The 453,276-nt window shown below is 73.5% G+C and carries 394 protein-coding genes, 4 tRNA genes, 1 other RNA gene, 5 pseudogenes and 3 riboswitches (1 of these 407 running past the window's edge); of the genes and pseudogenes, 217 read left to right on the top strand and 187 right to left on the bottom strand.

The annotated features are described in order from the left end of the window. Window positions 1-347: the 3' portion of a TetR/AcrR family transcriptional regulator gene (locus ACSLIC_RS06875; RefSeq protein ID WP_436736791.1), read on the top strand. Its footprint begins 319 nt before the window's first position; 347 of the gene's 666 nt are visible here — the last part of the coding sequence; its start codon lies beyond the left edge, outside the window; it ends in the stop codon at window positions 345-347. A 3-nt stretch (window positions 348-350) separates the two neighbouring features. On the opposite strand, the gene ACSLIC_RS06870 is transcribed toward ACSLIC_RS06875, so the two are convergent. Together ACSLIC_RS06870 and ACSLIC_RS06865 are read right to left on the bottom strand one after the other, a co-directional pair. Then, a complete protein-coding gene (locus ACSLIC_RS06870; RefSeq protein ID WP_436736790.1) occupies window positions 351-1,670 on the bottom strand; it encodes an MFS transporter in 1,320 nt (439 codons plus the stop codon). 515 nt (window positions 1,671-2,185) lie between these two features. Next, on the bottom strand, window positions 2,186-3,520 hold the full coding sequence (locus tag ACSLIC_RS06865; protein WP_436736789.1) for a 6-phospho-beta-glucosidase: 1,335 nt from the start codon (window positions 3,518-3,520) through the stop codon (window positions 2,186-2,188). Window positions 3,521-3,596: 76 nt separating this feature from the next. On the opposite strand from ACSLIC_RS06865, the gene ACSLIC_RS06860 reads away from it, so the two are divergent. Continuing rightward, window positions 3,597-4,739 (top strand): PfkB family carbohydrate kinase, encoded by a 1,143-nt coding sequence (locus ACSLIC_RS06860; protein WP_436736788.1) that lies wholly within the window; start codon window positions 3,597-3,599, stop codon window positions 4,737-4,739. 122 nt (window positions 4,740-4,861) lie between these two features. Here ACSLIC_RS06860 and ACSLIC_RS06855 read toward each other — a convergent pair whose 3' ends face one another. Next, window positions 4,862-6,655, bottom strand: a complete 1,794-nt coding sequence (locus ACSLIC_RS06855) for a serine/threonine-protein kinase (RefSeq protein WP_436736787.1) — start codon at window positions 6,653-6,655, stop codon at window positions 4,862-4,864. Window positions 6,656-6,985: 330 nt separating this feature from the next. Here ACSLIC_RS06855 and ACSLIC_RS06850 point away from each other — a divergent pair, with 330 nt between their 5' ends. The 6 genes from ACSLIC_RS06850 to era all read left to right on the top strand — a co-directional run bounded on the left by ACSLIC_RS06850 (window position 6,986) and on the right by era (window position 11,902). Continuing rightward, complete coding sequence (locus tag ACSLIC_RS06850; protein ID WP_436736786.1) at window positions 6,986-8,002, top strand: PhoH family protein; 1,017 nt, start codon at window positions 6,986-6,988, stop codon at window positions 8,000-8,002. 55 nt (window positions 8,003-8,057) lie between these two features. Continuing rightward, window positions 8,058-8,555 (top strand): rRNA maturation RNase YbeY, encoded by a 498-nt coding sequence (gene ybeY / locus ACSLIC_RS06845; RefSeq protein ID WP_436736785.1) that lies wholly within the window; start codon window positions 8,058-8,060, stop codon window positions 8,553-8,555. Further along, the gene (locus ACSLIC_RS06840; RefSeq protein ID WP_436736784.1) at window positions 8,552-9,877 is read left to right on the top strand and encodes a hemolysin family protein; all 1,326 of its coding nucleotides are present in this window, start codon (window positions 8,552-8,554) and stop codon (window positions 9,875-9,877) included. The genes ybeY and ACSLIC_RS06840 overlap by 4 nt, the downstream gene beginning before the upstream one ends. A gap of 26 nt (window positions 9,878-9,903) precedes the next feature. Then, window positions 9,904-10,272, top strand: coding sequence for an MmcQ/YjbR family DNA-binding protein (locus ACSLIC_RS06835; protein WP_436736783.1), 369 nt, complete (start codon window positions 9,904-9,906; stop codon window positions 10,270-10,272). Between the two features lie 37 nt (window positions 10,273-10,309). Next, complete coding sequence (locus ACSLIC_RS06830) at window positions 10,310-10,663, top strand: cytidine deaminase (protein WP_436736782.1); 354 nt, start codon at window positions 10,310-10,312, stop codon at window positions 10,661-10,663. A 297-nt stretch (window positions 10,664-10,960) separates the two neighbouring features. Next, complete coding sequence (gene era, locus ACSLIC_RS06825; protein WP_436736781.1) at window positions 10,961-11,902, top strand: GTPase Era; 942 nt, start codon at window positions 10,961-10,963, stop codon at window positions 11,900-11,902. 716 nt (window positions 11,903-12,618) lie between these two features. On the opposite strand, the gene ACSLIC_RS06820 is transcribed toward era, so the two are convergent. Together ACSLIC_RS06820 and ACSLIC_RS06815 are read right to left on the bottom strand one after the other, a co-directional pair. Continuing rightward, on the bottom strand, window positions 12,619-12,885 hold the full coding sequence (locus tag ACSLIC_RS06820) for a protealysin inhibitor emfourin (RefSeq protein WP_436736780.1): 267 nt from the start codon (window positions 12,883-12,885) through the stop codon (window positions 12,619-12,621). Window positions 12,886-12,941: 56 nt separating this feature from the next. Next, a complete protein-coding gene (locus ACSLIC_RS06815) occupies window positions 12,942-14,081 on the bottom strand; it encodes a M4 family metallopeptidase (RefSeq protein WP_436736779.1) in 1,140 nt (379 codons plus the stop codon). Between the two features lie 299 nt (window positions 14,082-14,380). On the opposite strand from ACSLIC_RS06815, the gene leuA reads away from it, so the two are divergent. The 4 genes from leuA (at window position 14,381) to ACSLIC_RS06795 (ending at window position 18,705) form a co-directional block, all read left to right on the top strand. Continuing rightward, the gene (leuA, locus tag ACSLIC_RS06810) at window positions 14,381-16,174 is read left to right on the top strand and encodes a 2-isopropylmalate synthase (protein WP_436736778.1); all 1,794 of its coding nucleotides are present in this window, start codon (window positions 14,381-14,383) and stop codon (window positions 16,172-16,174) included. A gap of 124 nt (window positions 16,175-16,298) precedes the next feature. Next, window positions 16,299-17,000 carry a TerB family tellurite resistance protein gene (locus tag ACSLIC_RS06805; RefSeq protein ID WP_436736777.1) on the top strand — a complete coding sequence of 234 codons (702 nt, stop codon included), beginning with the start codon at window positions 16,299-16,301 and terminating at the stop codon, window positions 16,998-17,000. 47 nt (window positions 17,001-17,047) lie between these two features. After that, window positions 17,048-17,794 carry a DNA repair protein RecO gene (gene recO, locus ACSLIC_RS06800; RefSeq protein WP_436736776.1) on the top strand — a complete coding sequence of 249 codons (747 nt, stop codon included), beginning with the start codon at window positions 17,048-17,050 and terminating at the stop codon, window positions 17,792-17,794. 80 nt (window positions 17,795-17,874) lie between these two features. Further along, the gene (locus ACSLIC_RS06795) at window positions 17,875-18,705 is read left to right on the top strand and encodes an isoprenyl transferase (protein ID WP_436736775.1); all 831 of its coding nucleotides are present in this window, start codon (window positions 17,875-17,877) and stop codon (window positions 18,703-18,705) included. 89 nt (window positions 18,706-18,794) lie between these two features. Here the strand turns inward: ACSLIC_RS06795 and ACSLIC_RS06790 are convergent, their stop codons facing one another. The 4 genes from ACSLIC_RS06790 to ACSLIC_RS06775 all read right to left on the bottom strand — a co-directional run bounded on the left by ACSLIC_RS06790 (window position 18,795) and on the right by ACSLIC_RS06775 (window position 22,044). Beyond that, entirely contained in the window at window positions 18,795-19,223 is a 429-nt protein-coding gene (locus ACSLIC_RS06790) for a Fur family transcriptional regulator (RefSeq protein WP_436736774.1), read from the bottom strand. Between the two features lie 72 nt (window positions 19,224-19,295). Then, on the bottom strand, window positions 19,296-20,201 hold the full coding sequence (locus ACSLIC_RS06785; protein WP_436736773.1) for a metal ABC transporter permease: 906 nt from the start codon (window positions 20,199-20,201) through the stop codon (window positions 19,296-19,298). Next, window positions 20,201-21,022 carry a metal ABC transporter ATP-binding protein gene (locus tag ACSLIC_RS06780; RefSeq protein ID WP_436736772.1) on the bottom strand — a complete coding sequence of 274 codons (822 nt, stop codon included), beginning with the start codon at window positions 21,020-21,022 and terminating at the stop codon, window positions 20,201-20,203. The genes ACSLIC_RS06785 and ACSLIC_RS06780 overlap by 1 nt, the downstream gene beginning before the upstream one ends. Window positions 21,023-21,066: 44 nt before the next feature. Beyond that, on the bottom strand, window positions 21,067-22,044 hold the full coding sequence (locus tag ACSLIC_RS06775) for a metal ABC transporter substrate-binding protein (RefSeq protein WP_436736771.1): 978 nt from the start codon (window positions 22,042-22,044) through the stop codon (window positions 21,067-21,069). A gap of 326 nt (window positions 22,045-22,370) precedes the next feature. On the opposite strand from ACSLIC_RS06775, the gene ACSLIC_RS06770 reads away from it, so the two are divergent. From ACSLIC_RS06770 to ACSLIC_RS06745, 6 genes are all read left to right on the top strand, one after another. Then, window positions 22,371-23,753: a glycine--tRNA ligase gene (locus ACSLIC_RS06770; RefSeq protein WP_436736770.1), complete on the top strand. Its 1,383-nt coding sequence runs from the start codon at window positions 22,371-22,373 to the stop codon at window positions 23,751-23,753. Window positions 23,754-24,085: 332 nt separating this feature from the next. After that, window positions 24,086-24,319 (top strand): DUF6243 family protein, encoded by a 234-nt coding sequence (locus tag ACSLIC_RS06765; protein ID WP_436736769.1) that lies wholly within the window; start codon window positions 24,086-24,088, stop codon window positions 24,317-24,319. Window positions 24,320-24,453: 134 nt separating this feature from the next. Then, a complete protein-coding gene (dusB, locus tag ACSLIC_RS06760) occupies window positions 24,454-25,650 on the top strand; it encodes a tRNA dihydrouridine synthase DusB (protein WP_436736768.1) in 1,197 nt (398 codons plus the stop codon). A 166-nt stretch (window positions 25,651-25,816) separates the two neighbouring features. Then, window positions 25,817-26,152 (top strand): gas vesicle protein GvpO, encoded by a 336-nt coding sequence (gene gvpO / locus ACSLIC_RS06755; RefSeq protein WP_436736767.1) that lies wholly within the window; start codon window positions 25,817-25,819, stop codon window positions 26,150-26,152. Between the two features lie 850 nt (window positions 26,153-27,002). Then, the gene (locus ACSLIC_RS06750; RefSeq protein ID WP_436736766.1) at window positions 27,003-27,818 is read left to right on the top strand and encodes a GvpL/GvpF family gas vesicle protein; all 816 of its coding nucleotides are present in this window, start codon (window positions 27,003-27,005) and stop codon (window positions 27,816-27,818) included. Between the two features lie 168 nt (window positions 27,819-27,986). Beyond that, window positions 27,987-28,427: a PPOX class F420-dependent oxidoreductase gene (locus ACSLIC_RS06745; RefSeq protein ID WP_436736765.1), complete on the top strand. Its 441-nt coding sequence runs from the start codon at window positions 27,987-27,989 to the stop codon at window positions 28,425-28,427. Window positions 28,428-28,437: 10 nt separating this feature from the next. On the opposite strand, the gene ACSLIC_RS06740 is transcribed toward ACSLIC_RS06745, so the two are convergent. After that, window positions 28,438-30,384 (bottom strand): amylo-alpha-1,6-glucosidase, encoded by a 1,947-nt coding sequence (locus ACSLIC_RS06740; RefSeq protein WP_436736764.1) that lies wholly within the window; start codon window positions 30,382-30,384, stop codon window positions 28,438-28,440. 35 nt (window positions 30,385-30,419) lie between these two features. Continuing rightward, on the bottom strand, window positions 30,420-30,701 hold the full coding sequence (locus ACSLIC_RS06735; protein WP_436736763.1) for a hypothetical protein: 282 nt from the start codon (window positions 30,699-30,701) through the stop codon (window positions 30,420-30,422). A gap of 872 nt (window positions 30,702-31,573) precedes the next feature. Here ACSLIC_RS06735 and ppdK point away from each other — a divergent pair. Both ppdK and ACSLIC_RS06725 read left to right on the top strand, forming a co-directional pair. Beyond that, a complete protein-coding gene (gene ppdK, locus ACSLIC_RS06730; RefSeq protein ID WP_436736762.1) occupies window positions 31,574-34,324 on the top strand; it encodes a pyruvate, phosphate dikinase in 2,751 nt (916 codons plus the stop codon). 271 nt (window positions 34,325-34,595) lie between these two features. After that, complete coding sequence (locus tag ACSLIC_RS06725) at window positions 34,596-35,381, top strand: sulfite exporter TauE/SafE family protein (RefSeq protein ID WP_436736761.1); 786 nt, start codon at window positions 34,596-34,598, stop codon at window positions 35,379-35,381. A 164-nt stretch (window positions 35,382-35,545) separates the two neighbouring features. Here ACSLIC_RS06725 and ACSLIC_RS06720 read toward each other — a convergent pair whose 3' ends face one another. Beyond that, the gene (locus ACSLIC_RS06720) at window positions 35,546-36,199 is read right to left on the bottom strand and encodes a hypothetical protein (RefSeq protein WP_436736760.1); all 654 of its coding nucleotides are present in this window, start codon (window positions 36,197-36,199) and stop codon (window positions 35,546-35,548) included. A gap of 310 nt (window positions 36,200-36,509) precedes the next feature. Here ACSLIC_RS06720 and cutA point away from each other — a divergent pair, with 310 nt between their 5' ends. Further along, the gene (gene cutA, locus ACSLIC_RS06715) at window positions 36,510-36,863 is read left to right on the top strand and encodes a divalent-cation tolerance protein CutA (protein ID WP_436736759.1); all 354 of its coding nucleotides are present in this window, start codon (window positions 36,510-36,512) and stop codon (window positions 36,861-36,863) included. A gap of 66 nt (window positions 36,864-36,929) precedes the next feature. On the opposite strand, the gene ACSLIC_RS06710 is transcribed toward cutA, so the two are convergent. The 4 genes from ACSLIC_RS06710 to ACSLIC_RS06695 all read right to left on the bottom strand — a co-directional run bounded on the left by ACSLIC_RS06710 (window position 36,930) and on the right by ACSLIC_RS06695 (window position 38,458). After that, complete coding sequence (locus ACSLIC_RS06710) at window positions 36,930-37,472, bottom strand: class I SAM-dependent DNA methyltransferase (RefSeq protein ID WP_436736758.1); 543 nt, start codon at window positions 37,470-37,472, stop codon at window positions 36,930-36,932. A gap of 548 nt (window positions 37,473-38,020) precedes the next feature. After that, window positions 38,021-38,097: transfer RNA gene (locus tag ACSLIC_RS06705), tRNA-Ile, on the bottom strand. A gap of 210 nt (window positions 38,098-38,307) precedes the next feature. Then, window positions 38,308-38,380: transfer RNA gene (locus ACSLIC_RS06700), tRNA-Asn, on the bottom strand. Window positions 38,381-38,385: 5 nt separating this feature from the next. Next, window positions 38,386-38,458: transfer RNA gene (locus ACSLIC_RS06695), tRNA-Asn, on the bottom strand. A gap of 173 nt (window positions 38,459-38,631) precedes the next feature. Between ACSLIC_RS06695 and ACSLIC_RS06690 the strand changes: the two genes are divergently transcribed. The 5 genes from ACSLIC_RS06690 to ACSLIC_RS06670 all read left to right on the top strand — a co-directional run bounded on the left by ACSLIC_RS06690 (window position 38,632) and on the right by ACSLIC_RS06670 (window position 44,557). Further along, the gene (locus ACSLIC_RS06690; protein WP_436736757.1) at window positions 38,632-38,931 is read left to right on the top strand and encodes a YtxH domain-containing protein; all 300 of its coding nucleotides are present in this window, start codon (window positions 38,632-38,634) and stop codon (window positions 38,929-38,931) included. Between the two features lie 89 nt (window positions 38,932-39,020). Next, complete coding sequence (locus ACSLIC_RS06685; RefSeq protein ID WP_436736756.1) at window positions 39,021-40,475, top strand: FGGY family carbohydrate kinase; 1,455 nt, start codon at window positions 39,021-39,023, stop codon at window positions 40,473-40,475. A 132-nt stretch (window positions 40,476-40,607) separates the two neighbouring features. After that, window positions 40,608-42,341 carry an ABC transporter ATP-binding protein gene (locus ACSLIC_RS06680; RefSeq protein ID WP_436736755.1) on the top strand — a complete coding sequence of 578 codons (1,734 nt, stop codon included), beginning with the start codon at window positions 40,608-40,610 and terminating at the stop codon, window positions 42,339-42,341. Beyond that, the gene (locus tag ACSLIC_RS06675) at window positions 42,341-44,251 is read left to right on the top strand and encodes an ABC transporter ATP-binding protein (protein ID WP_436736754.1); all 1,911 of its coding nucleotides are present in this window, start codon (window positions 42,341-42,343) and stop codon (window positions 44,249-44,251) included. Before ACSLIC_RS06680 ends, ACSLIC_RS06675 begins: the two co-directional genes overlap by 1 nt. Window positions 44,252-44,344: 93 nt before the next feature. Beyond that, window positions 44,345-44,557: a hypothetical protein gene (locus ACSLIC_RS06670; protein ID WP_436736753.1), complete on the top strand. Its 213-nt coding sequence runs from the start codon at window positions 44,345-44,347 to the stop codon at window positions 44,555-44,557. An 18-nt stretch (window positions 44,558-44,575) separates the two neighbouring features. On the opposite strand, the gene ACSLIC_RS06665 is transcribed toward ACSLIC_RS06670, so the two are convergent. The 3 genes from ACSLIC_RS06665 to ACSLIC_RS06655 all read right to left on the bottom strand — a co-directional run bounded on the left by ACSLIC_RS06665 (window position 44,576) and on the right by ACSLIC_RS06655 (window position 49,124). Continuing rightward, window positions 44,576-45,643, bottom strand: a complete 1,068-nt coding sequence (locus ACSLIC_RS06665) for an RNA polymerase sigma factor (RefSeq protein WP_436736752.1) — start codon at window positions 45,641-45,643, stop codon at window positions 44,576-44,578. A 193-nt stretch (window positions 45,644-45,836) separates the two neighbouring features. After that, window positions 45,837-47,741, bottom strand: a complete 1,905-nt coding sequence (gene dnaG / locus ACSLIC_RS06660; RefSeq protein WP_436736751.1) for a DNA primase — start codon at window positions 47,739-47,741, stop codon at window positions 45,837-45,839. 120 nt (window positions 47,742-47,861) lie between these two features. Next, the gene (locus tag ACSLIC_RS06655; protein ID WP_436736750.1) at window positions 47,862-49,124 is read right to left on the bottom strand and encodes an NAD(P)/FAD-dependent oxidoreductase; all 1,263 of its coding nucleotides are present in this window, start codon (window positions 49,122-49,124) and stop codon (window positions 47,862-47,864) included. Between the two features lie 380 nt (window positions 49,125-49,504). On the opposite strand from ACSLIC_RS06655, the gene ACSLIC_RS06650 reads away from it, so the two are divergent. Continuing rightward, the gene (locus tag ACSLIC_RS06650) at window positions 49,505-51,280 is read left to right on the top strand and encodes an ATP-binding protein (protein ID WP_436736749.1); all 1,776 of its coding nucleotides are present in this window, start codon (window positions 49,505-49,507) and stop codon (window positions 51,278-51,280) included. A 267-nt stretch (window positions 51,281-51,547) separates the two neighbouring features. Here the strand turns inward: ACSLIC_RS06650 and ACSLIC_RS06645 are convergent, their stop codons facing one another. Next, entirely contained in the window at window positions 51,548-52,882 is a 1,335-nt protein-coding gene (locus tag ACSLIC_RS06645) for a deoxyguanosinetriphosphate triphosphohydrolase (protein ID WP_436736748.1), read from the bottom strand. Window positions 52,883-53,231: 349 nt separating this feature from the next. Here ACSLIC_RS06645 and ACSLIC_RS06640 point away from each other — a divergent pair, with 349 nt between their 5' ends. Beyond that, a complete protein-coding gene (locus ACSLIC_RS06640) occupies window positions 53,232-54,017 on the top strand; it encodes a hypothetical protein (RefSeq protein WP_436736747.1) in 786 nt (261 codons plus the stop codon). A 293-nt stretch (window positions 54,018-54,310) separates the two neighbouring features. On the opposite strand, the gene ACSLIC_RS06635 is transcribed toward ACSLIC_RS06640, so the two are convergent. Beyond that, window positions 54,311-54,991: an HAD family hydrolase gene (locus ACSLIC_RS06635; protein ID WP_436736746.1), complete on the bottom strand. Its 681-nt coding sequence runs from the start codon at window positions 54,989-54,991 to the stop codon at window positions 54,311-54,313. Between the two features lie 253 nt (window positions 54,992-55,244). Between ACSLIC_RS06635 and ACSLIC_RS06630 the strand changes: the two genes are divergently transcribed. From ACSLIC_RS06630 to ACSLIC_RS06615, 4 genes and pseudogenes are all read left to right on the top strand, one after another. Then, window positions 55,245-56,213, top strand: coding sequence for an LLM class F420-dependent oxidoreductase (locus tag ACSLIC_RS06630; protein ID WP_436736745.1), 969 nt, complete (start codon window positions 55,245-55,247; stop codon window positions 56,211-56,213). After that, window positions 56,168-56,840 (top strand): annotated as a pseudogene (locus ACSLIC_RS06625) (hypothetical protein). Before ACSLIC_RS06630 ends, ACSLIC_RS06625 begins: the two are co-directional and overlap by 46 nt. 129 nt (window positions 56,841-56,969) lie before the next feature. After that, on the top strand, window positions 56,970-59,066 hold the full coding sequence (locus ACSLIC_RS06620) for a catalase (protein WP_436736744.1): 2,097 nt from the start codon (window positions 56,970-56,972) through the stop codon (window positions 59,064-59,066). 36 nt (window positions 59,067-59,102) lie between these two features. Beyond that, window positions 59,103-59,483, top strand: coding sequence for a hypothetical protein (locus ACSLIC_RS06615; protein ID WP_436736743.1), 381 nt, complete (start codon window positions 59,103-59,105; stop codon window positions 59,481-59,483). Window positions 59,484-59,560: 77 nt separating this feature from the next. Here ACSLIC_RS06615 and ACSLIC_RS06610 read toward each other — a convergent pair whose 3' ends face one another. The 4 genes from ACSLIC_RS06610 to ACSLIC_RS06595 form a co-directional block, all read right to left on the bottom strand. Beyond that, window positions 59,561-60,610, bottom strand: a complete 1,050-nt coding sequence (locus tag ACSLIC_RS06610; protein ID WP_436736742.1) for an NAD-dependent epimerase/dehydratase family protein — start codon at window positions 60,608-60,610, stop codon at window positions 59,561-59,563. Between the two features lie 94 nt (window positions 60,611-60,704). Continuing rightward, complete coding sequence (locus ACSLIC_RS06605; RefSeq protein ID WP_436736741.1) at window positions 60,705-61,745, bottom strand: iron-containing redox enzyme family protein; 1,041 nt, start codon at window positions 61,743-61,745, stop codon at window positions 60,705-60,707. Continuing rightward, complete coding sequence (locus ACSLIC_RS06600; RefSeq protein ID WP_436736740.1) at window positions 61,742-61,984, bottom strand: CDGSH iron-sulfur domain-containing protein; 243 nt, start codon at window positions 61,982-61,984, stop codon at window positions 61,742-61,744. Before ACSLIC_RS06600 ends, ACSLIC_RS06605 begins: the two co-directional genes overlap by 4 nt. After that, entirely contained in the window at window positions 61,968-62,642 is a 675-nt protein-coding gene (locus ACSLIC_RS06595; RefSeq protein ID WP_436736739.1) for a HemK2/MTQ2 family protein methyltransferase, read from the bottom strand. The genes ACSLIC_RS06600 and ACSLIC_RS06595 overlap by 17 nt, the downstream gene beginning before the upstream one ends. 332 nt (window positions 62,643-62,974) lie before the next feature. On the opposite strand from ACSLIC_RS06595, the gene ACSLIC_RS06590 reads away from it, so the two are divergent. Beyond that, window positions 62,975-63,352: a DUF6479 family protein gene (locus ACSLIC_RS06590; RefSeq protein WP_436736738.1), complete on the top strand. Its 378-nt coding sequence runs from the start codon at window positions 62,975-62,977 to the stop codon at window positions 63,350-63,352. A gap of 86 nt (window positions 63,353-63,438) precedes the next feature. On the opposite strand, the gene ACSLIC_RS06585 is transcribed toward ACSLIC_RS06590, so the two are convergent. Further along, on the bottom strand, window positions 63,439-64,227 hold the full coding sequence (locus ACSLIC_RS06585) for a VOC family protein (protein ID WP_436736737.1): 789 nt from the start codon (window positions 64,225-64,227) through the stop codon (window positions 63,439-63,441). A 146-nt stretch (window positions 64,228-64,373) separates the two neighbouring features. Then, complete coding sequence (locus ACSLIC_RS06580) at window positions 64,374-65,411, bottom strand: rod shape-determining protein (protein WP_436736736.1); 1,038 nt, start codon at window positions 65,409-65,411, stop codon at window positions 64,374-64,376. A 232-nt stretch (window positions 65,412-65,643) separates the two neighbouring features. Here ACSLIC_RS06580 and ACSLIC_RS06575 point away from each other — a divergent pair, with 232 nt between their 5' ends. Continuing rightward, on the top strand, window positions 65,644-66,912 hold the full coding sequence (locus tag ACSLIC_RS06575) for an MFS transporter (RefSeq protein ID WP_436740298.1): 1,269 nt from the start codon (window positions 65,644-65,646) through the stop codon (window positions 66,910-66,912). A 48-nt stretch (window positions 66,913-66,960) separates the two neighbouring features. On the opposite strand, the gene ACSLIC_RS06570 is transcribed toward ACSLIC_RS06575, so the two are convergent. Next, window positions 66,961-67,383 carry a MarR family winged helix-turn-helix transcriptional regulator gene (locus ACSLIC_RS06570; protein ID WP_436736735.1) on the bottom strand — a complete coding sequence of 141 codons (423 nt, stop codon included), beginning with the start codon at window positions 67,381-67,383 and terminating at the stop codon, window positions 66,961-66,963. A gap of 88 nt (window positions 67,384-67,471) precedes the next feature. Here ACSLIC_RS06570 and ACSLIC_RS06565 point away from each other — a divergent pair, with 88 nt between their 5' ends. Together ACSLIC_RS06565 and ACSLIC_RS06560 are read left to right on the top strand one after the other, a co-directional pair. Continuing rightward, window positions 67,472-68,491, top strand: coding sequence for an NADP-dependent oxidoreductase (locus ACSLIC_RS06565; protein ID WP_436736734.1), 1,020 nt, complete (start codon window positions 67,472-67,474; stop codon window positions 68,489-68,491). Window positions 68,492-68,700: 209 nt separating this feature from the next. After that, complete coding sequence (locus tag ACSLIC_RS06560) at window positions 68,701-69,525, top strand: EI24 domain-containing protein (RefSeq protein WP_436736733.1); 825 nt, start codon at window positions 68,701-68,703, stop codon at window positions 69,523-69,525. A 6-nt stretch (window positions 69,526-69,531) separates the two neighbouring features. Here the strand turns inward: ACSLIC_RS06560 and ACSLIC_RS06555 are convergent. After that, window positions 69,532-69,744 (bottom strand): annotated as a pseudogene (locus ACSLIC_RS06555) (TetR family transcriptional regulator); the annotation flags it as partial. A gap of 146 nt (window positions 69,745-69,890) precedes the next feature. Between ACSLIC_RS06555 and ACSLIC_RS06550 the strand changes: the two are divergent. Next, the gene (locus ACSLIC_RS06550; RefSeq protein ID WP_436740297.1) at window positions 69,891-70,226 is read left to right on the top strand and encodes a fibronectin type III-like domain-contianing protein; all 336 of its coding nucleotides are present in this window, start codon (window positions 69,891-69,893) and stop codon (window positions 70,224-70,226) included. A gap of 38 nt (window positions 70,227-70,264) precedes the next feature. Here ACSLIC_RS06550 and ACSLIC_RS06545 read toward each other — a convergent pair whose 3' ends face one another. Next, entirely contained in the window at window positions 70,265-71,161 is an 897-nt protein-coding gene (locus ACSLIC_RS06545) for an SGNH/GDSL hydrolase family protein (protein WP_436736732.1), read from the bottom strand. A 546-nt stretch (window positions 71,162-71,707) separates the two neighbouring features. Here ACSLIC_RS06545 and ACSLIC_RS06540 point away from each other — a divergent pair. Then, complete coding sequence (locus ACSLIC_RS06540) at window positions 71,708-72,202, top strand: DUF3145 domain-containing protein (RefSeq protein ID WP_383176568.1); 495 nt, start codon at window positions 71,708-71,710, stop codon at window positions 72,200-72,202. Between the two features lie 100 nt (window positions 72,203-72,302). Here the strand turns inward: ACSLIC_RS06540 and ACSLIC_RS06535 are convergent, their stop codons facing one another. From ACSLIC_RS06535 to ACSLIC_RS06515, 5 genes are all read right to left on the bottom strand, one after another. Then, the gene (locus ACSLIC_RS06535; protein WP_436736731.1) at window positions 72,303-73,574 is read right to left on the bottom strand and encodes a beta-ketoacyl-[acyl-carrier-protein] synthase family protein; all 1,272 of its coding nucleotides are present in this window, start codon (window positions 73,572-73,574) and stop codon (window positions 72,303-72,305) included. A 148-nt stretch (window positions 73,575-73,722) separates the two neighbouring features. Next, window positions 73,723-73,971 carry an acyl carrier protein gene (locus ACSLIC_RS06530; RefSeq protein WP_436736730.1) on the bottom strand — a complete coding sequence of 83 codons (249 nt, stop codon included), beginning with the start codon at window positions 73,969-73,971 and terminating at the stop codon, window positions 73,723-73,725. A gap of 73 nt (window positions 73,972-74,044) precedes the next feature. After that, window positions 74,045-75,046 (bottom strand): ketoacyl-ACP synthase III, encoded by a 1,002-nt coding sequence (locus ACSLIC_RS06525; protein ID WP_436736729.1) that lies wholly within the window; start codon window positions 75,044-75,046, stop codon window positions 74,045-74,047. Between the two features lie 17 nt (window positions 75,047-75,063). Beyond that, window positions 75,064-76,005 carry an ACP S-malonyltransferase gene (locus ACSLIC_RS06520; protein ID WP_436736728.1) on the bottom strand — a complete coding sequence of 314 codons (942 nt, stop codon included), beginning with the start codon at window positions 76,003-76,005 and terminating at the stop codon, window positions 75,064-75,066. 89 nt (window positions 76,006-76,094) lie between these two features. Next, window positions 76,095-77,234 (bottom strand): PucR family transcriptional regulator, encoded by a 1,140-nt coding sequence (locus ACSLIC_RS06515; RefSeq protein WP_436740296.1) that lies wholly within the window; start codon window positions 77,232-77,234, stop codon window positions 76,095-76,097. 183 nt (window positions 77,235-77,417) lie between these two features. Between ACSLIC_RS06515 and ACSLIC_RS06510 the strand changes: the two genes are divergently transcribed. Continuing rightward, window positions 77,418-78,146, top strand: coding sequence for a pirin family protein (locus ACSLIC_RS06510; protein WP_436736727.1), 729 nt, complete (start codon window positions 77,418-77,420; stop codon window positions 78,144-78,146). Between the two features lie 80 nt (window positions 78,147-78,226). On the opposite strand, the gene ACSLIC_RS06505 is transcribed toward ACSLIC_RS06510, so the two are convergent. Further along, window positions 78,227-78,817, bottom strand: coding sequence for a GNAT family N-acetyltransferase (locus ACSLIC_RS06505; RefSeq protein ID WP_436736726.1), 591 nt, complete (start codon window positions 78,815-78,817; stop codon window positions 78,227-78,229). Between the two features lie 276 nt (window positions 78,818-79,093). Beyond that, entirely contained in the window at window positions 79,094-79,936 is an 843-nt protein-coding gene (locus ACSLIC_RS06500) for a serine hydrolase domain-containing protein (protein WP_436736725.1), read from the bottom strand. A gap of 247 nt (window positions 79,937-80,183) precedes the next feature. Here ACSLIC_RS06500 and ACSLIC_RS06495 point away from each other — a divergent pair. Continuing rightward, window positions 80,184-80,528 (top strand): annotated as a pseudogene (locus ACSLIC_RS06495) (aldo/keto reductase); the annotation flags it as partial. A 116-nt stretch (window positions 80,529-80,644) separates the two neighbouring features. Here the strand turns inward: ACSLIC_RS06495 and ACSLIC_RS06490 are convergent. The 6 genes from ACSLIC_RS06490 to ACSLIC_RS06465 form a co-directional block, all read right to left on the bottom strand. Continuing rightward, complete coding sequence (locus ACSLIC_RS06490) at window positions 80,645-81,862, bottom strand: acyltransferase family protein (RefSeq protein WP_436736724.1); 1,218 nt, start codon at window positions 81,860-81,862, stop codon at window positions 80,645-80,647. Further along, complete coding sequence (locus ACSLIC_RS06485) at window positions 81,859-82,950, bottom strand: alpha/beta hydrolase (RefSeq protein ID WP_436740295.1); 1,092 nt, start codon at window positions 82,948-82,950, stop codon at window positions 81,859-81,861. The genes ACSLIC_RS06490 and ACSLIC_RS06485 overlap by 4 nt, the downstream gene beginning before the upstream one ends. A 262-nt stretch (window positions 82,951-83,212) precedes the next feature. Beyond that, window positions 83,213-83,896 (bottom strand): response regulator, encoded by a 684-nt coding sequence (locus tag ACSLIC_RS06480; RefSeq protein WP_436736723.1) that lies wholly within the window; start codon window positions 83,894-83,896, stop codon window positions 83,213-83,215. Next, window positions 83,893-85,290 (bottom strand): sensor histidine kinase, encoded by a 1,398-nt coding sequence (locus tag ACSLIC_RS06475; protein WP_436736722.1) that lies wholly within the window; start codon window positions 85,288-85,290, stop codon window positions 83,893-83,895. Before ACSLIC_RS06475 ends, ACSLIC_RS06480 begins: the two co-directional genes overlap by 4 nt. Window positions 85,291-85,492: 202 nt before the next feature. Then, entirely contained in the window at window positions 85,493-86,365 is an 873-nt protein-coding gene (locus ACSLIC_RS06470; RefSeq protein ID WP_436736721.1) for a DUF4429 domain-containing protein, read from the bottom strand. A 76-nt stretch (window positions 86,366-86,441) separates the two neighbouring features. Continuing rightward, window positions 86,442-87,677 (bottom strand): alpha/beta hydrolase, encoded by a 1,236-nt coding sequence (locus tag ACSLIC_RS06465; RefSeq protein WP_436736720.1) that lies wholly within the window; start codon window positions 87,675-87,677, stop codon window positions 86,442-86,444. A 1,113-nt stretch (window positions 87,678-88,790) separates the two neighbouring features. Here ACSLIC_RS06465 and ACSLIC_RS06460 point away from each other — a divergent pair. Then, entirely contained in the window at window positions 88,791-89,186 is a 396-nt protein-coding gene (locus ACSLIC_RS06460; protein WP_436740294.1) for a peptidase inhibitor family I36 protein, read from the top strand. A 380-nt stretch (window positions 89,187-89,566) separates the two neighbouring features. Here ACSLIC_RS06460 and aceE (ACSLIC_RS06455) read toward each other — a convergent pair whose 3' ends face one another. After that, window positions 89,567-92,299 carry a pyruvate dehydrogenase (acetyl-transferring), homodimeric type gene (gene aceE / locus ACSLIC_RS06455; protein ID WP_436736719.1) on the bottom strand — a complete coding sequence of 911 codons (2,733 nt, stop codon included), beginning with the start codon at window positions 92,297-92,299 and terminating at the stop codon, window positions 89,567-89,569. Between the two features lie 447 nt (window positions 92,300-92,746). Here aceE (ACSLIC_RS06455) and ACSLIC_RS06450 point away from each other — a divergent pair, with 447 nt between their 5' ends. The 6 genes from ACSLIC_RS06450 (at window position 92,747) to ACSLIC_RS06425 (ending at window position 97,314) form a co-directional block, all read left to right on the top strand. Continuing rightward, a complete protein-coding gene (locus ACSLIC_RS06450) occupies window positions 92,747-93,184 on the top strand; it encodes a DUF3052 domain-containing protein (protein ID WP_436736718.1) in 438 nt (145 codons plus the stop codon). A gap of 206 nt (window positions 93,185-93,390) precedes the next feature. Further along, the gene (locus ACSLIC_RS06445; protein WP_436736717.1) at window positions 93,391-93,849 is read left to right on the top strand and encodes a peroxiredoxin; all 459 of its coding nucleotides are present in this window, start codon (window positions 93,391-93,393) and stop codon (window positions 93,847-93,849) included. A gap of 150 nt (window positions 93,850-93,999) precedes the next feature. Continuing rightward, entirely contained in the window at window positions 94,000-94,575 is a 576-nt protein-coding gene (locus tag ACSLIC_RS06440; protein ID WP_436736716.1) for a TerD family protein, read from the top strand. Between the two features lie 104 nt (window positions 94,576-94,679). After that, window positions 94,680-95,255, top strand: coding sequence for a TerD family protein (locus tag ACSLIC_RS06435; RefSeq protein ID WP_436736715.1), 576 nt, complete (start codon window positions 94,680-94,682; stop codon window positions 95,253-95,255). 52 nt (window positions 95,256-95,307) lie between these two features. Further along, the gene (locus ACSLIC_RS06430; protein WP_436736714.1) at window positions 95,308-96,432 is read left to right on the top strand and encodes a DUF475 domain-containing protein; all 1,125 of its coding nucleotides are present in this window, start codon (window positions 95,308-95,310) and stop codon (window positions 96,430-96,432) included. A 129-nt stretch (window positions 96,433-96,561) separates the two neighbouring features. Further along, window positions 96,562-97,314 carry a TerD family protein gene (locus ACSLIC_RS06425; protein WP_436736713.1) on the top strand — a complete coding sequence of 251 codons (753 nt, stop codon included), beginning with the start codon at window positions 96,562-96,564 and terminating at the stop codon, window positions 97,312-97,314. A gap of 54 nt (window positions 97,315-97,368) precedes the next feature. Here the strand turns inward: ACSLIC_RS06425 and ACSLIC_RS06420 are convergent, their stop codons facing one another. After that, window positions 97,369-98,349, bottom strand: coding sequence for a TerD family protein (locus tag ACSLIC_RS06420; protein WP_436736712.1), 981 nt, complete (start codon window positions 98,347-98,349; stop codon window positions 97,369-97,371). A gap of 185 nt (window positions 98,350-98,534) precedes the next feature. Between ACSLIC_RS06420 and ACSLIC_RS06415 the strand changes: the two genes are divergently transcribed. From ACSLIC_RS06415 to ACSLIC_RS06405, 3 genes are all read left to right on the top strand, one after another. Continuing rightward, window positions 98,535-99,707, top strand: coding sequence for an HpcH/HpaI aldolase/citrate lyase family protein (locus ACSLIC_RS06415; RefSeq protein ID WP_436740293.1), 1,173 nt, complete (start codon window positions 98,535-98,537; stop codon window positions 99,705-99,707). A gap of 116 nt (window positions 99,708-99,823) precedes the next feature. Next, window positions 99,824-102,265, top strand: coding sequence for a phosphoribosyltransferase (locus ACSLIC_RS06410; RefSeq protein WP_436736711.1), 2,442 nt, complete (start codon window positions 99,824-99,826; stop codon window positions 102,263-102,265). After that, entirely contained in the window at window positions 102,262-103,080 is an 819-nt protein-coding gene (locus ACSLIC_RS06405; RefSeq protein WP_436736710.1) for an HAD family hydrolase, read from the top strand. Before ACSLIC_RS06410 ends, ACSLIC_RS06405 begins: the two co-directional genes overlap by 4 nt. A gap of 77 nt (window positions 103,081-103,157) precedes the next feature. Here ACSLIC_RS06405 and ACSLIC_RS06400 read toward each other — a convergent pair whose 3' ends face one another. The 4 genes from ACSLIC_RS06400 to ACSLIC_RS06385 all read right to left on the bottom strand — a co-directional run bounded on the left by ACSLIC_RS06400 (window position 103,158) and on the right by ACSLIC_RS06385 (window position 106,605). After that, window positions 103,158-103,784 (bottom strand): DedA family protein, encoded by a 627-nt coding sequence (locus tag ACSLIC_RS06400; protein ID WP_436736709.1) that lies wholly within the window; start codon window positions 103,782-103,784, stop codon window positions 103,158-103,160. A gap of 190 nt (window positions 103,785-103,974) precedes the next feature. Further along, window positions 103,975-104,196, bottom strand: a complete 222-nt coding sequence (locus ACSLIC_RS06395) for an FmdB family zinc ribbon protein (RefSeq protein WP_436736708.1) — start codon at window positions 104,194-104,196, stop codon at window positions 103,975-103,977. Between the two features lie 78 nt (window positions 104,197-104,274). After that, complete coding sequence (locus ACSLIC_RS06390) at window positions 104,275-105,669, bottom strand: hypothetical protein (RefSeq protein ID WP_436736707.1); 1,395 nt, start codon at window positions 105,667-105,669, stop codon at window positions 104,275-104,277. Between the two features lie 156 nt (window positions 105,670-105,825). Beyond that, window positions 105,826-106,605, bottom strand: a complete 780-nt coding sequence (locus ACSLIC_RS06385; RefSeq protein WP_436736706.1) for a DUF4097 family beta strand repeat-containing protein — start codon at window positions 106,603-106,605, stop codon at window positions 105,826-105,828. Between the two features lie 280 nt (window positions 106,606-106,885). On the opposite strand from ACSLIC_RS06385, the gene ACSLIC_RS06380 reads away from it, so the two are divergent. After that, window positions 106,886-106,960 (top strand) — tRNA-Val (locus ACSLIC_RS06380). Window positions 106,961-107,054: 94 nt separating this feature from the next. On the opposite strand, the gene ACSLIC_RS06375 is transcribed toward ACSLIC_RS06380, so the two are convergent. Both ACSLIC_RS06375 and ACSLIC_RS06370 read right to left on the bottom strand, forming a co-directional pair. Beyond that, on the bottom strand, window positions 107,055-107,291 hold the full coding sequence (locus ACSLIC_RS06375; RefSeq protein ID WP_436736705.1) for a DUF2277 domain-containing protein: 237 nt from the start codon (window positions 107,289-107,291) through the stop codon (window positions 107,055-107,057). A 53-nt stretch (window positions 107,292-107,344) separates the two neighbouring features. Next, window positions 107,345-107,959 (bottom strand): DedA family protein, encoded by a 615-nt coding sequence (locus ACSLIC_RS06370; RefSeq protein ID WP_436736704.1) that lies wholly within the window; start codon window positions 107,957-107,959, stop codon window positions 107,345-107,347. A 256-nt stretch (window positions 107,960-108,215) separates the two neighbouring features. Here ACSLIC_RS06370 and ACSLIC_RS06365 point away from each other — a divergent pair, with 256 nt between their 5' ends. Then, entirely contained in the window at window positions 108,216-108,860 is a 645-nt protein-coding gene (locus tag ACSLIC_RS06365; protein ID WP_436736703.1) for a superoxide dismutase family protein, read from the top strand. Window positions 108,861-108,928: 68 nt separating this feature from the next. On the opposite strand, the gene ACSLIC_RS06360 is transcribed toward ACSLIC_RS06365, so the two are convergent. From ACSLIC_RS06360 to ACSLIC_RS06350, 3 genes are all read right to left on the bottom strand, one after another. Then, window positions 108,929-109,378, bottom strand: coding sequence for a DoxX family protein (locus ACSLIC_RS06360; protein WP_436736702.1), 450 nt, complete (start codon window positions 109,376-109,378; stop codon window positions 108,929-108,931). Window positions 109,379-110,019: 641 nt separating this feature from the next. Then, window positions 110,020-111,687: an alkaline phosphatase D family protein gene (locus ACSLIC_RS06355; RefSeq protein WP_436736701.1), complete on the bottom strand. Its 1,668-nt coding sequence runs from the start codon at window positions 111,685-111,687 to the stop codon at window positions 110,020-110,022. Window positions 111,688-111,819: 132 nt separating this feature from the next. Further along, window positions 111,820-112,473, bottom strand: a complete 654-nt coding sequence (locus tag ACSLIC_RS06350; RefSeq protein WP_436736700.1) for an HNH endonuclease family protein — start codon at window positions 112,471-112,473, stop codon at window positions 111,820-111,822. 637 nt (window positions 112,474-113,110) lie between these two features. On the opposite strand from ACSLIC_RS06350, the gene ACSLIC_RS06345 reads away from it, so the two are divergent. Further along, entirely contained in the window at window positions 113,111-113,776 is a 666-nt protein-coding gene (locus tag ACSLIC_RS06345) for an HAD-IA family hydrolase (protein WP_436736699.1), read from the top strand. A 48-nt stretch (window positions 113,777-113,824) separates the two neighbouring features. Here ACSLIC_RS06345 and ACSLIC_RS06340 read toward each other — a convergent pair whose 3' ends face one another. Then, window positions 113,825-114,910 (bottom strand): peptidoglycan-binding protein, encoded by a 1,086-nt coding sequence (locus ACSLIC_RS06340; protein ID WP_436736698.1) that lies wholly within the window; start codon window positions 114,908-114,910, stop codon window positions 113,825-113,827. Between the two features lie 203 nt (window positions 114,911-115,113). On the opposite strand from ACSLIC_RS06340, the gene ACSLIC_RS06335 reads away from it, so the two are divergent. Further along, window positions 115,114-117,180, top strand: coding sequence for a DHA2 family efflux MFS transporter permease subunit (locus tag ACSLIC_RS06335; protein WP_436736697.1), 2,067 nt, complete (start codon window positions 115,114-115,116; stop codon window positions 117,178-117,180). 17 nt (window positions 117,181-117,197) lie between these two features. Here the strand turns inward: ACSLIC_RS06335 and ACSLIC_RS06330 are convergent, their stop codons facing one another. The 8 genes and pseudogenes from ACSLIC_RS06330 to ACSLIC_RS06295 form a co-directional block, all read right to left on the bottom strand. After that, on the bottom strand, window positions 117,198-117,746 hold the full coding sequence (locus tag ACSLIC_RS06330; RefSeq protein ID WP_436736696.1) for a GNAT family N-acetyltransferase: 549 nt from the start codon (window positions 117,744-117,746) through the stop codon (window positions 117,198-117,200). Window positions 117,747-117,825: 79 nt separating this feature from the next. Next, the gene (locus ACSLIC_RS06325; RefSeq protein ID WP_436736695.1) at window positions 117,826-118,179 is read right to left on the bottom strand and encodes an antibiotic biosynthesis monooxygenase family protein; all 354 of its coding nucleotides are present in this window, start codon (window positions 118,177-118,179) and stop codon (window positions 117,826-117,828) included. A gap of 947 nt (window positions 118,180-119,126) precedes the next feature. Next, entirely contained in the window at window positions 119,127-119,516 is a 390-nt protein-coding gene (locus ACSLIC_RS06320) for a transglycosylase SLT domain-containing protein (RefSeq protein ID WP_436740292.1), read from the bottom strand. A gap of 340 nt (window positions 119,517-119,856) precedes the next feature. Next, on the bottom strand, window positions 119,857-120,798 hold the full coding sequence (locus ACSLIC_RS06315) for an ECF transporter S component (protein ID WP_436736694.1): 942 nt from the start codon (window positions 120,796-120,798) through the stop codon (window positions 119,857-119,859). Window positions 120,799-121,697: 899 nt separating this feature from the next. Further along, window positions 121,698-123,407: pseudogene (locus ACSLIC_RS06310) on the bottom strand (ABC transporter ATP-binding protein); the annotation flags it as partial. Between the two features lie 64 nt (window positions 123,408-123,471). Continuing rightward, window positions 123,472-124,605, bottom strand: a complete 1,134-nt coding sequence (locus tag ACSLIC_RS06305; RefSeq protein ID WP_436736693.1) for a CbiQ family ECF transporter T component — start codon at window positions 124,603-124,605, stop codon at window positions 123,472-123,474. Window positions 124,606-124,617: 12 nt separating this feature from the next. Then, on the bottom strand, window positions 124,618-125,328 hold the full coding sequence (locus ACSLIC_RS06300; protein ID WP_436736692.1) for an SCO2322 family protein: 711 nt from the start codon (window positions 125,326-125,328) through the stop codon (window positions 124,618-124,620). Continuing rightward, entirely contained in the window at window positions 125,325-126,560 is a 1,236-nt protein-coding gene (locus ACSLIC_RS06295; RefSeq protein ID WP_436736691.1) for a prenyltransferase/squalene oxidase repeat-containing protein, read from the bottom strand. Before ACSLIC_RS06295 ends, ACSLIC_RS06300 begins: the two co-directional genes overlap by 4 nt. A 482-nt stretch (window positions 126,561-127,042) precedes the next feature. Between ACSLIC_RS06295 and ACSLIC_RS06290 the strand changes: the two genes are divergently transcribed. Genes ACSLIC_RS06290 through ACSLIC_RS06280 form a run of 3 tightly spaced genes read left to right on the top strand, consistent with a single transcriptional unit; the run spans window position 127,043 to window position 130,229 of the window. Further along, window positions 127,043-128,437, top strand: a complete 1,395-nt coding sequence (locus ACSLIC_RS06290; RefSeq protein WP_436736690.1) for a glycosyltransferase family 4 protein — start codon at window positions 127,043-127,045, stop codon at window positions 128,435-128,437. Next, window positions 128,431-129,165 carry a class I SAM-dependent methyltransferase gene (locus ACSLIC_RS06285; protein WP_436736689.1) on the top strand — a complete coding sequence of 245 codons (735 nt, stop codon included), beginning with the start codon at window positions 128,431-128,433 and terminating at the stop codon, window positions 129,163-129,165. The genes ACSLIC_RS06290 and ACSLIC_RS06285 overlap by 7 nt, the downstream gene beginning before the upstream one ends. Next, window positions 129,162-130,229: a prenyltransferase/squalene oxidase repeat-containing protein gene (locus tag ACSLIC_RS06280; protein WP_436736688.1), complete on the top strand. Its 1,068-nt coding sequence runs from the start codon at window positions 129,162-129,164 to the stop codon at window positions 130,227-130,229. The genes ACSLIC_RS06285 and ACSLIC_RS06280 overlap by 4 nt, the downstream gene beginning before the upstream one ends. Window positions 130,230-130,307: 78 nt before the next feature. Here the strand turns inward: ACSLIC_RS06280 and ACSLIC_RS06275 are convergent, their stop codons facing one another. The 4 genes from ACSLIC_RS06275 to ACSLIC_RS06260 all read right to left on the bottom strand — a co-directional run bounded on the left by ACSLIC_RS06275 (window position 130,308) and on the right by ACSLIC_RS06260 (window position 134,860). Further along, a complete protein-coding gene (locus ACSLIC_RS06275) occupies window positions 130,308-131,198 on the bottom strand; it encodes a hypothetical protein (RefSeq protein WP_436736687.1) in 891 nt (296 codons plus the stop codon). 203 nt (window positions 131,199-131,401) lie between these two features. Then, a complete protein-coding gene (locus tag ACSLIC_RS06270) occupies window positions 131,402-132,280 on the bottom strand; it encodes an N-acetylmuramoyl-L-alanine amidase (protein ID WP_436740291.1) in 879 nt (292 codons plus the stop codon). Between the two features lie 67 nt (window positions 132,281-132,347). Next, a complete protein-coding gene (locus ACSLIC_RS06265; protein WP_436736686.1) occupies window positions 132,348-133,013 on the bottom strand; it encodes a class I SAM-dependent methyltransferase in 666 nt (221 codons plus the stop codon). 92 nt (window positions 133,014-133,105) lie between these two features. Beyond that, window positions 133,106-134,860 carry an MFS transporter gene (locus ACSLIC_RS06260; protein ID WP_436736685.1) on the bottom strand — a complete coding sequence of 585 codons (1,755 nt, stop codon included), beginning with the start codon at window positions 134,858-134,860 and terminating at the stop codon, window positions 133,106-133,108. A 311-nt stretch (window positions 134,861-135,171) separates the two neighbouring features. Here ACSLIC_RS06260 and ACSLIC_RS06255 point away from each other — a divergent pair, with 311 nt between their 5' ends. From ACSLIC_RS06255 to ACSLIC_RS06240, 4 genes are all read left to right on the top strand, one after another. Continuing rightward, entirely contained in the window at window positions 135,172-135,309 is a 138-nt protein-coding gene (locus ACSLIC_RS06255) for a hypothetical protein (RefSeq protein ID WP_436736684.1), read from the top strand. A 77-nt stretch (window positions 135,310-135,386) separates the two neighbouring features. Then, complete coding sequence (locus ACSLIC_RS06250; RefSeq protein ID WP_436736683.1) at window positions 135,387-136,580, top strand: acyl-CoA dehydrogenase family protein; 1,194 nt, start codon at window positions 135,387-135,389, stop codon at window positions 136,578-136,580. Window positions 136,581-136,777: 197 nt separating this feature from the next. Next, window positions 136,778-137,959 carry a hypothetical protein gene (locus tag ACSLIC_RS06245; RefSeq protein ID WP_436736682.1) on the top strand — a complete coding sequence of 394 codons (1,182 nt, stop codon included), beginning with the start codon at window positions 136,778-136,780 and terminating at the stop codon, window positions 137,957-137,959. A 298-nt stretch (window positions 137,960-138,257) separates the two neighbouring features. Then, window positions 138,258-139,811 carry an MFS transporter gene (locus ACSLIC_RS06240; RefSeq protein WP_436736681.1) on the top strand — a complete coding sequence of 518 codons (1,554 nt, stop codon included), beginning with the start codon at window positions 138,258-138,260 and terminating at the stop codon, window positions 139,809-139,811. A gap of 341 nt (window positions 139,812-140,152) precedes the next feature. Here the strand turns inward: ACSLIC_RS06240 and ACSLIC_RS06235 are convergent, their stop codons facing one another. Together ACSLIC_RS06235 and ACSLIC_RS06230 are read right to left on the bottom strand one after the other, a co-directional pair. Next, window positions 140,153-140,317, bottom strand: a complete 165-nt coding sequence (locus tag ACSLIC_RS06235; RefSeq protein ID WP_436736680.1) for a hypothetical protein — start codon at window positions 140,315-140,317, stop codon at window positions 140,153-140,155. 46 nt (window positions 140,318-140,363) lie between these two features. Then, window positions 140,364-141,473, bottom strand: coding sequence for a hypothetical protein (locus ACSLIC_RS06230; RefSeq protein WP_436740290.1), 1,110 nt, complete (start codon window positions 141,471-141,473; stop codon window positions 140,364-140,366). A 263-nt stretch (window positions 141,474-141,736) separates the two neighbouring features. On the opposite strand from ACSLIC_RS06230, the gene ACSLIC_RS06225 reads away from it, so the two are divergent. From ACSLIC_RS06225 to ACSLIC_RS06215, 3 genes are read left to right on the top strand one after another with little or no spacing between them, the layout of a single operon-like run. Then, complete coding sequence (locus ACSLIC_RS06225) at window positions 141,737-142,603, top strand: Nif3-like dinuclear metal center hexameric protein (protein ID WP_436736679.1); 867 nt, start codon at window positions 141,737-141,739, stop codon at window positions 142,601-142,603. After that, window positions 142,600-143,343, top strand: a complete 744-nt coding sequence (locus tag ACSLIC_RS06220) for a zinc ribbon domain-containing protein (protein ID WP_436740289.1) — start codon at window positions 142,600-142,602, stop codon at window positions 143,341-143,343. Before ACSLIC_RS06225 ends, ACSLIC_RS06220 begins: the two co-directional genes overlap by 4 nt. Beyond that, window positions 143,343-144,455 carry a bifunctional RNase H/acid phosphatase gene (locus tag ACSLIC_RS06215; RefSeq protein ID WP_436736678.1) on the top strand — a complete coding sequence of 371 codons (1,113 nt, stop codon included), beginning with the start codon at window positions 143,343-143,345 and terminating at the stop codon, window positions 144,453-144,455. The genes ACSLIC_RS06220 and ACSLIC_RS06215 overlap by 1 nt, the downstream gene beginning before the upstream one ends. Window positions 144,456-144,622: 167 nt before the next feature. Here the strand turns inward: ACSLIC_RS06215 and eda are convergent, their stop codons facing one another. Together eda and yaaA are read right to left on the bottom strand one after the other, a co-directional pair. Then, a complete protein-coding gene (gene eda, locus ACSLIC_RS06210; protein ID WP_436736677.1) occupies window positions 144,623-145,273 on the bottom strand; it encodes a bifunctional 4-hydroxy-2-oxoglutarate aldolase/2-dehydro-3-deoxy-phosphogluconate aldolase in 651 nt (216 codons plus the stop codon). A gap of 78 nt (window positions 145,274-145,351) precedes the next feature. Beyond that, window positions 145,352-146,158 (bottom strand): peroxide stress protein YaaA, encoded by an 807-nt coding sequence (gene yaaA, locus ACSLIC_RS06205; protein ID WP_436736676.1) that lies wholly within the window; start codon window positions 146,156-146,158, stop codon window positions 145,352-145,354. A 134-nt stretch (window positions 146,159-146,292) separates the two neighbouring features. Here yaaA and rnpB point away from each other — a divergent pair. Beyond that, window positions 146,293-146,694, top strand: an RNA gene (gene rnpB, locus ACSLIC_RS06200) — RNase P RNA component class A. Between the two features lie 377 nt (window positions 146,695-147,071). On the opposite strand, the gene ACSLIC_RS06195 is transcribed toward rnpB, so the two are convergent. The 6 genes from ACSLIC_RS06195 to ACSLIC_RS06170 form a co-directional block, all read right to left on the bottom strand. Then, window positions 147,072-148,502 (bottom strand): FAD-binding oxidoreductase, encoded by a 1,431-nt coding sequence (locus ACSLIC_RS06195; RefSeq protein WP_436736675.1) that lies wholly within the window; start codon window positions 148,500-148,502, stop codon window positions 147,072-147,074. Window positions 148,503-148,678: 176 nt separating this feature from the next. Beyond that, a complete protein-coding gene (locus ACSLIC_RS06190) occupies window positions 148,679-149,935 on the bottom strand; it encodes a phthiocerol/phthiodiolone dimycocerosyl transferase family protein (protein ID WP_436736674.1) in 1,257 nt (418 codons plus the stop codon). A 36-nt stretch (window positions 149,936-149,971) separates the two neighbouring features. Further along, window positions 149,972-150,706 (bottom strand): DUF3159 domain-containing protein, encoded by a 735-nt coding sequence (locus tag ACSLIC_RS06185; protein ID WP_436736673.1) that lies wholly within the window; start codon window positions 150,704-150,706, stop codon window positions 149,972-149,974. A gap of 70 nt (window positions 150,707-150,776) precedes the next feature. After that, window positions 150,777-151,427: a GOLPH3/VPS74 family protein gene (locus tag ACSLIC_RS06180; RefSeq protein WP_436736672.1), complete on the bottom strand. Its 651-nt coding sequence runs from the start codon at window positions 151,425-151,427 to the stop codon at window positions 150,777-150,779. A 677-nt stretch (window positions 151,428-152,104) separates the two neighbouring features. Beyond that, window positions 152,105-152,635, bottom strand: coding sequence for a hypothetical protein (locus tag ACSLIC_RS06175; RefSeq protein ID WP_436736671.1), 531 nt, complete (start codon window positions 152,633-152,635; stop codon window positions 152,105-152,107). Window positions 152,636-152,766: 131 nt separating this feature from the next. Then, entirely contained in the window at window positions 152,767-153,375 is a 609-nt protein-coding gene (locus ACSLIC_RS06170) for a TetR/AcrR family transcriptional regulator (protein ID WP_436736670.1), read from the bottom strand. 188 nt (window positions 153,376-153,563) lie between these two features. On the opposite strand from ACSLIC_RS06170, the gene ACSLIC_RS06165 reads away from it, so the two are divergent. Then, complete coding sequence (locus ACSLIC_RS06165; RefSeq protein ID WP_436736669.1) at window positions 153,564-154,217, top strand: NADPH-dependent F420 reductase; 654 nt, start codon at window positions 153,564-153,566, stop codon at window positions 154,215-154,217. A gap of 131 nt (window positions 154,218-154,348) precedes the next feature. Continuing rightward, window positions 154,349-155,101 carry an SDR family NAD(P)-dependent oxidoreductase gene (locus tag ACSLIC_RS06160; RefSeq protein WP_436736668.1) on the top strand — a complete coding sequence of 251 codons (753 nt, stop codon included), beginning with the start codon at window positions 154,349-154,351 and terminating at the stop codon, window positions 155,099-155,101. Between the two features lie 143 nt (window positions 155,102-155,244). Here the strand turns inward: ACSLIC_RS06160 and ACSLIC_RS06155 are convergent, their stop codons facing one another. Beyond that, window positions 155,245-155,586: a DUF6545 domain-containing protein gene (locus ACSLIC_RS06155; protein ID WP_436736667.1), complete on the bottom strand. Its 342-nt coding sequence runs from the start codon at window positions 155,584-155,586 to the stop codon at window positions 155,245-155,247. Window positions 155,587-156,023: 437 nt separating this feature from the next. Here ACSLIC_RS06155 and ACSLIC_RS06150 point away from each other — a divergent pair, with 437 nt between their 5' ends. Then, a complete protein-coding gene (locus ACSLIC_RS06150) occupies window positions 156,024-156,764 on the top strand; it encodes a MerR family transcriptional regulator (protein WP_436740288.1) in 741 nt (246 codons plus the stop codon). 218 nt (window positions 156,765-156,982) lie between these two features. Here the strand turns inward: ACSLIC_RS06150 and ACSLIC_RS06145 are convergent, their stop codons facing one another. Continuing rightward, complete coding sequence (locus tag ACSLIC_RS06145; RefSeq protein WP_436736666.1) at window positions 156,983-157,795, bottom strand: MerR family transcriptional regulator; 813 nt, start codon at window positions 157,793-157,795, stop codon at window positions 156,983-156,985. A gap of 106 nt (window positions 157,796-157,901) precedes the next feature. Between ACSLIC_RS06145 and ACSLIC_RS06140 the strand changes: the two genes are divergently transcribed. The 4 genes from ACSLIC_RS06140 (at window position 157,902) to ACSLIC_RS06125 (ending at window position 163,306) form a co-directional block, all read left to right on the top strand. Continuing rightward, entirely contained in the window at window positions 157,902-159,413 is a 1,512-nt protein-coding gene (locus ACSLIC_RS06140; RefSeq protein WP_436736665.1) for an alpha/beta hydrolase, read from the top strand. A 730-nt stretch (window positions 159,414-160,143) separates the two neighbouring features. Further along, a complete protein-coding gene (locus tag ACSLIC_RS06135; protein WP_436740287.1) occupies window positions 160,144-160,965 on the top strand; it encodes a polyphosphate polymerase domain-containing protein in 822 nt (273 codons plus the stop codon). Continuing rightward, window positions 160,962-161,645, top strand: coding sequence for a DUF4956 domain-containing protein (locus tag ACSLIC_RS06130; protein WP_436736664.1), 684 nt, complete (start codon window positions 160,962-160,964; stop codon window positions 161,643-161,645). The genes ACSLIC_RS06135 and ACSLIC_RS06130 overlap by 4 nt, the downstream gene beginning before the upstream one ends. Beyond that, window positions 161,645-163,306: a CotH kinase family protein gene (locus ACSLIC_RS06125; protein ID WP_436736663.1), complete on the top strand. Its 1,662-nt coding sequence runs from the start codon at window positions 161,645-161,647 to the stop codon at window positions 163,304-163,306. The genes ACSLIC_RS06130 and ACSLIC_RS06125 overlap by 1 nt, the downstream gene beginning before the upstream one ends. Here ACSLIC_RS06125 and ACSLIC_RS06120 read toward each other — a convergent pair. After that, window positions 163,296-163,562, bottom strand: a complete 267-nt coding sequence (locus ACSLIC_RS06120) for a hypothetical protein (RefSeq protein ID WP_436736662.1) — start codon at window positions 163,560-163,562, stop codon at window positions 163,296-163,298. The genes ACSLIC_RS06125 and ACSLIC_RS06120 overlap by 11 nt on opposite strands. Window positions 163,563-163,830: 268 nt before the next feature. On the opposite strand from ACSLIC_RS06120, the gene ACSLIC_RS06115 reads away from it, so the two are divergent. Next, window positions 163,831-164,820, top strand: coding sequence for an Acg family FMN-binding oxidoreductase (locus ACSLIC_RS06115; protein WP_436740286.1), 990 nt, complete (start codon window positions 163,831-163,833; stop codon window positions 164,818-164,820). A 122-nt stretch (window positions 164,821-164,942) separates the two neighbouring features. Here ACSLIC_RS06115 and ACSLIC_RS06110 read toward each other — a convergent pair whose 3' ends face one another. From ACSLIC_RS06110 to ACSLIC_RS06085, 6 genes are all read right to left on the bottom strand, one after another. Then, on the bottom strand, window positions 164,943-166,823 hold the full coding sequence (locus ACSLIC_RS06110; RefSeq protein ID WP_436736661.1) for a propionyl-CoA synthetase: 1,881 nt from the start codon (window positions 166,821-166,823) through the stop codon (window positions 164,943-164,945). Window positions 166,824-166,992: 169 nt separating this feature from the next. Beyond that, window positions 166,993-167,763, bottom strand: coding sequence for an SAM-dependent methyltransferase (locus ACSLIC_RS06105; protein ID WP_436736660.1), 771 nt, complete (start codon window positions 167,761-167,763; stop codon window positions 166,993-166,995). A gap of 36 nt (window positions 167,764-167,799) precedes the next feature. Next, entirely contained in the window at window positions 167,800-168,174 is a 375-nt protein-coding gene (locus ACSLIC_RS06100; protein WP_436736659.1) for a MazG-like family protein, read from the bottom strand. A gap of 27 nt (window positions 168,175-168,201) precedes the next feature. After that, entirely contained in the window at window positions 168,202-169,116 is a 915-nt protein-coding gene (locus tag ACSLIC_RS06095; RefSeq protein ID WP_436736658.1) for a PhzF family phenazine biosynthesis protein, read from the bottom strand. Window positions 169,117-169,339: 223 nt separating this feature from the next. Continuing rightward, a complete protein-coding gene (locus ACSLIC_RS06090) occupies window positions 169,340-170,749 on the bottom strand; it encodes a glutamate decarboxylase (protein ID WP_436736657.1) in 1,410 nt (469 codons plus the stop codon). A gap of 133 nt (window positions 170,750-170,882) precedes the next feature. Continuing rightward, entirely contained in the window at window positions 170,883-171,905 is a 1,023-nt protein-coding gene (locus tag ACSLIC_RS06085) for a Gfo/Idh/MocA family protein (RefSeq protein WP_436736656.1), read from the bottom strand. Between the two features lie 200 nt (window positions 171,906-172,105). Here ACSLIC_RS06085 and ACSLIC_RS06080 point away from each other — a divergent pair, with 200 nt between their 5' ends. From ACSLIC_RS06080 to ACSLIC_RS06070, 3 genes are all read left to right on the top strand, one after another. After that, entirely contained in the window at window positions 172,106-173,458 is a 1,353-nt protein-coding gene (locus ACSLIC_RS06080; protein WP_436736655.1) for a multidrug effflux MFS transporter, read from the top strand. Window positions 173,459-173,583: 125 nt separating this feature from the next. Beyond that, window positions 173,584-174,597: a serine hydrolase domain-containing protein gene (locus tag ACSLIC_RS06075; RefSeq protein WP_436736654.1), complete on the top strand. Its 1,014-nt coding sequence runs from the start codon at window positions 173,584-173,586 to the stop codon at window positions 174,595-174,597. Between the two features lie 48 nt (window positions 174,598-174,645). Continuing rightward, window positions 174,646-175,674 carry a small ribosomal subunit Rsm22 family protein gene (locus ACSLIC_RS06070; protein WP_436736653.1) on the top strand — a complete coding sequence of 343 codons (1,029 nt, stop codon included), beginning with the start codon at window positions 174,646-174,648 and terminating at the stop codon, window positions 175,672-175,674. 22 nt (window positions 175,675-175,696) lie between these two features. Here the strand turns inward: ACSLIC_RS06070 and ddaH are convergent, their stop codons facing one another. Beyond that, complete coding sequence (ddaH, locus tag ACSLIC_RS06065; RefSeq protein WP_436736652.1) at window positions 175,697-176,512, bottom strand: dimethylargininase; 816 nt, start codon at window positions 176,510-176,512, stop codon at window positions 175,697-175,699. Between the two features lie 174 nt (window positions 176,513-176,686). Here ddaH and ACSLIC_RS06060 point away from each other — a divergent pair, with 174 nt between their 5' ends. Both ACSLIC_RS06060 and ACSLIC_RS06055 read left to right on the top strand, forming a co-directional pair. Further along, on the top strand, window positions 176,687-177,319 hold the full coding sequence (locus tag ACSLIC_RS06060) for a TetR/AcrR family transcriptional regulator (protein WP_436736651.1): 633 nt from the start codon (window positions 176,687-176,689) through the stop codon (window positions 177,317-177,319). Window positions 177,320-177,485: 166 nt separating this feature from the next. Next, window positions 177,486-178,214 (top strand): bifunctional DNA primase/polymerase, encoded by a 729-nt coding sequence (locus ACSLIC_RS06055; RefSeq protein ID WP_436740285.1) that lies wholly within the window; start codon window positions 177,486-177,488, stop codon window positions 178,212-178,214. A gap of 208 nt (window positions 178,215-178,422) precedes the next feature. On the opposite strand, the gene ACSLIC_RS06050 is transcribed toward ACSLIC_RS06055, so the two are convergent. After that, complete coding sequence (locus tag ACSLIC_RS06050; protein WP_436740284.1) at window positions 178,423-179,397, bottom strand: hypothetical protein; 975 nt, start codon at window positions 179,395-179,397, stop codon at window positions 178,423-178,425. Between the two features lie 221 nt (window positions 179,398-179,618). On the opposite strand from ACSLIC_RS06050, the gene ACSLIC_RS06045 reads away from it, so the two are divergent. Further along, the gene (locus ACSLIC_RS06045) at window positions 179,619-180,275 is read left to right on the top strand and encodes a PhzF family phenazine biosynthesis protein (RefSeq protein ID WP_436736650.1); all 657 of its coding nucleotides are present in this window, start codon (window positions 179,619-179,621) and stop codon (window positions 180,273-180,275) included. A gap of 46 nt (window positions 180,276-180,321) precedes the next feature. Here the strand turns inward: ACSLIC_RS06045 and ACSLIC_RS06040 are convergent, their stop codons facing one another. Both ACSLIC_RS06040 and map read right to left on the bottom strand, forming a co-directional pair. Beyond that, complete coding sequence (locus tag ACSLIC_RS06040) at window positions 180,322-180,984, bottom strand: heme oxygenase (biliverdin-producing) (protein ID WP_436736649.1); 663 nt, start codon at window positions 180,982-180,984, stop codon at window positions 180,322-180,324. Window positions 180,985-181,190: 206 nt separating this feature from the next. Further along, the gene (map, locus tag ACSLIC_RS06035) at window positions 181,191-182,048 is read right to left on the bottom strand and encodes a type I methionyl aminopeptidase (protein WP_436736648.1); all 858 of its coding nucleotides are present in this window, start codon (window positions 182,046-182,048) and stop codon (window positions 181,191-181,193) included. A gap of 86 nt (window positions 182,049-182,134) precedes the next feature. Between map and ACSLIC_RS06030 the strand changes: the two genes are divergently transcribed. The 3 genes from ACSLIC_RS06030 to ACSLIC_RS06020 all read left to right on the top strand — a co-directional run bounded on the left by ACSLIC_RS06030 (window position 182,135) and on the right by ACSLIC_RS06020 (window position 183,490). Then, complete coding sequence (locus ACSLIC_RS06030) at window positions 182,135-182,383, top strand: hypothetical protein (RefSeq protein WP_436736647.1); 249 nt, start codon at window positions 182,135-182,137, stop codon at window positions 182,381-182,383. Between the two features lie 91 nt (window positions 182,384-182,474). After that, window positions 182,475-183,191 (top strand): NADPH-dependent F420 reductase, encoded by a 717-nt coding sequence (gene npdG / locus ACSLIC_RS06025; protein ID WP_436736646.1) that lies wholly within the window; start codon window positions 182,475-182,477, stop codon window positions 183,189-183,191. A gap of 110 nt (window positions 183,192-183,301) precedes the next feature. After that, window positions 183,302-183,490: a hypothetical protein gene (locus ACSLIC_RS06020; RefSeq protein ID WP_436736645.1), complete on the top strand. Its 189-nt coding sequence runs from the start codon at window positions 183,302-183,304 to the stop codon at window positions 183,488-183,490. A 6-nt stretch (window positions 183,491-183,496) separates the two neighbouring features. Here the strand turns inward: ACSLIC_RS06020 and ACSLIC_RS06015 are convergent, their stop codons facing one another. Both ACSLIC_RS06015 and panB read right to left on the bottom strand, forming a co-directional pair. Then, window positions 183,497-184,285 carry a site-2 protease family protein gene (locus ACSLIC_RS06015; protein ID WP_436736644.1) on the bottom strand — a complete coding sequence of 263 codons (789 nt, stop codon included), beginning with the start codon at window positions 184,283-184,285 and terminating at the stop codon, window positions 183,497-183,499. A 223-nt stretch (window positions 184,286-184,508) separates the two neighbouring features. Then, on the bottom strand, window positions 184,509-185,375 hold the full coding sequence (gene panB, locus ACSLIC_RS06010) for a 3-methyl-2-oxobutanoate hydroxymethyltransferase (protein WP_436736643.1): 867 nt from the start codon (window positions 185,373-185,375) through the stop codon (window positions 184,509-184,511). Between the two features lie 334 nt (window positions 185,376-185,709). Here panB and ACSLIC_RS06005 point away from each other — a divergent pair, with 334 nt between their 5' ends. Further along, window positions 185,710-186,735, top strand: coding sequence for an endonuclease/exonuclease/phosphatase family protein (locus ACSLIC_RS06005; RefSeq protein ID WP_436736642.1), 1,026 nt, complete (start codon window positions 185,710-185,712; stop codon window positions 186,733-186,735). A 98-nt stretch (window positions 186,736-186,833) separates the two neighbouring features. On the opposite strand, the gene ACSLIC_RS06000 is transcribed toward ACSLIC_RS06005, so the two are convergent. The 5 genes from ACSLIC_RS06000 to ACSLIC_RS05980 form a co-directional block, all read right to left on the bottom strand. Beyond that, complete coding sequence (locus tag ACSLIC_RS06000; protein ID WP_436736641.1) at window positions 186,834-188,588, bottom strand: NAD+ synthase; 1,755 nt, start codon at window positions 188,586-188,588, stop codon at window positions 186,834-186,836. A 106-nt stretch (window positions 188,589-188,694) separates the two neighbouring features. Beyond that, complete coding sequence (locus ACSLIC_RS05995) at window positions 188,695-190,284, bottom strand: multicopper oxidase family protein (protein WP_436736640.1); 1,590 nt, start codon at window positions 190,282-190,284, stop codon at window positions 188,695-188,697. A 93-nt stretch (window positions 190,285-190,377) separates the two neighbouring features. Continuing rightward, window positions 190,378-190,845 (bottom strand): hypothetical protein, encoded by a 468-nt coding sequence (locus tag ACSLIC_RS05990; protein ID WP_436736639.1) that lies wholly within the window; start codon window positions 190,843-190,845, stop codon window positions 190,378-190,380. Between the two features lie 42 nt (window positions 190,846-190,887). Continuing rightward, window positions 190,888-191,511: a DUF305 domain-containing protein gene (locus tag ACSLIC_RS05985; RefSeq protein ID WP_436736638.1), complete on the bottom strand. Its 624-nt coding sequence runs from the start codon at window positions 191,509-191,511 to the stop codon at window positions 190,888-190,890. After that, window positions 191,508-192,176 carry a DUF3105 domain-containing protein gene (locus ACSLIC_RS05980; RefSeq protein ID WP_436736637.1) on the bottom strand — a complete coding sequence of 223 codons (669 nt, stop codon included), beginning with the start codon at window positions 192,174-192,176 and terminating at the stop codon, window positions 191,508-191,510. The genes ACSLIC_RS05985 and ACSLIC_RS05980 overlap by 4 nt, the downstream gene beginning before the upstream one ends. A gap of 176 nt (window positions 192,177-192,352) precedes the next feature. Between ACSLIC_RS05980 and glnA (ACSLIC_RS05975) the strand changes: the two genes are divergently transcribed. The 4 genes from glnA (ACSLIC_RS05975) (at window position 192,353) to ACSLIC_RS05960 (ending at window position 195,537) form a co-directional block, all read left to right on the top strand. After that, complete coding sequence (gene glnA / locus ACSLIC_RS05975) at window positions 192,353-193,714, top strand: type I glutamate--ammonia ligase (protein ID WP_436736636.1); 1,362 nt, start codon at window positions 192,353-192,355, stop codon at window positions 193,712-193,714. A gap of 742 nt (window positions 193,715-194,456) precedes the next feature. Continuing rightward, window positions 194,457-194,879, top strand: coding sequence for a helix-turn-helix transcriptional regulator (locus ACSLIC_RS05970; RefSeq protein WP_436736635.1), 423 nt, complete (start codon window positions 194,457-194,459; stop codon window positions 194,877-194,879). After that, window positions 194,762-195,151, top strand: a complete 390-nt coding sequence (locus tag ACSLIC_RS05965; protein WP_436740283.1) for a tetratricopeptide repeat protein — start codon at window positions 194,762-194,764, stop codon at window positions 195,149-195,151. The genes ACSLIC_RS05970 and ACSLIC_RS05965 overlap by 118 nt, the downstream gene beginning before the upstream one ends. A 14-nt stretch (window positions 195,152-195,165) precedes the next feature. After that, the gene (locus ACSLIC_RS05960; RefSeq protein ID WP_436736634.1) at window positions 195,166-195,537 is read left to right on the top strand and encodes a hypothetical protein; all 372 of its coding nucleotides are present in this window, start codon (window positions 195,166-195,168) and stop codon (window positions 195,535-195,537) included. A 79-nt stretch (window positions 195,538-195,616) separates the two neighbouring features. On the opposite strand, the gene ACSLIC_RS05955 is transcribed toward ACSLIC_RS05960, so the two are convergent. Continuing rightward, complete coding sequence (locus ACSLIC_RS05955) at window positions 195,617-196,240, bottom strand: TetR/AcrR family transcriptional regulator (RefSeq protein ID WP_436736633.1); 624 nt, start codon at window positions 196,238-196,240, stop codon at window positions 195,617-195,619. 119 nt (window positions 196,241-196,359) lie between these two features. Between ACSLIC_RS05955 and ACSLIC_RS05950 the strand changes: the two genes are divergently transcribed. Beyond that, a complete protein-coding gene (locus ACSLIC_RS05950) occupies window positions 196,360-197,946 on the top strand; it encodes an MDR family MFS transporter (protein ID WP_436736632.1) in 1,587 nt (528 codons plus the stop codon). A 226-nt stretch (window positions 197,947-198,172) separates the two neighbouring features. Here ACSLIC_RS05950 and ACSLIC_RS05945 read toward each other — a convergent pair whose 3' ends face one another. Then, entirely contained in the window at window positions 198,173-198,757 is a 585-nt protein-coding gene (locus ACSLIC_RS05945; RefSeq protein WP_436736631.1) for a pyridoxamine 5'-phosphate oxidase family protein, read from the bottom strand. Between the two features lie 276 nt (window positions 198,758-199,033). Here ACSLIC_RS05945 and ACSLIC_RS05940 point away from each other — a divergent pair, with 276 nt between their 5' ends. Further along, entirely contained in the window at window positions 199,034-202,039 is a 3,006-nt protein-coding gene (locus tag ACSLIC_RS05940) for a bifunctional [glutamine synthetase] adenylyltransferase/[glutamine synthetase]-adenylyl-L-tyrosine phosphorylase (RefSeq protein WP_436736630.1), read from the top strand. 75 nt (window positions 202,040-202,114) lie between these two features. On the opposite strand, the gene ACSLIC_RS05935 is transcribed toward ACSLIC_RS05940, so the two are convergent. The 3 genes from ACSLIC_RS05935 to ACSLIC_RS05925 all read right to left on the bottom strand — a co-directional run bounded on the left by ACSLIC_RS05935 (window position 202,115) and on the right by ACSLIC_RS05925 (window position 204,791). Beyond that, entirely contained in the window at window positions 202,115-202,528 is a 414-nt protein-coding gene (locus ACSLIC_RS05935) for a hypothetical protein (RefSeq protein ID WP_436736629.1), read from the bottom strand. A 98-nt stretch (window positions 202,529-202,626) separates the two neighbouring features. Next, window positions 202,627-203,589 carry a phosphatase PAP2 family protein gene (locus tag ACSLIC_RS05930; protein ID WP_436740282.1) on the bottom strand — a complete coding sequence of 321 codons (963 nt, stop codon included), beginning with the start codon at window positions 203,587-203,589 and terminating at the stop codon, window positions 202,627-202,629. A 128-nt stretch (window positions 203,590-203,717) separates the two neighbouring features. Beyond that, complete coding sequence (locus tag ACSLIC_RS05925) at window positions 203,718-204,791, bottom strand: LacI family DNA-binding transcriptional regulator (protein WP_436736628.1); 1,074 nt, start codon at window positions 204,789-204,791, stop codon at window positions 203,718-203,720. 296 nt (window positions 204,792-205,087) lie between these two features. On the opposite strand from ACSLIC_RS05925, the gene ACSLIC_RS05920 reads away from it, so the two are divergent. The 9 genes and pseudogenes from ACSLIC_RS05920 to ACSLIC_RS05880 all read left to right on the top strand — a co-directional run bounded on the left by ACSLIC_RS05920 (window position 205,088) and on the right by ACSLIC_RS05880 (window position 216,862). Further along, window positions 205,088-205,423 carry a hypothetical protein gene (locus tag ACSLIC_RS05920; RefSeq protein WP_436736627.1) on the top strand — a complete coding sequence of 112 codons (336 nt, stop codon included), beginning with the start codon at window positions 205,088-205,090 and terminating at the stop codon, window positions 205,421-205,423. Window positions 205,424-205,761: 338 nt separating this feature from the next. Next, window positions 205,762-207,030, top strand: coding sequence for an extracellular solute-binding protein (locus ACSLIC_RS05915; RefSeq protein ID WP_436736626.1), 1,269 nt, complete (start codon window positions 205,762-205,764; stop codon window positions 207,028-207,030). An 83-nt stretch (window positions 207,031-207,113) separates the two neighbouring features. Continuing rightward, window positions 207,114-208,124: a carbohydrate ABC transporter permease gene (locus ACSLIC_RS05910; RefSeq protein ID WP_436736625.1), complete on the top strand. Its 1,011-nt coding sequence runs from the start codon at window positions 207,114-207,116 to the stop codon at window positions 208,122-208,124. A 2-nt stretch (window positions 208,125-208,126) separates the two neighbouring features. Beyond that, window positions 208,127-208,963, top strand: coding sequence for a sugar ABC transporter permease (locus tag ACSLIC_RS05905; RefSeq protein WP_436740281.1), 837 nt, complete (start codon window positions 208,127-208,129; stop codon window positions 208,961-208,963). 227 nt (window positions 208,964-209,190) lie between these two features. Continuing rightward, complete coding sequence (locus tag ACSLIC_RS05900) at window positions 209,191-210,852, top strand: glycoside hydrolase family 13 protein (RefSeq protein ID WP_436736624.1); 1,662 nt, start codon at window positions 209,191-209,193, stop codon at window positions 210,850-210,852. Then, on the top strand, window positions 210,849-211,931 hold the full coding sequence (locus ACSLIC_RS05895) for a LacI family DNA-binding transcriptional regulator (RefSeq protein WP_436736623.1): 1,083 nt from the start codon (window positions 210,849-210,851) through the stop codon (window positions 211,929-211,931). Before ACSLIC_RS05900 ends, ACSLIC_RS05895 begins: the two co-directional genes overlap by 4 nt. A 250-nt stretch (window positions 211,932-212,181) precedes the next feature. Next, window positions 212,182-213,564, top strand: a pseudogene (locus ACSLIC_RS05890) (alpha-amylase); the annotation flags it as partial. Window positions 213,565-213,664: 100 nt separating this feature from the next. After that, window positions 213,665-216,340, top strand: a complete 2,676-nt coding sequence (gene pulA, locus ACSLIC_RS05885) for a pullulanase-type alpha-1,6-glucosidase (RefSeq protein ID WP_436736622.1) — start codon at window positions 213,665-213,667, stop codon at window positions 216,338-216,340. Between the two features lie 42 nt (window positions 216,341-216,382). Next, complete coding sequence (locus ACSLIC_RS05880) at window positions 216,383-216,862, top strand: N-acetyltransferase family protein (RefSeq protein ID WP_436736621.1); 480 nt, start codon at window positions 216,383-216,385, stop codon at window positions 216,860-216,862. A 4-nt stretch (window positions 216,863-216,866) separates the two neighbouring features. Here ACSLIC_RS05880 and ACSLIC_RS05875 read toward each other — a convergent pair whose 3' ends face one another. The 4 genes from ACSLIC_RS05875 to glnII form a co-directional block, all read right to left on the bottom strand. Next, complete coding sequence (locus ACSLIC_RS05875; RefSeq protein WP_436736620.1) at window positions 216,867-217,619, bottom strand: TetR/AcrR family transcriptional regulator; 753 nt, start codon at window positions 217,617-217,619, stop codon at window positions 216,867-216,869. A gap of 374 nt (window positions 217,620-217,993) precedes the next feature. Further along, window positions 217,994-219,004 (bottom strand): NAD-dependent epimerase/dehydratase family protein, encoded by a 1,011-nt coding sequence (locus ACSLIC_RS05870; protein ID WP_436736619.1) that lies wholly within the window; start codon window positions 219,002-219,004, stop codon window positions 217,994-217,996. A gap of 45 nt (window positions 219,005-219,049) precedes the next feature. Then, complete coding sequence (locus tag ACSLIC_RS05865; RefSeq protein ID WP_436736618.1) at window positions 219,050-219,700, bottom strand: winged helix-turn-helix domain-containing protein; 651 nt, start codon at window positions 219,698-219,700, stop codon at window positions 219,050-219,052. A gap of 391 nt (window positions 219,701-220,091) precedes the next feature. Continuing rightward, window positions 220,092-221,111 (bottom strand): glutamine synthetase, encoded by a 1,020-nt coding sequence (glnII, locus tag ACSLIC_RS05860; RefSeq protein WP_436736617.1) that lies wholly within the window; start codon window positions 221,109-221,111, stop codon window positions 220,092-220,094. A gap of 156 nt (window positions 221,112-221,267) precedes the next feature. On the opposite strand from glnII, the gene ACSLIC_RS05855 reads away from it, so the two are divergent. Next, window positions 221,268-222,185: a Gfo/Idh/MocA family protein gene (locus tag ACSLIC_RS05855; protein WP_436736616.1), complete on the top strand. Its 918-nt coding sequence runs from the start codon at window positions 221,268-221,270 to the stop codon at window positions 222,183-222,185. A 13-nt stretch (window positions 222,186-222,198) separates the two neighbouring features. Here ACSLIC_RS05855 and ACSLIC_RS05850 read toward each other — a convergent pair whose 3' ends face one another. Beyond that, window positions 222,199-222,573, bottom strand: coding sequence for an arsenate reductase family protein (locus ACSLIC_RS05850; protein ID WP_436736615.1), 375 nt, complete (start codon window positions 222,571-222,573; stop codon window positions 222,199-222,201). A gap of 187 nt (window positions 222,574-222,760) precedes the next feature. On the opposite strand from ACSLIC_RS05850, the gene ACSLIC_RS05845 reads away from it, so the two are divergent. Further along, a complete protein-coding gene (locus ACSLIC_RS05845) occupies window positions 222,761-223,066 on the top strand; it encodes a hypothetical protein (protein WP_436736614.1) in 306 nt (101 codons plus the stop codon). Between the two features lie 75 nt (window positions 223,067-223,141). Here the strand turns inward: ACSLIC_RS05845 and ACSLIC_RS05840 are convergent, their stop codons facing one another. The 5 genes from ACSLIC_RS05840 to cobN form a co-directional block, all read right to left on the bottom strand. After that, window positions 223,142-224,518 carry an NAD-dependent succinate-semialdehyde dehydrogenase gene (locus ACSLIC_RS05840; RefSeq protein WP_436736613.1) on the bottom strand — a complete coding sequence of 459 codons (1,377 nt, stop codon included), beginning with the start codon at window positions 224,516-224,518 and terminating at the stop codon, window positions 223,142-223,144. Between the two features lie 162 nt (window positions 224,519-224,680). Continuing rightward, entirely contained in the window at window positions 224,681-225,679 is a 999-nt protein-coding gene (gene meaB / locus ACSLIC_RS05835; protein ID WP_436736612.1) for a methylmalonyl Co-A mutase-associated GTPase MeaB, read from the bottom strand. Between the two features lie 11 nt (window positions 225,680-225,690). Then, window positions 225,691-227,901, bottom strand: a complete 2,211-nt coding sequence (scpA, locus tag ACSLIC_RS05830) for a methylmalonyl-CoA mutase (RefSeq protein ID WP_436736611.1) — start codon at window positions 227,899-227,901, stop codon at window positions 225,691-225,693. Further along, window positions 227,901-229,748 carry a methylmalonyl-CoA mutase family protein gene (locus ACSLIC_RS05825; protein ID WP_436736610.1) on the bottom strand — a complete coding sequence of 616 codons (1,848 nt, stop codon included), beginning with the start codon at window positions 229,746-229,748 and terminating at the stop codon, window positions 227,901-227,903. The genes scpA and ACSLIC_RS05825 overlap by 1 nt, the downstream gene beginning before the upstream one ends. A gap of 160 nt (window positions 229,749-229,908) precedes the next feature. Then, window positions 229,909-233,517 (bottom strand): cobaltochelatase subunit CobN, encoded by a 3,609-nt coding sequence (cobN, locus tag ACSLIC_RS05820; protein WP_436736609.1) that lies wholly within the window; start codon window positions 233,515-233,517, stop codon window positions 229,909-229,911. A gap of 54 nt (window positions 233,518-233,571) precedes the next feature. Next, window positions 233,572-233,647, bottom strand: a riboswitch (cobalamin riboswitch). A gap of 758 nt (window positions 233,648-234,405) precedes the next feature. On the opposite strand from cobN, the gene cobG reads away from it, so the two are divergent. Genes cobG through ACSLIC_RS05805 form a run of 3 tightly spaced genes read left to right on the top strand, consistent with a single transcriptional unit; the run spans window position 234,406 to window position 237,924 of the window. After that, window positions 234,406-235,743 carry a precorrin-3B synthase gene (gene cobG / locus ACSLIC_RS05815; protein ID WP_436736608.1) on the top strand — a complete coding sequence of 446 codons (1,338 nt, stop codon included), beginning with the start codon at window positions 234,406-234,408 and terminating at the stop codon, window positions 235,741-235,743. Further along, on the top strand, window positions 235,736-236,362 hold the full coding sequence (locus tag ACSLIC_RS05810) for a precorrin-8X methylmutase (protein ID WP_436736607.1): 627 nt from the start codon (window positions 235,736-235,738) through the stop codon (window positions 236,360-236,362). Before cobG ends, ACSLIC_RS05810 begins: the two co-directional genes overlap by 8 nt. Beyond that, window positions 236,359-237,924, top strand: a complete 1,566-nt coding sequence (locus ACSLIC_RS05805; protein ID WP_436736606.1) for a precorrin-2 C(20)-methyltransferase — start codon at window positions 236,359-236,361, stop codon at window positions 237,922-237,924. The genes ACSLIC_RS05810 and ACSLIC_RS05805 overlap by 4 nt, the downstream gene beginning before the upstream one ends. A 249-nt stretch (window positions 237,925-238,173) precedes the next feature. Here ACSLIC_RS05805 and ACSLIC_RS05800 read toward each other — a convergent pair whose 3' ends face one another. The 4 genes from ACSLIC_RS05800 to ACSLIC_RS05785 form a co-directional block, all read right to left on the bottom strand. Further along, window positions 238,174-238,941, bottom strand: coding sequence for a cobalt-precorrin-6A reductase (locus ACSLIC_RS05800; RefSeq protein WP_436736605.1), 768 nt, complete (start codon window positions 238,939-238,941; stop codon window positions 238,174-238,176). Beyond that, entirely contained in the window at window positions 238,925-239,677 is a 753-nt protein-coding gene (cobM, locus tag ACSLIC_RS05795; protein ID WP_436736604.1) for a precorrin-4 C(11)-methyltransferase, read from the bottom strand. The genes ACSLIC_RS05800 and cobM overlap by 17 nt, the downstream gene beginning before the upstream one ends. Before the next feature lie 64 nt (window positions 239,678-239,741). After that, the gene (gene cbiE, locus ACSLIC_RS05790) at window positions 239,742-240,980 is read right to left on the bottom strand and encodes a precorrin-6y C5,15-methyltransferase (decarboxylating) subunit CbiE (RefSeq protein WP_436736603.1); all 1,239 of its coding nucleotides are present in this window, start codon (window positions 240,978-240,980) and stop codon (window positions 239,742-239,744) included. Window positions 240,981-241,120: 140 nt separating this feature from the next. Beyond that, window positions 241,121-241,759: a hypothetical protein gene (locus ACSLIC_RS05785; RefSeq protein ID WP_436736602.1), complete on the bottom strand. Its 639-nt coding sequence runs from the start codon at window positions 241,757-241,759 to the stop codon at window positions 241,121-241,123. A 695-nt stretch (window positions 241,760-242,454) separates the two neighbouring features. On the opposite strand from ACSLIC_RS05785, the gene ACSLIC_RS05780 reads away from it, so the two are divergent. Together ACSLIC_RS05780 and dhaL are read left to right on the top strand one after the other, a co-directional pair. Continuing rightward, window positions 242,455-243,447 carry a dihydroxyacetone kinase subunit DhaK gene (locus tag ACSLIC_RS05780; protein ID WP_436736601.1) on the top strand — a complete coding sequence of 331 codons (993 nt, stop codon included), beginning with the start codon at window positions 242,455-242,457 and terminating at the stop codon, window positions 243,445-243,447. Window positions 243,448-243,508: 61 nt separating this feature from the next. Continuing rightward, window positions 243,509-244,171 (top strand): dihydroxyacetone kinase subunit DhaL, encoded by a 663-nt coding sequence (dhaL, locus tag ACSLIC_RS05775; protein ID WP_436736600.1) that lies wholly within the window; start codon window positions 243,509-243,511, stop codon window positions 244,169-244,171. 20 nt (window positions 244,172-244,191) lie between these two features. Here dhaL and ACSLIC_RS05770 read toward each other — a convergent pair whose 3' ends face one another. Beyond that, window positions 244,192-244,929 (bottom strand): HAD family hydrolase, encoded by a 738-nt coding sequence (locus ACSLIC_RS05770; RefSeq protein ID WP_436736599.1) that lies wholly within the window; start codon window positions 244,927-244,929, stop codon window positions 244,192-244,194. Between the two features lie 524 nt (window positions 244,930-245,453). Between ACSLIC_RS05770 and ACSLIC_RS05765 the strand changes: the two genes are divergently transcribed. Together ACSLIC_RS05765 and ACSLIC_RS05760 are read left to right on the top strand one after the other, a co-directional pair. Further along, window positions 245,454-246,104 (top strand): ScbR family autoregulator-binding transcription factor, encoded by a 651-nt coding sequence (locus ACSLIC_RS05765; RefSeq protein ID WP_436736598.1) that lies wholly within the window; start codon window positions 245,454-245,456, stop codon window positions 246,102-246,104. A gap of 34 nt (window positions 246,105-246,138) precedes the next feature. Further along, on the top strand, window positions 246,139-247,218 hold the full coding sequence (locus ACSLIC_RS05760) for an IS630 family transposase (protein ID WP_436736597.1): 1,080 nt from the start codon (window positions 246,139-246,141) through the stop codon (window positions 247,216-247,218). 277 nt (window positions 247,219-247,495) lie between these two features. Here ACSLIC_RS05760 and ACSLIC_RS05755 read toward each other — a convergent pair whose 3' ends face one another. Together ACSLIC_RS05755 and glnA (ACSLIC_RS05750) are read right to left on the bottom strand one after the other, a co-directional pair. After that, a complete protein-coding gene (locus ACSLIC_RS05755) occupies window positions 247,496-248,395 on the bottom strand; it encodes a hypothetical protein (RefSeq protein WP_436736596.1) in 900 nt (299 codons plus the stop codon). Window positions 248,396-249,213: 818 nt separating this feature from the next. Beyond that, window positions 249,214-250,623: a type I glutamate--ammonia ligase gene (gene glnA, locus ACSLIC_RS05750; protein ID WP_436736595.1), complete on the bottom strand. Its 1,410-nt coding sequence runs from the start codon at window positions 250,621-250,623 to the stop codon at window positions 249,214-249,216. 292 nt (window positions 250,624-250,915) lie between these two features. Between glnA (ACSLIC_RS05750) and ACSLIC_RS05745 the strand changes: the two genes are divergently transcribed. Continuing rightward, window positions 250,916-251,323 carry an RDD family protein gene (locus ACSLIC_RS05745; protein WP_436740280.1) on the top strand — a complete coding sequence of 136 codons (408 nt, stop codon included), beginning with the start codon at window positions 250,916-250,918 and terminating at the stop codon, window positions 251,321-251,323. Between the two features lie 90 nt (window positions 251,324-251,413). On the opposite strand, the gene ACSLIC_RS05740 is transcribed toward ACSLIC_RS05745, so the two are convergent. The 4 genes from ACSLIC_RS05740 to lipB form a co-directional block, all read right to left on the bottom strand. Beyond that, window positions 251,414-252,112, bottom strand: coding sequence for a DUF4191 domain-containing protein (locus ACSLIC_RS05740; protein ID WP_436736594.1), 699 nt, complete (start codon window positions 252,110-252,112; stop codon window positions 251,414-251,416). A 102-nt stretch (window positions 252,113-252,214) separates the two neighbouring features. Beyond that, entirely contained in the window at window positions 252,215-252,448 is a 234-nt protein-coding gene (locus ACSLIC_RS05735; protein ID WP_436736593.1) for an SCO2195 family GlnR-regulated protein, read from the bottom strand. A gap of 332 nt (window positions 252,449-252,780) precedes the next feature. Next, complete coding sequence (locus tag ACSLIC_RS05730) at window positions 252,781-253,764, bottom strand: lipoyl synthase (RefSeq protein WP_436736592.1); 984 nt, start codon at window positions 253,762-253,764, stop codon at window positions 252,781-252,783. Between the two features lie 173 nt (window positions 253,765-253,937). Continuing rightward, window positions 253,938-254,768 carry a lipoyl(octanoyl) transferase LipB gene (gene lipB / locus ACSLIC_RS05725; RefSeq protein ID WP_436736591.1) on the bottom strand — a complete coding sequence of 277 codons (831 nt, stop codon included), beginning with the start codon at window positions 254,766-254,768 and terminating at the stop codon, window positions 253,938-253,940. Between the two features lie 204 nt (window positions 254,769-254,972). On the opposite strand from lipB, the gene ACSLIC_RS05720 reads away from it, so the two are divergent. From ACSLIC_RS05720 to ACSLIC_RS05710, 3 genes are all read left to right on the top strand, one after another. Then, window positions 254,973-256,451, top strand: coding sequence for a regulator (locus ACSLIC_RS05720; protein WP_436736590.1), 1,479 nt, complete (start codon window positions 254,973-254,975; stop codon window positions 256,449-256,451). A 68-nt stretch (window positions 256,452-256,519) separates the two neighbouring features. Next, on the top strand, window positions 256,520-256,774 hold the full coding sequence (locus tag ACSLIC_RS05715) for a hypothetical protein (RefSeq protein ID WP_436736589.1): 255 nt from the start codon (window positions 256,520-256,522) through the stop codon (window positions 256,772-256,774). After that, window positions 256,756-256,929: a hypothetical protein gene (locus ACSLIC_RS05710; RefSeq protein WP_436736588.1), complete on the top strand. Its 174-nt coding sequence runs from the start codon at window positions 256,756-256,758 to the stop codon at window positions 256,927-256,929. Before ACSLIC_RS05715 ends, ACSLIC_RS05710 begins: the two co-directional genes overlap by 19 nt. Window positions 256,930-256,939: 10 nt before the next feature. Here ACSLIC_RS05710 and ACSLIC_RS05705 read toward each other — a convergent pair whose 3' ends face one another. Continuing rightward, window positions 256,940-257,425, bottom strand: a complete 486-nt coding sequence (locus tag ACSLIC_RS05705) for an N-acetyltransferase family protein (RefSeq protein ID WP_436736587.1) — start codon at window positions 257,423-257,425, stop codon at window positions 256,940-256,942. A 59-nt stretch (window positions 257,426-257,484) separates the two neighbouring features. Between ACSLIC_RS05705 and ACSLIC_RS05700 the strand changes: the two genes are divergently transcribed. From ACSLIC_RS05700 to ACSLIC_RS05690, 3 genes are all read left to right on the top strand, one after another. After that, complete coding sequence (locus tag ACSLIC_RS05700; RefSeq protein ID WP_436736586.1) at window positions 257,485-258,375, top strand: TIGR01777 family oxidoreductase; 891 nt, start codon at window positions 257,485-257,487, stop codon at window positions 258,373-258,375. A gap of 185 nt (window positions 258,376-258,560) precedes the next feature. After that, the gene (locus ACSLIC_RS05695; protein WP_436736585.1) at window positions 258,561-259,895 is read left to right on the top strand and encodes an FAD-dependent oxidoreductase; all 1,335 of its coding nucleotides are present in this window, start codon (window positions 258,561-258,563) and stop codon (window positions 259,893-259,895) included. A 153-nt stretch (window positions 259,896-260,048) separates the two neighbouring features. After that, window positions 260,049-261,272, top strand: coding sequence for a PP2C family protein-serine/threonine phosphatase (locus tag ACSLIC_RS05690; RefSeq protein ID WP_436736584.1), 1,224 nt, complete (start codon window positions 260,049-260,051; stop codon window positions 261,270-261,272). A gap of 40 nt (window positions 261,273-261,312) precedes the next feature. On the opposite strand, the gene ACSLIC_RS05685 is transcribed toward ACSLIC_RS05690, so the two are convergent. Further along, window positions 261,313-261,831, bottom strand: coding sequence for a DUF4240 domain-containing protein (locus tag ACSLIC_RS05685; protein WP_436736583.1), 519 nt, complete (start codon window positions 261,829-261,831; stop codon window positions 261,313-261,315). Window positions 261,832-261,977: 146 nt separating this feature from the next. Between ACSLIC_RS05685 and ACSLIC_RS05680 the strand changes: the two genes are divergently transcribed. Further along, on the top strand, window positions 261,978-262,922 hold the full coding sequence (locus ACSLIC_RS05680) for an SDR family oxidoreductase (protein WP_436736582.1): 945 nt from the start codon (window positions 261,978-261,980) through the stop codon (window positions 262,920-262,922). A gap of 15 nt (window positions 262,923-262,937) precedes the next feature. On the opposite strand, the gene ACSLIC_RS05675 is transcribed toward ACSLIC_RS05680, so the two are convergent. The 9 genes from ACSLIC_RS05675 to cobT all read right to left on the bottom strand — a co-directional run bounded on the left by ACSLIC_RS05675 (window position 262,938) and on the right by cobT (window position 276,601). Then, window positions 262,938-263,915 (bottom strand): helix-turn-helix transcriptional regulator, encoded by a 978-nt coding sequence (locus ACSLIC_RS05675; protein ID WP_436736581.1) that lies wholly within the window; start codon window positions 263,913-263,915, stop codon window positions 262,938-262,940. Continuing rightward, window positions 263,915-264,742 carry a VOC family protein gene (locus ACSLIC_RS05670; protein WP_436736580.1) on the bottom strand — a complete coding sequence of 276 codons (828 nt, stop codon included), beginning with the start codon at window positions 264,740-264,742 and terminating at the stop codon, window positions 263,915-263,917. The genes ACSLIC_RS05675 and ACSLIC_RS05670 overlap by 1 nt, the downstream gene beginning before the upstream one ends. Before the next feature lie 223 nt (window positions 264,743-264,965). After that, a complete protein-coding gene (aceE, locus tag ACSLIC_RS05665; RefSeq protein WP_436736579.1) occupies window positions 264,966-267,674 on the bottom strand; it encodes a pyruvate dehydrogenase (acetyl-transferring), homodimeric type in 2,709 nt (902 codons plus the stop codon). Window positions 267,675-268,072: 398 nt separating this feature from the next. Beyond that, a complete protein-coding gene (locus tag ACSLIC_RS05660; protein ID WP_436736578.1) occupies window positions 268,073-268,696 on the bottom strand; it encodes a GntR family transcriptional regulator in 624 nt (207 codons plus the stop codon). Between the two features lie 205 nt (window positions 268,697-268,901). Further along, window positions 268,902-270,623 (bottom strand): 2-oxoglutarate dehydrogenase, E2 component, dihydrolipoamide succinyltransferase, encoded by a 1,722-nt coding sequence (gene sucB / locus ACSLIC_RS05655; protein WP_436736577.1) that lies wholly within the window; start codon window positions 270,621-270,623, stop codon window positions 268,902-268,904. A 60-nt stretch (window positions 270,624-270,683) separates the two neighbouring features. Then, complete coding sequence (gene lpdA, locus ACSLIC_RS05650) at window positions 270,684-272,072, bottom strand: dihydrolipoyl dehydrogenase (RefSeq protein ID WP_436736576.1); 1,389 nt, start codon at window positions 272,070-272,072, stop codon at window positions 270,684-270,686. 296 nt (window positions 272,073-272,368) lie between these two features. Next, entirely contained in the window at window positions 272,369-273,910 is a 1,542-nt protein-coding gene (locus ACSLIC_RS05645) for a leucyl aminopeptidase (RefSeq protein ID WP_436736575.1), read from the bottom strand. Between the two features lie 194 nt (window positions 273,911-274,104). Beyond that, window positions 274,105-274,932 carry an adenosylcobinamide-GDP ribazoletransferase gene (locus tag ACSLIC_RS05640; RefSeq protein WP_436736574.1) on the bottom strand — a complete coding sequence of 276 codons (828 nt, stop codon included), beginning with the start codon at window positions 274,930-274,932 and terminating at the stop codon, window positions 274,105-274,107. A gap of 535 nt (window positions 274,933-275,467) precedes the next feature. Then, window positions 275,468-276,601, bottom strand: coding sequence for a nicotinate-nucleotide--dimethylbenzimidazole phosphoribosyltransferase (cobT, locus tag ACSLIC_RS05635; protein WP_436736573.1), 1,134 nt, complete (start codon window positions 276,599-276,601; stop codon window positions 275,468-275,470). Between the two features lie 232 nt (window positions 276,602-276,833). On the opposite strand from cobT, the gene ACSLIC_RS05630 reads away from it, so the two are divergent. Continuing rightward, on the top strand, window positions 276,834-277,964 hold the full coding sequence (locus tag ACSLIC_RS05630) for a methyltransferase domain-containing protein (RefSeq protein ID WP_436736572.1): 1,131 nt from the start codon (window positions 276,834-276,836) through the stop codon (window positions 277,962-277,964). Here the strand turns inward: ACSLIC_RS05630 and ACSLIC_RS05625 are convergent. Continuing rightward, window positions 277,954-279,207: a bifunctional adenosylcobinamide kinase/adenosylcobinamide-phosphate guanylyltransferase gene (locus tag ACSLIC_RS05625; protein WP_436736571.1), complete on the bottom strand. Its 1,254-nt coding sequence runs from the start codon at window positions 279,205-279,207 to the stop codon at window positions 277,954-277,956. The genes ACSLIC_RS05630 and ACSLIC_RS05625 overlap by 11 nt on opposite strands. A 154-nt stretch (window positions 279,208-279,361) precedes the next feature. Here ACSLIC_RS05625 and ACSLIC_RS05620 point away from each other — a divergent pair, with 154 nt between their 5' ends. Beyond that, window positions 279,362-279,577 (top strand): hypothetical protein, encoded by a 216-nt coding sequence (locus tag ACSLIC_RS05620; protein WP_436736570.1) that lies wholly within the window; start codon window positions 279,362-279,364, stop codon window positions 279,575-279,577. Between the two features lie 76 nt (window positions 279,578-279,653). Here ACSLIC_RS05620 and ACSLIC_RS05615 read toward each other — a convergent pair whose 3' ends face one another. Further along, window positions 279,654-280,355: a class I SAM-dependent methyltransferase gene (locus tag ACSLIC_RS05615; protein ID WP_436740279.1), complete on the bottom strand. Its 702-nt coding sequence runs from the start codon at window positions 280,353-280,355 to the stop codon at window positions 279,654-279,656. Between the two features lie 188 nt (window positions 280,356-280,543). After that, window positions 280,544-281,164 carry a DUF3043 domain-containing protein gene (locus ACSLIC_RS05610; protein ID WP_436736569.1) on the bottom strand — a complete coding sequence of 207 codons (621 nt, stop codon included), beginning with the start codon at window positions 281,162-281,164 and terminating at the stop codon, window positions 280,544-280,546. 286 nt (window positions 281,165-281,450) lie between these two features. Between ACSLIC_RS05610 and ACSLIC_RS05605 the strand changes: the two genes are divergently transcribed. The 5 genes from ACSLIC_RS05605 (at window position 281,451) to ACSLIC_RS05585 (ending at window position 288,126) form a co-directional block, all read left to right on the top strand. Continuing rightward, window positions 281,451-282,227 carry a PspA/IM30 family protein gene (locus ACSLIC_RS05605; protein WP_436740278.1) on the top strand — a complete coding sequence of 259 codons (777 nt, stop codon included), beginning with the start codon at window positions 281,451-281,453 and terminating at the stop codon, window positions 282,225-282,227. 17 nt (window positions 282,228-282,244) lie between these two features. Further along, entirely contained in the window at window positions 282,245-282,523 is a 279-nt protein-coding gene (pspAA, locus tag ACSLIC_RS05600; RefSeq protein WP_101277480.1) for a PspA-associated protein PspAA, read from the top strand. A 172-nt stretch (window positions 282,524-282,695) separates the two neighbouring features. Further along, entirely contained in the window at window positions 282,696-284,015 is a 1,320-nt protein-coding gene (locus ACSLIC_RS05595) for a sensor histidine kinase (RefSeq protein ID WP_436736568.1), read from the top strand. Then, window positions 284,012-284,692 carry a response regulator gene (locus ACSLIC_RS05590; RefSeq protein ID WP_436736567.1) on the top strand — a complete coding sequence of 227 codons (681 nt, stop codon included), beginning with the start codon at window positions 284,012-284,014 and terminating at the stop codon, window positions 284,690-284,692. The genes ACSLIC_RS05595 and ACSLIC_RS05590 overlap by 4 nt, the downstream gene beginning before the upstream one ends. A 254-nt stretch (window positions 284,693-284,946) precedes the next feature. Continuing rightward, on the top strand, window positions 284,947-288,126 hold the full coding sequence (locus tag ACSLIC_RS05585) for an efflux RND transporter permease subunit (protein WP_436736566.1): 3,180 nt from the start codon (window positions 284,947-284,949) through the stop codon (window positions 288,124-288,126). A gap of 269 nt (window positions 288,127-288,395) precedes the next feature. On the opposite strand, the gene nadA is transcribed toward ACSLIC_RS05585, so the two are convergent. After that, window positions 288,396-289,598: a quinolinate synthase NadA gene (gene nadA / locus ACSLIC_RS05580; protein WP_436736565.1), complete on the bottom strand. Its 1,203-nt coding sequence runs from the start codon at window positions 289,596-289,598 to the stop codon at window positions 288,396-288,398. Window positions 289,599-289,912: 314 nt separating this feature from the next. Between nadA and ACSLIC_RS05575 the strand changes: the two genes are divergently transcribed. Next, window positions 289,913-290,269 carry an iron-sulfur cluster assembly accessory protein gene (locus ACSLIC_RS05575; RefSeq protein WP_003947659.1) on the top strand — a complete coding sequence of 119 codons (357 nt, stop codon included), beginning with the start codon at window positions 289,913-289,915 and terminating at the stop codon, window positions 290,267-290,269. A 127-nt stretch (window positions 290,270-290,396) separates the two neighbouring features. Here ACSLIC_RS05575 and ACSLIC_RS05570 read toward each other — a convergent pair whose 3' ends face one another. The 3 genes from ACSLIC_RS05570 to ACSLIC_RS05560 form a co-directional block, all read right to left on the bottom strand. Then, window positions 290,397-290,558, bottom strand: coding sequence for a hypothetical protein (locus ACSLIC_RS05570; protein ID WP_436736564.1), 162 nt, complete (start codon window positions 290,556-290,558; stop codon window positions 290,397-290,399). Between the two features lie 387 nt (window positions 290,559-290,945). Continuing rightward, the gene (locus ACSLIC_RS05565) at window positions 290,946-292,409 is read right to left on the bottom strand and encodes a hypothetical protein (protein WP_436736563.1); all 1,464 of its coding nucleotides are present in this window, start codon (window positions 292,407-292,409) and stop codon (window positions 290,946-290,948) included. A 161-nt stretch (window positions 292,410-292,570) separates the two neighbouring features. After that, on the bottom strand, window positions 292,571-292,780 hold the full coding sequence (locus ACSLIC_RS05560) for a hypothetical protein (RefSeq protein WP_436736562.1): 210 nt from the start codon (window positions 292,778-292,780) through the stop codon (window positions 292,571-292,573). A gap of 174 nt (window positions 292,781-292,954) precedes the next feature. On the opposite strand from ACSLIC_RS05560, the gene ACSLIC_RS05555 reads away from it, so the two are divergent. Beyond that, entirely contained in the window at window positions 292,955-293,929 is a 975-nt protein-coding gene (locus tag ACSLIC_RS05555) for a carbohydrate kinase family protein (RefSeq protein WP_436736561.1), read from the top strand. A gap of 43 nt (window positions 293,930-293,972) precedes the next feature. On the opposite strand, the gene ACSLIC_RS05550 is transcribed toward ACSLIC_RS05555, so the two are convergent. After that, window positions 293,973-295,349 (bottom strand): cysteine desulfurase/sulfurtransferase TusA family protein, encoded by a 1,377-nt coding sequence (locus ACSLIC_RS05550; RefSeq protein ID WP_436736560.1) that lies wholly within the window; start codon window positions 295,347-295,349, stop codon window positions 293,973-293,975. A gap of 481 nt (window positions 295,350-295,830) precedes the next feature. Here ACSLIC_RS05550 and ctaC point away from each other — a divergent pair, with 481 nt between their 5' ends. From ctaC to ACSLIC_RS05530, 4 genes are all read left to right on the top strand, one after another. Next, window positions 295,831-296,796, top strand: a complete 966-nt coding sequence (gene ctaC, locus ACSLIC_RS05545) for an aa3-type cytochrome oxidase subunit II (protein ID WP_436736559.1) — start codon at window positions 295,831-295,833, stop codon at window positions 296,794-296,796. Next, window positions 296,793-298,529 (top strand): aa3-type cytochrome oxidase subunit I, encoded by a 1,737-nt coding sequence (gene ctaD, locus ACSLIC_RS05540; protein WP_436736558.1) that lies wholly within the window; start codon window positions 296,793-296,795, stop codon window positions 298,527-298,529. The genes ctaC and ctaD overlap by 4 nt, the downstream gene beginning before the upstream one ends. Next, complete coding sequence (locus ACSLIC_RS05535) at window positions 298,526-298,924, top strand: cytochrome c oxidase subunit 4 (protein WP_436736557.1); 399 nt, start codon at window positions 298,526-298,528, stop codon at window positions 298,922-298,924. The genes ctaD and ACSLIC_RS05535 overlap by 4 nt, the downstream gene beginning before the upstream one ends. 140 nt (window positions 298,925-299,064) lie before the next feature. Next, entirely contained in the window at window positions 299,065-300,327 is a 1,263-nt protein-coding gene (locus ACSLIC_RS05530) for an Ig-like domain-containing protein (protein WP_436736556.1), read from the top strand. 122 nt (window positions 300,328-300,449) lie between these two features. Here the strand turns inward: ACSLIC_RS05530 and ACSLIC_RS05525 are convergent, their stop codons facing one another. Further along, window positions 300,450-300,851: a hypothetical protein gene (locus ACSLIC_RS05525; RefSeq protein ID WP_436736555.1), complete on the bottom strand. Its 402-nt coding sequence runs from the start codon at window positions 300,849-300,851 to the stop codon at window positions 300,450-300,452. Window positions 300,852-301,148: 297 nt separating this feature from the next. Between ACSLIC_RS05525 and ctaE the strand changes: the two genes are divergently transcribed. The 6 genes from ctaE (at window position 301,149) to ACSLIC_RS05495 (ending at window position 308,445) form a co-directional block, all read left to right on the top strand. Beyond that, window positions 301,149-301,769: an aa3-type cytochrome oxidase subunit III gene (ctaE, locus tag ACSLIC_RS05520; protein ID WP_436736554.1), complete on the top strand. Its 621-nt coding sequence runs from the start codon at window positions 301,149-301,151 to the stop codon at window positions 301,767-301,769. Between the two features lie 75 nt (window positions 301,770-301,844). Then, window positions 301,845-302,654 (top strand): cytochrome bc1 complex diheme cytochrome c subunit, encoded by an 810-nt coding sequence (gene qcrC, locus ACSLIC_RS05515; RefSeq protein ID WP_436736553.1) that lies wholly within the window; start codon window positions 301,845-301,847, stop codon window positions 302,652-302,654. Continuing rightward, window positions 302,651-303,703 carry a cytochrome bc1 complex Rieske iron-sulfur subunit gene (qcrA, locus tag ACSLIC_RS05510; RefSeq protein WP_436736552.1) on the top strand — a complete coding sequence of 351 codons (1,053 nt, stop codon included), beginning with the start codon at window positions 302,651-302,653 and terminating at the stop codon, window positions 303,701-303,703. The genes qcrC and qcrA overlap by 4 nt, the downstream gene beginning before the upstream one ends. Then, entirely contained in the window at window positions 303,700-305,340 is a 1,641-nt protein-coding gene (qcrB, locus tag ACSLIC_RS05505; RefSeq protein WP_436736551.1) for a cytochrome bc1 complex cytochrome b subunit, read from the top strand. Before qcrA ends, qcrB begins: the two co-directional genes overlap by 4 nt. A gap of 131 nt (window positions 305,341-305,471) precedes the next feature. After that, a complete protein-coding gene (gene trpD / locus ACSLIC_RS05500) occupies window positions 305,472-306,536 on the top strand; it encodes an anthranilate phosphoribosyltransferase (RefSeq protein ID WP_436736550.1) in 1,065 nt (354 codons plus the stop codon). A 116-nt stretch (window positions 306,537-306,652) separates the two neighbouring features. After that, window positions 306,653-306,769: riboswitch (SAM riboswitch) on the top strand. 320 nt (window positions 306,770-307,089) lie between these two features. Further along, window positions 307,090-308,445 carry an aminotransferase class V-fold PLP-dependent enzyme gene (locus tag ACSLIC_RS05495; RefSeq protein WP_436736549.1) on the top strand — a complete coding sequence of 452 codons (1,356 nt, stop codon included), beginning with the start codon at window positions 307,090-307,092 and terminating at the stop codon, window positions 308,443-308,445. A gap of 614 nt (window positions 308,446-309,059) precedes the next feature. On the opposite strand, the gene ACSLIC_RS05490 is transcribed toward ACSLIC_RS05495, so the two are convergent. Together ACSLIC_RS05490 and ACSLIC_RS05485 are read right to left on the bottom strand one after the other, a co-directional pair. Beyond that, complete coding sequence (locus ACSLIC_RS05490) at window positions 309,060-309,341, bottom strand: Lrp/AsnC family transcriptional regulator (RefSeq protein WP_436736548.1); 282 nt, start codon at window positions 309,339-309,341, stop codon at window positions 309,060-309,062. After that, complete coding sequence (locus ACSLIC_RS05485) at window positions 309,338-310,063, bottom strand: rhomboid family intramembrane serine protease (RefSeq protein WP_436736547.1); 726 nt, start codon at window positions 310,061-310,063, stop codon at window positions 309,338-309,340. The genes ACSLIC_RS05490 and ACSLIC_RS05485 overlap by 4 nt, the downstream gene beginning before the upstream one ends. Window positions 310,064-310,287: 224 nt before the next feature. On the opposite strand from ACSLIC_RS05485, the gene ACSLIC_RS05480 reads away from it, so the two are divergent. The 5 genes from ACSLIC_RS05480 (at window position 310,288) to ACSLIC_RS05460 (ending at window position 315,853) form a co-directional block, all read left to right on the top strand. Further along, window positions 310,288-310,527: a hypothetical protein gene (locus ACSLIC_RS05480; RefSeq protein ID WP_436736546.1), complete on the top strand. Its 240-nt coding sequence runs from the start codon at window positions 310,288-310,290 to the stop codon at window positions 310,525-310,527. Window positions 310,528-310,561: 34 nt separating this feature from the next. Further along, window positions 310,562-311,941, top strand: a complete 1,380-nt coding sequence (locus tag ACSLIC_RS05475; RefSeq protein ID WP_436736545.1) for an NYN domain-containing protein — start codon at window positions 310,562-310,564, stop codon at window positions 311,939-311,941. A 324-nt stretch (window positions 311,942-312,265) separates the two neighbouring features. Next, complete coding sequence (locus ACSLIC_RS05470; RefSeq protein WP_436736544.1) at window positions 312,266-313,294, top strand: NlpC/P60 family protein; 1,029 nt, start codon at window positions 312,266-312,268, stop codon at window positions 313,292-313,294. Window positions 313,295-313,588: 294 nt separating this feature from the next. Next, window positions 313,589-314,614, top strand: a complete 1,026-nt coding sequence (locus tag ACSLIC_RS05465) for an NlpC/P60 family protein (RefSeq protein WP_436736543.1) — start codon at window positions 313,589-313,591, stop codon at window positions 314,612-314,614. 39 nt (window positions 314,615-314,653) lie between these two features. After that, entirely contained in the window at window positions 314,654-315,853 is a 1,200-nt protein-coding gene (locus ACSLIC_RS05460; RefSeq protein WP_436736542.1) for a hypothetical protein, read from the top strand. On the opposite strand, the gene ACSLIC_RS05455 is transcribed toward ACSLIC_RS05460, so the two are convergent. After that, window positions 315,795-317,096, bottom strand: a complete 1,302-nt coding sequence (locus ACSLIC_RS05455) for a glycosyltransferase 87 family protein (RefSeq protein ID WP_436736541.1) — start codon at window positions 317,094-317,096, stop codon at window positions 315,795-315,797. The two genes, ACSLIC_RS05460 and ACSLIC_RS05455, sit on opposite strands and share 59 nt — an antisense overlap. Window positions 317,097-317,214: 118 nt before the next feature. Here ACSLIC_RS05455 and ACSLIC_RS05450 point away from each other — a divergent pair, with 118 nt between their 5' ends. Continuing rightward, window positions 317,215-318,357 carry a glycosyltransferase family 4 protein gene (locus tag ACSLIC_RS05450; protein WP_436736540.1) on the top strand — a complete coding sequence of 381 codons (1,143 nt, stop codon included), beginning with the start codon at window positions 317,215-317,217 and terminating at the stop codon, window positions 318,355-318,357. Between the two features lie 85 nt (window positions 318,358-318,442). On the opposite strand, the gene ACSLIC_RS05445 is transcribed toward ACSLIC_RS05450, so the two are convergent. Continuing rightward, window positions 318,443-320,239 carry an AMP-dependent synthetase/ligase gene (locus tag ACSLIC_RS05445; RefSeq protein ID WP_436736539.1) on the bottom strand — a complete coding sequence of 599 codons (1,797 nt, stop codon included), beginning with the start codon at window positions 320,237-320,239 and terminating at the stop codon, window positions 318,443-318,445. A 279-nt stretch (window positions 320,240-320,518) separates the two neighbouring features. Between ACSLIC_RS05445 and ACSLIC_RS05440 the strand changes: the two genes are divergently transcribed. The 6 genes from ACSLIC_RS05440 to ACSLIC_RS05415 all read left to right on the top strand — a co-directional run bounded on the left by ACSLIC_RS05440 (window position 320,519) and on the right by ACSLIC_RS05415 (window position 325,991). Beyond that, window positions 320,519-321,289 (top strand): metallophosphoesterase family protein, encoded by a 771-nt coding sequence (locus ACSLIC_RS05440; protein ID WP_436736538.1) that lies wholly within the window; start codon window positions 320,519-320,521, stop codon window positions 321,287-321,289. A 146-nt stretch (window positions 321,290-321,435) separates the two neighbouring features. Beyond that, entirely contained in the window at window positions 321,436-321,882 is a 447-nt protein-coding gene (locus ACSLIC_RS05435) for an SRPBCC family protein (protein WP_436736537.1), read from the top strand. A gap of 44 nt (window positions 321,883-321,926) precedes the next feature. Continuing rightward, window positions 321,927-323,117, top strand: coding sequence for an ArsA family ATPase (locus tag ACSLIC_RS05430; protein WP_436736536.1), 1,191 nt, complete (start codon window positions 321,927-321,929; stop codon window positions 323,115-323,117). A 73-nt stretch (window positions 323,118-323,190) separates the two neighbouring features. Further along, window positions 323,191-323,679: a DUF5304 domain-containing protein gene (locus ACSLIC_RS05425; RefSeq protein ID WP_436736535.1), complete on the top strand. Its 489-nt coding sequence runs from the start codon at window positions 323,191-323,193 to the stop codon at window positions 323,677-323,679. Window positions 323,680-323,758: 79 nt separating this feature from the next. Continuing rightward, entirely contained in the window at window positions 323,759-324,700 is a 942-nt protein-coding gene (locus ACSLIC_RS05420) for an ROK family glucokinase (RefSeq protein ID WP_436736534.1), read from the top strand. Window positions 324,701-325,199: 499 nt separating this feature from the next. Beyond that, the gene (locus ACSLIC_RS05415) at window positions 325,200-325,991 is read left to right on the top strand and encodes an endonuclease/exonuclease/phosphatase family protein (RefSeq protein ID WP_436736533.1); all 792 of its coding nucleotides are present in this window, start codon (window positions 325,200-325,202) and stop codon (window positions 325,989-325,991) included. Window positions 325,992-326,001: 10 nt separating this feature from the next. Here the strand turns inward: ACSLIC_RS05415 and ACSLIC_RS05410 are convergent, their stop codons facing one another. Both ACSLIC_RS05410 and ACSLIC_RS05405 read right to left on the bottom strand, forming a co-directional pair. Next, window positions 326,002-326,613 (bottom strand): hypothetical protein, encoded by a 612-nt coding sequence (locus ACSLIC_RS05410; protein WP_436736532.1) that lies wholly within the window; start codon window positions 326,611-326,613, stop codon window positions 326,002-326,004. Then, complete coding sequence (locus ACSLIC_RS05405; RefSeq protein WP_436736531.1) at window positions 326,606-327,394, bottom strand: alpha/beta hydrolase; 789 nt, start codon at window positions 327,392-327,394, stop codon at window positions 326,606-326,608. The genes ACSLIC_RS05410 and ACSLIC_RS05405 overlap by 8 nt, the downstream gene beginning before the upstream one ends. Window positions 327,395-327,633: 239 nt before the next feature. On the opposite strand from ACSLIC_RS05405, the gene ACSLIC_RS05400 reads away from it, so the two are divergent. The 4 genes from ACSLIC_RS05400 (at window position 327,634) to ACSLIC_RS05385 (ending at window position 331,529) form a co-directional block, all read left to right on the top strand. After that, entirely contained in the window at window positions 327,634-328,407 is a 774-nt protein-coding gene (locus tag ACSLIC_RS05400; protein ID WP_436740277.1) for a lysophospholipid acyltransferase family protein, read from the top strand. A 91-nt stretch (window positions 328,408-328,498) separates the two neighbouring features. Further along, the gene (gene macS, locus ACSLIC_RS05395) at window positions 328,499-329,752 is read left to right on the top strand and encodes a MacS family sensor histidine kinase (protein WP_436736530.1); all 1,254 of its coding nucleotides are present in this window, start codon (window positions 328,499-328,501) and stop codon (window positions 329,750-329,752) included. 50 nt (window positions 329,753-329,802) lie between these two features. Further along, window positions 329,803-330,468 carry a response regulator gene (locus tag ACSLIC_RS05390; protein ID WP_436740276.1) on the top strand — a complete coding sequence of 222 codons (666 nt, stop codon included), beginning with the start codon at window positions 329,803-329,805 and terminating at the stop codon, window positions 330,466-330,468. Window positions 330,469-330,524: 56 nt separating this feature from the next. Beyond that, window positions 330,525-331,529: a 2-hydroxyacid dehydrogenase gene (locus ACSLIC_RS05385; RefSeq protein WP_436736529.1), complete on the top strand. Its 1,005-nt coding sequence runs from the start codon at window positions 330,525-330,527 to the stop codon at window positions 331,527-331,529. A 51-nt stretch (window positions 331,530-331,580) separates the two neighbouring features. Here the strand turns inward: ACSLIC_RS05385 and ACSLIC_RS05380 are convergent, their stop codons facing one another. Then, a complete protein-coding gene (locus ACSLIC_RS05380; protein ID WP_436736528.1) occupies window positions 331,581-333,512 on the bottom strand; it encodes an anthranilate synthase family protein in 1,932 nt (643 codons plus the stop codon). Window positions 333,513-333,638: 126 nt separating this feature from the next. Beyond that, window positions 333,639-333,695, bottom strand: coding sequence for a trp operon leader peptide (locus ACSLIC_RS05375; protein ID WP_107104582.1), 57 nt, complete (start codon window positions 333,693-333,695; stop codon window positions 333,639-333,641). 120 nt (window positions 333,696-333,815) lie between these two features. On the opposite strand from ACSLIC_RS05375, the gene ACSLIC_RS05370 reads away from it, so the two are divergent. Together ACSLIC_RS05370 and ACSLIC_RS05365 are read left to right on the top strand one after the other, a co-directional pair. After that, complete coding sequence (locus ACSLIC_RS05370; protein ID WP_436736527.1) at window positions 333,816-335,168, top strand: class II 3-deoxy-7-phosphoheptulonate synthase; 1,353 nt, start codon at window positions 333,816-333,818, stop codon at window positions 335,166-335,168. A gap of 447 nt (window positions 335,169-335,615) precedes the next feature. Next, the gene (locus ACSLIC_RS05365; RefSeq protein WP_436740275.1) at window positions 335,616-335,858 is read left to right on the top strand and encodes a (2Fe-2S)-binding protein; all 243 of its coding nucleotides are present in this window, start codon (window positions 335,616-335,618) and stop codon (window positions 335,856-335,858) included. An 18-nt stretch (window positions 335,859-335,876) separates the two neighbouring features. Here the strand turns inward: ACSLIC_RS05365 and bfr are convergent, their stop codons facing one another. Next, window positions 335,877-336,356 (bottom strand): bacterioferritin, encoded by a 480-nt coding sequence (gene bfr / locus ACSLIC_RS05360; protein WP_436736526.1) that lies wholly within the window; start codon window positions 336,354-336,356, stop codon window positions 335,877-335,879. Between the two features lie 155 nt (window positions 336,357-336,511). Between bfr and ACSLIC_RS05355 the strand changes: the two genes are divergently transcribed. Beyond that, window positions 336,512-337,135: a sulfite oxidase-like oxidoreductase gene (locus tag ACSLIC_RS05355; protein ID WP_436736525.1), complete on the top strand. Its 624-nt coding sequence runs from the start codon at window positions 336,512-336,514 to the stop codon at window positions 337,133-337,135. A gap of 9 nt (window positions 337,136-337,144) precedes the next feature. Here ACSLIC_RS05355 and ACSLIC_RS05350 read toward each other — a convergent pair whose 3' ends face one another. The 5 genes from ACSLIC_RS05350 to thiO form a co-directional block, all read right to left on the bottom strand. Next, complete coding sequence (locus ACSLIC_RS05350) at window positions 337,145-338,011, bottom strand: deoxyribonuclease IV (RefSeq protein ID WP_436736524.1); 867 nt, start codon at window positions 338,009-338,011, stop codon at window positions 337,145-337,147. 45 nt (window positions 338,012-338,056) lie between these two features. Next, a complete protein-coding gene (gene pknB / locus ACSLIC_RS05345) occupies window positions 338,057-340,003 on the bottom strand; it encodes a Stk1 family PASTA domain-containing Ser/Thr kinase (RefSeq protein WP_436736523.1) in 1,947 nt (648 codons plus the stop codon). A gap of 112 nt (window positions 340,004-340,115) precedes the next feature. Continuing rightward, the gene (locus ACSLIC_RS05340) at window positions 340,116-340,910 is read right to left on the bottom strand and encodes a thiazole synthase (RefSeq protein ID WP_436736522.1); all 795 of its coding nucleotides are present in this window, start codon (window positions 340,908-340,910) and stop codon (window positions 340,116-340,118) included. A 2-nt stretch (window positions 340,911-340,912) separates the two neighbouring features. Further along, window positions 340,913-341,149 (bottom strand): sulfur carrier protein ThiS, encoded by a 237-nt coding sequence (gene thiS / locus ACSLIC_RS05335; protein ID WP_436736521.1) that lies wholly within the window; start codon window positions 341,147-341,149, stop codon window positions 340,913-340,915. Next, window positions 341,146-342,432: a glycine oxidase ThiO gene (thiO, locus tag ACSLIC_RS05330; RefSeq protein ID WP_436736520.1), complete on the bottom strand. Its 1,287-nt coding sequence runs from the start codon at window positions 342,430-342,432 to the stop codon at window positions 341,146-341,148. Before thiO ends, thiS begins: the two co-directional genes overlap by 4 nt. After that, a riboswitch (TPP riboswitch) is annotated at window positions 342,428-342,539 on the bottom strand. It overlaps the preceding gene by 5 nt. A 161-nt stretch (window positions 342,540-342,700) precedes the next feature. Here thiO and ACSLIC_RS05325 point away from each other — a divergent pair. The 5 genes from ACSLIC_RS05325 (at window position 342,701) to ACSLIC_RS05305 (ending at window position 347,984) form a co-directional block, all read left to right on the top strand. Next, window positions 342,701-343,888: an NAD(P)/FAD-dependent oxidoreductase gene (locus ACSLIC_RS05325; protein ID WP_436740274.1), complete on the top strand. Its 1,188-nt coding sequence runs from the start codon at window positions 342,701-342,703 to the stop codon at window positions 343,886-343,888. A 927-nt stretch (window positions 343,889-344,815) separates the two neighbouring features. Continuing rightward, window positions 344,816-345,181, top strand: coding sequence for an Rv2175c family DNA-binding protein (locus ACSLIC_RS05320; RefSeq protein WP_436736519.1), 366 nt, complete (start codon window positions 344,816-344,818; stop codon window positions 345,179-345,181). 124 nt (window positions 345,182-345,305) lie between these two features. Beyond that, the gene (gene thiE / locus ACSLIC_RS05315) at window positions 345,306-345,953 is read left to right on the top strand and encodes a thiamine phosphate synthase (protein WP_436736518.1); all 648 of its coding nucleotides are present in this window, start codon (window positions 345,306-345,308) and stop codon (window positions 345,951-345,953) included. 117 nt (window positions 345,954-346,070) lie between these two features. Then, entirely contained in the window at window positions 346,071-346,991 is a 921-nt protein-coding gene (gene metF / locus ACSLIC_RS05310) for a methylenetetrahydrofolate reductase [NAD(P)H] (protein WP_436736517.1), read from the top strand. A gap of 42 nt (window positions 346,992-347,033) precedes the next feature. Further along, window positions 347,034-347,984, top strand: coding sequence for a hypothetical protein (locus ACSLIC_RS05305; RefSeq protein WP_436736516.1), 951 nt, complete (start codon window positions 347,034-347,036; stop codon window positions 347,982-347,984). Window positions 347,985-347,999: 15 nt separating this feature from the next. Here the strand turns inward: ACSLIC_RS05305 and ACSLIC_RS05300 are convergent, their stop codons facing one another. The 4 genes from ACSLIC_RS05300 to ACSLIC_RS05285 all read right to left on the bottom strand — a co-directional run bounded on the left by ACSLIC_RS05300 (window position 348,000) and on the right by ACSLIC_RS05285 (window position 353,383). Continuing rightward, window positions 348,000-349,499: a phytoene desaturase family protein gene (locus ACSLIC_RS05300; RefSeq protein ID WP_436736515.1), complete on the bottom strand. Its 1,500-nt coding sequence runs from the start codon at window positions 349,497-349,499 to the stop codon at window positions 348,000-348,002. A 242-nt stretch (window positions 349,500-349,741) separates the two neighbouring features. Beyond that, entirely contained in the window at window positions 349,742-350,362 is a 621-nt protein-coding gene (locus ACSLIC_RS05295) for a TetR/AcrR family transcriptional regulator (protein WP_436736514.1), read from the bottom strand. A gap of 44 nt (window positions 350,363-350,406) precedes the next feature. Further along, on the bottom strand, window positions 350,407-352,491 hold the full coding sequence (locus ACSLIC_RS05290; protein WP_436736513.1) for a YhgE/Pip family protein: 2,085 nt from the start codon (window positions 352,489-352,491) through the stop codon (window positions 350,407-350,409). Continuing rightward, window positions 352,463-353,383 (bottom strand): ATP-binding cassette domain-containing protein, encoded by a 921-nt coding sequence (locus ACSLIC_RS05285; protein ID WP_436736512.1) that lies wholly within the window; start codon window positions 353,381-353,383, stop codon window positions 352,463-352,465. The genes ACSLIC_RS05290 and ACSLIC_RS05285 overlap by 29 nt, the downstream gene beginning before the upstream one ends. A gap of 384 nt (window positions 353,384-353,767) precedes the next feature. Here ACSLIC_RS05285 and ACSLIC_RS05280 point away from each other — a divergent pair, with 384 nt between their 5' ends. Both ACSLIC_RS05280 and ACSLIC_RS05275 read left to right on the top strand, forming a co-directional pair. Continuing rightward, window positions 353,768-354,538, top strand: coding sequence for a methyltransferase domain-containing protein (locus ACSLIC_RS05280; RefSeq protein WP_436736511.1), 771 nt, complete (start codon window positions 353,768-353,770; stop codon window positions 354,536-354,538). Between the two features lie 277 nt (window positions 354,539-354,815). Then, a complete protein-coding gene (locus ACSLIC_RS05275) occupies window positions 354,816-355,235 on the top strand; it encodes a DUF3040 domain-containing protein (RefSeq protein WP_436736510.1) in 420 nt (139 codons plus the stop codon). Window positions 355,236-355,406: 171 nt separating this feature from the next. Here ACSLIC_RS05275 and ACSLIC_RS05270 read toward each other — a convergent pair whose 3' ends face one another. The 4 genes from ACSLIC_RS05270 to ACSLIC_RS05255 all read right to left on the bottom strand — a co-directional run bounded on the left by ACSLIC_RS05270 (window position 355,407) and on the right by ACSLIC_RS05255 (window position 360,935). Then, entirely contained in the window at window positions 355,407-357,824 is a 2,418-nt protein-coding gene (locus ACSLIC_RS05270) for a transglutaminase TgpA family protein (RefSeq protein WP_436736509.1), read from the bottom strand. Then, window positions 357,821-359,164, bottom strand: coding sequence for a DUF58 domain-containing protein (locus ACSLIC_RS05265; RefSeq protein WP_436736508.1), 1,344 nt, complete (start codon window positions 359,162-359,164; stop codon window positions 357,821-357,823). Before ACSLIC_RS05265 ends, ACSLIC_RS05270 begins: the two co-directional genes overlap by 4 nt. Beyond that, the gene (locus ACSLIC_RS05260) at window positions 359,164-360,183 is read right to left on the bottom strand and encodes an AAA family ATPase (RefSeq protein WP_436736507.1); all 1,020 of its coding nucleotides are present in this window, start codon (window positions 360,181-360,183) and stop codon (window positions 359,164-359,166) included. Before ACSLIC_RS05260 ends, ACSLIC_RS05265 begins: the two co-directional genes overlap by 1 nt. A 212-nt stretch (window positions 360,184-360,395) precedes the next feature. Further along, window positions 360,396-360,935 carry a beta-class carbonic anhydrase gene (locus ACSLIC_RS05255; protein WP_436736506.1) on the bottom strand — a complete coding sequence of 180 codons (540 nt, stop codon included), beginning with the start codon at window positions 360,933-360,935 and terminating at the stop codon, window positions 360,396-360,398. Window positions 360,936-361,319: 384 nt separating this feature from the next. Here ACSLIC_RS05255 and rsmH point away from each other — a divergent pair, with 384 nt between their 5' ends. The 16 genes from rsmH to ACSLIC_RS05175 all read left to right on the top strand — a co-directional run bounded on the left by rsmH (window position 361,320) and on the right by ACSLIC_RS05175 (window position 379,395). Continuing rightward, complete coding sequence (gene rsmH, locus ACSLIC_RS05250; RefSeq protein ID WP_436736505.1) at window positions 361,320-362,351, top strand: 16S rRNA (cytosine(1402)-N(4))-methyltransferase RsmH; 1,032 nt, start codon at window positions 361,320-361,322, stop codon at window positions 362,349-362,351. Continuing rightward, the gene (locus ACSLIC_RS05245) at window positions 362,348-362,884 is read left to right on the top strand and encodes a septum formation initiator family protein (RefSeq protein ID WP_436736504.1); all 537 of its coding nucleotides are present in this window, start codon (window positions 362,348-362,350) and stop codon (window positions 362,882-362,884) included. Before rsmH ends, ACSLIC_RS05245 begins: the two co-directional genes overlap by 4 nt. A gap of 4 nt (window positions 362,885-362,888) precedes the next feature. Then, the gene (locus tag ACSLIC_RS05240) at window positions 362,889-364,931 is read left to right on the top strand and encodes a peptidoglycan D,D-transpeptidase FtsI family protein (RefSeq protein ID WP_436736503.1); all 2,043 of its coding nucleotides are present in this window, start codon (window positions 362,889-362,891) and stop codon (window positions 364,929-364,931) included. Window positions 364,932-364,942: 11 nt separating this feature from the next. After that, complete coding sequence (locus ACSLIC_RS05235; RefSeq protein WP_436736502.1) at window positions 364,943-366,769, top strand: UDP-N-acetylmuramoyl-L-alanyl-D-glutamate--2,6-diaminopimelate ligase; 1,827 nt, start codon at window positions 364,943-364,945, stop codon at window positions 366,767-366,769. 4 nt (window positions 366,770-366,773) lie between these two features. Continuing rightward, the gene (locus ACSLIC_RS05230; protein ID WP_436736501.1) at window positions 366,774-368,198 is read left to right on the top strand and encodes a UDP-N-acetylmuramoyl-tripeptide--D-alanyl-D-alanine ligase; all 1,425 of its coding nucleotides are present in this window, start codon (window positions 366,774-366,776) and stop codon (window positions 368,196-368,198) included. Continuing rightward, a complete protein-coding gene (gene mraY / locus ACSLIC_RS05225) occupies window positions 368,195-369,268 on the top strand; it encodes a phospho-N-acetylmuramoyl-pentapeptide-transferase (RefSeq protein ID WP_436736500.1) in 1,074 nt (357 codons plus the stop codon). Before ACSLIC_RS05230 ends, mraY begins: the two co-directional genes overlap by 4 nt. Next, a complete protein-coding gene (gene murD, locus ACSLIC_RS05220; protein WP_436736499.1) occupies window positions 369,250-370,695 on the top strand; it encodes a UDP-N-acetylmuramoyl-L-alanine--D-glutamate ligase in 1,446 nt (481 codons plus the stop codon). The genes mraY and murD overlap by 19 nt, the downstream gene beginning before the upstream one ends. A 99-nt stretch (window positions 370,696-370,794) precedes the next feature. After that, window positions 370,795-372,138 carry a putative lipid II flippase FtsW gene (gene ftsW, locus ACSLIC_RS05215; RefSeq protein WP_436736498.1) on the top strand — a complete coding sequence of 448 codons (1,344 nt, stop codon included), beginning with the start codon at window positions 370,795-370,797 and terminating at the stop codon, window positions 372,136-372,138. 6 nt (window positions 372,139-372,144) lie between these two features. Then, window positions 372,145-373,242 carry an undecaprenyldiphospho-muramoylpentapeptide beta-N-acetylglucosaminyltransferase gene (gene murG, locus ACSLIC_RS05210; protein ID WP_436736497.1) on the top strand — a complete coding sequence of 366 codons (1,098 nt, stop codon included), beginning with the start codon at window positions 372,145-372,147 and terminating at the stop codon, window positions 373,240-373,242. 42 nt (window positions 373,243-373,284) lie between these two features. After that, on the top strand, window positions 373,285-374,076 hold the full coding sequence (locus tag ACSLIC_RS05205; RefSeq protein ID WP_436736496.1) for a cell division protein FtsQ/DivIB: 792 nt from the start codon (window positions 373,285-373,287) through the stop codon (window positions 374,074-374,076). A 275-nt stretch (window positions 374,077-374,351) separates the two neighbouring features. Then, complete coding sequence (gene ftsZ, locus ACSLIC_RS05200) at window positions 374,352-375,578, top strand: cell division protein FtsZ (RefSeq protein WP_436736495.1); 1,227 nt, start codon at window positions 374,352-374,354, stop codon at window positions 375,576-375,578. A gap of 8 nt (window positions 375,579-375,586) precedes the next feature. Beyond that, window positions 375,587-376,330, top strand: coding sequence for a peptidoglycan editing factor PgeF (gene pgeF / locus ACSLIC_RS05195; RefSeq protein WP_436736494.1), 744 nt, complete (start codon window positions 375,587-375,589; stop codon window positions 376,328-376,330). 20 nt (window positions 376,331-376,350) lie between these two features. Next, window positions 376,351-377,070, top strand: coding sequence for a YggS family pyridoxal phosphate-dependent enzyme (locus ACSLIC_RS05190; RefSeq protein WP_436736493.1), 720 nt, complete (start codon window positions 376,351-376,353; stop codon window positions 377,068-377,070). Window positions 377,071-377,194: 124 nt separating this feature from the next. Further along, the gene (locus tag ACSLIC_RS05185; RefSeq protein ID WP_436736492.1) at window positions 377,195-377,806 is read left to right on the top strand and encodes a cell division protein SepF; all 612 of its coding nucleotides are present in this window, start codon (window positions 377,195-377,197) and stop codon (window positions 377,804-377,806) included. Between the two features lie 52 nt (window positions 377,807-377,858). Beyond that, window positions 377,859-378,143 (top strand): YggT family protein, encoded by a 285-nt coding sequence (locus ACSLIC_RS05180; protein WP_436736491.1) that lies wholly within the window; start codon window positions 377,859-377,861, stop codon window positions 378,141-378,143. 55 nt (window positions 378,144-378,198) lie between these two features. Further along, the gene (locus ACSLIC_RS05175) at window positions 378,199-379,395 is read left to right on the top strand and encodes a DivIVA domain-containing protein (RefSeq protein ID WP_436736490.1); all 1,197 of its coding nucleotides are present in this window, start codon (window positions 378,199-378,201) and stop codon (window positions 379,393-379,395) included. A gap of 167 nt (window positions 379,396-379,562) precedes the next feature. On the opposite strand, the gene ileS is transcribed toward ACSLIC_RS05175, so the two are convergent. Beyond that, window positions 379,563-382,706, bottom strand: coding sequence for an isoleucine--tRNA ligase (gene ileS, locus ACSLIC_RS05170; RefSeq protein WP_436740273.1), 3,144 nt, complete (start codon window positions 382,704-382,706; stop codon window positions 379,563-379,565). Between the two features lie 611 nt (window positions 382,707-383,317). Between ileS and ACSLIC_RS05165 the strand changes: the two genes are divergently transcribed. From ACSLIC_RS05165 to ACSLIC_RS05140, 6 genes are all read left to right on the top strand, one after another. Next, the gene (locus ACSLIC_RS05165) at window positions 383,318-383,776 is read left to right on the top strand and encodes a TraR/DksA family transcriptional regulator (RefSeq protein ID WP_436736489.1); all 459 of its coding nucleotides are present in this window, start codon (window positions 383,318-383,320) and stop codon (window positions 383,774-383,776) included. Window positions 383,777-383,873: 97 nt separating this feature from the next. Beyond that, complete coding sequence (lspA, locus tag ACSLIC_RS05160; RefSeq protein WP_436736488.1) at window positions 383,874-384,485, top strand: signal peptidase II; 612 nt, start codon at window positions 383,874-383,876, stop codon at window positions 384,483-384,485. Between the two features lie 80 nt (window positions 384,486-384,565). Then, complete coding sequence (locus ACSLIC_RS05155) at window positions 384,566-385,510, top strand: RluA family pseudouridine synthase (protein WP_436736487.1); 945 nt, start codon at window positions 384,566-384,568, stop codon at window positions 385,508-385,510. Between the two features lie 36 nt (window positions 385,511-385,546). Continuing rightward, a complete protein-coding gene (locus ACSLIC_RS05150; RefSeq protein WP_436736486.1) occupies window positions 385,547-386,032 on the top strand; it encodes a GNAT family N-acetyltransferase in 486 nt (161 codons plus the stop codon). A gap of 127 nt (window positions 386,033-386,159) precedes the next feature. Continuing rightward, window positions 386,160-387,746, top strand: a complete 1,587-nt coding sequence (locus ACSLIC_RS05145; RefSeq protein ID WP_436736485.1) for a Na+/H+ antiporter — start codon at window positions 386,160-386,162, stop codon at window positions 387,744-387,746. A gap of 80 nt (window positions 387,747-387,826) precedes the next feature. Then, window positions 387,827-388,396, top strand: a complete 570-nt coding sequence (locus ACSLIC_RS05140; protein WP_436736484.1) for a dienelactone hydrolase family protein — start codon at window positions 387,827-387,829, stop codon at window positions 388,394-388,396. 222 nt (window positions 388,397-388,618) lie between these two features. On the opposite strand, the gene ACSLIC_RS05135 is transcribed toward ACSLIC_RS05140, so the two are convergent. The 3 genes from ACSLIC_RS05135 to ACSLIC_RS05125 all read right to left on the bottom strand — a co-directional run bounded on the left by ACSLIC_RS05135 (window position 388,619) and on the right by ACSLIC_RS05125 (window position 391,991). After that, the gene (locus ACSLIC_RS05135; protein ID WP_436736483.1) at window positions 388,619-390,274 is read right to left on the bottom strand and encodes an alkaline phosphatase D family protein; all 1,656 of its coding nucleotides are present in this window, start codon (window positions 390,272-390,274) and stop codon (window positions 388,619-388,621) included. Window positions 390,275-390,399: 125 nt separating this feature from the next. After that, a complete protein-coding gene (locus ACSLIC_RS05130) occupies window positions 390,400-391,218 on the bottom strand; it encodes a thioredoxin domain-containing protein (RefSeq protein WP_436736482.1) in 819 nt (272 codons plus the stop codon). A gap of 89 nt (window positions 391,219-391,307) precedes the next feature. Continuing rightward, window positions 391,308-391,991: a hypothetical protein gene (locus tag ACSLIC_RS05125; protein ID WP_436736481.1), complete on the bottom strand. Its 684-nt coding sequence runs from the start codon at window positions 391,989-391,991 to the stop codon at window positions 391,308-391,310. A 1,130-nt stretch (window positions 391,992-393,121) separates the two neighbouring features. On the opposite strand from ACSLIC_RS05125, the gene dnaE reads away from it, so the two are divergent. Further along, complete coding sequence (gene dnaE, locus ACSLIC_RS05120) at window positions 393,122-396,670, top strand: DNA polymerase III subunit alpha (RefSeq protein ID WP_436736480.1); 3,549 nt, start codon at window positions 393,122-393,124, stop codon at window positions 396,668-396,670. Between the two features lie 103 nt (window positions 396,671-396,773). On the opposite strand, the gene ACSLIC_RS05115 is transcribed toward dnaE, so the two are convergent. Further along, window positions 396,774-396,941 carry a hypothetical protein gene (locus ACSLIC_RS05115; RefSeq protein ID WP_436736479.1) on the bottom strand — a complete coding sequence of 56 codons (168 nt, stop codon included), beginning with the start codon at window positions 396,939-396,941 and terminating at the stop codon, window positions 396,774-396,776. Window positions 396,942-397,171: 230 nt separating this feature from the next. Here ACSLIC_RS05115 and ACSLIC_RS05110 point away from each other — a divergent pair, with 230 nt between their 5' ends. The 4 genes from ACSLIC_RS05110 (at window position 397,172) to ACSLIC_RS05095 (ending at window position 401,108) form a co-directional block, all read left to right on the top strand. Then, window positions 397,172-398,407 (top strand): NYN domain-containing protein, encoded by a 1,236-nt coding sequence (locus ACSLIC_RS05110; protein WP_436736478.1) that lies wholly within the window; start codon window positions 397,172-397,174, stop codon window positions 398,405-398,407. A gap of 105 nt (window positions 398,408-398,512) precedes the next feature. After that, a complete protein-coding gene (locus ACSLIC_RS05105; RefSeq protein ID WP_436740272.1) occupies window positions 398,513-399,526 on the top strand; it encodes an ABC transporter ATP-binding protein in 1,014 nt (337 codons plus the stop codon). A 77-nt stretch (window positions 399,527-399,603) separates the two neighbouring features. Further along, complete coding sequence (locus ACSLIC_RS05100) at window positions 399,604-400,404, top strand: ABC transporter permease (RefSeq protein WP_436736477.1); 801 nt, start codon at window positions 399,604-399,606, stop codon at window positions 400,402-400,404. Between the two features lie 68 nt (window positions 400,405-400,472). Further along, window positions 400,473-401,108, top strand: a complete 636-nt coding sequence (locus ACSLIC_RS05095; RefSeq protein WP_436736476.1) for an AAA family ATPase — start codon at window positions 400,473-400,475, stop codon at window positions 401,106-401,108. 18 nt (window positions 401,109-401,126) lie between these two features. On the opposite strand, the gene ybaK is transcribed toward ACSLIC_RS05095, so the two are convergent. From ybaK to ACSLIC_RS05075, 4 genes are all read right to left on the bottom strand, one after another. Further along, window positions 401,127-401,648 carry a Cys-tRNA(Pro) deacylase gene (gene ybaK / locus ACSLIC_RS05090; protein ID WP_436736475.1) on the bottom strand — a complete coding sequence of 174 codons (522 nt, stop codon included), beginning with the start codon at window positions 401,646-401,648 and terminating at the stop codon, window positions 401,127-401,129. Window positions 401,649-401,667: 19 nt separating this feature from the next. Next, a complete protein-coding gene (locus ACSLIC_RS05085; RefSeq protein ID WP_436736474.1) occupies window positions 401,668-402,423 on the bottom strand; it encodes an LON peptidase substrate-binding domain-containing protein in 756 nt (251 codons plus the stop codon). An 11-nt stretch (window positions 402,424-402,434) separates the two neighbouring features. Then, window positions 402,435-403,472 (bottom strand): hypothetical protein, encoded by a 1,038-nt coding sequence (locus ACSLIC_RS05080; RefSeq protein ID WP_436736473.1) that lies wholly within the window; start codon window positions 403,470-403,472, stop codon window positions 402,435-402,437. 153 nt (window positions 403,473-403,625) lie between these two features. Next, a complete protein-coding gene (locus ACSLIC_RS05075; protein WP_436736472.1) occupies window positions 403,626-405,197 on the bottom strand; it encodes an oxidoreductase in 1,572 nt (523 codons plus the stop codon). A 227-nt stretch (window positions 405,198-405,424) separates the two neighbouring features. Between ACSLIC_RS05075 and hisD the strand changes: the two genes are divergently transcribed. From hisD to hisF, 8 genes are read left to right on the top strand one after another with little or no spacing between them, the layout of a single operon-like run. Further along, a complete protein-coding gene (gene hisD, locus ACSLIC_RS05070) occupies window positions 405,425-406,747 on the top strand; it encodes a histidinol dehydrogenase (RefSeq protein ID WP_436736471.1) in 1,323 nt (440 codons plus the stop codon). Continuing rightward, complete coding sequence (locus ACSLIC_RS05065; protein WP_436736470.1) at window positions 406,744-407,925, top strand: histidinol-phosphate transaminase; 1,182 nt, start codon at window positions 406,744-406,746, stop codon at window positions 407,923-407,925. Before hisD ends, ACSLIC_RS05065 begins: the two co-directional genes overlap by 4 nt. Continuing rightward, window positions 407,922-408,515 carry an imidazoleglycerol-phosphate dehydratase HisB gene (gene hisB / locus ACSLIC_RS05060; protein WP_436736469.1) on the top strand — a complete coding sequence of 198 codons (594 nt, stop codon included), beginning with the start codon at window positions 407,922-407,924 and terminating at the stop codon, window positions 408,513-408,515. The genes ACSLIC_RS05065 and hisB overlap by 4 nt, the downstream gene beginning before the upstream one ends. Window positions 408,516-408,517: 2 nt before the next feature. Then, window positions 408,518-408,682, top strand: a complete 165-nt coding sequence (locus tag ACSLIC_RS05055) for a hypothetical protein (protein WP_436736468.1) — start codon at window positions 408,518-408,520, stop codon at window positions 408,680-408,682. A gap of 4 nt (window positions 408,683-408,686) precedes the next feature. Then, the gene (gene hisH / locus ACSLIC_RS05050) at window positions 408,687-409,325 is read left to right on the top strand and encodes an imidazole glycerol phosphate synthase subunit HisH (RefSeq protein ID WP_436736467.1); all 639 of its coding nucleotides are present in this window, start codon (window positions 408,687-408,689) and stop codon (window positions 409,323-409,325) included. A gap of 2 nt (window positions 409,326-409,327) precedes the next feature. Then, complete coding sequence (gene priA / locus ACSLIC_RS05045; RefSeq protein WP_436736466.1) at window positions 409,328-410,053, top strand: bifunctional 1-(5-phosphoribosyl)-5-((5-phosphoribosylamino)methylideneamino)imidazole-4-carboxamide isomerase/phosphoribosylanthranilate isomerase PriA; 726 nt, start codon at window positions 409,328-409,330, stop codon at window positions 410,051-410,053. After that, window positions 410,050-410,463, top strand: coding sequence for a Rid family hydrolase (locus ACSLIC_RS05040; RefSeq protein WP_436736465.1), 414 nt, complete (start codon window positions 410,050-410,052; stop codon window positions 410,461-410,463). Before priA ends, ACSLIC_RS05040 begins: the two co-directional genes overlap by 4 nt. Then, on the top strand, window positions 410,460-411,215 hold the full coding sequence (hisF, locus tag ACSLIC_RS05035) for an imidazole glycerol phosphate synthase subunit HisF (RefSeq protein WP_436736464.1): 756 nt from the start codon (window positions 410,460-410,462) through the stop codon (window positions 411,213-411,215). The genes ACSLIC_RS05040 and hisF overlap by 4 nt, the downstream gene beginning before the upstream one ends. A gap of 450 nt (window positions 411,216-411,665) precedes the next feature. Here the strand turns inward: hisF and ACSLIC_RS05030 are convergent, their stop codons facing one another. Both ACSLIC_RS05030 and ACSLIC_RS05025 read right to left on the bottom strand, forming a co-directional pair. After that, a complete protein-coding gene (locus tag ACSLIC_RS05030) occupies window positions 411,666-412,598 on the bottom strand; it encodes a ketopantoate reductase family protein (RefSeq protein ID WP_436736463.1) in 933 nt (310 codons plus the stop codon). 42 nt (window positions 412,599-412,640) lie between these two features. After that, entirely contained in the window at window positions 412,641-413,276 is a 636-nt protein-coding gene (locus ACSLIC_RS05025) for a TIGR03085 family metal-binding protein (RefSeq protein WP_436736462.1), read from the bottom strand. Window positions 413,277-413,358: 82 nt separating this feature from the next. Here ACSLIC_RS05025 and hisI point away from each other — a divergent pair, with 82 nt between their 5' ends. Then, the gene (gene hisI / locus ACSLIC_RS05020) at window positions 413,359-413,721 is read left to right on the top strand and encodes a phosphoribosyl-AMP cyclohydrolase (RefSeq protein WP_436736461.1); all 363 of its coding nucleotides are present in this window, start codon (window positions 413,359-413,361) and stop codon (window positions 413,719-413,721) included. A 30-nt stretch (window positions 413,722-413,751) separates the two neighbouring features. Here hisI and ACSLIC_RS05015 read toward each other — a convergent pair whose 3' ends face one another. Then, window positions 413,752-414,303 (bottom strand): hypothetical protein, encoded by a 552-nt coding sequence (locus tag ACSLIC_RS05015; protein WP_436736460.1) that lies wholly within the window; start codon window positions 414,301-414,303, stop codon window positions 413,752-413,754. Between the two features lie 91 nt (window positions 414,304-414,394). On the opposite strand from ACSLIC_RS05015, the gene ACSLIC_RS05010 reads away from it, so the two are divergent. From ACSLIC_RS05010 to lgt, 10 genes are all read left to right on the top strand, one after another. Beyond that, a complete protein-coding gene (locus ACSLIC_RS05010) occupies window positions 414,395-415,882 on the top strand; it encodes an anthranilate synthase component I (protein ID WP_436736459.1) in 1,488 nt (495 codons plus the stop codon). Window positions 415,883-415,952: 70 nt separating this feature from the next. Further along, on the top strand, window positions 415,953-416,609 hold the full coding sequence (locus tag ACSLIC_RS05005) for a TIGR02234 family membrane protein (RefSeq protein WP_436736458.1): 657 nt from the start codon (window positions 415,953-415,955) through the stop codon (window positions 416,607-416,609). A gap of 127 nt (window positions 416,610-416,736) precedes the next feature. Then, on the top strand, window positions 416,737-416,973 hold the full coding sequence (locus tag ACSLIC_RS05000) for an HGxxPAAW family protein (protein WP_436736457.1): 237 nt from the start codon (window positions 416,737-416,739) through the stop codon (window positions 416,971-416,973). Window positions 416,974-417,102: 129 nt separating this feature from the next. Continuing rightward, window positions 417,103-417,558, top strand: a complete 456-nt coding sequence (locus ACSLIC_RS04995; RefSeq protein ID WP_436736456.1) for a DUF2752 domain-containing protein — start codon at window positions 417,103-417,105, stop codon at window positions 417,556-417,558. A 226-nt stretch (window positions 417,559-417,784) separates the two neighbouring features. Continuing rightward, window positions 417,785-418,594, top strand: coding sequence for an indole-3-glycerol phosphate synthase TrpC (trpC, locus tag ACSLIC_RS04990; RefSeq protein WP_436736455.1), 810 nt, complete (start codon window positions 417,785-417,787; stop codon window positions 418,592-418,594). 13 nt (window positions 418,595-418,607) lie between these two features. After that, window positions 418,608-418,784 (top strand): tryptophan biosynthesis modulator TrpM, encoded by a 177-nt coding sequence (gene trpM / locus ACSLIC_RS04985; protein ID WP_087776441.1) that lies wholly within the window; start codon window positions 418,608-418,610, stop codon window positions 418,782-418,784. Window positions 418,785-418,918: 134 nt separating this feature from the next. Beyond that, window positions 418,919-420,181 carry a tryptophan synthase subunit beta gene (gene trpB, locus ACSLIC_RS04980; RefSeq protein WP_436736454.1) on the top strand — a complete coding sequence of 421 codons (1,263 nt, stop codon included), beginning with the start codon at window positions 418,919-418,921 and terminating at the stop codon, window positions 420,179-420,181. Further along, window positions 420,178-420,993, top strand: coding sequence for a tryptophan synthase subunit alpha (gene trpA, locus ACSLIC_RS04975; RefSeq protein ID WP_436736453.1), 816 nt, complete (start codon window positions 420,178-420,180; stop codon window positions 420,991-420,993). Before trpB ends, trpA begins: the two co-directional genes overlap by 4 nt. Window positions 420,994-421,117: 124 nt before the next feature. Continuing rightward, window positions 421,118-421,894, top strand: a complete 777-nt coding sequence (locus tag ACSLIC_RS04970) for a thioredoxin domain-containing protein (protein WP_436736452.1) — start codon at window positions 421,118-421,120, stop codon at window positions 421,892-421,894. 115 nt (window positions 421,895-422,009) lie between these two features. Further along, entirely contained in the window at window positions 422,010-422,954 is a 945-nt protein-coding gene (lgt, locus tag ACSLIC_RS04965) for a prolipoprotein diacylglyceryl transferase (RefSeq protein WP_436736451.1), read from the top strand. A gap of 202 nt (window positions 422,955-423,156) precedes the next feature. Here lgt and ACSLIC_RS04960 read toward each other — a convergent pair whose 3' ends face one another. Genes ACSLIC_RS04960 through ACSLIC_RS04940 form a run of 5 tightly spaced genes read right to left on the bottom strand, consistent with a single transcriptional unit; the run spans window position 423,157 to window position 428,965 of the window. Further along, window positions 423,157-424,056, bottom strand: a complete 900-nt coding sequence (locus ACSLIC_RS04960; protein ID WP_436736450.1) for a PfkB family carbohydrate kinase — start codon at window positions 424,054-424,056, stop codon at window positions 423,157-423,159. After that, window positions 424,053-425,429 carry an ADP-ribosylglycohydrolase family protein gene (locus ACSLIC_RS04955; RefSeq protein ID WP_436736449.1) on the bottom strand — a complete coding sequence of 459 codons (1,377 nt, stop codon included), beginning with the start codon at window positions 425,427-425,429 and terminating at the stop codon, window positions 424,053-424,055. The genes ACSLIC_RS04960 and ACSLIC_RS04955 overlap by 4 nt, the downstream gene beginning before the upstream one ends. Beyond that, on the bottom strand, window positions 425,426-426,601 hold the full coding sequence (locus ACSLIC_RS04950; RefSeq protein ID WP_436736448.1) for an ADP-ribosylglycohydrolase family protein: 1,176 nt from the start codon (window positions 426,599-426,601) through the stop codon (window positions 425,426-425,428). The genes ACSLIC_RS04955 and ACSLIC_RS04950 overlap by 4 nt, the downstream gene beginning before the upstream one ends. 7 nt (window positions 426,602-426,608) lie before the next feature. Further along, window positions 426,609-427,802 carry an ADP-ribosylglycohydrolase family protein gene (locus ACSLIC_RS04945; RefSeq protein WP_436736447.1) on the bottom strand — a complete coding sequence of 398 codons (1,194 nt, stop codon included), beginning with the start codon at window positions 427,800-427,802 and terminating at the stop codon, window positions 426,609-426,611. Then, window positions 427,799-428,965, bottom strand: a complete 1,167-nt coding sequence (locus ACSLIC_RS04940; protein WP_436736446.1) for an ADP-ribosylglycohydrolase family protein — start codon at window positions 428,963-428,965, stop codon at window positions 427,799-427,801. Before ACSLIC_RS04940 ends, ACSLIC_RS04945 begins: the two co-directional genes overlap by 4 nt. Before the next feature lie 310 nt (window positions 428,966-429,275). On the opposite strand from ACSLIC_RS04940, the gene ACSLIC_RS04935 reads away from it, so the two are divergent. The 3 genes from ACSLIC_RS04935 (at window position 429,276) to ACSLIC_RS04925 (ending at window position 436,358) form a co-directional block, all read left to right on the top strand. Continuing rightward, the gene (locus tag ACSLIC_RS04935; RefSeq protein WP_436736445.1) at window positions 429,276-430,007 is read left to right on the top strand and encodes a VIT1/CCC1 transporter family protein; all 732 of its coding nucleotides are present in this window, start codon (window positions 429,276-429,278) and stop codon (window positions 430,005-430,007) included. A gap of 287 nt (window positions 430,008-430,294) precedes the next feature. Then, on the top strand, window positions 430,295-434,905 hold the full coding sequence (gene gltB, locus ACSLIC_RS04930) for a glutamate synthase large subunit (protein WP_436736444.1): 4,611 nt from the start codon (window positions 430,295-430,297) through the stop codon (window positions 434,903-434,905). Further along, a complete protein-coding gene (locus ACSLIC_RS04925; RefSeq protein WP_436736443.1) occupies window positions 434,898-436,358 on the top strand; it encodes a glutamate synthase subunit beta in 1,461 nt (486 codons plus the stop codon). The genes gltB and ACSLIC_RS04925 overlap by 8 nt, the downstream gene beginning before the upstream one ends. Window positions 436,359-436,527: 169 nt before the next feature. Here ACSLIC_RS04925 and ACSLIC_RS04920 read toward each other — a convergent pair whose 3' ends face one another. Beyond that, window positions 436,528-437,418 carry a chitosanase gene (locus ACSLIC_RS04920; protein ID WP_436736442.1) on the bottom strand — a complete coding sequence of 297 codons (891 nt, stop codon included), beginning with the start codon at window positions 437,416-437,418 and terminating at the stop codon, window positions 436,528-436,530. A 329-nt stretch (window positions 437,419-437,747) separates the two neighbouring features. Here ACSLIC_RS04920 and ACSLIC_RS04915 point away from each other — a divergent pair, with 329 nt between their 5' ends. Together ACSLIC_RS04915 and ACSLIC_RS04910 are read left to right on the top strand one after the other, a co-directional pair. Further along, complete coding sequence (locus tag ACSLIC_RS04915; protein ID WP_003947520.1) at window positions 437,748-437,951, top strand: cold-shock protein; 204 nt, start codon at window positions 437,748-437,750, stop codon at window positions 437,949-437,951. A 94-nt stretch (window positions 437,952-438,045) separates the two neighbouring features. After that, the gene (locus ACSLIC_RS04910) at window positions 438,046-439,761 is read left to right on the top strand and encodes a DEAD/DEAH box helicase (RefSeq protein ID WP_436736441.1); all 1,716 of its coding nucleotides are present in this window, start codon (window positions 438,046-438,048) and stop codon (window positions 439,759-439,761) included. A gap of 208 nt (window positions 439,762-439,969) precedes the next feature. On the opposite strand, the gene ACSLIC_RS04905 is transcribed toward ACSLIC_RS04910, so the two are convergent. Then, window positions 439,970-441,484, bottom strand: a complete 1,515-nt coding sequence (locus ACSLIC_RS04905; RefSeq protein ID WP_436736440.1) for an ankyrin repeat domain-containing protein — start codon at window positions 441,482-441,484, stop codon at window positions 439,970-439,972. 133 nt (window positions 441,485-441,617) lie between these two features. On the opposite strand from ACSLIC_RS04905, the gene ACSLIC_RS04900 reads away from it, so the two are divergent. Further along, on the top strand, window positions 441,618-441,998 hold the full coding sequence (locus tag ACSLIC_RS04900; RefSeq protein WP_436736439.1) for a chorismate mutase: 381 nt from the start codon (window positions 441,618-441,620) through the stop codon (window positions 441,996-441,998). Between the two features lie 80 nt (window positions 441,999-442,078). Here ACSLIC_RS04900 and ACSLIC_RS04895 read toward each other — a convergent pair whose 3' ends face one another. Beyond that, window positions 442,079-442,267 carry a CsbD family protein gene (locus ACSLIC_RS04895; protein WP_436736438.1) on the bottom strand — a complete coding sequence of 63 codons (189 nt, stop codon included), beginning with the start codon at window positions 442,265-442,267 and terminating at the stop codon, window positions 442,079-442,081. A 163-nt stretch (window positions 442,268-442,430) separates the two neighbouring features. Here ACSLIC_RS04895 and ACSLIC_RS04890 point away from each other — a divergent pair, with 163 nt between their 5' ends. From ACSLIC_RS04890 to ACSLIC_RS04875, 4 genes are all read left to right on the top strand, one after another. Further along, a complete protein-coding gene (locus ACSLIC_RS04890) occupies window positions 442,431-443,111 on the top strand; it encodes an HAD family hydrolase (RefSeq protein WP_436736437.1) in 681 nt (226 codons plus the stop codon). A gap of 123 nt (window positions 443,112-443,234) precedes the next feature. Next, a complete protein-coding gene (gene pepN / locus ACSLIC_RS04885; protein WP_436736436.1) occupies window positions 443,235-445,808 on the top strand; it encodes an aminopeptidase N in 2,574 nt (857 codons plus the stop codon). A gap of 236 nt (window positions 445,809-446,044) precedes the next feature. Next, on the top strand, window positions 446,045-447,427 hold the full coding sequence (locus tag ACSLIC_RS04880) for a pyridoxal phosphate-dependent decarboxylase family protein (RefSeq protein ID WP_436736435.1): 1,383 nt from the start codon (window positions 446,045-446,047) through the stop codon (window positions 447,425-447,427). Then, window positions 447,424-448,836 carry a lysine N(6)-hydroxylase/L-ornithine N(5)-oxygenase family protein gene (locus tag ACSLIC_RS04875; RefSeq protein WP_436736434.1) on the top strand — a complete coding sequence of 471 codons (1,413 nt, stop codon included), beginning with the start codon at window positions 447,424-447,426 and terminating at the stop codon, window positions 448,834-448,836. Before ACSLIC_RS04880 ends, ACSLIC_RS04875 begins: the two co-directional genes overlap by 4 nt. A 73-nt stretch (window positions 448,837-448,909) precedes the next feature. Here the strand turns inward: ACSLIC_RS04875 and ACSLIC_RS04870 are convergent, their stop codons facing one another. After that, entirely contained in the window at window positions 448,910-450,724 is a 1,815-nt protein-coding gene (locus tag ACSLIC_RS04870; protein WP_436736433.1) for a bifunctional metallophosphatase/5'-nucleotidase, read from the bottom strand. Window positions 450,725-450,998: 274 nt separating this feature from the next. Between ACSLIC_RS04870 and pyk the strand changes: the two genes are divergently transcribed. Next, a complete protein-coding gene (gene pyk, locus ACSLIC_RS04865; RefSeq protein WP_436736432.1) occupies window positions 450,999-452,447 on the top strand; it encodes a pyruvate kinase in 1,449 nt (482 codons plus the stop codon). Window positions 452,448-452,487: 40 nt separating this feature from the next. Here pyk and ACSLIC_RS04860 read toward each other — a convergent pair whose 3' ends face one another. Continuing rightward, window positions 452,488-453,264 (bottom strand): transcriptional regulator, encoded by a 777-nt coding sequence (locus tag ACSLIC_RS04860; protein WP_436736431.1) that lies wholly within the window; start codon window positions 453,262-453,264, stop codon window positions 452,488-452,490. Window positions 453,265-453,276 lie beyond the last annotated feature (12 nt).

Genomic DNA, 453,276 nt, shown 5'->3' with positions numbered 1-453,276 from the left:
CCCGCGACCGGGGTTTCACCGCCGCCCTCCTCTCCCGTTTCCCCGACCTGCTCGACCCCGAGGGCGAGCGGGAGAGGGCCGAGGGGAAGCTCGTCCTGCTGGTGCGGCGCGCTCAGGAGGCCGGGGCGCTGCGCCCCGACTTCGACGCCAGTGACGTGGTCCTGGTGCTCCTCGCCAACAACGGCCTGGCCGGCGCCGACGAGGCCGCCTCGCTGGCCGCCTCCCGCCGCCTGACCGCGTACCTCCTGGAGTCCTTCCGCGCCGCGCCGCCGACGGACGGCGGACGCCGGGCCGCGCTGCCGCCCCCGGCCCCGCTGGAGTTGCGGCAGCTCCACGAGGGGCCGTGAGCGTCAGCCGCCGTCGCCGGAAGCTCCGGCCGAGCCCGGCCCGGTGCCGGGTCCCGCGGTGCTCAGGGCACGCCGGGTCAGGTGGCGGCCGGTGACGGGGAGCGGGGCGAGCGGCTGTTCGGGGGCGCCGAGCGGGGGGACCGCAGGTGCCGGCGCGCCGGTGGCGGCGAGGCCGCCGCGGCGCACCGCGCCGAAGGGCAGCCGGCGTGCCGTGGTGTGGACGGCGACCAGGGTGAGCGGCGCCGCGAGCAGTACCAGCGTCGCGCCGAGCACCAGTCCCATCACGGGGTACCCGGCGTGCTCCGACAGGAGCGAACCGGCGAGCGGGCCGAAGGCCACGCCCAGCGCGGAGGCCGAGCCGACCATCACCGCCCACCGGCCGCGCGGGTCGAGGTGGGCGCCCAGGCCGATCAGGTAGGAGAGGACGGCGGGGTAGAGGGTGTTCCAGGCGATCTCCCCGGCGGCGAAGGCGGCGGGCCCGGCGGCGCGGGCGCTGGCCGCGATGCACCCGGCGATCAGCACGGTGCCGACGCCGATCGGCGCGGCCCGGCCGAACCGGGAGCCCAGCGCGCTCGCGCCGAGGATGCCGAGCAGCCCGGCGCCGAGGGCCGCCGCGAAGACCGCGCCGACCGCGGCCTCGCTCAGCCCCGCCTGATCGGTGCCGATCCTGCCGCTCACACCCCACAGGGCGTTCTGGCAGAGCGCCCACAGGACGATCGCCCCGGCCAGCACACCGCCCGAACGCCGGTACGGCAGCGGGGAGCCGGCGGTGACGGCCGAGGGGTCACGGCCCTCGGGCAGGCGGCCGGTGGCGGGCCAGACGAGTAGGGCGGCGGCGGCCACCGCCGCCAGCGGCAGGCCGTGGCCGCCGCCGAGCGCCGGCAGCGTCAGGTAGAGCGCGCCCGCGGTGGCGGAGACGGCGAGCAGCCCGAGGGTGGAGGCGCGGTGCGGGTCGCGCCAGGTGGCGATCCGGCCGGCTGCCACGGTCATGGTGGTGCCCGAGCCGAGTCCGCCGACGGCGGCCCCGGCCACCACCAGCGGTAGCGCGGTGGTCGCGGCGGCGGTGCCGTACCCGGCGGCCATCAGCAGGAGTCCCACGCGCGAGACGCGCCGCGCGCCGAGCCGCTCCACCCGCGAGGCGAGAAGGAAACCGGCCGACGCGGAGCAGAGCAGCAGGACGCTGCCGAGGACTCCGGCCTGGGGGGTGGTGAGTGGGAGGTGGTCGTCGAGCCGTCCGACCAGGGTCGGCAGCAGGTACGAGGCGAGGTAGCCGGCGGTGAACAGGGCGACGAGGGGCCAGGCGGCACGGTGGCGCGAGGACACAGGCGTTCCTTGAAGAAGGCATGCCGAAGAGGCATGCAGGAAGCGAGAGAGAGGGGAGGGCCGCTTCCGTTCCGACCACGAGCGGGGGGAAGCGCGGGGCCATGTGTATCAAGTGCTCGGAGACGTCGGACAGTCGACCCGCAGTGAGGGCAGGCACATCATGTTTGCATTCCGCTTACCCGGGTATCCCCTGCCGAACTCCCAGTTCAGGGGGGCGTGTTGAGGTTCCGCTTAGCGTTGGGGGAGGGGGGTGTGCACGAAACGGGCCGAGGCGCGTCCACGCGCCCCGGCCCGTCGTCTGACGCTCCGCCAGACCGAAGCACCCCGGCGCGCGCCTCTTCGCGCCGATTACGCCCTCCATCCGTGCGGGCACACCTCAGGGAGCGGCTGCCCGCCGCTCGGAACTCCGCCTGTGGTGTGCCACCTGGCCGAGCGTGCCACCGCTCGCCGCGCAGCGCCCCGGGCGTGCGCCCGTCAGTGAGCCGCGCCCTGCCCGCACCGCCCCTACGCCCCGGTCACGCCCCCGCGCGCGCCAGGACGCGTTCCGCCGCCGCCACGGAGTCGACCAGCGGATGCAGCGCCACCGCGCGCAGCGCCGCCTCACGGTCCCTGAAGAGCGCCGCCTCGATCGTGGCCCGCTCCACCGCCTTGAGCTGGAGCACCAGCCCCAGTTCGGCCGCGCCCAGCGGTACCGGCGACACCGCCGGCCGCACCCCGGAGCCGTCCACCTCGCACACGGTCTCGACCACCGCGTCCGCCGGCAGCGCGGGGAGCACCAGCGGGGCGCCGGGCCCGCCCGAGGAGTTCCGCACGTTGAGGATCAGCCGGGCCGGCCGGTCCCGGGCCAGCGCCCGCATCAGGGCCAGCGCCACCTGGTCGTAGCCGCCGCCGTCCAGGTCGCAGGTGTCCCGCTCCCAGCCCCCGGAGGCGGCCCGGCTCTCCGCCATGTAGGTCTCCTCGCGCTCCAGGCGGGTCCGCTCCCACAGGGCGAAGGCCCGCTCCGGCCGCCGGTGCGCCTCGGCGAAGAAGGCGGACTGCTGCGCGTCGAGGAAGGCGCCCCGGGTCCGGTCGGCCGCCCGGACCGCCGCCAGGGCCTCGCGGCGGAAGTAGTAGTAGTGCAGGTACTCGTTGGGCAGCGCGCCCAGTGCCCGCAGCCAGGTCGCCCCGAAGAGGCGGCCCTCCTCGAACGAGCCGAGCGCCGCCTCGTCGGCGAGCAGCCCCGGCAGCAGGTCGCGGCCGTCCGGGCCGGTGAGGGAGCGCAGCCACCCCAGGTGGTTGAGGCCCACGTAGTCGTAGCCGACCGTGTCCGGGTCGGCGCCCGCCGCCCGGGCGGCCCGGCGGACCAGGCCCACCGGCGAGTCGCAGATGCCGATCACCCGGGAGCCGAGCACGGAGGCCATCGCCTCGGTGACCGTCCCGGCCGGGTTGGTGAAGTTGATGACCCAGGCGTCCGGGGCGAGTTCGGCGATCCGCTCGGCGATCCGGAGCGCCACCGGGACGGTGCGCAGCCCGTACAGCACGCCGCCCGCGCCCACCGTCTCCTGGCCGAGCAGTCCCTCGGCGAGCGGGATGTGCTCGTCGGCGACGCGGCCCGCGGTGCCGCCGACCCGGATCGCGGAGAAGACGAAGTCGGCGCCGCGCACCGCCTCGTCGAGACTCCCGGCGACCACCACCCGCGGCAGTCCGCCGCCGTCCGCCGGGCGCGGCAGCCCGTCGAGGACCGAGCGCATCACGCCGACCCGCAGCGGATCGGTGTCGTACAGCGTGAGAGTGGAGACCTCGCTCCCCGCCAGCGCCCGGTACACCAGCGGGACGCGGAAGCCGCCGCCCCCGAGAATCGTCAGCCTCATGGGGCGGAACGTACCGCATGGAACCGGTACGCGGTCGGGCAGACTGTCCAGATCCGCACCACTCAGGGAGTCCGCCGTGAGCCTGGCCGAAGGAGACCGCACGCCGCACCACACCGCCGGCGTGGACCCACTGGCGGGGCTGCGCCGCCCCGGTGACCCACCGGTGGACGTCTATCTGACGGGCACGGTCTTCCTCGACATCATCTTCACCGGGCTCGACTCGGCCCCGGTGCGCGGCACCGAGTCCTGGGCGCGCGGCATGGGCTCCAGCCCCGGCGGCGTCGCCAACATGGCCACCGCCCTCGCCCGCCTGGGCCTGCGCACCTCACTGGCGGCGGCCTTCGGCGACGACCACTACGGCGAGTACTGCCGGGACGCGCTGGAGAGCGGCGAGTCCATCGACCTCACCGGCTCCCGCCGCGTCGGCGGCTGGCACTCCCCGGTGACGGTCTCGATGGCCTACGAGGACGAGCGCACCATGGTCTCGCACGGCCACGAGGCCCCCGTCGACCTGGCCCCCGCCCCCGCCCACCCGCCGCGCGCCCGCGCCGCCGTCGCCGCCCTCGCGCCCGGCGTGCGCGCCCCCTGGATCGCCGAGGCGGCCCGCGCCGGCACGCGCGTCTTCGGCGACGTCGGCTGGGACGAGACCGGCGCCTGGGACCTGGACGCCCTGCCCGACCTGGAGCACTGCGAGGCGTTCCTGCCCAACGCCGCCGAAGCGATGCGCTACACCCGCACCGACTGCCCCCGGGCGGCGGCGCGCGCACTGGCCGACCGGGTGCCGCTGGCCGTGGTCACCCTCGGCTCGAAGGGGGCGTACGCCGTCGACGGGCGGACCGGGGAGACCGCCGACGTGCCCGCCATCGCGGTCGACGCGCTCGACCCGACCGGCGCGGGGGACGTCTTCGTCGCCGGGTTCGTCACCGGGACCCTGGCCGGGTGGCCACTGGCCGACCGGCTCGCCTTCGCGGGGCTGACGGCGGCGCTCTCGGTGCAGGAGTTCGGCGGCTCCCTCTCCGCGCCGGGGTGGACGGAGGTGGCCGCCTGGTGGCGGCGGGTGCGCGCCTACACCCACACCTCGGCGCGCTCCGCCCACGGCCACGACCCGCAGGCGCTCAGACGGTACGCCTTCCTGGAGGACCTGGTCCCCGAGGTCCCGACCACGGCCTGGCCGCTGCGGCGGGCGGTGCCGACCATCGGCTTCGGGAACTCCGCCTGACGGCGCGCCGCCCGGCCGGGTGAAGCCGTGCGCGGGGTCGGGCTGTTCGCTGGGCGGGCGCCCTTTGGCCGTGCGGGGCGGAGAGGTCCTCGAACGCCGGCCGGGCTGGTCGCGGCCGTGGGTCAGAGGGCTGTCCAGCGCTGGGACGCCGCTCCTGAACACTGGCCCGTCGCGACGCGGTTGCCGTATCCCGTACCGAGGCAGCCGCCGGTTCCGACGCTGACGAGGGTGCCGCCCGAGCCGGTGCGCCAGCGGCGGCTCTCGTCCTGGTTGCAGGAGAGGAGCAGGATGCCCCCGGCGCCGGAGGAGAGGCAGGATCTTCCCGAGTCGTGGACGATCTCGAAGGACCCGTCGGAGAGCGGCCGGAAGGACCAGACCGCGCCGGAACCGTCGCAGTCACCGGTGCTGGGAGGGCCGTTGAACGGGGCGGCGAGGCACTTGCCGTTCTCGCCGTTGCGGTAGCGGTGAGCGCCGGAGGGCGTCGTGGCCCCTTCGTCGGAGTCCTCGGTGGGGCCGGCCCCACCACCGCCGCCGGAAGAGCCGGACCCGCCGGACCCGCCGGACCCGTCCCCCTTGCTCCCGTCGCCCGGGGCGGGGGCCGTGTCCGTGTCCCCCGATGTGCCGCCCTTCCCGGCGCCCTCGTCCCCGTCCTCGCCCTTGTCCCCGTCCTCGCCCTTGTCCCTGTCCTCGTCCTTCGTCCTGCCCTTCGGTGACTTCGACGGCGAGGCCGAGCCGGTCGGGGTCGCGCCCGGCGAGCCCGTGGGTACGGCCGGGGCCGAGGCGGTGACGGAGGGGGCGGCGGTCGCGGGGGAGTCCGCGCCGAAGGTGTGGGGCAGCAACTGGACGGCGAGCGTCGCTCCGCCCGCGACGACGACGGGGACGACGGCGAGGAACACGCGGTTCCGGCGCCGGCGCTCGCCGGCGGGCTTCGGGCGCGGCTTTCCGCGCAGATCGAGGGTCTCCACGGAGACGGGCGGCGGAGGATCGATCTCCTGGACGTCCGCCGCGAAGGCGGCCTTCTGCGCGAGGTCGGCCCGGAAGGACGCAGGCCACAGGGGAGCCGTGAACGGCCCGTGCTCCGTGGCGCGCCGGACCAGCTCGGCGGCGGTGGGACGGGCCTCGGGGTCCTTGGCGAGACAGGCGGCGACGAGGTCGGCGAGGGCGGGGTCCAGCTCCCGTACCGCCTCCAGGTCGGGCTCCTCGTGCACGATGCGGTACAGCACGGCCGGGCCGGACTCCTCGCCGAAGGGCGGGGTGCCGCAGGCCGCGTACGCGAGGACCGACCCCAGCGCGAACACGTCGACGGCGCCGGTCAGGTCGCGCCTCGTCGTGGCCTGTTCGGGGGCCATGTACGCCGGGGTGCCGACCACCATGCCGCTTCTGGTCAGCTGGCTCTGCTCGGTGGCCCGGGCCACGCCGAAGTCGATGACCGTCGCACCCTCCACCGTCAGCATGACGTTGGACGGCTTGAGGTCCCGGTGCACCATGCCGAGGTCGTGCACCGGGACCAGCCCCCTGGCCGCCTCACGCAGCAGCAGCCACACCGCCTGGGCGGGCAGCGGGCCCCGGTGCAGCCGGACGGCGTCGCTCAGGGTGAGTCCGGGTACGTAGGCGGTGGCGAGCCACGGGGGCCGCGCGTCACGGTCGCTGGCGATCAGCGGGGCGGTGGCCTCGGCGGGCAGCCGGGAGAGGTTGTCCAGCTCGTGCCCGAACCGGCGGACGAAGTCCTGGTCCTCGCCCGCGATCGACGGCAGCACCTGCTTGACGGCGACGTACCGTCCCTCGTGGACACCGAGGAACACCCGCCCCATCCCGCCGGTGCCGAGCCGCCCCGCGAGCGGAATCCCGCCGATCCACGCCGGGTCGTCCGGTCCCAGCGGCTTGGCCCCGCTGCCGGTCAGGTCCAACTCGCCCACTTCGTCTCCCCCGTGGCGCTCCCTTGCGGTCCGGGGGCAGTCTGGCCAGCGGGTACCGCCAGGGGAAGCACCTTCTGGAAAATCACTCCAGAAATTCACGCGAAAGTGCCCGTCCCACGACCACGGAACCGGCGGCTCCACGAGCCCCGAGCGGCCGACCTGCTCCCGGAGTCCGGCGCCGCGAGGGGCGCCGTGGCCCGGCGGGCGCCGGCGGCATGTCGAAAAGGTCTTCGGGTGGGATGGGGCGGGGACGTACGCTGGAGGCGTAGGCGGGCCGTCGGAGGGCGGCTTCCCCGAGCGAGGAGGATGAGCAGGCTGACAGGCCGGCCCATGACGCAGACACCGACAGGACCGAGCCCCGCGCGGGGGCAGGCACGCGCCCAGTTCACCGTTCCGGCGAAGCACCCGATGGTGACCGTGCTGGGTTCCGAGGACGCGCTGCTGCGCGTGATCGAGAAGGCATTCCCGGCGGCCGACATCCACGTCCGGGGCAATGAGATCAGCGCGACCGGCGACCCGGCGGAGGTCGCCCTGGTCCAGCGGCTGTTCGACGAGATGATGCTGGTGCTCCGCACCGGTCAGCCGATGACGGAGGACGCAGTGGAACGCTCGATCGCCATGCTGAGGGCGAGCGAGGAGGGTACGGGCTCCGAGGAGACCCCGGCCGAGGTACTGACCCAGAACATCCTCTCCTCACGTGGCCGCACCATCCGCCCGAAGACGCTCAACCAGAAGCGGTACGTCGACGCGATCGACAAGCACACGGTGGTCTTCGGCATCGGCCCGGCCGGTACCGGCAAGACCTACCTGGCGATGGCCAAGGCCGTACAGGCGCTCCAGTCGAAGCAGGTCAACCGGATCATCCTGACCCGGCCGGCCGTCGAGGCGGGGGAGCGGCTGGGCTTCCTGCCCGGCACGCTGTACGAGAAGATCGACCCCTACCTGCGCCCCCTCTACGACGCCCTGCACGACATGCTCGACCCCGACTCCATCCCCCGCCTCATGGCGGCCGGAACCATCGAGGTCGCCCCGCTGGCGTACATGCGCGGACGGACGCTGAACGACGCGTTCATCATTCTCGACGAGGCGCAGAACACCAACCCGGAACAGATGAAGATGTTCCTCACCCGGCTGGGGTTCGACTCGAAGATCGTCATCACCGGTGACGTCACCCAGGTGGACCTGCCGACCGGTACCAAGAGCGGTCTGCGCCAGGTCCAGGACATCCTGGAAGGCGTGGACGACGTCCATTTCTCCCGCCTCACCTCCCAGGACGTCGTCCGGCACAAGCTGGTCGGCCGTATCGTCGAGGCGTACGAGAAGTACGACACCCGAGACGGCCGCTGAGGCGGCCTCCGCCGTCCGCGCCGTCGGGCACGCCCAGCAGGAGTACAGCACCACCATGTCGATCGACGTCAACAACGAGTCAGGAACCGAGGTCGACGAGCGCGCGATCCTCGACATCGCCCGGTACGCGCTGGCGAGGATGCGCATCCACCCGCTCTCGGAACTGTCGGTGATCGTCGTCGACCCCGAGGCGATGGAGCAGCTGCACATCCAGTGGATGGACCTGCCGGGGCCCACCGACGTCATGTCCTTCCCGATGGACGAGCTGCGTCCGCCGGGCAAGGACGACGAGGAGCCCCCGCAGGGCCTGCTCGGCGACATCGTGCTCTGCCCCGACGTCGCCCGGCAGCAGGGGCAGGACGCGCCGACCCAGCACTCCATGGACGAGGAACTCCAGCTCCTCACCGTCCACGGCGTCCTCCACCTGCTCGGCTACGACCACGAGGAGCCGGGCGAGAAAGCCGAGATGTTCGGCCTCCAGCAGGCCATCGTGGACGGCTGGCGTGAGGAGAACGGGCTCACCGGCCCCTCTCCGGCCCCGACCGTCTCATGATCGGCGGCCTGCTCACCGGCGCCGTCCTGCTGGTCGTCATCGCCTGGCTGGCCGCCTGCGCCGAGGCCGGGCTCGCCCGCGTCTCCAGCTTCCGGGCCGAGGGCGCCGTCCGCGCCGGACGGCGCGGCAGCGCCAAGCTGGCCCAGGTCGCCGCGGACCCCACGCGCTACCTCAACGTCGCGCTGCTGGTCCGGGTCGCCTGCGAGATGGCCGCCGCCGCCCTGGTGACGTACGTCTGCGTCGAGCGGATCAGCGTCACCTGGGAGGCGCTGGCCGTCGCCATCGCGGTGATGGTCCTGGTCAGCTACGTCGCGGTCGGCGTCTCGCCGCGCACCATCGGCCGCCAGCACCCGCTGAACACGGCCACGGCCGCCGCGTACGTCCTGATGCCGCTCGCCCGGGTCATGGGCCCGATCCCCAAGCTCCTGATCCTGCTCGGCAACGCCCTCACCCCCGGCAAGGGGTTCCGACAGGGCCCGTTCGCCAGCGAGGCGGAGCTGCGGGCGCTGGTCGACCTCGCCGAGAAGGAGCAGCTCATCGAGGACGAGGAGCGCCGCATGGTGCACTCCGTCTTCGAACTGGGCGACACCCTGGTGCGCGAGGTGATGGTGCCCCGCACCGACCTGGTCTCGATCGAGCGGTACAAGACGATCCGTCAGGCTCTCACCCTCGCCCTGCGCTCCGGCTTCTCGCGGATACCGGTGACCGGGGAGAACGAGGACGACGTCGTCGGCATCGTCTACCTCAAGGACCTCGCCCGCAAGACCCACATCAGCCGCGACGCCGAATCCGACCTGGTCTCCTCCGCGATGCGCCCGGCCGTCTTCGTCCCCGACACCAAGAACGCCGGGGACCTCCTGCGCGAGATGCAGCAACAGCGCAACCACGTCGCCGTCGTCATCGACGAGTACGGCGGCACCGCCGGGATCGTCACCATCGAGGACATCCTGGAGGAGATCGTCGGCGAGATCACCGACGAGTACGACCGGGAGCTGCCGCCCGTCGAGGAGCTGGGGGAGGGCCGCTGCCGCGTCACCGCCCGGCTCGACATCGGCGACCTCGGCCAGCTCTACGGCCTGGAGTCCTACGACGACGAGGACGTGGAGACCGTCGGCGGTCTGCTCGCCAAGGCGCTGGGCCGGGTCCCGATCGCCGGGGCCGGCGCCGTCGTGCCGCTGCCCGACGGGCGCGGCCTGCGGCTCACCGCGGAGGACTCGGCGGGCCGCCGGAACAAGGTCGCGACGGTCCTCGTCGAGCCGCTCGACCAGTACGAGACGGCGGAGGCCGTCGCCGCCGAGGAAGACCGGGAGACCGACTGGTGAACGCGAGCGGGAACGGGGCCGGGAGTATGAGCGGGACGCAGGACGCACGCGAACGCCTGCGGGCCTTCTGCCTCTCCTTCAACGGGGCCGTCGAGGAGTTCCCCTTCAACCCGGAGACTTCCGTCTTCAAGGTCGAGGGGAAGGTCTTCGCCCTCACCGACCTCGGCGCCGACCCGCTCAAGATCTCCCTCAAGTGCGACCCGGACGAGGCGGTGCGCCTGCGCACCGCCCACCCCGAGATCGTCCCCGGCTGGCACCTCAACAAGCGCCACTGGAACACGGTCACCGTCGCCCCGCTCCCGCCCCGCCAGGTCCACGAGCTGATCGAGGACTCGTACGACCTGGTGGTGGCGGGGCTGCCCCGCGCGGTCCGTCTCCGCCTCGACCGCCCCTGACGCCTCTGACGCGGGTCCGCCTCTTATGCTCGGGGCCATGACCGAGAGCACCGAGCTGCCCCCCGAGGACCGCAAGATCGTGACCCTGGCCCGCTCCGCCCGGGCCCGCAACGGGGTACCGGAGGGCGCCGCCGTCCGTGACGAGACCGGCCGCACCTACGTCGCCGGCACCGTCTCCCTCGACTCCCTCCAGCTCAGCGCCGTGCGCACCGCCGTAGCCATGGCCGTGGCCTCCGGAGCCCAGTCCCTGGAAGCCGCCGCGGTGGTCACCACGGCCGACCGCCTCCCCCCGGAGGACAGGTCCGCCGTCACCGACCTGGGCGGCCCCCGCACCCCCATCCTCCTCGCCGCCCCCGACGGCACCCTCCGCGAAACCCTCACCACAGACTGACACCACCGCCCACCCCACCCCACACACCGGTCCGCCCCCACAACCCAGCCGGCCCCACAGAACGCCCCCAACTCAGCCCGGCCGGCGCTTGAGGCCACCTTGAACCGGCACGGTCACCCACTCAGCCCGGCCGGCGCTTGAGGCCATCCTGAACCGGCACGGTCGAACCGGACAGCACGACCATGACAGCCCGGCCGGTGCTTGAGGCCACCCGGGCGCAGGCAGGCACACCCAGCCAAACCCCCCCTCCCCAGAGCCGGGGTCCACGGACCCCCACGCATCGGGGACAATGGGCGCATGAGCGCCCCCTCCTCCTCCGTCACCCCCGCGCACCGCGCGGGCTTCGCGTGCTTCGTCGGCCGTCCGAACGCGGGCAAGTCCACCCTGACGAACGCACTCGTCGGGCAGAAGGTCGCGATCACCTCCAACCGGCCGCAGACGACCCGCCACACCGTGCGCGGCATCGTCCACCGGCCCGATGCGCAGCTGATCCTGGTCGACACCCCCGGCCTCCACAAGCCGCGCACCCTTCTCGGCGAGCGGCTCAACGACGTGGTCCGCACCACCTGGGCCGAGGTCGACGTCATCGGCTTCTGCCTGCCCGCCGACCAGAAGCTCGGCCCCGGCGACCGCTTCATCGCCAAGGAGATCGCGGGGATCAAGAAGACCCCGAAGGTCGCCGTCGTCACCAAGACCGACCTGGTCGACGGCAAGCAGCTCGCCGAGCAGCTGATCGCCGTCGACCAGCTCGCGACCGAGCTGGGCTTCGAGTGGGCCGAGATCATCCCGGTCTCCGCCGTCAAGGGCGACCAGGTCGCGCTGCTGACCGACCTGCTGGCCCCGCTGATGCCGGAAGGCCCCGCGCTCTACCCCGAGGGCGACCTCACCGACGAGCCCGAGCAGGTCATGGTGGCCGAGCTGATCCGCGAGGCCGCCCTGGAGGGCGTCCGCGACGAGCTGCCGCACTCCATCGCGGTGGTGGTCGAGGAGATGCTGCCGCGCGAGGACCGCCCGGCCGACAAGCCGCTGCTCGACATCCACGCCAACGTCTTCATCGAGCGGCCCAGCCAGAAGGGGATCATCATCGGCCCCAAGGGCAAGCGGCTGAAGGAGGTCGGCGTCAAGTCCCGCAAGCACATCGAGGCGCTGCTCGGCACCCCGGTCTTCCTCGACCTGCACGTCAAGGTCGCCAAGGACTGGCAGCGCGACCCCAAGCAGCTCCGCCGCCTGGGCTTCTGACGCCGTAGGCGGGCCCGGGGCTGCGGGCCCCACCGGGCAGCTGAGGCGCGAGGTACGAAGGGCCGCGCCAAGCTCTCCCCGTCCCGGAGCGCCGTCTCCGGCTCCACCCTGACCCGCGCCCTCGCCGGGGCCCGCGGCCCCGGCGAGGGCGCGGCGGGGCCGGTGCCCGGCCGCGACCCCGGGCCGGGTGCGCCGAGCGGACGGGTCGGCCCCCGACGGCCGGAAGAGCGACCCGCAATGCTCCCTCCCGCCTGGAGGGCGTCGACCACTACCCGCACCCGTGCGACGCCGACCACGCACCGGGCGGCGAGGGCGGCGGAGGTACGGCCTGGCGGGTCGCGACCATCCGCGACCAGGTGGTCTTTGAAGGCCAGGGACTCGGCAGGGACCGGCCGTCCGCCCAAGTGCGCCCAGCCGCGCGGCGAAGTCCGCTCCGGTCGGCGGTGGTCGACACCGGGGACGGCGCCGGGCCGTGCTGCGGATCTCGTGGACCCGGGGACCGGACCTCCGTGAAGGTCTTCATGGGCGGCAGCCGCCACGTCCGGTTTCGCCGGACCCCCGCCCCCGGGGACAAGGGCACCCCTTTTCCCCGAGGACGTCGGGGCCCGCTTCCCGGACCTGGTCCTGCGCCGGTTCGCCCAGCCCGGCGGCGGCTGGGCGCCGGGGCGGGTGGGCCGGTGCGAGGACCCGCCCCACCCCACCCCGGGCGGTGGCGCCTAGGCTCCCTCCTTCAGCACCCGGGAGACCAGCTCCCGCTGGGCGGGGGTCAGGTGCGGGTCGGTGAAGTGGGCCGAGCGGCCGTCGACGGTCAGCTGGTAGGCGAAGCCGTCGGGGACGCCGGTGGCCGGGGCGGGGGCGGCGGTTGCCAGGGCGCGGGCGGCCAGCTCCTCCCAGACCTCGGCGTCGGGGAGCGAGGTGGTGTCCACCCCGGCCCGCCGCTCGATGCCGGAGAAGCCGCCGGTCCGTCGTACTTCGATGCGCATGCCCAAGTCCCTACCCCCGAGCCCCGCCCGGCACCGGTGCCCCGGCGGCCCGGCGGTCAGGAGCCCGCTCCCACCCCGACCTCGGACCACGCCTTCAGGACCGCCTCGCGCTCCGCGCCCCGGCCGAACCGCTCCTCGGCCGCCTTGGCGGTGAGGGCCGCGAAGGCGGCGAAGTCGGCCTGCGCGCTCAGCTCGCCACCGGTCAGCACGTCGTACCAGATCTGGCCGGCGCGCTCCCACGCCTTGCCGCGCAGGGCGGTGGCGACCAGGTAGAAGGCGCGGTTGGGGATGCCGGAGTTGATGTGGACGCCGCCGTTGTCCTGGTCGGTCTCGACGTAGTCGGCCATGGAGCCGGGCTGGGGGTCCTTGCCGAGGACGTCGTCGTCGTAGGCCGTGCCGGGCTCCTTCATGGAGCGCAGGGCCTTGCCCTCGACGCGCGGGCCCAGCACGTCGGCGCCGATCAGCCAGTCGGCGTCCTCGGCGTTCTGCCCCAGCGTGTACTGCTTGAGGAGGGAGCCGAAGACGTCGGAGACCGATTCGTTGAGCGCGCCGGGCTGGCCGCGGTAGACGAGGTTGGCCGTGTACTGGGTGACGCCGTGGGCCAGTTCGTGGCCGATGACGTCGACGGGGAGGGTGAAGTCGAGGAAGACCTCGCCGTCGCCGTCGCCGAAGACCATCTGCTCGCCGTCCCAGAAGGCGTTGGCGTACTCCTTGCCGTAGTGGACCGTGGCGTTGAGCGGCAGGCCGCGGCCGTCGATGGAGTCGCGGCCGAAGCTCTTGAGGAAGAGCTCGAAGGTGGCGCCGAGCCCGGCGTAGGCCCGGTTGACGGTGGCGTCGCCGCCGGGGTCGGAGCCCTCGGCGCGGACCTTGACGCCGGGCAGTTGCTCGCGGTTCTCCGCGTCGTAGATGGTGCGCTGGGCCGTGGCCGCCGCGCCCTCCGCGCGGCGCGGCACGGCCGGGACGGCGGCGCGGGTCGCCGCGACGGCGGTGAGGCGGCGGGTGCGCTCGCGGGCGTCCCGCTCCAGGGTGCGGCGGGCGGGGACGGAGAGGACCGGGTCGTCCAGGTGGCTGAGGTGGTCCAGCACGTGCGGCGGGATGATCGTGCAGAACACGGGGTGCGGGGCAGGGCGGGGCAGGGCGGAGTCGGCGGCGGTGCGGGCGGTGGGGGTGCGCGTGGGGCGCTGCTTGTCGGTCATGAGACTGGCTTGCTCTGTGTGACCGGAACGAAACGCTCCGTGCGGGAGATTAGCGAAATAGAGGGACTCGTCACCTCTGGGGCGTTACGGCACTCCGGTCCCGCATACTGATACGCGTCAGCGCAACAGGGAACGCCTCGGTTAGGCTGCGGAGCATCATGCGTTACGGGCTGCTTCTCCTTAGCTGCCGCGGCGAGGGCCTGTAGTCGAGGTCGACCCCCTCCCCGCGGAGTTCGGTGTTGCGGTGAATCCGCCGCCCGTCGGCCGTTTTCAGTGGACACTGAGGAGCCCCGCGCACCATGTCGAATCCCGCCGACGCATCCCGTACCGCCACCGCCGACCAGCCGGTGAGCCGTCGGACCCCCCTCACCCGGGACAGCGTCACCCAGCGTCCCTCCGGCATGCCGACCGGCCGGTACCGCGGCTACGACGCCGTCGACCTGGCCGACCGCACCTGGCCCGAGCGGCGCGTCACCAAGGCCCCCCGCTGGCTCTCCACCGACCTGCGGGACGGCAACCAGGCCCTGATCGACCCCATGTCGCCCGCCCGCAAGCGCGAGATGTTCGACCTGCTGGTGCGGATGGGCTACAAGGAGATCGAGGTCGGCTTCCCCTCCTCCGGCGAGACGGACCACGCCTTCGTCCGCTCCATCATCGAAGAGGACGCCATCCCCGAGGACGTGACCATCTCCGTCCTGACCCAGGCCCGCGAGGACCTGATCGAGCGCACCGTCCAGTCCCTGAAGGGCGCCCACCGGGCCACCGTCCACCTGTACAACGCCACCGCGCCCACCTTCCGCCGGGTCGTCTTCCGCGGCTCCCGCGACGACGTCAAGCAGATCGCCGTCGACGGCACCCGGCTGGTCATGGAGTACGCCGAGAAGCTGCTGGACGCGCGGACCGCCTTCGGCTACCAGTACAGCCCGGAGATCTTCACCGACACCGAGCTGGACTTCGCGCTGGAGGTCTGCGAGGCGGTGATGGACGTCTGGCAGCCCGAGGAGGGCCGCGAGATCATCCTCAACCTGCCCGCCACCGTGGAGCGCTCCACCCCCTCCACCCACGCCGACCGCTTCGAGTGGATGTCGCGGAACCTCTCCCGCCGCGAGTTCGTCTGCCTCTCCACCCACCCGCACAACGACCGCGGCACCGCCGTCGCCGCCGCCGAGATGGCCGTGATGGCCGGCGCCGACCGCGTGGAGGGCTGCCTGTTCGGCCAGGGCGAGCGGACCGGCAACGTCGACCTGGTCACGCTGGGCATGAACCTCTTCTCCCAGGGCGTCGACCCGATGATCGACTTCTCGCAGATCGACGAGGTCCGCCGGACCGCCGAGTACTGCAACCAGATGGAGGTCCACCCGCGCCACCCCTACGTGGGCGACCTCGTCTACACCGCCTTCTCCGGCTCCCACCAGGACGCCATCAAGAAGGGCTTCGACGCCATGGAGGCCGACGCGGCCGCCCAGGGCAAGACCCTCGACGACATCGAGTGGGCCGTCCCCTACCTGCCCATCGACCCCAAGGACGTCGGCCGCTCCTACGAGGCCGTCATCCGGGTCAACTCGCAGTCCGGCAAGGGCGGCATCGCCTACGTCCTGAAGAACGACCACCACCTCGACCTGCCGCGCCGCATGCAGATCGAGTTCTCCCGGCTGATCCAGGCCAAGACCGACGCCGACGGCGGCGAGGTCACCCCGGCCGCGATCTGGTCCGCCTTCCAGGACGAGTACCTGCCCAACCCCGAGAACCCCTGGGGCCGCATCCAGATCCGGGCCGGCCAGACCACCACCGACGTCGAAGGCGTCGACCGGCTGACCGCCGAGGCCGTCGTGGACGGCGAGGAGACCGTCCTCAACGGCGCCGGCAACGGCCCGATCTCGGCCTTCTTCGACGCCCTGCACACCATCGGCATCGACGTACGCCTGCTCGACTACCAGGAGCACACCATGAGCGAGGGCGCCAACGCCGTCGCCGCCTCCTACATCGAGTGCGCCATCGACGACAAGGTGCTCTGGGGCATCGGCATCGACGCCAACACCACCCGCGCCTCCATGAAGGCCGTGGTCTCCGCGGTCAACCGCGCCGCCCGCTGACCCTCCGCGCCCCACCGCGCCCCTGACGGCCCGCCCGTCCCGTACGCGGTGGGGCGTCGGGTTACGGCCAGGTCACCGCGCGGGGCACGGCGCGACGGTGCGCCAGACGCGACGGAGGTGCGACGTGCTGCCCAGGAGCCGACCAGGACGGGCCGCGAAGAACCGGCGCCCGCGCGTCTGCGGAGTCCGCACCCACTGGACCACCGTCGCCGACGGGGAGTTCCACTGCCCCGCCTGCGGCGGCGACCGCAACTACCAGCGCCGCACCGGCCGCCGCAGGCTCACCCTGCTCGGCCTGCCCGTGCTGCCCCGCGGTGAGGCCGGGCCCGTCGTCGAGTGCGCCTCCTGCGAGGGCCACTTCCCGACCGACGCGCTCGCCCGCCCCACCACGACCCGCTTCTCGGCCCTGCTGCGTGACGCCGTGCACACCGTCGCGCTCGCGGTCCTCGCCGCCGGCGGCACCGGCTCGCGCACCGCGCTGGCCGCCGCCGTGGAGGCCGTGCGCGACGCCGGGTACGAGGACTGCACCGCCGAGCGGCTCACCGCCGTCGCCGACACGCTCGCCGCCGACACCGGGCGGCAGGCCGGCGACGGCGGCGCCGAGGCGCCCCTCGCCGCCGAGCTGCACGAGGCGCTCGACCCGCTCGCCCCGCACCTCGCCGAACTCGGCCGCGCCTCGCTGCTGCTGCGCGCCGCCGGCATCGCCCTGGCCGACGGCCCCTACACCCCGGCCGAACGCGACGTCCTCACCACCGTCGGCGCCGCCCTCACCCTGCCCCGCGACGAGGTCGCCGACCTCCTCACCGCCGCCCGCACCCCCTCCTGAGACCCCGCGCGCCCGCCCGGTCCCGGCCGTACGGGACAATGGAGCCCATGAGCCTGTTCCGCGACGACGGCATCGTGCTGCGCACCCAGAAGCTGGGCGAGGCGGACCGGATCATCACCTTCCTCACCCGCCGCTACGGCCGGGTCCGCGCCGTCGCCCGCGGGGTGCGGCGCACCAAGTCGAAGTTCGGCGCCCGCCTGGAGCCCTTCTCCCACGTCGACGTGCAGTACTTCGCCCGCGGCAGCGAGCTGATCGGCCGCGGCCTGCCGCTCTGCACCCAGACCGAGACCATCGCCGCGTACGGCTCCGGCATCGTCACCGACTACGACCGCTACACCGCCGGCACCGCCATGCTGGAGACCGCCGAGCGGTTCACCGACCACGAGGGCCAGCCCGCCGTCCAGCAGTACCTTCTACTCGTCGGCGGACTGCGCACCCTCGCCCGCGGCGAGCACGCCCCCCGGCTGGTCCTCGACGCCTTCCTGCTGCGCTCGCTGGCCGTCAACGGATACGCGCCGAGCCTCGGCGACTGCGCGCGCTGCGGCATGCCCGGCCCGAACCGTTTCTTCTCCGTCGCCGCCGGCGGCAGCGTCTGCGGGGAGTGCCGGGTGCCCGGCAGCGTCGTACCCTCTGCGGAGGCCGTCGGCCTGCTCAGCGCGCTGCTCAGCGGCGACTGGGCGTCGGCGGACGCGTGCGAGGGGCGGCACGTGCGGGAGGGCAGCTCCCTCGTCTCCGCCTACCTCCACTGGCACCTGGAACGCGGACTGCGCTCGCTGCGGTACGTGGGCAGGTAGCGGCACGGCGCGGGCGGGGGCGAGCGCCGGGCCCGCCACCGAGCACCTGAGATCTTTGAGAACTGGGAGACGAACACCTCATGGCACGACGCGGAATCCTCGGCCGCAACCGGCGCGACTACCAGACCCCCGAGCCGCACCCCTCGGGCGCCCGCCCGCCGACGATCCCCGGCGAGCTGGTCCCCGGCCACGTCGCCGTCGTCATGGACGGCAACGGCCGCTGGGCCAAGGAACGCGGCCTGCCCCGCACCGAGGGACACAAGGTGGGCGAGGGCGTCGTCATGGACGTCCTCAAGGGATGCCTGGAGATGGGCGTCAAGAACCTCTCCCTGTACGCCTTCTCCACCGAGAACTGGAAGCGCTCCCCGGACGAGGTCCGCTTCCTGATGAACTTCAACCGCGACGTCATCCGCCGCCGCCGCGACGAGATGGACGCCCTCGGCATCCGTATCCGCTGGGTCGGCCGGATGCCCAAGCTGTGGAAGTCGGTCGTCCAGGAGCTCCAGGTCGCCCAGGAGCAGACCAAGGACAACGACGCCATGACGCTGTACTTCTGCGTCAACTACGGTGGCCGCGCCGAGATCGCCGACGCCGCCCAGCGCATGGCCGAGGACGTCGCCGCCGGCCGCCTCGCCCCGTCCAAGGTCGGCGAGAAGACCCTCCAGAAGTACCTGTACTACCCCGACATGCCCGACGTCGACCTCTTCGTCCGCCCCAGTGGCGAGCAGCGCACCTCCAACTACCTGCTCTGGCAGAGCGCCTACGCCGAGATGGTCTTCCAGGACGTGCTGTGGCCCGACTTCGACCGCCGTGACCTGTGGCGCGCCTGCCTGGAGTACGCCCAGCGCGACCGCCGCTTCGGCGGCGCCGTGGAGACCCCGCAGCCCGCGGTACCGCCCCAGCAGGGCTGAGGGCACCCCGCCCGCACGGGAAGAGGCCCCTGGGGCGCGTACGGACCTGCTACGCGCCCCAGGGGCCTCCTGGGCTTCCTTCGGCGGTGCTACTTCTCGGACGTCCCCGCGCTCGCGCTGCACTCGGCGCAGGTGCCGAAGATCTCGACCGTGTGGTCGACGTCCACGAAGCCGTGCGAGGCCGCGACGGAGTCCGCCCACTTCTCCACCGCCGGGCCCTCGACCTCGACCGCCTTGCCGCACACCCGGCAGACCAGGTGGTGATGGTGGTCACCGGTCGAGCAGCGCCGGTACACCGCCTCGCCCTCATGGGTGCGCAGGACGTCCACCTCGCCGGCGTCCGCCAGCGACTGGAGCGTCCGGTAGACCGTCGTCAGCCCGACCGAGGCGCCCTGGTGCTTGAGGATGTCATGCAGGTCCTGGGCGCTGCGGAACTCGTCCACCCGGGCGAGGGCGGCGGCCACGGCCGCACGCTGCCGGGTGGACCGGCCCTTCACGGGGGGTCCTGCGGTCGTCACTGCACGGGTCCTTCCCACTATTCGGGGCTTCGCTCGCCAACGGGGTGCGAAGCCCCGGCCTGGACGTCTGGCCTACTCGCGGTTGGTCGGGGAAGCCGTGGTGCCGGCAACCCCCTCGTCCAGGGTGCAGGATGCCACGTCCTCGGGGGAACCCGCCGTTCCGCGTGCGCGGCGGCGGGCGAGGGGCGTGGCGGCCAGGCTCAGGAGCAGGAAGACCACGATGGCCAGCAGGACGATGGCCGCGCCCGAGGGGGCGTCCACGTAGTACGTCGTGACGGTGCCGGCCAGCGAGACGACGACGCCGATGACCATGGCGCCGGCCAGCGTCGCGCCGAAGCCCTTGGCCAGGCGCTGGGCGGCGGCGACCGGGATCACCATCATGGCGCTGACCAGCAGCAGGCCGACGATGCGCATCGCGACGGTGACGGTGACGGCGGCGGTCACCGCGATCACCAGGTTGAGCAGGCGCACCGGCAGGCCGGTGACCCGGGCGAACTCCTCGTCCTGGCAGACCGCGAAGAGCTGGCGGCGCAGGCCCAGGGTGACGGCGAGGACCAGCACGGCCAGGACGACCACCGCCGTCAGGTCCTCGGGCGAGACGGTGGTGATGGAGCCGAAGAGGTAGGTGTTGAGGTTGGCGGTGGAGCCGCCCGGCGCCAGGTTGATGATCATGACACCGCCGGCCATGCCGCCGTAGAAGAGGAGGGCCAGCGCCACGTCGCCGCTGGTCCGGCCCCGGGAGCGGATCAGCTCCATGCCGATGGAGCCGAGCACGGCGACCGCGGTGGCCATCCAGACCGGGCTGGCGTTGAGCAGGAAGCCGAGCGCCACACCGGTCATCGCCACGTGTCCGATGCCGTCGCCCATGATCGCCTGGCGGCGCTGGACCAGGTAGGTGCCGATGGCCGGCGCGGTGAGGCCGACCAGGACCGCGGCGAGCAGCGCGCGCTGCATGAAGGCGTAGTCGAAGAGGTCCATCAGTCGAACAGTCCCGTCCGGATCGGATCGGCGTTCTCGGGCGCCGCGTGCGGGTGTACGTGGTCGTGGCCGGGCAGCGCGTGCTGGCCGACGGCCTTCGGCGGCGGCCCGTCGTGGGCCACGCAGCCGTCGCGCAGGACGACGGCGCGGTCGATGAGCGGCTCCAGCGGGCCCAGCTCGTGCAGGACGAGCAGGACCGTGGCGCCCTGGGCGACCTGTGCGCGCAGCGTCTCGGCGAGCACCTCCTGGCTGGCCAGGTCCACCCCGGCCATCGGCTCGTCCATGATCAGCAGCTCCGGTTCGCCGGCCAGCGCGCGGGCGATCAGCACCCGCTGGTGCTGGCCGCCGGAGAGGGCGTTGACGGAGTCCTGGGCGCGGTCGGCCAGGCCCACCGCCTCCAGGGCGCGGTGGACGGCGTCGCGGTCGGCCTTGCGCAGCGGGCCCAGCCGGGTCCGCGAGAGGCGGCCGGAGGAGACGACCTCGCGGACGGTGGCGGGCACGCCGCCGGCGGCGGTGGTGCGCTGTGGGACGTAGCCGACGCGCGACCAGGCGCGGAAGCGGCGCAGGGGGGTGCCGAAGAGGCGGACCTCGCCACGGGTGAGCGGGACCTGGCCGATGGTGGCGCGGACGGCGGTCGACTTGCCGGAGCCGTTGGCGCCGAGCAGGGCGACGACCTCGCCGCGCCGCACCGTGAGGTCGATGCCGCGCAGGACGGGGCGGGCGTCGAGCGTGGCGACCGCGTCGGCCAGGGAGACGACCGCGTCCGCGGTGTCCGCGTCGCCGGCCTGGGGGCGGGGGGTCGGGGAGGCTCCTGCGTTCACCGGGTCCACCGTGCTTTCTCGGGGCCCTCGGGGGGCGGGGACGGTCACTTGGCGCCGAGCGCCTTCTGGAGGGCGGCCAGGTTGGACCGCATGACCTCCAGGTAGTCGTCGCCCTTCGACTGCTTCGTGATGCCCTCCAGCGGGTCCAGCACGCCGGTGCGCAGCCCGGTGTCCTCGGCGAGGATCGTGGCGGTGCGGTCGCTGGCCAGGGCCTCGAAGAAGACGGTCGTCACGTTCTCCTCGGCGGCGATCTTCTGGAGTTCCCTCATCCGCGCCGGGCTGGGCTCGGACTCCGGGTCGACACCGGCAATGCTCTCCTGGTCCAGCCCGTACCGCTCGGCGAGGTAGCCGAAGGCGGAGTGGGTGGTGATGAAGGTCTTGGAGCCGGTGTTCCGCAGGCCCTCGCGGAAGTCCTGGTCGAGCTTCTTCAGCTTGCCGGTGAGCGCCTCGGTGTTCTTCCGGTAGTCGGCGGCGTGGTCCGGGTCGGCCTTCTGGAGGGCCGCGCCGACGCCCTCGGCGATCTGCGCGTACCTGACCGGGTCGAGCCAGACGTGCGGGTCGCGGCCGGAGTCGCCGTGATCGTGGCCGTCGCCCTCCTCCTCGGCGTGGTCGTGGCCGTCGCCGCTGGAGGAGCTGTGCACCTCCAGCGTGGTGAGTTCACCGGCGTCGACGGTGTTCCTCACGCCGGCCTGGTCGACCGCCTTGTCGACGGCGGGCTGGAGGCCGCGCAGGTAGAGCAGGACGTCGGTCTCGCTCATCTGGCCGGTCTGGCGGGGGGTGATGTCCAGGTCGTGGGGTTCCACGCCGGGGCCGGTCAGGGTGGTGACGTCGACGTGGTCCCCGCCGATCTGCTCGGCGAGGAACTCCAGCGGGTAGAACGAGGCGGTCACGGCGAGCTTGCCGTCCGCGCTCCCGCCGGAGTCGGCACCGCCGCACGCCGACAGGACGCCCAGCGAGAGGGCGGCGGCGGAGGCGGTGAGAACTATGCGGATCGAACGATTCCGGCCACGACGTATGTTCATGACACTCATTTTCAACAAAGGTGGAAACGATTGTCAAAAAAACCTTTCATCGCCACTCGGGATGCGCCACTCGGGGGAGGCCGCCGGTGTGGCCCGCCCCCGCTCCCGGGTGGCGCGCCCGTATGTCCGCCCCGGCCGCCTCTGTCCCACTCGTCCCGTTGGCCGCTCCGGGGGGCCGCCCGCATTGCCCCGATCCGGCCGTCCCCGCTCCGGCGGATTTGATCCCGGGGGTGCGGGCGCCGGTAACCTGGGTCATTCGCCGGGCCGCGGCCGCACGTGAGCCCCGGCGGACCCACCAACCGCTTCGTCGTAATGAAGAGAGCACCGTGGCCGCCGACAAGATCGACAGCATCGTCAGCCTGAGCAAGCGCCGTGGCTTCGTCTACCCGAGCAGTGAGATCTACGGTGGCCAGCGCGCCGCCTGGGACTACGGACCGCTGGGCGTGGAGCTCAAGGAGAACATCAAGCGTCAGTGGTGGCGCTACATGGTCACCTCCCGTGACGAGGTCGTCGGTCTCGACTCCTCGGTGATCCTCGCCTCCGAGGTGTGGGTCGCCTCGGGGCACGTCGCCACCTTCAGCGACCCGCTGACCGAGTGCACCTCCTGCCACAAGCGCTTCCGCGCGGACCACCTGGAGGAGGCGTACGAGGCGAAGCACGGCCGCCTCCCCGAGAACGGCCTGGCCGACATCAACTGCCCGCACTGCGGCAACAAGGGCCAGTTCACCGAGCCCAAGGAGTTCTCGGGCCTGCTCTCCACCCACCTCGGCCCCACTCAGGACTCCGGCTCCGTCGCCTACCTGCGTCCCGAGACCGCCCAGGGCATCTTCACCAACTTCGCCCAGGTGCAGCAGACCTCGCGCCGCAAGCCCCCGTTCGGCATCGCCCAGATGGGCAAGTCCTTCCGCAACGAGATCACGCCCGGCAACTTCATCTTCCGCACCCGCGAGTTCGAGCAGATGGAGATGGAGTTCTTCGTCAAGCCGGGCGAGGACGAGCAGTGGCAGGAGTACTGGATGGAGCAGCGCTGGAACTGGTACACCGGCCTGGGCCTGCGCGAGGAGAACATGCGGTGGTTCGACCACCCGAAGGAGAAGCTCTCCCACTACTCCAAGCGCACCGCCGACATCGAGTACCGCTTCCAGTTCGGCGGCTCCGAGTGGGGTGAGCTGGAGGGCGTCGCCAACCGCACGGACTACGACCTCTCCGCCCACGCCAAGGCGTCCGGCCAGGACCTGTCCTTCTTCGACCAGGAGGCCGGCGAGCGCTGGACCCCCTACGTCATCGAGCCCGCCGCCGGTGTCGGCCGCGCCATGCTGGCCTTCATGCTCGACGCGTACGTCGAGGACGAGGCGCCCAACGCCAAGGGCAAGCTGGAGAAGCGCACGGTCATGCGGTTCGACCCGCGCCTGGCCCCGGTCAAGGCCGCCGTGCTGCCGCTCTCGCGCAACCCCGAGCTGTCCCCGAAGGCCAAGGGCCTGGCGGCGGCGCTGCGCCAGCACTGGAACATCGAGTTCGACGACGCCGGCGCCATCGGCCGCCGCTACCGTCGCCAGGACGAGATCGGCACGCCGTTCTGCGTCACCGTCGACTTCGACACCCTGGACGACAACGCGGTGACCGTCCGCGAGCGCGACACCATGAAGCAGGAGCGGGTCTCCCTCGACCAGATCGAGGGCTACCTCGCCGCCCGCCTCGTCGGCTGCTGACCCACCAGGCCGCCCGGACGCCCCCGGATTCCCGCGTGGAACCCGGGGGCGTCCGGCTGCCCGGGGCCGTTGCGTGAAAAGGGTTCGCACCCCTCGCCGGTCACGGGTAGCCTCCTGGCATGTTCTCGATGATGCCCGTATACGAGTGACGCGGGCGGGCCGTGTCGCCCGTCCCCGCCCCACCTCGTCCTTCCCCTTCACCGCGCCGCGTCCGTCACGCGCCTGGGCTGTTCTGTGCCCCGTCGTGCCACGGCGTGGAGGGTCGCGTACGCGTGTCGCCTGGCGTCCTGACGCATCGCGGTGTCATCCAGAGCCCAGAAACGGAGATCCCCGTGGCCAAGAGCCGCAACAACCTGCTCGGTGTCGGCGGTCAGCGCAACAAGCTGCCCCGCAACGGACGCCCCGCCAGTGCCCCCGGCGGCCCGGCGGACAACCGCCCCGCCGCCCTCGACCAGAAGCAGGAACTCCTCCGCAAGATGCGCGAGCGCACCGCCGGGGCGTCCGCCGAAGCCCCCGGGGCCGAGGAGGAGGAGGCGACGACCCAGGAGGCGGGCGGCAACGCCTGACCTGCCGGACACCCCCGGGCCCGTGTCCCGCCCCTTCACCGGGCGGGGCGCGGGCCCGCGGTGTGCCCCGCCTGCCCGGACGTGCCCCCCGGCGGCGAGCGAAGCTCCCGGAAAGGGGGTGCGACAATGGGCAGATGTCCGCGTCTTCCCCCGCCCCCACCAGCACTGCCCCGCAGACCGTCGCGCCCGCGCCCGCGTCCGTGGCCTCCTCCCTGGCCATCGGCCCGCACCTCGTGTCGCCGCCCGTGGTGCTGGCGCCGATGGCGGGGATCACCAACGCGCCGTTCCGCACCCTGTGCCGGGAGTTCTCCGGCGGCAAGGGGCTCTTCGTCAGCGAGATGATCACCACGCGGGCGCTGGTGGAGCGCAACGAGAAGACGATGCAGCTGATCCAGTTCGGGGAGACGGAGCGGCCCCGTTCGATCCAGCTGTACGGCGTCGACCCGGCCACCGTCGGCAAGGCCGTCCGCATGATCGTGGACGAGGACCTCGCCGACCACATCGACCTCAACTTCGGCTGCCCGGTGCCGAAGGTCACCCGCAAGGGCGGCGGCTCGGCCCTGCCGTACAAGCGGAACCTCCTGCGGGCCATCCTGCGCGAGGCGGTGTCGGGGGCCGGGGAACTGCCGGTGACGATCAAGATGCGCAAGGGCATCGACGACGACCACACGACCTACCTCGACGCCGGCCGGATCGCCGTCGAGGAGGGCGTCACGGCGGTCGCCCTGCACGGCCGCACCGCCGCCCAGCACTACAGCGGCACCGCCGACTGGGACGCCATCGCCCGGCTCAAGGAGCACGTCACCGAGATCCCGGTGCTGGGCAACGGCGACATCTGGTCGGCCGCGGACGCCGTGCGCATGATGGCCGAGACCGGGTGCGACGGGGTCGTCGTCGGCCGGGGCTGCCTCGGCCGGCCCTGGCTCTTCGGGGACCTGGTCGCCGCCTTCGAGGGGACGGGCGCGCCGGCCGCGCCGACCCTGCGGGAGGTCGCTGACGTCATGGTGCGCCACGCGCGGCTGCTGGGGGAGTGGATCGGTGACGAGGCGCGCGGAGTGATCGACTTCCGCAAGCACGTCGCCTGGTACCTCAAGGGTTTCTCGGTCGGCTCCGACCTGCGCCGCAGCCTCGCGATCACCTCCTCCCTCGCCGAACTGCGCGAGCAGCTCGACACCCTCCACCTCGACCAGCCCTGGCCCGTGGGGGCGGACGGCCCGCGCGGCCGCACCTCCGGCCGCGACCGCGTCGTCCTGCCCGACGGCTGGCTCAACGACCCCTGGGACTGCGCCGGTGTGGCGCCCGAGGCCGAACTGGACACCTCCGGCGGCTGATTCCCCGCCCGCCGCAGTCCCGGCACCCTACGACGGACCCCGCGTGACCCCTCCGGTCGCGCGGGGTTCTCGCACGGCACGGCCGACGCCCGTGCGGTGACCGCGACCGGCCCCGATCGGCGCATCAGCGAAGGCGGCGGGCCGACACGCCGCGGAGACTGGGGCCATGGCAGAGCAACACACCAGGCCCGCCAGGAGATCCACCGCCGCCAAGGGTTCCCGCAAGGAGCCGGGACGCGGAGCGCGGGACGCCGCCGGGCAGGCGTGCGAGGGCCGCGCCGGCCTGATCGGCCACGGCACCGAAGGGGTCTCGGCCGTCCGCAGGGCCGAGGAGCACATCGGCCGACGCGTCGACGTGGACGTACTGGTGGTGCCCAGGACTGCCAGGACTGCCGACACCGCCGGCCCGCTCGCCACCTACGAGGCCGAACTGGACGGTGGCGGCGAGCTCTTGGAGTACCGCCGCGTACGCCGCCACCGGCGGGGCGCCGCCGACACCTGAGAAAGCTGGTCAGCCATGACGACCCCTGCGACCTGCCGCGACGAACTCGTCCGCGCCCCGCGCGCGGGAACCCTCCACGACACCCTGGAACTCGTCCTCGACCGCGGCGTGGTCGGGCCGGCCGGTGAGGCAGGGGAAGAGGGGGCCGAGCGGGTCAGGCCGCGCGAGACGCACCCCTCGTCCTCCAGTCTCCCCGGGTGCCGTACAGGCGGCGGTCCGAGACGGGGCTCCTGACCGGGCCGCTCGCCCCGCCGCCCGCCCCCGCCCGTACTGCGAGCCCGGCCGGCCGCGCCCGACCGCGCGCTGGACGACGGCGAGAGCGACCAGGAGCGCTTCGAGCGGGAAGGGGCGCCTGCTGGAGGGCCGCCCACGGGGCCCGGTTCCCGTTCACCCGCACCCCCACCCCGGGAAGCCACTGATGAACGACACGGACGAAGTGGCCTCGCCACCGCGATCGCCGCCGGGCACGCCTCTGCCGGACCCGCGAGGCGAAGCTGGCCCTGACCGGCGGCACCTGCCCGGCCGGGCGCCGGTTCAAGCTCAGCCCACAGGAGCTGGTGGCCGAGGGGAGATCGAGTACTACCCGGCGGAGATCTCGAAGAGGCGATGGCGGCCGAGGAGTCCGAGGACCAGGACACCGAGGACGAGGAGGAGAAGCGGTGAGCGGCGCCGCGGCAAGGTGGTTCGTCTCCTCGGTCGACACCGCCGGTAAGGCGGGTGCCGACCGGTGGGAAACCGGCCCGGCCCTGTCCTCCCGCGCCCAGCGCGACGCGGCGGAACGGACCACCGAGTCCCACAGCGGGCGGCGCACCCCCCGCTGTGGCCCCCCGAGAGAGAGGACGGTCCTCGCATGAGTTTCGCGACGTACGTCTACGCCGTCCGCCGGACCGGCGGCCCCGAGATCCACAGCCCCGGCCACGACGGCGGCGGGCCGGTGCGGCTGCTGCCGCTCGGCTCGTTGACCGCCGTCGTGCAGGACGTGCCGGCCGCCGATTTCACCGAGGAGGCCCTGCGACAGCGGTTCACCGACCGCGCCGACCTGGAGCGGTGCGCCCGCACCCATCACCGGGTGGTCAGCGCCGCCGCGGCGGGCGCCGCCACCGTGCCGCTGCCGCTGGCCACCCTCTACGCCAACGACGTCCGCACCAGGGTCGTCCTGGAGGAGCACGCCGAGCGGCTCAGCGAGGCCCTGCACCGGGTCGCCGGGCACGTCGAGTGGGCGGTGAAGGTGCACCGCGACATCGCCCTGCCGCTCCCGGAGCACGGGACGGCCGGGATCAGTCCGGCGGCGCCCGACGAGCCCGCCACCGGCCGGGAGCACCCGGCACGGGTCCGCGACTCCCGTGCCACCTGTGAACGGCAGGAGGAGAACGCCCTGGACGCCGTCGACCTGGTCGACCGGGTGGTCCGCACCGTCGCCGTCGCCGCCGTACGACGGCCGCTGCACGGGGTGGAGCTGACCGGGCGGGAGCGGCCGCAGCTGATGAACGGGGCCTACCTGGTGCCGCGCGACGACGAGCGGCTGCTCACCGCCGCCCTCGACACCCTGCGGCAGGACCCCAGGCTCACCGGTTTCGCGGTCGAGGCGTCCGGGCCGTGGGTGCCGTACTCCTTCGCCTCGGCCGTCCTCACGCAAGGGGCGGGCCAGGACGGCGCCCCCGCGTGAGGTGGTTGCCCCGGAGCACGTCCAGGTGCCGGTCAAGGTGCCGCTGGCCGCCCCGCTGCCGGACGGGCCTGCCGGCGGTGAACCGGTCTTTCCCAGAAGGGAGTTGACCCGCACAATCGACGGGTCAGCCGCCCCCAGGGGCGCCGCCGGACGACCGAAGGACCGCACGTGGCCCAAGACGACGCACGCAAGGCCCACCTCTCCCTCCTCGCCGACCACCGCCGCGGGGTGCTGGTCACCCTGAAGAAGGACGGCCGCCCTCAGCTGTCCAACATCGACTTCACCCACGACCCGGCGACGGGCCTCATCCGCTTCTCCACCACCGACGGCCGCGCCAAGGTCCGCAACCTGCGCCGAGACCCGCGCGTCAGCCTCCACGTCACCACCCCTGACGGCGGCGCGTACGCGGTCTACGAGGGCACCGCCACCCTCTCGGCCACGGCCGCCGCCAGGGACGACGCGGCCGTGGAGGAACTGGTGGACGTCTACCGCGCCGTCCAGGGGGAGCACCCCGACTGGGACGAGTACCGCGAGGTCATGGTGGAGGACGGCCGCCTCGTGGTCCGCTTCGCCGTCGACCACACCTACGGCTGGGTGCCGGGGGCCTGACGCGCCCGGCTCAGACTCCGCCGACCGCCGTCAGCAGCGCCAGCGGCGTGGCCGCGACCCGGGACTCCCGGACACTGGCGTACGGGTGCGGGACCGGGGCGGGGGAGTCCGCCCGGTCGTACCCGGCCGTCACCGGCGGCAGCCCGCCGGCGGTCAGTGCGGCGGCCTCGGCGAAGGCCGCCGCCACCCGGCGGGCCTCGTCGTGCAGCCCGTACCGGGCCAGGCCGAGGGCGGCCAGCGCGTTGTCGTGCGGCCAGACCGCGCCCCGGTGGTAGCCGAGCGGGTGGTACGCCGGCTGGCCCGCGGCCAGGGTGCGCACGCCCCAGCCGGAGAAGAAGTCCGGCTCCAGCAGGCGGCGCCCGACCACCTCCCCGTACTCCTTGTCGAGCAGCCCCGACCAGAGCAGGTGCCCGGCGTCCGAGGCGAGCGCGTCGAGCGGGCGGCCGTCCGCGTCGAGGGCGAGCGCGGGGAAGCCCTGCGGCTCTAGCCAGAAGTCGCGCTGGAAGCGGTCCCGCAGCTCGGCCGCGGCCTGGTCGCAGAGTTCGGCGTAGGGCACGTCCGCCCAGACGGTACGGGCCAGTTGGGCGGTGCGGCGCAGCGCGTCGTACGCGTACCCCTGGGCGCCCGCCGAGACGACCGCGCCCACCGGGCGGGAGCCGTCGGCGCGGCAGAGGGCACCGGGCGAGTCCTTCCAGTGGTGGTGGGCCAGGCCGCCCTCGTCGGCCCGGTGCAGCAGATAGCCGCTGGTGGCGAGCCCGCCGTGGTCCAGCATCCAGCCGACCGCCGCCCGGGCGTGCGGCTCCAGCCGCCGCGCGAGCGCCGGGTCCCCGGTCCGCTCGGTGTACGCGCCGAGCAGCACCAGGAAGAGCGGGGTGGCGTCGACCGAGCCGTAGTACCGCCCGTAGGGGACCTGGCCGAAGTGGGCCAGTTCGCCGTGGCGCACCTCGTGCACGATCCGGCCGGGCCGGGCCGCCGGGTCCGTGGCGCCAGGGTCGTCCGGGGCCTGGGAGGCGGCCAGTGCCAGCAGAGTGGCCGCCGCCGGGGCCGCACGGTAGGGCAGCACGAAGAGCGAGGTCAGCAGGGCGTCGCGGCCGAAGAGCGCCGCGTACCAGGGGACGCCGGCGCCCGGCACGAGCAGCGCCTCGCCGTCCGGTCCCGCCGCCTCCACCTGGAGCAGCGCCAGCTCGGTCAGACCCCGGTCGGCGGCGGCCGCGAGCGCGGGCTCGGAGGCCGGCAGCCGCACCCCGGCGCGGTACTCCTCCACGGTCAGCGCCCGCCGGACCACCGCGTCGGCCACCGTGGCCGGGGGCGTCCGGGGCGCGGGGGCGTCGCCCGGCAGAGCCTGGACGCGGACGGTCAGCACCGCCTCCCCGGCCGCGTCGGGGCCGAGCGTCCAGACCAGGCGCCGGGCACCGGTTCCGGTCTCCTCCACCGCCTCGGGCGCGGGGTCGGCGGTGATCCGGGTGCCCGCCTGCCAGCCGCCCCGCCGGTAGCCGAACTCCACGCCGTCGGACAGGACTTCGCGGCTCCGCTGGAACGCGGCCTTGACGTAGGTGCGGTGGTCGGAGCGCAGCTCGAAGAGGTCGGCGAAGTCCGCGTCGACGGTCAGCGCGATCCGCAGCGGCGCCGCCGCCGGGGTGTTCCGCATCACCCGCAGCCGGTCGACGAGGCACCCGTCGCTCAACGCCTGCTCCCGGAAGACGGTGTACGCGGGCGGCTCGCCCGGACCGGACCGGGGCGCCAGCACGCTGCGCAGGGTCTGCTCGCCGGACGCCGGGACCAGCACCTCCGGCCCGGCCCCGTCCAGCGCCAGTTGCCACCGGCTGAGGTGCCGAGCGTCCCGGACGAACAGCCCCTTCGGGACGGCCCCCCGGCCGGCCGCCCCGGCCTCCCCCTCGTCCCCGAGCGCGGCGAACGCGCCCCCGTGCACCAGTAGATGATGGTCTCGCCGGTTCATGGCCTGGCCCTTCCTCGGTCCCGTGCCGACACGTCTCAGACGCGGACCCCGGTCGCCCGCCGGCCCGCCTGGCCCGCGTCCGTCCGCACGGCGGCCGACTCGCGGACCGGGACCGCGGAGATGCCGGTGCGGTCGGCGTGCGGCACCCGGGCGGCGGAGCGCGCCCGGAGGGCCGCCTCGGGCACGCTGGACGACGGGGCCAGGGCGAACGAGCCGGGGGCGATGCCGGGCACGCCGGGACCGGAGGCCGTCGTCGGGACGCGCTCTGCTGCGGGCGCGGCGGTCTCGGCGGCCGGGGCGGCGGTGGAGCGGTCCACGCGGTCTCTTCCCTGGAGGGTCGTACGGACACACCACTGCCCGCGTCGTGCGGCAGCCGGTGCCGTGGGGTTATGTCTGTTTGACGCGCAAAACTCACTGTGTAATGCGCTGTTGATGAGCGCAAGGGGGTAGGGCGTGTCGAGTTCGGACGGAAGGGCCGGCCCCGGGCCGGTCCGGGCGACCTGCCCGCCCTCGTCCGGAGTGGCCGCGCCACCGCACGCGGCGCGCCCTCCGACAGGTGCCCGGCCGCTCCCGGGCGGCCGTCGGCCCCGCCTCGACCGGCTCTTCCGCGCCGAGGGGTCGTGGCGGATGGCCCCGGCGTCCGAGGGGGCTCATGGCGGCCCACCCGACGCCTGAGGCGACCTTCCGGGTGCGCTCATCCGAGCGCCGCTCCAGGATTGGCGGAAACCCGCGCCCCCTGTCGTCCCAGCAGGCGGCACCCCGTGCCGAGAGTGCCGGTGTGCGGTGCGAGCTGTTCGCCTGGTGTGCGGAAGTCGTCCACATGGTGGCCCAAACCCCCTTCGCGGGGCGTGATTCTCGCCACCCCTGATCGGGCCCCCGCTCAGATGAGCGTGAATGGCGGGCCTGTACTTGTCAAAGGGTGGCACTGGGTGCCAATGCTCGATCATTCTTAAGTCGAACTCCATGATGGCCGAGCGTGACCGAACTGGGCGCCGGCGCACACGTTCCGCCTTGATGCCTTCGACTCTTGAAGGCGGATTGCGAGTCCATGCTTCCCTGTGACCACTTTCGATCTGCTGGCAGACGGGTGGCCGCGGCCCCATGACGCACAAGTGGACGTACCCAGGTGCCTTCGATCTGGGTATGTTCCTCGCCGTCAGGGCAGCCAGTCCGCGAGGAGTCGAATCCCGTGTCGGAATCGAAGAACACAGAACCCGCCGTAACGAACGCCGGTGCCGAGCAGGCGCAGAAGTTCGTCTACGACTTCACCGAGGGCAACCGCGACCTCAAGGACCTCCTCGGCGGCAAGGGGGCCAACCTCGCCGAGATGACCAACCTGGGTCTGCCCGTCCCTCCGGGCTTCACCATCACCACCGAGGCGTGCAAGACGTACCTCGACAGCGGTGACGAGCCCACGGAGCTCCGCGACGAGGTGAGTGCGCACCTCGACGCCCTGGAGCGGACCATGGGCAAGAAGCTCGGCCAGGCCGACGACCCGCTGCTGGTCTCGGTGCGTTCCGGTGCCAAGTTCTCGATGCCGGGCATGATGGACACCGTCCTCAACATCGGCCTCTCCGACAAGTCCGTGAAGGGCCTCGCCGCGCAGTCCGGCGACGAGCGCTTCGCCTGGGACTCGTACCGCCGCCTCATCCAGATGTTCGGCAAGACCGTCCTGGACGTCGACGGCGACCTCTTCGAAGAGGCCCTGGAGGCCGCGAAGAAGGCCAAGAAGGTCACGGTCGACACCGACCTGGACGCGGCCGAGCTGAAGAAGCTCGTCACCAAGTTCAAGAAGATCGTCAAGACCGAGGCCGGGCGTGACTTCCCGCAGGACCCGCGCGAACAGATGGACCTCGCCATAAAGGCCGTCTTCGACTCCTGGAACGGCGACCGCGCCAAGCTCTACCGCCGCCAGGAGCGCATCCCGCACGACCTGGGCACCGCGGTCAACATCTGCTCCATGGTCTTCGGCAACCTCGGCCCCGACTCCGGCACCGGCGTCGCCTTCACCCGCGACCCCGCCAGCGGTCACCAGGGCGTCTACGGCGACTACCTGCAGAACGCGCAGGGCGAGGACGTCGTCGCCGGTATCCGCAACACCGTGCCGCTCGCCGAGCTGGAGTCGATCGACAAGAAGTCGTACGACCAGCTCATGGAGATCATGGAGACGCTGGAGACCCACTACAAGGACCTCTGCGACATCGAGTTCACCATCGAGCGCGGCCAGCTCTGGATGCTCCAGACCCGCGTGGGCAAGCGGACCGCCGGCGCCGCCTTCCGCATCGCCACCCAGCTCGTGGACCAGGGCCTCATCGACGAGGCCGAGGCGCTCCAGCGGGTCAACGGCGCGCAGCTGGCCCAGCTGATGTTCCCCCGCTTCGACGACTCCACCTCCGTCGACACCATCGGCCGGGGCATCGCCGCCTCGCCCGGTGCCGCCGTCGGCAAGGCCGTCTTCGACTCGTACACCGCCATCAAGTGGTCGCGCTCCGGCGAGAAGGTCATCCTGATCCGCCGGGAGACCAACCCGGACGACCTGGACGGCATGATCGCCGCCGAGGGCATCCTCACCTCGCGCGGCGGCAAGACCTCGCACGCCGCCGTCGTCGCCCGCGGCATGGGCAAGACCTGCGTCTGCGGCGCCGAGGACCTGGAGGTCGACACCAAGCAGCGCCGGATGACCGCGCCGGGCGGCCTCGTCGTCGAGGAGGGCGACGTCGTCTCCATCGACGGCTCCACCGGCAAGGTCTACCTCGGCGAGGTGCCCGTCGTGCCGTCGCCGGTCGTGGAGTACTTCGAGGGCCGCATGCACGCCGGCGCCGACGACGCCGACGAACTGGTCGCCGCCGTCCACCGGATCATGGCCTACGCCGACCGCGTCCGCCGCCTGCGGGTGCGCGCCAACGCCGACAGCGCCGAGGACGCGCTGCGCGCCCGCCGCTTCGGCGCGCAGGGCATCGGCCTGTGCCGCACCGAGCACATGTTCCTCGGTGAGCGGCGCGGGATGGTCGAGAAACTGATCCTCGCCGACACCGACGCCGAGCGGGAGACCGCGCTGGAGCAGCTGCTGCCGCTCCAGAAGAAGGACTTCGTGGAGCTGTTCGAGGCGATGGACGGCCTGCCCGTCACCGTCCGCCTCCTCGACCCGCCGCTCCACGAGTTCCTGCCCGACATCACCGAGCTGTCGGTCCGCGTCGCCCTCGCCGAGTCCCGCCAGGACGCCAACGAGAACGACCTGCGCCTGCTCCAGGCCGTCCACCGCCTGCACGAGCAGAACCCGATGCTCGGCCTGCGCGGCGTCCGCCTCGGCCTGGTCATCCCCGGCCTGTTCACCATGCAGGTCCGCGCCATCGCCGAGGCCGCCGCCGAGCGGAAGAAGGCCAACGGAGACCCGCGCGCCGAGATCATGATCCCGCTGGTCGGCACCGTCCAGGAGCTGGAGCTGGTCCGCGACGACGCCGAGCAGGTCCTCGCCGAGGTGCAGAAGGAGACCGGCGTCGACCTGAAGCTGGCGCTCGGCACCATGATCGAGCTGCCCCGCGCCGCGCTGACCGCCGGCCAGATCGCCGAGGCCGCCGAGTTCTTCTCCTTCGGCACCAACGACCTCACCCAGACCGTGTGGGGCTTCTCCCGGGACGACGTGGAGGCCAGCTTCTTCACCGCCTACCTGGAGAAGGGCATCTTCGGGGTCTCGCCCTTCGAGACCATCGACAAGGACGGCGTCGGCAAGCTCGTCCGCGACGCCGTCGAGGCCGGCCGGGCGACCCGTCCCGACCTCAAGCTCGGCGTCTGCGGTGAGCACGGCGGCGACCCCGAGTCGGTCCACTTCTTCCACGAGGTCGGACTCGACTACGTCTCCTGCTCGCCGTTCCGCATCCCGGTCGCCCGCCTGGAGGCCGGCCGCGCCGCCGCCGCCTCGAAGGGCAGCGACAGCCGCTGACCCGGACGGGCGCAGACTCCCGGAGCCGGACGCACGCCACCCTGACCCTCACCGGCGTGCGGCGTGACGGCTCCGGTTCCCCGGGGACCGGGCCCGGCGCCACCCCTGTGCGGGGGGAGCGCCGGGCCCGGCCCGGCGGCAGAGCCCCTGGGACCCGCTTCACGAGGGCGGGACCCAGGGGCTCTGCGGTGTCCCGGCCGCGGAGGCGTACGCCGTCTCGGACCGTGGGCCCCCCGCCGGAGTCGCAGGGCTCCCGGATAAGGTCATGCTCATGCCTGACATCGCCCTGACCAGCGTCATCCTGCTCTGCGTGGCCGCGCTGGCCGCCGGCTGGATCGACGCCGTGGTCGGCGGCGGCGGGCTGCTCCTGCTGCCCGCGCTGCTCCTGGGGCTCCCCGCCGGCACCTCCGCCGCCGTCGCCCTCGGCACCAACAAGGCCGTCGCCATCGTCGGCACCACCGGCGCGGCCGTCACCTACGTCCGCCGAGCCCCCGTCGACGTCCGCACCGCCGTCCGGATCGGGCTGGCCGCGCTCGCCGGCTCGACGGGCGGCGCCTTCTTCGCGGCGGGGATGAGCACCGAGGTGCTCAAGCCGGTGATCATGGTGGTGCTGCTCGCCGTCGCCGCCTTCGTCATCCTCAAGCCCGCCTTCGGCACCGCCGCGCCCCCGCCCGGAGCGGCCTCCCGCCGCCGCACCCTCGCCGCGATCGGCCTCGCCGGACTCGGCATCGGCTTCTACGACGGGCTGATCGGCCCCGGCACCGGCACCTTCCTCGTCCTGGCGCTGACCGCCATCCTCCACCTGGACCTCGTCACCGCCTCCGCCACCGCGAAGATCGTCAACTGCTGCACCAACGCCGGGGCGCTCGCCATGTTCGCCTGGCAGGGCGCCGTGCTGTGGCAGCTGGCCGCGCTGATGGCCGTCTTCAACCTCGTCGGCGGCACCCTCGGCGCCCGCACCGCCCTCAAGCGCGGCAGCGGCTTCGTCCGGATCGTCCTGCTGGTCGTCGTCCTCGCCCTGGTCGCCGACATGGCGTACGAGCAGTGGCTGGCCTGACCGGGCCGCGCACCGGCCGGCCCGTCACCTGAGCCCGCGTGCCAGCAGCCACAGCCCCAGGCAGAAGAAGAACCAGGTCCCGGCCCCGACCCCCAGGCTCACCGCCCTGCGCCGCGACGGCCCCGCCGCCCCGGCGGCGCGGACCGGGCGCCGGGCGGGCCCGGTCAGAGCCCGCCTCCGCGCGTGTGGCGGTGCAGCAGCCAGGTGCCGCCGGCCGCCGCCAGCCCCAGCGCCGCCACCCCGGCCGTGACCTGCACCGGGTCGGAGCCGAGCGCCGATTCGACGCCCGCCACGGAACCCTGGGTCACCTTCTCCCCGGCGCTGTCCGCCCGCTCACCTCCCGGCCCCGAACGCCCCTCGGCGCCGGGGCCGTCGGGCCGCTCGCCCGGCAGCGACTCCTGCCGCTCCCCGACGCCCTCGGAACCCAGCGAGGTGAGCGTCACCACCAGGTCCGCGGCCACCACCTCCCCCCCGGGGCAGCGCGCCACGATCTCGTACGTGCCCGGGACCGCCGAGCGCGGCACCCGGAAGGTGCCCCGCGCGTCCTCGCCCTCCGCCTCCGGCGCGAGGCTGAACCGCCCGGCGCCGACCGCGCCCGCGTCCCCCGTGACGGCCCCGCCGCCCTGCCCCTCCTCCGGCCGGCAAGCACCGGTCACCAGGGTGACCGCCGCGCCGGGCGCCACCTGCCGGGGTTCGACGGCCGCCCGCCCGCCGCTCCCCGCGTCGGCGTACGCGGCCGGGGCGGCGGACAGGGCGAGACCGGCACCGAGGGCGGTGGCCGCTCGGACCGTACCGGTCAGCAGACGGGCAGTACGCATGGTGCTCCTTAGCCACAGACGACAGCGGCACACGGGTGCCGCCGGGGCGCGTCCCCGCTACCGAGGTAAAGCCGCCCCGCCGCCCGCCGCCTGTCGGACGCCTCGTCACAGCCCCTCGCCCACCCGCCCGCCTGACTCCGCGCCAGCCCTGTCGACGCAGGTCACAACGGGTGCACCCGCCACGGCCCGCCCCGCGCCGCACCTCGCCGGTGAACGGGTGACCCGCACCCCCGACCGGCCCAACCCGCCGTCCGGGCCCCGCGCCCGACGTACGGTGTGCGCGTCACACCGCCGAGCAGAGGGACCCGACATGACCGCCCCGCAGGAGTCCGCGGCCCCGCCCGCGATCGTCGTCGTCACGACCGTCGACACCCCCGACCGAGCCGAGACCCTGGCAGCCGGAGCCGTCGAGGCCCGCCTCGCCGCCTGCGTGCAGATCGTCGGCCCGGTGACCTCGGTCTACCGCTGGCGGGGCGCCGTCGAGGACGCCCGCGAATGGCAGCTCCACCTCAAGACCGCCGCGTGGCGCTACCCCGCCCTGGAGGAGTGGCTGCTGCACCACCACGACTACGACACCCCGGAGATCCTCGCCACGCCCGTCACCGACGGCAGCCCCGCCTACCTCCGCTGGATCGCCGAGGAGACGGCACCTGACGCCGGGTGAAACTGGGCGAGGCCGATGAGGGGGACGCGCTGTCCGGCCCGGCCGGGGAGGCGGTCACCAGGCCGTTCAGGGCCGCCGGTGCACCGAGACCGCGTACGCGCCGCCGTCGTACGGCTCCCGGGACCACGTGGCGTACCGCGCCTCCAGGGCGAGGCCCGAAGCCGAGCAGTGCGCGTCGTACGCCTCCAGGGTGTACCCCCGGTCCAGGGAGAACCCCGCCACCAGCCGGCCCCCCGGCCGCACGTGCCCGGCCACTCCGGCGACCAGGGCGGCCTCCGTCCCCGGCGCGGTGAACAAGGGGACGTTGCCCGCCATCACCACCACGTCGAAGGACCGCCCGAGGTCGAGCCCGGCCAAGTCGCTCCGGTGCCAGTCGAGTCGGGGCGCGAGACGCCGGGCGGTCGCCAGCATCGACGCGTCGAGATCCACCCCCACCACGTCGATCCCGTGCCGGGCCAGCTCGATCGCCACCCGCCCCGTCCCGCACCCGGCGTCGAGCACACTGCCCGGCCCCAGGGACCGCACCAGCTCCGCCTCCCCGTGCACGTCCCCGCCCTCGGCGGCGATGCCGTCGAACCGGGCCTGATACGCGTCGCCGTTCCACACCATGCGGGAACTCTGGCACACGGGCCTCTGCCCGCCCGGAGCCGGGGGAGGGGCGGGGCACGCCCTGTCCGGGGGGTACCGTCCGGGCCGCCGAGCCCTCCTGCTTCGTGCGCGTTCACCAACGAGGAAGCACCCCCGAGCAGTTCGGTGCCAGGAGGCGTCGCGGCGCTGTCACCGTCGCCCCTCGCGACATCCCTTGCCAGGTGTGCACCGCGCTGGCTCTCCCCGAGCCGGCATGGCAGAACGACCTTGCCGTCTTCCTCGCCCATGGCATCAAGGAGTCAGGTGGCACCTGGGACGTAGGGGCGCAGAGCCGATCCGACTCCGATCTGCTCGGCATGATCGATCTGAACGCCCAGGGCCAGGACGACGCCGCCGACGCCGCTGTGAGGTGGATACGGGACCACCGTGCCGCGACTGAATCGGTCCCGCGTCCCCTGTATGTCCCCTGGATCTTGATTCGCACGGAAAAGCGGGGGCCGCCACTGTGGAGTGGCGGCCCCCGCTGCAACGTTTTTGCAGGCCAGCTCCGGTGCCGGAGTGCTGGCGTCTGGTGGGGCGGGTGGGACTCGAACCCACGGCCGACGGATTATGAGTCCGCTGCTCTAACCGGCTGAGCTACCGCCCCGTAGCGGCGTGTCGCGTACATGTGTACGTGCCGTCTGCCGCAGCATAGCCGCTCATACGATCTGCTGCCCCGGCTGGTCGGCCTTGCCTGATCTTGAGGACTCCGCGACGGCGCGTGTGGTTCCACCAACGGGGAAGAAGCTCCGCACAGGAACCCCGACGAGACGTCGAGAGCACGAAAAAGGGCCCCCGAGGGGGCCCTCATCGTTTGCTCTCCCGACTGGACTCGAACCAGTAACCTGCCGGTTAACAGCCGGCTGCTCTGCCAATTGAGCTACAGGAGATCGAGCTCCCCCGACTGGACTCGAACCAGTAACCTGCCGGTTAACAGCCGGCTGCTCTGCCAATTGAGCTACAGGGGAATGCTGCGTCGCATCGAACGGGACTCCCGTGCGGAGTGCTCCACCGGGCGCTCGTTCGCTGCGACACATACATTAGCGCAAGCAGGGGGGTGCTTCGCCAATCGGTACCCGGCGGGGCCTCGTCCCTGCCGCCGCGCTCGGCAGGACCGACCACTACGGAAGGGTGGCAGTTGATGCGCTACCGGCTCACCTTCGTCGCCGGAGTGGCCCTGGGCTACGTGCTCGGGAGCCGCGCGGGCCGCGAGCGGTACGAACAGTTGAGGAAGTGCGCGGAGCGGGTGGCCCGGAATCCGGCGGTCCGCAACGCCGCCGAGAGCGCCGCCCAGCAGGGGCGGGGCTTCGCCGACAAGGCGTACCACGCGGTGAGCGAGCGGGTCGGCGACCGTGTTCCGGCGCCGGTCGCCGAGCGGGTGCGGTCGCTGCGCGAACGTGGCCAGGGCCCGGGTGACGACTGGGGAACCGGGAACGTCTGAGACCGACCTCACACCCGCCGTCCGCCCGGCACGGACCCCGGGGCGCCCCGTCTTTACGGGGCGCCCTTCGCGTGCGGCAGAATCGTCGTATGGGGATAGTCGCCGGGCTGGACAGTTCGTCCGCATTCACGCGCATGGTCGTCTGTGACACCGAGACGGGTGCCGTACTGCGGCAGGGATACGCGCCGCATCCGAAGGAAGGGGAGGGGCCGGTCCCGGACGTCGATCCGCAGAGCTGGCTGCTCTCGCTCGGCGAGGCCGCGGCCGGCGGGCTGCTGGAGGGCGTCGAGGCGATCGGAGTCTCCGCCCAGCAGAACGGCCTGGTGCCGCTGGACGCGCAGGGCGCCACCGCCCGCCCCGCCATGGTCGGCGGGGACCGGCGGGCGCAGGTCGCCGCGGCCGACCTGACGGCGGAACTCGGCGGGCGCGAGGCGTGGGCGCGGGCGGTCGGCTCTGTGCCGCAGCCCGCCCAGCCGGTGGCCAAGCTGCGCTGGCTGGCGAGGAACGAGCCGGAGAACGCCGCCCGTACCGTGGGCCTGCTCCAGGCCCACGACTGGCTGGTCTGGCAGTTGCTGGGCCGGCCCGCCCGCCGCACCACGGACCGGGGCGGTGCCTCGGGCACCGGCTACTGGTCGGCGGCGTCGGGGGAGTACCGCCCCGAACTGGTGGAGCTGGCGCTCGGCCACCGGGCGGTACTGCCCGAGGTGATCGGCCCGGCCGAGGCGGCGGGCACCACTCCGGAGGGGCTGCTGATCTCGGCGGGGACCGGCGAGACGATGGCGGCCGCCTTCGGTCTCGGCGTCGGCCACGGCGACGCCGTGGTCTCCCTGGGCGCCTCCGGCTCGGTGATGGCCGTGCACCACGAGGCCGCCTGGGACCCGGACGGCCTGATCACCTCCTTCGCGGACGCCACCGGCATGCACCTGCCGGTGGTCCACACCCTCAACGCGGTCCGCGCCCTGCGCGGCACCGCCGACCTGCTCGGCGTCGACCTGCCCGAACTGTCGCGGCTGGCCCTGGAGTCGACGCCCGGCTCGCACGGCCTGGTGCTACTGCCGTACCTGGAGGGAGAACGCACCCCCCGGCTGCCGCACACCGCGGGGACGCTCAGCGGGCTGCGCCGCGAGTCGATGAAGCGCGAGCACCTGGCACGGGCCGCCTTCGAGGGGATGCTCTGCTCGCTCGCCGACGCCCTCGACGTGCTGCGCGGTCGGGGCGTGGCGATCCGCCGCGTCTTCCTGCTGGGTGCCGCCGCCGACCTGCCGGCGGTCCGGGCCGCCGCCCCGATGATCTTCGGCGCCCCGGTGATCGTCCCCGAACCGGCGGACTACGCGGCGCTGGGCGCGGCCCGCCAGGCTGCCTGGGCCCTCGGCGTCGAGCGCGGCACCCTGGACCGCTCGGCCCCGCCGATGTGGGGCGGGGCGGCGGGCCAGCACGCCGAACCGGGCGAGGAACTCGCCGTCGGCCAGGCCGTACGCCAGCAGTACACGGCCGTGCGGGACCAGACCCACCCGGACGCCTTCGGCGGTGTCCCGCTGTCCTGACCTGCGACGGGCCGACGGGAGGGCCGCGGGCGCCCGGGAGGCTCGGCCCGGGTTGGGTAAAACCGGTGGGTTCCGGTGGCCGGGTGGCGCAGGATGGGTGCGCATCCCGTACGGCCGATCCGGAAGAGACCCGTGCTCATACGACTTCTGCGGACGTATCTGCGTCCGTACCAGAAACCCATCGCGCTGGTGATGGTGCTCCAACTGCTCCAGACCTGCGCGGCCCTGTACCTTCCGTCGCTCAACGCGGACATCATCGACCGGGGCGTCGTGCGGGGCGACACGGGAGTGATCCTCGGGCTGGGCGCCGTCATGCTGGCGGTGACGCTGGTGCAGATGGCGGGCAACATCGGCGCCGTCTACTTCGGTGCCCGTACCGCCGCCGCCCTCGGCCGGGACGTGCGGGCGGCCGTCTTCGACCGGGTGCAGTCCTTCTCAGCACGGGAGTTGAACGGGTTCGGGGCGCCCTCCCTGATCACCCGGACCACCAACGACGTCCAGCAGGTCCAGATGCTGGCCCTGATGACCTTCACACTGATGGTGACCGCGCCCATCATGTGCGTCGGCGGCGTGATCATGGCGCTCGGACAGGACGTGCCGCTCTCCGGGGTGCTGCTGGCCGTACTGCCCCTGATGGCGGCCTCGGTCGGCGTGGTCGTGTGGCGGCTGCGGCCGCTCTTCCGCGCCATGCAGAAGCGGCTGGACACCGTCAACCGGGTGCTGCGGGAGCAGATCACCGGCAACCGCGTCATCCGCGCCTTCGTCCGCGACCGGTACGAGGCGGAGCGGTTCGGCCGGGCCAACACCGACCTGACCGAGGTGTCGCTCGGCACCGGCCGGCTGCTGGCGCTGATGTTCCCGCTGGTGATGCTGGTGGTGAACCTGTCCTCGCTGGCCGTGGTCTGGTTCGGCGCCCACCGGATCGACAGCGGTGCCATGGAGATCGGCTCGCTCACCGCCTTCCTCGCCTACCTGATGCAGATCGTCATGTCCGTCATGATGGCCACCTTCATGTTCATGATGGTGCCGCGCGCCGAGGTGTGCGCCGAGCGTATCCAGGAGGTTCTCCGGACCAGTAGCAGTGTCGTTCCGCCCGACGAGCCGGTCCGCGAACTGGCCGGCCGGGGCACGCTGGAGCTACGCGCCGCCGGGTTCCGCTACCCGGGCGCCGAGGAGTGGGTCCTGCGCGACGTGGAGCTGTTCACCGGGCCCGGCGAGACCACCGCCGTGATCGGCTCGACCGGCTCCGGCAAGACCACGCTGCTCGGCCTCGCCGCCCGGCTGATCGACCCCGTCGAGGGCGAGGTCCTGGTCGGCGGCGTCGACATCCGCCGCATCGCGCCGGAGCTGCTGGCCCGCACCGTCGGCCTGGTCCCGCAGAAGCCGTACCTCTTCTCCGGCACCGTGGCGAGCAACCTGCGCTACGGCAACCCGGAGGCGAGCGACGAGGAGCTGTGGCACGCGCTGGAGGTGGCGCAGGCCAAGGAGTTCGTCGAGCGGCTGGACGGCGGCCTGGACGCACCCGTCTCGCAGGGCGGCACCAACGTCTCCGGCGGCCAGCGGCAGCGACTGGCCATCGCCCGCACCCTGGTGCAGCGCCCCGAGATCTACCTCTTCGACGACTCGTTCTCGGCACTGGACTACGCGACCGACGCGGCGCTGCGGGCGGCCCTGCGCGCGGAGACCGCCGAGGCGGGCGTGGTGATCGTCGCCCAGCGGGTGTCGACCATCCGTGACGCCGACCGGATCGTCGTCCTCGACGAGGGCCGGGTGGTGGCGGTCGGCCGCCACCACGACCTCATGGAACGGGACGAGACCTACCGGGAGATCGTGCTCTCCCAGCTGACGGAAGCGGAGGCCGCGTGATGGCAGATCCGACGGGCGCGCCCGGACAGCGGTCGATGGACTTCAAGGGCTCGGGCAAGCGCCTGCTGGCCCAGTTCCGCCCCGAGAGGACCACCCTGTGGGCGATGCTCGCCACCGGCCTGGTCAGCGTGGCGCTCTCGGTGACAGGGCCGAAGATCCTCGGCTGGGCCACCGACCTGGTCTTCGCCGGCATCGTCGGCCGCGACATGCCGGCCGGGGCCACCCGCGAACAGGTGCTGGAAGGGATGCGCGAGGGCGGCGACGACGGCGTGGCCGACATGCTCTCGGGCATGGACTTCACCCCCGGCCAGGGAATCGACTTCGGCGCCGTCGGCGAGGTGCTGCTCCTCGCGCTCGCCGTGTTCCTCGTGGCCGGCGGCCTGGTGGCGGTCTCGGCGCGGCTGTCGAACCGGGCGATCAACCGCACCGTCTTCCGGATGCGCCGCGACGTGCAGGCCAAGCTGTCGCGGCTCCCGCTCTCCTACTTCGACCAGCGCCAGCGCGGTGAAGTGCTCAGCCGCGCCACCAACGACATCGACAACATCGGCCAGACCCTCCAGCAGACGATGGGCCAGGTGGTCAACTCGCTGCTGACCGTCATCGGTGTGCTGGTGATGATGTTCTGGATATCGCCGCTGCTCGCCCTGGTGGCGCTGGTGACGGTGCCGCTGTCCTTCGTGGTCGCGACCCGGGTCGGCAAGCGCTCCCAGCCGCACTTCGTCAGCCAGTGGTCCTCGACGGGGTCGCTCAACGCCCACATCGAGGAGATGTACACCGGCCACAGCCTGGTCAAGGTCTTCGGCCGCCAGGGGGAGTCGGCCGAGCGGTTCGCCGAGGAGAACGACGCGCTCTACCAGGCTTCCTTCAAGGCCCAGTTCACCAGCGGCATCATGCAGCCGCTGATGATGTTCGTCTCCAACTTCAACTACGTGCTGGTCGCCGTCGTCGGCGGCCTCAGGGTGGCCTCGGGTGCCCTGTCCATCGGCGACGTGCAGGCGTTCATCCAGTACTCCCGGCAGTTCTCGATGCCGCTGACCCAGGTCGCCTCGATGGCCAACCTGGTGCAGTCCGGCGTCGCCTCCGCCGAGCGGGTCTTCGAACTCCTCGACGCCGACGAGCAGGGACCCGATCCGGTCCCCGCCGCCCGCCTGGAGAAGCCGCTCGGCCGCGTCACCCTGGAGAAGGTCTCGTTCCGCTACGAACCGGACCGGCCCCTGATCGAGGAGCTGTCCCTGACCGTCGAGCCGGGCCGCACGGTCGCCATCGTCGGCCCGACCGGCGCCGGGAAGACCACCCTGGTCAACCTGCTGATGCGGTTCTACGAGGTCACCGGCGGCCGGATCACGCTGGACGGCGTCGACGTGGCAGCCCTGGCCCGGGAGGACCTGCGCTCCCGGATCGGCATGGTCCTCCAGGACACCTGGCTCTTCGGCGGCACCATCGCGGAGAACATCGCCTACGGCGCCTCCCGCGAGGTGACCCGCGAGGAGGTCGAGGAGGCGGCCCGCGCCGCCCACGCCGACCGCTTCGTCCGGACGCTCCCCGACGGCTACGACACCGTCCTCGACGACGAGGGCAGCGGGGTCAGCGCCGGCGAGAAGCAACTCATCACCATCGCGCGGGCCTTCCTCTCCGACCCGGTGATCCTCGTCCTGGACGAGGCCACCAGCTCGGTGGACACCCGCACCGAGGTGCTGATCCAGCAGGCCATGGCCCGGCTCGCGCACGGCCGGACCTCGTTCGTCATCGCCCACCGCCTCTCCACGATCCGGGACGCCGACACGATCCTGGTGATGGAGAACGGGGCCATCGTCGAGCAGGGCACGCACACCGAACTGCTCGCCGCCGAGGGGGTGTACGGCCGCCTGTACGCGGCCCAGTTCGCCGAGGCGGCCGTCGAGGTCGACTGAGTGGGCGGCCACGGGGGCCGTCCGGCCCCCGTGGCATGCTGTAGCTACTGTCCATGTACAGGACAAGGGCGTACTGGACCGAGGACGAAGTGGGTGGGGGAGTTGGCGGAAGAACCACGCGAGCCGAGGGCCGACGGGGACGGCTCGGAACAGTCGGGCATCGCCCTGTACCTGCCGGTGGGGATGGTGCTCGGGGTGGCGGTCGGCCTGCTCGCCGGGCACCTGGCCCTCGGTATCGGGATCGGCCTCGTGCTCGGCGTCGCGCTCGGCGCGTCCGTCGACGCGAAGCGGCGCGGCCGGCAGTGAGCCGGGCGCCGGCGGCCGTCAGTCCAGATAGCCGCGCAACTGCCCGGCCGCGGTGTGCTCGCGCAGCCTGCGCAGCGTCTTCGACTCGATCTGGCGGACCCGTTCGCGGGTGACGCCGAAGAGGCGGCCGATCTCCTCCAGGGTGCGCGGCCGCCCGTCGTCGAACCCGTACCGCAACTGCACCACCTGGCGCTCGCGGTCGCCGAGGGTGGCGAGGACCGCGTCGAGGTGCTGGCGGAGCAGGAGCAGGGCGGCGCTCTCCGCCGGGGAGGCCGCCTCGGTGTCCTCGATGAGGTCGCCGAGGAAGACGTCGTCCTCGCTGCCGACCGGGGCGTGCAGGGAGACCGGTTCGCGGGCCAGCCGTAGCGCCTCCTCGACCTTCTCGGCACTCAGCCCGAGCCGCTCGCCGACCTCCTCGGCGGCCGGTTCGCGGCCCGCCTCCTGGAGCAGGGCGCGCTGGGTGCGGACGACGCGGTTGATCAGCTCCACGACGTGCACCGGCACCCGGATGGTGCGGGCCTGGTCGGCGAGGGCGCGCGACATGGCCTGGCGTATCCACCAGGTCGCGTACGTGGAGAACTTGAAGCCGCGGGTGTAGTCGAACTTCTCCACCGCGCGGATCAGCCCGAGGTTGCCCTCCTGCACCAGGTCGAGCATGGTCAGGCCCCGGCCCGTGTACCGCTTGGCCACCGAGACGACGAGCCGCAGGTTGGCTTCGATGAGCTGCCCCTTGGCGCGCTCCCCGAGTGCGACGAGCCGCCGCAGGTCCCGGGCGAGCCCCGCGTCCGCGCGGCCTGCGGCCAGCTTCTCGGCGGCGAGGACGCCCGCCTCGATCCGCCGGGCCAGCTCCACCTCGTCGGCCGCCGAGAGCAGCGGGATGCGCCCGATCTCCCGCAGGTACTGCCGGAACAGGTCGGGGGCCGCCGCCCCCGCGGACTCGGTTCCGGCCGGTGCCCGCCGGCCCGCGCCCCGCGGCCCGGTACCGGTTCCGCCCGCCGAGGCCCGCTGGGGCGACCTGCGCGGAGTGGGGACGGCCGGGGCGAGTGCCGCGGGGGCGGGGGCGGAGCGAGGGGGCCTGGTCTGCACGGGGGTGACCTCCCAGGTGATCGCGCGGCGGATCGGGGGGTGGCGCGTACGGCGTGCGAGGTGCGGCGGTGCGGGGAACACGCCCGGGGCGGAGGGCGCGTCGCACCAGTGTGCGGCACACCACACCTCCACCACGAGAGTGCGTCCGGAACTTTCGACGGTGCCCCTCGTGCGGCGAGCGGGGCTCCGGTGGCTACAGGGCTTGTGCGCCGTTGTTCCTGAGGCTGCGGTCGTACTGCTGGAGTACCCACAACTCGTTCTGCACGGTGGCGAGTTGCTGCTGGTCGCCCTGGGCGGCGACGCGGGTGAAGGTGCCCTGGAGATCGTGGATGCGGCGTTCGACGGCGCGCAGGCGGACCTTGACCAACTGCTCACCGGCGTAGACCTCGTCGACGGTGCGGCGGCGGATCGCCTCGACGGCCAGCTCGGTGACCATGGCGCGGACCGTGTCGTCGGGGGCGGCCTCGCGGACCCGGGTGAGGTAGTCGGTGCCGAGGTCGGCGCCGAGTTCCGCGCCGCCGGCCTCCTCGATGGCCTCGCGGACGGCGGCGTAGGGGGCGGCGGTGAACTCGTCGGAGCCGTAGGCGTCGAAGGCGGGGGAGACCAGTTCGGGACGCTGGAGGGCGAGCTTCAGCAGTTCGCGCTCGGTGGTGAAGGCGGGGCTGCGGAGGTTGAGGGCGGGGCCGCTGAAGCGGGGGGTGCCGGTCTCGACGGCGTGGCCGGGGCCGTCGGCGCGGCGCGGGGCGGGCCCGGCGTCGGAGCCGCGGTCGCGGGCCCAGCGGGCGAGCTGGGCGATCCGGCGGACGACGAACTGGGTGTCGAGGATGCCGAGCATCCCGGCGAGCTGGACGGCCACCTCGTGCTGGGAGGAGCTGGACTTGATGCGGGCGACGACCGGTCCGGCCTCGTCCAGCGCGGCCGCGCGGCCCGCCGGGGTCTCCAGGTCGTACCGGGAGACGATCTGGCGGAGCGCGAACTCGAAGAGCGGGGTGCGGGGTTCGACCAGGTCGGCGACGGCCTCGTCGCCCTTGGCGAGCCGCAGGTCGCAGGGGTCCATGCCGTCGGGGGCGATGGCGATGTAGGTCTCGGCGGCGAACTTCTGGTCGTCCTCGAAGGCGCGCAGGGCGGCCTTCTGCCCCGCCGCGTCGCCGTCGAAGGTGAAGATCACCCGGGCGCTGCCGTTGTCCATCAGCAGCCTGCGGAGGATCTTGATGTGGTCCTGGCCGAAGGCGGTGCCGCAGGTGGCGACGGCCGTGGTGATCCCCGCGAGGTGGCAGGCCATGACGTCGGTGTACCCCTCGACGACCACGGCCCGGCTCGCCTTGGCGATGTCCTTCTTGGCGAGGTCGATGCCGTAGAGGACCTGGGACTTGCGGTAGACCGGGGTCTCGGGGGTGTTGAGGTACTTGGGGCCGTTGTCGTCCTCGCGCAGACGCCGGGCGCCGAAGCCGACCACCTCGCCGCCGATGTCGCGGATGGGCCACATCAGCCGGCCCCGGAAGCGGTCGACCGGGCCGCGGCGGCCGTCCTGGGCGAGGCCGGAGGTGATCAGTTCCTTGTCGGTGAAGCCCTGACCGCGCAGGTGGCGGGTGAGGTGGTCCCAGCCGGCCGGGCTGTAGCCGACGCCGAAGTGGGCGGCGGCGGCCTGGTCGAAGCCGCGCTCGGCGAGGAAGCGGCGGCCGATCTCCGCCTCGGCGCCTTCCAGCTGCCCGGCGTAGTACTCGGCGGCGGCCTTGTGTGCCTCGATCAGCCGGATGCGCTCGCCGCGCTGGTGGGAGGGGTTGTAGCCGCCCTCCTCGTACCGCAGGGTGATGCCGGCCTTGGCGGCGAGGCGCTCGACGGCCTCGGAGAACGTGAGGTGATCGACCTTCCGTACGAAGGTGATCGTGTCGCCGCCCTCCTGGCAGCCGAAGCAGTGGAAGAGGCCCTTGGCCGGGCTGACCTGGAACGACGGGGACTTCTCGTCGTGGAAGGGGCAGAGGCCCTTGAGGTTTCCGCCGCCCGCGTTGCGCAGCGACAGGTACTCGGAGACCACGGCGTCGATCGGGACCGCGTCCCGGACCGCCTTCACGTCCTCGTCATTGATCCTGCCTGCCACGTGGAAAGTCTACGGCCGCCGCGAGGCGGCTTGGCCGTCGGTCTCCCTCCGCCTCCTGGGCGCCGGAGGTCACCGGGGCCCGGGAGGCGGAGGGCGGCGGACCGTACGGCCCGTGCGGCGTCAGGCCCCGAGGCCCTCCAGCGGCACCGAGGGGTCGGCGAGGGCGTCGGTGTCGACCGGTTCGCCGGCGCGGATCAGCCGCTGGATCTGGTCGGTGACGTCCCACACATTGACGTTCATCCCGGCCAGCACCCGCCCCTGGGAGAGCCAGAAGGCGATGAACCGGCGGCGGCCGACGTCACCCCGGATGACCACCTGGTCGTAGGTGCCGGGCGGCGCGTACCCGGAGTACTCGAGCCCGACGTCGTACTGGTCGGAGAAGAAGTACGGGATGCGGTCGTAGCGGACCATGCGGCCGAGCATGGCGCGGGCGGCCGCCGGGCCGCCGTTGAGGGCGTTGGCCCAGTGCTCGACGCGCAGCCGGGTGTCGAACAGCGGGTGGTGGGCGGCGGCCACGTCGCCGGCCGCGTAGACGTCCGGGTCCGAGGTGCGCAGCGAGGCGTCCACGGCGATACCGCCGCCGTGCTCCCGGTCGACCAGGGCGAGCCCGGCCGCCTCCGCCAGCGCGGTGCGCGGCGCGGCGCCGACCGCTGCCAGCACGTCGTGGGCCGGGTGCTCCTCGCCGTCGTCGGTGTGGACGGCCAGGACCACCCCGTCCTGGCCGCTGATGGAGGCGAGGCGGGCGCCGAAGTGGAAGCGGACCCCGTGGTCGCCGTGGAGTTCGGTGAAGACCTGGCCCAGCTCGGGGCCGAGCACACTGTGCAGCGGCGTCGGCTCCGCCTCGACCACGGTGACCTCGGCGCCGTAGCCGCGCGCGGCGGCGGCCACCTCCAGTCCGATCCAGCCGCCGCCGGCGATCACCAGGTGGCCGTTGTCCCGGCCGAGCGCGGTGAGGACCTGGCGGAGCCGGTCGGCGTGGGCGAGGCGGCGCAGGTGGTGGACGCCGACCAGGTCGGTGCCCGGGACGTCGAGGCGGCGCGGTTCGGCACCGGTGGCCAGCAGCAGCTTGTCGTACTTCAGCACGGTGCCGTCGCCGAGCCGGACGGTGTGCGCCTCGCGGTCGAGAGCGACGGCGGGCTGGCCGAGGTGCAGCTCGATGTGGTGGCGCGCGTACCAGGAGGGTTCGTGGACGAAGACGCTGTCCCGCTCGTCCTTGCCGGTCAGGTAGCCCTTGGAGAGCGCGGGCCGCTCGTAGGGCCGGTCGCGTTCGTCGCAGACGAGGATCACCCGGCCTCTGAAGCCCTCCTCGCGAAGGGTTTCGGCCGCCTTGGCCCCGGCCAGTCCTCCTCCGACGATGACGAATGTCTGATCCGCGTCGACCACGTCGAACCTCCCTGTTCTTCCTGCCCTGCGGCGCAGGTGCGGTGCTGCCCGCCTCAGCGAGCGTCCCGTACGGAGCGTAATGCGGGAAGAGGGGGGTGGCCCGATCGGGTCAACGAGTCGTCACATCGCGTGGTGGGCAAGGGGCTTGACGGCCCGGGCCGGGTGGGCGTCGCGGGAGGGCCGCCCAGCCCTTGTGCGGGCGTCCGAACGGGGTGCGGCAAAGTGGCGCCGCCGGGTCACAATGGTGCGGAGCATGCGCGTCCGCATGGGCGGGAGGCGGCCGACGCAGAGTCTCCAGCCATGACCGAAGGTGACGAAGCCCCTCGATCCGGCCGCCGGACGCGCCGGGGCCATGAGGACCGAGAGGACGAGGAGGCGCCATGGCGGGGCAGCGAGGGTACGGCGCCCTCCCGGGCCTGACGGCGTCCGGCCCGGCCACGGGCGCGGCGGCGACCTCCGCGCCCGAGCCGCCTCCCGCCCGCCCGCGCCGGCCCCGCCCGTGGGCCCCGCGCCGGATGGCTTCCCAGGTGCTGCTGGTCCAGCTGGTCACCGCCGTCGGCGTGACCGCCCTGGCCGCCACGCTCTTCCTCGCCCCGCTCAGCGACCAGCTCGACGACCAGGCCACCCGCCGCGCGCTGGCCGTCGCCCAGGCCATGGCGAGCGGCGAGGACCTCGCGGGCGACCTGCTGCGTGCCGAGCCGGTACGGGACAACCCGGTGCAGCGATCTGCGGAGCGGGTGCGGCGGGCCACCGGCGCCGAGTACGTCGTCGTGCTGGACCGGCGAGGCATCCGCTACTCGCACACCGACCCCGCGCTGATCGGCCGCCGGGTCTCCACCGACCCCTCCCGGGCCCTGTCCGGGCACGACGTGCGGGAGATCGACGTCGGCACCCTCGGTCGCTCGGCGCGCGGCAAGACCCCGCTGCGCGACGCCGACGGCCGCGTGATCGGCGCCGTCTCGGCCGGCATCCGCTACGAGTCGGTCCGCGACCGGCTGACCGGGGCCCTCCCGCAGGTCGCCGGGTGCGCCACGGGCGCGCTCGGCGTCGGCGTCCTGGGCGCGCTCGCCTTCTCCCGCGTGGTCCACCGGCGCACCCGCGGCCTCGCCTTCTCCGACATCGCCGCCCTCCTGGACGAGCGCGAGGCGATGCTCCACTCGATCCGCGAGGGCGTCCTCGCCCTGGACGAGCGGGGCAGGGTCCGCCTCGTCAACGACGAGGCGCGGCGGCTGCTGGGCCTCGGCGACGGGATCGGCCGCCCGGTGGCCGCCCTGCTCGGGCCGGGGCGGCTCACCTCCGTGCTGACCGGCGAGGTCGCGGGCACCGACCTGCTGGCGGTGCGCGGCGGCCGGGTCCTGGTGGTCAACCGGATGCCCACCGAGGACGGCGGTGCGGTCGCCACCCTGCGCGACCGCACCGAGCTGGAGACGCTCGGCCGCGAACTGGACGCCACCCGCGCCCTCCTGGACGCCCTGCGCGCCCAGGACCACGAGCACGCCAACCGCCTGCACACCCTGCTGGGCCTGCTGGAACTCGGGCTGTACGAGGAGGCCGTCGACTTCGTCACCGAGACGGCCGGCTCGCACCGGGCCACCGCCGAGCAGATCGCCGAGGCGGTGGGCGATCCGCTGCTGGCCGCGCTGCTGGTCGGCAAGGCCACGGTGGCGGCCGAACGCGGAGTCGCCCTGCGCCTGGCCCCCGGCTCACGGCTCCTCGGGCCGCTGGTCGCCCCGCACGATCTGGTCACCGTCCTCGGCAATCTGGTCGACAACGCCCTGGAGGCCGTCGGCGCGCCGGGGCGGGGTGCGACGGCCGGCGGCGCCGACCGGCTGGTGGAGGTCGGGCTGCGGGCCGGGGGCCGTACGGCGGAGCTGACGGTCCGCGACACCGGCGCGGGCGTGCCGCCCTCCCAGCGCGAGCTGGTCTTCGCCGCCGGCTTCTCCACCAAGGAGGCCGCACCCGGCCGGGGCGGCCGGGGGCTGGGCCTCGCGCTGGTCAGACGGCACGCCCAGCGGTACGGCGGTACCGTCTCGGTGGCCGGGGCCAAGGGCGGCGGAGCCGTGTTCACCGTCGTCCTGCCCGAGGCGCTCGCCGCACCGGAGGGGTCCGCACCGGCCGACCGCCGGGCGGACCCGCACGAGGAGCAGGGGCGTTGACCGGTGTCCTGGCCGTCGGCGACGACCTCCGGGGGCGCGGACCGACGCCCTTCACACCGACCGAGTGCCCGGGGCACGTCCACACCAGGACGGGGACCGGCGAGGACGCGCCCCGGCCCACCGCGCGGGCCGGGGCGCTCCCGCCCTGAGCGGTACGGGCGGCGGGTCCCCGGGTGAGGTGACGAGCGGGGAGCGGGCCCGCACGGCGGACGCTCCGTCAGGTGGCCCGTCCCCGAGCTGGGCTGCGGTCCCGTGTCCGGGGCGGTCTCAGGGGCGGCCCCCTGACGCCGTCAGGTCCGCGTGCAGGGAACGGGCGGAGGCGTCGGTGAGGGAGGCGATCTGGTCGATGACGACGCGCTTGCCCGCCCGGTCGTCCGGGGCGGCCTCGAAGAGTGCCCGGAACTGAGGGTCCAGCCCGAACGGGGCGCGGGCGAGGAGCGCCTGCGCCAACTCGGCGATGACGACCCGCTGCTCGGCCCGCAGCACCTCCTGCTCGGCGCGCTGCATGACGTACCGGTCGGCCAGTGCCTTGAGCACCGCGCACTCCAGCCGCGCCTCGCGCGGTACGACCAGTTCCGCCGCGTACCGCACGGGGGAGGCACCGCGACCCGCCCCCGTGGGTGGGCCCAGGACGTACGAGGCGCGGGTGGCGGCCTCGGCGGCGAGGCAGAAGCGGCCGATGAGCTGGCTGGTGGCGTCCTTCAGCCGGGCCTGGGCGGCGGCGGTGCCGTCGTACCCGTGCGGCCACCACTCCTGGTCCATGAGGCGGTCCAGCGCGGCCGTCAGCTCGGCCGGGTCCGTCCCCGCCGGGGCGTACCGCTCCAGGGCGAGGTGGGCGATGTCGCGGCGCTCGGGGTCCGCGTGCAGGAGGTTGGGGTCGATGTGACCGGCGTGCAGGCCGTCCTCCAGGTCGTGGACCGAGTACGCGACGTCGTCCGACCAGTCCATGATCTGGGCCTCGAAGCAGGTCCGCCCGGCCGGGGCCTGGTCGCGGAGCCAGGTGAAGACCGGCAGGTCGTCCTCGTAGACGCCGAACTTGGGGGAGGCCGGGTCGGTCGGATGGCCGCCGCGCGGCCACGGGTACTTGGTGGCGGCGTCCAGGGAGGCGCGGGTGAGGTTGAGCCCGACACTGGTCTGCTCGCCGGTGCGCGGGTCGGTGCGGAACCGCTTGGGCTCGATACGGGTGAGCAGGCGCAGCGACTGGGCGTTGCCCTCGAAGCCGCCGCAGTCCCCGGCGATCTCGCCGAGCGCCTGCTCGCCGTTGTGCCCGAAGGGAGGGTGGCCCAGGTCGTGCGAGAGGCAGGCGGTCTCGACCAGGTCCGGATCACAGCCCAGGGCGGCCGAGAGGTCGCGCCCGACCTGGGCGCACTCCAGGGAGTGGGTCAGGCGCGTACGGGGCGCGGCGTCCCACACGCGGCTGCGCGTGCCCGGCGTCACCACCTGCGTCTTGCCCGCGAGGCGGCGCAGCGCGGAGGAGTGCAGCACCCGGGCCCGGTCCCGCTGGTACGCGGTCCGGCCCGGCCGCTTGTCGGGCTCCGGGTCCCAGCGCTCCACAGCGGTGACCGCCGATCCGACCGGGTGGGGTTGTTCTGCTGCCGTCATGCTCCCGACGGTAGCCGCCGCGAGTGACAAGCCTCGCGCCGACGCCTCGGGGCGGTGGCCGACGGGCGGTCGCGGGCCGTTGTCAGTGGCGGCGTGCAGGGTGGAGGACGGTGGGCGGCGGCCTTGAGGAGGAGCTTGAGAGGGCGTCAGGACGAGTCGGAGAAGGCTTCGTCGTGTCGTGGGCGCGGTGGGAACCGGGGCAGACCGGGCGGCGTTGGAGAGGGCGGGGGAGGGGGTGTCCCGGGCGCTGGAGTCGGCACGGTGACCACACGCCGGCAGGGCCGTTGTGCATCGTCGTGGGACGGCGGTGCGCACCGGGCGCCCGCGTGTCGTGGAGGAGGTGGGCGGCTTGTCCGTCGTCAGGGTCGAGGTCGACAAGGAGGCGCTGGCCGCCGCCATGCGGGTGCGCGGGTCCGGTTCACAGGAGGAGACGGTGGCCGACGTGCTGCGGGAGTACCTGGAGCGGGCCGGCGTCCGCCTCGACGAACCCGCGCCGCTCGACGCGGAGGACACGGCGGACCAGGCCGCCGTGGCGAGCGCGCTGCTCGACTGGGTGGCCGCACCCGTCACCGAGGACACCTTCGTCCGGGGCGTGCTGCCGGTGCTCTCGGCGCCGGTCGCCGTACGGGTCGTGGTCGGGGCCGAGGGCGCGGTGGCACCGGACGAACTGGCCGCCTACGAAGTGCGGCTGGACTCCGACGGCCATCCCGTCTCGTGGGCGGACATCGTGGGCGCCCTGCGCGCGGTACGCGGCCGTACGGCCTTCTACGGACGGCACGAGCTGACGACCGTGATGGGCATGGCGACGCTGACGCTCGATCCCCTGGCCGAGCGCTCGGCACCGCTGACGGCCGAGGAGCAGGCCCTGCTGATGCTGCGGACCTTCCGCGGCCCCTGGTCGGCCGAGGAGTCCGACCCCCGGCTGCGCGGCTTCCTCTTCCTCGGTGGCGGGCGCCTGCGCCTCTACTTCGACGGGTCCCGGATTCCCGGCGTGGTCGCGGCCGACATCCGCACGGCGGAGGCGGGCGTGGGCCTGGCGGCCGAGCTCCCGGGCCGCCTCGAAGAGGAGGATCGGCGGCTGTCCGACCCCGCCGACCCTCACTGCGACTGGCGCGTCGATCTGACGGAGTGGTGACGGGAGGAGGGGGGCCCGGTGCCGCCGCCGAAGCCGGAAGGCGCCCTTCGCCGGCCGCCCCGAGGCCGTATCGGCGACGGCCGGCTGACGCAGGGAGGCGCCGGGCCTTTCCCGGTGGAACCCCCTGGGTGCGTCCGCTGCTGGAACGTGGCTGCGCTTCGGGGCGGCGCCAGGCGACTTCCGGGCCACGCCGGGCCGCGCTGGGCACGCCTGGCCGCGCTGGCCTGGCCGTGCGTCGCGCTGTGCTCGTCCGGCTCCGGCTCCGGCCCCGGACCGCGGCGCCCCGGTCCCGGCTACGCCGCCAGTCGGCTCGTGTCGAGGTGGGCGAGGAGGTCGGCCGGGGTGTCGTAGACCGCGACGGCGCCGGCCTCCTTGAGTTCGGCGGCGCTCACTCCGCCGGAGAGCAGGGCCGTGCAGCTGACGCCGGCCCGGGCGGCCGAGACCACGTCCCAGACCGAGTCGCCGACGAAGTGGGCGCGGTGCGGCGGTACGCGGGCCTCCCTCAGAGCGGCCTCCACCAGGTCGGGGGCGGGCTTGCCGGCTTCCACCCGGTCGCTGTCGGTGGTGGCGAGGATGGCGTCGTCGGCGTCGATGGTCCTCAGCATCGCCTTCAGGTCGCGGCCGTGGGCCGAGGTGGCGAGGACCACCCGCCAGCCGCGCCGGGCCAGCGCGTGCAGCAGGTCGGCGGCTCCGGGAACGGGCTGGAGCCGGTCGTGCCAGGTGCCGAAGAGGGTGGCGTGGGCGTCGCTGATCGAGGAGACGTGCTCCTCGGCGTGGCCGGGGCCGATCAGCCGCTCGACGAGGTGGCCGCCGGACATGCCGATGAGCCGGTGGATGTCGCGGGTCGCCACCTTGTGCCCCGCCTGCCGGAACGCCTCCCACCAGGCGACGGTGTGGAAGTAGGTGGAATCGACCAGCGTGCCGTCGACGTCGATGATGGCGGCGCGGGCCTGCTCGGGGGGCGGTGTGGTCACGGCGGGCACCTCGCGGAGGTAGGGCGGTCACGGTCACGGACTGCGGTCCCGCCTGCCCTGCGACCGTGCCGGAAACCGGACACAGGTGGAACGGAACGACTGGCTCCACCCTTGCGAGCGTAGGCCCGGCCGGGGGAGCGCGGCATCCGGAGGGCAGGGCTCCGGCGGAGGCGGATGAGTGCCCGGCCCTCGGGCGGCCGAAGCGGGGGGCCTTCCCGGGTTTCATTCTCGGCCAATCGGCAAAGCACCTCATATGGTGCGAATCGGATACACGATGATGACCGAGCAGGCAGGCCCCCGGCAGCTCGTCCGGGATGTGGTGAAGGCCGAGGAAGTCGGCTTCGACTTCTCCGTCACCTCCGACCACTACGCCCCCTGGCTGGCGGAGCAGGGCCACGCCCCGTACGCCTGGAGCGTGCTGGGCGCCGCCGCGCAGGCCACCTCCCGCATCCCGCTCATGTCGTACGTGACCTGTCCGACGACCCGGTACCACCCGGCGGTCGTCGCCCAGAAGGCCGCCACCCTCCAGCTCCTCTCCGAGGGCCGCTTCCGGCTCGGGCTCGGCTCCGGTGAGAAGCTCAACGAGCACGTCGTGGGCGGCGGCTGGCCCGGGATCGCCGAGCGGCAGGACAAGTTCGACGAGGCGGTCCGGATCATCCGCGCCCTCCTCGACGGCGACACCCTGACCCATCACGGCGAGTACTTCGACGTGGACGCGGCCAAGCTCTGGGACCTGCCCGACGAGCCGCCGCCGATCGGTGTCGCGGTCTCCGGCGAGAGTTCCTGCGAGCTGGCGGGCGAGCTGGCCGACCTGGTCATCGCCACCGAACCCAAGTCCTCGCTGATCGACGCCTTCGAGCGGCACGGCGGCGAGGGCAAGCCCCGCGTCGGGCAGCTCCCGATCTGCTGGGACCCCGACCGCGAGACGGCGGTGCGCCGGGCCCACGCCCAGTTCCGCTGGTTCGGCGGCGGCTGGAAGGTCAACAGCGAGCTGCCCACCCCGGCCGCCTTCGCCGGAGCGACCCAGTTCGTCCGAGAGGAGGACGTCGCCGCCTCCATCCCCTGCGGCGACGACGTCGGGGAGTTCGTGGAGGCCGTCGCCGCCTACCAGCGGGCCGGGTTCACCGAGATCGCCCTGGTGCAGGTCGGCGGCGACGCGCAGAGCGGCTTCCTCGACTGGGCCGGCTCCACCCTGCTCCCCGCGCTCCGCGGTCGGCTGTGAGCGAGGAACGGCTCCGGGCCGGGCGGCGCGTCCTCACCGTCCACCGGCCCGACAAGGTGCTCTATCCGAACGACGGCCTCACCAAGGGGGACGTCGTCGGCTACTACCGGGCCATCGCCCCGCACCTGGTGCCCCACCTGCGCGACCGCCCGCTCATGCTGGAGCGCCACCCCGAAGGCATCGGCGAGCAGCCGCACTTCATGCAGAAGAACGCCGGCGCCCACTACCCGGAGTGGGCGCGCCGCGCGCCGATGGGCAAGGAGGGCGGCGGCACCGTCGACCACCCGGTCTGCGACGACGCCGCCACCCTCGTCCACCTCGCCGACCAGGCCGCGCTCACCCTCCACCGCTGGCTCTCCACCGTCGAGGACCCGCACCACCCCGACCTCCTCGTCCTCGACCGCCGTGGCCCCCTGGTCGCTCCGCTCCCGCCGAGGCGCGCCCGTCGCGGCGCCGCTCACCTGGGAGCAGCTCGACGACCCGGACCTGGACGCCCGCACCTTCTCGCTGCGTGACCCGGACGGCGTACGCGGGCAGGCCGCTTCCCGGCCGTGGGCGAGCCCGCCGAGGCCACGCGGGATCGCCGCCGCCGCGCGCCGGCTGGAGAAGCTGCGGCGGAGCGCCTGAGGGTCGGGCTCGGACCTCCACCGCAGAGGGGTTCGGCCCGTGTTGCGGGGTTCTACCGCCCGAGGGACGGTACGCGAGTGGGAGCCCACCGGCCTCACGCCCCCCACGTGACCGCAGGAGACAGACGGCATGGCGGAGAACCAGTCCCCCGACCCCAAGCAGCGGCAGCGCGCCGAGGCGTACGCGCCCGATCCCGACGGCGGACCCCTGACGACCGACCAGGGAGTGGTCGTCGAGCACACCGACGACTCGCTGCGCGCCGGCGAACGCGGGCCCACCCTGCTGGAGGACTTCCACTTCCGCGAGAAGATCACCCGCTTCGACCACGAGCGCATCCCCGAGCGGGTCGTGCACGCCCGGGGCGCCGGGGCGTACGGCTACTTCGAGCCCTACGCCTCCTGCGCGGAGTTCACCCGGGCCGCCTTCCTCCAGGACCCGGCGGTGCGCACCCCCGTCTTCGTCCGCTTCTCCACCGTGCAGGGCCCGCGCGGCTCCGCCGACACCGTGCGCGACGTGCGCGGCTTCGCGACGAAGTTCTACACCAGCGAGGGCAACTACGACCTGGTCGGCAACAACTTCCCGGTCTTCTTCGTCCAGGACGGCATCAAGTTCCCCGACTTCGTGCACGCGGTGAAGATGGAGCCGCACAACGAGATCCCCACCGGCGCCTCCGCCCACGACACCCTCTGGGACTTCGTCTCGCTCCAGCCGGAGACGCTGCACACCGTCATGTGGCTGATGTCCGACCGGGCCATCCCGCGCAGCTACCGCATGATGCAGGGCTTCGGCGTGCACACCTTCCGGTTCGTCGACGCCGAGGGCAAGGGCACCTTCGTCAAGTTCCACTGGAGGCCGAAGCTCGGCGTCCACTCGCTGGTCTGGGACGAGGCCCAGGAAGTGATGGGCCGCGACCCCGACTTCAACCGGCGCGACCTGTGGGACACCATCGAGGCGGGCCAGTACCCCGAGTGGGAGCTGGGCGTGCAGCTCGTCCCCGAGAAGGACGAGCACAACTTCGACTTCGACCTCCTCGACGCGACGAAGATCATCCCGGAGGAGCAGGTCCCCGTACGGCCCATCGGCCGCATGGTGCTCGACCGCAACCCGGACAACTTCTTCGCCGAGACCGAGCAGATCGCCTTCTGCACCGCCAACGTCGTGCCCGGCATCGACTTCACCAACGACCCGCTGCTCCAGGCTCGGAACTTCTCCTACCTGGACACCCAGCTCATCCGGCTCGGCGGCCCCAACTTCGCCCACATCCCGGTCAACCGCCCCGTGGTCGACGTCCGCAACAACCAGCGCGACGGCTACCACCAGGAGGAGATCCACCGGGGCACCAACTACTCGCCCAACTCGCTGGGCGGCGGCTGCCCCGCGCTCGGCTCCGTGGACGAGGGCGCCTACCGCCACCTCGCCGAACGCGTCGACGGGGCCAAGATCCGCAAGCGCAGCCCCAGCTTCGACGACCACTACACGCAGACCGCGATGTTCTGGCACTCCATGGCCGACTGGGAGAAGCGGCACATCGTCGACGCCTTCCGCTTCGAACTCGGCAAGGTGGGCGCCATGCCCGTCCGCGAGCGCGCCGTCGAGCAGCTGGCCCGCGTCGACCACGAGCTGGCCACCGCCGTCGCCGAGGGCATCGGCGTCGCCGCCCCCACCCGCCAGAACACCCCGAGCCCGCAGCCGTCCCCGGCGCTCAGCATGGAGAACAACCAGGGCGAGTCCACCATCGCCACCCGGCAGATCGCCCTCCTGGCCACCGACGGCGTCGACGCCCACCAGGCCACCGTGCTCCGCGACACCCTGCGCGAACGCGGCGCCGTCGCCGAGGTGCTGGCCCCGCACGACGGCACCGTACGCGCCTCAGACGGCGCCACCCTCACCGTCGACCGGGCCCTGCCCACCGTCGCCGCCGTCCTGTACGACGCGGTGGTCCTCACCGGCGGCAGCGAGCCGGACGACGGCCCCGCCGGCGACGCGGCCCGCCGCTTCGTCCGCAACGCCTACCGCCACGGCAAGCCCGTCGCCGCCTACGGCCCCGCCACCGCCCTGCTCACCCGGCTGCTCCCCGACGAGCTGCGGGTGAGCACCCCCGACGGCGAGGTCACCGCCGACCGGGGCGTGGTCAGCGCCGGCACCGCCGACTCGCCCTTCACCGAGGAACTGGTGAAGGCCGTCGCCGCCCACCGCTTCCGCGACCGGCCGGCACCCCGGGGCTGACCCGCAGCCGCCACCGACACCGAAAGGGAGGCCCACGTGAGCCCCTCCGACAACGGGACCCAGGTCCTCGTCGTCCTGACGGGCGCCGACGCCCACGACGCCCGGATCGTCTTCGACGCCCTGGGCACGGCCTTCGCGCCCGCCGGGCCCGAGGAGGGCCGGGCCGCCGCCGAGGACGACAAGGCCGGGGCCTCACTCCTGCGCTCCGCCCTCTACGACGCCGGCGAGCAGACCGGCCACCCCCAGGTGGCCGCCCCGCTGCGCGCCGTCGTCAACGTCACCCTCCAGGGCGACTACGGCGCGGTCGACCGGGTCAGCGGGACGCTCGCCGACGCCTTCCGGCTGGAGGAGGTCGGCCAGGCCCCGGGCGACCAGGAGAAGGAAGTCGAACTGCGCCTCCACCCGCACGACGGCTGACCGCGCGGTCCGCCCGAGGAGGCCGCCCCGCCGCCCCCCCGCACGCACGGAGGCGGCCCGGCGGCCTCGTTCCCGGCTCAGGCGGCGATGGGCTCGTGCCCGGCGAGCGGCGCGGTGGGCAGGCCGCCGTGCGAGCGGACCCCGCGCAGAAAGGCCTCCAGCGCCTCGGTCGCGCTGTGCTCCGGCGCCCAGCCCAGCTCCGCGCGGGCCCGCGCGGTGTCCAGCAGCGGCAGCCGCAGTACCGCGTCGAAGAGTCCCGGCGAGGCCCCCAGCGCCCGCAGCCGCCACCCCGCCGACAGCGCCGCCCTCGGCAGCGACGGGGGCAGTTCCACCGACCGGCTCGCCAGCAGTCGCGCGAGGACCTGCCCGTCGATCACCGGGTCGGCGGCGAGGTTGAAGGGGCCGCGCACCTCCTGGACGACGGCCCGCGCGTACGCGTCCGCCGCGTCGTCGGTGTGCAGCGCCTGGAACCGCAGCCCCCGCACCCCCGGCAGCACCGGCAGCAGATCGGGCCGCAGCAGCCGTCCCGGCAGCAGCCGGTGGCCGAAGATCCGCAGCTGCTCCCCGGCCGCGCTCTCCTTGAACAGGAAGGCAGGGCGCATCCGCACCACCCGCAGGTCCGGGTGGTCCCGCTCGAAGGTGTCGAGCACCCGCTCCAGGTACGCCTTCTCCCGGGTGTAGGCGGCACCCGGCCAGCCGTGCGTCGGCCAGGACTCCTCGACCCGGGAGCCGTCGGCGGGCCCCGGCGCGTAGGCGCCGACCGACGAGGCGTGCACCAGGGCGGGCACCCCGACCGCGGCGGCGGCCTCGAACACCCGCAGCGAACCGAGGACGTTGGCCTCCCAGGTGAGGGCCGCGTCCCGGGTGGGCCGGAACCGCCAGGCCAGGTGGACGACGGCGTCCGCGCCCTCGAAGAGCCGCAGCAGCCGGTCCGGCGCCTCGGGCGCCGTCAGATCGCAGGCGGCCCAGTCGACCCCCGGATAGGCGAGCCGGGGCGTGCGCCGGGCGAGGCCGAGCGCCGAGACGACCCGGGGCTCCTCCGCCAGGCGGCGCATCACGCTGGTGCCGACGTTGCCGGTGGCGCCGGTGACGACCACCCGCAGGGGTTTCGGGGTGCTGCTGGTCATGGGCAGTCCTCCTGCCGTACGACGGGACCGGCCGGGCCGGAGGTGGTCCGGCCGGGAGTGCGCTGGCGGGGAAGGCGAGGGGCGCCGCCCTCGTTCAGGCGGGCTCGGCCAAGGCGTCGGCGTGGCGGCCGGGGAGCAGGGCGCTGCGGCCCTGCGTCCAGGCGTCGAGCAGCAGGGCGCCGAGCCTGTCCTCCACCAGCGAGGTGGCGGCGACGCCGAAGGCCACGTCCGCGTCGAGTTCCGGCTCGTCGGCGAGGAGCCCGGCCACCACGTCACGGCGCACCACCTGCTCGTGGACCGCGTCCGCCTCGACGTGCTCCGTGTAGAAGCGGACCGCCGCCGGACCGGCCCCGGCCCTGCGCAAGGCGTCCGCCAGCCGCCGCGAGCCGGGCGAGGAGGTCACCTCGACGGCGGCGAAATGGCCGACCAGCGCGCCGCGCAGCGCCCGGTGCAGCCCGAAGAGCGACATGAGGTTGACGGTGGCGAGGGCGGCGGCCGGGGCCGCGTCCAGGTAGTGGCCGTACGCCGTCGCGAGGCCCAGCTCCGCCATCAGCTCGGCGTAGAGCCGGGCGTGCACGTCCTCGGCGCGCCCCGCGCCGAACTCGTCGTACTCCACCGCGACCAGCCCCGCCTTGGCCCGGCCGTGCAGCCGGGGGATCATCCAGGCGTGCGGGTCGGCCTCCTTGAGGTGGTACAGGGAACGCAGCGCCGCGTACTCGCGCAGTTCGGGCAGGCGGTGGGTGCGCCGCAGGTGGTGGCTGACGCTGCCCGGCCGGTGGCCCGCGGGCTCCACGAGCAGGGCGTCCAGGGCCGCCGCGGCGCTCGCGGGGCGTTCGGCGTCGGCCCGCAGCGCCGCCAGGAAGGGCTGCTCCAAGGCGGCACGCAGGGCCAGCAGTTCGGGGTCCCACTCGCGGCTGTCGTCGGCCGGGGCGCCCGCGAAGCCCTGGTAGTGGAGTTCGTAGAGGACGTACAGGGCGAGCTGGAGGTCGTCTCCGTACGGGTCGGCGGTGGCCTCGGCGCCGCCGGTGACGGGGGAGCCGCCGGAGCGCAGCGCCTCCACCACCCCCGCGGACACGGGGCCGCGCGGCTCGGGGAGCCGGGGCCGGGTGAGCCGGGAGCCGGCGGGCGTGGTCATCGGGATTCCTCCTCCGGTGCGTCCGGTGCGCCGCCCTTCCGCGGGGCGCGTGCCCGGTGGCTGGTGTCGCACCACGGGTAGCGGGCGCTGCGCCGGCAGGTGCAGAGGGCGACGGTCGGCCGGTGCGAGAGGTGGGTGGCACCGTCCTCGGTGACCACCTCGACGGGCCCGTCCATCAGGACCGGCCCGCCGTCGCGGTCCAGGCGTACCCGGGTGGGGCGGTCAGGCGTGGACGGCACGGACGATCACCAGTTCCTCCCACGGGCTGCCGTCGGCCAGCCCCCGCGCCACCAGCCACTCCCGGCGCCCGGCCAGCACCGGCCCGTACGGGACGCGGACCCGGTCGCTGACCTCGGCGCGCATCCCGGCGGCGGCCAGCCGGGACAGGGTCGTCCCGGTGCCGCAGAGCGCGGAGTGGACGAGCAGCAGCGCGCCGCCGGGGCGCAGCGCGGCCGGGGCGTCGGCGCAGATCCGGTCGAGCAGGGCGCGCCCGTCGGGACCGGCGTCCCAGGCCCTGGCCGGCCCGGACGCGGGCGGGTCCTCCTCGGGTGCGGGCACGTACGGCGGGTTGCTGACCACCAGGTCGAAGGTGCGGCCGGTGACGGGAGCGGTCAGGTCGCCGCGGTGGACCCGCAGCCGGCAGCCGGCCCGGACCGCGTTGATCCGGGCGGTGAGCACCGCGGTCCAGGAGATGTCGACGGCGGTGACGTGGGCACCGGTGCGGGCCGCGTGCAGGGCGACCGCGCCGGTACCGGTCCCGAGGTCGAGCACCTCGGTGCCGGGGCCGGGCCGCTCGGCGGTGACGGCCCGGGTCAGCAGGGCCGTGTCGTGCTGCGGAGCGTAGACCCCGGCCGGGGCGAACACGGGGGAGAGCGGGGGAGCGGGGGCACTGGTCATGGGTGGCTCCGTCCTGGTCGGGGCAGCGGCGGGCGCGGCCGGACCTCCTGTCCACTGTCGGACCCGGGGGCCGGGTCCACCACTCGGCGGAGAGGCGACGGATACCCCTGACGAGGGCGTCCACCGGTTTGGTACGCGCCCTTCCGCCGGGGCGGCCGACGGCGGGAATGAGCGGCTCCGCAGCGGACAGGCGGGGGCGAGGACCCTTCGCGGGGCGCCCGCGGAGTTCCCGGCGTAACGTGGAAACCGGACATGTCGGACGGTGATGGAGGCTGGGCCGGAGTGCCCGGCCGACAGCAACGGCCGATCGCCTAGCGGCAGGAGGCGCGCAGATGTACGCAATGATCGATGCCCAGGTCGTGCAAGCGGTCGATGACGGCGTCGGGTGGAACTTCGGCATCTTGCTCGGCGTGCTGGCCGTGATCGTGGTGGGCATGCTGATCTGGGTGGTCCGCAAGGGCATCAAGACGCGCGCGCAGGAGCCCGAACCCCCCAGCCCGGAGTCGCAGCCGCACACGCCGACGCGGCGGACCCATGAAGAGGACTTCCGCGAGGACGACGAGGGGGAGTTCCCCACCGACGGCCGTCGGCTCCTGCCCAACGAGCTGAAGGGCGTCAGCAGCCACCAGGCCGAGCCGCCCGAGGGAGGCCGGCGCAAGCACACGCCGGGCCACAGCGGCGGCTTCGGCAGCGGCGGCGCCGGCGGCTGAGCCGCGCCACCTGCCGCACCGCGGCGCGACCGCCCGCTGGCCGGGCCCTCCCAGGGGCCCGGCCAGCGGGCGGTCGCGCCATGCGTTCAGGTCATGGAGGGCATGTCGCCCTCGGTGGTGCTGGTGTCGATGACGGAGAAGGCCGCGCCCTGCTGGTCGCGTACGGCGGCGAACCGGCCGAACGGAGTGGTGACCGGGCTGTGGTGCACCTGCCCGCCCAGGCGCACCGCCGTCTCGACGGCGGCGTCGCAGTCGGGGACGGCGAAGTAGACGCTGACGTGGCTGGGGACCTCCGGCGGGACGTCCTCGGCCAACGCCATCCGGCCGAGCACCGGGCGCCCCTCGACACTCCAGACCCGGAAGTCCGTCCCCGGGTCCTCCACCACTCCCACCTCGTAGCCGAACAACTCGGGGAAGAACCGGTCGGCCGCCGCCGCGTCCCGGGTGCAGACCTCCGCCCAGACGTACGCGCCCGGCGCCTCGGTCAGCCCGAAGCCCGGGTGGGCGCTCGGCTGCCAGAGCGAGAAGGCGGTGCCGGCCGGGTCCCGCAGCGAGGAGGTGACGCCGAAGCCGCCGACGTCCTCGGGCCCCATCGCCACCGTGCCGCCCAGCCCCGCCACCCGCCCGGTCACGGCGGCCGCGTCCGAGGTGGCCAGGTAGAGGTTCCACAGGGCGGGGGCGTCCGGGCCGGGCATGACCGGCATGACGGCGGCGACGGGCTTCCCGTCCACCAGCGCCATCGTGTAGTGGCCGTACTCCTCGCCGAGATCGTCGAAGGTCCAGCCGAGGACCTGGCCGTAGAACTCGCGGGCGGCCGACACGTCGGGGAACATCGCGTCGGCCCAGCAGGGGGCGCCGTCGGGGAACGGACTCATGGGGGTGCCTCCACAGGGGGCGGGGAAAGGGGTGGTCCGGCGGCCGTGCGGTCGCCGGACGGGCCACAGCGGGCGGGGTGCCCGCCGGTGGCCCGTGGGTCAGGGGTCGCGGAGGGGCGCGGCTCGGACACGTCCGCGGCGTCGCCTCAGGCGGAGAGCGGGTTGAGCACCATCGGCTCGATCCGCCCGTCGAGCATCGCGCCGAGCCCGGTGACCGAGGCGATGCCGGGCCGCTCGGCCACCTGCACCGGCATCCCGGTCGCCTCCCGGATCATCTGGTCGAGTCCGGGCATCAGGGCGCTGCCGCCGACCATCATGATCCCGCGGTCGGCCAGATCGGCGACGAGGTCGGGCGGGCAGTCCCGCAGTACCTTGCCGATGCCGTCGAGTACCCCGGTGAGCGGGATGTTGATGGCACTGCGCAGCCCCGCCGTGTCCACCTCCACCGACCGGGCGAGACCGGTGGCGACGTCGCGGCCGTGGATCTCGGTGGTACCGGCCCCCGCCATGGAGAGGTCGCCGCCGCGCAGCGCCACGTGGAGCGGGCGCACCGACTGGCTGGGCAGCATCAACTCGTGGTGGTGGCGCAGGTAGGAGATGACGGAGTGGTCGATGGCGTTGCCGCCGACCGGGACGCGCTCGGCGGTCACGATCGAGCCGAGCGAGAGAACCGCGATCTGCGTGGTGGCCGCGCCGCAGACCAGGATCATGCTGGCCTCCGGCCGCTCCACGGGCAGCCCGCACCCCACGGCGGCGGCGATCAGCGTGTCGACCAGCTCCACCCGGCGCGCCCCGATCCCCACCAGCGTCTCCACGGTCGCCCGCTGGGCCAGCGGGTCCGCGTCGTGCGGGGTGCAGGCGGCGGCCCGCAGCCGGGGCTTGCGGCGCAGCGCGCGGCGCGCCTTGTCGCCGAGGAGGTGGCGGAGCATCCGCTGCGCCATGTCGATGTCGATGACGGAGCCGCCGCTCACCGGCCGGACCACGCGGATGTAGCCCGGCGTGCGGCCGGTCATCTGCTCGGCCAGCGTGCCGACCGCGAGGAGCGCACCGGTGCGGGTGTTGATCGCCGCCGCACTCGGTTCGTCGACGACGACCCCCTCGCCCTTGATGAAGACCCGGGTCCGCGCGGCCCCCAGGTCGACGGCGAAGTGGCAGCGACGCAACTGCTCCAGACTGGCGGTCACGGCAGGTCCTCCCGAGTGCGGTGACGGGTACGAGCCCGGTGCGGGCGGCTCCCCTCGATCCTGGGCCCGCCGCCCGCCCGCCGCCCGCCGGGAGGGGCCGCGCGGGTGGCCCTGGGGCCCGTGTACGGCGCGAAACCCGCTCGGCCCGGGCACGGCCGGGCGGTTAGCATCCGCTCCTGTGCACAGTGAGACCTCCAAGGACGAGCCCCCGGCCCCGGACGACGCGAAGGCGATACTCCCCCCGCCCCGCGCGCCGGCGGCCCCACCCCGACGTCGGCTCCTCGCCGACCTGACGCCGCTGCGCACCTCCGCCGACTTCCGGCGGCTGTGGATCGGCAACACCATCTCCTGGGTCGGCCAGGGCATGACCGCCCTCGCCGTCTCCCTCCAGGTCTACGACCTGACCCACTCCAGCTTCTCCGTCGGACTGGTCGGCCTCTTCTCCCTGGTGCCCCTGGTCGTCTTCGGCCTCTACGGCGGGGCCGTCGCCGACACCGTCGACCGCCGCCTGCTGGGCCTCGCCAGCTCCACCGGCTCCTGGCTGCTGGCCCTCGCCCTCGCCGTGGCCGCCTTCGCCGGCTTCCACCAGGTCTGGTTCCTCTACGCGGTCGTCGCGCTCCAGGCGGTCTGCGCGGCGCTGAACTCCCCGGCCCGCACCTCGATGATCCCGAGGCTGCTCCCGGCCGAACAGCTCCCCGCCGCCAACGCCCTCAACTCCATGACCACCACCTTCGGCACCATGACCGGGCCGATGCTCGGCGGTGTGCTGGTGGGGCTCTGGGGCTACCAGGCGGCGTACCTCATCGACGCCGTCGCCTTCACCGCCGCGCTCTACGCGATGTGGCGGCTTCCGGCGATGCGCCCGGAGCGCGAGGAGGGCAGCCGCGGGCGCGCCTCGGTCCTGGACGGGCTGCGGTTCCTCGCGACCCGGCCCAACATCCGGATGACCTTCTTCAGCGACCTGTGCGCCATGGTCCTCTCCCATCCCCGCGCCCTCTTCCCCGCCGTGGCGGTGATCTGGTACGGCGGTGACGCGAAGACGGCCGGGCTGCTGGTGGCGGCCCCCGCCGTCGGCGCCCTGCTGGGCAGCGTCTTCTCCGGCTGGCTGGGGCGCGTCCACCGGCACGGCGTCGCGATCCTGCTGGCGGTCGGCGGCTGGGGGCTGGCCGTGGCGGTCTTCGGCCTCACCCGCAACCTCTGGCTCGGCCTGTTCTTCCTCGCACTGGCGGGCGCGGCCGACGCCATCTCCATGATCTTCCGCTCGACCATGCTCCAGGCGGCCACCCCGGACGCGATGCGCGGGCGGCTCCAGGGCGTCTTCATCGTGGTCGTCGCGGGCGGCCCGCGCCTAGGCGACTTCCTCGCCGGCAGTGTCGGCGACCTCGCCTCCCCGGCGGCAGCGGTCACCGGCGGCGGACTCCTCTGCGTCCTCGCCGTCACCGCGCTCGGCCTGCGCTGGCGCAACTTCGCCCGCTACGACGCCCGCGACCCCCAGCCCTGACCCGCCCCCACCCACGGTGTCCTCAGCCGAAGCCGGGCCCCGCCGGGCTCACTGCCCGGCCATCCTCCGCAACATCCCGCGAAGAGCCTCCCGCTCCTCGCGGGAGAACCCGGCCAACGGCTCCCGGGCGAAATCCAGAGACTCCCGCAGAACCCGGGCGACCTCCCGCCCCTCCGCGGTCAGAGCGGCCACTTTGATCCTCCGGTCCCCAGGATCGGCCTGCCGCTCGACGAGCCCCCGCAGGGCGAGCCGGTCGACGATCCCGGTGACGTTCGACGGCTCGCACTTGAGCCGCCGGGCGATCTGCCGCATGGGCATCGCCTCGATGGACAGCAGACCCAGCACGCGGGCCTGTGCCCCGGTGAGCGCCTGCTCGGCGGCGGCCCGGTCGTACTCCTCGTGGTACCGCGCCACGACGGCGCCGATCAGCTCGACGACTTCGAGGGTCAGGGGGTCCGTGCGGGTGGCCATGCGCCCCAGGATAGCCGGTTGCTTGACAACGTGAAATATTCAGACGCATTGTTGTTTCATCTTGTGAAACATTAGGAGGAGACACCGCATGACCGCACTTCCCTCGGCCGGCCGCGCATGGCACCTCGTCGCCCGCCCCGACGGCTGGCCCACCCCCGAGGACTTCGCCCTCCGCGAAGTCCCGGTCGAGGCCCCCACGGGTGGCCGGATCCTCGTCCGCAACCTGTACTTCTCGGTCGACCCGTACATGCGCGGCCGGATGAACGACGTCAAGTCGTACGTCCCGCCGTTCCAGCTGGACGCCCCCATGGACGGCGGCGCGGTCGGCGAGGTCATCGCCTCCGAGGCCGAAGGCTTCGCCGTCGGCGACCACGTCCTGCACGGCCTGGGCTGGCGCGAGTACGCCAACCTGCCCGCCGAGCACGCCAAGAAGGTCGACGGCTCGCTGGCCCCGCTCAGCGCCTACCTCGGTGTCCTCGGCATGCCGGGCCTCACCGCGTACGCGGGGCTGCTCGACGTCGCCTCGTTCAAGCCCGGCGACGCCGTCTTCGTCTCCGGCGCGGCCGGTGCCGTCGGCAGCGAGGTCGGCCAGATCGCCCGGCTCAAGGGCGCCTCCCGGGTCATCGGCTCGGCCGGCTCCGACGAGAAGGTCAAGCTCCTCGTCGACGAGTACGGCTTCGACGCCGCCTTCAACTACAAGGACGGCCCGGTCGCCGAGCAGCTCAAGGAGGCCGCCCCCGACGGCATCGACGTCTACTTCGACAACGTCGGCGGCGACCACCTGGAGGCCGCCATCGGCCGCCTCAACCTGTTCGGCCGGGTGGCGCTCTGCGGCGCCATCGCCCAGTACAACGACACCGGCACCCCCACCGGCCCGCGCAACCTCGCCCTCGCCATCGGCAAGCGGCTGCGGCTCCAGGGCTTCATCGTCGGCGACCACGGCGGCCTCCAGCCGCAGTTCGTCGACGAGGTCTCCGCCTGGGTCCGCTCCGGCGAGCTGAAGTACAACGAGACCTTCGTCCAGGGCGTCGACAACGGCGTGGAGGGCTTCCTCGGCATGCTCCGGGGTGAGAACACCGGCAAGATGGTCATCGATCTGTCCCGCTGACCGGGGCTCTCACCCAGGCCCGACCTCCGGCCCGCACGTCGACCGCGCCACCGCCGGGGAACTGGTCGCCGAGGCCCACGAGGTCGGCCCGTACTCCAACGCCACCCCGCGGCAACCTCAAGGTGATCCTCACGCTCGCCTGACCCCCGCGCGCCCGCCGACCCACCCGCTCCGCGCACGCGGCCGGGGTGGGCCGGTAGGGTTCGCGCATGCGTGATCTCGGCGTCGGTTTCCAGTACTTGATGAACGGCCAGCGCTGGGCGCTGAGCCACGGCAAGACCTTCGGCCTGGGCATGCTGCCCGGCCTGATCACCCTGGTGATCTACGCCGCCGCGCTGGTCGGGCTCGCCTTCGGCGCCGACGACCTGGTCTCCTGGGCCACCCCCTTCGCGGACGGCTGGGGTTCCCCGTGGCTGGGTCTCTTCCGCGGCTTCCTGACCGCGGTCCTCTTCGCGCTGGTCCTGTTGATCGCGGCGATCGCCTTCACCTCGGTCACCCTGTTCATCGGCTCCTCGTTCTTCTACGACGCCGTCTCCGAGCGCGTCGACGCCTCGATCGACGGCAACGTCCCCTCCTCCGGCCGCTCCTTCGGGAACGACCTGTGGGTCTCGGCCCGCGACAGCCTGCGCATCCTGGTCCGCGCCGCGATCTGGGGCGTGCTGCTCTTCGCGCTCGGCTTCGTCCCGGTCGTCGGCCAGACCGCCGTCCCCGTCATCGGTTTCTTCGTCACGGGCTTCTTCCTCACCGAGGAACTCGCCTCCGTCGCCCTCGCGCGGCGCGACGTGGACCTGCGCGAGCGGCTCGCCCTGCTCCGCTCCCGCCGCGCGCTGACCTGGGGCTTCGGCGTCCCGCTGGCCCTTGCCTTCGTGATCCCGCTGGCCGCCGTCTTCCTGATGCCCGGTGCCGTGGCCGGGGCCACCCTGCTCTCCCGCGACCTGCTCGGCGAGCCGACCGCCCCGACCGAGGGCGCCCAGGACGAGGCCGGGCCCGTCGGGCTGGCGAAGCCCCCGGCCGACGTCCCGGCGGAGCGCTGAGGGGCGTCACCCGCCCCCTCCCGTCGGCGCTTCCTCGCCCAGCAGCACGAGGAAGTCGCGGAAGGCCGCCGTCGTGTCGACCGGCCGCCGGGCCCGGCAGCCACGGATACGGGAGGCCGTCCGACACACCTGCTCCGGCGTCAGCCCGCTCGGCAGCCGCTCGCCGTAAGCGGTGCGCGGGATGGCCGCCATGTCGGCGCGCACCACGGCGGTCCGCCCGGCCCGGGACCCGGCACACACGACAGGTGACGAAAGGTCACGGAGCCGACCGCGTCACAAGGTGCCGGGGCGAGATGCGACACGGTGTGGGGCGGGGCCCCGCGCCGCCGGACGCGCGCGCACCGCGTCGGCCTTGCATGCACTGACTGGAGCTACGCGACCCTGCGCGCCGAGGGACGCGCCGTCACCGTCGGCCTGCGCAACACCGGCACCCGCGCCGGCCACGAGACCGTCCAGCTCCACCTCGCCCCGCCGCCGCCCCGGGCGAGCCGGAGCGCCCCGCCCAGCGCCTCGCCGGGATCGCCCTCGCCGAGGCGGGGCCCGGCGAGTCCACCGAGGTCACCATCGACCTGCCCGACCGCGCCTTCGAGATCTGGGACGAGGCGGCGGGCGGCTGGTCCCACCGGCCGGGCCGCTACGAACTGCGCGCCGCCCGCTCGGCGGCCGACCCCCGCCTGACCCTGCCCCTCCAGGAGGACTGACCGGCGAGGCGGCCGGGGCGTACGGCGCTCCGGGCCGCTCAGCCCTTCGCGGTCACCGCCCGGTAGGCGATGCGCGCGATGTGCGCCTGACCGTTCTTGCTCGGGTGGAACCAGTCCCAGGAAGAGAGCTGCGTGCCGGTGAAGCGGAAGTCGAAGACCGCCCCGCCGTCCGTCCGGCAGAGCCGGTCCCGCCCGCACACCTCCGCCAGGACCCGGTTGTACGCCTTGACCCGCTTGTAGACCTTGGCCCGGCGCTTCACCGACTTCCGGTCGACCGCGTCCGGCTCCGACAGCATCGACCGGCAGATCCCCAGCGCCCACACCTGCTTGCCCAGCGCGCTGGTGCGCCCTTCGGACCAGAGCCGCTTGAGGTCCGGCACGCTCGCCATGTACACCTGCGTACGCGGGAGTTCGGTACGCAGGACCTCCATGGCCTCCTCCACCGACGCGCGGAAGTCGGCCACCTTGGTCATCTGCCGTGTGGAGCCGCGGCACGCGTCGTTGGCGCCGACCATCACCGTGAGCAGCTCCGGCCGGTCCTGCACCGCCCGTTCCACCTGTGCCGGGAGGTCCGCCGCCCGCGCCCCGGAGACCGCGTGGTTCCAGCTCCGCTCCGCCGCACCCCGCTCCCCGAGCAGTCGCAGCGCCAGCGAGCGCACCCCCGGGTCGCTGCCCGTGGCCCACGACGCCTCGGGGCAGTCGGCCAGTACCGAGCAGGCGTCGAAGCCGCGCGTGATGGAGTCCCCGACCGCCGCCAGCGAGGCCGGGCGGGTGTCCCAGCCCGTCTGCTGCCGGGCCCGGGGCGCGGCCTGCTCGTCGCTGCCCCGGGGCGGCGGCGCGCTCCCGCAGGCGGGCAGCGCCGCACCGAGGAGCACCGCGAGGGCCGCCGCGGTCCCCGCCCGCGCCCTGTGGCTCCGCACGCCCCGCTCACCCATCGCGCCTCCTTCCGCCTGCTGCTCCGCGCCCGGCCGGCCGAGCGTCCTCCCGCTCAACGGGTTCGCCCCCTCGCGCGGTTCCGGACCCCGCCACGAGAGCCGTCACACGAGGCGGGAGGCCCGTGGTGGCGGACTCCCGGCCGCCATCGTTTCGCAGGGCGGGCCCGCCCGCGCGCTGTGCTCCGCCGGTCCGGTGCCGACTGCCCCCGGCCGGCCCACCTGCGCGGCCCGTCCGTCACCCGGCTGCCGGAACGCCGCTCGGCCGGGCGGGTGGCGCCGGGCGTACGCCGGGCGCGTCCCGCAGGGTGAAAGCGGCCGGGTTCGGCGAAACCGGCCCGACGGTACGTCACCCTCCCACGGGTGCGGCACGGTAGCTTTGGCCCCGGGCGGTCCGGCCGGTGACGAACGGATGCCCCCGGGGGGCCCGCCACCCGCCGGTTCCGCTAAGTTACATCACGTCACATCTGTCCCATTTGGGAAAATTCGCTCGGCATGGGCGCGAGGCCGCTCGGGACAGCGCCCCTCGGTCCCACACTGGAGGTTCCGGTGACGACACGTGGAGTCCTGTACGTGCACTCCGCACCGCGCGCGCTGTGCCCGCATGTCGAGTGGGCCGTGGCCGGTGTACTCGGCGTGCGCGTCAGCCTCGACTGGATTCGGCAGCCCGCCGCCCCGGGCACCTGGCGAGCCGAGTTCTCCTGGCAGGGCCAGGCCGGCATCGCCTCCCGGCTCGCCTCCGCGCTGCGCGGCTGGCAGCAGCTGCGCTTCGAGGTGACCGCCGAACCCAGCCCCGGCGCCGAGGGCGAGCGGTACAGCTCCACCCCCGGCCTCGGCATCTTCCACGCCGTCACCGGCATCCACGGCGACATCCTCATCCCCGAGGACCGGCTGCGCGCCGCCCTGGTCCGCTCCCAGGCCGACGAGACCGACCTGGAGGCCGAGATCGCCCGCCTCCTCGGCAAGCCCTGGGACGACGAACTGGAACCCTTCCGCCACGCCGGCGAGGGCGCCCCCGTCCGCTGGCTCCACCAGGTCGTCTGAGCCCGCGCACCGCGCCCGCCGCCGCGCGGCCGGAACGCTGATGGGCCCGTCTCCCCCCGAGGGGAGACGGGCCCATCAGCACGTACGCGTACGCGGACCGTCAGACCGAGCGGAAGGCCAGGACCACGTTGTGGCCGCCGAAGCCGAACGAGTTGTTGATCGCGGCGACGGTGCCCTCGGGCAGCTCGCGCGCCTCGCCGCGCACCACGTCCGCGCCGGACTCGGTGATCGCCGGGTCCAGGTCGTCGATGTTGAGCGTCGGCGGTGCCATGCGGTGCTTCAGCGCCAGCACCGTCGCGACCGTCTCGATGCCGCCGGCGCCGCCGAGCAGGTGGCCCGTCATCGACTTGGTCGCCGAGATCGCCACGTGCTCCAGGTCCTCGCCCAGGATCTGGCGCAGGGCCTTGACCTCGGCGATGTCGCCCTGCGGCGTCGAGGTGGCGTGCGCGTTCAGGTGCACGACCTCGGAGGGCTTCAGGTCGGTGTCCTCCATCAGGTTCCGCAGCGCCGCCGCGATGCCCCGGCCGGTCGGCTCGGGCTGCGCGATGTGGTGGCTGTCGGCCGACAGACCCTGGCCCAGCACCTCGCAGTAGACGCTCGCCCCACGGGCCGCCGCGTGCTCGGCCGACTCCAGGACCACGACGCCCGCGCCCTCGCCGAGGACGAAGCCGTCACGAGCGGTGTCGTAGGGGCGCGACGCCTTCTCGGGCTCGTCGTTGTTCTTGGACATCGCCATCATGTTGGCGAACGCGACCACCGGCAGCGGGTGGATGGCCGCCTCGGTGCCGCCCGCCACGACCACGTCGGCGCGGCCGGTGCGGATCATCTCGACCGCGTAGCCGATCGCCTCCGCGCCCGAGGCGCAGGCCGACACCGGGGTGTGCACGCCCGCCCGGGCGTTGACCTCCAGGCCGACGTTGGCGGAGGGGCTGTTCGGCATCAGCATGGGCACGGTGTGCGGGGAGACGCGCCGGGCGCCCTTCTCCTTCAGCACGTCGTACTGGTCCAGCAGCGTGGTGACGCCGCCGATGCCGGAGGCGATGACCGTACCGAGCCGCTCCGGGCTGATCTGCTCGTCCTCGCCCGCCATCGCCGTGTAACCGGCGTCGGCCCAGGCTTCCCGGGCGGCGATCAGCGCGAACTGCGCCGAACGGTCGAGCTTGCGTGCCAGGGGGCGGGGCAGGACCTCGGCCGGCTCCACCGCGATCCGCGCGGCGATCCGGACCGGCAGGTCCGCGTAGCGTTCGTCGTCCAGCGGACGGACGCCGGAGCGGCCCGCGATCAGACCTTCCCAGGTCGATGCGGCGTCGCCACCCAGCGGGGTGGTCGCGCCGATACCGGTGACGACCACGGTGCGATTGGTCGGGCTCACAGGGCTTGTCTCCACAGGTCAGAGGGTCGAGCTTCGAGGCGCGCCGCCACCGGTACGGAGGTCGGGCGCCCGGACCGGCCCAGGGCCGGGGGCCGGGCAGCAGGGAGCGGACCCGGAAGGTCCGGGGCCGCTCCCGGGACGCCGGGGCTCAGCCCTGGTGCTTCAGGATGTAGGACGTGGCGTCGCCGACGGTCTTGAGGTCCTTGACGTCCTCGTCGGGGATCTTGACGTCGAAGCGCTCCTCGGCGGCGACGACGACCTCGACCATGGACAGCGAGTCGACGTCCAGGTCGTCGGTGAAGGACTTGTCCAGCTGGACGTCCTCGGTCGGGATGCCGGCGATCTCGTTCACGATCTCCGCGAGACCCTCGACGATCTCTTCCTGCGTGGCGGCCATGATGGCGCTCCTTCGTTGGTGTTCAGAGTGGTACGGTTCCGCGCGCTCCGGAAGACCCGGAGGTGAGCGGCGCCTAGGGGAGAGTAACGACCGTGGCGGCGTAGACGAGACCCGCCCCGAAGCCGATGATGAGCGCCGTGTCGCCGCTCTTCGCCCCGCCCGTCGCCAGAAGCCGCTCCATCGCGAGCGGGATCGACGCGGCCGAGGTGTTGCCGGTGGTCTCGATGTCACGGGCGACCGTGACGTGCTCCGGCAGTTTGAGGGTCTTCACCATCGAGTCGATGATCCGCATGTTGGCCTGGTGCGGAATGAAGACGTCCAGGTCGTCCGCGGTGATACCGGCGGCCTCCAGCGCCTGCTGGGCGACCTTGGCCATCTCGAAGACGGCCCAGCGGAAGACCGCCTGGCCCTCCTGTGTGATCGCCGGGAACTTCTCCGGGTGGCCGTTGCGGTACTCCGCCCACGACACCGTCTGCTTGATGGTCTCCGACCTGTCGCCCTCGGAGCCCCACACCGTCCGCCCGATGGCCGGGACGTCCGAGGGGCCGACGACGACAGCACCCGCGCCGTCACCGAAGAGGAAGGCCGTCGCGCGGTCCTCGTGATCGGTGAGATCGCTGAGCCGCTCCACACCGATGACCAGCACGTGCTCGGCCGACCCGTCGACGATCATGCCCTTGGCCAGGGTCAGGCCGTAGCCGAACCCCGCGCAGCCGGCGGAGATGTCGAAGGCGGCGGGGTTGCCCGCGCCCACCAGGTGGGCGATCTCGGTGGCCACCGCCGGGGTCTGCTTGAAGTGCGAGACCGTCGAGACGACGACGGCGCCGATCTCGGACGGGGCTATGCCGGCCTCGGCGATGGCCTTGCCCGCCGCCGCCACCGACATCGCGGTGACGGTCTCCTGGTCGTCGGCCCAGTGCCGGCTCGTGATGCCCGAACGCGAGCGAATCCACTCGTCGGACGAGTCGATCTTCTCCAGGATCACCTCGTTGGGCACCACCCGCGTCGGACGGTAGCCGCCGACCCCGAGAATGCGCGCGTACGGGGCACCCTTGCTGGGCTTGATCTTCGCCATGGTCTCGGTGCTCCTTCTCAGGCCGTCTGCGAGCCCGCCGGGGTGGCGGGGGAGTGTTCGGCGATCAGGGCGCGTGCGGCGTCGAGGTCGTCGGGGGTCTTCAGGGCGAGCGTCTTGACGCCCGGCATCGCGCGCTTGGCCAGTCCGGTCAGCGTGCCGCCCGGGCAGACCTCGATCAGCGCGGTCGCGCCGAGCTGCTGGAAGGTCTCCATGCACAGGTCCCAGCGGACCGGGTTGGCCACCTGGCCCACCAGTCGCTCCAGTACCTCCGCGCCCCTCGCCACTCGCGCGCCGTCCCGGTTGGAGAGGTAGGGCACGGCCGGGTCGGCCGGGGCCAGCTCCTTGGCGGCCGTCTCCAGCTCCGACACGGCCGGGGCCATGTGCGCGGTGTGGAAGGCGCCGGCCACCTTGAGCGGCACCACCCGGCGCACGCCCTCCGGCTTCTCCGCGACCAGCGCGTCGATCTGCTCCAGCGTGCCTGCGGCGACGATCTGGCCGGCGCCGTTGACGTTGGCCGGGGTCAGGCCGAGCTTCTCCAGGTGCGCCAGAGTCACCGCCGGTTCGCCGCCGAGCAGGGCGGCCATCCCGGTGGCGGTGACGGCCGACGCCGCGGCCATCGCCTGGCCGCGGCGTCGCACCAGGCGCAGCGCGGCGGTGTCGTCGAGGACCGAGGCGAAGACGGCGGCGGTGATCTCGCCGACGCTGTGGCCCGCGACGGCGCCCGGAGTCATCTCGCCGAGCGCGGCGGCGGAGAGCAGTCCGGCGGCGACCAGCAACGGCTGGGCCACCGCGGTGTCACGGATCGCCTCGGCGTCCGCCTCGGTGCCGTAGTGCACCAGGTCGAGGCCGATGGCCTCGGACCAGGCCGCGACACGATCGGCGGCACCGGGGAGTTCGAGCCAGGGGGTCAGGAAGCCGGGCGCCTGAGCGCCCTGGCCGGGAGCGACGAGTACGAGCACTCTCACACTCTCTCTTGGGGAGGGCCCCGACGGCCGGTGGGGACAGGGACCAAGAACCGTCGGGGGAATTGTTGGTGTCCGACAAAATCCTAGAGTTGCGCCTCGGCGTCCGCCAAGCGCCCCAGGATCAGCGCGATACGCAGCGTGAAGGCCGATCGCACGTCGGACGGCGACCACCCGGTGACGTCAGTCACACGTCGAAGCCGGTAGCGCACGGTGTTGGGGTGGACGAAGAGCATCCGCGCCGCCCCTTCAAGGCTGCTCGCCTGCTCCAGATAGACGCTCAAGGTCTCCAGAAGGGCCGACCCCGCCTCCTCCAGCGGTCTGTAGATCTCCTCCACCAGCTGGTCCCGCGCGGCGGGATCGCCCGCCATGGCGCGCTCGGGCAGCAGATCGTCCGCGAGGACCGGCCGGGGCGCGTCCTGCCAGGCCGCACACGCCTTCAGCCCCGCCGCCGCGGCCTGCGCCGAGCGCGTCGCCGCGAGCAGGTCCGCCACCACGGGCCCCGCCACCACGGGCCCCGTGGCGTACGGCCCGATCAGCGCCTTCGCCACGTGCAGCGGGTTGTCGCTGCCGCCCGCGATCACCACCAGACGGTTGCCGAGGACGCCGGTCAGCACCTGCACCTTGGCCTGGCGCGAGGCGCGCCGGATCGCCTCCACGGTCAGCTCGCTGTCGCCGTCGGGCGCGGTGCCGAGGATCACACAGACGTGCTCGGGGGAGTTCCAGCCGAGCGCGGCCGCCCGGGAGACGGCGCCCTCATCGGCCTCGCCGGAGAGCACCGCGTTGACCACCAGCGACTCCAGCCGGGCGTCCCAGGCGCCGCGCGCCTCGGCGGCCTGCGCGTAGACCTGGGCGGTGGCGAAGGCGATCTCGCGGGCGTAGACCAGCAGCGCCTCCCGCAGCACCGACTCGTCGCCCGGCGCAGCCACCTCGTCGATCGCGGTCTCCATCACCTCGATCGTGGTACGCACCATCTCCACGGTCTGCCGCAGCGTGATCGCCCGCGTCAGCTCGCGCGGCGCCGTGCCGAAGACGTCGGTGGAGATCGCCTGCGGCGCGTCCGGCTGCCGGAACCACTCGGTGAACGCCGCGATACCCGCCTGCGCCACCAGGCCGATCCACGAACGGTTCTCCGGCGGCATCGCCCGGTACCAGGGCAGCGTCTCGTCCATCCGCGCGATGGCGTTGGCGGCCAGACGCCCGGAGGAACGCTCCAGCCGCTTCAGCGTCGCGGTGTGCGGGTGGCCGGCCCCGGCCTCCGCGGACTGTTCCGCGGGCTGCTCGGTGGGCCGGTCGGGAGGTGTGGATTCGGGTTGGGACACGGGACCAAGACTGCCCTATCGGAGCGGGGTGGTGGGCTGGCGGGTCGCGGGGCGGTGGCACCGACGCCCGGGAGGCCAGGCCGTACCGTGGTGCGGGTGATCGACGTACGGCGCTCCGGCGACCGGTACCGGGGCGGCGAGCCCCCGTCCGGCATCAGCACCCTGCACGCCTTCTCCTTCGGCCCGCACTACGACCCGGACAACCTCCGCTTCGGCCCCCTCGTCGCCTGCAACGAGGAGCGCCTCGCCCCCGGCGCGGGCTTCGAGGAGCATCCGCACAGCCACACCGAGATCGTCACGTGGGTGGCAGAGGGCGAGCTGACTCACCAGGACTCCACCGGCCACACCACCGTCGTGCGACCGGGCGACGTCCAGTACCTCCGCGCCGCGACCGGTGTCCGCCACGTCGAGCGCAACGACGGCCCGGCCCCCCTCGTCTTCCTCCAGATGTGGCTCACCCCGCTGACCTGGGACAACGTCCCCGCCTACACGCTCGTCCGCCGCGAGGACCTCCCTCGGGGCCGCCCCGCCACCGCCGTCCTCGACGTCCCCGCCGCCGGAGCCGTCCTCCACCACCTCCCGCTCACCCCAGGCCGTCCGCGTCCCCTCCCACCGGCCGCGCTGCGGTACGTCCACGTGCTCGCCGGCCATGTCCGGATCAGCCCTGCCCCGGCGGGCGCCCAGGACAGCCCCGCACCGGTGGAACTCGGCCCCGGGGACTCCGCCCGGATCGACGGCCCGCCCGAGCTCCCCTTCACCCTGACGGGGTGCGGCGAGAACCCTGCGGAGCTGCTGGTCTGGGCGATGGAAGGGTGAGGGCGGGCAGGCGGAACTCCCTGCCCGTGCGGTTCGAGAGCTTGGGGCCGCCTACCGGTCCGGAAGGTCGGGGCCGCTGGTCAACCCGGCTGCCCGTGGCGCCACATGGCCCACATCTGCGGCCCTGACCGGAACGTGAGCCGCCGCTCGGTCACAAACCCCAGGCGCTGGTAGAACCCCAGGTTCCGCTCGTTGCTGGACTCCAGGAACACCGGACGCCCGTCGGTGTCCGCCCGTTCCAGCAACCCACCGAGCACCACGGCCCCGAGTCCCGTGCCCTGAGCCTCGGCACGCGTGCCCAGGAACTCGACGTACCAGTGCGGCGGCGCCCCCGGATGCCGCCGCTCCAGAGCGAGCAACCGCGCCCCGAGCCTGGGCAGCTCCCACCGGCCCGCCCGGACCAGCGTCCTCGCGTTCCGCAGTAGATAGGCAGCAGGCAGCTTCCAGGCGCCGGGCTCCGCCCACACGCATGCCACCTGTCGGCTGTCGTCGGTCCACACCCGCCCGTACGGGATCTGCTGCGTGAGATGCCCCCGGAACAACACCCTGAGCCGCCACTCCCGGTCGCGAGGCATCAGCCACGACCAGACCGGATCACCCCGGTACGCACTCGCCAGCACCCCGGCGAGCACCTCCGTGTCAGCCGCACGGGCCTGCACGAGTCGCCCCATGCTGAGACGGTACGCGCCCACACCCAGGCTTGCCAGGGTGACGACGAGGCCGGGTGCAGTGCTGGGCAGCGGCTGGCCGTTGTGCAGGGTGACGCGCCGGCGGGATGGGGAGGCGGGTGCTGCCCCAGAGGCGGTGGACGCTGCCCACGAGGAGGGACGGGGAGGGGGCGGGAGGCTGGGGTTGAGGGGGTGGGCTCGGCGGGTGGCGGGTGGCGGGTGGCGGGTGGGGCCGGGGGGCTTGGCCGCCCCTTCCCGCTCCCGCCCTCGGGGGTCTGCTCAGATGTCCGTCGTCCCGGCCAGCTCCTTGAGGACGGCGTCCGTGAACGGGGGCCATGCCTCGATGGCCCAGGGGCCGAAGGCTCTGTCGGTCAGCGCGACAGCGGCGGCCCGCGCGTCCGGGTCGATCCACAGGAACGTGCCCGACTGGCCGAAATGTCCGAAGGTCCTCGGTGAGGAGGTGGCCCCCGTCCAGTGCGGCGACTTCCCGTCCCGGATCTCGAAACCCAGTCCCCAGTCGTTGGGGTTCTGGCTCCCGTATCCGGGCAGCACACCCTTCAGCCCCGGCTGCACGACCGACATCGCCTCGGCGACCGTACGGACGTCCAGCAACTGGGGTGCCTGCACCTCCGCCGCGAACCGGATCAGGTCGTCCACCGTCGACCACCCGTCCTTCGCGGGAGACATCCCCCCTTCCAACGTGGTCGAGTCCATCCCCAACGGCTCCAGTACGGCCTGACGCAGGTACTCCGGGAAGGGAATCCCCGTCACCTCGGACAGGTGCTCGCCCAATGCCTCGAAACCGGCGTTCGAGTAGATCCGCCGCGTTCCGGGGTCCGCCTGGACCCGGTTCTCGTCGAAGGCCAGCCCGCTGGTGTGCGCCAGCAGGTGTCGCACCGTCGCCCCCTCGGGCCCGGCCGGCTCGTCGAGCTCCACAGCCCCTTCCTCGTACGCCACCAGCACGGCGTACGCCGCGATCGGCTTGGTCACCGACGCCAGCGCGAACCGCCTGCCGGTGGGCCCGTGGGTTCCGGCCACCGTCCCGTCGGACCGCACCACGGCCACCGCCGCGTGCGGCACCGGCCACTCGTCCACCCGTGCCAGACTCTCAAGGCTTCGCATGTCAGCGAGTCTAGGACGGGCGTCCGGCCCGGTCGGGCGGTGCCCGTCTCCTGCGCCGCGAAGACGGGCACCGGGCCGTGGGCGACGGCGAACGGACGCCGAGGCGAAGGCAAGGCGGATCGTGTCTGCCTTGATGACATCCGCACTTACCTGGAGTGGGCCCAACGTTCCGGCGTGGAGGGCATGACGGTGACGGATAGCACCTCCCTGCCCGCTGCGGTCCGAGACTGCTCGGCCGAACCGACCTGAGAGAGAACTCACCGACGACTTCCGGCGCGGGCAGCCCCGCTGCACCGGCGCCAACGCCGCAGCCAACGCCAACCTCCCGAAACCCCTGCGCACCATCGCCGCCGATCACGGAGTCAACCCCGCCCAGATCGCCCTGGCCTGGGCCCGGCACCGCGCGGAGGGACGCCGCCTGCCGGTCGTCTCCATCCCCGGCGCCCTCAAGCCGACCGGCCTTCAGGAGAACACCGCCTCCACCCCTGTTCACCTCACCGAAGCGGAATCGGCTCTTCTGGAGCCCATTGCGGGCAAGGTCGCAGGTGACCGCTACGCCGGCATGTCCTTCACATCGGCGGGCCGCAACTGATCCGTACAGCCCCATCCCGGTTCCCTCCTTCCTTACCTCTCGTGTCTCTCACGTCCGGCCCTGCGGTCCCCCTGTGTCCGGAGGGCCGGACGTCCGGCCCTCCGCACGCCAGGAGGTCAGACCAACCGCAGGGCGAATATCGCGAACCCTGTCGCCAGCACGCCTGCCGTCACGCGTATCCCTCTGCCCGCTCCGGGCCACGGCGCGTCAAGGCGCCGGGCGGATCTCGCGGTCACCACCAGCAAGGCGGCGAACAGCGGCATCCACATCACCCGTGCGGCGATCCACCCGACTGTGTCCGGTGCCGAGGTGAGTCCGGGCACCACACCGAGAGCGGCTCCCGGTATCGCCGCGATCAGCATCGCCGTCTGGTGCCAGCAGAGGATCGTCATCGCTGACAGGTTGACGGCCACGACCGGTGCCCACCAGGACGGGCGCCGGAGCAGGGAAGCGATCCGGTCGCGTGACAGCACGGCTGCCCCGCTCTGAAAGGCACCCAGTGCCAGAACCAGCAGTGACGGCGGGTGCGAGTTGGTCCGGGCCTCGCCCGGGACCCCCACCATGGACGTCGGATACCCGAACTCCCACAGCAGCAGGACGAACAGAGCAGCCCCTCCGACCAGCAGCACCCTGGCCGCGCGCCGACTCATGCGCCCTTCGCCCCAGCCCACCCCCAGCTGGTAGGCGAACAGCCATCCGGGCAACAGGTTGAACAGGCTCAGCCACGACGGCATCCCGGCCGACCAGGGACCGTACCGGAGTAGATCCACCACGGCGACCGCGCCTAGAAGCGGGGCGGCAGCCCACGGACCGGCCTTCCGGGCGGCCCGCGCACACCACGGTGTCAACGCGGTGACCACCCCGTAGACGCCGACGAACCACAGTGGCTGGATGACGAGGGTGGCCGCCGTGTGCAAGGTGGCTTCCGGGACCCCGGACCACCACAGCACCACCAGAAGAGCGGCCCAGATCGCCGTCACCCCCACCACGGGCCGCCCCAGCCGGACCAGCCGCCCGGCTGTCCAGGAACGCGCGGACTCTCCCCGCTCCGACGCTCGCCGGTAGGAGAGCGCCGAGGCGTATCCCCCGACGAGGAAGAAGATGCCGAGCATCTGCAGTACCCAGCTCAGCGGTGCAAGCGAGGAGAAGGAGGAGAGCGGACTGGCGTTGTGGAGGCCGCCGTCGGCGTCACGTGTGAACCCGCCGAGGAGCCAGTGACCGGTCGGCACTGCCAGGAGGGCCACGGCCCGCAGCCCGTCGAGTGCGCGGTCACGGTGAACCGGAGTGGCGGCGTCCACCTTGGTCGCGGCCCGGCGCAGCCAGGCCCCGTTCATGAGGTTCTCCCTTCCGCGATGGCGGCGAAGGCCGCGAGGGCGTCTGTACCGGGAGCGAAGTAGTCGGAATGGCCGCTCACCCGCTGCGCGGGTATGGGGCGGGCGCCGAAGCCGGAAGCGGTGGGGTCTGTGCCGTGGCCCAGCTCGAAGAGCCGCAGGTGGGGCACCTTGCCGATCCAGTCCCCGGCACTGCGCGTCGCCCAGACGCGGGCGGAGGTACCCAGAGAGGCGACGTCCGCCGCTCGCATCCCTGGCGAGCCGAGGACAACCAGATCGCTCATGCGGAGATCTGCCGCGGCCAGCCCGCAGACCACCGATCCGTAGCTGTGGCAGAAGACTGACGGGCGGGGGAGCCCGGTGGCGGCCAGCCCTTCGACGAAGCGCCTCAGCCGGGGTGCGCCCGCCTCGGCCAGGCGGCCGGTGGCGGCGTCGGGACCGAGACCGACCGGGGTGGTGTAGCCGACCCAGGCGACGACCGCGGTCTGCCCGTCCGTCGCCCTGGCGAGCGAGCGGGCCATACCGGCCGGTGTGCCGTAAGGGTTGTGCGAGCGGTCGAAGGTGTCGAGGTCGATGTCCGAACCGGGGACGACGACCGCCACGTGCCGCGCCGCGCCGAGGTCGCCGAAGACCTCCGCCACCTGCCCTCGGCCCCGGGGGTCGAAGGCGAGTATCTGCCGTCCCGACGTCAGAAGGCCCCGGTACCTTTCGGCCCGTTCGGCAGCCCGGTCGCGTTCCTGGCCGGACAGCCGATGGTCGGCTGCCCTCTCCTGCTCCCCGGCGTGCGCTTCGGCCAACGCCCGGGCGTTCGCGGCGTAACGAACGGGGATCGGCGCTCCGTCCAGGTTGCCCAGGACGAGCGGATGGCGCTCGATGAGGCCGTCCAGCTGTCGCCCCGTCAGAGCCGTGAGGAAATCGTGGACTTCAGCGGGCGTGCTGCGTGCCGGGTCGGGAAGTTTCCGCCCTGTCTCGGTGTCTCCCCGCCAGGCCGAGGTACCGGGCGGAGGTCCCGTCACGGGTGTCTGCTGGCCAGCCGACGCCCACCCGGTCGTGGCTGTCATCAGCGTGGACGTCAACATCAGCCCGGCCAGCGCGCGCCAGCTTCGCGAACGTGCCCCCGGCCTCGCTGAACGCACCCGAACCCGCATCATCGGCCCCCGTCTCTCCGTCCGGCCCGCTCTCGTGCCGGCCTGTTGGAGAGAAGGTAGGGAGACGACACCCGCTGGGGCTTCACACCGGAGAGCCAAGTGCGACCCCATACCCCAGTAGGGGGTGGATGAGGCTGGGGAGACGAGACAACGGAGATGACCGTCCGGCACACGCTGCCGGACGGTCGGGTGCGAGAAGGAGCGGTCAGCGCACGGTGTCACCGGGCTTGACCAGCCCGGACTCGTAGGCCGCGATGACCGCTTGGGCGCGGTCGCGGATGCCGAGCTTCGCGAGAATGCGGCTGATGTGGGTCTTCACCGTCTGCTCGGCGAGGACGAGCTGCTCGGCGATCTCCAGATTGGACAGCCCGCGGGCCACCAACTCCAGTACCTCTGTCTCACGCGGGGTGAGGCCGTTCAACTGCAGACGGGGGTCGCGGCGGGGGCGAGGTCGCCGACGGACGATGTCTTCGATGAACCGGCGGGTGACGGCGGGGTCGAGCAGTGCGTTCCCGCCGTGGATGACACGGACCGCCGACACCAGGCTGGCCGGCGGCGAGTCCTTCAACAGGAAGCCGGAGGCTCCGGCGTGCAGTGCCTCGTACACGTAGTCGTCCACGTCGAAGGTGGTCAGCATGATGACCTTCGGACGATGGGCAGTCCCCGGCTCAGGACTCAGCAGTTCCCGAGTCGCCGTCAGGCCGTCCATCTCCGGCATCCGCACATCCATGAGCACGATGTCGGGGTGGGTCTTGCGACTCACCTCGATGCCGGTCCGCCCGTCCGCCGCCTCGCCGACGACGTCGATGTCCGCCTGGGCGGACAGCAGCGCGGCGAAACCGGCCCGCACCATGCCCTGGTCGTCGACGATGATCACACGGATGCTCATGCGGAGTCAGGTTCCTTCTCGTGACGGGGGAGCCGAGCGGCGACACGGAATCCTCCACCGGGCAGGGGGCCGGTGTCGAGGGTCCCACCCGCGAGCCGGACGCGCTCCCGCATTCCCACCAGGCCATGGCCGGTCCCCGTGCTCTCCAGGGGCACTCGCCGCGCCCGACCAGGGCCGTTGACGATGGCCACCGTGACGGAGTCGCCCTCCACGGTGACGGAGATCGTCGTCCGGGCTTCCGGCGCGTGCCGTACGACGTTCGCCAGGGCCTCCTGGACGATGCGGTAGAGCGACAGGTCGACCGAAGCGGGGAGGTCGGCCAGCATCGCCGCGATCTCCACCTCGGTACGCGACATGGCCACCGGTACACCTGCCCGGACGGTGGCGTCCACCAGCTGATTCAGCTGCCTGAGACCTGGCTGCGGTGTCCGTTCCCTTTCGGCGTCCTCGCTGCGCAGGACGGAGAGGATGCGGCGCATCTCCGTCAGCGATTCGCGGGCGCTCTCCGCGATGGAGCTGAACTCCCGGGCCGCCTCCTCGCCGAGATGCGGTATGCGGTAGCGCGCCGAGTCGGCCTGCACCGTGATGAGTGACATGTGGTGGGCCACCACGTCGTGCAACTCCCGGGCGATGCGGTTGCGTTCCTCCAGGAGTGTGCGGTGGGACCGCTCCGTTTCGCTGATGCTCTCCTGCTCGACCAGTCTGCGCTGTGCGTCGCCCCTTTCCCGCAGCGTTGCAGAGAGCAGCAGGAGAGCCCCGGACAGGGTGAAGATGAGCAACTGGGTGCTGTCGCTGTGTTCCTGGGAGAGGACTTCGAAGAACAGGCCAGCGCACCCGGTGGCGAGCCAGACGGAGAGCAGGGTGCGCCTGCCCGCGCGCAGACCCAGGCAGATCATGAGCAGCTGGTAACCGACGATGTTCATCGGCGTCCATGGCCAGGGCCTTCCGTCGAGGCCCGGGGTCCCCAGCATGACGACAGCCGCGACCACATCGGCGGTGAAGATCACCCACCACGCCTGGACGGGGCGCGACACCGCCAGGAGGAGTGGCGCGGTCTGTGCGGTGGCGAAGGCGCCGGCCAGGGCTCCGTTCATGCCGTAGTCCTGGACGAGGACGGTGGTCGTGACCGGCAGCAGAGCGGCCACTGCCGCGAAGGCCAGCCCGTGGGGCAGGCGGCGCACCCACGCCTTGCGCACGCCCGAGAGCAGCGGGCGGGTCGAGTCGGCCGGCGTGCCCAACGCCAGCCCCAGGGAGCGCAGCTCCTTCCGGGAAGAGCGCACGGCAGGGGCGTCGGCCGTGCGTCGGCCCCACTCCCGCACACGGTCGAGCGCATCGTGAAGGGAGCTGGGCCCGGAGGAGTCGTCATCGCGGTCACGCGGTGGTTCGGTCTTCATGACTCGCACAGCCTAAGCAGCTCAGTCCCGGACCGCGTCATACTACGGAGCTGCATCGAGGGTCATACCGGGGTATGCAGACAGGCGTCCGAAAGCGGGGCATTCCAGGTGGCGCGCCGGAGATGATCCTCAAGCCACGCGCCCAGTCCACAGATCGCCCCGAGGCGCGTCACGGGGCTGCGGTCCCGCCCCTGCCCCGTCGTCACAGTTCGGACAGCAGCTGCGTCTTCTTGCTGACGAACTCCTCATCGGTCACCAGACCGGCCTGGTGCAGATCGCCGAGGTGCCGGATGCGCTCGGCGATGTCCGCCGGGTCACGGCGAAGCGGGAGGCGTGCGCTTTCCGGCGTGCGGCTCTCCGGCGCGCGCTCGGCAGCCCGCACAGCGGCCAGGACGGCCGCGGCGAACGGCAGCGACTCGTGAACGGGGCCGTACCCGGGGCCGAACACCACGCACGCCGGGTCCAGTTCGGACCGGGCGGGCTGTGCCGTCGATCCCGCCCGAGGGACGAGCCGCAGGCAGCCGTCGAACACCTCGGGCGAACGCCACTCGACGTCCGCCAGTTCGGTCACCGGAAAGGTCTTGTCGCCTGCCTTCCACTTCTCGGTCGATGCGCCGGTGGGCGACCAGCGGAAGGACACCGCCGCCCCGTCGAAGGACGCCTTGCCGTCGTACGCCTTGAAGTGCAGCGGGGCCTCGGGGGGCGCAACCAGGGCACGGGCCGAAGCCGGGGCCGGGCGGTCCGCGATGAGCTTGTTCAACTCGTCCACCTGCTCGCGGGCCTGCTGTTCCTGGGCCGAGGGCAGCACCAGGCGGTACGGGTCGCTCCCTTCCTTCAGCTGGCCGGAGGCCGCGTCCATCAAGGGGTCGGCACCGGCTCGGGCCACTGCCCGCAGCACGACGGTCCCGCGTCTGCCAGGAGCCAGCGAGACCGTGTCCAACGCCTCCAGCGGGATACGCCGTGCACCGAGCGCCTGGAAAAGCTTCGGTGTCCGGATGCCCCGTTCGAAGCGGATGAGCACGGAGTCGGAATCGATCTCCCAGGCGGCATGAGATCCAGCCAATACGTCACCCATGCGGCTCATCGTATGCGCCACGCTTCTCCTCGTCCCCTTTCCCGGCGGGCCCACCGCCTTGCCATCTCCAAGTGCGTCAGGCAGAGGCGACGTCCTCGGCGTGGTGGTAACAGCTGTCCGTGCCGGCGCACCGCAGCTTCTGATAGGCCCCAACGCCGATCCGGGCGAAGTTGTCGAGGCTCTCCGTCCCCGGCTCGAAGTACCCCGCGTGTCCGGCGGCCCCGCGGGAGGAGAGGACGCGAGCCCCGAACTCCTCCGACACCGGGTCGGTGCCGTGCCCCACACCCGCCAGTTCGAGATGGGGGATCTCGCCGATCCAGTCGTCCTCGCCGCGCATCGCCCAGATCCTGGCCTCCGTGCCCAGATGGGCGGCGGTGGCAGCCCGCATGCCGGGGCTTCCCGCGACCGCGATGTCCGTGACCCGGGACGGCAGGTCGCGGGCGGAGACCCCGCAGACCACCGACCCGTAGCTGTGGCAGTACAGAGCCACCGACTTCTTCCCGGGAAGGCTCCGGACCAGGCCGGAGAGCCGCACCGCACCGTCCTCCGCCCGCTTGGCCGTGACGGCGTCCACACCGATGCCCGCCGGGGAGGTGTAGTCGGCCCAGGCGATCACCGCCACTCGCGGAGCGCCGGACGCGGAACGCGGCAGGCTGCTCACGTGCTGTGCGCGCTCAGCCTTGTACAGCGACTTGGCCATGCCGGCGGGAGCGGAGAAGGCCCCGTAGGTCCGTTCATAGGTCAGCACGTCGGTGTCGACACCCGGAACGACGACCGAGACCCGTGCCGCTCGGTCGAGATCGCCGAAGACCTCGGCGACCCGGCCCCGCCCGGTCGGATCGAAGGCGAGTACGTGGCGCTTGGGATGCAGCAGCGAGAGGAAGCGGTGCATCCGCCGGTCGGCCTCCTGCCGCCCCTCCGCCGAGAGCCGGTGGTCACGGGTCCGCTCCCGTTCCACGCCGACCGCCTTCTCCAGTGCGAGCCGGTTGGCCCGGTAGCGCAGTTTCGGCGGCGCGCCGTTCATGTTCCCCACCGCCAGCGGATACCGCTCGGCCAGGTCGAACCGTTGAGCGCGGGTGAGCGAGGCGAAGAACCCCGCCAGCTCCGTCGAGGGTGCGTCGGCTTCCGGCAGCGCCTTGCCCCGGATGCGGCCGTCACTCCATGAGTTCAGTGCGCGCTGCAGTGGATTGGTGTCGCCCTGCTGGCGACGCGCGGCTGTCCAGCCGGAGGTCGCCAGCATGACGAGGACGATCGCCAGGGCGAGCAGCGTGCGCCAGACGTTGAACTGGGGGGACGAGTCGAAGGAAGTCACTGCGGGACACCCTAGGAGACCGTCGGCGCTGCATTGAGCAGCCGTGGGTCAGATCACTGAACCGGGCGGGCCTTTACGGCAAACCGGGTGCACAGGATTCCGCCGGTGACTTTCCGTTCTCGGAAGGGCCGTCAATTGATCACGTCAACAGGCCGGTTCTGTCCCGGCCGGACACTGTCGAGCCCTTTGCGGCGCGGAGAGCCGTGACGGCCCGGGGCCCGGGGGCGCGTCGACCTCGTCCCCCGCGCACGGTGACGTCACTCGTTCGAGGACAGGTTGTCCTCGGGCGGAGAGGGCGCGGAGCGCCCTCTCGATGGTGCTCCGGCCCCGTCCGCGTGGGGGGTTCGGCCCTCCCGCCAGGGAAAACGCCACTCGGGCCGGTACTCGGTGGAACCAGGCGCTTCCCCCGCCGGAGGCGGAACAAGCGCTACCGGTGGTGGCTGCGCGTGAAGTTCACCTATCAGGCTGGTCGAGGGCCTCGAAGCTTCCCTCCGAGGCCCTGGCCGGTCCACAGTTCATTCACCGGCCGCACCACCGGCGCATCCGGGCCCGGGCCCGATCGCCGACCGGCGCCTTGTCCACCGCCACGGTGTGGAGCCGGGACCCTGCCACAGACGCGCACGCCGCAGCAGCGGCGCATTCGGCATGGACGCGCTCCGGCCATGGCGCCTTCCCGCTCAGCGGGTCGGGCCGGTCTCCGAAGCGCGGCACTCCGTGGCCACTCACCCATCCGCCCACGGGCAACGGCGCCCACACGCGCCGCGACTGCCCCCTGCCCGTACGACTCACGCAGAGCAATCGGTCAACCACCGCGCCGTTGACCACTGCCCGGCCGACCCGGCCGGGCGACGACCACCCATCACACCGAGGAACGGGGAAAGCAATATGACGAAGCCGATGAAGCGCTCCAAGCCGATCCCACCCCACACCGGACGCGGCATGCACCGGGACCGTGTGGTGGCCCCCACCGCGCGTCGGCGCCCGCTACCCCGTACCGTCCGGCACGCCGTGGCACCTGCCGCCTCCCGGCCGGCAAGCCCTGGCAAGGGACCCGCCAAGGGATTCGTCCGGGGACTATTGGCCCACGTTTCGGCCAACCGCCACCTGGCCCCGCTGACGGTTGCCGCCGTCGCCGCACTGTCCACGGCTCTGGCCCTCGCCCCCTCCTCGGCGGTCCCGGCGGCCGGACCCGCGGAGGTCCGCGCCGAGGCGGCCGGGCAGGGCGGACTCGCCGCCTGTGGCGCCGGACAGCTCTGCCTCTGGCAGAAGGCGGATTTCGCGGGGAAGCGCCACGTCTTCGAACTCTCCGGCACCGACATCGAGAGCTGCGTTGCCCTTCCTTCCGGTGTGGTGGCGCACGCCCTCGCCAACCGCACGGGGCGGCCGGTCACCACCTACCAGTCGGCCGAGTGCGCGGAGACAGGCGAGTTCGACACTCACCCCGGCAGTGGGACCTGGCAGCCGTCCTCCCCCTACGGTGTGCGCGCGTTCAAGATCTGGGAGAACTGACCGTGCGGCGCCGCGGCCTGCGACACCGGGTCCCCGCGTCCCTTCCGGTCGTGTCACACGTCTACGCGCCCGATCCGGCGGTGAGGGGTTCAGCCGTGTTCCGACGGGCAAAGCCACAACCGGCCGGCCGTACGGGAGCCAGGCAGCCGGAATGCCGTGGACGCGGCGCCGCCCAGACCGCCTCGTACCGTTCGTGCGGCCGTGGAGGCCCTCGCCGCGTGAGCCCGGGTTTCTTCGGCCAGCCGCGCCGCACGGCTTCCGCGGTGCGGTGTGGGACCCGGTGCCTCCCGGCCGGAGTGGTCCGCCTGCTCCGGATGTGGCGGAGGGCGGCGGAGAGGTTCACTCCGCCGCCCTCCAGGCCGCACCGCGAGGATCGCTGGTCAGGCGTCGCCGCCCGCCGCCCCCGGGTTCGCGGCTGCCACGTCGAGCAGCTGGTACCGGTCCATCGCCTGCTTAGGGGCAGCCCGGTCGACCTTGCCCTCGCGGGCCAGTTCGGTCAGCACCGCCAGCACGATCGACTGCGCGTCGATGTGGAAGAACCGCCGTGCCGCGCCCCGGGTGTCGGCGAAGCCGAACCCGTCGGCGCCGAGCGACTGGTAAGTCCCGGGCACCCAGCGGGAGATCTGGTCGGGGACCGCACGCATCCAGTCGGAGACCGCTACGAAGGGGCCCTCCGAGCCGGACAGCTTCCGCGTCACGTACGGAACGCGCTGTTCCTCGTCCGGGTGCAGCAGATTGTGGCGCTCCACGTCGATCGCCTCGCGGCGCAGTTCGTTCCAGGAGGTCGCCGACCACACGTCGGCCCGTACGCCCCACTCCTCCGCCAGAATCCGTTGAGCCTCCAGGGCCCACGGGACGGCGACGCCGGAGGCGAGGATCTGTGCCGGGACCTCGCCGGAGGCGCCGGCCCGCAGCCGGTGCACGCCCTTGAGGATGCCGTCGACGTCGACGTCGTCGGGCTCGGCGGGGTGCTGGATCGGCTCGTTGTAGACGGTGAGGTAGTAGAAGACGTCCTCACTGTCCGGGCCGTACATCCGCCGCAGGCCGTCCTGGACGATATGCGCGATCTCGTAGCCGAACGCCGGATCGTAGGCCACGACCGCCGGATTGGTGGAGGCGAGCAGCTGGGAGTGACCGTCGGCGTGCTGGAGCCCCTCACCGGTGAGGGTGGTCCGTCCCGCCGTGGCACCGAGCACGAATCCGCGGGCCAGCTGGTCCGCCATCTGCCAGAACTGGTCGCCGGTGCGCTGGAACCCGAACATCGAGTAGAAGACGTAGACGGGGATCAGCGGTTCGCCGTGGGTCGCGTAGGCGGAGCCGGCGGCGATCAGCGACGCCGTGCAGCCGGCCTCCGAGATCCCGTCGTGCAGCATCTGCCCGGTCGGCGACTCCTTGTAGGCCAGGAGCAGGTCGCGGTCGACCGACTCGTACTGCTGCCCCAGCGGGTTGTAGATCTTGGCGCTGGGGAAGAACGAGTCCATCCCGAAGGTCCGGTACTCGTCCGGGGCGATCAGCACGAAGCGCTTGCCGATCTCCTTGTCCCGCATGAGGTCCTTGAGGAGGCGGACGAAAGCCATCGTCGTGGCGATGGCCTGCTGTCCGGACCCCTTCTTCACGCTCGCGTAGGTCTTGTCGGCGGGCTGCGGAAGCGGTTTGGCCCGCACCACCCGGGTCGGCACGTATCCGCCGAGCGCGCGCCGGCGGTCGTGCATGTACTGGATCTCCTCCGACTCGGGCCCGGGGTGGAAGTACGGCGGCAGGCCGCCCTCCAGCTCCTTGTCGGTGATCGGCAGGTGGAGCCGGTCGCGGAAGCCCTTGAGGTCGGCGACGGTGAGTTTCTTCATCTGGTGGGTGGCATTGCGGCCCTCGAAGTTGGGCCCGAGGGTCCACCCCTTGACGGTCTGCGCCAGGATCACCGTCGGCTGGCCCTTGTGGGCCTTGGCCGCGGCGAACGCCGCATAGATCTTCCGGTGGTCGTGGCCACCGCGACCCAGATGCAGGATCTGGTCGTCGGTCATGTTCTCGACCATGCTGCGCAGCCGCTGGTCGCTGCCGAAGAAGTGCTCGCGGATGTAGGAGCCCGTCTCGGTGGCGTAGGTCTGGAACTGCCCGTCCGGCGTGGTGTTCAACTTGTTGACCAGCAGGCCGTCGCGGTCCTGGGCCAGCAGCGGGTCCCAGGAGCGGTCCCAGACGAGCTTGATCACGTTCCAGCCCGCACCGCGGAACTGCGACTCGAGCTCCTGGATGATCTTGCCGTTGCCGCGCACCGGCCCGTCGAGGCGCTGGAGGTTGCAGTTGACGACGAAAGTGAGGTTGTCGAGCCCCTCACGGGCCGCGATCGAGAGCTGGCCGAGCGACTCCGGTTCGTCCATCTCGCCGTCGCCGAGGAACGCCCACACGTGCGAGGCGGAGGTATCGCCGATGTCGCGGGCCTCCATGTAGCGGTTCATCCGCGCCTGGAAGATCGCGCCCAGCGGGCCGAGGCCCATGGAGACGGTGGGGAACTCCCAGAAGTCCGGCATGGAGCGCGGATGCGGATAGCTGGAGAGGCCGTTCGGAGCCTTCGACTTCTCCTGGCGGAAGCCGTCGAGCTGCTCCTCGGTGAATCGGTCCAGGAGGAACGCACGGGCGTAGATGCCGGGGGAGGCGTGGCCCTGGAAGAAGATCTGGTCGCCGCCGTCCCCCTCGTCCTTGCCCCGGAAGAAGTGGTTGAAGCCGACGTCGTACAGCGAGGCGGAGGAGGCGAAGGTCGCGATGTGCCCGCCGACGCCGATCCCGGGGCGCTGCGCGCGGGAGACCATCGCCGCGGCGTTCCACCGGGTCGCGTTCAGGATCTTCCGCTCGACCTCCTCGTTGCCGGGGAAGAAGGGCTCGTCCTTGGTCGCGATCGTGTTGACGTAGTCCGTGCTGCGCATCTCCGGGACGGCGACCCGCTTCTCGCGGGCTCGTTCGATCAGGCGGAGCATGAGATAGCGCGCCCGCTGCCGGCCGCGCTCGTCGACGGCGGCGTCCAGGGAGTCCAGCCATTCCTGGGTCTCTTCGGGATCGAAGTCCGGCACCTGGCTGGGCAGGCCGCCAATGATGATCGGGTTGCGATCGGGTCCGGAAGCCACGCTGTTCCTTCGCTGTTCGGTCGTGCACGTCAGGGAGGTCGGGCCGCTCCCCATGGTCCATCGGTGGGGCGGTTCCGTCATCTCTACCCGGCGGTAACCGCCGACCGGGGGCGCCCGGCCGACGGCGTCCCGGGAGCGGGCTGGTGCGATCCGGTCCAAATCGCAACGACGCGTCCGGGACGTCCGTGGATATCGCATGATCGTTCGGTCCAGGCGCCCCGCTGGGACCGCCGGGAGGGCCGCTCCGCGCGCTCGACGGTGACCGGCGGCACGGACCTGCGTAAACTCGTGGTGTCCGATGCGTCGGGACGGGATGGAACGTCACCGTTTCGGCGGTCTCGACGGCCGGGTACTTGCGCGATCCGTCGCGCCCGTGTGGACTACGGCCAATGCTTCGCGCCCGCGCGTGGCAGCAGCACTTACCGAAACATGATCAGGAGGCACACCGTGAGCGCGACCGCGGACCACGCGGAGGAGCGGACCAACCCTGCCGCGAGGCTGGGTTTCCAGCCCGAGCAGGTGGTCCAGGAGATCGGCTACGACGACGATGTCGATCAGGAGCTCCGTGAGGCCATCGAAGCCCTCATCGGCGGCGAACTCGCCGACGAGGAGTACGACGATGTGGCCGACTCCGTCATGCTCTGGTTCCGCGATGACGACGGCGATCTGACCGACGCACTGGTCGACGCCTCGCAGCTCGTCGAGGACGGCCAGCCCGTGTGGCTGCTGACCCCGAAGACGGGCCGGGACGGCTACATCGAGCCGAGCGACATCAACGAGGCCGCCCAGACGGCGGGCCTCGCCCAGACCAAGAGCATCAACGCCGGCAAGGACTGGACCGGCAGCCGTCTGGTCACGCCCAAGGGCGCCAAGTCCAAGCGCTGATCCGCTCCTGTCGCGACGTGGGAGGCGAACCACCGCCCACGAGTGTCCCGGAGCGGCTGTGCCGTCCGCCAGGCCCCCTCGGCCGTGACCGAGGGGGCCTGGCGCATTCCGGGGGAAGGCGGCGTGCGTAGGGTGGGCTCACCTTCCCCGGCCGCCTCCGGCCTGGAGGGAGACCGCTCACCGGCCCAGTGAAGGGATGCGTACCCATGGCGATCGAGGTTGGCACCAAGGCTCCGGACTTCGAGCTGAAGGACCAGCACGGCCAGACCGTGAAGCTCTCGGACTTCCACGGCGAGAAGAACGTGGTGCTCCTCTTCTACCCGTTCGCCTTCACCGGCGTGTGCACGGGTGAGCTCTGCGCGCTGCGTGAGGAGCTGCCGAAGTTCGTCAACGACGACACCCAACTGCTCGCCGTCTCGAACGACTCGCCGTTCGCGCTGCGGGTCTTCGCGGAGCAGGAGGGGCTTGAGTACCCCCTGCTGTCGGACTTCTGGCCGCACGGCGAGGCATCGCGCGCCTACGAGGTCTTCGACGAGGCGAAGGGCTGCGCGGTCCGCGGCACCTTCATCATCGACAAGGAAGGCGTCGTCCGCTGGACCGTCGTCAACGGTCTGCCCGACGCCCGCGACCTGAACGAGTACCTGAAGGCGCTGGACACGCTCTGACCGATCAGGGGTAACGGCCGGTGCGGGCGGGAACCCGTCACTAGTATCCAGACGTTCATCCGACAGCACTGAACGACGACAGCGGCGAGAGGGCCCGTGGCAACCGCCGCGTCGGGCCACCACCCCCTCGACACGCGAATGGGAGGAATCGTGGGAGTCAGCCTCAGCAAGGGCGGCAATGTCTCGCTGACCAAGGAGGCACCTGGCCTGACCGCGGTCACCATCGGTCTGGGGTGGGACGTCCGTACCACCACGGGTACCGACTTCGACCTCGACGCCAGCGCCATCCTGACGAACGCGGACGGCAAGGTCACCAGCGACCAGGGCTTCGTGTTCTTCAACAACCTCAAGAGCCCGGACGGCTCGGTCGAGCACACCGGCGACAACATCACCGGTGAGGGCGAGGGCGACGACGAGCAGATCAAGGTGAACCTGGCCACTGTCCCGGCCGACGTCACCAGAATCGTGTTCCCCGTCTCCATCTACGACGCGGAGAGCCGCCAGCAGTCCTTCGGCCAGGTGCGCAACGCGTTCATCCGCGTGGTCAACCAGGCCAACGAGCAGGAGATCGCCCGGTACGACCTCTCCGAGGACGCCTCCACGGAGACCGCCATGGTCTTCGGCGAGCTCTACCGCAACGGCGCGGAGTGGAAGTTCCGCGCCATCGGTCAGGGGTACGCCTCGGGTCTGCGCGGCATCGCGCAGGACTTCGGCGTCAACGTCTGACCCGAGCAGTCTCGCAGGCTGTTCCCGTCCGGCGCCGCACGGTTCGTGCGGCGCCGGACCTCGTCAAGAATGCGCACGCCGTAACCTCGGGGAGGAACGCGATCATGGGTGTCACGCTTGCCAAGGGGGGAAATGTCTCCCTCTCCAAGGCCGCACCGAACCTCACGCAGGTCCTTGTCGGCCTGGGCTGGGATGCCCGCTCCACCACCGGTGCCCCCTTCGATCTCGACGCGAGCGCGCTGCTCTGCGCCTCGGGCCGGGTGATGGGCGACGAGTGGTTCGTCTTCTACAACAACCTCAAGAGCCCGGACGGTTCGGTCGAGCACACCGGCGACAACCTCACGGGCGAGGGTGACGGCGACGACGAGTCCCTGCTGGTCGACCTCTCCAAGGTGCCCGCCCACTGCGAGAAGGTCGTCTTCCCGGTCTCGATCCATGAGGCGGACGTCAGGGGCCAGACGTTCGGGCAGGTGAGCAACGCGTTCATCCGCGTGGTCAACCAGGCGGACGGACAGGAGCTCGCCCGCTACGACCTCAGCGAGGACGCCTCCACGGAGACGGCGATGATCTTCGGCGAGCTGTACCGGTACGGGGGCGAGTGGAAGTTCAGGGCGGTCGGGCAGGGGTACGCGTCCGGTCTGCGCGGGATCGCTCTAGACTTCGGGGTCAGCGTCTCCTAGAGCCGGGTGCGGACGGGGGAGCCTCGTAGTACATACAGGGATTGGGTATCCAGTGCTTCTGAAAACCTTCGGCTGGTCCTTCGCGGTCACCGCGATCGGGCTCGCCGCAGCCGTGCTCTACGGGGGGTGGACGGGCTTCGGGGTCGTGGCGATCCTGTCCATCCTCGAGATCTCGCTGTCGTTCGACAACGCGGTGGTCAACGCCGGAATCCTGAAGAAGATGAACGCCTTCTGGCAGAAGATCTTCCTCACCATCGGCATCCTGATCGCCGTCTTCGGTATGCGGCTGGTCTTCCCTGTCGTGATCGTCGCCATCAGCGCGAAGATCGGCCCGATCGAGGCCGTCGACCTGGCGATGACCGACAAGGACCGCTACCAGGAGCTCGTCACCGACGCGCACCCGTCGATCGCCGCCTTCGGCGGCATGTTCCTGTTGATGATCTTCCTGAACTTCCTCTTCGAGGACCGGGAGATCAAGTGGCTCGCCTGGATCGAGCGTCCGATGGCCAAGCTCGGCCGCGTCGACATGCTCTCGGTCTGCATCGCCCTCATCGTCCTGCTCGTCTCGGCGATGACCTTCGCGAGCCAGGCGCACCAGCACGGCGGCACCTACGCCAACAAGGCGGAGACGGTACTGCTGGCAGGCATCGCCGGCCTCATCACGTATCTGATCGTCGGTGGTCTCTCCAGCTTCTTCGAGGACAAACTCGAAGAAGGTGAGGAACGCGAGCACGAGGCCGAGGAGGCGGCGAAGCAGCAGGGGAAGCCCGTCTCGGCCGTGAAGCTGGCCGGCAAGGCGGCGTTCTTCATGTTCCTCTACCTGGAGGTGCTCGACGCCTCCTTCTCGTTCGACGGCGTGATCGGCGCGTTCGCCATCACCAACGACATCGTGCTGATGGCGCTCGGCCTCGGTATCGGCGCCATGTACGTGCGGTCGCTCACGGTGTACCTGGTCCGCCAGGGCACCCTCGACGACTACGTGTACCTGGAGCACGGCGCCCACTACGCCATCGGCGCCCTCGCGGTGATCCTTCTCGTCACCATCCGCTTCCAGATCAGCGAGTTGATCACGGGCCTCATCGGGGTGGTGCTGATCGGCCTCTCGTTCTGGTCGTCGGTGCGCCGCAACAAGCGGCTGGCCGCCGAGGAGAAGGCTGAAATTCCCTCCGGAGCCTGACTCCGGCCGGGCCGAGGGTGTGACCGGGCCCGAACTGAGGAACGCTCCCAGCGGGGCGGTCGTCGAGACGACCTCGACGCCGCCCCGCAGGCATGGGCGGGATGAGGAATCCGAAGGTCTGGGGGTGGCATGTCCTTCTGGGACGGTCTGCTGGGTGGTCGCAACGCGGCGGCGCAGTTCGACTCGGGAAGCGTCGGCAGCAACTCGATACGCCTGACCAAACGCCAGCCACAGGTGTCCCTGGTGAAACAGGGGGCCGCCACCGGCAACCTCCGCGTCAACCTCTCCTGGCAGATGCGGCCGGCCGACTTCGGCAAGCGCTCCACCACTCCTGCGCGCGCTCTGCTCCGCCATCCCCTCAAGGCGTTTCAGCCGGAGGTCGTGCAGGCCCACACCCAGGGCGTGGTCAACGTCGACCTCGACGTCGGCTGCCTCTACGAGATGGCCGACGGCAGCAAGGGCGTGGTCCAGCCGCTCGGCGAACTCTTCGGCGACCTCAACACCGCGCCCTTCGTGAAGCTCAGCGGGGACGACCGGTTCGGCTCGGGCTCGGGCGAGACGCTCTACATCAATCTCGACCAGCGCGAGGAGATCAAGCGGCTCCTCGTCTTCGTCTACATCTACGACAAGACCCCGGCGTTCGACCGTACCCAGGCCATCGTCACCCTCTATCCGGCCACGGGTCCGCGCATCGAGATCGAGCTTGAGGAGCGGGCACCGCAGGCCAGGTCGTGCGCGGTCTTCTCGCTCGACAACCAGAAGGGCGAGCTGGTGGTGCGCCGCGAGGTCAAGTACGTCTACGGGTTCCAGTCCGAGATCGACCGGCTGTACGGCTGGGGGCTCCAGTGGGGCCGGGGATTCAAGAGCACGGGGACCCGCTGACGGACCCCGGCGCCAGGGCGCCCGCGACCGGTGCCCGCGGGCGCCCTTCGGGTGTCAGCGCCCGATGAACTGCGGTCCCTGCGGCGGCAGCCGGAACGCCCCGGCGGGCCCGCCGACCGCCTGCGGATAGCCGTAGGCGGGCTGGTGCGGCGGCGGGGTCTGCGAAGGGTGCGAGGGGGGCGGCCCGGGATGCGGGTAGCCGTATCCGGCAGCCGCGGGCTGCGGATAGCCGTAGGCGGGCTGCGGAGCAGGTGCCTGCGGGGGCAGCGGTGCCCGGGTCGCGTCCGGGTCCGGAGCCGGCGGCGGGAAGTTCGGCGGCGGCGGTACGGCCGGCTGCGCCGGGGGCTGGGGCCCGGCCGTGGTGGGCGGCAGCGGCTGCGAGGCCGGGGGCGCCGAAGCCTCGGGGGCGGCCGGGAACCCCGGAGCGTCCGGAACCGCGGCAGGCTCCGCCGCCGCGCCGGCGGCCTCCTGCGGCTCCTCCGAGTCGTCGACGGAGATCCCGAAGTCGGTGGCGAGCCCGACGAGTCCGTTGGAGTACCCCTCGCCCAGCGCCCGGAACTTCCAGCCCTCGCCCCGGCGGTACAGCTCGCCGCAGATCAGCGCCGTCTCGGCGCCGGTCTCGGGCTGCACCTCGAAGGTGGCGACGGGGGTGCCCTCGCCGGTTGCCTCCGCGCCGGAGGCGTCGTAGAGGTCGATGCGCAGGGACGGGACGCGCTCGAAGGGGAGCTCGTCGGTGGAGGCGACCAGGAGTATGCGCCGCACCTGCGGTTCCAGGCCCGTCAGGTCGGCCTGGATGGTGTCGGTCAGTCCGTCCGGCAGGCGCCGCTTGCCCAGTCGCCACACCGCGCCGGAGGGATGCCGGGGCTGGTTGTAGAAGACGAAGTCCTCGTCGGAGCGCACCCGGCCGTCGTCGGCGAGCAGGAGGGCCGACGCGTCCACGTCCGGCACGTCCGGGGCGGCCGTCCAGCAGAGAACGGCGCGGACGGCCGTCGCGTCGAGCGGGACGTTGGACCCCTTCAGCATGGCGTGCGTCATGCGGTCATCCTGCCTGTTGCGAGGTGCGGCGGACAATGCGGGGGCACGCCGGGCTCGGGGGGAGTACTGCGGCGGCGTACCCCGGTTGCCGGGAATTCACGGGGGTCGGGAACCCTGGATGTGCGCTTCTACGTACTATTACCGGCCACATGTTCGCGGCCACCCAGGCACTACAGGGGATTCATATGCGTCATTTCGGGCATCTCGCCCCTGAAACGCGGCGGCGACTCTTCCATCGGGAGCCCGCCGTCTTCACGGCCGAGTCGCCGGCCCCCATCCTGGCCACCGCGCTGGGGGCGACGCTGTACAGCCCCGCCACGCGCCTCAGCCTCGCCGACGACGTCCACAAGCAGGCCGCCCGCGGCGTCGTCTCGATGGTGCTCTGCCTGGAGGACTCGATCGCCGACGCCGACGTCCCCGGCGCCGAGGCCAACCTCGTGGCCCAGTTCACCGACCTCGCCGCCCGTGCCGAGGCGGGCGAGGCGGAGCCGCCGCTGCTCTTCATCCGGGTCCGCGACCCCGGGCAGATCCCCGACCTGGTGCGTCGCCTCGGCCCCGCCGTCCGCCTGCTCTCCGGCTTCGTCCTCCCGAAGTTCACCGAGGAGCGTGGCGTGCCCTACCTGGAGGCGCTGGCCAGCGCCGAGGCCAGCAGCGGCCACCGCCTCTTCGCCATGCCCGTCCTGGAGTCCCCCGAACTGCTCCACGTCGAGACCCGCACCGCCACGCTCACCGGGATCGCCGGCACCGTCGACAAGTACCGTGACCGGGTCCTCGCCCTGCGCCTGGGCGTCACCGACTTCTGCTCGGCCTACGGACTGCGCCGCCCGCCCGACATGACCGCCTACGACGTCCAGATCGTCGCCTCCGTCATCGCCGACGTGGTCAACGTCCTGGGCAGGGCCGACGGCACCGGCTTCACGGTCACCGGGCCGGTCTGGGAGTACTTCCGCGTCCAGGAGCGCATGTTCAAGCCGCAGCTGCGGCGCAGCCCCTTCCTGGGCCGCGCCGAGGAGCTGCGTGCCTCGCTCATCGAGCACGACATGGACGGCCTGCTCCGGGAGATCGAGCTGGACCGGGCGAACGGCCTGCTCGGCAAGACCTGTATCCACCCGTCCCACGTCCTGCCCGTCCACGCGCTCTCCGTGGTCAGCCACGAGGAGTACAGCGACGCCAAGGACATCCTGCGGCCCGAACGGGGCGGCGGCGGAGTGATGCGGTCCGCGTACACCAACAAGATGAACGAGGTGAAGCCGCACCGGGCCTGGGCGGAGCGCACCCTGCTGCGCGCCGAGGCGTTCGGCGTCGCGGCGGAGGACGTCGGATTCGTGGAGCTGCTGGGCGAGGGGCTCGCCGTCTGACCGGCCCCAGGGCTCCGTGGCAGCCACGACCGCACAAGAGGAACACGGCGCCCGACAGGCGCACTCTGGAACACGCGCCCCCGGGCGCGCCCTGATGAAGAGATGAGACGAACGACGTGGTGTGGACCGGAACCTGGGTCTCCGACCGGCTCGGTACAGAGCTGGCCGGCGACGACGAGCTGCGCGGCCTGCTCGGCCTGGCGCTGCGCCGCAACCCCAAGCGGGCGCACCTGCTCGTCTCCGGCGTCCTCGGCAAGCACGTCCCGCAGCGGCCCTCGGTCGTCCACGGCCACGGCGTCGCCCTCGGCCGCCGCGTCCGCGCGCTCCTTGGCCCCGAGCAGGCAGCCCGCGCCGTCGTCCTCGGCTACGCGGAGACCGCGACCGCACTCGGCCACGCCGTCGCCGACGGCCTGGAGTCCGCCCCCTACCTGCACTCGACACGGCGCCCGGTCGCCTCGGTGCCCAGCGTCGGCGGCTTCGAGGAGTCGCACTCGCACGCCACCTCCCACCTGCTGCTTCCCGAGGACCCCGCTTTCTTCGACCGCGGCGGGGAGACGGACCGGGGACCGCTGGTCCTGGTCGACGACGAGTTCTCCACCGGCAACACCGTCCTCAACACCCTGCGCGACCTCCACGCCCGCCACCCCCGCGACCACTACGTGATCGTGGCCCTGGTCGACATGCGGGCCCCCGGTGACGCCGACCGGCTCGCCGCCTTCGCCGAGGAGACCGGGACACGGATCGAGGTCGTCGCCCACGCACGAGGCACGGTCCGCCTTCCCGAGGACGTCCTCGCCCGCGGCCTGCGGCTGGTGGAGGAGCAGGACGGCCGCACCGCCGACGCCCCCGCGCACCCCGCGCCGGCCATCACCCCGGACCGCCTGGAACTCGGCTGGCCCGCCGGCCTGCCCGACGGAGGCCGCCACGGCTTCACCCCGGACCACCGGGCACGCCTCCGGGAGGCCCTGCCCGCGATGGCCTCCCGGATCATCGACGGGCTCGGCGGCCCCGGGCGGGCCGGGCGCGTCCTCGTGCTGGGCTTCGAAGAGCTGATGTACGCCCCCCTGGTCCTCGCGGGAGCCCTGGAGGAGGCCGGGCTCGACGTGCGGTTCTCCACCACCACGCGTTCGCCGGTGCTCGCCGTGGACGACCCCGGCTACGCCATCCGCAGCCGCCTCGCCTTCCCCGCCCACGACGACCCGGCCGACGGGCCCGGCGAGCGGTACGCGTACAACGTCGCGGGCGGCGGATTCGACACCGTCCTCGCCGTCGTCGACAGCGCCGCCGACACGCCGGCCCTGCACGCCCCCGGCGGGCTGCTCGCCCAGCTGGGCACCGCCGCGCCCCGGGTGGCCCTGGCCGTCGTCCCCGCGCACACCCCCGCACCCCGCACCCCCGACCGGCAGGAGCCCTCCGTGCTGCCCGCGCCCCTGCGTGGCCCCGCCTTCTCCTCGTACGAGCCCGACGACGTCGGCTGGCTGCTCCAGGACCTCTCCGCCGTACGGCTGGAGGCGCCCGTCGAGGAGCGCGAGGAGGCCGTCCAGCGCGGCGGGGCCCACTACGCCGAGTCCCTGCCGGTCGAGTACCAGCCGACCGAGCAGTACCAGGAGCTGTACCGGGAGGCCCTCGCCGGGTCGGCCACGCGGATCGCGCGGGCGGTCGGCACCGTCACCGAGCTGGTCCTCGCCGAGCGCTCGCCGAGGCCCGTCCTGGTGTCGCTGGCACGGGCCGGCACCCCGGTGGGCGTCCTCATGCGGCGCTGGGCCCGCCACCGGCACGGCACGGAGCTGCCGCACTACGCCGTGTCGATCGTGCGGGGCCGGGGCATCGACGCCAACGCGCTGCGCTGGCTCGCCGCACACCACGACCCGGCCGACGTGGTCTTCGTGGACGGCTGGACCGGCAAGGGCGCCATCACCCGGGAGCTGGCCGACGCCCTCGCGGAGTTCCCCGGCTTCGACCCGGAGATCGCGGTCCTCGCCGACCCCGGCTCGTGCGTGCGCACCCACGGCACCCGCGAGGACTTCCTCATCCCCTCGGCCTGCCTCAACTCCACCGTCTCCGGGCTGATATCCCGCACCGTCCTCCGCGACGACCTGGTCGGCCCGCACGACTACCACGGCGCCAAGTTCTACCGGGAGCTGGCGGGGGCCGACGTCTCGCGGGACTTCGTCGCGGCGGTCGAGGCGCGCTTCGACGAGGTGGCCGACGCCGTGGACCAGCAGGTCAAGGAGGCGGCCTCGGCCGACCGCGCCCCCACCTGGGAGGGCTGGGCGGCGGTCGAGCGGATCAGCGAGGAGCAGGGCATCCACGACGTCAACCTCGTGAAGCCGGGCGTCGGCGAGACCACCCGGGTCCTGCTGCGGCGCGTCCCCTGGAAGATCCTGGCCCGCCGGGGCGCCGGCGCCGACCTCGCCCACATACGGCTCCTCGCCCAGCAGCGGGGCGTGCCGGTGGAGGAGTGCGACGACCTCCCGTACACCTGCGTCGGCCTCATCCACCCCCGTTACACCCGGGGCGCGACCGGCGTCGACGGCAAGGCGGTGGGCAGCGCGTGACCACCCTCGTCGCCAGCGACCTCGACCGCACCCTCATCTACTCGGCCGCCGCCCTCGGTCTCACCGTCCCCGACGCCGAAGCGCCCCGCCTGCTCTGCGTCGAGGTGTACGAGGGCCGACCCCTCTCCTACCTGACGGAGACCGCCGCCGGGCTTCTCGCCGAGCTGGCCCGCGAGACGCTCTTCGTCCCCACCACCACCCGGACCAGTCAGCAGTACCGCCGCATCCGGCTGCCCGTGCCCACCCCCGGCTACGCGATCTGCGCCAACGGCGGGCACCTGCTGGTCGACGGGGTCGCCGACGAGGACTGGAACCGCTCGGTCCGCCGTCGGCTGGACACCGAGTGCGCGCCGCTGGCCGAGGTCAGCGCCCGCCTGCGGACCACGGCGGATCCCGCCTGGCTGCTCAAGGAACGCGTCGCCGAGGACCTCTTCGCCTACCTCGTCGTCGACCGGGCCGAACTGCCCGCGAGCTGGCTGAAGTCCACCGCCGCCTGGGCCGGGGAACGCGGCTGGACGGTCTCCCTCCAGGGCCGCAAGGTCTACGCCGTCCCGCGTCCGCTGACCAAGAGCGCGGCCATGCGCGAGGTGGCCCGCCGTGCCGGGGCGACAGCCGCCCTCGCCGCCGGGGACTCCCTGCTCGACGCGGACCTGCTGCTCGCCGCCGACCATGCCTGGCGCCCCGGCCACGGTGAACTGGCCGAGGAGGGCTGGACGGCGCCGGGTCTCACGGTGCTGCCCGAGCGGGGCGTCGCGGCGGGAGAGGAGATCCTGCGCCGGCTCCTCGCGGCGGCCAGGGGCGACAGCGGCAGCTGACGAACGGCTCCGGCGGGAACGGCGCCCGCCCCGGGGAAGGCCCGGGGCGGGCGCCCGTACACCTGCTGCGCAGGGGATCAGCCGCGCCGCTGGCCCCCGCCCCGCCGGAATACCCGTACCCCCAGGAAGACCAGGACACCCAGGACCGCCACCGCGAGCACGACCTTCGAGTACACCGAGACGTACTCGGTGACCGTCTCCCAGTTGTCGCCGAGCAGGTAGCCGGCCATGACGAAGAGGGTGTTCCAGATGGCGCTGCCGAGCGTGGTGAGCCCCAGGAAGATCGGCAGGGGCATGCGTTCGATCCCCGCCGGGACGGAGATGAGGCTGCGGAAGATCGGCAGCATCCGGCCGAAGAACACCGCCTTCGTCCCGTGCTTGGTGAACCACGCCTCGGTCTTCTCGATGTCGGCGACCTTCAGCAGCGGGATCTTGGCGGCGATCGCGACCGTCCGGTCCCGGCCGAGCAGCGCGCCCACCCAGTAGAGCGCCAGCGCTCCGACGACCGAACCGACCGTCGTCCAGATCAGCACCGCCACCAGGCTCATCTCACCGGTCGCCGCCGTGAATCCGGCCAGCGGCAGGATGACCTCGGAGGGGATCGGCGGGAAGAGGTTCTCCAGCGCGATGGCGATGCCCGCTCCCGGCGCGCCGAGGCTCTCCATGAGGCCGGTGATCCACTGAGGTGCGCTGCTGTCGCTCATGGCGGCCACGCTAGAGCGCCGAAGCTGAAGAGTTCCTGAAGCCCACCGAGCACCGGCCGGTCACCTCGGCATCGCCCCCGCGAGGGGACTTCCGCCCGCGCGCCGGAGTGTCGCACCGCCACGCCGCGCCGAGGGGGACGCCCTCGCGTAGGGTGCGCGCCGCGCGACGGACGGGACGGCCGTACGGGGCTCAGCCGCAGCACCCCCCGCCGCAGCAGCCGCCACCGCCGCCCGAGGGTGCCGGGGCCGGGCCCGAGGAGGCCGCCGAACCGCCCACCGCGACGGTGGACAGCAGCTTCACGGTGTCGGCGTGACCCGCCGGGCAGGCGGCCGGGGCGGAGGACTCGGCCATCGGCCGGCTGAGCTCGAAGGTGTCACCGCAACTGCGGCAGCGGTATTCGTAACGAGGCATGCGCACAGGCTAGCCGCGCGGCCGGTGCCGGGGGGGGCGCTGATCCCGTGCCCCCTTCCCGGGGGAACACGGAGCAGGTCAGCCCGCGCCGCGCTCCTCGCGTATCCGGGAGACGACCTCGGCCACGGTGGTCCGCACCGCTTCCGTCTCCGTCAGGAAGTGCCAGTAGTCCGGGTGGCGCCCCTCCAGGCCCGCCAGCGCCTGGTCCAGACGCGCCACCGAGGCGTCGAGCGGACCGGCGTGGCGCGAGTCCGGGGTGTTGCGGCCGGCCATCGCCAGGCGTTGCGCGTCCCGGATGGCGAACCGGGTCCGCTCCACCTCCTGCTGCGGGTCCGCCGCCACCTCGTCGAGCCGGCGGAGGCGGTCGCCGGCCGCCGAGACGGCCTCGTCGGTGGAGTTGAGCAGAGCCCGGACGGTCGACAGGAGCGCCGTCGCGTCCGGCCAGCGCTGCTCCTCGCGTGCCGTCCGGGCCTCCCGGAGCTTCGCCTCGGCCTGCCGGACACTCTCCGCCGCCTGCTGGGGGACCGGCTGGAGATCCTGCCAGCACGCGGCCGAGAAGCGCCGCCGCAGCTCACTGAGGACCGGCTCGACCTGACTGGCTCGGGTCGTCAGCGCCTGCGCCCTGGTCCGCAGGCTCACCAGCCGCCGGTCGATCTCGGCCGCCCGCTCGGGCAGTCGCTCCGCCTCCGCGCGGACGCCCTCCGCACCCCGCAGCACCTGGTCGGCCCGGTGCAGCGTCTCCTGGACGCCGTGCCGGCCCGCGCCCTGGTTCAGCTTGGTCAGCTCGGGGCCCAGGGCGGCCAGCCGCGCCGCCAGGTCGTCCGCGCGCAGCCCCGCCTCACGGGCGGCGTCGAGCGCCTGAGTGGCGGCGAGCAGCGCCTGGCGGGCCCGCTCGACGGCCGGGGCCAGCCGCGCCAGCTGGGTCTCCGCCCGGTCGAGCAGGGGAGCGAGGCCGCGTTGGAACCGGTCGAGCTCCTGGCGCACCCGCACCAGGTCGTCCTTGGCACGGGTCAGCTGGGTCCTGGCCTGGGTGGCGACGGCCGCCTCCAGGTCGTCGCGGTCCAGGTCGTGGGCGTCGACCGCCTCGATGTAGAAGTGGCTGACCTCGTCGATGCGCCGGCTCAGCGCGACGAACTCCTCCTGGGCCTGGCGGGCGGCGGGCGACGGGTCGACGGCCCCGATGGTCTCCAGGGAGATCCGCAGACCGCGCTGGGCGGTGTCCAGCTCGTAGAAGGCGGCCGCCGCGGCGTCCTTGGCGGCCTGGGCGTCGGCCCGCTGGCTCTCGCCGCGCCCGCCGAACCACCGTCGGGTGCCCCCGCCGGAGAACGCGGCCGGCACCGCCGCCAGCAGCAGGGGAAGCGGGAGCAGCGCCAGTGTGAGGGCGTCCAGCAGTGCGGAGCCACAGCGGGCCCCGGCCCCGGAAGGGGCCCGGCCACCTGTCGGTGTCTCCGGCTGCGAAGGTGTCGCCGTCATCCCTCTCCCGTGCTGGTTCCGCTCTGCCCGGCATCATTCTCCCACCGGTTAATGACGAACACGGGAGCCGGAAGGTTCGCACACGGGGCCGCTGGTTCTCCGCGCGGCGCCCCCGGCGCGCGCCCGCGCGCCCGGAACGGCCCGCCCGCGACGGGTTCAGCCCGCGGGCCGCACGGTGATGTTGCCGTCCTGGGCGGTGACGGAGACCACCCGGGAACTTGCCGGGTCCTCCAGCACGGAGATGTTCGTGCGGCCGTCCTGGACCTCGGTGCGCACGTCGTAGGCGGCCTCGGGGAGTTCCACGGTCACCGAGCCGTCCTCGCTGCCGGCGTCGATCCGCTCGGGCGCCCGCACCAGCGCGAGCACCAGCGAGCCGTCCTCGGTCCGCGCCCGCACCCGGGACGAGGCGACGGAGCGGGTGGTGATCGCGCCGTCGGCGCTGCGCAGGTCGAGAGGGCCGGAGACGTCCTCGACGGTCAGCGGGGCGTCGGAACCGTGCAGCGTGAGCGGCGCGCTGAACCCCTTCGCGGTCACCGCGCCGTCCTGGGTCCGCAGGGCCACGGCGGTGTCGGCGGGCACCTCGATCCGGTGCTCGGCGTCGCAGTTCGTCACGATGCCCCCGCAGCGCACGCGCAGCTTCAGGGTGTCCCCCGCCACCGTCCACTGCGCACGCGGCGTCGAGCCCAGCAGGGCCCGCCCGCTGAACCAGCGGGTCACCCGCACCTCGTCTCCGCCCCCCGGCACCAGCTCGATCCGCGAGTCGTCGGAGTCGATGGTGAGGGTGCGCCCCGACAGGGCGAAGCTCCTGTGCTCCGGCTCCGCGCCGCCGTCGGCCGAGGCGCCCTGGGCACAGCCGGTGGTGAGCAGGGCGAGCGCCGCCGCGCCCGCGACCATCGCCGCCGGTCGGCGGGTCCGGGATGTCGTCCGTACGCTCATGAGCCACTCCTCCAGGGCGGACCACTGTCTCCGACAGGCGCCGGCGGTCCGTCCCGGAGCTGCCGGAAGCCCGGCGCGGCCGGGCTTCCTCCTGGTGCGGAACCCTAGGAGGACGCGGCCCGCCCCGACATCCGGCGGACCACCGGATGTCGGCTCCTGCGGGCAACCCGCCCCGAGGTGGGGACAACCCCCGTACGCCGCCCTCCGGAGGCCCGTTTCCCGTGGCCGGAACGGGTTTGCCGGGCAGCGGCGGCGGCAGGGTAGGCTGTCGATTCGTCCCGGGCGCGTAGCTCAGGGGTAGAGCGCTGCCCTTACAAGGCAGATGTCGGCGGTTCGAAACCGTCCGCGCCCACCAGGCCGAGGCGACGAGAAGGCCCGGACCGCCGGTGTGAATCCGGGGGCCCGGGCCTTCTCCCTGTCCCGATCCGGGCCACGGGTCGGCCGGTGCGCTACGCCTTCGTACGGGCCGACGTCCCCGGACCCCGCACCTCCAGCCCGGCGAGCAGCGTGCGGGTGGCGTCGGTGACGGCCTCGACGGCCGCGTCGAACACCTCCTGGTTGTGCGCGGCCGGAGCCCGGAAACCGGAGACCTTGCGGACGTACTGGAGGGCGGCGGCGCGGATCTCGTCCTCGGTCGCCTCCTCGGGGAGCGCGGGCGGGCGGAGAGTCTTGATGCTGCGGCACATGTGTCCAGTGTCGCGCGCGAGGGCCCGCGTCGTGCGCGGAGCGGCGAGGTGTCTCAGCCGGCCGGTTCCGGGCGGCGTATCAGGTACGCGGCGCCCGCTCCGGCGGCGAGCAGGGCGAGTACCGAGACGCCGGTGGCGAGCCAGTTGGCGCCCAGCCAGCGGCCGCCGAAGTAGCCGAGGCCCACGCTGTAGCAGGCCCAGGCGACCCCGGCCGCGGCGGACCACGGGAGGAAGTCGCGGGTACGCCGGTCGGTGGTGGCGCCCGCGCCGAGCGACATCAGGGAGCGGCCGGCCGGGGCGAAGCGGGCGAGGACCACCAGCGGGCCGCCGCCGCGCGCCAGGGCACGGCCGAGGCTCTCTTGGCCGTCGCGCAGGTGGCGTGAGCGGGCGAGGGCGCGGTCGAGACGGACGCCGCCGCGCCGGGCCAGCCGGAAGGCGGCGAGGTCTCCGAGGACGGAGGCGGTCGCGGCGACGGCGATCAGGGCGACGATGTCGGGCACCGTGCTCAGCTGCCCGCCGACGCCGGTCCCGGCCGTGGCGGCGGTGGCCGCGGCGATCACCAGGACCCCGCTCGGCAGCAGCGGCAGGAAGACGTCGAGCAGCACGGAGCCCGCCACGACCGCGTAGATCCACGGGCCTGCGGTCAGCGGCCCCATGCTCTCGAACACCCAGAACTCCCCGGTACGGACAGCTCCGCGATGTCGCGGGGAGCGGCAGGAGCGGCTGTCCCTCGGCCGTCCAGGTTACGCCGAGGGGAACTCCTGAGGGCTGCGGGGCGCACGGTTGTTCGTCACAGGGGTTCCGGCCGCACGCTGTCACCCGTCCGGGTCAGCGGATGCGGTGTACGGACCGGTAGTCCCGTAGCAGTGAACCCGACGCGTACGTGCCCGCCGCGGGCACGGTCAGACACGAGGAGTGAGCGCGATGGGTGCTGGGACCGCGGGACTGCTGGTCGGAGCCGCGCTGGCCGCGCTGGTGACCGCTGCGGGAACGGGCGCCGCCGGCGCGCCCGGGCCGGCGGCGGCCCCGGTCGCGGGAGGGGCGGTGGCCGCGCCCGAGGGCGCTGGTGCGGACGCGCGCCGGATGCGCGACGAGGCGCGGTTCGCGCCGGTCGGCGCCTTCATCCCGTCCGAGGCGGTCACCTACGACCTCGACCTGCTGCCCGCGGCCGCGTGGATCAGGGTCGGGCAGGCCGTCTCGCGGTCGGAGACGACCGTGGTCGCCGAGGTGCGGGGGCTGCGCCCGGGGCACGCCTACGGGGCGCATGTGCACCGGGGCGTCTGCGGCGCCGACCCGCAGGCGGCCAAGGGGCACTACCAGCACCAGGCGGACCCGGTGCAGCCCTCCACCGACCCCGCCTACCTCAACCCGCACAACGAGGTCTGGCTGGACTTCACCACCGACGCCGAGGGCGCGGGGCGGGCCGTGGCGCGGCACGACTGGGGATTCCGGCCCGGTGAGGCCGCCTCCGTGGTCATCCACGACCGGCAGGGCGGGGCGGGGGCGCGGCTGGGCTGCTTCAGCGTGCCGTTCGCCTCGCCCGACGACGCCCCGGGCGAGGCGGGCTGAGGGCCGCCCCGGACCGTCCGGTCGGCGTGGGGTGGACGGACGGTCCGGGGCGGGGCACGGGGGTGGGATCAGGCCGCGCTCGGCGCGCGGTCCCGGGGTCGCGCCCCGGGCGTCGCCGCCCGTCCCGCGAGCGCGCGGTCCAGGCCGAGGGCGCCCGAACCGGTGAAGACCAGGAGCAGCAGCGCCCAGCAGAACACCGCCGACAGCTCGCCGCCGTTCTGCAGCGGCCAGAGCGCTTCGGGCTGGTGCACCACGAAGTACGCGTACGCCATCGAGCCGGAGCTGACGAAGGCGGCGGCGCGGGTGCCCAGGCCCAGGGCGACGAGGCCGCCGCCGGCCAACTGGATGACGGCGGCGTACCAGCCAGGCCAGGCGCCGGCCTCCAGGGTGCCGCCGCCCCCGGAGCCACCCAGGGCCCCGAAGAGGGAGGCGGCGCCGTGGCAGGCGAAGAGCAGGCCGATCACGAGGCGGTAGAGGCCCAGGGCGTAGGGCTGGGCGCTGTCGAGACGGGACGTCATGGGGAACTCCCTCGGCTGGAGTGGGGTGGAGCCGGGCGGAGGAGCGGAGGAGCGGAGGAGCGCGACGGCCGGAAGGCCGGAGGAACGGGCCGGCGAAGCCGGACGGGCCGGAAGCCCCTGAGCACCAGGGGAGCCGGAAGACGGGGGAGGCGGGATTCCGGACGGTACGGGGCGACGTCGGCCGTACGGGCGCCGGTCCAGCACCGGCTCGGGTGCGCCGGTGCTGCGTGAGGTGGAGCGATGGCGCGGTGTGCGAGCCGGAGCGGGCGGTGCGGGGACGGAGCGCTTCTGACCAGCGGGACTGTTATTTGTCTAGACCAAGTTGGCGAGGGTCGTCAATCACCGGGGGCCGACATCGGCCGCTCCGCGTCCGGGGCGGCGTCCCTGCGTGTCCTCTGCGTGGGCCGGGCGGGTGGCGGCCGTCCGGCTCGGCCGTCGGTGGCCGGTCAGGGTCGGTAGCTGCGGTTCCCTGCCGGGTGCGGCCTGCGGGAGGGTGCTCCGCCGGTGGCCGCGCGGGCGGCGCGGGGAGTGCGGGCGCGCGCCCGCCGACGAGCCGCGCATGGCTGAAAAGCGCCGCAGGTGGAGAGGGGGGAGCGACCTGCGTGGGCGGCCGGGTCCGTCCCGTCGAGGGCGCCGTCGCCTCAGCCGTCCAGTCGCCCCTCCCAGACCCGCTCCAGGCGGGCCGGGCCCCGGCCGGGGCGGGCCTGGTCCAGGTGGAGTTCGGCGCGGCGGCCGCGCAGGGTGAGGGTCATGAGCTGGTTGCCGAACCAGGGGCCGCCCGACCGCTGCCAGGTCACCGGTGACCGGCTGGTGCGTCCGTGCCGGGCGAACGCCCTGCCGAGCAGGCGGCCCGCACCGCTCCAGCCGAGCCGGAACCCGGCCCGTATCGGCAGCGGGATGGCGTTGTGGACCGGCGAGCAGGTCAGCTGGTGCACCCGGCCCCGGCCGGCAGGCCGGGCTTTCCCTCCGGTGCCGGCGGGGTGGCTCTCGGCGGCGTAGGCGTGGTGGACGTCGCCGGAGAGCACGCAGACCGTGGCGGGGCCGCCCGGGGTGGTGGCGGCCTCCTCGGTGAGGTGGGCGAGCCGGTCGAAGGAGGCGGGGAACGCGGCCCAGTGCTCCAGGTCGGCGGCGCGGCGCAGCCACTCGCCGAAGCGGGCCCAGCGGGGGCCGCGCTCGCCGCGGCAGAGTGCGGCGTTCCACCGCTCCGCCTCGTGGACCAGGCCGGGGAGCAGCCAGGGCAGGGAGCTGCCGATCAGCAGGTGGTCGTGGCTGCCCGGGGCGGTGAGTACCTGCTCGCGCAGCCACGCCTCCTCGTCGGGGTGCAGCATGGCGCGCTCCTCCTCCGTGAGGACCCGGGCCATGCGGGTGTCGACCATCAGCAGGCGGACCCGCCCCAGGTCGCGGCGGTAGCTCCAGCGGGTGCTCGGCCGGTCGGCGTCGGCCCGCGCGGCGAAGGAGCGCAGCGCCTCGGTGCCGTCGGGAGCCGAGCGGACCGCCTTGTGCAGGGGGTCGGTGGCGAGGTCGGCGGGGGGCAGGTTCCCCAGGTGCTGGTAGACCCAGTACGACATCAGGCCGCTGACGATGCGCTCGTGCCACCAGGGGGTCTCGCGCATCTCGGCGAGCCAGGAGGCGCTGGTGTTCCAGTCGTCGATGACGTCGTGGTCGTCGAAGATCATCAGGCTGGGCACGGTGGAGAGCAGCCAGCGGACCTCGGGGTCGGTCCAGGACTCGTCGTAGAGCCGTGTGTACTCCTCGAAGTCCGCGACCTGTTCGCCCGGGGGCTCGGTGATGTCGCGCCGGGAGGCGATCCACCGGCGGGTCTGCGGGGAGGTCTCGTCGGCGTAGACCTGGTCGCCGAGGAGGAGCAGCAGGTCGGGGCGGTCCGCCCGGGTGTCCCCGGCGAGCCGGGCCGCGAGGGCGTCGAGCGCGTCCGGTCCCATCGGGCCGCCCTCGCCCGACGGGGGTGAGGACCACCGGCAGGAGCCGAAGGTGACGCGGACGGCGCGGTTCCCGTCGGCCTCCGGCGGGGCGGTCCTGATGGTGGAGGGCGGGAAGGGAGAGTCCCGTGGCGGCCAGACCGGCTCGCCGTCGAGGCGCACCTCGTACGGGGTGTCGCTGTCCTCGGGCAGGTCGGTGACCGGGATCAGGGCGTAGTGGTGCCCCTCGACGGAGAAGGTCGGGGCGGAGCCGCCGCCCTCACCGCCGGGGCAGCGGACCTCGGCGGTGCACGGACGGTCCGCCTCCACCCACACGGTGGCGGAGTCGGTGTCGGCGTACCGCAGCACCGGTCCCAGGCGCAACCCGGCCACGATGGCTCCCTTCGTCAGCTCGCAGGGTACGGAACGCCTCGGGGCGGTGCGGGGTTCCCGGTTCCGTTCCCGCTCGGGCCGAGCCGTGGCCGGCGGTGGAGCCCGCCGCCGGCCACGACGGTGACGCCGGGGTCAGCAGCTGTTGAGGGTCGACCGGAGGGCGGTCTTCTCGGCGGAGTCCACGCTCAGCTGGTAGTGGTGCTTCACGTGGACCCACATCCGTGCGTACACGCAGTGGTACGAGGCGAGCGGCGGCATCCACTCGGCCGGGTCCTTGTCGCTCTTGGACTGGTTGACGTTGTCCGTGACGGCGATGAGCTGGGGGCGCGTCAGGTCGTTGGCGAGCTGCTCACGCTCGGCGTTGGTCCAGCCGCTGGCGCCGGAGCGCCACGCCTCGGCGAGCGGGACGACGTGGTCGATGTCGACGTCGGACGCCTGGGTCCAGGAGGCCCCGTCGTAGGCGGACTTCCAGGTGCCGGAGACGGCCTTGCACGCGGAGTCCTGTTCGACGCCGGTGCCGTCGCGCTCAAGGACGACCTCCCGGGTGTCGCACTGCCCGCTCTGGTTCGACCAGTGCGGGAACTTGTCCCGGCTGTAGCCGCTGGAGGAACCTTCCGCCTTCTCGGTCAGGCCGGAGAGGTACGTCTTGGCGGTGGCGACGCTCACCGGGGTGGGGGGAGCGGCCTGGGCCGGGGAACCCGTGAGCAGGACGGTGGAGGAGAGGACGGCGGTGAGCGCGGCGAGCGCGGCGGGACGCATCCGGCGACGCGCGTAGATTCCTGACATGCGAACTCCTGAGGTGTGGGGGGCGACAGCCGGTACCGGTCCGTCGGGCCCGGCCATCCTGGCGCCCGTGGGTTTCGTGAGGGTGGGTGCCAGGTAACAGGGTTGCGTCATGCGCACGACACATCAAGGGGTCTGGCGGAACGTCATCCTCCTTTCGGGGCGGCGTCATTGGCGTACGTGGTGGTGTGTCCCGGCATGGGGGGAGTGGGTTCCGCGCCCCCGTCGCGCGCCGGTCGCCCGGTGCGTGTGACGGGGCGTGCGGGGAGCGCGCGGGAGGGGCGGCCGGCCCGGAGGGCGGATGCCTGGCTCGGGTGCCCGTACGCCCCGTCGCCTTCCTGGAGTGGAGTGGGCGGCCCGGACCGTGTTCTGCCGTCGCACGCCCCGGCGCGACCGGCCGGGGAGGCGGAAGGTCGCTCGGCGTCCCTCCCTCGCGCGGGTCGCGCCAGTCGCGTTCTGGCGTGGTGCCGGTGCTGGGCGGGGCGGGTGGTGGCTTCCGACGGCTTTGTTTTGTATGGTGAGGAAACAAAGTGATCCCGTCCGCACTCCCTGACCGGCGGGCGGGGTCACTTGTTCACCGAGCCACGCCGCCAGGGGGTGTCCGCGACCGTCGGGCGGGCTTGACCTCCGGAGGTGCCCGATGACGGCGACCCGCACCGTGCTGACCGCCCGCGCCCTGCTGCTGGACATGGACGGCACGCTCGTCGACTCCGACGCCGTGGTGGAACGCTGCTGGCGCCGCTGGGCGGCCGGGCAGGGTCTGGACGAGGAGCACGTACTCGCCGTCGCCCATGGCCGCCAGGGGTACGCCACCATGGCCGAACTCCTCCCGGACCGGCCGATGGAGCTCAATCACGCGGACAACCGCGTCCTGCTCGCCGAGGAGACCGCCGACACCGACGGCGTCGTCCCGGTCCCCGGCGCCCCCGCCTTCCTCGCCGCCCTCGCCGGCGTGCCGCACGCCCTCGTCACCTCCGCCGACGACGGCCTGATGCGCAGCCGGATGGGGGCGGCCGGCCTCGACCTGCCCTCCCTCCTGATCACCGCCGAGCAGGTCTCGGCGAGCAAGCCCGACCCCGAGGGGTTCCTGAAGGGCGCCGCCGCGCTGGGCGTGGACCCGGCCGACACCGTCGTCTTCGAGGACTCGGCCGCCGGGATCGCCGCCGGCCTGGCCGCCGGGATGCGGGTGGTCGGGGTGGGGCCCCGGGCCGCCGCCCACGCTCCGACCGCGCACGTCGCCGACCTGCGCGCGGTGCGCGTGGAGGCGGGCGGTGGCGGGACGGTCCGGCTGCACCTGGGTGGCTGACCTGCCGTCACGGATCGGGCGTCCTGGTGCGGGCCGGGGCTCGGCCCGTCACGGCTGCGTGGTCTCGCTCTCCAGTTGCCGGCGGGTCGGCTCGTCGTAGACGCCGAGGCTGTCGTGGAGGCCGCGCGCCCACTGGTACACCCGCAGCGCGTCCTCCAGGCGCCGGCCGAAGTCGCCGTGGGCCGGGCCGCGGTAGAGGTGGAGCTGCTGGAGGCGCTGCTGGAGTTCGCGGACCCGCGGGCCCGAGTCGCCCCGGCGCAGCACCGGCCCGGCCTGCGGCGGCCGGTCGGGAGAAGGCTCGCCGGAGGGCTCGGACGGGCGTCGGGTCGCCGAGGGTTTCGGGGCCGGCGGGCCGTCGGGCCCCGCCGCCGGAACGGGGGAGGTCGCGGGCTCGCCGCCGCCCGGGGAGCCCGACGGCGGCGCCGACGCGGACGTGGCCGAGGGGGCGGCGGACGCGGGTGGCTCCGAGGCGGAGGCCGAGGGGGTCGCCGGGCCGGGAGCGAACGTGTGGGGCGCGGTGGCGGACGGCGTCGGAAGGGCGCGCTCCTCGGGCTCCTCGGCGGGTAGGGAGTCCGTCGCGACCGCGCCCGCCAGAGCCACCACCACGACGGCCCCGGCCGCCACGCCGAGAAGCGCCGCCCGCCGCCTGCGCGCCGAACGGGCCGCCGTCCGTCTGGGCCGGGGAGTGGAAGGCGGCGGTGTGACGTCGGGGGCGGGGGCGCCGTACCGCTCCTCGGCGGGGGCCCCTGGCTGGTCCGGAGGGAAGAGGGCCAGGTCGGAGACCTTGGGCAGGGGCGCGGTCGCGCTGAGGGCCTGCCCGGGGGCGGCGACAGCGCCGACGTGCGGGGGCGGCGGGGCGGCCTCGGGGTCGGGGGTGGCGAAACGTTCGGTCCCGGCCGGTCGGCAGGCGTGGCCGGGTCCGGCCGCCCCCTCGCCGGCCCGGCCGGGCCCGGGCCCGTACGCCTGCCCCGGCGTGACGGGCGGAGCCCCTGCCGCGTGCGGGCCGAGATAGGGGCGGACCCGCTCCCGGTGGCCGCCCTCCGCGCCGGTCCCGGTTCCGGAGGCGCACGCGCACCCGGTCCCCTGGCCAGGCTCCGGTCTCTCGTCGCCGCACTCCGCGCACCGCCGACTCATCGCTGCCCCCTCTTCCGCCCCGTTTGACGCGATTATGCCGACGCGGGCGCCGTCCAGGCACGGCGCCTCGCGGGACGAAACGTCTCGACAGGCCCCAACGGGACGTAACGCCCAGGATGGGGGCAGGCGACGGCCGGTCGCCGGAGCGGCGGACGGGCGAGGCGCCCGGGCGGGTCGCCGCGCGAGGAAACCGGGAGGACACGATGGCGCAGGACGCGACCGGGGACGCGGGGCCCGGGCCCGGGGCGGAGAGCGACCCGCGGCCGGCGCCACGCGTCCTGGTCTCCATCGGCGCGCTGCTGCTGGGCATGCTGCTGGCCGCCCTCGACCAGACCATCGTCGCCACCGCCCTGCCCACCATCGTCAGCGACCTCGGCGGGCTCGACCACCTCTCCTGGGTGGTGACCGCCTACCTCCTCGCCGCCACGGCGGGCACCCCGCTCTGGGGCAAGCTCGGCGACCAGTACGGGCGGAAGAAGCTGTTCCAGAGCGCCATCGCGATCTTCCTGGCCGGCTCGGTGCTCTGCGGCGTCGCCCAGGACATGCCGCAGCTCATCGGCTTCCGCTTCCTCCAGGGGCTGGGCGGCGGCGGGCTGATGGTGCTCTCCATGGCCATCGTCGGCGACCTCGTGCCACCCCGTGAGCGCGGCCGCTACCAAGGGCTGTTCGGCGCGGTGTTCGGCGCCACCAGCGTCCTCGGACCGCTGCTCGGCGGCATCTTCACCGAACACCTCAGCTGGCGCTGGGTCTTCTACGTCAACGTGCCGCTCGGCGCGGTCGCCCTCGTGGTCATCGCCGCCGCCCTGCACATCCCCGCGCGCGCGGCCCGGCACGTCATCGACTACCTGGGGACCTTCCTGATCGCCGCCGTCGCCTTCTGCCTCGTGCTCGCCGCCTCCCTCGGCGGCACCACCTGGTCCTGGGGATCGCCGCAGATCATCGCGCTGGTCGTGCTCGCCGTGGTGCTCGGCGCCTGGTTCGTCCGGGTGGAGCACCGGGCCGCCGAACCCGTGCTGCCGCTGCGGCTCTTCCGCGTCCGCACTTTCACCCTGTCGGCGGCGATCAGCTTCGTCATCGGATTCGCCATGTTCGGCGCGATGACCTACCTGCCGACCTTCCTCCAGGTCGTGCGCGGTATCAGCCCCACCCTCTCCGGCGTCCACATGCTGCCGATGGTCGCCGGGGTCCTGCTCGCCTCGACCGTCTCCGGCCAGCTCATCACCCGTACCGGCCGCTGGAAGGTCTTCCCGGTCGCCGGCACCGGCGTCACCGTGGTCGGGCTGCTCCTGCTGCACCGGCTGCGGCAGGACACCGGCGACCTGGAGATGAGCCTCTACTTCTTCGTCTTCGGCGTCGGGCTGGGGCTCGTCATCCAGGTCCTCGTCCTCATCGTGCAGAACGCCGTCCCCTACGAGGACCTGGGCGTCGCCACCTCGGGCGCCACGTTCTTCCGCTCCATCGGCGCCTCCTTCGGCGTGGCCGTCTTCGGCACGATCTTCACCAGCCGACTCGACGCCGAGATCACCGAGGCGCTCACCGGCCGCCCGCTGCCGCCCGGCGTCGACGCCGCCACCCTGGAGGCCGACCCGCGCACCGTCGCCGCCCTGCCCCCGCAGCTCCGCGAGCAGATCCTGGGCGCCTACTCCACCGCGATCACCGATGTCTTCCTCTACGCGGCACCGGTCGTCCTCCTCGCCTTCGTCCTCGCCTGGTTCTTCCACGAGGACCCGCTGCGCGGTGCCGTCCTCGCCCCCGACCAGTCCCAGACGTACGCGGGCAACCCGGTCGAGCGCACCTCCCGGGACGAGGCCGAACGCGCGCTCTCCCTGCTGGGCACCCGGGAGGGCCGCCGCGAGGTCTACCGCGACATCACCACCCGGGCCGGGGAGGACCTGCTCCCCGCGTCGAGCTGGCTGCTGCTGCGCATCCGACGGCAGGGCTCCGTGGAACCGGCGCGGCTCGCCGAGCACCACGCCGTCCCCTTCCACCTCGTCAGCGCCGCCGCCCGTCAGCTGGAGGTACGTCACCTCGCCGAACGGCTGGGACTCGCACTGCGCCTCACCCCGGCGGGCGAGGAGAGCGCCGAGCGCCTCTCCCGGGCCAGGGAGGAGGCGCTGGCGGAACTCCTCGGGGACTGGTGGGGACCCGAACGGCCCACCGACCTGGTCGAGATCGTGCACCGGCTCGGCGCCGAACTCTCCGGCTCCGACAGCGAACGGCCGCACAACGGCGCACGACCCGAGCAGGACGGGGGAGCGGGCGGGGCCTGAGGGGAAGCCGGTGCCGGTCAGCCCCCGGCGGAGGCCAGCCGTTTGGCGTACCAGCGTTCCCGGTAAGGGCCCTCGTGGTAAGCCTCGGCGCGGGTGAAGCCGTGACGCTCGTACAGGCGGTGCGACTCCACCAGGTCGTGGCGGGTGTTCAGGACCAGCCTGGCCGCGCCCAGCGCCCCGGCGGCCGCGTCGACCGCCGCCATCAGTGCGGAGCCGCCGCCCGTGCCCCGGGCCGACGGGTGGACGAAGACCCGCCGGACCTCGGCGGTCCCGGGCTCCAGCCGCCTCAGCCCGGCCGTGCCGGACGCCTTGCCCGCCAGCCGCGCCACGAGCAGCAGACCACGCGGCGCGACCAGCTCAAGGGGCCCGTCGTCGGCGGCGATGCCGCGCGCCAGCTCGTCGGGCGGTGTGTCACTCCTGTGGTGGAGCCGGAACCACCGGTCGCTGACCTCGGTGTAGTACGCCGCCCAGAGCGCCTGGGCGTCGGGCGAGTCGGCGGGTTCGGATGCGACGGTCCAGCGGCCCGAGACCACGGGGGCCACGGGCCAGGGGGTGAGTGCGGTCATGGGGGCATTGTGGTGCGGGCACCGGGCCGCCGCCCAGCCGTTTCGCCCCGGCGGGCGCCCGCCGGGGCCGGGCCGAGGGTCAGGACTGCTTCGGGGCGGCCTGCTGGACGACGTCGAAGGACCACAGGGTGGAACCGGAGGCCGCCGGGCGGGGGCGCTCGCCCTGCGGAGCCTCGCCCGGCGCGGAGTCGCCAGGGCGGCCCTGCTGGTGGGCCGCCTTCCTCGGACCCTCCATCCACGCCTGGAACGCGGCCTCGTCACGCCAGCGGGTGTAGACGAGGTACTGGTCCGTCCCCTCGACCGGACGGAGCAGCTCGAACCACTCGAAGCCGTCGGAGTTCTCCACCGCGCCCGCGCGGGAGGCGAAGCGCTTCTCCAGCACCTCGCGCTGCTCGGCGGGCACTTCCAGCACATTGATCTTCACGATGCTCATAACGCCCATCCTGCCCCACCGCTCCGACAGCCTCGGCACCGAGCCCGGGACGGTCCCGCGAGCGGTCCGCGACGCCCGGCGGCGGTCCGTGCGGTCCACCGGAGCCGGTCGGGCCGGACAGCTCTCGGGCGGGCTCCGGCCGCCGATCGCCGTCACTGTCAGTGACGAGTTCCATACTGGCTCACAGATCGCGGGCGGCAACCGCCGACGTGACGTCATGCGGCGTGGGCGGCTTGCAGGGTGGCCCGAAAGCCGGCGAAGCGAGGGGGAGCGGTATGAGGTGGGCGGCGAGAGTGGGCGAGGGGCGAGCGGGCCGACCGGGGCGGGGCTGCGGCCCGCCCGGGTTCGCTTCGCCCTCGGCCCACCCGACGCCCGGCCCACCGACGTACTGGCCGCCCCGTGGGCGCCGGCGACCGGGCGGGCCCCGGTCGAAGCCGACCAGGTGTCCGTCGCGCTGCCCCGTCTCACTCTCCGGACACGGCGCGACGCCACCGGGGGCGTGGCCGCGCTCGGCGCCCCCGGGGTGCTCACCGGCATGGCGGAGCTGGACGGGCTCTCTTCCCGTCTGCGCGACCGTCGGCAACGGCGAGCCACTGGGCTCGACGCCGGGGACGGGGCGGCGGTCGTGGCCGCCGGCTACGGCCTGGTCCACGTCCTGGCGAGACCCCGGCCGAGCGCGGAGGCGAGTTCGCCGGCGGACTCCGGGCTGGAGCTGAAGGCCGGGTCTGGGCCGTGTTCTGGGCCGGGCCCAGGGCAGGGGCCGTGTTCCGGGGCGGGGCGCGCCGCGCAGGCTGGGGCCGGGCCGCCCCCGGGCATGCCGAAGGGCGGTATCCCTCAGTGAGGGATACCGCCCTTCGGGACCGGCGTGGGGGGACCCGGTGTGGGGGACCGGGCGCCGACGGGGGTGGCGCGGAGCCGGAGTGGGGACGGCTCGGTCGCGGGTCGGCTCAGTACCAGCCGTTGGCCTGCCAGAAGTCCCAGGCGGCGGCCGGGCTGCCGTAGCGGTCGTTCATGTAGTTCACGCCCCACTCGATCTGGGTGGCGGGGTTGGACTTCCAGTCCGAGCCGGCGGAGGCCATCTTGTCGGCCGGCAGGGCCTGGACCAGGCCGTAGGCGCCGGACGACGCGTTGGTGGCATGCGGGTCCCAGCCGCTCTCACGCTCGACGATGTTGCTGAACGCCTGGTACTGCGCATCGTCCCCGATCATCTGCTGGGCGATGGCCTGCGGCGATCCTTCGGCGGCCTGGGCCGGAGCTGCGGTGAAGGCGAGGCCGGCCGCGGAGGCGGCGAGGGCGGTGCCCACGGCGATCTTCTTCGGGGTGGCCAGGCGACGCATGGTGGCGAAGGACAAAGGAGAACCTTCCAACGGGGATCAGGGCTGTCGACCGCCGACCGGAAACGGCCCGCAGGACTGCGTTCCGGCCGGTGCGTTTCGGCGACATCACCAGTGATAGCCGGGGCGTCATTCGCCTGGCAATGCCCCCATTTACTAAGGATTCTCGGAGGAGGGGGGAAGGCCTCTCAGGGGAAGTCCGGTGATTTTCGCTGGTGGGGAGCGCCTGGCCGGAGGCGGAGTGGGGGGTGACGCGGCTACTAAGGCGCATAGGGGAGGGCGTGGAGCCTGTGGGGCGGCTCACGCGCGCGCCTCTCGGTTCTCACGCAGGGGTGAGCGCCGACTACGGGGTTGTGGGGTTTCCATCCGGACCCGTCAGGGAACCGGCCGCCCCCTTGTCGCCCGGTGCGGGCGGCCCGTCACCCCGGGGCGCCGTCGTGCCCTCGCCGGCCCCCGAGGCGGCGGGGAGAGCCGGCCCGGGGTCGGCGAACCGTACCGGGGTGTCGAAGGCGGCCCTGCGGGTGGCCCGGCGCAGCGCACGCAGGACCGAGGGCCCCAGCGCCAGCGCCAGCACCACCGTGAGTGCGGCGCGTGGCAGGTCCCAGCCCAGCGAGGTGGCGAGGCAGTAGACGAGGAAGCGGCCCAGGTTGTCGGCGACCGGGTCGCCCGGCACGAAGGAGACGCCTGTCGACAGGCCGCCCAGGTAGGTCCAGCCCTGGAGGTTCATGACCGTGCCGTACAGGACGGAGGCGATCGCGCCGTAGGCGGCGACCAGGAGAAGTTCGCCGCGCCCCCGCAGAGTGTCGCGGCCCGGCAGCAGGCCCGCGCCCATGCAGACCCAGCCCATGGAGAGCATCTGGAACGGCATCCACGGACCGACCCCGCCGGTCAGCAGGGCCGAGGCGAACATCGACAGGGCGCCCAGCACGAACCCGAACCCCGGACCGAGCACCCGGCCCGAGAGGACCATCAGGAAGAACATCGGCTCGATGCCCGCCGTCCCCGCACCCAGCGGACGCAGCGCCGCCCCCGCCGCGGCCAGCACGCCGATCATGGCGATGGCCTTGGAGTCGACCCCGTTGTCCGAGAGGGTCGCGACCACCACCGCCAGCAGCAGCGGCAGCAGGGCGGCGAAGAGCCACGGGGCGTCCTGGGCGTGCGCGAGACCCGATTCCGGCGCGGCCAGCAACGGCCATCCGAAGGCCGCCACACCGACCGCGCTGACCAGCACCAGCACCAGCGCCGACCGGAACCCGATCCGCACCGCCCGCGCCTGCCGCTGCACGCCACCATCCCGGCCGACGGCCTCGGACGGCCTCCTGGCCTCTTCCCCCGGAACGCCCTTCGGAGCGGCGGTGCCGCCGCTCCGAACGGTGGACCCCGTACGCCGGATCACTGTTCCTCCCCGGGGACCGGGCCCGTGCGTCCCGTCGGGTCCGGTCCCGCGCCGCCCCGCTCGGGCGGCTGCGCGCCGTCGCCCTTCGGCAGCCGAGCCGCACCGCCGTGGTCTCGGACGCGGCCGACGCCGCCTTCTCCCTCGGCCGGGTACGCGCGGTCTTCCCGACGGGCCGGGCCCGTGCGGGCCTCCTCGCGGGTCGGGCGTGCGCGGTCTTCCTCAGGGGCCGGGCCCGCACGGCGGCGGTCCCCTTGGGGCGAGTGCGCGAGGTCTCCGCCCTCGGCCGACCCCGTACGGCCTTCCCTCGCGGGCGTGTTCGTGTTCTGTGCCGCGCGGACCGGGTCGTCGCCGTCGGCGGCCGGGTGAGCGCCGTCCCTTCCCGGGTGCGGGGCCGTGCGGTCCCTCTGGACGCTCGGGCCCGCACCGGGTTCTTCGAGGTGCGCGGCCGTACTCCCGCGCCCTGAGGCAGGCCGCGTGTACGGCGGCCGGCCGGGGGCCGGGGCCCTCTCGTCCTCCTGCGCGGAGGACGGGCGGCCTTGTCCAGGAGCTCGGCCGTCTGCGCCTTCCTTCGCGAGGTGCGGGCCCGCACCGGCCCGGCCGGGGGGCACGGCCGTACCGTCCTGCCGGGGGTTCGCGCGCTGCCCGGTCCTCACCCCGGCCGAGGTGCGCTCAGCCGCCACCTGCTCCTGGGTGCCGGCACCGGGAAGCGGGGCCTGTGGGGACGCGGGTGGCTCGGAGGCGGCGGGCCGGGGCCTCGCAGCCGGGTCCGTGGGCACCGTCCGCCGGTCCAGGGCGGTCTGTACCTGGGAGACGGTGAGCCATGGCTGAGGAGCCATGATCTTGGTGACCTGGGGGGCGAAGGAGGGGGAGGAGCGGACGACGTCGGCGGTGGGACCGTCGGCGACCGGTTCGCCCTCGGCGAGGATGACGACGCGGTGGGCGAGTTCGGCCGCCAGTTCCACGTCGTGGGTGGCGAGGATCACGGCGTGGCCCTCGGCGACCAGGTTCCGCAGGACGTCGACCAGCCGGGACTTGGCCGCGTAGTCCAGGCCGCGGGTCGGCTCGTCCAGCAGGATCAGCGGGGGGCGGGCGGTGAGCACGACCGACAGGGCGAGGGTGAGCCGCTGGCCCTCGGAGAGGTCGCGCGGGTGGGTGGCGTCGTCGATCCCCGGCAGCAGACGGGCGACCAGCGCCCGGCAGGTGCCCGGCTCGGCCCCGGCGTCGGCGTCGGCGGCAGCGCACTCGGCGGCCACGGTGTCGCCCGAGAGCAGGTCCCGGGGGTCCTGCGGCACCAGGCCGACGTGCCCGATCAGTTCCTGCGGGCGGGTCCGGTGCGGGGTGAGCCCGCCCACCCGGACCGTGCCGGAGAAGGGCTCGACCATGCCGACCAGGGAGCCCAGCAGAGTGGACTTGCCCGCGCCGTTGCGGCCCATCAGCGCCACCGCCTCCCCGGCGGCCACCTCCAGCGACACCTCCCGCAGCGCCTCGACCCGGCCCCGCCGCACCGTCAGCCGGGAGACATGGGCGTACGGCTCGGGCGCGTCGGCGTGGGGCTCCGGCCGACGGCGCTGTCCTGCGCCGAGGAGCCCGCGCAGCAGACCCCGGCGCCGCTCCCGTCGAGGGGTGGTGAGGCCGCCCGGCGTACCGGCGGAAGCGGCCCCGCCCGGCGGGGGCACCGGTACCCCGGCGAGCCGTTCGCGCAGCCCGGCCGCCCTGCGGCGGGCGTCGCGGACGGTCAGCGGCAGCGGGTCCCAGCCGGCCAGGCCGCCCAGCGCCACCACGGGCGGGCGGACCGGCGAGACGGCCATGACCTCGGCCGGGGGCCCGGTGACCAGTTCCGCACCCGGGGCGGCCAGCAGGGCGACCCGGTCGGCGTACTGCACCACGCGCTCCAGCCGGTGTTCGGCCAGCAGCACGGTGGTGCCCAGGTCGTGGACGAGGCGCTGGAGCACGGCCAGCACCTCCTCGGCGGCGGCGGGGTCGAGCGCGGAGGTCGGCTCGTCCAGGACGAGGACCCGGGGGTGCGGGGTGAGCACCGAGCCGATCGCGACGCGCTGCCGCTGGCCGCCGGAGAGGGTGGCGAGCGGGCGGTCGCGGAGTTCGGCGAGGCCCAGCAGGTCGAGGGTCTCCTCGACGCGGCGGCGCATCACCTCGGGGGCGAGGCCCAGCGACTCCATGGCGTAGGCGAGTTCGTCCTCGACGGTGTCGGTGACGAAGTGGGCCAGCGGGTCCTGGCCGACGGAGCCGACCACGTCGGCGAGCTCCCGCGGCTTGTGGGAGCGGGTGTCGCGGCCCGCGACGGTGACCCGGCCGTGCAGGGTGCCGCCGGTGAAGTGCGGGACGAGGCCGTTGACGGCACCGAGCAGGGTCGACTTCCCGACCCCCGACGGGCCGACGAGCAGCATCAGCTCGCCCTCCTCGACGGTCAGGCCCACCCCGCGCACCGTCGGCTCCGGCGCACCGTCGTACCGCACCGAGACATCCTCGAACCTGATCACACCGCACCTCCACGAGAGCCCTGCCACCGCACCACCGCACTGCCCCGGACCGTCCCGCCGCCGTTCACGTCCCCTCCGGGGGCCGGGGTGCCACGCCGGCCGGGACCAGTCCCAGCAGGATCGCCGCCGCCGGCCACAGGGGGAGTTCCGGCGCGGCCAGGGGCACCGCCGGCGGGTCGAGCTGCGCCGGCGCCAGCGAGCCGAGGTGGACCAGGAGCGCGGCGACCGCCACCCCCGACCCGGCGACCACCCAGGCGCGCACCCCCCACCGGTCCGGCCGGTACCGGCTCCGCACGCTGCGCCGCCCGCCGAGCCACAGCCCGGCCAGCGCGGCGGCGAGGCCGAGGGCCAGCACCGGCACTCCGAAGCCGCCACCCCGGTCGGCGAGGAGCCCGTAGGTACCGAGGCAGACGCCGATCAGGCCGCCCACCGTCAGCGCGGCCGTGACGCGGCGGACGGCGGGCGGGACGGCCGCGGTCCTGCCGTACCCCCGGGCGTCCATCGCGGCGGCCAGCGCCACCGACCGCTCCAGCGCGCCCTCCAGGACCGGCAGGCCGACCTGGAACAGGCCGCGCAGCCCCCGGTCGGGACGTCCGCGCAGCCGCCGGGCCGCGCGCAGCCGTCGCACGTCGGCGACCAGGTTCGGGGCGAAGGTCATCGCGACGACCACGGCGACACCCGCCTCGTACAGGGCTCCCGGCAGGGACTTCAGCAGCCGCGCCGGGCTGGCCAGCGCGTTGGCCGCACCGACGCAGATGAGCAGGGTCGCCAGCCGCAGCGCGTCGTAGAGCGCGAACAGCATGCCCTCGGCGGTCACCCGGCCGCCGAGGCGCACCCCGCGCGCCCACTCGGGCAGCGGGACCTCGGGCAGCGTGAACAGGACGTGGGTGCCCGGCACCGGCGAGCCCAGCACCAGGGCGAAGAGCAGCCGGATGGCGATGATCACCAGTCCGAGTCTGACGAAGGCCCCGTAGCTGCGCGCCCACGGCGAACCGGTGCGGCGGGCCGCGACCACGTACCCGGCGACGCCGACCAGCAGGGCGAGCAGCAGCGGATTGCGGGTCCGCGACGCGGCGGCGGCCAGGCCCAGCGCCCACAGCCACCACGCCCCGGCGTGCAGCGCGTTGGAGCGCGTCGCGAGCGGGGCGAGCAGCGCCGGGCGCGTCCTGCGGGCCGACTGGTCGGGACCGTGCATCACCGGGACCGCCGCTCAGCCGCGCCGGCGGCGGGACTGCCAGAGGGCCGCCACGCCCAGCACGGCCACCGCGCCGGCGCCGACGAGCAGCCCGGCCGAGGGCCCGTCCGAACCGGAGGCGGAAGCGGAACCGGACTGCTCGGACCCGGCGGCGGTGTCCGACGACTCCTCGGCGGACGGTTCACCCGACCCCGGGACCTGCTCGCCGCACCCGGTCCCCGGGTAGCCCGCGACGGCGCAGAGCAACGCCGAGGAGTCGTACCGCAGCGGCGGCGCGACGGCGGCCAGCGCGTCGGCGGCGCTCGCGTCCTCGCTCACACCGGCGCAGACGGTACGGGCCTTCGGCGGGCGCTCGCCCCGCGGCGCGTCGGCCGCGGTGCCGAAGTCGATGACGAGCGCGATCCGCTTGCGCCCGTCGCGCTCCTCGGTGCCCGCGCAGACCTCCGCGAAACCCGCCTTCGAGCGGGGCGCGGCGGAGGCGTCGGCCTCGGCGCTCACCGCGAAGCGGAACCCCAGCACGGAGCCGTCGTCCGGGCGGAGCTGGGCCGGTCCTTGGGTGGCGTAGTTCCAGGTGGAGCCCTCGCGCTCCCAGAACGACCAGTACCGGTACCCGGCGGCCTGCGCGGGCGCCGTCACCAGCACGGCGAGCAGCAGCCCGAGGAGCAGCGCGGACCCCGCCCGCAGGGGGCCGCGGGCGGTGCGGGGCGCGCTGGGGCCGGCGGTCACTTGCGGCCGGACTTGTTGCGCAGGCTCAGCACCAGACCGGCGCCCGCGCCGACCAGCAGGCCGACGCCGACGATCCACCAGACGCCGGGCCGCGAGCCGTCCTCGTCCGCCGCCTGCTCCTCGCCGCTCCCGGCGGCGCCCTTCGCGTCGGACCGAGGCTCGGGACCGGTGGCGTTCAGCCCGGCGACCAGGTCGCTGCCGCCGAAGTCGCGCGGGTCGGTGCCGGTGGCATGGGCGGTCAGGACGAGCTGGGCGTACGCCGAGGGGCCCGAGCGCTCCGCCCAGGCCGGCCCGTTCTTCTCCAGCCAGGCCAGCGGCTTCTTCGCGGCGTCGGTCAGCCCGGCCGCGTACAGCGCGGTGACCGCGTCGGCGGTGTTGCCGACGTCGGGCTGGTCCTCGGCGCCGGGCATGGCGGAGGTCAGGTGGCCGTCCTTCTCCAGGACGTCGGCGAGGTGGGCGGCACCGTTGGCGGCGGCCGTGCGGGCGTCGGCCGGCTTCTCGCAGGCGGCCCGCGCGGCGGACTCGCCCCTGGTGACGACGAGCGAGGAGCCGAGGCCGCCGAGGACCCCGGCGGCGGTGGCGTCCTCGTTGGCGAACAGGTCGCCGTTCTTCTCCGGCTGGAAGGCGAAGGCGCCGCCGTCCGCGCACTCCAGGCTGAGGCCGAGCAGCGCGTCCTCGGGCGTCCTGTCCTTCTTCGAGGCGACCGTGGCGGCCTCGGTGCCGGTGGCGGCGAACGCGCCGATCACCAGCGAGGTCGAGTTGGTGTCGGTGGCCCCGCCCGCCACGTACCCCCAGCCGCCGTCGTCGTTCTGGGCCGACTTCAGCCAGTCGACGGCCTTGCCGACCGCCTTGTCGTGGCCTCCGAGCGCGGCGAGCGCCTGCACGGCGGCGGCCGTCTGGTTGGTGTCGACCGCTGTCTTCGCGCCGCAGGCGGCCGACGGGTCGGTGCGGAACGGGGCGAACCCGCCGTCCTCGCACTGCTGGCCGGTCAGCCAGTCGACGGCCTTCGCGGCCGGTTCCACCCCGGCGGTGTCCTGCGCGAGCAGCGCCAGGGACTGCCGGTAGACACCGTCGTAGGCCGGGTCGCCCTCGCCGTACAGGCCCGACGGGAGCTTGGCCGACGGGGAGGGAGTGGGGGAGTCCTCGGCGACGGCGACCGGAGCGAAGGCGGCCGACGCCGCCGTCAGTGCGGTCAGCGCGGTGAGCGCCAGGGCGCTGCGACGGACGGTCATGGGTGGAGTGCCCTCTCCTCAGGGAAGCCGGGCACGGGCGCGCGAGGGCGCCGGGCTCCGGCTCCGTATGCCTCGACGGTGCCAGCCGCCGGAGGTGCCCGGCGGCGTGAGCCGGTCATGAGTCCGGTGAGGCATTCCGACTGCGCCGACCCGGTTCTGGGGCGGCTCACGGTTGCGGGTCAGCGCCGGATTCCCACCGGCTTCCCCTCACACGGTCCTGACGACGACCCGGCCACTCTACCGGTGCGGGCGCGGGGCGGTCCGGGGCCGCCGCCCGCACCCGCGGCGGGGCCGGGGCCCGTACGGCGCCCCCGCCGCGGGCCGTGGTGTGAATCACCTGTTCCGGGGGTTCTGAACGAGCTACCTGCCGGTAGATTCGGAGCTTCGTGAACGATCAAGACCGACCGCGGTGAAACTTGTTGCGGATCGGAGTCCCGGCGTAACCTCCCGGGACCATCGGGCTGGCAGAAGGGGGCCGGGCAGTGACCGCTGAGGCCATGGAGGCGGACCCCGCACGACAGGACGCCGCCCCGGAACCGGCCTCGGGCGGCCCCCTCGCCGACGGCGCCAGGCCCCTGCGCATCGCCCTCCTCACCTACAAGGGCGACCCCTTCTGCGGCGGCCAGGGCGTCTACGTCCGCCACCTCTCCCGCGAACTGGCCCGCCTCGGCCACCACGTCGAGGTCATCGGCGCCCAGCCGTACCCCGTCCTCGACGAGGGCGTCCGGCTGACCGAGCTGCCCAGCCTCGACCTCTACCGCCAGCCCGACCCGTTCCGCACCCCTGGCCGGGGCGAGTACCGCGACTGGGTCGACGCGCTGGAGGTCGCCACCATGTGGACCGGGGGCTTCCCCGAGCCCCTCACCTTCAGCCTGCGCGCCCGCCGCCACCTCGCGGCCCTCGCCGGGCGGTTCGACGTGATCCACGACAACCAGACGCTCGGCTACGGACTGCTCGGCGGCACCCGCGCGCTGGGCGCCCCGCTCGTCACCACCGTGCACCACCCCATCACCGTCGACCGGCGGCTGGAGCTGGACGCCGCCGACTCCTTCACGCGCCGCCTCTCGGTCCGCCGCTGGTACGGGTTCACCCGGATGCAGAAACGCGTCGCCCGGAAGCTGCCCTCGGTGCTCACCGTCTCCGGCACCTCCCGCCAGGAGATCGTCGACCACTTCGGCGTCCGCCCCGACCGCGTCCACGTCGTGCACATCGGCGCCGACACCGACCTCTTCTCGCCCGACCCGTCCGTCGCCGAGGTGCCCGGCCGGATCGTCACCACCTCCAGTGCCGACGTGCCCCTCAAGGGCCTCGTCCACCTGGTGGAGGCGCTCGCCAAGCTCCGCACCGAGAACCCCGAGGCCCACCTGGTCGTCGTCGGCCGCCCCGCCGAGGACGGGCCCGTCGCCCAGGCCATCGAACGGTTCGGTCTCGCCGGCGCCATCGAGTTCGTCAAGGGCATCAGCGACACCGAACTGGTCGACCTGATCCGCTCCGCCGAGATCGCCTGCGTCCCCTCCCTCTACGAGGGCTTCTCGCTGCCCGCCGCCGAGGCCATGGCCACCGGCACTCCGCTGGTCGCCACCACCGGCGGCGCCATCCCCGAGGTCGCGGGCACCGACGGCGACACCTGCCTGGCCGTGCCCCCCGGTGACGCCGGCGCCCTCGCCGCCGCCCTCGGCGAGCTCCTCGCCGACCCCGGGCTGCGCCGCCGCCTCGGCACGGCCGGCCGCGCCCGGGTCCTCGCCAAGTTCACCTGGCGCCAGGCCGCCCTCGGCACGGTCGCCCACTACCGCCAGGCCATCGCCGGGAGCCCGAGCCGCCCCGCCGCCCCGGCCACCACCGCCCGACCCGACCGCGAAAGCAGGTCCACGTGCTGACCGTCGACTTCACCCGCTTCCCGCTCGCCGCAGGCGACCGGGTGCTCGATCTGGGCTGCGGCGCGGGACGCCACGCCTTCGAGTGCTACCGGCGCGGCGCGCAGGTGGTCGCCCTCGACCGGAACGGCGAGGAGATCCGCGAGGTCGCCACCTGGTTCGCGGCGATGAAGGAGGCCGGCGAGGCCCCGGCCGGCGCCACCGCCACCGCGATGGAGGGCGACGCCCTCAACCTGCCCTTCCCCGACGAGTCCTTCGACGTCGTCATCATCTCCGAGGTGATGGAGCACATCCCCGACGACAAGGGCGTCCTCGCCGAGATGGTCCGCGTCCTCAAGCCCGGCGGCCGCATCGCCGTCACCGTGCCCCGCCACGGGCCCGAGAAGGTCTGCTGGGCGCTCTCCGACGCGTACCACGAGGTCGAGGGCGGCCACATCCGCATCTACAAGGCCGACGAACTCCTCGGCAAGATGCGCGGCGCCGGGCTCAAGCCCTACGGCACCCACCACGCGCACGCCCTGCACAGCCCCTACTGGTGGCTCAAGTGCGCCTTCGGCGTCGACAACGACAAGGCGCTGCCGGTGCGCGCGTACCACAAGCTGCTGGTCTGGGACATCATGAAGAAGCCCGCGCTGACCCGGGTCACCGAGCAGTTGCTCAACCCGGTCGTCGGCAAGAGCTTCGTCGCCTACGCCACCAAGCCCCACGCCCCGACGGCGGCAGCCAAGTGACCTCCCCCCGGACGGAACACCTGGTCCTGCCCGGGGTCCTGACCGAGCAGCAGGCCCGCGCCACCGTCGCGGGCCTGCTCGCCGTGCAGCGCGCCGACGGCGCCATCCCGTGGTTCCGCGGCCACCACCTCGACCCGTGGGACCACACCGAGGCCGCCATGGCCCTCGACGCGGCCGGCGAGCACGAGGCCGCCGGTCGCGCCTACGACTGGCTCGCCCGCCACCAACTGCCCGACGGCTCCTGGTACGCCGCCTACGCCGACGGCGACGCCGAGGAGCCCACCGACCGGGGCCGCGAGTCCAACTTCACCGCCTACGTCGCCGTCGGCGTCTGGCACCACTACCTCGCCACCGGCGACGACGCCTTCCTCCACCGGATGTGGCCGGTGGTGGTCGCCGCGGTCGAGTATGTCCTCGCCCTCCAGCAGCCGGGCGGGCAGATCGGCTGGAAGCGCGAGGCCGACGGCACCGCCGTCACCGACGCGCTGCTCACCGGCTCCTCCTCCATCCACCAGGCGCTGCGCTGCGCCCTGGCCATCGCCGAGCAGCGCGAGGAGCCCCAGCCCGACTGGGAACTGGCCACCGGCCTCCTCGCCCACGCGATACGCCGTCACCCCGAGCGGTTCCTCGACAAGAACCGCTACTCGATGGACTGGTACTACCCGGTCCTCGGCGGCGCCGTCACCGGGGCCGAGGCCAAGGCCCGCATCGACGGGGGCTGGGACCGCTTCGTCGTCCCCAAGCTCGGCGTGCGCTGCGTCGTGCCCAACCCGTGGGTCACCGGCGGGGAGAGCTGCGAACTGGCCCTGACGCTCTGGGTGATGGGCGAGTCCGACCGGGCCCTGGAGATCCTCCAGTCCGTCCAGCACCTGCGCGACGCGGAGAGCGGCCTGTACTGGACCGGGTACGTCTTCGAGGACGAGGCGGTCTGGCCGCGCGAACTCACCAGCTGGACCGCCGGATCGCTGCTCCTCGCGGTCGCCGCGCTCGGCGGCGACGAGCCCACCTGCGCCGTCTTCTCCGGGACCCGGCTCCCCGTCGGCCTCGCCCCCGAGTGCTGCTGACCCGCACCCGGCCCGTACACACGAAGCGGCCCCGCTCCCGGATTCCTCCGGAGGCGGGGCCGCTTCGCGTGTACGGGGTCAGCCGCGCTGGATGCCCGTGGTGTCCTGGAGGACGCCGCGACGACCCTCCTGGGTCTGCGCGATCAGGGCCGCACCGCGCTGCTCGACCGCCAGGTACCAGTTGCCCGGGGCGAGTTCGGCGATCGGCGTCGGCGCGCCGTCCTCGCCGTAGAGCGGCCGGGACACCGGCACCGCGAACCAGAACGGGGCGAACTCCCCGCCCTGCGAGGGCGCCTGGGGCTGCACCTGCTGCTGCGGCTGGGGCGCCTGCTGGGCCTGCGCCTGCTGGGCCTGGGGATGCGGCTGCTGGGCCTGGGGCTGCTGGGCGTCGAAGGGCTGGCCGCCGTACGACGGGGACTGGCCGGGCTGCGTGCCGTAGGGCTGCTGCTGGGCGCCCGGGTAGCCGTATCCGCCCTGCGGCTGGCCGCCGCCGTACGGCTGCGGGGTCTGCGGCTTGGGGGCGCCGATGAGAGCGCCCTTGAGGGCCGGGACCAGGGGGGTTGCCACGGCGGCGCCCGCCAGGACCAGGGCGGCGATCAGGCCGAGGACGAGGCCGGCACCCGCGTCCGGGCCCGCGCTGCCGTCCAGCGAGCCGCCCGGGTCGAAGATGGCACCGAGCGCGCTCCACGCGGCGAAGACCGAGATGACGACGCCGGCCTGGCCGAGGCCGATCCCGGCGACCTTGAGGGGGGTGGGGAGCATCCGGGCCACCACGATCAGGGCGGCCCCGATGACGCCGGCGAGGTAGACACCCATCACGAGGGCTCCGTTGTCCCACGCCATCGGGAGCTCCACGCCCGCGCAGGCTGAGCCGTCACAGCTCCAGGTGGAGAGGAACGAGGCGACGAACAGCAGCACCGCTGCCACGATCACCACGCCGTCGCCTCGTGTGAGAGAGCGGATATTCACTTCAGGTCCTTCGTCAGTCGTCTCGTGGTCGAGTGGGCGTCCGCTGTCGCCCTGGCGCAGTGCCGGTGCGAAGCGTGGGGGGTGACCCCCCATCGTACGGAGGACACTACCGTCCGTCCCCGTGGGGTGTCTGCCGGGAAAGAAGGTCTGTCAAGACCTGTACGGCCTTCCCCCGGCCGGATCTCCCAGGGCCGTCCGGACCCCTACCCGCGCAGGTGGAGGGTGATGCCGTCGGCCATGCCGAGCGCCGCCTTCTGGCGCCAGCCGGCGTCCTTCAGCAAGGCGGCGTCCTCGGCGTCGCGCATGTTCCCGCACTCCACGAAGACCTTGGGGACCGTGGAGAGGTTGAGACCGCCGAGGTCGTCGCGGACGTCGAGGCCGGTGCCGTCTCCGATGTAGTTGGAGGGGGCGGAACCGGTGCGCCGCACCAGCTTGCCCGCGATGCGCTCACCGAGGCGCCGGGAGTCGGCGATGATCGGCCGGGTGTCGGCGCCGCCGCCGCGTACGGCCGCCGGGAGGATCACGTGGAAGCCCCGGTGGCCGGCGGCGGTGGACCCGTCTGCGTGCACCGAGACGGCCGCGTCGGCCTTCGCCTCGTTCCCGATCCGGGCGCGCTCGTCCACGCACGGGCCGAAGGGCCGGTCCCCGTCCTGGGTCAACTTCACGGTGGCGCCCCGCTCTTCGAGCAGGTCGCGTAGCCGGTGCGCCACGTCGAGGGTGAACTCCGCCTCGGCGTAACCGTCGTCGCTGGCGGTGCCGGTGGTGTCGCACTCCTTGCGGTGCGTCCCCACGTCCACCTGCCGGTTGATCTCGGCGGTGTGGTCCCGGTTCCCCGGGTTGTGGCCCGGGTCGACGACCACGGTCTTCCCCGCCAGCGGGCCCGAGGCGCCGGGGGAGGGCTTCTTCGGCGGCTCCGCCTCGGAGGGCTCGGCCTCCGGCGCCCGCGACGGCTCCTCGGAGGCCGGGGCCGAAGCGCCCGCCGAGGCCCCCCGCCCGTCCGAGCCGCCGTCCCCACCGTCGCCCACGGCCTGCCACAGCAGCCATCCGGCCAGCGCGGCGGGCACCACGGCCCCCGCGGCCACCAGCCCCCACCGGCGACCCGCGCGGCGCCCCTCGTCTGCTTCCCCGTCGTACGACACGCCCGCGATGCTATCGGCGCCCGGCGTCCGTCGCCGCCTTGCGGAGCACCCGCAGCGAACCCGTCACCGACACCTCCGTGAACCCGCCGGACTCCAGTGCCCGCAGATAGACGCGGTACGGCGCCTGGCCGCCGTCGGCCGGGTCGGGGAAGACGTCGTGGATCACCAGCAGGCCGCCGTCGGCGACCTTCGGCGCCCAGCCCTCGTAGTCGGCACCGGCGTGCTCGTCGGTGTGGCCGCCGTCCACGAAGACCAGGCCCAGCGCGCCCTGCCACACCGCCGCCACCTGCGGGGAGCGGCCGACCAGCGCCACCACGTGCTCCTCCAGGCCCGCCGCGTGCAGCGTCCTGCGGAAGGTCGGCAGGGTGTCCATCCGGCCGACCACCGGGTCCACCACCTCGGGGTCGTGGTACTCCCAGCCGGGCTGCTGCTCCTCGCTGCCCCGGTGGTGGTCGACGGTGAGCGCGAGCACGCCCGCCCGCCGGGCCGCGTCGGCCAGCAGCACCGTGGAGCGCCCGCAGTACGTGCCGACCTCCAGCAGCGGCAGCCCCAGACCCGCCGCCTCCACGGCCGCCGCGTACAGCGCCAGCCCCTCGTCGGCGGGCATGAAGCCCTTGGCGTTCTCGAACGCCGCGAGGACCGCGGGGTCGGGGGCGGCGACGGCCTGCTGTTCCATGCGGGACGCTCCAGTACGCGAGGGGGCGATGGCCGCCCCATCGTGCCGCACGCCCCCGGCGCGCGGACCGGCGGGGCGTCCCGGGCCGCAGGTCAGGGCGTGAGCGCCGCCCCCGCGCGGAGCCGCCCGGTCACCAGCTCCACGGGGTCCGGCGCGGTGACCCCGTCGGTGTGCACCGCCAGGGCGCGCGGGGTGTGCCCGCTCGCCGAGGCGACCAGGAGGTGCCGGCCGGGCCCCGGCACCGTCAGCCGGAACGCCCCCGCCTCGTCGGCGGTGGTCCGTCCGGTCTGGACGCCGCCCGGGGTGAGCAGGGTGACGTTGGCCCGGGCGACGGGCACCGCGTCGGGGTCGCACACCCGCCCGGTCAGCGCGTACGGCTCGCCGGGCGCGGGCCGCGCCGGGGCGTCGGCGGGCTCCGGCCGGGCCTGCGCCCCCGCCGGGAGGAAGAAGGCCAGCACCGCGCCGGCGCCGACCGCTCCCGCGGCGATCAGGAACGCCAGCCGGAACCCGGTCATCGACGGCAGCTCCACCCCGCCGAACGGGACGGCCGTGCCGGCCAGCACCATGCCGATGACGGCGCTGGACAGGGAGGTGCCGACCGACCGCATCAGGGTGTTCAGGCCGTTGGCCGCACCGGTCTCCCGGGGGTCGACGGCGCCGATGATCAGCGCGGGCAGCGAGGAGTACGCCAGGCCGATCCCCGCGCCGAGGACCGCCGCGATCACCGCGGTCTGCCAGGCCGCCGAGAGCAGCGCCTGCCCGCCGCCGTAGCCGAGCAGGATCACGGCCATGCCCAGCAGCAGTGTCGTCCGGGGCCCGTAGCGGGTGGACAGGCGCGCGTAGAGCGGGGAGACCAGCATCATCGTCAGGCCCAGCGGGGCCATGCACAGGCCGGCCACGACCATCGACTCGCCCAGGCCGTAGCCGGTGGCGGTGGGCAGTTGCACCAGTTGGGGCAGGACCAGGGAGACGGCGTAGAAGGCGACGCCGAGCATGACCGAGGTCAGGTTGGTCAGCAGGACCGTGCGCCGGACGCTGGTGCGCAGGTCGACCAGGGGTGAGGGGGAGCGCAGCTGGTGCAGCCCCCAGCCGGTGAGCACCAGCGCGCCCGCGCCGAACAGGCCGAGCGTCGCCGGAGCCGTCCAGCCCCACTCGGCACCCTTGGTCACCGGCAGCAGCAGGCAGACGAGACCGGCCGCGAGACCCAGCGCCCCGGGCAGGTCGAAGCGGCCCTCGGCGCGCATCGGGCTCTCCGGGCAGACCCGCCAGGCCAGGAGGAGGGCGGCGGCGCCGAGGACGGCGGCGGCGACGAACAGGGCGTGCCAGTCGGCGTGCTGGGCGATCAGCGCGGCGGCGGGCAGGGCGAGGCCGCCGCCGACGCCTATCGAGGAACTCATCAGCGCCATCGCCGAGGGCAGCCGCTCGGCCGGGAGCACGTCGCGCATGATGCCGATGCCCAGCGGGATGGCGCCCATCGCGAATCCCTGGAGCGCCCGGCCCACGATCATCGGCACCAGTTCCGAGGTGAGGGCGCACAGCACCGACCCGCCCACCATCACGGCGAGGCAGAGCAGCAGCAGCCGCTTCTTGCCGTACAGGTCGCCGAGCCGCCCCATGACCGGCGTCGCCACCGCCCCCGCCAGCAGGGTCGCCGTCATCACCCAGGTCGCGTCGGCGACGCCGGTCCCCAGCAGCACCGGCAGGTCCTTGATGACCGGCACCAGCAGGGTCTGCATCACCGCCACCGTGATCCCCGCGAAGGCGAGGACGGCGACGATCCCCTGACCACCGCCGGACGGGGTGGGCGGGACCTTCGAGGCGGGGACCGGATCGGGGACCTGCGGCAAGGGGACCTCCTGGAGTGCTTCGGAAGACGGGCAGCGGACGGCGGTCACCGGACCACCGCGCCAACTAGATGTACGGAGAAGCCGGTTGACGGCTCCACTATTCCCCGCCGCCACGCTCACCGGGCGGGCGCCTTGGAGGCACACGCCCCCGCACCGGACGCGTCAGGGGGCGCACCGGGGGAGCGCGACGGAGCCCGGACCCGGCCTCGGTCATGGACCCGACCCGATCCGCTCGGGCAGAGTGACCCCGTCGCGCGACGCACCACGCCACCCGGCCGGGCCGGACCCTGCCGCCCACCAGTGGAGGACGCATGCAGCAGCCCGCACCCGCACGGGGGCGCCCCGGCCCGCTCGCCGGCGTCCGCGTCGTCGGCCGCTGCGAGGTCCGAGCCGAACTCGGCGACGACCCGGCCGAGTCGGCCCGCGCCCTCGGCGCTCCCGGGCCCTGACGCCCCCCTGGGCCCGCCCGGTTCCGAATCCGCCGAACCCCCGTACCGCACCCGTCCCCGACCCACAGGGAGACCGCATGTCCGCCAGCACCCGCCGCGCCCCGCTCGACCCCGTCGACCCGCTCGGCCTCGAAGCGCTCCTCGGCGAGGAGGACCGGGCGGTCCGCGACACCGTCCGCCAGTACTGCGACGACAGGATCGCCCCGCACATCGGCGACTGGTTCGAGCGTGGTGAGATCCCCGATCTGCCCGGACTGGCCCGCGACTTCGGGGAGATGGGGCTGCTCGGCATGCACCTGGAGGGGTACGGCTGCGCCGGCACCAGCGCGCTGGCCTACGGTGTCGCCTGCCGCGAGCTGGAGGCGTGCGACTCCGGCCTGCGCTCCTTCGTCTCGGTGCAGGGCTCGCTCGCCATGTACGCCCTGCACCGGTTCGGCTCCGAGGAGCAGAAGCGGGAGTGGCTGCCGCGGATGGCGGCGGGCGAGGCGATCGGCTGCTTCGGCCTGACCGAGCCCGACCACGGTTCCGACCCCGCCTCGATGCGCACCCGCGCCCGGCGCGACGGCGGCGACTGGGTCCTCGACGGACGCAAGACGTGGATCACCAACGGCTCGGTGGCGGCCGTCGCCGTCGTCTGGGCCCAGACCGACGACGGCATCCGCGGCTTCGTCGTCCCCACCGGCACCCCCGGCTTCTCCGCCCCCCTGATCAAGCGGAAGATGTCACTGCGCGCCAGCGTCACCAGCGAACTCGTCCTGGACGGCGTCCGCCTGCCCGCCACGGCCGAACTCCCGGGTGCCCGCGGCGTCTCCGCGCCCCTGACCTGCCTCAACGAGGCCCGCTACGGCATCGTCTGGGGCGCGCTGGGCGCCGCCCGCTCCGCCTGGCGGGCCGCCGCCGAGTACGCCGGGCAGCGCGAGCAGTTCGGCAAGCCCATCGCCGCCTTCCAGCTCACCCAGCAGAAGCTGGTCGACATGGCCCTCGAACTCCACAAGGGCACCCTCACCGCCCTCCACCTCGCCCGCCTCAAGGACAGCGAGAACGGCGTCCACCCCGCCCAGATCAGCTTCGGCAAGCTCAACAACGTCCGCGAGGCCATCGAGATCTGCCGCACCGCCCGCACCATCCTCGGCGCCAACGGCATCTCCCTGGAGTACCCGGTCATCCGCCACATGAACAACCTGGAATCCGTCCTCACCTACGAGGGCACCACCGAGATGCACACCCTCACCCTCGGCCAGGCCCTCACCGGCCACGCCGCCTTCCGCTGACCGTGCGCCCTCCCCGCCCCGCATCGGGCTGGTAACGGTCCGGGCTCTCCCCCTCCCCTCCGCCGCTGACCTGCGGATACGTTGGAAGCTCCGGAGGGTGCGGGGAGCGCGACGGGGGAGTACGACGCAGGGCGCCCGCCGGCCGGAAAGCCACCAGCGCGGTCAGGGGAACGCGCGCTGCCGACAGGGGGACGCAGATGACGTACGGACAGCCAGGGCCGGGCAACGGTGGCGGCGGGCCGGGACCGGGACGGCCCGGAGGGCCCTCGTGGGGGCCACCGCCCCCGCCGCCGGGCTGGGGCGGACCCCCGCCGTGGGGCTGGGGCTGGCCGCCGCCCGCCCCGAAGCCGGGCGTCGTCCCGCTGCGCCCGCTCCAGGCCGGTGACCTCTTCGGCGGCGTCTTCGCGACGATGCGCCGCTACCCGGGCGCCCTGTTCGGGGTGGTCGCCGTGGTCTACGGCGCGTACCTCGTGGTCGCGGCCGGCGTGCTGTACGGCGGCTGGTACGCGCAGCGGAACGCGATCGACCGGCTCTTCGGCACCTCCGCCGACGGGGCGCCGCCCACCTCCGAGCTGACCTCGGTGCTGGTGACCTCCGGCCTCGCCTGGTTGGCCGTCATGGCGCTGGCGCTGGTCGCCAACGCGGCCGTCGCCGTGGCCTGCACCACCGTCACCCGCGAGGCGGTGCTCGGCCGGCCCGCCCGGTTCGGCCAGGTCCTCAGGGCGACGCGACGCTTCCCGACGGTCGTCGGCATCCAGTTGCTGAGCGGGCTGACCGTGATGATCCCGATCGCGCTGCTGTTCCTCTTCATGGTCCTGGCCACGGTCGCGCTGCTCGGCCGGGGCGACGTGGGCCCCTGGCTGACGCTGCTGCCCCTCCTGTTCCTCGGCGCGGCCGTGGTCTCGGTCTGGCTGTGGGTCCGGCTGGCCCTCGCCACCCCGGCGGCCGTCTTCGAGGGCCAGGGCCCCGTCGCCGCGATACGCCGCTCGACCCGGCTCGTCCGTGACGACTGGTGGCGCACCTTCGGCCTGCTCCTGCTCGCCGGCCTCATGGCGATGGGGGTCAGCATGGCCGCGCAGATCGTCACCGGAGCGTTCCAGGGGCCCGTCGCCCCGCTCGACATCGACCCGGAGACAGGGAGGTTCGGCAGCGCGGAGGCGCGCGCGGTCTTCACCGACATCCTGACCGCCTCGGCGATCGGTTTCGTGGTGGGCTCGGTCGTCCAGGTCGCGGCCATGATCCTCACCCACCTCACCGCCGCCCTGGTCTACGTCGACCTCCGCATCCGCAAGGAGGGCCTGGCGGACGCACTCATCGCCGGACTGGGGCAGGGGGCCCGGACGCCGGAAGGACCGCCCGCGCCGGGGGAGGGCGACTGAGACCGCCGGGAGCCCGCCGCACCGGCGGTCCGGCCATGCTCAGTCCTGTTCGAAACAATGGGACGGCCGACGACCCGGAAGCCACACCGCTGGTACGAGTGACGGGGCCAGTCCTCCGCTTCCGCGGTCAGGAACCGCAGGCCGCCCCGCCGACCCGCTACCGGCGCCCGCCGCCGCCCCGGGACCGCGACCGCCTCGGCCTCGGGGCCTACGTCCCTTCGTCCGGCGGGTGGTCCCTCGTCCCGGTCTCCCCATATCCCGGTGTACGGGCCACGTCCGGCCTGCGACCATGACAGGCATGGCCGACCACCCCCATCCCGATCCCGCGCGCCCCGCGGGCCGTCGTACCCCTCCGACCTGGGCGGTTCTCCTCGCCGTCTGCGCCGGGCAGTTCCTCGTCGTGCTCGACGTCTCCGTCGTCAACGTCGCCCTGCCCTCGATGCGTGAGGACCTGGCGCTGAGCGCCACGGGCCTCCAATGGGTGGTCAACGCCTACTCCATCGCCTTCGCCGGGTTCATGCTCTTCGGCGGCCGGGCCGGAGACCTCTACGGCCGCAAGCGGATGTTCCTCGTCGGCCTCGCCGTCTTCACCGCCGCCTCGCTGGCCGGGGGAGTGGCCCAGGAGGGCTGGCAACTCCTCGCGGCCCGTGCCGTCCAGGGCCTGGGCGCCGCGGTCCTCGCCCCGTCCACGCTCACCCTCCTCACCTCCGCCGTCCCCGAAGGCCCCGCGCGGGCCCGCGCCATCGGCACCTGGTCGGCGGTGGGCGCGGGCGGCGGCGCGGCAGGCGGCCTGGTCGGCGGTGTCCTCACCGACGGCCTGTCCTGGCGCTGGGTCCTCCTCATCAACGTCCCCATCGGCATCGCCGTCCTCGCGGCGGCGGCCCGCTGGCTCACCGAGAGCCGCGCCACCACCGGCCGCCGCCTGGACCTGCCCGGCGCCGTCCTCGTCACCGCCGGACTCGCCGTCCTCGCCTACGGCATCGCCGAGACCGAGGCCCAGGGCTGGGACGCTCCCGGCACCCTGGCCGCCCTCGCTGTCGCCGTCCTGCTGATCCTCGGCTTCCTCCTGGTCGAAACCCGGTCCCGCGCCCCGCTGATGCCGCTGAAGCTCTTCCGGGTCCGCTCGGTCTCCGCCGCCAACGCCGTCATGATCATCAGCGGCGCCGCGATGATGGGCATGTGGTTCTTCATGACCCTGTACGCCCAGAACGTCCTCGGCTACTCCCCGCTGGCGGCCGGCCTGGCCCTGATCCCCAGCTCCCTCGCGGTGGTCGCGGGCGCCAAACTCGCCCCCGCGCTGATGCGCTCCCTGGGGGCCCGGCCAGTGGTCCTCCTCGGCACCGGCCTGGCCGCGGCAGGGTTCGGCTGGCAGTCGGCGATGCGGGCCGACGGCACCTTCCTCGGGGACATCCTGGGCCCCGGCGTCGTCATGATGGCCGGCGCCGGCCTCGCCGGAACCCCGCTCGCCTCCCTGGCCGTCTCGGGCGCCGACCCGCGCGACGCCGGACTGGTCTCCGGCCTCATCAACACCTCCCGCACCATGGGCGGTGCCCTGGGCCTGGCCGTCCTGTCGACCGTCGCCGCCTCCGCCACCGGGGGCGCCACCGACCCCGAGGCCCTCACCGACGGCTACGCCCTCGCCTTCCGCACCGCCGCCTTCATGCTCGTCGGAGCCTTCGTCCTGGGCCTGATCCGGCTCCCCCGCGAACCCCGCCGCACCTCCGCCACCTCCACCGGCTCGGGTACGCCCACCGCCTCGGACCCGGCCTCGGCCCCGGTCCCCGACGTCCCCACGCCCGAGACCAACCCCACGGCCGCCCGCGGCGACACCCCGGGGGCCGCACACGGGTGAGGCGGCTGGGCGCCGTCCGGGCGCACTTGCCCGAGGGCTCCCACCGAACCGTCGCACCACCCCGCTGAACCGCACCGCGACCGGCGGCCCCGCCGCTCCCGCACGAGACGCGCCCTCGCCCGAAGCGCCGGTCACCGGTGCGCCGTCCCCCGCCTGATGCCTCGTCATGCTCCGGAGCTACGACCGAGCCCGGCCCCTGGGCGGAGGCGCATGCACGGACTCCGGCAGGACGAATGTCAACCGGTGCTCGCACGGCGCCGTCTCCCGTACAGACGGAAGTGCCCCGGCCGACTCGGCCGGGGCACTTCCGTACGCGTGTCCGCGGGACGTCGCGAGCGTGCTCAGGCCGCCTCGGGCTCCTGGCTCGCGGAGGGCTTGCGGTGCCGGCCCCTGGGGGCCGACCCCTCGTCGTTCCCGGCGGCGGGGCCACGGTGCTTCCCGGCGCCCGGTGCGGGCTCCTGGATCTGCGGTGGCGTGGCCTCGTTCTCCGTGCTGGTCCTGGTCATGGACAACTCACCCCGTAACGCAATGGATCTTTACAGCCGGGCGAGTTTAACCAACTACCGCACGCCCCGTCAGCGGAGCTTCCCGCAACGGTACCGGGCGCGCCGCCGGAGGGGGTTCCGCTTCGGGCTCTCCGGGCACGAGGCCCTCGACAGGTTCCGAGGCAGAGGCGGGGAAGGGCACGTCGGCCACGCCGCACGGCACGTTCCGGGTGGCGTACGGAAGTCGCAGGACGCCCGCGCGTGTCCAGCGGCCCGCGCCGGCCAGCCACCCTTCCGGCGGCGGCAGCCCCACCACGTGCCGGCTGGTCGGGCGCCACAGGCCGATACCGGTGCCGCCCGGCCCGTCCATCCGCAACGCGACCGCGCACGCCTCCGGGGTGAGGAGCTGCCCGGGCTGGACCGCGAACGGTGTCAGCAGCAGGTCGGGGGCGCGCAGGCAGCGGGGGAAGCGCACCGGCTGCATGCTGCCGAGCACCCCCCAGCCGATCCGCTCCTCCCCCGCCGCGTCGGAGCGGACCAGCAGCAGCCCGCTCTCCGCATCGGCCAGCAGCAGCCGGTCGTTGCTGCGTTCGGCGATCTGGAGCAGCGGAGTCGTTTCTCCATCCCGCCCCAGATCCACCACCACGGTCTTCGTCACCCCGCCCCGCTCCTGGTCCAGCGCCAGCAGCCGCCCCGAGGCGTCGAGCCAGGCCCCGCCCGCGCAGAATCCGGGGACCTCCGTCACGTGCTCCGGGCCGAAGGCGCCTCCCGCCACCCGCCACACCGCGGTGCTCCCCTCGCCGGGAGCCAGCGCGTACGCCGTGGCCCCGTCCGGCGCCGCCGGGAGCAGCGACAGGGCGGGGCACTCCACCGACCCGAGCGGGCGTTCACCGGTCTGCCGCCCGGTCGCGGGTCCGGTCGCCGGGCCCGTCGGGTACAGCAGCGAGAACGTGTGCAGGCCCGCCGGCGTCCGGTGGATCAGCACCTGCCCGTCGGCCAGCGGCAGTACCTCCGTCCCCGGCTCCTCCGGCTGGTTTCCGGCGAGCGCGACGGCGTACGGCTCCGCTCCGAACGTCCAGCGCTCGGGGTACCAGGACGGCCCCTCCCTGGTCAGCCGCGCCGCGTACGAACCGTCTGCGGCGAACACGCACCCGGCCGGGACCGTGTCGGGCCCCACCCGTACCGCCGCCCCCACCCCTGCCGGGGAACCACGCTCACCGGTATCAGGGGGAGCACTCTCGATGGCACAAACACCCGTAGTCATCGGGCCGTCACCTCCGGCGACGAAGCTAGTGACCCCATGCGCCCCGGTGGCACCGTTTATCCTTCCGATTCACCCCAAAGAGTGGCCGCACTCCTCGCGGTCGGCGGCGGCCCGCGGAGAGGGGACGGTCGCACCGGCACCCGAGGCAGGCCCGGTCCCCAGGTAGCCTTGCCCCCGTGCCCCGCCTCTCAGAAGTCCTCACCGCCCTGGACGCCCTCTGGCCCCGTTCCCTGGCCGAGCAGTGGGACGCGGTCGGCACGGTCTGCGGAGACCCGGACGCCGAGATCAGCCGCGTCCTCTTCGCCGTCGACCCCGTGCAGGAGGTCGCCGACGAGGCGATCCGGACCGGCGCCGACCTCCTCGTCACCCACCACCCCCTCTACCTGCGGGGCACCACCACGGTGGCCGCCGACACCTTCAAGGGCCGCGTCGTCCACAGCCTGATCAAGAACGACGTGGCCCTGCACGTCGCCCACACCAACGCCGACCGCGCCGACCCCGGCGTCTCGGACGCCCTCGCGGGCGCGCTCGGCCTGCGCGTGTTGGGCCCCCTGGTCCCCGACCCCGAGGACCCGCACGGCCGCCGAGGTCTCGGGCGGATCTGCGAGCCGGCCCACCCCATGACCCTGGCCGCGTTCACGGCCCTGGCCGCCGAGCGTCTGCCCGCCACCGCGCAGGGCGTCCGCGCCACCGGCGACCCCGAGGCCCCGCTCACCCGGATCGCGGTGAGCGGCGGCTCCGGCGACAGCCTCTTCGAGGACGTCCGTGCCGCCGGTGTCGACGCGTTCCTCACCGCCGACCTGCGCCACCACCCCGCGTCCGAGGCCGCCCAGCGGCCCGACGCCCCCGCGCTGGTCGACGCGGCGCACTGGGCCACCGAATGGCCCTGGTGCGAACTGGCCGCCACGCAGCTCGACGCGGTCTCCGAACGCCACGGCTGGGGACTGAGGACCTTCGTCTCGTCGACGGTCACCGACCCCTGGACCGCCCACGCGGCGTCCGCCCCCTCTGTTTCCCACGAATCCTCTGGAGCCCCCAACTGAACGCCGCGCCCGCCGACCAGATCCGCCTCCTGGACGTCCAGGAACTCGACACCCGCCTCGCCCAGCTCGCCCACAAGCTCTCGGGCCTGCCCGAGCACGCCGAGATCGAGTCGCTCACCAAGGACCTCGCCCAGCTCCGGGACCTGCTCGTCGCCTCCCAGACCGAGGAGAGCGACTGCGGACGTGAGCAGACCAAGGCCGAGCAGGACGTCGACCAGGTCCGCCAGCGTGCCGCCCGCAACCAGCAGCGCCTGGACTCCGGCGCCGTCTCCTCCCCGAAGGACCTGGAGAGCCTGCAGAGCGAGATCACCTCGCTCGCCAGGCGCCAGGGGGACCTGGAGGAGATCGTCCTGGAGATCATGGAGCGCCGCGAGGCCGCCCAGGAGCGCGTCGGCGAACTCACCGAGCGCGCCGCCTCCGTGCAGACCCGCATCGACGAGACGGCCGCCCGCCGCGACGCTGCCGCCGCCGAGCTGGAGGCCGAGGCGGCCACCGCCACCAAGGAGCGGGCCGTGGTCGCCGGCTCCGTCCCGGCCGACCTGCTCGCCCTCTACGACAAGCTCCGCGCCCAGCAGGGCGGCGTCGGCGCGGCCCGCCTCTACCAGCGCCGTTGCGAGGGCTGCCGCCTGGAGCTCAACATCACCGAGGTCAACGAGGTGAAGGCAGCCGCCCCCGACACCGTGCTGCGCTGCGAGAACTGCCGCCGCATCCTCGTCCGTACGGCCGACTCGGGCGTCTGATGCGGCAGTTCGCCGTCGAGGCGGACGGCGGGTCCCGGGGCAACCCGGGGCCCGCCGGGTACGGCGCGGTCGTCGTCGACGCCGCCACCGGCGAGACCCTCACCGAGGCCGCCGGGTTCCTCGGCACCGCCACCAACAACACCGCCGAGTACCGCGGCCTGATCGCCGGACTCCACGCCGCCCGCGACCTCGACCCCGAGGCGCGGGTCGAGGTCCGGATGGACTCCAAGCTCGTCGTCGAGCAGATGGCGGGCCGCTGGCGGATCAAGCACCCCGGCCTCCAGCGGCTGGCCGCCGAGGCCGCCGAGGTCCTCGCGCCCGGTCAGGTCACCTACACCTGGATTCCCCGGGCCGAGAACCAGCACGCCGACCGCCTCGCCAACGAGGCCATGGACGCGGGCGCCCGAGGCGAGCGGTGGAACCCGGCCGCCTCCACGGCCGACCTCCCCGCGGCGGCGCCACCGCCGGCCGCCGCCCCGCCGGACCTCTCCACCCCCACCACCTTCCTGCTGCTGCGCCACGGCGAGACCGCGCTCACCTCCGAGAAGCGGTTCTCCGGCAGCGGCGGCAGCGACCCCGCGCTCTCCGCGGCCGGCCGCCACCAGGCCGCCCGTACCGCCGGGGCACTCGCCGCGCGCGGCACCGTCGAGGCCGTCGTCAGCTCCCCGCTGCGGCGCTGCCGGGAGACCGCCGAGGCCGTCGCGGGCCGGCTCGGACTGCCCGTCACCGTGGACGAGGGGTTGCGCGAGACCGCGTTCGGCGCCTGGGAGGGGCTGACCTTCGGCGAGGTCCGCGACCGCTGGCCGGATCAGCTGACCGCCTGGCTCGCCTCACCCGACGTGGCGCCCGCGGGCGGCGGCGAGTCCTTCGACGGGGTGGCGGCCCGCGTCGCCGAGGCCCGCGAGCGGCTCCGCCTCGCCCACGCCGGTCGTACGGTCCTGCTGGTCAGCCACGTCACCCCGGTCAAGACGCTGGTGCGGCTCGCGCTCGACGCGCCCTGGCAGGCCCTGTTCCGCATGGAGCTGGCCGCCGCCTCCCTCTCGGAGATCGCGTACTACGCCGACGGGAACGCCTCGGTCCGCCTGCTGAACGACACCGGCCACCTGCGCTGACGCCGGTGCGCGACGCCGCCTCGGACCTTCCTCGAAGGAGGCCCGAGGCGGCGGGCGTTCCCGCGCGGGCGGTCGGCTCGGCGGTGGCCACGGGCTGTGCGCGCCGTGCCGCCGGACCTGGCGCGTACCCTGCCCCCGCGACGGGAAGGCCGTGCGGCCGGGGCGGCTCAGCGCAGCTGGGACGCCTCGCGGGCCAGCCGCTCCACGCGGGCCCAGTCCTTCGCGGCGACGGCGTCGGCCGGAAGCATCCAGGAACCGCCGACGCAGCCGACGTTGGGCAGCGCCAGGTAGGCCGGGGCGTTGGCGGGCGACACCCCGCCGGTCGGGCAGAACCGCGCCTGCGGCAGGGGCCCCGCCAGCGACTTCAGGTAAGGCATCCCGCCCGCCGCCTCGGCCGGGAAGAACTTCATCTCGCGCACCCCGCGCTCCAGCAGCGCCAGCACCTCCGAGGCGGTCGAGACCCCGGGCAGGAACGGCACCCCCGACGCCCGCATCGAGGCCAGCAGCGTCTCGGTGCACGCCGGGCTGACCAGGAAACGGGCCCCCGCCGCGACCGCCGCCTCCACCGTCTTCGGCGACACCACGGTCCCGGCGCCCACCACGGCCTCAGGCACCTCGGCGCCGATGGCCCGGACGGCGTCGAGCGCCCCGGCCGTCCGCAGGGTCACCTCGACCGCTCGCAGCCCGCCCGCCACCAGCGCCCGCGCCAGCGGCACCGCGTCCGCCGGGTCGTCCACGACCACCACGGGCAGGACGGGGGCCAGGTCCAGCACGGAGGCGGTGGCGGGATCGAGGGAGGGCGAGGGCGTAGGGCTCATGGGCTCATGATGACGGGCGGTACGCACACCGTGCAAAGAGCGTTGCAGTCAGTGCAACGCGCGGGAGTGGGAGTGGGCTCAGCGCCCGTGGACGTCGGTCACGACCACGTCCAGTGCCCACGCCGCCCCCGCCTTCTCCGGCTCGCGCGCCTCCACGACGTACCCCAGCTCCCGCAGCGCCTCCACCAGCTCCGCCGGGGCCTCGGGCTCCGCCCCCGCCGCCAGCAGGTCACGGGTCAGCCGCCCCTTGGTCGCCTTGTTGAAATGGCTGACCACCGACCGCTTCTCCACACCGCCCACCATCCGCGCGTGCAGCACCCGCACCGTCGCCGTACGCTCGGCCACCTCGCCCTTCGGTTTCCACGCCCCCGCGTACGCCGCCGAGCGCAGGTCCAGCACCAGGCCGCCGCCCGCCGCAGCGGGCAGCACCTCGGCCATCGCCCCGCGCCAGTGCGCAGCCAGCGCCCCGAGCCCCGGCAACTTCACCCCCATCGAGCAGCGGTACGAGGGGATCGCGTCGCCCGGCCGTACCGCGCCCCAGAGCCCCGAGAAGACCAGCAGCGACCGCTCGGCCCGCCGCGCCGCCGCCTCGTCGAGGGTGGCCAGGCCCAGCGCGTCGTAGAGCACGCCGGTGTAGATCTCCCCGGCCGGGCGGGTGCCGGCGGTGCGCAGCTCCACGTTCTTGCCGATCTCACCGCGCAGCCCCTCGCTGAGCCCGAGGACGGTCCGCGCCTTCTCCTCGTCGACGGCGCACAGCTCCACCAGCTCGTCCAGGACGGCTTCCCGGGCACCGGTGAGTCCCGGCAGCGACAGCTCCTCCAGCTTCAGCGGCGAGCCCTGCCCCGAGGCGGCCTTCCCCTCGGACGGCGGCAGCAGCACGAGCACGATGTGACTCCTTCGGCGACGACGGACCCCTGGGGCGGCCCGCCAAGGCCGCCCCCGCCAGCGTAATGGGCCCTTCGCACGGGCCGCGCCGCGTTCACCGCCCCGGCCTGCGGGTACCATGGGCGCACGGCAGACGAGCCGGGCGGACGGCCGCGTGGAGATCTCCGGATCTCCCCGAGGAACGTCCGGGCTCCACAGAGCAGGGTGGTGGGTAACGCCCACCCGGGGTGACCCGCGGGACAGTGCCACAGAGAACAGACCGCCGGGGGCCTCGGCCCTCGGTAAGGGTGAAACGGTGGTGTAAGAGACCACCAGCGCCTGAGGTGACTCAGGCGGCTAGGTAAACCCCACCCGGAGCAAGGTCAAGAGGGGCCGCCGAGAGGCGGCCCTGCGCGGACGCCTGAGGGCTGCTCGCCCGAGTCCGCGGGTAGACCGCACGAGGCCGGCAGCAATGCCGGTCCTAGATGGATGGCCGTCTCCCCGGAAGCCGCGAGGCTCCCGGGCGACAGAACCCGGCGTACAGCCCGACTCGTCTGCCGCCACCAGCGGTTTTGCTTGCGGAAGGGCCTCCGACCTGCGTCGGAGGCCCTTTCTGATCTTTCAGTAGGTTGCTGCTGCGGGCGACGGACAGTCGCTCGAAAGTCCGTTGGAGACGCCCGGCGGAGACGAGGCTTCCCAGTCGTGGCCGGATGGTCGGCCTCGCCCCGATAGCCGTAGGGCTGCGGGGTACGCCGGAGCCTGCCGGCGCCCTGCCCCGGGCCTCGGCACGTGCACAGAGGCCGCATGCCCTTCCACGGCGGGTCCGTGATCGCGGAAGTGCGAGCGGCCGTGTCGGCCCTCTACCGGACTGACCAGCAGGAGGCGGGGAGGAGGAGTCGCCGCCGTTGACCAGGTCGGCGATGTCTCCTTCGCCTCACACGCGTCGGGATCCGGCGTCGGCGGCGGATGCAGGGAGCGGTGTGGCGGAGAAGACCGAGTCCGGGTCGACTGCGGACTTCACGGCGAGCAGGCGTTCGGTGTTCGGCCCGTAGGAGTTCGCCACCTGGTCGGGAGTCTCCGGCCCCAGGAAGTTCACGTAGCCCCCCGGTAGGGAAAACGGTTCCAGGGCTGCGTGAGTCTCTTCCAGCCAGCGCAGGTGCGAGGACCTGCCGTCGCCACTGCCTGCGGGTTCCTTGTTCTCGCCGTTCTCCCACAGGGAGATCATCTCGACCATGAGGTGTGGTTCGCGGCGGCCGAAAGCTGTGGAGCCGAGAGGTGGGCGGGTGGCTGCACCGTGGAACTGGTGCCACACGATCGCGGAGAACGGTGAGGTGAACTCCCGGGCGGCTCGGTCCAGGACGGTTGCGATGGAGCCCGTGACGCACTGGACGGTCCGTGTGCGGATCGCGCCCATGCGGCCGGGTGGGAACATGGCGTCCGTCGCTGCCAGCGTCGCGGAACGGGCGACGGGTCCGACCTCGGCGAGCACGGGCGTACCGAGTCTGGCCAGGGTGCGTACCGGCCCGTCCTCGGCGTTCCCGACCTCCGGATCGCCCGACCAGGTCGGCGCGACGTACACCGTCGGCTTGCCGCCCGGGCCGGGAAGGAACCCCACGTCCACCGTCAGCTCGTCGGGACTGTCCTCAAGAATCCCACCGAGGTCGGCCAGAATGCGGGCGCTGTGGTCGATCGGGTACAGGATGGTTCCCGATATCACGGTCGGTACGGGGTGCAGGCGGATACGTGCCGAGGTCACGACGCCGAAGTTGCCGCCGCCGCCGCGCAAAGCCCAGAAGAGGTCCGGGTGGTGTCCGGCGTCGGTGTTCACTCGTGAACCGTCGGCCAGGACGATCTCGGCGCCGAGCAGGTTGTCCGCGGCTAGGCCGAATCGGCCCAGGAGGGGGCCGTACCCGCCGCCGAGCGTGAGGCCGACCATGCCGACGGAGCCCGCCGTTCCGGTGACGGCGGTCAGCCCCGCCTGCTCGGCGGCCGAGACGACGTCGGAGGAGAGGGCCCCGCCGCTCACCGTCGCGTAACGGTGGTTGACGTCGACCTGCACGTCCCTCATCTCGGTCAGATCGAGAACCAGCCCACCGGGACGGAACGCCCGGCCCCAGAAGTCGTGCCCCCCGCCACGCACGGAGAGCGGCACTCCGTGGTTGCGAGAAGCGCGTACTCCCGCCTGCACGTCAGCGGTGCTCGCGCACCGCACGACGACCGAAGGACGGACATCGACCGCCGCGTTGAACAACGCGGCGGCTCGCGTGTACTCCGGTCCGCCGGTAAGCACACGGCCTGCAGGAATGTGGGACTTCAGCTCAGCCAGGAAGGCGGTGCTGACTGTTTCGCGGGCATCGGCGCCCATAGGGGACTGCATGGTCACTCCTGTGTGTCACTCATCGGGTGCGGCTGTCGAGGGAGCGGTGTGGATGCGGTGGCAGGGCCGGTTCCGTAGCGCTCTGCCGGTTCGGCGAGGGCGTTCCGGACCGGCGGACGGCGGACGGCGGTGTGTCGGGGACGGTGCTCGGTGTCCTGAACGCATCAACGGGAGGGCACGTCGGATTCGGTGCACTGCTGGGCGAGGACGGTGGCCATGTCGGGCAGCAGAACGGCCAGGGGGTCGTGAGTCAGCTCCGTCATGCGTAGGCGTCCCCCGCAGGTGGCGACACCCAGGACGTGTTCACCGGCCAGTTGGGTGGTCTGCGCCGGTCCCCACAGAGCGGTGAGACGGGCGCGGCCGTGGGCAGGCGCCGCGACCACCCCGAGATTGGTGATCTGGATGTCGGCGGCGGTGGCAACGGCCATCATCGCCTCGGCCTCTTCGGGGGTGGCGGGCGGCTGCTGGGCCAGCGCCTGCGAACCGGCCTTGAGTACCTGCGGTGCGCGCTGGTGTTCGAGGGCCCGGTGATGGTGCTGGGCCAGTTTCCAGAAATCTTCGGCCTGGGATGCCTCGCTGACTGTCCGCGCTCCGGCGAACCGGTTGGCGACGGCGTCGGGCAGACCTGCGGCTCGGCGCAGGTCGATCGGGCTCAGTACCCTCACCCGGGTGCGGCCCGCGCGGTGGAAGACCGTGCTGGCGGCAGCACACAGCGCGGCGTGCACGGACACGCCCTCCGTGTGGCAGCGGGTCACCAGCCGTGTGGTCAGACCGCGTTGCAGGGCCAAAGCGGATACGTGCGGTGCCCGTCCGGAGAACCGGGTCAGCTCGCCGGGCGCGTTCATCAGCTCGTCCTGGGGAGGCCCTGCGGGAGGCGCCTCCGCCTCAAGAGCCTGCAGGAGGGTCTCCTGGGAGGGTGGCACATCCTGCCCCGGGGCCGACTGGCCGCCCTCCTCGTCGCCGTCGAGGGCGGCGACGAGGTCCGCCACCACCCGCATGCCGCCGATGCCGTCGGTGATCTGGTGAGCGAAGGTCAGCACGATGACGCTGCCGGTCTCCGCGGGAATCCGTACGGTCCGCATCAAAGGGCCGGGCTCATGCGCAAGGGGACGCGTCTGCTCACCAGCGACGATCGCCTGCCAGGGCGTTCCCTCGGCGGCTGTTTCGATGCTGACCGGGCCTTCTGCCCAGCGGTATCGGCCCTGGAGCGCTCGGCGGTCGACCGAGACGCGGAGCAGCGGGTGCTGCGCCTGCACCCTCTGCAGTGCCCGCGCCAGGGTCTGCTCGGAGACCTTCCGGTCGATCTCGGCGACCAGGGAGAACTGGACGGGGTTTCGGTGCATGTAGAGATCGATGGTCCGCTCGAAGGCTCCGAGTTCCCTCGCCGTCTCCGTCTCCGTTCGCGTGTGGCTGATCGGCATGAGGCCCCTTCCTCGCTGAGGTGATGTGACTGCTCGCTACCTGGACGCATCCCGGCGAGGCGGGAGTTCGGTCTCCTGCTGAGTGGTGGTCGGGACCGGCCGACTGTCCGCCAGGCGCTTGGAGGTGCTGCGGAACGCCCAGGCGACGACCAGTGCGGCCACCACGGTGAGGGGGGTCCCCATGGCGATCTTCGCGAAGGCGAGCCAGCCGGTGGCGTCGTGCATGTAGAGCCACTGCTTCACCACGAACCGGGCTCCGAGGACGCTCGCCACTGCGAGCGTGGCGATGTCGTGTGCCCGCAGAACCTGACGGTCCACGCGCCAGGCGTGCGCGCCCCCGTGCAGGAGGTTCCACGCCACTCCGGTCAGGGGGCGACGCAAGAGGACCGAACCGAAGGTGGCGAGGAAACCTGCGAAGGCCACCCAGATGCCCAGCAGGAAGAAGTCCTTGGCGGAACCGGTGAGCGCGACGATGCCTGCCGCGACCAGAACGCCGGTCAGGCTGCCCGAGGCGGCGAGGAGTCGTTCCCCGCGCACCAGCCGGGCCGCGGTGAGCACCACGCCTGTCGCTATCGCCGCGATCACAGCCGCCTTCGTCGACAGCAAGGCGAGCGCGATCACGAACACCACGACCGGGACGGTCGAGTAGACGAAGCCGGCTGTGCCGCCCATGGATTCGAGCATGGGCGAACCCGGGGCGGGGGACGGCGTGTTCGTGTCGCGCCGGTCGCGAGTTGGGGAGGGGGTGTGCTCGCCTTCGAGATGGGTCATCGATCACTCCTGGTCACGGGCTGCGGTTGCAGCGTCTCTCGGGGATTCCTCGTCGCGGTCGTACTGCGGTTCAGGCGCTCCAGCCGCCTCCCACGGCCCGGCTCGCGAGATAGGAGTCGCGCAGCGCCTTGCGCAGTCCGGGGACGAACGCGTCGAAGCGCGCCGCTTGCGCCCTGAGGGCGGACTGGTGGGTACGGCGGTCTTCCTTGCTCCACACCGGGGTGAGCTCCAGCTCGACCGCCAGGACTGCCATGGCCAGCTCGTCCGTCAGGTCCTCGGCGGGAGCGCCGTCGAGAACGGTCGCGCGCACCTGGTCCTGCAGGGCGTGCACCAGGTCCGGGTGCACCACGGTGACCCTGTTGGTGGACACGACCCCCAGCTTCTTCTTCCGTTCGATGGCGACATCCCCGGAGGCGAGCAGCTGGTCGCGGACCGGGGTTTCGGCTGTGTGCGCCTTGTTGTGCAGGAACTTGAGCCAGCCCTTGGGCTTGTCCTCGGGCAGGTCGTACCAGACCGAGGCCGCGAACGGGTCCTTCGGCGGACTGCCGGGGAGCCGTCGGACCTTCCCTCCGGTCGCGTCCAGCAGACCCCCGCGGGCCAACTCGGTCATCGCTCCGGCCCGCAGCAGCTGGCCGCGCCCCTGAATGTTGTCGAGCTGGAACTTCTCCTTCTTGACGGTGTAGCAGAGCAGGTACAGCTTCTGAGCGAGAGTCGTGGGCATCGTAACCCCCCCGGTGTGTTAGTCGGAGTGAGCGAGAACTGATATTGCTGATAAGGGAATGGAATACGTGCAGTGGAAGGGCTCAGCGGTTTCACCCTTCCTTCCTTCAACCCCCGTGAAGGGTTGGACGGAATAAGGTGGAAGTTCGTCCATCTGCCAGGGCGTAACCGCTGCGCTCTCGGCGCTGCTTGGCGTTCCAGCGAGTCTCCTACCTCCGATTCGAGCCGTGAAACTGGTGACGTTACGGCATAGTTCTGCGCGTCCTGGAGGATGGACATTTCGTGATCTGCTGCCCGGTGCGCGCCGAGGCCACCGACGTGGCAGAGGCGTGACCGGCGTCCGCCCGGTGCCTGGGGGCCGTCCGGACAGGGCGTGCGGGATGCCCAGGGCGCGCGGCTCCGACCGTTCTCGCGGTCGGCCCCCCCGGTGGATTCCCGGCCGTCCTGCCGGGCCGGGCCCCGAGGCGGCGTGGGCCTGGGGACGGTGGCGGTGCGGAGACTGGAGTCGACGCCGGTGAAAGGCGTGCTGGACGGACGGTAGCGCCCGTGGGACCGGCCGCGACCTGCGCCGTCAGTAGCCGCGGATCACATCGCCGAGACCGCATCGGTTGTGAGCGGTGGAACCAATCATTCTCTGCCCGCTTTTGCGGTGCGTCAGTTCACCGAGTCAGGGCGGAATCAAGTGCGGGCGGATTCCTGAAATGGGTTGAGTGAGGACTTTCCTGAAAACTCTGTCGGGGCAAGCGCGTGGCGTCCAGAAGCGGTGTACCGCAAGGTGAAGGAGCGTCCGCATACTGCATGAATGGGGACGCTCCGACTATGTGACGAGGAGCCGTAGCTGTCGTCGCGCGCCTGGCGGGAATTGCGGGCCGGCTCGACCTTGCCCGGGGTGAGCTCCCTGCCCAGCGCGCGGGCCACGTCTTTGGCTATCACCGGACCGTCCGTATCGGCGACGATCTCCATAATCCGCCGATAGTCCGAGGTCGGGGCTTCCAGTCCTCTCCCGTCCACGCGGTCGGGGACCGGCCGCATCCCGGCCGCACCCGGCGTCACGGCAGCCGGCTCCACGATGCCCGACGGCCTACGTCCGCCGTCCGTCGCCTCGGCCCACTGCCCGTCCACCGCCTCGGCAGCCTCCAGCCGGGCCACCTCGACACCGATCTCCGCCAGCTCTTCGCGCAGCGACTCGGCCCGCTCGGCCAACACCACCCGCCGCTCGGTCGTCCCCGTCAGCGCACATCCGCCATGAACAGCCCCTCCCCTCCGGACCTGCCTGCCGGAGCCTACGAAGAGACCACTGCCCGAGTGACGATTCCCGCAGAACGAGCACGTGACAGACGTCAGAAGGGAGGCCAGGATTCCAGGGCGGCGTTGGCCATGTTCTGGAGTTCGTCGCGACCGATACCGCTTGCGGCCTGCACGGCGATACCGAAGGCCAGGGTGCTGACATACCGGCCCAGTAGCCCGGCGTCGGCCGTGGGGGGCAGGTCGCCCTCGTCGACGGCCTGCTGGAACCGCTCACGCAGGCGGCTGCAACCGTCGTCGCGCCATGCCGCGAGGAGGTCGCGGACGCTGCTGCCGGAGGCGCTGGTGGCCAGAGCGCCCTGCACCCCCAGGCACCCGTGGGGTCGGGCCGGCCGCGTGGTGGTGCGCACGACGCCACTCAGAACGGCGGTCGCGACGCCGCGTGCGGTCGGCTCTTCCACAGCCCGGGTCAGGTAGGCGCTCGGGCCTTCGGTGTAGCGCTCCAGGGCCTTGCGGAACAGTTCCTCCTTGTTGCCGAAGGCTGTGTACATGCTGGTGGTGGAGATCCCCATCGCCTTGGTCAAGCCGGTCAGACTGGCGCCCTCGTAGCCGTGCTCCCAGAAGAAAAGCATGGCCCGTTCGAGCGCCGCCTCGGTGTCGAATGCTCGGGGCCGGCCGATGGGGCCGCTCTGTTTGGTCGCCACATCACGCACTCTACCCCTTCCCAAGTGATCGATGCGGAACTTTCCGCATCGATCGCTCCGGAAGTGCTATGGTCCCGAGAATCGCATCGATCGATGCGGAAATGCGGCGGTCGCCCCGCAGGTGACAGCTCACACCGACGCCGGTCCGGGCGACGGCCGTCGCCCCGCCGGAAGTTGAGGGAAGGGCTATGACCGTAATCGGCATCATCGGTGCGGGCGAGGTCGGCAGCACGCTCGCGCGTGCGGCGATCGGGCAGGGCTACGAGGTCGTCATCGCCAATTCTCGCGGCCCGCAGACCCTGGCCCGGCTCATCGCCCGACTCGGCCCCTCGGTGCACGCCGCGACCGCCGCCGATGCCGCCGCCGCGGCCGATTTCGCCATCGTGGCGGCGCCTCTCAAGCTGGCCGACGACATGCCCGTGGAGCAACTCGCGGGAAAGACCGTGCTGGACACGAACAACTACATGCCCTGGCGCGACGGCCACTTCCCCGTCGTCGACTCGGGCGAGAAGACCGTGCACGAACTGCGCCAGGAGCAGCTCCCCACCTCCAAGGTGGCGAAAGCGTTCACACACATCCAGGCTCCACGGTTCTTCGCCTCGGGCAGCCCGGCAGGCGCGCCCGGACGCCACGCACTGTCGGCCTCGAGCGACTTTCCCGAGGCCGTGGAGCTGGTGACGCGCCTGTACGACGAGTTCGGTTTCGATACCGTCGACAACAGCCCGTTGAGCGAGTCCTGGCGCAGCGGCCCCGGCCAGCCGGCCTGGAACGCGCACCTGCACCAAACGCGTGAAGAACTGGCCGCCCATCTCGCCCAGGCGCGCCCGATCGTCATCGTCTGACCTGGCCCAGCCGCTACGCGGCGGCGCCTGGCCGCACACCCCCCGAACCCCTTCTGTGTCGAATCGGCACGGGAGCATCACCGTCCACATTCCGTAGTGATTGATGCGGAAATCGAGAGGAAACGATCACCGTGGGACCACTTGCAGGAAAGACCGCCCTCGTCACCGGCGGTGGCACCGGTATCGGCCTTGCCAGCGCCAAGCGGCTGGCCGCGGAAGGCGCGCACGTGTTCATCACCGGCCGACGCGGGGCCGAGCTCGACGCGGCAGTCGAAGCGATCGGCTCGACGATGTCCACGGCGGTGGCGGGCGACATCGCGAATCTGGCCGACCTGGATCGCCTCTACGAGGTGATCCGCAACCGGGGCAAGGGACTTGACGTGCTGTTCGCGAACGCCTCCGCCGCCGAGTTCATGCCGCTGGCGGACATCACCGAAGAGCACTTCGACACCTACTTCGGCATCAATGTCCGCGGCACGCTGTTCACCGTCCAGAAGGCTCTGCCGGTCCTCACCGACGGGGCCTCGGTCATCCTCAACGGGTCCACCAACGCTGACTCCGGTGCGCCGGCGTTCGGTGTGTACGCGGCGTCCAAGGCGTCCACCCGATCGTTTGCCAGGACCTGGGCCAACGAGCTCAAGGAGCGCGGTATCCGGGTCAACAGCATCGCCCCGGGCCCGACCGAGACGCCCGGGCTGTCAGGGCTGCAGGCCGACGCAGAACACGCCGCGGAGTTCAAGCGGTACCTGGCCAGTCAAGTGCCGTTGGGGAGGCTGGCCCGCCCTGATGAGATCGCTGCCGCCGTGCTCTTCCTCGCCTCCGACCAGAGCAGCTTCATCACCGGTTCGAACCTGTACGTCGACGGTGGCCTGAACCAGATCTGACCGGACACCAGGTCCACCAGCTCTACAGGGTTGCTGCCGCAGGTGACGGCGTGGAGTCCGCTTCCACCCCGGGGTGACCGGCCCGGACGTGGAGGGCGGGTACGGCGTCCGGGGCCACCTGGCGTAGACGTCGGTGACGAGCGTCAGCCAGTATGCCTCGGCCGGGTGTCGGGCAGGGGCTTGGCCGGCAGCGCCCGCGCAGAGCTGGCTGCGGCCCGGCCGGCCCTCGCGTTGTCCAGGGCGGTGGCGATCCAGTGCGCCTCGGCCGCCGGATCGGGGTCGAGGTCGTTCCCGGTCAGCCGCTGGGCGCAGGGCAAGAGCTGCGGCGTGGCGAAGTGGCGCAGCTTCTCGATTCCCTCCGCGATCTCGTGGACCCGCTGGTCGAGGCGCAGCCTCAGCGGACCCCAGACCCGGAGGTCTGCCGGCGCCGCGCTCCGGCAGACTGCGGGATGAGGTGCGGGAACTGCTGCCTGAGGTCCGCCCACAGCGGATAGGGCTTCCGACGCATGCGCCCTGTGGTCCACCGGTCGGTGAGTGCGGCAGTGCAGGGGATCGCTGCTCCGGCGGCCCACAGGAACGCCACCGTGAGCGTCACAGTGTCCGCGACCGTGCGCATGGTGACGCTCGCGGTGGCGGACCATGAGGTTCCTGCCGACCGGGGCGAGAACCACCACTTCCGCCGCACCGGTTCGTGCGGCTGACCGTTGATCCGGGGGTGGGCTCCAGCGGGCCGTGTTCCCTTCAGGTACCCGCAGCCGCCCGTCTTCCTCTGGACCTCGGTGGTCCCCGCACATCGCCAAGAGGGTGCGGACAGCGCCCTCGTACGCTCTGACCTGTCCCAGCCTGCCGTTGCGTCATGGTTTTCAATGGAGTTCGCGACGTGACCGCGTCGGAGCACCGGACGGTGGGGGAGATTTCGATCATGGCGTGGAGCACTCGGGAGATGGCGGAGTTGGCCGGCGTCAGCCTCCGGGCCGTACGGCACTACCACGACATCGGCCTGATCGAGGAGCCGGAGCGCCGCTCCAACGGCTACAAACAGTACGGCGTCAGTCATCTTGTCCGGCTCCTCCGGATCAAGCGCCTCACCGCTCTGGGCTTCTCCCTCTCCCAGATCGCGGACATGGACGACGAGCCGGATTCGGGTCCCGATCCGCGTGACCTGCGGGCTCTTGACGCTGAGCTGGCCGCCACCATCGAACGTCTGCAACACGCACGTGGCGAGGTGGGCACCCTCCTGCGGGGACGAGCCGCGAGCGATCTTCCCCTCCGCTTCGCCTCTGTGGACAAGACGGCCGAGCTTCCTGACCCGGACCGCTCCTTCGTCACCGTCCTCGGTACGGTCCTCGGGCCCAGTGGGACGGATGCCTATGCCGACCTGCTCCAGCAGGAGCCGCAGCCTGTGGCACGTGAACTCAACGAGCTTCCCGCCGATGCCGACGAGCTGACCCGGCAGAGTCTCGCCGAGCGCCTCGTGCCTTACGTCCTGGGTCTACGGTCCCGCCATCCCGGGCTCAGCGAGCTGGCTTCAGACGCCCCGAGGGGTCGACAGCACACCGCCCGCACCATCGGCAAAGCCATCAGCGATCTCTACAATCCAGCCCAGGTGGACGTCATGAAGCGGCTGGACGGGCTCCTGTCCGATGCGGATGCCCCACGGTGACCGCTCTCAGAGGACCGCTTCGTGACTCGGTGAGTGCGGCCCAGTGCGCGCCTGATGGTGTGACGAGTGCACGAAGAAGTCGTCGTCACTGCCACTACCACCTGGACATCAGCGCACCGTGGTCGGTGTGGTCCACCGCCGCACGTGCCTCGCTTCTTCAGGCCGGTACGACGCTACCGGACGGCACAGACGCGGTGTGCGCCTGCCCGGCGCCGCCCTCACTGCTGGGCGCCGTCGGTCTCGCTCCCTGCGGTGTCGTCCTCGACGAGGATGCCGTGAACGCGTCGCAGCACGTCGAGGTGCGCGCGGTTGTAGAACTCGACCAGTGCGTGCACGACGACCGAGTCCGCAAGCGCCCTTTCCCGGTGCGAGGCCAGCCCGAGGTCGGCCAGAGCAGGGTGGGCCCGGTGCTGCTGGCGGACCTCGGGCGCCATCTGCTCGGCCAGCCGCTGCCGCACCTCGTCGGGAGCGTCCTCCTTGAGCGCCGCGAACTCCGCCTCAAGGCCGCCGCGAGGTCCCGAAAGCTGTTCTTGGACGGCGGCAATCGCTTCGGGCGAGAGGATGCTGGAGTAGGCCACCAGCAGGGATCGCTGGGTTTCGGGCAGGTCGTCGGCAAGCGTCCTGAAGTCCGGGGGCATGTCGAGCGCGGCCCGATTGTCCATGATGGCCGCCAGGTCCCGCCGCATCCGCTGCCGGCGCTCGATGTCCGCGGCGAGTTCGGCGTCCAGGTCCCGAAGGATCTGCCGTGCCCTCTCATCACCGCTCTCGACCGCGGGGACATCTGCGAGGGCCACGCCGAGGCCGGTCAGTCTGCGGATACGCAGCAGGCGCACCAGATGGCCGACGCCATAGCGCTTGTAGCCGTTGGACGCCCGTTCCGGCTCGTCCAGCAGGCCGATCTCGTGGTAGTGCCGGACGGCCTTGGCCGTCGTCCCCGCGAGTTCCGCCAGCCGACGGGTACTCCACGCCATCAGGAGCCCCCTCTGCAGGATCGTGCCCTGCGGCCATTGAAAACCCTGCCCCTGGGGCACGGTCAACTCCGTTCGGTGCCGGCTCGCCGCCGGTTGACCGTGCCCCAGGGGCAGAGAGTGGGATGGTCGCGACCACGCCCCACGCACCGGTATGCGGAGACTGGACATGAAACGACGAAGCAGTGTCGGCCGAAACCTGGCCCTCCTGGCGGTCATCGGCCTGGGCGCGCCACTGATCACTGTGCCCGCCGCCGCCGAGGAGACGGAAACGCCTCAGGTGAAGTGGGGACAGTGCCCCGACGACGTCGGGGCGGAAGCCGCTCCGACCGTGCTGCAGTGCGCCACCGTGCGCGTGCCGTTGGACTATGCCGAGCCGGAAGGCGAGCAGATCGAGCTCACCGTCTCCCGGCTGGCCGCCACCGACCCGGACAAGAGGCGCGGCGTCCTCATGCTCAACCCGGGCGGTCCCGGCGGATCCGGACTGGCGCTGTCCGCGCTGCTGGTGGCCCAGGGCCTGCCCAGCAGCGTCACCGACCGCTACGACCTGATCGGCATGGACACCCGCGGGATCGGTCATTCCACTCCGGTCAGCTGCGGTTTCACCACAGACAGCCCCTACTACTCCAACATCCCGCCCTACGCGGTCGATGACGCCGCGGTCACCGCGCAGGCGAAAGTCGCTGAGAAGGCAGCCGAGCAGTGCGCGGACAACGACGACGATGGGCGGCTGCGCCACCTCACCACCGCGAACACCGCCCGCGACCTGGACCGGATCCGGGCCGCGCTCGGCGAGGAGAGAACCAGCTACCTGGGCTACTCGTACGGCACGGCCCTCGGCGCCGCCTACGCGTCGATGTTCCCCGAGCGTTCCGACCGGATCGTGCTCGACAGCAACATCGGAGACACCCACCTCGACCGCGACGGCATGCGCCGCTACGCGCTCGGCATGGAGCAGACCCTGCCGGACTTCGCGAAGTGGGCCGCCAGTCGGCACGACAGCTACGGCCTGGGCCGCACACCCGGGCAGGTACGGGCGTCCTACCTCGCCATCGCCAGCAGGCTCGACAAGGCTCCGGTCGCGGGGATCGACGGCGGCCTCTTCCGGCTCCTGACCTTCGGCCACCTGTTCAAGCAGACGCAGTACCCCCAGCTCGCACAGACCTGGCAGGCGTTGCGCGATGGCGACGAGGCCGCGGCCCGCGGTCTGGCGGCCGCCACCGAGGAAGCGGCGGACGGCGCGCTGTCGCCGACCGACAACGCCCTGACCGTGTTCCTCGCCGTCGCCTGTAACGACGCCGAGTGGCCCGAGGACATCAACACCTACCGGCAAGGCGTCGCCGAGGACCGCGCACGCTACCCGCTGTACGGCGCCGCCACCGCCAACATCACCCCCTGCGCCTTCTGGCCGCACGCCCCCGCTGAACCGCCCGTGGAGGTCGAGGCCGAAGGCCCGCGCAACGTGCTGCTCCTACAGAACCGGCGGGACGCGTCGACCCCGCACCTGGGAGGGAAGATGCTGCGCGAGAAGTTCGGCGACCGCGCCCGGCTGATCAGCGTCGACGACAGCGGGCACGGTGTCTACGTCCTGGGCCGGAACTCCTGCGCGTTGAACACCACCACGCGCTACCTCGTCGAAGGCGAGATGCCCGCGAAGGACACGTCCTGCCCAGCGGATTGACCTCCGCCCCCCGGGTCTGACCGGCGATTGATCACAGGGCGCTGCGCCCCGAGAGCCTCTGGAGGGAGACGTACACGTCGGCGTAGCGGTCGAGCACCGCTCGCGTGCTGGTGTCAGGCGGCGGCGCGCGTACCGGGGGAGTCGGCGGCGGGGTTCCAAGCCAGAGCAGACGCAGGACGGGCGACGGGGCTGACTGCCGAAGTGGCGCTGTGCGAGGTCACCAGCGGTCCGCGATATCAGCAGTACGCCCTTCCGACGCGGTTTCAGGGCCGGTGGGCGGTGTAGCAGCGCATTCGGGCCCCCTGCCGATGACGCCGGGGCCCGAACGCGTTTCGCTGAGCGGGCCTTGCGGTGGTCCGGGCGCCCCTCGCTGAACAAGGCCAGCGCGAGATGAGGGGCGAGCGCACCTGCGTGCCGGCCGGGCGAGTGCTACGACCAGGCCGAAGGCGTCGTCATCTCGAACCGACACGCTCCCGGCCCAGCCACCGCGCCGGGTTTTTCGGCAGCAGCCCTGCCCGCCGCCACGACGCAAGCGGCTTCGCCGGACTGCGCCCCGGTCACACCGAATACTCACGCAGGACACCCCCGCTTCTCAGTCCTTCCTCATCTGCCGTTGGTTGCCTGTCCGTGGCCGTCGGAGTGCGACGGACGAGCGAGGAGGCGGATGGTGTTCCTGTCGAAAGGGGCGGAGCCGGAAGGCGGGCGTGAGGAGCGCGGGGGAGCCGCGCATGTGGCGAGCCGGCTGCACGCGTTCAACCGGTTCGAGCTGAAGTACCTGGTCCCGGTGGAGCGGGCGGCCGAGATCCGCGACGAACTGGCGGAGCGGATGGACCGCGACCCGCACAGCCCGGTCGGCGGGTACGGGGTGTGGAGCGTCTACTACGACACGCCCCAGCTGCGGTTCTACTGGGAGAAGATCGAGGGGCTGAAGTTCCGCCGCAAGCTGCGCATCCGCCACTACGGCGAGCTGGACGGGATCACGGACGCGTCGCCGGTCTGCGTGGAGATCAAGCAACGGGTCGACCGTGTCACCCAGAAGCGGCGCATCACCCTCCCCTACGGCGTGGCCAGGCGGCTGTGCGACGGCCGGGAGCTGGTGCCGCACTCGGCGAAGGAGCGCGCCTTCGTCGAGGAGGTGCTGGAGCTGATCGTGCGGCTCAACCTGAGGCCCGCCGCGATCACCGGCTACCAGCGGGAGGCCCTGGTCGGCCGCGACGCCGACACCGGGCTGCGGGTCACCCTCGACCGGCGGGTGCGCGGCCGGGACCGGGACTTCCACCTCGGTACCCCGGCGCCGGAGAACCGGTTCACCGTCCCGCCGCACCTGGCGGTCATGGAGATCAAGGTCAACGAGCGCACCCCGTACTGGATCACCGACCTGGCCGCGCGGCGCAACCTCAACCTCGTCCGGGTCTCCAAGTACGTGCAGTCCGTCGAGGCGTTCGGTCTCGCACCCCGCTCGGTCTTCCACATCGACGAGGCGGACTACCCGCCGCCCACCCACGGACAGCAGCCGGCGCAGGACGCGCCCACGAAGGTAGGAGCACAGTGAATCTCGATCTCGATCTGCAGGAGCTGAGCGGGACGTTCAGCGTCGCCGACGTCGTGGCGGCGATGGCGTTGTCGTTCATCCTGTCCACGGTCATCGGGTACGTGTACCGGTACACCCACCGCAACGTCTCCTACAGCCAGTCCTACGTGCAGACCCTGGTCATCGTCGGCATGGTGGTCGCGCTGATCATGCTGGTGGTCGGCTCGAACCTGGCGCGGGCCTTCTCGCTGGTCGGGGCCCTGTCGGTGATCCGGTTCCGGAACGCCATCAAGGAGACCCGGGACGTCGGCTTCGTCTTCCTCGCGATGGCGATCGGCATGGCCTGCGGTGCCCGCTTCTACACGCTGGCCGCGGTCGGCGCCGTCGTCATCTGCGTCGTCGTCGTCCTCATGCACAAGTTCGACTGGTTCGCCCTCGACGTCCAGCGCCAGGTGGTCAAGGTCCAGGTCCCGGCCGGCGAGGACCACACGCCGCAGATCCGCGACGTGCTGATCACGTACACCAGCGAGTTCGAGCTGGTCAGCACCGAGACCATCCGGGGTGGCGCGCTGAACGAGGTCTTCTACACGGTGCGGCTCAAGAAGGGCACCGAACCCGGTGCACTCGTGAGCGCGCTCCAGGCCCGGACCTCGGGGCAGCGGGTGACGGTGCTGACCGGTTACGACAGCACGGACCTCTGATGCCCGGCACCTCCACCACGGGCGGGCGGAGGCGGCGGCTGCGGGACCGGCTCCCCGTGCGGCTGCGCCACCACTGGAAGCCCGTCGCGACCCTGGGCGTCGGCCTCGTCACGATGGTCGCCTTCTTCGGTGACGTACGGATCTCCCCGTACGTGACCTCCACCTCCCGGGTGGAGGCGGACGCCATCACCGACAACGTCACCGGCACGGTCGGCCTGTACGACACCTCGGTCTCGCACACCGTCCGACTGACCTATCAGCAGACCGACTTCGACAAGATGATGAAGGAGTTCGAGGAGGACGGGAACAAGGAGTACATCAAGGCCGACCTCGTCGTCGACGGGGTGTACCTCCACGACGTCGGCCTCCGCCTCAAGGGCAACTCGACACTGAGGTCCCTGCGCGGCGACCAGGGCGAGCAGGGCGGCGCCGAGGCCCGCCAGGGTGCCCAGGCCGACCGGGGTGGACCGCGTGGCGGCGGGATGGTGCAGTACGACCTCTCGGCGAAGAAGCCCGAGGAACTGCCCTGGCTGGTCAAGATCGACGAGTACGTCGAGGGCCGGGCCTACCAGGGAGAGCGGGAGATCTCGCTCCGCCCGGGCAGCAACGGCCAGGTCCCCCTCAACGAGGCGCTGTCGCTGTCGCTCACCGACTCCAGCGGACAACAGGCCGAGCGGTACGCCTTCACCCGCGTCGAGGTGAACGACCGGCCCGCCGCGACGCGGCTGATGGTCGAGAACCCCGACACCGACTACGGCGACGAGACCGTGGACGGCAACGCCGTGCTGTACAAGGCCAGGGCCGGCAGCAGCTTCGCCTACCAGGGGGACGACCCCTCCGCGTACGAGAGTTCCTTCAAGCAGCTCAACAAGAGGGGCAGTCAGGACCTCGAACCGGTCATGAGGCTCATCAAGTGGGTCGAGAACGCCTCCGACGAGGAGTTCGCCCGCGACCTCGACACCTACGTCGACGTCGAGTCGCTGGCCGCCTACGTGGCCACCCAGAACCTGCTGCTGAACTTCGACGACATGGCCGGCCCCGGCAAGAACTACCTGCTCCGCTACGACCTGGACACCAAGAAGTTCTCCGTGCTGGGCTGGGACTACAACCTGACCTTCAGCGGTGACGCGACAGCCGGGCCGGACGACACGACCGGCACGGGCGGCGGGCTGCCCGGCGGTCCGCAGGACGGGGACACGCAGGGTGGGGACACGCAGGGCGAGCCGGCGGACGGCCAGGCGCCCGACGCGCCGGCGGACCGACCCGAAGGCATGCCCGAGGGGGGACCGCCCGGCGGTGACGAGGGCGAGGGCATGCCGCAAGGCGGGCCCGGTGGCGCCGGCGGAGAGGGGATGCCGCAAGGCGGGCCCGGCGGTGAGGGCCAGGAACGCGGCCCCGGGGGAGGGGCGGCGGAGCATCCGCTCAAGACCAGGTTCCTGGAGGCGGACGCCTTCGACGACGTCTACCTGAGCGCGTACCAGCAGCTCTACGAGCAGTTCTACGCCTCCAGAACGGCCGCGGAGGAGGTGAAGGCCATCGCCGGGCAGGCGCGGGCGGCGGGTGCCGGGTCCGAGGAGCTGGACACCGCGGTCTCGCGGCTCACCAGGACCGTCACCGACCGGGCCGCGGCGCTCGCCGAGGACGAGCAGGTCACCGGCTGAGAGGCTCGGAGTCCCCCGGCTCCGCGGGCCGCGCCGCCTCGAACAGGTCGAGCTGGCCGTCGCCCGCCGGCCCCGTCTCGAAGAGGAGCGGCTGCTCCCCGTCAGGCGGGGCCTGGCGGAGGCTGCCGGTGCAGCTGATCAGGAAGCCGGGGGTGCCGGTGTGGTCCGGGGGGTCGTGGCGGGCGAACCTGCCGCCCGGGGTGGCGACGGAGCGGTGGCAGACCGGGCAGGTCTGGCGCGGGTGGCGGTAGGACATGTGCCCAGGATGCCGCGTACCGGTGACAGCCTGCCGACTCGCCCCGGCGGACGGGCCGACTCCGCCCGCCGGCAGGTTGACGCCTCACCAACGCCCCCCGCACCGTTCCGGGAGTCCTTGGGTCTTTCCGCCTCCGGCTCGTCCCGCAGGAGTGCCGAGTCGGCACGTCCTCCAGAGCACGCCGGCGCGGGGCAGGCGCAGGCCGGGACCTTCGCCCCTGGAAGCCCTGTCCGGCCTGGCCTACCGTGGAAACCGGGAGGCGATGACGATGACCCCGAGCCCGCAAGCCACCGAAGCCGCCGCCGCGGTCACCCAGGAGCGACTGGAGGAGATGGTGCGGGACGCCTGCGCCGCGCCCTCCATGCACAACGCCCAGCCGTGGGCGTACGTCTTCCACCGGCGCTCCGGTGTCCTGGAGCTGCTGGCCGACACTGCCCGGACCCTCCCCGAGGAGGACCCGCACCGCCGTGCCCTGCACCTCGGCTGCGGCGCCGCCCTCTTCAACCTCCGGGTCGCCGCCGCCCGCGCCGGGCTGCACGCCTGGGTCTCGCCGCTGCCGCCCGCCACCGACGGTGACGTGCTCGCCGCCGTACGGCTGCGGGCCGGCGAGGTCGAACGCGAGGCCGCGACCCTCCACGAGGCCGTCGCCGAGCGCCACACCAACCGGCAGCCCTACGCGCAGACCCGCATCCCCGAGGTGGTCCGCGAGCAGCTTGAGCGCGCCGCCACCACCGAGCGGGCCCGGCTGGTCTTCCCCGAGGGCTGGCACTACCGGATGGTCCTCGACGTCCTCGCCGACGCCGAGGCCGGCAAGACACCCGGCCACCGCGCCGAGGAGGAGGCGTGGCTGCGCGCCGACGACCAAGCGCCCGACGGCATCCCCCGCACCGCGACGGGCCCCCGGATGCGGGAGGGCGAAGCCTCGGTACGGGAGTTCGGGGAGCACCCCGACGGGCCGTGGGCCGACTTCGAGCGGGAACCGCAACTCGCCCTGCTCCTCACCCAGCGGGACGAGCCGGCCGACTGGCTCGCCGCCGGACAGGCGCTCCAGCGCGTCCTGCTCACCGCGACCCGCGCCGGGCTCAGCGCCGCCCCCGTCACCCGGGCCCTGGAGCAGCCCTCCCTGCGCTGGCTGCTGCGAGACCCGGCCGAGGGCCCCGGCCACGTCCAGATGGTGCTGCGGATGGGATACGGCCCGGCGGTGCCCGTGCGCACCGGCCGCCGTGCCCTCGACGAGGTGCTCACCGTCCGCGACTGAGGCGGCCCGGCCGTCGGCGGCCCGGACCCCTGTCCCCGGGGGCCCGAGCCGTTCGCACACCCGTGCACGAGGGAAGGGGAGCGGTCGGCGGCGGGCGCCGCCCCGGTGGCGGAGCTGGGCGGTCAGTCCGCGCGCAGGACGCCGCGCAGCGCGTCCAGGACGGCCGGGTCCTCGATGGTGGAGGGGACCGGCTCGTCACGGCCGTCGGCCAGGGAGCGCATCGTCTTGCGGAGGATCTTGCCCGAGCGGGTCTTGGGCAGGGCGGGGACGAGGTCGACCCGGCGGAAGGCGGCCACCGCACCGATCTCCTCGCGCACCCGCGCCACCAGCTCGGCCGCCAGCCGCTCCGGGTCCTGGCCGGCGCCGGCCTTCGGCACCACCAGGCCGCGCGGCAGCTGCCCCTTGAGCGGGTCGGCGGCGCCGATCACCGCGCACTCGGCGACCTCCGGGTGCCCGGCGAGGACCGCCTCGATGGCGCCGGTCGACAGCCGGTGCCCGGCCACGTTGATCACGTCGTCGGTCCGGCCCATCACGAAGAGGTAGCCGTCCTCGTCGAGGTAGCCCCCGTCGCCGGTCAGGTAGTACCCGGGGAAGGCGGAGAGGTACGAGGACACGTACCGGTCGTCGTCGCCCCACACCGTGGGCAGCGTCCCCGGCGGCAGCGGCAGCCGGATGGCGATGGCGCCCTCCTCGCCGGCCGCGCACTGATCGCCGTCGGCCCGCAGCACCCGCACGTCGTAGCCGGGGACGGGCACCGTCGGTGAGCCCGGTTTCAGCGGCAGCGGCTCCAGTCCCATCGGGGCGGCGGCGATCGGCCACCCCGTCTCCGTCTGCCACCAGTGGTCGATCACCGGGACGCCGAGCTTCTCGCCCGCCCAGTGGTAGGTGTCCGGGTCCAGCCGCTCCCCGGCGAGGAAGAGGTGGCGCAGCGAGGAGAGGTCGTACGCGTCGAGGAGGTCGGCCTCCGGGTCGGCCTTGCGGATGGCGCGGAAGGCGGTGGGCGCGGTGAACAGCGTCGAGACCCGGTGGTCCGCGACCACCCGCCAGAACGCGCCCGCGTCCGGGGTGCCGACCGGCTTGCCCTCGTACAGGACGCTGGTGGCGCCGAGCAGCAGCGGGCCGTAGACGATGTAGGAGTGGCCGACCACCCAGCCGACGTCCGAGGCGGTCCAGAAGACGTCGCCCGGGGAGGCGTCGTAGATGTTCCGCATCGACCAGAGCAGGGCCACCGCGTGGCCGCCGTTGTCGCGGACGATGCCCTTGGGACGGCCCGTGGTGCCCGAGGTGTACAGCACGTACAGCGGGTCGGTGGCGGCCACCGGCACCGGGTCGGCGGGCAGCGCGCCGGCCATCAGCTCCGCCCAGTCCAGGTCCCGCCCGGCCACCAGTTCGGCGGCGAGCCGCTCGCGCTGGAGGACCACGCACCGCTCGGGGGCGTGCGCCGCCAGTTCCAGGGCGCGGTCGAGGATCGGGTGGTAGGCGACGACCCGTGACGGCTCGACGCCGCAGGAGGCGGCGACGACCACCTTCGGTCGCACGTCGTCGATCCGCACCGCCAGCTCGGAGGCGGCGAACCCGCCGAACACCACCGAGTGGACGGCGCCCAGCCGCGCGCAGGCCAGCATCGCCACGACGGCCTCGGGAACCATCGGCATGTAGATCACCACCCGGTCGCCCCTCGCCACCCCCAATCCGCGCAGCACCCCGGCGAACCGGGCGGTCTCGTCGAGGAGTTCGGCGTACGTCAGGGTCCGCCGGGACCCGGTCACCGGCGAGTCGTGGATCAGCGCGGGCTGCTCGCCCCGGCCGAGTGCCACGTGCCGGTCCAGGGCGTTGGCGCAGGTGTTCAGCTCGCCGTCGGGGAACCAGCGGTACAGCGGCACCGCGTCCGCGTCCAGCACCCGCTTGGGCTCCCGGGTCCAGCTCACCTCCCGGGCGGCCTCGCCCCAGAAGCGCTCGGGGTCGGTGAGGCTCAGCTCATACGCCTCGCGGTACGTGCTCATCGGGCACCATGGCCTTTCGGGGAGCCCGGCGGACGCCGGGCCGGGCGGTCGAATCGGGCGCGATGGTAGGGGGCGGCGCCGGTCGGGGGAAGATCCTGGACGGCCCTGGTCTGCGTCGACGCCCCGTTCGGGGGGCGGAGGCAGGTGCGGGCCTTCGGCCCCGGGCGCCTCACTCCTGCGGTACCAGCGTCAGATAGGCGATGCCCAGCAGGTTCCGGTAGCCCGACAGCCAGGAGCCGCGCTGCCGGTCGACCCGGTCCCGGGTCTCGGCGGCCAGCGGGTGGCCGGGGCGGGCGGCGAGCCACACCTCCACGTCCTCGCGGTACCCCGACTCGAACTCCTCCCACTCGGCGGGCGTCGCCGTCTCGATCCGGGCCGGACGGAACCCGGCCGCGACCACCTCGTCCACCAGCTCCGGCAGGCTCGGGTGGTCGCTCACGGCGGCGTCCGGCCACATCCGCGCCAGCTCGACGGGGGCGGGCGGCCGCTCCCAGAAGCCCTCGCCCAGCAGGACCCGCCCGCCGGGCCGCACCAGCCGCCGCAACTCCCCGAGCGCCTCGGGGACCAGCCGGGGCGGCCGAGCGCCGGTCAGCGCCTGCGAGGCGCCGAGGCACAGCACCAGGTCGGCCGGTCCGCGCGTGGTTCCCGTGGCCTCCTCGGCGAGGAACTCCACCCGGTCGGCGAGGCCCCGCCCGGCCGCCAGCGCCCGGCCGCGCGCCAGGTCCTGTTCGTCCAGATCGATCCCGGTGCCCCGCGCGCCCGGCACCGCCGCGAGCACCCGGAGCATCAACTCGCCCCAGCCGCAGCCGATGTCCAGCACCGTGGCGGGCCGGTGCCCGGCGAGGCGGGCGGTCAGGCCGGCGGCGCGCTCCTCGCCGAGCGGGCCGTGGAAGGCGAGGGCGCGGGGGCGGGGCGGGCCGGAGGGGTCGGTGGAGGTCATGGGCGCACGGTAGCCAGGGCGGGCGGGCGCCGCGCCTCATTTTCCGCCGGGCGGCGGGGCGGTGCCGGTGCGGGCGGTGGTCCGGGCCAAGTGGGCGGCGAGGACCGCGCGGGCGTCGGGGGAGAGGGTGCGCAGGGCGACCATCGCCGTCACGATCACGTCGCACAACTCGGCCCGTACGTCGTCCCAGTCGTGGCTGACGCCCTTGCGCGGGTTCTGCCCGATCGCGCCGATGACGGCCTGTGCCACCTCGCCGGTCTCCTCGGCGAGCTTCAGCATCCGCAGCAGCAGCGCCTCGCCCGGCGGCTGCCGGTTGTGCTCCTCCAGCCAGGCGTACAACACCTCGACGGAGTCCCACGGTTCGGCCTGGGCGGGGCAGGGGCGGGGCGGGTCCGGCTCGTGGGAGTCCATGGCCGGAGCCTGCCACGCCCCGCCCGTTCAGGCGGCCGGTTCCGGCAGGGGGACGCCCGCGCCGGTGACCCGGACGCGGGGGTCGCCCGGGGTCAGGGTGACGGTCAGGACGCCGGGGCGGCCCATGTCCTCGCCCTGGCAAAGGGTGAGTTCGGCGTCGTCGGGGACGAGGCCCGCCTCGCGGGCGTAGGCGCCGAAGGCGAGGGCGGCGGCGCCGGTCGCCGGGTCCTCGACCACGCCGCCTACCGGGAACGGGTCGCGGACGTGGAAGAGCAACGGGTCGGTGGTGTCGCGCCACACCAGTTGGACGGTGGTCAGGCCGGTGCGGAGCATCAGCGCGCGCAGTCGCTCGAAGTCGTAGTCGAGCCGGGCCAGGCGGTCGCGGGTGGCCGCCGCCAGTACCAGGTGGCGGGCGCCGGCGTAGGCGACGCGCGGGGCGAGGGACGGGTCGAGTTCGGCGTGCTCCCAGCCGAGGGCGGCCAGCGCCTCGGCGAGGTCCGCCTCGGCGTACTCCTCGGTGTGCGGGGGCACGCCGGTGAGGGTGGCGCGCAGGGCGCCGTCCCGCTCGTCCACGGCGACCGGGACCGGGCCCGCCTGGGTGTGGAAGAGGTACGCGCCGGTGCCGTGCCGCTCGCCGAGGGCCACGGCGGTCGCCACCGTGGCGTGGCCGCAGAAGGGGACCTCGGCCTGCGGGCTGAAGTACCGGACCCGGTAGGCGCGGACGCCTTCGGCGGCCTCGGCGTCGGTCGGTGGCGGGGTGAGGAAGGCCGTCTCGCTGTAGCCGATGCGGGCGGCGACGGCCAGCATCGTGGCGTCGTCCAGGCCGCTGGCGTCCAGGACCACGCCGGCCGGGTTGCCCCCGGCCGGGTCGTGGGTGAAGGCGGCGTACCGCAGGACGGCCGGCTCCACTGCGGGCGGGGCGGGGGTTTCGGCGTGACTCATGGCCGTGGCAACGGGGACTCGCGGGGAGCTATTCCCGGGCCGGGACCGGGCTGTCGTACGGATCTTGGCGAGGGCGAGCCCCTGGTGGGCGGCGGCCGGGCCCGCCGGGAGCGACAGCCGCCGCCTCGGGCGCGACGTGCTCCTGCCCTCGCAGACCCCTGCCTTGCCCGCCGCCACGCCGTCGCACGCCTCGCGGCCGGGCGCAGGGGCGGGGGCCGTGCGGTCAGTGGTGGAAGCCCGGTTTCCGGGCCGCGCGCAGATCGCCGTCGTTCAGCCGGCGCACCGCGTCCTTCAGGTCCTCGGCGAGGAGCATGATCTTGTCGTAGCCGATGCCGTGCCGGACCAGGACCCGCTGGACCACGGTCTCCTGCCGGTCGGCGGGCAGCGGGTAGGCCGGCACCTGCCAGCCGCGCAGCCGCAGCAGTTCGGTCACGTCGTACAGGGTGAACCCGGCGCCCTCGGGGTCGGTCAGCGTCCAGGAGACGGCGGGCAGCGCGCCCTGCCCGTCGTAGAGCAGGGTGAACGGCCCCAGCTCGGCCACCTTCGAGGCGAGGGCGCGGGCGGTGTGCCCGCAGGATTCCAGGACGGCCCGGTAGCCCTCGCGACCCAGCCGCAGCAGGTTGTAGTACTGGGCGACGACCTCGCCGCCGGGCCGGGAGAAGTTCAGCGCGAAGGTCGGCATCTTCCCGCCGAGGTAGTCCACGTCGAAGACGAGTTCCTCCGGGAGCAGGTCCCGGTGGCGCCACACCACCCAGCCCACGCCCAGCGGGGCCATACCGTACTTGTGGCCGGAGGCGTTGACGGAGGCGACCCGCTCCAGCCGGAAGTCCCACACCACGTCCGGGTGGATGAACGGCGCGACGAACCCGCCGCTCGCCGCGTCCACGTGCAGCGGCACGTCCAGCCCCGTGTCGCGCTGCACCGCGTCGAGTTCGGCGGCCAGCTGCGCCACCGGCTCGTAGTCGCAGGTGTAGGTGACGCCGAGGATCGCGACCACGCCGATGGTGTTCTCGTCCACGTGCGCCCGCAACTGGTGCGGACGCAACCCCGTCGCCCCCTCCTCCAGCGGGACCTGGCGCAGTTCCACGTCGAAGTAGCGGGCGAACTTCTCCCAGCAGACCTGCACCGGGCCGCAGACCAGGTTCGGCCGGTCCGCGGGCTTGCCCGCGGCCTCGCGCGCCTTGCGCCACCGCCACTTCAGCGCCAGCCCGCCGAGCATCGCGGCCTCGCTCGACCCGGTGGTCGAACAGCCCGTCGCCGCCCCGCCGGACGGGCTGTGCCACAGATCGGCCAGCATGTGCACGCAGCGCGCCTCGATGGCGGCGGTCTGCGGGTACTCGTCCTTGTCGATCATGTTCTTGTCGAGGCAGTCGTCCATCAGCGCGTGCACCTCGGGCTCCGCCCAGGTGGTGCAGAACGTCGCCAGGTTCTGCGAGGAGTTGCCGTCCATCGCCAGTTCGTCGCGGATCAGGTCCAGCACCACCGCCGGGTCGGCCCGCCGCTCGGGGACCCGCCGCTTCGGCAGCTCCCGCCGGCTCAGCGGCGTGCTGTACACGTCCTCGGTGTCCGCCCGGCCACCGCTCGGCCCCGGTGTCTCCCCGGGCTTTGGCCGGTCCACTCGGTGCAACGCCACGGTGCTCCTCCTACGGGGAAGGGGCGGCCGGGCGCGCGCCCCACGCGGCTCGAACGTAGGCCGCGCGCCACCGGTCCGCACCAGCAGCGGGCAACCGGGGGACGGACCCCGGCCGCCCGCCCGGGCACCGGTCCTACTCGCCCGGGTACCGCACGCCGATCTCCGCCCGGGCCGCGTCCACCGTCCGCAGCACCCCCAGCGTCGCGTCCAGCGGCACCAGCGGCGACTCGCGCTCACCGGCCCGCAGACAGCGCATCACCTCCGCGGCCTGCGGTGCCCAGGTGTCGTCCAGGCCGCCCGCGCTGCGGAACACCTCCGGCTCGCGGCCCGGGCGGTGCAGCACGAAGTGGTCCGGGCGGAAGAAACTGCCCGGTACCTCGATCCACCCGCCGGTCCCCGCCACCGACGCCGCCCTCGGGGTGTCCGCCCTCAGCGAGCAGTGCAGCAGCCCCTGCGCGCCGCCCGCCCACTCCAGCAGCAGCGAGGTGTGGGTGTCGACGCCCTCGGCGGAGAGCGTGGCCCGCGCCGTCACCCGCTCCGGCTCGCCGAGCAGCGACTGAGCGAACGCCACCGGGTAGACACCGAGGTCGAGCAGGGCGCCGCCGCCGCGCGCCGGGTCGAGCAGCCGGTGGCCGGGCGGGAACGGGCCCGGCAGCCCGAAGTCCGCGGCGACCGTGCGCACCTCGCCGACCGCGCCGTCGGCGACCAGCGCCGCCAGCCGCCGGACCAGCGGGTTGCACCACATCCACATGCCCTCCATCAGGAAGACGTCCCGCTCGCGGGCGAGCGCCACCAGCTCCCCGGCCTGCCGGGCGCCGAGCGCCAACGGCTTCTCGCAGAGCACCGCCCGGCCCGCCTCCAGGCACATCCCGGCCGCCCGCCGGTGCTCGCTGTGCGGCGTCGCCACGTAGACCACGTCCACCCCGTCGTCGGCCGCGAACCGGTCCCAGCTCCCGTGCGCCCGGGGTATCCCGAAGCGGTCCGCGAACCTCCGGGCCGACGCGTCCGACCGCGAACCGACCGCGACCACCTCGGCGTCCGGCAGTCGCCGCAGGTCCTCCGTGAACGCCGCGGCCATCGCCCCCGTCGCCAGCACTCCCCACCGCACCGGCACCGGGCCGCCGCCCTCCACCGTCTCGGTCTCCGTCTCCGCCATGCCCCGCCCCTCGTCAGGACGCCGCCCGTGCGGCGCCGCCTCGTCGCCCTCCGGCGGACGGTTGTGGACATCACCCGCCCGGTGCCGGAGCGCCCCCGGCCAGGCCCGGCCGAAAGGGTCCCGACCATCCTCGCCGAGCTGAGAGCATAGGGGGGGTCTGGCGACAGCCCGGCCCGCGGACCCAGTACAGGAGAGGCAGCATGCCGGACGGCGGCCCGACCACCCAAGGGGAGCAGCACGCCCCGACCGCCCCCGCGCGGACGACCCCCGGGGCCGTCCCGCCGCAGCGCGGACCCGCCGCCCCGGCCCGGTCCACCCCCGCGCTGCGCCGCACCGGCTTCCTGGTCACCCTGGTCCTCGGCGGACTCACCGCCACGCCGCCGCTCTCCATGGACATGTACCTCCCGGCGCTGCCCGCGGTCACCGCCGACTACGGCGCCTCGGCCGCCACCGTCCAGCTCACTCTCACCGCCTGCCTCGCCGGCATGGCCCTCGGGCAGCTCGTGGTCGGCCCGATGAGCGACAAGTGGGGCCGCCGCCGCCCGCTCCTGGCGGGGCTGGCCCTCTACGTCCTCGCCACCGCCCTGTGCGTCTTCGCCCCCAACGCCGCCCTCCTGGTCACCTTCCGGCTGGTCCAGGGGCTCGCCGGGGCGGCCGGCATCGTCATCGCCCGCGCCGTCGTCCGCGACCTCCACGACGGCCTGGCCATGGCCCGTTTCTTCTCCACCCTGATGCTGATCTCCGGCGCCGCCCCCATCGTCGCCCCGCTCATCGGCGGCCAGTTGCTGCGGTTCACCGACTGGCGGGGCGTCTTCGGCGTCCTCACCGTGATCGGCCTCGGCCTGCTCCTGCTCGTCCACCGCGTACTGCCCGAGACCCTCGCCCCCGAGGACCGGCACTCCGGCGGCTTCCGGACCACCCTCACCACCATGCGCGGCCTGCTCGCCGACCGGCCCTTCACCGGACACCTGCTCACCGCCGGCTTCGCCTCGGCCGCCCTCTTCGCCTACATCAGCGCCTCACCCTTCGTCGTCCAGGAGATCTACGGCGCCTCCCCGCAGACCTTCAGCCTCCTCTTCGGCCTCAACTCGGTCGGACTGGTCGGCGCCGGGCAGCTCAACGGCAAGGTCCTCGTCGGCCGCGTCAGCCTCGACAAGGTCCTCGCCACCGGCCTCGCCCTGATGGCCACCGCCGCCCTCGCCCTGCTCCTGATGACCCTCGGCGTCTTCGGCGAGGTCGGCCTCGTCCCCGTCGCCGCCGGACTCTTCGTCCTGGTCTCGGCCCTCGGCCTGGTCACCCCCAACACCACCACCCTCGCCCTGACGCGCACCCGGAACGCGGCCGGCTCCGCCTCCGCCCTCCTCGGCACCTCCTCCTTCCTGGTCGGCGCCGCCGCCTCCCCACTGGTCGGCGTCGCGGGCGAGCACACCGCCGTCCCCATGGCGGTCCTCCAGCTCAGCTGCGCCCTGCTCGCCGCCGCCTGCTGGGCCCTGCTCGCCCGGGCCCGCCGCATCCCGGCCGGTGCGCCGCACACGGGAGGAGCGGACAGCTGAGCGCCCCCCGCCTGCGCCCCGGCACCCCCGAGCGAGCCGGGCTCGACCCCCGCGAGCTGCGCACACTCGTCCGAGGCGTCCGCCGCCTCCCGCAGGGCCGCCGCCCCTGGTGCGCCGGGGCCGTCGTGGTCGCCGGACGCGGCCCGTACGTCGCCGTCGAGGAGGCCGTCGGCTGGGCCGTGCGGTACGAGGGGTGGGACACCGAGGCAGACGCGCCCCGCGAACTCCCCGAGGAGCGGCGCGTCCCCGCCACCCTCGACACCCCCTTCGACCTCGCCTCCCTCACCAAGCTCTTCACCACCGTCGCCGCCGTCCAGCAGATGGAGCGCGGGACCCTCGGCATCGACGCCCGCGTCGCCGCGTACGTCCCGGAGCTGACCGCCGCCGGCGCCGCCGGGCTCACCGTGCGCCACCTGCTCACCCACACCTCGGGCCTGCGCCCCGAACTGCCGCTGTACGAGCTGCCGGACCGGGCCGCGCGGCTCGACGCGCTCCGCCACGAGAAGCCGCTCGCCGCGCCCGGCGGCCCGCCCCGCTACTCCGACCTCAACCTCCTCCTCGTCCAGCTCGTGCTGGAACGCCTCACCGGCCGCGGGCTCGACCGCCTCGTCCACGACGGCATCACCCGCCCGCTCGGCATGGCCGCCACCTCCTTCGGCCCGCGCCCGGAGGCCGCCGCCACCGAGGACCAGCGGCGGCCCTGGGCCAAGGCCGACCGGGGCATGGTGCGCGGCACCGTCCACGACGAGAACGCCTGGGCACTCGGCGGCGTCGCCGGGCACGCCGGGCTCTTCGCCACCGCGGGCGACCTCGCCGTCTTCGCCCGCACCCTGCTGGCCGGCGGCGCCCACGGACAGGCCCGCATCCTCGGCCCCGACTACGTCGACCTGATGTTCCGCCTCGGCCTCGGCTTCGGCATCGACCAGCCCTGGTTCATGGGCGGCCTCGCCGGGCGCGGCGCCGCCGGGCACACCGGCTTCACCGGCACCTCCCTGGTCCTCGACCGGGCCACCGACACCTTCCTCGTCCTGCTCGCCAACACCGTCCACCCCCGCCGACGCCCGGCCGACTCCGCCCCGCGGGCGGCTGCCGCGACCCTGCTCGCCCGCGCCGCGCGCACCCCGGGGCCGGGGGCCTGACCAGGCCGCGTTTCCAGTGGGGGCCCCATGGCCTCGTACACTTCCCCGGTGCACGCCCCACTCTCCCCCCAGGCCCCCACCGAAGCGCTCCGCGCCGCGCTCGCGGAACTCGTCGACGGGCTTGCGCCCCGGCAGGCCGCCCAGGCCACCGCGCGGCTCATCGCCAACTACCGGGGCGCCACCCCCACCGACGCCCCCGTCCTGCGCGACCGTTCCGACGTGGTCGCCTACGCCGCGTACCGGATGCCCGCCACCTTCGAGGCCGACCGGGCCGTGCTCGGGGCGCTCGCCGACGCCGTGCCCGACTGGACCCCCTCGGGCCACACCGACATCGGCGGCGGCACCGGCGCCGCCGTCTGGGCCGCCGCCGACATCTGGCCCGACCCGGCCGACGCGGCCCCCCGGCCCGTCACCGTGCTCGACTGGGCCGAGCCCGCCCTCGCCCTCGGCCGCGAACTGGCCGCCCGCGCCCCTTCGGCCGCGCTGCGCGACGCCCGGTGGCGCCGGGCCCGGATCGACGCCGCCCTCGACGTCCCGCAGTCCGGCCTGGTCACCGTCTCCTACGTACTCGGCGAGCTGACCCCCGCCGACCGCGCCGCCGTCGTGGACGCCGCCGCGGGCGCCGCCGAGGCGGTCGCCGTCGTCGAGCCCGGCACCCCGGACGGCCACCGGCGGATCATCGAGGCCCGGGACCGCCTGATCGCCGCCGGGTTCCACGTCGCCGCGCCCTGCCCGCACAGCGCCGCCTGCCCCATCGAGGAGGGTGCCGACTGGTGCCACTTCGCCGCCCGGGTCAGCCGCTCCTCCCTGCACCGCCAGGTCAAGGGCGCCTCCCTGGCCTGGGAGGACGAGAAGTTCAGTTACGTGGCCGCCACCCGCTTCCGGCCCGGCCCGGCCGCCGCCCGGGTCGTCCGCAGGCCGCAGACCCGCAAGGGCCTGGTCCTCCTCGACCTCTGCCGGGACACCGAGGAGCTGAGCCGCCAGACCGTCACCAAGCGGCAGGGGCCGCTCTACCGCGCCGCCCGCGACACGGCCTGGGGCGACCCCTGGCCGCCCCGCGAGGACCCCGCCCCCTGACGAGGGCGGGGCCCGCCGCCGCTCAGCCCCGCAGTTCCTGGGTGCAGCACTTCACGCTGCCGCCGCCCTTGAGCAGCTCGCCCAGGTCCATGCCGACCGGCTCGAACCCGCGCTCCCGCAGCGGCCCGAACAGCCCCTGCGCGGCCTGCGGCAGGAAGACCCGCGCCCCGTCGGAGACCGCGTTGAGCCCGAGGACGGCCGCGTCCTGCTCTCGAGCGATGAGCGCGTCGGGGAACAGCCGCCGCAGCACCGCTCGGCTGCCCGGGGAGAAGGCGTCCGGGTAGTACATGATCTCGTCGGTCCGGTCGTCCAGGACGGCCAGCGCGGTGTCCAGGTGGTAGTAGCGCGGGTCGACCAGGTCCAGCCCGATCACCGGCCGCCCCAGCACCTCCTGGGCCTGGGCGTGCGCCAGCGGGCTGGTGCGGAAGCCGCGGCCGGCCAGCAGCCAGTTCCGGGTGACGGCGAAGTCGCCCTCGCCCTCGTTGACGTGGAGGGGTTCCACCGGCTCGCCGAACCCGCGGGCGCGGAACCAGGCCGCGTGCGCCGCCGCCTCGGCCTCCCGCTCCGGATGGGCGAAGCGGGCGCCGAGGACCCGGCCGTCCACCACGGTCGCGCCGTTGGCGGCGAAGACCATGTCGGGCAGGGCCGGGTGCGGCTCCAGCTCCTCCACGGTGTGGCCGAAGGCGCGGTAGCGGTCGCGCAGGTCCTCCCACTGGGCCACGGCCAGCGGGACGTCGACCGGCTTGGCCGGGTTCATCCAGGGGTTGATCGCGTAGGCGACGGTGAAGTACTGAGGCCGGCACATCAGGTAGCGGCGGGCCGCGGCATGACGAGGCAAGGGGACTCCTGTCCTCACGGGCGAAGGGCCCGCCCGGTCGGCGGCCCTGTCGCCATGGTCTGCCCGTGAACTCCCCGCGCGTACCCGACGCGCGGCAATCACCCGCTCTCGCTGTGGTGCGCGGGGTGGTGAGACGGCACGTATCGCCTCGTCGTCGCTGCTACATTGGCGGACATGTCTGAGAAGGCCGCCCCCGCCACGACCCCCGACGCCAGCCGCCGCAGCGACCGCTCCCGCCGCGCGATCTACGAGTCGGCTCTCGCCCTCGTCTCCGAGACCGGGTACGCCAAGCTCACCATCGAGGCCATCGCCGCCCGCGCCGGCGTCGGCAAGCAGACCATCTACCGCTGGTGGCCCTCCAAGGGCGATGTGGTCCTCGAAGCCTTCCTCGACCTGGCCCACCGCTCCGCGGTCCACCCCGAGGCCGGCCCCGACGCCCCCGCCTTCCCGGACACTGGCGACCTCGCCGCCGACCTGAAACTGGTCCTGAGGGCCACCGTCGACGAGCTGAACGACCCCGCGTACGCCGACCCCGCCCGCGCGCTCTGCGCCGAGGGCATCCTCAACCCGCAGCTCGGCGCCCGCTTCCTGGAGCAGGCCCTCGCCCCCGGCCTCCAGCTCTACGGGGCCCGGCTCGCCACCGCCCGGGAGCGCGGGGAGATCGGCGCGGACGCCGAGGTGGCGATTGCCACCGACCTCCTGGTGGCGCCGCTCACCTACCGCTGGCTGATGGGCACCGGCCCGCTCGACCACGGCTACGCCGACGCCCTCGTCGACCACGTCCTCGGCGGCCTGCGGGGAGCCTGACCCGCCGGCCCCGCCGGGTGCGCTGCCCGCGCGCCTCCCCGAGCCCTGACTGCGCCGTCGTGCGCCCCCCACGCCTCCGTGCCCGGTACCCTCCGGCGTCTCCCCGGCCGCCCCGCGCCCGGGGAAGTGGCACCATGGAGCGCACGATGTCGAGGTGAGGGGATTGATGGGCGCGGAGTTCAGCCGTCGCACCGGCGGACAGGGCAGGTTTTCCCAGTGGCTGCACCGGCGGCCGAAGCAGGACCCGGGCGACGAGGCCGCCCGGCGTGAGGAGCTGTTGCTGGCCGCCGCCGAGGCAGGACTGCCCCTGGCGCCCGCCGCCCACCCCGAGGGGTACCTCTGCTCCTGCGCGCGCATCGGCTGCCCCACCCCCGCCCGGCATCCGGTCTCCTTCGCCTGGCAGACCCAGTCGACCACCGACCGGGGCCAGATCGAGCGCTGGGCCCGGCACCAGCCCGAGGCCAACTTCATCACCGCCACCGGCATGGTCCACGACGTCCTCGACGTCCCCCTCCAGGCGGGCCGCGAGGCCCTGGAAGCGCTGCTGGCCGACGGGGTGGAGGTCGGCCCGGTCGCCGAGACGGGCGACGGCCGGATGCTCTTCTTCACCATGACCCGGGGCACCCCCGAGGACGAGGACGAGTGGTGGCCCTGCGAGCTGGACGCCCACCCCGACACCGACGACGACTCACCCGGCCTGCGCTGGCACTGCCGGGGCAGCTACGTCCTGGTCCCCCCGGCCCGCCTCCCGGGCGAGGGCCCCGGCGTCACCTGGGTACGCGGTCCCGAACACCCCCTCCCCGACCCCCTGACCCTCCTCGAACGCCTCACCGACGCCAGCGCCCGCCACACCGGCGAACACGACCCCACCACAGCTTGGCCGTTGGGCCGCTGACCCGCCTGCCGGCCATCCTCAGCCCGGCCGTTCCCGGCTCGGACCGGTGTGTGAGGCCGTCGGCGACCGGCAGACGGCTGCCCGCACGCCACGCCTCAGCCCGGCCATTCCCCGCCCGGCCGGCGCTTGAGGCCGGCAGTGACCCGCGCCGGAGTCCCGGCGCGCCACCCCGTCCCGGGGTCGAGCCCAGCCCTGCCCGCCGCGGGCGCTACTGCCCGACCGCCCCGGTCAGCCCCTCGATCCGGTTGAGGAAGGCGACCCGCCCCTCGGAGTCGGCGTCATCGCGCCCAGGCACGGTGACGACCTGGTTGGAGACCCGCTCCAGGGTCACCGCCCGCTTGATCTGCCCCTTGAGCAGAGCCGCGACCTCGGGCCGCACCGTCAGCGGCACCCCCCGGGCGGCCGTCTGCTTCTCGAAGTGCCGCGTGGTGAAGAGCACCATGGCCCCGCCGTCCTGCGTCCGCAGCGCCAGCGGCGCGAAGTCCCCCTTGTCCAGCGGCTGGTCGACCCACTGGGTGGTGCGCCCCGGCCGGTCGGCGGTGGCCTCGCGCTGCGCCCGCCAGTCGGAGGTGTGCTGCCCGTCGGCGAACAGCTCCCCGCCCTCGCCGAGGAAGCCGGCGTACTCCTTGCTCAGCCGTCCCGGAGCGACGGCGAGGCCGTCGGCGTCCGGCGCCACCGGCACCGCGTGCCCCTGCGGGTCCTCCGAGAACTCCGGTATCTCGTCCGGGGTGAGGATCGAGAGGTAGGCCGCCTTCCACCGCGCGTCGGGCCCGCTCTTGACGAAGGCGACGAACCAGCGGGTGTCCTGCCTCGGGTCGTCGTCCACGTCCCGGTTGCTGTCGGTGTCCGCGAGGAACCAGCGCGGCCACCCGGCCTTCGCCGGGACGAGGAAGCGGGCGTCGGTCAGCTCCAGCGGGTTGTGGCGCGGATTGCCGCCCGGCGTGTTCTTGCCCTTGGCCCGCAGGGCGGCCTGGTTGATCTCGCCGAGCGCGCCGGTCACGTGACCAGCGCTCAGCTTCGGGTCGTACGCCTTGTCCCCGGCGTTGTACGCGTCGGTGAACTCCGCCAGTACCCGGGCCGCCTCGCGCTTCGTGGCGGCGGGGACGACCTCCAGTTCGCCGTGGACGGTGACGCATCCGCTCGCCGCCAGCGCCAGTGCCGAAACCGCCGCCGACAGAGCCAACCCCCGCCGCCTGCTCATCCCTTGCGACCGCCTTCCCTCTCCACGTCCGGGCCCGAACCCTATCGGCCCGGCAGCCGCCCGGCGTACACAGGCCGGGCGCCCCCCGGACGGGAGGCGCGCGCCCCGTGCCCCGGGGCGCGTGCCGCGGAACCTGCCGCGGCCCTCCGTGCGCCCAGGGGGTGCGGCACGGAGCGGGTGCCCGGCGGTGTTTCAATTTCCCGGTGACGCACATCGACGTACTGAGGGTCTTCTGCGGGCCCGACGGCCGGCACGGCAACCGGCTGGGCGTGGTCCGCGACGGCTCCCGGTTCCCGGGGGACGGGGAGCGGCGCGCGCTGGCCGCCCGGCTCGGCTACAGCGAGACCGTCTTCGTCGACGACCCCGAACGCGGCCTCGTCGACATCTGGACCCCGAGCCTGCGCCTCCCCTTCGCCGGCCACCCCTGCGTCGGCGCCGCCTGGCTGCTGGACATCCCCGAACTGGTCACCGGCGCCGGGGTGGTGGCGGCCCGCCAGGACGGCGAGTTCACCTGGATCGAGGCGCGCCCGGAATGGGCCCCGCCGCGCACCCTGCGGGAGTACGGCGACCCGGACGAGGTCGACAGGCTTCCGGTGCCGCCGCCGGGGGAGTGGGTCTACGCCTGGGCGTGGAGCGAGGAGGTGGCGGGGCGGGTCCGGGCCCGGGCCTTCCCCGGCCGGGGCGACGGGGTGGACGAGGACGAGGCCACCGGGGCCGCCGCCCTGCTGCTCACCGCCCGGCTCGGCCGCGCCCTCAACATCAGCCAGGGGCGCGGCTCCCAGCTCCTGACGGCCCCCCAGCGCGACGGCACGGTGGAGGTCGGCGGTCGCGTCGAGATGGCCGGGACCGTACGGCCCTGAGCCGCCCCACGCCGTGTACGCGGGGCTTCGAGGTTCAGGGCGGCGGTCAGGCGGCGCTGAGCGGGAACTCCTGGCCCAGCTCGCGGAAGAGGGCCGTGTTCAGCGCGAAGGCGCGCTTGCACTCGTCGACCACGCGCTGCTTCTCCAGGTCGTCGACGGGCAGGGCGTCGAGCAGTTCGCGGTAGCCGCGCTTGAAGGCGGCCGGGTTGCCTATCGCCTCGAAGACGTAGAACCGCACACCGTCGCCCTTGCGGGCGAAGCCCCAGGTCTTCTCGGCGGTGCCGCGGATGATCTGGCCGCCGGAGAGGTCGCCGAGGTAGCGCGTGTAGTGGTGGGCGACGAAGCCGCCGGGCCAGGTTCGCACGCACTCCCTCACCCGTCCGGCGTAGGCCGCGGTGGCGGGAAGGGCGGTGGCGCGCTGCTGCCAGCCCTCGCCGCGCAGGTGGGCCAGGTCGCGCTCCAGCTCTGCGGTGCGCTCCAGCTCGGGCTGGACGAAGGGGCCCGCCACCGGGTCGTCGGCCAGGGCGGCGACGCCCTCCTCCAGGGCCCGGTACACGAACCAGAGCTGCTCGGTGTACCGGGCGTACGCCTCCACGCCGAGCCGGCCGCCGAGCATGTCGCTCATGAAGGTGCTGGTCTCCGCCTCGGTGTGCTGCTCGTGCGAGGCGTTGCGGATGAGCGTCGAGAAGGGGACGGGCGGGGTGTCCACGGCGGACCTCCGGAGCGTGAAGTGAGGGGGTGGAAACTGCGCCCATCATTCGACTTAGGCTTGCCTAAGTCAACAGTTTGCCGACTGCTCGTCGGTAAAGTTCCCGACATCGGGTCGGCAAAACCTCCCCGGGTCGACCGCCTTCGCCCATGCCGAAGGGGCGGCCCCGGCCTCGCCGGAACCGCCCCTCGCCTCGCGCTGTCCGCTCAGGGAAGCGTCAGGATCTCCGCCCCGGAGTCCGTGACCACCAGGGTGTGCTCGAACTGGGCCGTGCGCCTGCGGTCCTTCGTCACCACGGTCCAGCCGTCGTCCCACATGTCGTAGGTGTGCGTGCCGAGCGTGAGCATGGGCTCGATGGTGAAGGTCATCCCCGGCTCGATCACGGTGGTCGCGTTGGGGGAGTCGTAGTGGGGGATGATCAGGCCGGAGTGGAACGAGGTGTTGATGCCGTGACCGGTGAAGTCGCGCACCACCCCGTAGCCGAACCGCTTGGCGTACGACTCGATGACGCGGCCGATGACGTTGATCTGGCGCCCCGGGCGGACCGCCTTGACGGCGCGGTTCAGCGACTCCCGGGTCCGCTCCACCAGCAGCCGCGACTCCTCGTCCACGTCGCCGACCAGGTAGGTCGCGTTGGTGTCGCCGTGCACCCCGCCGATGTAGGCGGTGACGTCCAGGTTGATGATGTCGCCGTCGCGCAGCACCGTGGAGTCGGGGATGCCGTGGCAGATCACCTCGTTGACCGAGGTGCACAGCGACTTGGGGAAGCCCCGGTAACCCAGCGTCGACGGGTACGCGCCGTGGTCGACCATGTAGGCGTGGGCGATCCGGTCCAGTTCGTCGGTGGTCACCCCCGGCGCGATGGCCTCGGCCGCGGCCGCCATCGCCCGGGCCGCGATCCGGCCCGCCGTCCGCATCGCCTCGACGGTCTCGGGGCTCTGCCGTTCGGGGCCGGTGTACGGGGTGGGCGCGGGCCGGCCCACGTACTCGGGGCGCCGGATGTTCCCGGGCACGGGGCGGGTGGGAGAGATCTCCCCTGGTACGAGCGTCGACTGGCCAGACATGCCGACGAGTGTAGCCAGTCCGGCTCGGGCAACATGGCCCTCATACGGGCCGCACAGCGGCGGCGGAAGGAAGCGAGGGAGCCCTCATGGCACTGTTCAGGAAGCGCGCGGCAGGCAGGCCCGGCGAGTGGTACTACTGCCTCGAACACGGCACCGTCGAGGAGGGCCCGCAGTGCCCGGCGAAGAACCGCCTGGGCCCGTACCCCTCACGGCAGGAGGCGGAGAACGCCATGCGCATCGCCGCCGAGCGCAACCAGAACTGGGAGAACGATCCCCGCTGGCACGACAGGGGTGGCGACGGGGACGACGGCGGCAAGGGCCCGGCAGCCGCCTGACATCCGGCCCCACGAGCGCGGGCGCGGCCCCGGACATGAGGTCCGGGGCTCACCGCCACCCCCTCGCCCACCAGCACGTAGGGTCGCCCCCATGACAACTCACGACTCCGCGGGCGACGCCCCCAAGAAGGCCCCCGCCAAGGACCCCTGGGACCTCCCCGACGTCTCCTCGCTCGTCGTCGGCGTCCTCGGCGGCACCGGCGACCAGGGGCGCGGCCTCGCCTACCGCCTCGCCCAGGCCGGCCAGCGCGTGATCATCGGCTCCCGCGCCGCCGAGCGCGCCCAGGCCGCCGCGACCGGAATCGGCCACGGCGTCGAGGGCGCCGACAACGCCGAGTGCGCTCGCCGCAGCGACATCGTCATCGTCGCCGTGCCCTGGGACGGCCACGCCAAGACCCTGGAGGGGCTCCGCGAGGAGCTGGCGGGCAAGCTCGTCGTCGACTGCGTCAACCCGCTCGGCTTCGACAAGAAGGGCGCCTACGCCCTCACCCCCGAGGAGGGCAGCGCCGCCGAGCAGGCCGCCGCCCTGCTCCCCGGGTCGCGGGTCACCGCGGCCTTCCACCACCTCTCGGCCGTCCTCCTCCAGGACCCGGCCGTCACCTCCATCGACACCGACGTGATGGTCCTCGGCGAGTCCCGCGCCGACACCGACCTCGTCCAGGCCCTCGCCGGGCGCATCCCCGGCATGCGCGGCGTCTTCGCGGGCCGCCTGCGCAACGCCCACCAGGTCGAGTCGCTCGTCGCCAACCTCATCTCGGTCAACCGCCGTTACAAGGCGCACGCCGGGGTCCGCGTCACCGACATCTGACCTGCGCGGCCCGTCCGCGCCCCTGCCGGCGGGTCCGGCGAACGGGGCACAGAGGGCATGGGGGACACTGGACGGCGCCCGTACCACGCCGCCCGACAGGAGCCGCCCCCATGCCCCGCCTCGCTCTGTACGCCCTCGCCGTCTGCGTCCTCACCGTGGCGGCCGCCGTGGTCTCCTTCGTCCAGGGCCAGTGGATCGGCATCCTCTGGGTGCTCATGGCCGGCCTCTCCTCCAACATGGCCTGGTACTACCTGCGCCGCGCCAAGGTCCAGCGACAGCGGCAGACCGCCGGCGCCTGACCCCGCTCAGCCGGCCGGCACCTCGCCGGCGCCCCGCCAGAACTGGTAGAGCCGCCGGCCCCGGTACGTGTCCCACTCGCTCACCCCGAGCCCGCCGAGGACCGCGTCCACCAGGCCGAAGAAGGCCCCGTTGACCTCCGGGACCCACAGCAGCGCGAAGACCGCGAGCAGGCCGTACGGCGCGAAGGGCTCGACCTGGCGGCGCACCTTCGGCGACAGCCAGGGCTCCAGCACGCCGTAGCCGTCCAGCCCCGGCACCGGCAGGAAGTTCAGGATCGCCGCCGTCAGCTGGAGCAGCGCCAGGAACCCGAGCGCGTACCGGAAGTACGGCGGCACCCCGTCCAGCGCGCCCAGCCAGAACGGCGCCGCGCAGACCACCGCGAAGACCGCGTTGGCCAGCGGTCCCGCCGCCGAGATCAGCGAGTGCCGCCAGCGGCCCCGGACGCGGCGCCGCTCGATGAAGACCGCCCCGCCGGGCAGCCCGATGCCGCCGAGGATCACGAAGAGCACCGGCAGCACGATGCTGAGCAGGGCGTGGGTGTACTTCAGCGGGTTCAGCGTGAGGTAGCCCTTGGCGCCCACCGAGATGTCCCCGCTGTGCAGCGCGGTGCGGGCGTGCGCGTACTCGTGGAGGCAGAGCGAGACCACCCAGGCGCCGGTCACGAAGAGGAAGACGGCGAGCCCCACCGCCGGGACGCCCGCCCACACACCCCACCCCGCGGCCGCCGTCACGGCCGTGAGGGCGAGGAAGACCGGACTGATCCGCCGGTCGGCGGAGGGCGGGGACGTCGGCACGCGGCACTCCCTTCTCGGCTGCCCGGACGCGGCAGCCGCCCGGACGCCCCACCGTACGGTCCAGGGCCCGCCCGGCGGGACGACACCGGCCCGACACCGGGGAGGAGTCGGGCCGGCGCCGGGCCGCACGGCCCGGCGGACGCGTGGGCGGGCCCGCCGGCGGCGGCACCGGGACCGCCCCGGCACCGGTGGGGGGACACCGGTGCCGGGACGGAGGCGCCGGTCAGTGGAAGGTGTGCTCCTCCGCCGGGAAGGCACCGCCCACGACCTCGTCGGCGAACTCCTTGGTGGCCGCCGTCATGATCGCCCGCAGATCGGTGTACTTCTTGCTGAAGCGGGGCGCCTTGCCCGGGGTGAGCCCGAAGGCGTCGGTCCACACCAGGACCTGCGCATCGGTCCCGGCGCCCGCGCCGATGCCGACCGTCGGGATCTGGAGCACGCCGGTGACCTCGGCGGCCAGCTCGGCCGGTACCGCCTCCAGCACGACCGCGAAGGCGCCCGCGTCCTGCACCGCCTTGGCGTCCCGCAGCAGTTGCTGCGCGGCCTCCTCGCCACGGCCCTGCACGCGGTAGCCCATGGCGTTGACGGACTGCGGGGTGAGGCCGATGTGGGCCATCACCGGGATACCGGCCTCGACCAGCATCCGGATCTGCTCGTACGAGCGCTCGCCGCCCTCCAGCTTCACCGCGCCCACGCCCGCCTCCTTGACCAGCCGGGTCGCGGTGCGCAGGGCCTGTACGGGCCCCTCCTGGTAGGACCCGAAGGTCAGGTCGGCGACGATCATGGCGCGCCGGGTACCGCGCACCACGGCCGCGGAGAGGAGCGCCATCTCGTCGAGGGTGACCGGCACCGTGGTGTCGTACCCGAGGTGGCAGTTGCCCATCGAGTCGCCGACGAGCAGGACGGGGATGCCCGCCTCGTCGAAGACCGAGGCGGTCATCGCGTCGTAGGCGGTGAGCATGGGCCACTTCTCGCCGCGCTCCTTGGCGCGGGCGATGTCGTGGACGGTGACCCGGCGGGTGGATGTCCCGCCGTAGAGCGCCTTGGGATCGGCGGTGGACTGCGTGGGGGCAGCCGGAAGCTGCGTCATCGCAACGGCTCCTTCTGTCATCTCGAGGCACCCTGACGGTGTCCCCGGACTCCCCTCCATGGTGGCACCCGTGCGGGGCGGACGGGAAGACGTGGGGGCCGGGCGGGGGACGTGACGTGGCAGACAGTGCGACGGCGGATTCCGGCCGCTACCGAGCGTAACTGTGCCCGTTCTGTCACAGCCCCCCGTCCCGTGCGGGACCGCGGAACCACGCGGTCGGCGCCATCCGTCGTCCGGGGAGGAAACCGCCGTCGTGGGCGGCACGGAAGGGCGCCGCTCATCCCCTAGGGTCGGGGTGGAGACGGCGTGGAACAGGCAGCGAGGCGACGACGGCATGGCGCAGGCGTACAGGACGGAACCGGACAGCGACGGCCGCGAGCAGGGGCACCCCGAATCGCGCCTCCGCTCCTTCGCCCGCCGTCTGCGGCACCACCGGGGACCCTGGCGGCGCGGGCTCGTCCTCGCGGCCCTCGCGATCCTCCTCGCGCTGGTCATGGTCGGCCACGCGCGCATCCCCAACTCGATCGGCAGCCTGGGCAGCCTCGGTGAGACCTTCCTGCCCTGGATCGGCCTCGCCCTGCCGGTGCTGCTGGTGGCCGGGCTGGTGCGCCGCTCGGCCACCGCGCTGATCGCGGTGCTGCTGCCCTCGGTGGTCTGGCTCAACCTCTTCGGCGGCCTGGTCACCGACAAGTCCGCCACCGGCGGAGACCTCACCGTCGCCACCCACAACGTCAACGCCGACAACCCCGATCCCGCCGCCACCGTCCGCGACGTCGCCGCTTCCGGCGCCGACGTCCTCGCCCTGGAGGAGCTGAGCCCCGACGTGGTTCCCGCCCTCCGCGAGGCGCTCGCCCCCACCTACCCGCACCACGCCGTCGAGGGCACCGTGGGCCTGTGGAGCAAGTACCCGCTGAGCGGCACCGAGCCGGTCGACATCAAACTCGGCTGGACCCGCGCGCTGCGCTCGACCGTCGACACCCCCTCGGGCCCGCTCGCCGTCTACGTCGCCCACCTCCCCTCGGTACGGGTCAAGGTCGACGCCGGGTTCACCGCCGGGCAGCGCGACAACAGCGCCGAGGCGCTGGGCGTGGCCATCCGCAGGGAGGAGCTGGACCGCGTGGTCCTCCTCGGCGACCTCAACGGCACCATGAACGACCGGGCCCTCTCCCCGGTGACCTCCCAGATGCGCTCCACCCAGGGCGCCGCCGGGAACGGCTTCGGCTTCAGCTGGCCGGCCGCCTTCCCGATGGCGCGGATCGACCAGATCATGGTCCAGGGCGTCGAGCCCGTCTCCTCCTGGACCCTGCCGCGCACCGCCAGCGACCACCTGCCGATAGCGGCCCGGATCAGCTTCGGCTAGGGGCTGCCCGGCCCGCACACGGCGGAGGGGCTGCCGGGAGTGGTGATCTCCCGGCAGCCCCTCCGCCGTGTACGGGGCGCCCGAGGACGGGCCAGCCCTCAGCCCGACTCGCGCCAGCGGCTGGTGATGGGCAGCCGGCGGTCCTTGCCGAAGCCCTTGGCGGAGATCTTGGGCCCCGGCGGGTACTGCCGCCGCTTGTACTCGGCGTTGTCGACCAGCCTCAGCACCCGGGTGACGGTGTCCGCGTCGAACCCGGCCGCCAGGATCTCCTCCCGCCCCTCGTCCCGGTCGACGTAGCGGGCGAGGATCGCGTCGAGCACGTCGTAGTCGGGCAGCGAGTCGGTGTCGACCTGGCCCGGGCGCAGCTCGGCGCTGGGCGGCTTGGTGACGGAGTTCTCCGGGATCGGGGGGGTCTCGCCGCGCTCGGCCGCCACCTTGTTGCGCCAGCGGGCCAACCGGAAGACGGTCGACTTGTAGACGTCCTTGATGGGGCCGTAGGCGCCGACCGAGTCGCCGTAGAGGGTCGAGTAGCCGACCGCCAGCTCCGACTTGTTGCCCGGGGCCAGCACGATCTGGCCCTCCTGGTTGGAGACGGCCATCAGCGTGGTGCCGCGCAGCCGCGACTGGAGGTTCTCCTCGGCCAGGCCGGTCAGCCCCAGCTGCCCCATGTAGGCGTCGAACATCGGGGCGATGGAGACGGTCCGGTAGTGCAGCCCGGTGCGCCGGGCCAGTTCGGCCGCGTCGTCCTTGGAGTGCTCCGAGGAGTACTTCGAGGGCATCGAGACGCCGTAGACGTGCTCGGCGCCGATCGCGTCCACGGCGAGGGCCGCGGTGAGCGCCGAGTCGATGCCGCCGGAGAGGCCGATCAGCACGGAACGGAAGCCGTTCTTGCGGACGTAGGCGCGCAGGCCGGTGACCAGGGCGCGGTAGACCTCCTCGTCGTCGTCGAGCGGCGGGACGATCGTGCCCGGGTACTCCACCGGGCCCGGCTCGGCCACCGGCTCCCCGGAGAGGACCACGCGGTCGATGCGCAGCCCGTCGTCCACCACGCCGTTCGGCGCGTCGGCCGCGGCGGCGGGGAGGTCCAGGTCGAGCACGAGCTGGGTCTCGGCGAACTGCGGGGCGCGGGCCAGTACGGCGCCGGAGGCGTCCACCACGATGGTGTCGCCGTCGAAGACCAGCTCGTCCTGGCCGCCGGTCATCGCCACGTAGGCGGTGACGCAGCCGGCCTCCTGGGCGCGCTTGCGGACCAGTTCCAGGCGGGTGTCGTCCTTCTCCCGCTCGTACGGTGAGGCGTTGACGGAGAGCAGCAGGCCCGCGCCCGCCGCCCGGGCCGCCGGCACCCGGCCGCCTTCCTGCCACAGGTCCTCGCAGATGGCGAGGGCGACGTCGACGCCGCGCACCCGGATCACCGGCATGGTGTCGCCGGGCACGAAGTAGCGGAACTCGTCGAAGACGCCGTAGTTCGGCAGGTGGTGCTTGGCGAAGGAGAGGGCCACCTCGCCCCGGTGCAGCACCGCCGCCGCGTTCTGCGGGGCGCCGGCGGGCTGGCCGTAGCGGGGCTGGGCGCTGGAGCGGTCCAGGTAGCCCACGACCACGGGCAGGTCGCCGAGGCCCTCGTCGGCGAGGCGCGCGGCCAGCGCCACCAGCGCCGACCGGGAGGCTTCGACGAACGACGAGCGCAGCGCGAGGTCCTCGACCGGGTAGCCGGTGAGGATCATCTCGGGGAACGCCACGAGATGCGCGCCCCGCTCGGCCGCCTCGCGGGTCCGGTGGACGACGGCGTCGGCGTTGCCGTGGAGGTCGCCGACGGTGGCGTCGATCTGGTTCAGGGCGAGTCGTAGTCGATGCACGCCCGCCAGTGTAATCGTCACAACGACGCGATGTCGCCGGGAGGCGCGGCGGCTCCCCGCGCGCGGCGGGCGCGGGGAGCCGTACGGGACCCACGGTCCGAGCAGGTCAGCGGCGGTAGCCGAGGACCGTCATCATCCCCGCCTCGGCGTGGTAGACGTTGTGGCAGTGCAGCATCCACAGCCCCGGGTTGTCCGCGTCGAAATCGGCGGTCAGGGTCTGGTGCGGCAGGATCACCGCGGTGTCCTTGCGCGGCCCGCCCTTCGCCGAGGAGAGCGCGAAGGTGTGGCCGTGCAGGTGGAGCGGGTGCCACATGTCGGTCGCGTTGCTGAAGACCAGCCGCACCCGCTCCCCGGCCCGCACCGGGTACCGCTCGGACGCCTGGTAGGGCCGCCCGTTGAACGCCCAGTCGTACGCGGCCATCCCCCCGGTCAGCTGGAACCGCACCGTCCGGTCAGGGGAGCGGGCGGGCAGCGCCGCCGACGGGTCCGCCGTCAGCCGGCCGGCGGTCAGCACCTTCCCGTCCAGTTCCTTCGGCCGCGCCCCGGCCTTCGGCGCCGACCCGCCGCCGGTACGCAGCAGGGCCCGGGCGGTGGCGTCCTTCCCCTCGGCCAGCGCGGTCAGCGCGAAGACCCCGTCGCCCGCCGTCACCAGCACGTCGTACCGCTCGCCCATGCCGAGCAGCAGCGCGTCCGTCCCGGCGTGCTCCACCGGGAACCCGTCGCTGTGCGTCACCGTCATCCGGTGCCCGCCGAGCGCCACCCGGTAGGCGGTGTCCCCGCCGGCGTTGACCAGCCGCATCCTGATCCGGTCGCCCGGCTTCGCCCGGAACACCTCGGGGTCCTCGACCGTCCGCCCGTTGACCAGGTGGTACGGGTACCTCACGTCCCCGGCGTCGCCGCCGAGCAGGTCGCTGCGGGCGTCCATCATCATCCGCGAGGGCCCGGGCGGCTCCTCGGTCCGCGCCGGCCCGCCGTGCCCGCTGTGGCCGCCGCCCTCCCCGTCGTCGGAGCCGTGGTCCATGCCGGACGCCATGCCCCGGCTCAACTCGGCGAGAACCCCGTCCGGCGTGGACCCCTCCACGCCGTCGACCCAGTCGTCCACCACGACGACCCACTCGTGGTCGTAGGCGAGCGGCTCCTTCGGGTCCTCCACGATCAGCGGGGCGTACAGCCCCCGGTCCTGCTGCGTCCCGCTGTGCGGGTGGAACCAGTACGTCCCCGGGTGCGGCACGGTGAAGCGGTACGTGAAGTCGGCGCCGGGGCGTACGTCCTTCTGGGTCAGCCCGGGGACTCCGTCCATGTCGTTGCGCAGGGCCAGGCCGTGCCAGTGCAGCGAGGTCGCCTCGGGCAGATGGTTGGCGAGGGTGAGCGCCAGGGTGTCCCCGGCGGTGACCCGCACCTCGCGGCCGGGCAGCCGGTCGCCGTAGGCCCAGGTCGGGACGGTGACGGGGCCGAGGTCGAGCCGGGTCTCGGCCGCGGTCAGCCGGACCTCGCGGACCCGGCCGCCGCCGGCCCGTGCCCGCTCGGCGTCCGCGACCTCGCGGCCCGCCGGGTCGATCCAGTCGTCGGCACCGGTCGCGGCCCCCGGGCCGTGGTCGGAGCGGGTCCCGCCGGAGGAGGAGCAGGCGGCCAGCAGCCCGGTCCCGGCCAGGCCGAGTCCGGCGCCGAGGAGCGAGCGGCGCGTGGGTGTACGCATGGGGAAGTCACCTTCGTCGTCGGTGGTGTGCGGTGGGCGAGGCGTGCGGAGACGCGCCTCCGGCGCGGGCGGGAGGCGGCGGTTCCGGCGGGCCTAGATCCGCAGGACCGACAGGCGGGCGAGGGTGAGACGGGTGGGCGGCGCTATCGGCCACTGGGCGCCCCGGCGGCCGGCGAGCGGTACGCGCGGGGCGGCGCCTGCGGCGGCCCCCCGCCACCGCAGGCCCCCGGCGCGCAGCAGGAGGCCCAGGGTGAGCGCGGCGAGTACGGCCAGGCAGACCGACAGGGGGTCGGTGCCGGGCAAGGGGGAGTCGGCGGGGCTCGCCGGGGCCCCGGCGACGGCGGGGGAGCGGGCCTCCTCGGCGGCGCCGGGCGGGGGCTCGTGGGCGGCGGGAGGCCGCGCCCCGGCCGCCGTGACCGTACCCGGCCCCCGCGCACCGCTGTGCGCACCACCGTGGTCCCCGGCCGGATGCCCGAGCGTGTGCATGGTGAGGACGCCGAGGAGCAGGGCGGCGAGCAGCAACAGGCGTCCCGCCCGCCCGGCCACCGTCCTCGTCCGCATGGGCGGCAGCCTACCCCTCCCGGGTATGGGGTCGGACAGCCCCTAGTCGCGTACGCCCCGCTTGCGCAGCAGCTCCGCCATCAGGGCGATCTCCGACCGCTGGGCGTCCACCATCCCCTTGGCCAGCCGTTGCTCGGGACCGACCACGCAGGCGCTGACGCATCCCTCGGCCATGTGGACGCCGCCCTTGTGGTGGGCGGTCATCAGCCGCAGGTAGAGGATCTCGGCGGCCTCACCCCCGGTCTTCCGCAGCCGTTCCAGCTCGGCCTTGGTCGCCATCCCCGGCATCAGCGCGCCGTCCTTCCCCGGCCTGTGCCGCATCCCCATCCAGGCCATCGGCGCCTCCTCGGAGACCTTCGGCAGCCCCCACAGGTCCAGCCAGCCCAGCATCATGCCGCGCTGGTTGGCCTGGGTGTTGGCGATGTCGTAGGCGAGGGTGCGGATCTCCTCGTCGTCGGTGCTGTCCCGGACGACGAACGACATCTCCACCGCCTGCTGGTGGTGGACGGCCATGTCCCGGGCGAACCCGGCGTCGGCCGAGTCCGCCGCCGGGACGGCGGGCGCGGGGGCCGGCTCCTCGCCCCCGGCGGCGGCCACCGCGGCCACCGAACCGAGGGCGACCAGCACCGCCGCCGCGCCCGCCGCGAGCGCCGTACGGGGCCTCACGAGGCGAGGCCCCCCGTGCAGGCGGCGCCCGGCTCGGGCGTCTGCGGGCCCTGCACGTACTTGGTGAAGAACTGCGCGACGCGCGGGTCGTCCGCGCTGTCCACGGTCACCTGCTTGCCCCAGGCGCTCAGCATCAGCGCGCCCTGCTGCTTCTCCACCGGGCTCATCAGCGAGTACGGGGTGGCCTTGACGCGCTCGGCGAACTTGTCGATGTCGGCCGGGTCGGCGTCGCCGTTGTGGGTCACCCAGACGGCTCCGTGCTCCAGCGAGTGGACGGCGTTGACCTCCGGTATCGCCTTCTCGTACACGTCGCCGTCGCAGTTCATCCAGACCTGGTTGTGGTCACCGCCCACCGGCGGGGTCATCGGGTACGAGACCGGCGTCGTGACGTGGTCGCGGCCCAGCTCCTCGGCCTTCCACGCCTTCTCGCCCTTGACCGGCTTCTCCGCCTGTTCCTTCTCCGCCGCCTCCGCCTGCTCCTTCTCGTCCGCCTTCTGGAGGAAGAAGTACCCGCCCCCGCCTATCAGCCCGACCGCGACCAGCGTGCTGACGCCTATGAGGAGCAGGCGGTTGCGGCGCTCACGGGCCTGCTCGCCCGCGCGCATGCGCTGGATGCGAGCACGGCGGTCCTCGGCGGACCCGGGGGTGTTCCTGGTCGAACCCATGATGTGTCCTTTACGCGATCGTGGGGCGGGCGGGCCCGCTGATCGTAAGGGGGAGCGGGGTGTCCGAGGCCATACCGCTGCCCGTAATCTGGCCGAAACCCCTGGCCGTGATACTGGTGGGGCACCCACACGCTGGGCGGTGGCGCACAGACCGTCTGAACTGCAAGGATGTAGCTATGGACAAGCAGCAGGAGTTCGTGCTTCGTACGCTGGAGGAGCGCGACATCCGGTTCGTGCGCCTGTGGTTCACCGACGTCCTCGGCTTCCTCAAGTCGGTCGCCGTGGCCCCGGCCGAGCTGGAGCAGGCGTTCGACGAGGGCATCGGCTTCGACGGCTCCGCCATCGAGGGCTTCGCCCGCGTCTACGAGTCCGACATGATCGCCAAGCCCGATCCGGCCACCTTCCAGGTGCTGCCGTGGCGCGCGGAGGCCCCCGGCACCGCCCGCATGTTCTGCGACATCCTGATGCCCGACGGCTCGCCGTCCTTCGCCGACCCGCGCTACGTCCTCAAGCGGGCCCTGGCCAAGACCTCCGACCTGGGCTTCACCTTCTACACCCACCCGGAGATCGAGTTCTTCCTGCTGAAGAACAAGCCGGTGGACGGCTCCCGCCCGATCCCCGCCGACAGCTCCGGCTACTTCGACCACACCCCGCAGAACGTCGGCATGGACTTCCGCCGCCAGGCGATCACCATGCTCGAGTCGATGGGCATCTCCGTCGAGTTCAGCCACCACGAGGGCGCCCCCGGCCAGCAGGAGATCGACCTCCGCTACGCCGACGCGCTCTCCACCGCCGACAACATCATGACCTTCCGCCTGGTCATGAAGCAGGTCGCGCTGGAACAGGGCGTGCAGGCGACCTTCATGCCCAAGCCCTTCTCGGAGTACCCGGGCTCCGGCATGCACACCCACCTCTCCCTCTTCGAGGGGGACCGCAACGCCTTCTACGAGTCCGGCGCCGAGTACCAGCTCTCCAAGGTGGGCCGCTCCTTCATCGCCGGCCTGCTGCGCCACGCCGCCGAGATCTCCGCCGTCACCAACCAGTGGGTCAACAGCTACAAGCGCATCTGGGGCGGCTCGGCCCGCTCCGCCGGCGCCGGCGGCGAGGCCCCCTCGTACATCTGCTGGGGCCACAACAACCGCTCGGCCCTGATCCGCGTCCCGATGTACAAGCCCGGCAAGACCGGCTCGGCCCGCGTGGAGGTCCGCTCCCTCGACTCCGGCGCCAACCCGTACCTCTCCTACGCCGTCCTCCTCGCCGCCGGCCTCAAGGGCATCGAAGAGGGCTACGAACTCCCCCCGGGCGCCGACGACGACGTCTGGGCCCTCTCCGACGCCGAACGCCGCGCCATGGGCATCGAACCCCTCCCGCAGAACCTGGGCGAGGCCATCTCCCTCATGGAACGCAGCGAACTCGTCGCCGAAACCCTGGGCGAGCACGTGTACGACTTCTTCCTGCGCAACAAGAAGCAGGAGTGGGAGGAGTACCGGTCAGAGGTGACGGCGTTCGAGCTGAAGAACCTGCTGCCGGTGCTGTAGGGGCGCGCCGGTCCCGTCCCCCGGACGCCGGTCAGGCCCGTGCTCGCCGAGCACGGGCCTCAGTGAGGTGTGGGCGGCTCGGCCGGATGACCGTCCTCCCAGGTGCGGGGGCCGGGGTGGCCTGCGAACAGGCAGCAGGCGTCTCCGTGGGGAAGTGGACCGGTGCCGGGGCAGTCGGTGCGGGCGACCAAGGAGACCTGGTCGGCTCTGCTCCAGCGCAGTCAGAGGGCGGTACCGCGATCCGTCTCGTCCAGGAAGCCGTAGTGCTCGCTGCCCGCGTGCGAAGCGGCGAGTTGGCACGGTACGGCCGCATCGACGCATCCTGATGCGGTCCGAGCCCGGGCTTCGTCGGCCAGGCCTGGCGGTACGCGGCGCCAGTGCGGACACCTGGTCATGATGCGGAGCCCCGGACGGGGGTGGCGTCCGCTTCCGCACATGCGGTGCACCGGCTGCACGTGCAAGGCGGGAACTCGCCGACGGCAACCGGGACAGGACCGTCCGCTTCGACCTGCACCACCGTCACCGGCCCCCATGTGCGGCCGGAGTCCCGGGAGACCTTCCGTGTCATAGCAGTCCGCTTTCCCATGGTCAAGGCGGTTCCCTTTCCTTTCGCCGGACCTTTCCTGGCCTGTGATCAGGAAATAGCGCGGAGTACCGGACGGCCACGGCACTTCCGCGGCACTCTTGACGCAGATCCGTGCAAGCCGCCCGAGAGCACCGGATTCGGGGGAAGGATGGGCGCATGGGACTGGCGGAGCGACGTAGAGCTAGGGGCTACAGCCAGGAGAAGCCGGCGCACTTGCTCGGCGTGGACCGTACGACGGTGGGGCGTTGGGAGAGTGGCAGGGTCTTCCCTCAGCCGCCGCAGCGGAGAGGACTCGCCAACGCTCTCGGGCTCGGCCTGGACGAGTTGGACTGCCTCCTGGCGATGCCTGCCGCTAGGGTCCAGGAGACCGCTCGGTGCCAGACCGAGGAATCCCCGACAGCGGGAGACTCCGACGAGATGGTGCGTCGCGCTTTCGAACGAAGGCTGAGACCGTGCGTGAGCTGGGCGGGGACAGTGCCAACGGTGGGTGGCTGCGGTTCGACGGGGCGCGGCTCTCGGAGGAGCGGGGAGCGCGTTACGTGCAGCTCGGGCGGTTCGACCTGGCGGAAGAGACTCTGACGGGCGCGTTGAAGCAGTCGGATCTTGCGGCCGGGCACTCGTACCGGAGGCGGGGTGCGGTCCTCACCGATCTCGCGGTCGTCGGCGTGCGGCGGGGTGATGCGGAGCAGGTGGTGGCGTACGGGGGTGAGGCGGTGGGGCTGGCTCGGGCTACGGGTTCGGGTTACGTGGTTCGTAGACTCCACGCTCTGCGTGGCGAGTTGGGCTCCCTGGAGGAGGATCGTCGGGTGGCCGGGCTGGGTGCGGAGATCGCCGTGCTGGGGACGTCGTGACGAGAGGGGCAGGTATGTCGGAAGTTGAAGGGGCCCGGTTGTTCCGGGAGAGCTGGATCGCCGGGGTGCGGCGGCATTTCCCTGGGGAGCCGAAGGCGGGTTATGTCACGCCGTGGGAGGGGACTCCGGAGTGGGAGCGGGAGGCTGCCGGGGCCGTGTCGGCACAGGTGAGGCAGTTCGTGGAGGTGAGTGCGGGGAAGGCGGGGCGGCTTTCGCGGGAGCAGAAGGGGCGGTTCGTCGCCACGTGCTGGACGGCTCAGATGTACAAGCACTTCGAGGAGCCGAAGCCCGGATATGTGGCCGACCGGGCCGAGCTGCCGAAGTGGCAGCAGGAGACCGACGCCGACATCTTCGAGGCGATCGAGAGGCATGTCCCGCAGAGTTGAGCGGGGTGGATGCTGAAAGCCCGAAGCGAAAGGGGGGTGGGCGCGCGTGAACGCGCGCCCACCCCCCTTTCGTGTGCGGTCAGACGAAGCGTTCGCCCATCTCGTCCATGGTGATCACCATCAGTTCCATGGGGTCCTCGGCCTCTTCGTCCTCCTCGATCCAGAGCTGCATGGCGAGGCGCAGGGCGACGAGGAAGGCGGCGGCCATGACGCGGGCGCGGACCGGGTCGGTGGGGCTGCGGGCGGCGAGGGCGGCGGCCAGGTCGCGTTCGAGGGTGGCGAGGGTGCCGAGCTGGCGGCCGAGCAGGGAGGGGTGGCTCATCGCGAGGCGGGTCTGCTGGGCCCATTCGCGGCGCGGGGGGTCGAGGCGGGCGGCGCGCAGGACCAGGGCGGCGGCGCGCAGGGCCTGCCAGTTGGTCTCCTCGGCGGGCCGTTCGCGTACCGAGTCGAGGAGGTGCTGGAGGTACTGCTCCCGGCCGAAGAGGACGGCGTCCTCCTTGCCGGCGAAGTAGTTGGAGAAGGTACGCCGGGAGATGCCGGCGGCGTCGGCGATGGCCTCCACCGTCACGTGGTCCAGGCCGTGCTCGCGGGTGAGCCGCATCGCCGCCTCGTGGACGGCCTGGCGGGTGGCGGCCTTCTTGCGTTCACGCAGGCCGACCGGTGCGTCGGGGGTGGCCGCCGGGGGCTCCTCGGTGCTGTCCATGGGGCGGATATTACTCACTCATTACCCAATGGGCATTATTGCAGGGTGAGCAAACTTGCCCAGTGTGCATGTAAGGTGCATCAGTCACATCATCTGCTCATCACCTCCGGAGGTTGCGCGTGAGCGCACACTCGGCCGCGCGGCAACAGGCCGCCGCCCCGATGGACCACCAGCACGTCATGCGCGCCTTCAGGGGCCTGCTGGTCGTCCTGTTCGTGGCGATGATCAGCGGCACCGTGGTGTCCGTCGCCCTGCCGCAGATCATCGGCTCGCTCGACGGCACCCAGTCGCAGTACACCTGGGTGGTCACGGCGACGCTGCTGGCCTCCACGGCGTCGACGCCCATCTGGGGCAAGCTCGCCGACCTGTTCAGCAAGAAGCTGCTGCTCCAGATCGCCATCGGGCTGTTCATCGTCGCCTCGCTGGCCTGCGGATTCGCCCAGAACACCGGGCAGCTCATCGGCTTCCGCGTCATCCAGGGCCTCGGTATGGGCGCCCTCCAGGTCCTGGTCCAGGTGATCATCGCCGCGATGATCAGCCCCAAGGAGCGCGGCCGGTACAACGGCTACCTCGGCGGTGTCATGGCCGTCGCCACCGTCGGCGGGCCGCTGCTCGGCGGCTTCATCACCGACACCTCCTGGCTCGGCTGGCGCTGGTGCTTCTTCATCGCGGTGCCCTTCACCCTGATCGCCCTGGCGATGCTGAGCCGCACCCTGCACCTGGACGAGATCAAGCGCCCCGACACCAAGGTCGACTACCTCGGCGCCGCGCTGATCGCCGCCGGTGTCTCGCTGCTGCTGCTCTGGGTCACCTTCGTCGGCAACGACTTCGACTGGATCTCCTGGCAGACCCTCGCCATGGTCGCGGGCAGCGTCCTGCTGCTGGGTGGCGCCGTCGTGGTCGAGGCCAAGGTCGCCGAGCCGGTCGTGCCGCTGCACGTGGTGCGGCGCCGTGACCCCGCGCTCGCCATCGTCGCCTCCCTCGCGGTGGGCATGGCGATGTTCGGCGGGGCCGTCTTCCTCGGCCAGTACTTCCAGATCGGGCGCGGCTACTCGCCGACCGAGGCGGGGCTGCTCACCATCCCGATGATGGCGGGCGTGCTCGTCTCGTCCACCGTCGCCGGGCGGCTGGTCTCCAAGACCGGCAAGGTCAAGCCGTACATCATCGCCGGTGTGGTGCTGCTGACCATCGGTTTCCTCGGGCTCTCACTGATCGACCACAAGACCTCGCTGGTCGGGGTCTCGCTCGGGATGCTCGCCGTCGGCGCCGGAGTCGGCATGTCGATGCAGAACCTGGTGCTGGTCCTCCAGAACACCGTGCCGCTCTCCGAACTGGGCGCGGCCAGCGGCTCCATCACCTTCTTCCGGTCGCTCGGCGGCACCGTCGGGGTCTCCGTGCTCGGCGCGGTCCTCGCCAACCAGGTCTCCACGAAGATCGCCGACGGGCTGGCCCGGCTCGGGATCGACCCGGCGGCCGGGGACTCCGGGAGCGGGACGCTCAACATCGCGGCGATGCCTCCGCAGATCCAGGAGGTCGTGCGGGCCGCCTACGGGGAGGCGACCGGGCACATCTTCCTGATCTCGGCCGGGATCGCGCTCGTCGGCGTGGCGGCCACGCTCTTCCTCACGCCCACGCGGCTGCGGGACAGCGTGGACCTGGCCGAGGATGCGGGGGAGGCCGAGCCGGTTCCGGCTGCCGCCGGGTGAGCCCTTGGGAGTACTGACCTCGGGCCTTGCCGCCCCCGCCGGGTTCCGCCTGGTGGGGGCGGCGACGTTCTCCCGGCCCCCGGTCCGGGTGGTCCCGGACGCCGGCCGGGCTCGGGCGGCGCCCGGCGGGCTCGATCTGCCCGACCGGGCCGGGCCCTTCCGGCGAGTGCCTGGGTCCGCCGGCGGGTGATGCCTGGTCTCCCCGGGCCGGTGGGCGACCGCTGTCTCAGGTGAAGGCCCATCGGGTCTGGCCGGAGGAGGGGCCCTTGGCGAAGCCGAAGGCGCGGTGCGGGGGGACGGCGAAGACCAGGGCGCTGGTGCCGTCCGGGTGGTGGAAGGCGCCGTCGGCGACGTCGAAGTGCCAGTCGGGGCCGTACTTGGCGGACCAGGCGGAGGCCAGGGAGGTCAGGCGCCCGGTGTCGCTGACCAGGACCGCCTCGCCCTCCACCACCAGGTCGAGGCCGTCCGACAGGGTGTTGGTGCCGGTGGTCAGGACCACCTGCTGGTTCTGGGCGAGGTTGCGGGCCTTGCGCTCCTCGGCGCCGGTGGCGAAGTGCAGGGCGCCGTGCTGCCAGACGGCCAGCAGCGGTGTCACGTGCGGGCGGCCGTCCGGGCGTACCGTCGTCAGCCAGAAGACCTCCGAGCGGCGCAGCAGGTCCACGGCGGCGGACCACGGGACCGCTTCGGCGCCCGGGGCGCTGTAGCGGGGGTCGAGTGCCGTCGACACCCGGGCCCGTTCCCGTTCGCCGTGTCCGCCGGCCGGGGTGCTCGCCCCGGCGCTGTCCGTGGCCTTGTCCCTGTCCGTGCCCATCGGTCCCACTCTCCTCGTCCCCGCTGTCCGGAACGGCCCCGCCGCGCCGCCTGGCCCGGGCGAACCGGGTGGCGCGGCGGGGACCGCCCCCTTACGACTCCGGGGCTGCGCGGAACTCATCGGTCCTCGCCGGTTCTCTTTCCGCGGCGCCTGGCCCGGCGGCCCCCGGCCGTACGTCGGCAAGGCGCTAGGCTCGGGACCTGCCGGGCGCGTCCGACCCCGAGGACCGTCCCGACCAGCACATTTCCGGCACGCGGGCAGGCAGGAGACGGGCGCATGACCATCCCGCAGGGACGACGGAGCAGCACCTTCACCCGGCTGCTGCGGCACGGTTTCACCGACCCCTCCAGCGCCGAGCGGCTGCTCGGCTGCGACGCGCTCGCCCCGGTCGCCGAGGACACCGTCCTGCTCGACGCGCTCGCCGCCACCGCCGATCCCGACCTCGCCCTGCTCGGCCTGGTCCGGCTCGCCGAGGCCGAGCCGGAGGAGGAGCGGCAGCGGCTGCTGTCCACCGTGGTCACGGCCAAACCCTTGCGCGACCGGCTGCTCGGCGTGCTCGGCGCCTCCGAGGCGCTCGGCGACCACCTCGCCCGCCACCCGCAGGACTGGCGGGCGCTGGCCGTCTACGAGTCGGCCGATCTCCACCCCGGCGTCGAGGAGTTCACCCGCGGCCTCGCCGACGCCACCGACCCCGACTCGCTTCGCGTCGCCTACCGGCGCTGCCTGCTCTCCATCGCCGCCCGCGACGTCTGCGGCACCATCGACGTCGCCGAGACCGCCGCCGAACTGGCCGACCTGGCCACCGCCACCCTCCGCGCCGCCCTGCGCGTCGCCGAGGACGCCGCTCCCGAGGACGCCGCCCGCTGCCGGCTCGCGGTCATCGCCATGGGCAAGTGCGGCGGCCACGAACTGAACTACGTCTCCGACGTCGACGTCATCTTCGTCGCCGAGCCGGCCGACTCCGGCGAGGGGGACGAGGCCCCCGCCCTCCAGGCCGCCAACCGGCTCGCCGCCCACCTGATGCGGATCTGCTCCGAGACCACCGTCGAGGGCACCATCTGGCCGGTCGACGCCAACCTCCGCCCCGAGGGCCGCAACGGGCCCCTGGTCCGCACCCTCTCCAGCCACCTCGCCTACTACCAGCGGTGGGCCAAGACCTGGGAGTTCCAGGCGCTGCTGAAGGCCCGCCCGGTCGCCGGCGACGCCGAGCTGGGCGCCGCGTACATCGAGACCATCGCGCCGCTGGTCTGGCACGCGGCCGAGCGGGACAACTTCGTGCCGGACGTGCAGAAGATGCGCCGCCGGGTGGTCGACAACATCCCGGCGCACCAGATCGGGCGGGAGCTGAAGCTCGGCCCCGGCGGGCTGCGCGACGTCGAGTTCGCCGTGCAGCTCCTCCAGCTCGTGCACGGCCGCAGCGACCCGTCGCTGCGCTCCGGCAGCACCCTGGTCGCGCTCGCCGCACTGGCCGCCGGAGGTTACGTCGGGCGGACCGACGCCGCCCAGCTCGACGACGCGTACCGCTTCCTGCGCTCGATGGAGCACCGCATCCAGCTCTACCGGCTGCGCCGCACCCACCTCGTCCCCGAGGGCGAGGGGGACCTGCGGCGGCTGGGGCGGTCGCTGGGGCTGCGGAGCGAACCGGTGGTCGCCCTCAACCGGGCCTGGCGCCGCCACGCGGGGGTCGTCCGCCGCCTGCACGAGAAGCTGTTCTACCGGCCGCTGCTCGACGCGGTCGCCCAACTCGCCCCGGGAGAGGAGCGGTTGTCGACCGAGGCGGCCCGCGAACGCCTCGTCGCGCTCGGCTACGACGACCCCAGCGGCGCCCTGCGCCACCTGGAGGCCCTCGCCTCCGGCGTCAGCCGCAAGGCCGCCATCCAGCGGACCCTGCTGCCGGTGCTGCTCGGCTGGTTCGCCGACTCCGCCGACCCGGACGCGGGCCTGCTCAACTTCCGCAAGGTCTCCGACGCCCTCGGCCAGACCCCGTGGTACCTGCGGCTGCTGCGCGACGAGGGCGCCGCCGCCGAGAACCTGGCGCGCGTCCTGTCGGCCGGGCGGCTCGCCCCCGACCTGCTGATGCGCGCCCCCGAGGCGGTCGCCCTCCTCGGCGACGTGCGCGGCCTGGAGCCACGCGGCCGCGCCCAGCTGGAGCAGGAGGTGCTGGCCGCCGTCCGCCGCTCCGACAACGCCGAGCACGCCGTGGCCGTGGCCCGCGGCGTGCGCCGCCGCGAACTCTTCCGCACCGCCGCCGGCGACCTCATCGGCTCGTACGGCACCGAGGAGAGCCCCGCCGAAGCCGACCCCGGCGCCCTGGTCGACCGGGTCGGCTCCGCCCTGTCCGACCTCAACGCCGCCACCCTCGCCGGGACCCTGCGCGCGGTGGTCCGCGACGGCTGGGGCGACACCCTGCCGACCCGCTTCACCATCATCGGCATGGGCCGCTTCGGCGGCCACGAGCAGGGATACGGCTCCGACGCCGACGTGCTCTTCGTCCACGAGCCGCGCGAAGGCGTCGACGAACAGGAGGCCGCCAAGGCGGCCAACCGGGTCGTGACCGAACTGCGCCGCCTGCTGGAGGTCCCCAGCGCCGACCCGCCCCTGGTCATCGACCCCGACCTGCGGCCCGAGGGCAAGACCGGGCCGCTGGTCCGCTCGCTCGCCTCCTACGCCGCGTACTACCGGCGCTGGTCGCAGGTGTGGGAGGCGCAGGCCCTGCTGCGGGCCGAGCCGGTCGCGGGCGACGCCGAACTCGGCGCGCGCTTCGTCGAGCTGGTCGACCCGCTGCGCTACCCGGCGGAGGGGCTCGGCGAGGACGCGGCCCGCGAGATCCGCCGCCTGAAGGCCCGCATGGAGTCCGAGCGACTGCCGCGCGGCGCCGACCCGACCCTCCACACCAAGCTGGGCCGGGGCGGCCTCTCCGACGTCGAATGGACCGTCCAGCTCCTCCAGATGCGGCACGGCTGGGCCGAACCGGGGCTGCGCACCACCGGCACCCGGCCCGCGCTGGCCGCAGCCGTCGCCGCCGGGCTGCTCCCCGCCGAGGAGGCCGCCATGCTGGACGAGGCGTGGGTCCTCGCCACCCGGGTCCGCAACGCCGTCATGCTGGTCCGGGGCCGGCCGGGCGACACCTTCCCCGCCGACGGCCGCGAACTGGCCGCCGTCGCCCGCTACCTGGGGTACGAACCGGGCCACGTCGGCGACATGCTGGACGACTACCGGCGGACGACGCGACGGGCGAGGGCCGTGGTGGACGAGGTGTTCTACGGGGCCGCCGCCCACTGAGGTGCTCCTGAGCGGCGGAGCGGGCGCCGGCGTGGGCGTGGAAGCGGCCCCGGCCGCCCCGCCGGGAAGCTCCGCTCAGGAGCGCCGCCGGTGTTTCAGCTCGGCTTCGTAGAGGTGGCGGCGGCCCTCGGCGAGCCGGTCGGTCAGCTCGGACTCCAGGGCGGTGAAGGGTCGGTAGTAGCCGTCGTCGTACTCCTCGACCAGCTGGAACGTCCAGTGGCCCGGGGTGATGTTCCGGCCCACCAGCTCGGTGCGGACCCGCTCCGCCTCCTCGGGGTGGCCGGCCTCGCCCAGCAGGCGCACCGCCTCGTCGAGCTGGAAGTCGGCGGTGCCGGTCAGCTGGTGGAAGGAGTAGAGGTGGCCGCGGGCCCGCTCGGTGGTCTCCAGTGCCTTGGACAGTGCCCCCAGCGCCTCGACCGTCTTGTCGCTCATGCCCTCGGGGCGCCGGTGCGCGGGGTCCGGCCGCCCGTCGTCGTGGTCCTTGGTCATGGCTGCCGTGTGCCCGCCGGGGAGTTCGGCGTACCGGCCCGGTGGCGCGCGCCCGGCGAGCCTCGCCCGACTGGCCCGGCGTCCGGGTGGCGGGCCGGTCAGGGCTCGGGGGCGGGGGCCGGGTCCGGCGAGGGGCGGGGCAGGGCGGTGGAGCCCGTGGGTCCGGGGCCCTCGGGGGAGGGGGCCGGGCGTTCCCGGGCGGGGGCCGGCTCGGCGGGGAGGGCCGGCTCGGAGGCCGGGAGTGCGGGGGAGGCCGCCCGGGGTGCCGCAGCGGGGTGCCTGTCGTCCGGGACGTGCCGGGGCAGCCCCTGCGGGAGCGCCCCGTAGCAGAGGCGGACGGCCAGGTAGCCGAAGGCGAGGCAGGCGAGGCCGCCGACCGCGTCGAGCCAGAAGTGGTTGGCGGTGGCCACGATGACCACCAGGGTCAGCGTCGGGTAGAGCAGGCCGAGGACCTTGGCCCAGGGCACCGAGGCGAGGGCGAAGACGGTCAGGCCGCACCAGAGCGACCAGCCGATGTGCATCGAGGGCATCGCCGCGTACTGGTTCGACATGTGCTTCAGGTCGCCGGAGGCCATCGAGCCCCACGTCTGGTGGACCAGGACGGTGTCGATGAAGCTCTGCCCGTTCATCAGGCGGGGTGGCGCCAGTGGGTAGAGGTAGTAGCCGACCAGGGCGACGGCGGTGGTGGCGAACAGGACGGTGCGCGCTGCCGCGTAGCGCCCCGGGTGGCGGCGGTAGAGCCAGACCAGCACACCGAGGGTGACGACGAAGTGCAGCGTCGCGTAGTAGTAGTTCATCCCCACGATCAGCCAGGTGACCGAGTTGACCGCGTGGTTGACGCCCTGCTCCACGGCGATGCCGAGCCGCTGCTCGACCTCCCAGATCCAGTCGGCGTTGGCCATCGCCTCGGCCTTCTGCTCCGGGACCGCGTTGCGGATGAGGGAGTACACCCAGTAGCTGGCGGCGATGAGCAGCGCCTCGAACCAGATCCGGGGCCGTCGGGGGGCGCGCAGGCGGCCGAGGGGGCCCGCGGGCCGCGGGGAGCGCCCTGCCGGGTCCATGGGCGAGGGACCGGTGGCCGGTCCGCGGCCTTCAGAAGTCATCACAGTGATCTCACCCATAGGGAGGGATTCTGTCAGAATCGTGCCTACCGACCGATCATCCCTCGGACGGGTCAGGCCCGCATTCTCTACGCCTTGCGGACGATCTCCCCGTAGGGGACGTCCCCCGGAACCGGGGCGGCCGGGGCGGGCGCCGAGGCGGTCGAACCGCGCACCACCAGCTCCGGCATGAAGACGAACTCGCTGGGCGGCGCGGGCGTCCCGCCGATCTCCTCCAGGAGCGCGCGGACCGCCGCCTGCCCCATCGCCGTGACCGGCTTGCGCACCGTGGTGAGCGGCGGATCGGTGAAGGCGATCAGCGGGGAGTCGTCGAAGCCGACGACGGAGACGTCCGCGGGCACGTCCAGACCCCGGCGGCGCACCGCCCGGATCGCGCCGAGCGCCATCATGTCGCTGGCGCACACCACCGCCGTGCACCCGACGTCCAGCAGTGAGTCGGCGGCGGCCTGGCCACCCTCCAGCGTGTACAGGGAGTGCCGGACGAACTCCCGCTCGGCCCGGTCGGCGTCGATCCCGAAGGTGTCCCGCAGCGCCCGCGTGAACCCCTCGGTCTTGCGGACCACCGGTACGAACCGCCTCGGCCCGAGCGCCAGCCCGATCCGGGTGTGGCCCAGGGAGGCGAGGTGGGTGACGGCCAGCCGCATCGCCGCCCGGTCGTCGGGGGAGATGAACGGCGCCCGCACCTGGTCGGTGAAGCCGTCGATGAGGACGAACGGCACACCCTGGCCGCGCAGCCGGTCGTAGCGCGTCATGTCGGCGGTGGTGTCGGCGTGCAGCCCGGAGACGAAGATGATGCCGGAGACGCCCCGGTCGACCAGCATCTCGGTCAGTTCGTCCTCGGTGGAGCCGCCGGGGGTCTGGGTGGCCAGCACCGGGGTGTACCCCTGCCGGGTCAGGGCCTGCCCGATGACCTGCGCCAGTGCCGGGAAGATCGGGTTCTCCAGCTCCGGGGTGATCAGACCGACCAGGCCGGCGCTGCGGCGGCGCAGCCGCACGGGACGCTCGTAGCCGAGGACGTCGAGCGCGGCGAGGACGGATTCACGGGTGGCCGCGGCGACGCCCTGCTTGCCGTTGAGGACCCGGCTCACGGTCGCTTCGCTGACCCCCGCCTGGGCTGCGATGTCAGCGAGTCGCGCGGTCATTTTCGGCCCCTTAGTCGGAGTGCAACCCCGCGAAGGCGCTCACCCTCTCATCTCCGGATGCACATCCTAATACGGAAATGGGTACCCAGCCCTCTCGTGGAGGTGGGAGCTCTGAAAGGCTGGAGCGGATACCGTCGCCGCCCGGCGAGCTGAACCGGAGTCCAGGCCGCCGGTTTCCAAGGTGTGCAATCTCTTTCGTAAGTGCTTGCAGATCGTTAGAGTCTCGACCTGTTGGCGCCCCCGGGTGGGGCGCGGCCCGTGCCGGGATCCGGCACACGTCAATGAACAGGGGAATCGTGACAAAGAACATCAAGCGGGCTATGGCCACAGCCGTGGGAACGCTCGCCCTCGTGGGACTCTCGGCTTCTCCGTCGTCAGCGGCCACCTACAACGGCCCCTCGGGGTGTGCCGTTTACACCAGTTACGACTACTCGGTGGGCAAGTATGAGTGGTCTGCCCAGTGCAAGGGGCGTGCGTCGAAGAAGTGGCGTGTGACCGTCACGTTTGAGTACCCGAGCAGCCCCGGGGTCTATCAGAACTACACGGTCCCGTGGACCGACATGGGGGGCGTCCAGATGGGTGCCGCCGCGAACGCGCGTGTGGTGAGCGCCTCCAATTGGTCCTTCAAGTAGATACCGCTGATGGTGCACCCCTCGGTCGAATGACGGCCGCACGCCGACTCGCTGCTTGATGTAGTGAGCGGTGCTTATGGCCTGGCCCTCGCTTTCCAGGGCCAGGCCTGTCGTCATTCGAGGGCAGGTCCGGCCTGCTCTGGCTCGCCAGTGTCTATTTTGTTGCTATATGGATACCGATGTCTACTTATGGTGAAATGTTCTTGCAAAAGTTTTCAGCAACATCTTTCCAGCCAGTTTTCGCCCTGTTACGTTCCTGAGTAACCCGGTGCCGCGAGGGAGCGGACGGCAAGGCGGCGCTGAGCCGCAGCTTTCCGGGCTTCACTGAAGGAGTTCACATGCGGCGTGGCATAGCGGTCATCGCTCTGGTGGCGGCTCTGGCGCTTTCGGCGACGGCGTGCAGCGGCAGTGCTGGTGGCGAGGTAGACGAAGAGGCCAACGGGCCCGTCACCATCACATGGTGGGACACCTCGGATGCGAACAGCGAAGCGCCTGTATACAAGGAACTCATCAAGGAGTTCGAGACCGCCAACAAGGGCATCAAGGTCAACTACGTCAACGTGCCCTTCCAGGACGCCCAGAACAAGTTCAAGAACGCCGCCTCCTCCGGCTCGGGCGCCCCGGACGTGATCCGCTCCGAGGTCGCCTGGACCCCGGACTTCGCCTCGCTCGGCTACCTCGCCCCGCTCGATGGCACCGCCGCCCTCGACAAGGAGGACGACTACCTCAAGCAGGCCGTGGCCTCCACCAAGTACGACGGCAAGACCTTCGGTGTCCCGCAGGTCATCGACTCCGTCGGCATCTTCTACAACAAGAAGCTGCTCAAGGAGGCCGGCGTCGAGGTGCCCAAGACCCTCGACGAGCTGACCGAGGCCGCCAAGGCGATCAAGTCGAAGACCGGCAAGGCCGCCCTGTACCTGCGCGGCGACGACGCGTACTGGTTCCTGTCTTTCCTCTACGGCGAGGGCGGCGACATGATCAACACCAAGGATAAGTCGGTCACCATCGACGACAAGCCCGCCGTCGAAGCATTCAGGATCGTCAAGGAGCTGGTCGACTCCAAGGTGGCGGTTACAGACGCCACCAACGGCTGGGACAACATGCAGAAGGCCATGAAGGACGGCGAAGTCGCCATGGCGATCAACGGCCCCTGGGCTGTAACTGACACGCTCAATGGTGACGCCTTCAAGGACAAGGCTAACTTCGGAGTAGCACCGGTCCCGGCCGGCTCCAAGACCGCCGGTTCCCCGCAGGGCGGCCACAACTACGCCGTCTACGCCGGGTCGAAGAACCTCGACGCCTCCTACGAGTTCGTCAAGTACATGAGCTCCGCCAAGGTCCAGGCCGAGGTCACCGAGAAGCTCAGCCTGCTGCCGACCCGCTCCTCGGTCTACGGCGACCCGAAGGTCGCGGACAACGAGATCGTGCAGTTCTTCAAGCCGGTCGTCGAGACCGCCGTCGAGCGCCCCTGGGTCCCCGAGGGCGGCAGCCTCTTCGCTCCGCTGCAGACCCAGTACACCAAGGTCCTCACCGGCCAGGCCACGCCCGAGGAGGCGGCCAAGTCCACCGGTGACTCCTACCGCAAGCTCCTGAAGGACTACAAGTAACCGACCCGGTCGCGTGCCGCCGCCGCACCCCGCGAGCGGCGGCACGCCCCACCCGTACGGAGAAGAAGGAGGCCGGCCGACCGATGGCTGTGCACACGGGCCCGTCGGTGGCCAAGGCACCGGGGAAGGCGACCGTCCCCGGGCCGCGCCGCCCGACAGGAACACAGGAGAGCGGCCTGCGCCGCGCCCTTTCACGGCACTGGTACGCCTGGACGATGGTGGCCCCCGTCGTCATCGTCCTCGCGATCATCGTCGGCTACCCGCTGGGCCGGGGTATCTGGCTCTCGCTCACCGACGCCACCGAGGCCAACGCAGAGCGGATCATCGGCGTCAACCGCATCCCGGCCACCTACGAGTTCGTCGGCCTTGAGAACTACGTGGACGCCCTTGGTGACCCAGTCTTCCTCCAGCGCCTGGTGTGGACGATCGTATGGACAGTCGCCTGCGTCTCCATCACATACAGCCTCGGTCTGGCACTGGCAACCCTGCTCAACCGGCAGGTCGCCGGGCGCGGCTTCTACCGGATGGCGCTTGTTGTGCCGTGGGCCATCCCCGGCTTCGTCTCCGTCTTCTCCTGGAACTTCCTCTACAACGAGAAAAACGGCCTGCTCAACAAGATCCTGGTGGGCGGCGGCATCGACGCCGTGCCGTGGCTCAACGACCCGACCATCGCCAAGCTCTCGGTGATCGCGGTCAACGTCTGGCTCGGCGTCCCCTTCATGATGGTCGCCCTCCTCGGCGGCCTGCAGTCCATCCCCGGCGACCTCTACGAGGCGGCCGAGATGGACGGCGCCAGCGCCTGGCAGCGGTTCAAGCACATCACCCTGCCCGGGCTGCGACCCGTCTCCACCACGGTGATCCTGCTCTCCACCATCTGGACCTTCAACATGTTCCCGGTGATCTTCCTGCTCACCCGGGGCGGGCCCGGCGACGCCACCGAGATCCTGGTGACCCAGGCGTTCCGGATGACCTTCGTCGACAGCCCGCGCAACTTCTCCACCTCGGCGACCTGGGGCGTCATCATCCTGCTCCTGCTGCTGGTGTTCGCCTTCTTCTACCGCCGCGTCCTCAAGAAGCAGGGAGAGGTGTGGTGACCATGCCCAACACCCGCCGCAGTCGCAGTCCGCTCGCCTCGATCGGCCTGCACGGCACGCTGCTGATCGCCACCGTCGTCGCCGTCTTCCCCGCCCTGTGGGTGCTGCTGACCTCGCTCAAGCCGGCGAAGTTCGCCACCACCACCGACTTCTTCCGCGACACCACCTTCGCCAACTACACCCACCTGCTGGGGGACACCAAGTTCCTCACCTGGTTCGGCAACTCGGTGATCGTCGCCGCCGCCACCACCGTCATCGGCGTCTTCCTCGCCGCCACCACCGGCTACGCGGTCAGCCGCTTCCGCTTCCCCGGGATGCGGCCGCTGATGTGGGTGCTGCTCATCACCCAGATGTTCCCGATGGCCATCCTCATCGTGCCGCTGTACAACCTCTTCTCCTCGATGGGGCTGCTCAACCAGCCGGTCGGCCTGGTCATCACCTACCTGACCATCGCCGTGCCGTTCTGCGCCTGGATGATGAAGGGCTTCTTCGACGCGATACCCATCGAGATCGACGAGTCCGGACGCGTCGACGGCCTCAACCCCTTCGGCACCTTCTGGCGGCTCATCCTGCCGCTGGCCCGCCCGGGCCTGGCGGTCACCGGCTTCTACTCGTTCATCACCGCCTGGGGCGAGGTCGCCTACGCCTCCGCCTTCATGGTCGGCGAGGACAACATGACGCTCGCCGGCGGACTCCAGACCTTCGTCAACCAGTACACGGCCCAGTGGGGACCGATGACCGCCGCCTCCGTGCTGATCGCCGTCCCGGCCGTCATCGTCTTCGTCCTCGTCCAGCGCCACCTGGTCACCGGTATGACCGCTGGCGCGACCAAGGGCTGAGCCCCTTCTCCCGGGCGGTCCTCGCCGCCGGGGCGCCGAAGTCGGTGTCGAGCCACCCGACGTGCTCGTCCGCTTCGCTCCCCGCGCGCGAGGGGCGTCTCGACACCGACGCGCCCCTTCGGCTCAGGCCGCAGGTCTCCCGGGGGGCGGCGTCGGCCGAGAGGCCACCCGCCCCGAGACCGGGCCCACCCACGACTCCAGGCACCCCTCATGACCCCAGGGAAGACATGACCCAGCACCTCACTGCCCCCGCCCCCACCGCCCCGGCCGCCGACACCGCTCCCGGCTGGTGGCGCGACGCGGTGATCTACCAGGTCTACCCCCGCAGCTTCGCCGACTCCGACGGCGACGGCATGGGCGACCTGCCCGGCATCCGCCACCGCCTGCCCCACCTGAAGGACCTGGGCGTCGACGCCGTCTGGCTCAGCCCCTTCTACGCCTCCCCGCAGGCCGACGCCGGGTACGACGTCGCCGACTACCGGGCCATCGACCCGATGTTCGGCACCCTCGCCGACGCCGAGGCACTCGTCGCCGACGCCCGGGCGCTGGGCCTGCGCACCATCGTCGACCTCGTCCCCAACCACTCCTCCGACCAGCACGCCTGGTTCCGCCAGGCGCTCGCCGAAGGCCCCGGCTCGCCGCTGCGGGAGCGCTACCACTTCCGCCCCGGCAAGGGCACCGACGGCGAACTCCCGCCCAACGACTGGGAGTCCATCTTCGGTGGGCCCGCCTGGACCCGTACCGCCGACGGTGAGTGGTACCTGCACCTCTTCGCCCCCGAACAGCCCGACTTCAACTGGGAGCACCCGGCCGTCCGCGACGAGTTCCGCTCCATCCTGCGGTTCTGGCTGGACATCGGGGTCGACGGCTTCCGGGTCGACGTCGCGCACGGCCTCGTCAAGGCCGAGGGGCTGCCCGACATCGGTGCCGGCGAGCAGGTCAGGCTGCTCGGCAACGACGTCATGCCCTTCTTCGACCAGGACGGCGTCCACGAGGTCTACCGCGACTGGCGCACCCTCCTCGCCGAGTACGGCGAGGACCGCGTCCTGGTCGCCGAGGCGTGGACCCCCACCGTCGAGCGGACCGCCCACTACGTCCGCCCCGACGAGATGCACCAGGCGTTCAACTTCCAGTACCTGAGCACCTACTGGGATGCCGAGGCGCTGCGCGAGGTCATCGACGCCTCGCTCGCCGCGATGCGCCCGGTCGGCGCCCCCACCACCTGGGTCCTCTCCAACCACGACGTGACCCGGCACGCCACCCGCTTCGCCAACCCGCCCGGCGGCACCCAGCTGCGCACCCCCGGCGACCGCGCGCTGGGCCTGCGCCGGGCCCGCGCCGCCACCCTGCTGATGCTCGCCCTGCCCGGCTCCGCCTACGTCTACCAGGGCGAGGAACTGGGCCTGCCCGACGTCACCGACCTGCCCGACGAGGTCCGCCAGGACCCCTCGTACTTCCGGGCGGCCGGGCAGGACGGCTTCCGGGACGGCTGCCGGGTGCCGATCCCGTGGACGGTCGAGGGGCCCTCGGCCGGCTTCGGCCCCGGCGGCAGCTGGCTCCCGCAGCCCGCGGGCTGGGGCGAGCTGAGTGTCGAGGCGCAGACCGGCGACCCCGGCTCCACCCTGGAGCTGTACCGGGCCGCGCTCACCGTCCGCCGGGAGCACCCCGGCCTCGGAGCCGGCCAGGAGATCACCTGGCTGGACGCACCCGAGGGCGTCCTCGCCTTCGCCCGCCCGGAGTTCGCCTGCACCGCCAACACCACCGGCGCCCCCGTCCGGCTCCCCGCCCCCGGCCGCCCGCTGCTCACCTCCCAGGGTGCCGCGCCGGCCGTCGCGGAGGACGGGACCTTCGAGCTGCCCGCCGACACCGCGGTGTGGTGGACGGTGTGACCCTGCCCGCCCCGCGGGACGGCTCCCCGGCCGTCCCGCGGCTCGCGGACATCGCCGCGCAGGCCCAGGTCAGCGAGGCGACCGCCAGCCGTGTCCTCAACGGCCGCCCCGGCGTCGCCCAGCCCACCCGGCAGCGGGTCCTCGCCGCCCTCGACCTGCTCGGCTACGAGCGGCCCACCCGGCTGCGCCGCCGCAGCGCCGGGCTCATCGGACTGATCACCCCCGAGCTGACCAACCCGATCTTCCCGGCCTTCGCCCAGGTCGTCGAACAGGCGCTGGCCGGATACGGCTACACCCCGGTGCTCTGCACCCAGATCCCCGGCGGCGCCACCGAGGACGAACTGGTCGAGCAGCTGGAGGAGCGCGCTGTCAACGGCATCGTCTTCCTCTCCGGCCTGCACGCCGACACCACCGCCGACCCGCGCCGCTACGCCCGCCTCACCGAGCGCGGCGTGCCGTTCGTCCTCATCAACGGCTACAACGAGCGCATCCGGGCCCCCTTCGTCTCCCCGGACGACCGCTCGGCGGTCCGGATGGCCGTCCGCCACCTCGCCGACCTCGGCCACCGCCGGATCGGCCTCGCCATAGGGCCCGACCGGTACGTGCCCTCGCGCCGCAAGGCCGAAGGGTTCACCGACGCCCTCGCCGAGATCCTCGGCACCCCCCGCGAGGAGGCCGAACAGCACGTCCGCCGCACCCTGTTCAGCGTCGAGGGCGGCCACGCGGCGGCCGGGTCGCTGCTGGATCAGGGGTGCACGGGACTGGTGTGCGGCAGCGACCTGATGGCGCTCGGCGCCGTCCGCGCCGCCCGTGAGCGGGATCTCCAGGTCCCCGGCGACCTCTCGGTGGTCGGCTTCGACGACTCGCAGCTGGTGGCCTTCACCGACCCGCCGCTGACCACGGTCCGCCAGCCGGTCCACGCGATGGCCACCGCCGCCGTCGGCGCCCTGCTGGAGGAGATCGCCCACCAGAGCGTGCAGCGCACCGAATTCGTCTTCCAGCCGGAGCTGGTGGTGCGCGGCTCCACCGCGCAGTGGGCTCCTCGTGGCGGAGGGGACGTACGGGGCACTCCGGCCTGAGTGCCCGCAACCTCTTGCAGGGACTTGCGGGATGGGCGTCCCCGTGGCCAACCTCCTTGATGTCCTTGGTGTTTCGGGTTCGTGTCCAAGGGGTTGACCGAGGGTACCGCTCGCTCTACGGTCTGGTGCGCGACGCTCCTTGCAGTTTTGCAGCAAGAGAATTCAGCACCCCGGCCGGGTGCGGCAGGGAGCCTCCGCGCTCAACCCCCACGACGCCCTCCGCCCTCCCCCCTCGATCAGGAGGCACCACATGGCCCGCAGACTCGCCACCGCGTCCCTCGCCGTGCTGGCGGCAGCCGCCACCGCCCTCACCGCCCCCACGCCCGCCGCTGCCGCCCCGCCCGGCGGGAAGGACGTCACCGCCGTCCTCTTCGAGTGGACGTTCGACTCGGTCGCCCGCGCCTGCACCGACAACCTCGGCCCCGCCGGATACGGCTACGTCCAGGTCTCCCCGCCCCAGGAGCACATCCAGGGCAGCCAGTGGTGGACCTCGTACCAGCCCGTCAGCTACAAGATCGCCGGACGGCTCGGCGACCGCGCCTCCTTCCAGTCGATGGTGGAGACCTGCCACGGGGCGGGCGTCAAGGTCGTCGCCGACTCGGTCATCAACCACATGGCCGCCGGCTCGGGCACCGGAACCGGCGGCACCGCGTACCAGAAGTACGACTACCCGGGCATCTGGTCCGGCGCCGACATGGACGACTGCCGCGGCGAGATCAACGACTACGGCGACCGCGCCAACGTCCAGAACTGCGAACTGGTCGGCCTCGCCGACCTCGACACCGGCGAGACCCACGTCCGCGACCGCATCGCCGAGTACCTCAACGACCTGCTCTCGCTCGGCGTGGACGGCTTCCGCGTCGACGCCGCCAAGCACATGCCCGCCGACGACCTGGCCGCCATCAAGGCCAAGGTCGGGGGCGGCGACACGTACTGGAAGCAGGAGGCCATCCACGGCGCGGGCGAGGCCGTCTCGCCCAGCGAGTACCTCGGCACCGGCGACGTCCAGGAGTTCCGCTACGCCCGCGACCTCAAGCGGGTCTTCCTCGACGAGAACCTCGCGAGCCTGAAGAACTTCGGCGAGGACTGGGGCTACATGGAGAGCGGCCGGTCCGCCGTCTTCGTCGACAACCACGACACCGAGCGCGGCGGCGACACCCTCAACTACAAGAACGGCTCCGCCTACACCCTCGCCGGCGTCTTCATGCTCGCCTGGCCCTACGGCTCCCCGGACGTCCACTCCGGCTACGAGTTCACCGACCGCGACGCCGGCCCGCCCAGCAACGGCACCGTGAACGCCTGCTACAGCGACGGCTGGAAGTGCCAGCACGCCTGGCCGGAGATCTCCTCCATGGTCGGCCTGCGCACCGCCGCCGCCGGCCAGCCCGTCACCGACTGGTGGGACAACGGCGGCGACCAGATCGCCTTCGGCCGCGGCGACAAGGCGTACGTCGCGATCAACCACGAGGGCTCCGCGCTGAACCGCACCTTCCTGAGCGGCCTGCCCGGCGGCGACTACTGCGACGTGCAGAGCGGCCAGCCCGTCACCGTCGGCTCCGACGGCACCTTCACCGCAACCGTCGCCCCCGGCACCGCACTGGCCCTGCACGCCGGCGCCCGCACCTGCTCCGGCTGACCCCCTTCCCGCCCGGCCCGGCGCCCGCCTCCCCGCGGACGCCGGGCCGCTCCGTACCCGCCCCGCGAACCCCGCCCCTCGAAGGAGACCCGGCCCCGTGCGACGGACCACCACCCTCGCGGTGAGCCTCGGCCTGTGCGCCGCCCTCACCGCCGCCCTCCCGGCCACCGCCGACACCCCCGACGCACCAGCCGCGCGGGCCACCGCCGCCGAGGACACCGCCGAGGCTGTCTGGCTCGATGCCCGCACCGTCGCCTGGCCGCGCGCCGGCAAGACGGCGAGCGCCCGCCTCCTCGCCCCGGCCCGGGACGCCGAGCAGCAGGAGGCCGAACGGATGCGCCCCGGCTCCGGCACCCGCGAGCTGCGGCTCACCCCCGGCAAGCTCACCGCCGCCCAGCTGGGGAAGTTCCCGCACCTCGCCGCGTACGACGCCTGGCGCGTCGACCCCCGCGACCAGCACCTCGCCGCCGAAGTGCTGCGCGGCCGACTCGTCGCCCAGCAGCGCGCCGCCGACGGCACCGTCACCGCCGCCACCGCCGTGCAGACCGCCGGGGTCCTCGACGACCTGTACGCCGGCGCCGCCCAGCGCCGCGCGCTCGGCGCCACCTTCGACCGCGCGGGCCGCCCCACCCTCTCCGTCTGGGCGCCCACCGCCCGCCGCGTCGCCCTCGACCTCGACGGGCGCACCGTCCCGATGCGCCGCGACGCGGCCTCCGGCGTCTGGACGGTCACCGGCGAACGCGGCTGGAAGGACCGGGAGTACGCCTACGACGTCACCGTCTACGCCCCCGAGGCCGGCCGCACCGTCACCAACACCGTGACCGACCCCTACTCCCTCGCCCTCACCACCGACTCCCGGCGCAGCCTCGTCACCGACCTGGACGACCCGAGGCTCGCCCCGCCCGGCTGGAAGAACCTCCGCAAGCCGAAGGCCGTCCCGCTGCGCGACGCCCAGATCCAGGAACTCCACGTCCGGGACTTCTCCGCCTCCGATCCCACCAACGCCCACCCCGGCACCTACCGCGCCTTCACCGACCGCGACAGCGACGGCGCCCGCCACCTGCGCCGCCTCGCCGACGCCGGCACCACCCACGTCCACCTCCTCCCCGCCTTCGACATCGCCACCATCCCCGAGAAGGACGCCAAGAGCCCCGACTGCGACCTGCCCGCGCTCCCCGCCGACTCCCCGCGCCAGCAGGAGTGCGTCACCGCGAGCGCCGCCGAGGACGCCTACAACTGGGGGTACGACCCGCTGCACTACACCGTGCCCGAGGGCTCGTACGCCACCGAGGCCGAAGGGGCGGGCCGCACCCGCGAGTTCCGCGAGATGGTCGGCTCCCTCAACCGCGACGGGCTCGGCGTCGTCATGGACGTGGTCTACAACCACACCGCCGCCTCCGGCCAGGCCGACACCTCCGTCCTCGACCGGATCGTCCCCGGCTACTACCAGCGCCTGCTGGCCGACGGCTCCGTCGCCGACTCCACGTGCTGCGCGGGCACCGCCCCCGAGAACGCCATGATGGGCCGCCTCGTCGTCGACTCCGTCGTCACCTGGGCCAGGCAGTACAAGGTCGACGGCTTCCGCTTCGACCTCATGGGCCACCACCCCAAGGCCAACATGGTCGCCGTCCGCGAGGCCCTCGACGCGCTCACCCCGGCCCGCGACGGCGTCGACGGCAAGCGGATCATCCTCTACGGCGAGGGCTGGACCTTCGGCGAGGTCGCCGACGACGCCCGCTTCGTCCAGGCCAGCCAGGCCAACATGGCCGGCACCGGCATCGCCACCTTCTCCGACCGGGCCCGCGACGCCGTCCGCGGCGGCGGCCCCTTCGACGAGGACCCCGGCGTCCAGGGCTTCGCCTCCGGCCTGTACACCGACCCCAACGGCTCACCCGCCAACGGCACCCGCGCCGAACAGCGCGCCCGGCTCCTGCACTACCAGGACCTGATCAAGGTCGGCCTCACCGGCAACCTCGCCGACTACCGCCTCACCGACTCCGCCGGCCGCCGCACCACCGGCGCAGGCGTCGACTACAACGGCGCTCCCGCCGGCTACGCCCAGCGCCCCGGCGACGCCCTCGCCTACGCCGACGCCCACGACAACGAGACCCTCTTCGACGCCCTCGCCTTCAAACTGCCCGCCGACACCCCGGCCGCCGACCGGGCGCGTATGCAGATCCTCGCGATGGCCACCGCCAGCCTCTCCCAGGGGCCCGCTCTCTCCCAGGCCGGCACCGACCGGCTCCGCTCCAAGTCCCTGGACCGCAACTCCTACGACAGCGGCGACTGGTTCAACGCCCTGCACTGGGACTGCCGCCAGGGCAACGGCTTCGGCCGGGGCCTGCCGCCCGCCGCCGACAACCAGGACAAGTGGGAGTACGCCAGGCCGCTGCTCACCACCGTCTCCGTCGGCTGCGCCGAGATCGAGGCGAGCGCCGCCGCCCACCGCGACCTGCTGACCCTGCGCGCCACCGAGCCGGCCTTCTCCCTGCGTACCGCCGCCGAGGTCCAACGTGCCCTGAGCTTCCCGCTGTCGGGCCCCGGCGAGACGCCCGGCGTCATCACCATGCGCCTCGCCGACCTGGTCGTCGTCCTCAACGCCACCCCCGACACCCAGGAGCAGCGCCTCACCGCCGCCGCCGGCACCCGTCACACCCTCCACCCCGTCCAGGCCCGTGGCGCGGACCCGGTCGTCAAGGAGTCCGCCTTCGACCGCCGCACCGGCACCTTCACCGTGCCGGCCCGCACGGTCGCGGTCTTCCGCGCAGGCTGAGCACCGGTGCCCTACCGGGCCCCGTACGGCAGGATGGAGAGCGTGGACGACGACCTCGTGTGCCGCCCTGTCCGACCCGAAGAGCTGGAAGCGGTCGCCGGGTTGCGGTGGCAGTGGGTGCGGGAGCTGTACGGCACGCCCGAAGTGCCGCTCGACGACTTCGCCCCGCGGTTCGCCGCGTGGGCCCGGGCGGCCGGGGCCTCGCACCACTGCCTCGTGCTGGTGCGGGGCCGTCGCGTGGTCGGCATGTCCTGGCTGGCGGTCACGGAGCGCGTGCCGTTCCCGGGGGCGTACGAGCGGAGTTCGGGCGACGTGCAGTGCACGTACGTCGTACCGGAGGAGCGGGACCGGGGGCTGGGCGGGCTGCTGGTCGACGCGGTGCTGGAGCGGGCGGCGCGGCTCGGGGTCGAGCGGGTCACCGTCCACTCCAGCGAGCGGGCCGTACCGGCCTACGCGCGGCGGGGGTTCGCCGGCTCCCCGCTCCTGCTCCAGGTGGACCTCCGGCAGGGCCGCGCGAGGTGAGCCCTCACTCCACCGGAGCCGGAGCCTGCGCCGGTACCTCGGCCTTGGCCGGGAGCAGGGTGAGCAGCCGCACCGCGAGGTCGGTGAAAGGGCCGTCCGGCGGTTCCTGGGCGAGGATGCGGCGGACCACCCCGGCGATCTCCTCGTCGTAGGCGCCGGCCACCGCCACCAGGGCGCCGAAGTCGTGCACCAACTGGAGCTCCAGATCGGCCCGTCCGGTCCTGCGGCCGTCCAGCCACAGCAGTGCCGTCGACTCCGCCAGCGACACCCAGGACCGCACGACCAGCTCCAGCCGGGGCGGCACCGCGGCGAGGTCCAGGTGCGACACGATCTGCTCGTACGCGGCCTGCCGCACCGAGTCGATCAGCGCCGCCGCCGCCGAGGACGAACCGGGGTCGCCGCTGACCGACTGGGCCGGGCCGCCGCGCATCAACGCCGTGAAGCCCGGGCCGTGTTCGTCCACGAAGTCGAAGAACCGGCCCATCACCCTCCGCAGCCGGGCCCCCAGCGGACCCTCGCGCGGCTCGTCGAAGCGCTGCGCCAGGTCCTCGGCGGCCCGGCGCAGGGCCGCCTCGTACAGGCTCGTCTTGCCCGGGAAGTAGTGGTAGACGAGGGGACGCGAGATGCCGGCGGCCGCCGCTATCTCGTCGATGGAGACCTCGTCGGGGGAACGGTTGCTGAAGAGCTCCAGCGCTACCCCGATGAGCTGCTGCCGCCGCTCCTCGACACCCATTCTGCGGCGCGTCCCGGTCGTCATACCGAACAGACTACCGACCTGCGGGAGTCGGCGTGCCGCCCCGCCCTCGCCGGGGAGGGCGGCGAGCCGGGTCCCTCTCAGAAGAACGGCACCCCGCGCCGCCAGAGGAGGAGCAGGGCCGCGAAGTCGGCTGCCCGGCCCCGTGCACGGGCCTTCCGCCCGGGCCAACTCCTCGGGCCCACACGGCCGTCAGGCGACACCCGGCTGCGCCCGAGGGCACCCTGTGCGACAGTCCTGCGCCATGGACACCGAGACGGACCCCTCCGGCGCGGCCGTGCTCCTGCGCCGCGCCCGCCCCGCCGACGCCGCCCCGCTCGCCGAGGTCTGGCTGCGCTCCTTCGCCGCGGCCCTGCCGACGGTCCGCCGGACAAGCCCTAGCCCCGCCCCAGCAGCGCCGCCTCCTTCTCCTCGGGCAGCCCCACCACCGACCGGTCCGGCCGCTGCGGCGCGACCCGGCCGGGCAGGGTGGTGAGCCACGCCCAGGTGTCCCGGACCGTCTCGGTCACCGGGCGGCAACGCAGCCCCGCCGCCAGGGCCTTCGACACGTCGCTGCTGTGCAGGGCCGTGTGGTCCGGGGTGCCCGGCGGAATCCACACCGGCAGCTCCAGCCACGGCACGACGCCCGCCGCGAGCACCGCCTCCGGGGTGAGCCAGCGCAGCTTCGCGGCGGAGCCGGTCACGGCCACGCAGGTGTCGAGCAGTTCGCCCATGGTGGTGAAGCCGGGCGGGCTCACCAGGTCGTACGCCCCGTGGAGTCCCGCCCGCCCGGCCGCGAGCAGCCAGTCGGCGAGGTCGCGGACGTCGACGTACTGGAGGGGCAGGTCGCGCGGGCCCGGCGCGGGCACCTCGCCGCCCCGGTCGATGCGGGTGAGCCACCAGGGGAGGCGGCCGACGTTCTCCCACGGGCCGAGGATCAGCCCGGCCCGGGCCCACAGCGTCCGCTCCTCGCCGAAGGCGCGCGCCGCCGCCAGTTCGCCGCCGCGCTTGTCCTCGGGGTAGCTCCGCGCCCCCGCGTCCGGGTCGCCCGCGAAGACCGGGGCGCTCTCGTCGCCGCCGCGCACCGCCGGCGGCCCGTACACCGAGCGGCTGGAGACGTACGCGTACCGCCCGGCGTGCGGGGCGAGCAACTCGGCGCTGTCCCGGACCACCGAGGGCGCGCCCGACCAGGTGTCCACCACCAGGTCCCAGCCGGGCCCCTCGGCGGCGGCCCGGGCCAGCGCGTCCAGGCCGTCCGGCGCCGTCCGGTCACCGAGCAGGACCCGTGCCCCCTGCGGCGCCGGATGGCGTCCCCGGTGCAGGAGGGTCACCTCCCAGCCTTCGGCCAGCGCCGCCTCGACGACCGCCCGCCCCACGAACTCCGTACCGCCCAGTGCCAGAAGTCTCATGGGGTCCACTGTGCGACGCCGGCGCCTCGCGCGGGCCGGGTTCTGCTACGGGGAGATTCCCGCGTCGCGGGCGGCGGACGGGAGGTAGGTGTAGCCGACCCGGCGGACCGTCCGGATGGACGCCCGGTGTTCGGCACCGAGCTTGCGGCGGAGCCGGGCGATGTGCACGTCCACGGTCCGGCCGTCGCCGACGTGCCCGTATCCCCACACGGTGGTGACGAGCTGGTCGCGGGTGTGCACCCGGTGCGGATGGTGGACCAGGTGCGCCAGCAGCTCGAACTCCAGGTAGGTCAGCTCCAGCGGGCGCCCGTCGACGAAGGCGGTCCGCCGCACGGTGTCGATCCGTACCGGGTGCCCCGCTCCGGCCTCGGCCGCCTGCTCGGCGGGAGCGGCGGCCGGGGCGGCTTCGGGGACCGGCGGGGCGGCGGGCCCGGCGAGCGGTGCCTCGCCGACCGGGACCAGTACCAGGTAGCCGACCATCGGCGGGTGGCCCGGCAGCGAGGGCAGGGTGTGCGGGGGAGCGGGCAGCCAGGTGGCGCCGGGCGGCAGCAGCGCGGCGACCTCGGCCGGGGGCGGGGTCTCGTCGAGGCCGACGGCGCGCAGCCGGTGGCGCGCAGCCGGCGGGCGCCCCTCGGTCCGGCCGCCGGCGGCGGGGGTGGGGGTGGGGGACGTGGTGAACGTACGGGTGTTCGCCATGGTGGGGGTCAGCTCCTTCGCGCGGAGGGGAGGTCGGGACCGTCGCGGCGGGGGCCGTCCAGGGGGGACGGGGCCGGGGCCTGACGGGAAGTCCGTGCGCGGGCCGAAGCCGGGGTGAGCGGCGTTCAGAGGGCCTGCGCGGTCACGCGCGGCAACACACCCGGTCGAAGTCGTGGTGCTGACGGGACGGCCAGAACGGTTCGAGGTCGCATCGCCCCGTGACGGTGTGCTGGTAGCCGACCATGGAGCCATTGAAGCACGGGCCCGCGGCGCGGGGCAGCCTTCCCGACACCCTGTCCACTCCTTGATACGCCCGGCCGTTCGCGGTGCCCGACGCCCCCGGGGGCGCCCGCCGTCCGGCGGACGCCCCCGGGGGACGCGGTGGCGCGGGTCAGACCTGGCCGGCCTTCTCCAGCGCGGTGCAGCAGGTGTCCACGATGAGGCGGGTCACCACGTACGGGTCGACGTTGGCGTTGGGGCGGCGGTCCTCGATGTACCCCTTCTTGTCCTGCTCGACCTGCCACGGGATGCGGACCGAGGCGCCGCGGTCGGAGACGCCGTAGCTGTACTCGTTCCACGGGGCGGTCTCGTGCAGGCCGGTGAGGCGGTCGTCGATGCCCGCGCCGTAGTGCTTGACGTGGTCCATCGGCTTGGAGCCCTCGCCGAGCGACTCGCAGGCGGTGATGATCGCCTCGTACCCCTCGCGCATCGCCTGGGTGGAGAAGTTGGTGTGCGCGCCGGCGCCGTTCCAGTCGCCCTTGACCGGCTTCGGGTCGAGGGTCGCCGAGATGCCGAACTCCTCGGCCGTGCGGTAGAGCAGCCAGCGGGCCACCCACATCTGGTCGGAGACCTCCAGCGGCGAGAGCGGGCCGACCTGGAACTCCCACTGGCCGGGCATGACCTCGGCGTTGATGCCGCAGATGCCGAGACCGGCGGCGAGGCAGTGGTCGAGGTGCTTCTCGACGATCTCCCGGCCGAAGATCTCGTCGGCGCCGACCCCGCAGTAGTAGCCGCCCTGTGCGGCCGGGAAGCCGCCCTCGGGGAAGCCGAGCGGGCGGTGCCCGTCGAAGAAGGTGTACTCCTGCTCGATGCCGAAGACGGGCTTTTGGCCCGCGAACTGCTCGGCGACCGGGCGCAGCAGGGCGCGGGTGTTCGACTCGTGCGGGGTCATGTCGATGTGGAACACCTCGCAGAGCACGAGGATGTCGGCGCCGCCGCGGATCGGGTCCGGGCACTGGAAGACCGGCTTCAGCACGAGGTCCGAGGCATGGCCCTCGGCCTGGTTGGTGCTGGACCCGTCGAAGCCCCAGACGCCCGGCTCGGCGCCGTCCGCGAGGACCTTGGTCTTGGACCGCAGCTTGGCGGTCGGCTCGGTGCCGTCGATCCAGATGTACTCAGCCTTGAAGGTCACGAACGTCATCCTTTGCGGGTGCTGCGGGGTACGGCGGCAGCTTTCCAACGCCCGATGTCGCCTCCGTTGCCCGAGTGTGAATCCCGTGTTACCCGCCGCGCGCCCGGGGGAGCGGGTGGCGCGGGCGCCGGTGGGCACCCCGGGCACACTGACCCCATGAGCCCCGACGACAGCCCCACGCCCACGGCCAGGACCAAGGTCGCCCTGCTCGGTACCGGCCCCTGGGCGCGGTCCGCACACGCCCCGGCCGTCGCCGCCCACCCCGGCGCCGAGCTCATCGGCGTCTGGGGCCGCCGCGCCGGGGCCGCGGCCGAGCTGGCGGAGGCGTACGGCGTGCCCGCCCGCACCGGGGAGGACGGGCTCGCGGAACTGTTCGCCGAGGCGGACGCGGTGGCCCTCGCGCTGCCGCCGGACGTGCAGGCACCCCTCGCGGTGCGGGCCGCCGAGGCCGGGTGCCACCTGCTCCTGGACAAGCCGGTGGCGACCACGATGGCAGGGGCCCGCGAGGTGGTGGCGGCGGCCGAGGCCGCGCGGGTCGCCTCGGTGGTCCTCTGCACCCTGCGGTTCGCTCCGCCCACTGCCGGCTGGATCGCCGAACAGGCCGCGCGCGGCGACTGGTTCACCGCCCGCGCCCAGTGGATCGCGCCGCTCTTCGCACCGGGCTCCACCCACGAGTACGCCTCCCCCTGGCGCGCGGAGAAGGGCGCCCTGTGGGACGTCGGACCGCACGCCCTGTCCGTGCTGATCCCCGTCCTCGGTGACGTCACCGCCGTCACCGCCGCCCCCGGCCCGAGGGGCACCGCCCATCTGGTGCTGCGCCACACCTCGGGTGCCTCCTCGACCGTCACCCTCGGCCTCGGCGCCCCGCCCGCCGCCGGCGGCGTCGAGATCGCCCTGTACGGCGACCACGGCACCGCCGAACCGCCGCGCTGGGGCGAGTCGGTACGCGCGTACGGCGCGGCCCTCGGCGCCCTGCTGGAGGCGGCCCGCACCGGCAGGCCGCACCCCTGCGACGCCCGGTTCGGCGCCCGCCTCACCGAGATCCTCGCCGAGGCCGAGGCCCAGCTCGCCTGAACGGCCGGCCCGGTCAGCCCCCGGCCCGCCCCCGCGCCAGCGCCTCGCGCACCGCCTCCTCGGTACGGCCCACCACGGCCGAGCCGTCGTCGGCGGTGATCAGCGGCCGCTGGATGAGGCGGGGGTGGGCCGCGAGCGCGGCGACCCAGCGGTCACGGTCGGCGTCCTCGCGCGGCCAGGAGGCGAGCCCCAGCTCCTTTGCCTCCGGCTCGCCGGTCCGCGTGATGTCCCAGGGCTCCAGGCCGAGCCGGTCCAGCACGGCCTGGATCTCCTCCTCGGTGGGCACCTCCTCCAGGTACTTGCGCACGGTGTACGAGGCCCCCTCGGCGTCGAGCAGGGACAGGGCGCCTCGGCACTTCGAACAGGCCGGGTTGATCCAGATCTCCATGGCCGCACGGTAGCCGCGCAGCCCCCGCCCAAACCTCCCGCACCCCCGTCTGTTCGAATTCGGCCAACCTCGCCGGGGACCCCGTTGAACCAGGTCTGGCCAGGGCTGACTGTCAGTCCCTCGCAGTAGAATTGACCCAGTGTTCGAGGGAAGCCGGGGGGTTTCCCGAACCGACAGGAGGATGCCCGTGGCCGTGCTCCACGCAACCGAACCCCTGCCGACCGTCGCGCCCGCCGACCCGTCCGCCCGGCAGCCGTACGCCCCGTTCGCCAAGCGACGGCTGCCGGCCGGGCGGCCCCGCGAGTGGTACGTCCGGCACAACCGCCGCCTCAAGGCCATGCGCCTGGCCATCGCCCTGCTCGACGCGGGCGCCCACGGCCCGGGATACGTCCACGACCGCACCATCCGGGCCGCCGCGGTGCGCCTGGGCATCCACCCGCCGTCCACCGTCACCTGCCGGATGGTCCGCCAGCTCATGCACTACCCGCGCTGAGCCGGTCACGGCGAGGCCCGGCGCGGGGGACTCCCCGCGCCGGGCCCTGGGGTCCGGCACCCGGCCAGCCCGCCGTCAGCGGCGCTTGACGCGCACCAGCTTCTTGTTGACGAACTCCTCCATGCCGTACTTGCCCAGCTCCCGGCCGATGCCGGAGCGCTTCACACCGCCGAAGGGCAGCTCGGCCGCGCTCCCCTCGGCCTGGTTGATGTAGACCATGCCGGTGTCCAGCCGGTCGGCGATCTCCAGCGCCCGGTCCTCGTCCGCGCACTGGATGGCCGCGCCCAGCCCGTACGGCGTGTTGTTGGCCAGCTCCACCGCCTCGTCCTCCGAGGAGACCCGGTAGATGACGGCGGCCGGGCCGAACAGCTCCTCCTCGAAGGCGCGCATCCCCGGCGCCACCCCGGTCAGCACGGTCGGCTCGTACCAGGCGCCCTCCCGGTCGATGCGGCGGCCACCGGCCAGGACCGTGGCGCCCTTGGCGACGGCGTCCTCGATCTGCGCGGCGAGCGTCTCCACGGCATCCGCCGAGGAGAGCGGGCCCATGAAGGTCGACGGGTCCGAGGGGTCACCCGGCACCACCGTGCCGACCGCCGCGGTGAACTTGTCGACGAAGGCGTCGTAGTGCTCGTCCAGGACGATGATGCGCTTGGCCGCGTTGCACGCCTGCCCGGCGTTGCCGAACCGGCCCACCACCGCGTACCTGACCGTCTTGTCGAGGTCCTCCGGCTGGAGCACCAGGAACGGGTCCGAGCCGCCCAGCTCCAGCACCACCTTCTTCAGGTGCCGCCCCGCCTGCTCCGCCACCGCCGCCCCGGCCCGCTCGGAGCCGGTCAGCGAGACGCCCTGCACGCGCGGGTCCGCGATGATCGTGGAGACCTGCCCGTTGGTGGCGAAGAGGTTGACGTAGGCGCCGTCCGGCGCGCCCGCCTCGGTGAAGATCCGCTCCATCGCCAGCGCCGACTCGGGACACTGCGGAGCGTGCTTGAGCAGGACGGTGTTGCCGAGCATCAGGTTGGGCGCCGCGAACCGCGCCACCTGGTAGTACGGGAAGTTCCACGGCATGATCCCGAGCAGCGCGCCGATGCCCTCCTTGCGGACCACGGCGCTGCCGCCCCCGGCCACCTCCAGCTCCTCGTCCATGAGGAACTTGGGGCCCTGGTCGGCGTAGTAGCGGTAGATGGAGACGACGATGTCGATCTCGCCGCGTGCCTGGGCGATCGGCTTGCCCATCTCCCGGGTGATGATCGCCGCCAGCTCGTCCTTGCGCTCCGCGTACAGCTCCGCGACCCGGGTCAGCAGCGCCACCCGGTCGCCGTGCCGACTCGCCCGCCAGCCGCCGAAGGCCCGGTGGGCGCGGCCCACCGCCTCCTGGATCTCGGCGTCGGTGGCCTCGGGGAACTCCCGCTCGGTCTTGCCCGTCGCGGGGTTGACGATCTTGTACGTGGTCATGCGGTCTCCCCATCAGATCGGCCCGCGCGTACGCGGGCGGTGCTGCCCGGTCCCGGTCGTTGGGCGCGCGGCCCGGCCCCCCCCACGAAGAGCAGGGGGCCCGGCCGCGCGGAAGTCACCCCGCCACCGTCTCACCCCGAGGCGGCCAGGCGAAGAAGGCCGTCACCCGCCCGGGGCGTTCCGGCCGAACGCGGCGAGCACCGACTCCGCGGCCAGCGTCGCCGTCAGCTCCCCCGCCCGGACCCGGGCCTCCAGTTCCGGTGCCACCTCGCGTACCCGCGGATCGGCGTGCAAACGGTCCAGCAGGGTGTCGTGCACCATCGCCCACACCCACTCCACCTGCTGGTCACGGCGCTTGGCCGCGAGCCGCCCGGTGGAGTCCAGGAGCGTGCGGTGCTGTTCCAGCCGCTCCCAGACCGCTTCCAGCCCGGTGCCCTCGCGCGCCGAGCAGTGCAGCACCGGCGGCGTCCACGCGGCGTCCGCCGGGTGCATCAGCCTCAGCGCCCCGGCCAGTTCGCGCGCCGCCGACCGGGCGTCCCGCTCGTGCGGGCCGTCGGCCTTGTTGACCGCGATCACGTCGGCCAGCTCCAGCACGCCCTTCTTGATGCCCTGGAGCTGGTCGCCGGTGCGGGCCAGGGTCAGCAGCAGGAAGGTGTCGACCATCTGCGCGACCGTCGTCTCCGACTGGCCCACGCCGACCGTCTCCACCAGCACCACGTCGTACCCGGCGGCCTCCATCACCACCATCGACTCGCGGGTCGCCTTCGCCACCCCGCCGAGCGTCCCCGCCGAGGGCGAGGGCCGCACGAACGCCGCCGGGTCGACCGCCAGGCGCTCCATCCGGGTCTTGTCACCCAGGATCGAGCCGCCGGTACGCCCCGACGACGGGTCGACGGCGAGCACCGCCACCCTGTGCCCCAGCCCCGTCAGCAGGGTGCCGAAGGCGTCGATGAAGGTGGACTTGCCGACCCCGGGCACGCCGCTGACGCCGATCCGGCGGGCCCGCCCCGAGTGCGGCAGCAACTCGGTCAGGAGCTGCTGGGCCGCCACCCGGTGGGCGGGGCGGGTGGACTCCACCAGGGTGATGGCGCGCGCGATCTGCGCGCGCCGCCCGTCGAGCACGCCCTTCACATAGCTGTCGAGATCGATCGCCGCCGCCATCCGTCAGCGGCTCACAGCTCGTGGCCGAGCGACGCGGCCAGCCGCTCGACCAGGTCGTACGCCGCGTCCGGGATGACCGTGCCGGGCGGGAAGACGGCGGTGGCGCCCGCCTCGTGCAGCGCCTCGACGTCCTGCGGCGGAATGACACCGCCGACCACGATCATGATGTCCTCCCGGCCCTCGGCGGCCAGTTGCTCGCGCAGCGCCGGGACGAGCGTGAGGTGGCCGGCGGCGAGCGAGGAGACGCCGACCACGTGCACGTCGGCCTCCACCGCCTGCCGGGCGACCTCCTGCGGCGTCTGGAAGAGCGGGCCGACGTCCACGTCGAAACCGAGGTCGGCGAAGGCCGTCGCGATGACCTTCTGGCCCCGGTCGTGGCCGTCCTGGCCCATCTTGGCGACCAGGATGCGGGGCCGACGGCCTTCCTGTTCGTCGAACTTCTCCACCAGTGCGCGGGTCCGCTCCACCGAGGGCGACTCCCCAGCCTCGTTCCGGTACACCCCGGAGATCGTACGGATCTGCCCGGCGTGCCTGCCGTACACCTTCTCCAGCGCGTCGGAGATCTCCCCGACCGTCGCCTTGGCGCGGGCCGCGTCGACCGCGAGCGCCAGCAGGTTGCCCTCCAGGCCCGGCCCGCTCCCGCGCTCGGCGGAGGCGGTCAGCGCCCGCAGCGCCTCCTGGCACGCCCGCTCGTCGCGCTCCTCGCGCAGCCGCCGCAACTTGGCGATCTGCTGCGAACGCACCGAGGAGTTGTCGACCTTGAGCACGTCGATCTGCTCGTCGCTGTCCACCCGGTACTTGTTGACGCCGATCACCGGCTGGCGCCCCGAGTCGATCCGCGCCTGGGTACGCGCCGCGGCCTCCTCGACGCGGAGCTTCGGGATGCCCGCGTCGATGGCCTTGGCCATGCCGCCGGCCGCCTCGACCTCCTCGATGTGCTGCCAGGCCCGCCGCGCCAGGTCGTAGGTGAGCTTCTCCACGTACGCGCTGCCGCCCCACGGGTCGATCGACCGGGTGGTCCCCGACTCCTGCTGGAGCAGCAGCTGGGTGTTGCGGGCGATCCGCGCGGAGAAGTCGGTGGGCAGCGCCAGCGCCTCGTCCAGGGCGTTGGTGTGCAGCGACTGGGTGTGGCCCTGGGTGGCGGCCATCGCCTCCACACAGGTGCGGGTCACGTTGTTGAAGACGTCCTGGGCCGTCAGCGACCAGCCCGAGGTCTGCGAATGGGTGCGCAGCGAGAGCGACTTGGCGTTCTTCGGGTCGAACTGCCTGACCAGCTTGGCCCACAGCAGGCGCGCCGCGCGGAGCTTGGCGACCTCCATGAAGAAGTTCATGCCGATCGCCCAGAAGAACGACAGCCGCGGCGCGAACGCGTCCACGTCCAGCCCGGCCTGCCGCCCGGCCCGCAGGTACTCCACGCCGTCCGCCAGCGTGTACGCCAGCTCCAGGTCGGCCGTGGCCCCGGCCTCCTGGATGTGGTAGCCGGAGATGGAGATGGAGTTGTAGCGCGGCATCTTCTGCGAGGTGTACGCGAAGATGTCCGAGATGATCCGCATCGAGGGCGACGGCGGATAGATGTAGGTGTTGCGGACCATGAACTCCTTGAGGATGTCGTTCTGGATGGTCCCCGCCAGCTTCTCGGGCGCCACCCCCTGCTCCTCGGCCGCCACGATGTACAGCGCCAGCACGGGCAGCACCGCGCCGTTCATCGTCATCGACACCGACATCCTGTCCAGCGGAATCCCGTCGAACAGCTGGCGCATGTCGTAGATCGAGTCGATCGCCACGCCCGCCATGCCGACGTCACCGGTGACCCGGGGGTGGTCCGAGTCGTACCCCCGGTGCGTCGGCAGGTCGAAGGCGACGGACAGGCCCTTCTGGCCGGCCGCCAGGTTCCGCCGGTAGAAGGCGTTCGACTCCTCGGCCGTCGAGAACCCCGCGTACTGCCGGATCGTCCACGGCTGGTTCACGTACATCGTCGGATACGGCCCGCGCAGGTACGGCGCGATGCCCGGGTACGTCCCGAGGAAGTCCAGCCCCTCCACGTCCCGGCCGGTGTACAGCGGCTGCACGCCGATGCCCTCCGGCGTCTCCCAGCGCAGGTCGGCGACGTCGCTGCCGGACGCCTCCTCGACCGCGCCGCGCCACTGCTCCTCACCGGCCGCCTCGGTGGCCTCGGAGGTGAGGCCGACCGTGGAGAAGTCCGGGATCTTCGGCTGGGACATCACGCCACCCCCATGTGGTCGAGAAGAGAGGTGAGCAGGTCGACAGCGGCGCACCCGGCGTGGACCCGCCGGTCGATCCCGTCGAACCCGCCCTTGCCCGCGAGGAGTACCTGCCCGGCGCCGGCCGCCTTCAACGCGGCGGCCACCGGTTCGGCCTCCTCGGCGTAGCGCGCGTCGCTGGAGCAGACGCAGGCCACGCCCGCGCCGCTCGCCGCGTACGCCTCGGCGACCGTCTCCGCGGTGACCGTCACCGGGTCGTGCACCGGCTCGATGCCGCCCGCCTGGAAGAAGTTGGCGGCGAAGGTCACCCGCGCGGTGTGCGCGGCGGCCGGGCCCAGTGCGGCCAGGAACACCTTCGGCCGGGCACCGGTCGCCGCCAGGTGCGCGTCGGAACGGGCCCGCAGCGCCTCGAACGCCTCGTCGCGCCGGACCCGGGGCAGACCCCCCGTCGGCGGCGCGGGCGCCGGGGCCCGCCGGGGCAGCTTCTCGGTGAGGTTCGGGAACTCGCTCACCCCGGTCACCGGCTCCTCGCGGCGCGCCAGCTTCGCGCCGCGCTCCGCCCAGGTCGCCGCCAGCCGCTCGCCGACCAGGCCGGCGCGCAGCGCCTTCGCCTGGCCGCCCGCCCGCTCGATCTCCTGGAAGAACGACCAGGCCGCCTCGGCGACCTGGTCGGTCAGGGACTCCACGTAGTACGAGCCGCCCGCCGGGTCGGTGACCCGGGCCAGGTGGGACTCCTCGATGAGGATGGTGGAGGTGTTCCGCGCGATCCGCCGGGCGAACGCGTCGGGTGCGCCCAGCTCCTGGTCGAAGGGGAGCACCGTCACCGCGTCGGCCCCGCCGACCCCGGCGCCCAGCGCCGCGACCGTGGTCCGCAGCATGTTCACCCACGGGTCCCGGCGGGCCATCATCACCGGCGAGGTCACCGCGTGCTGGCGCTGCGCCCCCGCCGCCGGCACCCCGCAGACCTCGGCGACCCGCGCCCAGATCCGGCGGGCCGCACGCAGTTTGGCGATGGTGAGGAACTGGTCGGCGACGGCGGAGTACCGGAACGCGATCTGGCCGAACGCCTCGGCCAGGCCCAGCCCGGCACCGGCCAGTTCGCGGACGTAGGCGAGCCCGGTGGCGACCGAGGCGCCCAGCTCCTGCGCGGCCGAGCCGCCCGCCTCGTGGAAGGGGAGCGCGTCGACGGTCAGCGCCCGGACGCCCGGGTACCCCTCGACGGCACGGCGGGCCAGCGCTACCGCGGCGGCGGTGTCCCCGGCGGAGCCGGTGCGCGCCTCGTACCCGAGCGGGTCGGCGCCGAAGGTGCCGCGCAGGGCGTCGGCGGCGACCCCGCGCTCCTCGGCGATGCCCAGCCAGGCGTCGGCCGCCCCGGCGGTCTCGGCGCCGGCGTCCAGAGCGATCGGCGCGAGGTCGAGGTGGACGCCCTCCAGCGCGCGGGCCAGCCCGGAGACGGGCAGACCGCCCTCGCCGAGCGGGAGCCAGAGCGAGGTGACCCCGTTCTCCAGGTCGGCGAGGACCGCGTCGCGCACGGCGTCCGCGTCACTCCCGGCGTGCCGCTGGCGTACGTCCCAGCCGCCCGGGGTGTTGCCCTCGGCCCGCGCGCCCCGTACGAACGGGGCGAAGCCGGGCAGGCCCCGGTCGGGTACGGCCGCTTCGGCCGTGTAGAGCGGGCGGGCGTGGAGCCCGTCGTCGAACGTCGTGGACAGCGCGTCCTCGGCCGCCGTCCCGCTGATGTCCTTGCCCGCTTTGCGCAGCACGCCCGCCACCAGGCGCTGCCACTCGTCGTGGGTTGCATCAGGGAACTCGGCGGCCAGAGAGAGCCCGTCGTCAGGCAGGACCGTCATGCTCAGATGCTAGGACAGCGCGGCATACGGGCAGCAGTACCCGCGCCTGTGACCTTGCCCTCTCCGCAGAGCCGCTGATCCGGTGCAGGCGGTGACGTATCCGCACCTGACGGGCCGACGGGGTTCCCGTCCGGGAACGGCCGGACCCCGCCCGCGCGCCTCACTCCCCGTCCAGCCCGCTCTCCAGGTCGCCCTCGGCCTCCAGGTACGCCTGGCGCAGCGCGGCCAGCACCTCCGGGTCCGGCTCGGCCCACATCCCGCGCGACTCGGCCTCCAGCAGCCGCTCCGCGATGCCGTGCAGCGCCCAGGGGTTGGCCTCCTTCAGGAACGCCCGGTTCTCCGGGTCCAGGACGTACGTCTCGGTGAGCTTGTCGTACATCCAGTCGGCGATCACGCCGGTCGTCGCGTCGTAGCCGAAGAGGTAGTCGACGGTGGCCGCCAGCTCGAAGGCGCCCTTGTAGCCGTGGCGGCGCATCGCCTCGATCCACTTCGGGTTGACCACCCGCGCCCGGAAGACCCGCGAGGTCTCCTCGACCAGCGTCCGGGTCCGCACCGTCTCCGGGCGTGTCGAGTCCCCGACGTACGCCTCGGGGGCCGTGCCCTTGAGCGCGCGGACCGCCGCGACCATGCCGCCGTGGTACTGGAAGTAGTCGTCCGAGTCGGCGATGTCGTGCTCGCGCGTGTCGGTGTTCTTCGCCGCCACCGCGATCCGCCGGTAGGCGCTCTCCATCTCGGCCCGCGCCTCGCGGCCCGCCAGCTCCCGGCCGTAGGCGTAGCCGCCCCACACCGTGTAGACCTCGGCGAGGTCGGCGTCGGTGCGCCAGTCGCGGGAGTCGATGAGCTGGAGCAGGCCCGCGCCGTAGGTGCCCGGACGGGAGCCGAAGATACGGGTGGTGGCGCGGCGTTCGTCGCCGTGCTCGGCGAGGTCGGCGCGGGCGTGCGCCGCCACGTGGTTGTCCTCGTTCGGCTCGTCGAGCCCCGCCACCAGGCGTACCGCGTCGTCCAGCAGCCCGATGGTGTGCGGGAAGGCGTCCCGGAAGAAACCGGAGATCCTGAGCGTCACGTCGACGCGCGGGCGGCCCAGTTCCTCCAACGGCACCGCCTCCAGTCCGGTGACGCGCCGCGAGGCGTCGTCCCAGACCGGGCGGACCCCGAGCAGCGCCAGCGCCTCGGCCACGTCGTCGCCGGAGGTCCGCATCGCGCTGGTGCCCCACAGCGACAGGCCCACCGAGACGGGCCAGTCGCCGTGGTCGGCCCGATACCGTTCCAGCAGCGAGTCGGCGAGTGCCTGCCCGGTCTCCCAGGCGAGGCGGCTGGGGACCGCCTTCGGGTCGACGGAGTAGAAGTTGCGACCGGTCGGCAGGACGTTGACCAGGCCGCGCAGCGGTGAGCCCGAGGGGCCGGCCGGGACGAAGCCGCCGTTCAGCGCGTGCACCGCGTGGTCCAGCTCGTCCGTGGTCGCCGCCAGGCGCGGCACCACCTCGCGGGCGGCGAACGCCAGGATGTCCGCGACCGCCTGCCCGTGGCCCCCGGCGACCCGGACCGCGGCCTCGGGGTCCCAGCCCGCGTCGTCCATCGCCTGGACCAGCGCCTCGGCCCGCTCCTCGGCCTCGTCGGCGGTGGTGCGGGTGGCGGCCGACTCGTCCAGGCCCAGTGCCTCGCGCAGCCCGGGCAGCGCCGTGGTGCCGCCCCAGATCTGGCGGGCCCGCAGGATCGCCAGGACCAGGCCGACCCGCGCCTTCGCGGTCGGCGCGGCACCGAGCACGTGCAGGCCGTCGCGGATCTGGGCGTCCTTCACCTCGCAGAGCCAGCCGTCGACGTGGAGCAGGAAGTCGTCGAAGCCGTCGTCGTCCGGCCGGTCCCGCAGACCCAGGTCGTGGTCGAGCTTGGCGGCCTGGATCAGCGTCCAGATCTGGGCGCGGATCGCCGGGAGCTTCGCCGGGTCCATCGAGGAGATCGCCGCGTACTCGTCGAGCAGCTGCTCCAGGCGCGCGATGTCGCCGTAGCTCTCGGCGCGGGCCATCGGCGGCACCAGGTGGTCGACGAGGGTGGCGTGCACCCGGCGCTTGGCCTGGGTGCCCTCGCCCGGGTCGTTGACCAGGAACGGGTAGACCAGCGGCAGGTCGCCGAGGGCGGCGTCGGGCCCGCAGGCCGCGGAGAGGCCGGCGTTCTTGCCGGGCAGCCACTCCAGGTTGCCGTGTTTGCCCAGGTGCACCATGGCGTCGGCGCCGAAGCCGCCGTCCTCGGCGCGCGCCTGGAGCCAGCGGTACGCGGCCAGGTAGTGGTGCGAGGGCGGCAGGTCGGGGTCGTGGTAGATCGCGATCGGGTTCTCGCCGAAGCCGCGCGGCGGCTGGATGAGGATGAGCAGCCGCCCGTACCGCAGCGCCGCCAGGACGATGTCGCCCTGCGGGTCGCGGCTGCGGTCCACGAACAGCTCGCCGGGTGGCGGCCCCCAGTGCTCCTCGACCCGCTCGCGCAGTTCGGCGGGGAGCGTGCCGTACCAGCGGCGGTAGTCGGCCGCCGGGATGCGCACCGGGTTGCGGGCCAGCTGCTCCTCGGTCAGCCAGTCCTGGTCGTGGCCGCCCGCCTCGATGAGCGCGTGGATCAGCTCGTCGCCGTCGCCCGACTCCAGCCCCGGGACGGGCTCGTCCCCGAAGTCGTACCCCTCGGCGCTCAGCCGCCGCAGCAGCGCCACGGCGCTGGCCGGGGTGTCGAGCCCCACCGCGTTGCCGATCCGGGAGTGCTTCGTCGGGTACGCGGAGAGGACCAGGGCGAGGCGCTTCCCGGCGTTGGGGATGTGGCGCAGCCGGGCGTGGCGCACCGCGGTGCCGGCCACCCGGGCGGCCCGCTCGGTGTCGGCGACGTAGACCGGCAGCCCGTCGGCGTCCAGCTCCTTGAAGGAGAACGGCACCGTGATCAGGCGGCCGTCGAACTCGGGGACGGCGATCTGGCTCGCCGCGTCCAGCGGGGAGAGCCCCTCGTCGTTCTCCGCCCAGTCGGCGCGCGAGCCGGTCAGGCAGAGCGCCTGGAGGATCGGCACGTCCAGGGCGGCCAGCGCCCCCGCGTCCCACGACTCGTCATCGCCCCCGGCCGACGCCCCGGCGGGCTTGGTGCCGCCCGCCGCCAGCACCGTGGTCACCAGCGCGTCCGCGCGGCCCAGTTCGGCCAGCAGCTCCGGCTCGGGGGAGCGCAGCGAGGCCACGTACAGCGGCAGGGCACGGCCGCCGGCCTCCTCGATCGCGGCGCAGAGCGCGTCGACGAAACCGGTGTTGCCGCTCATGTGATGGGCGCGGTAGTAGAGCACCGCGATCAGCGGACCCGAGGCGTCCGGGGCCGGGGTGCGCTCCAGCGGCCCCCAGGACGGCGCGGGCGCGGGCGCGTCGAAGCCGTGGCCGGTGAGCAGCACGGTGTCGGAGAGGAAGCGGGCCAGCTGCTCCAGGTTGGCCGGGCCGCCGTGTGCCAGGTAGGCGTGGGCCTCGGCCGCCACCCCGATCGGGACCGTGGACGCCTCCATCAGCTGGGCGTCCGGGGCCTGTTCACCGGTGAGGACGACCACCGGACGGTCCTGCGCCAGCAGCGCCTCGATCCCCTCCTGCCAGGCCCGCACCCCGCCCAGCAGCCGCACCACCACCAGGCCGGCCCCGTCCAGCAGCTCCGGCAGGTCGTCCAGCGGCAGCCGCGAGGGGTTGGCGAAGCGGTACGGGACCGGGCCGCCGGCGCCGCGGGCGCTCAGCAGGTCGGTGTCGGACGTCGACAGGAGCAGGATCATGCGGCGTCAAGCCTTCCTCCGAGGTCCGCGCCTCGGGGTGGGACACAACGGCGGGAGTTCCTGGCTCACCCGCCCTCGGGGGCGGGGTTCACAGTGGCGGGACCGCGCCGGATTCGCACCGGGCTTCCTCCCTTGCCGAGCGTGGCGAGGGCCCACCCCGGTACCGGCCCGGGCCAGGTCCTCGGCGCACTGGGCGCGCCGTTCTGGCGATGGCGGGCCGAACGGCCCGCCGCGAGCATGGTAAGGGCCGCCCGGCAGCTCGGGGTACGCCGCCCCGGCCGTCGACCTGGGCCAACGCGGTGGCCTCGATCACCGGCCGGGCTATAAACAGCCCGGCCGCCGTTCGCGCCCATCTCGGACAGGTGTTTGGAGCCGGACCGTACAAGAGACAGCCGGGCCGGCGCTTGAGGCCATCTTGGACGGGTGTTTGGAGCCGGACCGTGCAAGAGATAGCCGGGCCGGCGCTTGAGGCCATCTTGGACGGGTGTTTGGAGCCGGACCGTGCAAGAGATAGCCGGGCCGGCGCTTGAGGCCATCTTGGACGGGTGTTTGGAGCCGGACCGTGCAAGAGATAGCCGGGCCGGCGCTTGAGGCCATCTTGGACGGGTGTTTGGAGCCGGACCGTGCAAGAGATAGCCGGGCCGGCGCTTGAGGCCATCTTGGACGGGTGTTTGGAGCCGGACCGTGCAAGAGACAGCCGGGCCGGCGCTTGAGGCCATCTTGGACGGGTGTTTGGAGCCGGACCGTACAAGGGACAGCCGGGCCGGCGCTTGAGGCCATCTTGGACGGGTGCGGGCAGCCGGCCCCCCGCCACGTCAAGCCGGGCCGGCGTTTGAGGCCACCTCACCCTCGCCCCGGGGGCCGCGATCCCCTCGTATCATCGCGGCCATGCCCACCCTCGCCCAGGGCGACGCCTGCCCAGGCGCGCTCCGCCTGCACCAGGCCGCCGACGGCCATCTGGCCCGCGTCCGCATCCCGGGCGGCCTGCTCCCGGCGCAGGCCGCCCAAGCCCTGGCACTGGCCGCCGAGGAGCTGGGCGACGGCAACCTCGACCTGACCTCGCGCGGCAACATCCAGCTCCGCGCCCTGCCCGCCGACGCGGGCCAGGACCTGGAGGCCAGGCTCACCGGGGCGGGCCTGCTCCCGGCCCCCGCCCACGAGCGGATACGCAACATCGTCGCCTCCCCCCTGTCCGGGCTGGACGACACCGGCCACCTCGACGTGACCCCTCTGGTCGCCGCCGTGGACACGGCGCTCTGCGCCGACCCGGCCACCGCGGCCCTCTCGGGCCGCTTCCTGTTCGCCCTCGACGACGGCCGCGGCGACACCGCCGCCCTCGACGCCGATGTGACAATGCTCGCAACGCCCGACGGCGGCCTGGCTCTGACCCTGCCGGGGGTCCCGGGCAGCCTCCGCCTGCCGCCTCGGGCGGCCCCGGCCGCCGCGCACGCCGCGGCCCTGCTCTTCCTCGCCGCCGCCCGCGCGAGCCCCGCCCGCGCCTGGCGCATCGCCGAACTCCCGCCCGGACAGGCCCTGTCCACCGCCACCCTCGCCGAGCTGGCGGCCCGCGTCCCCGGCGCCCGTACCGCCCCGGCCCCCGAGCCCCCGGCCCCGTCCGGCGGCCCGCGCCCGGGCCCGACCCCGCCCCGCGAGGGCCGGGCGGCGCTGCACGCGCTGGCCCCGCTGGGCCGTCTGACCTCGGCGCGGTGGCGGGAGTTGGCCGGTCTCGCCGCCCGCGACGGCTCGGGCACGCTGCGGGCCACGCCCTGGCGCGGGATCGTCGTCCCCGGCCTGGCCCCGGCCCGCGCCGCCGAGGCCGCCGCCGAGCTGGCGGGGGCGGGCCTGGTGACCGCCGGGGGTTCGCCCTGGGAGGGCGTCGGCGCCTGCACCGGCAGGCCCGGCTGTGTCAAGTCCCTGGCGGACGTGCGGGCCGACGCCCGGGCCGCCCTGGATGCGGCACCGGGCGGCCTTCCTGTCTACTGGTCCGGTTGCGAGCGCCGCTGCGGCCACCCCCGGGGGACGGCCTGGGTGGACGCCGTGGCGACCGGCACCGGCTACGACCTGGCCCACCGCCCGGCCGACCCGGCGGCGAAGCCCCGGCCCGCCGGGCGGAACGTACCGGCCCACCGGCTCCCCGAAGCGCTCGCAGCCGCCCGCCGGAGCCCTTCGACCCCCCGGCCGACGCGGCACGACGCCGTCAGGAAAGAGCGAGAGCAGAGTGTTTGAGTACGAGAAGGACGGCGCGGCCATCTACCGCGAGTCCTTTGCCACGATCCGCGCCGAGGCCGACCTCACCGGGCTGCCCCCGGACGTCGCCCAGGTCGCCGTCCGCATGATCCACGCCTGCGGCATGACCGACCTGCCCCGCGACCTCGGCCACACCCCGCGGGTCGTGGCCCGTGCCCGGGAGGCGCTGCGCGCCGGGGCGCCGATCCTCTGCGACGCCAACATGGTCAGAAGCGGCGTCACCCGTAAGCGGCTCCCCGCGGACAACGAGGTGATCTGCACCCTCGCCGACCCGTCCGTCCCGGAGCTGGCCGCGCGGCTGGGCACCACCCGCAGCGCCGCCGCCCTGGAACTCTGGCGGGACCGCCTGGACGGCGCCGTGGTCGCCGTCGGCAACGCGCCCACCGCCCTCTTCCGCCTGCTGGAGATGGTCGAGGAGGGCGCGCCCCGCCCGGCCGCCGTCATCGGCGTCCCGGTCGGCTTCGTCGGCGCCGCCGAGTCCAAGGAAGCGCTGGCCGCCCACCCCTCGGGCCTGGACCACCTGATCGTGCGCGGCCGGCGCGGCGGCAGCGCCATGGCCGCCGCCGCCCTCAACGCGATCGCGAGCGAAACCGAATGAGCACCCCCGCCCCCGGCCGTCTCTACGGCGTCGGACTCGGCCCCGGCGACCCGGACCTGATGACCCTGCGGGCCGTCCAGGTCATCACCGAGGCCGACGTCGTCGCCTACCACAGCGCCCGCCACGGCCGCTCCATCGCGCGTGCGATCGCCGCCGCCCACCTGCGCCCGGACCACGTCGAGGAAGCCCTGGTCTACCCGGTCACCACCGGCACCACCGACCACCCGGGCGGCTACCAGGGCGCCATGGACGACTTCTACGCCTCCTGCGCCGAGCGGCTCGCCGCCCACCTCGACGCCGGGCGGACCGTCGCCGTCATCTCCGAGGGCGACCCGCTCTTCTACGGCTCGTACATGCACATGCACAAGCGGCTGGCCCACCGCTACCCGACCGAGGTCGTCCCCGGCGTCACCTCGGTCAGCGCCGCCTCCGCGCGCCTCGGAACCCCCCTGGTCGAGGGCGAGGAGGTGCTGACCATCCTCCCCGGCACCCTGCCCGAGGAGGAGCTGACGGCACGCCTCGCCGCCACCGACGCGGCCGTCGTGATGAAGCTCGGCCGCACCTTCCCCGCCGTACGCGGCGCCCTGGAGGCGAGCGGGCGGCTGGCCGAGGCGCGTTACGTGGAGCGCGCCACGATGGAGGGGGAGCGCACCGGGCACCTCGCCGACACCGACCCGGAGTCGGTGCCGTACTTCGCCGTCGCCGTGGTCCCCAGCCGGGTCGCCGCCCTGCCCGTCGACGGCAGCGCCCCCTCGGTGCCCGTCGTGCCCGCCGAGGAGGAGGCCGCGACGGCGCCCGTCGGCGAGGTCGTCGTGGTCGGCACCGGCCCGGCCGGACCGCTCTGGCTCACCCCCGAGACCCGGGGCGCGCTCGCCGCCGCCCAGGACCTCGTCGGCTACACCACCTACCTCGGCCGGGTGCCGCACCGCCCCGGCCAGATCCGGCACGGCTCCGACAACAAGGTCGAGGCCGAACGCGCCGAGTTCGCCCTCGACCTGGCCCGCCGGGGCCGCCGGGTGGCCGTCGTCTCCGGCGGCGACCCCGGTGTCTTCGCCATGGCCACCGCCGTCCTGGAGGCCGCCGCCGAAGGCCCGTACCGGGACGTGCCGGTCCGTGTCCTGCCCGGGGTCACCGCCGCCAACGCCGCCGCCGCCCGCGCAGGGGCGCCGCTCGGCCACGACTACGCGGTGATCTCCCTCTCCGACCGGCTCAAGCCCTGGGAGGTCATCGCCGAACGGCTCTCCGCCGCCGCCCGCGCCGACCTCGCCCTCGCCCTGTACAACCCGGGCTCCCGCAGCCGCACCTGGCAGGTCGGCAAGGCCCGTGACCTGCTGCTGGAGCACCGCAGCCCCGAAACCCCGGTGGTCCTCGCCCGCGACGTCGGCGGCCCGGGCGAACGCGTCCGCACCGTCCGCCTCGCCGACCTGGACCCGGCCGACGTCGACATGCGCACCCTGCTGATCATCGGCTCCTCCCAGACCCGTGCCGTCCGCCGCACCCCCGGCGCCCCCGAGACGGTCTGGACCCCGCGCCGCTACCCGGAGCCGACCACCGGAGCCTGACACCTCCGCTCCGCCCGCCGGCGAACGCCCCCGCGCGCACGGGGCGTTCGCCGGCGGGCGGGCCGATGCGGCACCGCCAGGCCGTACTCTCCGGCCTCCAGGGCGTCCTGCCCGTGCTGGGCCGTCCTCGCCGGACCGGACGTCCGCGCCGCCCTCTCACGGCCTGCGGGCCCCCGCGACGAAGGCCCGCGCCCTGGAGGGCTCCGGGCCGGTGGGCAGCCGTACCCCGACGCCCGGCCGCCGGACGGCTCACCCGCCCCGCAGCCAGGCCACCGCCTCCTCCGGCGTGGCCGCGACCAGCACCCCCTCCGGCACCGGCGGACGCCGGACCACCACCACCGGAATCCCCGCCTCCCGGGCGGCGGTCAGCTTCGGGGCGGTGGCCTCGCCGCCGCTGTCCTTGGTGACCACCACTTCGACGCCGTACGTGCGCAGTACCTCCCGCTCGCCCTCCAGGGTGAAGGGCCCCCGGTCCAGGAGGACTTCGCACTCCTCGGGCCCCGCGCCCACCGGCGGGTCGACCGACCGCAGCAGGAACCACAGCCCGGGCCCGGCGTCCGCGAACGCGGCGAGCCCCGTCCGCCCCGTGGTCAGAAAGACCCGCCTGCCCAGCGAGGGCAGCAGCGCGGCGGCCTCCTCCAGGGACGCCACCGGGTACCAGCGGTCGCCCGGCCCCCGCCGCCACGACGGGCGGCGCAGCGCCAGCAGCGGGACGCCCGCCCCGGCCGCCGCCTCGGCCGCGTGGAAGCTCATCACCCCGGCGAACGGATGGGTGGCGTCGACCACGGCGGCCACCCGCTCCTCGCGCAGGTACGCGGTCAGCCCAGCCGCCCCGCCGAACCCGCCGATCCGCACCCCGCCCTCGGGCAGCACCGGCCGCGCCACCCGCCCGGCCAGCGAACTGACCACCCGCAGCGGCCCGGCCGCGCCCGAGGCGAGCAGGGCGGCGAGCCGCCGGGCCTCGGTGGTGCCGCCCAGGATCAGGACGCGGGGAGCCGGGTCAGCAGACGTGGTCACGGTCGCGGTCCGGCGAGTAGAGGTGGCTGTCGCGGAACTGCCGGGCCCCCAGGGTGCGGCCGACCAGGATGACCGCGGTCCGCCTGATCCCGGCCTCGCGCACCTGGTCGGCGATGTCGGCGAGGGTGCCGCGCAGTACCAGCTCCTCGGGCCGGCTGGCGAACGCCACCACCGCCGCCGGGCAGTCGGCGCCGTAGTGCGGCTCCAGCTCGGCCACGACCCGGTCCGCGTACCCGGTCGCCAGGTGCAGCACCAGCAGGGCCCCACTGCGGCCCAGCGTCGCCAGGTCCTCACCTTCGGGCATCGGCGTGGCCCGCTGCGCGACACGGGTCAGGATCACCGTCTGCCCGACGGTCGGCACCGTCAGCTCCCGCTTCAGCGCAGCAGCCGCCGCCGCGAACGCCGGGACACCCGGCACCACTTCGTAGGGCACGCCGGCCGCGTCGAGGCGCCGCATCTGCTCGGCCACCGCGCTGAACACCGAGGTGTCCCCCGAGTGCAGCCGCGCCACGTCGTGGCCCTCCTCGTGGGCGCGGACCATCTCGGCGGTGATCCGGTCCAGGTCGAGCTGGGCGGTGTCGACCAGCCGGGCGCCCGGCGGGCACTCGGCGAGGAGTTCGGTGGGGACGAGGCTGCCCGCGTAGAGGCAGACCCGGCAGGCGGCGAGGGTACGCGCGCCCCGCAGGGTGATGAGGTCGGCGGCACCGGGGCCCGCTCCGATGAAGTACACGGTCATGGGGGTCTCCGGGGGAGGGGAAGGGGGGTGGTGGGGCGTCGGAAGCCGTGCAGGGCAGGCGGGTTCAGGAGCCCTCGGCGGGCTTCGTCACCGACCACTGCGTGACCGGCATCGCCTGCCGCCAGCCGGTGAACGAGCCCACCGGGACGGCCTGCGCCACCGCCAGCCGGGTCAGCTCCCCGCCGTGGCGGCGGTACCACTCGGTGAGCAGCGCCTCCGACTCCAGCGTCACCGTGTTGGCGACCAGCCGCCCGCCGGCCGGCAGCGCCGCCCAGCACGCCTCCAGCAGCCCGGGCCCGGTCAGCCCGCCCCCGACGAACACCGCGTCCGGTACCGGCAGTTCGGCCAGTGCGTCCGGCGCGGCCCCCGTGACGACCTTGAGCCGGGGCACGCCCAGCGCCCGCGCGTTGACGGTGATCCGCCCGGCCCGCACCGGATCGCGCTCCACGCTCACCGCGCGGCAGGCCCGGTGGGCGCGCAGCCACTCCACGGCGATCGACCCGGAGCCGCCGCCCACGTCCCACAGCAGCTCACCGGGGGCGGGCGCCAGCGCGGCCAGCGTCGCCGCCCGCACGTACTTCTTGGTGAGCTGCCCGTCGTGCTCGTACGCGTCGTCCGGCAGCCCGGGTACCACCGGCAGACGGAGCGCGCCGGGCGCCCGTACGCACTCCACCGCGACGACGTTGAGCGGGTCGCCGGCCGGCGCCGTCCAGCCGTCGGCCACGCCGTCCACCCGGCGCTCCGCGGGCCCGCCGAGCTGTTCGAGCACGGTGATCCGGCTCGGCCCGTAACCGCGTTCCCGCAGGAGTGCGGCGACCTCGGCCGGGGTCGCGGCGCCCGGGGCGAGCACCAGCACCCGGCGGCCGTCGTGCAGGGCGCCGGCCAGCGCCGCCGGGTCCCGGCCGACCGCCGACACCACGTCCACGTCCTGCACCGCCCAGCCCATCCGGGCGCAGGCGTACGACACCGAGGACGGGTGGGGGAGGACGTGCAGGGCGGCGGGCCCGGCCGTCTCGGCGAGGGCCCGCCCGATCCCGTAGAACATCGGGTCGCCGCTGGCCAGCACCGCCAGCCGCCGCCCGGCGTGCTCGGCGAGCAGCTTGGGCACGGCCGGCCGCAGCGGCGAGGGCCACGCGACGCGTTCACCCGCGCACCCGGGCGGCAGCAGGTCGAGCTGGCGGGGCCCGCCCACCACCACCTCGGCGGCGGACAGCGCCGCCCGCGCCCCCGGACCCAGCCCGGCCCAGCCGTCGGCCCCGATCCCGACGACGGTGACGGCGGGCTGGTCGGGTGTCGGGGTCACGGGCGGATACCTCGTACGGGGAGGGGGCCGGGCGGCGGCCCGGCGGCGGGGAAGTCGCCTCGCACTCTAACGCGCGCCGAACCGGCCCCCACCTGCGCCGAGGCGGTGCGGTTGCTCACTCACCGCCGCCCGACCACGGCTCACCGGTGTGCCGGGCAGCCCTTCCGGGCGTGGGCGGGCCCGTGCCGGTGCGCGTGATGGTGGCTGTGCCGGTCCGGTGAGAGCGCCTTGGCCAGCCGCTTGGCCTCCTTCGCGTCCTTGGCCACCCGCTTGGCCTGCTTGAGGTGCCCGTAGTGACCGGAATGCCCCGCGGGGCAGTGGCACTTGTGGTGCCCATGAGCCTTCCGAGGCTTGTGGTGCTTCTCGTGCGGGCTGAGCGTCAGGGCCAGGCCGATGGCGAGCAGCCAGCTGTCCTTGCTGACGCCGATCCCGTCGGGCGTGGGCCACATGCTGCCCTCCTTGCGCAGGCCCGGAGTCTGCGCGTACACCGCCATCAGGCTGCCCGCGAATCCGGTCAGCGCGGCACCCGCGAGCCGGGTGGGGACCACCGGGGTGAGCAGGGCCGCGCCGAGCGCGATCTCCCCGGCGGCCAGGAGCTTGAGGAACCGGGGCGCGTCGATGTTCTCCAGGAACGGGAACGCCTGCCGCGCCATCCCGTGGACTCCCTGCGCCTGTTCGTCGGCCCCGCCCCACTTCTCCATCCCCGAATGCAGGATGAAGGCACCCGTGACCAGCCTGAGCGGCATCTGCCACACCTTGATCTTGCCGCACCCGCTCATACCGAACTCCTCCCGCAGACCATGGAATCGCGGGCCGCGGCGGTGGTGACCACGGCGACGCGGACATGTCCGCCATTCTCCGCCGAAAGCGGAAGGTCGGCACCTGGACGGGATGCCACCCCGGGCGGCACGCGAGCCGGAGCCTCACCGGAACCGGAACGCCACCGCCCGAGCGGCGTCACGGGAACCGGCGGATCGGTGCCACCAGCGCCCCGCGGCCCCGCTGGAGCCGGGAACGGCGCCGGTGACGCCCGGCCCGCATCGCCACTCACCTCGGCGTCCTCGCCGAAGTGCCGGTCGAGGCCGGCCGAAGCGCGGGTCGTGCTGCCGCAGCCCCCACCGTCCCACCCGGCACGGGAGCGAACGGCGCGCCGAGCAGGGCGCTTGAGCGACCAGGGGGGCGGGAAGGCACCGGCCGCAGGAGGCGAGCGAGGCGTGCGCGCCCTCCCGTGCGCCGTACGCACTCCTTGTGCTCCGCCCACCGCGTGTACCCCGTACCGCGCCCGCGGCCTGGTGTTTCCCCGAAACCCGCCTCGGGAAGTCGTACTCGAAAGGACGAGCGACCTGACACATGACTTGCCCCGGGCGACCACCGAGCCCAGCATGTAGAACACCCTGGCGGCCGGCCCGCGGAGCCCCGGGAGGCCGCAGCCTTCCGGCACACCGCTCGCGGCCCTCGACGACGGAGGACTCGCATGGCCTCGTACTTCGAGAACAGCAGCGACGCCCTCGTGCCCGACGCCCTGCGGGGCTTCGCGCGGGCCCACGCCGACCTGGTCACCCTCGACCCCGAGCACGGCTTCCTGCTCAGCCGGACCGCCGCACCCTCGCGGCGCGTCGCCCTGCTCTCCGGCGGCGGCGCGGGCCACGAGCCGCTGCACGCCGGGTACGTGGGCCGGGGCATGCTCGACGCCGCCTGCCCCGGCCGCGTCTTCGCCTCCCCGCACAACCGCCAGGTCTACGCGGGCTCCCTCGCCGCCGCCCGCGCGGACGGCGTGCTGCACATCGTGAAGAACTACACCGGCGACCGCATCAACTTCGGCATCGCCGCCGAGCGCCTCGCCCACCGCGGCGTGCCCTGCGCGCGGGTGCTGATCGACGACGACCTCGCCTCCGACTCGGCCGACATCGCTTCGGGGCGCCGCGGCACCGGCGGCACGGTCCTCATCGAGAAGCTCCTCGGCGCCGCCGCCGACAGTGGCCTCGGCCTCACCGAGCTCCAGGAACTCGGCACCCGCCTCGCCGCGAGGTGCCGTACGCTCGCCGTCGCCTCCGCCGCGCACACCGCGCCCACCACCGGCGAGCCGGCCTTCCCGCTCGCCGCCGGCGAGCTGGAGTACGGCGTGGGAATCCACGGCGAGCGCGCCCAGCAGACCATCTCCCGGGGACCGCTCAACAGCCTGGTGGAGCGCATGACCACCGCGCTCCTCGACGCCCTCACCCCGGACGGCCCGGTGATCGCCCTGGTCAACGGCCTCGGCGCGGTCACCCCGCTGGAGCTGTACGCCGTCCACGGCGAACTCGCCGCCCTGCTCGACGCCCGCGGCACCGACCTGGCCCGCGCCCTCGTCGGCGACTACATCACCGCCCTGGACATGCGCGGCTTCTCCGTCACGCTGCTCGCGGCCGACGCGGAGATCCTCCGCCTCTACGACGCCCCGGTGCACACCGCCGCGCTGCGCTGGTGAGCGGCGCCCGCAGCCACCCTCCCACCCCATCCCACCGGCCACCGAGAGCGGGAGCCACGCCATGACGACGAGTACCTCCCACGACGCCGCGGCCACCGAAGGCTGGATGCGCCGGTTCGCCGAGTCCGCCCACGCCACCGAGGCCCGCCTCACCTCCCTGGACCAGCGGGTGGGCGACGGCGACTTCGGCACCAACCTCACCGCCGGCGTCGACGCGGCCCTCCGCCGCCTCGACCAGCTCTCCGAGGGCGACATCGCCCCGGCCGCGCCACTGGAGGCCGCCGCCACCGCCTTCCTCGACGAGGTCGGCGGCACGAGCGGCCCCCTCTTCGGCCTGCTGCTCCAGTCGCTGGCCGCGGCCGTCGCCCACGCCGGCCCGACCACCGGGGCTTACGCCGAAGGCGTCACCGCCGGCCTTGCCGCGATCCGCCGGGTCGGCGACGCGGCCCCCGGCGACAAGACCCTCGTCGACGCCCTCACCCCGGCGGCCGAGGCCCTGCGCGCCACCCCCGCGGGCACCCCGCCCGACCGCGCCCTCGCCGGCGCGGCCGACGCTGCCTGGGAGGGCGTCCGCTCCACGGCCCGGCTGCGCGCCCGCATGGGCCGCTCCAGCTACCTGGGCGAACGCGCCGAAGGCATCCCCGACCCGGGCGCGGTCGGCGTCGGCCTGCTCTTCGCCTCCGCCCAGGGCGTCGTCACCGACCTCGACACGCACCTGGGCTGAGGCGCCCCCTCTCGGCCCGCCTACCCCGCGGCGCTGCCGCCCTGCTGCGGCACGTGGGCCCGTACCCATGCCAGCAGCACCGGTGAGTGCAGGGTGGTCACCCAGAGATCGGCCCGCGAAGCGTCCTCCTCACCGGGACGCGGACCCACCCCCAGCACCCGCAGCCCGGCCCGCCGCGCCGATTCGATGCCGGTCAGCGAGTCCTCCACGGCCAGCGTGTCGTCCGGGTCCGCGCCGCAGAGCCGCGCCGCCCTCGCGTAGACGTCCGGCCACGGCTTGGGGCGGACGGAGGCGGTCCCCGGCGCCTCCCCCGCCGACGGCTCGTCCGGGACCACGATGTGGCCGAAGTGGGGCAGCAGCCCGGCCCGTTCGAGGCTGGTCTCCACCACCTCCAGCGGGCAGTTGCTCGCCACGGCCAGCGGTAGCCGCCCGGAGAGCCGGCGGACGAACTCCGCGGCGCCGGGCATGGTCACCGGATCGTCGGCGACCAGGGCCATGAAGTGGGTCAGGAGCGACGCGGTCAGCTCTCCCGCCAGGTGCGCCTTGTCGGACTCCTCGGCCATCAGCCGCCCGCAGTCGGTGTAGTGCACTCCCTTGGCCCGCTCGGCGAAACCCGGCAGGGGCCGCAGCCCGAACTGCCGGAAGACCTGGCTCCGGGCGTCCTGCCAATGCCGTTCGGTGTCCATCAGGGTGCCGTCGCAGTCGAAGACGACGGCCTCGGGGGACCAGCTGAGGAGCGGGTGTGCCTTGGTGGTCATGGTGTACCTCCTGGGGGAGGGGGCGGTCGGGCTTGTCGCGGGACCGCGGATTCGTGGGGTCGTGCGTTTCCCTGAGCCGGCACCGGGACGTCGTACGTCCGCCGGTCTCGTGCGGGGCACGGGAGTGCAAAGGTGCAATCCCGTGCAAACCGCGAAACATCACAACGGCTACGTTATTTTCGCGAGGAAGCGTCACGCAATCACCACTTCGAGTGCTCGACGGAGTGAGGGCGGCCGGTGTAAAGGAGGCCCCGGAAACCGCCTCCGAACGTCAACCTCACGGGCCGTCAATACCGCTCACGAGCACCCAAGTTGAGGCATGTTCGCCCGGCGTCGCGGAACGGCCGGAAGCGGTGGAGGGTATCCACTCGAATGGCCAGCAAGCGCGCCGGAATTCACGAGAAATCACCCGCACGCGTGCACATTCGAAAGAATTGAACAATATCCGCGCACGGAGAGGGGGGTTTGCTCCCGGCGTGCGCGGGCGCACTACATTGCCGTCGTCACGGAAACGTTGAGCGAAGGTGGACAGCACGTTGCAGGAACGGGCGAGGGCAACCCGCAGATCACTCCTGGAGGCGGCCGCCCTCCTCTTCGCGGAACAGGGCTACGCAGGTACCAGCGTCAACGACATAAGCGCCAGATCCGGCAGGACCAGCGGCGCCGTCTACTTCCACTACGCCAGCAAGGAAGGGCTGGCCCTCGCCGTCGTCCAGGACCGCTTCGCCACCTGGCCCGGCCTCGCCGCCCGCTACACCGACCGCGCCGAACCCCCGCTCGAGAAACTGGTCGCCCTCAGCTTCGACATCGCCCACGCCCTCGCCGAGGACCCCCTCGCCCGCGCAGGCGCACGCCTGTGGGCCGAACGCGACACCATCGACGCCCCCCTCCCCGACCCCTTCGCCCTCTGGACCACCGCCACCACCCGCCTCCTCGCCCAGGCCCGCACCACCGGCCACCTCGCCGACCGCATCCGCCCCGCCCCCACCGCCCGCTCCCTCGTCCGCGCCTTCTTCGGCCTCTGCATGCTCACGGAGGCCCTGGAGGGGCGGGGGGCCATCACGGCGAGGCTGACGGACTGGTGGTTACTCACGCTGGAGTCGCTGCAGCAACGGCCTGATCCAGCAGGGGTGTTGGGGCGGGTACGGGTCAGGGGCGGACAGCTAGTGTCCTGAGTCGTAAGTCTGCGGGCGGTTATAGGGTGGGTTGATGCCTGGTCCGAAGCCGCTGTCGCTGGAGTTGTCCGATCACGAACGCCGGGTGCTGCGAGGCTGGTTGCGCAAGCAGACGGCGTCTCAGGCGTTGGTGCTGCGGTCGAGGATCGTGCTGGCGTGCACGGAGGGCCGGCCGAACGCGCAGGTCGCGCACGATCTCGGTGTCTCGCGGGAGACCGTACGCAAGTGGCGGGCCCGGTTCGCCGCGGACCGGCTGGAGGGCCTGGTGGACCGGCCACGATCGGGGGCACCGCGAAAGATCACGGACGAGCAGGTCGAGGCGCTGGTCACCAGGACCCTGGATCAGGCGCCGCCGACGGGTGATTCGCACTGGTCGACGCGTTCGATGGCCGGGGCCGCAGGAATGTCGCAGTTGGCCGTCTCGCGGATCTGGCGGGCCTTCGGTCTCAAGCCGCACATCGTGGAGACCTGGAAGCTGTCGACCGACCCGCAGTTCGTGACCAAAGTCCGCGACGTGGTGGGCATCTACCTCTCTCCGCCCGAGAACGCGCTGGTCCTGGCGGTGGACGAGAAGTCGCAGATACAGGCACTGGACCGGACCCAGCCAGTGCTGCCGATGGCCCCGGCCACGCCGGCGAAGATGACCCACGACTACGTCCGGCACGGCACGACCAGCCTGTTCGCGGCCCTGGACATCGCCTCCGGCTCGGTCATCGCCCAGCACTACCGCCGCCACCGCCACCAGGAGTTCCTCCGCTTCCTGAAGATCATCGACGCCGCCGTCCCCAAGAACCTCGAACTCCACCTGATCCTGGACAACTACGCCACCCACAAAACCGAGCCGGTCAAGAAGTGGCTGCTGCGGCACCCCCGCTTCCACCTGCACTTCACCCCCACCTCCGCCTCATGGCTCAACCTCGTCGAGCGCTGGTTCGCCGAACTGACCTCCCGCAAACTCCGCCGCTCGGCCCACCGCAGCGTCGTCGAACTCGAAAGGGACATCCGCCGCTGGATCAACGAGTGGAACAAGAACCCCAAGCCGTTCATTTGGACGAAGACCGCCGACGACATCCTCGCCGCATACTGCACACGAATTAACGACTCAGGACACTAGGGGAGCGAATGGAGGCAGCTTGTGGGGAGTGACGGCACTGTATGGGCCCCAGTTCCTTAGTGCTCTACCGGCTCATTCGGTAGATGCTGTTGCGACTCCGGAGCCCTGGCTCTGGCCAACGAGGCGGCAAGGATCTGGCAGACCTCAGCTCGTTGCCGTTGGGTACAGCCGTCCAAGAGCCGTTCCAGGTGGCGAAGCACCCAAAGATCCCGTACGTAGCGTGTGGCGACCCCCAGGGCCACGCAGGCTGGGGTGATGAGTGCCATCCAGTGCAGGGTCATGACTTGTAACCCCTCTTGATGGACGCCACGATGTCCGTTGTGCTGTGGCCGTACAAACACGATGCGTGGCGATTCAAGATCACTGTGCGATTACCGAAATGAACAGAGTGCCGCGACACCAGCTCGACCGTGTTCTCCTGAGGCACCCCGTCAATGAAGCCGTGAGCCAAGAGAACCGCACAGAGCGCTTCCGCAGTGTCGCCGCAACACCACTCGATCACCAGGTCGCCGGCGTGATGGGTGTAGCAGTTGGCGAAACCGTGTGGCGCAGCAGCCCTGTTGACCAGGTTTGGGCAGCGCAGGATTCGACTCAACAGCAAGTCGCGCACCCGCAAGTCATGGAACCCTCTGAGGTCGGCCCACTCCTCTACCTCCTGCCGCTCGTCGCGGGAGAGGCCACCGGGAAGTCGTTTCCACAGAAGTACTTCGTCGGTGCGAGCAGACGGCAGGATGAAGGAGCCGCCGTCGGCGCGCACCACGGTGAGATGGGATGAGCTGACCGCATCATGGAGGATCACCCTCCCTTTGCCTTCACGCACGCGCAGCCCTGGTACGCCACGGATGCCACCGTAGGAGTGGTCGAAGCGGGGGAGTAGCTTCCGAAGAACCTCGTCCGCCATCTCGGATTCCAGGGTCAGCTTCACGCTCTGAGCATCTGGCTCTGCGTCCCGCACACCCAGGAGAGCACCGTTGAGTTGATCGTCGCGAAAGCTGTCAGCCAATACGCTGGCCACGTGCGCTTCCAGACGGCGCTGAAGCGGGTCAGGAGAATCCGAGATCCCGGATCCGAGATGGACATCGACCTGTTGGGCCAACCTGAAGGCTGTTGAAAGCTTCAGTGGCGTCTGGTCGCGGATCTTCTTGGCCAGGCGGTTGGTGTTGCGCGATTTGGACATACCTTGCCCCTTCCGCTTGCCGCCCGGCGACGGCAGGAGAGACAGTCCGGTTGTCCTGATGTGTGTCGACTGACAACTGCGGGAGACTCTCAAGAGCCCACTGCTCGCACCGGCGCCGGGACCGGATGTGGCGAGACACGCCGCCGCAGCAGCGCTGCGTCAACGCTACATCAGAGTGGTTGTGAGGAGGATCTGCCGCTGTGCCCGGTCATCGGCATGTGGCGGCGTGAGCTCAGGCTGGGAGAGCCGACCACGCGCCTCGGCAAAGAGGGATGCGACCGTGCGCGCGTAGCATAGATAGGCATTCTTCAGGGGCGGAGGGCCGCGAGTTTGCGCAGTAGCGGGAGTGAGGGCTTCTGTGACGGCTGTTGCGGTACCGGCAAGCGATGCGAACCGGGTGTATGCGGATAGCGGTAAAAGGCCCCAGTGGCGGTGACGCGGCTTGGCCAGTTGATCTCGGCTCCGGACGGCCTGTTGGCCGAGATCACGTGATCTCCGCATCCGCGAGTGAGGGCGACCGAAGCCATATCGGGTCGTGGCCGTTACCTTGCTCTGCCTGCTTGTTCGCTTCCCGGGGCCTTCTGATGGGCCTCTGGATGACCAGGAACACCCGCTCTTTAGGGTCTGGGGGAACCCGTGAGGGCCGCCACTTCCGAAATCGGAGTGGCGGCCCTCATGGAATGGGCGGTCGGGTAGTGCGCATTCGATCCGCTACGGGAAGACGGGGGCGTGACAGTGAGGACTAAGGAGAAGAACTTTCACCGGTCACGGATTCTCTCCCGGCTTCCTCAGCTCAAGCCGAGGCCGCTGCCTTTTCTTTAGAGATCGAAGTAGAGCTCGAACTCGTGCGGGTGCGGACGGAGCTGGATCGGGGCGATTTCCTGGGTGCGCTTGTAGTCGATCCAGGTTTCGATCAGGTCGGAGGTGAAGACGCCGCCGGCCTGGAGGTACTCGTTGTCGGACTCAAGGGCGTCGAGGACGGCCGGGAGGGAGGTCGGGACCTGGGGGACGCTCGCGTGCTCCTCGGGGGCGAGCTCGTAGAGGTCCTTGTCGATCGGCTCGGCGGGCTCGATCTTGTTCTTGACGCCGTCCAGGCCCGCGAGGAGGAGGGCCGAGAAGGCCAGGTACGGGTTGGAGGACGGGTCCGGGGCGCGGAACTCGACGCGCTTGGCCTTCGGGTTGGAGCCGGTGATCGGGATGCGCATCGCGGCGGAACGGTTCCGCTGCGAGTACACCAGGTTGACCGGGGCCTCGAAGCCGGGGACCAGGCGGTGGTAGGAGTTCACCGTCGGGTTGGTGAAGGCGAGCAGCGAGGGGGCGTGCTTGAGGATGCCGCCGATGTAGTAGCGGGCGGTGTCCGAGAGGCCCGCGTAGCCCTGCTCGTCGTAGAAGAGGGGGGTGCCGCCGGTCCACAGGGACTGGTGGACGTGCATGCCGGAGCCGTTGTCGCCGAAGATCGGCTTGGGCATGAAGGTCGCGGTCTTGCCGTTGCGCCAGGCGACGTTCTTCACGATGTACTTGAAGAGCATCAGGTCGTCGGCGGCGGCGAGCAGCGTGTTGAACTTGTAGTTGATCTCGGCCTGGCCGGCGGTGCCCACCTCGTGGTGCTGGCGCTCGACCTCAAGGCCCACCCGCTCCAGCTCCAGGGAGATCTCGGCGCGCAGGTCGGCGAAGTGGTCGACCGGCGGGGCCGGGAAGTAACCGCCCTTGTAGCGGACCTTGTAGCCGCGGTTGTCGACCTCGGAGCCGGTGTTCCAGGCGCCGGCCTCGGAGTCGATGTGGTAGAAGCCCTGGTTCGCGGAGGTCTCGAAGCGCACCGAGTCGAAGACGTAGAACTCGGCCTCGGGGCCGAAGTACGCGGTGTCGGCGATACCCGTGGAGGTGAGGTACGCCTCGGCCTTCTTGGCGATGTTGCGCGGGTCGCGGCTGTACTGCTCGCCGGTGATCGGGTCGTGGATGAAGAAGTTGATGTTCAGCGTCTTGTCGCGACGGAAGGGGTCCACGCGTGCCGTCGACAGGTCCGGGCGGAGCGACATGTCGGACTCGTGGATGGCCTGGAAGCCGCGGATCGACGATCCGTCGAAGGCCAGTTCCTCGTCCGGGTCGAACGCCTTCGCCGGGATCGTGAAGTGCTGCATCACGCCCGGGAGGTCGCAGAAGCGGACGTCAACGAACTTGACGTCCTCGTCGGCGATGAACTTCTTCGCGTCGTCGGCGTTCTGGAACATCCAACTCCTCCTACTCCCGACCCGGGGAAGGGCGGGGTGGTAGCTCGGTCGTGCGGCCAGTGCGGTGGCACACGGTGGACCTGACCCTAGGGACAGGGGATTTCTCAAGCATGACCCATTTGTTTCGCCGACGTTAATCGGACGGACCCGTGCGAGCCGCGTGACCTGGGCCTCATCCCTTCCGCCCTCACCCGGTCGCCCCGTGGATACCCCGCCGCAGTACCGTGTTTCCGTGGACAACAGGCAAGCAATCGGATCGTGGCTCTCCGGCCCGCGCGCGGCCGCGGAGGAGATGGGGGCCGACTTCGGCTACCGGGGGGAGCGGCTCGGTCTGCCCGAGCACGGCCCCGGTTCGGTGGCCCCGTTGGGGCGTCGGTTCGGGGCTCTCGCCATCGACTGGGCTCTGTGCATGCTCATCGCATACGGCCTGCTCTCCGGCGGTGACGCCCAGTCCGCGGGGAACTGGGCCCTCGGTGTCCTGCTGGTGATGAACATCCTCACCGTCGGCACCGTGGGCTGCACTCCGGGCAAGCTCCTGCTGCGCCTGCGGGTGGTCTCGGAGAAGGGCGGCCGCCTCGGCGTCGGCTGGGTCGTGGCCCGCAGCGTGCTGCTCTGCCTCGCCGTACCGCCCCTGGTCTGGGACCGCGACTCGCGCGGCCTGCACGACCGGCTCGGCCGCGCGGTGCAGATCCGTATCTAGCTCCGGGGCCAGGAGAAGCAGCGGAACGCCAGGAGGGCGGTACCGGAACCGAGGTTCCGGTACCGCCCTCCTGGCGTACGGGTCGGGTGCTCAGCGCATCTTCGGGCCGCGCGGCGTGCGGGCGCCCTTAGGCATGGGCCCCTTCGGGACCGGCATGTTGCTCATCAGGTCGCCGAGGGCGCGGAGCCGGTCGTTGGTCGCGGTGACCTGCGGGCCGGTGAGGACGCGCGGGTACTTGAGCATCGTGGTGCGGACCTTCTTCAGCGGGACCTGGCCCTCGCCGGTGCCCACCACGATGTCGTGCACGGGGACGTCCACGACGATCCGCGCCATCTTCTTCTTCTCCGCCGCCAGGAGGCCCTTCACGCGGTTCGGGTTGCCCTCGGCGACGAGGACGATGCCCGCCTTGCCGACGGCGCGGTGCACGACGTCCTGGCTGCGGTTGACCGCCACCGCCGGAGTCGTGGTCCAGCCCCGCCCGATGTTGTCCAGGACCGCCGCCGCCGCTCCGGGCTGGCCCTCCATCTGGCTGAACGCGGCCTTCTCGGCGCGGCGGCCGAAGATGATCGCCATCGCGAGGAAGGCGAGCACGAAGCCGAGGATGCCGAGGTAGACCGGGTGGCCGACGAGGAAGCCGATCGCAAGGAAGACCCCGAAGGTGACGATCCCCACGGCGGCGATGACCCAGCCGATCTTCGGATCGACGCGCTTTGCCATCTTGTACGTCTGGGCGATCTGCTTGATCCGCCCCGGGTTCGCAGAACTCGCTGCGTTGTCCTTGCTCGCCATGTACCGAAGTTTACGTGTGCCTGATGCGTCGGCGTCGTGCGGGCGGGGTATCAGTTGTCGCCCGTCGCCGGAGCGATTCCGCGCGGCCTCGCCGGGGGCGTCTCAGGAAGTCCGTGAACCGGGTGCCGCCGCGGCCTCCAGGACCGCCTGGGCCTCCACCCTGTCTCGCGCCCGGCGGCGGTCCTCCAGGACCGAGGCCCAGGCGTTGCGGCGGGCGGTGCGCTGGCCCGAGCGCATCAGCACCGACTCGACGGCGCGCAGTGCGCCGGAGACGGAGGGCCACGCGGCGGGGCGGGCCCTGGTGGTCCGGAGCGGGGTGACGGGCGCGGCCTGCATCTGAAGATCTCCTCGGAGAGCGGCGAAGTGGCGCGGTGCTCGGAACGCGTCGCCGGTGCCCGCCGGCCGGGGGGAGGTCCGCCCCGGTCCTGGAGCACGGCGTACGTACAGCGTCACCGACTGGTGTTACCAGGGCGTGACCCGCAGGTCAAACACCCATGAAACCCTCGCCTGGTCCACCCCGCACCCCGGGACGGACGAAGCGGCCCCCGTACGGCCGCGAGCTGCGGAGTCGTACGAGGGCCGCCAGGAGGCCGGGGCGCGGGCCGCAGCCGGGTGTGCGGGGTCTCACAGCCCCGGGGCCGGTCGCCGGGGCGCGCCCGCCGGAGGTGTCAGAGCGCGCGGGCCGTCGCCGGGGCGGTCTCGGCCGGGTTGGAGGAGCGGCGGTCCATCGCCTGCTGGAAGAGGCGCCCGGCGCGGTACGAGGAGCGGACCAGCGGGCCCGACATGACGCCGGAGTAGCCCATCTCCTCGGCCTCCTCCTTCAGCTCCACGAACTCGTGCGGCTTCACCCAGCGCTCCACGGGGTGGTGGCGCACCGAGGGGCGCAGGTACTGCGTGATGGTGATCAGCTCGCAGCCCGCGTCGTACAGCCGCTGGAGCGCCTCGCTGACCTCGGCGCGTTCCTCGCCCATGCCCAGGATCAGGTTGGACTTGGTGATCAGGCCGGCCTCGCGGGCGCGGGTGATGACCTCCAGCGAGCGCTCGAAGCGGAAGCCGGGGCGGATGCGCTTGAAGATGCGCGGCACCGTCTCGACGTTGTGCGCCAGGACCTCGGGCCGCGAGGAGAAGACCTCGGCGAGCTGGCCGGGATCGGCGTTGAAGTCGGGGATGAGCAGCTCGACCTTGGTGTGGCCGCCCTCGCGCCCGTCGGTCATCGCGTGGATCTGGCGGACCGTCTCGGCGTACAGCCAGGCGCCGCCGTCCTCCAGGTCGTCGCGGGCGACGCCGGTGATCGTGGCGTAGTTCAGGTCCATCGTGACGACGGACTCGCCGACGCGGCGGGGCTCGTCGCGGTCGAGCGCCTGCGGCTTGCCGGTGTCGATCTGGCAGAAGTCGCAGCGCCGGGTGCACTGGTCGCCGCCGATGAGGAAGGTGGCCTCGCGGTCCTCCCAGCACTCGTAGATGTTGGGGCAGCCGGCCTCCTGGCAGACCGTGTGCAGGCCCTCGCTCTTGACCAGTTTCTGGAGCTCGTTGTACTCGGGACCCATTTTGGCGCGGGTCTTGATCCACTCGGGCTTGCGCTCGATGGGGGTCTGGCTGTTGCGGACCTCCAGGCGCAGCATCTTGCGTCCGTCGGGTGCGACTGCGGACACACCGGCTCCCTGTTGGTTTGCGTGGCTTGCGTCACGGGGTGCGACGTCGATTCTTCGGCGTACATCAGGGTACGCCCAGCGAAGTGCGGGGTGGCTACCCCGGTCCGCCTCTCGGATTGCGGCTGTTTCCCTCGTTCGGCCCGGTTCGGGGAAGGAGTGCCGAGCCCCTCGGGTCAGGCTGTGGCGGGCTCGGCGGCGGGCGGTGCGGAAGGTGCGGCCCCGGGCTGCCGGGGGAGCGGCAGCGCCTCGCCGAGCACCTCGGTGAGATGCCGCTCGACGACCGGGAGCACCTCGGCGATCGTGACCTCGCGGCCCAGCTCCTGGGAGAGCGAGGCGACGCCCGCGTCCCGGATGCCGCAGGGGACGATCCGGTCGAACCAGGTGTTGTCCGGGTTCACGTTGAGCGAGAAGCCGTGCATGGTGACGCCCTTGGCGACCCGGATGCCGATCGCGGCGAGCTTGCGGTCCTCGTGGCGCTGGCCCGCGTTGGAGGGGGCGTACTGCGGACCGGCCAGGCGCGGGTCGAACGCGTCGCCGTCGCCGAGGCGCGGGTCGAGGTCGAGGGAGAGCCCGCCGAGCGCGGTGCGCTCCTCCTTGGGGGCGCCGAGGACCCAGACGCCGCTGCGGCCCTCGACGCGGGTGGTGGCCAGGCCCAGTTCGGCGCAGGCGCGGATCAGGGCCTCCTCCAGGCGGCGGACGTGGGCGACCACGTCGACGGGGCGGGGGAGCTTGAGGATCGGGTAGCCGACGAGCTGGCCGGGGCCGTGCCAGGTGATCTTGCCGCCGCGGTCCACGTCGATGACGGGGGTGCCGTCGAGAGGGCGCTCGCTCTCCTCGGTGCGCCGGCCGGCGGTGTAGACGGGCGGGTGCTCCAGGAGCAGGCAGGTGTCCGGGATCTCGTCGGCCAGCCGGGCGGCGTGCACCCGGCGCTGCTCGTCCCACGCCCGCTGGTACTCCACCGCGTCCGCGCCGAATCCCAGCCGGACGAACTGCACGTCACCCACGGCCCGCACCTCCTCGTTCGCGGCGCTCGCCGCGCCTGGGGGCCACCATACGACCCGCCGCCGGAAGTCAGACGTCCGCCCGATACTCACACGATCGGATGAATGTGTGGCGCAGCTCACTGCGCGGGCCGCGCGGGCCGTTACATTCACGCCGTTCCATGAGGGCTGCTCCACGGGCCCGGAAGGCAGGAGACCGCACAGCAGATGACGGACCGACCCCCTCAGCGCACCCCCAACCGCCAGCTAGCCGCGCTCATCGCGGAGGCCGGGTTCTCCCACGCGGGGCTGGCCCGCCGTGTCGACCAGCTCGGTCTCGAACACGGGCTCGACCTCAGATACGACAAGACCTCGGTGACCCGCTGGCTGCGCGGACAGCAGCCCAGAGGGACCACCCCGGCCCTGATCGCCGAGGTCTTCACCCGGCGGCTGGGGCGGCGCCTGACCGCCCAGGACCTCGGCCTCGACGCGTGCGCGCCGGTCTACGCCGGGCTGGAGTTCGCGGCCACCCCCGAGGAGGCCGTCGACATCGTCAGCGGCCTGTGGCGCAAGGACTCCGGCAGCCACACCGAACTGCGGAAGATCGCCTTCACCCCGGCCGGTCTGGTCGTCCCCAGCCGCGACTGGCTGATCGGCCGGGCCGACGACCGGGTCGGTCGCGGTGACCCGACGCCGGTCCCGGCCACCGTGCGCATCCCCGCGCAGGGCAGGCCCGTGCAGGCCGGGGCCCGGGCGGTCACCGTCGCCCCGCGTACCCGGCACCAGACCGAGCGCGGCCCGGGCCAGCGGGTCTCGGCGGGCGACGTCGCCGCCCTCCGCTCGGTCGCCGACCTCTTCCGCTCCCTGGACCACGCCTACGGCGGCGGCCACGCCCGCCAGGCCCTCGTCCGCTACCTGGAGCACGAGGCCGAGCCGATGCTGCGCGGCCGGTACGGGGAGGCCACCGGCCGCCGCCTCTTCGCCGCCGCCGCCGACCTGACCCGGCTGGCCGGCTGGACCTCGTACGACATCGGGGCGCACGGACTGGCCCAGCGGTACTTCGTGCAGGCGCTGCGGCTCTCGCAGGCGGCGGGCGACCGGGCGTACGGCAGCTACGTGCTGATCACCATGAGCCGACAGGCGGTCTACCTGCACCACGGGCGGGAGGCGGTGCAACTGGCCCGGGTCGCCCAGCAGGGCGTCGGGGCGACCGCGCCGCCGGTGGTGCAGGCGTTGCTGCACGCCGTCGAGGCGCGCGGGCACGGGGTGCTCGGGGAGGGCAGGGCCTGCCAGACGTCGCTGGGGCGGGCCGAGCGGGCGCTGGAGGCGGCGCGGCCGGGGGACGACGTGCCGCACTGGGCGCAGTTCTTCGACGAGGCGCAGCTCGCCGACGAGTTCGCGCACTGCTACCGCGACCTCCAGCAGTACCGGCACAGCGCCCAGCACGCGGAGCGCTCCCTCCAGCTCCGCCCGCACGGGTACGCCCGCAGCCGCCTGTTCTGCCGCGTCGTCCTCGCCTCCGCCCGCCTGGGCCTCGGCGAACTGGACCAGGCGTGCGCCCTCGGCGCGGAGGCGGCGCAGCACGCCGCGGAGATGCGCTCGGCCCGGGCCGTCGAGTACGTCCGAGACTTCGAGCGCCGCCTGGAGCCCTACCGGGACGCGGCGGCGGTGCGGGGGTACCGGGACCGGGTGGCGGCGCTGCACTGAGCGACGGGGCGGGCGGGGGCGTCGCGGCCCTCGCCCGGCCTGTCCGGACCACCTGGTAGAACCCCGTCATGACGTACCGCTTCACGGCCCGGGCCGCCACCACCGAGACCGACCCCGACGGATACTTCACCGAGGCCGCGCTGGGCGAGGGGGAGGACGGCAGCGGGTTCGTCCTGATGTTCATGGCGGGCGAGGAGGGCCCCGACGACCAGGAGGCCGCCCTCGGGTGCGACACGCACTGCCTGGTCACCGCCGGGCAGGCACGGCCTACGGCTGCGTACGCGAAGCCGTCCTGGCCGACGGGGTGCTGCGGCTCTCGCTGAAACCGGAGGCGCTGGCCGCGCTGGGGCTCGCCGACGGTGAGATCGAGGCGGTCCTCGCCGCGCCCGCCGCGGACGTCGCCCGTTTCCGGGAAATGCCGGCGTCGGTCCTCGCCTACGGACGGGCGGACGCCCGGCCCGCCCGCGTGGCCCTGTGACCGCCCCGCGTCAGAGCACCATGCCCATGAGCACGTCGTCCACGTACTCCCCGCCCACGAAGACCTCGCCCGGCAGTACGCCCTCCACACGGAAGCCCTCGGCGGCGTAGAGCGCCCGGGCCGGGGCGTTGTGGCCGAGGACGCGCAGGGTGAGGCGGCGGGCGCCCTGGGCGCGGGCCTCGGCGGCGCAGGCGCGGAGCAGGGCGCGGCCGACGCCCCGGCCCCGCGCCTCCTCGCGCACCGCGAGCCCCTGGATCTGGCGGACATGGGCGAAGGCGGGCAGCGGGACGGGGCACCGGAGGACGGCGTACCCGAGGATGCCGCGGCCGTCCTCGGCGACCAGGTGGTCGCGCGGGTCGCGGTGGCCGTCGAAGAAGGGGTCCGCGGGCGCGTCCGGCCGTTCGGTGACGGCGTGCAGCGGGGACCAGGTGGCGTGGTCGATCCGGGCGAGCGCCGGCCCGTCGTCGGGCCCGGCGGGGCGTATGAGTGGCCGCATGGCGGCACTCTGCCATGTCACGGGTGTGGCGGGTGGTCCGGGTGGTCATGATGGGGCGTATGCGGATCGCGGTCGCCGGCTCCTCCGGCCTCATCGGAACAGCGCTCACCCACTCCCTGCGGGCCGACGGCCACGAGGTGGTGCGGCTGGTGCGCCGGCCCGCCCGGGACGCCTGCGAGGTCCAGTGGGACCCGGAGGAGGGCCGGGTCGAGACGGCGGGGCTCGTCGGCTGTTCCGCCGTGGTCAACCTCGCCGGCGCCGGCATCGCCGACCACCGCTGGACCGAGGCCCGCAAGCGCGAGATCCGCGACAGCCGCGTCTGGGGCACCGCCGCCCTCGCCGAGGCCGTCGCCTCCCTGGACACCCCGCCCGACGTCTTCGTCAACGCCAGCGCCGTCGGCTTCTACGGCGACACCGGCGACCGGGCGGTCGACGAGAGCGCCCCGCCCGGGTACGGCTTCCTGCCGGCCGTCTGCGTGGAGTGGGAGGAGGCGGCGGCCGCGGCCGAGGAGGCCGGGGTGCGCACCGTCTTCCCTCGTACCGGGCTCGTGGTGTCGGCGAAGGGCGGCGCCTGGGCCAGGCTCTTCCCGCTCTTCAAGGCCGGACTCGGCGGGCGGGTCGGCGACGGCCGCCAGTACTGGAGCTACATCGCGCTCCACGACCACGTCGCCGCCCTGCGCCACCTCATCGACACCGAGGAACTCTCCGGCCCGGTCAACCTCACCGCGCCCCGCCCGCTGACCAACCGCGAGGTGACCGCCGCCATGGGCCGGGTGCTGCGCCGTCCCACGCCCTTCCCCGTCCCGGCCGCCGTCCTCAAGGCCGTCCTCGGCGAACTCGCCGGTGACGTGCTGGCCAGCCAGCGCGTGGTGCCCACCCGGCTGCTGGAGTCCGGGTTCAACTTCCGGTACCCGGGGATCGACGACACGCTGCGGGCCGCCCTCCGCTGACCCACGGGCCCCACCAGGGGGCGCCCACGGCACACAGTGTGCGACCGGCGTACGACCATGACCGCTGTATGCGCCTCTGCCGGGGACCCCGGACCGCTTCTACGCTCGAACCTCGCACTCGGGTATTCCCAACGCGCGTCGGGGGCATGAGCCCCCCACGGATCGCCCAATCTCGGGGAGGGCACGTGAGTGAGCCCGGACAGGAAGCGGACGTCGTGATCGTGGGCGCGGGAGTCGCGGGACTCGCCGCGGCCCGTGCCCTGACCAGTGCCGGAGTCGGCGTCACGGTGCTGGAGGCCGCCACACGGGTCGGCGGCCGGATGGCCACCGACGTGCGGGACGGCTACCGGCTGGACCGGTTCGGGCAGCCGCTCCTCACCACCTGGCCCGAGGTGGCGGCCCCGCTCCTCGACGGTCTGCCGATGCGCCGGTTCGCCCCCGGCGTGCTCGTCCACAGCCAGGGGAGGCGGACCCGCACCGGGGAACCCGGGAGCGCGAGGGGCGCACTCCGTGCCGCGCGCGCCCGTGCGAGCGCCCCCGGGTGGGTCCCCCGGCAGAGTGGCTCCGAACGGCCCCGCGTCTCCACGGCCGTGGACGGCGCCCTGCTCGGCTCCGCCCTCGCCCGCCTCGCCGCCACCCCCGAGGCCCGCCTCGCCGCCCGGCCCGAGCGCAGCGCCGCCGAGGCCCTGGCCCTGCGCGGTCTCTCCGCCCGCACCGTCGACGGCTTCGTCCGGCCCCTGCTCACCGCCCTCCTCGGCGACCAGGAACTCACCACCTCCAGCCGGGTCGCCGACCTCACCCTGCGCGGCTACGCCCGCGGCCGCCTCGGCGTGCCCGCCGGCGGCGCCGCCGCGCTGCCCCAGCACCTCGCCGACGCCCTGCCCACGGGCACCGTCCGCACCGGCGTGCACGTCACCGCCGCCTCCATCGACTCCGTCACCACCAAGGAGCACGGCACCTTCGGCTGCCGCGCCCTGCTGCTCGCCACCGGCGCCCGCGCCGCCGCCGAACTGCTGCCCGGGCTGCGGGTGCCCCGCTTCCACTCGGCGACCGTGCTCCACCACGCCGCGCCCGTCCCGCCGCCCACCGGCAGTGCCCTGGTCCTGGACGCGGACCGGAGCGGGCCCGTCGCCTGGTCGGCGGTGCTCAGCGAGGTCGACCCGACGCGTGCCCCGCGCGGGCGCGCGCTCATCTCCTCGACCGTGCTGGACGCGCGCCCGGACGGCCTCGACGCCGAGGTCCGCGCCCAGCTCGCCCGCATGTACGGCACCTCCACCACCGGCTGGGAGCTGCTCGGGGCCCACCACGACCCCGAAGCGGTCCCCGCGATGCCCCCGCCGCACGACGCCCGCAGGCCCGTCCGCGTCCTGGACGGTCTCTACGTCTGCGGCGACCACCGCGACACCAGCTCGGTGCACGGCGCCCTCATCTCCGCCCACCGGGCCGCCCGGGAGATCCTCACCGACTTCGGCCTGCTGCCACCCGCCCCCGGCCCCGACGCCCCCCGCGCGGCCGCCTGACCCCGCCACCCCGGCACGCCCCGCGGGTTTGCGGCCCGGCCCTCCCCGTAGAACGCTGGAGGCCGGGCCGACCGGCCCGAAGGGCCGGAGCCGGGGAGTACCGCAGTGGCGAGGACCGCCGTGTGGAGCCGACGGGGTGACGAACCCCGCTGGATGAGCGGTGCGCCCGCGCCCGCCTGGCTGCGGTGGCTGCCGGTCGGGTTGCTCGTCCTCATCCCGCTGATCCAGGTGCTGGTGGACCGGCCGGTCGACCTCGGCTTCCTGCTCGGCGCCATCCCGCCGCTCGCCACCCTCGCCTACGGGCCGTTCGGCACCGCCTGCTTCTCCGCCGCCGTCCTGGCGCTGCTCGTCATCTCCCCCGTCAACCTGGACCGGCCCGGCCAGGGCGACGTCATCGCCGTCACCTTCGTGGCGGTGCTCAGCATCGCCATCTCCTGGATGCGGCAACGCCGCGCCGCCCAGATCACCACCATCCGCACCGTCGCCGAGGCCGCCCAGCTCGCCGTCCTGCCCCCGCTGCCCCCACGCGTCGACGGAGTGCGCTGCGCGGGCCTGTACCGCCCCGCCCAGCGCGGTACGCTGGTCGGCGGCGACCTCTTCGATGTACGGCGCGGCCCTTACGGCGTCCGTGCCCTCGTCGGCGACGTGCAGGGCCACGGCATCGCCGCCGTGGGCACCGTCACCTCGATCCTCGGTGCCTTCCGCGAGGCCGTCCTCGACGAGGAGGACCTCGCCGGGGTGGCGGCCCGGCTGGACCGCCGGCTGGTGGTGGACGCCGCCGACGCGGCGGCCGGCGCCCTCACCGTCGCCCGGGTCCCCGAGGGCGACCCCGACAGCGTCGTGGGCGAGCCGCCCGCCGGCCAGCGCTCCGACCCGGCCTCCGGCGAACTCTTCGCCACCGTCCTGCTGCTGGAGTTCCGCCGCGGCTCCGCCGAGGTGGGCGTGGTCTCCTGCGGCCACCCGGCCCCGGTCCTGCTGCGCGGCACCACCGCCTACGAGATCGAGGTGCAGCCCGCGCCGCCGCTCGGCCTGGGCATCGCCGGAACCGCCCCGCCCATCGAGCGTGACGTCCCCCTCCGGCCGGGCGACCGCGTCCTCGCCGTCACCGACGGCGTCACCGAGGCACGCGACGACGCCGACGCCTTCTACCCGCTGGTCGACCGGGCCGCCCAGCTCGCCGCCGAGGACCCCACCGAGCTGATCGCCGCCATCTGGCGCGACCTCGTCGGTTACGCCCGCACCATCGACGACGACGTCGCCCTGCTGGTCTTCGCCCCCGACCCCAAGGGCGAGGAGCCCGACACGGGCACCGTCACCGGCGAGGTGCTGGAGTCCCGGGAGGGCGCCAACCCCAAGGAGCCCCGCGGCGACGGCTGAGGCGCCGCCCGTGAGGGCCGGGGGACGCCCGGACCGGCCCTCACGCCGTGAAGCGGTCCCAGAGCCGGGGGAAGCGGGCCGCCAGCGCGTCGTCGTCCTCCAGGTCGATCGGAGTGCCCGAGGGGTCGACCGGGGCCGGGGCGATCCCCAGGTCCGGGGTGTCGGCGCCGGTGAGCTGCTCGTACGCCTCGTCGGCGGCGTAGCCCAGCTCCTCGCCGTCCCCGTCGATCTCGTCGTCGAAGGGGCCCAGCAGCTCCGCCAGGTCGTCCGGCTCGTGCAGCGCGCCCTCGAAGACCTCTCGGCCCTGGCCGATCAGCCAGCACCGGAAGTAGTCGAAGGCGTCGTCGCTCGCGCCGTCCAGCAGCACCCACGCCGCACCCCACAGCTCCCAGGTGTAGGCCCGGTTGTAGCGGGCCTCGAAGTGCCGCGCGAAGTCCAGGACGGCCTCCGGGTCCGCGTCGAGCAGCCGTTCGACCAGCAGTTCCGCATGGGCCTGCGGATCGCCGTCGGCGCGCTCCCGCGTCGTGTCGATGATCTCCCAGAACTCCGTCTCGTCCATCACGGCTCCAGCATCCTGCCTGGCGCCCCGCGCCGCACGTCCGGACGGCGCGGTTCCCCCGCGCGTGGTGGACAGGAGCGCGACGCACCGCCGTACGGGCGAAAACCCGACGGAGGGTGTCGGCTTTGCGTGCCAGGGTCAAACCCATGACCTCTTCCGCATCCGTCCCCGCAGCCTCCCCGACCGCACTCGCCGGCCGCGTCGCCCTCGTCGCCGGAGCCACCCGGGGCGCCGGCCGCGCCTTCGCCGTCGAACTCGGCTCGGCCGGCGCGGTCGTCTACGTCACCGGACGCACCACCCGCGACAGGGTCTCCGAGGTGGGCCGCGCCACCGAGACCATCGAGGAGACCGCCGCCCTGGTCACCGAGGCCGGCGGCGAGGGCATCGCCGTCCCCACCGACCACCTCGACCCCGAACAGGTCCGCCGCCTGGCCGTACGCGTCGAGGAGGGCCACGGGCGGCTCGACGTGCTGGTCAACAACACCTGGGGCGGCGAACACCTCATCCCCTTCGGCCGCGCCCTGTGGGACACCCCGCTCGACGAAGGACTGCGGATGCTCGACCTCGGCGTCCGCTCGCACCTCATCACCGCCTCCCTGCTGCTGCCGCTGCTCATCCGCCACCCCGGCGGCCTGCACGTCGAGGTCACCGACGGCAGCGCCGAGACCAACCGGCGCTTCCGCGAGAACGTCTTCTTCGACCTCGCCAAGTACGCCCCCATCCGCATGGCGCTCGGCCTCGCCCGGGACCTGGAACCGCACGGCTCCACCGCCGTCTGCGTCACCCCCGGCTTCCTCCGCTCCGAGCAGATGCTCGACGGCTTCGGCGTGAGGGAGGAGAACTGGCGCGAGGCCCTCACCGAGGAACCCCACTTCGCCATCGCCGAGTCCCCCGCCTACGTGGCCCGGGGCGTCCTCGCGCTGGCCGCCGACCCCGGCCGCGCCCGCTGGAACGGCCGGTCGGTGACGAGCGGCACCCTCGCCCGGGAGTACGGGTTCACCGACACCGACGGGTCCTCGCCCGACGGCTGGCGCTACTTCGAGGAGGTCGTCTTCGGCGGCAAGGAGGCCGACCCCGAGACCTACCGCTGACCCGGCCGCACCGTGCTACGCGTACCGCCCCGCCATCCGCCGCGCCGCCTCCCCGAGGCGTTCCCGCAGCTGGGGCGGGGCCACCACCTCCGCCTCCGGGCCGAGCCCGAGCAACTGGTCGAACGCCACCTCCAGCGACTCCACGGGCAGCACCACGTCCTCCACCCACCGGGCCGACTCCTCCTGCCACCCGGCCGCCTCCAGCGCCTCCCGGGCCGCCCCCGGGTCGGTCACCCGCGGCAGCTTGCGGGCGCCGGCCGGGCTGAGCCTGAGGCGGATCTCCTCCCGCAGCAGCGAGCGGGCGAACTCCTCGGCCCTGGCCCGCCAGAACTCCGCCAGGTCGAACCCGGTGTCCCGCGCGAACCGCGTCCCCGCCTCCCGCACCCCGGTGAACCGGTCCACCCGGTAGACCCGCGCCTGCCCGGACCCGTCGGCCCGCGCGCACAGGTACCAGACACCCGCCTTCAGGACCAGGCCGTACGGCTCCAGCTCACGGCTCACCTCGCGGTCCGCACGCCGGTACGAGGCCGCCACCCGCCGGTCGTCCCAGACCGCCTCGGCCAGGGGCGCCAGCAGCCCGGGAGCCTCGGGCCGGGTGTACCAGGCCGGCGCGTCCAGGTGGAACCGCCCTCCCACCGCCCGCGACGCCTCCCGCACCGGCGGGGCCAGCGCCGCCGACACCTTCAGCCGCGCCGCCGACGCCGCCTCCCCGAGCCCCATCTCCCGCAGGGCCCCCGGCACCCCCGACAGGAACAACGCCTGCGCCTCCTCGGGCGTCAGCCCCGTCAGCCCCGTCCGGTACCCGCCGACCAGCGCGTACCCGCCGGCCCGCCCCCGCTCGGCGTAGACCGGGATGCCCGCCTCGGAGAGCGCCTCCGCGTCCCGCGCGACCGTACGCTCGCTCACCTCCAGCTCCCCGGCCAGCTCGGCGGCGGTCATCCGGGGGCGGGACTGGAGCAGCAGGACCATACGGATCAGGCGGGCGGCACGCATCAGCCCATCATGGCCGCCGCCCGCTCCCCGCCCGCAGCCGGGCGGCCCCGGGCGGTCTCCTCCCGGGCCAGGGCGATCACCGCGAACATCGCGCCCTGCGGGTCCGCCAGGACGCTGAAGCGGCCCGGCTCGACCGTGGTCGGGGGGAGCAGCACGTTGGCACCGAGCCGCGCCCCCCGGGCGGCGGCCGCGTCGCAGTCGTGGACCGAGACGTAGACCAGCCAGCGCGGCACCGTCCCCGCCGGGAACGCCTCCGTGATCGGCGTCATGCCGCCGAACGGCTGACCGCCGAGGCTCCACTCGGTGTACGGGTGGCCCGCGCCGGGAGCGGCTCGGCGGGCCTGCCAGCCGAAGACCTCGGTGTAGAAGCCGCGCGCCCCGTCCGGGTCGGTCGTGGCCAGGTCGAGCCAGGCGGGGGCGCCGGGCGCGTTGACCCGGCCGAAGCCCTGGTGCCCGGCCTGCTCCCACAGCCCGAAGACCGCGCCCGAGCCGTCCGCGCAGAGCGTCGCGCGGCACACCCCCGGCACCTCGACCGGCTCGCCCAGCACCGACCCCCGGGCCAGGGCGACCCGCTCGGCCGGGCTCCCGGCGGCGTCGGGTCCGGCCACGAAGTACGGCCGCCAGACGGACGGGCGGCGCCCCGGCCGGCGCGGCCCGAGCCCCCCGACGGGCTCGCCCTCGCTCAGGAAGGCCCGGTAGCCGTCGAGGCCGGGCACTTCGCCCAGCTCCCAGCCGAAGAGGCGCGCGTAGAAGCCGGCGGCGGCCCGGGGGTCCGCCGCCACGAGGTCGGTCCAGCAGGGGGCCGACGGGACGTTCCAGGTCTTCATGGGTGAACCCCTCAGGTGGGCGGCCTTCCCCGCCGGGCCCCTGCCGGAGAGGGGGGTGCCCGCTGTGCGGTCCGGGTGCCGTGGCGTCTTCCGAGGACTCATTCACGCACGCGCGCCCCCGACCGGCAAAAGGATCTACGCGAGCGGCGCGGGCACCGCCGGATACGCCGAAGGGCGGCACCCCGGGAGGTCCCGGCGTGCCGCCCTTCGGCGTAGCAGCAGGTCAGAGGCTGTACTTCTCGCGCGCTTCCTTGACCGCGCGGGCCGGGACCTCACCGCGGCGGGCCAGCTGGGCCAGCGCGGCCACCACGACCGACTCGGCGTCGACGCCGAAGTGCCGGCGGGCGCCCTCACGGGTGTCGGAGAGACCGAAGCCGTCCGTGCCCAGCGAGGACCAGTCCTGCTCGACCCACTGCGCGATCTGGTCGGGGACCTGGCGCATGTAGTCGGTGACCGCGAGGACCGGGCCCTGGGCGTCGGCCAGCACCTGGCGGACGTACGGCTCCCGCTGCTCGCCGCGGAGCAGCGCCTCGTCGGCCTCCAGGGCGTCGCGGCGCAGCTCCGTGAAGGAGGTCGCGGACCACACGTCGGCGGCCACGCCCCACTCCTCGGCCAGCATCTTCTGGGCCTTGAGCGTCCAGTGGATGGCGGTGCCGGAACCGAGCAGCTGGATGCGCGGGGCGTTGGCGGCGGCCACCGTCACCCCGGCCGACTCGGCCGTGTTGAAGCGGTACAGGCCGCGCAGGATGCCCTCGTCGACCCCGGCGGGCTTGGCCGGCTGCGGCATCGGCTCGTTGTAGACCGTCAGGTAGTAGAAGACGTCGCGGTCCTCCTCGGGCGTGGCCTCGCCGTACATGCGGCGCAGCCCCTCCTTGACGATCGCGGCGACCTCGTAGGCGAAGGCCGGGTCGTAGCTGAGCGCGGCCGGGTTGGTCGCGGCGATCACCGGTGAGTGGCCGTCGGCGTGCTGGAGGCCCTCGCCGGTCAGGGTGGTGCGCCCGGCGGTGGCGCCGACGAGGAAGCCGCGGCCGAGCTGGTCGGCGAGCTGCCACATCTGGTCGGCGGTCCGCTGCCAGCCGAACATCGAGTAGAAGATGTAGAAGGGGATCATCGGCTCGCCGTGCGTGGAGTACGACGAGGCGGCGGCGATGAAGTCGGCCATCGAGCCGGCCTCGGTGATGCCCTCGTTGAGGATCTGGCCGTTGACCGCTTCCTTGTAGTACATGAGCTGGTCGCGGTCGACCGGCTCGTACGTCTGGCCCTTGGGCGAGTAGATGCCGAGGGAGGGGAAGAGCGACTCCATGCCGAAGGTGCGCGCCTCGTCGGGGACGATCGGCACCCAGCGCTTGCCGGTCTCCTTGTCGCGGACCAGGTCCTTGACGAGGCGGACGAAGGCCATGGTGGTGGCGACCGCCTGCGAGCCGGAGCCCTTGTCGAAGGCGGCGAACGCCTTGTCGGCCGGGGCGGGCAGCGGCGCGAGCGGCTGCGTGCGGCGGGCCGGGGCGGGGCCGCCGAGGGCGGCGCGGCGCTCGGTGAGGTAGCGGACCTCGGGGGAGTCGGCGCCCGGGTGGCCGTAGGGCACCTGGCCGTCGGCGAAGGCGCTGTCCGGGATCGGCAGCTCCAGCAGGTCCCGCATCTCCTTGAACTCGTCCACCGTCAGCTTCTTCATCTGGTGGTTGGCGTTCTTGGACTCGAAGCCCTTGCCGAGGGTGAAGCCCTTGACGGTCTGGGCGAGGATCACCGTCGGCGCGCCCTTGTGGGCGAGGGCCGCGCGGTACGCCGCGTAGACCTTGCGGGGCTCGTGGCCGCCGCGCGAGCGGTGGAAGCACTCGCTGATCTTGTCGTCGCTGATCAGCTTGGCGAGTTCCACCAGGGCCGGCTCGGCGCCGAAGAAGTGGTCGCGGATGTAGGCCGCGTCCCGCGTCTGGTACGTCTGGAACTGCGCGTCCGGTACCTCGCGCAGGCGGCGTACGAGCGCGCCGGTGACGTCGAGCTGGAACAGCTCGTCCCAGGCGGAGCCCCACAGCGACTTCACGACGTTCCAGCCGGCGCCGCGGAACTGGGCCTCCAGCTCCTGCACGATCTTGAAGTTGGCGCGGACCGGGCCGTCGAGGCGCTGGAGGTTGCAGTTGATGACGAAGGTGAGGTTGTCCAGGCCCTCGCGGGAGGCGAGCGCCAGGGCCGCCGTCGACTCGGGCTCGTCCATCTCGCCGTCGCCCAGGAACGCCCACACGTGGGAGTCGGAGACGTCCTTGATGCCGCGGCTGGTCAGGTAGCGGTTGAACCGCGCCTGGTAGATCGCGGAGAGCGGGCCGAGGCCCATCGAGACGGTCGGGAACTCCCAGAGCCACGGCAGCCGACGCGGGTGCGGGTACGACGGGAGGCCGTTGCTCCCGGACTCGCGGCGGAAGTTGTCGAGCTGGTCCTCGCCGATGCGGCCGTCGAGGAACGCGCGAGCGTAGATGCCGGGGGAGGCGTGGCCCTGGATGTAGAGCTGGTCGCCGGAGCCTCCCTCGCTCTCCTTGCCCCGGAAGAAGTGGTTGAAGCCCGTCTCGTAGAGCCAGGCGGCCGAGGCGAAGGTGGCGATGTGGCCGCCGACGCCGTACTTCGCGCCGCGGGTGACCATCGCGGCCGCGTTCCACCGGTTCCAGGCGGCGATGCGGTGCTCCATCGCCTCGTCCGTGCCGGGAGCGAACTCCGGCTCGGCCGAGGTCGGGATGGTGTTGACGTAGTCGCTCTCCAGGAGCTTGGGCAGCGGGACGCCGGCGCCCTCAGCGCCCTCCAGGGTGCGCCGCATCAGGTACGCGGCGCGGTGCGGTCCGGCGGCGTCGGTGACCGCCTTCAGGGAGTCCAGCCATTCGGCGGTCTCCTGCGGGTCGCGGTCCGGGAGCTGGTCGAGCTCGCTCGGCTGGAGGGTGCGGGGGTCGGTCATGTCGCCGCCTTCCGGAGTCGAAGGGCGCTCCCACGGTGGGCAGGAGGGTCCCTTGTCGGTAAGGGGTTGGGTGGGGGTGCCCAAGGTCTTTGGCAGGACAGGGCGGGCGGATTCCGGTGGGAGTCCGAGGGAACTGTAGTCCTCTGATCGATGATCGATCAAAGGGTTGAAGGGAAAAACTTCTCAGAACCGAGAAATTGGCATCGAGTGCCCACGTTCAAGGCACCGCGTGCCTTGTTTTCGCAGGTGGGGGGAGGAGTGGGGGGCGCGCGGCCTGCTCTGGGCGCCGCTCCACGGCGGAGGGGTGCCGGAGCGTCCGCCGACCCGGGACGCGGACGCGTGAACGGCCCCGTGGGACGGGGCCGTTCCCGCTACGGGCTGTCTTTCGAAGGGAGGGCTCAAGCCCGGGGCGCGCAGCCGAGAACGTGCGACTTCACCAGGTGCCCGATGTCCGGGTCCTGCGTGCGGAAGGCGTCCACCAGGGCCTGGTGCTCCTCGGCGTACGCCTCCTGGTGCGTACCGAGCCAGCGGATGGAGAGGGCGGTGAAGACCTCGATGCCCAGCCCCTCCCAGGTGTGCAGCAGCACGCTGTTGCCCGCCGCCCGCACCAGCTCCCGGTGGAAGGCGACGGTGTGGCGCACCTGGCTCTCCCCGTCGGCCAGCCGGTCCGCCTCGTACAGCGCCGCCACCGACGGCTCCAGCACCGAGACGTCCGCCGCCAGCCGGGGCGCCGCCAGCTCCGCCGCGATCTGCTCCAGCCCCGCTCGCACGGGGTAGATCTCCTCCAGGTCGGCGGCGGTCAGGTCACGGACCCGGACGCCTTTGTTCGGCGCCGACTCGATGAGCCTGAGCGTCTCCAGCTCGCGCAGCGCCTCCCGTACCGGCGTCTGGCTCACCTCCAGCTCGACCGCGATCCGGCGCTCCACGATGCGCTCGCCGGGCTTCCAGCGGCCACTGACGATCCCGTCGACGATGTGCTCGCGGATCTGCTCGCGCAAGCTGTGGACGACGGGTGCGGTCATGGGGGGACTCCTTCGGCCAAGGCATGCCGCCCCGGGGGACGGTGCCGCGCACGAGTCCCCTCGCGGACACGGCCCCCAAGGGGCGTTGACCCTATGACAATACGGCGACGCCCCCGCCCGGAAGGCTCCGGACGGGGGCGTACAAGCAGGTGAGACGAGCCTTACACCCGGTGTCCACCTGATGGGACCGCGAGGGTCCCGAAGGTCACAGACCCAGGTCGACCTCGAACTCGCCGGCCTCCAGGATCGCCTTGACCGACGTCAGGTAGCGGGCGGCGTCGGCGCCGTCCACCAGACGGTGGTCGTAGGAGAGCGACAGGTACGTCATGTTGCGCACCGCGATGGTCTCGCCCAGCTCCGGGTGGTCGATGACCACGGGGCGCTTGACGGTGGCACCGATGCCCAGGATGGCGGCCTGGTTCGGCGGCACGATGACCGTGTCGAACAGGGCGCCGCGCGAGCCGGTGTTGCTGATCGTGAAGGTGGCACCGGACATGTCGTCCGGGGTCAGGCCACCGGAGCGGGCCTTGCCGGCCAGCTCGGCGGTCTTCTTCGCGATGCCGGCGATGTTCAGGTCGCCCGCGCCCTTGATGACCGGCGTCATCAGACCCTTCTCGGCGTCCACGGCGATGCCGATGTTCTCCGAGTCGAAGTACGTGATGGTGCCTTCGGCGTCGTTGATCCGGGCGTTGACGACCGGGTGGGCCTTCAGCGCCTGGGCGGCGGCCTTGACGAAGAACGGCATCGGGGACAGCTTGACGCCCTCACGGGCGGCGAAGGCGTCCTTGGCCTGGCCGCGCAGCTTCATCAGGCGGGTGATGTCGACCTCGACCACCGTGGTGAGCTGCGCCTGCGAGTGCAGGGCCTTCATCATGTTGTCGCCGATGACCTTGCGCATGCGGGTCATCTTGACCGTCTGGCCGCGCAGCGGGGACGCCTCCAGCTTCGGCGCCTTTGCGGCGGCCGGAGCGGCGGGGGCGGCCGGGGCGGGAGCCTTGGCGGCCTCCGCGGCGGCGAGCACGTCCTGCTTGCGGATACGGCCGCCGACACCCGTGCCCTTGACCGAGCCCAGGTCGACGTTGTTCTCCGAGGCCAGCTTGCGGACCAGCGGGGTCACGTACGCGCCCTCGCCACCGGAGGCCGGGGCGGGTGCGGGCGCGGCGGGCTGGGCCGGTGCGGCCGGAGCCGGTGCGGCCGGAGCCGGAGCCGGAGCGGGCTGCGCCGGAGCCGGGGCCGGAGCCTCGGTGGGCGCGGCCGGGGCGGGGGCCGCGGCGGGCTTCTCCTCGGCCTTCGGGGCGGCCGGGGCGGAGGCACCCGGCGCACCGATGACGGCGAGCTTGGCGCCGACCTCGGCGGTCTCGTCCTCAGCGACGGTGATCTCCAGGAGGACACCGGCGACGGGGGCGGGGATCTCGGTGTCGACCTTGTCGGTCGAGACCTCCAGCAGCGGCTCGTCGACGTCGACGGAGTCGCCGACCTCCTTGAGCCAGCGGGTGACGGTGCCCTCGGTGACGGACTCGCCGAGCGCCGGCAGGGTCACGTCGGTGCCCTCGGCCGAGCCGCCGCCCTGGGCGGAGTCGGCGGTCGGGGCGGGGGCCTCGGCCTCGGTGGAGGGAGTGGCCGCGGCCGGCTCCTGCGGGGCCGGAGCCTCCTGCTGGGCCGGAGCCTGCCCCTGGCCGGCGTCGCCGGAGCCGTCGTCGATGACGGCCAGCTCGGCGCCGACCTCGACCGTCTCGTCCTCGGCGACCTTGATGGAGGAGAGGACGCCGGCGGAGGGCGAGGGGATCTCGGTGTCGACCTTGTCGGTCGAGACCTCCAGCAGCGGCTCGTCGACCTCGACGCGCTCGCCCTCGGCCTTGAGCCAGCGGGTGACAGTGCCCTCGGTGACGCTCTCGCCGAGCGCCGGAAGGGTTACGGAAACCGCCATGGTTTCAGGTGCTCCTTACGAATGTGCGGAAGTCTGTGGTCGTCTCGCGCCCGGGCACGGTCAGTCGTGCGAGTGCAGCGGCTTGCCCGCGAGGGCCAGGTGCGCTTCGCCGAGCGCCTCGTTCTGCGTCGGGTGGGCGTGGATGAGCTGGGCGACCTCGGCGGGCAGCGCCTCCCAGTTGTAGATGAGCTGGGCCTCGCCGACCTGCTCGCCCATGCGGTCGCCGACCATGTGGACGCCGACCACGGCGCCGTCCTTGACCTGGACGAGCTTGATCTCGCCCGCGGTCTTCAGGATCTTGCTCTTGCCGTTGCCCGCGAGGTTGTACTTGAGGGCGACGACCTTGTCCGCGCCGTAGATCTCCTTGGCCTTGGCCTCGGAGAGGCCCACGGAGGCGACCTCGGGGTGGCAGTACGTCACGCGCGGCACACCGTCGTAGTCGATCGGCACGGGCCGCTCGCCCGCGAGCCGCTCCGCCACCAGGATGCCCTCGGCGAAGCCGACGTGCGCGAGCTGGAGGGTGGGGACCAGGTCACCGACGGCCGAGATGGTCTCGACGTTGGTGCGCATGTACTCGTCGACCAGGACGTAGCCGCGGTCCATGGCGACGCCGGCCTCCTCGTACCCCAGGCCCTGCGAGACCGGGCCGCGGCCGATGGCGACCAGCAGGACCTCCGCCTCGAAGGTCTTGCCGTCGGCGAGGGTGACCCGCACGCCGTCCTGGGTGTACTCGGCCTTGTCGAAGAAGGTGCCGAGATTGAACTTGATGCCGCGCTTGCGGAACGCCCGCTCCAGCAGCTTCGAGCTGTTCTCGTCCTCGGCCGGGACCAGGTGCTTGAGGCCCTCGACCACGGTGACCTCGGTGCCGAACGACTTCCACGCCGAGGCGAACTCGACGCCGATGACGCCGCCGCCCAGGATGATCGCCGACTTCGGCACGCGGTTCAGCTTCAGCGCGTGGTCCGAGGAGATGATGCGGTCGCCGTCGATGTCCAGGCCCGGCACCGACTTCGGGACGGAGCCCGTCGCGAGCAGCACGTGGCGGCCCTCGACACGGCGGCCGTCCACGTCGACGGAGGTCGGCGAGGAGAGCCGGCCCTCGCCCTCGATGTAGGTGACCTTCCGCGAGGCGATGAGTCCCTGCAGGCCCTTGTACAGGCCCGAGATCACGTCGTCCTTGTACGTGTGGACGGCCTCGATGTCGATGCCCTCGAAGGTGGCCTTCACGCCGAACTGCGCGGACTCGCGGGTCTGGTCGGCGACCTCGCCGGCGTGCAGCAGGGCCTTCGTGGGGATGCAGCCGTTGTGCAGGCAGGTGCCGCCGACCTTGCCCTTCTCGATCAGGGCGACGTCAAGACCCAGCTGGGAGGCGCGCAGAGCCGCGGCGTAACCGCCGCTACCGCCGCCGAGGATCACTAGGTCGAAAACGGTGCTGGCGTCGTTCGCCACGTCACGTCCTCCATGCATATGCGCCGTGTGCCGGTCCCCGTGCCCGGGGTGTGAACCGGCGGCCCGGCTCGTATTCGGCCGCTGTCTGACGGCCCTGTGGTGGGGCCCTGTCCTGCCGAGAACCCATCTTCGCATTTGTTGAGGGGCGGCGGGACGCGGGGCCCGGCCTCGGGCCCGGTTGTCGCGCGTCTCACGTCCGCCCCGTACGCCCCTTCCCTCCCGGACCGTCCGTAATCGGCCGGCCGGGCAGGGAGGGGTCACCGGGGCCGGGCGTCACCGCCCGGCCCCGGTGGGGGTCAGCCCAGCTCGCCGGCGGCGGTCCGCTCGGCCAGCGACACCAGGGTGCGGATCGCCGAGCCGGTGGCGCCCTTGGGCGTGTAGCCGAAGGGGCCGGCCTCGTTGTACGCCGGGCCCGCGATGTCGAGGTGGGCCCAGGTGATGCCCTCGCCGACGAACTCGTTGAGGAAGACGCCGGCCGCCATGCCGCCGCCCATCCGCCCGCCGACGTTGGCCATGTCGGCCACCGACGAGTCCAGGCCCTTGCGCAGCTCCTCCGGGAACGGCATCGGCCAGGCCGGCTCGCCCGCCTCCTCGGCCAGCTCGTGGACGGCGGTGCGGAACGCGTCGTCGTTGCCCATCACGCCGAAGGTGCGGTTGCCGAGCGCCACCACCATGGCGCCGGTCAGCGTCGCCACGTCGACGATCGCGTCCGGCTCCTCCTCGGACGCCTTGGTGATCGCGTCGGCCAGTACCAGGCGGCCCTCGGCATCGGTGTTGAGGACCTCGACGGTCTTGCCGCCGTACATCCGCAGCACGTCGCCGGGGCGGGTGGCGGTGCCCGAGGGCATGTTCTCGGCCAGCGCCAGCCAGCCGGTCACGTTGACCTTCAGGCCGAGCCGGGCCGCGGTGATCACGGCGGCGAAGACGGCGGCCGCGCCGGCCATGTCGCACTTCATCGTCTCGTTGTGGCCGGCCGGCTTGAGCGAGATGCCGCCCGAGTCGTAGGTGATGCCCTTGCCGACGTAGGCGAGGCTCTTCTCCGCCTTCGGGTGGGTGTAGGAGAGCTTCACCAGGCGCGGGCCGTGGGCCGCGCCCTGGCCGACGCCGGTCAGGCCCCCGAAGCCGCCCTTGAGGAGCGCCTTGTCGTCGGTGACCTGGACCTTGACGCCGTGCTCCTTGCCGGCGGCGGTGGCCACGGCGGCGAAAGACTCCGGGTACAGGTCGTTCGGCGGGGTGTTGACCAGGTCGCGGGCGCGGTTCATCTCCTCGGCGAGGGCGATCGCGCGCTCGGCGGCGGCCTTGGCCGCCTTGTCCCGGGCCTTGGCGCCGAGCAGCGCCACCTCGCGCAGCGGACCCTTGCGGGCCGCCTTCTTCGCGCCCTTGCCCTGGCCGGCCTCGGCGTCGTCGCTCTTGTACGCGGTGAAGGCGTACGCGCCGAGCAGCGCGCCCTCGGCCACCGCGGCGACGGCCTCGGCGGAGGCCAGCGGCAGGGCGAACCCGGCCTTCTTGGTCCCGTTCAGCGCACGGGCGGCGCTGCCCGCGGCGCGGCGCAGCGCCTCGGTGCCGTACTCCTCGTCGTCCTCGGGCACCGGGCCGAGACCCACCGCGAGGACCAGCGGGGCCTTCAGGCCGGAGACGGGCAGCTTGGTGGTCTCTCCCTCGGCGCCGGTCGCGCCCAGGGTCGCCAGCACGGAGGCGAGCCCGCCGTCGAACGCCTCGGCGACGGCCTCCGAACCGGGGGCGGGGACAGGGCCGTCGGGGCCCTTGGCCACACCCACGACGAGGACGTCGGCGCGCAGCGTCGCCGCGCCGGAGGAGCTGAGAGTGAGAGCAGTCACGGTGGTGAAATCTCGCTTCCGTTGAGTTCCAGTGCCCAAGAGGCCGGTTCGGCCGGGCCGGGGCGGAGCCCGGGCGGCCTCCGCCCGGCGCCCAGGCGGACCGGCCACGGCCCGGGCCTGAGCCTACGCTCCGTGACGAAGTCCGCGACAGGCGGCATATCGACCTGATTCGGTGAAGGCTGTGCTGGACCGGGTCAGCCGAAGGTCAGGACGACGAGCGCGGCAGTCAGCGCCGTCTCCTCCAACGCGCCGAACACGTCCCCCGTCACGCCCCCGAACCGCCGCACCGTGTGCCGTAGCAGCACCTCTGCCGCCGCGAGGCCCACCGCGACCGCGAGCCCGGCCCGCACCGCGCCCGGCACCCCGTCCGGCAGCCCGGCGAGGACCGCCGCCACCAGCACCGCACCGGCCACCGCGCCGGCGAGGGGAGGCGGGACCGTACCGGCGACCGCCGCGCCCAGCCCCTCCGGGCGGGCCGGGGGCACCGAGGGGCGGGAGGCGAGGGTGAGGGCGAGGCGGCCGGTGACCGCGGCGACGGCCGTGCCGGTCGCCCCGGCCACCCAGCCGTGCCCGTACAACTGCGCCACGGCCGACACCTGCGCCAGCACCACCAGCACCAGCGTGACCACGCCGAACGGCCCGATGTCCGAGCGCTTCATGACCGCCAGCGCCCCCTCGGGCGGCCGTCCGCTGCCCAGGCCGTCGGCGGTGTCGGCGAGACCGTCCAGGTGCAGTCCCCGGGTGAGCGCGGCGGGCACGGCCACGCTCACCACCGCGACCAGCAGCGGCCCCGCCCCCAGCCGCAGCAGCGGCCAGGCGAGCGCGGCGCCCGCCAGTGCCAGGGCCAGCCCGGCCAGCGGCGCCGCGGCCATCCCGGCGCGGGCGGCGGCCCGGTCCCAGCGGCCGACCCGGACGGGCAGCGCGGTGAGCGTGCCGAAGGCGAAGCGCAGCCCCTCGGACGCGGAGGCGCGCGGTGGGGGAGGGGAATGGCCGGGGGGCGGGGGCGCGGGGGTCTGGCTCATCGCGCGAAGCGTAGCGGGGCGCGGTAGGCCGAAGCGCAGGCGCCCGGGCCGCCCCGCGCGGGGCCGGGCCTGGTATTCGGGGCCGTCGGCCGGAGGGGAAGCGGCACGGGGCCCGGCCGGACCGGAACGTCGTCGCTCCGGCAGGCTGCCGACGCCTGCCGCTTCCCCCGGCCGCGTCGCGGTGCGCGCGCACCCGGCTGGTCCGCACGGTCGGGGGCCCCGTTCCACGGCGTGACCCCGGTGGCGCGCACATCCATCCACCACGCGGTGCCCGGGGCCATCCGCAGCGGCCGGCGGGTTCCGCGCGGTGCGGGCGCGGGTCCGGAGCCGGACGAGTTCGCGCTGACCCCGCACCCTCGGGCGCCCGCGGCCTCGACGGCGTACGTACCGCCCGGAACGACCGAGGCACGGCCGGCGGGCCCCCGGCCCACCTCAAGGTCGCCCTCGTGGGCGTTCCGGCGGAGCTGTCCACGGCGGGGTGCCCGACCGGGGGCGGTTGGCCGGGGCGCGGGTCAGCGCCAGCCGAGGCCCCCGCTCAGCCCTCCGCCTTCTTCAGCAGGCCGCCCTCCCGGGCCGGTTCGCCGGCGGTGTCCTCCGCCGGGCCGGTCTCGTCGTCCGGGGCCGGGCGCTGCTCCGGCAAGGTCCCGCAGAGGGCCGCCGCGGCCTGCACGAGGGGGAGGGCCAGGAGGGCGCCCAGCCCCTCTCCGGCGCGTACGCCCTGGTCGAGTAGGGGGGGCATGGCGAGGCGGTCCAGAGCCTTGGCCTGGCCGGGCTCGCCCGAGACCTGGCCGCAGACCCACCAGTCGGGGGCGCGGAAGGCGACCCGCTGGGCGACCAGCGCCGCCGCCGAGGTGACCACGCCGTCCAGGATCACCGGGGTGCGGCGGACCGCGCTCTGGAGCAGGAAGCCGGTGAGCGCGGCGAGGTCGGCGCCGCCCACGGTGGCCAGCAGTTCGAGCTGGTCGCCGAGGACCGGGCGGGCCCGGCGCAGCGCGTCCCGGATCGCGGCGCACTTGCGCATCCACGCCAGGTCGTCGACGGGCAGTCCGCCCCGGCCGGTCACCACGGAGGCGTCCGTGCCGCAGAGCGCGGCGATCAGGGTCGCGGCGGCCGTCGTCCCGCCGACGCTCAGGTCGCCGAGGACCACCAGGTCCGTCCCGGCGTCGGCCTCCTCGTCGGCGACGGCCATCCCCGCGAGGAAGGCGCGCTCGGCCTCCTCGGCGGTCAGCGCGTCCTCGCGGTCGATCACGCCCGAGCCCCGGCGCACCCGGTGGCGCACCACCTCGGCGGGGAGTGTGCCGGGGTCGCAGTCCACGGCCACGTCCACCACCCGGACCGGCACCCCCAGCCGGTCGGCGAGGACCGCCACCGGGGCCTCGCCCGCCAGCACCGCGCGGACCAGCACCTCGGCGGAGCCCGCGGGCCGCGCCGAGACGTCCAGTGCGGCCACCCCGTGGTCGCCGGCGAACAGCACCACGCGGGGACGCTCGACCGGCGCCACCGGCACCTCGGCGCGGGCCGCCGCCAGCCACTCGCCCAGTTCGTCCAGGCGTCCCAGGGCCCCGGGCGGCACCGCCAGCCGCTCCCGGCGCTCCTCGGCGGCGCGGCGGACCGTGCTGTCGGGACGCTTGATCAGGTCGGAGAAGTCGTCGAGATTCAGCGCGCTCATTCGCCGAACAGTACCGGCAGGGGGAGCGGGCGCGGGCGCCCGGGAGCCCCCGCCCGGACGACTCCTTGCGACCCCCGCCAGGCGGGTCGTTGCACTGGGCCCACGGGCGGGGAAGGGTGGGGCGCGGCGCCCCTTTCGCGCCGGAATACGGGCGTTCGCGCCCAGTGCCCCGGTACGGGGACATCCCGACGGGGGACACGCCCCACCGCCCGCCCACGGAAGGCACCCGCCCATGCCGCTTCCCCAGCCCCCCGCCTCCACGCCCCGCGACCGAGCCCCCGGGCCCCGCCCCGACGACGACTGGGGCGACCTGGTCGGCCTGCTGGGCCCGGCCGGAGAGGCGCCCTGGGGACCGGAGGGAGCGGTCCTGCCCCCGGCGGCTCCCGGGAACGCGACAGGGGCGCGCGGGGCCGCCGCGGCCGACGCGCCGCCGGAACCGCCGCCCACCGCCACTCCGGTCCTTCCCGCGCCCGTCCAGGCCCCCGCCGCATCCGGTGTACTGGGCGACCCGGTGGCACTCCTGATCCCGGCCGACCAGGTGGTCCCGGCCGGGAGGGCGACCCCGGCCGAGGAGGCAGCCGGGAAGGAGCCCGCCCCGGACCCCGCCGCAGGACGGCCCGCCCCGGCCGAGGAGTGGGACTGGGAGGCCGAGCAGCGCAGGGCCCCGCACCCGGAGTGCGCCGCGCGCGGCTGGGCGGCGGTGCGGGAGAGGGGGCGGGTGCGGAGGCTGGTCCGGTCCATGGCGGCGTACGGGGAGCCGGAGAGCTGGCTCGACGTGGACGCGGGCGACGGGCGGTTCGCGGCCGCCGCCCGCCCCCTCCTGCCGTACACGGCGTTCGACGGGACCGGTCTCGGCGAGGACGTGGGGCGGGCCCGGGACGCGGGGGTCCTGGACGAGGCGCACCGGGGGACGCTGCCGCTGCTCGCGGGCGAGCTGGCCGGGCGGTACGACGTGGTGGGGCTGCTGCACCAGCTGGGCGACTGCCCCGACCCGGCGGCCGAACTCGCGGCGGCCCGGGCCGTGCTGCGCCCCGGCGGGCTGCTGCTGGTGGAGGCGCCCGACCCCGGATGCCGTACGACGGCGCTGCTCGGCCCGTGGTGCCTGCCGCACTGCGCGGCCCGGCCCCAGCCCACCGCCGAGGCGGTGCGGAAACTGCTCACGGGGCTGGAGTTCGACATCCTCGCCCTCGACCGGGTCGCCGGGCACGTCCCGCGCACCCTGGACGCGCTGCGGGCGGCGGCCGGGCTGCCGGGGGCACGCGCGGCCCGTCGGGCGGACCGCCTGCTCGCGCCCCTGGCACGCCGTACCGGCTTCACCAACGCCTACCGGATCGTGGCCCGGCGCCCGCCTCTCAGCCCTTGAGGGGGAGCGGCTGGCCCGCGACGACCAGCAGGACGTGCTCGCACTCGGCGGCCACGGCGGCGTTGAGCCGGCCCAGCTCGTCGCGGTAGCGGCGCCCGGCCGCCGTGGCCGGGACGATGCCGGAACCGACCTCGTTGGAGACGGCGACCAGGGTGCGCCGGGTGGTGCGGACGGCGTCGGCCAGCTCCTGGCACCGGGCCCGCAGCGCGCGTTCGCCGCCGCCCGCCCAGGCCGCGTCGTCCCAGGCGTCGACCCGGTCCATGGCGTCGGTCAGCCAGAGCGAGAGGCAGTCCAGCAGCAGCGGCGGCCCCTCCTCGGCGAGCAGGGGCACCAGGTCGCAGCTCTCGGCCGTGCGCCAGGAGGCGGGGCGCCGCTCCCGGTGGAGCGAGACGCGCGCGGCCCACTCGCGGTCCCCCTCGCGGGTGCCGCCGGTCGCCACGTACAGCACCTCCGGCCAGGCGGCCAGCCGCCGTTCCGCCTCCAGGGACTTGCCGGAGCGGGCCCCGCCGAGCACCAGCGTCCGGCGGGGGAGCGGCGGCCGTTCCGGGGCGGGGCCGCTGTCGGCGGCGAGGCCGCGTACGCCGGGGGCGGGCGGCGGGCCGACGGTGAGCCGGGTGCCGTCGGGGACCGCGCGGGCCCCGGCGGCGGTCAGCCGGCGTACCGTCTCGCGGCCCGCCGGGACGGCGTGGCCGAGGTGGACGGCGAGGACGTCGGTGCCGGGCGTGACCGCCCCCGCCTCCCGCAGCCGGGCCAGGGCGTCCGGCCGCCCCAGGACGTCCATCAGCACCGTGTCGTACGGCACGGCCGCCCCTTCGGGCCCGCTCGTCCCCGCGGCCGCCGCCCCCGGCGGCAGGTACAGCAGCCGCTCGCCGTCGTGGCCGGTCACCTCGTAGCCGGTGCCCGGCGCGTCCGTGGCCACCGCCCGCACCCGCTGCCCGCTGATCAGCGTCAGCTCGCGCCCGTCCGGCACCCGCGCCGGCTGCGGCAGCCCGGCCGGGATCTCCACGGCGGGCCCGTCGTGCGGGTGCGAGAGGAGTACCTGCCGCACCTGGCCGAGGCCCTGCCCGGCGCGGGCCGCGGCGAAGGCGATACCCGGGGTGAGGTCCAGCAGCAGCGACCCGTCGACCAGCAGCGCGGTCGCCGTACGGGCCTCGTCACCGAGAGCGGTCGCGCACACGGCGCAGGGGCAGTCCGGGCGGGGCAGGCCCTCGGGCGCCCCGGTGCCGAGCAGAGTCAGTTCCACGGCCCCGATCCTGCCGTGTCCGCCGCCCCGCCGCATGTCCCCGCCCCTGTGACGTGAACGACGCCCCCAGGGGCGTACGCCGTGCGTACACCCCCCCGCGCCCGCTCCCGCTCGTCTACGCTGCCCGGACAACCGGACGCTCGGGAGGCGGAACATGGTGCCGTGGACATGGCGGTTCGAGAAGGCCGACGGGACGGAGGTCAGCCCCTCCGTGGAGCCCGACGAGTTCAGCACACAGGGCGACGCCGAGTCCTGGCTCGGTGAGCACTGGAAGGAACTCCTCGAAGGCGGCGTCGAACAGGTCCGCCTCTTCGAGGACACCACCGAGATCTACGGCCCGATGAGCCTCAGCGAGGCCCAGACGGCCTGAGCCCCCCGTACGTATGTCTGCGGCCCGCCATCCCGGCAAGGGGGTGGCGGGCCGCAGACATGCGTACGGGCCGGCGTCAGCCGCGCACCCCGCACAGGTGCAGCAGGGCCGCCACCGAGCGGTACGGGTCCGTGCGCCCCGCCCGCTCCTCGGCGGCCAGCAGCACCTGCAACTCGGCCTCGTCCGCCGGAACGGGCCCGTCGAAGGCCCGCCCGGTCAGCACCCGCACCCCGTACCACCGCTCCAGCGGCGCGCCGATCCCGGCCAGCGCCGAGGTCAGCGGGGCGAGCCGGTGGGCGCGGACCGGGGCGTCGGGGCCGGTCTCCACCCCGAAGGCGTCCAGCGCGCCCCGCCAGTCACCGGAGAGGCCGGCGCAGAGGGCGAGCGCGTCCGCGTTGCGTACCAGCAGGGAGAGCAGGCCGCCGGGGGCGAGCATCCGGCCCAGACCCGCGAGGAGCGCGTCCGGCGACTCCACGCGCATCAGCACACCGTGGTAGAGCACCACGTCGAAACTGCCCGGCAGGAAGTGCACCCCGGTCTCGTGTCCGGTGCCCACCACCAGGCGGAACCGCTCACGGATACCCTCGGGCTCCCCGGCCAGCGCCTCCTCGGCCGCCGCGACCAGCGCCGGGTCCGACTCCACACCGGTCACCTGGTGGCCCAGGCGGGCCAGCCGCAACGCCTGGCGGCCCTCACCCATACCGACGTCGAGCACCCGGAGCCTGCGGCCCACGGCGAACCGTGCCGCCAGCTGCTCGTCGAGCTGCCGGGCGACCAGCGCGCTGCGGACCCGCTCGCGCAGACCCTCCCCGGCGGGCGGAAGAGGGCCGTCGGACCGCCCGGGTCCGGCCTGCGTCGGGACGGCCGCCAGCCGTGCCAGCACGCGGCGCGGGTCCTCGTGCGCGGCGGGCCCGGCGGCGACCGGTGGCACACCGGGGCCGGCGGGCGGCTCCGCGGTGTGGGTGCTCAGGGCTGCTCCCCGCGCTTGACCATCGGCTTCGGCAGGCGCAGACGGCGCATCTGCAGGGTCCGCATCAGGGCGTACATGACGGCGCCCTTCATCGGCTGGCCCTCGAACCGCTCCCGCAGGGCGCGCTTCAGCTTGATGCTGGTGACCACCGAGTCGACCACGATCAGCACGATCAGCGCCATCCACAGCAGCAGCGCGATGTTCTGCAGCTGCGGCACCCGGATCATGCTGAGCACCAGGATGACCACCGCGAACGGCAGGAAGAACTCGGCGACGGCGAATCGCGAGTCGACGTAGTTCCGGGCGAACTTGCGCACCGGCCCCTTGTCGCGAGCGGGCAGGTACCGCTCGTCGCCGTTGTTCAGCGCCTCGCGCTGGCGTGCCATCTCTGCCCGCCGGGCGTCGCGCTGCTTGCGCGCCGCGTCCTTGCGGGTCATCTGCGTGTTGGTCACGCTGCGCCGCTGGGACTGGGCCTGCGCGCGCTTGGGGGTCGGGCGGCCCTTGGGGGCCTGCGGGTCACGGGGCTCTGTGGAAGGGGCCGCCTGCGCGGCGGTTGCCTTCTCGCTATTCGCACGGCTACGGAACACAAAACCCAAGCGTACGGTGTGCGGGCGCATGGACCCCAGGGCCCCTGGGAACGATCCCGCAACACACCGCGTCCTGATTTCGGGGCGTACGGGGACGTGCTGGTGGTTTGCCGGTGTTCTGGCCGGGTGCGGGGAGCCGGCCGCTACTCCTCGCGCCGGAGCGTCGCGGCCCGCACTCGTCCTTGCGGAGGAGCGCATCGGCGCTCGGACAGTGCGGTAATGGATGCGGGGCCCGTAGGGTGGGTTCTGTTGGTGTTCTGAGCTGGAGTCCGTCAGAAGGGGGCGCGCGAAGCCCATGAGCGGTGTCATGAAGCGTATGGGGATGATCTTCCGCGCGAAGGCGAACAAGGCCCTTGACCGGGCCGAGGACCCGCGCGAGACCCTCGACTACTCGTACCAGAAGCAGCTGGAGCTGCTCCAGAAGGTCCGCCGGGGCGTCGCCGACGTGGCGACCTCGCGCAAGCGCCTGGAGCTGCAGCTCAACCAGCTCCAGAAGAAGTCCTCCGACCTGGAGGGCCAGGGCCGCAAGGCGCTGGCGCTGGGCCGGGAGGACCTCGCCCGCGAGGCCCTCTCCCGCCGCGCCGCGCTCCAGGGGCAGATCACCGACCTGGAGACGCAGCACCAGACGCTCCAGGGCGAGGAGGAGAAGCTCACCCTGGCGGCCCAGCGGCTCCAGGCCAAGGTCGACGCCTTCCGCACCAAGAAGGAGACGATCAAGGCCACCTACACCGCGGCCCAGGCGCAGACCCGGATCGCGGAGTCCTTCTCCGGCATCTCCGAGGAGATGAGCGACGTCGGCGTCGCGATCCAGCGCGCCGAGGACAAGACCGCCCAGCTCCAGGCCCGCTCCGGCGCCATCGACGAGCTGCTCGCCTCCGGTGCCCTCGACGACCAGTCCGGCCTCCAGAAGGACGACATCCAGCTGGAGCTGGACCGCCTCTCCGGTGGTAGTGATGTGGAGCTGGAACTCCAGCGGATGAAGGCCCAGCTGGCCGGGGGTCCGTCGGGCGGCCAGCAGGCCATCGAGGGCGGTGCCCAGGGTGAGCAGGACCGGCAGAAGCCGGAGGACACCCCCCGCTTCGAGAAGAACTGAGCGCCGAGGAGGGCGTCGTGATCGTACGGATCATGGGCGAGGGGCAGGTGAAGCTGGCCGACAGCCACTTCGCCGAGCTGAACGCGTTGGACGACGAGCTGCTCACCGAGATGGAGAGCGGCGACGGACCGGGCTTCCGCGCCACCCTCACCGCGCTCCTGGACAAGGTCCGCGAGCTGGGCACCCCGCTCCCCGACGACTCCCTGGAGCCGTCCGAGCTGATCCTCCCGGCCCCCGAGGCCAGCCTCGAAGAGGTCCGCGAACTCCTCAGCGACGACGGCCTCATCCCCGGCTGAACACCACAGCGCACCCGCACCCGCGCGAAGCCCCCGCCGCACGGCCGGGGGCTTCGCGCGTTCAGGCAGAATGAGGGAGCCCCGGCGCGGCGTGCCGCCCCCTCCGCCCAGGGGGCAGCGAGACGGCCCAGCCGGGCCGAGCGGTACCGCCAGCGCACCCCGGAGGGGCCCCGTGAGCCCGACCCACGCCACCCCAGCCGCGCCCCCGCGCCGCGCCGCCGCCCGCCTGCGCCGTGAAGCCCGCGCCCACCCCCTACTGCTGGACGCGGTCCTCGCGGCAGGGGTCCTGGTCTGCATGCTGGCCGGCTCCCTGACCGACCCGCACCACCCGGACGGCCCCACCTGGCGGACCACACCGCCCGGCGCCGCCGGTTTCACCCTGATGGCTCTGGGCTGCGCCGCACTCGTCCTGCGCCGCCGGGCCCCGCGTGCCGTGCTCGCCGCCACCTCCGCCGTCTCCCTCGCGGTCCTGGTCTCCAGCGACCCGCGCACCCCGGTCGTGATGAGCGCCGCCGTCGCCCTCTACACCGTGGCCGCCCGTACCGACCGGCCCACCACCTGGCGCATCGGCCTGCTCACCTCGGCCGGGCTCACCGCCGGCGCGATGCTCTGCGGCAACCTGCCCTGGTACGCCCAGGAGAACGTCGGCATCTTCGCCTGGACCGGCCTCGCCGCCGCCGCCGGGGACGCCGTGCGCAGCAGGCGGGCGTACATCAGCGCGATCCACGAACGCGCCGACCGGGCGGAGCGCACCCGCGAGGAGGAGGCCCGCCGCCGGGTCGCCGAGGAGCGGCTGCGGATCGCCCGCGACCTGCACGACGTCGTCGCCCACCACATCGCCCTGGTCAACGTCCAGGCCGGCGTCGCCGCCCACGTCATGGACCGCAGGCCCGACCAGGCCAAGGAGGCGCTGGCGCACGTCCGCGAGGCCGGCCGCTCCGCACTGGACGAACTCCGGGCCACCGTCGGCCTGCTCCGCCAGAGCGGCGACCCCGAGGCCCCCACCGAACCGGCGCCCGGCCTCGCCCGCCTCGACGACCTGGCCGAACGGTTCCGCAACGCCGGACTCCCGGTCGAGATCGCCTGCCCCGACCGGGGCGACCCGCTCCCGGCCGCCGTCGACCTCGCCGCGTACCGGGTGGTGCAAGAGGCCCTGACCAACGTCCACAAGCACGCCGGGCCCGGCGCCCGCGCCGAGGTCAGCATCGTCCCCGTCGACGGGCGGATCGAGGTCACCGTCCTCGACGGCGGCCCCGGCGCCGCGCCCGCTCGGGGCGCCGCCCCCGCCGAACCGCCCTCCGGCGGCGGCCACGGCCTGCTCGGCATGCGCGAACGCGTCACCGCGCTCGGCGGCACCTGCACGGCGGGGCCCCGCTTCGGCGGCGGCTTCCGCGTCCATGCGATCCTGCCCGCCCAGGGTGCGGGCCCCGTGCCCCGCCCGCCCGCGGCCCTACCGCCGCCGCGGACCGAGGTCCCGAAGGACGGCCGATGACCATCAGGGTGCTGCTCGCCGACGACCAGGCCCTGCTGCGCAGCGCCTTCCGGGTGCTCGTCGACTCCGAACCCGACATGGAGGTCGTCGGCGAGGCCGCCGACGGCGCCCAGGCCGTCGAACTGGCCCGCGCCGCCCGCCCCGACGTCGTGCTCATGGACATCCGGATGCCCGGCACCGACGGCCTCACCGCCACCCAGCTGATCAGTGCCGACCCGGCCCTCGACGGGGTGCGGGTGGTCATGCTGACCACCTTCGAGGTCGACGAGTACGTGGTCCGGGCTCTGCGTGCCGGCGCCTCCGGCTTCCTCGGCAAGGGCTCCGAGCCCGCCGAACTCCTCGGCGCCATACGCGTCGCCCACGCCGGCGAGGCCCTGCTCTCCCCGGCCGCCACCAAGGGCCTCATCGCCTCCTTCCTCGCCCAGTCCGACCACGGCGCGGAGCGTCCCGGGGCCCGCGAAGAGCGCCTCGCCGCCCTCACCGGCCGCGAGCGCGAGGTCCTCGTGCACGTCGCGAGCGGCCTGTCCAACGACGAGATCGCCGCCCGCCTCCAGGTCAGCCCGCTCACCGTCAAGACCCACGTCAACCGCGCCATGGCCAAGCTCCGCGCCCGCGACCGCGCCCAACTCGTCGTCACCGCCTACGAGACGGGCCTCGTGCGCCCCCGCACCGCCTGAACCGGGCGCCCCCCGCCTCCCGGGCCTCCGGGAGCACGGGATAAACCAGGAGGTGTACCGCTCCTACTGCGCACGCAGTACGGGGCGGCCGAGAAATCCGCCCGGAAGCGGCCCCACCGCCCACCGCCGTCGCCCATTGTGGAGCGGGGGGGGCGCGGTCGCGGCCCTCGCCGGCGGGTCCGCGAGGCCGCTCGCGGACGGCCTCGTAGGGCCGACGCCGTTGTCCAGCACGCCACTTGAGGAGCGACACCACCATGTCCTGGCTGTCCCGGTTCAGCCTCGCGCAACGGGCCCTGATAGGTCTGATGTCGATCATCGCGCTGCTCTTCGGCGCGATAGCCATCCCGCAGCTCAAACAGCAGCTGCTCCCCTCCATCGAACTGCCCATGGTGTCCGTCCTCGCGCCCTACCCCGGCGCCTCGCCCGACGTGGTCGAGAAGCAGGTCGTGGAGCCGCTGGAGAAGTCCATCGACGCGGTCGAGGGCATCACCGGCATCACCGCCACGGCCAGTGAGGGCAACGCCGTCCTCATGGCCCAGTTCGACTTCGGCTCGGCCGACTCCCAGCAGCTCGTCGCCGACATCCAGCAGGCCGTCAACCGCTCCCGCGCGATGCTCCCGGACGACGTCGACCCGCAGGTCATCGCCGGTTCCAGCGACGACATCCCGACCGTGGTCCTCGCCGTCACCTCCGGCAAGGACCAGCAGGCCCTCTCCGGACAGCTGGAGCGGACCGTCGTTCCCTCCCTCGAATCGATCGACGGCGTCGGCCAGGTCTCCGTGGACGGCGTCCGCGAACTCCAGATCGCCGTCACCCCCGACGAGGCCGACCTCGCCGAGGCCGGCCTGAGCAGCGCCGACCTCGTCCAGGCCCTCCAGGCCGCCGGGGCGACCGTGCCGGCCGGCTCCTTCGACGAGAAGGGCGAGAACCGCACCGTCCAGGTCGGCGGCGGCTTCACCTCGGTCGAGCAGATCAAGGACCTGCGGGTCGCCCCCGCCGCCGGTGGCCAGGGCGCGAAGGCGGGCCCCGGTGACGCCGGGAAGGCCCCCGCACCCGTCCGCCTCGGCTCGGTCGCGAAGGTCGAGCAGCAGCAGGCCACGGCCACCTCGCTGACCCGCACCAACGGCGAACCCAGCCTCGCCGTCGTCGTCACCATGGACCGCGACGGCAGCGCCGTCGCCATCTCCGACGCCGTCGCCGAGAAGCTTCCCCAGCTCCGTGCCGACCTCGGCGGCTCCTCCGAGCTGACCGTCGTCAGCGACCAGGGTCCCGCCGTCGCCAAGTCCATCGAGGGGCTGACCACCGAGGGCGCCCTCGGCCTGGTCTTCGCCGTCGTGATCATCCTGATCTTCCTCGCCTCGGTCCGCTCCACCCTGGTCACCGCGGTCTCCATCCCGCTCTCCGTGGTCCTCGCGCTGATCGTGCTGTGGACCCGCGACCTGTCGCTCAACATGCTGACGCTGGGCGCGCTCACCATCGCCATCGGCCGCGTCGTCGACGACTCGATCGTGGTCCTGGAGAACATCAAGCGGCACCTCGGCTACGGCGAGGAGCGCAAGGAGGCGATCCTCACCGCCGTCAAGGAGGTCGCCGGAGCGGTCACCTCCGCGACCCTCACCACGGTCGCCGTCTTCCTGCCGGTCGGCCTCGTCGGGGGCATGGTCGGCGAGCTGTTCGGCTCGTTCTCGCTCACCGTCACCGCCGCGCTGCTCGCCTCGCTGCTGGTCTCGCTGACCGTGGTCCCGGTCCTCTCCTTCTGGTTCCTGCGTGCCCCCAAGGGCACCCCCGAGGACGCCGGGGCGGCCCGCGCCGCGGCTGAGGAGAAGGAGGCGAAGAGCCCCCTCCAGCGCCTCTACGTCCCGATCCTGAGGTTCGCCACCCAGCGCCGGCTCACCAGCCTCGCCATCGCCGTCGCCGTGCTGCTCGGCACCTTCGGCATGGCCCCGCTGCTGAAGACCAACTTCTTCGACCAGGGTGAGCAGGAGGTCCTCTCCGTCAAGCAGGAGCTGGCCCCCGGCACCAGCCTCGCCGCGACCGACGAGGCCGCCCAGAAGGTGGAGGGGCTGCTGAAGAAGACCGACGGCGTCGAGGACTACCAGGTCACCATCGGCTCCTCCGGCTTCATGGCCGCCTTCGGCGGCGGCACCGACACCAACCAGGCGTCGTACCAGATCAAGCTCGCCGACTCGGCCTCCTCCGAGACCGTGCAGAACGCCCTCGACCAGGGCCTCGCCGGCCTCAAGGGCATCGGCGACACCCGCGTCTCGGCCGGTGACGGCTTCGCCGGCCAGGACCTGAGCGTCATCGTCAAGGCGTCCGAGGCCGACGTCCTCGCCCAGGCGTCCGAGCAGGTCCGCGAGGAGGTCGCGAAGCTGGACGACGTCACCGACGTCCAGAGCGACCTCTCCCGGAGCGTTCCGCGGATCTCCGTGCGGGCCAACGAGAAGGCCGCCGCGGCCGGGTTCACCGACGCGAGCCTCGGCCAGGTCGTCGCCCAGTCCGTGCGCGGCACCACCGCCGGCCAGGCCGTCCTGGACGACGCCGAGCGCGACATCGTCGTGACCTCCGCGAAGCCCGCCCGGACCCTCGCCGAACTGCGCGCGCTGCCGCTCGGCCCGGTGAAGCTCGGTCAGATCGCCGACGTGGAACTGGTCGACGGCCCGGTCTCGATGACCCGGATCGACGGTGCCCGGGCCGCCACCGTCACCGCCCGCCCGACCGCCGACAACACCGGCGCCGTCACCGCCACCCTTCAGGCGAAGATCGACGCGCTGGACCTCCCGGAGGGTGCCACCGCCACCGTCGGTGGCGTCTCCGCCGACCAGGACGAGGCGTTCGGCCAGCTGGGTCTGGCGATGCTCGCGGCCATCGCGATCGTCTTCCTGCTCCTGGTCGCGACCTTCCGCTCCCTGGTGCAGCCGCTGATCCTGCTGGTCTCCATCCCGTTCGCGGCGACCGGCGCGGTCGGCCTGCTGATCGCCACCGGCACCCCGATGGGCGTCCCGGCGATGATCGGCATGCTGATGCTGATCGGCATCGTGGTCACCAACGCGATCGTGCTGATCGACCTGATCAACCAGTACCGTGCCAAGGGCTACGGCATCATCGAGGCGGTCATCGAGGGTGGCCGCCACCGCTTCCGCCCCATCCTCATGACCGCCCTGGCGACGATCTTCGCCCTGATCCCGATGGCCCTCGGCGTCACCGGAGAGGGCGGCTTCATCGCCCAGCCGCTCGCCGTGGTGGTCATCGGCGGCCTGATCACCTCCACCGTCCTCACCCTGGTCCTGGTCCCGACGCTGTACGCCATGGTCGAACTCCGCAAGGAGCGCCGCGCAGCCAGGAAGGCCGCGAAGCGCGCCGGCCGGCCGGACCTCCCCGAGCAGTCCGAGCCCCCGGCCGAGGAGAGGACCCCCGAACCCGCCCAGTCCTGACCCACCCCCGACCGGCCCGAGGGCGTCCCCACACGGGGGCGCCCTCGGGCGTGGTCGAGACCGGGTGCGGTCACTCCCCGTACGGGTCCCTGGCACTCCCGAGCCCCACGTGCCCGTCTCCCGTCAGGCCGACGGTCGAGCCGCTCAGCGACCGCAACGGTCAGGACGGCACCGCAACGACGCCCCCAGCCCCGGCGCAAGCCGGAGCCCCCCTCGCCACGGGACGAGGAGGGCTCGGGCAAACCTTGAATCCAGGCGCGCCCGCGCGCCTACGGCAGCGCCAGCATCCGCTCCAGCGCCAGCTTGGCGAAGTCCTCGGTCGCCTTGTCGACCTCGATCCGGTTGACCAGCTTGCCCTCGGCCAGCGACTCCAGGGTCCACACCAGGTGCGGCAGGTCGATCCGGTTCATGGTCGAGCAGAAGCAGACCGTGCGGTCGAGGAAGACGATCTCCTTGTCCTCCTCGGCGAAACGGTTCGCCAGCCGCCGGACCAGGTTCAGCTCGGTGCCGATCGCCCACTTGGAGCCGCGTGGGGCCGCCTCCAGCGCCTTGATGATGTACTCCGTCGAGCCGACCAGGTCGGCGGCGGCCACCACCTCGTGCTTGCACTCGGGGTGCACCAGGACGTTGACCCCGGGGACCCGGGCGCGGACGTCCTCGACCGACTCCAGCGAGAACCGCCCGTGCACCGAGCAGTGGCCGCGCCACAGGATCATCCGGGCGTCCCGCAGCTGCTCGGCAGTGAGGCCGCCGCCCGGCTTGTGCGGGTTGTAGACGACGCAGTCCTCCAGTGACATGCCGAGGTCGCGGACGGCCGTGTTGCGCCCGAGGTGCTGGTCGGGCAGGAAGAGGATCTTGGTGGTGGCCGGGTCCTGGCCCTGCTCGAAGGCCCACTCCAGCGCCCGCTCGGCGTTGGACGAGGTGCAGATGGTGCCGCCGTGCTTGCCGGTGAACGCCTTGATGTCCGCCGAGGAGTTCATGTACGCCACCGGGACCACCTGGTCCGCGACGCCCGCCTCGCTCAGCACGTCCCAGCACTCGGCGACCTGTTCGGCCGTGGCCATGTCGGCCATCGAGCAGCCCGCCGCCAGGTCCGGCAGGACCACCTTCTGCTCGTCGGAGGTGAGGATGTCCGCCGACTCGGCCATGAAGTGCACGCCGCAGAAGACGATGTACTCCGCCTCGGGCCGCGCGGCGGCGTCCCGGGCCAGCTTGAAGGAGTCACCCGTGACGTCGGCGAACTGGATGACCTCGTCGCGCTGGTAGTGGTGACCGAGGACGAAGACCTTGTCCCCGAGCTTCTCCTTGGCCGCGCGGGCACGCGCCACCAGGTCGGGGTCGGACGGGGAGGGCAGGTCCCCGGGGCAGTCGACGCCGCGCTCGCTCGCGGGGTCGGCCTCGCGGCCGAGCAGCAGCAGAGCGAGGGGCGTCGGCTGCACGTCGAGGTCGGTGCGGGGCTGGGCGGTGGTCACGTCACGCACCCTTTCTGTTCTGCAGACGAGCCTTTTCGTCTAACTGACGTTATCTATCATAACTGCATAATGTCACTTTGACGATGCCGCTCGCGTCACTGTGACGCATCCCCTGCCACCCGCCCCCCTGCCCAGTGCCGGAGCGGCGCCCCGTGTGCGAGCATGAAGAAACCGGCCGGACCCCCGCCGTGGCCGGGCCCAGCGGCCCGCACGGCACGCGCCGGAAAACAAACAGGCCGGATGCGGAATGTTCCGGCCTCACCGGCAGTTGCCCATAGTCGGCAAGCAGTCCGTACAACCCGGGAGCGATGTAGATGTCCGTTCAGGACGAGAAGACCACCGTGAGCGACGGCATTCTCCTGTCCGACGCCGCCGCGGCCAAGGTCAAGGCCCTGCTCGACCAGGAAGGTCGGGAGGATCTGGCGCTGCGCGTGGCGGTCCAGCCCGGTGGGTGCTCCGGCCTTCGCTACCAGCTGTTCTTCGACGAGCGCTCGCTCGACGGGGACGTCGTCAAGGACTTCGGCGGGGTCAAGGTCGTGACCGACCGGATGAGCGCGCCGTACCTCGGCGGGGCCTCCATCGACTTCGTCGACACCATCGAGAAGCAGGGGTTCACCATCGACAACCCCAACGCCACGGGCTCCTGCGCCTGCGGTGACTCCTTCAGCTGAGTCGCTTCGCCGAGAGGCGGTGCCCCACTTCGGTGGGGTGCCGCCTCTTTTCGTCCGCCGGGCCCGGCCGGGCCCGGATTCACCCTCGGCCCGGCTGCCGAGCCGGCCGGCCCGATCGCGGCCTCCGTCAGCACGCCAGGGTCGTGATGGCCGAGGCGTGGGCGAGGACCGGGAGGGCGCCGTCGAAGCCGAGGTGGACCCAGCCGCGTTCCTGGCGGATCGGGGGCGGCTCGATAGAGGCAACCGCCCCGGTACGCCAGGTCGCCGACCGCCAGGTTGAGCGAGGCACCGGCCCCGAGGAGCACCTGCCCCAGCCCGCACGTCCACGAGCCCCGCCGGCCGCGCGCCAGGGTCAGGGCTCCGGCCGGGCGCACCACCGGGACGCTCCACTCCAGTGGCCTGTCCGGCACCCTCGCCCCGTCCGGTGACCGACACCCACTGCCCCACCGGGTGCCCGGCGCCGCGCGGACTCCGCAGCGAAGCGGTGAGGATGCACCGGTGCGGGCCAGGTGTTCTGTCCGGCGGATCTTCGTGGGCCCGCGACGTCGGGCACGCGCTCTCGGCGTACGCCCGGATCACCCAAGTCTGTCCAGTACGAGCGAGATCCGGGCGCACGCGGAGGGTGCGCACCGGCCGCCACGGGCTGTTCTCCGCAGATCCGCCGGGCAGGTCCCAGCTAGGCGCCAGGACCCGAGCCGCCGTGGTCGCGCGGGAGCGGCGAGCCGTCCTCGCCGAGGACCTCGCGGTCGCCGAGCGGCTCGTCCAGGGTCACCTTGGCCGTCAGCTGCTTGGCGATCTTCACGCAGACCTTGCCGGGCTCCTGCGGCTCGCCGGTGATCCGGACCGTGACGCCGTCCGCCTTCTCCTCGGCCTCGGCCGCGTACTTCTCGCAGACCCCGCCCCAGAAGCGGACGGTCAGCTCCTTGCCGTCGGCGCGGTACGACACGGCCTCGGTCAGCTTGCGGTGCTTGCCGGGGGTGCCACCGGGATCGGTGCCCGGCTGCTCCGGCGCCGGGGCCAGGTACTCGGGGTCGACGGCCGGCCGGGCCACCGTGTGCGACCGGTCGTGGCCCGCGGGGCGGACCTCGAAGAGCCAGGACGGCACCAGCGCCTGGCGCCCGGAGACGAACTGGGCGGAGAGGCCGAAGACCGCGGCCCGCACCGCCACCGGCTCGCGCTCGGGCGCGTCGCCGCCCGGCGTGCACGGGTCCTTCGGGGGCGCGGAGCCGTCCACGGAGGAGGCCCCGTCGAGCGGTGCCGGGCCGGCGCAGCCGCCGATGCCGACCTTGCCGTCGCCCTCGGCTGCGCCGTTGAGCTGGTCCAGCGCCTGCTTCGCGGTCACGACCGGATAGGTGTCACTCTTCAACGGCCCGGAGAGCCGGCCGCTGCCGCCGGCCAGGGAGCCGTCCGGCGCCACGCGCACGCCGGTGCTCCAGCCGTACGTCGGCAGGCCGTCGACCACCGGCTGGGCGTTGACCACCCGAACGCCGCCCGAGACCTGACCGGCGTCGATCTTGGCGTCGCCCTGGCCGAGCGCTTTCAGCACCGGCGCGGCCGCGCTCTTCGCCGCCTTCTCGCCGACCGGGTCGCCGCCCCCGGCGCCGTCGGAGGAACTGGCGCACATCCTGCCCTTCGGGCAGTCGTCGCCGTGCGGCGGTGTGTGGCCCTGGAAGCTCCAGGTGCCGGGTGCCTGCCTGTTGACCCGCAACAGCGGCCCCTGGCCGTCCTTGGCCGTACCGACCAGCCAGGTGTTCCCCTCGGCGCGCGGCTCACCCGGCGCACCCAGCACCTCGGCCAGCCTCGCCACGTCCGCCTTGCGCGGCCCCGCGTCGAACCGGTGGACGGCAGCCGCGCCCGGGCCCTCGGGCAGCTTCCCCCGCGCCTGGTAGACACCGCCGCCCGGGTCCGGCTCGCCGGGGGCCACGCCCCGGGTGTGGCCGTCCAGCTCCAGCGGGGGAGGGGTGCTCTCCGCGCCGGCGCCCGTCCGCTGCCCGCCGTCCGTCGCCCCGCCGGAGGCGCCGGCCACCAGGTACGCGCCTCCGCCGCCCACGATCAGGACGGCTGCCGCCACCGAGGCAACGGCCATCGGAGAACGCCGCCTGGGCCGTTCCTGCTCCTGGTCGGATCGCTCGGTGCTCACCGCATCGCTCCTTCGCCTGGACTGTCCGTACGGCACGCCCGGGAAGGGCCGGCCGTCACCGGTGTCCCCCTGATGGGGACGCCGGTGTGACGGAGCGGAGAGGGAGTCGGTTCCGGTGGGGCCGGAAGAGGGACGCGGGAGGCGCCCGCCGGGCAGGCCGCCTAGTCGCCGTACTCCGACATGCCGTCGATCAGGCGCACCGAGGCGGGGGCCACGCGTACGCCGTGGATCGTGGCGAGGGGGACCGTGCCGCGGGGCTCGCCGTGCGGGGCGGGCCAGTCCTTGGACATGCGGGCGCAGTCGCCGCGCAGCACTTCGAAACCGTGGTCCAGCTCGAGGGGGCCGGCGTCCTTGACGCTCTGGTTCGACATGTTCGCACCGTAGGCACGTCTTCCCTGATGGGGAAAGCCCTACTATCGGGTAGTTTCGTCGATTCGCGCCGCCTTGGGCCCGGCAGGGGGCAGCGGATAGCGTGAGTCGACCGATCTCCGAGTCACCCGCCCGGGCGCCCGCCGCCCCCACTCCTCGCAGGGAGCAGACCCGCCGTGCGTATCGCTGTCACCGGCTCCATCGCCACCGACCACCTGATGACCTTCCCCGGCCGCTTCGCCGACCAGCTCGTCGCCGACCAGCTCCACACGGTCTCGCTCTCCTTCCTCGTCGACCAGCTCGACGTCCGGCGCGGCGGGGTCGCGGCCAACATCTGCTTCGGCATGGGCCAGCTCGGCACCGCGCCGGTCCTTGTCGGCGCGGCGGGTTCCGACTTCGACGAGTACCGGGCCTGGCTCGACCGGCACGGCGTCGACACCGGCTCGGTCCGCATCTCCGAGGTGCTGCACACCGCGCGCTTCGTCTGCACCACCGACGCCGACCACAACCAGATCGGCTCCTTCTACACCGGCGCCATGAGCGAGGCCCGCCTCATCGAGCTCCAGGCCGTCGCCGAGCGGGTCGGCGGCCTCGACCTCGTCCTCATCGGCGCCGACGACCCCGAGGCGATGCTCCGCCACACCGAGGAGTGCCGCAGCCGGGGCATCCCGTTCGCCGCCGACTTCTCCCAGCAGATCGCGCGGATGGACGGCGAGGAGATCCGCACCCTCCTCGACGGCGCCACCTACCTCTTCTCCAACGAGTACGAGAAGGGGCTCATCGAGTCGAAGACCGGCTGGAGCGACGAGGAGATCCTCGGCCGCGTCGGCCACCGCGTCACCACCCTCGGCTCGCGCGGCGTACGCATCGAGCGCGTCGGCGACGACCCGATCGAGGTCGGCGTGCCCGAGGAGGACGCCAAGGCCGACCCGACCGGTGTCGGCGACGCCTTCCGCGCCGGCTTCCTGTCGGGCCTGTCCTGGGGCGTCTCGCTGGAGCGCGCCGCCCAGGTCGGCTGCATGCTCGCCACCCTGGTCATCGAGACCGTCGGCACCCAGGAGTACACCCTGGGCCGGGTCCCCTTCATGGACCGCTTCACCAAGGCGTACGGCCACGCCGCCGCCGCCGAGGTCCAGGTTCACCTGGCCTGAGCGGCCCGGGCCGGGCGGCTGGTCCTGGCCGCCCGGCCCCTGCTCAGACCAGCCGCCGCACCCGGTAGGCGGTGCCCCGGACGGACGGCTCCTCGCCGACGTACTCCTGCTCGCGCATCCTGCACCAGGCGGGGATGTCGAGCCGGGCCGCCCCGTCGTCGCTCAGCACGGTCACGGTGCCGCCCACCGGGACCCGGTCGATCACCTTGGCCAGCTCGATCACCGGAACCGGGCAGCGGCGTCCCAGCGCGTCCACCACCAGGGCCTCCTCGACGGCGGCCGGTTCGGCGCCGGGCGCGCCCAGTCGGGCCCGGACCGTGCGGACCGCCTCCGGGAGCACCGTGAGGAAGTGGTCCACGTCGGTGGCGGGGGTCCCGTGCGGCAGCGACACCCGGACGTTGCCCTCGCTCAGTACGCCCATCGCCCGCAGCACATGGCTCGGCGCCAGCGTCGAGGAGGTGCACGACGAGCCCGAGGAGACGGCGAAGCCTGCCCGGTCCAGCTCGTGCAGGAGGGCCTCGCCGTCGACGTAGAGGCAGGAGAAGGTGACCAGGTGCGGCAGCCGGTGCACCGGGTCGCCGACCACCTCCATCTCCTCCACCAGCTCCGGCAGCCGCAGCCTGATCCGGTCCACCAGCTCCCGCAGCCGCACCCCCTCGGCCTCCGCCTCGGCGCGCACCGCCCTGAGCGAGGCCGCCGCCGCGACCACCGCCGGGAGGTTCCCGAAACCGGGCGCGCGGCCAGACTCCCGCTCGTCCACCGGGCCCTGCGGCGCGAACCGCACCCCCTTGCGCACCGCCAGCAGCCCCACCCCGGGCGGGCCGCCCCACTTGTGGGCGCTGCCGGCCAGCAGGGACCACGGGCCCGGGACCGGCCCCCAGGGGAGTGACTGCGCGGCGTCCACCAGCAGCGGGACCGTGGCCGCCCGGCACGCCTCGGCCACCTCCTCCACCGGCTGGACGGTGCCCACCTCGTGGTTGGCCGACTGGAGGCAGGCCAGGGCGGTGTCGGCGCGCAGGGCGGCGGCGAACGCCGGGGCCGGGACGCGGCCGGTGCTCTCCACGCCGACCCGGTCGACCTCACCGCCCGTCGCCTCGAAGGACTCGGCCGCGTGCAGCACCGAGGAGTGCTCGACCTCGGAGACGACCAGGTGGCGACCGACCCGGCGGCGGCCCGCGAGGGCGCCGGCGATGCCGGTGTGGACGGCCTGGGTCCCCGAGGGGGTGAAGACCAGCTCGTCCGGGCGGCAGCCCACCGATTCGGCCGCGCTCTCCCGGGCGGCGTCCAGCAGGAGACGGGCACGGCGGCCCTCCCGGTAGAGGCGGGACGGGTCGGCCCAGCCCTCGTCGAGGGAGGCCAGGAGGGCCTGGCGGGCCGTCGGATGCAGGGGGGCGGCCGACGCCGCGTCGAAGTAGGGCACGGCGTCACGCTAACCCTGGGGACGGGGCCTGCGCCCCGGGGAGGGGGCGTGGCTCGGCCGTTCTTCACGTGGCCGCCGCGTGGGGGTCGCGGTGGGGCGGTCCCGGTCCCCTCGTTCGGGCGAAATGGGCCGGACGCGGCGGGGCTCCGGTGGGGCGGCGTGCCCTCGCGCGCGCCCGCACGAGGAGTGGGGGAGGAGCGAAGGGCGGGGGGCGAGAGAGGGGCCGGGGGAGCGGAGTGTGCGCGGCGAGGGCGGACGGAAGGGGTGTCAGAACGGGGATGGACGCCGGGATTACGCCGGGATTCCATCCCTTCGGGGTGCGGCACGGCGCGTTGGGTACCCTCCCCGCGCGGCCCCAAATTGAGTCCAGTAGGGTTTGGTCCGCATAAACATCCAATCCCCTGCCCGCCGCAGGGCCGGCGACCGACCAGCGTGGAGGCCGCACCCGACAGCGCGGGCGAGACTCTCGGGAAGGCGCTACGTGAGTCCCAACGGCTCCGACCGCTCGTCGCGGCGCCCGATGCGGCGGAAGCTGCCGCAGGTGCTGACTGCGGGCCTGATCCTTGCAACCGCCACCGGTTGCACATACGAGGACTTCCCCCGTCTTGGTATGCCCACCCCGGTGACCGAAGAGGCACCGATCATCCTCTCCCTCTGGCAGGGCTCCTGGGCGGCGGCGCTCGTCACGGGTGTCCTCGTGTGGGCGTTGATCCTCTGGGCCTGCTTCGCCTACCGGCGGACGCGCACCAAGGTCGAGGTTCCCCCGCAGACCCGGTACAACATGCCGCTTGAGGCGCTGTACACCGTGGTTCCCGTCCTCATCGTCTCGGTGTTCTTCTTCTTCACCGCCCGCGATGAGTCGAAGCTCCTCTCGCTCTCCGAGAAGCCGGCCCACACCATCAACGTGGTCGGTTTCCAGTGGAGCTGGGCCTTCAACTACATCGAGGACGTGGATGGCGAGACCGCCACCGGCGACGCGCGGACCAACCCTGACCTGGCGGCCATTCCGGACCGCTTCAAGAAGGCGTTCCCCGAGGGAGCCGAGGGCGTCCACGCCGTCGGTACTCCCGGTGAGCGCAACCCGCAGAACGGCAACCCGGGTCCGACCCTCTGGCTCCCCAAGGGCGAGAAGGTCCGCTTCGTGCTGACCTCGCGGGACGTCATCCACTCGTTCTGGGTGGTGCCGTTCCTGATGAAGCAGGACGTCATCCCCGGCCACACCAACGCTTTCGAGGTGACCCCCGAGAAGGAGGGCACCTACATGGGCAAGTGCGCCGAGCTCTGCGGCGTGGATCACTCCCGCATGCTCCTGAACGTCAAGATCGTTTCCCCCGAGCGCTACCAGAAGCATCTTGAGGAGCTCCGGGAGAAGGGCCAGACCGGGTACGTCCCGGCGGGCATCGAGCAGACGGACCCGGCCAGGAACGCGGAGAAGAGCCAACTGTGAGCATCCTCAACGAACCCCAGGGTGACGCCGCAGCTGACGACTCGTACGAGAACGAGCTGCCGGTTCGCCGCAAGCAGCCGGGCAATGTCGTCGTGAAGTGGCTGACCACCACCGACCACAAGACGATCGGCACGCTGTACCTGGTCACCTCGTTCGTCTTCTTCTGCATCGGTGGCCTGATGGCCCTGGTGATGCGTGCCGAGCTGGCCAGGCCCGGCACGCAGATCATCTCGAACGAGCAGTTCAACCAGGCGTTCACGATGCACGGCACGATCATGCTGCTGATGTTCGCGACGCCGCTCTTCAACGGTTTCGCGAACTGGATCATGCCGCTCCAGATCGGTGCGCCCGACGTGGCGTTCCCGCGGCTGAACATGTTCGCCTACTGGCTCTACCTCTTCGGCTCGCTGATCGCGGTGGCCGGCTTCCTCACCCCGCAGGGTGCGGCAGACTTCGGCTGGTTCGCTTACTCCCCGCTGTCGGACGCCGTCCGCTCGCCGGGTGTCGGCGCCGACATGTGGATCATGGGTCTGGCCCTCTCGGGCTTCGGCACGATCCTCGGCTCGGTCAACTTCATCACCACGGTCATCTGCATGCGCGCGCCCGGCATGACGATGTTCCGCATGCCGATCTTCACCTGGAACGTCCTGCTCACCGGTGTCCTGGTGCTGCTGGCCTTCCCCGTCCTGGCCGCCGCGCTGTTCGCCCTGGAGGCGGACCGCAAGTTCGGGGCGCAGATCTTCAGTCCGGAGAACGGCGGAGCACTGCTCTGGCAGCACCTCTTCTGGTTCTTCGGACACCCAGAGGTCTACATCATCGCCCTGCCGTTCTTCGGCATCGTCTCCGAGATCATCCCGGTGTTCTCGCGGAAGCCGATCTTCGGTTACATGGGCCTGGTCGGCGCGACCATCGCCATCGCGGGTCTGTCCGTGACGGTGTGGGCGCACCACATGTACGTCACCGGCGGTGTGCTGCTGCCGTTCTTCTCGTTCATGACCTTCCTGATCGCGGTCCCGACCGGTGTGAAGTTCTTCAACTGGCTCGGCACCATGTGGAAGGGCTCCCTGTCCTTCGAGAACCCGATGCTGTGGTCGGTCGGCTTCCTGGTCACCTTCCTCTTCGGTGGCCTGACCGGCGTCATCCTGGCCTCCCCGCCGCTGGACTTCCACGTCTCGGACTCGTACTTCGTCGTCGCGCACTTCCACTACGTCGTCTTCGGCACCGTGGTCTTCGCGATGTTCGCCGGATTCCACTTCTGGTGGCCGAAGTTCACCGGCAAGATGCTGGACGAGCGGCTCGGCAAGATCACCTTCTGGACGCTGTTCGTCGGCTTCCACGGCACCTTCCTGGTCCAGCACTGGCTGGGCGCCGAGGGCATGCCGCGTCGCTACCCGGACTACCTGGCGGCGGACGGGTTCACCGCGCTGAACACGGTCTCCACCATCGCCTCGTTCCTGCTCGGCCTGTCGCTCCTGCCGTTCTTCTACAACATCTGGAAGACCGCCAAGTACGGCAAGAAGGTCGAGGTCGACGACCCGTGGGGCTACGGCCGCTCGCTGGAGTGGGCGACCTCCTGCCCGCCGCCGCGGCACAACTTCCTCACGCTGCCGCGTATCCGCTCGGAATCCCCGGCGTTCGACCTGCACCACCCTGAGATCGCCGCCATGGACCACCTTGAGGACCACGACCCGCAGCCCAAGGCCGTCGCGGGCACCAAGGAGGCAGGCAAGTGAAGATCCAGGGCAAGATGTTCATCTGGCTGAGCGCCTTCCTGCTGCTCGTTGCAGTGGTGTACGGCCTCTGGTCGCGGGAGCCGGTCGGTACGACGGCGCTCTTCCTCGCCTTCGGCCTCTCCATCATGATCGGCTTCTACCTGGCGTTCACCGCCCGGCGGGTCGACGCGATGGCCCAGGACGACAAGGAGGGAGAGGTCGCGGACGAGGCCGGTGAGGTGGGCTTCTTCAGCCCGCACAGCTGGCAGCCGCTCTCGCTGGGCATCGGCGGTTCCCTCATGTTCCTGGGCGTCGTCTTCGACTGGTGGCTGATGTTCTTCGCCTTCCCGATGCTGCTCATCGGCCTCTGGGGATGGATCTACGAGTACTACCGCGGCGAGAACCAGAACCAGTGACACCTCGCTGAACTCCGCCGCCCCGGCGGCCCGTCAGGCCCGGTCCCTCCTTCGCGGAGGGGTCGGGCCTGACGGCGTTCCCGCACCCGAACGGCCCAACCCGCCGGGCCGCGTCCCGCATCCGTTCCTACGGTGTGGACATGAGCCACACTCCGCGAATCCGTACGGTCGTGAGCTGCACCGTGCTGGTGGTCGCCCTCGGGGCCGGGGCCACGGCATGCGGGAGCTCCGAGACCCACCCGCTGGCGGCCGCGCCGTACGACGCGGCCCAGGACGTCGCCATCAGCGCCGGCGGGCGCACCAAGGCCGACCCGGACAAGCCCCTGGAGGTCACCGCCACGGGCCGGGGGCGGCTGACCGACGTCGTCGCCGCCGACGCCTCCGGGCGCCGGGTCGCCGGCGAACTCTCCGCCGACGGCACCCGCTGGCGCTCCACGGGCCCGCTCGCCGCCGGAGCCCGCTACACCGTCACCGCCTCCACGGAGAACGGCGACGGGGGCCCGGGACGGCGCACGATGACCTTCGACACCGCCGCCCAGGGCCAGGGCAAGGACAAGCGCCTCAAGGTCAGCTTCGGCCCCGAGAAGGGCACCTACGGCGTCGGACAGCCGATCGTCGCCGAACTCAGCGCCCCCGTCGAGGACCGCGAGGCCCGCGCGGTCGTGGAGAACTCCCTGAAGGTCACCTCGAAGCCCGCGGTGGAGACCGGCGGCTGGTACTGGGTGGACAGCAGGACGCTGCACTACCGGCCCAAGGAGTACTGGCCCGCCAACGCCACCGTCACGGCCCGCAGCGAGCTGGGAGGCGTCCGGGTCACCGACACGGTCCGCGGAGCCGCGGGCAAGCCCCTGACGATCCGCACGGGCAGCAAGATAGAGGCCGTCGTCGACGCCTCGCGGCACGCCATGACGGTGTTCAAGGACGGCGAGGAGCTCACCACGGTCCCGGTCACCGCCGGCAAGCCCGGCTTCGCCACCCGCAACGGCGTCAAGGTGGTGCTCGGCAAGGAGTACTTCGTCCGGATGCGCGGCAGCACGGTCGGCATCGCCGAGGGCAGCTCCGAGTCGTACGACCTGCCGGTGTACTACGCGACCCGGGTCACCTGGAGCGGCGAGTACGTGCACGCCGCACCCTGGTCGACCGGCTCGCACGGCTCGGCCAACGTCAGCCACGGCTGCGTCGGCATGAGCACCCGCAACGCCGCCTGGTTCTTCGAGACGGTGCGCGAGGGGGACCTGGTCCACGTGGTCAACAGCGTCGGCGAGGACATGGATCCGTTCGGCAACGGCTTCGGCGACTGGAACGTCGACTGGGCCGACTGGAAGGCCGGCAGCGCCAACGCGCCCCAGGCGCCGTCCGGCAAGGCCCCTGGGCCCGCCGACCGCCTCAGTCCCCGGATCTGAGCCCATGACGCGCCCGACACGCCGCGAGGGGCGGCCCGGATCTTTCCGGGCCGCCCCTCGCGGCGGTCGCACTGCCCCGGAAGCGAGGAAGATCACTCGTACGAGTGGCCCCGCGCCGGGACTCAGGCCGTGACGGGCCGGCGCGTCCGCAGCAGGGCGGCCAGTGCCCCGGCGAACTCCACCGGCTCCACCGGTAGCGTCACCGCGGCGTCGGCGCGGCTCCAGGTGGCCAGCCAGGCGTCCTGCGGGCGGCCCATCAGCAGCAGCACCGGCGGGCACTGGAAGATCTCGTCCTTGAGCTGCCTGCACACGCCCATGCCCCCCGCGGGGGCGGTCTCGCCGTCCAGCACGCAGGCGTCGATGCCGCCGTGCTCCAGTTCCCTGAGAACGGCCGGGAGGGTCGCGCACTCCACGAACCGCACCGGGGGGACGTCCGCCGCCGGCCTGCGGCCCGCCGCCAGCCGGACCTGCTCGCGGGTGGCGGAATTGTCGCTGTAGACCAGCACCGTGGCGGTCGCCTGCATGGTTCCTCCGTGACGTCGGTGTCTTCGGGCCCTGCGGTCTTGCCACCCCCGGTGCTCCCGCCCCGCGGGGCGGGAGCGGCCGTGCCGGAGGCCGTGCGGCACCGGCCCGCCCCAGGCCGCGCGGGGGCCTCCCGGGGGCCTCCCGGCGGGCGGGGCCGATGCGCGGATGCTACTCCGTCCGACACCTCGTCAACACCGGTTCGACAGGCCCGGCGATGGGCCGTTCGAGCTGGACAGGAGGGGCTGACACTCCGAACGGCACCCCCCGGAGTGAGGGCGAGATAAGGGACCGACATAATGTCGGTCGTGGCGACAGCAACGACAGTAGAAACAGGGCACGCGCACCCGACGGTCAATCGGCCGAACCTCACCAGTGTGGGCACCATCATCTGGCTGAGTTCCGAGCTGATGTTCTTCGCGGCCCTCTTCGCGATGTACTTCACCCTGCGATCGGTGACCGGTCCCGAGTTCTGGGGAGCCAAGGCGGAAAGCCTGACCTTCCCGTTCGCGCTCGGGAACACCTCCATCCTGGTGCTCTCCTCAGTGACCTGCCAGCTCGGCGTCTTCGCCGCCGAGCGGGGGGACGTGAAGAAGCTCCGGATGTGGTTCATCGTGACCTTCATCATGGGCGCGATCTTCATCGGAGGACAGGTCCTCGAATACACGGAGCTGGTCAAGCACGAGGGGCTCACCATCTCCTCGGACGCCTACGGCTCCGCGTTCTACCTGACCACCGGATTCCACGGACTGCATGTGCTGGGCGGCCTGATCGCCTTCCTTGCCGTCCTTGGCCGCACCTACGCGGCCAGGAGGTTCACTCACGAACAGGCCACGTCCGCCATCGTCGTGTCCTACTACTGGCACTTCGTCGATGTCGTCTGGATCGGCCTCTTCGCCACGATCTACATGATCAAGTAATTAGGTCTCGTACTTCGTACGAAGTCCCACTGCCCAGAAGCATCGACGCAGAAGATCCTGACACCGGGGTAATCCGTGAAAAAGCTCTCCGTACGACGACGCCATCCGCTGGCGGCGTTCGTCGTCCTACTCCTCGCGCTGGCGGCCACCGGGGGGCTGTACACCGCGTTCGCACCCGCGGACAAGGCGCAGGCCGAAGAAACCGCCCAGTCCCTCGCCATCGAGGAGGGCAAGAAGCTCTACGCCGTCGGCTGCTCCAGCTGCCACGGCACCGGCGGTCAGGGCAGCTCTGACGGTCCGAGCCTGGTCGGCGTGGGATCGGCCTCGGTCGACTTCCAGGTCGGCACCGGCCGCATGCCGCTCCAGCAGCCCGGCGCCCAGGCGCCGCGCAAGACGGCGATCTACACCCAGGCCGAGATCGACCAGATGGCGGCCTACATCGCCTCGCTCGGTGCCGGCCCCACGACGCCGACCGCCAAGCAGTACAGCCCCGAGGGCGCCGACATCGCCAACGGCGGCACGCTGTTCCGCAACAACTGCGCGCAGTGCCACAACTTCGTCGGCAAGGGCGGTGCGCTCACCAACGGCAAGTACGCGCCCGACCTGGAGGACGTGGCCCCCAAGCACATCTACGAGGCCATGCAGACCGGCCCGCAGAACATGCCGTCCTTCCCCGACACGGTCCTGCCCGAGCAGGAGAAGAAGGACGTCATCGCGTACCTCCAGACGGTCAACAGCAATGAGTCCGACAACCCCGGTGGTCTGCAGCTGGGCGGGATCGGCCCGGTCTCCGAAGGACTCTTCGCGTGGATCTTCGGCCTCGGCGGCATGATCGCCGTGGCCGTCTGGGTCGCCGCCCGGACCGCAAAGGCCAAGAAGTCATGAGCAGCCAAGAGAATTCCGAAGAGAACCTGCCGACGAAGCAGGACCCCGCGCACGGCGCGGTGGCCGTGGCGGACGACCCGTTCACCGACCCCGGCCTGCCCCCTCACGAGGCCCGGCAGCAGGACCTGGACGAGCGGGCCGCCAAGCGGTCCGAACGCACCGTGGCCCTGTTCTTCACGGTGTCGATGCTCGCCACCATCGGGTTCATCGCGTGCTTCGTGATCTTCCCGGTCGAGAAGATCATCCACGTCTGGCCCATCGGCAGGGTCAGCGCCCTCAACTTCTCGCTGGGCCTGACCCTCGCCGTGGCGCTGTTCTTCATCGGCGCGGGCGCCGTCCACTGGGCGCGCACCCTGATGTCGGACGTGGAGGTCGCCGACGAGCGGCACCCGATCCAGGCCGAGCCCGAAGTCAAGGCCAAGGTCCTGGCCGACTTCAAGCAGGGCGCCGAGGAATCGGTGCTGGGCCGTCGCAAGCTCATCCGCAACACCATGTTCGGCGCGCTGGCCATGGTGCCGCTCTCCGGCATCGTCCTCCTGCGCGACCTCGGTCCGCTCCCCGAGGACAAGCTGCGCCACACCCTGTGGGGCAAGGGCAAGGCCCTGGTCAACATGAACACGGGTGAGCCGCTGCGGCCGGAGGACATCGCGGTCGGCTCGCTGACCTTCGCCAAGCCCGAGGGCCTGGAGGAGCACGACCACGGCTTCATGAACGAGATCGCCAAGGCGGCCCTGATGATCGTCCGGCTCCAGCCGGAGGACATCAAGGACAAGCGCGAGCTCGACTGGTCGCACGAGGGCATCGTGGCCTTCTCCAAGATCTGCACGCACGTCGGCTGCCCCGTCAGCCTCTACGAGCAGCAGACGCACCACGCGCTCTGCCCCTGCCACCAGTCCACCTTCGACCTCTCCGACGGTGCCCGGGTCATCTTCGGCCCCGCCGGACACGCCCTGCCGCAGCTGCGCATCGGCCTGAACGACGAGGGCTACCTTGAAGCCCTCGGCGACTTCGATGAGCCCGTCGGTCCTGCCTTCTGGGAGCGCGGATGAGTAACACGACCACAGCGCCTGCCAATGAGCAGCGGGGCAAGGCCCCCGCGGGCGAGCGGGTGGCGGACTGGGCAGACGGCCGGCTGGGGATCTACTCCCTCGCCAAGGCCAACCTGCGCAAGGTCTTCCCGGACCACTGGTCCTTCATGCTCGGCGAGATCTGCCTCTACAGCTTCATCATCATCATCCTCACGGGTGTGTACCTGACGCTGTTCTTCCACCCGTCGATGAACGAGGTGGAGTACCACGGCGTCTACGCGCCGATGCAGGGCGTGCTGATGTCCGAGGCGTACGCCTCGACGCTCGACATCAGCTTCGAGGTCCGCGGTGGTCTGCTCATCCGGCAGATCCACCACTGGGCCGCGCTGCTCTTCCTCGCCGGCATGTTCGTGCACATGATGCGCGTCTTCTTCACGGGCGCCTTCCGCAAGCCGCGTGAGATCAACTGGCTGTTCGGCTTCCTGCTGTTCGTCCTCGGCATGTTCACCGGTTTCACCGGTTACTCGCTCCCGGACGACCTGCTGTCGGGCACCGGTGTGCGGTTCACCCAGGGCGCGATCCTGTCGGTGCCGATCGTGGGTACCTACATCTCGATGTTCCTGTTCGGTGGCGAGTTCCCCGGCACGGACTTCGTGGCCAGGTTCTACTCGATCCACATCCTGCTGCTGCCGGGCATCATGCTCGGCCTCGTGGTGGCCCACCTGATCCTGGTCTTCTACCACAAGCACACGCAGTTCCCCGGCCCCGGCCGGACCAACAAGAACGTCGTGGGCATGCCGCTCATGCCGGTCTACATGGCGAAGGCGGGAGGCTTCTTCTTCCTCGTCTTCGGTGTCATCGCGGCGGTCGCGGCCATCGCGACGATCAACCCGATCTGGACGATCGGCCCCTACCGGCCGGACATGGTGGGTACCGGCGCCCAGCCGGACTGGTACATGGGCTTCGCCGAGGGCCTGGTCCGCGTGATGCCAGGCTGGGAGATCAACTTCCTGGGCCACACCCTGGTCCTGGGCGTCTTCATCCCGCTGGTGGCCTTCGGCCTGGTGCTGGGTGTGATCGCGGTCTACCCGTTCATCGAGTCCTGGATCACCGGTGACAAGCGCGAGCACCACCTGCTGGACCGCCCGCGCAACGCCCCGACCCGTACCGGGCTCGGTGTCGCCTGGATCACGGCGTACATGATCGGGCTGGTGGGTGGTGGAAACGACATCTGGGCCACTCACTTCCACCTGTCGATCAACGCGATCTCCTGGTTCGTCCGGATCGGTTTCTTCGTCGGACCGGTCGTCGCCTTCATCGTGACCAAGCGGATCTGCCTGGGTCTCCAGCGGCGGGACGCCGAGAAGGTGCTGCACGGACGCGAGTCCGGCATCATCAAGCGGCTGCCGCACGGTGAGTTCATCGAGATCCACGAGCCGCTCAGCCAGGAGCAGCTGCACACCCTCACCCAGCACGAGCAGTACAAGCCGGCCGAGATCGGCCCGACGGTCGACGAGAACGGCGTGGAGCGCAAGGTCAAGGGCGTCGAGAAGCTCCGGGCCAAGCTCTCCAAGGCGTACTTCGGCCAGGGGACCCAGATCCCCAAGCCGACGGCCGAGGAGTACAAGGAGATCCAGGAAGGCCACGGCCACCACTGATCTCCGCACCACCCTGACCGACTGATCGCCACGCCGGGGCCCCGTCCATTCGCTGGACGGGGCCCCAGGCCGTTGCCGGGCTTCGTTAGGGTGTGCACCATCCCGCAGTTCGAGACGAACCAGGAGCGACCATGAGCGCTGCGCAACCCGCTGGAGGCGACACCACGGCGGTCCGTTCCTGGCCGGAGGTGCTCAACGGCCTGCTGGACGGACGCGACCAGAGCGCCGACGCCACCGCCTGGGCGATGGACCGCATCATGCGGGGCGAAGCCACCGACGCCCAGATCGCCGGCTTCGCGGTCGCCCTGCGGGCCAAAGGGGAGACGGTCCAGGAGATCGGTGGCCTGGTCCGCGCGATGTACGCGCACGCCCGCACCATCGAGGTGCCCGGCGACAGCGTCGACATCGTCGGCACCGGTGGCGACGGCGCCCGTACGGTCAACATCTCCACCATGTCCGCCATCGTGATCGCGGGCACGGGCGCGAAGGTCGTCAAGCACGGCAACCGTGCCGCCTCCTCGGACTCGGGGGCCTCCGACGTCCTGGAGAAGCTCGGCGTCAATCTGGAGCTGACGCCCGGCCGGGTCGCCGAGGTCGCGGAGGAGGCCGGGATCACCTTCTGCTTCGCGGTCCGCTTCCACCCGGCGCTGCGGCACGTCGCCCCGGCCCGCAAGGAGCTGGGCATCCGCACCGTCTTCAACTTCCTGGGCCCGCTCACCAACCCGGCCCGGGTCCGCGCCCAGGCCACCGGGGTCGCCGACGCCCGGATGGCGCCGATCATCGCCGGCGTCCTCGCCGAACGCGGTTCCTCGGCGCTGGTCTTCCGGGGGGACGACGGGCTCGACGAGCTGACGACCACCGCCACCTCCCGGGTCTGGCTGGTCGGCGGCGGCGAGGTGCGCGAGGAGACCTTCGACCCGCGTGACGTCGGCATCGAACTGGTGCCGGTGGAGGCGCTGCGCGGCGCCGACGCCTCGTACAACGCCGATGTGGCGCGCCGGCTCCTGGCGGGCGAGACCGGGCCCGTCCGCGACGCGGTCCTGCTCAACTCCGCCGCCGCCCTCGCGGCGCTGCACCCCACGGCCGCGCCGTTGGCCGAGCGCATCGCCGACGGGATGCGGCTGGCCGCCGAATCCCTGGACTCCGGCCGCGCCCAGGCGGCCCTGGAACGCTGGGTGGCGGCCTCCCACCGGTGACCTCCGCCCCCAACACGAGGCCCGTGTGCGGCCGTTGGGAATCCGCACCGACGAGGCGCGGTCCGTATGACGGACCGCGCCTCGCGCGTTCCGCCCGGTGTGGCAGGATGCCCGCAGGTCATGAGTGACAGCGACTACGGCCCCGGCCCGCTGTCCGGCAACCCTCCGTCCGTGGCGGGGTGCCCCGGGTGAAGACCAGGCCGCGGTCAGACCGTCCGCGGCAAGCGCGGACCCCTCGCGCCCCGTCGGGGCGAGTGCCCAGGGGTCCTGGTCCTTCGAGGGAGCGACTCTCGTGAGCAAGCGAATGCGTTAGGGCCTCCGCCGCCCGACAGCGTCCCCCTTCTCCTTCCGCCTGCGGCCGTACCGGTTCGGCTTCCGGTGTGGCCCCTGTGCACCCGGGTGAGCCCGGTGCCGTGAGGCGGGGCGCGGAACGACGCGTACGTCCGGGGACTCCCCGGGCCCGGGCCGCGGTTGCCCCCACCCCGCACCTTCTCCGTCCGTCCTCGCCGCCGGGCGCCACCCGCGCCCCGCCGCCACCGCTCCGGGAGCCCCCATGGCCGCCGACGCCGCCACCGAACCGACGATTTGCGACCCGTTGCCCGTTCTGGGTGCCGACGTGACCGTGCCCCTCGCCACCGGCGGGGAGCGGAACTACGCCGCCCTCGACTACGCCGCCAGCGCCCCCGCCCTCCAGCGGGTCTGGGACGACGTGGCCGCCTACGCCCCGTACTACGGCAGCGTCCACCGGGGTGCCGGGCACCTCTCCCAGCTCTCCACCGACCTCTACGAGAGGAGCCGGGCCACGGTCGCCGCCTTCCTCGGCTGCCGCCCCGACGACGAACTCCTCTTCACCCGCTCCACCACCGACTCCCTCAACCTGCTGGCCGGCGCCCTCCCCGGGGGCTGCGAGGTCTTCGTCTTCGAGACCGAGCACCACGCCGCGCTGCTGCCCTGGCGCTCCGCCCGGCTCACCGTCCTCGACGCGCCCCGCAGCCACGACGAGGCCGTCCGCACCCTGGAACGCGCCCTCGCCGCCCGCGACCCGTACGCTCCGGCGCTGGTCTGCGTCACCGGCGCCTCCAACGTCACGGGGGAGATCTGGCCGGTCCGTGAACTGGCCGCCGCCGCCCACGCGCACGGCGCCCGCGTCGTCCTGGACGCCGCCCAACTCGCCCCGCACCGGCCCGTCTCCCTGGCCGAGCTGGACGTCGACTGGGTCGCCTTCTCCGGCCACAAGCTGTACGCGCCGTTCGGCTCCGGCGTACTGGCCGGCCGAGCCGACTGGCTGCGCGCAGCCGAGCCGTACCTCGCCGGGGGCGGTGCCAGCCGCGCCGTCACCCGTGCCGAGGACGGCGGCGTGGACGTCGCCTGGCACACCGGGGCCGCCCGGCACGAGGCCGGCTCGCCCAACGTCATCGGCGCCTACGCCGTCGCAGCCGCCTGCACCGCGCTCACCGAAGCCGGCCTGGACCGGCTAGCCGCCCGCGAGGAGGTGCTCCTGGAGCGGCTGCTCACCGGCCTCGCCGAACTGCCCGGCATCCGCGTCCTGAACCTCTTCGGCGACGGCGCGGACCGGGTCGGCGTGGTCTCCTTCACCGCCGAGGGCCGGCACGGCTCGCACCTGGCCGCCGCCCTCTCCGCCGAGTACGGCATCGGCGTCCGTGACGGCCTCTTCTGCGCCCACCCGCTGGTGCGCACGCTGCTGGAGGCGGGCCGGACCGAGCCGGGCGAGTGCGGCGCCCCCGAGGAGGCCGACGGGCATGCGCTCGGCGCGGTCCGGGTCAGCTTCGGCGCGGGAACGCCCGAGGAGCACGTGGAGCGGTTCCTCGGCGCCGTCCGCGAGCTGGTCACCACTGGTGCCCGCCTCGACCACCGCACCGTCGGCGGACGTCGGGTCCCGGCCGTCTGAAGGGCGGCGGCACGACCGGTCAGCCACCGGACAGGCCTAGCAGGAGCGGCACCACCCCAGGCGCCCGCCCGGTGGCGTCGGTCGAGGAACTCCGCGCCGCGGCCCAGCGCCTCCGCCGGCCCCACCGGCGCGGGCAGGACGGAGCCTCAGGCGTCCACGCCCGCGCCCCGCACGTGGCCGAGGCCCCCACCCGGCGTCCCGGCCGGCGCCGGGCGGGACGGAGTCGGCGGCCGTCGCGGTCGCGGTCGTCGGCGTTCGGGCGCCCTCGTAGGCGTCGCCGTCCGAGCCGATGGGGGAGGGGCGGCCGGAGGGCCGGGCGCTCAGAGGGCGCGGCCGTCGTCGCCGGGGACTCGGAGGCGGAGGGGCGGGATGCCGCCCTTCGGCGTGTCCGAGTCCCCGGCGAGGGAGAACCACTGCCCATCCCCGCCCGGACGGGTCGGGGCGGTCAGTGACGTGAAGCTGGCAGCCGTGGTCGCCGGCGGCGGCGCGATGGCGGTGGTGGGGGCCGCACCCGGTGGGAGGAGGCCATGCCCGCGGCCTGCCGGGGCGACCGGTGGCGGTGACGGGGACCGGATGAGGGCTTCTCCCTCTTCGCCGCCACCCGGGCGCCGGGGTCAGCTGTCGAGGCCGATGGCGAACGCGGCTTCGAGGTCGTGCTGGGAGTAGGTGCGGAAGGCCACGTGGGTGTCGGTGCCCTCGACGCCCTCGATCTTGCTGATCCGGCCGGGGATCACGTCGGCCAGGTCGTCGTGGCGCGGCACGCGCACCATGGCGATCAGGTCGTAGGTGCCGGTCACCGAGAACACCTCGCTGACGTTCTCCAGCGCCGCGATGGCCTCGGCGATCTCGGGGATGCGGTCCACGCTGGTCCTGATGAGCACGATCGCGGTGATCACGGTTTGCTGTCTCCCTCGGTGGCCGTCGCTGGAGTTCTCACTCTAAGCGACCCCGAACGGGTCCACGCATACAGGAACCCCAGCGCGAATCCGATGAGGTGCGCCAGGTAGGCCACGCCCGGGCCCTCGCCGCCGTCCCGGGCCGCGATCCACTGGAGCCCCGCCCAGAAGGGCAGCACCACCCAGGCCGGCACCCGCACCGGAAGGAAGAGGAGGAAGGGCAGCAGCGTGGTCACCCGCGCCTTGGGCAGGACGTGGAGGAAGGCGCCGAGCACCGCCGAGATCGCCCCGGAGGCCCCCACCAACGGCTGGGCGGAGTCGGCGAAGGCGGCCGCGTAGCCGAGCAGGGCCAGGTAGCCGCAGCCCAGATAGAAGAGCAGGAAGCGGACCGAGCCCATCCGCTCCTCCAGCATGCCGCCGAAGACGTGCAGGAAGAGCAGGTTGCCGAGCAGGTGGAGCCAGCCCCCGTGCACGAAGAGCGCGGTCAGCGGGGTCACCGCCTCCGCGGCCCGTCCCCGGAACAACGCGGCGGGGATCACGCCCCACCGGTCGTAGTAGGCGTACTGCGCCGCGAGCAGCCGCTCGCCCGTGCCGTACGCGGCGGTGAATCCGGAGACCGGCCCGAGCAGGAAGACCACCGCGCAGAGAGCGATCAGCCCGTACGTGACGGGGTGGCCGCGCCCCGCCAGCCGCCGCAGCGGGGCGAACCGTGTCACGATCATGTTCAGATCATGGCGTAACCGCCGCAAACCGCGCATACCGCCTCGCCGGTGCCGGGAGCGGCCCACGGGCGGCCCGGCAGGCCGTAGGGTTGCCGCGTCAGGCGGCACGGACGTACCGCGACCCGGTCGCGGTGGCGCCACGTGGTGGCGAGACACCAGCGCAGGCGACAGCGTGGTCGCGGCACAAGCAGTAGCGACACCGAGTGACATCAAGGACAGCCACGATGACGGTTCCCCAGCCCACCACCGAGACCCGCTGGCGCTGCACGCTCTGCGGCAACCTCACGCGCTTCGACGTGACCCGCTCCTCCAGGGTCGTCGAGTACGTCCACCTCGACCTGGCCGGTGTGCCGAACGTCGAGGAGACCGAGGTCGTCAGTGAGACGATCGACTCGGTCCGCTGCCGCTGGTGCAACGCGGTGGATCAGGTCGAACTGGTGGACAGGCCGGGCGCCGGCTCCTGAGGGGGCGGCACCCGCACGGTGATGGGGTGACACGATGACGGACGGTGCGCGGCCCGCCGACTCCGCCTCGGGAGCGGACGGCCCCGAAGGCGGCGAGGCGGCGGACGAGGGCCTGGACGGCCCCTTGCCGGAGCCCGTACGCCACCGGGTCATCGCCCTCGCCTCCGAGGGGTTCGGCTCCCTCACCCCGGGCGAACTGCCCGCGCCGCTGCGGCAGTACGCCCGTTTCACGCCCAACCGCCGTATCAAGTTCGCCGGGAACGCGCTGGCCGCCGCCCTGGAGCACGAACCGCTCTTCCGCCAGCGCGTCGGCGAGCGACTGCGGGAGAGCCAGGCCGAACTGGCGGCAGCCCTGGAGGCCGGCACCGCCCCGCACGCCGCCGACCCGCTCGACGTGGCCGCCGCCGCCTACGTGCTGCGCCCGCCCGGCTGGGTCAAGCTGGTCACCGCCGGGGGCGAGGAGGCCCAGCGCGCCGACGCCGAACGCGGCGGCGAGCGCGCCCGCGCCGAGGTGGCCCGGCTCCGCGAGGAGCGCGACGCGGCCCGCGCCCAGATCCGCGCCGAGACCGAGCGGCTGCGCACCGAACTCGACCAGCTGCGCAAGCAGGGCGACGCGCTCCACCGCAAGCTGCGCAGCGCCCACAGCGACGTCAAGCGCGGCGAGGCGGCCGTCCGCAAAGCCGAGGCCCGCACCGAGGAGGTGCGGACCGAGACCGCGGCCCAGCTCTCCGCCGCCGACAGCGAGAACCGCCGCCTCAAGGCCCGGCTCGCCGAGTCCGAGGCCGCCCTGGAGGCCAGCCGCAAGGCGGCCCGCGAGGGGCGCAGCATCGAGGACATGCGGGTCCGGCTCCTCCTGGACACCGTGCTGGAAGCCTCACGGGGGCTGCGCAGGGAACTGGCGCTGCCGCCGGCCGGTATCCATCCCGCCGACACCGTGGACGCGGTGGAGCCGGGCCGGATGACGCCGAAGGACATCGCGGCCCGCGCCCTGTCCGAGCACGATCCGGCCGTTCTCGACCAGTTGCTGGCGCTGCCTCAGGCCCATCTGGTGGTCGACGGCTACAACGTCACCAAGACCGGCTATCCCACGATGCCGCTGGAGAAGCAGCGGCTGCGGCTGCTCGGCGGGCTGGCCGCGCTCGCCGCGCAGACCGGTGCCGAGGTCACCTGCGTCTTCGACGGCGCCGAACTGGCCGCCCCGGTGCTGCTGGCGCCGCCGCGCGGGGTGCGGGTGCTGTTCAGCAAGCCGGGGGTGACCGCCGACGAGCTGATCCGCCAGCTGGTGCGCGCCGAGCCGGAGGGGCGTCCGGTGACCGTGGTCTCCACCGACCGCGAGGTGGCCGACGGGATCGCCGCGGCGGGGGCCCGCCCGGTCGCCTCCGTGGTCCTCCTCAAGCGGCTCTCGCGCGGCTGACGGCGGGCGGGCGTGGGTGACGCGTACCGCCGGCTCCCACCGGTATCCCGTAAGTCGGCTAAGTGGCAGCCGGGCGTAGATGACCGTCTTTGACAGGTCCTTCACGCGACGCCCTGTCAACCTCCCATGACTGACCGTGGGTTCTTCGCAAAGAAGCCGCGATGCGGCCGAGATTTTTCCCCGCAGGATTTGAACTGATCACGAGGAGGTCACTAAGGTCGGCCCGAACCTTCGATCGGTTGTTCACCCACCCGGGGTGACAGCGGAGGTACCCGCCCGCCGGGTTCGTCGGTAGGCGGCTGAAGGAAGAAGGAGCTCGCCTCCGTGGCGTCCCACCGTCGACCCAAGCAGCCGAGCCGCACCCGTGTGACCGTGCTCACCGCGACCGCCGCCGCTGCCGTGGCACTCACCTCCCAGACCGCACACGCCGACCCGAAGCCGTCCAAGGCCGAAGTCAAGGCGAAGGTCGACACGTTGTACGAGGAGGCCGAGGCCGCCTCCGAGAAGTACAACGGAGCCAAGGAGAAGCAGGACAAGCTGGAGGGCCAGATAGGCAACCTCCAGGACAAGGTCGCCCGGGGCCAGGAGGAGCTGAACGAGCTGCGCCAGGCGCTCGGTTCGGCCGCCAGCGCCCAGTACCGCACCGGCGGCATCGACCCCTCGCTCCAGCTCTTCCTCTCCGCCGACCCGGACGACTACCTCGACAAGGCGTCCGCGCTCGACCAGCTCAGCAGCAAGCAGGCCGAGGGCGTCAAGAAGATCCAGGCCAAGCAGCGCGACCTCGCGCAGCAGCGCCAGGAGGCCCAGGCCAAGCTCCAGGACCTCAGCGACACCCGCAAGGAACTCGGCGACAAGAAGAAGCAGGTCCAGGGGAAGCTCGCGGACGCGCAGAAGCTCCTCAACAGCCTCACCGCCGCCGAGCGCACCGAGCTGCGGCAGGAGGACGAGCGCGCCAGCCGCTCCGCCGGCGACCGCGTCGAGCTGGGGGACGCCGTCCCCGCCTCGAACCGCGGCGCCGCCGCGCTGGCCGCCGCCAAGTCCAAGATCGGCACGCCGTACGTGTGGGGTGCCACCGGCCCCAACTCCTTCGACTGCTCCGGCCTCACCTCCTGGGCCTTCGCCCAGGCCGGCTACACCATCCCGCGCATGTCGCAGGCCCAGGCCAACGCAGGTACCCGGATCGCCTCGCAGAGCGCCCTCAAGCCGGGCGACCTGGTCATCTTCTACAGCGACCTGCACCACGTCGGCTTCTACGCGGGCAACGGCCAGGTGCTGCACGCGCCGAAGCCCGGGGCCAATGTGCGCTACGAGTCGATCAACAACATGCCGTACATGTTCGGCGTCCGCATCTGACGCGCCGACACCACGCACACCACGCGAGCCGGAGGGGCCATGGCCCCTCCGGCTCGCGGCCGTTCGCACCCGCGCGGCCCTCCCCGCGCCACCCCCGGCGGACACCGCCCGAACGGGGGAATCCCCGTGGTCCGTGTCGACCCGCCGTCCGCCGGTGACCTGCGGATGTGGCACAACGCCCCGATCTGCCCCACCCGAGGTCGTTGGAGCGCGGGTGATCGCCCCGCTACTGTCTGCCGCGCACTTCCCCGCCAAGGCCGGGGGAGACTTCAGCGGAGGGGAGAACGGCTTCCAGTGGGGTCCCACCGACACACCGGTACGTCGCACACCGCACGCCACGCCAGAGGCGTCGCCGCCACCGCGCTGTCCGCCGCGGCGGCCACCGCCGCCGCGACGCTCGGCGGCGCCGCTCCGGCCCAGGCCCAGCCCGAGCCGGCCCCCACCCGGGCCTCCGTCGAGCGGCTGCTCACCGAGGCGGAGCGGGCCACCGAGGCGTACAACAAGGCCGACGAGCGCACCGGCGCCCTGCGGGCCGAACTCCGGCGCGGCCAGGACCGGGTGGCGCGCGGCCAGGAGCGGGTCAACACCATGCGCGGCGCCCTCGGCGCGCTCGCCGGAGCCCAGTACCGCAGCGGCGGCGTCGACCCGGCGCTGGAACTGCTCTTCTCCTCCGCCCCCGAGCAGTACCTGGAGAAGGCCGCCGCCCTGGACCGGATCAGCCTGCGCAGGGCCGGAGAGCTCACCCGCCTCACCCGGGCCCAGCGCCTGCTCACCCAGGAGCGCGCCGAGGCCGCCGCCACCCTCGCCGAACTCACCCGCAACCGCGCCGCCACCGCCCGCCACAAGCGGACCGTCGAAGCCAAACTGGCCCGGGCCCGCGCCCTGCTCGACGCCCTGCCCGCGAGTGAGCGCGCCGCCCACGACCGGCGCGCCTCCCGCTCGGACCGGCCCGACCTGGGCACCGTCGCCGTCTCCGGCCGCGCCGCCACGGCCGTGGCCGCCGTCCAGCGCGCCCTCGGCAAGCCCTACGTCTGGGGCGCCAACGGCCCCGCCGGCTTCGACTGCTCCGGCCTCATGCAGTGGGCGTACGCCCAGGCGGGCGTCGGGCTGCCGCGCACCTCGCAGGCCCAGCGGTACGCCGGACGGCAGGTGCCGCTCTCCCAGGCCCGCCCCGGCGACCTCGTCACCTACCGCGCCGACGCCAGCCACGTCGGCATGTACGTCGGCAACGGCCAGGTCATCCACGCCCCCTACCCGGGCGCCTCGGTCCGCTACGAACCGGTCGGCATGATGCCGATCGCCTCCGTCACCCGGGTCTGACCGCAGGCCGCCCGCCCCGGCCCCGTACGATCGGCGACCGTGACGGAAGCCGACGGTGCCCTCGGGCGGCGCCAGGCGGCCCGACTGGGACTCGCCGCGCTGCTGGCGGCGGGGTGCGCCCCGGCGCCCGGCCCGGCCCCGCTCGGCCGGGAGGAGGCCGCCGCCCTGCTCGGCCGGCGCGCCGCCGCCCTGCGTGAGCGCGACCCCGGCGCCTGGACCGCCACCAGCACCTCGGGCACCGGCCCCGGCAGCCTCTGGGCGCGGCTCGCCGAAGTCCCGCTCGCCGACTGGGCGTACCAGGTCACCGGGGTCCGGGCGGACTCCGCCGCCGCCACTGTCGAGGCCACCCTGCGCCACCGCCTGCGCGGCGAGGACCCGGCGCCCGCCACCGCCCGCCGGCTGCTCGACCTGGTCCGGCGCGAGGGCCGCTGGCGGGTCCGCGCCGAGCGGGCCGCGCCCGGCGCCGCCGGGCTCCTCTGGGACCAGGGCACCGTCCACGCCCGGCGGGGGAGCTGGGGGCTGGTCCTCGGCACCGGGAGCGCCGAGGAGGCCGGGCAGTTCGCCCGGCTCGCCGAGCGGGCCGTGCCCGCCGCCGACGGCGCCTGGGGCGGTGACTGGCCGCGCCGGGTCGTCGTCCTGGTCCCCGGCTCGCTCGCCGGGACCGCCGCGCTGCTCGGCGGGGGACCTGACACCTACCGGGGCGTCGCCGCCGTCACCACCGGCTCACCCGCACCCCGCACTCCCGCCGACCGGATCGTCGTCAACCCGGAGGCGTACGGTGAACTGGACGGCCGTGGACGGCAGTTCGTCCTCACCCACGAGGCCGTGCACGTCGCCACCCGGGCCGCGACCGGTCCCGCCACCCCGCTCTGGCTCTCCGAGGGCTTCGCCGACCGGGCCGCGCACCGCGCCGCCCCGCGGCCCCTGGCCGCCGCCGCGCCCGCCCTGGCCGCCGCGGTGGCCAGGGGCGAGGTGCCGCGGGCCCTCCCGGACGACGCGGCTTTCACCTTCGAGGGGGACACCGGCGGCCTGGACCGCGCCTACGAGGGCGGCTGGCTCGCCTGCCGACTGCTCGCCGACCGCTGGGGCGACGACCGGCTGCGTGCCTTCTACCGGGCCGTTGGGACCCGCACCGAGGAAACCGCCTTCCGCGAGGTGCTGGGCACCACCCGGGAGGAGTTCACCGCTGCCTGGCGGACGTACCTCCGGGAGCGGCTGGGGCGGGCCCCGGCGGTGTGACACCGGCCGGGCCGGGCACCGTACGGCGCCACAGCGCCCGGCACGCCAGCAGGCAGGCCGCCACCAGGAGGCCGTTGCGCACCAGCATCAGGCCCACCCCCAGCGGCGTACTTCCCACCACGTCGCCGAAGAAGACCGGGAACTCCAGCACCGTCACCGCCGACGCGGCCACCACCAACACGGCCGGCCGCGTCATCCAGCTCCCCGCGAAGAGCAGGCAGACCGCCGCCAGCGCCACCAGCCACAGCAGGTACTGCGGGCTGATCACCCGGCTCGTCGTGGTGAAGAGCAGCACCGCCGTGAACGCCGCGTCCGCCGCCGTCCCCGGTGTGAACACCCGCGCCCGCAGCCGCCAGTACACCAGCCACCCCAGCGCCAGCACCGACAGCAGCTGCGCCGCCAGGCTCACCCCGGCCACCCCTGGTCCGAGGAACTCCAGCGAGCCGTAGTGCAGCCGGACCTCGCCCTGCCAGCCGAAGTACCGCGCCACGTGGAAGACCAGCGCCCCCAGCGACTCCACCTCGGTGCCCCGGTCACGCTGGGCCGTCAGGAACGCGAGGGCGTTCGGCATCGCGATCGCGAACGCCGCCAGCACCACCGCGCCGGTCACCGCCGCCGCCCCCCACACCCGCCGGACCGCACCCCGCGCCACCCCGATCAGCAGCAGCGCCGGCCACACCTTCAGCAGCGCGCCGAAGGCCGCCAGCGCGCCCATCAGCCGGGGCCGGCCCACGCCGGCCAGCAGTGCCGCCACCGCGACCGCCGCCACCATCAGGTCGTAGCGGGCATATGCCGTCGGGCCGAGGAGGACCACTCCGGCCACCCAGACCCACACCCCGCGCCGGGAGCGCTCCGGGCCCCGCGAAGCGCCGAGCAGCAGCGCCAGGACCGCCGCGTCGGCCAGCAGCGCCAGGACGAAGAAGGCGTGGGCGTACGGGAGGAACGGCAGCAGGGCGGGGGAGAGGATCGCCAGCGCGGCCGCCGGCGGGTACTGCCAGGTCACGTCGTCGGCCGGGAAGACGCCGGTGGACAGCACGCCGTACCAGTTCTGGTAGATGACCGACACGTCGACGGTGACGTCAGGGCCGGGCACCGTCCAGACCTGGAACACGCAGAGCAGCAGCACCGCCCGGGTCGCCGCCCAGGCCGCCACCGGGGCCAGCGCCCCCCGCGCCGTTCCCGAGGGCCGCTCCGGGGGAGCGCCGCCCCCCGTCGCGATGGCGTCCGTCGTCGTGGCCGTCATGCCCTGTCGTCCCCTCGTCGCCGTCCGGGACCCGCCATGATGCCCGCCGGGCGCCCCGGCCCACCAACGGACCCGGCCGTGGCACCGCGCCCGGACCGGTTCGGTACTGTCGGGCGCGATGCACAAGACCCTGATCGTGACCAACGACTTCCCCCCGCGCCCCGGCGGCATCCAGGCGTTCCTGCACAACATGGCGCTGCGCCTGGACCCGGAGCGGATCGTCGTCTACGCCTCCACCTGGAAGCACGGACGCGAGGGTGCCGAGGCCACCGCCGCCTTCGACGCCGAACAGCCCTTCCCTGTCGTCCGCGACCGGACCACGATGCTGCTGCCCACCCCGGCCGCCACCCGGCGCGCCACCGGGCTGCTGCGCGAACACGGCTGCACCTCCGTGTGGTTCGGCGCCGCAGCCCCGCTCGGGCTGATGGCGCCCGCGCTGCGCCGCGCCGGCGCCGCGCGGCTGGTCGCCACCACCCACGGCCACGAGGCGGGGTGGGCTCAACTGCCGGGTGCGCGAAGCCTGTTGCGAAGCATCGGCCAGTCCACGGACACGATCACCTACCTCGGCGAGTACACCCGCTCGCGGATCGCCCGGGCGCTCACCGCCCAGGCCGGCGCGCGTATGACGCACTTGCCGCCGGGCGTGGACGAGAAGACCTTCCACCCCGACAGCGGCGGCGACGCCGTCCGCGCCCGCCTCGGCCTCACCGACCGGCCCGTCGTCGTCTGCGTCTCCCGCCTGGTCCCCCGCAAGGGCCAGGACACGCTGATCAAGGCGATGCCCCGGGTGCTCGCCGCCGAGCCCGACGCGGTCCTGCTGATCGTCGGCGGCGGCCCGTACGAGAAGGAGCTGCGCGGCCTCGCCGAGACCACCGGCGTCGCCCGCTCCGTCCGCTTCACCGGCCCCGTCCCCTGGTCCGAACTGCCGGCCCACTACGGCGCGGGCGACGTCTTCGCCATGCCCTGCCGCACCCGGCGCGGCGGTCTGGACGTCGAAGGGCTCGGCATCGTCTACCTGGAGGCGTCCGCCACGGGCCTGCCCGTCGTCGCCGGGGACTCCGGCGGCGCCCCCGACGCCGTCCTCGACGGAGAGACCGGCTGGGTGGTGCGCGGCACCCGCCCCGAGGACGTCGCCGACCGGCTCACCACCCTCCTCGCCGACCCCGCGCTCCGTGCCGCCATGGGCGAACGCGGCCGCGCCTGGGTCGAGTCCACCTGGCGCTGGGACCTCCTCGCCGAACGGCTCCGCGCACTGCTCTGAGCCCACGGCCCCGCGAACGCGCCGAGTGCCCGCCTCCCCTGCGGCAGGGGAGGCGGGCACTCGGCGTACCTGCGGGCGGAATGGTTCAGCGGGTGTAGAGCGCCTCGATCTCGTCCGCGAAGTCCTTGAGGACCACGCCGCGCTTCAGCTTCAGCGAGGGCGTGATGTGGCCCGACTCCTCGGTGAACTGCTCGGGCAGCACCCGGAACTTGCGGACCGACTCGGCCTTGGAGACCGCCGCGTTGCCGTCGTCCACCGCGCGCTGGATCTCCGCCAGCAGCTCCGGGTCCTCCCGCAGCGAGGCCGCCGTCGACCCCTCCGGCTTGCCGTGGTCGGCCGCCCAGCGCACCAGGAACTCCTCGTCCACGGTGACCAGCGCGCCGACGAACGGCCGCCCGTCGCCGACCACCATGCACTCGGCGACCAGGGCGTGCCCGCGGATGCGGTCCTCGATCACGGCCGGGGCGACGTTCTTGCCGCCGGCCGTGACGATGATCTCCTTCTTGCGGCCGGTGATCGCGAGGTAGCCGTCCTCGTCGAGGGTGCCGATGTCACCGGTGTGGAACCAGCCGTCGGCCAGCGCCTCGCGGGTGGCCGGCTCGTTGTTCCAGTACCGGTCGAAGAGGTGCTCGCCGTGGAGCAGGACCTCGCCGTCGTCGGCGATGCGCACCACCGAGCCGGGCAGCGGCTGGCCGACCGTGCCGATCTTCTGGCGGTCCCAGGGGTTGAACGCGGTGGCCGCGCAGGACTCGGTGAGGCCGTACCCCTCCAGCACCGAGAAGCCGATGCCGCGGTAGAAGTGGCCGAGCCGCTCGCCGAGCGGGGCTCCGCCGGAGATCGCGTACTCGCCGCGGCCGCCGAGGACCGTGTGGAGCTTGCCGTAGACCAGCTTGGCGAAGAGCTTGTGCTTGAGCCGCAGGCCGAGCGAGGGGCCCTGCGGGGAGTCCAGCGCCCGGCTGTAGGCGATGGCGGTCTCCGCGGCCTTGTCGAAGATCTTGCCCTTGCCCTCGGCCTGCGCCTTGGCCCGCGCCGAGTTGTAGACCTTCTCGAAGACGCGCGGGACACCCAGGACCATGGTCGGGCGGAACGAGGCCAGCTCGTCGGTGAGGTGCTTGATGTCCGGCACCAGACCCAGGCGGATCGGCGCCATCAGCGCGGAGATCTCCACCAGTCGGCCGAAGACGTGCGCCACCGGGAGGAAGAGCAGCACCGAGCACTCGCCGGTGCGGAAGAGCGGTTTGAGTCGCGCCACCACGTTGCCGCACTCGGCGAAGAAGCTGCGGTGGGTCAGCACGCAGCCCTTGGGTCGGCCCGTGGTGCCCGAGGTGTAGACGATCGTCGCCGGGTCGTCGGCCCCGGCCAGCGAGCTGCGCTCGTCGACCGCCTCGTCGCTGAGCCCGGCCCCGGCCCGCTCCAGTTCGGCCACGGCGCCCGCGTCCAGCTGCCAGACGTGCTTCAGCGTGGGCAGACCGCCGCGCACCGACTCCACCGAGGCCTCGTGCGCCGGGGTCTCCACGATGCAGGCGACGGCACCCGAGTCACCGAGAATCCACTCGATCTGCTCCGGCGAACTGGTCTCGTACACCGGGACGGTGATCGCGCCGGCGCTCCAGATCGCGAAGTCCATCAGCGTCCACTCGTACCGCGTGCGGGAGAGCAGGCCCACCCGGTCGCCGGGCTGCACGCCGGAGGCCATCAGGCCCTTGGCGGCGGCGCGGACCTCGGCGAGGAAGGCCGTGGCGGTCAGGTCCTCCCACGCGCCGTCCACCTTCCGGGCGATGACGGCCACATCCGGGTGCCGCTCCGCGTTGCGCCGGACGACGTCGGTGAGATTTCCGTCCGCTGGTACCTCGTACAGGGCCGGAAGGCTGAACTCGCGCAAGACTGCTGCTCCTCGTAGGGCGCCGGCGCCACGACACTGTGTGATGCGACGGTGCGGTCCAAGATCGGGCAGGTGCTCAGCGGGGTGAGCACGACTGGACTGCCCGGACGTTACCCATCGGTATGAAGGTTCCGATAGGGGGTCCAGGAGATCTGTCTGATCCATCACACGGTGCGGCGATGCTCCCGGCACCCTAGTCCACCGCCTTTGCCACCGTGAAGTAAGCGCAGGTCCGGCCGGGTCTACCCGGTACGGGCCCGTGGTTCTAGAGTGGCAGACATGGCGGGTACACGGATTCATGTGGTCAGTGACGTGCACGGCAACGCGAAGGACCTCGCCCGCGCCGGCGAGGGCGCCGACGCCCTCGTCTGCCTGGGTGACCTGGTCCTGTTCCTCGACTACCGCGACCATGCGCGCGGCATCTTCCCCGACCTCTTCGGCACCGAGGCCGCCGACCGCGTGGTCGAGCTGCGCACCGCCCGCCGCTTCGACGAGGCCCGCGCCTTCCAGCGCACCCTGTGGGCCGGCATCGACCGCGAGAGCGCCCTGGAACAGGCGGTCCGTCGCCAGTACGCCGAACTCTTCGCCGCCTTCCCCACCCCCACCTACGCCACCTACGGCAACGTCGACGTGCCCCACCTGTGGCCCGAGTACACCCGCCCCGGCACCACCGTCCTCGACGGCACCCGCGCCGAGATCGGCGGTCGCGTCTTCGGCTTCGTCGGCGGCGGCCTGCCCACCCCGATGCGCACCCCGTACGAGATCCCCGAGGAGGAGTACGCCGCCAAGATCGAGGCCCTCGGCGAGGTCGACGTCCTGTGCACCCACATCCCGCCGCAGGTCCCCGAACTCGTCTACGACACCGTCGCCCGCCGCTTCGAACGCGGCAGCTCCGCCCTGCTCGACGCCATCCACCGCACCCGCCCCCGGTACGCCCTCTTCGGCCATGTCCACCAGCCCCTGGCCCGCCGGATGCGGATCGGCGCCACCGAGTGCGTCAACGTCGGCCACTTCGCCAGCACGGGCCGGCCCTGGGCCCTCACCTGGTGATCCCCCGCCCGGCCCCGGGGGAGCCACGTGACCTCGCCCACCCCGGCGCGCGGTAGCCTGCACGCGGCGGGACGCCCGACGGCGCCCGGCCGAGGCCGCACCCGGACGGGCCCGGCCGCACCGTCCAGCATGGAGGAGCCACGGCGATGGCGGAACACACCAGCTCTAGCATCACGATCGACGCGGCCCCGGCCGAGGTCATGGCCGTCATCGCCGACTTCGCCCGCTACCCGGAGTGGACCGGCGAGGTGAAGGAGGCCGACATCCTCGCCACCGACGACCAGGGCCGCGCCGAGCAGGTCCGCCTCGTCCTGGACGCCGGCGCCATCAAGGACGACCACACCCTCGCCTACACCTGGCACAGCGCAGACCAGGTCAGCTGGACCCTGGTCAAGTCCCAGATGCTCCGCGAACTGGACGGCTCCTACACCCTCGCCGCCCTCGCCGCCGACCGCACCGAGGTCACCTACCAGCTGACCGTCGACGTCAAGATCCCCATGCTCGGCATGATCAAGCGCAAGGCCGAGAAGGTCATCATCGACCGCGCCCTGGCCGGGCTCAAGAAGCGCGTCGAATCCCACCCGGACGCCTGACCCCCGCCCCCACCAGGGAACCACCCCGAACAGGGAGGACGACCGTGCGCACGGTCCTCGTCACCGGACCCGGCGGCGCGGGCCGCACCACCCTCGCCGCCGCCACCGCCCGGGCCGCCGCCCGCACCGGCACCCGCGTCCTGCTGCTCACCGCCGACCCCGGCGACCGCCTCGGCACCGTCCTCGGCGTCCCGCTCGGACCCGCGCCCGCCGAGGCCGCCCCCGGCCTGCACGCCCTGCGCCTGGACGCCGCCGACCGGCTCCGCGCCGACCTCCTCGCCCTCCAGGAACGCGCCGCCACCGCCCTCGACGCGCTCGGCGCCACCCCGCTCGCCGCCGACGAACTCACCCCGCTGCCCGGCGCCGAGGAACTCGCCCTCCTCCGCGCCCTGCGTGAACTCGCGGCCCTCCCCGACGGCGACCCGGCCCGGCCCGGCCTCGTCGTCGTCGACCTGCCCGCCGCCCCGCGCGCCCTGGCCCTGCTCTCCCTCCCCGGCGAACTCCGCCGCTACCTCGCCCGGCTGCTGCCCGCCGAACGCCAGGCCGCCCGCGCCCTGCGGCCCCTCCTCGGCCGCCTCGCCGGACTCCCGCTCCCCGGCGAGGGCCTGTACGAGGCCGCCGCCCGCTGGGACACCGAGCTGGCCGCCGCCCAGGCCGCCCTGACCCGGCCCGGCACCAGCGTCACCCTGGTCGCCGAACCCGGCCCGGCCGGCGCCGACGCCGTCCGCGAGGCCCGCACCGCCCTCGCCCTGCACGCCCTGCCCGCGGGCCCCGTCCTCGCCAACCGCGTCCTGCCCGCCGACGGTGCCGGAGCCTGGGCCGCACCCCTCCTCGCCCAGCAGGCCAAGGCTCTCGACGCCTGGGACCAGGACACCGGCGGCCCGGCCGTCCGTGTCCCGCACCTCGGGCACGACCCGCGCGGACCCGAGGACCTCGACGCGCTCGGTGTGCCCGCGCCAGGGTCTGTACCCGCCGCCGTGGGCCCGCGTGTCGAGGACCGGCTCGCCACCGACGGGGTGCTGCTGTGGCGCCTGGAGCTGCCCGGTGCCACCCGGGACCAGCTCGACCTGGTCCGCCGCGCCGACGAACTGGTCGTCACCGCAGGACCGTTCCGTCGCATCCTGCCGCTCCCCGCCGCTCTGCGCCGCTGCACCGTGGCCGGGGCCGCCCTGCGCGACGGGGCACTCACGGTCCGCTTCGCCCCCGACCCCGCCCAGTGGCCCCAGGGCCACTGAACCCCGCCCGGCCCCGCCGTTCCGGTACCGTCGGAAGGGAGTACGCCCCCTTCACCCGCCGCAGGAGCTGGCCATGAGCGACGCCACCGAGCGCCCCGGAAACGACCGACCCGGCGCCGACGAGGACGCCTGGGGGCAGGCGTGCGCCGAGGACTTCGCCGCCGAGCGGGAGCGCCGCCGCGCCCGGTACGGCACCCCGCCCGGCTCCGCCGCCGAGGAACTGCGCAAGCTGCTGGACGCCGTCACCGGCAAGCTCGCCGAGGGCAACCTGCTGGGCGCCACCGTCCAGGGCGTCGAACAGGCCGTACGGCAGGCGCGCGCCGCCGTCGAACCGGTCGTCGAACGCAACCCGGAGGTCTTCACCCACCTCGCCGCCGCCGGCTCCGAACTCCTCGCCGCCTACCGCTCCGCCGTCGAGAAGCAGGAGAGCGGCTGGACCAGGGGCGCCGGGGCCGGTGCCCCGCCGCCCCGCAAGCCCGAGGAGGGCACCGGTGGCGCGCGCCCCGACGGCCGCCGGGACGACGAGGGCCCCGGCCCCGCCGAGCACATCGACCTCGACTGACCCGGCCCGAACTCCCGGACGACGCCCGCCCCTCGGGTACCGTGGCCCGCAGCGGGGCTCGACCTGAACTGAGGGACACATGGGACTGACCATCGGCGTCGACATCGGCGGCACGAAGATCGCGGCCGGAGTCGTGGACGAAGAGGGCGCGATCCTCAACACCTTCAGGGTGCCGACACCCGCGACCGCCGAGGCCATCGTGGACGCCATCGCCTCAGCGGTGGAAGGAGCCCGCGAGGGGCACGAGATCGAGGCCGTCGGCATCGGCGCCGCCGGATACGTCGACGACAAGCGCGCCACCGTCCTCTTCGCCCCCAACATCGACTGGCGCCACGAGCCGCTCAAGGACAAGGTCGAGCAGCGCGTAGGCCTGCCCGTCGTCGTCGAGAACGACGCCAACGCCGCCGCCTGGGGCGAGTACCGCTTCGGCGCGGGCAAGGGCCACGAGGACGTCATCTGCATCACGCTCGGCACCGGCCTCGGCGGCGGCATCATCATCGGCAACAAGCTGCGCCGCGGGCGGTTCGGCGTCGCCGCGGAGTTCGGCCACATCCGCGTCGTCCCCGACGGGCTGCTCTGCGGCTGCGGCAGCCAGGGGTGCTGGGAGCAGTACGCCTCCGGGCGCGCCCTCGTCCGGTACGCGCGCCAGCGCGCCGCGGCCACGCCCGAGAACGCGGTGCTGCTGCTGTCGCTCGGCGACGGGACCACCGAGGGCATCCAGGGCAAGCACGTCAGTGAGGCCGCGCGGCAGGGGGACCCCGTCGCCATCGACTCGTTCCGGGAACTGGCCCGCTGGGCCGGGGCCGGGCTGGCGGACCTCGCCTCGCTCTTCGACCCGTCGGCCTTCATCGTCGGCGGGGGCGTCTCCGACGAGGGGGATCTGGTACTCGATCCCATCCGGAAGTCGTTCCGGCGGTGGCTGATCGGGGGGGCGTGGCGGCCGCACGCCCAGGTGCTCGCCGCCCAGTTGGGCGGGAAGGCAGGGCTGGTCGGCGCGGCCGACCTCGCTCGGCAGGGCTGAGCCTGCGCTCGGCTCGTTCTCGGGGTTCGGCCCGGTGGGCCGGACCCCTTCTTCCGGCCTCAGCGCCGGCGGGCTTCGGTCGGGTGCGGGTCGGCTGGCGGCGCCGGTTGCCGGTGGCCTCAAGCGCCGGCCGGGCTGGGGTGGCCTCAAGCGCCGGCCGGGCTGGGGAGTGCCGGACTGTGGTGCGTTGTCGGGTGCGGGTCACTGATGGCCTCAAGCGCCGGCCGGGCTCCGATGTGGCTGGGCTCGGGATTCGGCTGTCGGGTGTGGTCAAGCTGGGACGCGGCCGGGGTTGGGAGTGGCGTGGGCCGGACCTTGGTCTGGTGTACGGGAATGGGGGGCCGACCCGATCAAGCCCGGCCGGCGTTTGAGGCCATCGGTGCCCGGTGCCCGGTGCCCGGTGCCCGGAAGTGGGGGCGTACCCAGTTGTGGTGCGGTCGGGGTTCGGGGGCTCGTCCGGCGACTCGCCCGGGCGTCGGCCGGGGGCTAATTTGGGGGCATGGTGGACATGGTGCGGCCCGGGCCGGGGGAGCTGGTGGCGTCGGGGCAGGTGAGCGGGGACGCCGTGGTGCGGGTGCTCAGTTACAACGTGCGCTCGCTCAGGGACGACCCGGCTGCCGTCGCCCGCGTGGTGCGGGCCTGCGCGCCCGACCTCGTCCTGGTGCAGGAGGCGCCCCGGTTCTTCCGGTGGCGCAAGCCGCTGGGGCGGCTGGCCGCGGCCTCGGGGCTCGTGGTGCTGTCCGGCGGTGCCCCGGCGGCGGGCCCGGCACTGCTCTGCTCGCTGCGGGCCACCGTGGAGTCGACGTACGACGAGCTGCTGCCGCTCACCCCGGGTCTGCACCGGCGCGGCTTCTCCACGGCGGTGGTGCGATTCGGGACGGCCCGGCTCGGGGTGCTCAGCTGCCACCTGAGCCTACGCAAGGACGAGCGGTACGCGCAGGGCGGGATGCTGCTGGAGCGGCTGGCGGCGATGGGCGTGGAGCACGCCGTGGCCGGGGGCGACGTGAACGAGCGCCCGAAGGGCCGCACCTTCCGGCGGCTGGCCGCCGGGCTCCAGGACGGCTGGGCCGTACGGCCCTGGGGCGGCGAGTACACCTCGACACCCGCCGACCCGCACCAGCGGATCGACGCGATCTTCGCGACCCCGGGCGTCGAGGTGCTGGGCTGCGGCGTCCCGGCCCCGGGCACGGCCGACCCCGGCGTACCGCCGTTCACCGAAAACGACCTGCTCCGGGCCACCGACCACCTGCCCGTACTGGCGGCGCTGCGGGTGCCGGGCGCCCCTCACTGAGCCGGGGCCTTCAGACCACGGCCCCGCGCCCCGGATCGTCGTCGTCCTCGTCTCCGTCGTTCATGCGGACGACCAGGGTGGCGAAGCCGCCGAGGAAACCGCCGACCCCGAGCGTCGTCAGCCACCAGGTCATGTCCCAGCCCAGCAGGACCGCGAGGAGGAGCAGCAGTGGGCCGCCGAGGACGGCCACCCACGCGAAGCGGGTCGTGGTGTCGGCCTCCGGCAGCGGCGGCGGCTCGGGCGGTACGAAGTGGCCCTCGTCGTCGTCCTCGGCGGCGCCGCCCCTCTGGCCGTCCGCGCGGTCCTTGCCGGCCGAGGCGTTCTCCCCGGCCGGCCGGTAGTCGCGCGGCTCGACGCCCGGCGCGAAGGAGACCGAGCCGCCCAGCGGCCGCTCCGGCTCCAGGGTGCCGGTGCCGCCGCCCGGGTCCTCGGTGACCGTCGGCAGCTGGCGGTCCAGGTCGGCCATCTCCTCGACCGACTTGAAGGGCCGCGCGCCGGGCGGATCGGCCGGCTCCTGCCCGTACCCGGCGACGATCGCCTCCCAGGCGGCCTTCTCGTCCAGCGGGGGCTTCTGCTCGTCGGGCTCGCAGTTCTCCTCGCGGCCCGCGCCCTGTTCAGCCACTGACGGCCTCCCCTTCCGGCCTGCTGCCCGCTCCGTCCGCCGAGGTGCGGGCGATGAAGGCGGCACTCTCCTCGAAGACGCGCGGTGCGTCGTGGTCCAGTGTCGCGACGTGGAAGCTGTTCTCCAGCAGGACCTCCGTCACGTCCCGTGAGGAGACCCGGCCCAGCACCCGTGCCGAGTCGGCCGGCGGCACCACGTGGTCCTGCGGGCTGCGCAGGAGCAGCAGCGGCTGGGTGACCTGCGGCAGTTCGGCGTCGACCAGCCGGAAGAACTTCCGCAGGGAGTGCGCGGCGTGCAGCGGGACCCGGTGGTAGCCGACCTCCTCGGAGCCCGCCAGGGCGATGTCGGAGACCAGGCCCTTGGTGGTGCGCACCAGGTGGCGGGCGGCGGGCAGGGCGTAGGCGCTCAGGCCGTGCACCTTGTCGGCCGGGTTGACGACGACCACGCCGCGGACCGCGTCCCCGTGCCGGGCGGCCAGCCGCAGCGCCAGCGCGCCGCCCATCGAGAGCCCGGCGACGTACACCCGCTCGCAGCGGGCGAGGAGTTCGCCGAGGGCCCGGTCGACCTCCGCGTACCAGTCCTGCCAGCCGGTGAGCTGGAGCTCCTCCCAGCGGGTGCCGTGGCCGGGCAAGAGCGGCAGGGAGACGGTGTGGCCGCGGGCGGCGAGGTCCTCGGCCCAGGGGCGCATCGACTGGGGTGTTCCGGTGAAGCCGTGGCAGAGGAGGACACCCGTGGGTCCGCCGTCGTGGCGGTACGGTTCGGCTCCAGGCAGGACCGGCACCTTCGGTCTCCGTTCGTGAGGCGCGGACGGGGCAGACGGCTCCGGAGGGGGCGTCGCGCCGCCGCCGGTGCGGGCTGGTGTGGTGTTCACCGTACGCGACCGGGCCTGCACCGACCAGGTTCCGTGACGTCCCGTGGCCACCGCCGTTCGGCCGCCGCCGAGGCGGGTCCCGCGCCCGTCACGGGATAAGGTCTCTGGCGACATACCCGGCAGGAGGAAGACCCTTGATCTACGGAGCCATGAAGGTCGTCATCGGAGGGCCGCTCAAGGTCGCCTTCCGACCGTGGGTGGAGGGCATCGAGAACATCCCCGCCGACGGTCCCGCGATTCTCGCCAGCAACCACCTGTCGTTCTCCGACTCCTTCTTCCTGCCCACGATGCTCGACCGGAAGGTCACCTTCATCGCCAAGGCGGAGTACTTCACCACGCCCGGGGTGAAGGGCCGGATGACCGCCGCGTTCTTCAAAGGCGTCGGCCAGCTCCCCGTCGACCGCTCCGGCGGCCGGGGCGCCGGCGAGGCCGCCATCCGCAGCGGCATCGAGGTGCTGGAGCGCGGCGAACTGTTCGGCATCTACCCGGAGGGCACCCGCTCCCCGGACGGCCGTCTCTACCGCGGCAAGCCCGGCGGCCTGGCCCGGGTGGCGCTGGCCACCGGCGCGCCGGTCATCCCCGTCGCGATGATCGACACCGAGAAGATCCAGCCGCCCGGCCAGGTCCGCCCCAAGCTGATGCGCCCCGGCATCCGCATCGGCAAGCCGCTGGACTTCCGCCGCTACGAGGGCATGGACCACGACCGCTTCGTGCTGCGCGCGGTGACCGACGAGGTCATGTACGAGATCATGAAGCTCTCCGGCCAGGAGTACGTGGACGTCTACGCCACCGTCGCCAGGCGGCAGATGGCCGAGGACGCCAAGAAGCGCGCCGAGGAGGAGAAGACCATCGCCAAGGCGGAGAAGGCCGCGGCCAAGGCAGCCTCCGCCCGCGAGCAGGACGACGCCGGGCGGGCCGCCTGAGAGGCCGCCCTCCGCGTCCGCACCCGCTCCCGGTTACTTTGGTCGGCGAAAGCGCCGCCGGTCTCGGCGGCCGGCGACCGGGGGCGCGGAGATGAGACGTGAGGCGGCCGCGATGAGCATGTCGGTGGAGCAGCCGCTGTGGCGCGCGCTGACCGCCTACCGCGCGCTGACCGCGGTCTACGCGGTCGCCATCGCCGTCGTCGCCCGCGACTCCTACGAACGCCCCCAGGCCGCCTTCGGCTACCTCGCGGTCCTGCTGGTGTGGACGCTGGCCACGCTGCCCCGCCTCACCGGCGCCGACCGCTGCACCCGGCCCTTCCTCGCCGTGGACGTGGGCCTCGCCCTGGCCGGCATCCTGCTCACCCCGCTCGCCGACGGCGCCGGACGGCACGCCACCGACGGGCCGACGCTGCCCTCCATCTGGACCGCCGGCGCCGTCCTGGCCTGCGCCCTCAAGGGCGGCTGGCGCTGGGCCGCCGCCGCCTCCACCCTGGTCGGCGCCGCCAACCTCGTCCAGCGCGGCGAGGCCAGCCGCAACACCCTCCACAACGTGCTGCTGGTCTGGGTCGCCGCCATCGCCATCGGCTACGTCGTCGAGGTGGCCCGCGCCTCCGAGCGGACCCTCGCCCGCGCCCTGGAGATCCAGGCCGCCACCAAGGAACGCGAACGCCTCGCCCGCGACATCCACGACGGGGTCCTCCAGGTCCTCGCCATGGTCCAGCGCCGGGGCACCGCCGTCGGCGGTGAGGCCGCCGAACTGGGCCGCCTCGCCGGCGAGCAGGAGGCCGCGCTGCGCCGCCTCATCACCCGCGGCCCGGTTCCCGGGCCGCGGCCCGCCGCCGTCCCGGGCACGCTGTCCGGGGACCTCGGGGTCCCCGGTGACGAGGTGCCCGAGGACCTGATGGCGCTGCTCGGCCTCCACGCCGACGCCCGCGTCACCCTCTCCGGCCCCGGCACCCCGGTGGAGCTGGCCCCGCACGCGGCCCGCGAGACGGCCGCCGCCGTCGGCGCAGCCCTGGACAACGTCCGCACCCACGTCGGCCCCGGCGCCCGCGCCTGGGTTCTGGTGGAGGACGAGCCGGACCAGGTGCTGGTCTCCGTCCGCGACGAGGGGCCCGGCATCCCCGAGGGGCGGCTCGCCGAGGCCGCGGAGGAGGGGCGGCTCGGGGTGGCCCAGTCCATCCGGGGGCGCCTGCGGGACCTGGGCGGCACCGCCGAACTGGTCTCGGTGCCGGGGCAGGGCACCGAGGTGGAGCTGACCGTACCGAAGGACCGGGGAGACGGCCGGGAGGCGGCGGCGACGGGCCGCCGGGACCCGGCCCGGGCAGGGGAGGGGACGCAGTGACGACCGAGGAGCACGAGCGGCCGGGCGGTACCACGGAGCCGGTGCGGGTCATGGTGGTGGACGACCACCCCATGTGGCGGGACGCCGTCGCCCGGGACCTGGCCGAGGCCGGGTTCGCGGTGGTGGCGACCGCCGGGGACGGGCCGCAGGCGGTCCGCCGGGCCCGCGCCTCCCGGCCCGACGTGCTGGTCCTGGACCTGAACCTGCCGGGTCTGCCCGGCGCCCGGGTCTGCCAGGAGGTCGCGGGCGAGGACGGACCCCGGGTGCTGGTCCTCTCCGCCAGCGGTGAGCACGCCGACGTGCTGGAGGCGGTCAAGGCCGGGGCCACCGGCTACCTGGTGAAGTCCGCCGGGACCGAGGAGCTGATCGACGCCGTCCACCGCACCGCGCACGGCGACGCCGTCTTCACGCCGGGCCTGGCCGGTCTGGTCCTCGGCGAGTACCGCAGACTCGCCGCCGGGCCCGCCGCCGCGCGCGGCAAGCCCGACGCGCCCCGGCTGACCGCCCGGGAGACGGAGGTGCTGCGGCTGGTCGCCAAGGGGCTCAGCTACAAGCAGATCGCCGAGCGGCTCGTCATCTCGCACCGCACCGTCCAGAACCACGTCCAGAACACCCTCGGCAAGCTCCAGCTCCACAACCGCGTCGAACTCGTCCGGTACGCGATCGAGGCCGGACTCGACGACGACGGCGAGTGGACCCCGGGCGCCGGGCGCTGACCCGCCGTATCCTCACGCTGAGGCGACCGAGTAACCCAACGACCCGGGGAGACGGCGTGAAGATCCTGGCATTCGGCGTGCAGGACGACGAGCGGCCGCTGATCGAGCGGGCCTTCGCCGACGCGCACGAGGTGCGCTGCGTCGACGTCTTCCTCAACGAGGACACCGCCGCCATCGCCCACGGCTACGAGGTGATCTCCACCAGCGTCAACGCGGACCTCGGCAGCCCCGTGCTGCAGACCCTGGCGGCGGGCGGCACCCAGTTCATCGCGCAGCGCTCCACCGGCTTCAACAACATCGACCTCGATGTCGCCGAACGCCTCGCGCTGACCGTCGCCCGGGTCTCCACCTACTCGCCGTACTCGGTCGCCGAGTTCGCCTGGACCCTCGCGATGGCCGTCAACCGGCACATCGTGCGGGCCGCCAACCGCACCCGCGACTTCGACTTCCGGCTGGAGGGGCTGATGGGCCGCGACCTGCGCGGCCGTACCGTCGGCGTGGTCGGCACCGGCCGCATCGGCGAGGCGTTCACCCGGATCGCCCACGGCTTCGGGATGAACCTGCTGGGCTGGGACATCACGGAGAACCCGGCCTGCGCCGACCTCGGTATGCGCTACGTCGAGCGCGAGGAACTGTTCCGCGAGGCCGACGTGGTCAGCCTGCACGTCCCGCTGCTGCCCTCCACCGAGCACCTCGTGGACGCCCGGGCCCTCGGCCTGATGAAGGACGACGCGATCCTCGTCAACACCAGCCGCGGGGGCCTCGTCGACACCCGCGCCCTGGTCGACGTCCTGCGCGCCGGCCGCCTGCTGGGCGTCGGCCTCGACGTGTACGAGGCCGAGGCCGGGCTCTTCTTCTACGACAAGTCCCTCGACGTGGTCACCGACGACGTGCTGGCCCGCCTGATGACCTTCCCCAACGTCGTCGTCACCTCGCACCAGGCGTACTACACCGAGGACGCCGTCACCGAGATCGTCGACACCACCGCCCGCAACGTCCGCGACCACCTGGCCGGCCGCCGCAACGAGAACGTCCTGGTCCCCGCCCTCCCGCCGCGCTGACCCGAGCCCGGGCCCGCCACCGCGGAGCGGCGGACCCCGGCCCCGACCCCCTCAGCCGACCCCGGCCGGCACCTGGGACAGCAACTCGGCCACCAGCGCCGGGCCGCGCAGCGACAGCACCGACTCCGGGTGGAACTGCACCGAGGCGAACCCGGGCCCGCGCAGCGCGTGCACCTCCCCGGCCGCGTCCCGGCTCACCTCGACGCCGTGCGCCGCCAGCTCCGCCGCAGCCTCGTCGTCGCAGGAGGCCACGTAGCTGTTGTAGAAGCCGACCGTCTCCGGCCGCCCGAACAGGCCGATCCGCACCTGCGCCCCCTGGTACGGCACCCGCTTGCGCACCAGCGGCAGCCCCAGCTCCGCCGCGATCAGCTCATGGCCCAGGCACACCCCCAGCACCCCGCGCCCGCCGTGCCGCGCGCCCAGCACGTCCGCCGTGACCTCGCGCAGCAGCCGCATCCGGGGGTCCGCCGGGTCCGAGGGGTCACCGGGCCCGGGGCCGAGCACCACCGTGCCCCGGTGCGCCGCCACCGCAGCCCGCAGGCCCGGTTCGTCGAACCGGCGCACCGTCGTCCGGTGCCCCGCCGCCCGCAGCACATGGGCCAGCATCGAGGTGAAGGTGTCCTCGGCGTCGACCACGAGCGCGTCCCCGGCCACCGGCGCGGACGGCTCGCGCATCCGCAGCCAGAACGGCGAGAGCCGCTCCCGCCGGGCGTCCAGCGCCGCCCGCACCCGGATGTCGTCGGCGAACCGCACCGGGGCCGGACCCGTCTGCGGCCTGCCCGGCCGCACCCCGAGCGCCGCCAGCACCCCCGCCGCCTTGGCGTGCGTCTCGGCCACCTCGCCCGCCGGGTCCGAGCCCCGGACCAGGGTGGCGCCGACCCGGACCCGGACCAGCCCGGCGGTGTCGATGTCGGCGGTGCGGATGAGGATCGGCGAGTCCAGACTCTGGGCGCCCGAGGCGTCGGTGGAGAGCAGGGCGAGGGCGCCCGCGTAGTAGCCGCGCCCGCCCGGCTCGTACCGCTCGATGACGCGGCAGGCGTTCTGTACCGGCGAGCCGGTCACGGTCGCCGCGAACATGGTCTGCCGCAGCACCTCGCGTACGTCCAGGGTGGACCGGCCGCGCAGTTCGTACTCGGTGTGCGCCAGGTGCGCCATCTCCTTCAGCCGGGGGCCGACCACCACCCCGCCGAGGTCGCCGACGGCGCACATCATCTTCAGTTCCTCGTCGACCACCATGGACAGCTCGTCGCGCTCCTTGGTGTCGGCGAGGAACTCCAGCAGCCCGTCGGCGGACGGCCCGCCGGACGGGTAGCGGTAGGTCCCGCTGATCGGGTTCATCACGACGGTGCCGCCCGGCTCGTCCTGGCCGCCGCCCGACATCCGCACGTGCACCTCCGGGCTGGCCCCGACCAGCGTGCGCTCGCCGGTGTGCACCACGTACGTCCAGTAGGCGCCGCGCTCCTGGGCCAGCAGGCGGCGGAAGAGGGCCAGTGCGTCGGCGCGGGAGAAGCCCTCGATCCTTCCCTCCCAGGTGCGGCTGATCACGAAGTTGGCGCCCTCGCCGCCGCCGATCTCGTCCGCGACGACCCGGCGGACCACCTCCTCGTACTCCGCGTCGTCCAGGTCGAAGCCGCCGTCCGCCACCTCCACCCGGCCCTCGGGCAGGGCCGCCAGCGCCACCTCCACCGGCATCCGGTGCACCGCCTCGGCGTGCAGCACCACCAGCCCGGTCCCGTCGTCCCGCACGTCGAAGCCCCGCTCGCGGATCTGCCGGAACGGCACCAGGGCGAGGGCGGGGCGTCCGTCCACGGGCAGGTCGGCGAGGCGTTCCACCTCGCGTACCGGCCCGGTCAGCACCTCCACGGTCCGACCGTCGAGGCCGGGGGCGGAGCGCCGCAGCAGGGCGAAGGGCGGGGCGCCCGGGGCGGTCAGCCGCGCCAGGTCGAAGGAGGTCTCGGGCGAGCGGGAGGGCGTCGAAGGCAACGGAGTTCCTTTCCTCACGGGCCCGGCGGGCGGGCCCCGGTGCGGGGTGGTGAGGTGAGGAGGAACGGCCCCGGACATGCGAAAGGCCGCCCCTCGGGCGGCCTGGAGTCGATCTGAGCGCGTCAGTCAGCGGGCCGCCGGATGAGCGGTCCACCACCAGTTCTGGGTCTGCTGCGCAGTCATGGCGCGGAGCCTAGCGCACCCGACCGTACCGGCGCAGGCACGTTCCGTACCGCGTGCCGCTCGTCCCACACTGTGGGCAGAGCGCCGAACGCCCCGGGCCGAGGCCGTACCCTGGCTCTCGTGACATCGACTGTTGAGAACTCAGCTGCCCGTGTGCCGTCCTGGCGGTCCCTGCCTGCCGCGCAGCAGCCCGAGTATCCCGACCAGGAAGCCCTGGCGCGGGTGGTCACGGAGCTGGAGTCCTTCCCGCCGCTCGTCTTCGCGGGCGAGTGCGACCAGCTGCGGGCCCGTCTCGGTGCCGTCGCCCGGGGCGAGGCGTTCCTCCTCCAGGGCGGCGACTGCGCGGAGTCCTTCGAGGGCGTGGGTGCGGACGACATCCGCGCCAAGGTCAAGACGCTCCTCCAGATGGGCGCCGTGCTGACCTACGCCGCCTCCGTTCCGGTGGTGAAGGTCGGCCGCATCGCCGGTCAGTACTCCAAGCCGCGCTCCAAGCCCACCGAGACCCGCAACGGCGTGACGCTGCCCACCTACCGGGGCGACTCCGTCAACGGCTTCGACTTCACCGAGGAGGCCCGGGTCCCCGACCCCGAGCGCCTCAAGCGGATGTACCACGCCTCCGCCTCCACGCTGAACCTGGTACGCGCCTTCACCACCGGCGGCTACGCCGACCTGCGCCAGGTGCACGCCTGGAACCAGGACTTCGTGAAGTCCTCCCCGTCCGGTCAGCGGTACGAGAAGCTCGCCCGCGAGATCGACAACGCGATGAGCTTCATGCGGGCCTGCGGCGCCGAGCCGGAGGAGTTCCGCACCGTCGAGTTCTACGCCTCCCACGAGGCGCTGCTCCTCGACTACGAGACGGCGCTGACCCGCACCGACTCGCGCACCGGCCACCTGTACGACGTCTCCGGCCACATGGTGTGGATCGGGGAGCGCACCCGGCAGATGGACGGCGCCCACATCGAGTTCGCCTCCCAGGTGCGCAACCCGATCGGCATCAAGCTCGGCCCGACCACCACCCCGGAGGAGGCGCTGGAGTACATCGAGCGCCTCGACCCGGAGCGCGAGCCCGGGCGGCTCACCTTCATCGTGCGGATGGGCGCGGACAAGATCCGCGACCGCCTGCCCACCCTGGTGGAGAAGGTCACCGCCTCCGGTGCCACGCCGGTCTGGGTCACCGACCCGATGCACGGCAACACCTTCGAGGCCGCCTCCGGTCACAAGACCCGGCGCTTCGACGACGTGCTCGACGAGGTGAAGGGGTTCTTCGAGGTCCACAAGGAGCTGGGGACGCACCCCGGCGGCATCCACGTCGAGCTGACCGGTGACGACGTCACCGAGTGCGTGGGCGGGGGGGACGAGATCTTCGTCGACGATCTGCACCAGCGGTACGAGACCGCCTGTGACCCGCGGCTCAATCGGAGTCAGTCGCTGGATCTCGCCTTCCTGGTGGCGGAGATGTACCGGGGGCAGTGAGGGCCTCCGGCCCGGGTTTTGCGGGGCTCGGCTTTCTGTCGGGCCCCGCGGCCGTTGGGCGTGGCTTCAGGCGTCGGCCGGGCTGGGGTGCCGTTTCGTCTCGACCGTGCCGGTCAAAGATGGCCTCAACCGCCGGCCGGGCTGAAATGTGGCCTCAAACGCCGGCCGGGCTGGAGTTGCGCCGACTGGGAGGCGGCCTGAGGTGTGGGCCGGGATGGGGCTCCCCGGGGTGCGGCTCTCGGGACGTGGTGTGCGGGGTGTTGTCCCCGGGGCGGGGCGGGGCGGGGCGTGGGGCGCGGGTCGATCTGTGATCCGTGCCCCACTGGTGTGCCCGGGCTGTCCTGCGCATTCCCCGGTGAGTAAGGTTAGGTTAGCCTCACCGAAGGGTCGGTTCGACCGGTCGGTGGGGGTCTGTCCTGCCGCCGCATTCTCGGGGAGGTGAACCGCGTGTACGTCTGTTCCTGCTTCGGCATCACCGAGGAGGAGGTCAGGGAACGTGCGGCCGCGGGCGCCGGTACGCCGCGCAGCATCGCCTCCGCCTGCAAGGCCGGCACCGACTGCGGCTCCTGCGTCCGCCGCATCCAGGCCCTGCTGGGCCGGGGTGCCGCCCCTCGCCGCCACGCCCCGGGGTGCCGGGCCGCGACGCGGGCCGCCACCGGGAGCGCCGCGCCGCTCGACGAGGCCGCCTGAGCCGGACGACCGGACGCCTCAGCTGTCGGGCTGCTCGATCTGCTGGGCGATGTACAGCGCCTCACCCATCTTCTCGATGATCGCCAACTGGGCCTCCAGATAGTCGATGTGGTGCTCCTCGTCCTCCAGGATCTCCTCGAAGATCCGTCGCGAGGTGTGGTCGCCCTTGGCCCGCATCACCTCGATGCCCCGCTTGAGCCGGTCCACCGCCTCCAGCTCGATCTGCATGTCGGCCTCGAACATCTCCGTGACCGTCTGGCCCACCCGGACGTGGAAGAGCCGTTGGTAGTTGGGGAGGGCGTCCAGGAAGAGGATGCGCTCGGTGAGCTTGTCCGCGTGCTTCATCTCGTCCATGGACTCGGCGCGCGTGTACTTGGCCAGCTTGTACCAGCCGTTGTTGTCCTGGATGCGGTAGTGGAGCCAGTACTGGTTGATCGCCGTCAGCTCGGCGGTCAGCTGCTCGTTGAGAAACTCGATGACCTCGGGATCGCCCTGCATGGCAAGGGCTCCTTCCAGGGTGCGGACGGGGCGGGAATGCGCGCATCCTCGCAAAGCCGGGACCCCTGGTCCAGTAAGTACAGGCTTAGTGGCAGATGTCCGAATCGAGGTCGCCCTGGTCAAGCCGGCCGCCCGGGTCTGTCAGGATGGAAGGCATGGGACAGCCGGAAAGCCGCGAGGCGCAGCAGCCACCGCTCCCTCCCGGACAGCGGCTCCAGCGAGGGTGGCCGGTCACCCACTACGGCCCCGTGCCGCGCTTCCGCCCCGACCGCTGGGAGTTCCGCGTCTTCGGCGCCACCGCCGAGCGGGGCAAGCGCACCTGGACGCACGACGAGTTCACCGCCCTGCCGTACACCACCGTCGTCGCCGACCTGCACTGCGTCACCAAGTTCAGCATGCTCGACGCCGAGTGGGGCGGGGTGCTCGCCCGTACGGTCGCCGAGGCCGCGCCCCCGGCCGAGCACGTCACCCACGTCATGGTCTGGGCCGAGTACGGCTTCAGCTCCAACCTGCGGCTCAGCGACTTCCTCGACGAGCGCACCGTCTTCGCCACCCACAAGGACGGCGAACTCCTCACCGCCGAACACGGCTTCCCGCTCCGCCTGATCGTCCCCCACCTGTACGCGTGGAAGGGCCCCAAGTGGGTGCGCGGCATCGAGTACATGACCGCCGACCGGCGCGGCTTCTGGGAGGAGCGCGGCTACCACAACGTCGGCGACCCCTGGCGCGAGCAGCGTTACTCCTACCAGGAGGAACCGGGGGACGGCCCCGGGCTCTGAGCGGCGCGGTCAGCCGCCCTGCGCCAGGTCCCGCAGCTCCTTCAGCCGGGCCACGTCCGCGGTGTGGCCCTCCTTGCCGCCCGGCGTCTCGATGACCAGCGGCACCCCGGCCACCGCCGGGTGGCCCAGCAGTTCGCCGAACGGGTCCGCGCCGATCGAGCCCGAGCCGATCGACTCGTGCCGGTCCTTGTGGGCGCCCGCGACGTCCTTGGAGTCGTTGGCGTGGATCAGCCGGAGCCGGCCCTCGCCGACCGTCTCCACCAGCGCGTCCAGCGTCTCCTTCACCCCGCCCGGCGCCGCCAGGTCGTGGCCCGCGGCGTGGATGTGGCAGGTGTCCAGGCAGACGCCGAGCTTCGGGTGGCGCTCCAGCACGTCGAAGTACGGGCCGAAGTCGTCGACCTCGGCGCAGAGCGAGGCGCCCTGCCCGGCCGTCGACTCCAGCAGCAGGTACGGGTCGTCGTCACCCAGCTCGTCCAGGAGCGGCAGCATCAGCTCACGGGCCTGCGCCAGCGCCGTGTCGCGGGAGCGGCCGCCGGTCGCCGAACCGGTGTGCACGACGACGCCGAGCGCCCCGATCTCCCGGCCCCGGCGCAGCGAGTGCCGCAGCGAGACCACGGACTTCTCGGCGGTCGCCTCGGTGTGCGAGCCGAAGTTGATCAGGTAGGGCGCGTGGACGAACGCCGGTATGCCCCGCTCGGCGCGGAGCCGGCGGAACTCCTCGTCCTGCTCGGGGTCGCCGGCGGGCGTCGCCCAGCCGCGCGGGTTGGCGACGAAGACCTGCACCGCCTCGGCGGCGAGGTCCTGGGCGTAGGCGAGGCCGGTCTTCGCGAGGCCGCCCGCGACGGGAATGTGGGCACCGATGCTGCTCTTGTTCACGCGATCCAGGGTCGCACGACGGCGCACGCTCCCGTGACCTCCGGGTCAGCGGACGCGGATGGTGATCTCCGAGCCGCGCGGGGCGGTGTCACCGCCGTCGACCGACTGGTCCCACACCGTGTCACCGAAGAACCAGCGCGATACGTCGACCTTGAACCCGGCGTCCTCCAGCGTCTTGCGGGCCGCCGCCTCCGTCTCGTCGGTCACGTCCGGGACCTCCACCAGCTCCGGGCCCTTGGAGAGGGTCAGCTCCACCTCGGCGCCCCCGGCCAGTTCCGTCCCGGGCTTCGGCGACTGGGCCGCCACGGCGCCCTTCTCGTGCTCGGAGAAGACCCGCCCGTCGGCGGTGCGCACCTTCAGCCCGGCCTCCTTCAGCGTCTCGGTGGCCTCCTGGAGCGAGGAACCGGCCAGCTGGGGCACCTCGATGGGCGCGCCCTTGCTGACCACCAGCGCCACGGCCGAGCCGCCACGCCGTTCGGTCCCCGCCGCAGGGTCGGTGCCGACCACCTCGCCCTTGGCGAGGGAGTCGCTGAAGGCCCGGGTCACCATCCCCGGCTCCAGGCCGGCCTTCCGCAGCCGCGCCCTGGCCTCGCCCAGCGTCATCCCCTCGACCCGCGGGACGGTCGCCTTGCGCGGGCCGAGCGAGACGGTCAGCCGCACCGAGCCGTTGCCCCGCACCTGCTCACCGGTGGCCGGGTCGGTCTTCGTCACCGTGCCCCGGTCCGCGGTGTCGCTGTACTCCTTGTCGACGCCGCCGACCTCCAGCCCGGCGTCCGCCAGCCGCTGCCGCGCCTCGTCCTCGGTCTTGGCCAGCAGCGGCGGCACCCGGGTGAACTGCCCGGAGCTGACGTACCAGACCCCGGCGCCCACACAGAGCACCAGCAGGATCGCCGCCAGTGCCGCCGCTGCGCCGCGCCGCGGGCCGGCCGCCCACCGGCGCCAGGCCGGGGCGGGCGGCCCGGGCGGGGGAGGCGCCAGCACACTGGTGCGCTGCACCCCGTCGTCGGCGGGCCGGGCGGGCGTGGCCTCGGTGAGGCGGCGGGGGATGACACTGGTCCGGTCCTCCGCGATGCTGCGGTCGCCCTCCAGCGCCGCCGGGGGCACGGCGTCCAGCGCCGCGTCGTCCAGCGCCGCCCGCGCCTCCCGGGCCAGCGCCAGCAGGGCCACCGCGTCCTCGGGCCGCCCGTCGGCCGCCCGCGCCGTCGCCACCGCGACCAGGCGGTCCAGCTCGGGACCGAGGTGCGGCACGGCCCCGGACGGCGGCGGCACGTCCTCGTTCAGGTGCCGGTACAGGACCTGCGCCGGGGAGTCCCCCGAGTGCGGGCGAGTGCCGGTCAGCATCTCGTAGAGCACCACCCCGCAGGCGTACACGTCCACGCGGGCGTCGGCGACGTCGTCCCGCTCGATCTGCTCCGGGGCCAGGTAGGAGACCGTGCCCAGCACCGCGCCCGTGGTGCTCGTCACCGTGTCCACGGCCTTGACCAGGCCGAAGTCGGCGACCTTCACCCGGCCGTCATCACCTACCAGGACGTTCTCCGGCTTCATGTCCCGGTGCACGAACCCGGCCCGGTGGGCCGCGCCGAGCGCCGCGAGCACCGGCTCCAGCACGTCCAGCGCCGCCCTCGGCGTCAGCGCTCCCCGCTCCCGCAGCACGTCGCGCAGGGTGCAGCCCGGCACGTACTCCATCGCCAGATAGACGTACGCCCCCTCGGCGCCCTGGTCGAAGACACCGACCACGTTCGGGTGCGAGAGACGGGCGACCGAGTGGGCCTCGCGGATGAAGCGCTCCACGAAGGAGGCGTCGGCGGCCAGCTCCGGGTGCATCACCTTGAGCGCCACCACCCGGTCCAGGCGGGTGTCCAGGGCCCGGTAGACCGTGGCCATGCCGCCGACGGCGATCAGCGCGTCGACGCGGTAGCGCCCGTCGAGTACCAGCCCCAGCGGGTCGGTGCCCGCGGGCCGGGGCGAAGTGTCGGGAAGCGGCGTATCCACGCCCCGGAGTCTACGAGCCACGCAGCCGCGCCGAAGACTCGCGAACCGACCGCAGCCAAGCTGTGACGCCCAGGTCACCGCCGAGCCGCGCGCCCCGCCCCGGCCCGCCGGGTCAGAACGCCGGACGCTCCGGATCGAGGTGCGCCACGCCCCGGGCCGGCGACGAGGCCCGCGCGAAGTGCCGGCGCGGGATGCGCCCCGCCCGGTACGCCAGGCGGCCCGCCTCCACCGCGTGCCGCATCGCCGAGGCCATCAGCTCCGGCTCCTGCGCCCGGGTCACCGCCGAGGCGAGCATCACACCCGCGCACCCCAGCTCCATCGCCAGCGCCGCGTCCGAGGCCGTCCCCGCACCCGCGTCGAGGATCACCGGGACCCCCGCCCGCTCCACGATCAGCTCGAAGTTGTGCGGGTTGCGGATGCCGAGCCCCGAACCGATCGGCGAGCCCAGCGGCATCACCGCCGCGCACCCCGCCTCCTCCAGGCGGCGCGCCACCACGGGGTCGTCATTGGTGTACGGCAGCACCGTGAACCCGTCGTCGACCAGCACCTCAGCCGCCTCCAGCGTCTCCACCGGGTCCGGCAGCAGGGTCCGCTCGTCGGCGATGACCTCCAGCTTCACCAGGTCGGTGCCGAGCGCCTCGCGGGCCAGCCGCGCGGTGAGCACCGCCTCGCCCGCCGTGTAGCACCCGGCGGTGTTCGGCAGCACCCGGATCGCCAGGCGCTCCAGCACCGAGAGGACCGAACCGGCCACCCCCGGGTCCAGCCGCCGCATCGCCACCGTCGTCAGCGCGGTGCCCGAGGCGGTCAGCGCCCGCTCCAGCACCTCCAGGCTCGGCGCCCCGCCGGTCCCCATGATCAGCCGGGAGCCGAACTCGGTCCCGCCGACCGTGAACGTGTCGTCCGCCACGGTCAGCCTCCCTGCACGGCGGTGAGCACCTCGACGCGATCGCCCTCGCCGAGGACGGTCGCCGCCCACGCCCCACGCGGCACCACGGCCTCGTTGACGGCCGCCGCCACCCCGCGCGGCGCGGAGGTCAGCTGTGCCACCAGCGCCTCCAGCGTCGTCCCGGCCGCCAGCGCCCGCCGCTCGCCGTTGACGGAGACGGCGTACGTCCCCTCGTGGGTCCTTCGGCCCTCGGTGGTCACCGGGCCCCCTCCTGGACGGGCGCGGCCTCGAACCGCCGCGCGGTGAAGGCGTCCGCGAGTCCGGGCAGTTCGCCCGTGGTCAGCGCGTCCGCCAGGACGTCTCCGGTCACCGGGGTGAGCAGCACCCCGTTCCGGTGGTGGCCGGTGGCCAGGTGCAGCCCCGGCAGGGCGGTCGGCCCCAGCAGCGGAGCGTTGTCCGGCGAGCCGGGCCGCAGCCCCGCCCGGACCTCGGTGAACGGCAGCTCGGTCAGGCCCGGCACCAGCTCGTGGGCGTCCCGCAGCAGTTCGTAGACACCGCCCGCGGTCACCGTGGTGTCCCAACCCAGTTCCTCGGTGGTCGCCCCCACCACCAGCTCACCGTTCTCCCTCGGCACCAGGTACACGTGGCTGCCCCGCACCACCGCCCGCACCGTCCGGCCCAGGAACGGCCCGCCGCGCCGGTACGCCTCGGGCACCGCCAGCCGGACCACCTGGCCCTTCACCGGCCGCACCGGGACGGCCACCTCGGGCGGCAGCCCCGCCAGCAGCCCGCTGCGGCTCCCCGCCGCCAGCACCGTCTGCCCGCCTGTCACGGGCGTGCCGTCGGCCAGCGCCACACCGGCCGCCCGGCCGCCGCGCACCACCAGCCGCTGGGCCGCGCCCCGGCACCACGCCACCCCGGCCCGCTCGCACGCCGTCACCAGCGCCGAGGCCAGGCGCCGTGGGTCGATCTGGTGGTCACCGTCGACCCGCAGGCCACCGCGCACCCCCGGCGCCAGCATCGGCTCCAGCCGTCGGCACTCCCGACCCGACAGCCACTGCGCGTCCAGTCCCGACCGCGTCTGGAGGGCGTGCAACTCCCGCAGGTGCGCCCGGTCGTCGGCGTCCAGCGCCACCGCCAGCGTGCCGCACCGCCGGTACCCCAGCTCCTGCCCGCTCGCCTCGGTCAGCTCCGCCGCGAACCGCGGATAGCGCTCGGCCGACGCCAGGTTCAGCGCCAGCAGGCGCTCCTCGCCGAAGTGCAGCTCGGTGACGGCCGCCAGCATCCCCGCCGCGACCCGCGCCGCGCCCCCGCCCGGCGCCGGGTCCACCACGGTCACCGTCAGGCCGCGCTGGGCCGCCCGCCACGCCGTGACCAGCCCGATGATCCCGCCACCGATGACCACGACGTCCCGCGCCCCGCCCACCGCGTACGCCGCGTCTGCGGCCGCGTACACGGCGGGCGGCCCCACCGGAGCACCGGACGTGGCCACGCCCGGTGCCACGCGATCCCCGCTGTCCCCGCCATCCCTGTTGTCGTCCATGGGCTCCCAGCCCCTCCCTTCGCCGGCATGACCCGGATCAGGTTCCTACGGTCGAAGGCCGCAGCCTCCCTCTCAGCCCGGTCCGCCGGGCTCCCGCGATTGGTCCACGGCCACCCTAGGGGGTGTCCGGCACCTCCCGTACGGCGCCCGGCAGGCTCTCTCGCCGGACAGGATGTGCCGAGCCCCCGCTCCCCGCCCCCCGCCCGTCCCGCCCCGCCGCCCGATCTACAGTGGCCCGGTGAGCGAGACGCATCAGGAAGATCCCGGCGTGGTCGTCGTCGGCGCGGGCATGGCCGGGGTGCAGACGGCGGTGGCGCTGCGCGAACAGGGGTACGCGGGGCCGGTGACGCTGCTCGGCGCCGAACCCCATGCGCCCTACGACCGGCCGCCGCTCTCCAAGGCCGTCCTGCTCGGCACCGCCGAGGGGTCCGCCTTCGACGTGGACTTCGACGGGCTCGGCATCGGGCTGCGGCTCGGCGTCGCCGTCACCGGGGTCCGCCCCGCCGAGCACCTGGTCGACACCGACGCGGGCCCCGTCCCGTACACCGCCCTCGTCCTCGCCACCGGCGCCGAACCCCTCGCCCTCCCCGGCACCCAGGACCACCCCGCCGTCCACCTGCTGCGCACCCTCGACGACGCGGCCCGGCTGCGGCCCGTTCTCGCCGACCGGCGCACCGTCGTCGTGGTCGGCGCGGGCTGGATCGGCGCCGAGTTCGCCACCGCCGCGCGGGAGGCCGGCTGCCAGGTCACCGTGGTGGAGGCCGCCGACCGGCCGCTCGCCGGGGCGCTGCCCGCCGAGGCGGCCGAACCGATGGCCGCCTGGTACGCCGGGCACGGCGTGGAACTGCTCACCAAGGTGGCCGTCTCGCGCGTCGAGGACCACGGCGTGCGGCTCGCCGACGGGACGCTGCTGCCCGCCGACGCCGTCGTCGTCGGAATCGGGGCGCGGCCCGCCACCGGGTTCCTCGCCGACTCCGGCATCGCCCTCGACCCGCACGGGGCCGTCCTGGCGGACGGCCTGCTGCGGGCCTCCGTGCCCGATGTGTACGCGGTCGGGGACTGCGCCTCCTTCCCGTCGGCGCGCTACGGGCGGCGGCTGCTCGTCCATCACTGGGACAACGCCCTCCAAGGCCCCCGCATCGTGGCCGCCGCCCTCGCCGGGGGCGAGCCCGCCGTCTACGATCCCGTGCCCTACTTCTGGTCCGAGCAGTTCGGGCGGTTCGTCCAGTACGCCGGTCACCACGCGCCCGAGGACCGCCTCGTCCACCGTGGCGACCCTCGGGACGCCGCCTGGAGCCTCTGCTGGCTCTCGCCCTCGGGTTCCCTCCGCGCCCTCCTCGCCGTCGGCCGCCCCCGCGACCTGGCCCAGGGCCGCAGGCTCATCGCTTCCGGCACCCCGCTGACCCCCTCCCTGGTCTCCGACCCCGCCGTCCCCCTGAAGTCCGCCACCACCTGAAGCCACCACGCCGACCAGGCCGTGGCTGGGGCTGGGGCTGGGCTCCGCCCCGTTCTGCCGCCTTCTGCCCGTTCCGGTCACTGATTGGCCTCAAGCGCCGGCCGGGCTGGGGTGGCCCGGATGTGGCCGGGCTGTCGTCCGCCCGCGCCTCTTTGCCCGTGCCGGTCACCGATTGGCCTCAAGCGCCGGCCGGGCTGGGGGGTTCGCGGTTTCTCCGGTGCGTGGGTGGGGCGTGGCCGTGCCGGGGTACCTCCTCACAAACTGCCGGGTGCGGGGACAGTTGGAGCATGGCGGGTTGGCGGCAGTTTGCTGCGGGGGCACCCCGGCACGACCCCACCCCACGGTCTCGTACGCGGCCAACCGCCGGTGGGAGGGGGAGGCCGTCCCCGATTGTTCTGTTCGCCACAGTCACCACCGTCCTCCCCTCAGCAGGCCACAAAGACTGCTCGGGGACGGTCTGTCTTTTCTCCTCCCACCGGCGGTTCGACGCCGACGAGAGGGAAGGGCGGGGTCGTGCCGGGGTGCCCCCGCAGCAAACTGCCCTGAGCCCGTCTTGAAGCGACTGTCCCCGCACCTGGCAGTTTGTGAGGAGGTACCCCGGTGCGGCCACGCCCGACCACACCGGCGAACGAACCGCGAACCCCTATAGCCCGGCCGGCGTTTGAGGCCAATCGTTGACCGGCACGGTCGAGAAGGCGGCAGAACGGGGCGAAGCCCAGCCCCACCCCAGCCCGGCCGGCGTTTGAGGCCAGCGCGGGCCGGCACGGCCAGCAGGCGGCACAGTCGGGGCGGACCCCGGCCAAAGACAGCCCGGCCACCCCGGAGCCCACCGGGAAGCGGCACGGCGAGGCCGCCCCACCCCAGCCGGCGCAAGCCAACCCCCGGGCAGGACGACGGCCCCCCGGCCGCCATGGCACTCTTGGGTACGTGACCGAGATTGACGCAAAGATCGATGCTCTCGTCCCCGAGTGGCTCACCCTCCCCGACATCGCCGAACAGTTCGACGTCGAGGTGACCCGGGTCCGCCAACTGGTGAAGGACGGCCAGATCCTGGCCATCCGCCGGGGCGAGAACCGCGTACTGATGGTTCCCGCCGCCTTCATCGACGGCGACAAGGTGGTCAAGGGCCTCAGCGGCCTACTGACCGTCCTCAGGGACGACGGCTTCGCCGACGACGAGATGCTGGAGTGGCTGTTCACCCCCGACGAGACCCTGCCGGGCACCCCCGCCCAGGCGCTGAGTGAGAACCGAGGGACAGAGGTGAAGCGCCGCGCGCAGGCGCTCGCCGTCTGACCCAGCCACGCACACCGCGAGCACGGCCCGTACCGGGCACCGCTCGCACCGGGCACCGCCCGGAGCCCATCCGGGTGCGGGCCGCGTCGCATCGCGGCCCGCACACCGCTGTCAGGGGGACCCCATGTCCGACGCCGCCCGCGCCCGCCTCGCCGACGCCCGCCTCTACCTCTGCGTGGACGCCCGCAAGCGCCAGGGCGATCTCCCGGAGTTCCTGGACGCCGTGCTGGCCGGCGGCGTCGACGTCGTCCAGCTCCGCGACAAGTCGCTGGAGGCGGCCGAGGAACTGGAGCTGCTGGAGGTCTTCGCCGAGGCATGCCGCCGCCACGGCAAGCTGCTGGCGGTCAACGACCGGGCCGACGTGGCGCACGCGGCCGAGGCCGACGTCCTCCACCTGGGCCAGGGCGACCTGCCCGTCCCCGCCGCCCGCGCCGTGATCGGCGGCGCGCCGCTGGTGGGCCGCTCCACCCACAGCGAGGCGGAGGCGGCCGCCGCGGCCGTCCAGCCCGGCGTCGACTACTTCTGCACCGGCCCCTGCTGGCCCACCCCCACCAAGCCGGGCCGCCACGCCCCCGGACTGGACCTGGTCCGCTACGCCGCCACCCTCACCACCGACCGCCCCTGGTTCGCCATCGGCGGCATCGACGCCGGCAACCTCGACGCGGTGACCGAGGCGGGTGCCCGCCGGGTCGTCGTGGTCCGGGCGCTGACCGAGGCCGACGACCCGAAGACAGCCGCAGCCGACTTCGCCCGCCGTCTGCGGGCCCTCTGAGCCGGACGCCGCCGGAGAGCGTCCAGGCATGTCCAAGGTGTGGACAAGAATCGGTTGAAGCGGGCGAATCAACCCGGTTCGGCCCGCCCGCCCCCTCTTCCTGGTTAACCTGCCCGCATGGCCCTAGGTACCGCTTCCACCAGGACTGACCACGCCACGACCGTGCGTGACCTGCTCGCTTCCGGCAAGACCTCGTACTCCTTCGAGTTCTGGGCGCCGAAGACCCCGAAGGGCGAGCGCAATCTGTGGGACGCCCTGCGCAGGGTGGAGGCGGTCGCGCCGAGTTTCGTCTCGGTGACGTACGGTGCGGGTGGCTCGACCCGGTCGGGCACCGTCCGCGCCACTCGGCAGATCGCCGACGACACCACGCTCACCCCGGTCGCCCACCTCACCGCGGTGAACCAGTCCGTCGCCGAGCTGCGCAACACCATCGGCCAGTACGCGGACGCCGGCATCCGCAACATGCTGGCGGTCCGCGGCGACCCGCCCGGCGACCCGATGGGGGAGTGGGTCCGCCACCCGGAGGGCGTCACGTACGCGGCCGAACTGGTCCGGTTGATCAAGGAGTCCGGCGACTTCTGCGTAGGCGTCGCCGCCTTCCCCGAGCGGCACCCCAGGTCCGAGGAGTGGGACACGGACATCCGGCACTTCGTCGACAAGTGTCGTGCCGGCGCCGACTACGCCATCACCCAGATGTTCTTCGATCCGGAGGATTATCTGCGCCTGCGGGACAGGGTGACCGCCGCCGGTTGCGCGACGCCGATCATTCCGGAGATCATGCCCGTCACCAGCCTCCGCCAGATCGAGCGGTTCGCCCAGCTGAGCAACGCGGTCTTCCCCCGGAAGCTGGAGGAGCGCATGCGTGCGTCGGCCGACGACCCGGCGGCGGTACGCTCCATGGGAATCGAGTTCGCCACGGAGTTCTGTGCGAGGCTGCTGGCCGAAGGTGTGCCCGGACTCCACTTCATCACGCTGAACAACTCCACGGCGACACTGGAGATTCACGAGAATCTGGGCCTGCACGACGACAAGGGCTGATCCGCGGCCGCCGGTGAGGGCGACCTCGGGAGAGGGGCGTACATGGGCTGGACGGTCCTCTACATCGCGTTCGGGGTAGTGGCGTTGTGGCTCCTCGGTGAGGTACTGCTCCAGTACAAGGCGCGGCTGCGCTGGCGGCTGCTGGCCTTCGCCGGCTTCTCCTGCGTCGTCCTCGGTGTGCTGACCTCGCTCGTCGTGGTGATCGCGCTCGGCGCCGTCGCCTTCGCGGTCGGGCAGACCTTCGTGACGCTCTCCTTCCGCCGGGGCTTCTCCACCGGCTGGGCGGTCGGCGGGCGGCCCGGCGCCTCACGCCGCCGCCGGGCCGCCGGGGCCACGCGGCAGGACCCGACCCTGGAGGTCTCCGGCCTCCAGGAGGAGACCCCGAAGATGCCGGAGAGCCCGCCGGTGTACGCGGCGGTGGAGCCGGTGCCCGACGACACCGGCCAGTACGGCGTCTACGACACCGCCCCCGACAAGCCCGCCACCGGCCCCACCGGTTACGAAACCCCCTACGCCGCCCAGGAGTCGGGGTACGCCCCGCAGGACCCGTACGCCGCCCCCCAGGCCGGGTACGCCTACGACCACGCGTCCCAGGACTACGGCTACGGCACCGGCCAGGAGCAGGGCCAGTACACCGGCCACGCGGACCCGTACGCCGCGACCGCCGGGTACGACCGGACCGCCCAGGGCGGGTACGGCGACTGGGGCAGCCAGCAGGCGCAGGACGCCTACGGCCACCCGCAGGAGACGTACAGCCAGACCGGCTACACCGACACCCCGCCCGGCGGCGTCTGGGTCCCGCAGCAGCGCGAGGGCGAGAGCGGCTCCGCCGGATACGGCGGCTACGACGCTTCGGGCCTCCCGGCGCAGCAGCAGCCGGACGGCGGGTACACGCCGCCGCAGGGCTACGAGCAGTGGCAGGGGTACGGCGGGCTGCCGCCGGAGCAGGGACAGGGCGCGCCGGACCACGGCGGCCGGCCGTACCGCCCCTGAGGCGCTCTGCCCCGCTCAGGCCGAGCCGGTGAACTCCGGTCCCTCGACGATCAGTCCGGCCACCAGCGCGCCCGACATGCCCGCGTGCGGCAGCCCGCCGCCCGGGTGGGACCAGCCGCCGACGGTGAACAGGCCGGGGACGCGGGTGGAGTTGGCCGGGTGGAGCAGCGCCCCGTCCGCAGCCGCCAGCGCAGGGGTGGGGACGGCGCCGCCCAGGGCGCCGGTCGTACGCGCGATGTCGGCCGGGGTGACGGCGTGGCGCCACCGCAGCCGCCCGGGGAGGCCGGGGAGGGCCGCCTCGGCGCGGGCGGTGATCCGGTCGAGGTCGGCCTCGGTGGGCTCGGTGCCGGGCGCCACGGTCAGCCGGACCGTCACCGCCTCGTGGCCGGGACCCGGGACCAGCGCGGGGTCGTCCGGGCGGTCCACCGTCAGCGTCGGGTCGGCCGCCACCCCCGGCGCTCCGCCGAAGACGTGGGCGGCCTCGGCCCTCGGGTCGCGGCTGTGCACCACGGTGCGGTGGACGGTGCCCGGTGGCCGCGCGCCGTCCAGGGCGAGCAGCACCAGCAGGCGCGAGGCGCGGTCGGCCTCCCGCTGGGCGGGCACCTCGTCGGCGGCGCGCGCGGGCGAGCCGAGCAGGGCGTCGAGGACGGACGGCGGGACGCCGGCCACCACGTGGTCGGCGTCGACGCGGACGCCGTCGGCGGTCTCCAGACCGACCGCGCGCCCCTCCTCGGTACGGATCGCGGTGACCTCGGAGCCGAGGACGAACCTCACCTTCCGCTCCACGCACCGCTCGTGGAGCGCGGAGGCCAGGGCCCGCATCCCGCCGCGCACCGACCAGAGCCCGAAGGTCTGCTCCAGGTACGGCAGGACGGCGGCGCCCGCCGGGGCGGTCCGCGGGTCGAGGCCGGCGGCCAGCGCGTAGTGCCCGAGCAGTGCGGCCAGGCGCGGGTCGCGCAGCTCCCAGGCGCCGACCTCGGCGAGGGTGGTGGCACGGCGCTCGCGGCGCAGCGGACGCCGCCAGGGCTCGGCCGGATACGGCTCGCGGGCGGCCAGGACCTGCCAGTTGGGCCAGAGGGTCTCTTCCAGCAGGGGGCGACGGGCACGGTCCCAGGCGTCCCGGGCGCGGTTCAGGAAGGCGCCCCACCGCTGGCCCGCCCCGTCGCCGAGGGCCGCGTCGAGCGCGGCGGCGACCTGGGCGCGCGAGGTGTGCGGCAGGTCGGCCTGGACCCCGTCGGCGAAGACGTGGCGGACGGCGGGGTCGGTCTCGGTGAGGTGGACCCGGTCCTCCAGTGCCTCGCGGCCGGTCTTCAGGAACAGGTCGCGGGGGACCGCGGGGAGGGTCAGCAGTCCGGGCCCGGTGTCGAAGGCGAACCCGTCCCGGTGGTACCGGCCGAGGGACCCGCCGTACGTCTCCGTGCGCTCGTGCACCTCCACGTCGTGCCCCGCCACCGCCAGCCGGGCCGCCGCCGCCATGGCCCCCATACCGGCGCCGATCACCGCGATTCTTGCCATGGGCGCGATTCTATTTGCCCGTGCCGGGTCCGGGCGGCCGGGTCCTGGTGGCCGGGTGAGTACCCGTACTCAGGGGATCTGGGTGCGGGAGCGGAGGGAATCGGGGGCCGGCGGAGGGAAGAGTGGGGTCCGCCGGGCGGGGCCGCGCGGCGACGTGTCCGTACCGCCGGCACGGGGCGGCGGAACGGGCGGGACCGGGAAGGTCCTCCCGCGGCCCCGCCCGGCCTCGCGTGCCGCTGGTGTCAGGGCAGGGACGGGCCCACGCCGCTGACCCGTCCCTGCAGGAGGAGCGAGAGCGCGCCGTGGACCTCGTCGATGGAGCGCTCTCGCTGGAACGCCTGCCAGTCCAGCGCGGCCACCAGTACCATCCCGACCAGCGCCGCCGCGGTCAGCGGGATGTCCACCTCGGAACTGAGCTCCCCGGTCTCCACCGCCTCCCGCAGCACCTCCTCGACCACCGCGACCGCCTCCCGCCGGACCACCAGCAGGGTGTCCTGCCAGGCCCGGTTGGTGCGCCACAGCTCGGCGACGTACAGCTGGGTGAAGGCCGGATAGCGGTCGATGAAGAGCAGCCCGGCACGGATCATCGCGTCCAGCGAGTCGACCCGGCTGCCGCCGCGCGCGGCGGTCTCCTCGGCCGCCGTGCGCAGGGAGGCGGTGAGCAGCCCCACCCCGTGCCTCAGCAACTCCTCGAACAGCACGGTCTTGCTGGCGAAGTTGTAGTACACGGTGCCCTTGGCGACCCCGGCCCGCTCGGCGATCTCGTCGACCGTGGTCGCGGAGAAACCCTGCTCGGCGATGAGAGTGACGGCCGCCTCGTAGAGCTTCTGCCGGGTCGCCTGCCGCCGTGTGCTGCTGTCCATGGCCCCGATCTTCGCAGGTGCGGCGGGGACCGCGCGCCCGGCGCTCACAGGGTGAGTTCCGGGTGGAGGCGGTTCACGGTCCACATCTGCTTGCCGCGCGCGGCCAGCGCGGTGAGCGCCAGGGCGCCCGCCGTGAACGCGGCCAGTACCGCGCACGCCTGCCACACCGGGCCGAGCGGGCCGCCGGTGATGAGCACCCGCAGCGCCTCGACCACGTAGGTCATCGGCAGGAACGGATGGATGGCGTTGAAGAAGCCCGGGCTGGTCTGCACCGGGTAGGTGCCGCCGGCCGAGGTGAGCTGGAGCATCAACACGGCCAGCACCAGGATGCGCCCGGCCGCGCCGAAACGGGCGTTGAGCCACTGGACGATCGCCGTGAAGCAGGCGCTGGCCAGTACCAGGAAGCCGAGCGTGCCGGCCGCCCTGGTCATCTGCAGGCCCATCGCGAAGTGCAGCACCGACATCAGCGCGGCGACCTGGAGGACGCCGATCCCCGCCACCGGCAGCCAGCCCGAGAGCGCCGTCCGCCAGGCGGAGGTGCCCACCGCCAGGGCACGGCGGCTGAGCGGCGGGATCACCATGTACGCGACCATCGCGCCGACCCAGAGGGAGAGCGGGATGAAGTACGGGGCGAAGCCGGTGCCGTAGTTGGGGGCGGCGTGCATCGACTGGGAGGCGAGGCGGACCGGGTCGGCCATCACCTCGGTACGGTCGTCGCGGTCCTTCCTGTCGTAGTCGGGGATCTTCCCGACGCCGTCGTGGAGGCCGCCCGCCAGCTCCCCGGAGCCGTCGGCGAGCCGGTACATGCCACCGTCGAGGTTCTTGGCGCCGGTCTGCACGCGGCCGATGCCGGAGTCCAGGTCTTCGGCGCCGGTACGGGCGGCGCCCAGGCCGGTGTGGAGCGTCTTGGCGCCCGCCGCGACCTGCTGGGCGCCCTTGTGGAGCGCGTTGACCTTGGTGACGGCGTCCTTCAGGTCGTCGCCGAGAGCGGGGGCGCTCCTGGAGAGGGCGTCCGCCTGCTTCTGGAGGGTGGCGAGGTGGCCGTCGAGGGCGGTGAGGTCGGCGTCGCCGATCACCGTCTCCAGATCGTCGGCGACCTTGGCGACGCCGGTCGCGGAGTCCTTCGCCTTCCTCAGGTCCGGGCAGGCCGGATCGCCCGGTTCGCCGGGGGAGCCCTCGCAGCGGGCGGCGTAGACCTCGTCGAGGGTGTCGGAGGCCGCGTGCGCGCCGCGGGCGGCGATCGGGGCGGCCTTGACGAGTTCGGCCAGGTCGGCGCGGACGACCTTGGTGGAGTCGCTGACCAGCCGTGCCGTGTCGCCGATGAACTTGCCGTCCTCCTTCAGGTACGGCCGGACCTTCTCGGAGGCGGAGTCGACCTTCGACGCCAGAATCCTGGTGCCCGCGGCGACCCGCGCGGAGCCCTTCTCCAGGTCGGCCGCGCCCTTGTCGAGCCGCTCGACCCCGCTGACCAGCTTGCTGCTGCCGGCCCGGGTGTCCTTCAGGCCGTCGACCAGGTCCTTGGAACCGTCCTTGGCCTTGCCGATGCCCTTCCGCAACTCGTCCGCTCCGTCGGCCGCTTCGGCGGTGGCGCTGTGGATGTCGGAGAAGGAGAGGAAGATCCGGTCCAGGAAGGAGCGGGACGCCTTGGCCGAGGCGGAGGTGCGGACCTCGGTGAAGACGGTCCGGGAGATCTGCCCGACGATGTAGTTGTTGGCGTCGTTGGTCTCCACCTTCAGCGCGCTGGTCTTCGGCTGGTCTCCGGAACTGGAGGCGATCCGCTCGCTGAAGTCCGCCGGCATGGTCAGCGACAGGTAGTACGTGCCGTCCTCGACGCCGCGCCGCGCCTGCTCGGCGCCGACCTCGTGCCACTCGAAGACCTCGCTGTCGAGCAGGCCCTCGGTGATGTCGTCCCCGGCCCGCAGCTCCTCCTCGCCGGTTCCGGCGCCCCGGTCGTCGTTGACGAGGGCGACCGGGATGCGGTCGAGGCGGCTGTACGGGTCCCAGAAGGAACACAGGTACAGCGCGCCGTAGAGCAGCGGCAGCAGCAGGAGGGCCACCAGGGCGGCGGCCGGCAGGCGTCCCCTGCCGAAGCGCTTCAGCTCAAGCGCGGCCAGTATCGGCGAGCGCATCCGCCGCCTCCTTCTCGGTCTCGGTCTCGTCGGTCTTCCCGGCCGGTTCGGCGGGGGCGTCCTCGGCGGTACGGGCACCGGTGGCGCGGTCGGTGCCGACCACCACCAGGGGGACGTCGCCGGGGAGCTTCGCCGGGGGCTCGCCGCACACCGCCAGGACGGTCGTCCCGGCGGCGGCCACGCTCGCCAGCAGCGCCCACGCCTCCTCGCGCAGCGGCGCGGACAGCTTCAGGTCGACGTCGTCCACGGCGAGCAGCCGGGGCCGCCCGATCAGCGCCAGTGCCACACAGAGCCGCAGCCGCTCCAGCCGCTCCAGGTCCCGCACGGCCGTCCGCGGCCCCTTCGGCAGTGCCGCCAGGTCGAGCCCGGCCGCGGCCAGCGCCTCGTCGTGGACCCGGTGGGCGTCCGCGCGCCGCTGCCGGGGCGGGCGCAGCGCCGCCTTGAGCGCGGCGAGCGGCGCCACCCCGTACCGCTGCCGGAGCAGCACCCGCTCGCGCAGGTGCTCGCCGACGGTCAGCGAGGGTTCGAGGTCGTCGACGCCGGGTACGTGGGCGAGCGCCGCCGTCCGCCGGACCGCCGCGGCCTGCTTGCGCAGCCGCAGCCCGCCGATCCGGGCCTCGCCCCCGGTGAGCTTCATCCGCCCGGTGAGGGCCAGCAACAGGCAGGTGCGCCCGGTGCCGGAGGCGCCGGTCAGCGCCACCACCGAACCCGGGGCCGCCGCGAAGCCCACGTCCCGGAAGGCCCAGCCGCGCGGGCCCTTCACCCCGATCCCCTCGGCCTCGACGGCGGCGCCCTCGGGGACTTCCCCGGCCCCGGCCGGGGTGCCGGGGGGTCTGCTGGTGGCTGGTTCCGGGTGGCGCTGGGGCTCCGGCTCCGGCTGGTGGCGGGTCACGGCCCGGCCCTCCTCCGCATTTTGCACTGACTGGTCAGTGCAAAAACTATGACGGGCCCTTGGCGTGCCGCAATCCGCCCCCCGCGCCCCGGAGCCGTGGCGGGCGGCGACGGCGGCGGAACTGTCCGCTCTGCGGGCGGTTTGCCCGTGGCGCACCTCACGGCCGCCCGCTCGCGTCCACCGGTACGGCGGCCCGGGCGGCACCTGCTCCGGCGCCGGGCCGCGCCGTACCGCGTGCGGACCGGCCCGCACCCCGCTGACCGGCCGGGCGAGGCCCCCGGCGCCCGGGCCGGGCGGTGCCGCGGAGGCAATAGGGTGGGAGTTCACCGCACCCGATAGACGCCCGCCGCCCGAGCGGCGTGCCGCGCCGAGGAGTCAACTGCCGTGTCGGACCCGATGCGCCCCCGCGCTTCTCTCCGTACCGCCGTGGTCTGGGAGGTCCTCAAGGACGCCCTCGACCGCCAGGTGAAGGCCGCGGGGAGGCGCTCGCTGGACGTCCTGGACTCCGGCGGCGGCAGCGGCAACTTCGCCGTGCCGGTGGCCCGCCTCGGTCACCGCGTGACCGTCGTCGACCCCAGCCCCAACGCCCTCTTCGCCCTGGAGCGCCGGGCCGCCGAGGCCGGCGTCGCCGACCTCGTCACCGGCGTGCAGGGCGACGCGCTCGGCCTCTTCGACGTGGTCGAGCGCGGCGCCTACGACGCGGCCCTGCTGCACGGCGTCCTGGAGCACATGGACGACCCGGCCGAAGGCGTCGTCAGCGTCGCCGCCGCACTGCGCCCCTCGGGCACCCTCAGCCTGCTCGCCGCCGGACTCGGCGGGGCCGTCCTCGCCCGCGCCCTGGCCGGCCACTTCACCGAGGCCCGGACCGCGCTCGGCGACCCGGCGGGCCGCTGGGGCGACGCCGACCCGGTGCCGCACCGCTTCACCCCCGACCAGCTCACCGCCCTGGTGGAGGCGGCCGGGGTGCGGGTCGGCGCGGTCCACGGCGTCCGGGTCTTCGCCGACCTGGTCCCAGGCGTCCTGGTCGACACCGAGCCGGGCGCCCTCGACGCCCTGCTCAAGCTGGAGGCCGCCGCCGCCGAGGAACCGGCCTTCCACGCCGTCGCCACCCAGCTCCACGTCCTCGGCGAGAAGACCGCCACCCGGGAGGACTAGTCCTCCGTCCCACCCGCGCACCCCTGTGATCAGGGCACCCGGTCCGGAAGGAGCACCGCGCGGGAACCCGTTCGGCCGGTCGGCGCCGTATGATCGAGGAAGTCCGGCAAGGCATGGCAGGTCGCTTCGTGGGGAATGGACGCCTCAGCGAATCGGTGTGCCGACTCGAACCGGATGGCGAATTGGCGCAGAGGGGCGGGTTTCACGGGGGCGATTCCCTGCCTATCCTGAAGGGACCCCCCTGTCGCCCAGGCGACTGCACGATGAGGAGGACTCCGTGCCGCTCTCAGAGCACGAGCAGCGCATGCTCGAGCAGATGGAGCGAGCGTTGTACGCCGAAGATCCCAAGTTCGCGACAGCGCTTGAGGGAAGCAAGCTGCGTACGTACACCCGTCGCCGGGTGTACCAGGCAGTCGTGGGCTTCCTGGTGGGAATCGTGCTCCTCATGGCCGGGATGGTCGCGCAGCAGATCTGGGTCAGCGTGGTGGGATTCCTCGTCATGCTGGGCTGCGCGGTACTCGCGGTCACCGGCTGGCGCAAGGCGCCGAAGCCGGGCGAGCAGCCGGCCCCCGGCACCGCGGACCCCGCGGGCGCCGGCGCCAAGCGACGCCAGGGCAAGCAAGGCAGACAGCGCCGCTCCGTGATGAACCGTATCGAACAGCGCTGGCAGCAGCGCCGGGACGGACAAGGACAGTAGACAGGGGGACCGGCCGCCCGGCCGGTCCTCGGCAGTGACGGTGTGGGGCCCGCCTTCCGAGGCGGGCCCCACACCGTTGTGCGTGGACACGTGCGTCGTACACCCGCTCGGCCCGTACGGGGCGAGGGGCGGGCTCGTCGCGCGGACCCGCCCCTCACCTCACCGGGCCGGTCAGCTGCTCCGGGCGTCCCTTCCCCGGAGCCGGGGCAGCCGGGGAAGCCGCCCGGCCGCCGCCCGGCCCCGTGCCCGCAGCCGCTCCCCGTGGTCCGCCGCCGCCCACGCCACCCGGACGGCGGAACGCGGGAGCAGCAGTGCCCGCAGCCGGGTGCGGCGGGAGGCCCGGGCGTGCAGCGCGGCCCGGAAACGCTCCACGTCCTCGGCGAGCCCGGCCACCGGGGCCGGTCGCGGCGCGTACAGCTCCCGCTCCACCGCCCCCGCCAGTCGGCGCACGCCCTCGGCGGTCTCCGGACCCGGCTCGGCCAGCGCGACGAGACGTTCGGCGGCCCGGCGCGGGGTCAGCGCCCCGTCCGGCGCGATGCCGTGGTCCCAGGCGGTGTCGGTCAGCTCCCGCCAGGCCGCGAGCGGCGGTACCCCCCGGGGGCCCGCGCCATCGCCCACCGGGGTCAGCCGCAGCCCGCGGACCCGCCGCCGCCAGACCAGCGGCCCCAGCAGCGCCGCCGCCAGCAGCAGGAGCGCGCCGGCCGTGCCGAGCAGAGTGCCCCACGGGGGGCCACCGCCACCGCCGGCAGCGCCGGCATCCGGCGCGTCGGGGCCGCACTCGCCGAGCGCCCGCTCCGCGCGCGGGCAACTCGGGGCGTCGCTCGGCGGGGTGGAGGGGGCGTCGGAGGCCGACTCCTCGGGCTGCTCCGGGGTGTCGACCTCGCTGTCGGGGACGTCGGGCCGGGTGTACTCGGGCACCGAGCCCCGGTTCGGGGTCGGCTCGAACCGCGTCCAGCCGATCCCCTCGAAGAACAGCTCGGGCCAGGCGTGCGCGTCCCGCAGTCCCACCGACATCTCGCCGGAGCTCTTCGCCGTCCCCGCCGTGAAGCCCACCGCCACCCGTGAGGGCATCCCGAGGGTGCGGGCCATCGAGGCCATCGCGAAGGAGAAGTGCACGCAGAACCCCTCCTTGTCGCGGAGGAACCGCGCGATGGCCTGCGAGCCGCTGCCCGCCCGCACCTGCGTGTCGTAGGTGAAGCCGCCCTCCTGGGCGAACCAGTCCTGGAGCCGTACCGCCCGTTCGTAGTCGTTGTCCGCGCCCCGGGTCACCTTCCGGGCGGTCCGCTCCACCACGGCCGGGAGGGAGTCGGGCACCGAGGAGAACTCGTCGGGCAGGGTCTGGGCGGCCGCCGCCGAGTCCGCCACGGCCAACTGGTCGGCGCCGGGGCGGACCAGGAGGCTGTCGACGGAGTACTCCAACCCCCGGGTGTCCTGGTCGCCGTCGCCCACCAGGGTGCGGCCGACCGGTTCGAACCGCCAGTCGCCCGGCACCTCGACCCGCGTCGCCGGGTACGGCATCGGCAGCCAGTCCTGCGCGTACCAGCCGGCCGCCGAGACGTTGGTGGAGACCTCGGTGACCGGGACGGTGTCGCCGGCGAGACCCGGCGGGGGCGGCAGTCGCCCGGGTACGTCGGTGACCGGGCGGGAGGCGGGCTTCCAGGAGACGCCGTCGAAGTCGTCCAGGGAGACGATCCGCAGGTACAGGCCGTCGGTTTCGGCGGCGTTGGTGCGGTACTTCAGCACCTCGCGGTTCTCCGGCTGGTTCAGGCTGTTCTGGAGCGAGACCAGCGGATTCACCGCGGAGATCGTGCCGCCGCCACCTTCGCCGCCGGGCCCGGGACCGGCGGTGCCGAGCAGCCCCGTACCGAGCGAGGGCAGTACCAGCGGCACCACCAGGGCCACCCCCAGCGCCACGGCGCCGATCCGGCGGCCCGAGCGCATCGGCGTCGCCGGCGTGCCCACGCTCTCGCGCGGGGCGGAGCCGCCGCCGACCGGACCGCCGAAGACCCGCCCCCACCGCGCCAGCCGGTCGCCGCTCTCGGCGAGGAGCAGCACCAGGTACCCGCCACCGGCCAGCGCGAACCACAGCGCGCCCGCGCCGCCGTCCGAGAGCCCCGCCGCCACCGAGTACAGCGCGAGCAGCGGCAGACCCGCCGGGGCGGCGAGCCGGTAGGTCACCGCGAAGGTGTCGACGAGCAGGCCGACCAGCAGCACCCCGCCCACCAGCAGCAGTGCGATGCCGTCGGTCAGCGGTGCCGGGCTGGCGAACCGGCCCACGTCCTGGACGCCGTTCCCGATCAGCGTCCCCAGCTCACGCACCGAGTCCGGGGTCGGCAGGAACCCGAGGAACGCCTCCTCCCGCGCGAAGAGCAGGGTCAGCAGCAGCGCCCCGGCAAGGAGCTGGGAGCCAGCCGTCAGCGGCCGGGCCAGCGGTACCCGGCGGGCCGCCGCGCCGGCACCCGCCGTCAGCCCCAGCAGGATCGCGGCCTGGACCAGCCAGGTGGAGCGGTCCACCAGCGGCAGCAGCGAGGCCGAGGCGAGCAGCGTCGCCGCCCACGAGGCGAGGAGAATCCCGATCCGTCCGCTCACGCGGCACCCCCCGAAGGAGTCGAAGCTGTACGCGGCCGGGCCCCGGCAGCCGGTCCGGGCACCCCGGCCCCGCCCCACAAGGGGGCCAGCCGGACACCGGGCGGCACGGGCACCACGGCCCACCCCGCCTCCCGCAGCCGCCGGGCCCGGGTCTCCAGCGCCGCGCCGCCCTCACCCGCCCAGAGAGCGGAGTCCAGCAGGAAGGCCACCGCCGTCGAACCCGGCCGCCTCATCCGGGCGGTCAGCGTGGTCTGCTCCTCGTCCAGGTCGCCGAGGAAGGCGACCAGCAGGGCCTCCCCGCTCTCCCCGAGCACCTCCTGGGCACGCGAGAGCCCGGCGCCGTCGGAGTGTCCGACGCCCGCGAGCACATCCATCATCAGCGCGGCCGTCTGCCCGGACGGGCCGCCGTACGCCTGTGCGGAGCCCTCGGCGGGGGCCGCGTCGCCGGTGTCCGTGACCAGCCGGACCGTGTGGTTCTTCTCCAGCAGGTGGAGCAGGGCCGAGGCCGCCCCCGACACCGCCCACTCGAAGGCCGAGCCCGGTCCCGAACCGGTGCGACCGGCGGCCCGGGTGTCGAGCAGCACCGTGCAGCCGGCCCGCCGCGGCTGCTCCTCGCGGCGGACCATCAGCTCGCCGAGGCGGGCCGTGGAGCGCCAGTGCACCCGGCGCAGGTCGTCGCCGTGCCGGTAGCCGCGCGGGATCAGGTCGTCCTCCCCGGCCAGCGCCAGCGTGTGCCGCCGCCCCTCGCCGAACCCGTGCGCCTCGCCGCCGGGCCGCAGCGGGGGCAGCCGCTCGACGCGCGGCACCACGGTCAGCGTGGACTGCCCGGAGAAGGCGCGGTCCAGCTCGCACATGCCGAACGGGTCGCTCAGCCGCAACTGGAGCGGGCCCAGCGGATACCGGCCGCGCAGGTCGGAGCGGACCCGGTAGGACACCTCGCGGCGGCCTCCCGGCTCGACCCGGTCCAGCAGGAAGCGCGGGCGCGACCCGAGTACGTAGGGCACCTTGTCCTGGAGCATCAGCACGCCGGTGGGGAAGCGCGAGACGCTGTCGACGCGGAGCGTCACGCGCGCCTCGGAACTGGCCGGCACCTGGGCCGGGGTCAGCCGGCGGCTGCCCTCGACCCGGTGGCGGGTGCGGTACAGGAAGAGGACGCAGAGCAGCGGCAGGACGGCCAGCAGCAGACCGACCCGGAGCAGATCACCCTGACCGAGCAGGTAGGCGCAGAAGGCCGCCGCCAGCCCCGCGGCCAGGAACGAGCGGCCCCGGGTGGTGAGCCCGCCGAGCGCCCCGCGCAGCCCGCCCCGCTCCCGCGCCCCGTCGGCGCCGGAGCCGGGCATCACACGCCCCGGGGGGCGGAGTACGGGCGCCTGACGTGCGGAACCGAGCCGTTGGACGGGCCGGGCACGGGCGTGCCCTGGACGATCTCCTGGACCAGTTGCTCGGAGGTGCGGCGGGCCAGCTGGGCCTGGGCGGTCGGCAGCAGCCGGTGTGCGAGGACCGGCACCGCCAGTGCCTGCACGTCGTCGGGGAGGGCGAACTCGCGGCCCGCCAGCGCGGCGGCGGCCTTGGCGGCCCGCACCAGGTGCAGGGTGGCGCGCGGTGAGGCCCCGAGCCGCAGCTCCGGGTGGCTGCGGGTGGCGCCGACCAGGGCGACGGCGTAGCGGCGTACCGCGTCCGAGACGTGGACCTCGCGGACCGTCTCGACCAGCTTGAGGATGTCGTGGGCGTGGGCGACCGGCCGGAGGCCGTCCAGCGGCGAGGCGGCGGCGTGCACGTCGAGCATGCGCAGCTCGGCGTCGGGGGAGGGGTAGCCGATGGAGACGCGGGCCATGAAGCGGTCCCGCTGCGCCTCCGGGAGGGGATAGGTGCCCTCCATCTCGACCGGGTTCTGGGTGGCGACCACCATGAACGGGCCCGGCAGCGCGTAACTGCGGCCGTCGACGGTGACCTGGCGCTCCTCCATCGACTCCAGCAGCGCGGACTGGGTCTTGGGGGAGGCGCGGTTGATCTCGTCGCCGATGACGATCTGGGCGAAGATCGCCCCGGGCTTGAACTCGAACTCGGCGTGCTGCTGGTCGTAGACGCTCACCCCGGTGATGTCCGACGGCAGCAGGTCCGGGGTGAACTGGATGCGGCGGACCGTACAGTCCACCGATCTCGCCAGCGCCTTCGCCAGCATCGTCTTGCCGACACCGGGCACGTCCTCGATGAGGAGGTGGCCCTCGGCCAGCAGGACGGTCAGCGAGAGCCGTACGACCTCCGGCTTGCCCTCGATCACCTCCTCGACCGACCTGCGCACCCGTTCCACTGTGGCGGTCAGATCCGTGAGGCTCGCTCGCCCGTCATAGGTCGTCACCCGGCCCTCCTCGGCCCCTTGTCGGGCCGGTGCGCGACGGCGCGGCCGGACCCTCCCCGATCAGTGGGCAGCGCGCGGGCCTCAGAGCCGTCGCGCGATGCCTCCCGCGCATTCTCGTCGCCGCCGAGGGCGTGTGTCACTCGCATCCGGGCAACTGATGCGGGTTCACGGTGAATTGCCGCGTTTTTCGAAGGGGGCCGGGCGGGCCGACGTCAGGCGGGGTCGATCTCCGTGAGGGCGCCGGTCTTCACGTCGAAGACGAAGCCGCGCACGTCGTCGGTGTGCAGCAGGAACGGCGAGGTCCGCACCCGCTGCATCGACTGGCGCACGTCCTGCTCCACGTCGCGGAAGGACTCCACCGCCCACGTCGGCCGCTGCCCGACCTCCGCCTCCAGGTCCTCGCGGAACTCCTCGGTCAGGTTCTCCAGACCGCAGTTGGTGTGGTGGATGAGGACCACGCCGCGGGTCTCCATCGCGCGCTGGCTGATGGTGAGCGAGCGGATCACGTCGTTGGTGACCACACCGCCCGCGTTGCGGATGGTGTGGCAGTCGCCGAGGTCGAGGCCGAGCGCGGCGTGCAGGTCGAGACGGGCGTCCATGCACGCCACCACGGCCACCTTCAGCACCGGGCGCGCGTCCATGCCCGGGTCGGTGAACTTGGCCGCGTACCGGCCGTTGGCCTCGACGAGGCGGTCGGTGACATGGGGGCCGGCCTGGAGCGGGCGGCCTTCGGTGTGAGCGGGAGTCGACATGGATACGACGGTAATGCGCGTCGGCGCCCGAGGTGTGCGCGGAAGAGGGCGAAGAGCCCTGACGGAACCCCTTGTGAGGTAATCCACACGGCCCTGCCCGGCCACCCTCACCACCCCGGGCGACGCACGGAGCGGCTGATTGACCGGCGGGACGAGTGGACTAAAGTGACGCGAAGTGGCAGGGGCGACACGCCCTCGCCGCACCGGGGGACCATCGAAGGGCCCCCGAGAGAACCAACGCGTGCGGTGCGCGTACGGCGCGGCTCCCGACCGCTCGCCGGCGGCGGCACCCGGGATGCCGGGGACGGCACGCCGGGCGGCGCCGCCCCCGGCGGACACCAGGTCCGTGCGCCGAGTGGCCCCGCACCGGACCGAGAGGGCGCAATGCTGGGGCGCGACGCAGACGAGACGAGCGGCGCGCCGAGCGCCGCGGGCCACCAGGGGACGACCCCCGAGGACGGCAACACCCGCCACGTCCCCGTGATGCTCCGCCGCTGCCTCGACCTCCTCGCCCCGGCCCTCGCCGAACCGGGCGCCGTCGTCGTCGACTGCACCCTCGGCCTCGGCGGCCACAGCGAGGCCCTGCTCGCCACCTTCCCCGCCGCCCGCCTCGTCGCCCTCGACCGCGACAAGGAGGCGCTGCGCCTCTCCGGGGAGCGCCTCGCCCGCTACGGCGACCGCGCCACCCTCGTGCACGCCGTCTACGACGAACTGCCCGAGGTCCTGGAGCGGCTCGGCATCCCCCGCGTCCAGGGCATCCTCTTCGACCTCGGCGTCTCCTCCATGCAACTCGACGAGGCCGACCGAGGCTTCGCCTACGCCCAGGACGCCCCGCTCGACATGCGGATGGACCAGACGGCCGGCATCAGCGCCGCCGAGGTCCTCAACACCTACGCCCCCGGTGACCTGGTCCGGGTGCTGCGCGCCTACGGCGAGGAGAAGCAGGCACGCCGCATCGTCTCCGCCATCGTCGACGAGCGCGCCAAGGAGCCCTTCACCACCAGCGCCCGCCTGGTCGAGGTCATCCGGGACGCCCTGCCGCAGGCCGCCAAGCGCACCGGCGGCAACCCGGCCAAGCGCACCTTCCAGGCGCTGCGCATCGAGGTCAACGGCGAACTGGCCGTCCTGGAGCGCGCGATCCCCGCCGCCGTCGCCTCCCTCGCCGTCGGCGGACGCCTGGCCGTCCTGTCGTACCACTCGCTGGAGGACCGGCTGGTCAAGCAGGTCCTCGCGGCCGGGGCCGGCTCCACGGCCCCGCCCGGCCTGCCGGTCGTCCCCGAGCGCTATCAGCCGCGCCTCAAACTGCTCACCCGCGGCGCGGAACTCCCCACCGAGGAGGAGGTCGCCGAGAACCGGCGCGCCGCCCCCGCCCGGCTGCGCGGCGCCCAGCGCATCCGCGAGGAGCACCAGGAGTGAGCCGCCAGGTGGGCAGGCCCGAACTGCGCGGCCGCGCCGCCCGTCTGGCGCGGCTGCTGCCCGCCGGTCCGGCGGGTGCCGCCCGCGCCCCGTTCGTGCTGCTGGTCGTGGCGCTGCTCGGCGGTGGCCTGATCACCTTGCTGGTGCTCAACTCCGCGCTCAACGAAGGCTCCTTCACCCTCAGCGAGCTGAAGCGGGAGAACACCGAGCTGACCGACGAGCAGCAGGCCCTCCAACTCGACGTCGACGCCCACGCCCGGCCGGACGCCCTGCGCCGCCGGGCCGACGCCCTGGGCCTGGTCCCCGGCGGCATCCCGGTCTTCCTCGACCGGGACGGCACCGTCCGCGGCGTCCCCAGCCCGGCCCCCACCCCGGTCCGCGCCAGCCCCTCCCCGGCGTCCTCCCCTTCGCCGTCGGCCGAGGCAGCCCCGTCGCCCGCCGCGAGCCCGTCCCCAGGTGCCCCGGGAACCCCGGCGCCCGAGCCGAGCCCCTCGGACACCCCCGCCCCCGCCGAACCGACCCCTGGCAGGTGACGCCGTGTCCGACAGGCAACCCCCGCGCCGCCGCGTCCCCGGCCCCGCCCGCCCGTCCGGCGGGGCACGCGCCGGCTCCGGCCGCTCCGGCACAGCAACCAAGGGCACGGCCCGCAAGCCCGCCGAGCGCCGCAGCCCGCACGCCGGGCAGGGCTCCGGAAGGCCCGCCCCCCGGCCCCGCGCCCCCAAGGCCCCGCCCGGCCGGACCGGCCTCAGGCTCGGCAGGCCCCGGCCCCGGCTGCGGCTCATCGGGTTGGCGCTGACCCTGGTGATGGCGGTCTTCGTCGGGCGACTGCTCCAGCTCCAGGCCGTCGACCCGCAGGCGTACGGCGCGGCAGCCGCCGCCAGCCGCTCGTACAGCGGGGTGCTGGCCGCCGAACGCGGACCGGTCACCGACCGCAACGGCGTCGAACTCGCCTCCAGCATCGACGCGTACGACGTCACCGCCGACCCGTCGATGTTCACCCCGGAGCGGACCGGGGAGAAGGACGCGCCACTCCAGGCCGCGCAGATCCTCGCGCCGATCCTCGGCGCCGAGGCCGAGGAGCTGACCGCCCAGCTGCGGCGCGACGACACCCGGTACGTGGTGCTGGCGCGGCGTCAGACCCCGCAGGTGTGGAAGCAGATCAAGGACCTCAAGAGCAGCTTCGCCGAGGAGTTCCAGAAGAGCGGGCGCCGGGCCGCCGACCCGGAGACGAACAGCGTCCTCGCCGGGATCTTCCCCGCCGCCACCAGCAAGCGGGTCTATCCGGGCGGAGACCTCGCCGCCGGGATACTGGGCTGGGTCAACGCCGACGGCAAGGGCGCCGGCGGCATCGAGGCGCAGTGGGACAAGAAACTGGCCGGCGAGGACGGCCGGATCACCTACGCCCAGGCGGGCGGCCGCCGGGTACCCACCGCCGGCAGCGAGGAGGACCCCGCGGTCCCCGGCTCCGGCCTGGAACTCACCATCGACCGCGACATCCAGTGGGCCGCCCAGAACGCCATCTCCGAACAGGTCACCCGGTCCAAGGCAGCCCGCGGCTACGTCATCGTCCAGGACACCGCCAGCGGCGAGATCCTGGCGCTGGCCAACGCCCCCGGCTTCGACCCCAACGACCTCACCCGGGCAGCCGCCACCGCGATGGGCAACGCCGCCGTCCAGGACGCCTACGAGCCCGGCTCCACCGCCAAGGTCATGTCGATGGCGGCGGTGCTGGAGGAGAACGCCGCCACGCCCGGCACCCACGTCACCGTCCCCAACCGGCTGCACCGCGGCGACCGCCTCTTCCAGGACGACGTCGACCACCCGACCTGGTACCTCACCCTCAACGGCGTGCTCGCCAAGTCCAGCAACATCGGCACCATCCTCGCCGTCGAACAGCTCGGCAAGACCCAGCCCGAGGCCAACCAGGTCCTCCACTCCTACCTCAGGAAGTTCGGCATCGGCCGCCCCACCGGCCTCGGCTTCCCCGGCGAGACCCCCGGCATCCTCGCCCCGCCCGAGGACTGGTCGACCTCGCAGCAGTACACGATCCCCTTCGGCCAGGGCGTCTCCGTCAACGCCCTCCAGGCCGCCTCGGTCTACTCGACCATCGCCAACGGCGGCGTCCGCGTCGCCCCCACCCTGGTCCGCGGCACCCACGACGGCGGAGCGTTCACCCCGGCGCCCGAACCCGAGAGGACCCGTGTGGTCAGCGAGAAGACCGCCAAGGCCCTCTCCCTCATGCTGGAGTCCGTCGTCGACGACGAGGAGGGCACCGGCGTCAAGGCCCGCATCCCCGGCTACCGCGTCGCCGGCAAGACCGGCACCGCCAACCGCGTCGACCCGGAGACCGGCCGCTACAAGGGCTACACCTCGTCGTTCGCCGGCTTCGCCCCGTCCGACGAACCCCGCGTCACCGTCTACTGCGCCATCCAGGACGCCACCAAGGGCAGCTACTTCGGCGGCCAGATCTGCGGCCCCGTCTACAAGCAGGTCATGGAGTTCGCCCTCAAGACCCTCCAAGTGCCGCCCAGCGGTGCCAAGCAGGCCCGACTGCCCGTCACGTTCACCCCCGAGGACTGACCAGGAACCGCGTGAATACGATCACCCCCGAACCGGGGAACCACCGCTCGGAAGGCGACGACGCCACCGGACCCGCCGCCCCCTCATTTCGCGACCGGAGGGGTGTGCCCGGTACGCTCACCGCCGTGCCCCACGCTGATCAGTCCGAAACCCCGCAGGCCGCACTGAAGGGTGCTCCCGTGACCTACCCGGGGCCTCCGCGCCCGCTCCAGGTTCCCGCCACCACGCTGGCGGAACTGGCCGATCAGCTCGGCGTCGACGCCCGCGGGGCCGAGAACCCCGCCGGCACCGCCCTCGGCGGCATCACCCACGACTCCCGGGCCGTGCGCCCCGGCGACGTCTACGCGGCCCTGCCCGGCGCCCGCGTCCACGGCGCCGACTTCGCCGCCCAGGCCGCGAGTCTCGGCGCCGCCGCCATCCTCACCGACCCGGCCGGCGCGGGCCCCGCCCTCGCCACCGGTCTGCCCGTCCTCGTCGTCGGCGACCCGCGCGGCCGGATGGGCGAGGTCGCCGCCACCCTCTACGGGCACCCGGGCCGGGACCTGCTCCAGATCGGCATCACCGGCACCTCCGGCAAGACCACCACCGCCTACCTCATCGAGGGCGGCCTGCGCGCGGCCCAGGAGGCCCGGGCGAAGGAGAGCGGCGAGGAGGTCCCGCCGACCGGACTGATCGGCACCGTCGAGATGCGCATCGGCGACGACCGCATCAAGTCCGAGCGGACCACCCCCGAAGCCACCGACCTCCAGGCGCTCTTCGCCGTCATGCGGGAACGCGGCGTCCGCGCCGTCGCCATGGAGGTCTCCAGCCACGCCCTGGTCCTCGGCCGCGTCGACGCCTGCGTCTTCGACGTCGCCGTCTTCAACAACCTCAGCCCGGAGCACATGGAGTTCCACTCCGACATGGAGGACTACTTCCAGGCCAAGGCGCAGCTCTTCACCGCGGCCCGCTCCCAACAGGGCGTCGTCAACTACGACGACGAGTACGGGCGCCGCCTGCTCACCGAGGCCGAGGTGCCGGTCATCTCCTTCTCCGCCGAGGGCCACCCCGACGCCGACTGGCGCGCCGAGGACGTGGTGGTCGGCAGCCTCGACTCCACCTTCACCGCGGTCGGCCCGGCCGGCGAGCGGATCAGCGCCCGCTCGCCGCTGGCCGGTCCCTTCAACGTCGCCAACACCCTGGCCGCCGTCGTCACCCTGGCCGCCGCCGGTGTCGACCCGCAGACCGCCGCCGACGGCATCGCCGGCGTCCCCGGCGTCCCCGGCCGCCTGGAGCGCGTCGACGCCGGACAGCCGTACCTCGCGGTCGTCGACTACGCCCACAAGACCGACGCCGTCGAATCGGTGCTGCGCGCCCTGCGCAAGGTCACCGAGGGACGGTTGTACATCGTGCTCGGCTGCGGCGGCGACCGCGACACCACCAAGCGCGGCCCGATGGGCGCCGCCGCCGCCCGCCTCGCCGACCTCGCCGTCCTCACCTCGGACAACCCGCGCTCCGAGGACCCCCTCGCGATCCTCTCCACCATGCTCGCCGGTGCCGCCGAGGTACCCATCCACGAGCGCGGCGACGTCATCATCGACGCCGACCGGGCCGGAGCCATCGCCGAGGCCGTCGTCCGCGCCGAGGCCGGGGACACCGTCCTGGTCGCCGGCAAGGGCCACGAACAGGGCCAGGACATCAACGGCGTGGTCCGCCCCTTCGACGACCGGCTGGTGCTGCGTGCCGCCATCGAGCGGGCCGAGGCCCGCCGGGCCGCCGCGGACCTGCCGGGCACCACCCAGCAGGCCGCCGAGGCGGCCGCTGGCACACAGGCAACCCCTCAGAAGAACGCGGGATGAACTTGTGATCGCCCTCTCCCTGGCCGAGATCAGCAGCATCGTCGGCGGGCAACCCGCCGACATACCGGACCTGGACGCCCAGGTCACCGGACCGGTCGTGATCGACTCCCGGCTCGCCGGACCAGGCAGCCTCTTCGCCGCGTTCGCCGGTGAACGGGCCGACGGCCACGACTACGCGGCCGCCGCCGTCGAGACCGGCGCCGTCGCCGTCCTCGCGACCCGGCCCGTCGGCGTGCCCGCCCTCGTCGTGGACGACGTCGAGCGTGCCCTCGGCGCGCTCGCGCGTGCCGTCGTCGAGCGCCTGGGCACCACCGTCGTCGCCCTCACCGGCTCCGCGGGCAAGACCTCCACCAAGGACCTCGTCGCGCAGCTCCTTTCGCGCGTCGCCCCCACGGTGTGGACGCCCGGCTCCCTCAACAACGAGATCGGACTGCCGCTCACCGCGCTGCGCGCCGACGCGGACACCCGCCACCTCGTCCTGGAGATGGGGGCCCGCGGCGTCGGCCACATCCGGTACCTCACCGGCCTCACCCCGCCGCGGATCGGCGTCGTGCTCAACGTCGGCAGCGCGCACATCGGCGAGTTCGGCGGCCGCGAGCAGATCGCCCTCGCCAAGGGCGAACTGGTCGAGTCGCTCCCCGAGGACGGCGTGGCGATCCTCAACGCCGACGACGGTCACGTCCGTGACATGGCCTCACGCACCAAGGCGCGCGTCGTCACCTTCGGCGAAGCACCCGAAGCGGACATCCGTGCCGAGAATGTCCGGCTCACGGAGAACGGCCGCCCCGCCTTCACGCTGCACACACCCTCCGGGTGCGGCGAGGTGACCATGCGCCTGTACGGTGAGCACCACGTGTCGAACGCGCTCGCCGCCGCCGCCGTCGCATCGGAACTGGGCATGCCCGTGGACGAGATCGCCCAAGCGCTCTCCGAGGCGGAGTCCCTGTCCCGCTGGCGGATGGAGGTCACCGAGCGCCCGGACGGTGTGACGATCGTCAACGACGCCTACAACGCGAACCCCGAATCCATGCGGGCGGCTCTGCGCGCGCTCGTGGCGATGGGCGGCGCCCACCGCGGCGAGGGGGGCCGCACCTGGGCGGTGCTCGGACAGATGGCCGAGCTGGGGGACGAGGCGCTCACCGAACACGATGCCGTCGGGCGGCTCGCCGTCCGGCTGAACGTGAGCAAGCTCGTGGCAGTCGGCGGCAGGGAAGCGGCCTGGCTGCAGATGGGCGCATACAACGAGGGTTCGTGGGGTGAGGAGTCGGTGCACGTGTCCGACGCACAGGCGGCGGTCGACCTGCTGCGCAGCGAGCTGCGCCCAGGCGACGTCGTACTCGTGAAGGCTTCCCGGTCCGTGGGACTGGAGAAGGTCGCCGCCGCTCTGCTGGCGGACGGTACGGGCGAGGGTGAGGTCGCCGCCCGATGATGAAGCAGATCCTGCTCTCCGGCGTCATTGGACTGTTCCTGACGCTGATCGGCACACCACTGCTGATCAAGCTGCTGGCCAAGAAGGGCTACGGCCAGTACATCCGCGACGACGGTCCGCGCGAGCACCACGCCAAGCGCGGGACGCCGACGATGGGCGGTATCGCCTTCATCCTCGCGACGATCATCGCGTACTTCCTGTCCAAGCTGATCACCGGTTACCAGGTGACCTTCTCGGGTCTCCTGGTCCTCGGGCTGATGGCCGGCATGGGCCTCGTCGGGTTCCTCGACGACTACATCAAGATCGTGAAGCGGCGCTCGCTGGGCCTGCGCGCCAAGGCGAAGATGGGCGGACAGCTCATCGTCGGCATCGCCTTCGCCGTGCTGGCGCTCCAGTTCCCCGACAACCGGGACCAGACGCCGGCCTCCACCCGCCTGTCGTTCGTCACCGACTTCGGCTGGAAGATCGGCCCGGTGCTCTTCGTCATCTGGGCGCTCTTCATGATCCTCGCCATGTCGAACGGCGTGAACCTCACCGACGGCCTCGACGGACTCGCCACCGGCGCCTCCGTCATGGTCTTCGGCGCGTACACCTTCATCGGCGTCTGGCAGTTCCAGGAGTCCTGCGCCAACGCGGAGTTCCTCACCAACCCGGCGGCCTGCTTCGAGGTACGAGATCCACTCGACCTCGCCGTGGTGGCCTCCGCGCTGATGGGCGCCTGCTTCGGCTTCCTGTGGTGGAACACCTCGCCCGCCAAGATCTTCATGGGCGACACCGGTTCGCTCGCCCTCGGCGGCGCCCTCGCCGGTCTCGCCATCTGCTCCCGCACCGAGCTGCTGCTCGCCGTCCTCGGCGGCCTCTTCGTCCTCATCACCATGTCCGTGGTGATCCAGGTCGGCTCGTTCCGCCTCACCGGAAAGCGGGTGTTCCGGATGGCGCCACTCCAGCATCACTTCGAACTCAAGGGGTGGTCCGAAGTCCTTGTGGTGGTCCGCTTCTGGATCATCCAGGGCATGTGCGTCATCGTCGGCCTCGGCATCTTCTACGCAGGATGGGCAGCCATCAAGTGACCTGGCAGGACCAGCACATCACCGTGGCCGGCCTCGGGGTGAGCGGCATCAGCGCCGCCCGCGCCCTGGCCGGCCTCGGCGCGCACGTCACCGTCGTCGACGGCGGTGAGAGCGAGCAGCACCTGGCGCGCGCCGCCGAACTCGCCGCCGCCTTCGACGCGGCGGACACCCCCGGCACCGTCGCGGTCCGCCTCGGCGACGCCGACACCCTTCCCGAGCCGACCGACCTGGTCGTCACCTCGCCCGGCTGGAAGCCGGACTCGCCGCTCTTCGCGGCCGCCGCCGAGGCAGGCGTCGAGGTCGTCGGCGACGTCGAGATCGCCTGGCGGCTGCGGCCCGAGGGCGCCGCCGACTGGCTCTGCGTCACCGGCACCAACGGCAAGACCACCACCACCCGGATGCTCGCCTCCATCCTCACCGCGGCCGGCCTGCGCACCGAGGCCGTCGGCAACATCGGCACCCCGCTGATCGACGTGGTCCTCGCCCAGGAGCCGTACGACGTCCTCGCCGTCGAGCTCTCCAGCTACCAGCTGCACTGGACGCCCTCCCTGCGCGCCCACTCCGCGGCCGTCCTCAACCTCGCCCCCGACCACCTCGACTGGCACGGCTCCATGGAGGCGTACGCCGCCGACAAGGGCCGGATCTACGAGGGCAACCGGGTCGCCTGCGTCTACAACACCGCCGACCCGGCCACCGAGGCCCTGGTCCGCGCCGCCGACGTGGCGGAGGGCGCCCGCGCCGTCGGGTTCACCCTCGGCGCCCCCGGCCCCTCCGAACTGGGTGTCGTCGAAGGGCTCCTGGTCGACCGGGCCTTCGTCCCCGACCGGCACCGGCAGGCCCAGGAACTGGCCGAGGTCTCCGACGTCAACCCGCCGGCCCCGCACAACATCGCCAACGCCCTCGCCGCCGCCGCCCTCGCCCGCGCCTACGGGGTGGACGCCACCGCCGTCCGCGACGGACTGCGTGCCTTCGCCCCGGACCCGCACCGGATCGAGAAGGTCGCCGAGGTCGACGGCGTCACCTACGTCGACGACTCCAAGGCCACCAACACCCACGCCGCCGAAGCCTCCCTGAACGCCTACCAGCCGATCGTGTGGATCGCCGGCGGGCTCGCCAAGGGGGCCACCTTCGACGACCTGGTCGCCTCCGCCGCCGACCGGCTGCGCGGCGCCGTCCTCATCGGCCGGGACCGCGCCCTGATCCGCGAGGCCCTCGCCCGACACGCCCCCGACGTCCCGGTCGTCGACCTGGACCGGACCGACACTGGGGCGATGTCCGCGGCGGTCACGGCCGCCCGGGACCTCGCCGAGGCGGGCGACACCGTGCTGCTGGCCCCGGCCTGTGCCTCGATGGACATGTTCACCAACTACAACCGGCGCGGCGAGGCGTTCGCCGAGTCCGTGCGGGCCCTGGCCGCCGACGCCTGAGCCCCGCACCCCGCCCCCGGCCCGCCGCCGCCCGCCGAGGGCGGGGCGGGCCTGCGCGAGGAACCGCCGCGCCGGGGACGACTGGAGGGGACAGCGACCATGCCGGCCGACACCGACCGGAAGCGGCGCACCGCGCCGCGCCCGCGCACCACCGCGCCCCCGGCCCGGCGCCCCCTCGGCGCCCGCCTGCGCGACAACCCGGCCACCCGCTTCCGGCGCCGCGTCCAACGCGCCTGGGACCGCCCGCTGACCGCGTACTACGTCATCGTCGGCGCCAGCGCGCTGCTCATCGTGCTCGGGCTGATCATGGTGTACTCCTCCTCGATGGTGTACGCCATCAACAAGGGCCTGGGCAGCTCCTACTTCTTCTCCAAACAGCTCGTCGCCGCCCTCGCCGGCGGGACGCTGCTGATCCTCGCCGCCCGGATGCCGGTCAAGCTCCACCGGGCGCTGGCCTACCCGATCATCGTCGGCTCGGTCGCGCTGATGACCCTGGTCCAGGTACCGGGGATCGGCCAGGAGATCAACGGCAACACCAACTGGATCTCCCTCGGCGGCCCCTTCCAGATCCAGCCCAGCGAGTTCGGCAAGCTCGCCCTCGTGCTGTGGGGCGCCGACCTGCTCGCCCGCAAGCAGGAGCGGCGGCTGCTGGCCCAGTGGAAGCACCTGCTGGTCCCGCTGGTCCCGGCCGCCTTCATGCTGCTCGGCCTGATCATGCTCGGCGGCGACATGGGTACCGCGATGATCCTCACCGCGATCCTCTTCGGGCTGCTGTGGATCGCCGGTGCCCCCACCCGGCTCTTCGCCTCGGTCCTCGCGGTCGCCGCCGCCATCGGCGCCCTGCTGATCTGGACCAGCCCCAACCGGATGGCCCGGCTCAGCTGCCTGGGGGCGACCGACGCCGGGCCCGCCGACATCTGCCTTCAGCCGCTGCACGGCAGCTACGCCCTGGCGTCCGGCGGATTCTTCGGTTCCGGGCTCGGTGCGGGTGTGGAAAAATGGGGTCAACTGCCGGAAGCACACACCGACTTCATCTTCGCGGTCACCGGGGAGGAACTCGGCCTGGCGGGGACGCTGTCGGTACTCGCGCTCTTCGCGGCTCTAGGCTATGCGGGTATCCGCGTGGCCGGACGCACGGAGGACCCCTTCGTGAGGTACGCCGCGGGAGGTGTGATCACCTGGATCATGGCGCAGGCCGTGATCAACATCGGTGCGGTGCTCGGCCTGCTGCCGATCGCCGGGGTCCCGCTCCCGCTGTTCTCCTACGGTGGGTCCGCCCTGCTGCCGACCATGGCTGCCATCGGGCTGCTCATCGCGTTCGCGCGGGCGGACCCGGCCGCCCGGGCGGCACTGGACACGAGACTGCCCGGCAGGAAGCGGGCAGCGGTGAGATGGAACACGATGCGACGGCGCGCCCGCGGGCGCTCGTCCGGAGAGCGGTGAATTTCGGTGCATGTCGTACTCGCCGGTGGGGGGACCGCCGGTCATATCGAGCCGGCGCTCGCCCTCGCGGACGCCCTGCGCAGGCAGGACCCGACCGTGGGGATCACGGCGCTGGGCACGGAACGCGGCCTGGAGACCAGGCTCGTGCCGGAGCGCGGCTATGAACTGGCGCTGATCCCCGCCGTCCCCCTGCCCCGCAAGCCCACCCCCGAGCTGATCACCGTCCCCGGGCGGCTGCGCGGCACGATCAAGGCGGCCGAGCAGATCCTGGAGCGCACCAAGGCCGACGCGGTCGTCGGCTTCGGCGGCTACGTGGCCCTCCCCGGCTACCTGGCGGCCAAGCGGCTCGGTGTGCCGATCGTCGTCCACGAGGCCAACGCCCGCCCCGGCCTGGCCAACAAGATCGGCTCCCGGTACGCCCACGGCGTCGCCGTCTCCACCCCGGACAGCAAGCTGCGGGACGCCCGTTACATCGGCATCCCGCTGCGCCGTGCCATCGCCACCCTGGACCGGGCCCGGGTCCGCCCCGAGGCGCGTGCCGCCTTCGGCCTCGACCCCAACCTGCCGACCCTGCTGGTCTCCGGCGGCTCCCAGGGCGCCCGCCGCCTCAACGAGGTCGTCCAGCAGGCCGCCCCCTCCCTCCAGCGGGCGGGCATCCAGATCCTCCACGCGGTCGGCCCGAAGAACGAACTGCCGCACGTCGACAACATGCCCGGGATGCCGCCCTACATCCCGGTACCGTACGTGGACCGCATGGACCTCGCCTACGCGGCGGCGGACATGATGCTCTGCCGCGCCGGTGCGATGACCGTCGCCGAACTCTCCGCCGTCGGGCTGCCGGCCGCCTACGTCCCGCTGCCCATCGGCAACGGCGAACAGCGGCTCAACGCCCAGCCGGTGGTCAAGGCCGGCGGCGGACTCCTCGTCGACGACGCGGAGCTGACGCCGGAGTGGGTGCAGCAGAATGTGCTGCCGGTCCTCGCGGACCCGCACCGGTTGTACGAAATGTCCCGCGCGGCCTCCGAGTTCGGCCGCCGGGACGCCGACGACCTGCTCGTCGGCATGGTGTACGAGGCGATCGCCGCACGGCGCGCCGACCACTGAGGGGCGGCCCACGCCCCCACGACGCAGGAGGCGACAGGGAGCGTGGCCGCAACGACGACCGCCCGGCGCGGGCGGAACTCCGGGACCGAGGAGCCGCCCGCGCGGTCCGCGAAGGCGCCGGAGCCCGGCCCGCGCCGCGGACGCCTCCTCCTGCTTCTCGCGGCCGCCGCCGCCCTGTTGGGCGGGGCGGCCGTCTGGGCTCTCTACGGCTCCTCCTGGCTGCGGGTGGAATCCGTCCGCGCCGAGGGGACCCGGGTGCTGACCCCGGAACAGGTCGAGAAGGCGGCCGCGGTGCCGAAGGGGGTCCCCCTGGCCTCCGTGGACACCGGCGCCGTCGCCGCCCGGCTCCTCGCCGAACTGCCCCGGCTGCGTACGGCCGAGGTCGAACGCTCCTGGCCGCACGGCGTCGAGTTGAGGGTGAGTGAACGGCGGCCCGTTCTGATCATCGAGAAGAACGGACAATATGGCGAAGTGGACCGGGAGGGCGTGCGGTTCGCGACGGTGGGTACGCGACCGAAGGGCGTGCCGCTGCTGAAGCTGGACACCTCCCGCTCCCCGAGCCTGAGGCGCTTCCCCGCGAGCAGGCTCCGGGCCGAGGCGGTCAGCGTGACCACCGACGTCCCCGCGGCGGCACGGGGGGAACTGAGAGCCGTACGGGTGCGTTCCTTCGACGCCGTCTCGCTGGAGTTGAGCGGGAACCGCACGGTCGTCTGGGGAAGCGGCGAGAAGGGTGATACGAAGGCGAAGGCGCTCACCGCGCTCCTGAAGGCGGCTCCGAAGGCCCGTCACTTCGACGTGAGCGTGCCCACCGCCCCTGCCGCGTCAGGTGGTTGACGGAGGATCCGCAGGCCAGCACCCTGGTTGGCCCGTGCTACGGGTGATCACATAGGGTGAAAAGAAAAACGGGAGGTTCGGCGTGTTCGTTGAACGCGCGCCGCTTGTCGACTTAGTGTCCTGTCCGGAACAGTCCAGGAAACAGGCACACTGGTAACCCTGAACGTCAACGTTAGGGTTCGGGTCGGCGTTCGGACCGTCCCCATTCGACATCAGTCGTCCGCCGAGCGGCAGCGCCCGGCGGCGACACGTAATCGAGGCGAGAGGCCTTCGACGTGGCAGCACCGCAGAACTACCTCGCAGTCATCAAAGTCATCGGTGTCGGCGGCGGTGGTGTCAATGCCATCAACCGGATGATCGAGGTCGGTCTCAAGGGCGTCGAGTTCATCGCCATCAACACCGACGCGCAGGCGCTGTTGATGAGCGACGCCGACGTCAAGCTCGACGTCGGCCGGGAACTCACCCGCGGACTCGGCGCCGGAGCCAACCCGGCCGTCGGCCGCAAGGCGGCAGAGGACCACCGCGAGGAGATCGAGGAGGTCCTCAAGGGGGCCGACATGGTCTTCGTCACCGCCGGCGAAGGCGGCGGCACCGGCACCGGCGGCGCCCCCGTCGTCGCCAACATCGCACGCTCGCTCGGCGCCCTCACGATCGGCGTGGTCACCCGCCCGTTCACCTTCGAGGGGCGCCGCCGGGCCAACCAGGCGGAGGACGGCATCGCCGAACTCCGCGAAGAGGTCGACACCCTCATCGTCATCCCCAACGACCGCCTGTTGTCCATCTCGGACCGTCAGGTGAGCGTTCTCGACGCTTTCAAGTCCGCGGACCAGGTGCTCCTCTCCGGCGTCCAGGGCATCACCGACCTCATCACCACTCCCGGCCTGATCAACCTCGACTTCGCCGACGTCAAGTCGGTCATGTCCGAGGCCGGTTCGGCCCTCATGGGGATCGGTTCGGCCCGTGGCGACGACCGCGCTGTGGCCGCGGCCGAGATGGCCATCTCCTCCCCCCTCCTGGAGGCGTCGATCGACGGCGCCCGCGGGGTCCTCCTCTCCATCTCCGGCGGTTCCGACCTCGGCCTGTTCGAGATCAACGAAGCCGCCCAACTGGTCAGCGAGGCCGCCCACCCGGAGGCCAACATCATCTTCGGCGCCGTCATCGACGACGCCCTCGGTGACGAGGTGCGGGTCACCGTCATCGCCGCCGGCTTCGACGGCGGCCAGCCGCCGGCCAAGCGGGACAACGTCCTCGGTTCCTCCGCCAAGCGCGAGGAGCCGGCGCCCGCCGCCCGCCCGGCCGCGAACGCCGAACCGGCCCGTCCGGCCTTCGGCGGCCTCGGCAGCGTCACCCCGCGCGAGGAGCCGGCCCACCAGCCGGCCGCCCCCGACCCGGAGCCTGCCCCGGCCGCCGACCTGCCCACCACCCCGGTGGTGCCGCAGGTTCCCCAGGCCCGGTACGACAGCCAGGCCGAGGAACTGGACGTGCCGGACTTCCTCAAGTGATATCGCCGGTGTCCGGACCCGCGTCCGGGGGGAACGGCACCGCGGGTGGCGCCCACTTCGCCTTCACCGACCGGTGGGGCGGAGTGAGCGCCGCTCCGTACGCGCAGCTGAACCTCGGCGGGGCCGTCGGTGACGACCCCGCCGCGGTGCGTGCCAACCGGGTCCGCGCTGCCGGGGCCCTCGGCCTCGACGCCGCCGGCGTCGTCTGGATGAACCAGGTGCACGGCCGGGACGTCGCCGTGGTCGAAGGGGCCTGGGGCGAGCGGCCGGTCCCCGAGGGGGACGCCGTGGTCACCGCCCGGCGGGGTCTCGCCCTCGCCGTCCTCACCGCCGACTGCGTCCCCGTCCTGCTGGCCGACCCCGTCGCCGGAGTCTGCGCCGCCGCCCACGCCGGACGCCCCGGCATGGCCGCCGGCGTGGTGCCGGCCGCCGTCGAGGCGATGGTGGGGCTCGGCGCCGACCCCGCCCGGATCGCCGCCCGCACCGGCCCCGCCGTCTGCGGTCGGTGCTACGAGGTTCCCGAGGCGCTGCGCGCCGAGGTGGCCGCGGTGGAACCGGCGGCGTACGCCGAGACGAGCTGGGGTACACCGGCGGTCGACGTGGTCGCGGGGGTCCACGCCCAGTTGGAGCGGCTCGGGGTGACGGACCGGCAGGCGTCGGAGATCTGCACCCTGGAGTCGGCGGACCACTTCTCGTACCGGCGTGAGGGAACCACAGGGCGGCTCGCCGGTTATGTGTGGCTGGACCGATGAGCGTGGCGGGACTGGAAGAGATGACCGACCGAAAGACCGAACTCGCCGCCAACCTGGAGCGGGTGGAACAGCGGATCGCCGGAGCCTGCGCGGCGGCCGGCCGGGACCGCGGTGAGGTGACCCTGATCGTGGTCACCAAGACCTACCCGGCCTCCGACGTGCGGCTGCTGGCCGAACTCGGCGTCAGGGAGGTCGCCGAGAACCGCGACCAGGACGCCGCCCCGAAGGCGGCGGCCTGTGCGGACCTCGGTCTCACCTGGCACTTCGTGGGCCAGTTGCAGACCAATAAAGCCCGCTCCGTGGCGGGTTACGCCGATTTCGTGCAGTCGGTCGACCGTGCGAAGCTGGTGACCTCCCTCTCCTCTGCCGCCGAACGGGCCGGGCGTGAACTGGGCTGCCTGGTCCAGGTGGCCCTCGACGCGGAGGCCGGCGGGCGGGGTGACCGGGGCGGCGTGTCGCCGGACGGTGTAGAGGAGTTGGCCAGGCTGATCGAGGGGGCGCCGGGACTCCGGCTCGGCGGTGTGATGACCGTCGCACCTCTGTCCGGCGAGTACGCCGGGCGGCCGTCGGCGGCCTTCGGACGACTGAGGGAAATCTCAACCTCCCTGCGGGCGGCCTGGCCTGCTGCCACCATGGTTTCCGCGGGGATGAGCGGGGACCTCGAACACGCCGTGGCGGCCGGGGCGACACATGTACGCGTCGGCAGTGCGGTACTCGGAGTCCGACCCCCGCTCGGGTAACGTCGCGATGCAAGTCGGACCACAGCAGAAAATATGGTCATTCCCGCAGTTCGGCGGGGTGACTTCGTGGATCGCGGGCACGTTTGGCGTCAGTTGATCCACCACAGAGCGGAGGACTCAGAGCATGGCCGGCGCGATGCGCAAGATGGCGGTCTACCTCGGCCTCGTGGAGGACGATGGGTACGACGGCCCGGGGTTCGACCCCGACGACGAGTTCGAGCCCGAGCCGGAGCCCGAGCGCGACCGGCGCCGGCACGCCGCGGCACACCAGGAGCAGGCCGAGGAACCGGTACGCGCCCCCCAGCCTCCGGCACAGCGCGAGCGCGAACCCGTTCCGCTGCCGGCGGAATCCGGACGACCCGCCCGAATCGCCCCCGTGGCATCCATCACACCTGAACGTCAGAGCCTGGAGAAGAACGCCCCGGTGATCATGCCCAAGGTTGTCTCCGAGCGTGAGCCCTACCGCATCACGACTCTGCACCCCCGGACCTACAACGAAGCCCGTACCATCGGGGAACACTTCCGTGAGGGCACTCCGGTGATCATGAATCTCACGGAGATGGACGACACCGACGCGAAGCGACTTGTCGACTTTGCCGCCGGTTTGGTCTTCGGTCTTCATGGAAGCATTGAGCGGGTGACGCAGAAGGTGTTCCTGTTGTCGCCTGCTAACGTCGATGTCACGGCGGAGGACAAGGCTCGCATCGCAGAGGGCGGGTTCTTCAACCAGAGCTGAGACGCCGACGAGAAGACGGACAGTATGAGCCAGGGGAGAGGGCAGCGCGGCAATGGGCGTTTTCGGGGAAGTGCTCTACATCGCGCTGACGTGTTTTCTCATCGTGCTGATCTTCCGTCTGGTCATGGACTACGTGTTCCAGTTCGCCCGCTCGTGGCAACCGGGCAAGGCGATGGTCGTGCTTCTGGAGGCGACCTACACTGTCACCGATCCACCGCTCAAGCTTCTGCGGCGGTTCATCCCGCCTCTCCGTCTCGGGGGCGTAGCGCTCGACCTGTCCTTCTTCGTACTGATGATCATCGTCTGCATCTTGATCTCCGTCGTGAGTCTGCTGTGAGCGTGATGTCAGCTACGTTCTTGCCGAATGCCGACGACTACGTTGAGGTGAAGAGATGCCGTTGACCCCCGAGGACGTGCGGAACAAGCAGTTCACGACCGTCCGCCTCCGAGAAGGCTATGACGAGGACGAGGTCGATGCCTTCCTCGACGAGGTCGAGTCCGAACTGACGCGCCTGCTCCGTGAGAACGAGGACCTGCGCGCCAAACTCGCCGCCGCCACGCGGGCTGCCGCGCAGAACCAGCAGCAACAGGGGATGCGCAAGCAGCAGGAGCAGCAGGATCGTCCCGGCGCTCCGGTGCCCGCCGCCATATCGGGACCGCAGCCGGTGCCGCCCCAGCAGCAGCAACAGCAGCAGCACATGGGTGGTCCGCCGCAGCTTCCGGGCGGTGCCCCGCAGCTTCCGGCAGGCCCCGGCGGTCACGGCCACGGTCCCGGCCCGCAGGGCCAGCACGGCCCCGGTCCGATGGGTCAGCAGGGCCCGGGTCCGATGGGTCAGCAGGGTCCCGGACCCATGGGTCAGCAGGGTCCCGGCGGTCCGATGGGTCAGCAGGGTCCCGGTCCGATGGGCCAGGGCGGTCCGATGGGCGGCCCCATGGGCGGTCACGGCGGTCCGCAGCTGCCGCAGCCCGGTCAGGGACCCGGTGGCGACAGCGCCGCCCGAGTGCTCTCGCTCGCCCAGCAGACGGCCGATCAGGCCATCGCGGAGGCGCGCTCCGAGGCCAACAAGATCGTCGGTGAGGCGCGCAGCCGTGCCGAGGGTCTGGAGCGGGACGCCCGCGCCAAGGCCGACGCCCTGGAGCGGGACGCGCAGGAGAAGCACCGCGTCGCGATGGGCTCCCTGGAGTCCGCCCGCGCCACGCTGGAGCGCAAGGTCGAGGACCTGCGCGGCTTCGAGCGCGAGTACCGCACCCGCCTGAAGTCGTACCTGGAGAGCCAGCTGCGTCAGCTGGAGACCCAGTCCGACGACTCGCTGGCACCCCCGCGCACCCCCGCCGCGGCCTCGCTGCCGCCGGCCCCGCAGATGAGCGGGTCCATGGCGGGAGGCGGTGCGGGCGGCATGGGCGGTCACCCGAACCAGTCGATGGGCGGCAACCAGCAGCAGGGCGGCCCCTCCTACGGTGGCGGCCAGCAGCAGATGACCCCGGCGATGACCCAGCCGATGGCTCCGGTCCGGCCGCAGGCCCCGGCGCCGATGCAGCAGGCTCCGGCCCCGATGCGCGGCTTCCTCATCGACGAGGACGACAACTGACGGCGCTCCAGGTGTCCTAGGCATTCAGACGCGGGCCCGGCCCCCCTTGGTGGGGGCCGGGCCCGCGTCGTCGTACCCGCCGCGTACGGGCGGGGGTGCGGGGAAACGCAGAGCCGGGCGGTCCTCCGAGGAGGTCCGCCCGGCTCTGCGTCCGAGTGCGGCGCCGGTCAGACGCGGCGCAGCCGGAAGGTGAGCGTCAGCGCCTCGTCGGTGAACGGCTCGCCGTACGCCTCGTCACCCGTGCCGGTGGCGAAGTCGGTGGCGAGGACCTCGTCGGCGATGAGCCCGGCGTGCTCGTCGAGCGCCTCCACGACGGCGGGGTCGGTCGCGGTCCAGCGCAGCGCGATCCGGTCGGCGACGTCCAGGCCGCTGTTCTTGCGAGCCTCCTGGATCAGCCGGATCGCGTCCCGGGCCAGGCCCGCCCGGCGCAGCTCCTCGGTGATCTCCAGGTCGAGGGCGACCGTGGCGCCGGAGTCGGAGGCGACCGACCAGCCCTCGCGCGGCGTCTCGGTGACGATGACCTCCTCGGGTACCAGGTCGATCACCTCGCCGTCCACGGTGACCGTGGCGGTCCCCTCACGCAGGGCCAGCGAGAGCGCCGCCGCGTCGGCCTGGGCGACCGCCTTGGCGACCTCCTGGACGCGCTTGCCGAACCGCTTGCCGAGCGCGCGGAAGTTGGCCTTGGCGGTGGTGTCGACCAGCGAGCCGCCGACCTCCGAGAGGGACTCGACCGAGGAGACGTTCAGCTCCTCGGTGATCTGCGCGCGCAGTTCCGGGGGCAGCTCGGCGAAGCCGGTCACCCCGACCAGCGCGCGGGAGAGCGGCTGGCGGGTCTTGACGCCCGACTCGGCGCGGGTGGCCCGGCCCAGTTCCACCAGGCGGCGGACCAGCGCCATCTGACGGGACAGCTCCGGGTCGACGGCGGCGGTGTCGGCCTCGGGCCAGGCGGCGAGGTGGACCGACTCGGGGGCGTCCGGGGTGACCGGCACCACCAGGTCCTGCCAGACGCGCTCGCTGATGAACGGCACCAGCGGCGCCATCAGCCGCGTCACCGTGTCCACCACGTCGTGCAGGGTGCGCAGCGCTGCCGGGTCGCCCTGCCAGAAGCGGCGGCGCGAGCGGCGGACGTACCAGTTGGAGAGGTCGTCGACGAAGGCGGAGAGGAGCTTGCCGGCGCGCTGCGTGTCGTAACTGTCCAGCGCCTCGGTGACGTCCTGCACCAGGGTGTTCAGCTCGCTCAGCAGCCAGCGGTCCAGGACGCTCCGGCCGGCCGGGGCCGGGTCGGCGGCGGACGGGGCCCAGCCGGCCGTGCGCGCGTACAGGGCCTGGAAGGCGACGGTGTTCCAGTAGGTCAGCAGCGTCTTGCGGACGACCTCCTGGATGGTGCCGTGGCCCACCCGGCGGGCCGCCCAGGGCGAGCCGCCGGCCGCCATGAACCAGCGGACGGCGTCGGCGCCGTGCTGGTCCATCAGCGGGATGGGCTGGAGGATGTTGCCCAGGTGCTTGGACATCTTCCGGCCGTCCTCGGCCAGGATGTGGCCGAGGCAGACGACGTTCTCGTAAGCGGACTTGTCGAAGACCAGGGTGCCGACGGCCATCAGCGTGTAGAACCAGCCGCGGGTCTGGTCGATCGCCTCGGAGATGAACTGCGCCGGGTAGCGCTGCTCGAACAGCTCCTTGTTCCGGTGCGGGTAGCCCCACTGCGCGAACGGCATCGAGCCCGAGTCGTACCAGGCGTCGATGACCTCCGGGACCCGGTACGCCTCCAGCTGGCAGTTGGCGTGGGTACAGGTGAAGGTGATCTCGTCGATGTACGGGCGGTGCGGGTCCAGCTCCGACTGGTCGGTGCCGGTCAGCTCGCTCAGCTCCGCCAGTGAGCCGACGCAGGTCAGGTGCGCCTCCTCGCAGCGCCAGATGGGCAGCGGCGTGCCCCAGTAGCGGTTGCGGGAGAGTGCCCAGTCGATGTTGTTCTCGAGCCAGTCGCCGAACCGGCCGTGCTTGACGGAGTCGGGGAACCAGTTGGTCCGCTCGTTCTCCTCCAGCAGCCGCTCCTTGACCGCGGTGGTCCGGATGTACCAGGACGGCTGCGCGTAGTAGAGCAGCGCGGTGTGGCAGCGCCAGCAGTGCGGGTAGCTGTGCTCGTAGGGCACGTGGCGGAAGAGGAGGCCGCGGGCGTCCAGGTCGGCGGTGAGCGCCTCGTCGGCCTTCTTGAAGAAGACCCCGCCGACCAGCGGCAGTTCCTCTTCGAAGGTGCCGTCGGGGCGGACCGGGTTGACCACCGGCAGGCCGTACGCCTTGCAGACCAGGAGGTCGTCCTCACCGAAGGCGGGGGACTGGTGGACCAGACCCGTGCCGTCCTCGGTGGTGACGTACTCGGCGTTGACGACGTAGTGCGCCTCGGCCGGGAACTCCACCAGCTCGAACGGGCGCCGGTAGGTCCAGCGCTCCATCTCCCGGCCGGTGAACGACTCGCCGGTGGCCGTCCAGCCCTCGCCGAGCGCCTTCTCCAGCAGCGGTTCCGCGACGACCAGCTTCTCGGTGCCGTCGGTGGCGACCAGGTACCGGACGTCCGGGTGGGCGGCGACGGCGGTGTTGGAGACCAGGGTCCACGGCGTGGTCGTCCAGACGAGCAGGGACGCCTGGCCGGCCAGCGGGCCCGAGGTGAGCGGGAAGCGGACGAAGACCGACGGGTCGACGACCGTCTCGTACCCCTGCGCCAGCTCGTGGTCGGAGAGGCCGGTGCCGCAGCGCGGGCACCAGGGGGCGACGCGGTGGTCCTGGACCAGCAGGTCCTTCTCGAAGATCTGCTTCAGCGACCACCAGACCGACTGGACGTACGAGGAGTCCATGGTGCGGTAGGCGCCGTCCATGTCCACCCAGTAGCCCATGCGGGTGGTCAGCTCGGCGAAGGCGTCGGTGTGCCGGGTCACCGACTCGCGGCACTTGGCGTTGAACTCGGCGATGCCGTACGCCTCGATGTCCTTCTTGCCGTTGAAGCCCAGCTCCTTCTCCACCGCCAGCTCGACGGGGAGGCCGTGGCAGTCCCAGCCGGCCTTGCGGCCCACGTGGTAGCCGCGCATGGTGCGGAAGCGGGGGAAGACGTCCTTGAAGACGCGGGCCTCGATGTGGTGGGCGCCGGGCATGCCGTTGGCGGTCGGCGGGCCCTCGTAGAAGACCCACTCCGGGCGGCCCTCGGACTGCTCCAGGGTCTTGGCGAAGATCTTGTTCTCGCGCCAGAAGTCGAGGACCGCGTGCTCCAGGGCGGGCAGGTCGACCTGGGCGGGTACCTGGCGGTACTGGGGCGGGTTCACCGGGGATGTCATCGAGGCGCTCCTCCAACGGACTGCTGCATTCCGTCGGAGGGACGACGGCCTTGCGGACCGCCGCGGTACCACCCTCCTTGGCCTGCGCCGTCGCCGGGACGGCGCCGCCCACTCATTGGGGGCGCGATGCCGGTTCTACTCGCCCTGCCCGGGCTTTCCTCCGGCGGCTCCGGGGTGATCTTCACGTCGGGCGGACCCCCGGGCTTCCACCGTCCCCGGGTCGCTCACGGCCGCTGACGACGCTACTCGTCCCCATCGTCGCTTCTCGCTGCCGTCAGTGTACGGCGCGCGGGCGTCGGGGCCGACCGGGTTACGGGGCCGCCGTCCGGCGGGCCGGGGGCATATCCGGCGGGTGGCGGGGGCACGAAGGACTCCGGGCGTCCGGCGGGTGGCGGCGTGCCCCGTTGCCGACGGCCGGAAGTCGATTTATCGTCCCAGCACGACGTGCGAGCAGATCCCGCCGGGTGGAGCGGGACCGGTGCGCGCCGGTGGGAACGCGGGTGCGGGTGCCGCGGCAGGACCCGGAAGGACGGCCACGTCCCCGGGCAGGAGGGCCGTGCCCCGGCGCGGCCGACGAGACGCAGGAGGCCGGCTCCGTGGTGGCGAAGAAGACGGGTACGGCGGAGAAGTCCGGGCAGGTGCCGCAGACACGCGCCGGGGCCGAGGCACTGGCGGTGCGGCCGGGCGAGGACCCCTGGACGGAGGGCGAGGCCGAGGAGGCCCGCGCGGGACTGCGCGCCGACGCCGAGCGCATCCGCTCCGAGATCGACGCGTCCGACCAGGCCCTGGCCGGGCTGATGCGGGACAGTGGCGGCGGGGCGGGGGACGACGAGGCCGACACCGGCACCAAGAACATCACCCGCGAGCACGAACTGTCGCTCGCCGCCAACGCCCGCGAGATGCTCCGCCAGACCGAGCAGGCCCTGGTCCGGCTCGACGAGGGCACCTACGGCAGCTGCGAGAACTGCGGCAACCCGATCGGCAAGGCCCGCCTCCAGGCGTTCCCCCGGGCCACCCTCTGCGTCGACTGCAAGCAGAAGCAGGAGCGCCGGGGCTGAGACGCCCCTCGGGCGCGTCCGGGAGCCCTACTGGGGCTCGCACGGGCGCGCCCGTGTCGTACCCTCGGGGCATCTAACCCATCGTCGAGGGACACACGTGGCAGAGGCGGAGCGCATCATCGGTATCCCGGAGACCCCTGAAGCGCGCGAGCCGGACCGGGCCGAGCCGCCGGAGCCGGGCGAGGACGCAGAGCGGGAGGGAGCCACCGCGGCCGCGGTGCGGGGCCCGCGCCGGGTCGCGGTGCTCTTCGCCGTCGCCCTCCTCGCGTACCTGCTGGACCTCGGCAGCAAGCTGCTGGTCGTCGCGAAGCTGGAGCACCACGCGCCCGTCCAGGTGCTCGGGGACTGGTTCGAACTGCGGGTCATCCGCAACGCGGGCGCGGCCTTCGGTTTCGGTGAGGCGTTCACGATCATCTTCACGGTGATCGCCGCCTCCGTGATCGTGGTCATCGCCCGGCTCGCCCGCAAGCTCTACAGCCTGCCGTGGGCCCTCGCGCTCGGCCTGCTGCTCGGCGGCGCCCTCGGCAACCTCACCGACCGCGTCTTCCGGGCCCCCGGGGTCCTGGAGGGCGCCGTGGTGGACTTCCTCGCGCCGAAGAACTTCGCGGTCTTCAACCTCGCCGACTCCGCCATCGTCTGCGGCGGCATCCTGATCGTGATCCTCTCCTTCCGCGGCCTCGACCCGGACGGCACCGTCCACAAGGACTGAGGCACGCGCCCGGCCCGGCCGCCGTCCCTCCGCCCGACGGCGGCGTCCGGCGCGCCGCCACCGTCCGGCATACTCGACGGGTGAGCACCATTCCCGAGATCCGCACCCTGCCCGTGCCGGACGGCCTGGAGGGCGAGCGCGTCGACGCCGCCATCTCCCGGATGTTCGGCTTCTCCCGCACCAAGGCCGCCGAGCTGGCCGCAGCCGGCAAGGTGCTGGTCGACGGCGCCGCGGTCGGAAAGTCGGAGCGCGTGCACGGCGGCGCCTGGCTGGAGGTCGAGATGCCGGCCGCCCCCGCACCCGTCCAGGTCGTCGCCCAGCCCGTCGAGGGCATGGAGATCGTCCACGATGACGACGACATCGTCGTCATCGTCAAGCCCGTCGGCGTCGCCGCGCACCCCAGCCCCGGCTGGACCGGCACCACCGTCATCGGCGGCCTCGCCGCCGCCGGCTACCGCATCTCCACCTCCGGCGCCGCCGAGCGCCAGGGCATCGTCCACCGCCTCGACGTCGGCACCTCCGGCCTGATGGTGGTAGCCAAGTCCGAGCGGGCGTACACGCTGCTCAAGCAGCAGTTCCGCGAGCGGACCGTCGACAAGCGCTACCACGCGCTCGTCCAGGGCCACCCCGACCCGATGAGCGGCACCATCGACGCCCCCATCGGCCGCCACCCCCAGCACGACTACAAGTGGGCCGTCACCGCCGAGGGCAAGCCCTCGGTCACCCACTACGACCTGATCGAGGCGTACCGCGCCGCCTCCCTGCTCGACATCAAGCTGGAGACCGGCCGCACCCACCAGATCCGGGTGCACATGTCGGCCCACCGCCACCCCTGCGTCGGCGACCTCACCTACGGCGCCGACCCCACCCTCGCCAAGCGGCTCGGCCTCACCCGGCAGTGGCTGCACGCGGTGCGGCTCGGCTTCGAGCACCCCGCCGACGGCAGCTGGGTGGAGTTCGCCAGCAGGTACCCGGCCGACCTCCAGCACGCACTGGACACGGTGCGCGCGGAGAGCGGCGCCTGACCGCTCCCGCCCCCGTCTTCGAAGGAGTCCGCGCGCATGAGTGAGCCCGCCCCCTGCGACGTGCGCGTACGCGCCGCGGAGGGACCCGCCGACCGGGAGGCGTGCTTCGCGGTCCGCAAGGAGGTCTTCGTCGCCGAGCAGGGCGTCGACGAGGCCATCGAGTACGACGCCTTCGACGCCCCGGAGAGCGACACCGTGCACGTCCTCGCCGAAGGCCCCGACGGGCCGCTCGGCACCGGTCGGCTGCTGTACGGGCCCGCCGCGGCCGGCCGGACCGGTGGCGACCCCGGCGTCGGCGCCCTCGGCAGGCTCGCCGTCCGCCAGACCGCGCGCGGCCTCGGAGTCGGCGCGGCCCTGGTGCGCGGGCTGGAGCACGCGGCCGGGGGACTGGGGCTGCGCGCGGTCGACCTGCACGCCCAGACACACGCCCTCGGCTTCTACGAGCGGCTCGGATACCAGGCGTACGGACCGGAGTTCGAGGACGCGGGCATCGCGCACCGGGCGATGCGCCGGGAGCTGTAGCCCTCTCGTGAGCCCCTGACCAGCGGTGCGGCGCTGCGGGCCGAGGGGGGCGGGGGGACCGGCGGGGCGGTGGCGTGGCAGAGTGGGAACGTTTTCGTGACGTACCGACCTTGCCGGAGGCCACACCGTGGACCAGTTGGCGCTGCTGCTCCTGCTCCTGCTCGGCGCCGTGGTCACGGTGCCGCTGGGGGACCGGCTGGGGCTTCCCGCCCCGGTGCTGATGACCCTCGGCGGGATCGTCCTCGCGCTGCTGCCCTTCGTCCCCAACGTGAACGTGCCGCCGGAGTACATCCTCCCGCTGGTCCTGCCACCCCTGCTCTACGCGGCGGTGCAACGGACCTCATGGCGGCAGTTCACCGCCAACTACCGGCCCATCCTGCTGCTCGCCGTCGCTCTGGTCTTCGTCACCACGGCGGCCGTCGCGGGCGTCGCGGGCGCCATCGTGCCCGGGCTGCCGCTGGCCGCCGCCGTGGCGCTCGGCGCGCTGGTCGCCCCGCCCGACCCGGTCGCCGCCACCGCCGTCGCCGGACAGCTGGGGCTGCCCCGGCGCCTGGTCTCCGTGCTGGAGGGCGAGGGGCTCTTCAACGACGTCACCGCGATCGTGCTCTACCACGTGGCCATCGCCGCGGCGCTCACCGGGAGCTTCTCCTGGGGTGGGGCCGTCGCCCAGTTCTTCCTGTCGGCGGCCGTGGCCGTCGCGGTCGGTCTGGCGCTCGGCTGGGTCAGCAAGAAGATCATGTCGATGCTGGGCGACGCCACGCTCCAGACCGGGCTGACCCTGCTGGTGCCGTTCGCCAGTTACATCCTCGCCGAGGAACTGCACGGCTCCGGTGTCCTCGCCGTCCTCACCACCGCGCTGCTGCTGGCGGGCACCGCCCTCGACGCCGACGACGTGCTGGGACGCATCACCGGGCAGACCTTCTGGCACGTGGTCGACACCCTGGTCACCGGTATCGCCTTCGGCCTCATCGGCCTGGAGCTGCACACCGTCATCCGGGCCGCCGAGGGCCGCGAGGGGCAGATGATCGGCTGGGGCGTGGCGATCGTCGCCGTCGTCGTCGGCGTCCGCCTGCTGTGGCTGCTGCCGACCACCTGGCTCGCCCAGAAGATGCACGGCCTGCCCGACGAGAACGAGGAGATCCCCACCTCCTGGCGCGAGACGGTCGTCATGTGGTGGTCCGGGATGCGCGGAGTGGCCTCCGTCGCGCTGGCCCTCGCCATCCCGCACACCACCGACGACGGGAAGCCCTTCCCGGCGCGCGACGAGATCATCTTCATCGCCTTCTGCGTGATCATGGCCACCCTGCTGGTGCAGGGGCTCACCCTGCCGTGGCTGGTGCGCACGCTCGGCGTCAAGGCGGACACCGACGCCGAGCACAAGCTGGAGCACGATCTGGCGGTCCGGGCGGCGAAGGCGGCGCGGCGCAGGCTCAAGGAGATCGAGGCGACCGAGGAACTGCCCGAGGACATCAGCGAGCGGTTGCAGCGCGGCGCCCTCGACATCGGGGTCCGGATCAGTCCCGACCTGCTCGACGACGAGCGGCGCGAGTGGTGGGTGCAGCGGGCCGAGCGGGTGGCCGCGATGTCGCGGGTGCAGCGGGAGATGATGTCCGCTGCGCGGCATGAGGTGCTGTCGGCCCGTAACGAGCCCGGGGCCGATCCCGAGGTGGTGGACCGGGTGCTCCGGCAGTTGGACGTGCGGAGCCTTCGCTGAGCGAGGCGCCGGTCCCGGGTCCGGCCGGGTGCGGATCGGGCCCGGCGGCCGGCCCGAGCGGTGGGTGGGAGGATGCCGGTATGGAGATTCTGTTGATCCACTCCGTTTACGGGGTGCGGCCCGCGCTGGAACGGGCGGCCGAGCGGTTGCGGGAAGCCGGGCATCAGGTGCACGTGCCCGACCTGTTCGAGGGACGTAGTCCGGCGGACATGGAGGAGGGGCTGGCGCTGCGGGACGAGATCGGTACGGACGAGCTGCTGAAGCGGGCCGTACGGGCCGCCGCCCCGCACTCCGACAAGGGGCTGGTCTACGCCGGGTTCTCGCTGGGCGGGGCCATCGCCCAGAACCTGGCCCTCGCCGACGAGAAGGCGCGCGGCCTGGTCCTGTTCTCCGGCACCTCCGATCTGCCGGACGACGCGACCGCCGAGGACCTGCCGGTCCAGCTGCACGTCACCGAGAACGACCCCTTCGAGCCGCACGACTGGCTCAACGCCTGGTACCTGCGGATGCGGCGGGCCGGCGCCGACGTGGAGGTCTACCGCTACCCGGGCGCCGGGCACCTGTACACCGACCCCGACCTCCCCGACTACGACGCCGAGGCGGCCGAGGCCACCTGGCGGACGGTCCAGGGGTTCCTCGACTCGCTCTGACCGGAACCAGCCGCCAGGACCGGGTGCGGCGGGGCGCTCACCGGCGGGTGACCGCTGGTCGGCGTCGGCCCGTCGCCGCTGAGGCAGCGACCGCCGATCATCTGCCCGGCGCACTCAGGGCACAGCGCACGGAGCGGGTGGCGGGCGGCGGCGGCCCCCTGGCGGCGCGTCACCCTCCGTGCTGCGCCTTCCGCCAGGGGGCCGTGGCGGAGCCGGGCCGGGTCAGGCGACCGGCGCGTCCGCCCGCTCCACCCGGTGCGTGCCGCGCGGGGTGCGGTACGAGCGGAGCCAGGAGGCCGTGGCGCCCGGATCGGCCCGGTCGGAGAGCAGGTAGTAGTCCATCTGGGAGCGTTCGGGCGTCACGTCGAGGACGCCGAAGCCGTGCCCGTCCATGTCGAGCCACTTCACGTGCCGGTTGGCGGCCTTCACCGCGCCCTCGGCCACCGTCGACAGCGTGCCGGGGGCGACGTGCAGCAGGTCGTCGAGGTTGTCGGAGGTGACCGAGGTGACGACGAACTCGGTGGCGGCCGACTCCGAGAGCGGGTACGTCGCCGCCGTCACCGGCACGTCGTTGGCCCAGGCCATGTGGATGTCGCCGGTGAGGAAGACGGTGTCGCGGATGCCGGCGGTGCGCAGGTGGCGGATCAGCTCGGTGCGGTCGGCGGTGTAGCCGTCCCACTGGTCGACGTTGACCGCGAGGCCCTGGCTGGGCAGGCCGAGGAGTTCGGCGAGCGGCTTCAGCAGGTGGGCCGGGACGGAGCCGAAGGCGACCGGCGAGATCATCACCGAGGTGCCCACCAACTGCCAGGCGGCCTGGGAGCCGGAGAGTCCCGCCTTGAGCCAGTCGAGCTGGGCGCGCCCGGTGATGCTGCGGTCCGGGGAGTCGACCTCGCCGTTGCCGATGGAGACCTGCTCGGAGCGGAAACTGCGCAGGTCCAGCAGATGCAGGTCGGCGAGATCGCCGAAGCGCAGCCGCCGGAAGACCGTGCCCTCGGTGGAGGCGCGGACCGGCATCCACTCGAAGTACGCCTGCCGGGCGGCGGCCGACCGCTCGCTCCACTCGCCCTCGGCGCCGGGCGTGTGGTTCTGCGCCCCGCCCGACCAGGCGTCGTTGGCGAACTCGTGGTCGTCCCAGATGGCGATGACCGGGTGACGGGCGTGGAGGGCGGTCAGGTCGGGGTCGGTCTTGTAGGTGGCGTGGCGCAGCCGGTAGTCGGCGAGGGTGGTGATCTCGTGCGCCGGGCGGTGCGGGCGGACCGGCTTCGCCGGGTAGGCGCCGCTGGCGTACTCGTAGATGTAGTCGCCCAGGTGCAGCACGGCGTCCAGGTCGCCGCGGGCCGCGAGGTGGCGGTAGGCGGAGAACCAGCCCGCCTCCCAGTTGGCGCAGGAGACCACCCCGAACCGCAGCCCGGCCGGGGAGGCCGCGGCGGCGGGGGCGGTGCGGGTGCGGCCGGTGGGGGAGGCGGTGGAGCCGGCGGTGAAGCGGAACCAGTAGCCGGTGGCGGGCGAGAGGCCGCGTACGTCGGCCTTGACGGTGTGGTCGGTGGCGGCCCGCGCGGTCACGGTGCCGCGGGCGACGACCGAGGAGAAGGCGGCGTCGGCGGCGATCTCCCAGCCGACCTCGATGTCCGGGCCGATGCCGGAACCGGGCCGCGCTTCCTCGGTGGGGGTGACGCGGGTCCACAGCAGGACGCCGTCGGGCAGCGGGTCGCCCGAGGCGACGCCGTGCAGGAACTGAGGGGTGGCCGCGGCGCTGGCGGTGGTGGCCGCGGCCAGCGGGAGCAGGGCGCCGGTGGCCGCTGCCGCCTTGACGACGGTGCGGCGGCTGGGGGTCGCGCCCCGGGTGGGGTTGGGGTGGTGCTCGGTTCGACTGGTCACGGCTGAGTACCGTAGACGCGCATTGATGTTCCGTACACGCCAAAAGTGGCCGGGTGGGGAAAGTCGCCCGAGTCTCGGCCGGATGTCGCTCCCGCGGCACGCGTGGCGCCGCGGGAGCGGCCGGGTCAGCCCTTGAGCGCCTGGTCGACGGCGGCGTTGAACTGCTCCGGGGTCTGCGGCGCGTTGTCACTGCCCTCGGCGGTGATCTTCTTGCCGTCCATGACCAGCGACGGGGTGCCCTCGACGCCGTCCTTGTTGTCGTCGAACGCCTTCGACATCTCCAGCGCCCACTTGTCGTAGGTGCCGTTCTCCACGTCCTTCTTGAAGGCGCTGTCGCCCTTCAGTTCCGGCACCTCGTTGGCGATCTCCAGAAGCCGGCTGTCCTTGGCGAACTCGTCCTTCGACTCCTCGGGGTGGTTCTCGGCCGAGAAGAGCGCGGACTTGTACGCCATGAACGCCTCGTCGCTGACGTTCAGCGCGGCGCCCAGCGCGCTCAGCGTGTTCTTGGAGCCCTCGCCGCCCAGGGCCCGGTCCAGGAAGGAGGCGCCGACGAACTGGAGCTTGTACTTGCCGTCCTTGACGTCCTGGTCGATCGTCTCGCCGAGGGTCTGCTCGAAGGAGGCGCACACCGGGCAGCGCGGGTCCTCGTAGATCTTCAGCGTCTTGGGGGCGTCGTCCTTGCCGATGACGACGGTGGTGCCCTGGGCGCCCGAGGTGTTGGCCGGCTTGACCAGCTTCTGGTCGGCGGCCTTCTCCCAGTAGCCGGGCTCGTTGGCCTTGACCACGGCGAAGCCGACGCCGCCGGCTATCGCCAGGACACCGACGACCGAACCGGCGACGATCAGCTGGCGCCGCACCTTGTCCTTCTTCGCCTGCTTCTCGCGTTCGATCCGCAGCCGCTCGCGCGCCGCGCTCTTCGCCGTCTGGCTGTTCCGCTTGCTCATGGGTGTGCTCTCCGTGTGGGACGTGGCTTGGGGTGACCGGATCATGACCGGAAGGAGCCCCGCTGCGCCATGGGCCCGAGGGCCCGGCGTCAGACGGGGAGGAGCCCCACGGGCGGGCCTCGGCGGCCCACGGAGTGCGCGATCAGCAGGGCCGGGCGACCGGCGGGGCCCGCCTCGGGCCGCATACGGGGGGCGCGGGGTGCCAGGGGCGCCGGAACCCGGGCCACGGCCAGCCGCAGCGGGCGGAACGCCTGCGTGGCCGCGGCCCGCAGCAGCTGGGCGAGGGCCCGCTCGCCGTACCGCAGCCAGGCGGAGGCCAGCAGGCCCACGCCGACGTGCGCGCCGAGGAGCAGCCAGGCCAGTTCGGGCCGCGGGTGAGCGGGGGGCGCCTCGGCGGGCGCTCCCAGCAGCCTGGCCAAGGGGGCGCCGAGCGCGCCGCCGCCGCAGAGCAGGTCGACGCCGACGGTGCGCAGAGGGCCTGCGACCGGGCCGCCCGTCGCCCCGTAGCAGACGTGCTGGCCCGTGGTGAAGACCGTGTCGGCGGCCAGTTCCAGGGGGACCAGCAGGGCCGCTATCCGGCCGAATCCGCGTTCGCGGGCCGCGAGGGACCAGGCCAGGGCGAAGACGGTCGCGGCCACCAGGGCCACGGTGCCCAGCGGGAGCGGGGCTCCCGAGAGGAGGACGTGGGAGGTGGTGGACAGGGTGACCGCGAGCACGGTGAACAGCGCCGCGCGTAGGACGCGGGGCGCTGTTTCGGCTATCGGGGTGTCCACCGGGGGGTTCGTTCCGTCCAAGCGAGGGGGGCGCGCCGGGGCGCGCGGGTTATCAGACCATTCTGTCGTCGAGTCTGCCACGGGTGCCGATAAGGGTCGCCTAAAGCGTTCCTTGTCCGTGGGCTTGCCCTGCCCTGGGCTGGGCTGGGCTGGCTCTCTTCGGTCGCCGTCCTGTCGACCGTGCCGCTTCCCGGTGGGCTCCGGGGTGGCCGGGCTGTCTTTGGCCGGGGTCCGCCCCGACTGTGCCGCCTGCTGGCCGTGCCGGCCCGGGATGGCCTCAAACGCCGGCCGGGCTGGGGTGGGGCTGGGCTCCGCCCCGTTCTGCCGCCTTCTTGCCCGTGCCGGTCAACGATTGGCCTCAAACGCCGGCCGGGCTGTGGGGGTTCGCGGTTCGTTCGCCGTTGTGTCGGGCGTGGCCGTGCCGGGGTACCTCCTCACAAACTGCCAGGTGCGGGGACAGTCGCTTCAAGGCGGGCTCAGGGCAGTTTGCTGCGGGGGCACCCCGGCACGGCCCCGCCCTTCCCTCTCGTCGGCGTCGTCCCGCCGGTGGGAGGAGAAAAGACAGACCGTCCCCGAGCAGTCTTTGTGGCCTGCTGAGGGGAGGACGGTGGTGACTGTGGCGAACAGAACAATCGGGGACGGCCTCCTCCGCCCACCGGCGGTTGGCCGCGTACGAGACCGTGGGGTGGGGTCGTGTCGGGGTGCCCCCGCAGCAAACTGCCGCCAACCCGCCATGCTCCAACTGTCCCCGCACCTGGCAGTTTGTGAGGAGGTACCCCGGCGCGGCCACGCCCCACCCACGCACCGGAGAAACCGCGAACCCCACAGCCCGGCCGGCGTTTGAGGCCAATCGGTGACCGGAACGGGCAGAAGGCGGCAGATCGGGGCGGAGCCCAGCCCCGGCCCGGGCGGCGCCTGAGGCCATCAGGGACCGGCACGGGCAGGAGGGCGGACAGCCGCGGCGGAGCCCAGCCGAGGACAGCCCGGCGGACGCCGAGACCACCCGGGGAACGCCCGCGTGGGGCACGTGGGGGAGGGGCGGCCCGGGGCGCTCGGGACCACGGGATGTCGGTGGGCCCACGTAGACTCCGGAGCCGAACCCCCACCCGAGCCGACGCCCCGGAGGCCACGTGTCTGCCACGTCCAAGCCGCCCTTCACGCACCTGCACGTCCACACCCAGTACTCACTGCTGGACGGCGCCGCGCGGCTCAAGGACATGTTCGACGCGTGCAACGAGATGGGCATGACCCACATCGCCATGTCGGACCACGGCAACCTCCACGGCGCGTACGACTTCTTCCACAGCGCCCAGAAGGCGGGGGTCACCCCGATCATCGGCATCGAGGCGTACGTGGCGCCCGAGTCCCGGCGGACCAAACGGAAGATCCAGTGGGGCCAGCCGCACCAGAAGCGCGACGACGTCTCGGGCTCCGGCGGTTACACCCACAAGACGATCTGGGCGGCCAACTCCACCGGCCTGCACAACCTCTTCCGGCTCTCCTCCGACGCGTACTCCGAGGGCTGGCTCCAGAAGTGGCCCCGGATGGACAAGGAGTCCATCTCGCAGTGGTCGGAGGGGCTGATCGCCTCCACCGGCTGCCCCTCCGGCGAGGTGCAGACCCGGCTCCGGCTCGGCCAGGAGGAGGAAGCGCTGCGGGCCGCCGCCGAGTACCAGGAGATCTTCGGCAAGGGCCGGTACTTCCTGGAGCTGATGGACCACGGCATCGAGATCGAGCGCCGGGTCCGCCAGGGCCTGCTGGACATCGGCAAGAAGCTCGGCATCCCCCCGCTGGTCACCAACGACTCGCACTACACGTACGCCCACGAGTCGGTCGCCCACGACGCCCTGCTCTGCATCCAGACCGGCAAGAACCTCTCCGACCCGGACCGCTTCCGCTTCGACGGCACCGGCTACTACCTGAAGTCGACGGAGGAGATGTACGCCATCGACTCCTCCGACGCCTGGCAGGAGGGGTGCCGCAACACCCTGCTGGTCGCCGAGCAGATCGAGACCGCCGGCATGTTCGAGAAGCGCGACCTGATGCCGAAGTTCGACATCCCGGACGGCTTCACCGAGGTCACCTGGTTCCAGGAGGAGGTCCGCCGCGGCATGGCGCGCCGCTTCCCGGGCGGCGTCCCCGAGGACCGCCAGAAGCAGGCCGAGTACGAGATGGACGTCATCATCCAGATGGGGTTCCCGGGGTACTTCCTCGTCGTCGCCGACTTCATCATGTGGGCGAAGAACAACGGCATCGCGGTCGGCCCCGGCCGAGGCTCCGCCGCCGGCTCGATCGTCGCCTACGCCATGGGCATCACCGACCTCGACCCGATCGAGCACGGCCTGATCTTCGAGCGCTTCCTCAACCCGGAGCGCGTCTCCATGCCCGACGTCGACATCGACTTCGACGAGCGCAGGCGCGTCGAGGTCATCCGGTACGTCACGGAGAAGTACGGCTCCGACAAGGTCGCCATGATCGGCACCTACGGCAAGATCAAGGCGAAGAACGCCATCAAGGACTCGGCCCGCGTCCTCGGATACCCGTACGCCATGGGCGACCGGCTCACCAAGGCGATGCCCGCCGACGTCCTCGGCAAGGGCATCGACCTGGACGGCATCACCAACCCGAAGCACCCGCGCTACGGCGAGGCGGGCGAGATCCGGGGGATGTACGAGAACGAACCGGACGTGAAGAAGGTCATCGACACCGCCAAGGGCGTCGAGGGCCTGGTCCGGCAGATGGGCGTGCACGCCGCCGGCGTGATCATGTCCAGCGAGCCGATCGTCGACCACGCCCCGCTGTGGACGCGGCACACCGACGGCGTCACCATCACGCAGTGGGACTACCCGCAGTGCGAGTCGCTCGGCCTGCTGAAGATGGACTTCCTCGGCCTGCGCAACCTCACCATCATGGACGACGCGCGGAAGATGGTGGAGGCCAACAAGGGCATCGACCTCGACCTGCTCGCCCTGCCGCTGGACGACCCGAAGACCTTCGAACTCCTCTGCCGCGGTGACACCCTGGGTGTCTTCCAGTTCGACGGCGGGCCCATGCGCTCCCTGCTGCGGCTGATGAAGCCCGACAACTTCGAGGACATCTCCGCCGTCTCGGCCCTGTACCGCCCGGGCCCGATGGGCATGAACTCGCACACCAACTACGCCCTGCGCAAGAACGGCCAGCAGGAGATCACCCCGATCCACCCGGAGCTGGAGGAGCCCCTCAAGGAGATCCTCGGCCTCACCTACGGCCTCATCGTGTACCAGGAGCAGGTGCAGAAGGCCGCGCAGATCATCGCCGGGTACACGCTCGGCGAGGCCGACATCCTGCGCCGTGTGATGGGCAAGAAGAAGCCCGAGGAACTGGAGAAGAACTTCGTCCTCTTCCAGGCCGGCGCCCGGAAGAACGGCTTCTCCGACGCGGCGATCCAGGCGCTCTGGGACGTCCTGGTGCCCTTCGCCGGCTACGCCTTCAACAAGGCCCACTCCTCCGCGTACGGCCTGGTCACCTACTGGACCGCCTACCTCAAGGCCAACTACCCGGCCGAGTACATGGCGGCGCTGCTCACCTCGGTCAAGGACGACAAGGACAAGTCGGCCGTCTACCTCAACGAGTGCCGGCGCATGAAGATCAAGGTGCTGCCGCCGGACGTCAACGAGTCGGTGCACAACTTCGCCGCCCAGAGCGACGACGTGATCCTCTTCGGCCTCGAAGCGGTCCGCAACGTCGGCACGAACGTGGTCGAGTCGGTCATCCGGGCCCGCAAGGCGAAGGGGAAGTTCTCCTCCTTCCCCGACTACCTCGACAAGATCGAGGCGCAGGCGTGCAACAAGCGGACCACCGAGTCGCTGATCAAGGCCGGCGCCTTCGACGCGCTCGGCCACACCCGCAAGGGCCTCACCGCGCACTACGAGCCCATGATCGACAACGTGGTGGCGGTCAAGCGCAAGGAGGCCGAGGGGCAGTTCGACCTCTTCGGCGGCATGGGCGAGGAGAGCACCGACGAGCCGGGCTTCGGACTCGACGTCGAGTTCACCGACGAGGAGTGGGACAAGACCTACCTCCTCGCCCAGGAGCGCGAGATGCTCGGCCTCTACGTCTCCGACCACCCGCTCTTCGGCCTGGAACACGTCCTGTCCGACAAGGCCGACGCGGGGATCGGGCAGCTCACCGGCGGCGACTTCGGGGACGGCGCGGTCGTCACGGTCGGCGGCATCATCTCCGGCCTCCAGCGCAAGATGACCAAGCAGGGCAACGCCTGGGCCATCGCCACCGTCGAGGACCTGGCCGGTTCCATCGAGTGCATGTTCTTCCCCGCCACCTACCAACTGGTCTCCACGCAGCTCGTCGAGGACGCCGTCGTCTTCGTCAAGGGGCGGCTGGACAAGCGGGAGGACATCCCGCGGCTGGTGGCGATGGAGCTCCAGGTCCCCGACCTCTCCAACGCGGGCACCAACGCCCCGGTGATCATCACCATCCCCGCCGTCAAGGTGACCCCGCCGATGGTCAGCCGGCTCGGCGAGGTGCTCGACTCCCACCGCGGCAACTCCGAGGTGCGGATCAAGCTCCAGGGTCCCCGCAAGACCACCGTCCTCAGGCTCGACCGGCACCGGGTCCAGCCCGACCCCTCGCTCTTCGGCGACCTGAAGGTGCTCCTCGGCGCCTCCTGCCTGGCGGGCTGAGCCGGGGGGCGGTGAAGCCGCCGCACGCGAGAAGGGGCGCACCCGCCACGGCGGGTGCGCCCCTTCTCGTCAGCTCAGCCCTCAAGGGGCCGCGGCCCCCGGATCAGTTGTGGCCGAACTTGCGCTGGTGCTTGCGCGCCACGTCGGCGGGGCTGCCCTGCGCCGAGGACTGGATCGAGGAGATCGCCTCGGTCGACTTCTCCTTCGCCTGCTGCGACGCGCTCTCGGCCGCCTTACTGCCGCTCTGCTTGCGGTTCTTGTTCTTGGCCATGGAAATCTGCCTCCCGAAAAGGTGTGGGTCCGGGGCCGACTCCAGATTCACACGGCCGGACACTCCGCGCATTACGGGGAATTACCGTCCGTGAGCGGGCGGGTGGTGCGCCGCCGGCCCGATACGCCACGCCGAAGATCGAGTTCGGGCCGTTAACACCCACCAGGTCGGGCAGACTCGAAGGAAACCCGGCACCGGGCCCCCGCCCGCCCCGGGACCGAGGGAATGAGGTGGTACGCGTGGACCGCTGCGTCGTCCTGGTGGACGCCGGATACTTGCTGGGCGCCGCCGCCAGCCTGCTCGCCGGAGACCCCTCCCGGTCCCGTATCTCCGTGGACCACGCCACCCTGGTCCGGCAGTTGCGCGAACGCGCCGAGGTGGAGACCGCCCAGCCGCTGCTGCGCATCTACTGGTTCGACGGCGCCCCCGACCGCGTCCCCCAGCCCGAGCACCGCCGGCTGCGCGTCATGCCCCGTGTCACCGTCCGCCTCGGCGCCCTGACCCGCAGCGACGGGCGGTGGGCGCAGAAGGGCGTCGACGCCGCGATGCACGCCGAACTCACCGAACTCGCCCGCAACAAGGCGTGCTCCGACATCGTCCTGGTCACCGGCGACGGCGACCTGCTGCCCGGCATGACCGCCGCCAAGGAGCACGGCGTCGCCGTCCACCTCTGGGCCGTGCAGGCGGCCGGCGGCGACTACAACCAGTCCGAGGACCTCGTCGCCGAGGCTGACGAACGCCGCCTGCTCGACCGTGACTGGATCACCCGCGCCATCCGCGCCCGCGACACCGCCGGCGCCTGCGCCCCGCAGCCCGCCCCCGGCCCCGAGATCGCCGCCATCCTCTCCGCCCCGCTGCCCGACACCGCCGCCCGCCCTGCCCGCGACCCCGAGCCCACCCCCGCTCCCGCCGAGGGGGTCGGCGCCGGACCGGGCACCGCCCCCCGCACCGTCCCCACTCCCAAGGACCTGGCCGCCCTGCGCGCCGCCGACCGGCCCGCCCCGGCCAAGGAGCAGCCCGTCACCGCCACCCTGCGCTGGTCCTCCGACAAGGGCCTCGTCGAACGCCCGGGCCCCGCCGACTCCCCGGACGACACCGCCCTGCCCACCCTCGCCCAGCTCACCACCGCCGAGCAGCGCTGGGCCGACCGCGAGGAGGACATCACCACCGTCGGCGGCGACCCCTACGAGGTCGGCCAGGTCTTCGCCCGCCGCTGGCTCTCCCGCCTGGGCGAGCGCACCCTGCTGCCGCGCCTGGCCGCCCTCTACCCGCGCATCCCGCACCGCATCGACGGTGAGCTGCTGCGCTACGCGGCCCGGTTCGGCCTCCTCGCCCACAAGGACGACCAGATCGACGAACACGACCGGTACGCGATCCGGGCCGGCTTCTGGCGTGAGATCGACCTGCCCGCCACCGGGGAGCCGACCGCCCCGCAGCCGCTCCAGCCCGCCCGCCCGCTGACCTGACGCCGCCGCCCCGGTGACGCCGTGGGCCCGCCGACGCCCGACACGTCCGCCGGGACCCGGGCGCGAAGCAGGCGGCGCGACCCCGTAGGCTCGTCCCTCGTGAGCATGGACCGCACGGACTCCGCACCCGCCCCCGAGGGGGAAGCCGTCTGCGTCGTGCGTGACCTGGTGAAGACGTACCCGGCGACCCGGGGCAGACGCGGTGCCCCCGCGACCCCCGAGGTCCGGGCCACCGACCACGTCGACCTCGACGTGCGCGGCGGCGAGATCTTCGGTCTGCTCGGGCCCAACGGGGCCGGCAAGTCCACCCTCGTCCGGCAGCTCACCGGGCTCATGCGCCCCGACTCCGGCAGCGTCCGCCTCCTCGGCCACGACATCGTCCGCCACCCGGAGCGCGCCTCCCGGCTCCTCGCCTACCTCGGCCAGGAGTCCACCGCCCTGGACGAGCTGACCGTCGCCCTCGCCGCCGAGACCACCGCCCGGCTGCGCGGCCTGGACGCCCCGGCCGCCCGCGCCCAGCGTGACGCCGTCCTCGACGAACTCGGCCTCGGCCCGCTCGCCTCCCGGCCGCTGAAGAAGCTCTCCGGCGGACAGCGCCGCCTCGCCTGCTTCGCCACCGCCCTGGTCGGCAGCAGGCGCCTGCTGGTCCTGGACGAGCCCACCACCGGCATGGACCCGGTCGCCCGCCGCGCCGTCTGGGCCGCGGTCGACCGCCGCCGGGCCGAGGAGGGCACCACGGTGCTGCTCGTCACCCACAACGTCATCGAGGCCGAGACCGTCCTCGACCGGGTCGCCGTCCTCGAACAGGGCCGCGTCATCGCCTGCGACACCCCTTCCGGCCTCAAGGCGCACGTCGCCCACGAGGTCCGGCTCGACCTGCTGTGGCGCGAGCGGCCGCCGCTGGAGGTGCCCGAGGTCGCCGCCCTGCGGGACTTCGCCGCCGAGTCCGGCCGCCGCTGGGTGCTGCGGCTCGCGCCCGACGAGGCGCGCGCCGCCGTCGCCGCCGTCACCGGCGGCTCGGCCTTCGCGGCCCTGGACGACTTCACCCTGGCCACGCCGAGTCTCGAAGACGTCTACCTGGCACTCGGCGGCAGCGGAACGGGACTGGTGAAGACATGACAGGCGGCCCCGCGACCCCCACGACCGACCGCCGGGCCCCCGCGCCCGGCCGCGCCGCCCACGGAACGGGACCCGGCATGAGCACCACCGCCCGCACCGCCGCCCCCCGGGCCCTCGCCGCCCCCGCCCCGCTCGCCCCCCGGGCCCGGCTGCTGCCCTCCCTCGCCGCCGTCTACCGGGCCCAGCTCTCCCGGGCGCGGGTCGCCCGCATCCCGCTGCTCTTCGTCGCGACCTTCCAGTCCATCGGCATCATGATCCTGATGCGCGGCGTCGTCGACGGCGGCACCGGGGCCCACGCAGTCGTGGCCGGCTCCAGCGTCCTCGTCGTCGCCTTCGTCGCCCTCAACCTCCTCGCCCAGTACTTCGGGCAGCTCCGCGCCGGCGGCGGCCTCGACCACTACGCGACGCTGCCCGTGCCGCCCGCCGCCGTCGTCCTGGGCACCGCCGGGGCGTACGCCTCCTTCACGGCCCCCGGGACCCTGGTCACCGCGCTGGCCGGCTGTGCCCTGTTCCAGCTGCCGCTGGCCCAGCTGTGGGTGCTGATCGCGGTCGTCCCGCTCGCGGGCGCCGCCCTCTCCGGCCTCGGCGCCGCCCTCGGCCTGCTCGCGCCCCGCCCGGAACTGGCCACCCTCCTGGGCCAGCTCGGCATGTCCGCGGCGCTGCTGCTCGGCGTGCTGCCGCCCGAGCGGCTGCCCGCCCCGCTGCTCCTCGCCCGCGACCTGCTGCCCTCCACCTACGGCGTGGAGGCCTTCGCCAGGACCTTCGTGCCGCACCCCGACTGGACGGCGATCCTCGTCGACCTCGGGGTCTGCGCGGGCGTCGGAGTGGTCTCGCTGACCCTCGCCACCTGGGCGTACCGCCGGGCCGCCGTCCGCTGACCGCCCGCCGGGCCCCGATCGGACCTCCCGGCCCGCGCGCCCCGGGCCGGGCCTGGCACGATGTCCGGGTGACCGCACCGCTGAACCCGCCCCCGCCGCCGCACGGACGCCCCGGGTACGACCCGTGGCAACTGCCCGAGGGGGCTCACCCGGACCACCCCGGTACGGTCCAGGACGAACCACTCGGCCAGGAGGTCCGCAGAGCGGCGCTGACCGCTCTCGCCGTGGCCGTCCTCGGACTGCTGCTCGGCTTCCTCTGGTCCTGGCTGGCGCCGCACGTTCCGCTGGTCTCCGACGGCCAGGCCGTCTACCTCAAGGACACCGAGGGCGAACAGGCCATCGGCGCCGACGGCACCTTCGCCCTCCTCGGCCTGGCCTTCGGCGCGCTCACCGGCGTCGCCGCCTTCCTCGTCCACCGGGCCGGCGGCATCGCCATGGTCTGCGGCCTGGCCCTCGGCTCGCTGGGCGGCGCCGCCGTCGCCTGGCAGTTCGGCATGGCCCTCGGCCCCGACGGAGACGTGGTGGGCCACGCCCGCACGGCGGGTCAGGGCGTCACCTTCGACGCCCCGCTGGAACTGGGCGCCCTGGGGGTGCTGGGGGCCTGGCCCCTCGCGGCGCTCCTGGTCCACCTGGGACTGACCGCGCTGTTCGGGCCCCGGGAGGAGCCGCACGCCCCCCTGCACGGGGACGAGCAGGCCGGCTGAGGGGAAGGGGGCCGGGGCTCAGCCGCCCTCGGGGGAGTGGGGGGTGAGCCGGGCGATCGGTGCCGTGACGGCTCCGGTCAGCTCGGCCAGCACCTGGGGCGCCAGCTCCACCTCCAGGCCCCGCCTGCCCGCCGACACGCAGATCGTCGGGTGGTCGGCGGCCGAGGCGTCCAGGACGGTGGGCAGACGCTTGCGCTGGCCCAGCGGGGAGATGCCGCCGCGCACGTACCCCGTGGTGCGTTCGGCGGCGGCCGGGTCGGCCATGGCCGCCTTCTTGCCGCCGACGGCGGTGGCCAGGGCCTTCAGGTCGAGGCTGCCGGAGACCGGGACCACGGCGACGGTGAGCCTGCCGTCGACCTCGGCGACCAGGGTCTTGAAGACGCGGTCGGGGGAGACGCCCATGGCCTCGGCCGCCTCCTCGCCGTACGAGGGGTGCGCGGGATCGTGTGCGTAGGCGTGCGTGGTGTACGCGGCACCGGCGGTGGCCAGCGCCACGGTCGCGGGCGTGCCGCCGGAGTGCTTCTTCTGCTTCTTGGCCATGGGTGCCTGCTCCGGGCGGTCAGTTGAGGCTGGTGGGGGAGCGGGTCAGCTCGGTGGCCGGGAGCGAGGGCAGGTGCCGGAGCACCGCGGTCTCGCGGCGCAGCAGCGCCAGTTCGTCGCGGAGCCGGGACGCCGTGTCGGGCGCCTGGAGCAGACGCTGACGGGTGGGGACGTCCAGGACGGTGGCGGCGGCGACCAGGTAGGAGACGACGGAGGGCTCGTCGGGCAGGTCGGCGTTGGAGGTAAGGGTCAGCTCGCGGGCCCCGGCCAGACGCTTCTGGTACGCGCGGAAGGCGCGCAGGACGCCCTCGGCGAGCGCGCCCGCCTCGTCGCCCGGGTCCTCGGGCAGCGGCTCGGCCTCGGCGGTCAGGTACGGCCCCGAGGCGTCGATGGAGTGGAGGCGGACCCGGGTGGTGCCGGTGGCGAGGACCTCGTAGCCGCCGTCCTCGCGTTCGCGGATGGTGGCGGCGTCGGCGACGCAGCCGACGGCGTGCAGGGAGCGGGCCGGGTCGTCCCCGAACCCTGTCATGGGCCCGGCCTCGGGGCGCGCAGCGTCGTCGGGCATGCCCGGCTCGCTGGGCGCCACCTCGTGGCCGTCGCGGATGGCCACGACGACGAACTGGCAGGGCTCGTCGGCCTCGGGGTCCTCCGGGAGGGAGTCCAGGAGGTCGCGCATCATGGCGCGGTAACGCGCCTCGAAGACATTGAGGGGCAGCACGAGCCCCGGGAAGAGGACCGTGTTCAACGGGAAGAGCGGCAGCCGGACGGTGGTCACGACCCGCAAGCCTAATGGTCCCCGGCCTTCTCGCGCCGCCGCGTCCCCCGCAGCGGCAAGGTCGCGGCCACTTCGATGCGCACCCCGTCGCGCGCCTGGAGGAACTGGCCGAGCGGATCGCCGCTGATCCGGTCCCACGGGAAGGAGGTGGCGCGGGTGCCGATGAGACGGGCCTGCTCCAGTGCGTCGCCCCACCGTTCGAGGCGGATCAGCACGTAGAACAGGACGTTGCGGACCTCCGCGGGCCACGGGTCGCCCGCCGGGTACTCGGCGGAGAGGGCGACGGCGGTGTCGGCCGCCGCGTCCAGTCGCTCGCGCAGAACCGGGCCGCCCCGCCCGGGCGCGTCGGGGCCCCGGTGCAGTGCCCCGAAGGCGGCCCGTACCGGCAGGGCCCGCACCAGGGAGCCGGGCAGCGCGTCCTCGGCGGCCCGCTCGGCGAAGGCGAACGACTCGCGGTGCGAGCCGAACCAGGCGGCCGACAGGTACTGGAGCGCCGCCACGTGGCAGCCGTAGTGGTACGAGGAGCGGCGCACCGCCTGCTCCCAGCGCGCCTCGAACTCGGTGTGCGGGGCGCCGGTGCCCCGGGCGTGGTCGAGCGCGATCCGCCAGGGGACCGGGTCGGCGGGCTCGGCGCGGGCGGCGGCCGCGATCAGGGGGGTGACGTCGTGGAGGAGTTCGGCCCGGGCCGGCGACTCCCAGCCGCGCCGGACGGCGAGTTCGGCGCGCAGCAGCGCCACGTCGGGGTCGTGCGGTGCCGCGTAGCTCCAGGCGTCGAACCACTCGGGCCGGTTGCGGGCGAAGGCGGCGAGGCGCTGGACCTGCCGGTCGCGGGTCTCCCAGGCGGCGGCCTCGCGGCTGGCGGCGAGGACGGCGGCGGCCGGGCGGTGGTCGCCGAGCCCGGCCGCGGCGAGGGCCGGGGCGAGCCGGTCGTCGGGCAGGTCGAGGTAGACCTCCTCGTCGGGAGGCAGCCCGGTGGCGAGGCGGGGCGTGTGGGTCACCATCCGGGCCGTCCGGATCAGGGCTTGGAGCAGGGCCATCGTGCCGACCATTGAAAACCGCAGGTCGGGCCTGGACCAGAGACTCCGGGTGACGCTTTCGTATCGGTCAAAGGGTTGCCTGGGAAAAGGTCAAGAGAAGGTAAAGAAGGGGGGTGGGGCGAGTCGGGGCGCTCCCAGGGCGCAGCGCCCCGGGAGCGCCCGGGGTCACCCCCGGCGCAGCAGCCGCGTCGCCCCCGCCGCCACCGTCGTGGCGAGAATCCAGCCCAGCAGGATCAGCAGGGCCGTCACCCACTGCCACCCGCCGTCCAGGTGCCAGTAGCCGGTCTGGCCCAGATCGATGACCGGCAGGAGCAGGTCCAGGGTGAAGAGCGAGGAGCTCCACGGCGGATGCTCGTCGTCCTTGATCGGCGCCGGGTCGATCTGCGAGAAGGCCAGCGCGCTCACCGCCCAGAGCACCGCCATCCACAGCGCCGCCCGCCCGGGCCGGTAGCCGTACGCCACCGTCCAGTCCTGGACGTACCCCCAGAGCGTCCCGGCGAGGCCCAGCGTCTCCCGGCGGCGGCGCTGCTTGGCGAGGAGCACCTCGCGGGCGTCCGCGTCCTCCCCGCCGGTCCGCAGCACGGCCGCCAGCAGTTCGTACGGCTCCGGGTTGTACTCCGCAGTGGCCGCCTCCACCCAGGTCAGCCGCTCGGCGAGGGTGAAGCGGCCGCGCGGCACCAGGTTGTCGTAGGTGAAGCCGCCCATCGCCAGGCCCCCGGGCCCCGGCCAGCTCGCCGTCTGGTCCATCAGGTTGCCGACCCGGGCGCCGGAGAGCACGACCCGGCCCTGCGCCGGGCGCTCGCACAGGAACCGCAGCTCCGGGGTCTGCACCCGGCGCAGCGACAGCTCCTGGTACTCCTCCATCACGAACCGGGCCTGGTCCAGGTCGACGGCGTCGCCGATCCGGCCGTCGTCCAGCCGCACCCCGCCCCGGCACTCGAAGCGCTGCACGCGGGTGCCGCGCGCCGGGGTGGTGCCGCTGGTCAGCACCGGGTTCCCGACGCCCGCCGGGGTCAGGTAGAGGGTGCGGCCCACGGTCAACTGCGGGGCGTTGAGCGCGCGGCGGCCGTACGGGTTGGACAGGCGGCTGCCGCGCAGGCTCAGCGACACCCCGATCTGCGCGCCGCGCAGGCTCACCTCGCCGTGCGCCTCCATCATCTCCGCCTGGAGGTCCTGGCCCACGGAGAGGCCGTCGCCCAGCAGCGAGGTGCCCCGCCGGTCCCGGTGCAACACCGCCTGGTTGAGCAGCAGGTCGGTGCCGATGTGGGCGTCGGTCAGCCGCACCCCGCGGTGCACCTGGCAGCGGGGCAGGTGCAGATCGCCCTCGGTGCTGACGCGGGCCGCCTCCAGCCGGGGCAGCGAGCAGTCGACCAGCCGCAGCGTGGTGAACCGCGCCTCCGGCAGCAGCACCTCCTTGTCGAACCGGCAGCCGATCAGCTCCACGTACGGCTCGACGGTGCCGCCCGCCAGGTCCAGCACGTCGGTGATCCGCACCCCGGCCAGCTTGAGCGAGGAGACCCGGCCGGGCAGCGGGTCGGGGCCGTGCAGCAGCAGCAGGCTGACGACGCGCGCGCGGACGGTGCGCTCCTCGCCCCACGGCAGTCCGCCGTGCGGATCGTCCAGCGCGGCCTCGCCGGCCCGCAGGTCGTAGGTGCTGCCGTTGCGGAAGGACTGCCACATGCCGTACTCGGCGGCCGTCAGGCCCTCTGGCGGCTCACCGCCCTGTTCGGTGGACACGCCCCTGCCTCCCCGTGCTGTGCCGCGGACTCCTCGACGGGGTGGGCCCGCCCCGCGCGCGGCGCCGGCGGGGACGGGGCCCGTGTGCCCACCGGGGCGGGCTCCCACCCCGGTGATGCCCGCTGAGTGACGAATTGAACGCTCATCGTCACGGAATGTGTCCGACGGCCGTATCAGACGGTGATACGGGGCGCCGGTGACGCGAGGCGGTCTGAGAGAATTGCCGCGTGATCTCTCGAATCGACCTGCGCGGCGACGCCCTCCCCGAGGGCCCGGCCCTGCGCGCTCTGCTGCCCCGTGCCGACTTCGACGTGACGGCCGCCCTGGAGAAGGTGCGGCCGATCTGCGAGGACGTGCACCATCGCGGCGACGCGGCGCTGATCGAGTACGCCCAGCGGTTCGACCAGGTCGCCCTGGAGCAGGTCCGGGTCCCCGCCGAAGCCCTCGCCGAGGCGCTCGCGGGGCTCACCGGCGAGGTCCGCGCGGCCCTGGAGGAGTCGATCCGCCGCGCCCGCGCCGTCCACCGCGCCCAGCGCCGCACCGCGCACACCACCCAGGTCGTCCCCGGCGGCACCGTCACCGAGAAATGGGTCCCCGTCGACCGCGTCGGGCTGTACGCCCCGGGAGGCCGCTCGGTCTACCCCTCCTCCGTGATCATGAACGCGGTCCCCGCGCAGGAGGCCGGCGTCCCCTCCGTCGCGCTCGCCTCGCCGCCGCAGGCCGAGTTCGGCGGCCTGCCGCACCCGACGATCCTCGCCGCCTGCGCCCTCCTCGGCATCGACGAGGTCTACGCCGCGGGCGGCGCCACCGCCGTCGCGATGTTCGCGTACGGCACCGATTCCTGCCCGCCGGCCCGCATGGTCACCGGGCCCGGCAACATCTGGGTGGCGGCGGCCAAGCGCTACTTCACCGGCCTCATCGGCATCGACACCGAGGCCGGCCCCACCGAGATCGCCGTCCTCGCCGACGACACCGCCGACCCGGTGCACGTCGCCGCCGACCTGATCAGCCAGGCCGAGCACGACCCGCTGGCCGCCGCCGTCCTGGTCACCGACTCCGAGGTCCTCGCGGACGCCGTGGAGAAGGAACTGGCCCTCCAGGTCCCCGCGACCCGGCACGTCCAGGACCGCATCGCGCCCGCCCTCGCCGGCCGCCAGTCCGCCCTGGTCCTCGTCGCCGACCTGGAGGACGGCCTCAAGGTCGTCGACGCCTACGGGGCCGAGCACCTGGAGATCCAGACCGCCGACGCCGCCGCCGTCGCCGACCGGGTCCGCAACGCCGGCGCGGTCTTCGTCGGCCCGTGGGCCCCGGTCTCCCTGGGCGACTACTGCGCCGGCTCCAACCACGTACTGCCCACCGGCGGCTGCGCCTGCCACTCCTCGGGCCTGTCCGTGCAGTCCTTCCTGCGCGGCATCCACATCGTGGACTACAGCCGCGACGCCCTCGCCGACGTCGCCCGCCACGTCGTCACCCTCGCCGAGGCCGAGGACCTGCCCGCGCACGGCGCGGCGGTGAAGGCCCGGTTCGACTGGAAGGTCCCCCAGCAGTGAGCTCCACCCTCTCCCTGGACCAGCTCCCCGTCCGCGAGGAGCTGCGGGGCAAGTCGCCGTACGGCGCCCCCCAGCTCGACGTGCCGGTCCGGCTCAACACCAACGAGAACCCGTACCCGCTGCCCGAGCCGCTGGTGAGGCGGATCGCCGAGCGGGTCGCCGAGGCAGCCCGCGACCTCAACCGCTACCCGGACCGCGACGCCGTCGCGCTCCGCACCGAGCTGGCCCGCTACCTCACCCGCACCGGCGGCCACCCGGTCACCTTCGAGCAGGTCTGGGCCGCCAACGGCTCCAACGAGGTGCTCCAGCAACTCCTCCAGGCGTTCGGCGGGCCCGGCCGCACCGCGCTGGGCTTCGAGCCCTCGTACTCGATGCACAGCCTGATCGCGCGCGGCACCAACACCGGCTGGGTCTCCGGGCCCCGCCGCGAGGACTTCACCGTCGACGTCGAGGCGGCCCGGCGGGCCATCGCCGCCCACCGCCCCGACGTGGTCTTCATCACCTCGCCCAACAACCCCACCGGCACCGCCGTCGACCGCGAGACGGTCCTCGCCCTCCACGACGCGGCGCAGGCCGCCAAGCCGGCCATGGTCGTGGTGGACGAGGCGTACGTCGAGTTCAGCCACGGCGACTCGCTGCTGCCGCTGCTGGCCGGCCGCCCCCACCTGGTGATCTCCCGCACCATGTCGAAGGCGTTCGGCGCCGCCGGGCTGCGCCTCGGCTACCTCGCCGCCGACCCGGCCGTGGTCGACGCCCTCCAGCTGGTCCGCCTGCCGTACCACCTCTCGGCCGTCACCCAGGCCACCGCGCTCGCCGCCCTGGAGCACACCGACACGCTGCTCGGCTACGTCGACCGCCTCAAGGCCGAACGCGACCGCGTCGTCAGCCGGTTGCGCGCGCAGGGGCTCGACGTCACCGACTCCGACGCCAACTTCGTCCAGTTCGGCCGCTTCGACGGCCCCGGCGGCCAGCACGCCGTCTGGCGGCGGCTCCTCGACCACGGCGTCCTGGTCCGCGACAACGGCGTCCCCGGGTGGCTGCGCGTCAGCACAGGCACCCCCGAAGAGAACACCGCTTTCCTCGAAGCGGTACGCGAGGTGGTCGGGTCGGCCCCTGACAACGACCCAGAGCGCCCCGGCGGCGAAGACCGCCCGAAAAACAAGGAGCAGAAGTCATGAGCCGCGTCGGGCGCGTCGAGCGCACCACCAAGGAGACCTCGGTCCTGGTCGAGATCGACCTCGACGGCACCGGGCAGGTCGATGTCGCCACCGGCGTCGGCTTCTACGACCACATGCTGGACCAGCTCGGCCGCCACGGCCTCTTCGACCTGCGGGTCAAGACCGACGGCGACCTGCACATCGACACGCACCACACCATCGAGGACACCGCCCTCGCGCTGGGCGCCGCCTTCAAGCAGGCGCTCGGCGACAAGGCCGGCATCTACCGCTTCGGCAACTGCACCGTGCCGCTGGACGAGTCCCTCGCCCAGGTCACCGTCGACCTCTCCGGCCGCCCGTACCTCGTGCACACCGAGCCGGAGAACATGGCGCCGATGATCGGCGACTACGACACCACGATGACCCGGCACATCCTGGACTCGTTCGTCGCCCAGGCGCAGATCGCCCTGCACGTCCACGTCCCCTACGGGCGCAACGCGCACCACATCGTGGAGTGCCAGTTCAAGGCGCTGGCCCGCGCGCTGCGCTACGCCTGCGAGCGCGACACCCGCGCCGCCGGAACCATCCCCTCCACGAAGGGTGCCCTGTAACCGTGAACGGTGTCTCCACCGCGCTGATCGTGCTCGGCCTGTTCTTCCTCGGCGGCGTCTACTCCTTCTACAAGCAGAAGCTGCCCACCGGTGTCCTCGTGGTGCTGGGGATCGGCGCCGTCATGTCCCTCACGGCGGGCCTGCTCCGCCTGGACGTCTGGGGGTGAGGCCATGACCACCAAGAGCGTCGTCGTCCTCGACTACGGCTTCGGCAACGTCCGCTCCGCCGAGCGGGCCCTCGCCCGGGCCGGTGCCGAGGTCGAGATCACCCGCGACTACGACCGCGCCATGAACGCCGACGGCCTGCTGGTCCCCGGCGTCGGCGCCTTCGCCTCCTGCATGGCCGGGCTCAAGGAGGCCCGCGGCGACTGGATCATCGGCCGCCGCCTCTCCGGCGGCCGCCCCGTCATGGGCATCTGCGTCGGCATGCAGATCCTCTTCGCAGGCGGCATCGAGCACGGAGTCGAGACCGAGGGCCTGGACGAGTGGCCCGGCACGGTCGGCCCGCTCAAGGCCGAGGTCGTCCCCCACATGGGGTGGAACACCGTGCGGGCGGCGGCCGGTTCGCGCCTCTTCCAGGGCGTCGACCCCGACGAGCGCTTCTACTTCGTCCACTCCTACGCGGTCCACGACTGGACCCTGGAGGTCACCAACCCGGCGATCCGCGCACCCCAGGTCAGCTGGTCCACCTACGGTGAGCCGTTCGTGGCCGCCGTGGAGAACGGCGCCCTGTGGGCCACCCAGTTCCACCCCGAGAAGTCCGGCGACGCCGGAGCCCAGCTCCTCACCAACTGGATCGAGACCCTCTGATCATGGCCAAGCAGCTCGAACTCCTCCCCGCCGTCGACGTCCGCGACGGCCAGGCCGTCCGCCTGGTCCACGGTGAGTCCGGTACGGAGACCTCCTACGGCTCGCCCCTGGAGGCGGCCCTCGCCTGGCAGCGCTCCGGTGCCGAGTGGCTGCACCTCGTCGACCTCGACGCCGCCTTCGGCACCGGCGACAACCGGCAGCTCATCGCCGAGGTCGCCGGCGCTATGGACATCAAGGTCGAACTCTCCGGCGGCATCCGCGACGACGACACCCTCGCCGCCGCCCTCGCCACCGGCTGCACCCGCGTCAACCTCGGCACCGCCGCCCTGGAGACTCCCGAGTGGGTCGCCAAGGTCATCGCCGAACACGGCGACCGCGTAGCCGTCGGCCTCGACGTGCGCGGCACCACCCTGCGCGGCCGTGGCTGGACCCGCGACGGCGGCGACCTCTACGAGACCCTGACCCGCCTCGACTCCGAGGGCTGCGCCCGGTACGTCGTCACCGACATCGCCAAGGACGGCACCCTCCAGGGTCCCAACCTGGAGCTGCTGAAGAACGTCTGCGCCGCCACCGACCGGCCCGTCGTCGCCTCCGGCGGCGTCTCCTCCCTGGACGACCTGCGCGCACTCGCCTCCCTGGTGGACGAGGGCGTCGAGGGCGCCATCGTCGGCAAGGCCCTCTACGCCAAGGCGTTCACCCTCGAAGAGGCCCTGAAAGCCGTGGCGTGACCGTGGCGGAAGGCCGCCGGGAGCGGATACGCCGGACCTCCTCCGGCGGCCCCCGGGAGGACGTCCTCGGGTGGTCCCGGGCCGTCCTCCTGCCCGACGGCCTCGCCCCGGTGTCCGGTCGCACCTCCGTCGTGGACGGCGAACCGGCCCGCGAGGGCGACCCCGACGAGCAGACCCGGACCGCCTTCCGCGCCGCCCTCGACCCTCTGGCCGAACGGGGCCTGGGCGCCGAGGGCGGGGTCCGCACCCGTAGGTACCTCTCGCAGGCCCGCGACCGCGAAGCGGCCGGGCGTGCCCACCACGAACCATCCGACGCGGTCCGACCCGCCGCGTCCATGATCATCGTCTCCGGCTTCACCGACCCCCGGCTGGTCGTCGAGGTCGAGGCGTACCGAGGAGCTGCCCGATGACCCTCGCGGTCCGAGTCATCCCCTGCCTGGACGTGGACGGCGGCCGCGTCGTCAAGGGCGTCAACTTCCAGAACCTGCGCGACGCGGGCGACCCCGTCGAGATGGCCAAGGTCTACGACGCCGAGGGCGCCGACGAGCTGACCTTCCTCGACATCACCGCCTCCTCCGGCAACCGCGAGACCACCTACGACGTGGTCCGCCGCACCGCCGAGCAGGTCTTCATCCCGCTCACCGTCGGCGGCGGCGTCCGCACCGCCGAGGACGTGGACAAGCTGCTGCGCGCCGGGGCCGACAAGGTGGGCGTCAACACCGCCGCCATCGCCCGCCCCGAGCTGATCCGCGAGATCGCCGAGCGGTTCGGCCGCCAGGTCCTCGTCCTCTCCGTCGACGCCCGCCGCGGCGAGGGCGGCGGCTTCGAGGTCACCACCCACGGCGGGCGCCGCGGTACCGGCATCGACGCCGTCGAGTGGGCCCACCGCGCCGCCGAACTCGGCGTCGGCGAGATCCTGCTCAACTCCATGGACGCCGACGGCACCAAGGACGGCTACGACCTGGAGATGATCGCCGAGGTCCGCCGCCACGTCACCGTCCCCGTCATCGCCTCCGGCGGTGCCGGCCGGGTCACCGACTTCGCCCCCGCCGTCGAGGCCGGGGCGGACGCGGTCCTCGCCGCCTCCGTCTTCCACTTCGGCGAACTGCGCATCGGCGACGTGAAGGGCGCGCTGCGCGACGCGGGCCGGCCGGTGCGCTGAGCCGCCCCCGCTCCCCGGGGCTCCTGGAATCCGGGGAGCGGCAAAAGCTGCGGGAGCGCTCGCAGTCGACCGGGAATCGGGCAGGGCCGCCGCGGCAGCGCTGCGGCCCTGCCGCTCGGCGGACCGGGAAGGGCTCATCGGCCTCCGCGTGCGCGCCGGCGGTGAAGAGGGCAGGGCGCACGGGCCCCTGGGGGGAACCCGGCGCGTACCCCGCCCACCTCCACATCGACCCGTTCCCCGGGCATCGGCGCCAGGGTCGCGGACGGCGGCCGGCGGAGGCGTACCCCGCCGCCCTGCGGGCCCGTCTCATGACCGGCGTCCCAGCGGGGCACGGTCATCGCCGAAACCCCGGCCCGCGCCCTCGGCGACCGCACGGGCTTCCCCGAGGCCCCGGGCCGCTCACCTGCCTCGGACCGCGGCCGGCCCGCCCGTGGCCGGGCCGGAGCCGGGTCAGGAACCGCTGTGAGCCTTCGCCACGGAGGCCACCAGCGCGGTCAGCGCCGGTACCGAGACGCCCGAGCGGTCCGCCTGGCGGAGCAGGGCGTGGCCGACGGCCTCGATCTCCACCGGGCGGCCGGCGGCGGCGTCCCGCTGCATGGAGGAACGCATCCCCTCCGGGCAGCCGTCGAACCTCGCCAGCAGCGCGGACGCCTCCGTCGCCACCCCGACGGCCCCCGCCAGCCGGGCCAACTCCTCCAGCACGGACGTCAGTTCCTCGCGGTGCTCGCTGCGTACGGTGCCCACCGGGGCGGCGTGGCGGGTGGTCAGGAGGGCGAACGGGGCGAGGAAGGCCAGCTTGTCCCAGAGCAGGGCGGCCTCGTCCTCGCGGACCAGGCCACCCATGCCGGCGTCCTCCAGGAGCGCGCCGAGCGCGGCGGTCCGGGCGGCCGGGGCGGAGGCACGGGCCAGCTCGACCCGGCAGAACGGGGTGGCGTGCTCGATGACGCCCGGCGCGGTCCGCGTCGACTCCGCCCAGATGACGGCGGGGACGACCTGCCCGGCCGGGTAGGTCTCCCGCAACAGGGCGACGTGCTCGAAGCCGTTGAGCAGCGGCAGCACCAGGCCGGAGCCGAGCGCGGCGGCCGGGACCCGCTGGAGCGCCTGAGCGAGCCCCGTCTCCTTGGTGGCGACCACGCACAGGTCGACCGGCTCGGTCAGCTCCGTGACCGCCTCGACGGACAGGGTGCCGTCCCCGAAGTGCCCGCTGCGCAGGGTGAGGCCCCGCGCGTCCAGCGCCTTGGCGGTCGGCTCGCTCGCCACCACGATCACCCGGTGCCCCCGGCGGGCCAGCAGCGAGGCCACCAGGCCGCCGATGCCGCCGGGGCCGAGGACCGCCACCGTCCAGGGGGCGGGGTTCTGTTCCGTCGTCGTTCGTGTGTTCATGGGAGCAGGGTGCCAGAGGCCCCACCGCCCCGGCTCCCGGTTTCAGAAGCCGAGCTCCTCGGTGGCCCGGGCCTTGGCGACCGCGTCCTCCTCGCCGTCCAGCGCGACCTCGGCGTGGGCCTGGCGGCCCATCGCGAAGAGGGTCAGCTCGCCGGGCTCCCCGGTGACCGTGACCACCGGCGTCCCCCGGTGCGCCACCGCCGTCCGCCCGTCGGGGCGGCGCAGCACCAGACCCACCGGCGCCTTGCGGCCCAGGCCCCGGGCCATCTTCTCCAGCCGGGACCAGAGCACGTCGGAGAAGACCGGGTCCAGCTCGCGGCCCGTCCACTCCGGCTGCGCCCGGCGGACGTCCTCGGCGTGCACGTAGAACTCGACGGTGTTGGCCGCCTCGTCGATCTGCTTGAGACCGAAGGGCGAGAAGCGCGGCGGGCCGGTGCGGATGAGCTGGACCAGTTCGTCGTACGGCTTGGCGGTGAACTCGGCCTGCACCCGCTCCAGGCGGCCCGCCAGCGGCTTGACGAGCATCCCGCCCGCCGCGTCGGGGCGGCGCTCGCGGAGTACCACGTGAGCGGCGAGGTCCCTGGTCAGCCACCCCTCGCAGAGCGTCGGGGCCTCGGGGCCCGCGGACTCCAACAGATCGGCCAGGAGAAGGCGTTCACGCTTCGCATGAGTCGACATGCGGCCAGCCTACGGCCGCCTTCGCGCCCTGGCCACGGCCGCCGCGCCCGCTCACCCTCACGGGCCCGGCACAATGGACGCCATGAGCAGCAGCACGCCCGGACCCTCGGCCGGACTCGACCCGGCCGTCGCCTCCCGCCTCAAGCGCACCGCCGACGGCCTGGTCCCCGCCGTCGCCCAGCAGTACGACACCGGGGAGGTGCTGATGATGGGGTGGATGGACGACGAGGCCCTGCACCGGACCCTCACCACCGGCCGCTGCACCTACTGGTCCCGCAGCCGGGGCGAGTACTGGGTCAAGGGCGACACCTCGGGCCACGTCCAGCACGTCAAGTCGGTGGCGCTCGACTGCGACGGGGACACCCTGCTGGTCAAGGTCGACCAGGTCGGCGCGGCCTGCCACACCGGGGCCCGGACCTGCTTCGACGAGGACGTCCTGCTCTGACCCGCCGGCCGCCGGGCCCCGGCCGGGCGGTCAGCGCGAGGTGTAGCGCAGGGTGATCGTCTCGCCGTCGCGGAAGACGATCCCGTCCGCGTCGCCGGCCCACGGCCGCCCGTCCACCCACGCCAGCGGAGCCCCGAACCGGGTGTCCTCGCGGGGCGTGCCCCACTCGGTGAGGAGCTGGCCGAGGGTGAAGTCGCGCCACTCGGCCGACTCCACGTGGACGGTGCCGGTCTCGTCGTGGGTGTGCAGCGGGCTGTAGCGGGGAGCGGGGCCCGAGCGGTCGATGCCGATGTCGGCGGGGACCGTCACCCGCTCGCCGTCGGCGAACACCTCCAGGGTGGTGTGGATGTGCATCGCCAGCTGCTCCGTGTCGAGCATCGTCAGGCCGGCCGCCTCCACCTGGGCCGCCGTGTTCTTCGCCGCCGGCCACTGCACCCCGCCCGCCACGGCGGCGGCGGGCCCCGCGGCCAGCAGCAGCGCCAGCGAGGCCGCGCAGAGCGTACGGCGCACCAGTGGCAGCGCGCGGCGGGCACGGGCGGCGGAGGGAGAGGGGAAGGAGGCGGGGGAGTGCTGAACAGTCATGGATCATGTTCTAGCGGTCCGGGCCCCCAGAGACGGTCCGCGACACGGAACGCGCCCTGACCGCTCGCCTCCAGCCTCTATCCTTCCGCGCATGGACCTCGACACCTTCCGCAAGCTCGCCCAGGACCGCCGGGTCGTCCCCGTCGGCCGCAAGCTCCTGGTGGACGGCGACACCCCGGTCGGCCTCTACCGCAAGCTGGCCGCCGAACGCCCCGGCACCTTCCTCCTGGAGTCCGCCGAGAACGGCCGGAGCTGGTCGCGGTACTCCTTCGTCGGGGTCCGCAGCGCCGCGACCCTCACCGCCCGTGACGGCGAGGCCCACTGGCTCGGCACCCCGCCCGCCGGCGTCCCCACCGAAGGCGACCCGCTGGCCGTGCTCCGCGCCACCGTCGAGACCCTGCACACCCCCGACGACCCGGCCCAGGACCTGCCGCCCTTCACCGGCGGCATGGTCGGCTACCTCGGCTACGACGTCGTCCGCCGCCTGGAGAGGGTCGGCGAGGGCGGCCGCGACGACCTGCGCGTCCCCGAGCTGACCATGCTCCTCACCTCCGACCTCGCTGTCCTCGACCACTGGGACGGCTCGGTCCTGCTGATCGCCAACGCCATCAACCACAACGACCTCGACACCGGCGTGGACGAGGCGTACGCCGACGCCGTCGCCCGGCTCGACGCCATGGAGGCCGACCTGGCCCGGCCCGTCCTCGCGCCGCCGCTGGCGCTGCCGGAGTCCGAACTCCCCGCCTTCACCGGCGAGTGGGGCGGCGCGGCGTACCGGGCGGCCGTCGAGGACATCAAGGAGCGCATCCGGGCCGGGGAGGCGTTCCAGGTGGTCCCCTCGCAGCGGTTCGAGACGCCCTGCACCGCCTCCGCCCTCGACGTGTACCGGGTGCTGCGCGCCACCAACCCCTCCCCCTACATGTACCTGTTCCGCCTCGACGGCTTCGACATCGTCGGCTCCAGCCCGGAGGCGCTCGTCAAGGTCGAGGACGGCCGGGCGATGGTCCACCCCATCGCCGGGACCCGGCCGCGCGGCGCCACCCCGCAGGACGACCAGGCGCTCGCCGAGGAACTCCTCGCCGACCCCAAGGAGCGCGCCGAGCACCTGATGCTCGTCGACCTCGGCCGCAACGACCTCGGCCGGGTCTGCTCGCCCGGCAGCGTCGAGGTGGTCGACTTCATGTCGGTCGAGAAGTACTCGCACGTCATGCACATCGTCTCGACCGTCACCGGCGAGGTCGCGCCCGGCCGCACCGCCTTCGACGTGCTCACCGCCTGCTTCCCCGCCGGCACCCTCTCCGGCGCCCCCAAGCCCCGGGCCCTCCAGATCATCGACGAGCTGGAGCCGACCCGGCGCGGCCTGTACGGAGGCTGCGTCGGCTACCTCGACTTCGCGGGGAACTCCGACACCGCCATCGCCATCCGCACCGCCCTGCTCCGCGACGGCACCGCCCACGTCCAGGCCGGAGCCGGGGTCGTCGCCGACTCCGACCCGGTCGCCGAGGACACCGAGTGCCGCAACAAGGCCGCCGCGGTCCTGCGCGCCGTGCACACCGCCAACCGGCTCGGTACGGCCTGAGCGGGGCCGGCCGCGCCCACCGGTGCCCCCGCCCCGCCGGCCGGCGGCGCACGTGAGGGATAGTGGAGGGGTGACTTCAGCCGTACCCCAGCCCCGAACCGAAGCCGCACCGCCCGGCGGGCCCGGCGGAGCCCGCCGCGGCGCCCGGCGCAGCCTCGCCCTGGCGCTGCTGCTCGGCGCCGTCGGCGCTGCGGTCTCCCTGCTCGCCACCCGCCAGACCTGGGCGCGCGGCAGCGTCGCGGTGGCCGGCGGCGACTTCCCGCTCACCGCCACCGGCAGCGACGTCACCGGCGTCCCCGCCGCCCTGGCCGTCGTCGGCCTGGCCGCGCTCGTCGCCGTCCTCGCGGTCCGCCGCGCCGGCCGCTACCTGGTCTCCGGGCTCCTGGCCCTCTCCGGCGCGGGCACCGTCGCCGCCGCACTGCTGGGCGTCGGCGACAGCGCCGCCCTGGACGAGAAGGCCGCCGAGGCCAGTGGCGACACCGCCGCCGCCGTCACCGGCCTGACCCACACCGGATGGCCCTACGCGGCCGTCGTCGGCGGCGCCCTGCTGCTCGTCGCCGGGCTGCTCGCCCTCTGGTTCGGCCGCCGCTGGCCCGCCATGTCCGGCCGCTACGAGCGCGACGGCACCCCCCGCGCCCGCAAGACCGCCCCCGCCGTCGACCCCGACCGGCCCGAGGACCTGTGGAAGGCCCTGGACCGGGGCGAGGACCCGACCCGCGAGAGTTGACCGGGCCGCGCCGCACCCCGAGCGCGCCCCACTCGCCGCCGTACGGAACAATGAGCGCCGAGCCCCGCCGTCACGACGCGGCGCCGGGATCATTCCGTAACCCCTTACAGCAACCGAGGAGCAAGACATGTCGGGCAGCAGCCACGGCCACACTCTGGCCGCGTGGACCGGCGTCATCATCTCCTTCATCGGCTTCTGCGTGGCCGGTGTCTTCATGGTGATGGCCAACGTCGTCGGTTTCTGGGCCGGAATGGCCGTCATCCTGGCCGGTGCCGCCGTCGGCGGCATCATGCACCTGATGGGCCTCGGGCAGAAGCGGATGGGCCGCGCGGCCGTCGAGCAGAAGACCGCCAACGCCGCCTGACCGGTCGCCGCACCCGCAGCGGGGCCCCGCCGGCACGTCCGGCGGGGCCCGCGCGCGTTCAGGCCCGTTCGGCCCACCCCGGGCGCGGCCGGCTGGGCGCCGGGGAGCGCGCCGGGCCACAATGCCCGCGTGAGCGCTCCCGCCGAACCGGCCGCCCCGCCGCCCACCGCCGGCCCCCCGAGGCCCCCCGGCCCCGCCCGAAGGCTCGCCGTACCCGCCGGGGTGCTGGCCGCCACCGTCGCGGCCTTCGCCTACGTGGGCACCGTCGACCCCAACGAGCCAGGCCACTACCCGGCCTGCCCGCTGCTGACGTACGCCGGGATCTGGTGCCCGGGCTGCGGCGGGCTGCGCAGCGCCCACGCCGTCTGGCACGGCGATCTGGCCGCCGCCCTGACCGCCAACGCGCTCGCCGTCGCCGGGTACGCGCTCTTCGCCGCCGGCTGGCTGGTGTGGGCGGTGGGCGCGGCCCGGGGGCGGCCGTTCCGGCCCGCGTTCGGGCGGGCGCACGCCTGGGCCGCCGGGGTGGCCCTCATCTGTTTCGGCGTGGCCCGAAACCTGCCCCAAGGGGCCTGGCTGCACCCCTGACCCATCCCCGGGGCACCACTGCTGAGCTGCGACGGAACACACAGGACGGAGAACCTGGACTGTCCACCGGGTGGGACCGGAGCCGACCGGATGCGCTCCCACCGGCCCCCGGCCGCTACCATCGCAGGTGCCTCCTCCTCCGCGGCGTCATGACCGGACGCGTCCGGATCGAGGCGGGGGTCACCGAGACCACCAGCACTACCGTTCGGGAAAGGGGGCCGCTCGCGTGAGTGTGCTCGACGAGATCATCGACGGAGTCCGTGCCGACCTCGCGGAGCGGCAGGCGCGCGTCAGCCTCGACGAGCTCAAGGAGCGCGCGGCCGCCGCCCCCCAGGCCCGCGACGGCTACGCCGCGCTGCACGGCGACGGCGTCAGCGTCATCTGCGAGGTCAAGCGGTCCAGCCCCTCCAAGGGCGCCCTGGCCGCCATCGCCGACCCGGCCGGCCTCGCCGCCGACTACGAGGAGGGCGGCGCCTCCGTCATCTCCGTCCTCACCGAGCAGCGCCGCTTCGGCGGTTCGCTCGCCGACCTGGAGGCGGTCCGCGCCAAGGTCGACATCCCGGTCCTGCGCAAGGACTTCATCGTCACCGCCTACCAGCTGTGGGAGGCCCGCGCGTACGGCGCCGACCTCGCCCTGCTGATCGTCGCCGCCCTCGACCAGCCCGCGCTGGTCTCCCTCATCGAGCGCGCCGAGTCCATCGGGCTCACCCCGCTCGTCGAGGTGCACGACGAGGAGGAGGCCGAGCGCGCCCTGGAGGCCGGGGCCCGCGTCATCGGCGTCAACGCCCGCAACCTCAAGACCCTCAAGGTCGACCGCGGCACCTTCGAGCGCGTCGCCCCGGAGATCCCCGCCGACCGCGTGCGGATCGCCGAGTCCGGCGTCCGCGGCCCGCACGACCTCATCGCCTACGCCAATGCCGGCGCCGACGCCGTCCTGGTCGGCGAGTCGCTGGTCACCGGCCGCGACCCGAAGACCGCCGTGGCCGACCTGGTCGCCGCCGGCGCCCACCCGGCGCTGCGGCACGGACGGGGCTGACCAGCCCATGCCCATGCCCCTGGCCCGACCCCGGCGTGCCACGCCGGCCGCCTGCGGACCGCCGCGCCTGATGCGCGGCTGCCGTCCGCGAGGCTGCCGCGCGCCCGCCCGCCGGGTCCACGGGCGCCGGGTGCGGTACGTCATCGGGGACGAGCCCGGACAGGTCAACGGCATGCGATGGTGCCGCTGAGCGACAGCTCAGCGACCGCCCCCTTCCCTCCCGGCCCCGGCGCGCCAGCGCGCCCGCGCCGCCGCGCCCCGGCGCGCCCGGAGGCGGTCCCACGCATCCCTGCCGATCCGTCCGCCTCGCTCAGGAGTTCCGTCATGCCCAGCGAGTTCTTCCGTCCCGACCCCGAGGGGCTCAGCCCCGACGCCCAGGGCTACTTCGGCCCCTACGGCGGCAAGTTCATCCCGGAGGCGCTGGTCGCCGCCGTGGACGAGGTCGCCGTCGAGTACGACAAGGCCAAGTCCGACCCGGCCTTCGCCGCCGAACTGGACGGCCTGCTCGTCCACTACACCGGCCGGCCCAGCCCTCTCACCGAGGTACGCCGCTTCGCCGAGCACGCCGGGGGTGCCCGGGTCTTCCTCAAGCGGGAGGACCTCAACCACACCGGCTCCCACAAGATCAACAACGTTCTCGGCCAGGCCCTGCTGACCCGCCGCATGGGCAAGACCCGGGTCATCGCCGAGACCGGCGCCGGCCAGCACGGCGTCGCCACCGCCACCGCCTGCGCCCTCTTCGGCCTGGACTGCACCATCTACATGGGCGAGGTCGACACCGAGCGCCAGGCGCTCAACGTCGCCCGGATGCGGATGCTCGGTGCCGAGGTCGTCGCCGTGAAGTCCGGCAGCCGCACCCTCAAGGACGCCATCAACGAGGCGTTCCGCGACTGGGTCGCCAACGTCGACTCCACCCACTACCTCTTCGGCACGGTCGCCGGGCCGCACCCCTTCCCCGCCATGGTCCGCGACTTCCACCGGGTCATCGGCGTCGAGGCCCGCCGCCAGGTCCTGGAGCGCGCCGGGCGGCTGCCCGACGCCGCCGTGGCCTGCGTCGGCGGCGGCTCCAACGCCATCGGCCTCTTCCACGCCTTCCTGCCCGACACCGGCGTCCGCCTCATCGGCTGCGAGCCCGCCGGGCGCGGCGTGGAGACCGGCGAGCACGCCGCCACCCTCACCGCTGGCGAGCCCGGCATCCTGCACGGCTCCCGCTCCTACGTCCTCCAGGACGAGGAGGGCCAGATCACCGAGCCCTACTCGATCTCCGCCGGGCTCGACTACCCGGGCATCGGCCCCGAGCACGCCCACCTCAAGGACACCGGCCGGGGCGAGTACCGGGCCGTCACCGACGCCGACGCCATGGAGGCGCTGCGGCTGCTGTCGCGCACCGAGGGCGTCATCCCGGCCATCGAGAGCGCCCACGCCCTCGCCGGGGCGCTCGACGTGGGCCGCGAACTGGGCCCCGAGGGCCTGATCGTCGTGAGCCTCTCCGGGCGCGGCGACAAGGACATGGACACCGCCGCCCGCTACTTCGGGCTGTACGACGTGGACGCCGAGGTCGCGGCGGACGAGGAGGGCACCAAGTGAGCGGGAACATCCAGCTGCTGGACGACACCCTGGCCCGGACCCGCGAGGAGGGCCGCGCCGCCCTCATCGCCTACCTGCCGGCCGGGTTCCCCACCGTCGACGGCGGCATCGACGCGATCAAGGCCGTCCTCGACGCGGGCGCCGACATCGTGGAGGTCGGGCTTCCGCACAGCGACCCGGTGCTCGACGGGCCCGTCATCCAGACCGCCGACGACATCGCCCTGCGCGGTGGCCTGAAGATCGCGGACGTGCTCCGCACCGTCCGCGAGGCCCACCAGGCCACCGGCAAGCCCGTGCTCGTCATGACGTACTGGAACCCGGTCGACCGCTACGGCGTCGACCGGTTCACCCAGGAGCTGGCCGAGGCCGGCGGCGCCGGGTGCATCCTGCCCGACCTGCCGGTGCAGGAGGCGGACCTGTGGCGCGAGCACGCGGCCAAGCACGGCCTCGCCACCGTCTTCGTCGTCGCCCCCAGCAGCCGCGACGCCCGGCTCGCGGAGATCACCGCGGCCGGCTCCGGCTTCGTCTACGCCGCCTCCCTGATGGGTGTCACCGGCACCCGCGACTCCGTCGGCGAGCAGGCCCGCGCCCTGGTGGAGCGGACCCGCGCCGCCGGGCCGCTGCCGGTCTGCGTCGGCATCGGCGTCTCCAACGCGGTCCAGGCCGCCGAGGTCGCCGAGTTCGCCGACGGTGTCATCGTCGGCTCCGCCTTCGTCAAGCGGATGCTCGACGCCCCGGACGCCGCCGCCGGCATCGACGCCGTCCGCGCGCTCGCCGCCGAACTCGCCGAAGGCGTCCGCCGCACCGGCTGAGCCGGGCACTTGGGGCGCGCCGGACCCGGGCGGTGTTCGCACGCCCGGCCCGTCCCCTCACCCGTACGGGTGGACCTCGGCCCGGACAGGCGCATACGCGCCGGTCCGGGTCGTTTGTCCGGGTGTGAGTGAGACGAACCGTGAGGGAAAGCGCGCCGCCCGTGAGCGGCTCCAGGCCGAGCGTGCCAAGGAAGAGGTCCGGAGCAAGCGCCGCCGGGGCCTGGTGGCCGGCGGCGCGGTGGTGGGGGTGCTCGCCCTCGCCGCCGCCGTCGGCGTCATCGCGGCCAACGCGGGCGAGACCGAGCAGCAGGCCGGCCCGGTCGTCGCCCCCAAGGGTGCCGCCGGAGAGGACGGCCTCGCCATCCCCGCCGGCGACGCCTCCGCCAGGTCCACCCTGGTCATCTGGGAGGACTTCCGCTGCCCGGCCTGCGCCAACTTCGAGAACACCTACCGCTCGACCATCCACGAGCTGACCGAGAAGGGCCTGCTGAAGGTCGAGTACCACCTCGCCACCCTCATCGACGGCAACATGCGCGGCGAGGGCTCGCACCGCGCCGCCAACGCCGCCGTCTGCGCCCAGGACGCCGGGAAGTTCCCCGAGTACCACGACGTCCTCTTCGCCAACCAGCCGCTGGAGACGGACGACGCCTTCGCCAGCAACGACCGCCTGCTGGAGCTGGCGGGGAAGGTGGACGGCCTGGTCACCCCCGAGTTCCGCTCCTGCGTGCGGGACGGCGGCCACGACGCCTGGGTCGCCGAGTCCCACAAGGCGTTCCAGAAGGGCAACTTCCCCGGCACCCCGACCGTGCTGCTCAACGGCAAGAGCGTCTTCGGCGACCAGAAGGACCCGCTCACCCCCGCCAAGCTCAAGCAGCTCGTCGAGGAGAAGGCCGGAGCCTGACCGGGACCGGCACCCGCCCCCGGCGCCGCACGGGGGCACGCCGGCCCCGTTATGGAGCCGTTGCCCGGCCGGGGGCCCCGTCCCCGCGCCGGGCACGGTAGCGTCGGGTCTTGCCATGGACCTTGCCTATATCCCCAGCCCCTCGCACGGTGTGCTCTACCTGGGCCCCGTACCGTTGCGCGGCTACGCGTTCTGCATCATCATCGGCGTCTTCGTGGGCGTCTGGTACGGCAACCGGAGGTGGGTCGCGCGCGGCGGCCGTTCCGGCACCGTCGCCGACATCGCCGTGTGGGCCGTACCCTTCGGCCTCGTCGGCGGTCGCCTCTACCACGTCGTCACCGACTACCAGCTGTACTTCGGTGAGGGCCGCGACTGGGTGGACGCCTTCAAGATCTGGGAGGGCGGCCTCGGCATCTGGGGCGCCATCGCGCTCGGTGCCGTCGGCGCCTGGATCGGCTGCCGCCGCCGCGGCATCCCGCTCCCGGCCTACGCCGATGCCCTCGCCCCCGGCATCGCCTTCGCCCAGGCCATCGGCCGCTGGGGCAACTGGTTCAACCAGGAGCTCTACGGCCGCGCCACCGACCTGCCCTGGGCGGTGAAGATCACCAGCGTCGACGGCGGCCGGGTCCCCGGCACCTACCACCCGACCTTCCTCTACGAGTCGCTGTGGTGCGTCGGCGTCGCCCTCCTGGTGATCTGGGCCGACCGCCGCTTCAAGCTCGGCCACGGCCGCGCCTTCGCCCTGTACGTCGCCGCCTACTGCGCCGGGCGGGCCTGGATCGAGTACATGCGCGTCGACGAGGCCCACCACATCCTGGGCCTGCGGCTCAACGTCTGGACGGCGATCATCGTCTTCGTCCTGGCCCTCACCTACATCGTGCTCTGCGCCCGGCTGCGCCCCGGCCGCGAGGAGATCGTCGAACCGGCGGCCGAGGACGACGGGATCACCGGCTCGGATGACGCCGAGGACGACGGCGCCGGGCCCGCGGACACCGCGGCGGCCGGCGCCGGCAGCGGCAAGGACCTCCGCAAGAGCCCGGGGAAGACCGGCAACGACTGACCCCGGCCCGACTGCCGAAGGCCGCCGCCTCCCTCCGGGGAAGCGGCGGCCTTCGCCGTCGTACGAGCCCGGGCCGCGGGCCCGCCGTGGTCGGTCCCCCGCGCCTCCAGCGGCGGCGTCCGCCGGGCCGCCGCGACCACCGCCGCGCCCACGGACCGCCCGTCGGGCAGCGCCTGCGCCCCCGCCTCGACGGCCACCGCCGTCACGTGGACACCGCCGGGCAGGCCGCGTCGATCTCGGACCGGTACGGCAGCGAGGCGGCCCCGCCCGGCCGCCCCAGGGACAGCGCGGACGCCGCCGACGCCCACTCCAGCGCCCGTGCCGTCGGCCTCCCCTCGCAGAGTGCCACCGCCAGGGCGCCCGCGAAGGCGTCCCTGGCGCCCGTCGTGTCCACCGCCGTCGCCTCCGGCGCCGGCACCACCATCGGCTGCCCGCCCCGCGCCGCCCACAGGCACCCCGCCGCTCCCAGCGTCACCACCGCCTCGGGGACCAGCTCCAGCAGAGCGCGCACCGACCGGTAGGGCTCGACGCGTCCGGTCAGCGCCGCCGCCCCGTCCTCGTCCACCACCAACAGGTCGGTCGCCGCCAGAAGCTCGTCCGGAAGTGGGCCCGTGGGCGACGGCGCCAGCACGGTCCGCACCCCGTGTTCGCGGGCGGCCAGCGCCGCACCGGTCACCCCGGACAGCGGCGGGCCGGACGACAGGAGCAGCGCGTCCCCGCTGCCGATCAGCGCCACGTCGCGTGGGGCCGCCACGGTCAGCGCCGCGTCGGCGCCGGGCACCGCCACAACCGTGGGGGAGCCCGAGGCGTCCACGGTGGTGGCGGTGCCGCTGGGCCCCGGCACCGTCCGCAGCGCATCCACGTCGACGCCCTCCCGCACCAGCGCCGCCCGCAGCAGCTCGCCGTACGCGTCGGCGCCCACCGCCCCCGCCAGCGACACGGCCGCTCCCGCGCGGGCCGCCGCCACCGCCTGGCGCCCGCCGCTGCCACCGGGCACGGCGTGGAACTCCCGCCCCGGGGCGGCCTGTCCGAGGTCGGGCGCCCGCTCGGCACGGGTGACGAGTTCCCTCCGCACACTGCCGAACACCACGATGTGGGTCATACGGTCCTGGCCTCCTGGAGGGTGAGTGCCGCGAGGGTGTCGAAGCCGACGCCGTCGAACCCGGCGACGGCCGTGCTGAGCCGGTTCTTCAGGGGCGTGGTCCACCGGCCGCCCAGGGCGTCCGGGTGCCCGGCGAGCAGCCCGGCCACCGAACCGGCGGTGGCGCCGTTGGAGTCGGTGTCCCAGCCGCCGGAGACCGCCCGGGTCACCGCCCCGGCGAAGGCGCCGCCGGAGTGGGTGAGGGCCGCCGCGACCAGCGCCGCGTTCGGCACCACGTGCACCCAGTGGTACGCCCCGTACTCCTCGTGCAGCCGGTCCACCACCACCTCGAAGTCCGCCTCCGCCGAGGCGAGTTCGCGCCCGCGCCGGACCGCGCGGGCCAGCCGCGAGTCCGGCGGGACCACGCCGAGGCCCGCGTCGAGGCAGCCGTGCACGTCACTGCGGCCGCCCGCCGCCTCGGCGATCACCGCCGCCGCGAACATCGCCCCGTAGACGCCGTTGCCGGTGTGGGTGAGGACCGCGTCGCGGTGCGCCTGCTCGGCCGCGCCGGCCGGATCGCCCGGTCGGGTCCAGCCGTGCGCGTCGGCCCGGATCTGCGCGCCGATCCACTCCCGGAAGGGGTTGCGCCGCCGCGCGGTGTCCGGCGGCTCCACCCCGGACAGCAGATTGCGGTACGCGACGCGCTCGGCGGTGAAGGTCCGCCCGGCCGGCAGCTCGTCCAGCCAGAGCCTCGCCAGGTCCCCGGTGGTGAACTCCCGCCCGTGGCGCCGGATCAGGGTCAGCGCCAGCAGGGCGTGGTCCAGGTCGTCGTCGGGCGGCATCCCGTCGATGTTCTCGGCGAGCGAGGTGGCGGCGCTGCGCCGGTTCCACGGGTGGGCGCGGGCCGGACCGGGCGGCAGCCCGCGCGCGGTGAAGTACCCGGCGAGCGGCCAGTTCCCGGTGGCCCGGGCCAGTTCCCTGATCGCGGTCAGCTCCAGCTTCTCCACCGGCTTGCCGAGCAGGCACCCCGCCGCCCGCCCGAGCCACGCCGCGTGCAGCCGGTCGCCGAGGCCGGGCGCGACCCGGTCCGGGCCCGGCGGCGCCGGCCACAGCGGGCAGGCCGCGCGGATCGCGGGGAAGGCGGTCGGCTCCCGGGTCTCGGTCGAGCGGGGCAACGCGTCGAGCCGGTCGAGGAGTTCCTCGGCGAGCGCCCGCAGCCTCGGCGAGGCCGGCACCGGGGAGGCGCCGCCCCGCTCGGGGACCTCGGGTCCGCCCGCCGCCAGCCAGCGGGCCCGCGCCTCGGTGGTGTCGCGGCCCTCCTCGTCGCACTGGCGCAGCTCGTGCCCGATCAGGTCCTCCGGCTGCGTCCAGGTGACCCGCAGCGGCCCGCTCACGCGCCCGGCCCCGCGTCCGCGAGCGCCCCGCCGGCCAGTGCGGCGAACGCCTCGGCGTGCGCCCGGTTCCTGGCCTGGTCCCGGGCGAAGACCTCCCGCGCCACCTCGGCCAGCCGCGCCGCCGGGCCGTGCAGGTCGAGCCGGCTCGCCTCGGCGACCCGCTCGGCCCACTCCCCGGGCACCGCCGCCGCCCCGCCGAGCGCGCCCGCCACGGCACCGCCCATGGTGGCGATCGAGTCGCAGTCCCGCCCGTAGTTGACCGCGCCCAGCACGGTGCGCCGGTAGTCGCCCTCGCCCACCACGAGCATGCCGAGCGCGACGGGCAGTTCCTCGACGGCGTGCAGCCGGGAGGGCCGGCGGGCGCCGAGGGAGGGGGCGCGGTAGTCGGGGCCGACCGTGTCGAAGGGGGCGACGGCCCGCCGCAGCGGCTCCAGCGCCGTCTCGAAGTCCCGGTGTTCGTCAGCTACTTCGCAGACCGCCTCGATCGCGGCGCGGGTGCCGTCCTTGGCCAGCGCCAGGCAGGTGTCGACCACCGAGGTGACGGTGGCGCCGGGCGCGCAGGCCGCCGCCACCGCCGCCGCGAAGACCCCGGCCGCCTCCCGCCCGTACGAGGACTGGTGCGGCGCCGCCACCTCCAGCGCCTCCGCGTACGCGGCCTGCGGCCGGGCGGCGTTGACCAGCCCGACCGGCGCCATGTACATCGCCGCCCCGCAGTTGACGATGTTCCCCGCGCCCGCCTCGCGCGGGTCGACGTGCCCGTAGTGCACCCGGGCCACCAGCCACTTCTCGGCGAGGAAGACCCGCTGGAGCGGCAGCGCGGACGCCTCCAGCTCCGGAATCCACCGCGGTTCGCCGATCATCCGCGGCACCAGGTGCCCGGCGACGGCGTACGCGTCGAGGTGGTCGCGGACCTCCTCGTACACCTCGATCAGCAGACGGGTCATCAAGGTGTCGTCGGTGACGTGCCCGTCGCCCTTGTGGTAGGGCGCGATGGGCCGGGCGGTACGCCAGTCCTCGTGCCAGGGGCCGACGATGGAGCGGACCCGGCCGCCGTGCCGCCGGCTGATCTGCTCGGGCGTCCAGCCTTCGACGGGGCCGCCCAGCGCGTCGCCGACGGCCGCGCCGAGGAGGCTGCCCGTGATCCGGTCGTCCAGGGTCGATGTGAGCGTCATGCCCGAATCATCCCCCCGGCGTGCCTCCGTCCCCCGGTACGAGACGCCCGGCGAGTTCCACCAGATCGGTGCCGGCCAGCCACGGCAGCGCGCACCCCGACAGCGTCCGGCACGCCTGCCGCCAGCTCTCCGGCACGGCCGCCGGGCCCGAGAGCGCTCCGGTCAGCGCGCCGGCCAGCGCGGGCGCCGAGTCGGCCACCCGGGAGAGGCAGGCCGCCGCCGGGACCGCGCCCGCCGGGGACCCCCCGGCCGCCACCGCGAGGGCGAGCGCCACCGGCACCGTCTCGGCGGCGGCGATGCCGTAGCTGTAGACGTGGTCGACGATCCGGTGCTCCAGCAGCGGCACCAGGCCGAACGCCCCGCCGGCGGCCCTGGCCTGCTCGGCGAGGTGCAGGGCCTGGCGGGCGTTGCGGCCGATCTCGGTGGCGGCGGGCAACTGGGCGAGGGCGAGGCGGGCCGCCGCCTCGGGGCCCGCCCCGGCGAGGGCCCCCGCCAGCGCCGCCGCCATCGCCCGTGCCCCGTGCACGCCGTCGCCGTCCTGGGTGTAGCGGGCGTCGTGCTCGGCGAGGGCGGCGGCGGCGACCGGATCACCCGGGTGGGCCAGTGCGAGGACGCAGGCCCGCACGCAGGCGGCGTCGTCGAAGTAGTGCGGGTTGTCGTGGCCGGTGGCGGGCGGCCCGAGCCCCGCCGCGAGGTTGCCGAGCCCGGCGCGGACCGAGATGCGGGCCCGCAGCGGCAGTACCGCCGACTCGACCTCGGGGGCGTCGGCGGACGCCTCGGCCACCTCTGCGGCGAGCCGGCGCCAGGCGGCGTCGACGGCCCCCCGCACCCCGCCGGGCGCGCCCTGCCCGGCCACCACGGTGAGGGCGGTGAAGGCGGCCCACTCGGCGTCGTCGGAGGGGCCGAGCCGCAGCGGTTCGGGCGGCTGGTTGAGGGCGATCGGCACCGGCAGGGTGGTGGTCGCGTTCTCCTCGGCGAAGGTGTCCAGCTCCCGGGTGAGTCGCCGGGTCCAGCGCGGCATCCGGGCCGCCCGGTGCCGGGCGGCGGGCCACCCGGCCGCGTCCCCGGCCGCCAGGCCCAGCAGCATCGCCTCGGCGCGGGCGGCGAGGTCCAGGGCGGCGGCCGGCGGGGCCGGCAGTGGGACCGCGGCCGTCGCCGGGGACGCGTCGACGCCGGGGGCGGGCCCTTCCAGGGGGCTCACCGGCCGGCTCCGGCCGGGTCGAGGGCGGCGAGGCCGGCGGCGGCCGGCACCGCCGGGCGGGGGCCGCGCCCCGGCGGGCCGCTCGCGCCGAGCCGCCGCAGCGCCCGGTCGGCGGGCCCGGCCGGGGCCTCCTCGGGCAGGTCGGGGCAGTACCCGGCGGGGGAGTGGCGGGCCGGTTCCTCCGGGTCGGGGGTGAGCAGGTCGGCGACGTCCAGGACGTGCAGGCCCGCCATGGACGGCAGGCAGGAGCCGCGCACCGGGCCGATCCGCGCGGCCCACTCGGCGGGTACCGCCGCCGCCCCGCCCAGCGCCCCGGCGAGGGCACCGGCCACGGCGGCGGTGGTGTCGGCGTCGCGGCCCATGTTGACGGCGGTCAGCACGGCGGCCGGGAAGACCCCGCGGGCGGCGGCCAGCGCCCCGAAGGCGAGGCCGACCGCCTCGGGGGCGAGGTCGGTCCACGGGTAGCCGCCGATGACGACGGCCGAGCGGACCGCCTTCTCGCCCCGGTCGGCGGCGGCCACCGCCCGCCTGAGCGACCGGGCGGTCCAGGAGTCGGCGGGGATCACGGACAGGGCGGCGGCCACCACGCCGTCGGTGTGCGCGCCGCCCATCGCCGCGGCCACCCCGGCGGCGACGGCCTGGCCGCCGTAGATGCCCTCCCCGTCGTGGCTGACGGTGCCGTCCACGGCGACCAGCCGGGCCGCCTCCTCGGGCCGGCCCGCCGCGAAGACGCCGAACGGGGCGGCGCGCATCGCCAGGCCGTCGCTCCAGGCGTGCCGGTGCTGGGCGGTGATCGGGGCGGTCAGGCCGCGCCGCAGGTTCTCCAGGGTGCCGCGTTCGCTGAACCCGGCGCCCCGGAACGGGCCCTCGTCGAGGTCGGCGATCCACCGGTGCCAGGCCGCCTCCACCCGGGCGGTGGTCAGCCCCGACCCGTACCGGGCCAGCAGCAGCCCGGAGAAGATCGCGTACTCGGTGTCGTCGGTACCGGCCGGGTGCTCGGCGACGTACCCGGTGATGCGGCCCCAGCGGCGGCGGATCTCGGAGGGCTTGAGGTTCTCGGCGGGGGCGCCCAGCGCGTCGCCGACGGCGAGGCCGAGCAAGGCGCCCCGGCCGCGTTCGCGCAGGGCGGCGGGGAGCGGGAGGGTCGGGCGGGTCGGTGCCATCGCGGGCCTCTCTCGGACGGGCCGCGCGGACTCGGCGAGCGGGCGGCGCGGAACGCGGGCTTCGTGGCCTTCAGGCGACATGTCTGCCACGCGGGGGGTCCGACTGCCGCGCCAGGGGGCCCTTTGTCACTCCTTCGACACCCTCCCAGGGGTGCGTACGGCCGGTCGCCGGCCGCTCACCGAGGGTGCGAAAGCGCAGGTAAGTACGGCCTTCCTTGCTGGCAGGGGCAGGTTTTCGGGCGTACTTTCGCACCCGTGAGGGCCGGTCCGCACCAGGCGTGACCAGCCGGCGAGAGAGGGGCTCACCGCAGTGGCGTTCATCGACAACGAGGCCGCGCTCCACGGGGCGCACCGGGACAACCACACCCACCGCGACGTCAACGGCGGCTGGCTGCGTCCCGCGGTGTTCGGCGCGATGGACGGCCTGGTCTCGAACCTCGCGCTGATCACCGGCGTGGCGGGCGGCTCGGTGGCGCAGCAGACGATCGTGCTGACCGGCCTCGCGGGGCTCGCGGCGGGCGCGTTCTCGATGGCCGCGGGGGAGTACACCTCGGTCGCCTCCCAGCGCGAACTGGTCGAGGCGGAGGTCGCGGTGGAGCGCCGCGAGCTGCGCAGGCACCCCCGGGACGAGGAGGCGGAACTGGCCGAGCTGTACGTCTCGCGCGGGGTCGAGCCGAAGCTCGCCCGCGAGGTGGCGCGGCAGCTGTCGGCCGACCCGGAGCAGGCGCTGGAGATACACACCCGGGAGGAACTGGGCGTCGACCCCGGTGACCTGCCCTCGCCGATGGTGGCCGCCGTCTCCTCGTTCGGGGCGTTCGCGGTCGGCGCTCTGCTGCCGGTCCTGCCCTACCTGCTGGGAGCGCACACGCTGTGGCCGTCCGTCGTGGCGGCGCTGGCCGGGCTCTTCGGCTGCGGGGCGCTGGTGGCACGGGTGACGGCGCGCAGCTGGTGGTTCAGCGGATTGCGCCAGTTGGCTCTGGGGGGCGCCGCCGCCGGTGTGACGTATCTCCTTGGCAGCCTTTTCGGCGCGAGCCTAGGATGATGGCTATACAGGGGGCCGCATAATATTCCGTTACTCGGCGGTTTCGATTGTTTGACCGCGGGGCATGAGCCGTTACGCGCCGCGGGCAACGAAGCCCCTCGCAGCCGGGCCGGGCATCGAACCGCCGCGCAGTCCCCCTCGGGCATCCACCTCCGATGTCCGCATGATGGAACGTGTTATCCGTTTACCGAGATGCGCTTCATCATGTAACTTGCTGGAAATTTCGCAGAGGGCCAACGTCGTCCCTCGGCACCTTGCATATGCCACTGACGACGACGGGAGAGCCGATGCGTACGCCGCGCCAGCCGTCCCAGGCTTCCGGGAACTCGGCCACCACCGAACCCGCCTGGTCCCACATGGACGCCCGCCCTGCCCAGCAGGGCCTCTACGATCCGCGCAACGAGCACGACGCCTGCGGCGTCGGCTTCGTGGCCACGCTCACGGGCGAGCCGAGCCACACGCTGGTCGACCAGGCACTCACCGTTCTGCGGAACCTGGAACACCGCGGCGCCACCGGCTCCGAGCCCGACTCCGGCGACGGCGCGGGCATCCTCACCCAGGTCCCCGACGCCTTCCTCCGCGAGACCGCCGGCTTCGGCCTGCCCGAGGCCGGCGCCTACGCCGTCGGCATCGCCTTCCTCCCCGAGGCGGGGACCGACGAGGCCGCCGCCCGCATCGACGCCCTCGCCGCCGAGGAGGGCCTGACCGTCCTCGGCTGGCGCGAGGTCCCCGTCGCCCCCGCCCTGCTCGGCGCCAGCGCCCGCGCCACCATGCCCGCCTTCCGGCAGCTCTTCGTCACCGCCGAGGGCGCCACCGGCATCGCCCTGGACCGGCTCGCCTTCGTGCTCCGCAAGCGCGCCGAGCGCGAGGCCGGCGTCTACTTCCCCTCGCTCTCCTCGCGGACCCTCGTCTACAAGGGCATGCTGACCACCGGGCAGCTGGAGCCGTTCTTCCCGGACCTCTCCGACCGCCGGTTCGCCAGCGCCATCGCCCTGGTCCACTCGCGGTTCTCCACCAACACCTTCCCGAGCTGGCCGCTCGCCCACCCGTACCGCTTCGTCGCCCACAACGGCGAGATCAACACGGTCAAGGGCAACCGCAACTGGATGCGCGCCCGCGAGTCCCAGCTCGCCTCCGAGCTGTTCGGCGGCGGCGACAAGGACCTCTCCCGGGTCTTCCCCGTCTGCACCCCGGACGCCTCCGACTCCGCCTCCTTCGACGAGGTCCTGGAACTGCTCCACCTCGGTGGCCGCTCGCTCCCGCACAGCGTGCTGATGATGATCCCCGAGGCATGGGAGAACCACGCCTCCATGGACGCCTCCCGGCGGGCGTTCTACCAGTACCACGCGGCGATGATGGAGCCCTGGGACGGCCCCGCCTGCGTCACCTTCACCGACGGCACCCAGGTCGGCGCGGTCCTCGACCGCAACGGCCTGCGCCCCGGCCGCTACTGGGTCACCGACGACGGCCTCGTCGTCCTCGGCTCCGAGGTCGGCGTCCTCGACATCGACCCCGCCAAGGTCGTCCGCAAGGGCCGCCTCCAGCCGGGCCGCATGTTCCTCGTCGACACCGCCGAGCACCGCATCATCGAGGACGACGAGATCAAGGGCGCGCTCGCCACCGAGCAGCCCTACCGGGAGTGGGTCGAGACCGGCACCATCGAGCTGCACGACCTGCCCGAGCGCGAGCACATCGTCCACACCCACGCCTCGGTCACCCGCCGCCAGCAGACCTTCGGCTACACCGAGGAGGAGCTGCGCGTCATCCTCGCCCCGATGGCCAAGGCCGGCACCGAGCCGATCGGCTCCATGGGCACCGACACGCCCATCGCCGCGCTCTCCAAGCGCCCCCGGCTCCTCTTCGACTACTTCACCCAGCTGTTCGCCCAGGTCACCAACCCGCCGCTGGACGCCATCCGCGAAGAGCTGGTCACCTCGCTGTACTCGGTGCTCGGCCCGCAGGGCAACCTGCTGGAGCCCACCGCGGCCTCCTGCCGCTCGGTGACCCTGCCGTTCCCGGTCATCGACAACGACGAGCTGGCCAAGCTCGTCCACATCAACGCCGACGGCGACATGCCCGGTATGAAGGCCGTCACCCTCTCCGGGCTCTACCGCGTCTCCGGCGGCGGCGAGGCCCTCGCCGAGCGCATCGAGGAGATCCGCGCCGAGGCCGACGCCGCCATCGAGGCCGGCGCCCGGCTCATCGTCCTCTCTGACCGGCACTCCGACGCCGAGCACGCGCCGATCCCCTCGCTGCTGCTCACCGCCGCCGTCCACCACCACCTCATCGGCACCAAGCAGCGCACCCAGGTCGGGCTGCTCGTCGAGGCCGGGGACGTCCGCGAGGTCCACCACGTCGCCCTGCTCATCGGCTACGGCGCCGCCGCGGTCAACCCCTACCTCGCCATGGAGTCCGTCGAGGACCTCGTGCGGGCCGGCACCTTCCTGCCCGGCATCGAGGCGGAGACCGCCATCCGCAACCTCATCCACGCCCTCGGCAAGGGCGTGCTGAAGGTCATGTCGAAGATGGGCATCTCCACCGTCGCCTCCTACCGAGGCGCCCAGGTCTTCGAAGCGGTCGGCCTGCGGGACGACTTCGTCCGCACCTACTTCTCCGGCACCACCTCCAAGATCGGCGGCGTCGGCATCGACGTCGTCGCCCGCGAGGTCGCCGCCCGCCACGCCAAGGCGTACCCCGCCTCCGGCGTCGCCCGCGCCCACCGCGCGCTGGAGATCGGCGGCGAGTACCAGTGGCGCCGCGAGGGCGAACCGCACCTCTTCGACCCGGACACCGTCTTCCGCCTCCAGCACGCCACCCGCAACCGGCGCTACGACATCTTCAAGCAGTACACCGGCCGCGTGAACGAGCAGTCCGAGCGGCTCATGACGCTCCGCGGCCTCTTCGGCATCACCAGCCACCGCCCCGCGATCCCCGTCGAGGAGGTCGAGCCGGTCTCGGAGATCGTCAAGCGGTTCTCCACCGGCGCCATGTCGTACGGCTCCATCTCCCAGGAGGCGCACGAGACCCTCGCCATCGCCATGAACCAGCTGGGCGGCAAGTCCAACACCGGTGAGGGCGGCGAGGACGCCGAGCGGCTCTACGACCCGGCCCGGCGCTCGGCCATCAAGCAGGTCGCCTCCGGCCGCTTCGGCGTCACCAGCGAGTACCTGGTCAACGCCGACGACATCCAGATCAAGATGGCCCAGGGCGCCAAGCCCGGCGAGGGCGGCCAGCTCCCCGGCCACAAGGTCTACCCGTGGGTCGCCAGGACCCGGCACTCCACGCCCGGTGTCGGCCTCATCTCGCCGCCCCCGCACCACGACATCTACTCCATCGAGGATCTCGCCCAGCTGATCCACGACCTGAAGAACGCCAACCCCAGGGCCCGCATCCACGTGAAGCTGGTCTCCGAGGTCGGCGTCGGCACCGTCGCCGCCGGTGTCTCCAAGGCCCACGCCGACGTCGTCCTGGTCTCCGGCCACGACGGCGGCACCGGCGCCTCCCCGCTGACCTCCCTCAAGCACGCGGGCGGCCCCTGGGAGCTGGGGCTCGCCGAGACCCAGCAGACGCTGCTCCTCAACGGCCTGCGCGACCGCATCGTCGTGCAGACCGACGGCCAGCTCAAGACCGGCCGCGACGTGGTCGTCGCCGCCCTGCTCGGCGCCGAGGAGTTCGGCTTCGCCACCGCGCCGCTGGTCGTCTCCGGCTGCGTCATGATGCGCGTCTGCCACCTGGACACCTGCCCGGTCGGCATCGCCACCCAGAACCCGGTGCTGCGCGAGCGGTTCTCCGGCAAGGCCGAGTTCATCGTCAACTTCTTCGAGTTCATCGCCGAAGAGGTCCGCGAACTCCTCGCCGAGCTGGGCTTCCGCTCCATCGAGGAGGCCGTCGGCCACGCCGAACTCCTCGACACCGAGCGGGCCGTCGCCCACTGGAAGGCCGAGGGCCTCGACCTGGAGCCGCTCTTCCACGTCCCCGACCTGCCCGACGGCGCCGTCCGCCACCAGGTCACCACGCAGGACCACGGCCTGGAGAAGGCCCTCGACAACGAGCTGATCAAGCTCGCGGCCGACGCGCTCGCCGCGCACACCGCCGAGGACGCGCGGCCGGTCCGCGCCCAGGTCGCCATCCGCAACATCAACCGCACCGTCGGCACCATGCTCGGCCACGAGGTGACGAAGAAGTTCGGCGGCGCCGGCCTGCCCGACGACACCATCGACCTCACCTTCACCGGCTCCGCCGGCCAGTCCTTCGGCGCCTTCCTCCCGCGCGGCGTCACCCTGCGCCTGGAGGGCGACGCCAACGACTACGTCGGCAAGGGCCTCTCCGGTGGCCGCGTCGTGGTCCGCCCCGACCGCGCCGCCGACCACCTCGCCGAGTACTCGACCATCGCCGGCAACACCATCGGCTACGGCGCCACCGGCGGCGAGATCTACCTGCGCGGCCGGACCGGCGAACGGTTCTGCGTCCGCAACTCCGGCGCCACCGTCGTCTCCGAGGGCGTCGGCGACCACGGCTGCGAGTACATGACCGGCGGCCACGCCGTGGTCCTCGGCGAGACCGGCCGCAACTTCGCGGCCGGCATGTCCGGCGGCACCGCCTACGTCATCGACCTCGACCCCGACCGGGTCAACGCCGGCAACGCCGCGGCCGTCGAGGCACTCGACGACACCGACCGCCGGTGGCTGCACGACGTGCTGCGCCGCCACCAGGAGGAGACCGGCTCCACCGTCGCCGAGAAGCTCCTCGCCGACTGGGAGAACGCGCTGACCCGCTTCAGCAAGATCATCCCGACCACGTACAAGGCAGTGCTCGCCGCCAAGGACGCCGCCGAGCGGGCCGGTCTGAGCGAGACCGAGACCACCGAGAAGATGATGGAGGCGGCGACCCATGGCTGACCCGAAGGGCTTTCTCACCACCGGCCGCGAGGTCGCGCGGTCCCGCCCCGTCGAGGAGCGGGTCCGCGACTGGAACGAGGTCTACGTCCCCGGCTCCCTGCTGCCGATCGTCTCCAAGCAGGCGTCCCGGTGCATGGACTGCGGCATCCCGTTCTGCCACAACGGCTGCCCCCTCGGCAACCTCATCCCCGAGTGGAACGACTACGCCTACCGCGAGGACTGGCAGGCCGCCGGCGAGCGGCTGCACGCGACCAACAACTTCCCGGAGTTCACCGGCCGCCTCTGCCCCGCCCCGTGCGAGTCGGCGTGCGTGCTCGGCATCAACCAGCCGCCCGTCACCATCAAGAACGTCGAAGTCTCGATCATCGACAAGGCCTGGGAGACCGGCAACGTCCTCCCGCAGGCCCCCGAGCGGCTCTCCGGCAAGACCGTCGCCGTGATCGGCTCCGGCCCGGCCGGACTCGCCGCCGCCCAGCAGCTCACCCGCGCCGGGCACACCGTCGCCGTCTACGAGCGCGCCGACCGCGTCGGCGGCCTCCTGCGGTACGGCATCCCCGAGTTCAAGATGGAGAAGCGGCACATCAACCGCCGCATTGAGCAGATGCGCGCGGAGGGCACCAAGTTCCGCACCGGTGTGGAGATCGGCCGCGACATGCCCGCCGACGCCCTGCGCCGCCGCTACGACGCCGTGGTCATCGCCGCCGGCGCCACCACCGCCCGCGACCTGCCCGTCCCCGGCCGCGAGCTGAACGGCGTCCACCAGGCGATGGAGTACCTGCCGCTCTCCAACAAGGTGCAGGAGGGCGACTACGTCACCGCGCCGATCACCGCCGAGGGCAAGCACGTCGTCGTCATCGGCGGCGGCGACACCGGCGCGGACTGCGTGGGCACCGCCCACCGCCAGGGCGCGGCCTCCGTCACCCAGTTGGAGATCATGCCCCGCCCGGGCGAGGAGCGGAACGCGAACCAGCCCTGGCCGACCTTCCCCATGCTCTACAAGGTCACCTCCGCGCACGAGGAGGGCGGCGAGCGGGTCTACTCCGTCTCGACCACCCACTTCGAGGGCGACGAGGAGGGCGACGTCCAGTGGCTCCACCTCGCCGAGGTCGAGTTCCAGGACGGCAAGCTGAAGCAGAAGCCCGGCACCGAGCGGAAGATCCCGGCCCAACTGGTCACCCTCGCCATGGGCTTCACCGGCACCGACCAGGAGAACGGCCTGGTCTCCCAGTTCGGACTGGAGCTGGACGCGCGCGGCAACATCGCCCGCGACGACCACTACGAGACCAACGTCCCCGGCGTCTTCGTGGCCGGCGACGCCGGCCGCGGCCAGTCGCTGATCGTCTGGGCCATCGCCGAGGGCCGCTCCGCCGCCCGCGGCGTGGACCGCTTCCTCACCGGCACCAGCGCCCTGCACGCCCCCGTTCGCCCGACCGACCGGTCGCTGACCGTCTGACCGGCCGAGCGCGCACCGGCCCCCGCCGCCACCCCGGCGACGGGGGCCGGGCAGCCTCCAGCAGGCACCCGCCGAGGTGCCCCCACCCGTTCCGTACAAAGGCGTACGGAACGGAACGCGGCGCCCGCCCGTCCCCGACCGGACACCTGGCGGGCGCCGCGCTTCCCCCTCACCCGGGGATGTGGAAGCGCTCCCCGTAGATCTCCCAGGTCAGCGGTGTCGACAGGGACAGGTTGCCGTTCCGCAGGAAGACCCGCTGCGCGGAGTCGACGCGGGAGGTGTCCCGCTGGAACCGCTTCCCCTCGCGGATCACCGCCCGCCGCGCGTCGAGGAACGCCTCCAGGTACGCCCGCTCGTCACCGCCCGCCGCCTTGGTCTCCGCCTTCCTCAGCGCGGCCGCGCGGATGCCGTAGAAGCTGTCGGCGCCCTTGCCGGGGCCGTGCAGCAGCATCGCGTCGTAGTAGACGAACTGGCCCAGCGTGCCCAGGCCGTCGATCTTCGCCATCCGCACCGCCGGCTCGAAGTACCGCGCGTCCCGCTCCCGCTCCTGCGCCTTCCGGAACGCCGGGACCTCGGCCTCCGCCTCCCACGCCTCGGGGAAACCCTCCAGCCCCTCCAGCGAGTCCGAGCCGTCCACCTCGCGCAGGGCCGGCAGGTAGCGGGCCAGGCCGTTGTCCGGATGGGCCTTCGTGTACCGCTCGACCAGGCCCAGCAGATCGTGGGTGCCGGTGCAGAAACCGGCGACGCCGGCCGTGTAGCCGCGCCCGTCCTCCAGGTCCTCGATGTAGCCGTAGAGGGTGCGCCACCGCAGCGTCGAGTTGTCGGCGCTCGCCGCCAGTCGCAGCGCCAGCTCCTTCTTGTCCGGCGCCGCGAGACCGGCCGGCAGCTTCGCGAGGCGCTCCTCTGTCTCCCGGTCGGCGTCGCCGGGGGCCGCGCCCGCGCCGCGCGCGGCGGCCGGCCCGCCGGGTGTCCGGTCCGCGTCGGGGTCCGGACCGAGGAGGAAGACGGCCGCCGTCGCCAGCGGGGCGAGGGTAAGCAGCACACAACCAACACGCTTCATTCGCCCAAGCGTACGGACCCCCACCGCCCGGCAGGCCGCTCCCGGTGATCTTGACCGATCCGGTACGCGCCGCCGGACGGGCTCCCCGGGTCGCGTCCGCCCCGCTGCCGGCGCTCCTCCGCGAGTGGGGGCGACCGTGTTAGGCTGGGAGATGTTGCAGTTGTGGTACCCATGATCCTTATGTGCGCCTGACGAGAACTCGCTCAGGCGCATTATTGTTTCCCGGCCCTCCGGCCTTGCCGGCTCTCCGGTGTGGGGCTCTTTTGTGACACTTCTTCCCGCGGACCCGCGGAAGGAATACCGGCCCCTCAACACCCCAGGGAGTGCATATGGCCACCGGAACCGTGAAGTGGTTCAACGCCGAAAAGGGCTTCGGCTTCATCGAGCAGGACGGCGGCGGCCCCGACGTCTTCGCCCACTACTCCAACATCGCCGGCCGGGGCTTCCGCGAGCTCCTGGAAGGCCAGAAGGTCACCTTCGACGTCACGCAGGGCCAGAAGGGCCTGCAGGCGGAGAACATCGTCGCCGGCTGATTCCAGCCCCGACGCGTACCTCCTGACCGGGGCCCGCACCACGCTCGGTGCGGGCCCCGGTTTGTGCTGTCCCCAGGAAGGCAGAGACCGCCCCATGACTCGATCCGAACGCCCCGACCGCCAGGCAGCGGGGAACCGCGCGGCCCAGGGGAACCCCCAGGCCCGCACCGGCCGCCGACCCGGCCAGGACTCCGGCGGCAGCCGCCCCGGACGCTCCCGAGGGGGCCGACGGACCGGGCGCCCCACCACCTCCCGCACCCCCGCGGCCCCGCAGGGCGGCGACTTCGCGCTCCCCGAGACGCGCACCCCGGCCCTGCCGGCCGTCGCCGCCTTCGCCGAACTCGACCTGTCCCAGCCCCTGCTGGCCACGCTGGCCGCCGAGGGCATGGCCGAACCGTTCCCCATCCAGGCCGCGACGCTCCCCAACTCGCTGGCCGGGCGCGACATCCTCGGCCGGGGCCGCACCGGCTCCGGCAAGACCCTCGCCTTCGGCCTCGCCCTGCTGGCCCGCACCGCCGGACGCCGCGCCGAGGCCGGGGCCCCGCTCGCCCTGGTCCTCGTCCCCACCCGCGAACTGGCCCAGCAGGTCACCGACGCCCTCACGCCGTACGCCAAGGCCCTCGGCCTGCGCATGGCCACCGTCGTCGGCGGGCTCTCGCTCAACAAGCAGGCGAACGCGCTGCGCCGTGGCACCGAGGTTGTCGTCGCCACCCCGGGACGGCTCAAGGACCTCCTGGACCGGGGCGACTGCCGCCTCGACCAGGTCACCGTCAGCGTCCTCGACGAGGCCGACCAGATGACCGACATGGGCTTCATGCCGCAGGTCACCGCCCTGCTGGACCGCACCGCCCCCGACGGCCAGCGGATGCTCTTCTCCGCCACCCTGGACCGCAACATCGACCGGCTGGTGCGCGGCTACCTCTCCGACCCGGTGGTGCACTCCGTCGACCCCTCGGCGGGCGCCGTCACGACCATGGAGCACCACGTGCTCTACGTCGCCGACGACACCGACAAGAAGGCGGTCGCCCTGCGCATCGCCGCCCGCGACGGCCGCGTGATCATGTTCGTGGACACCAAGCGCTCCGCCGACCGGTTCGCCAAGCGGCTCCTCGCCAACGGCGTCCGCGCCTCGGCGCTGCACGGCGGCCGCTCCCAGCCGCAGCGCAACCGCACCCTGGAGCAGTTCAAGAACGGCCAGGTCACCGCCCTGGTCGCGACCAACGTGGCGGCCCGCGGCATCCACGTCGACGACCTCGACCTGGTCGTCAACGTCGACCCGCCCACCGACCACAAGGACTACCTGCACCGCGGCGGCCGAACCGCCCGCGCGGGCGAGTCCGGCAGCGTCGTCACGCTCGTCCTCCCCGAGGAGAAGCGCGAGATGACCCGGCTGATGTCGGCGGCCCGCATCACGCCGCAGACCGCGCGGGTCAAGTCCAGCGACGAGGAACTCGCCCGCCTCACCGGCGCCCGCGAGCCCTCCGGCGTGCCCGTCACGGTCGAGATCCCGCAGCAGCCCACCCCGCCCAAGGCCAAGTCCGGCGGGCGCTCGCGGCGCGGGCGTTCCGGCGGCAGCCGCTCGGCGGCCACCGCCACCGGGCGCGGCACCACCACCCAGTCCGGCACGACCGGCCGCGGCACCGGGACCGGCCGCACCGGCGGCGGCACGGCCCGCGCCGGCTCCACCGGCCGCGGCGCGGCGGGACGCGCGGGCGGCTCCGGCCGCGGCGCCGCCCCCGCCCGGTCCACCACCGGCGGCGGCCCCCGCCGCGCCCGGGGCGGCGGTCGCGGCTCCGGGGCAGCGGCCTGACGTAGACGGACGCCGACGCCGTCCGGGCCATCCGCCCGGGCGGCGTCGGCGCCTCTCCCCTTCCTGAAGAGGGCTCCCCGCTCCAGCGCCGCTCGCCTTCCGCGCGGCCGTGCCGAGAACGTCCAGACCGCGAACCGTTCCCGTACCCGTCATGACCGGATACGGGAACGCCGTACCGACGGAAGGCCGAGCCCGGCCCCCGGACCGGTCAGCCCAGCGGCAGGACCCCCTCCAGCCGCCGCCGCACCGCCGGGTCGGTGAGCTGCTCCACCGTCTCCGACGCCTTCTCCCGCACCGCCGAACCCTCCGGCTCCGTCGCCAGGAGCAGCGCCAACGCCTCCTCCGCGCGGGCACCGGCGCCCCGGCGGACCAGGCCCGCCGCCGCCTCGGCGACCGTCGCGGGGTCCTCGTCGGCCAGGCGGGCCGCCAGCGCCTCGCGTACCTCCTCGGTGTCCGAGGCCAGGGCGGCCAGCGCGGTCACCGCCCACTCCCGCACCCGTGGCCAGGCGTCCGCCGACAGCGCCGCCAGAACCTCCACGCCTCGCCCGTCGCCGGGCGGCACCAGGCCGAACAGGGCGCGGGCCGCGGCCTCGCGGACCTCCGCCGAGGAGTGCCCCGCCGCCGCGTACAGCTCCGGCAGCGCCCCCGGGTCACCGTGGTGGCCGAGGCCGCCGACCACCGCCGCCAGCAGCTCGGCATCCGCCGCCTCCCGCGCCAGCTCCCGCAGCAGCGGCGCCACCCGGGGCGTCAGCCGCCCCACGCCGAGCCGCCCCAGCACCTCCACCGCGAACAGCGCCTCCGGGGAGCCGGCCGCCTCCCCGAGCCGTACCGCCGCCGCCGAGAAGGTCTCCTCGTCGCCGCGCGCGGCCAGCACGCGCACCGGCTCCCGCCAGTCGTCGTGCCACGGCTCCCCGCGCCCGAGCGCCCGGGCGCTCAGCTCCTCGTACGAAGCGGTGCGCCCCAGCTCCTCCTCCAGCACCGTGGCGACAGCCGCGTGCGAGGTGAACCGCTCCACGCTCCCGCCCGGGTCCCCGTCCCGCAGCACCACCGCCTCCAGCAGCGTCGTCGACCCGCGCCGCACCTCGCGGACGACCACCTCCACCTCGCCCGCCGGCTCCTCATCCTCGCCGGCGCCCAGCAGCTCCTCCCGCAGCCGGTCCGCCGGCCCCGCCGACCACCGCAGCGCCTCCTCCAGCGCCGCCTCCCGGCCGTCCGCCCCGTGCTCCAGCAGCACCCGGACCGTCTCCAGCGACCCCTGCCGCGCCGCCCGCACCAGCGGGGGATCACCCCGCTCGGCCACCGGCTGCGCCCCCGCCTCCAGCAGCGCGGCGGCGGCTCCGGCATGCCCGCCCTGGGCCGCCCAGACCAGCGCGGTGGGCCCCGGTTCGTCGGCGCCGCCGGGGTCGGCTCCCGCCGCCAGCAGCGCCCGCACCACCTCGGTGCGGCCCCAGCAGGCGGCGCCGCACAGCGGCAGCTCGCCCTCGGCCGTACGCCGGTCCGGGTCGGCCCCCGCCGCCAGCAGCAGCCGGACGACGGCCGCGCGCCCGTCGACCGCCGCGCTGTGCAGCGCCGTGCCGCCCCCGCCGTCGTGGGCCTCCGGGCTCACCCCGGCGCCGAGCAGCGCGGCCACCAGGTCCTCGTCGGCCTCGTACAGTGCCGAGAACAGCTCTTCGGCCGCGGCGTTGGCCGGGTCCGTGCCGTGTTCCGTGTACGTCTCGCCCATAAGGCGACGATCCCCGCAGCGGGCCCGTGCCGCAACGCCAGTTCCCGGGTCGCACCCGGTACGGGTGACGTGCCCGTCCCACTCCTCGGAGCAGCCCTCCGGCGACGGCCAGGGCCGCGTAGGGTGATCCACCATGACTCCCAGCAACACCGGAACGAGCCGCTCCGGCGCGGGCGACACGGCTGCCCTCGCCGAACTCCAGCGGTTGCGCGAGAGCATCGACAACATCGACGCCGCCGTCGTGCACATGCTCGCCGAGCGGTTCAAGTGCACCCAGCAGGTCGGCCACCTCAAGGCCGAGCACCAGCTGCCCCCGGCCGATCCGGACCGCGAGACGCAGCAGATCGCCCGGCTGCGCGCCCTCGCCGAGAACGCCCACCTGGACCCGGCGTTCGCCGAGAAACTGCTCACCTTCATCATCGCCGAGGTCATCCGCCACCACGAGCGGATCGCGGACGAGGCGGTGACCGGCGAGGCCGCCGACCCCGCCGGGGTGTCGCCGGCCGCCGGCTGACTCCGACCGAACCCCGACACCGGCGAGGCCGGTCCCCGCCGTGGGGGACCGGCCTCGCCTCGTCCGTGCGCCAGGGGGCGTCAGCGGTCGCCGCGCTTGAGGGAGTCACCGACCCCCTTGGCCCGCTCGCGAAGCTGGTCCGTGGCGTCCTTGGCGTCGCCCTTCGCCTGGTCCGTCTTGCCCTCGGACTCGGTGCGGCGGTCACCGGTGACCTTGCCGACGGCCTCCTTGGCCTTGCCCTTCATCTTGTCCATCGCGGACTCACCCATGGCGGACTTCCTCTCGTCAAGCGGGACATTCCACCTCCAGGGTGGGGGCGCCGCACCCGCACCGCACGGCGGAACGGGCCGCCCGGGTACCCGCCGCCTCGCCGCACGGCCCACGCGGGCGCGGTTCCCGGCCGCCCGCGCACAGGCCCCTATGCTCGGCCCCATGATCCGTGCGGTGGTCCTCGACGTCGGTGAGTGCCTGGTGGACGAGACCCGCCGGTACGCGGCGTGGGCCGACTGGCTGGGCGTCTCCCCGCACACCTTCTCGACGGTCCTCGGCGCCGTCCTCGCCGCAGGGGGCGGCTTCGACGAGGCGTGTGCGGTGATCCGGCCCGGCTTCGACGCGGCGGCGGAGCGGGCGGCCCGCGCCGAGGCGGGCGTACCCGAGGACACGTACACCGAGGCCGACCTGTACCCCGACGCCCGGCCCGCGCTCGCGGCGCTCCGGGCCGACGGGCTGGTGGTGGGGGTCGCGGGCGACCTGACGCCACGCGGCGCCGACGCGCTGCGCGGGCTGCTCGCCGAGGAGACGGAGCTGGTCGCCGCCTCGGGGGAGTGGGGCGTGGCCGAACCCGACCCGGCCTTCTTCCGGCGGCTGGCCGGGGCGCTGCCCTTCGAGCCCCGCGAGATCCTGCACGTCGGCGACCGGTGGACGCACGACGTCCGGCCCGCCACCGAGGCCGGACTGCGGACCGCCCTGGTACGGCGCGGGCCGTGGGCGGTGCTCGACTGGGAGTCCGAGGAGGCCCGCACCCTGCCCGACTTCCGCGTCGGCGGCCTGCTGGAACTCTCCGGGCTGATCCTCAACGCCAACGCCCACGCCGGCACCGACCAGCCCGGCTGACACCCCAGGACCCACACCCCGCACCACCCCACGCCCCCCGAGGAGCCGGCCCTCGGGGGGCGTACCCCCGTGCTCCGCCGGACCCCCCTGTGCCGGCCCGCCGCCATCGGGCAGCATGGCCGCATGTCCCTCCTGACGCGCGACGAAGCGCAGACCCGATCCCGACTCCTCGACGTCCAGCGCTACGCCGTCGACCTGGACCTCACCACCGGCGACGCCACCTTCGCCTCCCGCACCCGCGTCCACTTCACCGCGCGCGCCGCCGGGGACACCTTCATCGACCTGAACCCCGCCCGCCTCACCGCCGTCACCCTCGACGGCACCCCCCTCGACCCCGCCGCCCTCGACGGCAACCGCCTCCCCCTGGCCGGCCTCGCCCCCGGCCCCCACGAACTCACCGTCGAGGCCGACATGGCCTACTCCCGCACCGGCGAAGGCATGCACCGCTTCACCGACCCCGCCGACGGCGAGACGTACCTCTACACCCAGCTCTTCCTCGACGACGCCCGCCGCGTCTTCGCCGCCTTCGACCAGCCCGACCTCAAAGCCCGCTTCGACCTCACCGTCACCGCCCCACCCCACTGGACCGTCCTCGCCAACGGCACCACCACCCACCACGGCGACGGCCGCTGGAGCGCCGCCACCACCCCCCTCATCTCCCCCTACCTCGTCGCCGTCGCCGCCGGCCCCTGGCACACCGTCCGCACCGAACACCGCGGCCTGCCCTTCGGCATCCACTGCCGCCGCTCCCTCGCCCCCCACCTCGACGCCGACGCCACCGAACTCCTCGACACCACCACCGCCCTCTTCGACCGCTACCACGAGAAGTTCGACGAGCCCTACCCCTTCGACTCCTACGACCAGGCGTTCGTCCCCGAGTTCAACGCCGGCGCCATGGAGAACCCCGGCCTCGTCACCTTCCGCGACTCCTACGTCTTCCGCTCCGCCGTCACCGACGCCGAACGCTGCTCCCGCGCCGTCACCATCGCCCACGAGATGGCCCACATGTGGTTCGGCGACCTCGTCACCCTCACCTGGTGGGACGACATCTGGCTCAACGAGTCCTTCGCCGAGTACATGGGCTACCAGACCGTCGCCGAGGCCACCCGCTGGACCCACGTCTGGACCGACTTCGCCACCGGCCGCAAGGACTGGGGCTACGACGCCGACCAGCGCCCCACCACCCACCCCGTCGCCCCCGCCCCCGACTCCGTCCCCGACACCGCCTCCGCCCTCCTCAACTTCGACGGCATCTCCTACGCCAAGGGCGCCGCCGCCCTGCGCCAGCTCACCGCCTGGCTCGGCGACAAGGACTTCCTCGCCGGCATCAACCGCCACTTCACCCGGCACCGCTTCGCCAACGCCACCCTCGCCGACTTCCTCGACAACCTCGCCTGGGCCACCGAACGCGACGTCCACACCTGGGCCGCCGACTGGCTGCGCACCAGCGGCGTCGACACCCTCACCGCCCACGCCACCGACACCGAGACCCCCACCGGCACCCCCGCCGCCCCCACCTGGCAGCTCACCGTCGACCGCGACGGCACCCGCCCCCACCGCATCACCGTCACCACCTGGGACCACACCCCCGGCGGACCCCCCGCCCGCCGCGACCACCTCGGCCTCGACCTCCCCCAGAACCAGCCCCTGACCCTCCCCGGCCACCGCCCCGACCTCGTCGTCCTCAACGACCAGGACCTCACCTACGCCAAACTCCGCCTCGACCCCACCTCCTGGACCACCGCCCTCGCCACCCTCGCCACCCTCCCCGACCCCCTCACCCGCGCCGTCCTGTGGAACACCGCCCGCGACCTCGTCCGCGACGGCGAACTGGCCCCCGCCGCCTACCTCGACGCCGCCCGCACCCACCTTCCGCGCGAGAGCGACCTCGCCGTCACCACCGGCGTCCTCGGATTCGCCTCCCGCCACGTCGCCGACGTCTACACCCACCCCGACGACCGGCCCGCCGCCCTCGCCACCCTCACCGCCCTCTGCCGCGACCTGCTGCGCCGCACCGAAGGACTCAGCACCGAGGACTGGACCCGCGGCCAGGGCGGCGCCCACCGCACCGACGCCCACCCCGGCCTGCGCCTCGTAGCCGTCCGCCACTTCATCGACAGCGCCACCCAGCCCGCCACCCTCAGCGCCTGGCTCGACGACGGCCTCGTCCCCGGCGGCCCCACCCTCGACCCCGCCCTGCGCTGGCGCATCCTGCACCGCCTCGCCGTCCTCGGCGCCGTCGACGAGGCCGCAGTCGACGCCGAACTCGCCGCCGACCCCAGCGCCACCGGCCAGGAAGGCGCCGCCCGCTGCCGCGCCGCCCTCCCCGACCTCGACGCCAAACGCCGCGCCTGGGACGCCATGTTCAAGGACGACACCCTCTCCAACTACCTCTTCACCGCCACCGCCCAGGGCTTCTGGCAACCCGAACAGACCGCCCTCGTCCGCCCCTACGTCCAGCGCTACTACCAGGAAGCCCCCGACCTCGCCCGCCGCCGCGGCCCCGCCATCGCCACCGCCGCCGGCGCCGCCGCCTTCCCCGCGTACGCCGTCGACGACGAAGCCCTCTCCCTCGGCCGTGCCGCCCTCGCCACGGACGACCTCGTCCCCGCCCTCCGCCGCCGCCTCGCCGACCAGATCGACGACCTCGCCCGCGCCCTGCGCGTCCGCGACGGGCAGCGGAACACCACCGGCTGACCCCGGGCCGGCCGCACCGGGCCGAGAAACCGGAAGAGGGCGGCGGGGGAGCGGACCCGCCGCCCTCTCCCGTACCCCCACGCCCGCCCCTACCAGACCCACCCCGCGACCCGCCCGCCAACCCCGCCGAAATCCTCCCTTCGGACCCAAAACGCGCACTCGCCACCCTTCCGCCCGACACCCCCCAACAAGCTGGAACCTCCTGCCCGCGCGCGCCCGAAGGACCAGCAGAAACCATGAACACCCCGCCCCTCGCCGGAGGCACCGCCGGACCCGACGCGCTCGCGCCCCTCCTCGCCGCCGTCCTCGACGCCCTGCGCACCGGCGCCCTCGACCGCGGCGGCCCCCTCCCCGCAGGCGGCCCCACCACCACCGCCCGCCGCGTCCACGCCGCCGCCCACCCCCTCCTCCCCGCCCACGGCACCGGCCCCGAAGCCGCCCTCGGCCCCCTCGTCCACGCCCTCACCCAGGGCGCCGCCGACCCCGCCGACCCCCTCTGCGCCGCGCACCTGCACGCGCCGCCCCTCGCCCTCGCAGCCGCCGCCGACCTCGCCGCCTCCGTCCTCAACCCCTCCCTCGACTCCTGGGACCAGGCCCCCGCCGCCTCCGCCCTGGAGACCGAAGTCACCCGCACCCTCGCCCGCGAGACCTACCCCACCGCCGACCACCCCGACGCCCTCCTCACCACCGGCGGCACCGAAGCCAACCAACTCGCCCTCCTCCTCGCCCGCGAACGCCACCCCGCCACCCCCCTCCACCTCGTCCACGGCGCCAACGCCCACCACAGCCTCCCCCGCGCCGCCTGGCTCCTCGGCCTGCCGCCCGCCCACACCGTGCCCACCCCCGACGGCACCCTCGACCCCGAAACCCTCCACCACACCCTCGCCACCCTCACCGGCCACCGCGTCCTCGTCGCCGCCACCGCCGGAACCACCGACTCCGGCGCCATCGACCCCCTCCCCGCCCTCGCCGACGTCTGCGCCGCCCACGGCGCCGAACTCCACGTCGACGCCGCCTACGGCGGACCCCTCCTCTTCAGCGACCGCCGCAAACACGCCCTCCACGGCCTCGACCGCGCCCACTCCGTCACCCTCGACCTGCACAAACTCGGCTGGCAGCCCGTCGCCGCAGGCATCCTCGCCGTCCACCACGCCACCCGCCTCCACCCCCTCCAGCACACCGCCGACTACCTCAACTCCCACGACGACACCGAAGCCGGCCTCCCCGACCTCCTCGGCCGCAGCCTGCGCACCACCCGCCGCCCCGACGCCTTCAAAATCGCCGTCACCCTCCGCGCGCTGGGCCGCGACGGACTCGGCGCCCTCGTCGACCAGGTCTGCGACCTCGCCGCCACCCTCGCCGACAAGATCCACCACCACCCAGCCCTCACCCTCCACGCACGCCCCGCCCTCAGCACCGTGCTGTTCCGCCCCGCCCAAGCCGACGACGACCAGGTCGCCGCCGTCCGCCGCACCCTCCTCGACGACGGCCACGCCGTCCTCGGCCGCGCCCGCGCCGACGGCCGGCTCTGGCTCAAAGCCACCCTCCTCAACCCGCACACCCAACCCGGCGACCTCGACCGGATGCTGAAACTGGTGGAAGGACACACCCCCCGATGACCGCCCAGCACACCCCCGACCACGACCAACCCCACGACCTGGTCGGCATCGGCATCGGCCCCTTCAACCTCTCCCTCGCCGCCCTCGCCCACGGCATCCCCCGGCCCCCGCGCACCGCCTTCTTCGAACAGCGCCCCGCCTTCCACTGGCACCCCGGCATGCTCATCGACGGCGCCACGCTCCAAGTCCCCTTCCTCGCCGACCTCGTCACCCTCGCCGACCCCGCCAGCCCCTGGAGCTTCCTCAGCTACCTCCGCCACCGCCAGCGCCTCTTCCCCTTCTACTTCGCCGAGCGCCTCCACATCCACCGCGCCGAATACGACGCCTACTGCCGCTGGGTCGCCGACAACCTCCCCGGACTCCACTTCGGCCACCAGGTCGAAGCCGTCCGCTGGAACCCCGAACGCTCCCTCTTCGACGTCGACTACACCCAGACCGGCACCGACGGCGAAGCCGAAGCCCTCGGCCGCGTCCACACCCGCAACCTCGTCCTCGGCATCGGCACCGCCCCCCACATCCCCGAACCCCTCAAACCCCTCGCCGACGCACCCGTCGTCCCCGTCGTCCACTCCGCCGACTACCTCACCCACCGCGAACGGCTCCTCGGCGCCGACCACATCACCGTCATCGGCTCAGGACAGTCCGGCGCCGAGATCTTCCTCGACCTCCTGCGCCACCGCCCCGAAGGCCGCGAGAAGATCCACTGGCTGACCCGCACCGAGGCATTCACCCCCATGGAGTACTCCAAACTCGGCCTCGAACACTTCACCCCCGACTACACCCGCTACTTCCACTCCCTCCCCCAGACCGCCCGCGACCAACTCCTGCCCCGCCAATGGCAACTCCACAAGGGCATCGACGCCGAAACCATCGCCGCCATCCACGACGAGCTCTACCGCCGCACCCTCCACGGCGGCTGGCCCGACGCCACCCTCACCCCCGGCGTCGCCGTCCGCACCGCCGGACGCGTCGGCACCAGCCAGGTCGAACTCCACCTCGAGCACCTCACCCAGGGCACCCGCACCCGCCTCACCACCGACGCCGTCGTCCTCGCCACCGGCTACCGCGAACGCCCCCTCGACCGGCTCCTCGCCGCCCTCGACCCCTACCTCCACCGCGACCACGCCGAACGCCCCCGCGTCGACGACCGCTACCGCCTCCACCTCGACCCCGCCATCAGCCGCACCGGCAGCGCCGTCTACGTCCAGAACGCCGAACGCCACACCCACGGCGTCGGCGCCCCCGACCTCGGCCTCGCCGCCTGGCGCTCCGCCACCATCCTCAACACCCTCACCGGCACCCAGCCCTACCCCCTCCCCGACCGCACCGCCTTCACCACCTTCGGCCTCGAAGCCGGCACCCAGCCCCACCCCCGCCACCCCCTCACCCCCCTCGCCGAACCCCGCTGACCACCCAGCGGCCTCCAGGAAGGCCACGCGGCCGGACGCCCCCCGCCCCCGGCCGCGCACCCCTTCACCAACCTCAGAACACCGGCTCACCCTCCCGCGTCAGCCGCCACCCCACCGAAGCGAACTCCGCGGGGTCCACCGTCCCCTCCTCCCGCACCCACTCGATGATCGTGTTCCGGATCTCCTCCGGGTCCGCCCACACCTGCTCCGCCGACGCCACGTGCGGAAACGCCCCGCCCCCGCTCGCCCGGTAGTTGTTCACCGCCAGCACGAACCGCGCCTGAGCCGCCACCGGCTCACCCTCGTACGCCAGCCCCACGATCCGCGACCCCACCGGCTGCGCCACGTCCACCTCGTACGTCACCCCCGACAACGCGTCGTAGTTGTAGTCCGGAATCCCGTCCGCGTTGGTCAGCGCCGCCGGATCGACCGGCGCACCCGCCGCCGTCCGCACGTAGTACCGGGCCGAGAACTCCAGGTACTCCTTCAGCTGGGCACCCGTCAGCACCCGCGCCTCCAGCGTGTTCTCGAACGGGTACAGCCCCGCCGCGTCCTTGATCGTCACCTCACCCGCCGGCATCCGCGCCGTCCGCGAGAAGCACGACGCCTGCGACACCAAGGGCAGCTCCGCGTACGCGCCACCCGCCAGCCCCGCCCGCACCGCCTCCGTCTGCACATGGTTGATCAGATCGATGATCGGCACGTCCTTCACCGGCCCCTCCGCCGCCGACATCTCCTCCACCGAGGTCCCGATCACCTGGTTCACGTAGGCGACCACCTCCTTGTGCTCCTCGGCCAGCAGCCGCACGATCCGCGGGTCCTCCTCGGCCGTGTTCGCGTTCCGCACCTCTGAGGCGACGCGCTCCACCACCCAGCGGCCCCGCTCCCACGCCACCTCGATGTCGAACAGCGTCAGCCGCTGCCCCCACTTCAGCGGCTCCGAGAGCACCACCGGCCGCCCCGACTCCTTGTTCACCACCACGTACTCGGCGATCTCCTCGTGCGCGTGACCCACCAGGATCGCGTCGATCCCCGGCACCTCCTCGGCCACCTGCGCAGCCGCGTTCTCCACGTACGGCAACTGGTCACCCCACGACGATGTGCCGCTCGTCCCCGAGTGCGCCGACACCAGCACCACGTCCGCCCCCATCGACCGCAGCTTCGGCACCCACTTCGCCGCCTGCTCCACCAACCCCGGGAAGACCATCCGGCCCTGCACGTTCGCCTTGTCCCAGATCGCCACACCCGGGTTGGTCAGCCCCAGCACCGCCACCCGCACATCCCGTCCCAGCGGCGTCCGCAGCCGCTTGATCACGTACGGCGCGAACGCCGGCCTGAGCGACTTCGCGTCCAGCGCGTTCGCCCCCAGCAGCGGGAAACGGCACTGCTCCTCGAACTTCCGCAGCACCTCGATCCCGTAGTTGAACTCGTGGTTCCCGAGCGCCGCCGCGTCGTACCCGATCGCGTTCATCGCCCGCGCCATCGGATGGACCGGCCCCCGGCCCTCCGTGATCGGGTCGACCTTCGCGTAGTAGTACGACAGCTGGGTGCCCTGAATCGTGTCACCCGCGTCGATCAGCAGCGTGTTCCGGTGGCCGCGCTCCTCGCGGATCTCCCGCACCATCGTGGAGATCTTGGCCAGGCCCACATCGTTGTGGTCCGCGTCATCGAACTCCGCATCCGTGAAGTAGTCCCAGTTCAGGACGTTGCCGTGCAGGTCGGTCGTGCCCATCACGGTGAACGCGTACCGCCGCTCTCGGCCACCGGCGGGCCCCGGGCCGTGTCCCGCCGCGCCCGCCGCCGAGGCCGCACCCGCCCCCGCGCCGAGCGCGAGGCCCGCGCCCACCGCCGCCGAACCACCCACGAAACCCCTGCGATCGACCGCCATCATCCACTCCTCGCTCACTGAGACAACGCGCGTAGATTCTGGCGCAGCGAACCCTCGCGCAACACCCCTCGCAGGTATCCGTCCGGTGACAGGGAACCCATTCGTCCACACCTTCGCCCCTTCGCTCGGCCGGGGTGCGGAACGCCCCCCCCGGACGCTCATCGGAGCGCCCCCGCGCACACTTCAACAATTGTCAATACCCTTCCACCAAAAGGACGTTGACCAGTCATGCGCGGCCAAACGTCTACCCATCGGTAGGGCCTAGGGTCGAACCATGCGCCGAGCAAAAATCGTCTGCACACTAGGACCGGCCACCGACTCGTACGAGCAGATCAAAGCCCTCGTCGACGCCGGGATGGACATCGCCCGCCTCAACCTCAGCCACGGCCACCACGCCGAGCACGAAGAACGCTACGCACGTGTCCGCAAGGCGTCCGACGAGACCGGCCGCAGCGTCGGCATCCTCGCCGACCTTCAAGGACCGAAGATCCGCCTCGGCCGCTTCACCGAAGGCCCTGTACTCCTTGAACGCGGCGACGACTTCTCCATCACCGTCGAACCCGAAGCGGAAGGCGACCGCCACAGCTGCGGCACCACCTACCCCGGCCTCGCCGCCGACGTCACCCCGGGCGAACGCATCCTCGTCGACGACGGCCGCGTCACCCTTGAGGTGACCGCCGTCGACGGACCCCGGGTGCGCACCACCGTCGTCGAAGGGGGCATGGTCTCCGACCACAAGGGACTCAACCTCCCCGGCGTCGCCGTCTCCGTCCCCGCCCTCTCCGACAAGGACGTCGACGACCTCCGCTGGGCCCTGCGCACCGGTGCCGACGTCATCGCCCTCTCCTTCGTCCGCAGCGGCCGCGACATCGAGGACGTCCACCGGATCATGGACGAGGAGGGCCGCCGCCTCCCCGTCATCGCCAAGATCGAGAAGCCCCAGGCCGTCGAGGACATCGAATCCATCGTCGCCGCCTTCGACGGCATCATGGTCGCCCGCGGCGACCTCGGCGTGGAGATGCCGCTGGAGCAGGTCCCGATCGTCCAGAAGCACGCCGTCAAGCTCGCCAAGCGCAATGCCAAGCCGGTCATCGTCGCCACCCAGATGCTCGACTCGATGATCGACAACTCCCGGCCCACCCGCGCCGAGGCCTCGGACGTCGCCAACGCCGTCATCGACGGCACCGACGCCGTGATGCTCTCCGGCGAGACCAGCGTCGGTACGTACCCGGCCGAGACCGTCCGCACTATGGGCCGCATCGTCGAGGCCGCCGAGAGCGACATCCTCGCCAAGGGCCTCCCGCCGCTCACCGAACTCAACAAGCCGCGCACCCAGGGCGGCGCCGTGGCCCGGGCCGCCGCCGAGATGGGCGACTTCCTCGGCGCCAAGTTCCTGGTGGCCTTCACCCAGAGCGGCGACACCGTCCGCCGGCTCTCCCGCTACCGCTCGCCGATCCCGCTCCTCGCCTTCACCCCGGACCCGGCCACCCGCTCCCAGCTCAACCTCACCTGGGGCGTCGAGACCTTCCTGGGGCCGCACGTCGACTCCACCGACGCGATGGTCGACCAGGTCGACGAGTACCTGCTGAAGGTCGGCCGCTGCCAGCGCGGCGACACCGTCGTCATCACCGCCGGCTCACCCCCCGGCGTCTCCGGCTCCACCAACCTCGTCCGCGCCCACCACATCGGCGAGGACGACACCACCTCCGCCACCCGCCCCTGACCACACCGCCCGCCGCACGGGCCGGGGTGCTGGGAACAGGTCAGTACTTCGGCCCCACGTGGGCGTCCATGAGGGCGACGGAGGGTTTGCGGGCTATGGAGATGTTGAGTTCCCTCCCCGTATGGCGCAGGACGCCCCATTCGACGCCGAGCGTGTCCAGAGTGTCGCAGTAGAGAAGGCGGATGTCGTCGGAGCGGTTGGTGAAGAAGTACCGCGTGTACGCGTTACGGCGGCGTTCGCCGCTCGCCAGTGTGCGCTCGGTCCAGTTGGTGAAGCGGCACCAGTCGGAATGGAAGAGGCCACGCACGAAGTCCCAGGGGTGGGCATCGGCGAGGTTTCGCTGCCAAGACTCCAGGACTATGGAGCGTTCGTGCTTACGCCCGGGACCGTGCTGCGGAAAGAGGCAGTGCCAGTGCTTGCTGGAGCTGGAGACCGCCACGCACCCGGGGCGCTGGCTCCGCCAGACGTTGTTGGACAGCACCCTCCCCATGGCGTCGGCGCAGGCGTCGATGAGCCCCGGCCACGCGTCGGCACAGGCGATGCGGAGTACGTAGACGCCGCGTCGGGCCAGGGTCAGGCAGCCGTCGCCCAGGTAGAGGCCGAGCAGGTACGCGTAGGCGGCCTGGTCGGAGGGGAGAGCCGGTGTGTCCGCGCAGCGGCAACAGGTGGCTGGGCGCAGGTGCGGCAGGGGTTCCACCCGCACAGTCCAGCTGCGGATCGTGGCCCGGGCTATGCCTGTCTGCCTGCTCACGCTGCTGAGGCTCATTCCGGTGCCGAGCAGGGAGAGTGCGTGCTTCCTGGTAGCGCGATCGTACATGTGGGCGATTCT

Origin of the sequence: Streptomyces sp. BBFR102 (genome assembly GCF_051397025.1) — a bacterium.
GTDB lineage: Bacteria > Actinomycetota > Actinomycetes > Streptomycetales > Streptomycetaceae > Streptomyces.
This window is presented reverse-complemented; position numbering and strand designations above follow the sequence as displayed.

Excerpts from the sequence above, each read along its gene's own strand:
- ACSLIC_RS06105 (WP_436736660.1), bottom strand. The coding sequence starts at position 167,763 with ATGACCTCCACCGACCCCTCCGGCCCGCCCCGCCCCCGCGCCCTCGCC.
- ACSLIC_RS04905 (WP_436736440.1), bottom strand. The coding sequence starts at position 441,484 with ATGGGCGAGACGTACACGGAACACGGCACGGACCCGGCCAACGCCGCG.
- ACSLIC_RS05150 (WP_436736486.1), top strand. The coding sequence starts at position 385,547 with ATGAGTGAGCCCGCCCCCTGCGACGTGCGCGTACGCGCCGCGGAGGGA.
- pyk (WP_436736432.1), top strand. The coding sequence starts at position 450,999 with ATGCGCCGAGCAAAAATCGTCTGCACACTAGGACCGGCCACCGACTCG.
- ACSLIC_RS06475 (WP_436736722.1), bottom strand. The coding sequence starts at position 85,290 with ATGAAGACCGAACCACCGCGTGACCGCGATGACGACTCCTCCGGGCCC.
- ACSLIC_RS05905 (WP_436740281.1), top strand. The coding sequence starts at position 208,127 with ATGCCCAACACCCGCCGCAGTCGCAGTCCGCTCGCCTCGATCGGCCTG.
- eda (WP_436736677.1), bottom strand. The coding sequence starts at position 145,273 with ATGAGCCCTACGCCCTCGCCCTCCCTCGATCCCGCCACCGCCTCCGTG.
- ACSLIC_RS05945 (WP_436736631.1), bottom strand. The coding sequence starts at position 198,757 with ATGGGCACGGACAGGGACAAGGCCACGGACAGCGCCGGGGCGAGCACC.
- ACSLIC_RS05450 (WP_436736540.1), top strand. The coding sequence starts at position 317,215 with ATGCACAAGACCCTGATCGTGACCAACGACTTCCCCCCGCGCCCCGGC.
- meaB (WP_436736612.1), bottom strand. The coding sequence starts at position 225,679 with ATGGCGGCGGCGATCGATCTCGACAGCTATGTGAAGGGCGTGCTCGAC.
- ACSLIC_RS04950 (WP_436736448.1), bottom strand. The coding sequence starts at position 426,601 with ATGACGCTCACATCGACCCTGGACGACCGGATCACGGGCAGCCTCCTC.
- ACSLIC_RS05705 (WP_436736587.1), bottom strand. The coding sequence starts at position 257,425 with ATGCGGCCACTCATACGCCCCGCCGGGCCCGACGACGGGCCGGCGCTC.
- rsmH (WP_436736505.1), top strand. The coding sequence starts at position 361,320 with ATGCTGGGGCGCGACGCAGACGAGACGAGCGGCGCGCCGAGCGCCGCG.
- ACSLIC_RS06385 (WP_436736706.1), bottom strand. The coding sequence starts at position 106,605 with ATGAGCGTACGGACGACATCCCGGACCCGCCGACCGGCGGCGATGGTC.
- ACSLIC_RS06425 (WP_436736713.1), top strand. The coding sequence starts at position 96,562 with ATGTCCTTCTGGGACGGTCTGCTGGGTGGTCGCAACGCGGCGGCGCAG.
- ACSLIC_RS05865 (WP_436736618.1), bottom strand. The coding sequence starts at position 219,700 with ATGGCGAACACCCGTACGTTCACCACGTCCCCCACCCCCACCCCCGCC.
- ACSLIC_RS04940 (WP_436736446.1), bottom strand. The coding sequence starts at position 428,965 with ATGGCACCGACCCGCCCGACCCTCCCGCTCCCCGCCGCCCTGCGCGAA.
- ACSLIC_RS06565 (WP_436736734.1), top strand. The coding sequence starts at position 67,472 with ATGACCGCACTTCCCTCGGCCGGCCGCGCATGGCACCTCGTCGCCCGC.
- ACSLIC_RS05735 (WP_436736593.1), bottom strand. The coding sequence starts at position 252,448 with ATGCAGGCCGCGCCCGTCACCCCGCTCCGGACCACCAGGGCCCGCCCC.
- ACSLIC_RS06340 (WP_436736698.1), bottom strand. The coding sequence starts at position 114,910 with ATGAGTCGGCGGTGCGCGGAGTGCGGCGACGAGAGACCGGAGCCTGGC.
- ACSLIC_RS05290 (WP_436736513.1), bottom strand. The coding sequence starts at position 352,491 with ATGCGCTCGCCGATACTGGCCGCGCTTGAGCTGAAGCGCTTCGGCAGG.
- ACSLIC_RS04890 (WP_436736437.1), top strand. The coding sequence starts at position 442,431 with ATGATCCGTGCGGTGGTCCTCGACGTCGGTGAGTGCCTGGTGGACGAG.
- ACSLIC_RS04910 (WP_436736441.1), top strand. The coding sequence starts at position 438,046 with ATGACTCGATCCGAACGCCCCGACCGCCAGGCAGCGGGGAACCGCGCG.
- ACSLIC_RS06445 (WP_436736717.1), top strand. The coding sequence starts at position 93,391 with ATGGCGATCGAGGTTGGCACCAAGGCTCCGGACTTCGAGCTGAAGGAC.
- ACSLIC_RS06390 (WP_436736707.1), bottom strand. The coding sequence starts at position 105,669 with ATGACGGCGACACCTTCGCAGCCGGAGACACCGACAGGTGGCCGGGCC.
- ACSLIC_RS05605 (WP_436740278.1), top strand. The coding sequence starts at position 281,451 with ATGGGGATGATCTTCCGCGCGAAGGCGAACAAGGCCCTTGACCGGGCC.
- ACSLIC_RS06085 (WP_436736656.1), bottom strand. The coding sequence starts at position 171,905 with ATGGCGGAGACGGAGACCGAGACGGTGGAGGGCGGCGGCCCGGTGCCG.
- ybaK (WP_436736475.1), bottom strand. The coding sequence starts at position 401,648 with ATGGCCAAGAAGCAGAAGAAGCACTCCGGCGGCACGCCCGCGACCGTG.
- ACSLIC_RS05720 (WP_436736590.1), top strand. The coding sequence starts at position 254,973 with ATGACGGACCGACCCCCTCAGCGCACCCCCAACCGCCAGCTAGCCGCG.
- ACSLIC_RS05300 (WP_436736515.1), bottom strand. The coding sequence starts at position 349,499 with ATGGCAAGAATCGCGGTGATCGGCGCCGGTATGGGGGCCATGGCGGCG.
- npdG (WP_436736646.1), top strand. The coding sequence starts at position 182,475 with ATGACAACTCACGACTCCGCGGGCGACGCCCCCAAGAAGGCCCCCGCC.
- ACSLIC_RS06505 (WP_436736726.1), bottom strand. The coding sequence starts at position 78,817 with ATGGGGCGACTCGTGCAGGCCCGTGCGGCTGACACGGAGGTGCTCGCC.
- cobM (WP_436736604.1), bottom strand. The coding sequence starts at position 239,677 with ATGACCGTGTACTTCATCGGAGCGGGCCCCGGTGCCGCCGACCTCATC.
- ACSLIC_RS06005 (WP_436736642.1), top strand. The coding sequence starts at position 185,710 with ATGGCGCAGGCGTACAGGACGGAACCGGACAGCGACGGCCGCGAGCAG.
- ACSLIC_RS06215 (WP_436736678.1), top strand. The coding sequence starts at position 143,343 with ATGCGGCAGTTCGCCGTCGAGGCGGACGGCGGGTCCCGGGGCAACCCG.
- ACSLIC_RS05995 (WP_436736640.1), bottom strand. The coding sequence starts at position 190,284 with ATGCGTACACCCACGCGCCGCTCGCTCCTCGGCGCCGGACTCGGCCTG.
- ACSLIC_RS06820 (WP_436736780.1), bottom strand. The coding sequence starts at position 12,885 with ATGCGCATCGAAGTACGACGGACCGGCGGCTTCTCCGGCATCGAGCGG.
- ACSLIC_RS05900 (WP_436736624.1), top strand. The coding sequence starts at position 209,191 with ATGACCCAGCACCTCACTGCCCCCGCCCCCACCGCCCCGGCCGCCGAC.
- ACSLIC_RS06055 (WP_436740285.1), top strand. The coding sequence starts at position 177,486 with ATGGGCGCGGAGTTCAGCCGTCGCACCGGCGGACAGGGCAGGTTTTCC.
- ACSLIC_RS05670 (WP_436736580.1), bottom strand. The coding sequence starts at position 264,742 with ATGAAGACCTGGAACGTCCCGTCGGCCCCCTGCTGGACCGACCTCGTG.
- ACSLIC_RS06165 (WP_436736669.1), top strand. The coding sequence starts at position 153,564 with ATGACCGTAATCGGCATCATCGGTGCGGGCGAGGTCGGCAGCACGCTC.
- ACSLIC_RS05305 (WP_436736516.1), top strand. The coding sequence starts at position 347,034 with ATGGGCTGGACGGTCCTCTACATCGCGTTCGGGGTAGTGGCGTTGTGG.
- ACSLIC_RS06245 (WP_436736682.1), top strand. The coding sequence starts at position 136,778 with ATGACGTACGGACAGCCAGGGCCGGGCAACGGTGGCGGCGGGCCGGGA.
- ACSLIC_RS05115 (WP_436736479.1), bottom strand. The coding sequence starts at position 396,941 with ATGGCCAAGAACAAGAACCGCAAGCAGAGCGGCAGTAAGGCGGCCGAG.
- ACSLIC_RS04880 (WP_436736435.1), top strand. The coding sequence starts at position 446,045 with ATGAACACCCCGCCCCTCGCCGGAGGCACCGCCGGACCCGACGCGCTC.
- ACSLIC_RS05745 (WP_436740280.1), top strand. The coding sequence starts at position 250,916 with ATGGGGGCCGACTTCGGCTACCGGGGGGAGCGGCTCGGTCTGCCCGAG.
- ACSLIC_RS04875 (WP_436736434.1), top strand. The coding sequence starts at position 447,424 with ATGACCGCCCAGCACACCCCCGACCACGACCAACCCCACGACCTGGTC.
- ACSLIC_RS05970 (WP_436736635.1), top strand. The coding sequence starts at position 194,457 with ATGGGACTGGCGGAGCGACGTAGAGCTAGGGGCTACAGCCAGGAGAAG.
- ACSLIC_RS06190 (WP_436736674.1), bottom strand. The coding sequence starts at position 149,935 with ATGCCGATCAGCCACACGCGAACGGAGACGGAGACGGCGAGGGAACTC.
- ACSLIC_RS06560 (WP_436736733.1), top strand. The coding sequence starts at position 68,701 with ATGCGTGATCTCGGCGTCGGTTTCCAGTACTTGATGAACGGCCAGCGC.
- ACSLIC_RS05680 (WP_436736582.1), top strand. The coding sequence starts at position 261,978 with ATGACCTCTTCCGCATCCGTCCCCGCAGCCTCCCCGACCGCACTCGCC.
- scpA (WP_436736611.1), bottom strand. The coding sequence starts at position 227,901 with ATGTCCCAGCCGAAGATCCCGGACTTCTCCACGGTCGGCCTCACCTCC.
- ACSLIC_RS05940 (WP_436736630.1), top strand. The coding sequence starts at position 199,034 with ATGACCATCCCGCAGGGACGACGGAGCAGCACCTTCACCCGGCTGCTG.
- ACSLIC_RS06150 (WP_436740288.1), top strand. The coding sequence starts at position 156,024 with ATGGCGTGGAGCACTCGGGAGATGGCGGAGTTGGCCGGCGTCAGCCTC.
- ACSLIC_RS05700 (WP_436736586.1), top strand. The coding sequence starts at position 257,485 with ATGCGGATCGCGGTCGCCGGCTCCTCCGGCCTCATCGGAACAGCGCTC.
- ACSLIC_RS05025 (WP_436736462.1), bottom strand. The coding sequence starts at position 413,276 with ATGTCGACTCATGCGAAGCGTGAACGCCTTCTCCTGGCCGATCTGTTG.
- ACSLIC_RS06030 (WP_436736647.1), top strand. The coding sequence starts at position 182,135 with ATGGCACTGTTCAGGAAGCGCGCGGCAGGCAGGCCCGGCGAGTGGTAC.
- ACSLIC_RS04870 (WP_436736433.1), bottom strand. The coding sequence starts at position 450,724 with ATGGCGGTCGATCGCAGGGGTTTCGTGGGTGGTTCGGCGGCGGTGGGC.
- ACSLIC_RS06645 (WP_436736748.1), bottom strand. The coding sequence starts at position 52,882 with ATGACGGCAGCAGAACAACCCCACCCGGTCGGATCGGCGGTCACCGCT.
- ACSLIC_RS05875 (WP_436736620.1), bottom strand. The coding sequence starts at position 217,619 with ATGACGACCGGGACGCGCCGCAGAATGGGTGTCGAGGAGCGGCGGCAG.
- ACSLIC_RS04860 (WP_436736431.1), bottom strand. The coding sequence starts at position 453,264 with ATGTACGATCGCGCTACCAGGAAGCACGCACTCTCCCTGCTCGGCACC.
- ACSLIC_RS06865 (WP_436736789.1), bottom strand. The coding sequence starts at position 3,520 with ATGAGGCTGACGATTCTCGGGGGCGGCGGCTTCCGCGTCCCGCTGGTG.
- ACSLIC_RS05630 (WP_436736572.1), top strand. The coding sequence starts at position 276,834 with ATGCCGCTTCCCCAGCCCCCCGCCTCCACGCCCCGCGACCGAGCCCCC.
- ACSLIC_RS06470 (WP_436736721.1), bottom strand. The coding sequence starts at position 86,365 with ATGGGTGACGTATTGGCTGGATCTCATGCCGCCTGGGAGATCGATTCC.
- ACSLIC_RS05755 (WP_436736596.1), bottom strand. The coding sequence starts at position 248,395 with ATGTCCAAATCGCGCAACACCAACCGCCTGGCCAAGAAGATCCGCGAC.
- hisF (WP_436736464.1), top strand. The coding sequence starts at position 410,460 with ATGACCCTCGCGGTCCGAGTCATCCCCTGCCTGGACGTGGACGGCGGC.
- ACSLIC_RS05265 (WP_436736508.1), bottom strand. The coding sequence starts at position 359,164 with ATGCCCGGCTCCGGCGCCGACGGGGCGCGGGAGCGGGGCGGGCTGCGC.
- ACSLIC_RS06750 (WP_436736766.1), top strand. The coding sequence starts at position 27,003 with ATGAGTTTCGCGACGTACGTCTACGCCGTCCGCCGGACCGGCGGCCCC.
- ACSLIC_RS05990 (WP_436736639.1), bottom strand. The coding sequence starts at position 190,845 with ATGCGGACGAGGACGGTGGCCGGGCGGGCGGGACGCCTGTTGCTGCTC.
- cobG (WP_436736608.1), top strand. The coding sequence starts at position 234,406 with ATGCCCACCCTCGCCCAGGGCGACGCCTGCCCAGGCGCGCTCCGCCTG.
- ACSLIC_RS05855 (WP_436736616.1), top strand. The coding sequence starts at position 221,268 with ATGAGCCCCGACGACAGCCCCACGCCCACGGCCAGGACCAAGGTCGCC.
- ACSLIC_RS06420 (WP_436736712.1), bottom strand. The coding sequence starts at position 98,349 with ATGACGCACGCCATGCTGAAGGGGTCCAACGTCCCGCTCGACGCGACG.
- ACSLIC_RS05825 (WP_436736610.1), bottom strand. The coding sequence starts at position 229,748 with ATGACGGTCCTGCCTGACGACGGGCTCTCTCTGGCCGCCGAGTTCCCT.
- glnA (WP_436736636.1), top strand. The coding sequence starts at position 192,353 with ATGGACAAGCAGCAGGAGTTCGTGCTTCGTACGCTGGAGGAGCGCGAC.
- ACSLIC_RS06195 (WP_436736675.1), bottom strand. The coding sequence starts at position 148,502 with ATGGGCGCCGATGCCCGCGAAACAGTCAGCACCGCCTTCCTGGCTGAG.
- ACSLIC_RS06690 (WP_436736757.1), top strand. The coding sequence starts at position 38,632 with ATGCGCTACCGGCTCACCTTCGTCGCCGGAGTGGCCCTGGGCTACGTG.
- sucB (WP_436736577.1), bottom strand. The coding sequence starts at position 270,623 with ATGGCGGTTTCCGTAACCCTTCCGGCGCTCGGCGAGAGCGTCACCGAG.
- ACSLIC_RS05455 (WP_436736541.1), bottom strand. The coding sequence starts at position 317,096 with ATGACGGCCACGACGACGGACGCCATCGCGACGGGGGGCGGCGCTCCC.
- ACSLIC_RS05440 (WP_436736538.1), top strand. The coding sequence starts at position 320,519 with ATGGCGGGTACACGGATTCATGTGGTCAGTGACGTGCACGGCAACGCG.
- ACSLIC_RS06180 (WP_436736672.1), bottom strand. The coding sequence starts at position 151,427 with ATGCCCACGACTCTCGCTCAGAAGCTGTACCTGCTCTGCTACACCGTC.
- ACSLIC_RS06525 (WP_436736729.1), bottom strand. The coding sequence starts at position 75,046 with ATGGCGAAGATCAAGCCCAGCAAGGGTGCCCCGTACGCGCGCATTCTC.
- ACSLIC_RS05675 (WP_436736581.1), bottom strand. The coding sequence starts at position 263,915 with ATGCGTGCCGCCCGCCTGATCCGTATGGTCCTGCTGCTCCAGTCCCGC.
- ACSLIC_RS05355 (WP_436736525.1), top strand. The coding sequence starts at position 336,512 with ATGGGACAGCCGGAAAGCCGCGAGGCGCAGCAGCCACCGCTCCCTCCC.
- ACSLIC_RS05610 (WP_436736569.1), bottom strand. The coding sequence starts at position 281,164 with ATGCGCCCGCACACCGTACGCTTGGGTTTTGTGTTCCGTAGCCGTGCG.
- ACSLIC_RS05180 (WP_436736491.1), top strand. The coding sequence starts at position 377,859 with ATGGGCGTTTTCGGGGAAGTGCTCTACATCGCGCTGACGTGTTTTCTC.
- hisH (WP_436736467.1), top strand. The coding sequence starts at position 408,687 with ATGACCACCAAGAGCGTCGTCGTCCTCGACTACGGCTTCGGCAACGTC.
- ACSLIC_RS06350 (WP_436736700.1), bottom strand. The coding sequence starts at position 112,473 with ATGTCAGGAATCTACGCGCGTCGCCGGATGCGTCCCGCCGCGCTCGCC.
- ACSLIC_RS05495 (WP_436736549.1), top strand. The coding sequence starts at position 307,090 with ATGGCCGCCGACGCCGCCACCGAACCGACGATTTGCGACCCGTTGCCC.
- ACSLIC_RS05780 (WP_436736601.1), top strand. The coding sequence starts at position 242,455 with ATGGCCTCGTACTTCGAGAACAGCAGCGACGCCCTCGTGCCCGACGCC.
- ACSLIC_RS05620 (WP_436736570.1), top strand. The coding sequence starts at position 279,362 with ATGGTGCCGTGGACATGGCGGTTCGAGAAGGCCGACGGGACGGAGGTC.
- ACSLIC_RS06785 (WP_436736773.1), bottom strand. The coding sequence starts at position 20,201 with ATGGACCTCTTCGACTACGCCTTCATGCAGCGCGCGCTGCTCGCCGCG.
- ACSLIC_RS05480 (WP_436736546.1), top strand. The coding sequence starts at position 310,288 with ATGACGGTTCCCCAGCCCACCACCGAGACCCGCTGGCGCTGCACGCTC.
- ACSLIC_RS06685 (WP_436736756.1), top strand. The coding sequence starts at position 39,021 with ATGGGGATAGTCGCCGGGCTGGACAGTTCGTCCGCATTCACGCGCATG.
- trpB (WP_436736454.1), top strand. The coding sequence starts at position 418,919 with ATGCCCAGCGAGTTCTTCCGTCCCGACCCCGAGGGGCTCAGCCCCGAC.
- ybeY (WP_436736785.1), top strand. The coding sequence starts at position 8,058 with ATGTCGATCGACGTCAACAACGAGTCAGGAACCGAGGTCGACGAGCGC.
- ACSLIC_RS06500 (WP_436736725.1), bottom strand. The coding sequence starts at position 79,936 with ATGCGAAGCCTTGAGAGTCTGGCACGGGTGGACGAGTGGCCGGTGCCG.
- ACSLIC_RS05910 (WP_436736625.1), top strand. The coding sequence starts at position 207,114 with ATGGCTGTGCACACGGGCCCGTCGGTGGCCAAGGCACCGGGGAAGGCG.
- ACSLIC_RS05175 (WP_436736490.1), top strand. The coding sequence starts at position 378,199 with ATGCCGTTGACCCCCGAGGACGTGCGGAACAAGCAGTTCACGACCGTC.
- ACSLIC_RS06400 (WP_436736709.1), bottom strand. The coding sequence starts at position 103,784 with ATGAGCGACAGCAGCGCACCTCAGTGGATCACCGGCCTCATGGAGAGC.
- ACSLIC_RS06795 (WP_436736775.1), top strand. The coding sequence starts at position 17,875 with ATGGCACGACGCGGAATCCTCGGCCGCAACCGGCGCGACTACCAGACC.
- ACSLIC_RS06120 (WP_436736662.1), bottom strand. The coding sequence starts at position 163,562 with ATGTCCTACCGCCACCCGCGCCAGACCTGCCCGGTCTGCCACCGCTCC.
- ACSLIC_RS05185 (WP_436736492.1), top strand. The coding sequence starts at position 377,195 with ATGGCCGGCGCGATGCGCAAGATGGCGGTCTACCTCGGCCTCGTGGAG.
- ACSLIC_RS05475 (WP_436736545.1), top strand. The coding sequence starts at position 310,562 with ATGACGGACGGTGCGCGGCCCGCCGACTCCGCCTCGGGAGCGGACGGC.
- recO (WP_436736776.1), top strand. The coding sequence starts at position 17,048 with ATGAGCCTGTTCCGCGACGACGGCATCGTGCTGCGCACCCAGAAGCTG.
- ACSLIC_RS05870 (WP_436736619.1), bottom strand. The coding sequence starts at position 219,004 with ATGAGACTTCTGGCACTGGGCGGTACGGAGTTCGTGGGGCGGGCGGTC.
- ACSLIC_RS06020 (WP_436736645.1), top strand. The coding sequence starts at position 183,302 with ATGCCCCGCCTCGCTCTGTACGCCCTCGCCGTCTGCGTCCTCACCGTG.
- trpM (WP_087776441.1), top strand. The coding sequence starts at position 418,608 with ATGCCCCTGGCCCGACCCCGGCGTGCCACGCCGGCCGCCTGCGGACCG.
- ACSLIC_RS05935 (WP_436736629.1), bottom strand. The coding sequence starts at position 202,528 with ATGACCAAGGACCACGACGACGGGCGGCCGGACCCCGCGCACCGGCGC.
- ACSLIC_RS05590 (WP_436736567.1), top strand. The coding sequence starts at position 284,012 with ATGACCATCAGGGTGCTGCTCGCCGACGACCAGGCCCTGCTGCGCAGC.
- ACSLIC_RS05840 (WP_436736613.1), bottom strand. The coding sequence starts at position 224,518 with ATGACCACGTACAAGATCGTCAACCCCGCGACGGGCAAGACCGAGCGG.
- ACSLIC_RS05690 (WP_436736584.1), top strand. The coding sequence starts at position 260,049 with ATGAGCGGTGCGCCCGCGCCCGCCTGGCTGCGGTGGCTGCCGGTCGGG.
- hisB (WP_436736469.1), top strand. The coding sequence starts at position 407,922 with ATGAGCCGCGTCGGGCGCGTCGAGCGCACCACCAAGGAGACCTCGGTC.
- ACSLIC_RS06360 (WP_436736702.1), bottom strand. The coding sequence starts at position 109,378 with ATGACGTCCCGTCTCGACAGCGCCCAGCCCTACGCCCTGGGCCTCTAC.
- ACSLIC_RS06675 (WP_436736754.1), top strand. The coding sequence starts at position 42,341 with ATGGCAGATCCGACGGGCGCGCCCGGACAGCGGTCGATGGACTTCAAG.
- ACSLIC_RS06530 (WP_436736730.1), bottom strand. The coding sequence starts at position 73,971 with ATGGCCGCCACGCAGGAAGAGATCGTCGAGGGTCTCGCGGAGATCGTG.
- ACSLIC_RS05390 (WP_436740276.1), top strand. The coding sequence starts at position 329,803 with ATGGTGGTGGACGACCACCCCATGTGGCGGGACGCCGTCGCCCGGGAC.
- ACSLIC_RS05295 (WP_436736514.1), bottom strand. The coding sequence starts at position 350,362 with ATGGACAGCAGCACACGGCGGCAGGCGACCCGGCAGAAGCTCTACGAG.
- ACSLIC_RS06110 (WP_436736661.1), bottom strand. The coding sequence starts at position 166,823 with ATGAGCACGTACCGCGAGGCGTATGAGCTGAGCCTCACCGACCCCGAG.
- ACSLIC_RS05190 (WP_436736493.1), top strand. The coding sequence starts at position 376,351 with ATGACCGACCGAAAGACCGAACTCGCCGCCAACCTGGAGCGGGTGGAA.
- ACSLIC_RS05785 (WP_436736602.1), bottom strand. The coding sequence starts at position 241,759 with ATGAGCGGGTGCGGCAAGATCAAGGTGTGGCAGATGCCGCTCAGGCTG.
- macS (WP_436736530.1), top strand. The coding sequence starts at position 328,499 with ATGAGACGTGAGGCGGCCGCGATGAGCATGTCGGTGGAGCAGCCGCTG.
- ACSLIC_RS06345 (WP_436736699.1), top strand. The coding sequence starts at position 113,111 with ATGACGGCGACCCGCACCGTGCTGACCGCCCGCGCCCTGCTGCTGGAC.
- ACSLIC_RS06850 (WP_436736786.1), top strand. The coding sequence starts at position 6,986 with ATGACGCAGACACCGACAGGACCGAGCCCCGCGCGGGGGCAGGCACGC.
- ACSLIC_RS06325 (WP_436736695.1), bottom strand. The coding sequence starts at position 118,179 with ATGAGCATCGTGAAGATCAATGTGCTGGAAGTGCCCGCCGAGCAGCGC.
- ACSLIC_RS06415 (WP_436740293.1), top strand. The coding sequence starts at position 98,535 with ATGCGTCATTTCGGGCATCTCGCCCCTGAAACGCGGCGGCGACTCTTC.
- ACSLIC_RS05805 (WP_436736606.1), top strand. The coding sequence starts at position 236,359 with ATGAGCACCCCCGCCCCCGGCCGTCTCTACGGCGTCGGACTCGGCCCC.
- cobN (WP_436736609.1), bottom strand. The coding sequence starts at position 233,517 with ATGATCCTGCTCCTGTCGACGTCCGACACCGACCTGCTGAGCGCCCGC.
- ACSLIC_RS05015 (WP_436736460.1), bottom strand. The coding sequence starts at position 414,303 with ATGACTGTTCAGCACTCCCCCGCCTCCTTCCCCTCTCCCTCCGCCGCC.
- pepN (WP_436736436.1), top strand. The coding sequence starts at position 443,235 with ATGTCCCTCCTGACGCGCGACGAAGCGCAGACCCGATCCCGACTCCTC.
- ACSLIC_RS05080 (WP_436736473.1), bottom strand. The coding sequence starts at position 403,472 with ATGGTCGGCACGATGGCCCTGCTCCAAGCCCTGATCCGGACGGCCCGG.
- ACSLIC_RS05130 (WP_436736482.1), bottom strand. The coding sequence starts at position 391,218 with ATGAGCAAGCGGAACAGCCAGACGGCGAAGAGCGCGGCGCGCGAGCGG.
- ACSLIC_RS06570 (WP_436736735.1), bottom strand. The coding sequence starts at position 67,383 with ATGGCCACCCGCACGGACCCCCTGACCCTCGAAGTCGTCGAGCTGATC.
- ACSLIC_RS06235 (WP_436736680.1), bottom strand. The coding sequence starts at position 140,317 with ATGACCAGGACCAGCACGGAGAACGAGGCCACGCCACCGCAGATCCAG.
- panB (WP_436736643.1), bottom strand. The coding sequence starts at position 185,375 with ATGACGCAGCTTCCGGCTGCCCCCACGCAGTCCACCGCCGATCCCAAG.
- ACSLIC_RS06435 (WP_436736715.1), top strand. The coding sequence starts at position 94,680 with ATGGGTGTCACGCTTGCCAAGGGGGGAAATGTCTCCCTCTCCAAGGCC.
- ACSLIC_RS04925 (WP_436736443.1), top strand. The coding sequence starts at position 434,898 with ATGGCTGACCCGAAGGGCTTTCTCACCACCGGCCGCGAGGTCGCGCGG.
- ACSLIC_RS05485 (WP_436736547.1), bottom strand. The coding sequence starts at position 310,063 with ATGATCGTGACACGGTTCGCCCCGCTGCGGCGGCTGGCGGGGCGCGGC.
- ACSLIC_RS05010 (WP_436736459.1), top strand. The coding sequence starts at position 414,395 with ATGGACCTCGACACCTTCCGCAAGCTCGCCCAGGACCGCCGGGTCGTC.
- ACSLIC_RS05960 (WP_436736634.1), top strand. The coding sequence starts at position 195,166 with ATGTCGGAAGTTGAAGGGGCCCGGTTGTTCCGGGAGAGCTGGATCGCC.
- cobT (WP_436736573.1), bottom strand. The coding sequence starts at position 276,601 with ATGAGCGCGCTGAATCTCGACGACTTCTCCGACCTGATCAAGCGTCCC.
- ctaE (WP_436736554.1), top strand. The coding sequence starts at position 301,149 with ATGTCGGTCGTGGCGACAGCAACGACAGTAGAAACAGGGCACGCGCAC.
- bfr (WP_436736526.1), bottom strand. The coding sequence starts at position 336,356 with ATGCAGGGCGATCCCGAGGTCATCGAGTTTCTCAACGAGCAGCTGACC.
- ACSLIC_RS05400 (WP_436740277.1), top strand. The coding sequence starts at position 327,634 with ATGAAGGTCGTCATCGGAGGGCCGCTCAAGGTCGCCTTCCGACCGTGG.
- ACSLIC_RS06840 (WP_436736784.1), top strand. The coding sequence starts at position 8,552 with ATGATCGGCGGCCTGCTCACCGGCGCCGTCCTGCTGGTCGTCATCGCC.
- ACSLIC_RS06240 (WP_436736681.1), top strand. The coding sequence starts at position 138,258 with ATGGCCGACCACCCCCATCCCGATCCCGCGCGCCCCGCGGGCCGTCGT.
- ACSLIC_RS06080 (WP_436736655.1), top strand. The coding sequence starts at position 172,106 with ATGCCGGACGGCGGCCCGACCACCCAAGGGGAGCAGCACGCCCCGACC.
- ACSLIC_RS06585 (WP_436736737.1), bottom strand. The coding sequence starts at position 64,227 with ATGAGTCCGTTCCCCGACGGCGCCCCCTGCTGGGCCGACGCGATGTTC.
- ACSLIC_RS06815 (WP_436736779.1), bottom strand. The coding sequence starts at position 14,081 with ATGACCGACAAGCAGCGCCCCACGCGCACCCCCACCGCCCGCACCGCC.
- ACSLIC_RS06330 (WP_436736696.1), bottom strand. The coding sequence starts at position 117,746 with ATGACCGCACTCACCCCCTGGCCCGTGGCCCCCGTGGTCTCGGGCCGC.
- lgt (WP_436736451.1), top strand. The coding sequence starts at position 422,010 with ATGGACCTTGCCTATATCCCCAGCCCCTCGCACGGTGTGCTCTACCTG.
- gvpO (WP_436736767.1), top strand. The coding sequence starts at position 25,817 with ATGGCAGAGCAACACACCAGGCCCGCCAGGAGATCCACCGCCGCCAAG.
- ACSLIC_RS05525 (WP_436736555.1), bottom strand. The coding sequence starts at position 300,851 with ATGCAGGCGACCGCCACGGTGCTGGTCTACAGCGACAATTCCGCCACC.
- ACSLIC_RS06620 (WP_436736744.1), top strand. The coding sequence starts at position 56,970 with ATGGCGGAGAACCAGTCCCCCGACCCCAAGCAGCGGCAGCGCGCCGAG.
- mraY (WP_436736500.1), top strand. The coding sequence starts at position 368,195 with ATGATGAAGCAGATCCTGCTCTCCGGCGTCATTGGACTGTTCCTGACG.
- ACSLIC_RS05585 (WP_436736566.1), top strand. The coding sequence starts at position 284,947 with ATGTCCTGGCTGTCCCGGTTCAGCCTCGCGCAACGGGCCCTGATAGGT.
- ACSLIC_RS04960 (WP_436736450.1), bottom strand. The coding sequence starts at position 424,056 with ATGACCCACATCGTGGTGTTCGGCAGTGTGCGGAGGGAACTCGTCACC.
- ACSLIC_RS06710 (WP_436736758.1), bottom strand. The coding sequence starts at position 37,472 with ATGGTGTGGAACGGCGACGCGTATCAGGCCCGGTTCGACGGCATCGCC.
- ACSLIC_RS06395 (WP_436736708.1), bottom strand. The coding sequence starts at position 104,196 with ATGCCTCGTTACGAATACCGCTGCCGCAGTTGCGGTGACACCTTCGAG.
- ACSLIC_RS04895 (WP_436736438.1), bottom strand. The coding sequence starts at position 442,267 with ATGGGTGAGTCCGCGATGGACAAGATGAAGGGCAAGGCCAAGGAGGCC.
- ACSLIC_RS05915 (WP_436736626.1), top strand. The coding sequence starts at position 205,762 with ATGCGGCGTGGCATAGCGGTCATCGCTCTGGTGGCGGCTCTGGCGCTT.
- ACSLIC_RS04915 (WP_003947520.1), top strand. The coding sequence starts at position 437,748 with ATGGCCACCGGAACCGTGAAGTGGTTCAACGCCGAAAAGGGCTTCGGC.
- dhaL (WP_436736600.1), top strand. The coding sequence starts at position 243,509 with ATGACGACGAGTACCTCCCACGACGCCGCGGCCACCGAAGGCTGGATG.
- ACSLIC_RS06595 (WP_436736739.1), bottom strand. The coding sequence starts at position 62,642 with ATGACCAGTGCCCCCGCTCCCCCGCTCTCCCCCGTGTTCGCCCCGGCC.
- cutA (WP_436736759.1), top strand. The coding sequence starts at position 36,510 with ATGACCGCCCCGCAGGAGTCCGCGGCCCCGCCCGCGATCGTCGTCGTC.
- ACSLIC_RS06365 (WP_436736703.1), top strand. The coding sequence starts at position 108,216 with ATGGGTGCTGGGACCGCGGGACTGCTGGTCGGAGCCGCGCTGGCCGCG.
- ACSLIC_RS05760 (WP_436736597.1), top strand. The coding sequence starts at position 246,139 with ATGCCTGGTCCGAAGCCGCTGTCGCTGGAGTTGTCCGATCACGAACGC.
- ACSLIC_RS04920 (WP_436736442.1), bottom strand. The coding sequence starts at position 437,418 with ATGAAGCGTGTTGGTTGTGTGCTGCTTACCCTCGCCCCGCTGGCGACG.
- ACSLIC_RS05930 (WP_436740282.1), bottom strand. The coding sequence starts at position 203,589 with ATGGACCCGGCAGGGCGCTCCCCGCGGCCCGCGGGCCCCCTCGGCCGC.
- ACSLIC_RS06650 (WP_436736749.1), top strand. The coding sequence starts at position 49,505 with ATGGCGGGGCAGCGAGGGTACGGCGCCCTCCCGGGCCTGACGGCGTCC.
- ACSLIC_RS06185 (WP_436736673.1), bottom strand. The coding sequence starts at position 150,706 with ATGACCCATCTCGAAGGCGAGCACACCCCCTCCCCAACTCGCGACCGG.
- ACSLIC_RS06335 (WP_436736697.1), top strand. The coding sequence starts at position 115,114 with ATGGCGCAGGACGCGACCGGGGACGCGGGGCCCGGGCCCGGGGCGGAG.
- metF (WP_436736517.1), top strand. The coding sequence starts at position 346,071 with ATGGCCCTAGGTACCGCTTCCACCAGGACTGACCACGCCACGACCGTG.
- ACSLIC_RS05425 (WP_436736535.1), top strand. The coding sequence starts at position 323,191 with ATGAGCGACGCCACCGAGCGCCCCGGAAACGACCGACCCGGCGCCGAC.
- ACSLIC_RS05660 (WP_436736578.1), bottom strand. The coding sequence starts at position 268,696 with ATGACCGCACCCGTCGTCCACAGCTTGCGCGAGCAGATCCGCGAGCAC.
- ACSLIC_RS05980 (WP_436736637.1), bottom strand. The coding sequence starts at position 192,176 with ATGGGTTCGACCAGGAACACCCCCGGGTCCGCCGAGGACCGCCGTGCT.
- ACSLIC_RS06095 (WP_436736658.1), bottom strand. The coding sequence starts at position 169,116 with ATGAGTCACGCCGAAACCCCCGCCCCGCCCGCAGTGGAGCCGGCCGTC.
- ACSLIC_RS06630 (WP_436736745.1), top strand. The coding sequence starts at position 55,245 with ATGGTGCGAATCGGATACACGATGATGACCGAGCAGGCAGGCCCCCGG.
- ACSLIC_RS05715 (WP_436736589.1), top strand. The coding sequence starts at position 256,520 with ATGACGTACCGCTTCACGGCCCGGGCCGCCACCACCGAGACCGACCCC.
- ACSLIC_RS06725 (WP_436736761.1), top strand. The coding sequence starts at position 34,596 with ATGCCTGACATCGCCCTGACCAGCGTCATCCTGCTCTGCGTGGCCGCG.
- ACSLIC_RS05030 (WP_436736463.1), bottom strand. The coding sequence starts at position 412,598 with ATGAACACACGAACGACGACGGAACAGAACCCCGCCCCCTGGACGGTG.
- thiE (WP_436736518.1), top strand. The coding sequence starts at position 345,306 with ATGTCCGACGCCGCCCGCGCCCGCCTCGCCGACGCCCGCCTCTACCTC.
- thiO (WP_436736520.1), bottom strand. The coding sequence starts at position 342,432 with ATGGACGACAACAGGGATGGCGGGGACAGCGGGGATCGCGTGGCACCG.
- ACSLIC_RS05575 (WP_003947659.1), top strand. The coding sequence starts at position 289,913 with ATGTCCGTTCAGGACGAGAAGACCACCGTGAGCGACGGCATTCTCCTG.
- ACSLIC_RS05925 (WP_436736628.1), bottom strand. The coding sequence starts at position 204,791 with ATGACCGCGCGACTCGCTGACATCGCAGCCCAGGCGGGGGTCAGCGAA.
- ACSLIC_RS05685 (WP_436736583.1), bottom strand. The coding sequence starts at position 261,831 with ATGGACGAGACGGAGTTCTGGGAGATCATCGACACGACGCGGGAGCGC.
- ACSLIC_RS06295 (WP_436736691.1), bottom strand. The coding sequence starts at position 126,560 with ATGACCGTCCGTCGCAGCGCCCTGGCGCTCACCGCGCTGACCGCACTG.
- ACSLIC_RS06375 (WP_436736705.1), bottom strand. The coding sequence starts at position 107,291 with ATGTGCCGCAGCATCAAGACTCTCCGCCCGCCCGCGCTCCCCGAGGAG.
- ACSLIC_RS05560 (WP_436736562.1), bottom strand. The coding sequence starts at position 292,780 with ATGTCGAACCAGAGCGTCAAGGACGCCGGCCCCCTCGAGCTGGACCAC.
- ACSLIC_RS05955 (WP_436736633.1), bottom strand. The coding sequence starts at position 196,240 with ATGGACAGCACCGAGGAGCCCCCGGCGGCCACCCCCGACGCACCGGTC.
- murD (WP_436736499.1), top strand. The coding sequence starts at position 369,250 with ATGGGCAGCCATCAAGTGACCTGGCAGGACCAGCACATCACCGTGGCC.
- ACSLIC_RS06320 (WP_436740292.1), bottom strand. The coding sequence starts at position 119,516 with ATGCGTCGCCTGGCCACCCCGAAGAAGATCGCCGTGGGCACCGCCCTC.
- map (WP_436736648.1), bottom strand. The coding sequence starts at position 182,048 with ATGTCTGGCCAGTCGACGCTCGTACCAGGGGAGATCTCTCCCACCCGC.
- qcrA (WP_436736552.1), top strand. The coding sequence starts at position 302,651 with ATGAGCAGCCAAGAGAATTCCGAAGAGAACCTGCCGACGAAGCAGGAC.
- qcrB (WP_436736551.1), top strand. The coding sequence starts at position 303,700 with ATGAGTAACACGACCACAGCGCCTGCCAATGAGCAGCGGGGCAAGGCC.
- ACSLIC_RS05255 (WP_436736506.1), bottom strand. The coding sequence starts at position 360,935 with ATGTCGACTCCCGCTCACACCGAAGGCCGCCCGCTCCAGGCCGGCCCC.
- ACSLIC_RS05850 (WP_436736615.1), bottom strand. The coding sequence starts at position 222,573 with ATGGAGATCTGGATCAACCCGGCCTGTTCGAAGTGCCGAGGCGCCCTG.
- ACSLIC_RS06060 (WP_436736651.1), top strand. The coding sequence starts at position 176,687 with ATGTCTGAGAAGGCCGCCCCCGCCACGACCCCCGACGCCAGCCGCCGC.
- ACSLIC_RS05420 (WP_436736534.1), top strand. The coding sequence starts at position 323,759 with ATGGGACTGACCATCGGCGTCGACATCGGCGGCACGAAGATCGCGGCC.
- glnA (WP_436736595.1), bottom strand. The coding sequence starts at position 250,623 with ATGTTCCAGAACGCCGACGACGCGAAGAAGTTCATCGCCGACGAGGAC.
- ACSLIC_RS05530 (WP_436736556.1), top strand. The coding sequence starts at position 299,065 with ATGAGCCACACTCCGCGAATCCGTACGGTCGTGAGCTGCACCGTGCTG.
- trpD (WP_436736550.1), top strand. The coding sequence starts at position 305,472 with ATGAGCGCTGCGCAACCCGCTGGAGGCGACACCACGGCGGTCCGTTCC.
- ACSLIC_RS06250 (WP_436736683.1), top strand. The coding sequence starts at position 135,387 with ATGTCCGCCAGCACCCGCCGCGCCCCGCTCGACCCCGTCGACCCGCTC.
- ACSLIC_RS05000 (WP_436736457.1), top strand. The coding sequence starts at position 416,737 with ATGTCGGGCAGCAGCCACGGCCACACTCTGGCCGCGTGGACCGGCGTC.
- ACSLIC_RS06545 (WP_436736732.1), bottom strand. The coding sequence starts at position 71,161 with ATGGGTGAGCGGGGCGTGCGGAGCCACAGGGCGCGGGCGGGGACCGCG.
- ACSLIC_RS06830 (WP_436736782.1), top strand. The coding sequence starts at position 10,310 with ATGACCGAGAGCACCGAGCTGCCCCCCGAGGACCGCAAGATCGTGACC.
- ACSLIC_RS05435 (WP_436736537.1), top strand. The coding sequence starts at position 321,436 with ATGGCGGAACACACCAGCTCTAGCATCACGATCGACGCGGCCCCGGCC.
- ACSLIC_RS05740 (WP_436736594.1), bottom strand. The coding sequence starts at position 252,112 with ATGGCGAGCAAGGACAACGCAGCGAGTTCTGCGAACCCGGGGCGGATC.
- ACSLIC_RS05415 (WP_436736533.1), top strand. The coding sequence starts at position 325,200 with ATGGTGGACATGGTGCGGCCCGGGCCGGGGGAGCTGGTGGCGTCGGGG.
- aceE (WP_436736579.1), bottom strand. The coding sequence starts at position 267,674 with ATGACCGACCCCCGCACCCTCCAGCCGAGCGAGCTCGACCAGCTCCCG.
- ACSLIC_RS06125 (WP_436736663.1), top strand. The coding sequence starts at position 161,645 with ATGCCCGGCACCTCCACCACGGGCGGGCGGAGGCGGCGGCTGCGGGAC.
- ACSLIC_RS06740 (WP_436736764.1), bottom strand. The coding sequence starts at position 30,384 with ATGAACCGGCGAGACCATCATCTACTGGTGCACGGGGGCGCGTTCGCC.
- dusB (WP_436736768.1), top strand. The coding sequence starts at position 24,454 with ATGTCCGCGTCTTCCCCCGCCCCCACCAGCACTGCCCCGCAGACCGTC.
- era (WP_436736781.1), top strand. The coding sequence starts at position 10,961 with ATGAGCGCCCCCTCCTCCTCCGTCACCCCCGCGCACCGCGCGGGCTTC.
- ACSLIC_RS04900 (WP_436736439.1), top strand. The coding sequence starts at position 441,618 with ATGACTCCCAGCAACACCGGAACGAGCCGCTCCGGCGCGGGCGACACG.
- ACSLIC_RS05770 (WP_436736599.1), bottom strand. The coding sequence starts at position 244,929 with ATGACCACCAAGGCACACCCGCTCCTCAGCTGGTCCCCCGAGGCCGTC.
- ACSLIC_RS06480 (WP_436736723.1), bottom strand. The coding sequence starts at position 83,896 with ATGAGCATCCGTGTGATCATCGTCGACGACCAGGGCATGGTGCGGGCC.
- ACSLIC_RS06140 (WP_436736665.1), top strand. The coding sequence starts at position 157,902 with ATGAAACGACGAAGCAGTGTCGGCCGAAACCTGGCCCTCCTGGCGGTC.
- ACSLIC_RS06115 (WP_436740286.1), top strand. The coding sequence starts at position 163,831 with ATGACCCCGAGCCCGCAAGCCACCGAAGCCGCCGCCGCGGTCACCCAG.
- ACSLIC_RS06605 (WP_436736741.1), bottom strand. The coding sequence starts at position 61,745 with ATGACCACGCCCGCCGGCTCCCGGCTCACCCGGCCCCGGCTCCCCGAG.
- hisI (WP_436736461.1), top strand. The coding sequence starts at position 413,359 with ATGAGCAGCAGCACGCCCGGACCCTCGGCCGGACTCGACCCGGCCGTC.
- ACSLIC_RS06720 (WP_436736760.1), bottom strand. The coding sequence starts at position 36,199 with ATGCGTACTGCCCGTCTGCTGACCGGTACGGTCCGAGCGGCCACCGCC.
- ACSLIC_RS06590 (WP_436736738.1), top strand. The coding sequence starts at position 62,975 with ATGTACGCAATGATCGATGCCCAGGTCGTGCAAGCGGTCGATGACGGC.
- gltB (WP_436736444.1), top strand. The coding sequence starts at position 430,295 with ATGCGTACGCCGCGCCAGCCGTCCCAGGCTTCCGGGAACTCGGCCACC.
- leuA (WP_436736778.1), top strand. The coding sequence starts at position 14,381 with ATGTCGAATCCCGCCGACGCATCCCGTACCGCCACCGCCGACCAGCCG.
- ACSLIC_RS06490 (WP_436736724.1), bottom strand. The coding sequence starts at position 81,862 with ATGAACGGGGCCTGGCTGCGCCGGGCCGCGACCAAGGTGGACGCCGCC.
- priA (WP_436736466.1), top strand. The coding sequence starts at position 409,328 with ATGGCCAAGCAGCTCGAACTCCTCCCCGCCGTCGACGTCCGCGACGGC.
- ACSLIC_RS05640 (WP_436736574.1), bottom strand. The coding sequence starts at position 274,932 with ATGAGCCAGACCCCCGCGCCCCCGCCCCCCGGCCATTCCCCTCCCCCA.
- ACSLIC_RS06100 (WP_436736659.1), bottom strand. The coding sequence starts at position 168,174 with ATGGACTCCCACGAGCCGGACCCGCCCCGCCCCTGCCCCGCCCAGGCC.
- ACSLIC_RS05105 (WP_436740272.1), top strand. The coding sequence starts at position 398,513 with ATGGACCGCACGGACTCCGCACCCGCCCCCGAGGGGGAAGCCGTCTGC.
- ACSLIC_RS06835 (WP_436736783.1), top strand. The coding sequence starts at position 9,904 with ATGAGCGGGACGCAGGACGCACGCGAACGCCTGCGGGCCTTCTGCCTC.
- ACSLIC_RS06265 (WP_436736686.1), bottom strand. The coding sequence starts at position 133,013 with ATGGAACAGCAGGCCGTCGCCGCCCCCGACCCCGCGGTCCTCGCGGCG.
- ACSLIC_RS05100 (WP_436736477.1), top strand. The coding sequence starts at position 399,604 with ATGAGCACCACCGCCCGCACCGCCGCCCCCCGGGCCCTCGCCGCCCCC.
- ACSLIC_RS06775 (WP_436736771.1), bottom strand. The coding sequence starts at position 22,044 with ATGAACATACGTCGTGGCCGGAATCGTTCGATCCGCATAGTTCTCACC.
- ACSLIC_RS05140 (WP_436736484.1), top strand. The coding sequence starts at position 387,827 with ATGGAGATTCTGTTGATCCACTCCGTTTACGGGGTGCGGCCCGCGCTG.
- ftsW (WP_436736498.1), top strand. The coding sequence starts at position 370,795 with ATGCCGGCCGACACCGACCGGAAGCGGCGCACCGCGCCGCGCCCGCGC.
- ACSLIC_RS06255 (WP_436736684.1), top strand. The coding sequence starts at position 135,172 with ATGCAGCAGCCCGCACCCGCACGGGGGCGCCCCGGCCCGCTCGCCGGC.
- ACSLIC_RS06610 (WP_436736742.1), bottom strand. The coding sequence starts at position 60,610 with ATGACCAGCAGCACCCCGAAACCCCTGCGGGTGGTCGTCACCGGCGCC.